The sequence below is a fragment of the Streptomyces sp. NPDC046557 genome (assembly GCF_040645975.1).
Classification (GTDB): domain Bacteria; phylum Actinomycetota; class Actinomycetes; order Streptomycetales; family Streptomycetaceae; genus Streptomyces.
Map to the genome: position 1 here is coordinate 779,054 of NZ_JBEYZH010000001.1, position 385,360 is coordinate 1,164,413.

Sequence of the window (385,360 nt, forward strand, 5' to 3'; positions counted from 1 at the left end):
CCTGCGTCATCGCGTCGAAGGAGTGGTCGTGGTGCTTCTTGACGGTCGCCTCGGTGTCGGCGAGCGCGCCTTCGAGGGTCTCGACGGCGTGGTCCGGCGGCAGGCCGCCGTCCTTCGCGCTGCGGTCCATGGAGCCGCGGGCGAGGGTGAAGCGGACGCCCATCTCGGACGCGGCGCGGATGATCGCGCCGGAAAGGTCGCCGGAGCCCTTGGGGAAGACGTAGTGGTGGTCCATGGCGGTGGTGACGCCGCCCTTGGCCATCATCGCCAGGGAGCCCTGGGCGGCCGTATACACCATCTGCTCGTCGATGCGCGCCCAGGTCGGGTACAGGGCGACGAGCCAGTCGAAGAGGTTGTGGTCGGTGGCCAGACCACGCGTGATCCACTGGTAGAAGTGGTGGTGCGTGTTGACCAGACCGGGGGTCACGAGGTGCCCGGTGCCATCGATGCGGCGGACGACGTTGTCGAGGTTCTCGGGGGCCTTGCCCGCACCGATGGACTCGATCTTGTTTCCGGCGACGACGACGTGTCCCGAGGCGTACTCGGTGTCATGGGCGTCGACGGTCGCGATCGCACAGTTCTCGATGACGATGCGCTCGACGACGCCGTCAGGGGCTGCCGATGCTGCCATGGGACTTCCTCGTGCTTTCAGTGGCGGTACGGGCAGGAACCCAGGTGATTTGAGTGCCGGAGCCGCGGGCCCTGACAGCTGACAGTACTGCCGCCCACGGGGGTACGTCCGGGTGCCGATTCGGGAAGTTGGGGGATGTCGCGCCGTCCCGGGGCCACTGCGGAGCCCCGGGACGCGCGTGCCGCATCAGAGGTTGGTCATGTCCACGGGGATACGGGCGTCAACGCCGTCCCGAAGGACCGTCGCCTCGATCAGACCGTAGGGACGGTCCGCGGCGAAGTAGACCTCGTTGTCGTTCTTGAGGCCGAAGGGCTCCAGGTCGACGAGGAAGTGGTGCTTGTTCGGGAGCGAGAAGCGGACCTCGTCGATCTCCGAACGGTGGTTGATGATGCGCGAACCCATCTGGTACAGGGTCTGCTGGAGCGAGAGGGAGTAGGTCTCCGCGAAGGCGTGCAGCATGTGCTTGCGCGCCTCGGCGTAGGACTTTTCCCAGTTGGGCATCCGCTGCTCGTCGTCCGACCAGCTGTAGCGCCAACGAGCCGACACCTGGGTGGCCAGGATGCGGTCGTAGGCCTCCTTCAGCGTCGTGTACTTGTCCTTCACGTAGCCCCAGAACTCGGAGTTCGTGGAGTTCATGACGACGAGGTCCTTGAGGCCGGAGATGACCTCCCAGTTGCTGCCGTCGTACGTGACCTGGGTGACCCGGGTCTCCTGGCCCTGACGGACGAAGGAGTGCTTCACCTCGTCCGACCCGATGAACTTCGAGTTCGCGTCGGATGTGGGGATGCGCTCCCAGGCGTACTCCTCGATCCGGATGCGCGCGCGCTGGATCGGCTCCTGGCTGTTCACGAACCAACGCGCCAGGTGGATGCCGAACTGCTCGGCCGACTCGATGCCGTGCTCCTTGGCGAACGCGTACACCGTGTTCTTGGTGGTGTCGGTCGGCAGGCAGTTGGCGTTCGAGCCGGAGTAGTGGACGTCGTCCATGTCGCCCGAGAGGGCGACCGAGACGTTCAGGTCCTTGATGTGGTGCGTGTCGCCGTCCCGCGTGATCTTGACGACGCGGTTCTCTGCTTTGCCGTACTGGTTCTGGCCCAGAATCGTGGCCATGCTAGCTCCCTCGGTAAACGGAGTAGCCGAACGGGTTGAGCAGCAGCGGTACGTGATAGTGCTCGCCCGGGTTCACCGCGAAAGTGATGGTGACCTCGGGGAAGAACGCACCGCTGTCCCTTACGCGGGGGGCGTCCTGCTGCGCCTCGGCTTGCTTCTTCGAACTGTGCTTATCAAAGAAGTACGTCTCGGTCTCGAAGTCGAGACGTACGTGGGTGGTGCCTTCCGGCAGGGCCGGGAGGTCCTTGCATCGGCCGTCCGCGTCGGTGGCGGAGCCGCCCAGGGCCGCCCACTGGCCGCCCTGGCCCGTACGGGCCGACAGGGAGATGGCGACGCCCTCGGCGGGGCGGCCGATGCTGGTGTCCAGGATGTGCGTGGACACCGAAGCGGTCGTGTCAGTGCTCATGCGCTCTCTTCCTCCACGAGTCGGGTCAGGCGGATCCGGTTGATCTTCACGAGCTCGCCGCGGGCGATTTCCCGCTCCTGTTCCGGCGAGTTCTCGATCCGGACCCTGACCGCGTCCCGCATGAACTCACCGGTCGCACCGGTGGCGCAGATGAGGAAGACGTGGCCGAACTTCTCCTGGTACGCCAGGTTCAGTTCGAGGAGCTCGTTGCGGAGCTCTTCGGAGGCGCCGGCCATGCCCCGCTGCTCGCGGGCGGAGGTCGGGTCTCCCGGCTTCGGACGGCCGATCGGAGCGTGTCCCGCCATCGCCTCGGCCAGGTCCTCGGCGGTGAGCTCCGCCATGGCGGACTCGTTGGCCGAGAAGAGTGCCTCGACGGTGGTGAAGGGGCGCTGGGCGAGCAGCTTGCCGCCCCATGCCGAACTGGCGCACACCTCGTGCAGTACGGCCGTGGCCGCACTGTCTTCCAAGGCGTTGAACCGGGTGAGACCCGGGGTCGGACTCGAAGTCACGGGTAGACCTCCGTGGCCTGTTGTTGCTTTTTGACGGGCTGCGCATAGCTAACGCCCTCGACAACACCCCGTCAACACTTTGTTGAAACTTCCCGTACACAAAAGCCGCCGCCCGGGTGAATCGGACGGCGGCTCGTCACCGCGGGTCAGCGAACGCTCACGATCGGCTGTTCTTCTCGGTCCCTTTGGGAGGGTTGGAGTCCCTGTTCAGGTAGTTGTAGACGGTGAAGCGGCTGACGCCCAGAGCGCCGGCGACCGTCTCCACGCCGTGCCGCACGGAGAAGGCACCCCGCGCCTCCAGTATCCGCACCACGTCCTGCTTGGACTTCCGGTCGAGCCGGGCCAACGGTACGCCGTGCCGGCGCTCCAGCGCGGCCAGGATGTGGTCCAGCGAGTCCGAGAGCTGGGGCAGGCGGACGGCGAGCAGCTCCTGACCCTCCCAGCTGAGCACGACGTCGTCGGGCTGCGCCTGGGCGGGATCCATCAGCTCGCCGCCCATCGCGTCCACCAGCGGCTTGACGGCGGCGACGAAGGGGTGATCGCGGGGCTCGGTCACGGGGTGCCGCCTTCCGGGATCACATTGACCTGGAGGGACACGCGGGTCGCCCCGGCCTCCAGGGCGTTGCGCAGCAGCGCGGCCACGGCGGTCAGCACCTCGTCGGACTGCCCTTCGGCGGTGTTGCCGAACGGGCCGACGTCCACCGCGTCGAGCCGAGCCCGCTGGATGACCTCTCGGGCGGCCACGGCATGGGCGGGAGCCTCTTCGAGGTCGAAGGGCTCGGTCGTGAACTCCACTCTCAATCGCACGCGGGCCAAGCTACCCCGCGGCCGGGACTTTTCGGGAGCTCGCACTTGACAGCCACGCGAACCTCAATGCAGTCTTCCATCAAGCAGAAACTAACTTCCGCAATACGGAAGGAGCGCATACCCCTCATGGGATACACGGACCAGCGCTTCGATGTAAACCTTTCGATCCTCTTCACGGAACTCCCGCTCCTGGAGCGTCCCGCGGCCGCCGCCGCGGCCGGCTTCACGGCGGTCGAGCTGTGGTGGCCCTGGATCGAGACCCCCACTCCCGCCCAGGCGGAGCTCGACGCCCTCAAGAAGGCTCTTGAGGACGCGGGCACCCAACTGGTGGGCCTGAACTTCTACGCCGGACAGCTTCCGGGCCCGGACCGCGGCGCGGTCTCGGTGCCCGGTGAGGAGTCCGACCGCTTCAACGCCAACATCAACGTGGCCGCCGACTTCGCGGCCTCGGTCGGCTGCAAGGCACTCAACGCCCTCTACGGCAACCGCGTCGACGGCGTGGACCCCGCGGTCCAGGACGAGCTCGCCCTGAAGAACCTGGTCACGGCCGCCAAGGCCGCGGACCGGGTGGGCGCGATCCTCCTGATCGAGACCCTCAACAAGCCGGAGTCGCCGCTCTACCCGCTGGTGAGCGCCCCGGCCGGCATCGAGATCGTGGACAAGGTCAACGAGGCCACCGGTCTCGGCAACGCCAAGTTCCTGCTCGACCTGTACCACCTGGCGATGAACGATGAGGACCTCTCCGAGGTCATCGAAAAGTACGCCGCCAAGACCGGGCACGTCCAGATCGCCGACAAGCCGGGTCGCGGTGCCCCCGGCACCGGCGAGCTGCCCCTCGAAGAGCTCCTCGACCAGCTGAAGAAGGCCGGATACGAGGGCTACGTCGGCCTGGAGTACAAGGCCGCCGACGCGGCCGCGTCCTTCGCGTGGCTGCCGGCCGAGGCCCGCGCCGCCAAGTAGGCGGACCAAGTCCGGGCGATCAGCCAGGCACCCCCCGCACTTTTCGTACAAAGCATTAAGAGAAGGACCCTCATCATGAGCACCTCCACTGCGCTTCCCTCGATCGCCTGGATCGGCCTCGGCATCATGGGCTCCCCCATGTCCGAAAACCTGATCAAGGCCGGCTACTCGGTGACCGGCTACACGCTGGAGCAGGACAAGCTGGAGCGCTTGGCCGCCGCCGGCGGCACCGCGGCCGGCTCGATCGCCGAGGCCGTCAAGGACGCCGACGTGATCATCACGATGGTGCCCGCCTCCCCGCACGTCGAGGCCATCAACTACGGCCCCGAGGGCATCCTCGCGAACGCCAAGTCCGGCGCGCTGATCATCGACATGTCGTCGATCACCCCGCAGACCTCGGTCGACCTCGCGAAGAACGCCGCGGAAAAGGGCATCCGCGTCATCGACGCCCCGGTGTCCGGCGGCGAGGCCGGTGCCATCGAGGCCGTCCTGTCGATCATGGTGGGTGGCGAGCAGACCGACTTCGACGCGGCCCTCCCGATCCTGGAGACGCTCGGCAAGACCATCGTCCTCTGCGGCCCGCACGGCTCCGGCCAGACGGTGAAGGCCGCCAACCAGCTCATCGTCGCGGTGAACATCCAGGCATGCGCCGAGGCCGTCGTCTTCCTCGAGAAGTCCGGCGTAAACCTCCAGGCCGCCCTGGACGTCCTCAACGGCGGTCTGGCCGGCTCCACGGTCCTGACCCGCAAGAAGGACAACTTCCTGAACCGCGACTTCAAGCCGGGCTTCCGGATCGACCTGCACCACAAGGACATGGGCATCGTCACCGACGCCGCCCGCAACGTCGGTGCGGCCCTCCCGGTCGGCGCGGTCGTCGCCCAGCTGGTCGCCTCGCTGCGCGCCCAGGGTGACGGCGGCCTGGACCACTCGGCGCTGCTCCGCGCGGTCGAGCGCCTCTCCGGCACCCAGGTCTGATCCCGGGGGCCCACCCTCGGGCCTTCGTCAGGCCCCCTTCCCGGGTCCGCCACGCGGACCCGGACGCTCCCCCCAGGGGGACCCCGAGTTTCCGGATGGTGCCGGTGCTGACACCTGTCCTGTCGCGCCCAAGCGCCGGCACCGTCCGGATTACCTCCACACTCTTTCTTTCAACAAACTGTTGACGTCGTGTTCACGCCGAAATTAGGCTGTTCCGCATGACGGAAGACGCCTTCCGTCTCAGCAGTTACCCGTACGGAAGGTCACCATGTCGAAGCGCACGCTGACGACCGAGTCCGGCGCCCCGGTCGCCGACAACCAGAACTCCGCCACCGCCGGCGTCGGTGGCCCGCTCCTGATCCAGGACCAGCAGCTCCTTGAGAAGCTCGCCCGCTTCAACCGTGAGCGCATCCCGGAGCGCGTGGTGCACGCCCGCGGCTCGGCCGCGTACGGCTACTTCGAGGTGACCGACGACGTCACCCCGTACACCAGCGCCGCCTTCCTGAACACGGTCGGCAAGAAGACCGAGACCTTCCTGCGGTTCTCCACCGTCGCGGACTCCCTCGGTGGCGCGGACGCCGTCCGCGACCCTCGTGGCTTCGCGCTGAAGTTCTACACCGAAGAGGGCAACTACGACCTCGTCGGCAACAACACCCCGGTGTTCTTCATCAAGGACCCGATCAAGTTCCCCGACTTCATCCACTCCCAGAAGCGCGACCCCTTCACGGGCAAGCAGGAGCCGGACAACGTCTGGGACTTCTGGGCGCACGCCCCCGAGGCGACGCACCAGATCACCTGGCTGATGGGTGACCGCGGCATCCCGGCGTCGTACCGTCACATGAACGGCTACGGCTCCCACACCTACCAGTGGACGAACGAGAGCGGCGAGGCGTTCTTCGTCAAGTACCACTTCAAGACGAACCAGGGCATCCGCTGCCTGTCGTCCGAGCAGGCCGCCGAACTGGTCGGCAAGGACGCCAACTCGCACCAGACGGACCTGCTCCAGGCCATCGAGCGCGGCGTGAACCCGAGCTGGACCCTCTACGTCCAGATCATGCCCGCCGCCGAGGCCGCGGACTACCGCTTCAACCCGTTCGACCTCACCAAGGTGTGGCCGCACGCGGACTACCCGCTGCAGCGCGTGGGCCGTCTGGTCCTCGACCGCAACCCGGACAACGTCTTCGCCGAGGTCGAGCAGTCCGCCTTCTCCCCGAACAACTTCGTCCCGGGCATCACCGCCTCGCCGGACAAGATGCTCCAGGGCCGCCTGTTCGCGTACGCCGACGCCCAGCGCTACCGCCTCGGTGTGAACCACACCGTGCTGCCGGTCAACGCCCCGAAGGCGACGAAGGCCGACAACTACGGCCGCGACGGCGTCATGGCGCTGCGCAACGGCTCGCGCCACGACAAGAACTACGAGCCCAACTCGTACCAGGGTCCGGCCGAGACCGGTCTCGCCCTCGGCGCCCCGAAGGCCGTCTCCGGCTACACGGGCACCCACGAGGCCCCGGCCCACACGAAGGACGACCACTTCTTCCAGGCCGGTGAGCTCTACCGACTGATGTCGGAGGCCGAGAAGCAGCGTCTGGTGGCGAACATCGCCGGCGGCCTGTCGCAGGTCACCCTCGAGGACGTCATCGAGAAGAACCTGGCTCACTTCCACGCCGCGGACGCCGACTACGGCAAGCGCGTCGAGGAGGCCGTCCGCGCCCTGCGCGACGCCTGAGCCACCCAGCTGTACCGGGGGTCTGACGGGAGGTCAGGCCCCGGGTGCTGAGCCCGAACCGCGGACCCGGATGAGGGGTGGTACGCGGAGCGGGCGGACAGCGCCGGTCCTTGTGGCCGGCGCCGCGTGAGGACCGTGGCGAGCGTGCGAGCCAGTGCGGTGGTAATGGGTTCCGAGGCCCGTCTCTTGACCTGAGGGAGACGAAGCCGGAGTTCTCGTCGCCCGCCCGCCACGGTCCCAGCCACTTGTGTACAGGGGCCACGCACAGAGTCCCCTGTACACAAGTCCCCAGCCCCGCCCGGCGGCGCGAACGTCCTGTCGCGCCAGCCTCGCACCGTCGGGCGGTCATACCCAAAGCGCCGAGTCACGGACGGTCCCGTGACTCGGCGCTTTGTCATGCGCGGACGTACCCGCACGCCCGGGCGCGACGGGGCCAACCGCTGTACGGGATCCAGGACTCCGAAGGCCGAGCCCGCCTCGGCCTCGCTCACCCGGACCGGGATGACGACGATCAGCGGCGGGACCACCAGCCCCGTGCCGAGGCCGGTCATCGGCGTGGCCCGGAGCCGGCCTCCGGCCGTACGCCGCCCCGTCTGCGCGGCCGGCGGGCACCGGCGGCCCGAGGGCGGTCAGGACGATGCCGCCCCGGGTCACCACCCGCCCGTGCCGCAGGGCGAGGGAGCCCGTCGGTCCCGCCGACCGACTCAGTCTCTTGGACCGCGTGTTCAGCCTGCTGCCGGCCTGCGGGCGTGGAGCGCCAAAGCCGCCCGAGGCTGCGACCCGATCGCCCTGCACATCGGCGCGGGTCACCTACGAGGTTCCGTCGCCGCTCCCGGCGGGCGGCGGCCCCAGGCCCTCCGGGACGCGATGGAGCGCCGGCACGCCCATGTCCCCTCGACGAGCGACCGGCCGGACTGGGCGCGGCCCGTTGCCCCCACCTGGCTTCCGGCGACCGCGGGTTGGGCGCCGGGCCGGCTGCCGGCTGCCGCCCGGCTCGCGCTCGGCGTCGAGGTGCTGAGCGCCGGTCCGGTCTCGCCCCGGGCTGAGCCGGAACGGCAACGGCCCCCGGAAACCAGGCGGTTTCCGGGGGCCGTTCGCTGAAGCGGTGAAACGGTGAAGCGGTGAAACGGGTGGATCAGGCGGTGATCGGGCGGATCGCGGTCGGGGCGTGACCCGGCTCGGTCGCCAGCTCCTCGAACTCGGTGACGTCGCTCATGTCGACCGTCTTGCTCATCGAGATGTTGGTGACGCGCTCCAGGATCGCCTCGACGACGACCGGGACGCTGTACTCGGCGGCCAGCTTCTTGGCCTCCTCGAAGGCGGCGCCCAGCTCGTTCGGGTCGGTGACGCGGATCGCCTTGCAGCCGAGACCCTCGACGACCTTGACGTGGTCGACGCCGTAGACGCCCAGCTCGGGCGCGTTGATGTTCTCGAACTCCAGGTTGACCTCGAAGTTGATGCCGAGACCACCCTGAGCCTGGCGGATCAGGCCCAGGTAGGCGTTGTTCACCAGGACGTGGACGTACGGGATCTTGTGCTGCGCGCCGACGGCCAGCTCTTCCAGCATGAACTGGAAGTCGTAGTCACCGGAGAGCGCGACGACCGGGTTCTCCGGGTCGGCGGAGGCGACACCCAGCGCGGCCGGGATGGTCCAGCCGAGCGGGCCGGCCTGGCCGCAGTTGATCCAGTGGCGCGGCTTGAAGACGTGCAGCATCTGCGCACCGGCGATCTGGGACAGACCGATGGTGGTGACGTAGCGGGTCTCCGGGCCGAACGCCTTGTTCATCTCCTCGTAGACGCGCTGCGGCTTCATGGGGATGTTGTCGAAGTGCGTACGGCGCTGCAGCGAGCCCTTGCGCTCCAGGTGCGAGGCGACCCAGGCGCTGTAGTCCGGGAGCTTGCCCTCGGCCTTGAGCTCCTTGGCGATCTCGATGAAGAGCTCCAGCGCGGCCTTGGCGTCGGAGGCGATGCCGAAGTCCGGGGCGAAGATCTTGCCGATCTGGGTGGGCTCGATGTCGACGTGGACGAACTTGCGGTCGCCGATGTAGGCGTCCAGGTTGTAGCCGGTGTGACGGTTGGCCCAGCGGTTGCCGATGCCGAGGACGAAGTCCGACTCCAGGAACGTCGCGTTACCGTAGCGGTGCGAGGTCTGGACGCCGACCATACCCGCGCTCAGCTCGTGGTCGTCGGGGATGACGCCCCAGCCCATCAGGGTGGAGATGACCGGGACGTTGGTCAGCTCGGCGAACTCGACCAGGAGGTCGGCGGCGTCGGCGTTGATGATGCCGCCACCGGCGACGATCAGCGGGCGCTCTGAGTCCAGCAGGAAGCGGACGGCCTTCTCTGCCTGGGCGCGGGTGGCGCGCGGCTTGTAGACCGGCAGCGGCTCGTAGGTCTCGGGGTCGAACTCGATCTCGGTCAGCTGGACGTCGATCGGCAGGTCGATGAGGACCGGGCCGGGACGGCCGGAGCGCATCAGGTGGAAGGCTTCCTGGAACACGCCCGGGACCTGCGCGGCCTCCAGGACGGTCGTGGCCTTCTTGGTGACCGGCTTGGCGATCGATGCGATGTCGACGGCCTGGAAGTCTTCCTTGTGCAGCTTGGAGACCGGGGCCTGGCCGGTGATGCACAGGATCGGGATGGAGTCCGCGATCGCCGAGTACAGGCCGGTGATCATGTCGGTGCCGGCCGGGCCGGAGGTGCCGATGCAGACGCCGATGTTGCCGGGCGCGGTGCGGGTGTAGCCCTCCGCCATGTGCGAGGCGCCCTCGACGTGGCGGGCGAGGGTGTGCTTGATGCCACCGACGTTCTTGAGCTCGCGGTAGAACGGGTTGATCGCAGCGCCGGGAACGCCGAACGCGTGCGCGACACCCTCGCGCTTGAGGATCTCCACTGCAGCGGCGGCGGCTGTCATACGAGGCATCGAGGTCTCCTGCGGTGTGGCGGTCAGGCAGTTTCCGTCATACGGAAGTTTTGTTCTGCTATACGGAACAAGCTAAGCGGCGAGCTCCGCGCACGTCAAGGCGCTTCGACACCCCGGAAACCACCAAAAGCCGCTTCTCGGTCGGTCGGTCGCACAAAACACGGCCCCCTTGGCTGGAAAAGGCGGTGACGCGACCCCGGCCGGTCGCGCGTGGTGGAGCATGGACGTACGCACAGCGACGGAGGGGGTCCAGGTCTCATGGCGGAAGCGGTACCGGTGCGCTGTCCGGCGTGCCAGCGCGAGAACGGCTACACGGCGCCGGTCTACCCGTGCGCGTGCGGAAGCCCGATCACCCCGCCGCTGGACCTCGCCGCGCCACCGATGCCGCTGACGCACCGGACGTGGACGGACAGCTGGGTGACCGTACGGTGCGCGGCGTGCGGGCGCGAGAGCGAGTGGCCGCACCCGGAGGTGGGGTGCGGCTCGTGCGGGACGGTGGTGCTGGTTCCGGTCCACCCGCCCGAGCCGTCGCGGGAGAGGCTCGGTCCGTGGGACGGCGTGGCGGGAGCGGGGGACGGCGTACGGGCGGAGGGGAACGGGACCGGCGGGCGCCCCGGCACGGGCCCGACGGCGGCGGGGCGGCCGGGTGCCGGGGAGGGGCCGCGTGACGGCTCGGGCCCGGGGCGGGTTCCGGTCCAAGGGCAGGGTCAGGGTCAGGGTCACGAGTCGGGTCGGGGGGCCGGTCGGGGGACGGGGCAGGGGCCGGACGGGGCTGCGGTGGCGGTCCCGCCGGTGTCACGGCCTCCGTTTCGGCCCGTGACCATCCGTACGGCCCGGGACGCGGTGGCGACGGCCGCGCTGTACCTGCGCTGGCTCGGCTTCCGCGACGTACGGCAGCCCGACGGGCCGCCGATCCCCTCCGCGGCGGTGGACCTCCGGGCCCCGGGAGTCGTGGCCCAGGTGGACCCGAGTACGGCGCCGGCCGGACTACGGGCGGTGGAGTGCGTCTGGCTGAACGGGCTGACGGCCTCCGCGACGAGCGTCTACTTCTCCCTCGCCGGGTACACCTCGGACGCCCGGGCGCGCGCGGACGACCTGGGGATACCGCTGTTCGTCATGGATCTCACGGGGATGCCGCAGCCGGTCAACGACCCGGCGGACGCACTCGTCGGTATGGGGCCCTAATCTCGGGGGTATTCCTTAACCGCGTCTGCCGAGGAGACCCGATGGGCCTGTACGACATCCCGCTGACCACCCTGTCCGACGAGCCCACCAGCCTGGCCGCCCACAAGGGCAAGGCGATCCTGCTGGTGAACACCGCCTCGCAGTGTGGCCTCACCCCGCAGTACTCCGGACTGGCCCGGCTCCAGTTCAAGTACGAGGAGAAGGGCTTCACGGTCATCGGCGTGCCGTGCAACCAGTTCGGCGGCCAGGAGCCGGGGTCGGCGGACGACATCCAGACGTTCTGCGCGGCGGGCTTCGGCGTGACGTTCCCGATGCTGGAGAAGTCGGAGGTCAACGGCGAGAACCGGCACCCGCTGTACCAGGAGCTGGTGAAGACCCCGGACGCGGACGGGGAGGCGGGGGACATCCAGTGGAACTTCGAGAAGTTCCTGATCTCCCCCGCCGGTGAGGTCGTGGCGCGCTTCCGCCCGCGCACCGAGCCGGAGGCACCCGAGGTGATCGCGGCGATCGAGGCGCAGCTGCCGGCCTGATCCCGCGCGCCCCATCCGGATTCCGGCTTCCGCTTCCGCTTCCGCTTCCGGCTCAGCCGAGGTCGGCTTCGTCGTACTCCGTCGTGGAACCGGCTTCGGTGAGCTCCCGCAGCTCCACCCGGCGGATCTTGCCGGACACGGTCTTCGGGAGTTCGCCGAACTCGATGCGGCGGATCCTCTTGTACGGGGACAGCACGGCCCGGGAGTGCTCGAACAGCACCCGAGCCGTCTCCTCCCCCGGCTCCCAGCCGGCGGCGAGCGTGACGTACGCCTTGGGGACGGCGAGCCGCAGCGGATCCGGGGCCGGGACGACGGCCGCCTCGGCGACCGCCTCGTGCTCCAGCAAGGCGCTCTCCAGCTCGAACGGGCTGATCTTGTAGTCGGACGCCTTGAAGACGTCGTCGGACCGGCCCACGTAGGTGAGGTAGCCCTCGGCGTCGCGCGAGGCGATGTCCCCGGTGCGGTAGAGGCCGTCCGCCATCGCCTCGGCCGTCCGCTCGGGGTCGTCGCGGTAGCCCGTCATCACCCCGGCGGGACGGGTCCGCAGGTCGACGCAGAGCTCGCCCTCGTCGGGGGACTCCTTGCCGGTGACGGGGTCCAGCAGCACGATCTCGTAGCCGGGCGCCGGACGGCCCATCGAGCCGGGCTTGACCGGGACGCCCGGGAAGTTGCCGATCTGCAGGGTCGTCTCGGTCTGGCCGAATCCGTCGCGGATGGTGATTCCCCACGCTTCGCGGACCTTCTCGATGACCTCCGGGTTGAGCGGCTCGCCCGCGGCGACGGCCTCGCGCGGCGGGTTGCGGAGCAGGCCCAGGTCGGACTGGATCAGCATCCGCCAGACGGTCGGCGGGGCGCAGAACGTGGTGACGCCGCCCCGGTCCATCTCCGCCATCAGCCGCTCGGCGTCGAAGCGGGTGTAGTTGTGCACGAACACGGTCGCGCCCGCGTTCCAGGGCGCGAAGAGGTTGGACCAGGCGTGCTTGGCCCAGCCGGGCGACGCGATGTTGAGGTGGACGTCGTCGGGACGCAGCCCGACCCAGTACATGGTGGACAGGTGCCCGATCGGGTAGGACGCGTGCGTGTGCTCGACCAGCTTCGGGCGGGCGGTGGTGCCGGAGGTGAAGTAGAGCATCAGGGGGTCGTCGGCGCGGGTCTCACCGTCGGGCGTGAAGCCGCCGGCCGCCTGGTACATGTCCTCCAGGCGGCGCCATCCGGTGGGCACCCGCGGCCCCGCGGCGATGCGGGTGTAGGCGCCGGGCACCTCGTCGAACTTGCCGGTGTCCTCGTCGCGCACGATGACGTGGCGCACCTGCCCGCGCTCGACCCGGTCGCGCAGGTCGGCCGCGCCGAGCAGCGGGGTGGCGGGGATGACGACCGCGCGCAGCTTCATCGCGGCGAGCATCACTTCCCACAGCTCTCGCTGGTTGCCGAGCATGACCAGGATGCGGTCGCCCGCGGCGACGCCCTGGGCGCGCAGCCAGTTCGCGGCCGAGCCGGAGCGCACGGACAACTCCCCGAAGGAGACCCCCCGGCTAGTGCCGTCCTCCTCGACGATCCGCAGGGCGTCGGCCCCGTTCCCGGCGGCGATGTGGTCGAACCAGTCCAGGGCCCAGTTGAAGCGCTCGGGGCGGGGCCAGGTGAAGCCGGCCCGGGCGGCTTCGTAGTCCCCTCGGCGTTCGAGCAGGAAGTCGCGGGCGGCCAGGAACTGTGCGGTGGCGCTGTTCTCCGTCATGTGAGGCATCGTGCCGCGTGGCGCTGTGGATCACTAGACGGCGTCAGCGGTGGATTGACCCGAAGCGGACGCGGCCCCGGCCGGCCGGGGCCCCTCGCATCCCCGGGCTCGTCTCCGTCCCCGGGCTCGTCTCCGTCCCCGGGCCCGTCTCCGTACCCGGGCCCGTCTCCATCTCCGCGAGGAGCCGTTCCCCCTCGGCGACGATCTCCTCTTCGACCCCCTTCGTCACCGTGGTGAACAGCTCTGCGGTGAGCACCCCCGCCTCCGCCGTCCAGAGCCCGGCGAGGAACCCGTCGACGAGCAGGGTGCGGTGGGCCTGGTTGCCCGTCCAGCTACGCCCCTTGAGCCGCGCGGGGACGACGCGGCTGCGGTCGGCGTGCGAGAGCAGGAGGTTGTCGAACTCCGGGAGGAAGCGGGGCGGGGCCGGGGTGTCCGGATCGGGTCGGGGCGCGTCGGGAAGGTCGAACAGCTCGACGCCGTTCTCGTCCCGGAAGACGAGCAGACGCGGCCTCAGCCGCTCGAAGGCGTCCCGGAGCCGGGTCAGGCCCGCCCAGGTCTGCATGTCCTTCACGGAGGCGGGCCCGAAGGCGCCGAGGTAGCGCAGCACCACGTCGTCCAGGCGCTGCGGCTCCCCGGCCGGGCGCCCGAGCCAGTGCTCGGCGGTGGTGAGCCGGACCTGCCCGCTGCGGCCCCACACGCCGCGGGGCGTGACCTGGACGAGCGGGAGCCGGCAGCGGGCGGCGACGGACAGGGCCTGCGGGTCGGCGTCCGGCCAGTGGGTGAGGAGTTCCTCCCGGATCTCCGCCATGGTGCGCGGCTCGGCCTCCACGAAGGCCCGCGCGGTCCGCGCCAGCCGGTCGAGGTCCACTCCGGTGAGGCCGGCGCGGAAGTGCCCGACCTCCCGGTCGCGGGCGTCTTGAACGAGCGGCCTGAGGGTGAGGGCGTCGTGCGCGGTGTGGGTGTGGAGGGTGGAGCGCATCGTGACCATGCGGACCACCTCCCGGGACTCCATCAAGCCGGCCAGCTCGCCGGGGCGGAAGCCGGCGAGGCGGGCGTGCAGCTGGAAGTAGGGCGGCCGGACGTTCTGCGCCTGGAGCCCGACGAGGTGCGCGACGGCGTCGACCGCCGGCATCCGGGCGCGATCGAGCAGTAGCTGGCGGGCGAGCGTGGCACGGTTGAGGGCACGGGCGCCGAGTAACGGATGGGTGGTGGTGGAGGCCATGCCCGCACGCTAACGCGGCTTGCGGACACCTTCGGTCCGCGAGGTCGACGGCCGGCACCCTCTCCGTTCCCTTTCGCCCATATATCCTGCCCTTGCCCGTAAAAGTACGTTCACCAAGCCACGGGAGCTGACTGCGATGCCGGAGCGCCCAGACCGCCGCCCTCCGTCGCGCACGGGCCGACCGCGGCCCTCCGCGCCGACACCGTCGGACCACCGCAGCGTGGTCGACTCCGCCGTCTACCGCGACGGCCGCCGCGTAGCCTCCCCCGCCACCCTCGCCGACACCTTCCGACAGTTGCGCGAACAGAGCGACGGCATGGCATGGATCGGCCTACACCGCCCGACGGAGTCCGAACTCCACTCGCTGGCCGCCGAGTTCAATTTGCACCCGCTGTCCGTCGAAGACGCCCTGGAGGCCCACCAGCGCCCCAAGCTGGAGCGCTACGGCGACACCCTCTTCGTCGTCCTGCGCGCCGCGCGCTACCTGGACGCGCCGGAGGAGGTGGACTTCGGCGAACTCCACATCTTCGTCGGCCCGGACTTCCTCATCACGGTCCGCCACGGCGCCGCCCCCGACCTCTCGGCGGTCCGCCGCCGCATGGAGGCCGCCCCGGAACTCCTGTCCCTCGGCCCGGAGGCCGCCCTGTACGCCATCCTCGACGCGGTGGTCGACGGCTACGCCCCGGTTGTGGAGGGCGTCCAGAACGACATTGACGAGATCGAGACCGAGGTCTTCCGCGGCGACCCGGAGGTCTCGCGCCGCATCTACGAACTCTCCCGCGAAATGGTCGAGTTCCAGCGCGCCACCAGGCCCCTGGTCGGCATGCTCCACGGCCTGATGGCCGGCTTCGCGAAGTACGGCACGGACGAGGAACTCCAGCGTTACCTCCGCGATGTCGCCGACCACGTCACCCACACCAGCGAACGCGTGGACGGCTTCCGCCAGGCCCTGACCGAGATCCTGACGGTCAACGCCACCCTGGTCTCCCAACAACAGAACGCGGAAATGCGCGCTTTGGCGGAAGCCGGCTTCGAACAGAATGAGGAGATCAAGAAGATCTCCTCATGGGCCGCCATCCTCTTCGCCCCCACCCTGGTCGGCACGATCTACGGCATGAACTTCGAGAACATGCCGGAACTCCACTGGGCAGCGGGCTACCCTTTCGCGATCCTGCTGATGGCGGTGGTATGCGTCAGCCTCTACGTCATCTTCAAGCGGCGCGACTGGCTCTGAGAGACGGGGCGCGGAGGCGGCTCGGCGCGCTTCGGGCGAATGCGCCGTTCGGATGTGACGAATCGGTCTCAGCTCAGGGAAAACCTACGCGCGGGCCCGGCAGAAAGACTTGTCTGTGCCGGCGGCCGAAATGCGCCGCTCCCTGCGCTCGACGTGGGCCGTGCCCGCACAGCGCGCGGGTCTGGGTCTCCCTCAGGAAGGTGCCACATGACCGCGCCCACCACAGTGAACCTGACGAAAGCGTCGCCCACGGTCTCACTGGACAAGCACGGCGTGACCTCTGGTCTGATCAAGGTCAATCTGAACTGGACGTCCCCGCGGGCCGCGGCCTCGACGGCAGCCGGCGAGGCCCGTGGTCTGTTCGGCCGGATACGGGCGTCGATGCGATCAGCCGCGGCCAGGGATGTGGACCTCGACCTGGGCTGCATGATCCGGTGCACCGACGGGACCAAGACCGTGGTCCAGGCACTGGGGAACGCGTTCGGTGCGGTGGACCGGTTCCCCTACGTCGCCCTGGACGCGGACGACCGGACCGGGGCTCTCGCGACCGGCGAGAATCTGGTCGTCAACCTGGACCACCAGAGCGAGTTCCAGAAGCTGTTGCTTTTCGTCTACATCTACGACGGTTCCGGTGACTTCCGCGGGCTCGACGCGGTGGTGACCCTCACCTCCGACCGGGGTGACCGCTTCCGGGTCCTTCTCGACGAGTGCCCGCCACAGGCACACGCCTGCGCCATCGCCCTGATCAAACGGCAGAAGGGCGAGCTCGTGATCGAACGCGAGGTGCGGTGGTTCACGCCGCAAGACGGCTCCGGCGTACAGGACGTGATCTCCCGTGCGTATCGACTCGGCATGAAATGGACCCCCGGCTCGAAGTAGACACGTCATGTCACCCGCGTCCGCGGGTTCCCCGGAGGCCGGCGGAGTGGCCGCGCTCAGCGGTAGGCGGCGGGGCCCACGTCCGCCATGACGAGGGACGGTAGGACGGAGAGCGCCACGTCACGTGGGGCGATGTGGGGGTTCGGGGAGCGTTCGGCGATGTCGGGGTGCCAGGGTGTCGGCAGCCGCGGCCCCCTGCGGGCCTAGGGGCGCTTCGAGGTGGAGGAGCTGCAGGTGCCAGGAACCTCGGGCGCGGAGGACGTCACGCTCGTGAGTGCGCGGCCGGCCGGGATCGCCGGGCCGTTGCCGCTGCTGTACTACATGCGCGGCGGTGGAATGATCACGGGCAACGCGTCGTCGGTCCTTCCGCGACTGCTCCGCGAATGGGCCCTGCCGCTGGGGTTGGCCGTCGTCTCCGTCGCGTACCGCCTGGCGCCGCAGACGCGGTATCCCGGGCAACTGGATGACTGTTACGCCGGTTTGCTCCGGGTGTCCGAACACGCGGCGGCGCTGGGTGTGGACGCGGACCGCGTCGTCATCGGGGGCAAGAGCGCAGGCGGTGGGCTCGCCGCGGCGCTCGCCCTGCTCTCCCGCGACCGGGGCGGCCCCGAGGCGGTCGGGCAACTGCTCCTGTGCCCGATGCTCGACGACCGCAACGACAGTTTCTCCGCTCACCAGATGGCCGGTGGCGACCTGTGGGACCGGGCCTCCAACGCTACGGCGTGGCAAGCCGTGTTGGGCGACCGGTACGGCGCGCCGGACGTGCCGCCGTACGCGGCTCCCGCGCGCGCCACGGATCTGTCCGGACTGCCCCCGGCCTACATCGACGTCGGGTCGACGGAGACGTTCAGGGACGAGGAGGTGGCCTACGCCCAGGCGATCTGGCGGGCCGGAGGTCAGTCCGAACTGCACGTGTGGGCGGGGGCCTTCCACGGCTTCGACACTTTCGCGCCGGAGGCGGCCCTCAGCCGGGACGCCCGTGAGGCCCGTACGCGCCGGCTCCGCCGCGTCCTGTCGGCCTAACCCGCGTGGGGTTGGCGTAAGCCGCGCGGGGTTGGCCTGAGCCATGTGCGTGTCCGGGCCGGCGCCCGCCCGTTACGGGCTCGTCGGCGTCGGCAGGCCGCCGAGGACGAGGCGGATGCCGAGGGTGAAGCCGCGGGTGTCCAGGGCGGGGAGGCCGCCGGGGTGGGTGGCCGAGGACCGGAGGGAGGCGGCCAGGGCGGGGTAACGGGCCTCGTACTCCGCCGCGGGGAGGTTGAAGCCGGCGGTGAAGGTCTCCAGCGCGGAGCCGAGCACGAGGTTGTCGATGGCGGCGGCGGCCTCGGCGGCCTCGGCCGGAGTGCACCCGGCGCGGGTCAGGGCGTCGAGCAGGGTGTCGTAGCCGCGCAGAGCCTTGTCGGAGGCGACCCGGCGGCGCGCGACCAGCGGGATCATGTGCGGGTAGCGGAGGTAGACGCGCCGGTAGCCGTGGGCGTACGCCGCGATGCCCTCCACGCCGCCCGGGTCCGTCAACGGGCCGAGGTCGATCTCGTCGTTGATCAGCTCCGCCACCGCGTCGAGCAGGTCTTCCTTGGACGCGACGTGGTGGTACAGGGAGGCACCGCGCACCCCGAGCCGGTCGGCGATCGTCCGCATCTTCAGGGCTTCCACGCCCTGTTCGTCCAACAGGTCCAGAGCCGCGCGGGCGATGAGCGCGCGGCTGAGGAGGTTCTGGCTCGGCCGTGCCATCGGGGCTCCCTCGTCTCGGCCTGCAGATTACCTGCCGGGAACGCTTCACAAGGCGTCGGGAGCACCGCTACATTCACGCCACCTCGTTTTCCTAACGCGGTTAGATTTAGCGCGCCGGCGCCGCTCGCGGCTGCCCGCGCCCGGTGAGGTGATCATGAACGACACGTCGAACCCCGATTCGGATGCCGCACGGCTGCAGGCGCTCGGCTACCACCAGGAGCTGCGGCGCAGCCTCGGCATCCTCGGGAACATCTCGATGGGGTTCGCGGTGGTGTCCCCCGTCGTGGCCCTGTACGCCGTCTCCATGGTGGGGACGACGGTGGCGGGGCCCATGTGGGTGTGGGCGCTTCCGCTGGTGCTCGTCGGCCAGTGCCTGGTCGTCAACGTCTATGCGGAGCTGACCTCGCAGTGGCCGCTGGCCGGCGGACCGTACCAGTGGGGCAGGCGCCTGCTGGGTCCTGCCTTCGGCTGGCTGGGCGGCTGGGTCTGGCAGTTCGCCGTCATGTTCGGCAACACGACGGTGGCGTACCTCGCCGCGCCCTGGGTGTACGCGCTCTTCGGCGCCGTGCCGACACCCGGCGGGCTGGTCGCGGTGGCCGTCGCCATCCTGCTCGTATGCATGCTGGTCAACGCGTACGGGATCACCATCCTGCGCTGGTTCGTCTCGCTCGGGATCGCCGCCGAGGCGGTGGCCTCCGTGCTGGTGGGTCTGATCCTGCTGCTGTTCTTCCGCGAGCACGGCTTCCCCCTCTTCACGAAGACGCTCGGCGCGGAGGCGCTGTCCGGCGGCTCGACCGTCGCCGGCTTCCTCGCGGCCGTCGCCGTCGCCGGCTGGGCGTTCATCGGCTTCGACGCGTGCGTGTCGACGGCGGAGGAGACCAAGGACGCCGGCCGTCAGGTTCCGCGGGCCATGTGGTGGGCGCTGCTGAGCGTCGGCGCCGTCGTCATCCTGAACGCGATGGCCGTCGCTCTGGCGCACCCGCATCCGGAGGCGGTGGTGGCCGGCCAGGACGTCGATCCCGTCACGACGGCCGTCGTGCACGCCTTCGGCGGTTGGTCGGACAAGCCGTTCGTTGTGGTGGTTCTCGTCGGGTTCCTGGCCTGCGCGGTGGCGTCGCAGGGCGGGGCGGCCCGCGGCCTGTTCTCGCTCGCCCGCGACGGCGTCTTCCCCTTCTCCCGGCACGTGCGCAAGGTCAACCGGCGCAAGGCGCCCATCGGCGGCCTTGTCGCCTCCACCCTCATCAGCGGGAGCGCCCTCGCCCTCGGGCTCAACGCCACCGCCATCGGCAGCCTCATCTCCTTCGGCACCGCGGCCACGTACCTGCCGTTCTTCCTCGTCTCGCTTGCCGCGCTCATCGCCCGCCTGCGCGGGAGTTGGGTGCCGTCAGGTCACATCCGGCTGGGCGCCAAGGGCACGTTCCTCAACGTGCTCGCCGTGGCCTGGACCGCCTTCGAGGTGGTGAACGTCTGCTGGCCGCGCACGATCCTCGCGCCGCCGGACGCCCCCTGGTACCAGGTGTGGGCCGCGCTGCTCGGCACCGGCGTGGTGCTGGGCACCGGCCTGGTCTACCTGGCCGTGCGCCGCCCGCACCACCGGTTGCGCGACGGGGCCGAACCGGTCGCGCAGCCGCGCGCCGAGGGGCTGGAAGTCGCCGCCGAGCGCCCCTGACCGGGGCCGCCGCCCCGCTCACCCCGCACCCTGCTCACCCCGAACCCCGCGCAACCCCGCGCCGCCCGCCCGCCGCCCCGCGCGCCCGCCGCCCCGCAGGACCGCAGGACCGCAGGACCGCAGGACCGCAAACCGCACGACCCCAGACCGCAGGGTCCCCCGAATCGGCCACCCCCCGCGAACCGCCCGCCCGCACTCCCCGGAAGGACACACCCCATGGACCAGCCCCGCCCCTCCCGCCGCTCGTTCTGTACCGGCGCGCTGACCGCCGCCGCGACCGTCTTCCTCACCTCCGGTGGCGCCGGGCCGGCCGCGGCACAGCCGGCCGGCGGCACGCTCACCGTCCCCGCCGAATGGGAGGGCCACTCCGGCTGTGTCATGTCATGGCCCTGGGACCGCACCGACGGGTGGGGCGGGCTGCTCCCCCAGGTGCAGGCCGAGGTGGCCGCCGTCGCCAAGAGCATCGCCCGTTTCGAGACCGTCCTGATGTTCGCCGAGCCCGGCACGGTCGCCGACGCCCGTCGCCAGTGCGGGGCCTCCGTCACCGTCGTGGAGTACCCCGTCAACGACTGCTGGGCCCGGGACACCGGACCGATCTTCGCGTTGAACGCGGGCCGCACCCAACGCACGGGGCTCGACTTCCGCTTCAACGGCTGGGGCAACAAGTACCCGTACGACAAGGACGACCTGCTGCCCGTCGGCGTCTGCTCCTACCTCTCCGTACCGCGACAGCCGGTGGACCTCGTCCTGGAGGGCGGCTCCGTCATCACCGACGGCCAGGGCACCCTCATCACCACCGAGGAGTGCCTGCTCAACCCGAACCGCAACCCCGGGATGACCCGCGCCGAGATCGAGGCCGCGCTGCTCGCCGCGTACGGGGCGAGCAAGGTGATCTGGCTGCCGTACGGCCTGGACAACGACCTCATCACCAACGGGCACGTGGACCTCGTCGCCTCGTACCTCGGCCCCGCGCGGGTCCTGCTGCACACCCAGCCCGACACCACCAGCCCCAACCACGCGCGCATGGAGGCCAACCGGGCCGTGCTCGTGGCCGCCACCGACGCCTGCGGACGGCACTTCCGGATCGAGGAGCTCCACCAGCAACCCCACTTCCAGGTGAACGGCGCGCTCGTGGACACGTTCAGCTACACGAACTACTACCTGACCGGTGGCAGCGTCGTCGTCCCGACGGCGCAGGAGCCGGACGACGCCGCCGCGCTGGCCCGGTACGCCGGGCTCTTCCCGGGCCGGGAGATCGTCGGCATCCCGGCCCGCACCCTGGCCTGGGGCGGCGGCGGGGTCCACTGCATCACCCAGCACATCCCCGCGGTGTCGTAGGTGTCATAGGTGTCGTGGGTGCCATAGGGACCAGTGGACCACCCCCGCAGCCCGCGGGGGTGGTTCTTGAATGGTCACTCATGTATGTTGGACGCATGCCCCGACCCCGCGAGTTCGAACCGGAAGACGTCCTGAACCAGGCCATGCTGCGGTTCTGGGAGCGCGGGTACCGGGCGACCTCCATCGAGGACCTGGTGAAGGCGACCGGAGTCAAGCCCGGCAGTCTGTACGGCGCCTTCCCCGGCGGCAAGCACACCCTCTTCGTGAAGTCGCTGGAGCGCTACTCCAAGCTGGTCGTGCCCCAGAAGCTCGGCGAACTGGAGGCGCCGGACGCCTCGGTGACCGAGGTCCGGGGCTACTTCGACGGGCTCGTGCGAGACCTGCTCAGCCCCGAGGGCCGTCAGGGATGCCTGCTCGTCAACACCGCCATCGAGCGCGCCGCCGAGGACGACGAGGCGGCGGCCGTGGTACGGGGCCACCTGGCCCGGCTCGAACGGTGCATGACCCACGCCCTGGGCAACGCCGTGCGACGGGGTCAGGTACGCGCCTCACTGGATCCCGGCGGCAGCGCCAAGCTGCTCGTCGCGACCTGCCAGGGACTGATGGTCGTCGGCAAGGCGAACCCCGACGAAACCCTCCTGCGGGCGATCGTCGACAACGCCTTCGCCGCTCTCGCCTGACGCCGGGAACCCCTCCGGCCATCCTCGGGCCACCCACGCGGTGGCCCTTTTTCGGCACCCATACTTGAATGACTACTCAAGAACGGATTCGTGCATGAAGGCCATCGTCATCTCCGCCCACGGCGGCCCCGAGGTCCTCGCCTTCACCGAGCTCCCCGACCCGGTGCCCGCCGCCGGCGACGTCCTGATCCGGGTCAAGGCCTTCGGCCTCAACCACGCCGAGGCGTACATGCGCGCCGGGGCATGGGGAGAGGTGGCGGCCGTCCCCGGGATCGAGTGCGCCGGGGTGGTCGAGCACGACCCCTCCGGCCTACTCGCCCCCGGCACCCGGGTGGTGGCGATCCTCGGCGGCATGGGCCGTACCCGCGACGGCAGCTACGCGGAGCTGGCCAGCGTGCCCGCGACCAACGTGGTGGCGGTGCGGTCCTCCCTCGGCTGGGCCGACCTGGCCGCGGTCCCCGAGGTGTACGCGACCGCGTGGAGCGGCCTGTTCGGCAATCTGGACCTGCGGCCGGGCGAGACGGTCCTGGTGCGGGGGGCGACCTCCTCGCTCGGCCAGGCCGCCGTCAACCTCGCCGTCGACCACGGCGCGACGGTGGTGGCCACGACCCGGAACCCGGCGCACATCGCGCTGTTGAAGGAACTCGGCGCCCACGAGGTGCTCGTCGACGACGGTGCGCTCGCCGCGCCGATCCGTGAGCGGGGACTCGACGTCGACGCCGTGTTCGACGTCGTCGGCAACAGCGTCCTGCGCGACTCCCTCGCCCTGGTCGGGCCCCGCGGCCGGGTGTGCCAGCTCGGCTTCCTCGGCGGGTTCGCGCCGGTACGGGACTTCGACCCGATCGCCGACCTGCCGAGCGGGGTGCGGCTGAGCTTCTTCGGCAGCGCATTCGTCCTGGGGACTTCCGCGTTCCCGCTCTCCGACGTGCCGCTGGAGGCGATCTACGCCAAGGTCGAAGCCGGAACGCTGCGGGGCCGCCCGACGCGGGTCTTCGCCTTCGAGGAGATCGTCGAGGCCCACCGTGTCATGGAGGCCGGGCGGGCCCTCGGCAAGATGGTCGTCACCGTGGGCTGAACGCGGCAGCGCGTCGCGCCCGGCTCCGAGAGCCGGGCGCGACGCGGGACGGTGCGCGCCCCTGAGCGGTCCTATTCGACCGTCGTCCAGTCGAGGGTGCGTTCCACCGCCTTCTTCCAACCCGCGTACCCCTCCTGACGCTGCTCCTCGGACCATTGGGGTTCCCAGCGCTTGGACTCCTGCCAGTGGGTGCGCAGTTCGTCGGTGTCGCGCCAGAAGCCGGTGGCCAGGCCGGCCGCGTAGGCGGCGCCGAGGGCGGTCGTCTCCGCGACGACCGGTCGGCTGACGGGAACGCCGAGCACGTCGGCCTGGATCTGCATGCACAGGTCGTTGGCCGTGACGCCGCCGTCGACCTTGAGCACGTCGAGGTGGACGCCGGAGTCCTGCTCCATCGCCTCGACCACGTCGCGGCTCTGGTAGCAGATGGCTTCGAGGGTGGCCCGGGCCAGGTGGCCGCTGTCGTTGTACCGGGCCAGGCCGACGATCGCGCCGCGGGCGTCGGAGCGCCAGTACGGGGCGAACAGGCCCGAGAAGGCGGGGACGAAGTACATGCCGCCGTTGTCCTCGACGGTGCGGGCCAGCCGTTCGCTCTCGGCCGCGTCTGTGATGATCTTCATCTGGTCGCGCAGCCACTGCACGGCGGAGCCGGTCACCGCGATCGAGCCTTCGAGGGCGTAGATCACGGGGCTGTCGCCGAACTGGTAGGCCACCGTGGTCAGCAGGCCGTGCTGCGAACGGACCAGTTCGGTACCGGTGTTCAGCACCAGGAAGTTGCCGGTGCCATAGGTGTTCTTCGCCTCGCCGGGCGCGTAGCAGACCTGCCCGACGGTCGCCGCCTGCTGGTCGCCGAGGACCCCGGTGATGGGGATGGCGGCGCGCAGGGGGCGGGAGGTGCGGGTCTCCCCGTACGCCTCGCGGTGGGAGGACGGGTTGATCTTGGGCAGCATGGCCCGGGGGACGCCGAAGAAACCGAGCAGTTCCTCGTCCCAGTCGAGGGTTTCCAGGTTCATCAGCATCGTGCGGCTGGCGTTGGTGACGTCGGTCGCGTGGATGCCGCCGTCGGGGCCACCGGTGAGGTTCCACAGGACCCAGCAGTCCGTGTTGCCGAAGAGCGCGTTGCCCGCTTCCGCCGCCTCGCGCACGCCGTCGACGTTCTCCAGGATCCACTGGATCTTGCCGCCGGAGAAGTACGTGGCCGGCGGCAGCCCCGCCTTGCGGCGGATGATGTCGCCCTGACCGGAGCGGTCGAGGGCCGCGGCGATGGAGTCGGTGCGGGTGTCCTGCCAGACGATCGCGTTGTAGTACGGGCGGCCGCTGCGGGGGTCCCACACCACGGTGGTCTCGCGCTGGTTGGTGATGCCGATCGCCGCGAGGTCGGCGGGGGTCAGATTGCCGTGCCGCAGGGCGTTCTGGATAACCGAGTTGGTGCGTTCCCAGATCTCCACGGGGTCGTGTTCGACCCACCCCGAACGCGGGAGGATCTGGGCGTGTTCCAGTTGGTGCTTCGCCACTTCGTTACCGGCGTGGTCGAAGATCATGAAACGGGTGCTGGTGGTTCCCTGGTCCACCGCGCCGACGAAGTCCGCCATGGGGTGCCGCCTCTCCTGTGGGATGGCCTGCTCGCTGCCTCAGGCAGCCGTCGTCACGCCTCCGGTCCTTCGGGGGTAGGCACGCGGCCGGGAGGCTCCGGCTCGGCGGTCGGCAGGAACCTGCCGATGAAGAACTTGTACAGGGCCCCTCCGACCAGTCCGCCGATGAGCGGACCGATGATCGGGACCCAGAAGTAGAAGTTTCCGTACTGATCTCGCCACGCATGGCCGTAGCCCGTGATGAAGCTGGCCAGACGGGGGCCGAAGTCGCGGGCTGGGTTGATCGCGTACCCCGCGTCGGTGCCCCAGGCCATGCCGATCGCGACGACGACCAGGCCGATGATGAACGGGGCCAGGTTGGCGCCGGGAGGCGTGCCCAGCAGGTCCGTGATGGCCAGGATCAGGAACAGCAGGATCGCGGTGCCGATGATCTGGTCCCGCAACGCTCCCCATTCGGTCACCGGCAGGTTGGGGTTGCCGTTGGCCGGGAGGGTGGAGAAGACGCCCTGCGTCTTGGTGTGCGTGGGGTCGATCGTCGACAGCGCCTCGCTGTAGTTCCAGCGCACCAGCAGGGCTGCCACGAAGGCGCCCGCCGTCTGCGCGAGGGCGTACGGCGCGACCCTGCTCCAAGGGAACCCCTTGAACGCGGCGAGCGCCACGGTCACGGCGGGGTTGAGGTGTGCGCCGCTGAGCCGTGCCGCGACGTACACACCGAGAGTGACGCCCAGGCCCCATGCCCAGGCGATGCTGTCGTGGTTGCCGAGGCCGCCGGGGGGATCCGTGAGACCTCCACCGGCCACCACTTGGGCCACCACGCCGCACCCGAAGAGGATGAGGATCATGGTGCCCGCGAATTCGGCCGACAGTTCGCCGACCAAGCCTGGCATTTTCATCCGCTCAGCCATCGAAGCCCGCTTCCCGCCGGCCCAAGACCGGCCGTGGACTGTCCCGGTCCTCCCCGCTTCTCACGATAGGACGATCACCGGAGAACCGCACGACGGTGCTGTGGGACCGGTCCCCGCGGGCGTCGAATGGGCCTCTCGACGGTCAGCCCACGCCCCAGGACCAGGTGTGGTCCGCGCCGACCAGGCAGGCGAGGACGACGAGGTCGGCGATTCCGAGCGCGAACCCGAGGCGGGCTCGGCCGGGGCGGCTCGTACCGCGACGCAGGGCGAGCGTGGCCAGGACCATGGAGGCCGGGCCGAGGAGCAGGTTCATCGCGAGGAGGCCGACCAAGCCCAGCAGGAAGGAGGCGACGGCCATGCCGTCGGCCTCGCGGGAGCGGTCGCGGGCGGGTCGGGTGTCAGCGGGTCGGGTCCCGGCGGCAAGGATCCCGGCGGGTCGCTCGACGTGCTCCGCGCGGCCGGTGCGGTCGGTGTGGTTGGTGCGGTCGATGCGGTCGGTGTCGAGGATGCGGTCGAGGGTGCTTCGGACGCTCATGACGAACCTTCCTGTCGGTGGGTCCGGCGGTGGTGGCGGCCGGACCGTTCGCGGATCGCGAAGATCAGCAGCCAGCAGGCGATCGCGGCGGTGACGGCGAGGGAGACGGGGGCCGACACGTGCGCCACGGTCCCCAGGAGGACCCCCATCAGCATCAGTGCCGCTACGAGGAAGAGCATCGTGCTCCCTCCTGAAATAGGTGACAGTTGTTCACTGACTACCCAGTCTAATAGAACTCATGCGGTCCTGTGTGGCGCGGGGGTTAACTTTTCGTCATGAGCCAGACCGCCGGAGCCCGTCAGCTCCAACGCCTCAAGACCCGCCGTGCCCTGCTCGACGCCGCCCTGGCCCTCCTGGAGGAGCAGAGCCTGGGCAGCCTGGGTCTGCGCGAGGTGACCCGCGCGGCGGGCGTCGCGCCGACCGCCTTCTACCGGCACTTCCGCGACATCGAGGACCTCGGCATCGCGCTGGTGGACGAGGCGCTGGAGAACCTGCACGCCACGGTCCGCTCCATGCTCGCCACCACGGGCGACGCCGACCAACGCACGGCCGCGGCCGTGGAGTTGATGGCCGCCTTGGTGCGCACCTACCCCGCGCACATCCGCTTCATCGTCCGGGAGCGGCACGGCGGCGTACGCCGGGTCCGGGAGGCGGTGAGCGGTCAGCTCGACGCGTTCGCGGGCGAAGTGGCCGAAAGCCTCGGGTCCGACCCGCTCGGCGCCGGCTGGAGCCGGGACGACCTGCTGATGCTGGCCCGGTTGTACGTCGATCACATGGTGATGACGGCCTCCGCGTTCTTGGCGGCGGCCCTCGACGAGGACGGCGAATGGGACGCCGTCACCCACACCGCCCTGCGCCAGTTGCGGCTCATCCACGCGGGCCGGGTGCACTGGGCACCGGCGAGGGAGGGGGCGGGGGCGGGGGCGGGAGCGGGAGCGGGAGCGGGGTGAAGGGCACGTACGCGGCGCGTGACGAACGCGGCGGGGGCGGGGCGGACACCTCGGCCGCGCTGGTCACCTCGTGGGGCGGTGGTCCGGGCTGGTCCGGCAGGGCGTGCGAGGAGGCGCCGAGCGGGCGCGCGCCGTGGCGTTCGGGTCGGTGCGGTAGTGCTGGACGTCGTGGTCGGTGCTCCATTCGTCCAGCACCCGCCGCAGGCGAACGCCACGCGTTCGACGGCCAGTGATCATCACGGCCACCTCCTTTCGACGTTCCGGCGGCGGGACCTCGAACCGGGACCGGCCCGGGGCCCGGTTCGGCCCGGGGCCCGGTTCGGCCCGGGGCCCGGTTCGGCCCGGGGCCCGGTTCAGCCCAGGGTCGCGATGTCGATCACGAAGCGGTAGCGGACATCGGAACCGAGAACCCGCTCGTACGCCTCGTTGATCTTCTCGGCGGGGATCGGCTCGACTTCCGCGCCGACGCCGTGTCCGGCGCAGAAGTTGAGCATCTCCTGCGTCTCGGCGATGCCGCCGATCATCGAGCCGGCGAACGAACGGCGCCGCGACATCACGGAGAAAGCGTTGAGGGACAGCGGTTCCGGCGGGGCGCCGACATTGACCATGGCGCCGTCGAGGGCGAGGAGCGAGAGGTAGGCGTCGATGTCGAGCTTGGCGCTCACCGTGTTCAGGATGATGTCGTAGGTGCCCGCGAGTCGCTCGAAGGTTCCGGGGTCGCTGGTGGCGTAGTAGTCGTCGGCGCCCAGGCGCAGGCCGTCGGCCTGCTTCTTGAGGGACTGGGACAGGACGGTGACGTCGGCGCCCATGGCGTGTGCGAGCTTGACTCCCATGTGTCCGAGCCCGCCGAGGCCGACGACGGCCACCTTCTTGCCGTGGCCGGCGCCCCAGCGCTTGAGCGGCGAGTAGGTCGTGATGCCGGCGCACAGGAGCGGGGCGGCCTCGTCAAGCGCGAGTCCCTCCGGGATGCCGAGGACGAAGTCCTCGTCGACGACGATGTGGGTGGTGTAGCCGCCGTTGGTGTGGGTGCCGTCCCGGTCGATCGAGCCGTAGGTGAAGATCGTCCCGTTCAGGCAGTACTGCTCCTCCCCCGAGCGGCACGGAGGGCACTCGCGGCAGGAGTTGACCATGCAGCCGACGCCGACCCGGTCCCCGACGGCGTGCCGCGTGACCTGCGGGCCGACCTCGGCCACCACCCCGGCGATCTCGTGGCCGGGGGCGACGGGATAGGTCACCGGGCCCCACTCGCCGCGCACGTGGTGGATGTCGGAGTGGCAGATGCCGCAGAACTTGATCTCGATCAGGACGTCCTGCGGGCCGACCTCGCGCCGTTCGACGGTGGCCGGGACGAGCGGTGCGTTCGCGGAGGTGGCGGCGTACGCGTTGACGGTGCTCATGTCGTGCCTCCATGTATTCCATGGATAGGGGGCGGCCGGTCGCGGCCGAAGAGCGCGGCCGGGGGGCGGCACCGGACCGGTCCGCCACGGGGCCCGTCCGGGCCGAGGCTCGGTTTTCACCGTACGTCCATGCTGCCGCGCACGCTGGCCCGCCCGCGGCCCCCGCAGGTCAGGCCGTCGGGGCGCGGCATCCGGGCCGGGAGCCGGAGGCCACGGGTGTCACCCGGCTGGGTGACCCCGTTGGCAGCCGGGCCGGGGGCCCGGCTTGCTGGACGGATGAGAGAGCGTTCACCGGGCGCGGCCCGGACCCAGAACCTGGAGACCCCGAGGGCGGCGGGAGTGGCCGGGATCGTCTTCGCAATCCTGCTGGCCGCGGCGATCGTGCTCGCCCGGCTCGGCCTCCCGGAAGGAGCCGGCGGCTCCTCCTTGGAGCTCGACTCGGGGCAGCGCGCCTCGGTGAACACGGCCGTGGAGCTGGTCCCCTTCGCCGGTATCGCCTTCCTGTGGTTCATGGGCGCCGTGCGCGCGCACACCGGGGAGGCCGAGGACCGGTTCGTCGCCACCGTCTTCCTGGGCAGCGGCCTGGTCTTCGTCGCCTCCCTCTTCGCCGCCGCCGCGGCTGCCGGGACCGTGCTCTCCGCCCACCAGCCGCAGGACTTCGGCCGGCACTTCGCGTACGAGCTGCTCACCACGTACGGCATGCGGATGGCCGCCGTCTTCGTCCTCGCGACGTCCACCATCGGGCGCAAGCTGGGCTCGTTCCCGCGCGCCCTGAGCCTGGCCGGGGTGGCGGCCGGCCTGGTCCTCCTGGTGGCGGGGTCCTCCCTGCCGTGGTCGGAGCTGGTGTTCCCCGCCTGGGCCCTGCTGATCAGCGTCTACATCCTGCGGGCCGCCGGCCGGACCCCGTGAGATACCCCGAACGCTCGACGGCCGTCACCCCGATGGTCCGCGTGGACGGGCCGGGACGGCGCCCGCCCGGCACGCTGGTCCGGGGAGCCGAGGGGGTCACCGAAAGGACCGCACGTTGCTGAGGCTTGTCGTCGATCTCAACCGGTGTCAGGGATACGCGCAGTGCGCGTTCCTCGCACCCGACGTCTTCGCGATGCACGGGGACGAGGGCCTCCTCTACGATCCGCAGGCCGAGGACGCCCAGCGCGAGCGGCTGGCGCAGGCCGCGGCAGCCTGCCCCGTCCAGGCCATCCTGGTGGACGACCTCGACCGGGCCGGTGACCGCGGCCCCGCGGCCGCCGCGGAGGCCCCCGATGCATGAAGTGACCCTGGACCACCTCAAGCGCGAGGGCCGGATCGTCGTCGTGGGAGCCTCGCTCGCCGGCCTGCGCGCCGCCGAGACCATCCGCGACAAGGGCTTCACCGGCGTACTGACCATGATCGGCGACGAGCCGTACGAGCCCTACGACCGGCCGCCCCTCTCCAAGGGCGTCCTGCTCGGCAAGTCGACCGCCGAACGCACCGCGCTCCCCCGCCGCCGCGCCATCGACGCCGAGTGGCGGCTCGGCGTACCGGCCACCGGCCTCGACATGGCGGCCCGGCGGGTCAAGCTGGCCGACGGGGACGAGGTCCCGTACGACCGGCTCCTGATCGCCACCGGCGTACGGGCGAGGCCATGGCCGAACGCCGCCGAGGGCGAACTCGACGGGGTGTTCGTGCTGCGCACCCGCGACGACGGCGCGGCGCTGGCGCGGCGGCTGGACGCGGGCCCCCGCCGGGTCCTGGTGATCGGGGCCGGGTTCACCGGCTCGGAGATCGCCTCCGCGTGCCGGGAGCGCGGGCTGGCGGTCACCGTCGCCGAACGCGGCGACGCGCCCCTCGTCGGGGCACTGGGCGGGGTGATCGGGGCCGTGGCCGCCGAACTCCAGCGCGAGAACGGCGTCGACCTGCGCACCGGCGTGATGGTGACCGGCCTGGAGGGCGACTCCACCGGGCGGGTACGCGCCGCGCACCTCTCCGACGGCACCACGCTGGACTGCGACGTGGTGATCGTCTCGCTGGGCGCCCAGCGCAACACCGAGTGGCTGGCCGGCTCCGGGCTCGGCGCGGGCCCGCGCGGCATCGCCTGCGATGCGGGCTGCCGGGCCTTCGACATCCGGGGCATCGTCACCGACGACATCTACGTGGCGGGCGACGTGGCGCGCTCCCCGCACCCCTTGTTCGGGTACCAGTTCCTGTCGCTGGAGCACTGGGGCAACGCCGTCTCCCAGGCGGAGACCGCGGCGCACAACATGCTCAGTGTGAGCACCGATCGGCGCCCGCACATCTGGGTCCCGGCCTTCTGGTCCTCGCAGTTCGGGGTCAACATCAAGTCCGTCGGCGTACCGCCGATGGGCACCGAGATCATGATCCCCCAGGGCTCCCTCGCGGAACGCCGCTTCACCGGCGTCTACGGGTACCAGGGCCGCGTCATCGGGGCCGTCACCTTCGACAACTCCCGGTGGTTGCAGTTCTACCAGCAGCAGATCGAGACGACCGCGCCGTTCCCGGTGCCGTTCGCGACGGTCGACCGGCGCCCCGACGGCCACCGGCCCGTTCCCGCCGACTTCCCCGACCCGTCCGTGCCCACGCACGGTCCGACCATCACCCTCAGCGGATATTCGCCGGCCGACCGGCGGATGACGTTCACCCCCGCCGGGCACTGACCCGCAGGCCCCCGGAGGACCCGCAATGACCCACGGCATCCTGAGCGACATCCTGGACTACGCCAACCGCGCCAACCCGTACCCGCTGTACGAGGAACTGCGCAAGACTCCCGTCTTCCACGACGGGAGCGGGCCGTACGTCATCAGCACCTACTACGAGATCCAGAGCCTGCTGCACGACCCGCGGCTGAGCTCCGACGCCCGCAACCTGGCCGCGACGGCCGGGGACCCGCTGGCGGGCGAGGGCGAGGAAGAGGCCACGGCCCTGCCGCCCGGCTTCCTCAAGCTGGACCCGCCCGAACACGACCGGCTCCGGCGGATGACGAACCGGCCCTTCGGACCGCCGCACTCCCCGCGCCGCGTCGACGGGATGCGCGACGACCTGCGCTCCATCGTCACCGGACTGATCGACGATCTCGGTGACCCCGAAGAGATCGACCTGGTCGACCAGTTCGCGTACCCGTTCCCCGTCACCATGATCTGCCGGCTGCTGGGGGTACCGCGCGAGGACGAGCCCCGCTTCCACGTCTGGGCGGACACCCTCGCGGCGAGCCTGGACCCCGATCCGGACGCGGACCCGGCCGAACGGCAGCGCAAGACCCACGACTCCCGGATGGAGCTGGGCATGTACCTGGCCGGGCTGATCGAGGAGCGGCGCAAGCAGCCCGGCGACGACATGCTGTCCCAACTGGCCACGGGATACGGGCCGGACGAGTCCATGTCCACCATGGAGCTGCTCAGCACCGCCGCCCTTCTGCTGATCGCCGGCCACGAGACGACGGTCAACCTGATCACGAACGGGATGCTCACGCTGCTGCGCAACCCCGACGTACTGGAACGGCTGCGCCGGGACCCGGCGCTCGCGGCGCCGCTGGTGGAGGAGCTGCTGCGGTTCGAGCCGCCGGTGCAACTGCTGCCGCAGCGCACTCCGCTCGTCGACATCGAGGTGCGCGGGGTCACCATCCCCAAGGGTTCCTCCATGTGGCTGATCCTCGCGTCGGGCAACCGGGACCCGCAGCGCTTCGAGAACCCCGACCGCTTCGACCCGGACCGCCCGGACATCCAGCACCTGGGCCTGGGCAGCGGCATCCACAGCTGCTTCGGCGCCCCCCTGGCCCGCCTGGAGGCCCAGCTCGCCCTCACCGAACTGGCCCGCCGCCTGCGCAACCCCCGCCTCCTGGAGGACCCGCCGCCCTACCGCCAGAACGCCGTCCTCCGCGGCCCCCGCCACCTTCGCATCGCCTGCGACGGGGTCCGGGCGTAGGTTTCCGCCCCTTCCCGGGCGGTCAGGAGGCGGTCAGCAAGCGGTCCCGGAGGCGGGAGACCGTGGCCGGGGGTCGGCGGCCCGGTCCGCGAGGTAGCGCCAGGGGTCGGTGTCGGGGTCGATCTCGGCCTGGTCGTAAGGTCGGTGCTCGATGCTGAGGTTGGCGTACACGAACCGGTGCGGCTCGGGCACCCGCCCCTTCGCGTCTGCCTCCCACGGGTAGCGCAGGTCGATGACGGTGCGTATGCCGAGGTCCAGGAACCGTTCCCAGTCCGCTCCTTGGAGCTTGCCGAGCGAGTCGGCACGGTGGAGCACGCCCCAGGCGACCCGGCGGCCGTCGATGCCGTGGTAGCCGCCCAGGTCACGGAAGTTGTGCAGACGGTCGAAGGCCATGTGGCGGCTCGGCACGGTCGGGCTCCTGTCCGGTGCGGTGATCTTCCGTTCCTGATGATGCCGTAGCCGTCATGCCCGGGTTCAGCGTTTGCGCGCCACCGTGAGGCCGTCCGCGATGGGCAGCGTCACCGACTCCACCCGCTCGTCGGCCCGCACGTGCGCGTTGAACTCCCGGATGGCCAGGGCGTTTCCCGTGGCACCGGGGTGTACCACCTCGCCGCCGTACAGGACGTTGTCCGCGAGCAGCAGACCACCCGGGCGTACGCGGGGAACGAGTTCGTCCCAGTAGGCGCGGTAGCCGGTCTTGTCGGCGTCCAGGAACACCAGGTCGATCACCGGCTCGGGTGGCAGCTCGCGCAGGGTCTCCAGGGCGGGGGCGATCCTCAGCTCGATGCGGTCGGCGACTCCGGCCGCCTTCCACGCCTCGCGGGCGATCCGGGTCCACTCCTCGGAGACGTCGCAGGTGAGGACCTTCCCGCCGGGCAGCAGGCCTTGGGCGAGGGCGAGCGTCGAGTAGCCGGTGAAGGTGCCGACTTCGACGATCCGCAAGGCGCCGGCGAGCTTGGCCAGCAGGGTGAGGAATACGCCCTGCTCGTGCGGGATGCGCATCTCGGAAGGACCGCCGAGCGCCTGCGTGCGCTCGATCAGCTCCCGTTGGACGGGCGTGACGGGCTCAGCCTGGTCTACGAGGTAGGCGTACACCTCGGGGGTGAGGGGCACGGTTTTCACTTCATCGGGGGTTCGGGTCATGGAGTGGCGTGGTCCTTCGGTAGGCGATGCGCGGTCGGGTGATCGGCGCGGTGGTCATCTTGGGCGGTCGCACCGCGCCCGCGCATCCGGATATCCCGGCAGGGCAACGAGGGCGGGACCCCTTCGGAAACGGCGTGGTCCCCCATCTACCGATGCCCTGTCACATGTGAAATATTACCTGCGCTCCTCGTCAACTCCCCTGGAAGGAAGCCAGCGTTGCGCAGACTTGCCGTGGCAGGAGCGGCGATATCACTCGCCCTCCTCGCCACCACCCCCGCCCTCGCCGCCTCGCCACAGCCCGCACCGCCACCCCCGGCGGCCGGACAACAGGTCCGACAACAGGCCCAGCAGGCTCCCGCCCCACCTCCCGCCCCGCTCGAACTGGAACGCCAGGCCCTGCGCCGCCAGGCCCTCGAAGGGATCGCGGCCGGCGCCAACAGCCGCCCCGGCGCCCTGCGCGCGGAACCCGACGGCACGCTCCCCCGCCAAGCCAAGGTGGGCGACCGGTACGTCGAACTCGCCCAGGAACGCAAGGACAAGGTGTTCGTGATCCTCGCCGAGTTCGGCGACCAGGTCGACACGACGACCGAGTTCGAGGGCAAGCCGCGCTTCGGCGGCACGCCCGGTCCCCGCCACAACAGCATCGGCAAACCGGCGGCCGCCGACAACCACACGCTGTGGCGCAAGGACTTCGACCGCGCCTCCTACCAGCGTCAGTTCTTCTCGGACGCGCCCGAGTCGGCGAGCATGCGGGCCTACTACCGGCTCCAGTCCTCGGGCCGCTACGACATGGACGGCACCGTCACCGACTGGGTCAAGCTCCCTTGGAACGAGGCGCGTTACGGCACGGACAACTGCTCCGAGCCCGGTCAGTGCCGCACCAACTGGGACCTGGTCCGCGACGCCACGACCGCCTGGTACGACTCCGAGCGCGCGAAGGGCCGTACGGCGGCCGACATCAAGGCGCAGTTGGCCGAGTACGACCAGTGGGACCGCTACGACGCCGACCACGACGGCAACTTCAACGAGCCCGACGGCTACCTCGACCACCTCGTGGTCGTCCACGCGGGCAAGGATCAGACCTGGGGCGGAGGAGCTCAGGGCAAGGACGCCGTCTGGGCGCACCGCTGGTTCGCGTACTGGGACCAGGCCGGCAGCGCGGGCCCGGCGGGCAACAAGGCGGGTGGCACCCCGGTCGGTGACACCGGCATCTGGGCGGGCGATTACCTCACCGGCGGCGAGAACAGCGGAGCCGGCCTGTTCTCCCACGAGTTCGGCCACGATCTGGGGCTGCCGGACCTCTACAGCTCCGACGGGGAAAACAGCGTCAACTTCTGGTCACTGATGTCGTCCGCCTCCTACCTCGGCAAACGCCCGGGAACCACCGGGGAGTTCCCGGGCGACCTCGATCCATGGAGCAAACTCCAACTGGGCTGGCTGGAGTACACCGAGGCCGACGCGGGCCGCCGGACCCGGGCGACCCTCGGCGTGTCCGGCTACAACACCGAAGACCCCCAAGCACTGTTGGTCCACCTGCCGCCCGCGCGGACCACGACCGAGCTGACCGACCCCTACGAGGGCGCGAGCCAATGGTGGAGCGGCACCGGCGACTTCATGGACAACACGCTCGGCCGGACCGTCGACCTCACCGGCACCACCGGGCCCGCCCGGCTGGACGCCCGCGTCTGGTACGACATCGAGAAGGACTTCGACTTCCTGACGGTGGAAGCCTCCACGGACGGCGGCGCCGTCTGGACCCCGCTCCCGGGCACCGTGGACGGGGCGCCGATCCCGGCCAAGGGCGTCTCCGGCACCTCCGCCGGCTGGACGCGGCTGTCGGTCCCCCTCGATGCCTTCGCGGGCCGCGAGATCCGGCTACGGCTGCGCGTCACCTCGGACGGCAACACCCACGGCAAGGGCGTCACCTTCGACGACATCAGCATCACCGCGGACGGAGGCCGTGAACTGCTGCGCGACGGCGCGGAGCAGGGTGCGAACGGCTGGACGGCGCTCAAGTGGTCCCGCACGGAGGGCCGCGACGGCACCGAGGAGCACCCGCGCGCCTACTTCGTCGAGAACCGGCGCTACACGGGCTACGGCAGCCTGCTCAAGACGGGACCGTACAACTTCGGCTTCACGGGCGACCGGGTGGAGTTCTTCCCGTACCAGCAGGGCGTGCTCGTCTGGCTCTGGGACACCGCGTTCAGCGACAACACCACCAAGGCGCACCCGGGCGGCGGGTTGCTGCTTCCGGTGGACGCCCGGCCGGAGGCGTTGAAGTTCGCCGACGGCAGCCTCCTCAACGCCCGCGCGCAGACCTTCGACGCCCCCTTCTCGCTGCGCGCGAGCGACCGGATCGTGCTGCACAAGGCGGGCACCCCGCTGGTGATCCCGTCGCGGCCGGGGGTCCCGGTCTTCGACGACCGTCACGGCACCTACTGGAACGCGGAGTTGCCGCAGCTCGGGGTGAAGGTCCCGGACACCGGCACGAAGATCGCGGTGGTGAAGGAGGCTTCGGGCGGTGCGCTGACGACGGTCCAGGTGAGCCCTTCGTCCTGAGTCGGACGACGGGCCGCCGCTCGGACGGCGGCCCTGGGGGTCAGACGGCGGCGCGGGGGTCGGCGGCGCGGAAAACGGCGGCCCCCGGGTTCAGCGCGGCATACTCCAGCGGCGCGGACGGATCGACGGTGAGGGCGTACGGGGCCGGTTCCACGCCCGCCCGCACCAGCAGGTCGCCCACGGCGGCGATCATCGCGCCGTTGTCGGTGCACAGCGTCATCGGCGGGATCCGCAGGGCGATCCCCGCGGAGGCACAGCGCCGCTCGGCGAGGGCGCGTACGCGGGAGTTGGCGGCCACTCCGCCGACCAGCACCAGTGTGCCGACCCCGTACGCCGTACAGGCCGCGACGGCCTCGCGGGTCAGGACGTCGGCCACCGCCTCCTGGAGCGGGGCGGCGCCGTCGGCGACGGGGGGTTCCTGCCCGCGCAGCCGGTGGCCCTCGGCCCAGCGGGCGGCGGCCGTCTTGAGGCCCGGGAGGTGTGCCCGCCGGAGACGATCAGCACCACGCAGGGGTCGGGCAGCGGGCCGTGCTCCAGGGTGTCGGCGGCGACGTGCCCGGCCAGGTGGTGGACGCCGTACAGCGGCAGCCCGAGCGCGTAGGCGAGGGTCTTCGCCCCGGCAAGGCCGACCTGGAGCGCGCCGGAGAGCCCGGGTCCGGTGGTGACGGCGACCGCGTCGAGCTGCGTGGGCCGCAGGCCGGCCTGGTCGAGGGCCCGGCGGACCACCGGGTTGAAGGCGTGCAGGTGGGCGCGGGCCGCGATCTCGGGGACGACCCCGCCGAAGCGGGCGTGCTCTCCCCCAGCTACCGCTGGGAGGTGCCCCCAATGCTCGACGGACGACGTGCGTCAGGGGTTTCCCGTCGCGCACGATGCCCGCGCCCGTCTCGTCGCAGGACGACTCGATGCCCAGCACCACCGCAGACCCCACCGGACACACCCTCAGCCCTGATTGCAACCCTTATTGCGAAATATTCGCAATAAGGGTGCAAGGGCGACGGACCTGCTCACCCCTGCCCGCGCGGCACGACCGTGGCCAGGACCCCGGGCAGCGGATACCAGTCCGCGGAGGCGATCGAGGCGTGGCGCCCCGCCATCAGCGCGAGCCGGTCCAGCGCCTGGGCCTCGGTGGGGTGGACGCCGTCGATGGCGGGGGCCACGCTCTGGGCGTCGGTGGCGATCAACAGGTAGTGGTTGCGGTCGTACCAGCCGGTGTCGATGGAGCCGCCCGCGTACGCGCTCGCGTCCCCGTCGAACACCACGAACCACGGGCGCAGCGAGGCGTCGGCATAACGGGCCCGCGGGTCACCCGCCTCGGCGCGGTGCACGGCCGGGAAGGCCGCCGCGCTGCCCAGCCTGCCCGAGGCGGCGAGGGTGCGCAGGTGGGTGGCGTACTCCCGGTCGGTCCAGAGGGTGTCCGCGCCGTTGCCCTCCTCCACCGTGCCGGGGATCAGCTCGACGAGGAACTTCCCGGCCATGGCGGAGCGGCTCGGCCATGCCCCGGCGCGGGCCGCGGTGTCGAGGTCGGGGTAACCGGCCGCCAGTTGCCCCGGCCGGTAGACGGCGTCGCCGAGCTTGGAGGTGAGCAGCGCGTCGAGGTCGACCGGACCGCGCCCGAGGTTGGCGGCGAAGCCGTCCTTCAGCTCCAGCTTGAGCACGATCGGGCGGTGGCCGGGGTGCGCGTCGTGCCAACTGCGGATGTCGGACAGGCAGCCCGCGAGGTTCTGGTCGCGGGACTTGGTGCGCAGTTGGGCGGGGCCGCCGGCGTTCTCGCAGTTGCTGTTGTTGCCGAAGGGGTTGTCGTGCGAGACCCGCCAGGAGCTGCCGAAGAAGTTGGTCCACACGTCGAGTTCGAGCATCGCGGCGCCGGAGTCCAGCGCGTCCGCGAAGTACGGGTACTTGGCCTTCTCGTAGGCGTTGTGGACCCCGACGCCCGTGGTCGCGGCGTAGGAGGAGCCACCGCCCTCGGCCCCGGCCGGAGCCGCCGCCCCCAGGGCCAGGCCCAAGCCGAGTGCCGTCGCGACCAGCCCGGCCAAGGCCCTTCCCCTCCACCTGTCGCGCAGTCTCATCTTCTCGACTCCCCTCGGTCCACGGTCTCAAGTCGCCCGCAGGTTAGGGGAGTTCGGTGACGTAGGGAAGGACGCCGGATGTCGGGAGGGGCGCGGGGGCCCAGCGCCGGGGGGCCGGCCGCGCGTCCGGCTGTGAGGACCGACACACCGGATTGCGGAACCTCCGCCGGCCCCCGGCCGTCGGACGGGACGTCGGAGGATCGTCAGCGGCGGGAGCGCCACATGGTGGGCAAGGTGAGGGACGGCGTGGTACGGGTCTCCGTGCTGCTCGGAATCTGCCTCGCCCTGGTCGGCGGCGGCGCCCTGGCGTGGGGGCAACTGCGCGCGGTCGCCTCCCACCGCGCGGACGGCGATCCCGCGCGGGGCAGCTACCTCCAGGACCCGGAGCGCGCCGACCGTACGGCCGCGGACGTCCTCGACGGCATCGTGTCCGAGGGCGAGGACCGGCCGACCGACGCCCAGGCCTTCGCGGGGACGGAGTCGGGCTCCGACCCGTCCGGGTCACCGGAGCCGGAGCCGGTGCGGTGGGCGGACGGCGGCTGGCAGCCCTCCTCGCCGCTGCGCGCCCGGACGGCCGCCCCCGAGCCCACGATCGGGGCGCTGTTCTCGCCCGGCAACGACTGGGACTCCGACCACCACTGCTCCGCGAGCGTGGTGCACTCACCCGACGGCGACCTCATCGCCACCGCCGCGCACTGCGTGTACCAGGACGGCTTCCGCACCAATCTTGCCTTCGTCCCCGGCTACCGCGACGGCAAGGCACCGTACGGCGTGTGGGTGCCCAGCAGCATCGACGTGGACCCCCGCTGGACGCGGAGCACGGACCCGGACCACGACGTGGCCTTCCTGCGGCTGCGCCGCCCCGGGCATCCGGGCGAGCGGCTGGAGGACGTCACCGGCGCGCTGGCGATCCGTTTCCGACCCCGGCTGCCGCTGCCCGCCCGGTTGGTCGGCTACCCGAACGACACCGAGCAGCCTCTGGACTGCTACAACACCGCGCGCGCCGAGGGGCCCACCCAGCTGCGGCTGGACTGCGCGGACGTACCCAACGGCACCAGCGGCGGTCCGGTGCTGACCGACGGCCACACCCTGATCGGGGTCATCGGCGGCCGGGACGGCGGCGGGGACGAGACCACCTCGTACAGCAGTTGGTTCGACGACTCCGTCGAAGCCCTCTACACCCGGGCGACGGGCGGTCACTGACCCGCGCCGTCGGTCGCGACCGGCCGGGCGGAGCGGTGCGGCGGCGGCAGGCGGCTGGGTGGTTGTCCGTAGCGTCGTCGTCCATGCCGCAGAGTCTGCGTCGGGGCCCGGCGCCGCAGCAGGGCCCAACCGGGGCGCCCGGAGGCGTGCGGGGGCGGACGGATTCACGCGAGGGGCGCCCGGCGCGGCACCCGGTGCCACCCTGCTCCCGGGCCGGGACACACCGACCAGTAGGCTGCGGGTCCACCCGCTTCCCGTCCCCGTCCCCGTCCCCGTCCCCGAGGTTCCGCGCAGTGAGCTCCGCAGCACCCCCCACACCCGTGACGGTCGTCGGCCTCGGCGCCGACGGCTGGGCCGGGCTCACCGCCGCCGCGCGCTCCGCGCTGGCCACCGCCGAGGTACTGATCGGCGGGCCCCGCCAGTTGGACCTGCTGCCGGCCGGCGACTGCCCGGGCGAACGCGTCGCCTGGCCGAGCCCGCTGCGGCCGGCCGTGCCGAAGCTGATGGCCGAGCACTCCGGCCGCCGCGTCGCCGTGCTGGCCAGCGGTGACCCCATGTTCTACGGCATCGGCCGCGCCCTCGCGCAGGAGGTCGGCCCGCACGCCCTGCTGGTCCACCCGCACCCCTCGTCCGTGTCCTACGCGTGCGCCCGCCTGGGCTGGCCGGTGGAGGACACCGAGGTGATCACCGTCGTCGGCCGTCCGGTGGCCCGGGTCGCGGCCGCGCTGTACGAGGGGCGGCGGGTGCTGGTGTTGAGCGCCGGGGCGGCGTCCCCGGGCGAGATCGCCGCTCTGTTGCGGGAGCGGGGCTTCGGCCCCAGCCGGATGCGGGTGCTGGAACAGCTCGGGTCCGAGGACGAGAACGCGTACGAGGGCCACGCCGACGGCTGGGACCACGCGCCCGGCGACCCCCTGAACGTGGTCGCCGTGGACTGCCGGCGCGACCCGGGCGCCCCCGCGCCGCGACTCGGCGCCACCCCCGGCCTGCCCGACGGGGCGTACGAGCACGACGGCCAGCTCACCAAACGGCACGTCCGCGCCGCGACCCTGTGCGCGCTCGCCCCGGCCCCCGGCGAACTGCTGTGGGACATCGGCGGCGGCTCGGGTTCGATCGGCATCGAGTGGATGCGTACGCACCCCTCCTGCCGCGCCGTGACCGTGGAACGCGTCCCGGAGCGGGCCGAGCGGATCGCCCGGAACGCGGCGGCGCTCGGCGTGCCCGGCCTGCGCGTGGTCACCGGCGCCGCCCCGGCCGCGCTGATCGACCTGCCCGCGCCCGACGCGGTGTTCATCGGCGGCGGCCTGACCGCGCCCGGCCTGCTGGACGCGGCTTGGGCGGCGCTGGCGCCCGGCGGCCGGCTGGTGGTCAACACGGTCACCCTGGAGTCGGAGGCCGTACTCACCGACCGCTACCGCCGGCACGGCGGTGAACTGGTGAAGCTGGCCGTCGCGCACGCCGTGCCGGTCGGCGGCTTCACGGGCTGGCGGCAGGCGATGCCCGTCACCCAGTGGACCGTGACCAAGCCGTGGCCGGAGCCCGAACCGTCGGCGTCCGGATCAGCGACGCCCGCACCACCGGCGCCCGTACCACCGGTGACAGAGACGAAGGACCAGACATGACCGTGTACTTCATCGGAGCCGGCCCCGGCGCCGCCGACCTGATCACCGTGCGCGGTGCCCGGACCTTGGCGGCGGCCCCCGTCTGCCTGTACGCGGGCAGCCTGGTCCCGCGGGAGCTGTTGGCCGAATGCCCGCCGGACGCCCGGCTGGTGGACACCTCGCAGCTCAACCTGGACCAGATCGTGGCCGAGTTCGTCCGGGCGCACGCCGCCGGCCAGGACGTGGCGCGGCTGCACTCCGGCGACCCCTCCGTCTTCTCCGCCGTCGCCGAGCAGATGCGGCGTCTGGACGCGGCCGGCATCGCCTACGAAGTCGTCCCGGGCGTACCGGCGTTCGCGGCGGCCGCGGCCGCGCTCAAGCGGGAACTCACCGTCCCGACAGTCGGCCAGACCGTCATCCTCACCCGGATCGCGCAGCAGGCCACGCCGATGCCGCCCGGCGAGGACCTGGCCACGCTGGGCCGCAGTGGCGCGCTGCTGGTGCTGCACCTGGCCACCCGGTACGCCGAGCGGGTCGTCGCCGAACTGCTGCCGCACTACGGGGCCGACTGCCCGGCGGCGGTCGTCGCGATGGCCAGCCGCCCCGACGAGCTGATCCTGCGTGGCACCCTGGCCGACATCGCGGACCAGGTGAAGGCGGCGGGCCTGGTGCGTACGGCGGTGATCCTGGTCGGGCGCACCCTGGGCGCCGAGCAGTTCCGCGACAGCCACCTGTACTCCGCCGAGCGCGACCGGCATGCCTGCTGAGCCCTCCCCCGTGCGGCACGTCCTGATCCTGGGCGGCACGACGGAGGCCCGCCGGCTCGCGGAGGCCCTGGAGCCGGCCCCGTACCGGGTGACGACCTCACTGGCCGGCCGGGTCGGCGCGCCGGTGCTGCCGCCGGGCGAGACCCGGATCGGCGGCTTCGGCGGCGCCGCGGGACTGGCTTCCTGGATCACCGCCCACGGGGTCACCCACCTGGTTGACGCCACGCACCCCTTCGCGGAACGCATGAGCTTCAACGCGGCCGGGGCGGCGGCCCTTTCGGGGGTGCCGCTGCTGGCGCTGCGGCGCCCCGGCTGGGCGGCCGGCCCCGGTGACGACTGGCACTTCACGGAGTCCCTCGCCGGGGCGGCGGCGCTGGCGCCGGACCTCGGCTCGCGGATCTTCCTCAGCACCGGCCGGATGGGCCTGCACCACTTCGCGCACCTCACCGACCCGTGGTTCCTGGTGCGTTCGGTGGACACACCGGCCCCGCCGGCTCCCCCGCGCCTCGAAGTGCTGTTGGCCCGGGGCCCGTTCACGCTGCACGACGAGCGTGAGCTACTGGCCCGGCACCGGATCGAGGTCCTGGTGACCAAGGACAGCGGCGGCGGCGCCACCGCCCCGAAGCTCAGCGCGGCCCGGGAGGCCGGTATCCCCGTGGTGGTGGTCCGCAGGCCCCCGGTACCGACGGGCGTGGCGGAGACCGGTTCGACCGCGGCGGTGCTGCGCTGGCTGTCCGGCGAGCGGCCCCACCGGCCGACCGGTGAGGCTCCTCCCGCGACGGCGTGAGGGCCGGGACACCCGTCCCGGCCCTCAGCACCTCACCCGATCACGACCACCACGCGGTCACGGTCACCATGGCCGCCAGGGGTCACGGTCACGGGTAGCGGCGCGGGGTCCACGTCACGCGGCTGCCGTCGGCCCGCTCCGCGACCTGGGTCTGCGACGACCCGATCAGCAGGATGGTCCGCATGTCCACTTCCTCCGGTACCAGTTCACCCAGGGTGACGATCCGGACGGACTGCTCGGGGCCGCCCACGTCGCGCGCGACGACCACCGGGGTCTGCGGCGAGCGCAGTTCGAGCAGCAGCTCGCGGGCCTGCGCCACCTGCCAGGTCCGGCTGCGCGACCCAGGGTTGTACAGGGCGAGTACGAGATCGGCCTGCGCGGCGGACCGCAGCCGCTCCGCGATGACCTCCCAGGGCTTGAGCCGGTCGGAGAGGGAGATCGTGGCGTAGTCGTGGCCCAGCGGGGCGCCCGCCGCCGCGGCGGCCGCGTTGGCCGCGGTCACCCCCGGCAGGACCCGTACGGGCACGTCCTTGTACTCCGCCTGTCCCGCGACCTCCAGGACCGCCGTGGCCATGGCGAAGACACCGGGGTCACCGCCGGAGACCACGGCCACCCGCTTCCCGCGTCGGGCGAGGTCGAGGGCGAACTCGGCGCGCTCGGACTCCACCTTGTTGTCGGAGCCGTGCCGGATCTGGCCCGGCTTCACCGGAACCCGGTCCAGGTACGTCGTGTACCCGACGAGCACCTCGGCGTCCGCGAGCGCCCGCCGGGTCTGCGGGGTCAGCCACAGCGGCCCGGCCGGTCCGGTCCCGACGACCACGACCTCGCCCGGCCCCGAGGGCACGCTGCCCGGGTTGCCGACGCGGCTGGGCACGACGGCGACGGCGAAGTACGGCACGCTGTCGGGGTCGGTGTCGGCGAGGACACCGGTCCGCTCCCCCGCCATCGTCGCGCGCTCGACGTAGCGCGCCTCGGCGAGCCGGCCGCTGTTCTCCATGGCCCGCCGCACGGCGGGGAAGGTACGCCCGAGCTTCATGACGACGGCCGAGTCGGTGGCGGCGAGCCGGGCGGTCAGCTCCTCCTCCGGCAGGGTGCCGGGCAGGATGGTCAGCACCTCCTCGCCCTCCACCAGCGGGGTGCCGAGCCGCGCGGCGGCGGCGCTCACCGAGGTCACCCCGGGGACGACCTCGGCCTCGTAGCGGTCGGCGAGCCGCTTGTGCATGTGCATGTAGGAGCCGTAGAAGAGCGGGTCGCCCTCCGCGAGGACGGCGACGGTCCGGCCGGCGTCCAGGTGCGCCGCGAGGCGGGCCGCGGAGAGCTCGTAGAACTCCTCCATGGCGCCCTGGTAGCCGCCGGGGTGGTCGGTGGTCTCGGTGGTGACCGGGTAGACCAGCGGCTCCTCGATGTGGTCGGCGCGCAGGTGCTTCGCGGCGATCGAGCGGGCGATGGACCTGCCGTGCCGGGCGGAGTGGTACGCGACGACGTCGGCCTCCCCGATCACCTCGACGGCCCGTAGCGTCATCAGGGAGGGGTCGCCGGGGCCGAGCCCCACGCCGTAGAGCCGGCCCTTGGCCGTGGTGTCGCCGCTCGCCTCGATGGTGCTCATTCTTCCTCGCTCGCGATCGCGTTGACGGCGGCGGCCGCGATCGCGCTGCCGCCGCGCCGGCCGCGCACGATCAAGTGGTCCAGCCCGGACGGGTGTTCGGCGAGCGCGTCCTTCGACTCGGCGGCGCCGATGAAGCCGACCGGGACGCCGATGACGGCGGCGGGGCGCGGCGCGCCCTCCTCGATCATCTCCAGCAGCCGGAACAACGCGGTGGGCGCGTTGCCGACGGCGATTACCGATCCCTCCAACAGGCCCCGGTCACGCCAGACTTCGAGTGCGGCGGCGCTGCGGGTGGTGCCCATTTTCGCGGCGAGTGCCGGCACGGCCGGGTCGGAGAGGGTGCAGACGACCTCGTTGCCGGCGGGCAGCCGCTTGCGGGTGACGCCGCTGGCCACCATCTGTACGTCGCACAGGATCGGCGCGCCGGCGTTCAGGGCCGCCCGCGCCCGCAGCACGACGTCGGGCGTGTATCCCAGGTCCTGGGGCAGGTCGGTCATCCCGCAGGCGTGGATCATGCGCACCGCGACCTGGGCGACGGAGGCGGGCAGCCCGGAGAGGTCCGCCTCGGCGCGGATCGTGGCAAAGGACTGGCGGTAGATCGCCGCGCCGTCCTTCTCGTACTCGAACACTGTGTACTCGCTCATTTCTTCGCTGCGTCGTGGGAGGTGGTGCGGCGTGCGTCCCTGAGGGCCGCGGCAAGGTCGGAGGGGTGTACGCCGGGGCGCGGGGCGCGGCCGGGGGCGCGGAGGTCGTAGCCGCCGGGGGTGGCGAGGACGTCCACCCAGGCGGTCCCGCGCGGGTGTCCGCAGCGCCGTTCGCATCCCGACCAGTGGACGGGCAGCGGCCCGGCCGCCAGGGCGGTGACGGTGCGCGCGTCGGCCCGCACATCGCGGTGGGAGCGGGCGCATCCGGGTTGTCCGGTACAGGCGGTGACGGACCGCCGGGGGTCGGCGGGGGTGGTGATAAGCCCGGCGTCGGCGAGGGCGGCGAGGGCGTCCGGCGCGGCGGTGGCGATGAGTCCGGGGACGACGACGCCGCGCCACGGGGTCAGGCGCAGCCGCCCGGTCAGACCGGCCAGGAGGTTCCATTGGGCGGTGGTGAGGCGACCCAGGGGCGCGAGCACGGAGAGCGCGACGGGCTGCCCGGGCCCTTCGACGAGGCCGGGTTCGGGCGCGGGGCCGGAGGGCGCGGCGGTGTCGGGCACCACGGTCGAACGGATGGCGGCATCGGCCAACCGGCTCGCCAACTCCCGCGGATCGAGCCGGTGTTCGGCGGGCAACTCGGCAACGCGCCAGGCCCGCGTACCGGCTCGCCGGGCGGTGTCGAGAAAGTACCGGGCGGCGACGAGGGCGGCGAGGGGCGCGTCGGTGGCGGCCACGAGGAGCCCCTCGCCCGCGCCGGCCGTCGTGAGCAGGGCATGCTCGGGGCCCCGCGCGAGCAGATTGACGTCGGCGTCGAGGGAACTCACGTCGCCGCGTCCGTCGTCGAGGGCGAACAGGAAGCGCCCGGACAGGGCGGCCGTCTCCTCGCTCGCGCAGAGCAGCCGGTCCAGTTCCGCGACCCAGGGCGCCACGTCGGGCAGCCCGCTGCGGTCGAGGCCGGTCAGCGGCGAGGCGACGATGTTGCGGACCCGCTCGTGGGAGGGGGCGGGCAGCAGCCCGGCGTCGGCCAGGACGCGGGCGAGCTCACCGCCGCAGGCCGCCCCGAGTCCGCGCAGTTGTGCGTTGCCGCGCGAGGTGAGGTCGATGTGCCCGTCGCCGAGCCGGTCCGCCGCGTCGGCGAGCATCCCGGCCGCGCGCGCCCCGAGCATCCCGCCGGGTATCCGGACCCGGGCGAGGTACCCGTCGTCCGCCTGGTGCAACCGCAGCGCGCCGGGGCAGGCGTCACCTCGGTCCCGTATGACGGGTTCGTCCCGCGATGCGGCGGAAGGTGGCTGGGGCATGGCCGCGAGCATACCCACGTTTCCCCACCCCCGACCTGTGTCCACCGCCACCCCGACCTTCTCCGTCCGCACCCCGGAACCCCGCCGCCCAATCCAGCCCCGCCGCACACACAAGCCCCGTCGGCGATCGAGGCGCGGGGCCCGGGGGCGGAGCCCCGAATCCAGCCCCGCCGGCGATCGAGGCGCGGGGGCCCGGGGGCGGAGCCCCCGCAACGGACCCGCACCCGACCAACGCGCCGCAGGCACCCCGCACCCGCCACCCGCGCCGCCGGCCCCCCGCACCCACCACCGCCCCCGGCCACCTAAGATGACCCCGGCGGACCACACGGCCCGTCATCGCCGAGGACGGCGACATGGGAGGAAGCCCGGTGCGATTCCGGCGCGGTCCCGCCACTGTGAACCCCGCGGAGCGATCGGCCGGGTGAGTCAGGAACTCCCGCCGTCCTCACTGCCCGGGGCGCGGAAACCCCGAGGAAGGCCTGCCGCCGCATGATCCTGCTGCTGTCGACGTCCGACACCGATCTGCTCAGCGCTCGCGCCGCCGCCAACGGCCCCGTCCCGTACCGGTTCGCGAACCCCTCCCGCCTTCCCCTGGACGATCTGCCCGCCCTCCTCGACGGGGTCGAGCTGGTCGTCGTACGCCTCCTCGGCGGTCTGCGCGCCTGGCAGGACGGCCTCGACCTGCTCCTGGCTCCCGGCCAGCACCGCCCGGTCGTGGTCCTGACCGGTGAACAGGCCCCCGACGCGCAGTTGATGGAGGCCTCGACCGTCCCCATCGGCATCGCCGCCGAGGCGCACGGCTACCTCGCCCACGGCGGTCCCGCCAACCTGGACCAGTTGGCCCGCTTCCTCTCCGACACCGTGCTGCTGACCGGCCACGGTTTCGAACCCCCGGCCGCCTCCCCCACGTGGGGCGCGCTGGAGCGCACCCCGGCCCGTACCACCGGCCCGCGTATCGCCGTGCTGTACTACCGCGCGCACCAGATGAGCGGCAACACCGCCTTCGTGCACGCCCTGTGCGAGGCCATCGAGGACCAGGGCGCACAGGCCGTCCCGCTGTACGTGTCCTCCCTGCGCACGCCCGAGGCGGAGCTGCTCTCCGCGCTGGAGTCGGCGGACGCGATCGTGACGACCGTCCTCGCGGCGGGCGGCACCCGCCCCGCGACCGCCTCGGCGGGCGGTGACGACGAGTCCTGGGACGCCGGCGCGCTGGCCGCGCTCGGCGTGCCGATCCTCCAGGCACTGTGCCTTACCGGCTCCCGCAGCGCCTGGGAGGAGAACGACGAGGGCCTGTCCCCGCTGGACGCCGCCACCCAGGTCGCCGTCCCGGAGTTCGACGGCCGTCTGATCACCGTCCCGTTCTCCTTCAAGGAGCTGGACGAGGACGGCCTGCCCGCCTACGTCGCCGACCCCGAACGGGCCTCCCGTGTCGCCGGCATCGCCGTCCGCCACGCCCGCCTGCGCCACATCGAGCGCCGCGACAAGAGGGTGGCGCTGGTCCTCTCCGCGTACCCGACCAAGCACTCGCGCATCGGCAACGCGGTCGGCCTGGACACCCCGGCCAGCGCCGTGGAGTTGCTGCGCACCCTCATCGCAGGCGGCTACGACTTCGGTCCCGCCGACGAGATCCCCGGGCTGATCTCCGGCGACGGCGACGAGCTGATCCGCGCCCTGATCGAGGCCGGCGGCCACGACCAGGACTGGCTCACCGAGGAGCAACTGGCCCGCAACCCCGTCCGCATCCCCGCCGCCGACTACAAGCGCTGGTTCGCCGAGCTCCCGGCCGAGCTGCGCGAGAGCGTCGAGGAACACTGGGGCGAGGCGCCCGGAAACATGTTCGTGGACCGCTCCGCGAACCCCGAGGGTGACATCGTCCTGGCTGCCCTGCGCCGCGGGAACCTCCTCATCCTGATCCAGCCGCCGCGCGGCTTCGGCGAGAACCCGATCGCGATCTACCACGACCCGGACCTGCCGCCCTCGCACCACTACCTGGCCGCGTACCGCTGGATCCAGGCCCACGCGGAGGACGGCGGTTTCGGCGCGGACGCGATGATCCACCTGGGCAAGCACGGCAACCTGGAGTGGCTGCCGGGCAAGAACGCCGGCCTGTCGGCGGCCTGCGCACCGGACGCCGCCCTCGGCGACCTCCCTCTGATCTACCCCTTCCTCGTCAACGACCCGGGCGAGGGCACGCAGGCCAAGCGCCGCGTGCACGCCACCTTGGTCGACCACCTGGTGCCCCCGATGGCGCGCGCGGAGTCGTACGGCGACATCGCCCGCCTCGAACAGCACCTGGACGAGTACGCGCAGATCAGCGCCATGGACCCGGCGAAGCTCCCCGCCATCCGCGCGCAGATCTGGACCTTGATCCAGGCGGCGAAGCTCGATCACGACCTGGGCCTCGAAGAGCGTCCCGACGACGAGGGCTTCGACGACTTCCTGCTCCATGTCGACGGCTGGCTGTGCGAGGTCAAGGACGCCCAGATCCGCGACGGCCTGCACGTCCTCGGCGGCGCCCCGTCCGGTGCGGCCCGCGTCAACCTGGTGCTTGCGATCCTGCGCGCCCGCCAGATCTGGGGCGGTACGACGGCCTTGCCGGGCCTGCGCGAGGCCCTCGGCCTGGACGAGTCCGCGCCGACCCGCACCTCGGCGGACGCGGTGGAGGAGACGGCCCGCGCTCTGGTGCAGGCGATGGAGGACGCGGAGTGGGACCCGTCGGCGGTGGCTTCGGTCGCCGCGCCGTACTCCGCGGAGGTCGCGGCGGTCCTCGACTTCGCGGCGCGCGAGGTGGTCCCCCGCCTCGCCGGCACGACGGACGAGATCGCCCACGTCGTCGCGGCCCTGGACGGCCGCTTCATCCCGGCCGGCCCCTCCGGCTCCCCGCTCCGCGGCCTGGTCAACGTCCTCCCCACGGGCCGTAACTTCTACTCGGTCGACCCGAAGGCCGTCCCGTCCCGCCTCGCCTGGGAGACGGGCCAGGCGCTGGCGGACTCGCTCCTGACCCGCTACCGCACGGACAACGGCGAGTGGCCCGCGTCGGTGGGCCTGTCCCTGTGGGGTACGAGCGCGATGCGCACCTCGGGCGACGACGTGGCGGAAGCCCTCTCCCTCCTCGGTATCCGCCCGGTCTGGGACGAGGCTTCGCGCCGCGTCACGGGCATCGAGCCCATCCCGCTCGCGGAGCTGGGCCGTCCCCGCATCGACGTGACGCTCCGCATCTCGGGCTTCTTCCGCGACGCGTTCCCGCACGTCATCGCCCTCCTGGACGACGCGGTCCGGCTGGCCGCCTCCCTGGACGAGCCCGCGTCGCAGAACTACATCCGCGCGCACGCCCAGGCGGACCTGGCCGACCACGGTGACGAGCGCCGCGCGACGACCCGCATCTTCGGCTCGCGCCCGGGCACGTACGGCGCCGGCATCCTCCAGCTGATCGACTCCCGCGACTGGCGCACGGACGCCGACCTCGCGGAGGTCTACACGGTCTGGGGCGGCTACGCGTACGGCCGCGGCCTGGAGGGCCGCCCGGCCCGCGCCGAGATGGAAACGGCCTACAAGCGGATCACCGTCGCCGCGAAGAACACGGACACGCGCGAGCACGACATCGCCGACTCGGACGACTACTTCCAGTACCACGGCGGCATGGTCGCCACGGTCCGCGCCCTGCGCGGCACGGCCCCCGAGGCGTACATCGGCGACTCCACCCGCCCGGAGACGGTCAAGACCCGCACCCTGGTCGAGGAAACCTCGCGCGTCTTCCGCGCCCGCGTCGTCAACCCCAAGTGGATCGAGGCGATGCGCCGCCACGGCTACAAGGGCGCGTTCGAACTCGCGGCGACGGTGGACTATCTCTTCGGTTACGACGCCACCACCGGCGTGATCGCCGACTGGATGTACGACAAGCTGACGGAAACCTACGTCCTGGACCCGGAGAACCGCGCCTTCCTCGAACAGGCCAACCCCTGGGCCCTCCACGGCATCGCGGAGCGCCTCCTCGAAGCCGAATCCCGCGGCATGTGGGAAAAGCCGGACCCCCAGATCCTCGAATCCCTCCGCGAGGTCTACCTCACCACGGAGGGCAACCTCGAGGCAGACTCCGAATAACCCCCGCTCACAGGATCCCCAGGACGCCGGATCACCTGGTTGACGTAGTCAGCACGCGCAAAGCTCATGCAGGCGCTCGGCCGGCCTTTCCAGCCGAGCGTTTTGCGTGGGCTCCGTTGCATTCTGCCAAGGCGGCGTCGAAGTGGTTACGCATGCGAATTGGGAGGTCGGCCCGACCGAGCAGGCCCTTAACGTCTCAATAAAACCTGCGCTGCAAGTGTCGGTTTGGATCCCAGTAGCAGATCACAATCGCTCCTGGCGACAGTGGGAGCGATGTCAGGCCGCCTCAGCACCCTGAGGTGATTCCCTGCGCCGGGATGGTCTTTCACAGCGCAAGGCCCCACCGGAGTACACTCCAATGGGGCCTTGACCATTCACGAACGGCAATTTGGATCTCACAGCGTGCAAGACAACGCTACATTACACGGAATCCCTGCATTCAACTGTGCGCAACCCGAAGCGCTCCAGAAACGGCACTAGACGCTCCACGTACCAACCGATGTCACAGAATCTGGATGACTCCGAAAGGCTCTTTCGGTTGATGCTCGCGACGAACGACACCACCGTTCGACCGGGATGGAAGAGGAGATCGCCACCCCGGTGTGAGTCGCAAAGGGTCATCGAGATACCAACGGTAGCACCACTCCACCGGGAAGCATCCATATCCGAAGCCAGTCCGGCAGTAGTGGGCGTAGAGATTTCCCGCCAGTCGAACATGCCATCCTCATCGAAGAGAACGGAAGTGACGCCATTCTTTACGAACGAGGAACCACTTTCCTCGATTGCCCGCAAGACGTCTGAAACGCTGACCGGACAATCGAAGGTGAAGTCAATATCCGTGAACGCCCCCACTTAAATCCGACTCCAATTCACCCCATTGACCTTGGGATTATTTCCCACGGAATACCCTTCTTGTCGAGCCAGTTAGTAAATTCGCTCGGAATCGGATTTTCGGAGATTACCCGGTAGTCGATTCCCTTTTTTTGCGCGATGCCGAGCTTCTGCCCCTCCGTAGAGAAGAATTTACTTAGGCGTGTGGGATTTTTTAGCGTGCTCTCCCAGAACTGGCCGGACTTCGCCTCGTACCATGTCCCGCGACCAGTCGCCGAATCCACGAATGCTCCGTCGAACTCACGGCCCATTTCGGTGAAGCTTCCACCACCGCCAAGGGTGTTTACAAGATGCTCCTCGTAAGAACGGCCGATCTTCTCTGCAATTCTGCCGCCGCTCTCGCCACTTACAGGACAGTTGTGAACCAGGACCGGAGTAGCGCCCGCCAGCACATAGTACGTGTGGAGGTCGGCGACCGTGAGGTTGTGCGTGGTGACCGCGTATGGGTAGCTGCGGACCGCAGCGATGTTGAGGACGGCGCCGTCGGGCTGGCGGAGCTTTTCGCCCGGCTTGAGTTCGCCCGCGTCCACCCACTGGTGGCGGGATTCGCTCCAGTAGGGGTGGTGGTAGGTGGAGGTAATCTTCGCCGGCGGGCCGCGGGGAGCAGCGTCGTCGGTCAGGGTGAGATCGGTGAAGTCCTTGTCGTCGGGCGTGGTGATGGTCGTGACGACGGTCTTGGCAGCGGTTTCACCCGTCTGCGGGTCGGTCGCCATGACACGGTCGCCGTCATGGACGTCGCCGATCGACTTGGTGGAGCCATCCGCCATCAGTACCTGGACGTCGGCGGGGAAGCTGTTGCACGTGACTCCGGCCTCGGATTCGGCAGAGCCGCTGCTCCTGTTGGCGGATTCCGCCTCACTCGCCGCGGCGTCGGCCTCGCCCCTTGAGGCTTTCGCCTCGGTGCCGGCGGCATCGCTGGCCGATTCCTTGGCTGCCGCCCCTTCACCCGATTTGGCCGCCTTCGCTGCTGCGGCAGCCGCCTCCTCCTCCGCCTTTTTGGCCTTGGAGAACGCTTGCATCGCCTTGGCTGCTCTGCCCTCGGCAACGTGGATGGCCTCGTATGCCTTGTTCATCTCCTTGTAGATCTTGTAGGCCTTGATGCCTATCTTGACCGCTTTGAAGATCTTGCCCCACGGGACCGAGTTGAGGGCCGTATTGATGCAGGCCATCACGTCGCCCTTGGTGAAGCAGTCCCGAGCGTCGTTGAAACCGATCAGGTCTAGCACCACGTCGATGATTGCGTGCTGCAGCTCATCGCGGTGCTTCTTGGCCCTGACCACCTCACCGTTGGCGTTGTCGAGGTCAGTTGAGCTGCCGGCCTTTCCACCATCATCACCATCATCACCACCACCGCTACCCGTGTCATCGGGGCCCGGTGAGGTCATGTAAGCGACCTGGTCCTCATGCGTTCGCATGCGACCACTGGGATCCGCCGAGTTGATCGGGTCGTTATTCGAGTAGCCGTACGCGTTCCACTGCTGTGGATCGCCCGCGTCGATGAGCGGGTCCGGGCTGATGAAGCGGGCCGTCGTCGGGTCGTATTCGCGGGCTCCCAGGAGGGTGAGGCCGGTGGCCTTCTCCTTCGTGCCGCCGACGAAGCCCTTGTCGCCCGCCCAGGCGCCGGCGGCCGGCTGGGTGCCGCGGTCGTTGCCGAACGGGTCCGTCGGGCGGCGGACCTGGGACAGGTCCGAGGCGTTGAACTGCACGCCGTTGGTGCCGTGGTGGTCCGACGCCTGGTAGGCGAGGGTGGACGTGCCGCCCGTCGTGGTGCGGGTGACCGCCATGCCGCCCGGCGCGCCGTAGGTACGGACGTCGGAGACCTTGCCCGTCGCCGTGTCCACGGTGATCTGGTCGGCGCCAAGGTTCAGCGTGGTGCTGGTCGGGTCGCGGCGGATGAGCTGGTTGCCGCCGGTGTCGTACACGTAGCTGGTGCCGGCGCTCTGACCGGTACCGGTGATCTTGTCGAGCTTGCCCTGATCGTTCCACGTCAGGGTCTTGGTCCCCGGAGTGCTGGTGATCGAGGCGGTGTTGCCGGAGGCGTCGTAGGTGTACGAGGTCACCTTCGTGCCGGCCGTGCTGGTCTCCGTGGAGGTCATCAGCGCGTGCGGGCCACCCGTGCCGCCGCCCGTCTTCGGGTCGGTGGAGGGGGTGTTCGGGCCGGTGCCGAAGGTCTGGGTGACCGTCGTGTCCTTGGCCGCGCTGCCGGTGACGTCCTTCTTGACCAGCTTCGTGCGGTTGCCGAGCTTGTCGTACTCGTACTGCTGCCAGTACGGGGCCGGGCCGCCCACGCTCGGCTTGCCCGCGCCGTCCACCGCCGGCCCGCCGCTGTTGGCGCAGCCACCGATGCCACGAACGCTCGGCTGGGGAGCCGTGCTGGTCGTGCCGGTGTCGGTCCAGGCCTGCGTCATCCGGCCCAGGTAGTCGTACGTGAAGCACTGCAGGTCGCGGGTCGCCCCGTCCTGCGTGTTTCCGACCGACGTGAGCTTGCCCGCCTGGTTGTAGGTGTAGTCGATGACGTCGACGCTCGCTGTGGCCGCCGTCTGCTTGTCCAGCGTCGAGCGCACCGGACGCCCGGTGGCTAGGTCGTAGTCGAGCGTCGAGACGATCTGCTTGCCGGTCTTGCCGACCGTCCCGCGGATGGGCCGGCCGAAGGCGTCGTAGCGCACGTCGACGACGTACGGCGTCAGGGTGGTCCCGATCATGCCGTCCAAGGCGAGCAGGTTGCCCGCGTTGTCGACGTTGAAGGTGAGCGTCTCCGCCTTCAGACCGGCTTCGGGAACGGCCGGCAGGGTGGTCGTCTCCAGCTGACCGTAGGGGCTGTAGGTGTTGGTGGTTTCGTAGACGCCCTGAAGCTTGTTCTCGCCCGCCGGGATCGTGATGCGGCTGCCGAGCGGACGGTAGCCGCCGTCGTAGCCGGTGACCTCCGAACGGTAGGCGCTGCCCGCCGCTCCGCCGACGTACCGCGTGGTGCTGTCGGGCTTGCCGAGCACCTTGGTGTCGTAGGCGAAGGCGCCGACCTGCTTGGCGGGATCGACGGCCGTGCCCTCGTACGTGGCGGTCGTGCGGCCGAGGAGGTCACTGACGGTCGTGGCGCTCTTGCCGCGGGCGTCGGTGGCCGTGACGAGGTTCTTGGCGTCGTCGTAGCTGGTCGTGCTCGTGCCCGCGTCCGGGTCGGTGGTCTTCACCGTGCGGCCGAGCAGGTCGTACGTGAACGTCCACTGGTTGCCCGCGGCGTCCTTGCGCGACAGCTCCTGCCCCTGGGTGTTGCTCACGTACGTGGTTTCGTCGTACGCGCCCGTCGGGGTGTTGCTCTTGTACTGGCGCAGGACCGAGGTCAGGCCATTGGTGATGGTCGCCGTGGCGAAGCCGCCGGCCGGCGGGATCGAGCGGACCTCGTCGGCGCCCGGGTACTCCGTCTTCGAGCGCCACTGCTCGACGCCGAAGGACTGGAACACCGAGGCGGTCTGGCGGCCGAGGCCGTCCAGGATCGAGACCGTCTGTGCCGGGATCTTGCTGTCCGGGTTGACACCACCGTTGGGCAGGAAGAGGGCGCCCGACGGGTCCTTCTCGTCGTTGTAGTAGGGCGCGCTGGTCTTGACCTGGTGGCCCTGGGAGTCGAAGAGCGCGTCCGTGACGAGGCGGCCCGTGACGCCGGAGCCCGGGGTGGCCTGCGTCTGGCGGACCCGGCCCAGGCCGTCGTAGATGGTGTAGCTGGAGGTGTAGGTCTGGCCGTCCTTCATGAGCGCCTGGCTCAGGACGGTGGACGGCGCGTTGGTGCCGTTCATCGCGTACGAGAACTTGCGGACCGGGAGGAAGGAGTTCGCCCGCTCCTGGCCCGGCTGCCAGATGGCGAGGACGCGACCGAAGGCGTCGTAGTCGCGCTCGGCGACGTGCCCGTTCTCGTCCTTCGTGATCAACGGCAGCGAGCGGCCGATGTCCAGGGTGTTCGAGGCCTTCCAACCCAGCGGGTTGGTGTGGACGACCTCGGAGGGCAGCACGCCGGTGGCCGGCTTGTACTCGGTCGAGGTGACCGCGCCGTTGGGATGCGCGGCGTCCTTGCGGACCTTGTTGGTGTTGCTGGTGACACGGCCGTACGCGTCGTACGTGGAGGTGGAGTTGAGGCGGTACACCGGCTTCCCGGCGCCGTCGTACGTCTCCAGGACCTCGGTGCCGGTCTGGTCGGCGGTCGCGGCGGACTGGCCCAGGGGCAGGCCGTCGAAGTAGGCGCGCGTGTCGCCGACCGTGTTCGCGGCCGTCGGCGTCTGGCCGCAGGCGGCCGAGAGGACGAGCGTCCGCGAGGCGATCTGGGTCAGCGCGCCGCCCGGACCCGTCGCGTACTCGAAGGTGGTGCAGAGGCGCTCGGTCGGACGGGAGATGTCGCTCACGTCATCGACCTGGAGCGGACGCGAGAACAGGGTGGTGTCGTAGGTGGAGGTGCGCTGGCTGGTGCGCCAGGTGCCGTTCGCCAGCTTGGCCCGCGAGGTGACCTTGGCCGTGTTCATCGCCCGGGCCGTGATGGCCGGCATGCCGCCGGACTGCGCGCGCGTCGCGGTGACGGCGCCGATCCACGGGTCGGAGACCTCGTCGCCGACGACGGTTCCGCCGTCGCCTTCGTAGGTCTCGGTCTGGCGGACGAAGCCCGACAGGACGTCCTCGTCCTTGATCGTGCCGCCCTGCGCGTCCCCGATCGTGACGCTGCGCTTGGTGCCGTTGGCGAGGACGTCGCCGTCCATGCCCCGCAGGTACGTCGTCACGCTCTTGCTGCGCGGGGCCTCGAAGCTGTTCCCGTTGCCCGTCCGGGTGGTGACCGTCGCGAAGCCGCGGAACTGGTCCCACGTACGGGTCTTCGGGTCGGCGGACTCGGAGTCGTTTCGGTGCCAGGCGATGCCACCGCCGTACTCGTAGTCGGTCACCGAGGTGACCTGGCCGGCGACCATGTCCTGCTGGGTGACCGACTGGATCACGATCTTGTTGAACCAGTCGTTGACGGGGTCCGGGTAGGACTGGCCCGGCAGGTACCACTTGACCGGCATGCAGGCCATGGTGTTGCCGTCCTCGGAGGACGGCATGGTGCCCTTGAGCCGCGAGCACTCGGGGGCCTTGTAGACCACGTTGATGCGGCCACCGGTCTCGGTGGTGATGGTCTGGATGCGCGGGCGGTTGTACGGCGGCGCCGAAGCGTCCGTACCGTCCGGCCGCTTGACGACGCCGTCGACGCGGTTGGCTATCTGGAGCGGCTGGAAGGACACCGCGGGCAGCGTGATGGCCGTCTTGCCGTTGGATCCGGTGCGCTGGATCGAGTCGAGCCACAGGGTCGGCGCGGTGCCGTCACCCGGGTCCTGGAACGACTGGTTGAAGGCGAAGGAGTCGACCTTGCGCCAGGCAGTGCCGGTCCACACCTCGGTGTAGATCTGGGTGAACTTCTTCGTCGTGAAGTACGTCGGAGAGAGGTTTACGCACTGCCCGGTGGCGGGGCATTCCTGGTCGACGGGGGTGTCGGGCCAGGACTTGGCGTTCGCCTTGGTGCGCTGGGCGGGATCGGTGCAGGTGACCGTCCCGATGACGACGCAGCGCTCGGCGTTCTTTATGACGATCTGCGCGGCCGGCTTGGCCGCGCCCTTCGCCGCGATCTGGTCGGGCAGGCGCTGGCCGTAGCCGATCCAGGTCGGGTAGGAGGCGCGCTGGTAGAGGGTGGAGGTGCCGGTGCCGTTGTTCTGGCCGCCGCCACGTCCGTAGTAGTTGTTCTCCTGCTCGTAGCGGTAGGAGATCAGGTTCTGGTGCGGGTCCACGACGTAGTCGAGGTTCCACTGCCAGCCCATCTGCACGAACGAGCCGTTGGCGGGGGTCTGGGCGCCCAGGCACTTGTCCTGACCGCTGTTGAAGTACACCGGGACGGTGGAGACGGACTTCGCCTCCGGGTCGGTGCCGTCACCGCCGGGCAGCCGGTTGGAGCCGAAGTAGTACTGGGTGCCGTCGGTGGTGGTGACCTTGAAGCCCTCACCCTTCCAGGCGGTGTTGCGCTGGCCCGTCAGGCGCTCGATCTTCGTGCCGTCCTCGCCCTGGAGGCGGTAGACGCAGGTGGTGTCGTCACGGACGATCTGGCCCGCGTGGCCCGCCAGGGACAGGGACAGGATGTCGCCGGCCCAGCACTCGTCGCCCGAGTCCTTGATCCCGGCGTCCTTGCAGCCCTTGTAGGAGCGGGAGATGGAACCGGGGTTCCACTCCCAGCCCTCGCCGAAGCCGCTCGCCTGCGCGTTGGTCGACGCGGTGCGGCCGTCGATCGAGGAGGAGTCGTATCCCAGCGACACGTCGGGCGCCGCGCCCGCGATCGAGGACGGCACCTCGACGGTGTAGCCGTAGGTGAAGTTCGCGGCGTTGGATCCGGCCTGCCAGGAGGCCGACGGCAGCAGCGGGGTCGCGGAGAAATCACCGCTCGCGCCGGCCGGGCCCGGTTCCACGGCCAGGGCCACGCCCTGGGCGGCCAGCATCTGCGGCGCGGCGGCCGGGGCGGAGTTCGGCTCGGACTGCGTCTTCAGCAGGGCCGAGCTCCCGGTGGCGGGCGTGGTCGCGGCGCTCTTGGGCGCCTCGACCTCCGCGACGAGTCGTCCGGAAGCGTCCCGGTGGGAGGCGACGGGTGTACGGGACGTACAGCCGGCGGCGCCCGGGGTGATCAGGGCGCAGGCGGGCAGTTGCACCAACCGGGCCCGGTCGGCCCAGTTGGCACCCGCCGTCTTGGCCCAGGCCTGCACATCGAAGCCGACCTGGACCTTGCCGGAGGTGGCGGCGCCGGACGGCTCGGTGAGGGCGACGAGGGCGCCGTTCACGCCGGCGGCCCGCGCCTTGGCCTCGTCCTTCACCTCGACCTTGAGCGTTCCGCTCGCACCGCCGGAAGCGTCGGGCGCGCCCTGCGAGGTACTCGCGGAGGGCTTCGCCGCCGCCTTGCCCGGCGCCAGCCAGACGGGCAGGGCGCCCGCCTGAACTGAGGGAACGCCGGGTGTACCGGCGACAGTTCCTCGTCCAGCCAGACCAACCACGGCTGCGCCGGCGGGTGTTTTGGCCTTGGCGTCCGGAACCCATTTACGGCCGTTGTCGGTCCGCTTGGCCGGTGGCTTCGCGTCCGCGCCCTTGACCGGTTTGGCATTGGGCAAGGGAGTTTTTGGTGGCACCCACACCTTTGGCGGCTTGTCAGCCGCCTCGGCCAGGGGCAGCCCCAGGCCGGATACGAGCACCGCGAGCACCGAGACGACCGCGACACGCGACCGTCCCGCGCGCGAGCGCTCAAAGAAAGCACGCCGACGAGACAAGCGATTCCCCCCACAGGACCATAAAAGAGATGTTTCCCCCGGGCCTGGACAGCCCAGATCGAACGCACCCTATGGAATGCGCGTTCGACACGCACAGGGATTCCTTAAAAGATGCCTACATGATCCATATCACCCGCGGGACAAGCCGGCGTTTCCCGTCGCCAAGCGGACAACAAGGCCGGATTCCGCTTTGACAAAATTGCAGACGTGAAGACAGGGTGCGGCTGACTTCTGTCCGTCTCACAGCTCAGGGGGGCCGTCTCACGTGAGGCAGTCATACTTTCGTTCAGGAACGCCGAGACCGGGGGGCCTCAGACGACGCGTTCCCGGCGGCTCGGCGCTTCCGATTGCCGGGGCCGCGTTGCTGTCTCTCGGCGCGGGTCTGCTCATAGGGCCGCCCGCCCAAGCCGCCATGCCCGGTGACACCACCCGTGCTCACGGTCCCGCCGACACCAACTGGCCCGCGCCCAAGGGCAAGCCCGCTACGAATGCCGAGGCGCAGGCCGTAGAGGGCGCGCGGGCCCAGGCGAAGCAGACCGGCAAGGCGGTGTCCATCGGGCACCTCACCACCGGCAACTCCCAGACCTTCGCCAATCCCAACGGCACGCTCACCACCGACTCCACTCCGGTACCGGAGCGGGTCAAGCGGTCGGACGGTACCTGGCAGGCGCTCGACGCCACCTTGCGGGCGAACCCGGACGGAACCGTCTCTCCCGCTGCCGCGGCGTCGCGGTTGGCCTTCTCCGGCGGCGGCAACGGCCCCATGGCGACGATGACCGCCACCGACGGCAAGAAGCTGTCCCTCAAGGCGCCCTTCGCGCTCCCCAAGCCCATCCTCAACGGGCCTGACGCGCTCTACCCGGGCGTGCTCCCCGACGTCGACCTCGAACTGACCGCCACCCCGGTCGGCGGCTGGCGTCAGGTGCTGATCGTCCGCACCCCCGAGGCCGCGGCCGACCCCGCGGTGAAGAGGATCCAGCTCGCCGTCGAAGCCGACGGCCTCACGGTGAGCGCGGACGGCGCCGGCAACCTCAAGGCCACGGACGAGCAGGGCAAGACCCGCTTCTCCGCCCCCACCCCGCTCCTGTGGGACTCCGCCGCCACCGCGGCGAGCAGCCCCGCCGCGGCTCAGGCGCCGATCGCCAAGTCCGGTGCCCGCAGCCTTCAGGCAGCCCCGACCGCGGACCAGCCGACCACCGGGCAGCCCGGCGCCGGACAGTCCGGCGCCGAACGGCCGGCCGTCTCCAGCGCGGACGGCCCCGGCCAGGGCGCGGCTGTCGCTCCGATCGCCACGTCGACCGACTCCAAGACCATCCAACTCGTCCCGGACGCCACCGTCCTGGGCAGGGGAACCGGCCCCTGGTACATCGATCCGGGCTGGAACCCGGACGTCGACAACGGAACCCAGGCGTGGTCTCAGGTTCAGGAGGCCTACCCCGACACCAACGAGTACAACGCCACCGCCGACGGCAAGGACACACCCGCCACCGGCTACTGCGGTTACTCGACCTGCACGCGCAAGGGCCGCGAGCGCGCCTACTTCCAAGTCGGGGTCAACCCGGTCCTGCAAGGCGCCGTCGTTCTCGACGCCCGCCTGTACGCGACCGTAGTCTCCTCCTCCAGCCCCAGTACCCCCACCCCCATGGGGCTGTACCTGACCGGGTACATCTCCAACCCCACCATGTGGACCCGGCAGCCCTGCGGCACCGGTTCGACCATGCAGGGCTGCGCCAAGATCGGCTCCGTCACCATGTCGGGGTCCGGTGAGATCTCCTTCGACGTCAAGTCGCAGATGCAGACCGCAGCGCGGGACAAGTGGCCCACCTTCTCGTTCGGCCTGGCGCCCGACGACGAGAACAACATGTACTACCGGCAGCGCTTCGCCAACACCCCGCACGTCAAGGTCACGTACGACATCCAGCCCACCGTCTGGTGGCCCCGCAGCCGCCCCACTCCCGGCTTCGCCGACACCGCCTCCTACGCGGACTGCCGCACGGCCGGCACGGCCAACCCCTGGGACAACCCGGGCTGGATCGGTGCGAACAACAACATCACCCTGACCACCTCCACCTACTCGGCCACCGGCCGCCAGCTCCAGACCACGTTCCAGTTCTGGGACGACGACAACGCCGGCAAGACCGTGTACGCGACCACCGGGTGGAACGGCAGCTACGGAGAGGCCACCGTCGACATCGGTCGGCTGACCGAGGGCCACCAGTACGGTTGGACGGCACGCACGACCGACGAAACGCTCACCAGTGCCGAGACCGAGTGGTGCTACTTCCGCGTCGACCGCACCGCGCCGACCGCCTCGGTCAGCTCCACCGACTTCCCCGAGTCCGGCACCATCGGCGCCCACCCCAAGCTCGCCGGCCAGGAGGGCACCTTCACCCTCACCGGCGCCGACCCGGTCCCGGCCGCCGGCGGCCGTACCTCCGGCCTCGCCTGCGCGCGCTGGACCACCGACCCGATCAAGGCCGCGGCCACCAACTGGAAGTGCACCGACACCGACCCGGGCGTCACCAAGCTGACCGGCGGCAAGGCCGCTATCAAGATCACCCCGTCCCGCTGGGGCACCAACTTCGTGTACCTGCAGACGCAGGACGTCGCGGGCAACCTGTCCCAACCCGTCGCGTACAGCTATTACGCGCCGTCCGACCCCAGCAGCGCGGCGCCCCTCTTCGGCGACGTCGACGGGGACAAGAAGGCCGATGTCCTGCTGCCCGACACGGCGGGCAACCTCCGCCAGATCGGCGGCGGCACCGACCCGGCAGCGGCTCCCAACGCCCGGATCCGTCCGGCCCCCGGCGGCAACGGCTGGAACGGCATCCAGATCGCCCACCGCGGCAGCCTGGGCTTCAAGGACATCGACGACCTGATCGCCCATCAGCCGGGCAACACCAGCCTGCACCTCTACACGAACAACGGCATCGGGGGTCAGTTCGACACCCAGGCCCCGACCACCGTCGTCAAGCCCGCCGGCTGCGCCAACCCGGCCGGTACGGTCATCGACTGCGCGGCGAACGGGTACGGCGCCAACTGGGCCAACGTCACACAGATCGCGGCCTTCGGGTCCCCTGCCGGCGATACCCTGGACGGCGACGGAGCGCTGCCCCGCACCTCCCTGCTGTTCATCGAGAACGGGCGCCTGTGGCTGGCTACCGCCGGCTCCACCAACCAACTGGCGGCGAAGGCCGTCCTGCTCTCCGCCAACGACCAGCGCTGGGACGGCTACGAGCTGATCGCCCCGGGCCGGGCGCAGGGCACCGCTTTCCCGACCCTGTGGGCGCGCGCCAAGTCCGACGGCAGTCTGCACGCCTTCTCGGTCAAGGGCACGGCGGACAACCCGGACCTGACCGGCTTCACCGACCCGGCAGCGGGTGTGCTGACCGGCAACGTCGACCCGACTGCCTACCCCCGAGTCGGCTCGAACGGTGACCTGAACGGCGACGGACTGCCCGACCTGTGGGCCGTCGACGCCAAGCAGCAACTCGTCGCCTTCAACGGCGTGGGCACGACCGGTACGAACCCGACCGTCACGGGCCTCGACACGGCGACCATCACCCTGGGCAACCTCAACATGCCCAAGGCCCAGTGGAAGCTGACCGGCCAGACCGGCACGACCACCCCCAGCTCGGTCGGCACCTACCCCGCGACCACGTCCGGGGTCACCTTCCCCTCGGAGAAGATCGGCGACCGCACCTCCGCGTACGCCGCGTTCGGCGGCGCCGGCTCGGCCATCACGACGACCGGGCCGGTGGTCGACACCCGCAAGAGCTTCACCATCAGCACCTGGGCCAAGCCGGGCGCGCAGGGCGGGCTCATCGCCGGCCAGGACGGTACGAAGAACAGCGCCTTCGTCCTCTACGCGGATCCGGCCGACGGCAACTGGCGCTTCGGCCTCGCCACAGCCGATGACGGAAGCTGGCCGTACGACAGGTCCGACGCCCTCAACACGACGGCCCGGTACACCCCGGGTACCTGGCAGCGTCTGACCGCCGTCTACAACGCCGAGACGGGCTCGATGAGCCTCTACGTCAACGGCACCCTCGCGGCCTCCGGCAACCACCTGGCTTCGACCAGCCCGGCGGCAGCCGGCCCGCTGGTGATGGGTCGGTATCAGGTCGCCGGCAAGCCGGACTTCTTCGGTGGTTTCACCGGCGGAGTCAGCAACCTGGCCGTCTATCCGTACGCGGCGCCTCCCGCCGCCCCGGGCAGCACCACCAAGATCTCGTACACCCTGACCGGCACCAGTTGCGCAGACCTGGCCTCGGACGGCGCGAAGATCCAGATCTGGGACTGCAACGAGATCAGCGGCGGCCTTGCCCAGAAGTTCGACGTCCGGACCGACGGAACCATCCGCATCCAGGGCAAGTGCCTCGACGCCAAGGACGCCGGAACCGCATCGGGGACGCTGGTCCAGGCCGTGACCTGCCACGACCACCCGGCGCAGCAGTTCCTGCCGCGAGCCGACGGCAGCATCTACAACCCCGTGTCAGGCCGTTGCGTCGACCTGAACCAGGGTGCCACCGCCAACGGGGGCCAGCTCCAGCTCTGGGACTGCAACCAGAGCAACGCCCAGCGCTGGACCCTCCCCGCCCTGGGCACCGCCCCGCTGCCGGTGCCCAGCACCGCGTAGCGCACGAGCGCGTCCCGCGCACACCGAGGAGGCCGTCTCCCCTGCCCGGGGAGGCGGTCTCCCGCGTTTCCCGCCCTTCCATCCCACGCCGGGCGCCGCCGCGCCGGGGAACGGCGACTTCGTCACCTGATGCGGTGAACTGCCCTTTGGGGGACCGGCAACCGGGGTAGGGCAGTGCTGATCTCGTGCGGGGGGCCGGATCCTCGGGGTCCCCGCACCCTCGGACGGAAAGGCCCTACCCGCCGTGACACAGCCGTTTCAACTGCCGGATTTCTACGTGCCCTATCCGGCGCGACTGAACCCGCATCTGGAGGCCGCGAGAGCCCACACCAAGCGGTGGGCCCGCGGCTTCGGGATGTTGGAGGGGTCCGGCGTCTGGGAGGAGAAGGACCTCGACTCGCACGACTACGCGTTGCTGTGCTCCTACACGCACCCCGACTGCGACAGCGACGCGCTGAGTCTGATCACCGACTGGTACGTGTGGGTGTTCTTCTTCGACGACCACTTCCTGGAGCAGTACAAGCGTTCCCAGGACCGCGCGGGCGCCAAGGCGTACCTCGACGGCCTGGCCGCCTTCATGCCCATGGACTTGGCCGACGGATTCCCGCAACCGACGAACCCGGTCGAGGCGGGGCTGCGGGACCTGTGGCTGCGCACGGTGCCCGCGATGTCGATGGACTGGCGGGAACGATTCTCCGAGTCGACGAGAAACCTGCTCAACGAGTCCATGTGGGAACTGGCCAACATCAACATCGGCCGGGTGGCGAACCCGCTCGAATACATCGAGATGCGGCGCAAGGTCGGCGGCGCGCCCTGGTCGGCGGGGCTCGTGGAGTACGTGTCCGCGGAAGTTCCCGCGAGGGTCGCGCGCTCGCGGGCACTCGGCGTGCTGCGGGACGCCTTCTCCGACGCCGTGCACATCAGGAACGACATCTTCTCCTACGAGCGCGAGGTCGGCGACGAGGGCGAACTCTCCAACGCTATCCTGGTGTTGGAGACCTTCCTCGGGTGCACCACCCAGCAGGCCGCCGAATCCGCCAACGACCTGCTCACCTCCCGCCTCCAGCAGTTCGAGCAGACCGCCCTCGCCGAACTCCCTCAGCTCTTCGCCGACCACGCCATGGACCCGGCCGAGATCGCGGCCGTCCTCGCCTACGCCAAGGGCCTCCAGGACTGGCAGTCCGGCGGCCACGAATGGCACATGGTCTCCAGCCGCTACATGAACAAGGAGGCCCGGGCCACCGCCCCGGTCACCCTGCCGTTCCTGCCGAGCGGCCTCGGCACCACCGCCCTCGACCTCCGCTCGATCCTGGAACCCCGGGCGATGGAACTGCGCCGGCGCAGCTTCACCCACGTCCCGTTCGAGCCCACCGGCCCTTCCGTGATCCCCGACATCTACATGCCGCACCGGCTCACCCTCAGTCCACACCTCGCGCACGCCCGGGAGGAATCGGTGGCCTGGGCGCGGCGCATGGGCATGCTGGACCCCCAGCCCGGCGATCCCGGATCGGCCATCTGGACCGAGGAGAAGCTGCGCGGCTACGACTTCGCCGTCTGCTCGGCCGGCATCGACCCCGACGCCACCGCCGAGTCGCTCGCGCTGAACGCCTCGTGGCTGACCTGGGGCACGTACGGCGACGACTACTACCCGGTGGTGTTCGCGCAGGGCAAGAACCTGGCCGCCGCCAAGGTCACCACCGCCCGTCTCATCTCCATGATCCCCGTCGACCACGCCGAGCAGCCCGAGCCGGCCACCGCCATGGAGCGCGGTCTCGCCGAACTGTGGGTGCGTACCAGCGCCGGCATGTCCCCCGAGCAGCGCACCGAGTTCCGGGCCACGCTCGTGGACATGTTGGAGAGCTGGCTGTGGGAGGTGGACAACCAGATCCAGCACCGTATCCCGGACCCGGTGGACTACGCCGAGATGCGCCGCCGCACTTTCGGCTCGTACCTGACCATGTACCTGTGCCGGCTCGGACACCAGGGCCGGGGCATCCCGGAGCAGATCTACTCCTCGGGCACCATCCGGTCGTTGGAGAACGCCGTCGCGGACGCCGCGTGCCTGAGTAACGACATCTTCTCGTACCAGAAGGAAGTGGAGTTCGAGGGCGAGGTCCACAACTACATCCTGGTCACCAGGAACTTCTTCGACATCGGTTATCCGGAGGCCCTGCACATCTGCCACGACCTGATGACCCAACGCACGGAGGAGTTCGAGCACATCGTCGCCGACCAACTGCCGCTGCTCTACGACGACTGGAAGCTGAGCGCGGAGGCCAGGGCCGCCCTCGACGGCTACGTCGACGAACTGAAGGACTGGCACGCGGGCATCCTGAACTGGCACCGGACGATCCGCCGTTACCGGCCGGAGGACCTGCACCGGCTGCCGGACGGGCTGTCCACCAAGGTCTGGGACTCCGCGTTCGGGATGTCCGCGGCCCGGATCTCCCTGCCCGCCTGACCCCCACGGCGCGGGGGCGGTCCGCTCGCCCGCCCCCGCCCCCGGGCCCTCGGCCCCTCAGAACTCGTCGGCCGTGTGCGGCAGCAGGTCCACCCGCAGTGCCGCGTCGAGCGCCGCCGCCGCGCCCCGCGCGCGCTCCTGCACCAGCCCGGCGGCCACCAGCTCCGTGACCCGGGTCCCGCCCAGGTAGACCGCGGCCAGTTCCCTGACGTCCAAGGCTAGATCGGGGTCGGCCCCGGCACGCTCGAACGTGGCCCCCTGCGGCCCCGCCTTGAGTCGGAACCGGCCGGCGTTGGCGGGCAGGTGTACATCGGCCAGTTCCAGCACCACTTCCACCGGCGCCGCCCACGCCCGGGCGGTCAGCGCGGCCCGTACGTCGACCAGGCGCAGCCAGAGCGCCGGGAACAGGGCGGTCACCCGCACTTGGTCCCGGTCGGCGGCGAAGGACAGCAGCGGGTCGTCCAGCGGCCGGCACCACGCTTGCACCGTGCCGGTCAGGTCGAGGGAGGCGACGCACTGCCAGAGGGCGGCAGCGACCTGCGGGGTGTCGGCCTCCAACTCGTCCACCCGGACCACGCCCGGGGTACGGAGCGGGCCGTCGTCGCCCTCCGGCTTCGTGCGGTAGAGAACGTAGCCCGCGACGGGTCGGCCGGGCTCGCCCGACGCGATGATCCTCGGCGGGCTGAACTCCTCGTCCTCCTCGTCCTCTTCGCACAGCCACCCGTCCGTCCAGCGATGCCGGTCGCGGCTGGGGCGGCCGGCCCGGGTCGCGCGGGCGGCCTCGTGGTACGGCCCGATCACGGCGGGCGCGTCGGCCGGGTCGATCAGCCGCAGCGGGCGCCGGTCCGGCTGGACGCGCAGGCCGAGCGGTCGCGTCGAGTCGATCTCGACGGTGGCGCCCTGCGTGGCGCCGCCGAAGCCGAACCGGCCGTAGATGGCGGCCTCCGAGGCCCACAGCGCGGCGATCGGGGCGCCCTCGGCGGCGGTGCGGCGCAGTTGCTCGTGCATGAGCGCGCTGAGCACGCCCCGGCGGCGGTGGGTGGGGGCGACCGCGACGAAGGTGAGGCCGGGGCAGGGCAGGTCCGCCCCCGGCACCGAGAGTCGGAAGTCGTGGGCGGCCATGAAGCCGACGAGGGCGTCGCCGTCGTAGGCGCCGATGCGCCCGCACCGGGTCAACAGCGTGTGGTGCCGCTCGCGCACCTCCTTCCCCGGCCGGTCGTGGAAGGCCAGGTACGCGAGTTCCAGCGCGCGGTCGATGTCGGCTTCGGGTACCGCGTGGATGTCCACCATGATTCGGAGACTAATCGGTCATCGGGGACCGCTCATCTCATAATGGCCGGATTCGCCAACCTGGCCGGTTCCAGCGCCTGCTCCGGGAACCAGGTCCCGGCCGGGGGTCCGCGACGCCGCGCTCGGGGTCGCGGGGACCGGCCGCCCCGCGCAGGCAGGCTCTGTCGGACTCCCCCGGGACTTGATCCAAAGCTTGGCGTCGTGCAGCCGGTCGCCGATGCCGCGGGCGACGGCGTCGATCCGGGCGCGGTACGCGGAGCCGCCCTCGGCCCCGCCGGCGGAGTACCGCGAGCAGTCGCGGCCCGGCACGTTGTGGAGCGCGAAGACGGGCAGTGTGCCCCGTCGGGCGGCGGTCCGGGCGGTCTCCCGCGCCCGGGCCTCGGCCCGGACCGGGGTCTGGTCCCCGAGCCAGACGGCGTGCGGGGTCGCGGCCATCGCGGTGAGCGCCTCGGCCTCCGCACCGCGTCCGGCCGCGGCCGGCTCGCGGGCCTGTGCGGCGGCGGCCGGCTTGGCGGCGCACGAACAGCGCCCGTTCGGCGGCGGGAGCCCCGGGGGCGGCCGGGGCGGCGGGCGGATCGGGCTCGGCGATCGCGGCGGTCGCGGCGGTCGCGGGAGCGGCGAGGGTGGCGCACACCGCGGCGAACAGGGCCGTACGGGCGAGCAGTCGGCGGTACACGCCCCGGACGCCGACGCAGCGCACCGGCCCGGGTCAAGCACCGTTACCCGCCCGGCCGAAGACCGCAACCCGCCCGGGTGCGGCCCCGGCGTGGCGTCCGGGCGTACGGCGGTAGTGGCACGCGCCGTGCGAGCGCCCCGGCGTACGGGCGCGCTGCGGTACGGGTCAGCGCGCCGCCGGGCCGCTCCAGCCTGCCGGGACGTGGCCGAGCCGGACGCGCTGCGGGTGGTCGCCGACGGGCACGGAGACCCGCTTGGCGCCGGTGGCGAAGTCGATGGCGGTGACCCGGTCGGCCCCGCTCTCGGAGATCACGCAGCCGCGTCCGTCGCCGTCGACCGTGGCCCAGTAGGGCTTAACGGCGGCCACCGGCGGCGCTTCGGTGAGGGTGGCCCGGTCCACGATCGTCGCGTAGTCGTCCATGGTTCCCGCGACGCAGAGCTTGTTGCCATCGGGGCTCATCGACAGCCCGTGGTGGCGCGAGTCGTTGACCCAGGTGGTGCGGTCGGTGCTGGTGGCGGGATTGCCGGGCAGTTCCTTGATCCGGGTGATGCGGTCGGCGGCCACGTCGTACTCGACCACGCCGTTGAAGAAGGAGACCTGGAAGTACAGCTTCGACTCGTCGGGACTGAACGACATGGGCCGCACGGCGTCCGAGAGGTCGGGGCGGCCGAAGGCGTCGAGGCGCTGGCGCATGTCGATCACCCGGACCGTGCGGAAGGTGCGGGCGTCGACGACCGTGATCTTCCGGTCGCCCTTCGTCCAGTCGAGCCAGGGCGCGTCGAGGGCGGAGGTAACGTCGCCGATGGAGCTGTTCCACAGGTAACGGCCGCCCTGCGTGAAGGTGTTCTCGTGCGGCTTGTCCCCGGTGGTGAAGGAGCCGACCTGTCGGCCCGTGGCGATGTCCAGGACGTGCACGGTGTTGGCGGTCGAGGCGGAGACGGCGACCCGGGTGCCGTCCGGTGACAGCGCCATGTGGTCGGCGCGGTACCCGGCCACGGGGAACCGCCAGTTGATCCGGCCGGTACGGACGTCGATGGAGACGACGTCGGCGAAGCTGGGCCGGGAGGCGACGACGGCGGAGCCGTCGGGCGTGGTGTACATGTCGTCGACGTACTGGTCGTGGCCCTCGCCCGCCGTGGCGCGGATGCCGAGGAAGAAGCCGAGCTTCACCGGGTCGAGGTAGATCTCCCGCAGCCGCTCGTCCTTGTCTGGGATGACGTTGATCCGGCCGACCTTGGCGAGATCGCCGGTGGAGGCGAGCACATCGGCGGTGCCTTCCCAGTTGTTCCCGACGAACAACACCTCCCGTGGCGCGGCGCCGGCCGCCGGGGCGGACCCGGGCACGGAGGCGGAGGCGGATGCCAAAGCGGGAGCGAAAACGGGAGCGGCACCGAGCGTGGCCGCGGCCAGCACGCAGGCGGCGAGCAGGGTACGTGCGGGGAACCGGGACATTCGCTCAACTCCGTTACGGAAAGGCGCTGTTACCGGCCGGTAAAATAGGCGGAACGACGAAAGGGCGCAACCCTCGGGGTCACGCCACTTGGTGGAAACGGATTCGGCTCAGGCAAGCGGGTCAGCTCTTCAAGCGACGGAACCGATCCGGCCCACCACGGTGTTGGCGCCCTCGCGGTGGATCGGTATCCGGGCGCCGGTCAGGGAAGCGCCGGTGCCGCCGCGGCGGTTGGCGACGATCTCGGCGGCGATGGACAGCGCGGTCTCCTCCGGGGAGCGGGCGCCGAGGTCCAGGCCGATCGGGGAGTGCAGCCGGGCGAGTTCCAGTTCGCTCACGCCGACCTCGCGCAGGCGCTTGTTGCGGTCCTCGTGGGTGCGGCGGGAGCCCATGGCGCCGACATAGGCGACCGGCAGTTTGAGGGCCGCCTCCAGCAGCGGGACGTCGAACTTCGCGTCGTGCGTCAGCACGCACAGGACGGTCCGGGAGTCCACTTCCGTGGACTCCAGGTAGCGGTGCGGCCAGTCGACCACGATCTCGTCCGCCTCGGGGAAACGGTTCTTCGTGGCGAACACCGGCCGGGCGTCACACAGGGTGACGTGGTAGCCGAGGAACTTGCCGATCCGCACCAGCGCGGCGGCGAAGTCGACGGCGCCGAAGACGATCATCCGTGGGGGCGGGACGCTGGACTCGACGAGCACCTTGAGCGGCTCTCCGCAGAGCCGGCCGTCGGCGCCGAGCTCCAGCACCCCGGTCTTCCCCGCGTCCAGCATGGCGCGGGTTTCCTCGACGATGGTGCGGTCCAACTCGGGATGGGCGCCGAAGCCGCCCTCGTACGAGCCGTCACCGCGGACGAGCGCCGCGCGGCCCATCAGCTCCGCCGGGCCCTCCGTGATCCGGGCGACCGCCGCCGCCTCCCCACGGGCGGCGGCGGCCAGCGCGGCCGTGAGCACCTCCCGTACCGGAGAGCCCACGGGAACCGGGGTGACGAGGATGTCGATGACCCCGCCGCAGGTCAGACCCACGGCGAAGGCGTCGTCGTCGCTGTAGCCGAAGCGCTCGGTGACGCTCTGGCCGTCCTGAAGGGACTGCCGGCACAGCTCGTACACAGCGCCCTCCACGCATCCGCCGGACACCGAGCCGATCACCGTTCCCTCGCCGTCGACGGCGAGGGTGGCCCCGGGCTGCCGTGGGGCGCTGCCGCCGACCGCCACGACCGTGGCGACGGCGAAGTCACGACCCTGCTCGACCCACCGGTTGAGTTCTTCGGCGATGTCCAGCATGTTCGGCCTCCTCGGAGAGGTTCGGCTTCCAGTATCGGATGCGTGGAGGGTCAGGGGGCGGTCACCGCCCGCCCTACTTGACGCCCAGCCATCCCTCGATGGGGTGGAGCGAGAAGAACACCACGAAGATGACGGTCAGCGCCCACATGAAGGCGCCGATCTCGCGGGCCTTGCCCTGCGCGACCTTGATGGCCACGTAGGAGATCACACCGGCGGCGACGCCGGCCGTGATCGAGTAGGTGAACGGCATGAGCACGACTGTCAGGAACACCGGGATGGCGGTCGCGCTGTCGGCCCAGTCCACGTGGCGGGCGTTCTGCATCATCATCGCGCCGATGACGACCAGGGCCGCGGAGGCGACCTCACCCGGGACGATCTGCGTGATCGGGGTGAAGAAGAGGCAGGCGGCGAAGAAGAGGCCGGTGACCACGGAGGCGAGACCTGTGCGGGCTCCCTCGCCGACGCCGGTCGCGGACTCGACGAACACGGTCTGGCCGGAGCCACCCGCGAGGCCACCGATGGCGCCACCGGCACCGTCGATGAACAGGGCCTTGGACAGGCCCGGCATGCGGCCCTGCTCGTCGGCCAGCTTGGCCTCGGTGCCGACGCCGATGATGGTGGCCATGGCGTCGAAGAAGCCGGCGAGCACCAGGGTGAAGACGATCATGCCGATCGTCATCACGCCGACGTCGCCCCAGCCGCCGAACTCGACCTTGCCGAACAGCGAGAAGTCGGGCATCGAGATGGCGGAGCCGGAGAGCTCGGGCGCGCCGTTCTTCCATGCCTTCGGGTCGACGTTCGCGACTGCGTTGATGATCGCCGCGACGACGGTTCCGCCGACGATGCCGATCAGGATCGCGCCGCGGACCTTGCGGGCCTGCAGCATGAAGATGGCGATCAGGGTCAGGCAGAAGACGAAGACGGGCCACCCGGAGAGCTGACCTGTCGCACCGAGGCTGACCGGAGGAGCGAACTCCGGACCGTTGCCCACGAAGCCGGCCTTGTAGAGCCCGATCAGGGCCACGAAGAGGCCGATGCCCATGGTGATCGCGTGCTTGAGCGCGAGCGGGATCGCGTTCATGATCATCTCGCGGAGGCCGGTGACGACCAGGAGACAGATCACGACGCCGTACATCACGCACATGCCCATGGCCTGCGGCCAGGTCATCTGGGGCGCGACCTGCGAGGACAGCACGCCCGAGACCGACAGGCCGGCCGCGAGGGCGAGCGGCACCTTGCCGACGAAGCCCATGAGGAGCGTGGTCAGGGCCGCGGCGAAGGCCGTGGCCGTGATCAGAGCCTTCTGGCTCATGGTGTCTCCGGCGACGTCCTTGCCGGAGAGGATCAGCGGGTTGAGCAGGAGGATGTACGCCATGGCCATGAAGGTCGTGACGCCGCCGCGAATTTCGTTGCCGAGGTTCGATCCTCTGTGCGTTATGTGAAAGTACCGGTCGAGCCAAGAACGTCCGGCGGGGGTACGAGTGCCGTCGCCGGCCTCTTCCGCGGTGGTCTTGGGCTCCACAGACGACTGGGTCATGGTGCCTAACTCCCAAGGTTCAAAGGGGCACCCGCATGGGGATTGGAGATCGCGGGATTTGGGATGCTGCGTTTGGCTGCACGACCCGGGGTGACGGCCCGAGGCGACGCGATGGTTACTGCGGGTACTGCGGTGGCGCGGGTACTGCGGTACTACGGGTCCTGCGTGGGGGGACTACCGCCGGTGGGACGGGCCGCGAGCGGTGCGGTCCGACGTGTTCCGACTTGGTACTCCGGGCGGTGCGACTGGAAGTGTGACGTTCCCGATGTCACACCGCCCGGAGAGTCTGTGGGGGTCCGGAGGCCTGACGGCCCGGACGACGCCGTCCTAGAGGGTGCCGGTGAGGGCTTCCGGACGGATCGGCGTCTTGTTGAGCTCCAGACCGGTCGCCTGCCGGATCGCCGCGAGGACGGCCGGGGTGGACGAGAGAGTCGAGGCCTCGCCCATACCGCGAAGGCCGTACGGCGCGTTCGGGTCGGCGAGTTCCAGGACGTCGACCGGGATGGTCGGGGTGTCGAGGATGGTCGGGATCAGGTAGTCCGTGAAGGAGGGGTTGCGCACCTTCGCGGTCTTCGGGTCCACGATGATCTCCTCCATGATCGCGACGCCCAGGCCCTGGGTGGTGCCACCCTGGATCTGGCCGACCACGGAGAGCATGTTCAGGGCCTTGCCGACGTCCTGGGCGGTCGCGAGCTCGACGACCTTGACGAGGCCGAGCTCGGTGTCCACCTCCACCACCGCGCGGTGCGCGGCGAAGGTGTACTGGACGTGGCCGTTGCCCTGGCCGGTCTTCAGGTCGAACGGGACGGTCGGCCGGTGCCGGAACTCCAGCTCCAGGTCGATCGCGTCCTCGCCCTCCAGGATGTCGGCGATGTCCGCGAGGACCTCGCCGCCGTCGGTGACGACCTTGCCGCCCTCCAGGAGCAACTCGGCGGTCGCCCAGGCGGGGTGGTAGGAGCCGTTCTTGCGGCGGCCGATCTCCAGGACGGCCTCGCGGACGGCCTCGCAGGTGTTCTTCACCGCGCCACCGGTCATGTACGTCTGCCGCGAGGCGGACGTCGAACCGGCGGAGCCGACCCGGGTGTCGGCCGGGTGGATGGTCACCTGGGTGACGCCCAGCTCCGTACGGGCGATCTGGGTGTGGACGGTGACCCCGCCCTGGCCGACCTCCGCCATGGCCGTGTGGACCATCGCGACGGGTTCGCCGTTGATGACCTCCAGGCGCACGCGGGCGGTGGAGTAGTCGTCGAAGCCTTCGGAGAAGCCGACGTTCTTGATGCCGACCGCGTAGCCGACGCCGCGGACGACGCCCTCGCCGTGGGTCGTGTTGGAGAGGCCGCCCGGAAGCGCGCGGATGTCCGCGCACTCGCCGGCGGTCTCCCACTGGCGCTCCGGCGGCAGCGGGCGGGCCTTGACCCGGCGCAGCAACTCGGCGACGGGCGCCGGGGAGTCCACGACCTGTCCGGTGGGCATGATCGTGCCCATCTCCATGGCGTTCAGCTGCCGGAACTCGACCGGGTCCATGCCCAGCTTCGCGGCGAGCTTGTCCATCTGGGCCTCGTACGCGAAGCACGCCTGGACGGCGCCGAAGCCGCGCATCGCGCCGCAGGGCGGGTTGTTCGTGTAGAGCGCGATCGCCTCGATGTCCACGTCGTCGACGACGTACGGGCCCACCGAGAGCGAGGACGCGTTGCCCACGACCGCCGGGGAGGCCGACGCGTAGGCGCCGCCGTCCAGGACGATGCGGCACTTCATGTGCGTGAGCTTGCCGTCCTTGGTGGCGCCGTGCTCGTAGCGGAGCTTCGCCGGATGGCGGTGCACATGGCCGAAGAATGATTCGAACCGGTTGTAGACGATCTTGACCGGCTTGTTCGTGGCCAGGGCCAGCAGGCAGGCGTGGATCTGCATCGAGATGTCCTCGCGACCGCCGAAGGCACCGCCGACACCGGAGAGCGTCATGCGCACCTTCTCCTCGGGGAGACCGAGGACGGGGGCGATCTGCTTGAGATCCGAGTGCAGCCACTGGGTGGCGACGTACAGGTCGACACCGCCGTCCTCGGCGGGTACGGCCAGGCCGGACTCGGGGCCGAGGAACGCCTGGTCCTGCATGCCGAAGGTGTACTCGCCCTCGACGATGACGTCCGCGCGCTTGCGGGCCTCCGCCACGTCGCCGCGGACGATCGGCTGGCGGTGCAGGATGTTCGGGTGCGGGACGTGACCGATGTGGTGGTCGTCGCGGCCCTCGTGGATCAGCGGCGCGTCGGGGGCCAGGGCGGACGCCTCGTCCGTGACGAGCGGCAGCTCACGGTAGTCGATCTTGATCTTGGCGGCTGCCCGGCGGGCGGTCTCCGGGTGATCGGCGGCCACGAGGGCGACCGGCTCCCCGTGGTGACGTACCCGACCGTGGGCGAGGACCGGCGTGTCCTGGATCTCCAGGCCGTAGTTCTTCGTCTCGGCCGGCAGGTCGTCGTAGGTCAGCACCGAGTAGACGCCGGGCATCGCGAGCGCCTCGGAGACGTCGATGGAGACGATCTCGGCGTGGGCGACGGTGCTGCGCAGGGTCTGGCCCCACAGCATGTCCTCGTGCCACATGTCCGAGGAGTACGCGAACTCGCCGGTGACCTTCAGGGTGCCGTCCGGGCGGAGCACGGACTCTCCGATGCCGCCCCGGTGGTGCTTCTGGCTGACGTTGGTCGGTGCTCCGGCCGGGACCGAGCGGGCGTTCTGCGCCATGGTCAGACCACCTCTCCCTGACGGGCGGCCGCGAGGCGGACCGCATCGAGGATCTTCTCGTAGCCGGTACACCGGCAGAGGTTGCCGGACAGGGCCTCGCGGATGTCCTGGTCGGACGGGGAGGGGTTCGTCTCCAGCAGCGCGTCGGCCTGGACCAGGAGGCCCGGGGTGCAGAACCCGCACTGGACGGCGCCGGCGTCGATGAACGCCTGCTGGACGGTGGAGAGCGGGGCGCCCTCGCCGGTCCGGGAATCGGCACCCCTGGCGGACCACTGCTTGGCCTCGTCCAGGGCGACGCCCTTGGTGCCGCAGCCGCCGCAGGCACCGCCGTGGCCGTGCTCCTCGCGCTGCTTGGCGAAGTCCGCCAGGCCCTCGACGGTCACGACGTCGCGACCCTCGACCTGGCCGGCGGCGACGAGACAGGAACAGACCGGCACGCCGTCGAGGCGGACGGTACAGGAACCGCACTCGCCCTGCTCACAGGCGTTCTTCGAACCGGGCAGACCCAGCCGCTCGCGCAGGACGTACAGGAGGGACTCGCCCTCCCAGACGTCGTCCGCTTCCTGCTGTCGGCCGTTGACCGTGAAATTGACGCGCATGATTACGCAGCCCCTTCGAGCGAGCGGCCGTTGCCGGTGCCGCGGTACTGCTCCCAGGTCCAGACGAGCTGGCGGCGAGCCATGATGCCGACCGCGTGACGGCGGTACTTCGCCGTGCCGCGGACGTCGTCGATCGGGTTGGCCGCGCCGGAGGCGAGGTCACCGAACTGCTTGGCGATCGACGGGGTGATGACCTTGCCGGACTCCCAGAAGCCGCCCTCTTCGAGCGCGGCGTTCAGGAACTCCTCGGCGACCTTCGCCCGGATGGGGGTCGGCGCGGCCGACCCGATGCCGGTGCGGACCGTACGGGTCCGCGGGTGCAGGGCCAGGCCGAAGGCACACACGGCGATGACCATCGCGTTGCGGGAGCCGACCTTGGAGTACTGCTGGGGGCCGTCCGCCTTTGTGATGTGGACGGTCTTGATGAGCTCGTCCGGGGCCAGCGCGTTGCGCTTGACACCCGTGTAGAACGCGTCGATGGGGAGCAGGCGGGAGCCGCGTACGGATTCCACCTCGACCTCGGCGCCGGCCGCGAGCAGCGCGGGGTGGGCGTCACCGGCCGGCGAGGCGGTACCGAGGTTGCCGCCCACACCTCCGCGGTTACGGATCTGCGGGGACGCGACCGTGTGCGAGGCGAGCGCGAGTCCGGGCAGCTCCGTACGGAGGTTCTCCATGATCTGCGTGTACGGCACGGAAGCGCCCAGGCGCACCACGTCCTCACCGACCTCCCACTCACGCAGCAGCGCGACGCGGTTCAGGTCGAGGAGGTACTCCGGCCGACGGTGGTCGAAGTTGATCTCGACCATGACGTCAGTGCCACCCGCGATGGGCACAGCGGTGGGGAACTCGGCCTTGGCGGCGAGCGCTTCCTCCCAGCTTGCGGGGCGAAGGAAGTCCATGAGCGGCCCTCTTCTTCATCGTGTCGTTCACTTCAAGCCAGGCGTCCAGAGGCACTCGACCGGTCGTTCACGTGGTGTTAACGCGGTGTGTAGCCAGTACACAAGCCGCTCCTCGTTCGGGTGCAGTCACCGAAACCATGAAGGAGTTGGCTGACGACCTCCCTCGTCTTGTAGATTCGTATGAAAGGCAGGATGCGACGACCTGCCCGATTTCCAACGGCAACATCGAGACAGATCGGCGGCGACATCATGCGGCTGCGCGCACTGCTGGAAACCGAGGCGCTTGGGCTGCGGCTGCTGGGCGGCGAGGAAGAACTCGACCGGACGGTCCGCGGGGTCATGACGACCGACCTGAGGGATCCCAGCCGATACCTCTCCGGAGGCGAACTTGTCCTGACCGGCCTGGCGTGGCGAAGAAATTCAGCCGACTCCGAGCCTTTCGTACGAATCCTTGCGAGTGCGGGGGTCGCCGGACTCGCGGCCGGCGAGGCGGAGCTGGGGGACATCCCCGACGACCTGGTATCGGCCTGTCTGCGCAACCGGCTGCCCCTGTTCGCCGTGAACGAGGACGTCGCGTTCGCCACCATCACGGAGTACGTGGTGCGGCAGGTCTCCGGGGAACGCGCGGGGGACCTGGCGGCGGTCGTGGACCGGCACCGCCGCCTGATGACATCGGGTCCGGCCGGTGGCGGCCCCGACGTGGTGCTCGATCTGCTCACCACGGACCTCGATCTCCGAGCCTGGGTGCTCTCCCCGACCGGCCGGCAGATCGCCGGAGCGGGCGAGCCGCTGGCTGCGGGCATCTGCGCGACACTGGCCGGCGAGCACCTCGCGGCGGTCCGGACGGGCCGCAGGGGACCCCACCGGATCTCGATCCAGGGTATTACCTACTCGCTGTTTCCGATCAGGGGACACGGGCGCGCCCCGGGCGCCGTCACCCGCGACGTTCGCGAAAGCGTGCTGTCCGACTGGCTGCTCGCCGTCGAGGCCGACGCGGGCGACTGGCCGGCCGAGCGGCTCGACCTGCTCCAGGGCGTCACCCAGCTGATCGCCGTCGAGCGGGACCGGCGGGACGCGGCCCGTACGGTGCGCCGCCGCCTGGCGCAGGAGGTGCTGGAGCTGGTCCAGACGGGTGCCCCGCCGGCCGAGATCGCCGCCCGCCTGCGGGTGGCCGCGCCGGTGCTGCTGCCCGGGCTGGGCGCCGCCCCGCACTGGCAGGTGGTCGTGGCCCGGGTCGACTGGGACAACGGGGACATCCCCGGCGGCCCGGTGGCCCAGTCGCTGCTGGAGGAGATCCTGGTCGACCCGTCGCTGTCGGGGCCGGAGCCGTCCGACCGGATCGCGGTGGCCCATGCGGGTGACGAGGCCATCGCGCTCGTGCCGCTGCCCGCGCTGCCCGCGGAGCCGGGGGAGGAGAAGGGCCCCGACTCCGCGCTGCACGCCGACGAGCTGCTGACGACGGTACGGGAACCGTTGGCGGCCGGTCTGGCCGAGGACGGGCGGCTCACGCTGGGCGTCAGCGCGGCCGTGCACTCCGCCGAGGGGCTGCGCGGGGCGCTGGAGGAGGCCCGGCACGCGCGCCGGGTGGCCGCCGCCCGCCCGGGGCGGGTGTGCGCCGCGGGCCACCACGAGCTCGCCTCGCACGTCCTGCTGCTGCCCTTCGTCCCGGACGACGTCCGGCGCGCCTTCACGGCGCGGCTGTTGGACCCGCTGCGGGACTACGACCGCCGGCACCGGGCCGAGCTGATCCCGACGCTGGAAGCCTTCCTGGACTGCGACGGCTCCTGGACCCGGTGCGCGACGCGGCTGCACCTGCACGTCAACACCCTGCGCTACCGGGTCGGGCGAATCGAGCAGTTGACGGCGCGCGACCTCTCCCGGCTGGAGGACAAGCTGGACTTCTTCCTGGCCCTGCGCATGAGCTGATCGGGCGCGCGGGAAATCGCTCCGGCGGCGGGGGAACGGCTGACGAGCCGTCCGGACTTTGTGAAAGAGTTCACCCGACCCCTTGGCCGGAGCCGTTGATCCGTGCTCTCATTTCGCCCCAGGGCTCAACGACGTGCTGCTCGATTGCTTTGGGGAGGGCAATGTGGCGGATACCGCCATGTCCGGTGCGGGATCCACGGGGGGAGACGACCCCCTCCAGCGGGCGATATGGCGGCTGCGCTCGCGCGGCTGTTGGACCGACGCGGCGGCCCTGCTGACGCCGCACGCGGGCAGCGCGCGGGCCGCCGTGCAGCGGACCGCGCTGCTGGTCGAACGGTGCCTGTTCACGGGCCAGGGCTGGGCAGAAGCGGAGGACGCCCTACGGATCGCGGAGGCGGTGGCCCAGGACGACGAGGAGCGGGGCGCGGCGGCGTGCGAGCGGGGCCAACTGGCCTACGCCGCGACGGTGCTCGGGGTGCGGGACCGGGCGGACGAAGCGCGCTCGGCGCTGGGCCGGGCGGCGGCGCTGCTGTCCCTCGGATCCCGGAGCCGGCCGCTGCTGGACTTCCGCCGGGGCCTGGTCGCCGAGCACTTGGCGGACGCCCCGGACGCGGCCCGACCGGCCTACCACCGGGCGCACGCGGGGGCGACGGCGCACGGGGACACGCTGCTGCTGTCCTTCACGTGGCGCCACCTGGCGGCGTTGGCCCTGCGGGACGGCGAGGTCGCGGAGGCCCGGGACGGCTTCGCTGAATCCCTGCGCATACGGGAGGAGTTGGGCTTCCTGGTGGGCACGGCCCCGGCGCTGGCGGCCCTGGCCGAAGTCGAACCGGAGCCGGAGGCGGCCCGCCTGCGGGCGGAGGCCCGCCGCCTCTTCCACCTCCTGGGCGGCATACCCACCTGGCTGGCGGACCAACTCCACCCCAGCCCGGCCTGACCCCTGCCGGGGACCCCACCGAGCCGCCCCGGCCCCGCGGCCCGCGCCTCAAACGCCGGCGGGGCTGGTTTCGCCGACTGGGCCTTGCCCCGCGGCCTCCGACTCCGCCGGAGCAGGCGCGGGGCCCCGGCGGGCCGTGCGGCGCTCCGCTCGACACCCCGCGCCTCAAACGCCGGCGGGGCTGAGATGGCCCGGCCACGCGGCGGCGCTCAGGGCCGTACCTGCCTGGGGCCGGAACGTGCGGCGCCGCTGCCGGCACTTGGGCCGGGGCCCTGCCCCTGCCGTACCGCCGGTCGCGCGAGACACACTCCGGCCCCGCCGGCGTTGGGGCGCGGACCAATGCAGCCCCCCACCCCAGCCTCGCCGGCGATTGAGGCGCGGGGTCCGGGGCGAAGCCGGGGCCGCACAGCCGAGCCGCACCGGCCGGGCAAACCCAGCCCCGACCGGAGATTGAGGCGCGCGGTCCCCCAGGGAGAATCAGCCGGGCGCGCCCGCGAAGTGGTCCCGTACCAGGGACTCGACCACCCCGACCTCGCCCGCGATCAACGCCTCCAGCAGCGCCGCGTGCTCCGCCGCGTCCGCCACCAGTTCCGCCCGCCGGACCCGTGGCGCGCCCGGCATTGGAAGCATCGCCCGCCGGTGCAGCTCCTCCGTCAACCGCACCAGCTGGTCGTTCCCCGCCAGCGACAGCACCGCCCGGTGGAACGCCCGGTCCGCCTCCCCGTAGGCCGCCAGGTCACCGGCCCGCGCCGCCTCCCCCGTCGCCGCCGCCGCCGGCCGCAGCCCGGCCCAGGCCGACGCCGGTACGTCCCGCGCCAGCCTCAGCATCACCGGTACCTCCAGCAGCGCCCGTACCTCCGCCAGCTCCGCCAGCGCCCGCGGGCTGCGGCTCAGCACCCGGAACCCCCGGTTCGGGAGGCATTCCACCGCCCCCTCCAGCGCCAGTTGCTGCATCGCCTCGCGCACGGGAGTCGCGGACACCCCGAACCGCTCGCCCAGCGCCGGGCCCGAGTAGATCTCGCCGGGTACCAGCCCGCCGTCGACCAGCGCGGCGCGCAACGCGTCCAGTACCTGACCGCGCACCGAATGGCGGCGCACCTTCCGGGCGGGAACCGTCTCCCGGTCCGTCTCCTCGACCGTGTCGGCCGACACCCGGTCGTGGGCCGTTTCGTGCACTCGGTCCTCCTCCGGGTCTCGACCTGCTCCGAGAATAGGCGACACGGGCCGCCCTCCCTCCGACGTGTCGCCGCTACCGATCTAGTAAGGTAAGGCTAACCTCAAACGATCAGCGATCGGTGTACCGCCATGACCCTTCCGACCTCGGCCGTCACAGCCGCCTACCGACGCCTGGCCGAGGTCTACCCCTCCCTGGAGATCGACGAGCTCGGCCCCGACGAGCCCCTCCCCCGCGAGGCGGGGTGGTCCGGCGCCGACGAGCTCGCCGCCGGCGGCCCGGTGCTCGACGCCCACCTCGCCTGGGACGCCGCCCAGGTGCTCCGGGACTACGGACGCCCCGGCCGCCCCGACGTCGTGGCCGGCTTCGGCTTCCACCGGTACGCCTGGCCCGCCTGCCTGCTGATCACCGTCCCCTGGTTCCTCCAGCGCCGCGTACCGCGCCCGGCGCGGGTGGCGTTCCATCGCGGCCTCGGCCGCCTCCGCGTCGAGGTCGACGGTTTCGCCTGCCTCCCCGACGATCCGGCGGCCGCCCTCCCCGGAGCCCGGGTCGTGCCCGACGAGGACGTCCTGCGCCGGGAGGTGCGCGACGCCGTGGCCGCGCACCTCGGCCCGGTGCTGGAAGGTTTCGGCCCCCGCATGCGGCGCGGCCGGCGCGCCCTGTGGGGGATGGTGACCGACGAGGTCGTCGAAGGACTGTGGTACGCCGGGCAGTTGCTCGGCGAGGAGGAGCGGGCCCGGGCCGAACTGGAGGCGCTGCTGCCGGGCTCGACCGCTCCGTACCCGGCGGGCGCGGGCTTCCGTACGCTCGCGGGCCACGACGGCGCGCCCCTGCCCACCCGCGACCGGGCCGGCTGCTGCCTCTTCTACACCATCCGGCCCGAGGACACCTGCCTGACCTGTCCCCGCACCTGCGACGCGACCCGCGTCACCCGCCTCACGGCGACGGCCTGACCCGCCGGCCCGCGCCTCGACGCCGGCGGGGCCGAACGCAACCCACCCTTACGGGTGACCTTGGTTCGAACACAACTCGCACTGCCCGCAGCGCTGTTCGAGTGACAACACCCTATCCGGCGTGCCCCACCCCCCGAAGGCGTCCACTTGACCCGAAACCCGCGTGCGCGGCCGACCGGCTGCGCCACTATGGCGCCCGGAAAGCCGCATACGCGAGGCAAGGACATCCGCATGAGACTGACCGACATATCGCTGGACTGGCTGCTGCCCGGCGGCCTGTTGATCCTGGGCGTACTTGCGGCAGTGGCGGTACTGGCCAGGGGCAAGCGCGAGAGCGAGAAGGCCGCGGCCGAGGACACCTGGGAGCGCAGCGAGGAGCGGCGCCGGCGCAAGGAGGCCGTCTACGGAACGGCCTCGTACGTCCTGCTGTTCTGCTGTGCGGCCGTCGCCGCCGCGCTCTCCTTCCACGGGCTGGTCGGCTTCGGCCGGCAGAACCTGAACCTGTCCGGGGGCTGGGAGTACCTCGTCCCCTTCGGCCTCGACGGCGCCGCCATGTTCTGCTCGGTACTCGCGGTCCGCGAGGCGAGCCACGGCGACGCGGCGCTCGGCTCGCGCATGCTGGTCTGGCTGTTCGCGGGCGCGGCGGCCTGGTTCAACTGGGTGCACGCGCCCCGTGGCAGCGGCCACGACGGCGCCCCGCAGTTCTTCGCCGGGATGTCGCTCTCCGCGGCCGTCCTCTTCGACCGGGCCCTCAAGCAGACCCGCCGGGCGGCGCTGCGCGAACAGGGTCTGATCCCGCGGCCGTTGCCGCAGATCCGGATGGTCCGCTGGATGCGGGCGCCCCGGGAGACCTTCGGCGCGTGGTCGCTCATGCTGCTGGAAGGAGTCCGCACCCTCGACGAGGCCGTGGACGAAGTGCGTGAGGACAAGCGGGAGAAGGAGCAGGACCGGCACCGCAGGCGCGATCAGAACCGGCTCGACCGGGCGCGCATCAAGGCGCTGGGCCGACAGAACAGGGCGTTCGGGCGTTCGCGCGGTCGCCAGGTCGAACTGCCGGGGTTGGTCCCCGGGTCGGGCTCCGCGCCGGTCGGCGCGGAGCCGGCCATATCGGATGCGGAGCAGTTGCCCCTGCGACGCCGGCCCTCCCTGCAAGCCGTGAGCGCAACCGAGTCGGGTGATCCGACCGGTCCCCGCACGGTCGACCTCACTGCCGAGGACGACACCCAGACGATTCCCCGGCTCGACTCGTTGGAGCGCAAACTCAAGGATCTGGAACAACAGTTCGGCTGATCGTCCACACCGGGGCCGGGGCCGGGTCCGGACGCGCGGTCGCGCGCGCCCGGACCGGTCCTCAGCCGTCGAGTTCGAACCAGACCACCTTGCCCGCCCCCGGTACCAGCGCGTCCACGCCCCAGTCGTCGGCCAGCGCCTGCACCAGAACCAGTCCCCTGCCGTGCGTACCGTCGTCGGCGGACGGTACGTGCGGGCGGGGCCGGCGGGCGGCGTAGTCGCGGACCTCGACCCGGAGCCGGGATTCGGCGATGGACGCGGACACCTCCGCGCCCTGTTCGGTGTGGACCAAGGCGTTGGTGACGAGTTCGGTGATCAGCAGCTCCGCCACCTCGGTGGCGTCCGCCCGGCACCGGTGGCGCATCAACTCCCGCAGGGACCGTCGCACGTCCCCCACGGCCTTCAGGTCCGCCCGGCGGACGCTGTGGACGATCTCCGGTGCGTCCACCGCCCCGCCGCCCTCGACGGACGGTTCGCGCGGCACCGGCCGCCCTCTCCTCCAGTGCTTCCCGGTCTTCGCCCCCACCCGCACGGCGATGTACCTCCCCCGTAGTTCGCCTCTCCGAATCGACCCGCACTCTCGAACAGGTCTACGGGATGCATGCCCGCCGGGGCAATCCGCACTCCTGCGGGCTCAGGGGCGCGGCACGTTGCGCAGGTTGGATCGCGCCATCTGAACCATCCGGCCGACTCCCCCGTCCAGCACGATCTTGCTGGCGGAAAGGGCGAAACCGGTGACCATTTCGGCGCTGATCCTCGGAGGAATCGACAGGGCGTTGGGGTCGGTCACGATGTCCACCAGAGCGGGCCCCTTGTGCCGGAAGGCGTCCTTCAAAGCCCCTGTGAGCTGCTTGGGCTTCTCCACGCGGACCCCGTAGGCGCCCGCCGCGCGGGCGATGGCGGAGAAATCCGGGTTCCGGTTCGTGGTTCCGTACGAAGGCAGGCCGGAAACCATCATTTCCAGCTCGACCATTCCGAGGGACGAGTTGTTGAAGAGGACCACTTTGACGGGCAGGTCGTACTGCACGAGGGTGAGGAAATCTCCCATCAGCATCGAGAATCCGCCGTCACCCGACATCGAGACCACTTGACGCCGGCGGTCGATGAACTGTGCCCCGATGGCCTGGGGAAGGGCGTTGGCCATGGAACCGTGGCTGAAGGAACCGATGATGCGCCGTTTGCCGTTCGGCGAAAGATAGCGCGCCGCCCACACGTTGCACATGCCCGTGTCCACGGTGAAGACGGCATCCTCGTCGGCGAGTTCGTCGAGGACGGCGGCGACGTACTCGGGGTGGATGGGAGTGTGCTTCTCCACCTTGCGCGTGTACGCCTTGACCACTCCCTCCAGCGCGTCCGCGTGCTTCTTGAGCATCCGGTCCAGGAAGCGGCGGTCCGTCTTGGCGCGCACGCGGGTGTTCAGCACCCGCAGGGTCTCCCGTACGTCGCCCCAGACGGCCAGGTCCAGCTGCGAGCGGCGGCCCAGGTGTTCGGGGCGGATGTCGACCTGGACGATCTTCACGTCGTCGGGGAGGAAGGCGTTGTACGGGAAGTCGGTGCCGAGCAGGATCAGCAGGTCGCACTCGTGGGTGGCCTCGTAGGCCGCGCCGTAGCCGAGCAGCCCGCTCATCCCTACATCGAACTTGTTGTCGTACTGGATCCACTCCTTGCCGCGCAGGGCATGCCCCACCGGGGCCTTGACCCGCTCGGCGAACTCCATGACCTCGGCGTGCGCCCCGGCGGTGCCGCTGCCACAGAAGAGGGTGACCCGGTCCGCCTCGTCGATCAGCCGGACCAGCTTCTCGATCTCGCCGTCCCCGGGCCGTACGGTCGGCCGGGCGGTCACCAGGGCGTGCTCGACCGATTTCGTCGGGGCGGGGAGGGAGGCGATGTCGCCGGGCAGGGAGACGACTCCCACGCCGCTGCGGCCGATGGCGTGCTGGATTGCGCTCTGCAGCACCCGGGGCATCTGTCGGGGGTTGGAGATCAGCTCGCTGTAGTGGCTGCACTCGGTGAACAAGCGGTCGGGGTGGGTCTCCTGGAAGTACCCGAGTCCGATCTCGCCGGACGGGATGTGCGAGGCCAGCGCCAACACCGGGGCCATCGAGCGGTGGGCGTCGTACAGGCCGTTGATCAGGTGCAGGTTCCCGGGACCGCAGGAGCCGGCGCAGGCGGCGAGCCGTCCGGTGATCTGGGCCTCGGCGCCGGCGGCGAAGGCGGCCGTCTCCTCGTGGCGGACCTGGATCCACTCGATTCCGTCGGTCCGGCGGATCGCGTCCACGATCGGGTTCAGGCTGTCGCCCACCACCCCGTACATCCGGCGCACGCCCGCGCGCACCAGGATGTCGACGAACTGCTCCGCCACGTTCTGCTTGGCCATGGAAGGGGCGCCCTCTCCGGTTCGGCTCTGCCGGCTGCGCCTCCCATCCACGCACGAACCGCCCTCTTACGCCTCCCAGACCGCGGCGGCCGTCCGGTCGTCGGCGTAGCCCTTGAGGCGGAGCTGGGCGTCCGCGAGGAACGCCGCGAGGCCGGGCGGCTCGCCCTGCGACCAGCGGGCGGCGAGTTCGGCGGGAAGCAGTCCCTCCTCGCGCATCGGAGCCGCGAGACCACCCGAGCAGAGCAGCAGGGTGTCACCGGGGCGGGCCACGGACGCACGGAAGCGGAAGCCCCCGGCCGCGTCCACCGGAGGGTGCGCGGTGTCCTCCGGTTCCAGGTCCTGCCATTGGCCGGCCCGCAGCCGGAAGAACCCGCCCGCGCCCGCGCCGAAGCAGACCCGGGTGCGGCACCGCGGGTCCACCGGGAGCAGCAGCCCCCGCAGCCCGGCGGTGTAGCCCTCCTCCGCGAGTCCCAGCTCCGCCGCGCGCGCCCGCAGCCGTCCGTAACCCCGGTCCGTGAGCCGCTGGAGCCCGGAGCGCAGGGCTTCGCGGCTACCGGTCCGGATGTCCTCGGCCAGCCGCTGCCGGCTGCGCCCGACGGCCGCCGCGACGGTGTGGCACAGCTCGGCGGCGGCCTCCCGGGCCCCGGGCGCCGCCCGGTCGCCGCCCGCCACGGCCACCAGGACCAGGGCGTCGTCCCCGCTGCCGAAGCGGGCGGTGAGCAGGAAGTCGCGGCGGGCCTCGCCGCGGAACCGGGCGGAGTCCCCGCGCAGTGAGGTGGCGCGGAGGGTGTAGGTGCCGTAGCGGGCCCCCTCCAGGACGGTGTCGGGGGTGAGGTCGCCCAGCCCGGCCGGGTCGGCCTCGGGCAGCGCGCCCGGCTCGGCCGCGTAGGTCGGGGCGCGGTCGCCGAGGTGGCGTACGTCGGGGCGGCCGGCGGGGTCGTGCTCCGGCGGTTCGGAGGCGGGGGCGGGGGGTGCCTGCGGTGCGCCGGCCTGGGCGTCCTCGGCCGGCGCGGGCCCCGCCGCCCCGGCCGCCCCGGGCTCCCCACCGGGCGCGCCGCGCCGCCGCAGCGGAAGCCCGGGCGCGGCAGGCGGTACGGGTGCCGGGGGAGGTACGGGTACCGGGTCAGGTACGGGTGCCGCCGGGGATACGTGTGGCCCGGGGGGCTGCTGTGGCGGGAGAGTCCGGAGCGGCGCGGGGGCTTCGGCTGCGGTCGGCGGCTCGGGTACGGCCGGGGGCTCCGGTACGGCCGGGGGCTCGGGCGGCGCGGGGGGCACCGTGACCTCGCCCAGGGCGTAGCCGGTCGGACCGGGCCGGCGCGGGTCCGGCGGTGGCTCTTCGGCCGGGGGCGCGGGCTCCGCCTCCCGACGCTGCCCGGGCAGCAGGGGACCGGGCGGGTGCGCCGGCGCGGCGGGGGCGTCCCCGTCCTTCACCAGCACCACCGCCGAGTGGAAGCGGTGGTCCAGCGTGTCCTCCGGATCGGGCTCGGGTGCCGCGCCCTGGTCCTCGTAGAGCTTCTGCCACCAGTCGTCCGCGCGCCGCTGACTCATGCCGCTATTCTCCGCCGCCGGCGGGGGCGGAAAACGCCGAACGCACGAAAGAGGCCCACCGGGCCGCCGCCCGGTGGACCCCTCGCGTTCCCGTCGTACGGGCCGGCGAATTCCGCCGTTCCGTTCGACCGTCCGGGGGTTGCGGGCGCCGCCGCGACCGTAGGTCCGCCTCAGTGACGACGGCGGGCTCCCGCTCGGCGTGGGCTCGTGGCCTGCGAATGTTCTCTTGCGGTGCCCTCACCTTGGCAGAGGGCCGGGTGGTGCGGCGATGATGTCGGCGGCGGGTTCGCGCCGTGGCCGCTTCCCGCCAGGAACGGTACGAAGGGGTGGGTGGACGGGTTGCTGGGTGCGATAGGTCTCGACGAGGGGCAGGAGTCGGCGTACCGCGCGCTGGTGGCGCTGGGCGCGGCGGAGGTGCCCGATCTCGCGCACCGGCTGTCACTTCCCGTGCGGCAGACCGAGGGGGCGCTGCGGCACCTGGAACGCCACGGCCTCGCGGCGCAGTCCTCGGCCCGTCCCGGACGTTGGGTGGCGGCCCCGCCCGGCGTGGCCTTGGGGGCCCTGCTGACCCAGCAGCGGCACGAATTGGAGCGGGCCGAGCTGGCGGCGACGCTGCTGGCGCAGGAGTACCGGGTGGAGGCCGCCGAGCCGGCGGTGCACGACCTGGTGGAGGTGGTGACGGGCGCGAGCGCGATCGCCCACCGCTTCGTGCAGCTCCAGCTGGGGGCGGTGCAAGAGGTGTGCGCGCTGGTCGACAGTCGCCCGGAGGTGGTGACGGGCGCGGAGAACGAGGCGGAGGAGCGGGCCGTCGTACGGGGCGTCGCCTACCGGGTCGTCATCGAACGGGAGGTGCTGACCCAGCCGACGGGCATCCGCGAGGCGACGACCGCGCTGGCGCGCGGCGAGCACGTCCGGGTCACGCCGCGGGTCCCGACGAAGCTGATCATCGCGGACCGGAGTCTGGCGATGGTGCCGCTGACGGCACCGGGCGCGGAGCCGACGGCCCTGGTGGTGCACGCCTCGGGGCTGCTGCACTCCCTGTCGGGCCTGTTCGAGGCGGTGTGGCGGGAGGCGCTCCCGCTGCGGCTGGGCGCCACGGGCTCGGCGGAGCAGTCCGCGGACACCCCCGACGCCACCGACCTGGAGATCCTGAGCCTGCTGCTGGCCGGGATGACGGACGCGAGCGTGGCCAAGCACCTGGAGCTGGGCCTGCGCACGGTGCAGCGGCGGGTCAAGGGGCTGATGGAGCTGGCCGGGGTGACGACACGGCTGCAACTCGGGTGGTACGCGTACGAGCGGGGCTGGGTGGCCCGATAGGTCGGGGTCGGTCACGCTGGGCAGATGGATCTGCCTCAGCTACTCCTGGTGGGGCTGGTGTTACTGCTCGGGCTGCTGGGGGTGATGGTGCCTGGCGTCCCGGGGACCTGGCTGGTGTGGGCCGGGCTGCTGTGGTGGGCCCTGCACCAGCGCTCGTCGACCGCGTGGGTCCTGCTCGTGGCATCGACGGGGTTGCTGCTGGTGGTGCAGGTGGTGATCTGGCTCCTGCCGCCGCGCCGGCTGCGGGGCGTGGGCATCCACCGCCGGATGGTGGTCTACGCGGGCGCCGGCGCACTGCTGGGCTTCGTCCTGATCCCGGTCGTGGGAGCCGTCCCGGGCTTCTTGGGCGGCGCCTACCTGAGCGAGCGCCTGCGCCTGGGTTCCCACGGCGAGGCCCGCGCCTCGGTCCGCGCGGTGATGCGCGCGGTGGGGACGAGCGTGTTGGTGGAACTGCTGGCCTGTCTGATCGTGACGGCGGCCTGGCTGGGCGCGGTCCTCGGGGCGTAGCGGCGTGCCTCGGCTCCGGGCCTGCCGGAGGAGCGAGACCTGCCGGCGAAGGCTGTCTTGAGCAGCCGCCCGCAAGCGGGGTCGCACGGCCGGTACGTCGGGGCGCCGGCCCCGGGGCGCGGGCGGAGCCCTGATGCCCGTACGTGTCCGGCCCTCCTCGCCCGGCAGTGGGCCGCGGCCGGCTCCACCACACCTCCGCACGGCCGAGTCGGCTCGGGGCCCCGGCCGTTCCCGCTGGTGGGCCACGCCCGTTGGAGCTTCCGCTGACGGCGGGTGGCGTCGGTGGTGCGGAAGGCGCATTGCGGGCCGTGGGGGCGGGGGATTGGATGTGGGACAGACAGGTACGGCGGAACCCGCCGGAGACGGAGCCGGTACCGAAGGAAGCGCATGGCATCCCTGCTCGCCGGCTGCACGCCCTGGCCCGAGGAGTTCGTCGACCGCTACTGGGCGGCGGGACACTGGCGCGGGTACACACTGGACAACCTGTTGCGCGATTGGGCCCGGCAGTACGGGACGCGGACCGCGCTCGTGCACGGCGACGCACGCCTCACGTACGCGGCTCTGAACCGGCGCGTGGAGCGGATGGCCGCCGGGTTCCGGCTGCGGGGCCCGCGGCCCGGACAGCGGGTCGTCCTCCAGTTGCCGAACGTCCCCGAATCCGTCGTCTCCTTGTTCGCGCTGATGCGCGCCGGCCTGGTCCCCGTGGTGTGCCCGGTCTCGTACCGCGGGCCCGCGGTGTCCCACCTCGTACGGGTCACGCAGGCCGTCGGTTACGTCGGCCCCTCGACGTACCAGGGCTTCGACCACACGGCGATGGTCTCGGAGATCGCGCGTCGCGACGCCCCTGCTCGTTCCGCGCACCCACGACGACTACGCCTACCAGGTGCGGGCCGCCGCCGAGTCGGTGTCGCTCACCGAGGACGACGTGTACCTCGCCGTGCCGTCCGTCGAGTCCACCTTCGCCCTCGGCGGCCCGGGGATCGTCGGCACCCTCTCCGTCGGCGGCACCGTCGTGCTGGTCGAGGACGCGGGGCCGGTCGCGTGTCTGCCGGTCATCGGGCGGGAGCGGGTCACCGTCACGTCGGTCACGCCGGCCGTCGCCCGGCACTGGCTCGACCTCCTCCCCACGATGGAGGCCGACGTGAGCAGTCTGCGTCTGGTGCAGATCGGCGGCGCGCCCGTGGACCGGGCGACCGCCGAACGGATGGAGGCCACGTGGGGCTGTCGCCCGCAGCAGGTCTTCGGCCGGCCCGAGGGGCCGCTCACGCTCACCCGGCGCGCCGATCCGGACGAGACCGTATTCACCACACACGGCCGCCCACTCTCGCCCGACGACGAGATCCGCCTGGTCGACGCCCACGGCAGGGACGTGCCCGACGGGGAACCGGGGGAGCTCCTGGTCCGCGGTCCTTACACCCCGCGCGGCTACTACCGGGCGCCCGAGCACAACGCGCGCGCCTTCACCGCCGACGGCTACCTCCGCACCGGCGACCTCGCGCGGCGAACCCCGGACGGCAACCTGGTGGTCACCGGCCGCCTCGCGGACGGCGTGTGAGGAGCGGGTTCCCGGGGGCGGGGTGCGAGGCTGCCGGTATGACGACGGCATTCGAGGGTTTCAGCGAGGTGGAACTGTCATACCTCCGGTCGCAGCGGCTGGGCCGGCTGGCGACGGTGGACCCGGCCGGGCAGCCGCAGGCGAACCCGGTGGGGTTCTTCCCGCAGCAGGACGGCACGATCCTGGTCGGCGGGGCGTCGATGGGCACGACGAAGAAGTGGCGCAACCTCAAGGCCAACCCGAAGCTGTCGCTGGTCGTCGACGACCTGGTGAGCACCCGCCCGTGGCGCGTCCGCGGCATCGAGATCCGCGGCCACGCCATGCTAGAGGTCGGCACCCACGCGCTGGGCCCCCACTTCAGCCCGGAGGTCATCCGCATCCACCCGACCCGCGTCTTCACCTGGGGCCTGGACGAGACGGAGGGCACCTCCAGCCTCGCCGGCGCTTGAGGCGCGGGGCCGGGGCGGAGCCCCGGACCGCCCGGCGCAGCCGGGGCCCCGCAGCGCGACGGCGCCGCGGACGAACCGCCCCGCCCCCGCTTCGGCCCCGGCCGCCCGGGCCGTCAGACCCGACCGCCCCGCTTCGCGGAAAAGTTGGCCCGGCCCTCGGCCGACTTCAGCCGCCAGTCCCGCCGGATCTCCGACCGCAGCCTCGCGTCCGTCTTCGCCACGATCCGCTGGTTCTCCCGCAGCAGCTTCCGGTAGCTCTGCAGCCGCCGCTCGGCCAGCGCCCCCGACTCCACCGCCGCCAGCACCGCGCACCCCGGCTCCGCGACGTGCGCGCAGTCGTGGAAACGGCAGTCGGCGGCGTAGTCCTCGATCTCCGAGAACACCTGCCCGACGCCCGCCGCCGCGTCCCAGAGCCCGACACCCCGCAGCCCCGGGGTGTCGATCAGCACGCCCCCGCCCGGCAGCGCCAGCAGGTTGCGCGTCGTCGTGGTGTGCCGGCCCTTGCCGTCGACCTCGCGGGCCTCCTGCACCTCCATGACGTCCGCCCCGAGCAGCGCGTTGGCCAGGGTCGACTTCCCGGCGCCGGAGACGCCCAGCAGGACGCTCGTGCCGCCCGACGCCACCGCCGCCAGCACGTCCGTGCCCTCCCCGGTCAGGGAGGACACCGTCAGTACGGGCACGCCCGGGGCGGCGGTCTCCACGTCCCGGACGAGGTGGGCGAGCACCGTCGGGTCCGGTACGAGGTCCGCCTTGGTCAGGACGACCAGCGGCTGCGCGCCCGACTCCCAGGCGAGCGCCAGGAAGCGCTCGATCCGGCCCAGGTCGAGTTCCACGGCCAGGGATACCGCGATGACGGCGTGGTCGACGTTCGCGGCGAGGATCTGCCCCTCGGAGCGCTGCGAGGAGGTGGACCGTACGAAGGCGGTCCGGCGCGGCAGGTACGCCTTGACGTAGCGGGGGTTTCCGGCCGGTTCGACGGCGGCCCAGTCACCCGTGCAGATGACCCGCAGCGGGTCTTGGGGGGTGACGAAGGCGCTGTCGGCGCGGACGACGCCGTCCGCGGTCATGACATCGCACTGGCCCCGGTCGACCCGCACGACCCGGCCGGGCAGCAGGCCCTGCGCCTCGTACGGGGCGAACGCGGCCGCCCACGCGTCGTCCCAGCCGAATGCGGCGAGGGGGTGCGGCGCGGCGGAAGCGTGCGTGGAAGAAGAACCAGAAGAGGAGAAAGACAAGGGGAACCCTTCACAGGGTGGCCCCGGCAGCGCGCGCTCGACGGCGCGCGGAGAGGTGTGTGGTCAGCCGGAGGCCACGGGGGTGGCATTGACGGTCTTCCGAGTGCGGGCAGCGCCCTGCGTCACGACAGTCATCAATGGACTCACCTCCGGGTCATGCACGAACTGGCCGTTCCCCGACGGTGCTGCGGGAACGGGCTCACCGTAACAACGCCGCTTCCGCCAATGCCAACTGTTTTTCGGCCCGTTCCCACCGGACCGCCGTCAGTGCTTGCGCAGGCGCGCCGAATAGTCGTCGGGCGGCAGGAAGTTCGACCAGCGTTCGGGGAACTCCGAGGGCATTCCGGCGTCCTCGTCGTCCTCGGACTCCCCCTCGGCCAGCGCCCGCCAGGCCGCCGCCCGCGCCACCAACCGCGCCGCCTCCGCCTCCCGCACCCGCTCGTTCGCCTCGCGGGCCGCCGCCGTGGCCAGCGAGGGCCAGACGCGGTCGATGGCGGCGTTGACGGCCGCGCCGACGAGTACGGCGAAGGCCGAGACGCCGATCCACAGCAGCACCGCCACGGGCGCGGCCAGGGAGCCGTAGATCGTCGGCCCCTCGACGGTGTTGGTCAGGTAGATCCGCAGCAGGAACGAGCCGAGCACCCACATGGCGAGGGCGACGAGCGCGCCGGGCACGTCCTCGATCCACGGGGAGCGCACGGGAACGGAGACGTGGTAGAGCGTCGTCAGGAAGGCGATCGAGAGCAGGGTGACGATCGGCCAGTACAGCACCGCGATCACTTCCGTGCTCCAGGGCACCCACCGCACCACGGCGTCGGGGCCCGCCACCATCAGCGGCAGCACGATCGCGCCGATCACGAGGGCGACCACGTACAGCAGGAAGGCCAGCAGCCGGGTCTTGACGATGCCGCGCTGTCCGTCGAGGCCGTACATCACGGTGATGGTGTCGATGAAGACGTTGACGGCGCGCGATCCCGACCACAGGGCGAAGGCGAAGCCGATGGAGATGAGGTCGGGCCGGCCGCCGCGGGTCACGTCGTCCAGCATCGGTCGCGCGATCTCGTTGACGCCCCGGTCGGACAGGACGGTGCCGACCGCCCGCAGGATGTTCTCCTCGATGCTGGCGACGAAGGTTCCGCCCGTCCAGCCGTCCACGTACCCGAGCAGGCCCAGGAGGCCGACGAAGAGCGGCGGGAGCGAGAGGAGGGTGAAGAAGGCCGCTTCGGCGGCCAGACCGAGGATGCGGTACTCGACGCACGAGTTGACGGTGTCCTTGAGCAGCAGCCAGCCCATCTTGCGCTTGGACACGTTGCGGTAGAGCGCGCGGGCCCGGTGGAGCCGTCCCGGCCGCCCTGGGATCCGCTCGGGTGTTTCTTTTGCTGGCTGCACGTCCTTACGGTATCCGCATGGCAGCCACCACCCACACAGTGACCAATCAGGCCCCGCCCCTTGTGGGCTACGACGCCTACTCCGGCGACCGGGCCCTGACCGAGGGCATCGAGCGCCACCTGGCGGAGGCGCCCCCCGCGCTCCTGGGGGAGGTACGGGAGGAACTCACCTCCCTGGGGCTCGCGACGGGCTCGGAGCAGGCACAGCTCTGGGGGGTGCAGGCGAACGCGAACCCGCCCGGGCTGCGTACGCACGACCGGTACGGGAACCGGATCGACGAAGTCGAGTTCCACCCGGCGTGGCACCGGCTGCTGGGGCACGCGGTGACGTCCGGGTTGACGGACGCGTGGGGGCGTCCGGCCGGGCACCTGCGCCGCGCGGCGGGTTTCTTCCTGTGGTCGCAGGCCGAGGCGGGGCACGGCTGCCCGGTCTCGATGACGCACGCGGCGGTGCCGGCGCTGCGCACGGACCCTGAGCTGGCCGCCGAGTGGGAGCCCCGGCTGACCTCGCACGTGTACGAGGAGGGGTTGCGGCCGCCCGGGCGGAAGGCCGGCGTGCTGTTCGGGATGGGCATGACGGAGAAGCAGGGCGGCAGCGACGTCCGGGCGAACACGACGGTGGCGAAGCCGCTGGACGCGTCCGGCGAGTACCTGCTGACCGGGCACAAGTGGTTCTGCTCGGCTCCGATGTCGGACGGCTTCCTGGTGCTGGCGCAGGCTCCCGGGGGGTTGACCTGCTTCCTGGTGCCGCGGGTGCTGCCGGACGGGACCCGCAACGCCTTCGCGATCCAGCGGCTCAAGGACAAGCTGGGGAACAAGTCGAACGCGTCGGGCGAGGTGGAGTTCGACGGGACGTGGGGGCGCCGGGTCGGTGAGGAGGGGCGGGGGGTGCGGACCATCATCGAGATGGTCGCGGCGACCCGGCTGGATTGCGTGATCGGTTCGGCGTCGCTGATGCGCCAGGCGTTGACGCAGGCCGTCCACCACGCGGAGCACCGCTCCGTTTTCGGAGCACGGCTCATCGAGCAGCCGCTGATGCGCAACGTCCTGGCCGACCTCGCGCTGGAGTCGGAGGCCGCGACCGTACTGACCCTGCGCCTGGCGGCCGCCTATGACGCCGGCACGGAGCAGGAGCGGGCCTTCCTGCGCCTCGCGGTGCCCGCGGCCAAGTACTGGGTGACCAAGCGGTGTACGCCTATGGTGGCGGAGGCCTTGGAGTGTCTGGGCGGCAACGGCTACGTCGAGGAGTCGGGTCTGCCGCGCCTGCTGCGCGAGTCCCCGCTCAACTCGATCTGGGAGGGGTCGGGCAACGTCCAGGCGCTGGACGTGCTGCGCGCCCTGCAAAGGGAGCCGCAGGCACTGAACGCGTTCCTCCAGGAGGTCGGACTGGCCCGGGGCGCCGATCACCGGCTGGATTCGGCCATCAAGGACCTGCTGACGGACCTCGCGGATTTGGAGGGCATCGAGGCCCGGGCCCGGCGGGTCGTGGAGCGGATGGCCCTGGTGCTCCAGGGTTCGCTGCTGGTGCGGTGGGCTCCGGCGCAGGTCGCGGACGCGTTCTGCGCATCGCGTCTCGGCGGCGACTGGGGGTCGGCCTTCGGGACGCTGCCGTACGGCTTGGACCTGCGAGCGGTGGTGGAACGGGCCCGGATCGCCGGCTAGGAACGGTCCCCAAACCGCTCCCCGCCTGGATCCGTGCCCGCTGACCCGAGACCGGGGGCGGCGCCGCGCCGACTCGGCGCCGCCCCTGGTCCGAGAAGCCCCGAGGAAGGAGCTGTCACGCCGCTCGGCGGCGTGCCGATAGTTTCGGTCGGGCGACCGGAGGTTGGCGAGGGTTGCAGACCGTTGCAACCCTTCACCCGTCGAACCGGTCGAACCAGTCACGCGGTCAGCGCCGCCACACGGCCGGCGCCTCGACTGTTCACGGGGAGGTTCCGGTGTCCGACACCGCAGGCAGCACGGTCGATGTGGCGCGCATCTCCGCCATGGACGCGCGGGCGGCGGCGCGTCTGCTCAAGGGAGTACGGGCGGCGGCGCTGGCCGGTGACCGCCTGCCGGCCGCCCCGCGCCCGGAGATCGCGGAGTCCTGGCGGCGGATGCTGGCCGGCGGTGTGCACCCGGACCGGGACGCGCGCTCGCGGCTGCTGTCGGCCGCCGAGACGGAGGAGCGGCGGCAGGTGTCGCCGCTGCGGGAGGTCCTCCCGGTGCTGCGCGAGGGCCTGCTGCCCGCGTTGGACGAAGCCCTGCACATCATGGTCGTCGCGGACGCGGACGGGCGGCTGCTGTGGCGGGAGGGGCACTCCTCGATCCTGCGCCGGGCCGACCGGCTGGGGTTCGCGGTGGGCGCCGACTGGGCGGAGGCGGTGGTCGGCACCAACGGGGTCGGCACCTCCCTGGTGACCCGCAGGCCGGTCCAGGTGTTCTCGGCGGAGCACTTCGTCTCCAGCCACCACGACTGGACCTGCGCCGGGGCCCCCGTACGCGACCCCCGGGACGGTCGGCTGCTGGGGGTGGTCGACGTCAGCGGCCCGCTGGCCACCATGCACCCGGCGACGCTCGCCTGGGTGACCTCGGTGGCCCGGCTCGCCGAGCGGGAGCTGCGGATCCGGCACCTGGAGTCCCTGGAGCGGCTGCGGACGGTCGCGGCCCCGCTGCTGGCGCGGCTGCCGGGCCGCGCGCTGGCCGTGGACCCGCAGGGTTGGACGGCCGCCGTGACCGGGCTGGCCCCTGCGGACCGGATCCCGCTGCCGAAGGGGTTCGGGCCGGGGCGGGTGTGGGTGCCGCAGCTCGGCCACTGCGCGGTGGAGCCGCTGCCGGGCGGTTGGCTGCTCCGGGTCGAGGAGTCGCGCACCGGTTCCGGCGCCGCGAGCCGGGTGGTGCTGGACCTGAGCCGGGCCGGCTCGTGGTCGGCGACCGTGTACGGGGCGGCGGGCAGCTGGTCCCTGGAGCTGAGTCCGCGCCACGCCGAGCTGCTGTTCCTGCTGGCGGAGAGCCCGCGCGGACGCTCGGCGGCGGAACTCGCCGCCGAGTTGTTCGGGGACCCGAGCCGGACGGTGACGGTCCGCGCGGAGATGTCCCGGGTGCGCCGGAACCTCGCCGGGGTGTTGACGCACCGGCCGTACCGCTTCGCGCAGGACGTGGAGGTGGAGCTGATCCGTCCGGCGGTCGCCGCGCAGTTGCTGCCGCATTCCACGGCGCCGGCGGTGGTCAGGGCCCGCGTGGGCGGGTCGGGCGCCCGGGGGGTCGTGGACGGCATGTGATTCCCTGGCCCGCATGAGCACGTTCACGCTGACCACCTGGTCCCTGGAAATGACCTCGCCCGACGACCTCGCGCCGGCGGCCGTACCCGGCCCGGAGATCACGATCGCCCGGGCGGAAGTGCCCTCGCCCGAGTTCAGCCGGTTCCTTTACACCTCGGTGGGCGGGGACATCCACTGGACGGACCGGCTGTCGTTGACCCGCGCCGAGTGGGTGGAGCGGTTGGAGCGGCCCGGGGTGGAGACGTGGGTGGCGTACGACCGCGGGACGCCGGCGGGGTACGTCGAACTCGACCCGCAGCCCGACGGGGTGGTGGAGATCATGTACTTCGGCCTCCTGCCGGACTTCCGCGGCCGCCGGATCGGGGGGCACCTGCTGGCGGTCGGGACGGCCCGCGCGTGGGACCTCGCGGAGCGGTGGCGGGATCTGGCGCCCACCCGCCGGGTCTGGGTGCACACGTGTAGCCAGGACGGCCCGACAGCGATGGACACCTACCTGCGGCGCGGCTTCAAGGTCTTCAAGACGGAGACGGAAGAGAAGCGGTCCACCCCCACCCCGGGCCCCTGGCCGGGCGCGTAGCTCCCGGGCCGGGTGACCCCGCAGGGGTCGGCGTGGCGCCGGGGCGACGGGGGCCGTGCGGGTGCGCCGCCGCCGCGCCCGAGCCGCCCGCGCGGGCGGCTCGCCCGCTTGTCCGGCCGGCAGGGCCCGCCGCGTACGGTGTTCATCGTCGCGAGCGGCATCGTCGTGGAGCTCCCGACGTCTTCGCGCAGAGGCGTGGGCGACGCGGTGACCGCAAAGCCGCACTGGGCGCGTTTCGGGACCGGTCCGGCGTGACTCCTGTCACGTCGTACCAGGATGCGAGACGACTTCGTCCGCATCGTGGACAGTAGTGGACTCCTCCAATCGCGCCATGCCACGCTTCCGCCATGAATGGAGCTGGAATTGCCTTGGTGAGTCGGCGGCACGTCGACCTCGGCCGCATGTCCAGCGCCATCTGTCCGGCGCGCTGACGGAACCAGCACCCGCCGCACATCGCCGCCGTCCCCGCTGCCGCGGACGCGTCGACCCCGAGGCCGCACGGCCTCCGCAAGCCCCCTGACGGCTGAAATCCGCCCTGCCCACCGGCACAACCGGACCCGGCGCGGCCATCAGCCACACCTGCTCAGCGTGCAGGGGTCACGCCGCCGCTCCCCCTGCCCTTGCCTTGAGCCGCCGAAGAAGGACGTACCGCCATGGCCGCCACCCCCGAAACGCCCGCAGCCGCCGCGCCCGCAGCCGCCGCCGCGCGCCGCAAGACCGGCCGTCACCGCGGTGAGGGTCAGTGGGCCGTCGGACACCACACTCCCCTCAACGGCAACGAGCAGTTCAAAAAGGACGACGACGGTCTCAACGTGCGGACACGCATCGAGACGATCTACGCCAAGACCGGCTTCGACTCGATCGACCCCAACGACCTGCGCGGCCGTATGCGCTGGTGGGGCCTCTACACCCAGCGCAAGCCCGGGATCGACGGCGGCAAGACCGCGATCCTGGAGCCGGAGGAGCTGGACGACAAGTACTTCATGCTGCGCGTGCGCATCGACGGCGGCCGGCTGACCACCGAGCAGCTGCGCGTCATCGGCGAGATCTCCGAGGAGTTCGCCCGCGGCACCGCCGACCTCACGGACCGGCAGAACGTGCAGTACCACTGGATCCGGATCGAGGACGTCCCGGAGATCTGGCGCCGGCTGGAGGCCGTCGGCCTCTCGACCACCGAAGCCTGCGGTGACACGCCCCGTGTCATCCTCGGCTCGCCCGTCGCCGGCATCGCCCTGGACGAGATCATCGACGGCACCCCCGCCATCGAGGAGATCCAGCGCCGGATCGTGGGCAATCCGGCCTTCTCCAACCTGCCCCGCAAGTTCAAGTCCGCGATCTCCGGCTCGCCGCTGCTCGACGTGGCGCACGAGATCAACGACATCGCCTTCGTCGGCGTGAACCACCCCGAGCACGGCCCCGGCTTCGACGTGTGGGTCGGCGGCGGCCTGTCCACCAACCCCAAGCTGGGCGTGCGCCTGGGCGCCTGGGTCTCGCTCGACGAGGTCCCGGACGTCTACGAGGGCGTCATCTCGATCTTCCGCGACTACGGCTACCGCCGGCTGCGCACCCGCGCCCGCCTGAAGTTCCTCGTCGCCGACTGGGGCGCGACCAAGTTCCGCCAGGTCCTGGAGGACGAGTACCTCAAGCGCGAGCTGACCGACGGCCCCGCGCCCGAGCAGCCCAGCGGCCAGTGGCGCGACCACGTCGGCGTGCACCGGCAGCAGGACGGCAAGTTCTACGTCGGCTTCGCCCCCCGGGTCGGTCGCGTGGACGGCGCCACCCTCACCAAGATCGCGGACGTGGCCGAGCAGCACGGCTCGGGCCGGCTGCGCACCACCGCCGAGCAGAAGATGATCGTGCTGGACATCGACGCGGACCGGGTCGACTCCGTGGTCGAGGCCCTGGAGGCGCTGGACCTGCGGGTCAAGCCGTCCTCGTTCCGCCGCGGCACGATGGCCTGCACCGGCATCGAGTTCTGCAAGCTGGCCATCGTCGAGACGAAGGCGCGCGGCGCCTCGCTGATCGACGAGCTGGAGCGCCGTCTGCCGGACTTCGCCGAGCCGATCACCATCAACATCAACGGCTGCCCGAACGCGTGCGCCCGTATCCAGGTGGCGGACATCGGTCTCAAGGGGCAGCTGGTCCTCGACGAGAACGGCGACCAGGTCGAGGGCTACCAGGTGCACCTCGGCGGCGCGCTCGGCCTGGAGGCCGGCTTCGGCCGCAAGGTCCGCGGCCTCAAGGTCACCGCCGTCGGGCTGCCGGACTACGTGGAGCGGGTCGTCACGCGCTTCCAGGAGCAGCGCGAGGACGGCGAGCGCTTCGCCGCCTGGGTCGGCCGCGCGAGCGACGAGAGCCTGTCGTGAGCGAGCGCGCCGCACCGTTCTACTGCCCCTACTGCGGCGACGAGGACCTGTTTCCCCACGAGGCGGGTCACGGCGCCTGGGAATGCAGGGCCTGCAACCGGGCCTTCCAGCTGAAGTACCTCGGGCTGCTGGCCCGCGGTGTTCAGTCCGATCGGTCCGGTCAGTCGGATCAGCCTGGAGGGGAAGAGATATGACGATGACTCAGGGGACCAGGGACTTCAAGGCGCTGGCCGAGCAGGCGGGCCGCGACCTGGAGGACGCCTCCGCGCTGGAGATCCTCACCTGGGCCGCCGAGACCTTCGGCAAGAAGTTCGCCGTCACCTCCTCGATGGAGGACGCGGTCGTCGCCCACCTGGCGTCCCGCGCCTTCCCGGGCGTGGACGTGGTCTTCCTCGACACCGGCTACCACTTCGAGGAGACCATCGGCACCCGTGACGCGGTCGAGGCCGTGATGGACGTCAACGTCATCACCCTCACCCCGCGCCAGAGCGTCGCCGAGCAGGACGCCGAGTACGGCCCCAAGCTGCACGACCGGGACCCGGACCTGTGCTGCGCGCTGCGCAAGGTCAAGCCGCTGGAGAAGGGCCTGACCGCGTACGAGGCATGGGCGACGGGCCTGCGCCGCGACGAGTCCCCGACCCGGGCGAACACCCCCGTGGTCGGCTGGGACGAGAAGCGGCGGAAGGTCAAGATCTCGCCGATCGCCCGCTGGACGCAGGACGACGTGGACGCGTACGTCGCCGAGCACGGCGTGCTCACCAACCCGCTGTTGACGGACGGCTACGCCTCCGTCGGCTGCGCCCCCTGCACCCGCCGCGTGGCGGAGGGCGAGGACGCGCGGGCCGGCCGCTGGGCCGGGCGGGCCAAGACCGAGTGCGGACTGCACGGCTGATGACGGATCTCGAAGCAGTGAACGAACCGACGGAGACGAGAACGATGAGCGTGAGCGACCAGGGCGCCACCGTGTGGCTGACCGGGCTGCCGAGCGCGGGCAAGACCACCATCGCGTACGCGCTGGCCGAGCGGCTGCGGGCCGAGGGCCACCGCGTGGAGGTGCTCGACGGCGACGAGATCCGCGAGTTCCTCTCCGCCGGGCTGGGCTTCAGCCGGGAGGACCGGCACACCAACGTGCAGCGGATCGGCTTCGTCGCCGAACTGCTCGCGAGCAACGGCGTCAAGGCGCTGGTGCCGGTGATCGCGCCGTTCGCCGACAGCCGGGAGGCCGTCGCCAAGCGGCACGCGGCCGAGGGCACCGCCTACCTGGAGGTCCACGTGGCCACCCCGGTCGAGGTCTGCTCCGAGCGCGATGTGAAGGGCCTGTACGCCAAGCAGGCGGCGGGCGAGATCTCCGGTCTGACCGGGGTCGACGACCCGTACGAGGCTCCGGACGCCCCGGACCTGCGGATCGAGTCGCACACGCAGTCCGTGCAGGAGTCGGCTTCGGCCCTGTACGCGCTGCTCACCGAGAGGGGTCTGGCATGACGACCGTCGCCCACCTGCACGACGGGACCGACGCTCCCTACGCGCTGTCCCACCTCGACGCCCTCGAATCGGAGGCCGTGCACATCTTCCGCGAGGTGGCGGGCGAGTTCGAGAAGCCGGTGATCCTGTTCTCCGGCGGCAAGGACTCCATCGTCATGCTGCACCTGGCGCTCAAGGCGTTCGCGCCCGCGCCGGTGCCCTTCGCGCTGCTGCACGTCGACACCGGTCACAACTTCCCCGAGGTGCTGGAGTACCGCGACCGCACGGTCGCGGAGCACGGCCTGCGCCTGCACGTGGCCTCCGTCCAGGAGTACATCGACGCCGGCAAGCTGCGCGAGCGCCCGGACGGCACCCGCAACCCGCTGCAGACCGTCCCGCTGACCGAGGCGATCCAGCGGCTCAAGTTCGACGCCGTCTTCGGCGGCGGCCGCCGCGACGAGGAGAAGGCCCGCGCCAAGGAGCGCGTGTTCTCCCTGCGCGACGAGTTCTCCCAGTGGGACCCGCGCCGTCAGCGCCCCGAGCTGTGGCAGCTCTACAACGGCCGCCACGCCCCGGGCGAGCACGTGCGCGTGTTCCCGCTGTCGAACTGGACCGAGCTGGACGTGTGGCAGTACATCGCCCGTGAGGGCATCGAGCTGCCTCAGATCTACTTCGCCCACGAGCGCGAGGTGTTCAAGCGGGGCGGCATGTGGCTGACGGCCGGCGAGTGGGGCGGCCCGAAGGAGGACGAGACGCCCGAGAAGCGTCTCGTCCGCTACCGCACCGTCGGTGACATGTCCTGCACGGGCGCCGTCGACTCCGACGCGACCACGCTGGACGCCGTGATCACCGAGATCGCCGCCTCCCGCCTCACCGAGCGGGGCGCGACCCGCGCCGACGACAAGATGTCCGAGGCCGCGATGGAAGACCGCAAGCGCGAAGGGTACTTCTAGACATGACCTCCACCACCGAGCAGTTCGCCGATGTATCGGCGACCACGCTGCTGCGCTTCGCGACCGCCGGTTCCGTCGACGACGGCAAGTCCACGCTGGTCGGACGGCTCCTGCACGACTCCAAGTCGGTCCTGACGGACCAGTTGGAGGCCGTCGAGGCCGTCTCCGCCCGGCGCGGGCAGGACGCTCCCGACCTCGCGCTGCTCACCGACGGCCTGCGCGCCGAGCGGGAGCAGGGCATCACCATCGACGTGGCGTACCGCTACTTCGCCACCGCCCGGCGCCGGTTCATCCTGGCCGACACCCCCGGGCACGTGCAGTACACCCGCAACATGGTCACCGGCGCGTCCACCGCCGACCTGGCCGTGGTCCTCGTCGACGCCCGCAACGGCGTCATCGAGCAGACCCGCCGGCACGCGGCCGTCGCGGCGCTGCTGCGCGTCCCGCACGTGGTTCTCGCCGTCAACAAGATGGACCTCGTCGGCTACGAGGAGGCGGTCTTCGCGAAGATCGCCGAGGAGTTCACCGCGTACGCATCGGACCTGGGCGTGCCGGAGATCACCGCGATCCCGATCTCGGCCCTGGCCGGGGACAACGTCGTGGAGCCCTCGTCGCACATGGACTGGTACGGCGGCCCGACGGTGCTTGAGCACCTGGAGACCGTGCCGGTCAGCCACGACCTGACCGCCTGCCCGGCGCGCTTCCCGGTCCAGTACGTGATCCGGCCGCAGACCGCCGAGCACCCCGACTACCGCGGCTACGCGGGCCAGATCGCCTCCGGCGTGCTGCGCGTCGGCGAGGCCGTCACCGTCCTGCCGTCGGGCCGGACCTCGGTCATCGAGGGCATCGACGCGCTCGGCGAGAGCGTCGACATCGCGTGGGCGCCGCAGTCGGTGACGCTGCGGCTGCGGGACGACATCGACATCTCGCGCGGTGACCTGATCGCCCCGTCCGCGAGCGCCCCGGCCACCACGCAGGACGTCGAGGCGACGGTGTGCCACGTCGCGGACCAGCCCCTCTCGGTGGGCGCCCGGGTGCTGCTGAAGCACACCACGCGCACCGTCAAGGCGATCGTCAAGGAGATCCCCTCGCGGTTGACCCTGGACGACCTGTCCCAGCACCCGGAGCCCGGGCAGTTGGTCGCCAACGACATCGGCCGTGTCGTCGTCCGTACCGCGGAGCCGCTGGCGCTCGACGCGTACGCCGACTCGCGCCGCACCGGTTCCTTCCTGCTGATCGACCCGGCGGACGGGACCACCCTGGCGGCCGGCATGGCGGGCCAGGCGTTCGCCGCCCACGCCGACGAGGCCGAGCCCGTCCGGACCGATGACGAAGGGTGGGACTTCTAACCCATGCTCGCCGACATCTACTCCACCTTCGCCAAGGAGGGCGGCCGCGTAGGCAGCGGCCACCTCGGCAGCGGCCAGGGAGGGGTGGCGCGATGTGCGCGATGACCGAATTGCCGTCGGCATCCCGCCCACGAGCCCACACCCCCCACCAGCCGTACCCGCCCTCGTTCCACAGACGAAGACCCGCGCCGTGACCCCACGGCGCTCCGAGAGGAAGCCCTCCCGTGCCTGCCACCGGTACCACCACCCGTAAGACCCTTCGCCGCGGCGTCGTCGCCGCCGCCGCCCTTCCGCTCCTGATCGGTGGGCTCGCCTCCTGCGGCTACGGCTCCGAGGCCAAGAAGGACGACGCGAAGACGGCCGCCGTCCCCGCCGCCGACTCCAAGAAGCTCTCCGCCTCCGAGGTCCGCATCGGGTACTTCCCGAACCTGACGCACGCCACCGCCCTGGTCGGCCTCCAGGAGGGCCTGATCGCCAAGGAGCTCGGCGGCACCGCGATCAAGCCGCAGACCTTCAACGCCGGTCCGTCCGAGATCGAGGCCCTGGGCGGCGGCTCCCTCGACATCGGCTTCATCGGCCCGTCGCCCTCGATCAACGGCTACGTGAAGTCCAAGGGCTCCAACCTGCGGATCATCTCCGGCTCCGCCTCGGGCGGCGTCAAGCTGGTCGTGAACCCGGACAAGATCAAGACCCTGGACGACCTCAAGGGCAAGAAGATCGCCACCCCGCAGAAGGGGAACACGCAGGACGTCGCGTTCCTCAACTGGATCGCCCAGAAGGGCTGGTCGGTCGACCCCGAGTCCGGCAAGGGTGACGTCTCCGTCGTCCGTACGGACAACAAGGTGACCCCGGACGCTTTCAAGCAGGGTTCGATCGACGGTGCCTGGGTGCCGGAGCCCACGGCCTCCAAGCTGGTCTCCGACGGCGGCTCCGTCCTCCTCGACGAGACCTCCTTGTGGCCCGACAAGAAGTTCGTGATCACGAACGTCATCGTGTCGCAGAAGTTCCTCAAGGAGCACGCGGACGTGGTCGAGGCCGTGCTCAAGGGCACGGTGAAGACCAACGAGTGGATCAACGCCAACCCGGAGAAGGCGAAGGCGTCCGCCAACGCGAAGCTGGCGGCGGACGGCGGCAAGCCGCTCGACGCGAAGGTCATCGACCCGGCGTGGCCGAGCATCCTCGTCACCGACGACCCGCTGGCGAGCACCCTCAAGACGGAGTCCGACTGGGCGGTCAAGGCCAAGCTCATCGAGCAGCCCGACCTGACCGGCATCTACGACCTGACGCTCCTGAACAAGGTGCTCAAGGCCGCCGGCAAGCCCGAGGTCTCCGACGCCGGCCTCGGCGTCAAGTAAGTCCGTAACCCGAATCCCCCAGGAGGTGACGACCATGGCCACCACGCTCGCCAAGGCTGCCGAGGGCGCGGTAGCGGAGCGGACGCACGCCGCGCGCATCGAGCACGTCTCGAAGTCCTTCCCCGGCCCGGCCGGATCGCAGCTCGTCCTGGACGACATCAGCCTCGATGTCGCTCCCGGCGAGTTCGTCACCCTCCTGGGGGCCTCGGGGTGTGGCAAGTCCACCCTGCTCAACCTGGTCGCCGGTCTCGACAAGCCCAGCGCGGGCAGCATCGAGACCGCCGGCCGACCCGCCCTGATGTTCCAGGAGCACGCGCTGTTCCCCTGGCTGACGGCGGGCAAGAACATCGAACTTGCCCTGCGGCTGCGCGGGGTGGCCAAGGCCGACCGCAAGCCGGAGGCGGAGCGACTGCTGGAGCTGGTCCGCCTCGGCGGGGCGTACGGCAAGCGCGTCCACGAACTGTCGGGCGGCATGCGCCAGCGCGTGGCCCTGGCCCGCGCCCTGGCCCAGGACAGCCGACTGCTGCTGATGGACGAGCCGTTCGCGGCGCTGGACGCCATCACCCGCGACGTGCTGCACGGCGAACTGACCCGGATCTGGGAAGAGACCGGCCTCTCCGTCCTGTTCGTCACGCACAACGTCCGCGAGGCCGTGCGGCTCGCCCAGCGCGTGGTCCTGTTGTCCTCGCGGCCCGGCCGGGTCGCCAAGGAATGGACCGTGGACATCCCGCAGCCGCGCCGCATCGAGGACGCGGACGTCGCGGAACTGTCCCTGGAGATCACTGAACACCTGCGTGGGGAGATCCGCCGCCATGGCCAGCACTGACACCGCCCCCAAGGCCAAGAGCGACGACCTGGCGGGCCTGGAGGCCGGCCTGGACGCGCTCGACGCGGTCCAGACCCACCGCACCCCGGTCCGTGAGGTCCTCGTCAAGAAGGTCCTGCCGCCGGTCGTGGCCGTCGGCCTGGTCCTCGTGGTCTGGCAGGTCCTCGTCTCGGCACAGGTCGCCGACCAGACCAAGCTGCCCTCGCCGTCCGCGGTGTGGGACGGCGTGACCGCCATGTGGCTCAAGGGCACCCTGCTGGACGTCATCTGGACCAGCGTCTCGCGCGGTCTGCTCGGCTTCCTGTTGGCCCTGGCGATCGGCACCCCACTCGGTCTCCTGGTCTCGCGGGTGAAGTTCGTCCGCGCCGCCATCGGCCCGATCCTGTCCGGTCTGCAGTCGCTGCCCTCGGTTGCCTGGGTGCCGCCGGCGGTGATCTGGCTCGGCCTGAACGACTCGATGATGTACGCCGTCATCCTGCTCGGAGCGGTGCCGTCCATCGCCAACGGACTGGTGTCGGGCGTGGACCAGGTACCGCCGCTGTTCCTGCGGGCCGGCCGCACGATGGGCGCCACCGGGCTCAGGGGCACCTGGCACGTGGTCCTGCCCGCGGCGCTGCCGGGCTACCTCGCCGGTCTCAAGCAGGGCTGGGCCTTCTCCTGGCGTTCGCTGATGGCCGCCGAGATCATCGCTTCTTCCCCCGATCTGGGGCTGGGTCTCGGACAGCTCCTTGAGAACGGCCGGAACAACATCGACATGCCGGGCGTGTTCCTCGCCATCTTCCTGATCCTCATCGTCGGCATCGCCATCGACCTGCTCATCTTCAGCCCGGTCGAGCGGTGGGTGCTGCGCAGCCGCGGCCTGCTGGTCAAGAGCTGAGTCCCGTGTTCCGCGCCCCCGTCCTCCTCGTCATAGCCCACGGCAGCCGTGATCCGCGGCACGCCGCGACCGTGCACGCCCTCACCCGGCGCGCCCGGGCGCAGCGGCCGGGGCTGCGCGTGGAGACGGCGTTCCTGGACTTCGACGCCCCTTCGGTGCCGCAGGTCCTCGCCCGACTCCACCGGTCGGGGGTACGGGAGGTCGTGGCGCTGCCACTGCTGCTCACCCGGGCGTTCCACGCGAAGACGGACATCCCCGCGGCGTTGGCGGAGGCCGTGACCGGTCTCCCGGGCCTCGCGGTCCGGGTCGCGGACGTCCTCGGCCCGTCGCCGCTGCTGACGGCGGCCCTCGAACGCCGGCTCCGCGAAGCCGGCCTCTCCCCGGCGGACCGCGCCGGCACCGGTGTGGTGCTCGCGGCCGCCGGTTCATCGGACCCGGAGGCGATCGCAGTGATCGCTGAAATCGCGCGGGAGTGGCGGCACACCGGTTGGTGCGCCGTGCGGCCTGCGTTCGCCTCCGCCTCACTGCCCCGTACGGAGGACGCCGTACGGGCGCTGCGCGCCGAGGGCGTACGACGCGTGGCCGTGGCCCCGTACGTCATCGCCCCCGGCCGCCTCCCGGACCGCATCGCGGTGGGCGCGCACGCGGCGGGCGCGGACCTCGTGGCCCCCGTCCTCGGCCCGGCCCCGGAACTGGCCCGCCTCCTCCTCCACCGCTACGACGCGGCCACCGCCCCCCTGGCTTCCCTCCCCTTGTCGGCCTGACCGGGCCTGGGCCGAAACGCCCGTACGCGCCCGGCGCAGCCGAAGCGTGCCGCCCGAGATCGCAGCACCCGTACGGGGCAGGGCGAACTCCCGCCCCCGGCCCGGCGATCGCGGGCACGGCGCGGAGCGCACGTAGGGGCTGCCCCGGGGCGGAGCCCCAGGCCCGGGCGGCCCGGGACCAATCCAGCCCGCCCGGCGCTCGGGGGCACGCGCGCGGAGCGGGGTCCGGGGCGCAGCCCCAGGTCCGGGCCGCCCGGCGCTCGGGGGCACGCGCGCCCAGCGCACGCACAGAGGGTCCGGGGCGCAGCCCCAACCCCAACTCACCCGGCCGCCCAGCACCAACCCAGCCCGCCCGGCGCTTGAGGGCAGGCGCACGGAGCGGGGTCCGGGGCGGAGCCCCAGGTCCGGGCCGCCCGGCGCTCGGGGGCACGCGCGCCCAGCGCACGCACAGGGGGTTCGGGGCGCAAGCCCCGACCCGAACTCACCCGGCCGCCCGGCGCCAACCCACGGGGCGGGGCCCGGGTCGAGCCCGCCCGGCGCTTGAGGCGTCGGGACCGGCGCCGGCCTACGCGCGGGCCGCCGCCTCGTCGGCCAGGGCCGTCAGGTCCTCGATCGACATCGCCCCCGGCGGCAACCCCTCCCGCGCGAAGATGTTCGCGGCCTGCCGCAGCGTGTCGTTCACCGGCGTCGCCACCCCGTGCAACCGCCCCAACAGGCTGATCTCCCCGTTGAGGTAGTCCGCCTCCACCGACCCCGTCCCCCGGGCCAGGCTCTGCCACGACGACCCGCCGCGCGCTCCCGCCGGCTGGTCGACCTTGCCGTCACGGGCCGCCGCCTGCTCGGCCTCGGTGGGGTAGTCGATCCCGGCGGCCCCGTACGCGGCCTTCGCCTCGCGGATCGCCCTGAGCAGCAGCGCCCCCTTCGCCGGAGCCGGTTCGAGACCCGTCGTCGCCTGGATAGCGTTGCCGAGGTTGCCCAGCAGCTTGGCGTACTTCCACCGCATGACGTCCTCGACGACCGGCGCGCCGAACCCCACCTTCTCCAGGTCGGCGGCGATCGCCCGGACCCGAGTGTCGGTTCCGCCCGTCGCGCGGCCCAGGTGCAGGATGCCCGTCAGCGGCGCGCACAGCGCCGAGACCACGCCCGGTTCCAGGAAGGTGGCGGGCAGCCAGACGCACACCCCGTACACCCGCGCGAAGCGCCGCAGGGCGAGCCGTTCGCTCTCCACGCCGTTCTGCAGGCACAGCACCGGCAGGCGCTGCGCCGCCGTGCCGCCGCCCGCGACCTCCGCGTCGCCCCAGGCGTCGAGTGCCGCGATCGCGTCCTGGGTCTTCACGGTGAGCAGGAGCACGTCGTCGGGTCGCAGTTCGCCGAGCTCCGTCGGGCCGGTGACCACGGGCAGCCGGTGCACCCGCTCGCCCGCGGCCGTCGTGAGCCGCAGTCCGTCCGCCGCGAGCGCCTGGGCGTGCGCGCCCCGGGCGACCAGGACGACGTCCTGGCCCGCTTCGGAGAGCCGTCCGCCGATGGTCGCGCCGATCGCCCCGGCGCCGATGATGATGTACCGCATGCCCCGAGCCTGGCACATTCCCGGCCCGCCGCCGCGGCCGGGGCGCCGGTGGGCCGCGGGTCTCAGTCCCGGGTCAACTCGACGAGCTTGACGACGGTGTTCCAGTTGCGGGTCGTCGCGTCGAGGCCCTTGAGCAGGGCCGGTCTGTGGAGCACCTCGCCGAGCTTGGAGGTGCCGAGGCCGCCCGGTGCGTAGAGGTAGACCACGCGGTCGCCGAGGCGGAACTCCTCGGGGAGGAACGCCTGGGCGTCGATGGCCGTGTAGCGCTCCGGGGAGGGCTGCGCCGACAGGAACATGACGTGGAGCTGCTTGCCCTCGAGTTCGGCGGCGGGGAACGGACAGGCTTCGGCCACGGCGCGCAGGTGCGGGCCGTCCACGACGAGGCAGGGCACGCGGAAGCCGAAGTGTGCCTCGATGGCCGCCTCCAGCTGCCGGGCGAGCGTGTCGGGGCTGCGCTCCGTGCTGAGGAACACGGCGTTGCCGCTCTGCAGGTACGTCCGGACGTCGCCGTGGCCGAGTCGCTCCATGACGGCGCGCAGCTCGGCCATCGGGACCTTCTTGTTGCCGCCGACGTTGATCCCGCGCAGGAGCGCGGCGTAGGTCGTGCGTGTGGTGGGCTGAGGGCTCATGTCCCGACGATAGGACGCCCCGCCGACAGTGCCTGCCCCACCGGCGGTGCCCGCCGTGCCGACGGTCGGGGCGCCGCCGAAGATCAGGGCAGTTCCGCAGATCATGGCAGTTCGGCCTCGATGAGGTCGGCGGCCTGTCGCGCGCCGCCCTCGGCGGCCATCCCGGCGCGGACCGCCTCGGCCCGGGCGGCCACTTCCGGGTCGGCGACCAGGGCGAGCACGGCGTCCCGCAGGGTGCGGGCGTCGGCCTCCGCCATGGGGACGTGCCGGGCGATGCCCAGTTCCCGGAGCATGTCGGCGTTGGCGAACTGGTCGGCGGCCTGCGGGACGGCGACCATCGGGGTGGCCGTCGCCATGCCTTCCCGGCTGCCGCCGGCGCCCGCGTGGGTGATGAACGCGTCGGCTTGGCGCAGGATGTCCCGCTGCGGAACCCAGCGGTGGACCTCGACATTGGCCGGGATCCGACCGAGTTCGGCCTCGTCGGTGAATCTGCCGATCTGCAGGACCACGTGCCAGTCGGGCAGGTCCGCGAAGGCGTCCATGCAGGCGCGGTAGAAGGCGGGCAGTTTGGTGAAGGTGGAACCCATCGAGACCAGGACCACCTTCTTGCCCTCCGCGGTGGCCGGGCGCCGCCAGGCCCCCGGGCCGGCGCCGTCGTCGGCCTCGCAGGCGCCGACGAAGGTGTGGACGGACCCGTCGACGCGGTCGGCGTACGGCTGGAGGGCCCTGGGGATCAGCACGATGCTGCGGCGGGGCCGGCCAACCACCCGGTCGGGGTCGTCGACCATGCCGTTCTCGTCGAGCCAGGACCTGAAGCGCGCGTCGTAGGCACGGCCGCGCTCGGTGGCCCGCAATTGCGCCTTCATGGGCACGGCCACCTCCTCGTCGTAGCCGTCCCAGGCGACGAGGTTCGGGGACAGGGAGATGTCGGGGACGCCCCAGCGGTGGGCGAGGACGACCGCCGGGTAGGCGGTGATGTCGTGGATGACGAGGTCCGGCTCGTCGCCTTCGAAGGCGGCTGCCAACTGGGGCAGTGCGTGGATGGCGTCGTCGAGGAAGGTTTCGAGGTGGTCGATGAGCTCGGTGCCCCATGCCTCGGGTTCGTCGTCGGTGGGGAGGGTGGAGTGCCAGACGACCGGGGTGGCCCCGGTTTCGGCGATCTTGTCCGCGAAGGAGGCGGGGACGGCGTAGCTGACGCGGTGACCGCGGGCGACGAGTTCCCTGATCACTTCGATGCTCGGGTTCACGTGGCCGTGGGCCGCGATGGAGAACATGGCGATGTGCGAGGACTTGGCTGTGGTCATGCACACCAGCCTAACGAGACGATACGTCTCGTGCAATCGACTTCGCTTCAGCCCGTGACAGGGGTCGACCTGAGCAGGGGGGACGGATGGCAGACTGGCCGCGAAGTGGTGGCGGGGACGACACGGACAGGGACGGGCGACGGCAGCATGGACGAGGCGCGGGCCAGGGACGTACTGACGACGGCCGGTGTCACCGGCCCGGCCGAGCTGCTGGCCTTCGGCGAGAACGCCGTGTTCGCGGTCGGTGACCTGGTGGCGAAGGTGGGCCGCGAGGCGACGCTGCTGGAGCGCGCCGAACGGGAGGTGGCGGTCGCGGACTGGCTCGCCGCCCAGGAGGTTCCCGCGGTGCGGGCGGCCGAGCCGCGCGCCCGACTGGTGGACGGGCACCCCGTCACGGTGTGGCACCGCCTCCCGGACGCCGTCCGCCCGGCGGACCCGCGCGACCTGGCCCTCCTCCTGCGGCGGATCCACGCCCTGCCCGCCCCGCCGTTCGCGATGCCGGCACGGGACCTGCTGGGCGGGGTCGAACGCTGGCTCCGGCTCGCCGGTGACGCCATCGACCCGGCGGACGCGGCGTACCTACGGGCCCGGCGCGACGCCTACGCCGGCCAGGTGGCCGGGCTGACCCCCCACCTGCCGCCCGGGCCGATCCACGGCGACGCCTTGCCCCGCAACGTGCACGTCGGGCCGCGGGGACCGGTCCTGGTGGACCTGGAGACCGTATCGGCCGACCTGCGCGAGCACGACCTGGTGGTGATGGCCCTCTCGCGCGACCGGTACGGGCTGCCCGCCGAGGCGTACGAGGAGTTCGTGACGGCGTACGGATGGGACGTGCGCGAGTGGCCCGGCTGCGCCGTGCTGCGCGGCGCGCGCGAGACGGCGAGCTGCGCGTGGGTCGCGCAGCACACCCCTGTGAACCCGGCCGCCCTCGCGGAGTTCGGTCGCCGCGTGGCCTCCCTGCGCGACGGCGACACCGAGGTCCGCTGGCACCCCTTCTGAGCGTCGCGGGCACATCCGGACGTAACCCGTACCCATCCGGTACGTGTCCCGCACCCGTCCCGGCCCCCGTCGGCACCACGGGCGGCGCGCCGGCCCACCGGCGCCACCCCCCGGCCCGGCAGCGGCCGTCAGGCCCCGGCCGGGGCCGGTATGTGCGACCGCAGGGGCCACGCCGTGTCGATGACGGCGTCCGGGCTGCCCTGACCCCGCAGGTACGCCTGGAAGTCGCGGGCCCACCGCGCGTGCCAGGCGCCCTGACGGTCATGCAGGTCCGCCGGACTGAGCGCGGCCACCTCCGGATGCCGGGTCGCTATCGCCCGGGCGACCTGAACCGCCGCCAGCGCGTCCGCCCCCGCGTCGTGCGCGGCGTCGAGGACGACCCCGTACACCCCGCACACCGCCTCCAGGGTCCGCTTCCCGCGCCGGTAGCGGTCCACGGCCCGGTCGATGGTCAGCGGGTCCACCACCGGCCCCGTCCGCGCCCCGCCCAACCGGTCCGCGAGCGACGGCAGCCCGTGCCGGGCCAACTCCGCGGTCAGCAGCGTCAGATCGAAGGCGGCGTTGTAGGCGACGACCACCGCGCCGCGCAGCCAATGGCCGGTCAGGACGGCCGCCACCTCGTCGGCGACCTGCCGCACCGGCCGGCCCTCCGCCACGGCCCGCGCCGTGCTGATCCCGTGGATCGCCGCGGCCTGCGCCGGGATCGGTATCCCCGGGTCCGCGAGCCAGGCGCGCCGCTCGCGCACCTCACCGCCCTGCACCTCGACCACCGCGGCCGTCACGATCCGGGACTCGCCCGGCTCCGTGCCGGTCGTCTCCAGATCGAACCCGACCAGTGCTCCCCCGTGCCACGCCACCACGGCGTCCCTCCCCCGTACCCACATCCGGTCAACGGCTTTCAGCCTGCCACGGGGCACTGACAGTCAGGACACCGGCCGGGAATCCTCCCACACCGACTCGAATTCCTCCCGGTACGTGGTGAAAAGTCCGTGGTCGGCGTCCTTGGGTACCCCCCGGCCGCCCCCGCGCAGCACCAACACCGGGGCCTCCATGCCGCGCGCCCGCCGCAGGTACGACTGGACCACCGCTATGCCCGAGGACTCGCCTTCCACCAGGTACGCCGTGAAGCGGGGCGTCTCGTCGAAGACGTGGATCTCGAACCGTGAGGCGTCCCGCAGGCCGGCCCGGACCCGCCGCACGTGCAGGATGTTCATCTCCACGGACCGGCTCAGCTCGCCCTTGCGCAGCCCCAGCTCCCGCTCGCGCCGCTTGACGGCGCTGCTCGCCGGGTTCAGGAACAGCAGCCGCACCCGGCAGCCCGCCTCCGTGAGCCGGACGAGTCTTCGGCCGGAGAAGTTCTGCACCAGCAGGTTGAGTCCTATCCCGATGGCGTCCAGCCGCCGCGCGCCCCCGAACAGGTCCTCCGCCGGGAGCTGCCGCTGGAGCCGCACCCGGTCGGGATGGACGGAGATGACATCGGCGTACCGGTCCCCGACCAGGTCCTCGACGGCGTCGATCGGCAGCCGGTCCGCCGCCGGGCTGCCCGCGCCGCCGCCCAGCACCTCCAGCAGCCGCGCCGAGGCACGCTCGGCCTGTTCAAGGACCGGCCGCGAGAGCGCCCGGTTCCGGGAGACCACGTTGCGGGTGACCTCCAGCTCGTCGAGGGCCAGCTCGATCTCCCGGCGGTCGTCGAAGTACGGCTCGAAGCAGGGCCAGTGTTGGACCATCAGCTCGCGCAGTTGGGGGAGCGTGAGGAAGCTGAGCACGTTGTCGTCGGCCGGGTCCAGCAGGTAGCCCTTGCGCCGGCTGACCTCGCGTACGGCCACCGCCCGCTGGACCCATTCCTGTCCGGCGGGGCCGGCCGCCGCCACGACCCAGTCGTCCTGCCCGTGCACGGGCTCGTAGATGGGCCGCAGCACGGCGCCGACGACGGCCCGCAGCCGCTGCTCGATGAGGTTCAGCCAGATGTACGCGCGCCCCGCCCGCTGCGCGCGGGTGCGGACCTCGCTCCACGCGTCCGCGCCCCAGTCCAGCTCGGCCCCGGCCCGGGCGCTGCCCGGCTCCGGCGGGGCCAGTGACACCGCCCCGGCCGCCACCCCGGCCTGCGCGGTTCCAGGGGCGTCCGCCGGGCCACCCTCGTGCCCGCTGTCACCAGGGGGCAGCTCCAGACCTCCCGAGCTCACCTGCACCGCCTTCTGCGTCTGGACGCCCGTCTCCAGTGATCACGGAAGGGTACTCCGCGCGCGCGGCCCGACGCAGCCCGATGGCCCGTACACCGACCGCCCGTTGACCCATTATCCGATGCCCGGACAGTCCGCTGACCCGGATATCAGCTCTCCGGGTCACCCGGTAGAACCATCCCAAGTCCACGCGTGGGGACCTCCTTTCGGGGAAGATCTGGCAGAGACGTTGTCCATGCCCGGTCAGCCGGGACGTCAGTAGACATCGAGGGAAGAGTCGTTATCTATGCAGGTCTGGCCGGGACAGGCGTATCCGCTGGGTGCCACGTACGACGGCGCCGGAACCAACTTCGCTGTCTACTCCGAGGCCGCTCGGCGGATCGAGCTGTGCCTGCTGCACGACGACGGCTCGGAGACCGCCGTCGAACTCCGCGAGACGGACGCCTTCGTCCGGCACGCCTACCTGCCCGGCGTCATGCCCGGCCAGCGCTACGGCTTCCGGGTCCACGGCCCGTACGAGCCCGAGCACGGCATGCGCTGCAACGCGGCGAAGCTGCTGCTGGACCCGTACGCGCGGGCCATCAGCGGCAGCGTGGCGTGGGGCGAGGAGGTGTACGGCTACCACTTCGGCCGCCCGGACTCGCGCAACGACCTGGACTCGGCCCCGCACACCATGACCTCGGTGGTGGTGAACCCGTACTTCGACTGGGCCAACGACCGTCCCCCGCGCCACGAGTACCACCACACCGTGCTGTACGAGGCACACGTGAAGGGCCTGACCATGCGGCACCCGGAGCTACCCGAGGAGCTGCGGGGCACGTACGGCGCGCTCGCGCACCCGGCGGTCATCGGGCACCTCACCAAGCTCGGGGTGACGGCGCTGGAGCTGATGCCGGTGCACCAGTACGTCAACGACCACCGCCTCGTCGATGACGGCCTGAGCAACTACTGGGGCTACAACACCATCGGTTTCTTCGCCCCGCACAACGGTTACGCGTCGGGCGACCGGGGCGAGCAGGTGCTGGAGTTCAAGTCGGCGGTCCGCGCCCTGCACGAGGCCGGGATCGAGGTGATCCTGGACGTGGTCTACAACCACACGGCCGAGGGCAACCACCTGGGGCCGACGCTGTCGTTCCGTGGGCTGGACAACGCCTCGTACTACCGGCTCGCCGACGATCCGCGCCACTACATGGACACCACGGGCACCGGCAACTCGTTGCTGATGCGGTCCCCGCACGTCCTGCAACTGATCATGGACTCGCTGCGGTACTGGGTCACCGAGATGCACGTGGACGGCTTCCGCTTCGACCTCGCGGCCACACTGGCCCGGCAGTTCCACGAGGTGGACCGGTTGTCGTCGTTCTTCGACCTGGTGCAGCAGGACCCGGTGGTGAGCCAGGTGAAGCTGATCGCGGAGCCGTGGGACCTGGGCGAGGGCGGCTACCAGGTGGGCAACTTCCCGCCCCTGTGGACGGAGTGGAACGGCAAGTACCGCGACACCGTCCGGGACTTGTGGCGCGGGCAGCCACGCACGCTCGCGGAGTTCGCGGGGCGGCTGACCGGCTCCTCGGACCTCTACCAGGACGACGGGCGGCGACCGCTCGCCTCGATCAACTTCACCACCTGCCACGACGGTTTCACCCTGCACGACCTGGTCTCCTACAACGAGAAGCACAACGAGGCCAACCGGGAGGGCAACCGGGACGGCGAGACCCACAACCGCTCCTGGAACTGCGGCGTCGAGGGGACGACCGAGGATCCGGAGGTGCTGGAGCTGCGCGAGCGCCAGATGCGCAACTTCATGGCGACCCTCATGCTCTCCCAGGGCGTCCCGATGCTCAGCCACGGGGACGAGTTCGCGCGCACCCAGGGCGGCAACAACAACGCCTACTGCCAGGACAACGAGCTGTCATGGGTGACCTGGCCCGAGCCGGGCAAACCGGCGCCCGCGCTGTTGGAGTTCACCCGTCAGATGGTGTGGCTGCGCCGTGACCACCCGGTGTTCCGCCGGCGCCGGTTCTTCCACGGCCGGCCGGTGGAGGGAACGCACGACGAGCTCTCGGACATCGCCTGGTTCACCCCGCACGGCGAGGAGATGCGGGCCCGCGACTGGCAGGCACAGCACGCCCGTTCCTTGACGGTGTTCCTCAACGGCGAGGCGATCTCGGAGCCGGGATCGCGCGGGGAGCGGATCACCGACGACTCGTTCCTGCTGATGTTCAACGCGGGCTCGGAGCCGCAGGAGTTCACCGTCCCGGCCGGTCACGGGGCCCGTTGGCTGTTGGTGGTCGACACGGCGAAGGCGGAGGTGCTGCCCCCCGGTACCGGCCCGCAGTACGCGGCCGGGGACCGGGTGCCGCTGACGGGCCGCTCCCTGGTGGTCCTCCAGCGCCCGGAGAGTTCTTAGGCAGGCGCGCGGGAGGGCGCGGGAGGGCGCCGGGTGGGGGAAGACCCGGGGTGGCCCGACGGTCACCCGGATGCGCGGCCGAGGGCAAGGAATCGTGCTGGGCGGGTACGTAGGTTCTCATGAGCCAGTCATACGAACGCGCCCGACCGACACCTGACGTCACGGCAGTCGTCACGCCGGCCTCCACCTACCGCCTCCAGCTCCGTCCCGAGTTCCCGTTCGCGGCGGCCGAGGCGGCCGTGCCCTACCTCGCCTCCCTCGGCGTGTCCCACCTGCACCTCTCCCCCTCCTTGGAAGCGGTGCCCGGCTCGACGCACGGCTACGACGTCACCGACCACTCCCGGGTGCGGGAGGAGCTCGGCGGTGAGGCCGGACTGCGGGCGCTCGCACGCACCGCCCGCGACCACGGGCTGGGCCTCGTACTCGACATCGTGCCGAACCACATGGCGGTCCCCTCCCCGCTGCGGCTGAACCGACCCCTGTGGGAGGTCCTGCGGGAGGGCCCCCGCTCCCCGTACGCTCGCTGGTTCGACATCGACTGGGAGGCCGGCGGCGGGCAGGTCCTGCTGCCGGTGCTGACGGGGCCGCTGGAGGTGGACTCGCTCACCGTCGACGGGGAGGTGCTGCGCTACGGGGACCACGAGTTCCCGCTGCGGAAGGGCACCGCCGGGCTGCCGCTGCCCGAGCTGGCGGCGGCGCAGTGGTACCGCCCGGCGTTCTGGCGCGAGGCCCGCACCTCCCTGAACTACCGCCGGTTCTTCACGATCTCGGACCTCATCGGGGTCCGGGTGGAGGACCCGGAGGTCTTCGCCGCGACCCACGCCAAGATCCTGGAGCTGGTCCGGGACGGGGTGCTCCAAGGGCTGCGGATCGACCATGTGGACGGGCTGGCGGACCCCGAGGGGTACCTGCGGCGGTTGCGGGCCGAGGCGGGCGAGGACTGCTGGGTGGTGGTGGAGAAGATCCTGGCCCGCTCCGAGCGGCTGCCCGCCTCGTGGCCGGTGGCCGGCACCACCGGGTACGACGCGCTGCACCGGGTGGACGGGGTGTTCACCGACCCCGCCGGGGCCGCCGAACTGGAGCGGGACTACCGCAAGTCGACGGGCGCGGGCTCCTGGGCGGAGACGGCCGAGGCGTGCGCGCGGGAGGTCCTGACCGGCGATCTGGCGGCCGAGCTGGCCACGCTGGAACGCCGGTCCGGTCCCGAATTGCGGGACGCCCTGGTGGAGTTGCTGGTCGCCAACCCGGTCTACCGGCAGTACCCGGGCGGCCCCGGCCTGCCGCCCGAGGCCCTGGAGCGGGCGGCAGCGCTGGTCGGCGCCGGCGCGGTGGAGGCCGTACGCGACCTCCTGCGCCGGGATCCCGCGTTCGAGGCGCGCTTCGCCCAGACCTCGGCGGCGCTGCGTGCCAAGTCGCTGGAGGACCGGGCCTTCTACCGTTGGGCCCCGCTGCTGTCGGCGACGGAGGTGGGCGGGGAGCCCGGGGACCCGGCGGTGTCGGTCACGGAGTTCCACGCGTACTGCGCGGACCTGGAGCGGGACTGGCCCGCCTCCGGGACGGTGCTGTCCACGCACGACACGAAGCGCAGCGCCGACGTACGGGCCCGGATCGCCGTGCTCTCCCAGGCGCCGGAGCTGATGGCGGGGGCCGGCGCCGTCCCGGACGCCCGGCTGGCGTGGGTGGCCCGGCAGAGCGCGCTGGGCCTCGGGCAGATTCCCGAGCGGGAGTCCCGGCTGGCGGCGGCGCTGCTCAAGGGGGCGCGTGAGGCGGCGCTGTACACGTCCTGGACCGACCCGGACGAGCAGTACGAGGGCGGCATCGTCGCCCCGCCCGAGGTGGACCTGCCGCCGGACCTGGCGGAGGCGGCCCGCGCCAACGTGCTGGGCATGACCCTGCTGCACCTGGCCATGCCGGGGGTGCCGGAGGTGTACCAGGGGGCGGAGAGCGAATACCGGGCCCTGGTCGACCCGGACAACCGCCGGCCGGTCGTCTTCCCCCGCGAGGAGCCGGCCCGGCTGGACGCGGGCGGGGTCCCGCACGGCCCGGCGGGCGAGAAGCTGGCCCTGTCGACGGCCCTGCTGCGGCTGCGGCGCGCCCGGCCGGAGCTGTTCACCGGCTACCGGCCGCTGACGGCCCGGGGTCCGGCGGCCGGACATTGCGTGTCATTCGGCCGGTCGCCGGGGCTGATCGCGGTCGCCACCCGGCTCTCGCACCGCCTCGCCGGTGAGGGCGGCTGGCGCGACACGACCCTCCCCCTTCCGCCGGGCCGCTGGAGGCAGCTGCTGGGCGAGGGCTCGTACGAGGGCGAGGCGCTGCTGTCCCACCTGCTGGCCGACAGCCCGGCGGTGGCCCTGGTCCGGGCGGAGTAGGCGCCCCGGAGCATGGGCGTCCGGTCGCGGTCGCCCGTCGACGACCGCGACCGGCCACCCGTGTGGCCGCCGCCGGCGTTACCCTCCGAGGATGGAACGCGCAGAGGTTCTGAAGCGAGTCATCGGCATCCTCACCGAGGCCCAGGAGATCCGCAGGGCGGCCGAAGCCGGGGAGGACGACGAGGTCCCCGCGTCGGAAGCGGGGGTCGTCACCCAGTTGCTGAACGAGATGCTGCCCTCGATCAGCGTTCCGGCCGAGTCCTCCCCGCAGCAGGTCGCCCGCCTGGTCGCCGAGGCGCTCGGTCCGGCCCTGCACACGATGGTCGCCGGTTTCAGCCTGGCCTTCACCAGTCTGGCGATGGCGCACGACAGCGGTCGGACGGACCTCTCCTCGATCCAGGTCCTCCAGCAACTCGCCCTGGAGGTGGAGTCGGGGGCTTTCGACGAGGACTCCTGAGTCCGGCCGCGGCCGGACCGCCCGCATCACCCCCGGCAAGGCGTTGGCCAGGGCTTTTTCCCGAATTTCCGGGGAAACTGAGGGGCGCGCGGAGCAGTACGGGGCGTGCGCTGCGGGCATGGGATGAGGTGTGACCCTCCTTCGAGACATGCGCTACCCCACCCCGCACCAACTCGAGCTGGCGGCGCGCTCCCTGGCGGACGAGCACCCCGCCCGGGCCCGGGTGCGCCGGGTCGGTCTCTCCCGGGCCGGGGAACCGCTCTGGGTGCTGTCCGTCGACGCCGCGCGGTCGGCCGAGAACGTACTCGTCGTCGCCGGGGCGCACGCCAACGAGCCCGTCGGCGGGGCGACCGCGCTCGCCCTGGCCCGCCGCGTCATCGCCGAGCCGGCCACCGCCAACGGCTGCGGCTGGCATTTCCTGCTCTGCGCCGACCCGGACGGCGCGGCGCTGCACCGCACGCCCCGCCCGTACTCGCTCCTGGACTACCACCGGGCCTTCTACCGGCCTCCCGGGCCCGAACAGCCCGAGTGGGCGCCGTCCTTACTGCCGCCGGACCGGCTGCCGCCGGAGACGGTGGCGCTGACCTCGCTGATCGACGACCTGCGGCCCGTCCTCCAGGTCTCGCTGCACGGCACCGACCTCGGCGGCTCTTGGGTGCAGCTCACCCGGGACATACCCGGTCTCGCGGAGCCGTTCGCCAAGTCGGCCGCCGAGCTGCGCATCCCGGTCGAGACGGGCGCCTCGGACGCCACCGGCTGGCCCTCGCCCGGGCCGGGGATCTTCGTCATGCCGGAGCCGGGGGCCGCGCCCGACGGGGCCTTCCACCCCGAGGACACCCGGCTCAGCACCTGGTACCACGCCCACCGCTACGCGGGCACCACCGCGATCGTCGAAGTCCCGATGTGGGCCTCCGACACGGTGGACGACCCGGCGCCGCACCCCGATCCCCGGCGCGCCCTGCGGATGCTCGCCGCCCGGCTCACCGCCGACGCCGCCCGGGTGACGGCCGTACGGGACCAGGTGGGGGGCGATGCGCCGCCGGGCGGGGTCGCGCCGCTGCTGCGCGCGGTGGACTGGACGCTGGCGCTGATCCCGCGGATCGCCGCCGAGTGGACCGGCCCGGGGGCCCCAGCCGAGGCCACTGCGGCCCACATCGGCAGCATCGACGCCTTCGGGCGGCGGCTGTCGCTGCGCGCCGCCGCGATGCTGCTGCGGGTGTTGCGGGCGCAGGGGCACCCGGCCGCCGACGGGCTGGACCGGCTCGTCACCGGCTGGTGCGAGGAGTTCGCGGCGCGGTTCCGGGCCCGCTGGGTGCCCGTGGCCACCCAGGTCGAGCACCAGTCCCGGACCGTACTCGCGGCGTGCGAGCGGCTGACGGCGGTCATCCGGTAGGCGGCTGCCCCACCGGCAGGGAGTAGCGTCGTTTGGGGCGGCCGGTGGCGCCGAGCCGGTCGTAGAAGCGGATGGCGCCCTCGTTCCAGTCGGGGGTCTGCCATTCGACGTGGTCGAGGTCCCGCTCGCGCGCGAGGCCGGTCACGCCGTCCATCAGCGCGGCGCCGAGACCGTGGCCGCGCGCCTCCTCGGCAAGGTAGAGACAGTCCATGTGCAGGTAGGGGCGGCCGTCCCAGAACGAGAACTCCTCGGAGCAGGCGGCGTAACCGGCCACCTCGCCCCGCGGGGTCTCGGCGAGCAGCACCCACACCCGCGCACCGGCCCCGAACAGGGCGGGGCCGAGGCGGTCTCCCAACCCCGGCGGGCGCGGCCCCGACTTCTCGTACGCGACGTGTTCGTGGATCAGTTCGACGATGCGCGGCAGGTCCTCGGGGCGCGCCGGGCGCACCACGGCCTCGTGTTCGGTCATGCACCCATCCTGCGCCCCGAACGACCTACCCCCTCGGCAAGGGTTATCCCGTCGACAGTCGGAAGGTCATCCGTCCGAAGCCGACCTGGTCGCCGTCGCGGACCAACGCGGAGCCGGTCACCCGCCGGCCGTTGACGGTGGTGCCGTTCGTCGAACCGAGGTCGGTGAGCACCCACACGCCGTCACGCAGCGCGAGTTCGGCGTGCGCCCGCGAGACGGTCTCGTGGCTGAGCCGCAGTCCGTTGCCCGGGTCGCGGCCGATCCGCAGGGGCGCCGCGCTCGGGTGCGGCAGCAACAGCGTGGGCAGTTTCTCCGCGCGCCAGGCGCGGCGGACGCCGACACTGACGGCCGAGACGCGTCCCACCCAGCCGAACAGCCGGTGCACCCAGGGGCTTTCGGCCTCCTCCCGCGCCTGGAGGTCGGCGGTCAGGGCGGCGAGTTCCTCGGAACGCCGGGCGACCAGCGCGAGTTCCATCCGCCGCAGGAAGGTGTCGTGGGAGAGCCTGCCCAGGGCGGCCCCCTCGCGCAGCTCTCCCAGCACGCGGTCGCGCTGCGCATCGGAGACCCGTGGCGCGGGATAGACGGGAAACTCGAAACTGGACGTCACAGGGTGATTGTCGGCCCGTCGTGGGCAGAGTGTCCAGAACTCCCCCGCCCCGGCCGGGATGATGGCCCCGAGTCAGGGCGACAGGGCCAGGTACCGCCGGAGACGAGGGGACCGTCCGTGCAGTTCGAGGTGTGGGCACCGCAGACAGGTCGGGTCGCGATGCGACTGAACGACACCGCCTACGAGATGACCCGCGATCCGGCGCCCGACCGCGCCGGCTGGTGGGTCGCGGAGGCCCCGGCCGCCGACGGGGACCGGTACGGGTTCCTGCTGGACGACGATCCGCGGCCGCTTCCCGACCCGCGCGGCCGCCGTCTGCCGGACGGCCCTGACGGCCTGTCGGCCGTGGTCGACTTCACACCGCTCCACCCCGACACCCCGTCACCGCGCGTCCCGCTCCAGGACGCGGTCCTCTACGAGCTGCACGTGGGCACCTTCACCCCCGAGGGCACCTTCGACGCGGCCGCTGCCCGCCTCGCCCACCTGACCTCGCTCGGCGTCACACACGTCGAGCTGATGCCGGTCTGTCCCTTCCCCGGCCGACACGGCTGGGGGTACGACGGGGTCGCGCCGTGGGCGGTGCACGAGCCGTACGGGGGCCCGGCGGGGCTCGCGCGGTTCGTGGACGCGGCGCACGCGGCGGGACTGGGCGTGGTGCTGGACGTGGTGCACAACCACCTGGGCCCGTCCGGGAACCACCTCCCCGCCTTTGGGCCGTACTTCACCGACACCCACCACACGCCCTGGGGCGCGGCCGTCAACCTGGACGCGCCCGGCTCCGACGAGGTCCGCGCGTACTTCATCGACAGCGCCCTGGCCTGGCTGCGGGACTACCGGATCGACGGCCTGCGGCTGGACGCCGTCCACGCGCTGGCCGACGGGCGGGCGCTGACCTTCCTGGAGGAACTGGCGGCGGCCGTGGACGGGCTGGCGGCGGAGACCGCCCGGCCGCTGTTCCTGATCGGCGAGTCCGACCGGTGCGACCCGCGCACCACCACCCCGCGCGGGGCCGGCGGCCTCGGCCTGCACGCCCAGTGGAACGACGACTTCCACCACGCCCTGCACTGCGCGCTGACCGGCGAGTCGCAGGGGTACTACGCAGACTTCGCGGTGGCCCCGGTCGCGGCCCTCGCCAAGACCCTGACGCGCGCCTTCTTCCACGACGGCACCTGGTCCTCCTTCCGGGGCCGCACCCACGGCCGCCCCGTCGACCGCCGCCGCACGCCCGCGCACCGCTTCGTCGGCTACACACAGACCCACGACCAGATCGGCAACCGGGCGCAGGGCGACCGGCTCTCCGCGACGCTGTCCCCGGGGCTGCTGGCGTGCGCGGCGACGCTGGCGCTGACCGGGCCGTTCGTGCCGATGCTGTTCATGGGCGAGGAGTGGGGCGCCGACACGCCGTGGCAGTACTTCACCGACCACCCCGATCCGGAGCTCGCGGAGGCCGTACGGACCGGCCGGCGGCGGGAGTTCGCGGCGCACGGCTGGAAGGAGGAAGAGATCCCCGACCCCCAGGACCCGGCCACCCGGGACCGGTCCTGCCTGGACTGGAACGAGCCGGAGCGGGCCGGGCACGCCCGGCTGCTGGAGTGGTACCGCACCCTGGTGGCGCTGCGGCGCGGCCACCCGGACCTGCGCGACCCGGACCTGGGGGCCGTCCGGGTCGCCTACGACGAGGAGCGGCGCTGGCTGACCTTCCGGCGGGGCGACGTCCGCGTGGCGGTGAACCTCTCCGCCGAGCCGGTGACGATCGCGCTGGGCCGCAACGGGGTGCGGGTGCTGGCCGCCTGGGAACCCGTCGAACAGCCCGGCGGCGACGGGCGGATCCACGTACCGGGCGAGTCTGCGGTGGTCCTGGGCCCGTGATCCGCTACGCCGCTCCTTCCGTGAGCCGCGCGGCGACGGCGAGGGCCGCTCCGGTGGGGGCGCCCGGCGCGAGGAGTTCCGTACGGTGCACCAGGCGCGGCGCCTCCAGCGGTACGGCGACCCCCGCGCCGGCGGCCCGCGCCACCCGCAGCGGGAGCAGGGCCAGGCCGTGGCCGGCGGCGGCGAGGGCGCACAGGGTGTGCAGGTCGGTGCCGTCGTAGCGCAGGCCCGGGACGGCACGGACGGCGGCGGGGGCGGGCCCCACCCCGGGGGCGTCCAGCCAGCGCGCGTCGGCCAGGTCGTCCAGCCGGACGGCGCTCCGCCCGGCGAACGGATGCCCGGACGGGAACAGGACGGCGAGTCCCTCCTCCCCGACGCCGGTGACCCGCAGCGGGGCCACGTCGGGCAGCCGGAGCGGATCGCTGGGCGCGGCCAGGCCGTCGACCAGCCCGAGGTCGCAGCCCCCGGCGGCGACGACGGCCGGCACCTCCCCCGGCGGCAGCACCTGCAGGGTGACCCCGGTGGCGGGGAGGGCGGAGAGCAGCCGGGGGGCGACGGCGAGCGGGGAGACGGCGAGGGTGACCTGCCCGGGCGGCGCGGCGGCCAACCGCAGCACATCGGCCCGGGCCGCGTCCAGGCGCAGCAGCAGCGGCCCGGCGTGTTCGAGCAGCCGCTCCCCGGCGGGCGTCGGCGCCACGGGCCGTCGGGTCAGCAGCTCGGTCCGCAGGTCCGACTCCAGGGCGGCGACGTGCTGGGAGACGGCGGACTGGGTGTAGCCCAGCTCCCGGGCGGCGCCGGAGAAGGATGCGAGCCGGGCGACGGTGGTGAAGGTGCGGAGCAGGTGCGGATCCATGGGCCCCAGCCTGCCACCGGCTCCGCGGCTCGTCCTCGGAGCCGGCCCCGGGTCGCCTCCGAGAGACCACCCTCCGTCACCGCGCTCGGCGCGCCCGGGCGGTACCCGGTCCCCACATCCCTATCGTGGGGCGGGTGACCGTCCCCAGTGGCCCCGCGGGCCGCAGCAGGCCACCGCGCGCGCCCCGGACCGACTCCGCCGGCGCCGTGTACGGCTCCCTCCTCGCCACCTCTGTGGTGGCCACCGCCGGTGCCACCGGCAGCTTTCCGAGGTTGCAGCTCGTACTCCTCCTGATCGTCTCGGGCCTGGTGTTCTGGGCCACCCACGTGTACGCCCAGCTGGCGGGGGAACGGCTGGTCGGCGAGCCCTGGAGCCGGCACGAGATCCGCCGGGTCGCCCGGCACGAGTGGCCCATCGTCGAGGCCGCGGCCCTGCCGGCGGCCGCCGTCGCCCTCAGCGGCCTCCTCGGGCTGGACTACGCGGGAACGGCGTGGCTGGCCATGGGCGTGGCGGTGGCGCAGCAGGTCATCTGGGCCTGCGTCGGCGCCGCCCGCGCGGGCGCCACCCGTCCCCAGTTGGCGACCGAGGGGGTCGTCAATCTCGTCCTCGGTCTGATGATCGTGGCCACCAAGGCCGCACTGAAGCACTGAGCCCCCGAAGCCCGGAAGCCGAGCCCGGGTGACAGGGTGATCAGTTCTGCTTATCGATCATGCAGGAACAATCGTTGGCGCTGAACAGGGTGCCGACTCCAGCATGGGACGCATGATCACCACCACCGCACGGATCGCCCTCGTCGGCGACCGCTCCCCGCACGTGAAGTCCCATACCCGCGTCCCGACCCTCCTCGACGCCCTCGCCTCCCGCGACGGCCTGGTCCTGGACGCCTACTGGATCCCCACCGCCGACGCCGAGGCCGACGCCGCCTCCGGCGCGCTCGGCCGGTTCGACGCGGTGTGGGTGCTGCCGGGCAGCCCGTACGCCAGCGAGGCCGGGGCCCTGGCCGCGATCCGGGTGGCCCGCGAGGAGCGGATCCCCTTCCTCGGCACCTGCGGCGGCTTCCAGCACGCCCTGCTGGAGTACGCCCGGAACACGTGCGGGCTCAGCGCCGCCGCGCACGCCGAGAACGACCCGGGCGCCGAGGACCCGGTGATCGCTCCGCTCGCCTGCTCGCTGGTCGGCCACGAGGGTCTCGTACGGGCCGAGCCGGGCTCGCTGGCCGAGTCCGTGCTCGGCGCCGAGCGAAGCCTGGAGCGCTACCACTGCAACTACGCTCCGGCGCCCCGCCACCTGCCGGCGCTGGAGGCCGGGGGGCTGCGGCTGTCGGGGCACGACGAGGACGGGCAGGTCCGCATCGCCGAGCTGCCCGGTCACCCCTTCTTCCTGGCCACCCTGTTCCAGCCGGAGCTAGCCGGTGACGGCACGAAGCCGCACCCGATCGTCAAGGCCCTCGCGGCGGCGGCCGTGGCGCACGCCGCCGAGCGGGAGGCCGCCCGATAAGCCGTCGCGGGACCACCCGTCTGATCAGCTATGCTGTGCATGCACATCGAACGGGCGGTCCGCCGCCCTTCGTGGTGGGTGTAGCTCAGTTGGTAGAGCACCTGGTTGTGGTCCAGGTGGCCGCGGGTTCAAGTCCCGTCACTCACCCTGTCGACCCTGTGGGGGTACGAGGTCTCCTCGTACCCCCACAGGCGTTTTCCGTCCCTCACCACCCGGGACGCCGTCAGCTCCGCAGGAACGCCTCCACCTCGGTGACGAAGGCCACCGGGGTCTCCTGCGGCGGGTAGTGGCCGGCGCCCGGGATGGTACGGACGCGGCAGTCCGGGTACCACGTCTGCCAGGTGGCCCGCATCACGTCGGCGGTCAGGGCCAGGTCGTACTCGCCGACCAGGACCAGCACCGGGACGGTGTTGCCCTTGACGGCCGAGGACAGGTCGAGGGGCTGCCAGCTCACGAGGTAGGCGGCGAACGCCTCGGGCCGCGCGACCGCGCGGGAATGGGCGACCATGCGGTTCACCCAATGGCGGCTCGCGCGGTTGCCGGTCACCAGGTCGAGGATGACGCGCCGGTTCTCGGGGTTCTCGGCCGCGCCGTAGAAGAGTTCGTGGGTGGCGTCGTCCATCTCGTACGGGCCGGCCGGCACCGGGGCGAGCCCGACCAGTTTCTCGATCCGCTCGGGCGCCCGGACCAGGACCTGTTGGGCGGCCTTCGCGCCCATGGAGTGGCCCAGCAGCGAGAAGGTGTCCCAGCCGAGCTGGTCGGCGAGCGCGAGGACGTCGTCGGCGATCTCCGGGAGGCTGTACCGGCCGGTGACGTCCCGGCGCTCGCCGTAGCCTCGGTAGTCGAGGAAGGCGTACGAGAACGCCTCGGGGTCCAGGTAGTCGAGCACGGAACCCCAGTTGGCGGACGTACCGAACCAGTCGTGCAACACGATGACGCGGGTGGGGCCGGTGCCGATCCTGCGGTGGGCGATGGCCATGGCGTTCTCCCTCGGTGACGGGGGTGGGTGGTAACCGACGCCGTACGTTCTGCCCACCCCGTCCACCGTCACACCGTGAGGCCGACACCCGCCCAGGGCACGGCCGTTGGGGCGAGGTCAGCCGCCGGCCGCAGGACGCCCCGGTCCCGGGACGGCGGCTGCCGCGTGGTGCGGACGGGCGCGTCAGACGGTGTCGATCGCCGGGTCCGAGACGCCGGGCGCGCCCGTTTCCACGTGCCCGGCGAACCGGCGCAGGAAGGTCGCGTCGGCGTCCGAGACGACCTTGACGTCGTACCAGCGGCCCGTCGCGGCCAGATCCGCCGTGTACGAGGCCGTGCCGCCGGCGGCGATCCGCAGGGTCTGGGAGGCGCCGTTGTAGGCATTGGTCACCGTCAGGTCGACCGCGGTCGTGCCGGAGTTGGTCAGGGTCAGCTTGAGGTTGCCGGTGGCCGCGACGTGGCGGGCCGTGACCTCCGGGCCTGCCTTCTTCGCGGGGCCCTTCCAGGTGCGCAGGAAGCCGTTCGGTCCCCAGACGCTGAGGTTGATCTGGTACCCGGTGGAACTGCTGGTGCTCCAGGTGTCCGACAGGGTCTTGCCCGCCTCGACCGTGTAGGGCCACGGGCCGTCGGTGCGGTTGCCGGAGGTGCTGTGGAAGTGCGCGCCCAGGGTGGCGCCGGAGGAGAACGTCAGCGTGAACTTACCGGTGGACACGGTGGCCTTGCCGTCCACGTACGGGGCGTAGCCGAGCGCGCGCGTCGGCTTGGCGCCGCCCTCCTGCTTGGGCAGCGTGCCGGTCGCCGGGGGCACCGGGTGGTAGGAGGGGTGCGCGTTGTGGTCCGCCGGGAGGTATCCGGCGGTGGAGGGCAGCGGCGCCGGGGAGGCGTCGGCCTTGGTGAAGTCGAACGCGGACGTCAGGTCGCCGCAGACCGCGCGGCGCCACGGCGAGATGTTGGGCTCCCGCACGCCGAAGCGCTTCTCCATGAAGCGGATCACCGAGGTGTGGTCGAAGGTCTCCGAGCAGACGTAGCCGCCCTTGCTCCAGGGGGAGACGACGATCATCGGGACGCGCGGGCCGAGGCCGTACGGGCCGGCCGCGTAGCCGCCGCCCCCGGCGTACAGGTCCTTCGAGACGTCCGCCGTGGACAGGCCCCAGGCCGAGGACGCGGGCGGGTACGGCGGGACGACGTGGTCGAAGAACCCGTCGTTCTCGTCGTAGGTGATGAAGAACGCCGTCTTCGCCCACACCTCCGGGTTGGCGGTCAGCGCGTCCAGGACCTGGGAGATGTACCAGGCACCGAAGTTGACGGGCCAGTTCGGGTGCTCGCTGAACGCCTCCGGGGCGGCGATCCAGGAGACCTGGGGCAAGGTGCCCGCCACGACGTCCGCGCGGAGCTTGTCGAAGTAGCCGTCGCCGGCCTTGGCGTCGGTACCCGTACGCGCCTTCTCGTAGAGGGCGCTGCCCGGCTGGGCGCCCCGGTAGCTGTTGAAGTACAGCAGCGAGTTGTCGCCGTAGTTGCCGCGGAACGCGTCGCTGATCCAGCCCCAGGAACCGGCCGCGTTCAGGCCGTCGCCGATGTCCTGGTAGATCTTCCAGGAGACCCCGGCCGCCTCCAGTCGTTCCGGGTAGGTCTTCCAGCCGTAGCCGGCTTCCTGGTTGCCGAGGACCGGGCCGCCGCCGACGCCGTCGTTGCCGGTGTGGCCCGACCACATGTAGTAGCGGTTGGGGTCGGTGGCGCCGATGAAGGAGCAGTGGTACGCGTCGCAGACGGTGAAGGCGTCGGCGAGCGCATAGTGAAACGGGATGTCGTTCCGCGTCATGTACGCCATCGTCGTCGCGGTCTTGGCCGGGACCCATTTGTCGTACTTACCGTTGTTGTACGCCTGATGGCCGCCCGCCCAGTCGTGGTTGAGGCCCTCGACGAACTGCATGCCCAGATCGGCGACCTGCGGGTTGAAGGGGAGGACGTCCTTCGTCCCGTTGGACTGGTAGAAGACCGACTTGCCGTTGTCCTGGAGCACGGGCCTCGGGTCACCGAAACCGCGCACGCCCTTCATCGTGCCGAAGTACTGGTCAAAGGAACGATTTTCCTGCATCAGGACGACGATGTGCTCGATGTCCCGGATGGTCCCGGTGCTGCCCTGTGCCGGAATGGCGGCGGCCCGAGCGATGCTCTCGTTCAACATGGCGGCGGCGGCCGTGCCGCCCGCGATCTGCAGGAACCTGCGACGGTTGAGTTCAGCCACGGTGAAGACCTCTGGGTGTGGAGGGGGTCGAGGGGCGCCCCAAGGACAGCGGTCCAGGGGGACCGGACGGAGATCCTTGTCCGACCTTGTGCCGTACAAAGGAAGAACGAAAGGGCCGGACGGAGAACGGCAGGGCACGGGAAGGACGCGGGAAACCTTCCCCGCGCCCCGCCGGTGGAACGGTACGACGCCCCGCTCTCGTACAACAGACGTCGTACGCGACGGCGTTGTGCCGGGGCCGACTACTCGGGCACCTCGCACAGCCGATCTGAGCATCCGTACTCAGGTTCGCCCGGAGGGCCCTTGCGATCGTGTGGACATGTTCACCCAGTCAGGGCGCAGCCCCTCCCACCGGCAGCCGCGACCGCGGCCGCGCGCCGCCGGGATCACCGCCGTCGGCAGCCTGCTGCCCGAGGACGTGCTCTCCTCCGACGACCTCCAGCGTGAGGTGGCCCGCCACAGCGGACTCGCGCTGCCGCCGAGGCTGCTGGCCCAGGCCACCGGAATCGTCTCCCGCCGGGTCGCGGCCGAAGGCGTGTACGCCTCCACGCTCGCCGTGGGCGCCGCCCGCAGGGCCCTGGCCGCCGCCGACCTCGGCCCGCTCGACATCGACCTGCTGGTCTTCGCCTCGGCCTCCCGCGACGTGGTCGAGCCCGCGACCGCTCACATCGTGCAGGCCGAGCTGGGGTCCAGGGCGCACGCCCTGGACGTCACCAACGCCTGCAACAGCTTCGTCAACGGCATCGACCTGGCCCGTTCCATGATCCTCTCGGGTCGGGCGCACCGGGCCCTGGTGGTCACCGGCGAGACCCCGAGCCGAGCGGTCCGCACGGCGCCGGCCGACGCCACCGAGTTCCGCGCGGGCTTCGCCGGCTACACCTTCGGCGACGCGGGCGCGGCGGTGGTCGTGGAGGCGGTGGAGCGCGGCGGCATCCTGGACGTGGACACCGAGACCCACTCGGAGCACTGGGAGGTCGGCGGGATCCCAGGCGGCGGTTCCCGCCACCCGCGCGGGGACGAGCACACCTACTTCCAGGGCGACGGGCACGAGCTGCGCGGAGTGTTCGAGAAGGTCGGCACGGCGGTCATCGACCGGACCCTGCACCGGACCGGGACGGACTGGGACGACTTCGCGAGGGTGCTGGTGCACCAGGTGACCCTGCCCTACCTGGAGCGGTTCGCGGAGCTGACCGGCGTACCGGCCGGGAAGCTCGTGGTGACCGTGCCGGAGCTGGGGAACGTGGCGAGCGCGAGCATCGGGGTCCAGTTGGACCGGGTCTTCGACGGCCTGGCCACCGGCGAGCGGGTGCTGTTCGTCGGGCTCGGCGGCGGCATCAGCATCATGACGATGGTCTGGGAAAAGTCGTGAACCTGTGGGTGGTGGTGCCCGCGCACCAGGAGGAGGCGCGGCTCGGGGAGACCCTGCGGGCCCTCGCGGCGCAGCGGGACCGGGACTTCACCCTGCTCGTCGTCGACAACGCGTCGACCGACGGCACGGCGGCCGTCGCCCGGGAGTTCGCGAAGCGGGCGCCGTTCACGGTGGAGGTGATCGACGAGCCGGAGAAGGGCGTCGGTTCTGCCGTGGACACCGGTTTCCGGTACGCGATCACGCAGGGCGCCACCCTGCTCGCCCGGACCGACGGCGACTGTCTGCCCCGGCCCGGCTGGACGGGCGCGGCGCGGGACGCGCTCCTTCGGCGGCCGGGCCTGGTGTGCGGGCGGATCACCGCCCGGCGCGACGAGCACGGGCCGCTCGGCCGGGTGGCGTTCATGGCGCTGGTGGCACTCGCCGCGCTGTTCGGCCGGCTGCGGCCCCGGCACGCGCGCAGGCACGGCTACCGCGCCCCGTACCGGATGCACGCGGGGAACAACATGGCCGTCACCGCCGAGCTGTACCTGGCCGTGGGCGGGATGCCCCGACGGCCCTCGCCGACCGACCGGCTGTTCCTGAACGCCGTACGCCGGCACACCGACCGGATCACGCGCTGCCGCGCGATGGTCGTGGAGAACTCGACGCGGCGGCTGCGGGCCTACGGGCTCCGCGGCACCGCCCGCTGGTACCTGGACCAGGGCAGCGGCACTCACGGAACGGACGACCCGCGCTGATGCTGGACCGACTCGAACACGCGCTGCGCGCCCGCCCCGAGCTGCCCGCGGTACTCACCACCGGCCGGGGCGGCGCCCCCCGGGTGCGGGCCACCCGCGGCGAACTCGCAGAGCAGGCCGACGCGTACGCCGCCGCGCTGCACGCGCGCGGCCTGCGGGCCGGGGACACCGTCGGGGTGGCGGTGCGGCCCGGTCCGCGGGCCCTGGCGGTACTGCTCGCGTTGTGGCGGCTCGGGCTGCGCGGGGCGGTGCTCGACCCGTGCGTGGGACCGGAGGTGCTGCGGGCCAGGTTGGCGCGGGCCCGGCCCGCGCTGGTGCTCGCCGACGCCGCCGCGCAGGCGGTGGCGGGCTGGGCGGCGGCGCCGGCCCGGCGGGCCCGCCTGGAACTTCCGGACCTGGCGGCCCTGGGCGGACCGGTGGCGACCGTCGGGCGGCGGCTGCCGTGGTGCGCGCCCGCCCTGGAGCGGGACGCCCCGCGCACCGGGGTCCCGGCGCGCTTCGACGGGGACGGCGACGCGGTGATCGTGTTCACCTCAGGTACGACGTCACGGCCGCGGGCGGTGGTGCACACCAGGGCGAGCCTGGCCGCGGGGATGGAGTCGGTGTCGGCGTTGTTCACGGGCGCCCGGCCGGGCGAGCCGGTGCTCGGCGGCACCTTCTTCGTCCTGGTGCCCTCGCTCACGCGCGGCGCGCCGGTGGCCCTGCCGGCCCGCTCCGCGCGCGTGCTGGCCCGACAACTGGATCGGCTGCGCCCGCGGGACACCTACCTCACGCCGCCGCAGTTGCGGGACGCGCTGGCCGCGGGGGCGAGGTTGGGGGGCCGGGTGTGGACGGGTTCCGCGCCGGCCGGGGCCGGGCTGCTGAACCGCGTCCGGGACGCCGGCGCCGACGAGGCGTGGGGGGTGTACGCGCTGACGGAACTGTTCCCCGCCGCGGCGGTGGAGTCCCGCGAGAAGGCCGCCTTCACCGGCTCGGGGGACCTGGTGGGGACGCCGCTGCCGGGGGTGCGGGCCGAGCGGGACGCGGCCGGGCAACTCCTGCTGGCCGGGCCGGCCGCCCGGGACCGCTACCTGGGTGAGGAACGCGACGCGTGGGTGCGTACGGGGGACAGGGCGCGGCTCGACGGCGCCGGGCGGATCGTCCTGGAGGGCCGGTGCAAGGACATGGTGCTGCGGCGGGCGCAGAACATCTACCCGGGCCTGTACGAACCGTCCCTGCACGTGCCGGGCGTGGAACTGGGCGTGCTGGTCGGGGTCCCGGCCGGCGACGGGGACGAGCGGCTGGTGGCCGTCGTGCAGCCGCAGCGCGGCGTGCCCGAACCGGCGCTGCGGGCGGCCCTGTCGGGACCGCTGCGGCGCATGGGGACGGCGCGGCCCGACGCGCTGGTGTTCGCGGATGTCCCGCTGGCGGGGCGGTCGCGCAAGCCTGACCGGGCGGCGGCATCGAAGCTGGCGGCGGCCGCCCTGTACCAGGGGAAGGGCGGTACCCGGTGAACCCGACGCTTCGGGCCCGGCGGCGTGACCGCCGGGTCTACCTGGGCGGCCACCCGCTGCTGTTCGGGCTGCTCGCCGCCACCCGGGGCCGGCCCGTACGCCGCGTCGGCGGCTCCGTGCTCGTCCACGACGCGCATGCCTACCGGGAGGCGCTGACCCGGCTGCCGCTCGACCGGACGGCTCCGGGCACCACGGGCGGCGCCGCCCGGGCCGCGCTGGAGGGCGAGGGAGGCGTGCTGTTCGACCAGGAGGGCGGCGGGCACCGCGCCGACCGGCGGGCGCTGGCCGAGCGGCTCGGCGGGGCGGGGGTCCGGGAACTCCGCGCGCACTGGCAGCCGTTGATGGTACGTCGGCTCCTGCCGTTGGCGCGGGGCGGCGAGGTCGACGCGGTGGAGCTGGCGCGGGAACTGGCCGGGGTCGTGGTCTGCGCCCTGCTGGACTGCCCGGCCGAGCCGCGGGCCGTCGCCCGGGCGGCGGCCGAGGCGGCGGCGGCTTCCGTGCGCGGGCACCTGCCCGGACCGCCCCGGCCGGGGGCGCGGGCCGCCGCGGCCCGTACGGCGGCGCGACTGCGGGATCTCCTCGGCGGCGCGCCGGACGACGCCCTTGCGGCGATGGTCGCGGTGGCCGCCGTCAACACCACCGTGGCGGCGCTGCCCCGGGCCGTGGCCTGGTGCGCGGACGCCGGTCTGTGGGACCAGGCGGGCGATCCGCGGCTGCGGCCACGGCTGGTGGACGAGCTGCTGCGGGTCACGGCGGCCTCGCCGCTGCTGCCCCGGGTGGCCGCCGGGGACGGGTCGGTCGGCGGCTGCCCGGTTCGCGCCGGGGACCGGCTGCTGCTGGTCGCGCGGCATGCCGCCGGAGCACACCGCCGTGACCCCGACGCACGCCTGCCGGCCCCCTCGGGCGTGGCCTCCCTGGTCTTCGGCGCGGGGTCGCACGCCTGCCCCGGGGCGGCGCTCGCACGGGCCCAACTGGCCGATGTGCTGGAAGCGTTGGCCCCGCATCGGCCGGTGGTGAGCCGGGCCCGGGTGGACCGGCGGGCCGCCCTGCCGGGGTGGCGCTCGTTGACCGTGAGGGCGGGCGCGTGAGGCTCCGTATCTCCATGGCCGGCGTCCGTGTCGCCGTGACCGGCGCGAGCGGCTTCTGTGGTGGGCAGGTGGCCCGGGCGGCCGCCGCGAGGGGGGCGGAGGTCGTGTGCGTGGGCCGCCGCCCCGGCCCGGTCGGCACGCACCGGTTCTGGGACGCGGCCCGCGCCGAGCCGGACCTGTCGGGCACCGACCTGGTGGTGCACTGCGCGGCGGCGGTGGGCGACCCCTCCCCCGGTCCGGCCGCCGAGGCGGCGATGCGGGCGGTCAACGTCGACGGCACCGCCCGGCTGCTGCGGGCGGCGGGCGGGCGCCCGGTGGTCTGGGTCGGCAGTGCCAGCGTCTACGACCCGCGCCGGGACCGCTCCCTGGTCCGCGAGGACCACCCGCGGACCGGGCAACTGGGCGCCTACGGCCGTACGAAGGCGGCCGGCGAGGCCCTGGCGCTGGCCGCCGGCGCGGTGGTGCTGCGCCCGAGGGCCGTCTACGGCCCGGGGGACACCCAGTTGCTGCCCCGGCTGCTCTCCCGCGTCCGGGCCGGGACCCTGCTGCTGCCGGGTCCCGACGTACCGCTCAGCCTGACGGCGGTGGAGAACCTCGCCGACGCCTGCCTGGTGGCGTCCGACTGGGCCCCGGGCGCGTACAACATCGCGGACGCGCGCCCGTACTCCCGCGACGCCGCCGTCTGCGCGGTCCTGCGCGCGCACGGGGTGCGGGCCCGGATCCGACACATCCCACCGGCCCTGGCCCTCGCCGCGGCCCGGATCGCGGAGGCGGTCTCCCGCGGCGAACCGCCCTTGAGCCGCTACGCGGTCGACCAACTCGCCCACCCGGTGGTGCTGGACATCACCCGTGCCCGCTCGCGGGGCTGGACCCCGATCCGCACCCTGGCGGACTACGTCACCTCTGTGCGGCCGGGGTCCGCAGCCGCTCGCTGACGGGGGGACGCACGCGGGTCGCTTCAGGCCGTGACCGCGGTCTCCGCCTTGGCGATGAGCCTGTCCAGCAGCGAGAGGAGAGCCCCGCGGACGTCGTCGCGGGATCGGGCGTCGAGCATGAGGATGGGCGTGTCGGGGTCGCGCAGATGCAGCGCGGCCCCGATCTCCTGGGCGGTGTAAGGCTTTTCACCGTGGAAACAGTTCGCGCCGACGATGAACGGGAGCCCTCGGTTCTCGAAGAAGTCGACGGCGGGAAAACTCCGGTCGAGGCGTCGGGTGTCGACCAGCACGATCGCGCCGAGGGCCCCGTTCAGCAGGTCGTCCCACATGAACCAGAAGCGTTCCTGGCCCGGTGTGCCGAACAGGTAGAGGACGACCTGCGCGTCGGTGAGGGTGATCCGGCCGAAGTCCATCGCGACGGTGGTCAGCGTCTTGGACTCGATCCCGTCGAGGTCGTCGACTCCGATGCCCGCGCTCGTCAGCCGCTCCTCCGTACGCAACGGCTCGATCTCGGAGACCGTCTCGACCAGGGTCGTCTTGCCGACGCCGAATCCCCCCGCGATGAGGATCTTGACGGGGGCCGCTCCCTGGGCAGGGGTGTCATATCCGGGCAAGGTTGTCCCTGATTCTCATGAGCAGGTGGACATTGGTGGTCTCGGCCTCGCCCAGGGGCGGCCGGTGGTGGATCAGCCCGCGGTCGGCGAGTTCGCCGAGGAGTAGCGTCATCGGAGTGAGGCGGATGTGCGTTCGCGCCGCGATCTCGGCGACCGCCATGCCGCCCGGAGGCGGGCACATGGCGAGGACGGCCTGCCATTCGGTGGGCAGGCCGTCGTGCCCGTTGGCGGCGACGGCCGTGATCGTGGTATCCATCGTGAGGACGGTGTGCGGAGCGGCTGTACGGCCGTCGGTGAGGGCGTACAGCCGCGTCCGGCGGCGGCCTGCGGGTCTGGGCTGTGGCTCGTCCGGCATTACGGCGTCGGCGCCTGGGTCCGCTCGGGCGTACCCAGCCACTCACCGAGCGCCTGGGCGGTGCGCACCACCTCGCCGCCTAGCTCGCCGAGCCGCGCCTTGCGGGAGGTGACCACGATGAGCGTGCTGCCCTCCCCGCACCCCACGATGCAGAGATAGCTGTCGTCCATCTCGACCAGCTGCCGGATCACCCGGCCGCCGCCGACCTCTCTGGATATCGCCTTCATCGTGGCGGCGATCCCGGAGGACGCAGCGGCTATCCGCTCCGCCTGGGGCTGTTCCAGCTGGTAGGAGCTAAGCCTGATCCCGTCGTTGGACAGGAGCACGGCTCCCTGGATACCGGCGATCCTGCTCAGGTTGTTGTCCAGGACGCTGTAGATCACGTCGTTGCTTGCCGTCGTCATGGCTGATCCTGTCGGAGCTCTTGTTCCACTGTCTGGGTCCCGTGTTCGTAGTCCGCCCAGGCGTCGGCCACCTCTTCGGGTGTCTCCGCGTCCTGGCCGGCTGCTGCTTCCGGTGCGCGCGGCGCGCGGAGCTGCTCGGCGATGTGGGTTTGCGGGACCCTCTCGGGCAGGGCCGGTCGCGCACCGTCGTCGGGTGCCTCGGTCCGAACCGGCCGCGTGCGGCCCGCCGGCCGCTCGGGCGGCCTGCGGCTGGGCAGCCCAGACCCCGTGTGCAGGACCAGCTCGGGCTTGCGGTCGTCGAGGGGACCCGGCGGCGGGGTGGCCGGTGCCGGCGCGCGCGCCGGTTCCCGTCCGGTCCGGCCCGGTTCGGTCCGCACCAGCAGTTCCTGAGGGAGGACCACCACGGCCGAGGTCCCTCCGTACACCGAGCGGCGCAGCGTGACCGTGGCGTTCAGCTGTTCGGCGAGGTGGCCGACCACGAACAGCCCGAGCCGGTGCGCGTTCTGCGCGAGGACGGAATACGGCGGCGCCGCGTGCAGGCGGCTGTTCATCTCCTCGTAGCTCTCGGCGCTCACGCGCGGCCCACGGTCCTCGATCTCGACCGACAGGCCGTCCGTCACCAGTTCGGCGCGGATGACCACCTTCGATCTCGTCGGGGAGAAGCGGGTGGCGTTGTCGAGCAGCTCCGCCAGGAGGTGGCTGATCTGGCTGATCACCTGCGGTTCCACGCTGATCTCGTCCATGGCCTGCCGCTCGATCCGCCGGAAGTCCTCGACCTCCGCGGCGGCTTCGCGCAGCAGGTCGGCGAGCCGCATGGGGTCGGTGTGCGGATCGGGGACCTCGCCGCCCGACAGGATCAGCAGGTTTTCGATCTGGCGCCGCATTCCCACCGTCAACTGGTCGGATCGCATCAACTGGGCAAGGAGCTTCTCGTCGTGGCCGAAGGTGTCCTGGAGCTCCTCGGTGAGGCTCAACTGGCGGCTCACCAGGTTCCCGGTGCGGGAGGCGATGCCCGAGGCGAACAACCCGAAGCCGTGGCGCTCGGCCGCGAGCTGCCTGTGCCCGTCGATGGACACGGCGACGACCCGGGCGAACGCGTCGCTGATACGCCCGACCTCGTCCTGGTCTCCGCGCGCCCTCGGCAGCGAGTCGGCGTCCACGGGCTGCCCCCGCTGGAGCCGGGCCACGACATCGGGCAGGGTGTCCTCCGCGATGGTCACCGTGCGCTCGTGCAGACCGTGCAGGCGGCGGAGTACGGAACGGGTGGTGAGTACGACGGTGGCCGCGACGATCAGCAGGGCGCCGGCGCTGCCCCCGACCAGCCAGGCGACCTCGGTCTCCAGCTCTGCGGCCTTGGCGTCGCCCCGCGCGAGCGCGCCCTGCGCCCCGTCGGTGTTGAGCTTGCCCAGCTGGGGAGCGAACGTCTCGTGCGCGGCCCGCCAGCCGTCTGTCTCGCGGGGCAGTTTGACGCCGGAATCGGTGTCCTTGTGGTCGGAGACGACCGCGTTCTCGATGCCGGTCTTCGTCCGCCAGGCGTCGGAGCCGGCGATCTGCTCGTAGAGCTTCTTCTCCTCGGCAGACAGATTCGGCACGACCGACGTGGCGTACAGGTACCGGTGGGCTCCGAGGGAGTTGACGAACTCGGCGAACCCGGAGGGGCTCAGTTCCTTGGACGGCCCGGCCAGCGCCAGGAGCGTGTCCTCGCGCGCCACCATCTCGGATGCCGAGAACATGGCGACGACCGGCCGGGTCTGCTGGATGAGCTCGGCGTCCTCCGCGTGGTTGAACTCTTCCTCGTACAGATGGATCATCTGGTCGATCAGGCCGGTGTAGTAGCCGATCGTCTTCTCGGCGGCGCCGCCGCGGGCGTCCGCGCGCTCGCGGTTCGCGGCCAGGTCCGCCAGGCCGCTCTCGAGGTCTTGGAGCTGACGTGCCTCCTGCCCGGTCGCCGGCGGACCGGCGTCCGAGGACCGGCGGAACTCGGCCACGGCCCGGTCCGTGGCCGCGCGCCGGTTGCGCAGGTCGTCCTCGGACACGGTCCCCGCCCACCGCGCGGCGGCCGTCGTCCGCTCGGCCTGCACCTCGGCCATGAGCGTGTACAGGGGTTTGCCGATCCGCTGACCGTCCGCCAGGTCGGCACGCAGGTGCTCCGACTGCGCCAGCAACCGCTGTGCGGTCACGGCCACCAGGGCGGTCATCGCCAGGGTGGGGACGACTGCCAGCCAAATAAGCAGCGTACGCAGGCGCACGGTACGCGACCGAGGGGCCGACGACTGCCCTCGTGGGCCTTCTGGTTGTATGGGAGACATCGGTCCTCGGGAGCGGGGTAGAGCGCGGAAGGGCCCGGGACGGGGCGCCAGGCTGCAGATCATAACCAGCCACGACGGAGAAACGGATAGCTGGATTCCGATTCCACCGTGTGGTATTGGCGCCAAAGACACGCGAACCGGCGTACGAGCCGGCCGGACGGGGAAGCCGCTCCCGGCCGCTCCCCCGGCCCCGTACCCCGTCAGCCCTGCGAGGCCCCGTCGGCCGGGGCCAGGCGCAGCGAGATCGAGTTGATGCAGTAGCGCTGGTCGGTGGGGGTCGGGTAGCCCTCGCCCTCGAAGACGTGGCCCAGGTGGGAGCCGCACTTCGCGCAGCGGACCTCGGTGCGGACCATGCCGTGCGTGGTGTCCGCGATCAGCTCGACCGCGTCGCTGTCCTTCGGGTCGTAGAAGGACGGCCAGCCGCAGTGCGACTCGAACTTCGTGTCGGAGCGGAACAGCTCGGCACCGCACGCCCGGCAGGAGTAGACGCCTTCCGTCTTGGTGTCGGTGTACTCACCCCGGAAGGCCGGTTCGGTGCCCGCGAGGCGGAGCACCTGGTACTCGGACGGGGTCAGCTCCGCCTGCCACTGCTCGTCCGTCTTCTCGACCTCGTACGCCATGACGTTCCCGCTCCCTCTGGCTTTCAGCTCGACAGGCGGGCGAGGATCTGCGGTCCCAGATCGGTGACGTCGCCCGCGCCCATGGTGAGAACGAGATCACCGGGCTTCGCCATTCCCGCGATGACGTCGGCGACGGCGTCCTTGTCGTGCTCGGCGGCGACGTCGGCGCCCGCCGTGCGGGCCGCCTCGATGATGATCTCGCTGGTGACGCCCGGGAGGGGGTCCTCGCGGGCCGGGTAGATGTCCAGGACCACGGAGGCGTCGGCGAGGGCCAGGGCCAGGCCCATCTCCTTGCCGAGTTCCTGCGTGCGGGAGAAGAGGTGGGGCTGGAAGACGACGAGGATGCGCGCATCGGCCGCGGCGCCGCGGATGGCCTCCAGGTCGGCGGTCATCTCCGTGGGGTGGTGCGCGTAGGAGTCGATGACCTGGACGCCCGCGGCCTCGCCCTTGAGCTGGAGCCGGCGCTTGACGCCGGTGTACTTGCCGAGGGCGGAGGCGAGGTTGTGCGCGGGGATGCCGAGCGCGACACCGGCGGCCAGCGCGGCGACGGCGTTGTGCGCGTAGTGCCGGCCGGGGACGGAGACGGTGAAGGTGAGCATCCGGGAGTCCAGGACCACGGTGACCTCGCTGGTCAGGCCGCGCGGGGTGATCTTCGTGATCCGGACGTCGGCGTCGGCCTCCTCGCCGTACGTGACGACCCGCAGCCCGTCCCGGCCGGCGACGCGGGCGGCGATCTCGGCCGCACCGGCCTGGCCGTGGGCGACGACCAGGGTGCCGCCGGGGACGACCTTCGAGACGAAGGTCTCGAAGGATTCGTAGATCTCCTCCATCGACGCGTAGTTCGCGTGGTGGTCGAGTTCGGCGTTGAGGATGATCGCGACCTGCGGGGCGTACTTGTGGAAGCTGCGGTCGCTCTCGTCCGCCTCGGCCACGAAGATGTCGCCCTCGCCGTGGTGGGCGTTGGAGCCGGGGGCGTCGAGGTCGCCGCCGATGGCGTAGGAGGGATCCAGACCCAGGGCCGAGAGTGAGACCGCCAGCATCGAGGTGGTGGTGGTCTTGCCGTGGGTGCCCGCGACCGCGATCGGCCGCAGGCCGTCCATCAGGCCGGCGAGGGCGTCGGAGCGGTGCACGACCGGGATGCCGAGTTCGGCGGCGCGGGCCAGCTCCGGGTTGTCGGCGCGGATGGCGCTGGAGACCACCACGCAGGTGGAGTCGTCCGCGAGGTGACCGACGGCGTGCCCGATGTGCACCGTGACGCCGTGGGCGCGCAGCGCCCGGGCGGTCTCGGAGTCACGGGCGTCGCTGCCGGCCACCCGCCCGCCGCGCTGGGCGAGGATCTTCGCGATGCCGGACATGCCGGCTCCGCCGATGCCGATGAAGTGGGGCCGTTCCATGGCGGTCGGCAGGCCGGGCTTCATTCAGGTCGCTCCAGGAATCGATTGCAAGGGGTGGGCCGGGGCCAGCCTATTCGTTGTGGGCGAAGAGCTTCAGCACCGGAACGCCGACCTTGTGCCGCGCGCGGGAGGCCCAATCGCGGTGGAAGAACTCCTCGACGAAGTGCGGGGCGGTCAGGACGATCACCTCGTCGGCCCCGGTCTCGTCCACGACGGCCTTGAGCCGGTCGAGCGGGTGGTCCTCGACGAGCTGCCCCACGGCCTTGGCGCCCTTTCTGCGCAGGGCTTCCAGCGAGTGTTCGAGGGCCTGTGCGGCGGGGCGGCGGGCGGCGGCGCCCTCCGGTTCGTCGCCCTCGTGGAGGGCCTCGGGGAGCTCGCCGAGCGCCACGTCGTCGATGGCGCGGAGCAGCCTGTCCTGGTCACCCCTCGGTTGCATGAGGACGATGAACGAGACCTCGTCGTCTCCGTGCAGGGTGGTGACGAAGTCCACGTCCACCGGGGTCAGCGGCTGCTCGATCATCAATACGCTCGTGAACACGGACGCCCTCTCCTTCATGGGCCGAGGCCGGTGGGCCGGCCTCTGCGGAAACCATCCTGCCCCGCTCTCGCGCGGGCTTGCGCGGATATCTCTGCCCAGGTATGTGCCCAGCGGAAGCTAAGCGGAACGGCGAATTCCGCCCCTAGTTCAGATTCGACGGTAACTGGTGAAGAGGAACCCGGCCTCCTCCAGCACCCCGGCCGCCGCGAGCCGGTGCGGAACCGTGACGGAGGGGCCTCCGGCGATCCGCTGGGCGTCGCCCGCCGTGAGCATCGGGGAGATCGTCAGGCACAGCTCGTCCAGCACGTCGGCGGCCACGAACTGCCCCAGCAGGCGGGGGCCGCCCTCGGTGAGCTGACGGCGCAGCCCGCGCGCGGCCAGCTCCCGTACCGCCCGTACGGGGTCCACGGCCGCCCCGTCGCCCGCGAGCACCACCTCGGCCCCGGCCTTCGCCGCCTCCGCCACGCGTTCGGCGGGCGCGGCGGCGCCGGTGAGGACCAGCGTCGGCACGAGGGGGGACGTGAACAGGGGCAGGGAGAAGTCCAGCTCCATACTGGCGGTGATCACCGCGATGGCGGCCGCGGGACCCTGGCCCGAGGCCCTGCGGCGCTCCGCGAAGGCGTCCCGGGCCCGCGCCGGGCGGTAACCCTCCTGACGAACCGTTTCCGCCCCCACGACGATCACGTCCGCCAGGGCGCGCAGGGTGCCGAAGATCTGCATGTCGGTCTCGCCGGAGATGGGCTGGGAGCGGCCGTCGTGCTGGGCGGCTCCGTCCAGGGTCGAGACCATGTTGGCCCGCAGCCAGTGGCCGTCGGGGCCGAGTTCGGGATACGCGTACGCCTCCGCGAGCTCGTCCAGCGACCACGGGCGGTCGCTCCGGTCTGCTGATGTCTGATCGGTCACAGGGAACAGGCGTCGCATCGATGCAGTGTGCCACGGCCCGTAGAGTTAAGGGCTGTGTCAACCTCCCTCACGACCTCTGGTCCGGCCTCCGGGCGGCAGCCGATAGCCGACGCGGGTCCCCAGGCCCTGTGTGCCCGGTCCCCCCGCGTGCCCGCCGAACGGCTGGTCGCCGAGATGGTGCCGCCGCCGCGTTTCGACGCGGTGCGCTTCGACACCTACGAGCCCGACCCCACCCAGCCCAGCCAGCGCGAGGCCGTCACCGTGCTGAGCGCCTTCGCCGCGGGGCTGGGCGGGGCGCACGCCACCGGCTCGGGCAAGCGGCGCTGGTTCTCGAAGAAACCGGCGACCGCGGCCGGCGCCCCGGGCGGGGTCTATCTCGACGGCGGCTACGGCGTCGGCAAGACGCACCTGCTGGCCTCCCTGTGGCACGCGACCCCCGCCGAGCCCGCGCTGAAGGCGTTCGGCACCTTCGTGGAGCTGACGAACCTGGTCGGCGCGCTCGGCTTCCAGCAGACCGTGCAGACGCTCGGCGGGCACCGGCTGCTGTGCATCGACGAATTCGAGCTGGACGACCCGGGCGACACCGTGCTGGTGTCCTCGCTGCTGAGCCGGCTCGTCGAGCAGGGCGTGGCGCTGGCCGCGACCTCCAACACCCTGCCCGGCAAGCTCGGCGAGGGCCGGTTCGCCGCGGCCGACTTCCTGCGGGAGATCCAGGGCCTGTCCGCGCACTTCCGGCCGCTGCGGATCGACGGCCAGGACTACCGGCACCGGGGGCTGCCGGCGGCGCCGGCGCCGTTCTCGGACGAGCAGGTGGCCAAGGCCGCGTACGCGACGCCGGGCGCGAGCCTCGACGACTTCCCGGGGCTGCTGGACCACCTGGCACAGGTGCACCCGAGCCGCTACGGAGCGCTGACGGACGGGATATCGGCGGTGTGCCTGACCGATGTCGGCCCCGTCCCGGACCAGTCGACGGCACTGCGGCTGGTGGTCCTCGCCGACCGGCTGTACGACCGCGAGATACCGGTGCTCGCCTCCGGCGTGCCGTTCGATCGTCTGTTCAGTGACGACATGCTCGACGGGGGTTATCGGAAAAAGTACTTCCGCGCCATATCCCGGCTCACCGCCCTGGCACGCGACGCGAAGGGGCTGGTGGCCCAGTAGGTTGGGTCGCGCCGGGCCGTCGCGCGTACGGATCGCCATACGGATCGACACGTGTGCGTCCGGTCCGGTCGTTTCCACTTCTGCGAAGGGATCCACCATGGCCACCACGCGTACCGCGCACACCGACTGGCAGGGCAACCTCCTCAAGGGCTCGGGTGTCGTCACCCTCGACTCCTCGGGCCGGGGCTCGTTCGACGTCTCCTGGCCCTCGCGCGCCGAGGCCGCGAACGGCAAGACCAGCCCGGAAGAGCTGATCGCCGCCGCGCACTCCAGCTGCTACTCGATGGCGCTCTCCCACGGCCTCGACGGCGCCGGCACCCCGCCCACCCGGGTGGAGACCAAGGCCGACGTGACGTTCCAGCCGGGTGAGGGCATCACCGGCATCCACCTGACGGTGCGCGCCGAGGTTCCGGGTCTGGACGCCGACGCCTTCGCCGCCGCCGCCGAGGACGCCAAGAAGAACTGCCCGGTCAGCCAGGCCCTGACGGGTACGACGATCACCCTGAGCGCCGAGCTGATCTAGCGCCGACCCCGCCCCGGGCGCGGCCGGTCGGTGCGATGGCGGACCCCGCCCCGCCGACCGGTCGCCGGGCGGATCGCGCGCCCCCGACGGAACCCGGTGGGGTGACCGGTCGGCGCGGGGCGCCGCCGGGGCGTGGGGGGCGTGGTACCACGGCTCGGTCACATGGTCCGCGTCGCCGCTGGGAGTTGCCGATGTCCGTCAGCCGACGCAGCCTGCTGGCCGCGGCCGGCGTCACCTTCGGCGGGTCGCTCGGCGCGCTGTTCGGCACGGCGGCGTTCGGCACGGCGGCGGGCGCCGTCCCGGTCCGCCGGGGGTACGGGCCGCTCGTGCCCGACCCGGACCGCCTGCTGGACCTGCCCGCCGGGTTCTCGTACCGCGTGCTCTCCCGCGCCGGCACCCCGCTGCGCTCCGGCGGGGGCACGGTCCCGGGCAACTGTGACGGCATGGCCGCCTTCGGCGCGGACGCGCGGGGCGGCGTACGACTGGTGCGCAACCACGAGAACCGCGCCACCGCCGCCCTGCGCGTCCCCGCTGTCGACGGCCTGACCTACGACCCCGGGGCCCTCGGTGGCTGTACGGTCCTCACCCTGGACCCGGCCGGGGACCTCACCGCCGAGCGGGTCGCCCTCGCCGGGACCGCCGTCAACTGCGCCGGCGGGCGGACCCCGTGGCACACCTGGCTGAGCTGCGAGGAGACCGAGGACCGGGCCGGGACGGACGGGTACACCGAGGACCACGGCTACGTGTTCGAGGTCGACCCGGCCGATCCGCGCCGCTCGGGCGCCGTCCCGCTCAGGGCGATGGGCCGCTTCGCGCACGAGGCCGTCGCCGTGGACCCGTACACCGGGGTCGTCTACGAGACCGAGGACGCGTTCATCGAGCCGTTCGGGCTGTTCTACCGCTTCCTGCCCGCCCGGCCCCTCGGGGGCCTCGGCTCCCTGCGGGCCGGCGGCGCCCTCCAGGCCCTGCGGGTGCCCGGCGTGCCCGACCTGTCCGTCGTGGACCAGCCCGGCGCCGAGTTCCCGGTGGAGTGGATTCCCGTACCGGACCCGTCGGCGGCCGGGACGGCCCTCCGTTTCCAGGACTTCGGTCGGGGCGGCATCACCCACGCCCAGAAGCTGGAGGGCTGCTACCGGGGCGGGACCGGAGTCCACTTCGTCTCCAGCTATGCCCGGGGCGTCGAGGGTGCCGCCGCCGACCACCACGGGCAGGTCTGGTTCTACGACCCGCGCCGCGCCCGGCTGCGGTTGAGCGTGGTGTTCGGCCCGTCCACCGACGTCACGCTCCCCGGGGACAGCCCGGACAACATCTGCCTCGCCCCGGACGGCGGCCTGATGGTGTGCGAGGACGGTGGCGGCGACCAGTACGTCTTCGGCGTGACCTTGGACGGCGAGGTGTACCCGGTGGCCCGCAACGCGCAGGACATCGGCAAGCCCGGCGCCCCGGAGTGGGGCGAGTTCGCCGGGGTCACCTTCTCCCCCGACGCCCGGACGATGTACGTCAACGCCTACACCCCGGGAACCACCTTCGCGGTGACCGGTCCCTGGAACCACTGATCCGCCCCACCGTGCGCCGCCGCCCCCGATGTCGGATGATCGGACGAAGTCGACTGATCGGGGTGGACGACGATGGCGAGGAAAGACAGGGCGGAGAAGGACCGGGCGAAGAAGGACGAGGCGAAGCCCGGCACGGAGATGGGCGAGCGGGAGAAGACCGGGAAGGCTTCGCGGCCCTCCCTGCGCGCGTTGCTGCGCGTGCCGCCCGGCCGGGCCGACCTCGGCGCCGTCGACCCGTCCTCGACCCCGGGCGGCCCGTCCCGCAAGGCGGACGGCGCGGCCGCCATGGCGAGGATGGCCGACCCGCTCGCCTCGCTCCAGGAACGGCTGTACGCCGCGAGCACCGCGGGTGACCGGCGTCGGCTCCTGCTCGTCCTCCAGGGCATGGACACCAGTGGCAAGGGCGGCACGGTCAAGCACGTGATCGGTTTCCTCAACCCCTCGGGCTGCCGCGTGCAGTCCTTCAAGGCGCCCACCCCGGAGGAGCTGAAGCATCACTTCCTGTGGCGCGTCACCAAAGCCCTCCCCCGGCCCGGCGAGATCGGCATCTTCGACCGCTCGCACTACGAGGACGTCCTGATCGCCCGCGTCCGGGAACTGGTGCCCCGGTCCGCGTTGAACCGGCGCTACGACGAGATCAACCGGTTCGAGGAGTCGCTCGCCGAAGACGGCGTCACCGTGGTGAAGGCATTCCTCCACATCTCGTTCGAGGAGCAGCGCGAGCGGCTGCTGGCCCGGCTCGACAACCCGTCCAAGCACTGGAAGTTCAACCCCGGCGACATCGACGAGCGGGCGCTGTGGCCGGCGTACCAGCGCGCCTACGAGCTGGCGCTGGAGCGCTGCTCCACGGACGCCGCGCCGTGGTACGTGGTGCCCGCCGACCGCAAGTGGTACCGCAACTGGGCCATCGGCACGCTGTTGTCGGAGCATCTGGGGGACATGGATCCGTGCTATCCGGGTGCTGATTTCGACGTAGACGAGTGCCGCGCACGTCTACTTGCCACATAGTCGGATATTTTGCCTGGCGTGACCCTCTCCGTAGCAGTGCGCAAAGCAGCGGCCGTGGCCGCCCTCGGTGCCGCCCTCGCCGGTTGCGGGGGCGGCACCGGCTCGCCGAAGCCCGCCAACGAAGCCCGGATGGGCACCCCCGCGGCCCCCGCGGCCCCCGCCCCCGCCTCCCCGTCCGCCGTGCCCTCGGGCTCGGGCTCGCCGAAGGCCGGCGCGCCGGCCGCGGTCCCGGTCCTGCCGCCCGGTCCGAGCGGCCTGACGCCCGTCTTCGAACGGGCGAAGCAGCGGACCGACAAGACCGTGGCGCTGACCTTCGACGCGGACATGACCTCCGACCAGGGGCCGCGCGCCGCTTCGGGGGAACGTTTCGACAATCCGCAGCTGATCTCGTCGCTGCGGTCCCTGAAGGTGCCGGCGACCATCTTCATGACCGGCCGCTGGGCGGAGGAGTACCCGGACCAGGCGAAGGCCATCGGCGCCGATCCCAACTTCGAGATCGCCAACCACTCGTACAGCCACCACGCCTTCAAGTCCCCCTGCTACGGGCTCCCCGCGCTCGATGCCGCCGCCGCCAAGGCCGACGTGGACCGGGCCTTCGCCGCTTTCCGGAAGGCGGGCGCGGTCAACACGGTCCCCTACTTCCGCTTCCCCGGCGGGTGCTACGACGACCAGGCACTGCGGGCGCTGTCCCCGGCCAAGGTGACGGCCGTGCAGTGGGACGTGGTCAGCGGCGACGCCTTCGCCAAGGACCCGGACGCGGTGGCCGAGCAGGTGCTGGCCGGGGTGAAGCCGGGCTCGGTGGTGGTCATGCACTGCACGCGCAGCGCGGCCCCGGTCACCGAGGAAGCCGTCCGCAAGGTCGTCCCGGAGCTGCGCAAGCGCGGCTACCGCTTCGTGAAGGTCTCGGACCTGATCGGGAAGTAGGGCGGGAACGCGCCGCCCGGGGAACGGGTCGCCGGCGGAAGCGGTCGTCCGGGCTATCCGGAGCAGGCGGAACGCTGGGCGTCCTGCCACTCGCACACCGGGCACAGCACCACGCCCGGGGTGGCGACCCCGTACTCGGTGGGCTTGCCGCACTCCAGGCAGTCCGCGTACGGCGGGCCGTCCACCCGCCCGGCGGGCGGGGCCGGCGCCGGGCAGTAGGGGGCGTCCGGCTCGTCGTCCCGCTCTCGGTTCCGCTCTTCGTCGCGCTCGTCGTGCTCGTCCCGGTCCATGCGGACGAGGGTACTCACCCTCGGGGCGCCGGCCCTCGGGGTGCTCGCCCTCGTCCGGAAGGGGCCGTTCAGTGTGCCGCGGGCGCCTCGGTGACCTCGCTGGGGCGGACGATGACGAAGCCCTCGCCGCTGAGCTTGAGCTGTACGGCCTCCCCGGAGCCGCCGCGGATCATCGAGCCGATCGACTGGGAGCGGTGCAGCCCGGTCTCCAGGGAGGCGCTCCATCCCACCACCGCGTCCGTGTCCACGTAGACCGGCGCCCGGGCGGTGACCGGGATGATGATCGGATTGCCCTCGCAGATCACCGCGAGCTTGCCGGTGCCGGTGAAGAGGCTGTTGAACAGCCCCCCGCCGGTCATGCCCGCGCCCTTGACCATCCTGATCTCGTAGGACAACGACGGGTCGAAGCACAGGACGTTGCGCCCGTTGATGGTCAGCGCGTCGCCGGACTCCAATTCGACGATGAAGCAGTTCGCGGCCTGGTGGGCGAACCATGCCTCGCCCTGGCCGCGCACCGACATCAGGGGCAGCCCCTCGCCGGTCACGGCGCGCTTGAGCATGCCGCCTATGCCTTGCCCCTTGCGCTCGAACTGGAGGTTGCCGCGGAAGGCGACCATCGAGCCCTGGCGGGCCAGCATTTCCCCGTTGACGGTGTACTTGACGGACTTGGCGTTCTGGAGGGTCATGCCGGGTGCGGCGGAAGGCTGGACCAGGTTCTCGGACGCGAAAAGATCACTCTTCATGCGCTCGATCCTCGCCCGGACGCCACCCCTGCGGCATCCTCCTGAAGTCGGAGGCCGGCAGACTGGGCCGGATGAGCACCGAGGACATCCAGGCCCGCCAGGACACCGCCCCCGCACCGGCCGTGGGGGCCGACAGCCCGTTCCGCAGGGAGCACGCGGCCCGTGACGAGGCCCCCCAGTTCGTGCTGCCGCTGGTCGTGCGGATCGAGAAGCCCTCGCCGCCGGCCCGGACCGACGCGCTGGAGACGGCGGCCCGCGCGGTGCTGGTGCTGCTGACGGACGAGCGCTCGCACGGCGACGGCGAGTGGGCCGAGGCGGTCCGCGACTGGCAGGACGCCCGGATCCGAAAGGTGGTCCGGCGGGCTCGCGGGGCGGAGTGGCGCAAGGCCGGGACGCTGCCCGGGGTCACCGTCCACGGAGACGGCCCCTCGGGGGCGACGACCGAGGTACGGGTGTTCCCGCCGGTGCCGCTCGACGGCTGGCCCAAGGAGCTGGCCAAGCTCCAGGTGTCGGGTACCGACCTCGACGACCCGGAGCCGGCCGCCCCGGCGGCGCCCGGGGTACCGGTGCTGTGGCTCAACCCCGACCTGGACATGTCGGCCGGCAAGGCGATGGCCCAGGCCGGGCACGCGGCTCAACTGGCCTGGTGGGAGCTGACACCGGCGGAGCGCGACGCGTGGCGGGACTCCGGTTTCCGGCTGGCCGTACGGACGGCCCCGCGCGAGCGGTGGGCGCAGCTGAGCGGGAGCGGGCTGCCGGTGGTCCGGGACGCGGGGTTCACGGAGATCGCGCCGGGTTCCTGCACGGTCGTCTCCGACCACCCGGCGCTCCGGGCCCGGCTGTAGGTCCGCCGGTGGGGGGCCGGGTCGCGGCGGAACCTCAAATGTTGCTCTGAACGTCCCCTCCGGCGGGTTGGCGGAACCCCGCCGGGGCCATCACATCGGCGTACGGACCGATGGAAGGGGGGGCGGGGGACATGAAGCCCGTGGCACACCTGGGGGTGGGCATCGGCTGGCGGCCGGAGATCGCGGAAGCGGTGGAACGGCTGCCCGGCCTGGACTGGGTCGAGGTGGTGGCGGAGAACATCTGCCCGGGCCACCTGCCGGACTCGCTGACGCGGCTGTTGGAGCGCGGCGTCCGCGTCGTCCCGCACGGGGTCTCCCTGGGCCTCGGCGGCGCCGACCGGCCGGACGCCGGGAAGCTGGCGGCGCTCGGGGAGCGGGCGGTGGCGTTGGGGGCGCCGCTGGTCACCGAGCACATCGCGTACGTACGCACCTCCTCGCCGGCGCTGGAGGCCGGGCACCTGCTGCCGGTGCCCCGCACCCGGGAGGCGCTGGACGTGCTCTGCGAGAACGTCCGCATCGCGCAGGACGCGCTGCCGGTGCCGCTGGCGCTGGAGAACATCGCCGCGCTCTTCGCGTGGCCCGGGGACGAGTTGACGGAGGCCCGGTTCCTGACCGAGTTGGTGGAGCGGACCGGGGTGCGGCTGCTCATCGACGTGGCGAACCTCCACACCAACCGGGTGAACCGCGGCGAGGACCCGACGGCCGTGCTGGACGCGATCCCGCCGGAGGCACTGGCGTACGTGCACGTCGCCGGGGGCGTGGAGCGGGACGGGGTGTGGCACGACACGCACGCGCACCCGGTGCCGGGGGCGGTGCTGGACGTACTGGCGCGGTTGCGGGAGCGGGTCGAGCCGGCCGGGGTCCTGCTGGAGCGGGACGACGACTTCCCGCCGGAGGCGGAGCTGGAGGGGGAACTGCGGGCCATCCGCACGGTGCTGGCGGCCGGGACCGCCCCGGGCCACCGCGCTCCGAGGTCCGCGGTCGCTGTCCCGGACCCGGACCCGGCCCCGGCCCCGGAATCCGTGACGGGAGCCGGCACGGACGCTGCCCGGACCCGGCTCGGGCTGCGGCAGGCCGCGCTGCTCTCGGCGCTCGTCGCGGGTACGCCCGTACCGGAGGGCTTCGACCGGCAGCGCATCCGGGTCCAGAGCCGGGCGCTGGCCGCCAAGCGGGGGTCGGTGGTGGCGAAGCTGGCGCCGGAGCTGCCCGCGATCCTGGGCGGCGCGGACGCGTACCGCACCGCGTTCCTCGGGTACGCACGCGGCCGCCCGATGGCGGCGGGATACCGCCGTGACGCCCTGGACTTCGCCGAGCACCTGCTGATCCGCGGGCTCCCGGCCGACCCGGCCGCCCGCCGCCGGCTCACCGCGTGGTGGCGGGAGCGGGCCGGGGCGCGGCCGTCCGGCCGGATCGCGCGCTGGGCGCGGACGCTCATGGGGAGGGCGGCGTGAACGCACTGGCCTTGGCGGTCTGGCTCGCCGTGGCCGCCTCCACCGTGCTGCTCTTCCGCGGCCCGCTCGGGCGGCGGTCCGCGTCGTCCGGTTCGGCGCCGTACCTGCACGACCTCTCCGAGGCGGCGTTCCTGGTGGGTGGGCCGGGGGCGGTCGTGGACAGCGCGCTCGTCTCCCTGCTCTGCGACGGGCGGCTGGTGGTCGGCGGCCCCGGCATCGTGCACGCCCGGCCAGGGGTGCGGGGCGCCGACGTCGCGGAGCGCGCCGTGCTCCAGGCCCTGCGGGAGGCACCCTCGGGGTGGCTCTACCAGGTGCGGTACGCGGCGATGGTCGACCCGGCCGTGCAGGAGACCGGGGACGCCCTGGCCGACCGGGGGCTGATCGCCGTGCCCGGGGCGGGGCGCGGGCGGCGCCGTTGGGGGCTGGTCCAGGCGGTGGTGTGTGCGCTGCTGGTGCCGCCGTCGATGGTGCTCACCTTCGTGACGTGGGATCCGGAGTCCGGGTTCCAAGTTCCCTTCATCTTCGAGGTGTTGCCCGTTCTGATCGCCGGGGTCACGTTCGGCGTCAGCGGCGCCCGCCGCGCCCGGCAGCGGATCACCCCGACGGGGTGGGAGGCGCTGGGCGCGATACGGGCCCGGTACGCGCTCGACCGGACCCCGCGGGTCCGGACGGCCCTGTTCGGGCTGCGCGGGCTGCGGGACCCGTACCTGCGGCAGCAACTGGTACCGGCCGCCCGCGGTACCCGCCTGGCCGCGGCGCAGTCGGGCGCGCGGCGGAGCGCGGGCGCGGGCGCTGGTTCCGGCTCGTCCGTGTCGGCCGCCGACGTCGCGCCGCTCGTGTGGTGTGCGGCGACCGACGGCGGAAGCTCCGGCTCCTCCTGCGGGGGCGCCGGTTCGAGTTGCGGCTCCTCGGGGTCCGCCTGTTCCTCGGGGTCCGGCTGCTCGTCAGGTTCGAGCTGCTCGTCGGGTTCGAGCTGCTCGTCGGGTTCGAGCTGTTCGTCGAGTTCCGGTTGCTCCAGCGGCTCCTGACCGGCCATCATGCGGTGCGCGTGCTACGGCAAAGGGGGGAGCGGGGGCGACACCCGGGGCGCGGTGCTGTACAGGCGTGACCGGACGGCATCTGATCGGACCAGCCGATGAGATGAGGGGTCCGCCATGCGGAGGAAACTCACACGCCGCACGGTCACCGCGGCGGTGCTGTGCCTCGTCCTGGCCGGTCCCGTCCCCGCCCGGGCGGCCCACGGGGGCCCCGACCGGGAGGTCGAGGCGGCCGAGGCGGCCGGCGCCGAGCGCGTCGCCCGCACGCCCCCGCCGCTCCTCTTCGGGCCCTGCCCCGACATCGAGGCGCTGCCCGATCCCGTCAGGTGCGCGACGTTGCGCGTCCCGCTCGACTACGCCCGGCCCGACGGCCCCCGGATCTCCCTCACCGTCAGTCGAGTCCCGGCCACCGGGCGCGGCGGGGCGGTCCGCCAAGGCGCGCTCGTCTACAACCCGGGCGGACCCGGTGCCTCCGGGATGACCTTCCCGCTCTTCGGCACCCTGCCCGCCTGGGAGCGCGTCGCCGCCGCCTACGACCTGGTGGGCTACGCCCCGCGCGGGGTGGGCCACTCCGCGCCGCTGTCCTGCCAGGATCCCGCCGTCCGCGCCGAGGCGCCCACCCCCCAGGTCCCGGCCGAGCCCTCGGCCGCGTACAAGAGGCAACGCCTCGCCGCCGCCCGGGCGTACGGCCTCGGCTGTGCGCTGCGGGCCGGCGCCGCGCTGCCGTACTACACGACCCTGAACAACGTCCGGGACCTGTACGTGCTCCGCGCCGCGCTCGGCGAGCCGAAGCTGAGCTTCATGGGAGCCTCGTACGGCACGTACCTGGGAGCCGTCTACGCCACCCGCTACCCGGACCGGGTGCGCCGGATGGTCTTCGATTCGGCGGTCGACCCGGACCCGCGCCGCATCTGGTACCGGAACAACCTCGACCAGGGCCCCGGCTTCGAGCGGCGCTGGTACGACTTCCGCGCCTGGGTCGCCCGCCACCACGCCGCGTACGGCCTCGGCGCCACCCCGGAAGCCGTGCTGGCCGCCTACGCACGCGTCCGGGACGCGGTGGCCCGGGCCCCCGCCGGCGGGGTGGTGGGGACGGGGGAACTCCACGCCGCCTTCCTGCAGACCGCGTACTACGACGACGTGTGGCCGGACCGGGCGCGGGCGCTGGCGGCGTTCCTGCGCGGCGACCCGGGCCCGCTGACGGAGCAGGCCGCGCCGGACCCGGCGCGCGCCGTCGCGGCGGAGAACGCGACGGCCGTCTACACGGCGGTGCTGTGCAATGACGCCCCCTGGCCCGCCGATTGGGAGACCTGGGACCGGGACAACACCGAGGTGGCGCGCCGGGCGCCCTTCGAGACCTGGACGAACGCGTTCCTCAACCTGCCCTGCGCGTCCTGGCCGGTGCTCCGGCGACAGCGCCCGGTGGACGTCGGGGCCGGGCGGCCGGCGCTCCCCCGGACCCTGATCGTGGCGGCGGACCGGGACGGCGCGACCCCCTACCGGGGCGCGCTGGAGCTGCGGCAGCGACTCGGCGCGTCGGCCGCGCTGGTCACGGAGGAGGGGGCGGGAACCCACGGCGTGGCCGGCGGTCGCAACGACTGCGTCGACGCGCACGTGGAGCGGTACTTGCTGACGGGTGACACCCCGGGGCGCAGTGTCACGTGTGCGCCGCATCCGGAGCCCGCACCGGTGTCGCTGGACGAGCGGGCGGCGGACGCCCCGGGGAATGCTCCCAGGGCACTGCCGCCGGTCGTCTGAACTTCCGGGCGGGATCTCCGGCTGCGTCGATTCGGGGGCGGGGCCTCCCGATCACCGGCGGCCACCCCCCAGTCACGGGGGCACTGCGCCGGTCCTTCCCCCCAGGGGAGGTATCAGGCGAGCCCGGCGACCAGATCGGCGACGGACTTGCGGCGCCCGGTGTAGAAGGGCACCTCCTCACGGACGTGCATACGCGCCTCGGAGGCACGCAGGTGACGCATGAGGTCGACGATGCGCCACAGTTCGTCGGCTTCGAAGGCCAGCAGCCACTCGTAGTCGCCGAGCGAGAACGAGGCGACGGTGTTGGCGCGCACGTCGGGGTAGCCGCGGGCCATCTTGCCGTGGTCGGCGAGCATGCGGCGGCGGTCCTCGTCGGGCAGCAGGTACCAGTCGTAGGAGCGCACGAAGGGGTACACGCTGACGTAGTCGCGCGGGTTCTCGTCGGCCAGGAAGGCCGGGATGTGGGACTTGTTGAACTCGGCCGGGCGGTGCAGGGCCATGTTCGACCAGACCGGCTCCAAGGCGCGGCCGAGCCTGGTGCGGCGGAACAGGTTGTAGGCGGTCTGGAGCTCGTCCGCCGTCTCCGCGTGCCACCAGATCATGATGTCCGCGTCGGCTCGCAGGCCGGAGACGTCATAGGTGCCGCGGACGGTGATGTCCTTGGCGGCCAGCTGATCGAAGAGTTCCTGGACCTCGTCGGCGAAGCCGGTGCGGTCCTCCGGGAGAACGTCCTTCAGCTTGAAGACGGACCACAGGGTGTAGCGAATGACCTCGTTCAGGTCCTTCGCCTTCTTCCCCGCGTTGGGAATCTTCTCTGGTGCAGTCATGTGTCCATTGTCCCGTGTGCTGATCAGTGGTCCGTGCCAGGGGTGCCGAACGCGCCCCCGAGCGCGCCGAGCACCGTGTCGGCGGCCTTGCCGGCGCTCGCGACGCACGCCGGGATGCCCACCCCGTCGTAGAGCGCGCCGCACACCGCGAGGCCGGGCAGGGCGGCGACGGCGGCCCGGATCCGGGCGACCCGGGCGAGGTGGCCGACGGGGTACTGGGGCAGGCCGCCGTCCCACCGGCTGACGGTGGAGGCGACCGGGCGGGACGCGAGGCCCACGGCCTCGCCGAGGTCGCGCAGGGAGACCTTGACCAGCTCGGTGTCCTCGCGCTCCAGCAAGGCCTCGTCGCCGAAGCGACCGACGGACGTGCGCAGCGGGAAGAGGTCGGGATCGGCGCCCGACCAGGCCCACTTGTTGCCGGAGAAGGTGGACGCCTTGATGGCGCGGCCGTCGACGGGCGGTACGAGGAACCCGCTGGCGCCGCCGTCGGTGATAGCGGGCGGCAGGTCGGCGCGCCGGAAGGCCAGCGTCACCAGGGCCATCGAGGCGTACTCGACGGTGCGCAGCTCCGCGGCGGCGGTGGGCGCGAGCGTGTCGAGCAGCCGGGCGGTGGCCCCGGCCGGGGTGGCCAGGACCACGCCGTCGGCCTCGATGACCTCGGACCCGGCGACCACGCGCCAGCCATCGGGCGTACGCAGGACCTCGCGCACGGGGCGGCAGGTGTGCAGGCGCGCTCCGGCGGCCCGGCACGCCTCGGCCACGGCGAGCGGGAGCCTTCCGATGCCGCCCTCGATGCCGGCGAAGACGGGGCCGGCCGCCCGGGGCAGTGCCGCCGCCCGGCGCTGCAGTTCCCGTACGCCGTCGCCGAGCAGCGCGTGGGTGCGGGCGGCCTCGTAGAGCTGTGGCACGGCGGCCCGCATGGAGATCCGGTAGGCGTCGCCCGCGTAGACGCCGCCGAGCAGGGGTTCCACCAGCCGGTCGACGACCTCGCGGCCGAGCCGGGCCGCGACGTACTCGCCGACGGCGACGTCCTCGCCGATCTCGGCGGGCGCCAGCGTCGGCTCGGCCGCGATCCGGGCCATGCCTTCGGCTGACAGCACCCCGGAGGCGGCGAGGGGCGCCAAGTCGCCCGGGACGCCCATGACATGGCCGCGCGGCATGGGGCGCAGCGCGCCACGCGTCCACAGGTGGGCGGTGGCCGTCGCCGGCGCCTGGAGCGCGTCGCCGAGCCCCACGGCCCGGGCCAGGTCCACGGCTTCGGGGCGGCGGGCGAGCATGGATTCGGCGCCGAGGTCGACGGGGGCCCCGGCCAGCTCTCCGGCGTGCAGCTTGCCGCCGAGGCGCGGGCCGGCCTCCAGGAGCGTGACGCGTACGCCGTCGCCGAGCAGCCGGTGGGCGGCCGCGAGGCCGGCGATGCCGCCGCCGATGACGACGACGTGACCGCGGGGTCCCGGTCGGTCCGTACGCATGTCCGCTTCGTGCATGAACACATCGTCTCAGACCGGGTCTCGGACCGATCAACGCGCCGGACCCCACTGCTCGTGGCCGGAGGCGGTCGGGAACGGAACACCCATTCGGCCGTTCGCCCGTAGCGTGTCCCCCACGTAACGGTGGTGCGGGCGGAGGACGGTGCGGACGATGGCAGCGGAACGACTGGTGGTGGTCGGCGGCGACGCGGCGGGGATGGCCGCCGCCTCACAGGCCCGGCGGTTGAAGGGCCCGGCGGAGCTGGCGATCACCGCCTTCGAGCGCGGGCACTTCACGTCCTACTCGGCGTGCGGCATCCCCTACTGGGTCGGCGGGCGGGTCGCGGAGCGGGACGCGTTGATCGCCCGGACCCCCGAGGAGCACCGGGCCCGCGACATCGACCTGCGCACCCGCACCGAGGTCGTCGAACTCGACCTCGCGGGGCAGCGGGTGCGCGCCCGGGACCTCGAATCGGGCGCGGAGAGCTGGACGGGCTACGACAAGCTCGTGCTGGCGACGGGCGCCCGGCCGATCCGTCCGCGTCTTCCCGGCATCGGGGCGCACGGGGTGCACGGCGTGCAGACCCTGGACGACGGGCAGCGCCTGATGGACACCCTGGAGCGGACCTCGGGCCGCAGGGCGGTCGTGGTCGGCGCCGGCTACATCGGCGTGGAGATGGCGGAGGCCCTGGTCGGGCGGGGCTTCGAGGTGACCGTGCTGCACCGCGGTGAGCAGCCGATGGCCACCCTGGACCCGGACATGGGCGCCCTGGTGCACGGCGCGATGAACCGCATGGGCATCCGTACGGTGGCCGGCGCCGAGGTGACGAAGATCCTCACGGACGAAGAGGGCCGCGCGGTGGCGGTGGCCACGGCGTCGGGTGCGGAGTTCCAGGCGGACGTGGTGGTGCTGGGCATCGGCGTCGAGCCGCGTACCGCCCTGGCCCGGTTGGCGGGTCTGCCGCTCGGCGAGTCGGGCGGGCTGCTGACGGACCTGTCGATGCGGGTCCGGGGGTACGAGAACATCTGGTCGGGCGGCGACTGCGTGGAGGTCCTGGACCTGGTGGCGGGCCGCAACCGGCACATCCCGCTGGGCACGCACGCCAACAAACACGGGCAGGTGATCGGCTCGGGCGTGGGCGGGGGTTACGCGACCTTCCCGGGGGTGGTGGGGACGGCGGTGAGCAAGGTGTGCGAGTTGGAGATCGCGCGCACGGGCCTGCGCGAGAAGGACGCGCTCGCGGCGGGGCTGCGTTTCGTGACGGCGACGATCGAGTCGACCACGACGGCGGGCTACTACCCGGGCGCGGCGAAGATGACGGTCAAGATGCTGGCGGAGCGGCGTACGGGCCGGCTGCTCGGTGTCCAGATCGTCGGCGGCGCGGGCTCCGCGAAGCGGGTGGACATCGCGGCTGTGGCGCTGACGGCGGGGATGACGGTGGACCAGGTGGTGTCCCTGGACCTCGGCTACGCGCCGCCGTTCTCCCCGGTCTGGGACCCGATCCTGGTGGCGGCCCGCAAGGCGGTGTCCGGGGTGCGGGCGGCGGAGGCATAGGCGGCCCTGCGGGGCCGTCCCCTCCCCGCCCTTCCTCCGTTCACCGGGCTCCGCCCGGACCCGGTCCTCAAACGCCGGACGGGCTGGAAAGACCAGCCCCGCAGGCGTTTGAGGCGCGGGGTCTGGGGCGGAGCCCCAGGGAACGCAGGAAGGGCGGGGAGGGGCTGGCTCCGCGCAGCGGCCCCTCCGCCCCGCCCGGACAGGACTAGCGCTGCGTGCGGGTGTGGACGTAGTCCACGAGGCGGGTCAGGGCGTCCGGGTCCGTGGTCGGCAGGACGCCGTGCCCGAGGTTGAAGACGTGGCCCTCCAGGCCGGCGGCGGCCGCGAGGACCTCGTCCGCCTTGGCCTCGACGGCCTCGGGGGTCGAGAACAGCACGGCCGGGTCCAGGTTGCCCTGGAGCGCCTTGCCGGGGCCGACCCGCTTGACGGCTTCGTCCAGCGAGACCCGGTAGTCGACGCCCATGACGTCCGCGCCGGCCTCGCCCATCAGGCCGAGCAGCTCACCGGTACCGACGCCGAAGTGGATGCGCGGGACGCCGTACGACTCGACGGCGGAGAAGACCTTCGCGGACGCGGGCATGACCGAGCGCCGGTAGTCCGCCGGGGCCAGCGCGCCGACCCAGGAGTCGAACAGCTGGACCGCGGAGACGCCGGCCTCGATCTGGACCTTGAGGAACGCGGCGGTGATCTCCGCCAGCCGGTCCAGCAGGTCCGCCCAGAGCTGCGGGTCCCCGTACATCAGGGCCTTGGTGTGCTCGTGGTTCTTGGAGGGGCCGCCCTCGACGAGGTAGCTCGCGAGGGTGAAAGGCGCGCCGGCGAAGCCGATCAACGGCGTGGAGCCCAGTTCACCCGTGAGCATGCCGATCGCCTCGGTGACGTACGAGACGTCCTCGGGGGTGAGGTCGCGCAGCTGTGCGAGGTCCTCGCGGCGGCGGATCGGCTGGGCGACGACCGGGCCGATGCCCGGCTTGATGTCCAGGTCGACGCCGATCGCCTTGAGCGGCACCACGATGTCGGAGAAGAAGATCGCCGCGTCCACCTTGTGGCGCCGTACCGGCTGGAGCGTGATCTCCGTGACCAGGTCGGGCCGCATGCAGGACTCCAGCATGGCCGTGCCCTCGCGCACCTTGCGGTACTCGGGAAGGGAGCGCCCGGCCTGCCGCATGAACCACACGGGGGTGTGCGGCACCGGCTCTCGCCGGCACGCCTTCAGGAAGGCGGAATCGTACGTCTGACTCGGCTGGCCCTTCGGGCGGTCAATGGCGCTCACGCCGCAAATCTTCGCACGTATGAAGAAGTGCGCGGCCCGGTGCGGGTGTCCCTGCGCCGTACGGGCGCTCGTTCCGCCTAGTCTTCCCCGCATGGCTGCGGCTCAGGGACGATTTTCAGATGGCGCTGACGGTATGGACAGCGCGAAGGAGAGCTCCGTCCCGCTCCCGTTCCGGCGGGCGGTCGACGGCTTGAAGAAGGCACGGCTGCGCACGGGCATCGAGATGGAGCCGACGAAGCCGCCCCAGAGACTGGCGCCGCACGCCTACGCGCTGGAGGCGGCGGTCGTCGACGGCGAGGACGACCTGGCCGACGGCCGGCTGATCCTGCTCCACGACCCGGCCGGGCACGACGCCTGGCAGGGCACCTTCCGGCTGGTGACGCTCGTACGGGCGGAGCTGGAGCCGGAGATGGCCGGGGACCCGCTGCTGCCGGAGGTCTCCTGGTCCTGGCTGACGGGGGCGCTGGACGCGCGAGGGCTGACGTACGGGGAGGCGAGCGGGACCGTGACCATGGCGAGCTCGCACTACTTCGGCGGTCTCTCGGAGCGGCGCCCGGCCACCCAGATCGAGATCAGGGCCTCCTGGACGCCCCGCGAGGGGGTGGGCGGGGTGCCGGACACCGCGGCGCACCTGTCGGCCTGGTGCGAGCTGCTGTGTCAGATCGCCGGGCTGCCGCCGGTGGGTCCGACGGACTCCGGCACGGGTGTGGTCTCCCTGCCACAGCGACGCGGCCCGCACCACCCGTAGCGGAGGGGCCGTACGGCCCACGGGACGGGCGGAGGCCCGTCAGACGGACCCGGTCCGGAGTACCGGACGGTCAGAAGAGGGCGCCCGTTGCGGCCTTCTGATCATCGCTTGATCGATCAAGCGTCCGAATTGCCCGAATTGTTACTCACCAAATCGTGATCATTCCCTAAAGCCGGGCGGGTGACGTGCCGAAGGAGTCAGTGACCATCAGCACGGTGCGCACCGGCTTCCTTCCCCGAGCCGGACGCCCCGCCACTCCCCCAGGAGGCCTAGGTGTCCGTTCTTCTCGAGCAGCCCGCAAGCCTGGTCGCCTACCGCCCGAACAAGCCGACGGCCATGGTCGTCGTGGCCGACCCGCGCGTCCGCTCCACCGTGACCCGCCATCTGTGGGCCCTCGGAGTACGTGATGTGATCGAGGCGTCGTCCATCGCGGAGGCCCGCCCCCGCGTCGGCAGCCCACGCGACATCTGCGTGGCCGACGTACACCTGCCCGACGGTTCCGGTCTCACCCTGCTCTCCGAGACCCGCGCCGCCGGCTGGCCGAACGGCCTGGCCCTGTCGGCCGCCGACGACATCGGCGCCGTACGCAACGCCCTCGCGGGCGGAGTCAAGGGCTATGTCGTCACCGGCACCCGCACGAACATCGGGCTCCCCACCCGTCCCGGCGCCGCCCCCATCGGCGCCGCGGCCGCCCGCATGCACCGCCGCCCCCCGGGTGCCCCGAGCCACCCGGGCGGCTACCGCGAGCTCTCCGGCCGCGAGGTCGAGGTCCTGCGCCTCGTCGCCGAGGGCCAGTCCAACAAGGCCATCGGCGTCTCGATGGGCCTGTCCGCCCTGACCGTCAAGTCCCACCTCGCCCGGATCGCCCGCAAGCTGGGCACCGGCGACCGGGCCGGGATGGTCGCCGTCGCACTGCGGACCGGGATCATCCACTGACCCCGCCCGGAGGCTCCTGGGCGACGTCCCGGGGAACCCCCGGGAAACGTCCGCCCCGCACCCCCGCTCCACCCCGGCTCCACTCCCGCGCCCGTCGACGGAACGTTCCGGCGACGGGCGCGTCACATCCACGGATACCCTTGAGCGGTGACCGACGCCCAAGAGACCGCAGCAGACCTGCGCACCACCACCGGGGGCGGCCCCCCGGACGACGTCGACAAGGCGCCGATTCCCTTGCTCGAACCCCGCGAGGGCATCCCTCCGGTGGTCGCCGACGACCAGGCCCTGGCCCGGGTGGTCGCGGCCTTCGCCGCGGGCACCGGACCCGTCGCCGTCGACGCCGAACGCGCCTCCGGATACCGCTACGGCCAGCGCGCGTACCTCGTGCAGCTACGCCGCGAAGGTGCCGGATCGGCGCTGGTCGACCCGGTCGGGTGCCCCGACCTGTCCACGCTGGGCGACGCCCTGACCGGTACGGAGTGGATCCTCCACGCCGCGACCCAGGACCTGCCGTGCCTGCGGGAAATAGGCATGACCCCCACCTCCCTCTTCGACACCGAGCTGGCGGGCCGACTGGCCGGCTTCCCGCGGGTCGGACTGGGCGCGATGGTGGAGGGCGTGCTGGGCTACGTGCTGGAGAAGGGCCACTCCGCCGTCGACTGGTCCACCCGCCCGCTTCCCGAGCCGTGGCTGCGTTACGCCGCTCTCGACGTGGAGCTGCTGGTGGACCTGCGGGACGCGCTGGAGAAGGAACTCGACCGGCAGGGCAAGCTGGAATGGGCCCACCAGGAGTTCGAGGCCATCGCCTCCGCGCCGCCGGCCCCGCCGCGCAAGGACCCGTGGCGCCGTACGTCCGGCATGCACAAGGTGCGCCGGCGCCGGCAGATGGCCGTCGTACGGGAACTGTGGGAGGCGCGCGACCGGATCGCCCAGCGCCGCGACGTCTCGCCGGGCAAGGTGCTCGGGGACGCCGCGATCGTCGAGGCGGCCCTGGCGCTCCCGGCGAACGCCACCGCGCTGTCCGCGCTGCCCGGTTTCGGGCAACGGATGGGGCGCCGGCAGTTGGAGCAGTGGATGGCCGCCGTGGACCGGGCGCGGACGCTGCCGGAGAGCGAGCTGCCGCAGCCGGGGGCGACCCCGGCCGGCCCGCCGCCGCCGCGCGCCTGGGCCGACAAGGACCCGGCCGCCGCGGCGCGGCTGTCGGCGGCCCGGGCCGCCGTCTCCGCGCTGGCGGAGGGGCTGAACCTGCCGCAGGAGAACCTGATCGCCCCCGACACGGTCCGCCGGCTGTGCTGGGAGCCGCCGCAGCGGCTGGAGCCGGAGGCGGTCTCCGAGGCCCTCGCCGGCTACGGCGCCCGCCCCTGGCAGGTCGAGCAGGTCACCCCGGCCCTGGTCGAGGCCCTCACCGCGACCGCCTGATCCGGCCGGCCGACCGCAGGCGTGCGCGGGGTCCTCACACCATGGGCGTGAGGACCCCGTCCTCGTCCCGGTCGTAGGCACCCGAGGTCGCGCCCTCGACCTTGCCCTGCTTGAGCCGGTGCTCGGACATGGTGTGCACCAGGTTCGCCTGGCGCTCCCAGGGCACCTGGTGGCTCGCGGGTCGAAGCCGGCCAGGGCCGGGACGCTGCGGCCGTGCAGCATGAGGACGGGTCTGCGCGTCCCGCCGGTGGGGTGCCCTTGCGTTGACGGACGAAGAGGTTGACCATCTGGCTCGCGTTCGCGGGGATGGTCGAGTTGTGGGACACGTAGTGGTCGGTGTCGACAGGTGCGGGCATCGCGGGGCTCCCTGGTGTCGGCGGGTCCGGGGGGCGGCCCGGGCCCGGTCAGGGTCCGCGCCCGCGGCCTGCGGTTCCCGTGGACCTGACCGGGCCGACCTGCCGCGCAACCCGTTCGGGGCCTCGCGGGCGCTCCGATCGGCCGGGCGCGCGGCCGGGGCGCGCGGGCTTGGCGGGCCGGGCGGGAGTGTGACCTTCGCCGCTGTTCCGGGCGGGGGTGTGCACATTGGTTACCCGCAAGTAGCATGGGCCGGGTGAGCGCCCGCTCAGTGAGCCCGGCTCAATGGGCGTCGCCACGCGCAGCAGTGCCATCCCGCACCTGGAGGAGAGCCAACGTGCCTCGTACCGTCAGGGACGTCGTCTTCGTCGACGGCGTCCGCACCCCGTTCGGCAAGGCGGGCCCGAAGGGCATCTACCACGAGACCCGCGCCGACGACCTCGTCGTGAAGGCGATCCGGGAGCTGCTGCGCCGCAACCCGGACCTGGACCCCGCGAAGATCGACGAGGTCGCCATCGCCGCGACCACGCAGATCGGCGACCAGGGCCTGACGTTGGGCCGTACGGCCGGCATCCTCGCGGGCCTCCCGCAGTCGGTCCCGGGCTACTCGATCGACCGCATGTGCGCCGGTGCGCTGACCGCCGTGACCGCCGTCGCGGGCGGTGTGGCCTTCGGTGCCTACGACGTCGCCCTCGCCGGCGGTGTCGAACACATGGGCCGCCACCCGATGGGTGAGGGCGTCGACCCGAACCCGCGCTTCGTCTCCGAGAAGCTGGTCGACGAGTCCGCGCTGTTCATGGGCATGACCGCCGAGAACCTGCACGACCGGTACCCGACGATCACCAAGCTCCGCGCCGACGAGTACGCCGTGCGCTCGCAGGAGAAGGCCGCGAAGGCGTACGCCGACGGCAAGATCCAGCAGGACCTGGTCCCGATCTCGGTGCGCAACACCAACGAGGCCGCAGGCGAGACGGGCTGGGGCCTGGTCACCTCCGACGAGCCGATGCGCCCGGGCACCACGCTGGAGAACCTGGCCGGCCTCAAGACCCCGTTCCGTACGCACGGCCGGGTCACCGCGGGCAACGCCGCCGGTCTCAACGACGGCGCCACCGCCGCGATCATCGCGTCCGAGGACTTCGCCCGGGAGAACAACCTCCCGGTCAAGATGCGCCTGGTCGCGTACTCCTTCGCGGGCGTCGAGCCGGAGGTCATGGGCTACGGCCCGATCCCGGCCACCGAGAAGGCCCTCGCGCAGGCCGGTCTGACGATCGACGACATCGGTCTCTTCGAGATCAACGAGGCGTTCGCGGTCCAGGTCCTCGCCTTCCTGGAGCACTACGGCATCGCCGACGACGACGCCCGCGTGAACCAGTACGGTGGCGCGATCGCGTTCGGCCACCCGCTCGCCTCCTCCGGCGTCCGCCTGATGACGCAGCTGGCCCGCCAGTTCGAGGAGCAGCCGCACGTCCGTTACGGCCTGACGACCATGTGCGTCGGCTTCGGCATGGGCGCCACGGTCATCTGGGAGAACCCGAACTTCAACGCCGAGGGAGACTCCAAGTGAGCACCACCACTGAGCTCCTCAAGGGCGCGGCCGAGCTGTTCTCGGACGAGGTCGTGACCCAGGCGCACGTGCGCCACCTGGACCTGCCGTTCGGCGCCGGGCGCTTCGCGCTCATCACGCTGGACAACGGCTTCGACCACACCAAGCCGACCACCTTCGGCCCGCAGTCGCTCGCCAACCTGAACGCGGCGATCGACCAGGTCGAGCAGGAGGCAACCGCCGGTTCCATCGTCGGCGCGGGCATCACCGGCAAGCCGTTCATCTTCGCGGTCGGCGCCGACCTCAAGGGTGTCGAGCTCCTCAAGAACCACGACGAGGCGCTCGCCATCGGCAAGGGCGGCCACGACGTCTTCAAGCGGCTGTCGGCCCTGGCCGTCCCCACCTTCGCCTATTACAACGGGGCCGCGATGGGCGGCGGTGTCGAGGTCGGTCTGCACTGCACCTACCGCACCGTCTCCAAGGCCATCCCGGCGTTCTCCCTCCCCGAGGTCTTCCTCGGCCTGGTTCCCGGCTGGGGCGGCTGCGCCCTGCTGCCGAACCTGATCGGCCCGGAGCGCGCGGTCTCGGTGATCATCGAGAACTCGCTGAACCAGAACCGGCAGCTGCGGGGCAAGCAGGTCTTCGAACTCGGCATCGCGGACGCCCTGTTCGAGGGTGCGGACTTCCTGGAGCAGTCGCTGCTGTGGACCGCCCGCGTCCTGAACGGCGAGACCGAGGTCGTCCGCGCGGACATCGACCGCGGTGACGCCTGGGACGCGGCCGTCGCCAAGGGCCGTTTCATCGCGGACTCCAAGGTGCACGGCGCGGCCCCGGCCGCCTACCGCGCGCTGGAGATCATCGCGGCCGCCAAGGACGGCGACCTCCAGGCCGGTTTCGACGCCGAGGACAAGGCGCTCGCCGACCTCATCATGGGCGGCGAACTGCGGTCCGGCATCTACGCGTTCAACCTGGTCCAGAAGCGCGCCAAGCGCCCGGCCGGCGCCCCGGACAAGTCCCTGGCCCGTCCGGTCACCAAGGTCGGCGTGGTCGGCGCGGGTCTGATGGCCTCGCAGCTCGCGCTGCTGTTCCTGCGCCGCCTTGAGGTGCCGGTGGTCCTCACCGACATCGACCAGGAGCGCGTGGACAAGGGTGTGGGCTATGTCCACGCCGAGATCCGGAAACTGCTCGACAAGGGCCGCATCAACCGGGACAAGGCCAACCGCCTGACCGCCCTGGTGAGCGGTGTCCTGGACAAGGCCGAGGGCTTCGCGGACGCGGACTTCATCATCGAGGCCGTGTTCGAGGAGATGTCCGTCAAGCAGAAGGTGTTCGCGGAGGTCGAGGCGGTCGCCCCGGCGCACGCGATCCTCGCCACCAACACCTCCTCGCTGTCGGTGTCGGAGATGGCCTCCAAGCTCCGGCACCCGGAGCGCGTGGTCGGCTTCCACTTCTTCAACCCGGTCGCGATCCTGCCGCTGCTGGAGATCGTCCGCGGCGAGCAGACCGACGACGCCTCCCTGGCCACCGCCTTCGGCGTCGCCAAGAAGCTGAAGAAGACCGCGGTCCTCACCAAGGACGCCCCGGCGTTCGTGGTGAACCGCATCCTGACCCGCTTCATGGGCGAGATCCAGAACGTCATCGACGAGGGCACCCCGGTGGAGACCGCGGAGAAGGCCATCGAGCCGCTCGGTCTGCCGATGTCGCCGCTGGTGCTGCTGGAGCTCGTCGGCCCGGCGATCGGTCTGCACGTCTCCGAGACCCTGAACCGCGCCTTCCCGGAGCGCTTCACCGTCTCCCCGAACCTCGCCGCCGTCGTCAAGGCCGGCAAGCGCGGCTTCTACGTCTACGATTCCGGCAAGCCGGAGCTGGACCCCGAGGTCGCCGCCCTCCTGGTGCAGGGCGACTCGGTCCTGACCGAGGAGCAGGTGCGCGACCGCGTCCTGGACGCGGTGGCGCAGGAGATCGGTCTGATGCTGGAGGAGGGTGTCGTGGCCGAGGCCCAGGACATCGACCTCTGCCTCATCACGGGCGCCGGCTGGCCCTTCCACCTGGGCGGCATCACGCCGTACCTGGACCGCGAGGGCGTCTCTGAGCGGGTGAACGGCAAGAAGTTCCTGGCTCCGGGTGTGGCGAGCGTGCCCGCGTAGCACCCCCGGCACCAGCCCGCACGATCCGGCTGCCCGCCCGCGGAAACCTCCGCGGGCGGGCAGCCGTACGTTCTGACCAGGTCGTCCGACGATCCGATCACTGGCCTATGATGCGGAGATGCCCTGGGAGACCCGTCTGTTCCGTAAGCGCCGGGCACTCGTCCCGGCCGTGGCGGGTGCGCTGGTGTGCGTCCTGGGCGCGGTCTACGGCGTTCACGCGAGCGGGCAGCGGCAGGACCGGTCCGCGGACCTCCCGTCCGAGCTGCCGTCGGCCGCCGCGCACGACGCCCGGTTCGTCACGTGGAACATGTGCGGCGTCCCGCAGTGGGACTGCAAGGACATGGCCGGCACCGCCAGGACCGAGGAGCTCTGGAAGCTGGCGTCGGCCGCCAACACGCGGGCGGTCCTCCTCCAGGAGGTCTGCTCCGGTGATCTCTCCCAGGTGGCAGGCAGGCTCGGCGCGACCTGGCACACCTCCTTCCGGCCCTACGTCACCGTCGCCAAGACCGGGGACCGCAGCCCGGTGCTCTGCGAGAACCCGGACCGGGGCAGCGCGGGGTTCGCGATCCTGGCCCACTCCGAGTTGACGAAGGTCTTCCTCCTGCCCACCCCGCAGCCGAAGGAAGGAGTCCAGCGGGGGGTCCTATGCGCCTCGCTGGCGGCGGAGGACATCCGCGTCTGCTCCGCACACCTCACCCCGAAGGGCGACGACCGGGAACTGCGGGGCGACCAGCTGCGGGAGATGGTCCGCGTGTCCGTGGGGAAGCGGGCCGTGGTCGGCGGGGACTTCAACGCGGTACCGCCGGGGCAGGACAACCCCAACACGTGGATGTGGCCGTCCGAGTTGTACTCCAAGCTGCGCGAGTGCGACCAGCGGGGGTCCTCACGGGCGGGGCGGCCCACCCACGAGGACGGCGACAAGATCGACTACCTCTTCACCTCGCTGACCCGGTCGGGCTGCGAACTCGCCCCCTGGGGCGTGTCGGACCACCGCGCGCTGGTGCTGCGCGTGCCCCTCGGGGACGCTCCGTCGTCCTAGAACCTCGGGGCGGCGTACATGCCCTGTACGGTGAACGAGGCCACGGCGGGAGCGGATTCGACGCCGTTCACGTCCAGGGCGACCAACTCGACCGCGTGCGGGCCCTCGGGCCAGGCCCAGCCCGCGTCCCAGAACCAGGCGCCGTCCTGGGCCACCGGGCACACACCGAGGACGGCGCCCCGCTCCCGGAAACCGACCTGCACCGCGCCCGGCGCGAAGCCCGTGAACTGCACCGCGGGACCCTGCTGCCCGTGGAACTCCGGTGAGACCACCACGGGGGGGTTCGGCTGGCTCGGCAGCGCGGCGGGGGCCATGGTCCGGTCCACGACGGTGAAGGCGACCTCGACGCGGTCCGAGTGGAGGTTGCTCGGGTCCACGCCGAACAGGCGGACCGCGTGCCGGCCCTTGCGCATCGGGGTGGTCGGTTCCCAGCTCCAACTGCCGTCGGCGGCCACCGGGGCCGAGTCGAGGTACTTGCCGTTCTCCCAGAGGCTGACCCGTACGGCGCCCACGGCGGTTCCCGCCAGCAGGACCTGGTTCTCGGGCAGCAGCCCCTCGTGCGCCGGGGCCAGGACCGCGGGCCGGGGGAACACCGAGTCGTCTCGTATCTGCGAGGTGGCCGAGAGGTAGCTGTCGATGGCGGAGGTGTCGCGGCCGGGCTGCTCCCCGCCGATCTTCACCATGCCGATGCGCGGGGCGATGCCGCTGACCAGCATGCCGATCAGCCCCATGATGGTGGGGATGCTCCAGTAGGTCACCTTCGCGTGGTTCTCGATGAGGACCGAGTCGTTGAAGATGAGGTTGAAGTTCTCGTACCCCTGGAAGAGTGCGAGGAAGGGCTCGACCTGTACCGGGAACTGCTCGTCCTGGGGCGAGGACAGCACGTAGATGTTGGCCCGCCGGTTCGGGCTGCGCTGGACCAGGTCAGGCAGGACGGCGTCGAGGTACCGGACGTTCTCGTCGGTGACTGCGCCCATCATGTGCTGGGCCACCGCCGGGAGTTCCGCGCCCACATAGCTGCCGACGAGGAACTGCGGAATGACGGACACGATGTTGCCGAAGCCGTACTTGAGGCCGAAGTACAGCGCCGCCGAACCGCCCTTGGAACCGCCGAACATGGTGCAGGCGTCGGGGCTCAGTCCCAGGGCGTTCATCACGCGCGTGATGACGGCGGCCACGGACCGCTCCACCGCGAAGTCCAGGGCGCGGCACAGGTAGTAGGTGTTGCGGCCGTCGAGCACGTCCCGGATCCAGAGGATGTTGGACTGCGTCTTGTCCAGAATGCCGTTGCACCAGCCGTAGTCGTCCGTCGCCGCGAAGTTGGCGAACACGACGAGGAGGTGGCGGTTGCCGTTCTTCGCGTGGGAGAAGCGGTACTCGACCGGGACCTCGCCGGAATCGTCGACTCCCGTGACGATCTGACGACTGTTCGCTGCCTGGGACATGTGGGGGAATTCTCTCCTGTCGAAGGTCTGGCAAGACCTAGCGGCCGGGCCAGGCCGACACGTCGGCGCTCGTCATGTGTGCTTCCCGCTGCATGGGCACCCCGGCGAGGGCCCGGTGTCCGGCGGCGGGCGCCAGGCCCGCGCCGGGGGCGGGCGCCTGGGCCTGGCTCTCGTCGAGGTCTCCCCCGGCGACGAGCAGCCGGTCGGCCAGTCGCGCGGAGGCGAATCCGTCGTCGAGGTCGCAGAAGTCCTGCTGGAACCGCCGGTAGTGCCCGTCGTAGTTGGCCCGTACCTGGTCGGCGTGCCTGATCGCGGAGATCAGCTGCTCGGAGTCGAAGAGCAGCGGCCCCGGGGCGTTCTGCTCGAAGTCGAAGTAGAAGCCGCGCAGCGTGTCGCGGTAGTGCTCCAGGTCGTAGGTGAAGAAGAGGATCGGACGCCCGGTGTTGGCGAAGTCGAACATCAGGGACGAGTAGTCGGTGATCATCACATCGGTGATGAGCGACAGCTCCGCCATGTCGGGGTAGTCGGACACGTCGAAGACGAACCCGTCGCCCGCGCCGGGGACCGGGTCCACGACGTTCGGGTGCCGGCGGACCATGAGGACGTGGTCGGCGCCCAGGCGTGCGCGGGCGTCGTCCAGGTCGATCCTGAAGTCGAACTTGTACTTGCCGGGTGCGTAGAACTGGTCGTCGCGCCAGGTGGGGGCGTACATGACGACCTTCTTGCCGGGCGGCAGGCCGATGCTGCGGCGGATGGCCTCCGCCCGGCCCTGCACGCCGGGGCGGCGCAGGATGTCGTTGCGGGGGTAGCCGCAGGCGAGCATCTCGCCGGGGAAGCCGAAGGCCCGCTGGAGGATCGGGGTCGAGAAGCTGTTCGGGGACACCAGGATGTCCCAGTTCTGCACCTCCTTCTCGACGCGCTCCAGGTAGCGCTGGTCGGCGAAGTGCACGGCTTCGATGTCGTGCCCGATCTTCTTCAGCGGCGTGCCGTGCCAGGTCTGGACGACGATCTGGTCGTCACGCTTCAGGAACCAGTCGGGGAGGTGGTTGTTGGCGACGACGTACTTCGACCGGGCCAGGGCCTCGTACCACTCCTGCGACCACATGCGGACGGCCCGGGCGGTGGGGGGCACGTCGACCTGGTCGTCCTTGACGACCCACAGGTGGTCCAGCGGGGTCCCGCGCCGGACGAGTTCCTCGTGCAGCGCGCGCGGGCTGTCGGAGTACTGCGTGCCCTTGAAGGCGTCGAAGAGCACCGCGGGAAGGACCGGCTTGCGCCGGGCGGCGGGGTACGTCTCGGTGCGCAGCAGCTTCTGCCGGTAGGGGCCGCGGGCGGTGTCGGGCATCGCGGAGTGCACGAGGAGGGAGAGCCGGTCGTATGCCTCGGCCTGGACCTCGTAGCGGCGTCCGGCGGGGTCCTCCAGCTCGCCGGGGAGCGCCCGGATCAGGTCCTGCTCCAGCTTGATCATCCGGTCTTCGCGGCGGTCCTCGCGGGCGACCGAGGACGGGTCCTGGGTGCGCAGGAAGAAGTCCCAGCGGCCGGAGGCGAGCGGAACGGTGCCGGCGAGGGTGCGGACCTCGGCGGGACGCACGACCGCGCTGAAGGACCCGCCCGACCAGGTGATGGGGAAGGCGCGTTCGGCTCCCTGGGCGCGCGAGCGGACGACCAGGTGGGAGGCCGTGTAGTCGTGGTGGGAGAGGCGGTCGACGGCCGCGTAGTAGCCGTCGATCTCCAGCGCGCCGTCCTCCTCCCGCCAGTGCACGCGGGTCGCCATCGGGAGGGTCGCGCGCTCGAAGAGCACGAGGTACCCCGAGCCGTTGCGGTGGACGACGATCTCGCGGTCGCCGTCCGCGTCCTGGAGGTCGCGGGGCATGCGGTAGTGGCCGTCGGCGGTGTCCTCGGCCATCACGGGATACAGGGGGGTCTTGCGGCCCTCCACGTGCATCGTGGTCTTCCACCCGTTGCTGCCCATGTCCCAGGAGGCGGGGGCGCCACCGTCCGCGTCGGAACGCGAGCCGGGCACGAGGTTGGCCAGCGGGACGCGGGTGACGAAGGTGCACCACCCCTCCCCGCCCGCGGCGAACTGGACCCAGGAGTCGTGCTGGGCGGCGCCCGCGAGGCTGCGCACCCGGAACTTCCCCCACTCCGGCACCTTCGGGCCCAGGTACACGCCGCCGAGTTCGATCTGGTTGCCGACGATCCGGTGGCGGGTGATCCGGCACCGGACGACCTCCACGCGCAGCTTGAGGCTGCCCTGGAGGAAGAGCGGCAGGACGCGGATGTTCTTGTCGACGTAGATGTATGGCGGGGAGGCGGCGCTTCCCGCACTACCGCGGGCCAGCCCCTTGTACCGGAAGAGGCCGCGGCTGAGCACGCCGGCGGCGACGTCCCAGGTGCCCTCGACCCACTTGCCCTTCTGCTTGAGGCGCGTGACGTCGAAACTGGTCTCGAAGCCGGACCAGTCGTAGCAGTAGCGGCTCTGGCCCGACTGCTCGGTGGCCTGCGGGTAGTAGGTGGTCTTCGCGACGTTGACCAGGGTCCGGCCCTGCTTCTTGTTGCGCAGCGCGATGGCCTTCACAGACATCCGGCGCTTGTGCACGTTGATGAAGCGGATGTACGCCGCGCCCTTGATGTGCAGTTCCTCGTCGACCCACGCCATGTCGGCGACCTGGCCGTGGGGGGACAGCTCCTTGTCGAGGCGGTACGCCTTCTTGTCCAGGCCGACGTTGCGGTCGCCGAGGTGGGGGTAGTTGAGGTAGCGGTGGAAGCGGCGGCGCACGGGCATCGGGCCGCCCTTGCGCTCGAACTCGATGACTTCGATGAGTTCTTCGAACTTGCCGCAGCGCACCAGGTGCCACTTCACGCGGGCGTCGGCGGGCAGCTCGTCGATGATGTCCTCGTCGGCCTCGTCGAGGAACTGGTTGGCCCACTCCATGAAGGCGTTGTGGTACTCCTCGTCCGCGTCGGGCAGCACCTTCAGGTGGAGCATGAGGTCCGACTTGAGGCAGGCGAGGTCGTACTTGCGCTTGTGCTCGGTGAAGGCGCGCGAGCGGTGGGAGCCGAGGAACCGGCTGACGGACTGCACGGCGGCGACGCGGTCGCGGAGGTTGGTCAGCTCGGTGTGGCGCTGCGTGATGGAGGGGGCCGAGGAGCCGTCGCGGCGCCGCCAGAAGTAGACGAAGTCGGTGATGACGTCGACCTTGGCGGCGCGGAAGTGGGCGACCATGTTGACCCAGGAGTCCTCGTACAGGACGCCCTCGGGGAACTCCAGGAAGTGGTAGTCCCAGAAAGACCGCCGGAAGAGCTTGTTCCACACGGTGCGGTCGTAAATGAGCGCCTCGAACCGCGTGATGTGCGTGTGGCGACGTTCCTTCGCCATCGGCGTCTTGTGCAGGGGTGACTGCCACTTTTTGGTGGAGTTCATCATCTGGACATTGCCCGAGACGAAGTCGGACTCCGAGCCTTCGAGCCGGCGCACGAGGAGTTCGTAGGCGTACTCGGGTATGACGTCGTCGCCGTCGACGAATGCCAGGAACTCGGCCTCCGGGTGCGCCGCGCGTATGCCCGTGTTGCGCGCGTGTCCGGGGCCCTGGGAGTGCTGGCGGATGAGGCGGAAGCGGGGGTCGCGGGCGCAGAAACCGGCGGCGATGCGTGTCGAGTCGTCGGTCGAGCCGTCGTCGACGAGGATGACCTCAAGGTCGGTGAAGGTCTGCCGCGCGATCGATTCCAGACACTCGTCGAGGTATTCCTCGACGTCCATGAACGGGACGACGACACTCAACCGAGGCCTTGGCGACAACACGTGCTCCTCCGATGACGCGCCCCTCAGCGGCGTATCCACCCCGTGAACGCAGTCTGACGCCAACGAGAACAGATGTGATCACTTATCTGTCCTTCACGGGTTAGGCACATACTAGATCACGTTCAACAGTGACAAAATCCCCGACTGCATCACACCCGAGCGGGGTGAATCGGTTAAAGATGCGGTATAGCGCGGGTCTGGGAATGATCAAGTGCAAACAGCGAATCCCTCCCCGTATCAAGGGGAGGGATGCCGCGGGGCGCGTGACCGCCTGTCAGTCCGCGTGCGCCGGGCGGGTGTACCTGGTCAGGGTGTCAGACCAGATCCAGCCAGGGTTCGAAGGCGAGGGCCTGCTCGTCCGGAGCCTGGCGCGCCACCGCGAGACGGGCTCCCGGTCCGAGTGTGGCGATCATCACCCGCTCCTCCCGGTCCCGGACGACGGCCGGGGGTATCAGGGTCCGCTGCCCGGTCGGGGACCACCAGACCCCGGAGTCCGGCCGGCCGTCCACGTGGGTCCCGATGACGCAGTGGCCCTGCTCGTCCTCGGCGGCCAGCACGGTGCAGCTCCAGCCGCCGACGGCGACCCCCGGCGCTGCGCTCACCCGGCCGCGGACCGCCGGGCCGTTCAGGCCCACCGGACCGTACGCACCCCACCCCCACTGGCACAGTTCGCCGGTCTCGGCGTACCGGTAGCGCAGCGCTCCGCTTTCGGGCGCCGCTGCGAGACTGCCCGGCAGGGCGTGGACGTTGGGACCGCGGTCCGCCTCCCACGCCCCCTTCGGCCCGGCGCGGTACCAGCGGACCACGCCCGGCTCGTCGCGCATCCGCGCGATGAGGTCGATCCTCCCGCGCGGCGTCCGCATCGCCACGATCTCGTCCGCGGCCTTGTGGCCCCCGAGGTGGAACCAGGGCGCCCAACTGCCGTCCGCCCGCTGGTGGCGGGCGTTGAGCGTGTCGTAGCCGTTGCGCAGGAACACGTACAGCGTGCCGCCGTCGTCGTAGGCCGCGACGGGGGCGCCGACGTAGCGTCCCAGCAGCGGCTCGCCGCGGTGCGGGTTGGCCAGCACGCGCCAGGGGCCGAGCGGCCGGCCCGTCTGGTACTGGAGCGCGACGACGACCTCGACGTTCCAGTCCTCCTCCCCGCGCCGGACGCGGCGCAGGCCGACGAGGGCGGGGTAGCCGTCGGGGCCCTGCGCGACCGACAGCGCGGGCAGCAGACCGGGGGCGTCCAGCAGCGCCGGGCCCGTCCACCGCCCGTCCGCGCCTTCGGTCCACCGTGCCACGGCGCCGGGCACCGGCAGATAGGCGGAGACCCGCCCGTCGGTCCCGCGGACCGCCCACGCGGTCGGCGCGGGATAACGCGGGCGGGACACCGGTGCGGGCCAGGCACGGCGGTCCAGGACACGGCAGTCGGTGAAGACCGGGTACGCGGTCTCGCGCTGGTACTCCTCCACCGCGTCGAGCACGGCCAGCGCCAGGGCGCCCTCCCGTTCGCCGGCGTCGTCCGCCTCGGCCGCGTCCCGGCCGGCGAGCGGGTCGCACGTCAGGACCCGGTCGGGCGCCACGTCGTACAGGTGCCGGAGCAGGGCCCGGACGAGGTTCTCGGCGGGCAGGCCGCGCGGGGCGCCGTCGACGGGGCAGCCGCGGCTGCCGGCCTCCGCCGCGGCCCGGCTGAAGTCGGCGCGCTCCGACTCCGTACCGGCCTCCAGGCAGAGCACGGTGACGTGTCCGGGGCCGGTCTCCTCGCGCAGGAGTACGGCCGCGGTCCCCGGCCCGGGCGTGACGAGGAGGATCCGGCTGCCCCGGGCGCCTGCCCCGGAGTCCCTTGTGACCTGCGGTTGCGCGCCGTGGCGGTCACCGCCTCGACGTTTGGCCGAGTGCCCCATGCTTCTCCCTGCTTCCTCTCCGTGCCCGCTGCATGTCTCACACAGCATGCGCAAGCACGATAAGGGCACTCCCGTTCGACGCGCACGTTTGCCTATAGTGACCCGGGAACCGCACCACCCTGGCACCCCCGAGGCCCCGGTCCGGCTGCCGCGCGCGTCCGACCGCCCCTGGCCCCCGCAAGATGGCGGTCACTATCTCACGACGACCGACCCATCGGGATCAGAGGACACCTACGGCATGACCCAGGCAACCGAAGCACCCTCGCTCTCCCCTCAGGCTCCGCGCAAGACCCGTGGAAAGAAGCGAATATTCGGCATCATCTCGCTCGTCCTGCTCGTCCTGCTCCTCGGTGCCGGCGGCGTGGGCTGGTGGATGTACAGCAGCCTGGACAACAACATCTCCAGCGTCGACCTGGACCAGGCGATCGGCGACAACCGCCCGCCCAAGGTGGTCGAGAACGCCCAGAACGTCCTGATCCTGGGTTCCGATTCACGGGCCGGCGCCAACGGTGAACTCGACCACGGCGACGTCAGCGGAGCCCGCTCCGACACCGCGATGCTGGTCCACATACCCGAGGGCCGGTCCAGGGCCACCGCGGTCAGCATCCCCCGCGACACCCTGATCAGCCGGCCCGAGTGCAAGGACAAGGACGGCGCGACCGTGCCGGCCGCGAACCGGGTCATGTTCAACTCCGTCTACTCGGTGGCCGGTCCGGCCTGCGTGGTCAAGACCGTCGAGCAGCTCTCCGGCATCCGAGTGGACCACTTCGTCGAGGTGGACTTCGCGGGCTTCAAAGACCTGGTCGACGCCCTCGGCGGTGTCACCGTCACCCTCGACAAGCCGATGAGCGGAGCCAAGGGCGGCCTCAAGCTGGACGCGGGCACGCACCGGCTGAACGGCACGGAGTCGCTCAAGTTCGTCCGTACCCGTTATGGCTACGGCGACGGCAGCGACCTCGGACGCATAGGTCTGCAGCAGAAGTTCATGCTGGCCATGCTGGCCGAGATCAAGAAGCAGGACGCCCTGGGCAACCCGGCGCGGCTCTACAAGCTCGCCGACTCCGGGACCAAGTCGCTCACCACCGACTCCCAGCTCGCCTCGTTGACCGCGCTGGCCGACTTCGCGCAGAGCATGAAGGGCGTCGACCCGGCCACGATGGAGACCATCATGTTGCCGGTGGCCTACGACAAGGTCGACCACAACCGGGTGATCGTCGCCCAGCCGCAGGCCGGCCAACTGTGGGACGCCCTGCGCGCGGACCAGAAGATCCCCGCCTCGGCGAAGGACTCGCCCGCCAAGGGCTGATGCGCGTCGCACACGGAGCGGCCGTCCCACCGGGCGGCCGCTCCGTGTGCGTGTACGTACGTCAGAACTCGGCGTCGGTCCCCCTCTTGCCCAGCCGACTGTTGCGCCGCCCGTAGAGGAAGTAGACGAAGAAGCCGATCACCATCCAGATGGCGAACCGCAGCCAGGTCTCGGCCGGCAGGTTGAGCATCAGCCAGAACGACGCGGCGATCGACAGGATGGGCACCACCGGCACCCACGGAGTGCGGAAGGCCCGGTGCAGGTCCGGACGGGTGCGGCGCAGGATGATCACGCCGAGGGCCACGACCACGAAGGCGAACAGCGTGCCGATGTTGACCAGTTCCGCGAGCTTCTCCAGGCTCGTGAAGCCCGCGACGACGGCGATGATCACGCCCAGCGTGATGGTCGCCCGGTAGGGCGTGCGGTACTTCGGGTGGGTGACGGAGAAGAAGCGGGGCAGCAGTCCGTCACGGCTCATCGCGAAGAACACCCGGGTCTGGCCGAGCAGCAGGATCATGCACACGGTGATCAGGCCCACGGACGCACCGAGGCTGATGGCGCCGGAGAAGAAGGGCTGGTTCACGGACTTGAAGGCCTCGGCGAGCGGGGCGGTGGCCGACATCTGCGTGTACTTCTCCATGCCGGTGACCACCAGCGTCACGGCGACGTAGAGCACCGTGCAGATGATCAGCGAGCCGATGATGCCGCGCGGCATGTCCCGCTGGGGATTCTTGGTCTCCTCCGCCGCGGTGGCCACGACGTCGAAGCCGATGAAGGCGAAGAAGACGAGGGAGGCCGCGGTGAAGATGCCCATGACGCCGAAGTTGGTCGGAGCGTAGCCGAAGAGCAGCTGGACCAGGGGCGCCTTCCAGCCGCTCCCCGCGGGCTGTGCTTCGGCCGGGGGGATGAACGGCTTGTAGTTGTCGGCCTTGATGAAGAACAGGCCCCCGATGATGACCAGCAGCACCACCGTGACCTTGATGGCGACGACGATCGCGGTGATCCGGGCCGACAGCTTCGTCCCCACGACGAGGATCGCGGTCAGCACCAGGACCAGCAGGAAGGCCAGCAGGTCGAAGGTCCCTCCCCCATCGGGCCCCGACAGCGCGGCCGGCATGTCCCAGCCGAGGTTGGTGCTCATGAGCTGGCGCAGGTACCCGGACCAGCCGACCGCCACGACGGCGGTGCCGAGCGCGAACTCCAGCACGAGGTCCCAGCCGATGACCCAGGCGGGCAACTCGCCGATCGAGGCGTACGAAAAGGTGTACGCCGAACCGGCCACGGGCACGGTGGACGCGAACTCCGCGTAGCAGAGCGCCGCGAGGGCGCAGACGATGCCCGCCGCGACGAAGGCCAGGGCGGTGGCGGGTCCGGCGTTGTTCCGCGCCGCGATGCCCGTGAGGACGAAGATGCCGGTGCCGATGATGACGCCCACCCCGAAGACCGTCAGGTCCAAGGCGGAGAGCGACTTCCGGAGCGCGTGTTCCGGCTCTTCCGTGTCACGGATGGACTGCTCCACCGTCTTGGTCCGGAAGGGGCTTTTCAGATCCTTGCTCACCGACGCACCTCCGGCTGGTGACGAGGCACACGAACGGGCCGGGAGGCCCACCCCCTCAAGGGTGATCTCCCGGCCCGTTACGTGCAACCGCGCGCGGGCCCGCCCGTCAGTCGACGGTCGCGGCCGGTTCGCTGTCGTAGCGTCCGTCCAGCTTGGCGACCAGGCCCGTGACCTGCCGGGCGATGTCGGGCGCGGTGAGCCCGATCTCGGCCAGGATCTCCCTGCGCTGCGCGTGGTCCAGGAAGCGCTGCGGGATGCCGAAGTCGCGCAGCGGTACGTCGACACCCGCATCGCGCAGGGCCTGCGAGACGGCGGCGCCCACACCGCCGGTACGGCCGTTGTCCTCGACGGTCACGACCACGCGGTGCCGCTCCGCGAGCGGGGCCAGCGCCTCGTCGACGGGCTTGACCCAACGCGGGTCGACGACAGTGGTGGAGATGCCCTGCTTGTCGAGCAGGTCGGCGACCTCCAGGCACATCGGGGCGAGCGCGCCCACCGAGACGAGCAGCACGTCCGGCCGGGTGACTTCCGGGGCCGGGGTGCGCAGCACGTCCATGCCGCCGATCCGGCCGACGGCCGGGACGGCCGGGCCGACGACGCCCTTGGAGAAGCGCACGACGGTCGGCGCGTCCCTGACCTCGACCGCCTCGCGGAGTTGGGCGCGCAGCTGCTCGGCGTCGCGCGGCGCGGCCAGCCGCAGGCCCGGGACGACCTGGAGGATGGACATGTCCCACATGCCGTTGTGGGAGGCACCGTCCGTTCCGGTGACACCGGCCCGGTCCAGCACGAAGGTGACCCCGCACTTGTGCAGGGCGACGTCCATCAGGACCTGGTCGAAGGCCCGGTTGAGGAAGGTGGCGTACACCGCGAAGACGGGGTGGACGCCGCCGGTGGCCAGGCCGGCGGCCGAAGTGGCGCCGTGCTGCTCGGCGATGCCGACGTCGAAGATGCGTCCGGGGAACGCGTCCGCGAACTTCTTCAGGCCGACCGGCTGGAGCATGGCCGCGGTGATGGCGACGATGTCCTCGCGCTCGTGGCCGAGCTTGACCATCTCGTCGGCGAAGACGGAGGTCCAACTGGCGGCGTCGGTGGAGACCGGCAGACCGGTGTCCGGGTGGATGACCCCGACCGCGTGGAAGCGGTCCGCCTCGTGCTCCAGGGCCGGCGTGTAGCCCCGGCCCTTCTGGGTGAGGCAGTGCACGATGACCGGGCCACTGAAGCGCTTGGCGCGCTGCAGCGCCGACTCCAGGGCCTCGATGTCGTGGCCGTCGATGGGGCCGATGTACTTCAGGCCCAGGTCCTCGAACATGCCCTGCGGGGCGATGAAGTCCTTCAGGCCCTTCTTGGCGCCGTGCAGGGTCCCGAAGAGCGGCTTGCCCACGACCGGCGTGCGCTCCAGGAGTTCCTTGCCGCGGGCCAGGAAGCGCTCGTAGCCGTCCGTGGTGCGCAGAGTGGCCAGGTGGTTGGCCAGGCCGCCGATGGTGGGGCCGTAGGAGCGTTCGTTGTCGTTGACGACGATGACGAGCGGGCGGTCCTTGGCGGCGGCGATGTTGTTCAGCGCCTCCCAGGCCATGCCGCCGGTCAGCGCGCCGTCGCCGATGACCGCGGCGACGTGGTGGTCCGCGCGGTGGAGCACCTCGTTGGCCTTGGCCAGGCCGTCGGCCCAGCCCAGCACCGTCGAGGCGTGGGAGTTCTCGATCACGTCGTGCTCGGACTCGGCGCGCGAGGGGTAACCGGACAGGCCGCCCTTGGAGCGCAGGTTGCCGAAGTCCTGGCGGCCCGTGAGCAGCTTGTGGACGTAGGCCTGGTGGCCGGTGTCGAAGAGGACCTTGTCCTTGGGCGAGTCGAAGACCCGGTGCAGGGCGATCGTCAGCTCGACCACGCCGAGGTTGGGGCCGAGGTGCCCGCCGGTCTTGGAGACGGCGTCGACGAGGAAGGACCTGATCTCTGCGGCGAGCTGAGTGAGCTCCTCCTGGCTGAGCCGGTCCAGATCGCGCGGTCCCTTGATGCGGGTCAGCAGCACCCGTGCCTCCTTGCAGTTGCTTGCTGGTCTGTCGAGTCTAATGTTCCGCTCGCGACGAGCATCATCGGGCGGCACCGGGACGGCCACGCCTTTGACATACCTGTACACGCGCTCGTGAAATCACACATCCCAAACGGGCGCATACCCGCACAGTCGTACGCACAGATGTACGCACAGGTGCCCGGTGCCACACGAGGTGGCACCGGGCACTGTGACGGTTCTTACCGCCGGGTCACCCCGGCGAGCGCGCCGTCAGGCGCGTCCGGCCGTCTTCTGGGTCTTGCGGGTGACCGAGTCGATGACCACGGTCGCCAGCAGGACCGCGCCGGTGATCATGTACTGGATCGGCGTCGCGATGCCTTCCAGGGCCAGACCGTACTGGATCGAGGTGATGACCATGACGCCGAGGAGGGCGTTCCAGGTCCGGCCCCGACCGCCGAAGAGGCTGGTGCCGCCGATGACGGCCGCCGCGATCACGTTCATCAGCAGGTCGCCTGCGCCGGCGCTCTGGTTGGCCGCCGCGATCTTCGAGGCCCAGAAGAGCCCGCCGATGGCGGCGAAGGTGCCCGCGATGGCGAAGACCGCGATGCGGATGCCGGTGACGTTGATGCCCGCTCGCCGGGAGGCCTCGACGCTGCCGCCGAGCGCGAAGATGTTGCGGCCGAAGGAGGTACGGCGCAGGACGAAGTCCGTGCCGACCAGCACGACCAGGAAGAGCACCACCGCGAGCGGGAGGCCCTTGTACTGGTTGAACACCACGGCCGGGCCGAAGGTGAACACCGCGAGCAGGGCCGTGCGCAGCACGATCTCGCCGAGCGGCCGGGAGGGGACGCCCGCGGCCTGCCGGCGGCGGTTGTCGAAGAAGGAGGCCAGGAAGTAGGCCGCCACCGCGATCGCCGCGAGGCCGTAGGCAGCCGCCACGTCCGTGAAGTAGTACGTGGTGAGCTTGCCGACCACGCCGTCGGGGTCGAGGTTGATCGTGCCGTTGCTGCCGAGGATCTGCAGCATCGCGCCGGACCAGAACAGCAGGCCCGACAGGGTGACGGCGAAGGCCGGGGCGCCGATCCGGGCGAAGAAGAAGCCGTGGAGGGCGCCGATCAGCGCGCCGCCCACGACGGCGGCGAGGATCGCGAGCCACTCGTTCACGCCGTGGGTGACGGCGAGGACGGCGACGATCGCGCCCGAGACACCGCTGACCGAGCCGACCGAGAGGTCGATCTCGCCGAGCAGCAGCACGAAGATGATGCCGACGGCCATCATGCCGGTGGCGACCATCGTGATGGCGATGTTGGTGAGGTTCTCCGGGGAGAGGAAGTTCGCGTTCAACCCCTGGAAGATGCCCCAGATGATGATCAGGCCGAGGACGACCGGGATGGAGCCCAGGTCACCGGCCTTCATCTTGCGGCCGAACTCGCTGAGGTAACCGGACAGGCCCTGCTCGCGGACGAGCAGGCGCGGGTCCACGGCCGGGATGGCGTCCGTCGCCGCGGCCGGGTTGACCGGATCGACGTGCTGCGCCTGGCCGGCGGGACCCTTGTCCAGCGGGCCGGCGGGAGGATTCTGGGTGCTCACTTGCGGGCCTCCCCGGTGCGGGCCGCCCGGCGGGTCACGGCGTTGTCCGTGGCCCCGGTGATGGCGGAGATGATCTCTTCCTGCGAGGTGTCGGCGACGCTGAAGACGCCGTTGTTGCGGCCCAGCCGCAGGACCGCCACCTTGTCGGCGACGGCCTTCACATCGGCCATGTTGTGGCTGATGAGGATGACGGCATGGCCGCGCTCGCGCAGCCGCTCCACCAGGTCGAGGACCTGGGCGGTCTGCTCGACGCCGAGGGCCGCCGTGGGCTCGTCGAGGATGACGAGCTTGGGCTCGCCGAGCATCGAACGGGCGATCGCCACGGTCTGGCGCTGACCGCCGGACAACGAGGCGATGGGGATCCGGACGCTGGGTATCCGGATGGACAGGGTGGTCAGGAGCTCGCGGGCGCGGCGCTCCATCTCCACCTCGTCGAGGATGCCGCGGCGCTTGAGCTCGCGGCCGAGGAAGAGGTTGCCGACGACGTCGATGTTGTCGCACAGCGCGAGGTCCTGGTAGACCGTCGCGATGCCCAGGTTCTGGGCGTCGTGGGGCTTGCTGATGGAGACCGGGCGGCCCTCCCACTCGATGACTCCGTCATCGATCGGGTGCACGCCGGCGATCGTCTTGACCAGCGTGGACTTGCCGGCGCCGTTGTCACCGACGAGGGCGACCACCTCACCGGAGTGGATCTCGAGTTCTACGTCGGTCAAGGCCTGAACGGCGCCGAACCGCTTCGAGACCCCTCGCAACGCCAGCACGGGCGCAGCGGACACATGAACCATCTCCTTCGCCGCCTGACCGGCGGGGATGTCGTGCAAAAGAGCAGGAACGCGAATGGGGCTATGGGGGGAAAGCAGAGGAAACGTTTCTGTACCGGCGCCCCGCGGATGGCGGGGAAAGGGGGCGGGGCGCCGGACAGGCGTGGGGTCGTCCCGTTCGGGGCGACGGGGCCTTCGCTTCGGGCCGGGGCCTCCAGGCCTAGGCCTTGGGACCGGGGGCCTTCGGTCGGGGCCGCGGGGCCTTACTTCAGGCCGATGGCGGCGCAGGCGGCCGCGTACTTGTCGGTGCAGATCTCGTCGACCGTGTAGACGCCGTCCTTGACGACGGTGTCCTTGATGTTGCTCTTGGTGAGCGAGACGACCGGGATCAGCACGGACGGGACGCCCTTGGTGGTGGGGCTGTCGACGTTCTGGTTGACGATGTCGCTGATCTTCTCGTGCTTCGCGAGGGCCACGGCCATCTCGGCGGCGGCCGAGGCCTCCGGCGCGTACGGCTTGTAGACGCTCATGAACTGCTCACCCGCGACGATGCGCTGCACACCGGCGAGCTCCGCGTCCTGGCCGGTCACGGGAGGCAGTGGGGACAGACCGGCCGCCTTCAGGGCGGTGATGATGCCGCCGGCCATGCCGTCGTTGGCGGAGTAGACGCCGATCACCTTGTCCTTGCCGAGCGCCGAGAGCGCGCCCGCCATGTTGGTGTTGGCGTTCTCCGGCTTCCACTCCTTGGTGTCGTACTCCTTGCCGATGGTCACCTTGCCCTCGAGGACGGAGTGCGCGCCCTTCTTGAACAGGGCGGCGTTCGGGTCGGTGACGGAGCCGTTCATCATGACGATCTGGCCGTCCTTGGCCTTGTCGCCCAGCGCGTCGAGCAGCGCCTTGCCCTGGACCTTGCCGACCTCTTCGTTGTCGAAGGAGGTGTAGGCGTCGATCGGGCCCTCGGCGAGGCGGTCGTAGGCGACGACCGGGATGCCGGCGTCCTTGGCCTTCTTGACCGAGCCGGCAACGGCCTTGGCGTCGACCGCGTCGACGATCAGGACGTCCACCTTGTTGGTGATCATCGTGTCGACCTGCGAGTTCTGCGTGGTCGCGTCCTGCTTGGCGTTGGCGTAGACGACCTTGGCCTTGCCGCCGGTGAGGTCGGCGACCTTCTTCTCGATGAGCGGCTTGTCGAACTTCTCGTACCGGGCCGTCTGGTTCTCCGGAAGGAGCAGGCCGACGGTGATCGCGTCACCCTTCGCGGCGCCGGATTCCTTCGTCTTGTCGCCGGACTCCTTGGCGCTCCCACATGCGGCGAGGGAAACGGCCATGGCACCGGCCGCGACGGCGACAACGGATCTGCGCATACGAGCGTTCATTGGTTGAACCTCCCTGACGAGGCCGCGACAGTGCGGCCGAGGTGGATGCGAGTCAACCCCGGCCGCAGTTTGCCGTCAAGGAGTGAATCCTTAACGAGATGACAACGGTGCCATCCGTTATCTAACTGAAGACATCAGGGCGGGAGCCCGTACTCCGATTCCATTTTCCGCCAAAAGCGTCGAATCGCCCATCTCGCTCAATACGAGGGCCAGCGCTCCGAGAACCTCCGCGCGCCCGCCCAGGGAGCCCGTGAGCACCGAGAGTTGCCGGGCCGCGCTGGGGATCGCGTACCTCCCCACCGATTCACGGATGGGGGCCAGGACGAGTTCACCGGCCTCGGCGAGCGAGCCGCCGAGCACCACCCGGCTGGGGTTCAGCAGGTTGCACAGGCTGGCCACGCCGCTGCCGATGTGCCGGCCGACGTCGGTGATGACCCGACGGCAGCCGGGGTCGCCCTCGCGGGCCAGTTCGACCACGCGCTCCATCGTCAACTCGGGTCCGTGGGTGCCCTGGAGGAGGGGCAGGACGTAGCGCGCGGCGGCGAAGGTCTCCAGGCAGCCGCGGTTTCCGCAGCGGCAGACGGGGCCCGATTCGTCGAGGGTGATGTGCCCGATCTCGCCCGCCGTTCCGCCGGGCCCGCGGTAGATCTGACCGTTGATCACCAGGCCCGATCCGACACCGCTCGCGACCTTGATGTAGGCGAGGTCCTTCACCCCCCGACCACTCCCCCAGACCAGCTCGCCGAGCGCACCGAGGTTGGCGTCGTTGTCCACGTAGACGGGTACGCCCAAACGGCTGGACAACTCCTGGCGCGGGTTGATCCCGGCCCAGCCCGGCAGGATCGCGGTCGAGCCGAGGGTGCCGGATTCCACGTCGATGGGGCCGGGGACGCCGAGGCCGACGCCGATGACCTTGTCGCGACCCACCCCCACGCCTTCGATCAGCCGTCCGACCAGCGCTTCCGCCCGGTCGAAGCCCTCGGTCCAGGAGGCGTCGACGTCCAGCGGCTCGGAGTCCTCGGCGAGCACCTGGTGGGCGAGGTTGCCCACGGCCACCCGCAGGTGGGTGTGGCCGAAGTCCACGCCGATCACGATGCCCGCGTCCCCGCTGAGCGAGACGCTGCGGGCCCGCCGGCCGCCCGCCGAGGTGTCGGTGACCTCGACGGTCCCGGCTTCCTTGAGTTCGCGGACGATGTTGGAGACCGTGGCCGCCGACAGTCCGGTGGCACGGGCGATCTCCGCCTGCGTCAGGGAGCCCGCGAGCCGGACGGCCCGCACGACGCGTTCGAGGTTCGCGCGATGCAGCGACGACTGCGATCCGGGAGTCTGCACGACTCATCCACTCCTAGCCCATAAGCGACGGCCGGCCGTCGCCCCCCGGCCGGCGACCAGGGCTGAGTGCTCCGAGACACCGGCGTCTCTCCAACTTGTGAACCTTAAGTCGAGCCTGTGGCCCCTCAGACGTCAAGAGGCTGACACAGCACGAATAGGACACTATTGGCAATATGGGGACGATATAGGGGCGAAAGAAGCGGTTCTATTTGAGAGTGGCGGAGGTCAGCCCGGCCTGGATCTGGCGCTGGAAGGAGAGGTAGACCACCAGCATCGGGATCATCGCGATGGTCACACCGGCGAACAGCACCGGCAGGTCCGTCTCGTAGCCCATCTGGTACTGGAGTTGGATCAGGCCCTGGGTGAGCATGTAGCGCTCGGGGTCGGAGCCGCTTTGGGGCTGCATCAGCACGGACGGCAGGATGTACTGGTTCCACTGGCCCAGGACATTGAATATCCCCACGCTGATCAGGCCGGGCTTGGCCATCGGCAGCATCACCTGGAAGAAGATCCGGGTGTCGGACGCCCCGTCGATCACCGCCGCCTCGTGGACGGCGGTGGGCAGCGTGCGGAAGAACGAATGCATGAAGAAGACGGTGAACGGCAGCGAGTACGCCACGTACACGAGGATCAGGCCCTGGTACGTATTGAGCATGTCGAGGCGCTTGACCATGAAGAACAGCGGCACGAGCGCCAGGAAGACGGGGAACATCGCCCCGCTGACGAAGAAGTAGTAGACGACCCGGTTGCCCGGGAAGGGGTAGCGGGCCAGTACGTACGCCGCCATCGACCCGAGCAACATGGTCAGCGGCACCGAGAACACCAGCACGATCAGCGTGTGGGCGAAGTAGTCCCCGATGCCCTTGTCCCAGGCGCGGGAGAAGGCGTCGAAGTGCCAGTGCGAGGGCCAACTGAGGGCCGAGCCGCCGATCTGCGAGTCGGTCTTGAAGGAACCGAGCGCGAGCCAGATCAGGGGCAGGACGATCAGTATCGCCCAGACGGCCAGGAACCCGTGCGAGAAGACGTTGAGCACCGTGCCGTCGGAGCGGCCGCCGCCGCCCTCCTTGGCGCGGCCGGCGCCGCCGGGCCGCTCGGCGGCGGCCTCTCCGGGGGCCTTGATCACTGTGGTCATCGGTGTCTCCCGCTCAGAACTCGATGCGCTCGCGGCGGGTGGCGCGCAGCGTGACGATGGAAAGGATCATGGTCAGGACGAGCATGACCACGCCCATGGCACAGGCGTATCCGCTCTTGCCGAAGTAGAGGAAGTTGCGCATCAGCACGGTGGCCATGACCTCGCTGTGGTGGTCCGGGCCACCGCCGAACTGGCCCGAGGTCATGGTGGACACCAAGACGAACATGTCCATCGCGGCGATGCCCAGGTACACGGCAGAGGTCTGTACCGAGTCCCACAGCAGGGGCAGGGTGACCTTGAAGAAGGTCTGGGCCCGGCCGGCGCCGTCCAGCAGGGCGGCCTCGTAGATGTCCTTCGGGATGGACTGCATGGCGGCGGAGAAGAGCACCAGGTAGAAGCCGACTCCGTGCCAGACGACCACCATGAGCAGGCACCACAGCACGAGGTTCGGCTCGTTGAGCCATTCGACGGGGTGGCTCGGGTCGACCAGCCCCAGTTTGGTGAGGAAGCCGTTGAGCAGGCCGCCCGCGTCGCTGCGGTACACGGCGCCGAAGAGCACGGCGAGGATGGCGAGGGAGAGGACCTGCGGGAAGAAGTAGACGATCTTGTAGAGGCCCGATCCGCGCACGCCCCGCACCCCGCCGGCGCCGCTGCGGCCGCCCGCGTTCACCATGAAGGCGAAGAAGAGGGCGAGCAGGATCGTGATCACCGGGACGAACACCAGGAGCAGCAGGTTGTGCCACAGGGCGCCGCGGAAGACCTCGTCCTTCATCAGCTCCGCGTAGTTGTCCAGGCCGATGAACTGGAACGTCGGCGACTGGCCCGACCAGTTGGTGAAGGAGTACCCGAACGTCTGGATGTAGGGCCAGATGACGAAGGTCAGGTACAGGGCGAGCGGCAGGATCAGGAAGCCGGTGATGAAACCGCCCCGTCCTCTGCCGCGGGCAACGTGGCTCATGGTGTCCGTCCCGTCCGTGACGTCAGCTGCGGCGGTTGTTCTTCGCGTTCGGGTCCTTGGCAGCCTTGTCTACCGCAGCCTGGGCCCGCTTGATCCATTCCTTGGGCTGGATCCGCTGGGCCATCAGCTCATTGGACGCGTTCTGGATCTCGGTGTCCATTTCGCTGTACCAGTCGGGGTACAGGTAGTTGAAGGTGTTGCTCCCGGCCGCCTTGACCGCCGCCACCGCCGACTGGGTGCCCGGACGCAGCTTGACGTCGGGGTTGACACCGTCCTTGACGACGGTGAGGGAGTTGGCCTGCTGGGCGAAGGTGGTCGACCATTCGCGTGACAGCATGGAGCGCAGGAACTCCAGTCCGCCGGCCTTGTTGGCGGCCTTCTCCGGGACGATGAAGGGTTCGCCCGCTCCCGCCCGGATTGCCTCGAAGGGCAGCTTGCTGTCGGCGAGCAACGGGACCGGCAGGAACTTCATGTCGAAGTCCTCCGGGGTCTGCTTGAGCTGCTCGTTCTCCAGCCAGGAGCCGGAGGGGATGAAGGCGGCCCTGTACTGGTTCCAGGCGGTCTGGGACTCCGTGTGGGTGAGGCCGTTGGTGCCCGGCATCAGCAGGCCCTTCTCGACGACCTCGTACACCGCCTCGACCGCCGCGAGGGCGGCGGGGTTGCCCTCGAAGGCGTTCGGTTCGAGGTTGTCGATCGCCTTCATCGCCTCCAGACCGCCCTTCTTGGCGATCAGGTCCATGATGACGACGTTGATGTAGTACGGGTACTTGCCCTGGTGGGCGAGGCCGCCGATGCCGGCGTCCTTGGCCTTCGTACAGACGGCGAGGAACTCGTCCCAGGTCTTGGGCTCGGTCCAGCCCTTCTCCTTGAAGAGCTTGCCGGAGTACCAGAAGCCGAACACGGTGTAGACGTAGTAGAGGGCGACGAACTTGCCTCCCTGGGTGCCCTGTTCGACGGTGCCGGGGATCAGCATGTCCCGGACCTTCTTGGACGGGTCGTCCAGGGAGGGCGCGTCGAGGACCTGGCTCAGGTCGGCGAGCTGACCGCCCTTGGCCAGGACGTCGACCTTGATCTGCTGGGCACCGGAGTCGTCGACCACGTCCGGCGGGTTGCCGCCGTTGAAGCGCGGCTGGAGCTTGCCGGCGATCTCCTGGGTGCCCAGGTGGGAGCTGGTGGTGCCCCACTTCTTGTCGAAGGCGGCTTCCCACGCCTTGGCGTAGTCGTCGCCGAACCCGCCCTTGAAGACGACGACGTCCATCTTGCCGCCCTTGGCGACGCCGAAGGGGTTCTCCTTGGAGACGGCACCCTTCGCGGGGCCCTTGGTCGTCGTGTCGCCGCCGGAGGCGCAGGCGGAAAGGAAGCTCATCGTCGGGACGGCGATCAGGCCGAGTGCCGCGGAGCGCTTGATCAGGTCCCGGCGGCCGAGGCCCTCACCGGTGCTGTTCTCGCCGTGGGCGGAGGTGGATCCCATGCTCAAGTCCTCGCCTTCGTCAGGAGTGTGAAGGAGGAAGGAACACCACGGCGGCTGCCGTGCGCGCGGCATCGCCGCAGGTCCCCACCGTCCCCCCGTCCGGGGCCGCTCGTCTCGCGGTGGCCCGGACGGCCACAGGTATAGTCCACTTCCGCTCGGGTGAGCAAGATCGTGCACAAGTATCTGCCCCGGCTTTTCCGAGTTGAGACCTCACCGTCACCTGGCCGGCCGATACACGACGGTCCGACAAAAGCGGAAGGGCCGTACCCCCTTTCGGGGATACGGCCCTTCGGATGCCGCTCGGCGTCCGCGTGACTAGCCGCGGATCAGGTTGCGGAGCACGTACTGCATGATGCCGCCGTTGCGGTAGTAGTCCGCCTCACCGGGGGTGTCGATGCGGACGACCGCGTCGAACTCACGGCGGACATTATCGGCTTCGCCGGGGGCCGTGTCGGTGGTGACCTTGACGGTGCGCGGGGTGGTGCCGTTGTTCAGCTCCTCCACACCGGTGAAGGAGAAGGTCTCCTCGCCGGTGAGGCCCAGCGCGGCGGCCGAGGCGCCCTCCGGGAACTGGAGGGGGAGCACACCCATGCCGATCAGGTTCGAGCGGTGGATGCGCTCGTAGGACTCGGCGATGACGGCCTTGACGCCGAGCAGCGCGGTGCCCTTGGCCGCCCAGTCGCGGGACGAGCCCGAGCCGTACTCCTTGCCCGCCAGGATGACCAGCGGGACGCCGGCGGCCTGGTAGTTCTGCGAGGCGTCGTAGATGAAGGAGACCGGCGCGTCGGCCTGCGTGAAGTCGCGCGTGAAGCCGCCCTCGGTGCCCGGCGCGATCTGGTTGCGCAGGCGGATGTTGGCGAACGTACCGCGGATCATCACCTCGTGGTTGCCGCGGCGGGAACCGTAGGAGTTGAAGTCGCGGCGCTCGACGCCGTGCTCCGTGAGGTACTTGCCGGCCGGGGTGTCGGCCTTGATCGCACCGGCCGGGGAGATGTGGTCGGTGGTGACCGAGTCGCCCAGCTTCGCCAGCACGCGGGCGCCGGTGATGTCGGAGACCGGGGTGGTCTCCATCGTCATGCCCTCGAAGTAGGGGGGCTTGCGGACGTAGGTGGACTGCGGGTCCCACTCGAACGTGTTACCGGTCGGGATGGACAGCGCCTGCCACTGGGCGTCGCCCGCGAAGACGTCCCGGTAGGAGTTGTTGAACATGTCCTCGCCGATGGCGTTCGCCACGACGTCGTTGACCTCGGCCTCGGAGGGCCAGATGTCCTGGAGGTAGACCGGCTTGCCCTCGGTGTCGATGCCGATGGCGTCCTTGGTGATGTCCACCTTCATGGAGCCCGCGATGGCGTACGCGACGACCAGCGGCGGGGAGGCCAGGTAGTTCATCTTGACGTCGGGGTTGATGCGACCCTCGAAGTTGCGGTTGCCCGAGAGCACCGAGGTGACCGCGAGGTCGGCCTCGTTGATCGCCTTCGAGATCTCCTCGTCCAGCGGACCGGAGTTGCCGATGCAGGTGGTGCAGCCGTAGCCGACCAGGTTGAAGCCCAGCTTGTCCAGGTACGGGGTCAGGCCGGCCTTGTCGAAGTAGTCGGTGACGACCTTCGAACCCGGGGCCAGGGTGGTCTTGACCCACGGCTTGCGGGTCAGGCCCTTCTCGGCCGCCTTCTTCGCCACGAGCGCCGCGGCGACCATGACGTAGGGGTTCGAGGTGTTGGTGCAGGAGGTGATCGCGGCGACGGTGACGGCGCCGTGGTCGATCTCGAACGACGTGCCGTCCGCCAGCGTGACCAGGGTCGGCTTGGTCGGGATGCCGTCGGCGGAGGCCGGGGCGTCGGACGCCGGGAAGGACTCCTTGCCGGCCTCCTCGTCATCGCTGACGTAGTTGCGCACGTCGACGGCGAACTGCTCGGCGGCGTTCGCGAGGACGATGCGGTCCTGCGGGCGCTTGGGGCCGGCGATGGAGGGGACGACCGTGGAGAGGTCGAGCTCCAGCTTCTCGGAGAAGTCCGGCTCGGCGGCCGGGTCCAGCCACAGACCCTGCTCCTTGGCGTACGCCTCGACGAGCGCGACCTGCTGGGCGTCGCGGCCGGTCAGGCGCAGGTACTTCAGCGTCTCGTCGTCGATCGGGAAGATCGCGGCGGTCGAACCGAACTCCGGCGACATGTTGCCGATGGTGGCGCGGTTCGCGAGGGAGGTGGCGGCGACGCCCTCACCGTAGAACTCGACGAACTTGCCGACGACGCCGTGCTTGCGGAGCATCTCGGTGATGGTCAGCACGAGGTCGGTGGCGGTGGTGCCGGTCGGCAGCTCGCCGGTCAGCTTGAAGCCCACGACGCGCGGGATCAGCATGGAGACCGGCTGGCCGAGCATCGCGGCCTCTGCCTCGATGCCGCCGACGCCCCAGCCCAGCACGCCCAGGCCGTTGACCATGGTGGTGTGCGAGTCGGTGCCGACGAGGGTGTCGGGGTAGGCCTGGCCACCGCGGACCATGACCGTGCGGGCCAGGTGCTCGATGTTGACCTGGTGCACGATGCCGGTGCCCGGGGGGACGACCTTGAACTCGTCGAAGGCGGTCTGGCCCCAGCGCAGGAACTGGTAGCGCTCCTTGTTGCGGCCGTACTCCAGCTCCACGTTCTGGGCGAACGCGTCGTTGGTGCCGAACTTGTCGGCGATGACCGAGTGGTCGATGACCAGCTCGGCCGGGGCCAGCGGGTTGATCTTTGACGGGTCGCCGCCGAGGGCCTTCACGGCCTCGCGCATCGTGGCGAGGTCGACGACGCAGGGGACGCCGGTGAAGTCCTGCATGATCACGCGGGCCGGCGTGAACTGGATCTCCTCGCTGGGCTGCGCCTGCGAGTCCCAGTTGCCCAGGGACCGGATGTGGTCGGCGGTGATGTTCGCGCCGTCCTCGGTACGGAGCAGGTTCTCCAGCAGCACCTTCAGGCTGTAGGGAAGGCGGGCCGCGCCCTCGACCTTGTCCAGCCGGAAGATCTCGTACGACTCGTCGCCCACCTGCAGCGTGCTGCGGGCGTCGAAGCTGTTCGCCGACACGACAGTCTCCTTCATGCATGATTTCGCGCGTATAACCGCATCCTGCCGCCACGCCCCATGGCCAATCCGCTAAGGTAGGGCTAAGTTAGGTAACCCTTACCAGCGGGGGCGGCTGCGGTACGCCTTCGGCAGATATCTCGATGTCGAGATAACTCTAGTACATGTCCGGGGGAAGGGACGAGGCGCGCACTCGCAGTCCTGCCGCCACGGTCAGTTGACCGGGCGATTCCGCTTCCCCCGATTCGATCAGCGCCACCAGCGCGGACACCGCGCGGACGGCGATCCGCTCCGGATCCAGGGTGACGGTGGTCACGGGCGGTTCGTTCTCGGCGTACGCCGGATCCTCGCTGGCGCAGACCAGCAGCAGGTCGTGGGGCGTACGGATGCCGTGGCGCGCGGCTGCCGCCAGCGCCTGACGTCCGCCCGGGTCGTACACGCAGTAGAGGGCCTCGGGCCGGGCGGGGCCGCGGAAGGCGGCGTCGAAGGCGTGACCTGCGCGGTCATCCGGATCGAAGGGGATCACGAGCGGGTCCGCCCCGCGCTCGGCGCACCACTGTTCGTAGGCGTCGGTGACGGCCCCGGTGTAGAACTCCCGGCCGTAGCCGGAGTGCAGCGCGATGCGCCGGGCTCCGGAGCTCGCGAGGTGGTCGAGCACCTCTCGCGTGGTGCTCGCGTGGTCGTTGTCCACCCATATGTCCCTCGGCCACGGGTCCGGCGGCCGTCCGTCGAAGACCAGCGGCAGGCCGCGGGCGCGCAGGGCGCGCAGCACCGGGTCCCCGGCGGGGCTGTCCAGCAGCAGCATCCCGTCGACGGCGAGGGCGTGCCAGAGCGGCTCGCCACCGCGGTCGGCGGGCAGGGCGGTCAGGGCGTAGCCGCGGGCGTGCGCGGCGGAGGTCGCGGCGGTCAGCAGCCGGGAGAAGTAGGCGACGCCCACGAAGTCCCAGGCGGAGCCTGCGTACGTGGTCACCGCCAGCCCGAGGGTGCGGGTACGGGGGCCGCGCCGGGAGCCGTAGCCGAGGCCGGCCGCCACCTCGCGGACCCGGCGGCGGGTGCCGTCGGCGAGGCGGCCGGTGCCGTTGAGGGCGTGCGAGACGGTCGCGGTGGAGACCTCCGCGGCGCGCGCGATGTCGGCGATGGTCGGTCCGGGGTCGGGCACGGGGTCATGGTACGGGCGGGGCCGGGCGGCCCCTTGGCGACGGGGTGCGCTCCGATCGGGGAGGCGGGGGTGGCGGTGGTACGGAATCCGTCGCGCGGGGCGGGTTCCGGTTAAGGGGTTAATCACCCAATGTCCACGCCACGTACCGACACCGCCGTACCGATGTCTGGAGTGGCCATGACCCCTTCCCCCTTGTCCCGGCGAGGGCTCCTCGCGTCCGCCGGGGCCGCCTCGGCGGCGACGCTGCTCGGCGCGGGCGCGGCCTCGGCCGCCTCGGGTTCTTCCGGTTCTTCCGGTTCTTCCGGTTCTTCCGGGGGTCGGGGTTCCGCCGCCCTGGTGTTCCACAACGCCCGGGTCTACACGGGCCGACCGGGCGGCGCGCCGGTGGAGGCCGTCGCGGTGGGCCGGGACGGCACGATCCTGGCCGCCGGTTCGAGTGCCTCCGTACGCCGGCACGCGGGCCGGGACACCGAGGTGGTCGACGCCCGCGGCAACACGGTGATGAGCGGTATCCACGACGGGCACGTACACCCTCTGGGCGCCGGTGAGCGGTCGCTGCGTCCCTCGCTGGTGAGCGCGGAGACCACCGTGGCGGAACTCACCGCCCTGCTGACCGGGTTCCTCGCCGACACCGGCGGCGCGGGCGCCGAGCCCGACGGTTGGCTGGTGGTGGAGGACTGGAACCCGGTCGGGCTGCTGCCGGCGGGAACCGCCCCGCACCACGCGATGCTGGACGCGCTGCCCACGCGGCGCCCCGTCGTCCTGGTCGGCGGCGACGGACACAACCTGTGGGCGAACCAGCGGGCCCTGGACATCGCCGGGATCACGGCGGCCACCCCCGACCCGGTAGGCGGCAAGGTGGTCAAGGGCGCCGACGGGGCGCCGACGGGGGTGCTCAAGGACGACGCGCAGGACCTGGTGAAGCGGCACGTCCCCGAACCGTCCACCGCCGAACTGGTGGCGGCCTGCGCCAAGGTGCTGGAGCTGGCCGCCGCCTCCGGGGTCACGACCATGATGGACGCCCTGGTCGGCCGGCACGAGCTGGAGCTCTACCGGGCGCTGTCGGCGGCGGGGAAGCTGCCCCAGCGGATCGTGGCCGCCCTCCGGCTGGACGCCGGGCAGGCCAAGGACCCGGCCGCTTCGCTGGCGTACGCGCGCGGGCTGCGGCGGGAGTTCGAGGGGGTGCGGGGGCTACGGTTCGGGATGATCAAGGTGTTCCTGGACGGGGTCATCGAGTACCCGGCGCAGACGGCGGCGCTGTTGGAGCCGTACCTGGACGGAGCGGGCAAACCGACCACCAACCGAGGGGAGCTGTACACGTCGGCGGCCGACTACGGCCGACTGTCCGCGGTCTTCAACGCGGCCGGCTGGCAGATGCACGCCCACGGCTTGGGCGACCGGGCGGTCCGTACCGCTTTGGACGGGTACGAGTACGCCAGGCGGGTGACGGGCCATCGGGACGCGCGCAACGCGATCGCCCACCTCCAGGTCGTCGATCCGGCCGATCTGCCCCGTTTCGCCCGGCTCGGCGTGGCCGTCTGCATGCAGCTCCAGTGGGCTTCGCGCGATACCTGGACGATGGAGGCGTTGCTGCCCTACATCGGGCCGCGCCGCCACCGTTGGATGTATCCGGCACGGAGCATCGAGAAGGCCGGGGCGCGACTGACGGGCGGCTCGGACTGGCCGGTGGACGTCCTCCAGGTGTGGAACCAGCTGCGGACGGCGGTCGACCGGCGGGGCGCGTTCGGCGAGGGGGAGCTGTACCGGGAGCTGGAGGGGCTGAGCCGGGACTCCGCCTTGCGGATGCACACCTCGGGCACGGCCTGGCAGTTGCGCCAGGAGGGGTTGACCGGCACGGTGGAGACGGGCAAGGCGGCCGACCTCGTGCTGCTGGACCGGGACGTGACCCGCTGCCCGGTGGCCGACATCAGCGACACCGGCGTACGGATGACGCTGGTCGGCGGGCGCGTGGTGCACGACGCGGAGTCCGCGTCGGGCCGGGCGGCCTCGGCCCGCGCGCAGCGCGCGCGCTCGGCCCCGCGACCGGTTTCGTACGCGGCCGTCCACGGCGGCCGACACCACGCCTGCGGGCACTGAACGGGCGCCGGTTCGGAACCCGTCGGCTGACTCGGGGTCAGCCGGCGGGTCTTCCCGCCACTGTGGGTAACACCCGTCTGCCACACCCCGTTCGGCCCCCATCTCATATCTGAGATACGGTGCACCCATGGCAGACGACTACCTCGTACGTATCGGCAAGCTCATCCGTGACGCCCGTCAGCACCGGGGCTGGACACAGAGTCAGCTCGCCGACGCGCTCGGCACCAGCCAGAGCGCCGTCAACCGGATCGAACGTGGCAACCAGAACATCAGCCTTGAGATGATCGCCCGAATCGGTGAAGCTCTCGACAGCGAGATCGTCTCTCTGGGCTACGCCGGACCCATGCACCTGCGGGTCGTCGGCGGCCGCCGCCTCTCCGGTGCCATCGACGTCAAGACGAGCAAGAACGCCTGCGTGGCGCTGCTCTGCGCCTCGCTGCTCAACAAGGGCCGTACGGTGCTCAGGCGTGTCGCCCGCATCGAAGAGGTGTACCGCCTCCTCGAAGTCCTGAACTCCATCGGTGTCCGTACCCGCTGGATCAACGACGGCGTGGACCTGGAGATCGTCCCGCCGGCCCGCCTCGACATGGACGCCATGGACGCGGACGCGGCCCGCCGGACGCGCAGCATCATCATGTTCCTGGGCCCGCTGCTGCACCGCATGGACCAGTTCCGGCTGCCGTACGCCGGCGGTTGCGACCTCGGCACCCGCACCATCGAGCCGCACATGATCGCCCTGCGCCGCTTCGGCCTGGAGATCACCGCGACCGAGGGCATCTACCACGCCCGGGTCGCCGCCGGGGTCTCCCCCGACCGCCCGATCGTCCTGACCGAGCGCGGGGACACGGTGACGGAGAACGCGCTGCTGGCCGCGGCCCGGCACGACGGCGTGTCCGTCATCCGCAACGCCTCCTCCAACTACATGGTCCAGGACCTCTGCTTCTTCCTGGAGACCCTGGGCGTCAAGGTCGAGGGCATCGGCACCACCACCCTCACCGTCCACGGCGTCCCGAACATCGACGTCGACGTCGACTACTCCCCCTCCGAGGACCCGGTCGAGGCGATGAGCCTGCTGGCCGCGGCCGTGGTCACCGAGTCCGAACTGACCATCCGCCGGGTGCCGATCGAGTTCATGGAGATCGAGCTCGCGGTGCTGGAGGAGATGGGCCTGGACCACGACCGCTCCGCGGAGTACACCGCCGACAACGGCCGTACCCGCCTGGTCGACCTGACGGTCCGCCCGTCGAAGCTCGAAGCCCCGATCGACAAGATCCACCCGATGCCGTTCCCCGGGCTGAACATCGACAACGTCCCGTTCTTCGCGGCCATCGCCGCCGTCGCCCAGGGCCAGACCCTGATCCACGACTGGGTGTACGACAACCGGGCGATCTACCTGACCGACCTCAACCGCCTCGGTGGCCGCCTCCAACTCCTGGACCCCCACCGCGTACTGGTCGAGGGCCCGACCCGCTGGCGCGCGGCGGAAATGATGTGCCCGCCCGCCCTCCGCCCGGCGGTGGTCGTCCTCCTGGCGATGATGGCGGCCGAGGGCACCTCGGTCCTGCGCAACGTCTACGTCATCAACCGCGGCTACGAGGAACTGGCGGAACGCCTCAACTCGGTCGGCGCCCAGATCGAGATCTTCCGCGACATCTAGAACCAGGGCCGTCTGACGGATCATGGCCGGGCCGCGCGCGGAGCCCGTGGACGACGCCCCCCGCCCATCGAGTGGGCGGGGGGCTTTCGTGTCACACGCCCCGGCCCGCGCGTGGGGCGGGGCGGCGGGATTCGGCCATATGGGCGAGGGGGGTGGGCGGGCGGAGCGGCAGAATCGGGGGTTCGGACGGCGTCGAGGGGGCGGCCATGGGAGTGGACAGTACGACGGGAACACACGCGGGTACGGAGGTCCCGGTGTTGGCCGGGGCGCCGTTGCTGGGGTCGCTGTTCGACCTGACCTCGGATTCGCTCGGTACCTACCTGCGCGCACAGCAGCGCCACGGTGACGTGGTGCGCGTCAGCGCCGGGCCGCCCGGGCTGCGTACGGAGTTGTACTGCGTGTTCTCCGCGGAGGGCGCACAGCAGGTCCTGGCATCGGAATCGGCCAACTTCCGCAAGGACAACCCCTTCTACCAGGAGATCCGCGAGTCCCTCGGCAACGGGCTGCTGACCAGCCAGGACGAGGAGTACCTGCGCCAGCGCCGGCTGGTCCAGCCGCTGTTCACCCGCCGCCGGGTGGACGGCTACGCGAGCGCCGTCGTAGCCGAGACCCGGGCGACGCTCGACACCTGGGTGGGGGCCACAGACGGGATCGTCGACGTCTCGGACGAGATGACGCGGCTCGCGCTGCGCGCGGTGGCCAGGATCCTGTTCGGCACCGATGTGGACGCCACCGTCGACGTCATCGACCGGTCCTTCCCCGTCATCACGGAGTACGTGCTGCGGCGCGGCTACTCCCCCGCGAACATCCCGCGGAGCTGGCCCACCCCGGGCAATCGGCGGGCCGCCGCCGCGATGGACGAGTTGTACGCGGTCTGCGACCGGATCATCGCCGAGCGGCGGGGCGGCGCCGGCGGCAAGGACGGGGCGGAAGGCACGGAGGGGGACGACCTGCTGACGCTGCTCGCCGCCGCGCAGAGCGCCGACGACGCCGCCTTCGACGCCGACGAGCTGCGCGACCAGGTGCTGATCTTCCTGCTCGCCGGTCACGAGACGACCGCCACCTCGCTGGCCTTCGCGCTCCACCTGCTGGCCCGCCACCCCGAGCACCAGGAGCGGGCGTACGAGGAGATCTCCCGGGTGCTGGGCGACCGTGAGCCCGAGGCCGCCGACCTCGACCGGCTGCCGTACCTCACGCAGGTGCTCAAGGAGGCGATGCGGCTCTACCCCGCGGCCCCCGTGATGGGCCGCAAGGCCGTGGCCGCGAGCCGGATCGGCGGGCTCACCGTCCCGGCCGGCGCCAACGTGATCCTCGCTCCGTGGGTCACGCACCGCCACCCCGACCACTGGCCCGACCCCGAGCGCTTCGACCCGGAGCGGTTCACCCCCGCGGCGGAGGCCGGCCGCCCCCGCTACGCGTGGTTCCCCTTCGGGGGCGGCCCGCGCGCCTGCATCGGTCAGCACTTCTCCATGCTGGAGTCGGTGATCGCGCTCGCGGTGATGCTCCGGGAGTACGAGTTCGAGGCCGTGGACCGGGAGGTCCCGGTCGGCGTCGGCATCACCCTGCGCGCGGACGGACCGGCCCGCTGCCGGCTGCGCCGGCGGACGCGGGAGCGCGGGGACACCCCCTAAACGGCCGCCGTCGGGGTGTGGTTGCCCTGGAGGCGGGCCAGGTCCGAGGGCCGGACCTGGATGACCACCAGGGCGATCACCGCCGCCGTCAGGGCGAACGCGGCGGCCACGATGAACGCCGTGCTGACGCCGGAGGCGAGCACCTGATCGCCCCAGGGGTCGGGGAGTTGGCCGGTGCGCAGGAACATCGCCCGCTGTCCGGGGTCGGCGGTGGCGAGGAAAGCCGGGACCTGGGTGTGGGCCTCGTTGCGGCTGGCGGTGCCGAAGACGGTGACGAGGATGGACAGGCCGAGCGAGCCGCCCACCTGCTGCGTGGTGTTGAGCAGCCCGGAGGCCGCTCCCGATTCCCGGTCGGGCACGTTGGACAGGGCCATCAGCGTCAGCGAGACGAACTGCATGCCCATGCCGATGCCGAAGATGAGCATCGGCCCCAGGATGCTGCCGAGGTAGGTGGAGTGCACGTCGGTCTGCGTCAGCCAGGCCAGGCCGGCCGCCGTACAGAGCGCGCCGCCCACCATGAAGGGTTTGGGTCCGAACTTCGGCAGGAGCCGGGATGCGAGGCCCGCACCCATGGCGATGACGACGCTGACCGGCAGGAACGCGAGGCCTGCGCTGAGGGGGCTGAATCCCAGCACGTTCTGGACGAAGAGGGTCAGGAAGAAGAACATGCCGAACATCGCGCAGGCGAGGAAGAGCATGATGCCGTAGGTACCGGCCCGGTTGCGGTCGGCGAACATGTGCAGGGGCGTGATCGGCTGTGGCGAGCGCCGCTCGTTCACTGTGAAGAGGGTCAGCAGGACCACGGCGGCGCCGAACGAGCCGAGGGTCAGGCCGTCGCGCCAGCCCTCCTGGGACGCGCGGATGAATCCGTAGACGAGGGCGACCATGCCGGTGGTGCACAGCAGCGCGCCCGCGAAGTCGAAGTGCCCCGGATGGCGTTCGGACTCCTTGATGACCCTGGCGGCCGTGAAGGCGATGGCCAGTGCGATCGGGACGTTGACGAAGAAGACCCAGCGCCAGTCGAGCCATTCGACGAGGACGCCGCCGGCCAGGAGTCCGATCGCGCCGCCGCCCGCCGAGACCGCGGCGAACACCCCGAAGGCCCGGTTGCGGGCCGGTCCCTCGCGGAAGGTGGTGGTGATCAGCGCGAGGGCGGTCGGTGAGGCGATGGCGCCGCCCATTCCCTGGAGCGCCCGGGCGCCCATCAGTTGGCCCTCGTTCTGGGCGAGTCCACCGAGCAGGGAGGCGAGGCCGAAGAGCAGCACGCCGAAGATGAAGACGCGTTTGCGGCCGAGGATGTCGCCCGTGCGACCGCCGAGGAGCAACAGGCCGCCGAAGGTGAGGGTGTAGGCGTTGACGACCCACGAAAGGCTTTCGGTGGAGAACCCGAGGGCGGTCTGGATGTGCGGCAGCGCGATGTTCACGATGGTGATGTCCAGAACCACCATGAGCTGGCAAGAGGCGATGACGAACAGGGCGAGGCCGTTCCCGCGCCCTTCTCGAACCTTGCCGGCGGCCCCCGTGTTGGTCGGCGATGTTTTCCCGTCCACCCCTACGACGCTAAACCTGCCTCCGGAGCCTCACCACTCGAATGGCCTAACGCCGGCCCGACAGTCCGACGTCTATACGGTGTGATATTTCACATGGCAGACTGCGATCATGGATGACTTCCTCAGGCTCTCCGCGGCCACCGGCCGGTTCACCCACGGAGCCCCCCGCGCCTTCGCCTTCGGTGACGACGGGCGGCTGCTCTGGTTCCTGCGCTCGACGGGCCCCACCGACCGGGTCGACGCCCTGTGGGTCCTCGACACCTCGACCGGCACCGAAACCCTCCTCGCCGACCCCCGCCGGCTCGCGGCCGGCGCCCTGACCACCGCCGAGCGCCGGCTGCGCGAACGCGTGCGGCTCGTCGCGGGCGGTATCGGCTCGTACGCCCTCTCCGGCGACGGCCGCCACGCCGCGTTCGCGCTCGGCGGGCGGCTGTACGGGGTCACTTGCGACGGCGTCGCACCACCCGGGGAGATCCCCGCCGCAGGCCCCGCGATGGACCCGCGCCCGAACGCGGACGGCACACGCGTCGCGTACGTCACGGGCGACGCCCTCCACACCGTGCCCGGCGGTCGGGTCAGCCCCGACGACGGAGCCCGCTGGGGCCTCGCGGAGTTCGCGGCGGCCGAGGAGCTCGGCCGCGACCGCGGCCACTGGTGGTCCCCCGACGGGCAGACCCTGCTGGCTGCCCGGGTCGACGAGTCCGCCCTCCAGCGGCGTTGGATCGGCGACCCGGCACACCCGGAGCTCCCGGTGGAGGACTTCGCGTATCCCGAGGCGGGCGGCCCCAACGCGGACGTGCAGCTGTGGGTGGTCGGTCCGGGTGGCAACAGGGTGCGGCTCGACTGGGACGCCGAGACCTACCCGTACGTCTCGGACGCCGGGTGGGAATCGGCCGGGGAGATCCTGCTGACGGTCCAGGACCGGCTCCAGCGCACGGTGCTGCTGCTCGGCGCCGACCCGGTGACCGGCGCGACCCGTGAGCTGTCCCGTACCACCCACCCCCAGTGGGTGGACCCGCTGCCCGGGACCCCGGCCCGGCTTCCCGACGGACGGATGCTGACGGCAGCCGACACCGCGGGCGGGGCCGCGCGCACCCTCGCCGTCGCCGGCAGGCTCCTGACCGGTGAGGGCGTCCAGGTCCGCCGCGTGGCCGGGTGGCACGAGGGCCGGTTGGCGGTCGAGGTCGGGCTGCGCGATCCGGCCGAGCAGCAGGTGTTCCTCCTGGACCCCGACACCGGTGGGTTGACGGCCCTCGCCGAGTCGCCCGGGGTGCACACCGTGCTCGCCTCGTCCGGGGCGCTGCTGCTGACGGCCGCGGACGCGGAGGGGATACGACGGACCGTACGCACCGCGGACGGGAGGGAGTTCAGTCCCCTCGACCTGTCCGAACCGCTCCCCCACCGCGTGGCGCCGGTGCTGGAGCGGGTCACCGAACACCGCGTCCCCACCGCCCTGGTGCTCCCGCGCGGGCACGTACCCGGGACCAGGCTGCCGGTGCTGGTGGACGGCTACGGCGGCCCCGGGTTCCAGGACGTCTCGGTGGAGCCGCGGCGCTGGCAGCACCGCCAGTGGTGGGCCGACCAGGGCTTCGCCGTGGTCACCATCGACAACCGGGGTACCCCGTACGTCTCACCCGCCTACACCCACGCCATGTACCGCGGCTTCTCGGACGTCACCCTGGAGGACCAGGCAGCCGCCCTCCAGGCGCTCGGCGCCCGCCACCGGGACCTCGACCTCACCCGGGTCGGGGTGCGCGGCTGGTCGTACGGCGGCTACCTCGCGGCCCTCGCCGTATTGCGCCGCCCCGACCTCTTCCACGCGGCGGCCGCCGGAGCCGCGCCGACCGACTTCCGGCACTACGACACCGCGTACACCGACCGCTACCTGGGTCTCCCCCAGGAGCATCCCCAGGTGTACGAGCGGGACTCGCTGATCCCGGACGCGCCCCGGCTGACCCGGCCCCTGCTGCTCATCACGGGTCTGGCCGACGACAACGTCCACCCGTCCCACACCATGCGCCTGTCGCGGGCCCTGACGGACGCGGGGCGCCCGCACCGGCTGCTGGCGCTGCCGGGCGTCACTCACATGACGCCCGGCGGCACCCGGGAAAAGGTCATGCTCCAGGAACTGGATTTCTTCCGCCGTGAGTTGGGGTGAGTCGGGGCTCTGACCGGTGAGGGGCCCCGGAGCCGATCGTGTCGGCTCCGGGGCCCCTCTTCTTCCCCGGGTCCCCGTCAGTCCCCCGGGAAGTGGCAGGCCACCTCGCGCGAGGCGGCGATCCGCAGCACCGGGCGTTCGGTGCGACAGATGTCCTGGGCCTTGGGGCAGCGCGGGTGGAAGGTGCACCCGGGCGGTGGGGCGGCCGGACTCGGCGGGTCGCCGAGCAGCACGATCCGCTCGCGCCGCCGCTCCGCCGCCGGGTCGGGCAGCGGGACGGCCGACAGCAAGGCGCGGGTGTAGGGGTGTTGTGGGTCGTCGTACAGGAGGTGCTTCTCGCCGATCTCCACGACGCGTCCCAGGTACATGACGGCGACCCGGTCGCTGACCCGTTTGACGACCGACAGGTCGTGGGCGATGAACACGTAGGCCAGGCCCAGTTCGCGGCGCAGCCGCTCCATCAGGTTGACGATCTGGGCCTGAACGGAGACGTCGAGGGCGGAGACCGGTTCGTCGGCGATGATCAGCCGGGGGCTGGTGGCGAGCGAGCGGGCGATCCCGATGCGCTGGGCCTGACCGCCGGAGAACTCGTGCGGGTAGCGGTCGATGTGCTCGGGGATCAGCCCGACGAGTTCCATCAGGTCGGCGGCCCGGCGGCGGGCGTCCGACGCGCTCCACCCCTGGACCAGCAGCGGGTCGGAGATGATCCGGGCCACCGTCTGGCGCGGGTTGAGGGAGGAGTGCGGGTCCTGGAACACCATCTGGAGGTGCCCCCGCAGCGGTCGCAGGGCTCCCTGGGACAGCCGGCTGATGTCCCGGCCCTCGAACTCGACGCTGCCCGCGGTCGGTTCCAGCAGCCGCACCAGCATCCGGCCCGTCGTGGACTTGCCGCAGCCCGACTCTCCCACCAGGCCCAGGGTCTCCCCCTCGCCCAGGTCGAAGGAGACCCCGTCGACGGCGCGCACGGGCGCCCCCCGGCGCCCGGTCACCGACCGCCGGCCGGGGAAGGTCATGGTCAGGTCGCGTACGGAGAGCAGCGCCCGCGGTGTGGGGGTCATCGGGTCACCTCGGCGGGGGCGCCGGCTCCGGCGAAGTGGCAGGCGACGGTGCGCTCGGGCCCTTCCCCGTAGGGTTCGAGCTCCGGGCGTTCACGGGTGCAGCGCGCCGCCGCCTTGGGGCAGCGCGGGGCGAAGGCACACCCCGGGGCGGGGGTCAGGAGGGACGGCGGGGAGCCGGGGATGGCCCGCAGGGGCGCCTCGTCGGCGTCGTCGAGCCGGGGCAGGGAGTCCAACAGCCCCCGCGTGTAGGGGTGGGCGGGCTCGGCGAACAGCTGGTCGACGGGCGCCTGTTCCGCGGCCCGGCCCCCGTACATGACCAGCACCTCGTGGGCGACGCGGGCCACCACGCCCAGGTCGTGGGTGATCATCACGACGCCGAGTCCGCGGTCCTGTTGGAGGCGGGCGATCAGTTCGAGGATCTGGGCCTGCACGGTGACGTCGAGGGCGGTGGTCGGCTCGTCGGCGATCAGCAGGTCCGGTTCGCAGGCCAGGGCCATCGCGATCATCGCGCGCTGCCGCATGCCTCCGGAGAACTGGTGGGGGTACTCCCGGGCGCGCCGGGCGGGTTCGGGGATGCCGACCTCGCCGAGCATGTCGACGGCGCGTTTGCGGGCGGCGGCGCGGCCTGCCTTGAAGTGCACCCGGAAGTGCTCGGCGATCTGTTCGCCGACCGTGTAGTAGGGGTGCAGGCTGGACAGTGGATCCTGGAAGATCATGGCCATCTTGCGGCCGCGCAGCCGGGACAGTTCCCGCTCGGACAGGCCGGTGAGCTCGCGCCCGTCCAGGGCGACGGAACCGCCGATCTCGGCTCCCCGGTGCAGGCCCATGACGGCGAGCGAGGTGACGGACTTGCCCGATCCGGATTCCCCGACGATGCCGAGGGTACGGCCGGCCTCGACGGTGAAGCCGAGCGAGTCGACGGCCCGCACGGAGCCGCGCGGGGTGGTGAACGTGACGCGCAGATCGCGTACTTCAAGGAGAGCGGCCATCAGTACCTCACCCTCGGGTCGATGACGGCGTACAGGAGGTCGACGGCGAGATTGGCGACGACGATGAAGAACGCGGCGAGCAGTGTGACGCCGAGCACCACCGGCTGGTCGGAGCTGACGAGCGCCCCGTAGAAGAGGCGTCCGATGCCAGGGAGGCCGAAGATGGACTCGGTGATGACGGCGCCGGCGAGGAGCCCGCCCAGGTCCATCCCGAAGATGGTGAGGATCGGGGTCATCCCGGAGCGCAGTCCGTGCTTGACCACGACGGTGCGTTCGGGCATGCCCTTGGCGCGGGCGGTACGGATGTACGGCTCGGCCATCGCCTCGATCATGGAACCGCGGCTCTGGCGGGCGTACATGGCGGCGTACAGCAGGGCGAGCGCGGTCCAGGGCAGGAGCAGGTTCGACGCCCAGCCGAGCGGGTCGTCGCCGAAGGAGTGGTAGGAGGGGTAGGGCAGCAGCCCGGCGACGCGGATGACTCCGTAGATCAGCATCACGGAGGTGAAGTAGACGGGCAGCGAGGCGGCGGCGACGGCGCCGACCATCAGGACCTTGTCGGTGGCGGTGTCCTTGCGAAGGGCGGCGGTGACCCCGGCGCCGAGGCCGAGCAGCAGCCAGAGCACCGAGGCGCCGAGGGCGAGGGACGCGGAGACCGGCAGCCGGTCCATGAGCAGGTCCCAGACGGGGAGGGAGTTCTCGTACGAGTACCCGAGGCAGGGGAAGTCGCACTGCACCGCGTACTGGCCGCTGCCGAGGGTGCGGCCGGTGAAGATGCCGCTCAGGAAGTCGAGGAACTGTCGCCACAGGGGCAGGTCGAGGCCGAGGTAGTTCCGTACGTCGGCGAGCCGTTCGGGGCTGCAGGTCTTGCCGCAGGCGGCCGCGGCGGGGTCGGACGGCAGGACGTAGAAGATGAGGAAGGTGACGGCGGCAATGGCGAGCAGGACGCCGGCGAGGGCGAGCAGCCGGCGGACCAGGTAGAGGATCACGTCCGGCCGCCCCTCGGGTCGAGGATGTCGCGCAGGGCGTCGCCGAGGAGGGTGAAGGCGAGGACGGCCAGGAAGAGGAAGACGCTCGGGATGACGAAGTACATGGGGTCGGTCTCGTAGTAGGCCACGGACTCGGCGATCAGCTGGCCCCACGACGGGGTGGGCGGCCGGACTCCGACGCCGAGGTAGCTGAGGGCGGCCTCGGTGCTGATCATGCCGGGGATCAGCAGGGTGGTGTAGGCGATGACCGGGCCCGAGACGCCGGGGAGGATGTCGCGGGTCAGGATGCGCCAGGCGCCGGAGCCGCCGACGCGGGCGGCGTCGACGTATTCGCGGTGTTTGAGGGAGAGGGTCTGGCCGCGGACGACGCGGGCGACGCCGGGCCAGCCGAAGAGGCCGATGACGGCCGTCATGAGCACGATGCGGTTGACGTCCTTGGCCACCGACAGGACCGCGATCATGAAGATGAGCGAGGGGAAGGACATGGTCAGGTCCATCAGGCGGGAGAGCACCACGTCGGTGCGCCCGCCGAAGTAGCCGGCGGCGATGCCGGCGGCCGTGCCGGTGACCACCACGATCGCGGTGGCGGCGAAGGCGATCAGGAGGGAGACCTGGGCGCCGTTCACGACGCGGGAGAAGAGGTCGCGGCCGGTGACGGGCTCGACGCCGAGCCAGTGGGCGGGGCTGATCCCGCCGAGGGAGCCGAGCGGTTGCCCACCGAGGTAGGGGTCGATGGCGGTCTTGTCGAACTCGTCCGGGGCCCAGCCGCCGAGGGTCCCCAACCAGGGGGCGGTGACGGCCGTCAGGACGAGGAGGAGGACGACGCAGAGGCTGACGCGGACGGCGGGGCGGCGGCGGAGTTCCCGCCGGGCGAGCTGCCAGGGGCTGCTGCCCGGGGGGACCTCCTTGACCGGCGCGCCCTGTGCCGGTGCGGTGGTGGTGGTCATGGGTTCAGCGCCTCGCGGTCTCATCCCTGGCTCTTCGCCGGGTCCTTGAGGCCGACGCGGGCGTAGTCGATGGTGCCGGTCCAGGCGGGGTGGCCGTAGGCGCCCGCGATGTTGGGGCCGACGAGCAGGGGCTTGCGCTCCAGCAGGACCGGCACCGCCGGCGACTTCTTCATGATCTCCGCGTCGAGGTCGATCCACGCCTGGGCGGCCTGCTTGGGGTCGGCCATGGCGTTGATCTCGTCGATCCGCTTCATGGTGGCCTCGTCGCGGAACTGGCTGTAGTTGCCCTGGTTGCCCTTGTCCTTGATGGTGCGTCCGTCGAAGACGAACGGGATCCACGTGGAGCCGGAGGGGTAGTCGGGGCACCAGCCGCTGTAGGTCATGTCGGGCGTGGTGGACAGGTCGCCGATGACGTCGTAGTAGGCGCCCGGGTCGACGGTGTCGATGACCACCTCGACGCCGGCGCGGGCCAGGCCCTGCTGGATGGCCTCGGCGCGGCCCTTGTCGCCGGTGGACACGGCGAGGGAGACCTTCAACTTCTCCTTGCCCGCGGCCTTGAGGAGTTCCTTGGCCTTGGCCGGGTCGCCGGACGGGGCGATCTTCAGGTTGTCGGGCTGCTTGCCGCCGGACAGGGCCGGGGGCAGGTAGGCGGTGGCGACCTCGTTGAGGGCCGGTCCGCCGCCCGCGGTGATCACCGATTCCTTGTCGACGGCGTACTGCATGGCCTCGCGGACCCTGGGGTCGTTGAAGGGCGGCCGGGAGGTGTTGAGCTGGAGCATGACCGTACAGCCCTGGGACTCGGAGAGCAGGCGGGCCTTGACGTCGGGCTTGGGCAGCACCTTGGGGGCGCTCTCGGGCCGCATGGTGGAGTACTGGACGGCGGAGGCGTCGGCGCCCTCACCGGCGATGATCCGGTCGTCGATCTGGCCGCCCTTGAGGCCCATGACGACGACGAACTTGTCCGGGTACGCCTTGCGGACGGTGTCGGTCTTGGCGTCCCAGTGTTCGTTGCGGACCAGGACGAGCTTCTTGTCGCGGTCGTACGACTCGATCTTGTACGGGCCGGAGGAGAACGGGCGGGCGTCGTACTGCGTGCCCTTCTCCTGCGACTGCGGCACGGGCGCGAAGGTGGGCAGGGTGGCGGTGGCGGAGAACTCGGCCACGGGGCGCCCCAGTTCGAAGACGATCGTACGGTCGTCGGGGGTCTTCACAGAGTCCAGGTGCTGCCCTTGCAGCGGGCCCTTGTAGCCCTCGCCGCCCGCCAGGTACTGGGCGGCGTAGTCGGCGCCGCCGGTCAGGTCGGGGGCGAAGGAGCGCTCGACGTTGTACTTGACGTCCTGGGCCTTGATGGGCGTTCCGTCCTCGTACTTGACGCCCTCCTTGAGGGTGAACGTCCAGGTCTTGCCGCCGTTGGAGGGGGTGCCGAGGTCGGTGGCGAGGTCGGGGACGAGTTCGCTGCCGGCTTTGCCGGGCTCGGCCTTGAAGGTGACCAGCGTGCGGTAGAGGAGGCGGGTGCCGAAGTCCATCGCCGGCATTGTCCAGTTGCGTGCGGGGTCGAGGTGGGAGAAGTCCTGGTTGGACAGGACGGTGAGCGTCCCTCCCTTGACCGGGGTTCCGCCCACGGTCTTGCCGTCGTTGCCGGCCGCGGGGTTGGAGGCACCCGAGCCGCCGGCCGAGCCCTTCTTGGGGTCGGAGCAGCCCGAGGCACCGAGTGCGAGAGCTGCCACCAGGGCTGTGGCGAGGGCGATGTGGGTGCGCTTGGTCATGGTCACTCCAGTGAAGGACGCGCTCTATGATGTGACCGGTAACATAGTAATGTGAAATTGTACTGACAAGGGGTTGGCGCCGCCGTTATCCAGCCGTGTCCAAAAAGGTTGTCCTACACCGGAGTTGGGGCCGTCAGACGCCTGAACCCAGGCCGCCCGAGGGACGGCCGACCGGCTCGTCGCGGCCCTGGGCCCACAGGGAACGCACGTGACCCAGGTGACGGACCATGCACGCCTCGGCCGCCGCCGCGTCGCCGCTGATCATCAGGTCGAGCAGCTCGATGTGCTCCTCGGCCGAGGAGACCAGCTTGCCGGCCTCGTCCAGGCCGGTCAGGCCGTAGAGGCGGGAGCGCTTGCGCAGGTCGCCGACCGTCTCGACGAGACGGTCGTTGCCGGAGAGCGCCAACAGGCTGAGGTGGAAGCGGCGGTCCGCCTCCAGGTAGCCGATCAGGTTGTGCTCGCGGGCGCTGCTGACGATCTCTTCCGCGATGGGGCGCAGGGCCTCCAACTGCTCCGCTGTCGCCAGTGCGGTGATCCGGCCGATGGTCGGCACCTCGATCATCGTGCGCAGCTCGGTGTACTGGTCCAGGTCCCGCTCGCTGACCTCGGTGATCCGGAAGCCCTTGTTGCGCACGGGCTCGACCAGCCCCTCGCGGGCGAGGTCGAGCATGGCCTCGCGGACCGGGGTGGCCGACACGCCGAGTTCGGCCGCGAGACCCGGGGCCGAGTAGACGCTTCCCGGGCGCAACTCACCCGCGATCAGGGCGGCTCGGAGGGCGTGACCGACCTGGTCGCGCAGTCGTTCCTGGGCCTTGATGAGGCTGTGCTGCTTCAGGTCACCCATTGCTGTTCCTCCGAGCATCGCAGAGGGACAGCGTACAATGTCACGTTGCTTCGGCGGTCCCCACCGTCCGGAACAGGGCGACCGCCACGGCCAGATCCTCCCAGGCCATCCCCACGCTCTTGAAGAGCCGCGGAGCGATTTCCCGCCCCGGCGCCGGATGGCGGCCGGCGACGAGGTCGGCGAGGGTGCCGGCGATGTGACCGGGTCCGATCGCGCCCTCCGCCTCCGGAATCAGCAGATCGCCCGCCTCGCGCAGCGCCGCCGCGCGCGACTCCACATATACGGCCGACCGGCGCACCAGCGCGGTGTCGGTCTCCCGGGCGTCCGGTTCGTGCGAGCCGACCGCGACGACCGTCGCACCGGGACGCACCAGCCGCCCGTCGAACAGCGGGGTACGGGCGGTGGTGCAGCAGAGCACCACGTCCGCGCCCGACACGTCCTCGGGCGTACCGGTCCGGGCGGCGAGCCCCAGGGCCCGGGCGTGCGCGGCGAGCCGCTCGGCCCGGTCCGGCGCGCGGGCGACAACGAGGACGTTCGCCAACTCCCGCTCCGCGCTGAGGGCTTCGAGGTGCCCGTACGCCTGCGGCCCCGCCCCGAACAGGACCAGGGTGAGCGGCCGGTCCCGCGGCGTAAGGTACCGCAGGGCCAGCGCCGACACCGCCGGGGTGCGCAGGGCGGTCAGTGCCGCGCCGTCCAGCAGGGCCAGGGGGCGCAGGGTGGGGCCGTCCAGGAGGAGGTACGAGCCGGTGATCCGGGGCAGCCCGAGGGCGGCGTTGCCCGGCGCGACCCCCGCGATCTTCACCCCGGCGTACGCGCCCGCCGCGGCCGGCATCAGCAGTAGTTCCCCGGCGGCCACGGGTACGGCGCAGCGCTGCGGGCAGCCCTCCGGGTCCAGCCCGGCGCGCAGCACCCCGGCCAGGGCGTCGGCGGCCTCGGCCGGGGTGAGCCGGCCGGCCAGGTCCGCGGCGGAGAGCTGGGCGATCACAGCAGGAACCCGGCGCCGAGCGCGTCGTGCGGGTCGAGGGTGAAGGCGTGCTCGCCGGTGCGGTAGGCCGTGCCGGTGACCTCCGTGAGCACGCCGTCCGCGCCGCCGGCGGGCACCACCCGGCCGGTGAACACCGTACCGATGACCGACTCGTGCAACAGGTCCTCCCCCTCCCCCAACCGTCCGTCCTCGGCGAGCAGGGCGAGCCGCGCGGAGGTTCCGGAACCACAGGGCGAGCGGTCGATCTGCCCGTCGGCGAAGACCGTCACATTGCGCTGGTGCGGCCCGAAGGGAGTGTCGGGGAGTTCCTCGTACAGGATCACCCCGTACACCCCGGAGAGCAGCGGGCCGCCCGGGTGCCAGGTGCCCGGGTGCGTGGCCAGCGCCGCCCGGAGCTCCTGCCCTACGCGCACCAGCGAGGGCAGGGCGGCGGTCGAGACGTCGAGCCCGAAGTCGCGGGCCGCGACCGAGGCGTAACACGCCCCGGCGTGCGCGATGTCGACTTCGGCCAGGCCGAGAGTGGTGGCCACCGGCACCTTGCGGGAGCTCACCCGGGCCGGGACGTTGCGGAAGGTGACCCCGGTGGTGCGGCCGCCGGAGCGGTGCACGGTGGCGGTCACCCGCCCGGACGGCACGTCGACCCGGACCCGCACGCCGCCGTCGTCGGGGGCCGGCACCCGGCCGGAGTCGACGGCCCAGGCGCCGAGGGCCATCGTGCCGTGGCCGCAGGCGGTGGAGTAGCCGTCCTTGTGCCAGAACAGCACCCCGAAGTGGGCCCCGTCGTCGTCCGGCGGCACGACGAACCCGCCGTACATGCCGGCGTGCCCGCGCGGTTCGCGCACGAGGAGCCGCCGTACGTCGTCCAGCGCGCCCCGGCGCGGTGCGGTGCCCGAGCCGGCGGGGCCGATGGCGGTGGCGCAGCGTTCGGCGACGGTGTCCCCGGGCGCGGTGGGCAGGACCGTGCCGGGGGCCGTGAGGTCGACGATCCTGAAGGGCTCGCCCGCCGTGTGGTAGTCGGTGGTGCGGACGGTACTCACAGCAGGAACCCTCCGGGGAACGGGTCGGCGGGGTCGAGGAAGAACTGGGCGGTGCCGGTGATCCAGGCCCGTCCCGTGACGGTGGGGATCACCGCGGGGAGGCCGCCCACCGTGGTCTCCTCGATGAGCCGGCCGGTGAACTCGGTCCCGATGAAGGACTCGTTGACGAAGTCGGTGCCGAGGGGGAGCAGCCCCCGCGCGTGCAGTTGGGCCATCCGTGCGCTGGTTCCCGTACCGCAGGGCGAGCGGTCGAACCAGCCCGGGTGGATGGCCATGGCGTGTCGGGAGCGACGGGCGTCGGAGCCGGGGGCGGCGAGGTAGACGTGTTTGACCCCGGCGATGGAGGGGTTCTCGGGGTGGACGGGCCGGTCGCCGGAGGCGTTGACGGCGTCCATGACGGCGAGTCCCGCGGCGAGGAGGTCGCCCTTGCGGGCCCGCTCGAAGGGGAGTCCGAGGGCGTCGAGTTCGACGAAGGCGTAGAAGTTGCCGCCGTAGGCGAGGTCGTAGGTCACCGTGCCGTAGCCGGGGACGTCGGCCTTCAGGTCGAGGCCGGCGCAGTACGAGGCGACGTTGGTGAGCGTGACGGCGGTGGCCGCCCCGTCCTCCACGCGGACGTCCACGCTCACCAGCCCGGCCGGGGTGTCGAGCCGGACCGTGGTGACCGGCTCGACGACCGGGACCATGCCGGTCTCGACCAGGACGGTGGCCACCCCGATGGTGCCGTGCCCGCACATGGGCAGCAGGCCCGACACCTCGATGTAGAGGACGCCGAAGTCGGCGTCGGGGCGGGTGGGGGGCTGGAGGACGGCGCCGCTCATCGCGGCGTGGCCGCGCGGTTCGTACATGAGCAGGGTGCGGACGTGGTCCAGGTGCTCCGTGAAGTGCAGGCGCTTGTCGGCCATCGTGGCGCCGGGGACGACCCCGACTCCGCCGGTGATGACCCGGGTCGGCATGCCCTCGGTGTGCGAATCCACCGCGTGGTAGATGTGGCGCGTACGCATGGGTCCCCCCAGGTGTGCTAGTTGAGGCCCTCGGCGAGGGCCTTTTCGGTGGCGGCGCGGACGGCCGCCTCGGTCTCGCCCGTGAGCGGGAAGCGCGGCGGTCGGGTGGCGCCGCCGGGGCGGCCGGCCAGGTCCATGGACAACTTGATGGCCTGCACGAACTCCGTCTTGGAGTCCCAGCGCAGCAGCGAGTGCAGGGACTTGTAGAGCGGCAGCGCGGTGGCGAGGTCGCCCGCGACGGCGGCCCGGTAGAGGGTGGCGCAGGACCGCGGGAGGGCGTTGGGGTAGCCGGCGATCCAGCCGACGGCGCCCGCCAGGGCCAGTTCGAGGAGCACGTCGTCGGCGCCGATCAACAGGTCGAGGCCGGGGGCGAGTTCGGCGATCTCGTAGGCGCGTCGGACGTCTCCGCTGAACTCCTTGACGGCGACGATGCTGCCGTCCCCGTGCAATCGGGCCAGCAGCGCGGGTGTCAGGTCCACCTTGGTGTCGATGGGGTTGTTGTACGCGACGACGGGCAGGCCCGCGCCGGCCACCTCGGCGTAGTGGGCGCGGACGGTGTGCTCGTCGGCGCGGAACGCGTTGGGCGGCAGCAGCAGGACGGAGCCGGCGCCGGCGTCGGCGGCCTGCTCGGCCCAACGGCGGGCCTCGGCGCTGCCGTAGGCGGCGACCCCGGGCATGACCCGGTCGCCGTCGCCCGCCGCCTCGACGGCGGTACGGACGACCCGCGCGCGTTCCTCGTCGGTGAGGGTCTGGTACTCGCCGAGGGAGCCGTTGGGGACGACGCCGTCGCAGCCGTTGTCGATGAGCCAGGAAACGTGCTCGGCGTAGGCGTCGTAGTCGACGCCGAGGTCTTCGCGCAGGGGCAGCGCGGTGGCGACCATGATGCCGTGCCAGGGGCGGGTGCGGGGCGGGACGGGCGCGGGGGTGTGCGCGTGTGTCATGAAGGACTCCCTATGGTGATGTGTGACATTTTACTAGTGGGCGCAAGCCGGCCACAAGGGTCCGGACCGGCCCGATCCGGATCGGATCAGTGGGTGTTCCGCGGAAGTTCGGCCAGGTGGCGTAGCGGGACGGGGCAGGAGAGGGGGCGCCGGTCGGGGGCGGCTCCGGCCGCGGTGGAGGTCTCGCCCGCCAGTGCGGCCACGGCCGGGCCGCACATCCGGCCCTGGCACCAACCCATTCCGGCCCGGGTGAGCAGTTTGACCGTACGGGCGTCCCGGGCGCCGAGGTCGCGGGTGGCCTCGTGGATCCGGCCCGCCGGGACCTCCTCGCAGCGGCACACGTCGGTGTCCTCGCGCAGCCAGTCGGTCCAGCCGGCGCCCGGCCGGTGTGCGGCGGCCATCGCCCCGGCGAAGGCGCGCAGCCGCGAGCGGCGGCGCACCAGGGCCGCGGGTGCCGGGCGACCGGCGACCGCGAAGGTCGCCAGTTCGCCCTCGATCAGCGCCAGTTGGGCACCGCCGACGCCGCCGGTCTCACCGGCGGACCAGATGCCGGGGACGGAGGTGCGCTGCCGCGTGTCCAGTTCCAGGGCGACGGTCCCGTCCGCGCCGGGCCGGGTGGCACAGCCGAGGGCGGTCGCCAACTCCAGTTGGGGAACGAGGCCGTGGCCGACGGCCAGGGCGTCGCACGGGATCCGCCGCTCCGTGCCGGGCAGCGGCCGCCAGTCGCCGTCGACACGGGCCACGGTGACGGCCTCGACCCTGCCCCGGCCGTGGGCTTCGATGACGGCGTGCCGGGTCAGCAGGCGGACGCCGTGACGCAACAGCGCCCCGCCGTACGTGGCGGCCTCGGTGAGCTTGCCCGGGTTGCGCAACAGGGTGGGCAGCCGCCCCGCGTACGCGGTGTAGGAGGCGGCTTCCACGACGGCCGGGACGGTGGCTCCGGCGGCCGCGAGGGAGCCGGCCACGGCGAGCAGCAGCGGCCCGCTCCCGGCGACGACCACCCGCTTGCCCGGCAGCACGAGGCCGCCCTTGAGCATGGCCTGGGCGCCGCCCGCACCGATCACCCCGGGCAGGGTCCAGCCGGGGAAGGGGAGTTGCCGTTCGTACGCCCCGGTGGCCAACAGGACGGCGCGGGCCCGGACGGTGGCGGACCGCTCCTCGGGGCCGGCGACGGCGTGCAGGGTCCAGAGGTCGCCGTCCGGGACCACGCTCCAGACGTGGTGGGCCGGAAGGCAGGTGATCCGGCCCGCCGACTCGTGGGCGCGCAGGGCGGTTTCGCGGGAGGCGAAGGCGGCCCACCCGTGGTGCAGGGCCTCGGGGCGCTCGGCGCCGAGCCCGGGGGCGGGCCGGCGGTAGAACTGGCCGCCGGGGCGCTCCCCCGCGTCGATCAAGGCCACCCGCAGTCCCAGGCGGGCGGCGGTGACGGCGCCGGCCAGCCCGGCGGGCCCGGCGCCGACGACGGCCACGTCGACGGGGACGCCGGGCGCACCGGGCGCACCGGGGTCAGACGGCGAGCTCGGCACGGCCGGTCCCTTCCTGGGTGGTGACGGTGTCCCCGGCCCGCGCCGGGACCAGACAGGCCCGTTGGTTGGGCCGGCCGTTGACGGTGACGAGGCAGTCGAAGCAACTGCCGATCCCGCAGAACGCCCCGCGCGGGGCGCCCCCTTCGCGGGTGGTGCGCCAGGCGAGTATCCCCGCGCTCCACAGCACCGCGGCGATGCTCTGGCCGGACTCGGCGGGCAGTTCGCGGCCGTCGAAGCGCAGGGCGTAGGTCTCCCGGGCGGCTCCGCCCACCAGGTCGCGGGGCGAGCGGTCACCGGTGCGCCGGCTCATCGGCGGTCTCCTTCTCCGGGCGGGACTACGGGCGGGACTGCAGGCGGCGCTGCGGCGGGTGCCGGGGGCGGCGCTGCGGGCGGGGCCGCGCGGGCGACGTCGTACGGGCGGCTCACCGCTCCCCCTCCGCGCCGGGTTCCCGCTCGAAGGGCCGGTCCGGCCGGAAGGGGCCCGGGTCCAGCGGCGGTTCGACCCCGGTCAGGGCGGCCGCGATCAGCACGCCGGTGGCCGGGGCCAGCCCGATGCCCGCGCCCTCGTGCCCGCAGGCGTGCAGCAGGCCGGGCACCCGGGGGTCGGGCCCGATGGCGGGCAGGTGGTCGGGGAGGTAGGGGCGGAAGCCGTGGTAGGTGCGCAGGACCCGTACGTCGGCCAGTACGGGGAACAGCGCGGCCGCCTGGAACGCGAGCCGGCGCAGGGCCTCCACGGACAGGGAACGGTCGAAGCCGACCCGTTCCCGGGTGGCCCCGATGAGCACCGGGCCGGACGGGGTGCCCTCGACCACCGCCGAGGACTGCAGGGCCGCCGAGCCGCTGGCCACGTCGGCGATGTAGTCGGCCGCGTAGACCTTGTGCCGTACGACCCTCGGCAGCGGCTCGGTCACCAGCACGAAACCGCGGCGTGGGAGTACCGGCAGTGTTGTTCCGGCGAGTTCGGCGATCCGGCCGCCCCAGGTGCCGGTGGCGTTGACGACGGCCGGGGCGAGGATTTCCCGGGCGCCGGTGCGCACCCCCCGGACGGCGCCGCGCTCCATCACGAGGGCCGTGACCTCCTCACCCAGGTGGACGAGGGCTCCCGCGCCGGCCGCGGCGGCCAGCAGCCGGGCCGCCGCCTGGGCGGGCTGGACCTGGGAGTCCTGCGGGTAGTGGAAGCCGCCCGCGAGTCCCGGTGCCAGGTGGGGCTCCAGTTCGCGCAGGTCGTCCGCAGCCACCTCGACGGCGGTGACACCCGCGGCGCGCTGGCCTTCCGCGAAGCCGCGCAGCGCCTTGAGCGAAGCCTCGTCCGGGGCGACGACCAGGCCGCCCTTGTCCTCGTACTCCGTCTCCCGCGGTAGGAGGGCGGCGAGTTCGCGCCAGAGGGTCGCCGACAGCAGGGCCAGGTCGAGCTCGGGTCCGGCTTCCTTGTCGGAGACGAGCAGATTACCCTCGCCCGCACCGGTCGTACCGCCGGCGACGGAGCCCCGGTCGACGACGGCCACGCGCAGTCCCGCGCGGGTGGCGTAGTACGCGCAGGCGGCTCCCACGACGCCGGCGCCGATGATGACGGCGTCCAGGCTGCTGCTTTTCTTGGGCACGGCAGTAATATGTCACATTCTTTATCGAGTGCCTAGGCTCCGCCCGGGGCGGGAGGCCCGAGTCGGCCGGGTCCGCCCGGGCCGGTCCCTCCCCCGTTCTCGCGAGGGACCGGCCCGAGGCCGCGATCAGCTGCGCAGCGGGCCCTCGCAACTGTAACTCGACGTCCCGGCCACGTGGTTGGTCCAGATCTCCACGGGGCCGAAGGAACAGTTCATGTCGGCCAGGTTGTTCGAGGCGGGTGCCGAGCGGTCCAGGATGAAGTAGTCCACCGTCTCGGACATGTCCTTGAAGTTCTGATCGTCGCTGCGCCAGTTCTTCAGGTTCGCGGTGATCCGGCCGGTACAGGTGAACCGGCGCTTGCCGGGGTCGCCGTTCTCGACGCAGTCGGGGGTGTTGTACGTGGCCGTCGCGAACGAGGACTTCACGTTCGCGAGCGCGGAGTCGCGCAGTTGGTCATTGGCCGTGAAGGTGGTGTTCGGCACGTAGAGCTGGTCGACCTTGGCGATCTGGGCGTCCAGGAACTTGTCGTAGTCGCGCTGGAGGTAGGTGTCCGCACCCGTCCGGTGGCGCCAGGAGTCGTATCCGGCCACGTCGTTCTCGCGCAGGTGGGTGTACATCTCGCGCAGCAGGGTCGGCTTCTCGGTCCACAGGAACTCGAAGAACGTGCCGGCGTAGTTGTAAAAGCGGAACCCGTCGCCGTCGTAGGTGGCGTTCAGCAGTTGCTCGACCGACATCCGGGGGCCGCCGCCGGCGGTGTCGGCGATGACGCCCTTGACCAGGGACTTGCGGACGGCGATGCCGTTGTCGCGGGTGGCGCCGTCGAAGAACTCGGCGGTGCCCTCGTCCATGGCGGTCGTGCGGTCGCCCTCGTACCAGGGACCCTCGCCGAAGAGGCCGGGGACGGCGAACCGGCCGTTGAGGTAGTGCGTGTACTCGTGGCGGAAGAGCTCTTCCAGGGTGAGGCTGGAGTCCTGGGGGACGCGGCGCTGGTAGGTGTAGAAGGTGGCGCCGTTCTCGATGTACATGCCGCCGTTGTTGGTGCCGTAGCCGTTGAGCATCGTCTGGTAGGTGACGTAGTCGGCGCGGGAGGCGTAGAGCACGATGTTCAGCGTGGTGTTGGGGTCGCCCGCGAGCGGCTGGTCGGTGCCGAGCACCCGGTGGAACTGCGTCTTGACCTGCTTGCTCGCGTAGTAGAGCTGGTCGACGGTGGCCCGGTCGAGGGCCGTGCGGACCTTGATGCCGCCGTTGTCGTAGGTGTAGGTGTTGGGGAAGAGCATCTTCTCGATGTCCTCCTTGCACACCCCGTACGGCTTGCAGGCGTCGTAGGTGTTCAGCCAGGAGACCACCTTCGCCCACTGCTCGCTGCCGGCGCCCCACCCGGTCTTGACCGGCCCGAGGAGCGCGCCGAGGTCGGTGACGGTCTGGTCCTTGAGCCCGGCGATCTGGCCGAACCGGCCGTACTCGCCGAGCGCGTCGCGGGCCGCCCAGTCGTTGGCGGTGCCCTTGAGGTGGGTGTAGCCGGCGAACGCCTTGAAGGCCGCCCGGTAGGAGGGGTCTGCGGATGCGGCGGCGTGGAAGGCGCTGTCCTCGTTGCCCGGGTACACACCGAGGTAGTTGACGGTGAGGGCGGCGAGGACGGCGCCGCCCCAGGAGGCGTCCTTGTCGGTCGCGGGGTGCGACGCGTCCATGGTTGCCAGGACCTTGGCGATGAGGCCGAGCTGGTATTGGCGCAGGCCCGGGCCGGTCGCGTAGAGGGCCTCGCGCAGGGTCCGGGCGTTGGAGGCGGTGGCGTCGAAGGTGTGGGCGGCGTTGCCGAAGTCCGCGATCGCCTTGCGCATCGCGTCGACCGTCGCGGCGTCGGTGAGGTCGATCTCGTCGCGCGAGAAGTCGTGGTACACGGCGGCGTGCAGGTAGGTGAACATCTCCTCCAGGTGGGAGGAGTTACGGCCGTCGTGGGCGGCGGCCAGGGTGGATATCCGGCGGGAGACGGCCTGGACGTGCGCGTCGTCCATGACGGGTGCCAGGCGGGCGTCCCAGGTCCAGATGAGCCCGCGCAGGCAGCCGTCCGCGAGGACGGCCGGATCGGCGAGGAAGTCGGCGAACTGCTCGGGGGAGAGTCCCTTGATCCCGTCGAGGGTGCAGGGCACGTTGACGGCCGGGCCCCGCGTGGTGGGGGCGCTCCGGGCGGTCGCGGGCTTCCCGCTCTTGTCCGTTCGCTGTGCGGCGGCGCCCGCGGCCGGCGCGGCGCCCGGGACCTTGCCGTCGGATATCGCCTGGCCGCCGGGGGCGGGCGCCGGTGCGGCGGTGGTCGTGGGCGACAGGGCGTCGGCGCGGTGCTCGACCTCGTCGAAGGGGTTCGGCGCGATGGCGCCGGGCGCTCCGCCGGCCGCCGGGCCGGAGGTGAAGGTCGCGGGTACCGGGGCGCCCGTCTCGGCCGCCTGGGTCACGGCCTGGCCGGCGGAGGCCAGGAGCGTGACGGCGACGGCGGCGGAGAGGAGGGACGAACGCACAGCTCTGTGCTGGGACACCAAGGACTCCTGTGGGGAAGGGAGAGTGAGGACGTGCGCGGCGCACGAGGTGGTGCGAGGTGCGTGACGTGCGAAGTGCGTGACGTGCCAGGTACGGGACGTGCGAGGTGCTGCAACTGCCCTGCTTCACGCGGCGTTTGACGGGGATTAACGCGGCGCGGTGTGAGCTGTAACATAGTAATGTGAAATTGCACTGACAAGCCCTGTGCGCCCACCAGTTCGCTTCTCTTTCAGGGAGCCCCCGTGACCGACGCCTCCGCCCGCCTGCACATCGGCAGCCACGACCTGCCCGTCTCCCCGGAACTGTCCCGCTTCATGGCGGCCGGCTGGAGCCCGTCACCCCTGGCCGGCTCAAGCAGGACCCAGGCGTACGACGTCACGCCCGGCCGCCGGGCCCGGCTCTCGGCGCTCTTCCCGGGCGAGCGGCTGATCGTCCCCGCCGGCGAACTGAAGGTCCGCTCCAACGACTGTGACCACCGCTTCCGTCCGCACAGCGCGTACGCCTGGCTGACGGGCCTGACCGGCGAGGACCAGGTGGGTCACGTCCTGGTGCTGGAGCCCTCGGGCCCGCACGGGCACGAGGCGGTGCTCTACCTACGCCCCCGCTCGCCACGCGCCGACGGCAACGAGGAGTTCTACCGCGACCGCCGGTACGGGGAGTTCTGGGTGGGCCGCCGTGCCGACCTGGCGGAGGCGGAACGCCTCACGGGCATCCGCTGCGCCCACCTGGACTCGCTCGGTTCCCCGACCGGTCGCGACGCCTCCTCGGACACCGAACTCGCCGCCTCACTCTCGGAGTTGCGCCTGATCAAGGACGCCTGGGAGGTCGACCAACTCCAACTGGCCGTGGACCACACGGCCGCGGGGTTCGCGGACGTGGTACGGGCCCTGCCACGCGCGCTGGAACACCCGCGCGGCGAGCGCTGGATCGAGGGCGTTTTCGGCCTGCGCGCCCGGGCGGAGGGCAACGGGACCGGGTACGACACCATCGCCGCGTCGGGCGCGCACGCGTGCGTCCTGCACTGGATCCGCAACGACGGCCGCCTGGACCGGGGCGATCTGCTGTTGCTGGACGCGGGCGTGGAGACGGACACCCTCTACACGGCGGACATCACCCGCACGCTCCCGCTGTCGGGCCGGTTCTCCCCCGTCCAGCGGCAGGTGTACGAACTGGTCCTGGCCGCCCAGGAGGCGGGCATCGCGGCACTGCGGCCGGGCGCGAGCTTCCGGGACTTCCACCGCGCGGGGATGCGGGTGATCGCGGACGGGCTCGCGCAGTGGGGGGTGCTCAAGGACGCGGAAGGCGATCTGCACCGCCGGTACACCCTGTGCAGCAGCGGCCACATGTTGGGGCTGGACGTCCACGACTGCGCGAAGGCGCGGGCCGAGACGTATCTGGACGGGGTGTTGGAGGAGGGCCAGGTCCTCACGGTGGAACCGGGCCTCTACCTCCAGCCCGATGACGAGACGCTGCCCGCCGAGCTGCGGGGCATCGGGGTCCGCATCGAGGACGACCTGGTCATCACGGCGACGGGCGCCCGACTGATGTCAGGCGCCCTGCCGCGCACGGTCGGCGGCATCGAGGAGTGGATGGGAACCCTGCTGGAGGGCTGACCCCCTTGGCCGCGCGGACACCCGCGCAGACGCCCGGCCACCGCACTAGAGCCGGCCGGGGGCGGCACCACATTCGGCGCAAGGGGTGGCGCCGGCCGTCTGCACGACGGCCGGCGCTCCTTCCGCGGGGGGTTTCAGTGCCGGTTCCCTGCTGGACAGGACGTGCTTGAAGCGTTGTTGGCGCCGTAGTTCGCGGACGTCCATCGCGTGCATACGGCCCACCCCGGATGACGTCCAGGCGGCGCATCCCGTGCCCAACACGGCACAGATCAGCGCGATTCTCAGGAGGATGTCTGGCACAACAGCGGGTCCTCTCCGGTGACTGATGACAAGGGCGTGCGTCATGGGCCCTCTCGTACCTCGACATAACGCAGCGGCATATGCAGAGTTGCGCGACGTCAGCCGATTGCGCCGGCGGGGGGAGGCGAATGACGGCGGCGGGCGGAGCTGTACCAGGGCGCGTGAGCGGGCGTGAGCGCCCCGGCGCGGGGCAGTGTGCGCCGTCGTCCGTCGCGTCCGGCGTGGTCGGCGCCGCCACACGCCGGTTCGCACCGTTCCGCGCGGGCGAGAAATGATTAAAGACAATGGTCAAATGACGTTTACCGGGCCCGTCATCACCTGGATGGACCACACCTTCCCCGCCGCCTGGAGCGTTTATGGACTATGACAAATGCAAAGCACTCGGCAATGTTTCCGCAGAACGCGGAAGGAGGCGGCGACGGCGAGGGCGACACTCGGGCCACGAGGGCAGGCGGGTGGACGTACACGGCCTGGACCCCTGAAAAGGGCGCGACCCTGCACCAGGAGGGGCAGAAGGTGGATCTCCATTATTCGTCCTCGATCTTCGAGGACTTCTTGGAGACGATGAACCGGCTCCAGGCCGAATTCGGCCGGCGGTCATCGGACGCGGGACCGTCCGGGGCAACCACCGAAGAGCACGCCGAGAAGGCCACCCGTGTTTGAGCAGTACGACGGGAACGGCTCCCACCACCCGCAGCCGGACGTCTCGGCCTTCTGGCCGGGTCCGGACCCGGAACAACCCGTCACTCACCAACAGCCGTTCAGCGGGCCGGGCGAAATGAACGTTCCGTGGGATCCGGCGGAGGAACTGGCCCAGCTCCTCCAGGAGGCCGTCCGGCCGAGACCGACGAAGACGTTCGACCCGTTCGGCTTCGACGAAGCCGGCGATACGGCCGGCACCGCCGGGGTGCTCGCCGATCCGCCACCGGTAACCGGCGAAGGGCCGCATCCGCCGAGCCGCCACGGGCACCGGAGGGCCCCGTCCAAGACGTCGGTGGTGACCCTGCTCCGAACGGGGAGCCTCTTCACCGCCGTGCTGGTCGCCGTCATCGCCGCCGTGGTGAGCATCTTCAGCGGTCTGGCCATCTGCGAGGCCCTGCGTCTCAGCGCCGGCCCGCGCACGGCGGACGATGTCGTCAGCTGGTGGCCACTGCTGATCTACGGGCCCTGGGTGGTCGCCTCGCTGTCCATCCTCCGGGCGGCCCTACATCAGCGCCGCGCCGTCCACTCCTGGTCCATGGTCCTGTTGTTCTCCACGCTCGCCACGCTCCTGTGCGTGGCCCAGGCCCCCACCACGTTCGCGGCGCAGGCGGCAGCGACGCTCCCTCCCATCGCGGCGTTGGCCTGCTTCCAGCAACTCGTCCGCCAGATCACCCTCACCCGGCCGCCCCGCCAAGCCGTCCCGCGGCACCGCCACCGCACGCTCTCCCTGCTGCGCCAACCGCCCGTCGCCCCCGACCCCGCACTGCCGACCTATGCGGTGCGGCGCGGTCGGGCGTGGCCGGCCTCGTGAACACGTGGGTCCTTCCAGGACTCAAGGAATGTGATCTTGCAACACAGGAACGAAGATCCAAACCCATAAGTCACGGGCTTCACCGAGTCTCAGCCCTACGGGTCCGTCCCGTACCCCCGCATGTCTCCCGAAGGTTTCCCGAGGTCTCCCGCGAGAGGACACGATCATGCCCTACGAACCCACCCACGCCGAGCGGCTCCGGTACAAGCGGAGCCAGGACGCCGCGTACGAACTGGGCGAGGAAGCCGTCACGAACCTCCAGGCCGCACTCGCGCTCGCCGGCCTGACCCTGCCCTCGCTCTGCAACGACGGGCCCGTGGGCTGCCGCGGCTTCGTGCGGCTCGGAGGATGCAACGCGGCCGTCGCCAACCGACTCGCCGAGGTCATCGCCGCGGGCGCGCACGCGCTCCAAGACCGGTGAGCGTGCCGCCCGACGGGCTCGACCCCTACCGGTTCCCGGGCATGCGCGGCTTGCCGGAAGAGGAGGCGGGCGAACCTCCGTGGCTCCGACTCCCGTATCCCCGGCCCGCCCCCGCGGTCCGGCCCGCGCCGGAATTACCCAGCCCCTCGCGCCGCCTTGACCTACAGGCTTGCCTGACCATCGCGGGCATCACCCTCGTCCCGGAGGACTTGCACGCGATCGAAGTCCTCTCGGGGCTCGACGAGGCCACGTTCGCGGCCGTTCGCCGCTGGATCGACAGCACCTACTGACCCCGCCTCCCACGGCCGTTCGGGCTGCGTTAGTCCGAACTGATGACGCCGGCCCTGCGGATGCCCCGCCTGTCGGATCGACTATGCACAATGCGTTTTGCCGATGTCGGCCGTGGGGTGAGGTGACCTCTGCGTGATGTTCTTGAGCTGGAGGTACACCGCCCATGGCGGCCAACGGAAATCCCACGGTCAGAAGGCGCCGTCTGGGCGCGGAGCTTCGCCAACTGCGCAAGGCCACGGGCATGACGTCCCTCCAGGCGGCGAAACACCTGATGGTGTCCCAGCCCAAGATCAGCCTCATCGAGACCGGCCGCCGCCCGATCAACCCGCGTGACGTACGCGACCTGTGTCGGATCTACGGCATCACGGACCAGCCGTTCGTCGACTCGTTGATGCGCATGGCGCGGGAGTCGGGCCGCCAGGGTTGGTGGGTTTCCTGCGGCGACGTTCCGTACGGGGTCTACATCGGCCTGGAGACGGAGGCGTCTTCCATCCACTCCTACGAACCACTGGTGGTCCCCGGCCTGTTGCAGACGCCCTCCTACGCGGCCGCCGTCATCGCTGAGACGGTCCCGTGCCCCACGGCAGAACAGGCCGCCATCAGCCTCGACGTGCGGCTGCGGCGCCAACACCGCGTGCACCACCCCGCCAGGTCCTTCCGTTTATGGACCATCCTCGACGAATCCGTACTGCACCGGACCGTCGGCGACGCCGGCATCATGCGCGCACAACTGGAACATCTGAACTCCCTCGGAGCCGAGCCGCACATCACGGTGCAGGTGCTGCCCCACAGCGCCGGGGCCCACCCCGGGGTGTTAGGCCAGTTCTCCATCCTCACGTACCCCGAATCGGACACGGGAGTCGTCTATCTGGAGCGCTTCACAAGCGACCTGTACCTGGAGAAACATGTCGACCGGCACCCTTACCAGGTGATGTACGACCACCTCCAGGCGCAGGCCCTCGATCCCGACGCCACGCGGCAGTTCATCAACGACATGATCGGGGCGTACGGCGAGGCCCGTTGACGCGGTCGACGGGCCTCGCGCTCACCCGGCCTTCACCTAGTAGCCACCGTGGTGGTTACCGGATCCGCCGTCGTCCCAGCCGTTGTTGTTGCCATAGCCCTGGGAGTCGTGGTTCCAGTTGCCGTTGTCGTTCCAGTGGGCGTTGTTCCGGTGATCGCTGTCGTGACCGTTCCCGCGGGAGGAGTCACGGTCGCGCGAGTTGTTCCCCCGCCAGTGGTCGGAGCTCTGTTGGTGGTGTTGCGGGAGGGTCGCGGCGAACGCGCCGCTCACCGGCATCACGCCGAGCGTGACGCCGGCGGCCCCTGCCACGAGTGCCGCAATGATCCCACGGCGCATAACGATGCACCTCCGAGAATTGAGGATGTTCTTCGCAAATGGGTCATTTACACCCTCTCTCCTCTTCCCACCCGCTGTCAAAGCCGCGCCGCGCGACACGGTGTCGCGCGCGGTGCGGACCGTCAGTCCAGGACGGCGATGCCGTCCAGTTCGACCAGCGCCTGTTCGTCCCACAGCCTGACCGCGCCGATCACCGCCATCGCCGGGTAGTCGCGCCCGGCCAGATCCCGCCAGATACGGCCGAGTTCCGGCGCATGCCGCCGGTACGCGGCCACGTCCGCCGGATACACCGTCACCCGGGCGAGCTGCGAAGGGGCCCCGCCGGCCGCCGCGAGCGCCGCGAGCAGGTTGGACAGGGCGCGCTCGAACTGTTCCGGCAGGGTGTCCCCCACCACCTTGCCGGAGCCGTCCAGCGCGGTCTGACCGGCCAGGAACACCAGGCGGGAGCCGGTCGCCACGACGGCGTGCGAGAAGCCCGTCGGCGGGGCGAGTTCCGCCGGGTTGACGCGTTCCAGGCTCATCGGGCCGCCACCTCCCGGTAGAGCTCCTTGGCGATGATCGTGCGCTGGACCTCGCTGGCTCCCTCGTAGATGCGGGGTGCACGGACCTCCCGGTACAGGTGTTCCAGCAGGTGGCCGCGTTGCAGGGCGATCGCTCCGTGCAACTGGACCGCGTGGTCCACCACGTACTGGGCCGTCTCCGTCGCCAGGAGCTTCGCCATGGCCGCCCGCCTGGGCACCTCCGGCGAACCGCTGTCGTAGGCCCCGGCGGCGGCGTAGACCAGCAGCCGGGCGGCTTCTGTCCGTGTGGCCATGTCCGCGACCCGGTGCGCCACGGCCTGGAGGTCCGCGAGGACCCCGCCGAAGGCGCCACGACCCGCCGTGTGCGCGAGCGTCGCGTCGAGTGCCGCCCGGGCCATGCCCACGGCGAAGGCTCCGACGCTGGGCCGGAACAGGTTGAGGGTGTCCATCGCGACGCGGAACCCGCGCCCCGGCTCGCCCAGCACGTCGTCAGGGCCGACCGGCACCCCGTCGAAGCACAGCGAGCCGATGGGGTGCGGGGAGAGCATGTCCAGCGCCTCGCCCGTCAGGCCCGGTCGATCGGCCGGGACGAGGAAGGCGGTGATGCCCTTGGCCCCCGGCCCCTCACCCGTACGGGCGAAGACGGTGTAGAAATCCGCCTCCGGGGCGTTGGAGATCCACCGCTTCTCCCCTGTGAGCCGCCAGGCGTCTCCGTCGCGCTCGGCCGCCAGCGCCAGCGCCGCCGCGTCCGAACCGGCGCCCGGCTCGCTGAGGGCGAAGGCGGCCACCAGCCTGCCCTCCCGCACCCCGGGCAGCCACCGCTCCCGCTGCGCCGGGCTCCCGGCCCGCAGTATCGGGTACGCCCCCAGCCCCTGGAGGGCCAACGCCGTCTCGGCCTCGGTGCAGCCGTATGCCAGCGACTCCCGCAACAGGCACAGCTCCAGCGCGCCCGAGACGAACACCCGCTCCAGCAGGCCCTCTTCCCCGAGCGCGGCCAGCAGCGGCCGGTTGACCCGGCCCGGCTCGCCCTTCTCGGCCAGCGGCCGCAGCCGCCGCGCCGACAGGGTGCGCAGTCGCCCGCACCATTCTTCTTCGTCCACCCCGAGCGCGAATCCGGTCATGCAAACAACCCCGCATCTATCGCGTCCTGTTGACTGCCGTCACCATCACGATACGCTCGTCACGCGATCCGCGACCGTCCCGAGGGGGCGAACCAGCCTTGGAGCTCAAGCCTTCCGCGCACGTCGACACGTTTACCCGCGACAGACTCCCGCCCGCCGGAGCCTGGCCGCGACTGCTGTTCGACCTGCCCGAGCTGGCCTATCCGGACCGGCTGAACTGCGGGGCCGAGTTGCTGGACGCCACCATCGACCGGTTCGGGCCGCACCGTCCCGCCTTCCGAGGCGGCGGCGGGCAGGTGTGGTCGTACGGGGAGCTGCGCGAGCGCGTCGACCGGCTGGCCCACGTCCTCACCACCGACCTGGGCGTCGTTCCCGGCAACCGGGTGCTGCTGCGCGGTCCGACCGGCCCGTGGCTGGCCGCGTGCTGGCTGGCGGTGATGAAGGCGGGAGCCGTGGCGGTCACCGTACTGGCCCGCCAGCGCGCCCAGGAGCTGGCCACGGTGTGTGCGATGGCCGAGGTGCGGCACGCCCTGTGCCACGTCGACGCGCTGGACGACCTGGTCAAGGCGGAGGTACCGGGGCTGCGGATCACCCCCTACGGCGGGGCGACCGCCGACGACCTGCTCCGTCTCGTCGAAGGGCACGCGCGACCGTTCGCCGCCGCCGCGACCTCCGCCGACGACGTCGCCCTGATCGCCTTCACCTCCGGCACCACCGGCCGCCCCAAGGGGTGCATGCACTTCCACCGCGATCTGCTGGCCGTGGCCGACACCTTCTCCCGGCACGTGCTGCGCCCCCGGCCCGACGACGTGTTCGCCGGCAGTCCGCCGCTCGGCTTCACCTTCGGCCTCGGCGGTCTGGTGGTCTTCCCGCTGCGGGCCGGCGCTTCCACGCTGCTGCTGGAGCAGGCGGCGCCCCGGCAACTACTGCCGGCGCTCGTCGAGCACCGGGTGACCGTCCTGTTCACCGCGCCCACCGCCTACCGGGCGATGCTGGACACCCTGGGCCCGTACGACGCGGGCGCCTACGACCTCTGCGCGCTGCGCCGCTGCGTCTCGGCGGGCGAGAACCTGCCCGCCGCGACGTGGCAGGCGTGGTACGAGCGCACGGGGCTGCGCATCATCAACGGCATCGGGGCGACCGAGCTGCTGCACATCTTCATCTCGGCGGCCGACGAGGACATCCGGCCGGGCACCACCGGCCGGGCCGTGCCGGGCTGGGAGGCCCGCGTCGTGGACGCGGCGGGGCGGTCCGTGGCGGACGGGGAGCCGGGGCTGCTCGCCGTCCGGGGCCCGGTGGGTTGCCGGTACCTGGCCGATCCGCGGCAGGGGGATTACGTACGGGACGGCTGGAACCTGACCGGGGACACCTACGTGCGCGACGCGGACGGCTACTTCCGTTACGTCGCCCGCGCCGACGACATGATCATCTCCTCGGGTTACAACATTTCCGGGCCGGAGGTGGAGGAGACCCTGCTGCGCCACCCGGACGTGGCGGAGGCCGCGGTGATCGGCCGCCCCGACGAACGCCGCGGTCAGGTCGTCGTGGCGTACACCGTGCCGAGGGACGGGGCCACCCTGACGGAGGAGACGCTGCGGGCCTTCATGCGGGCCGAACTGGCCCCGCACAAGTGCCCGCGCTCCTTCGTCTTCGTCCCCGCGCTCCCCCGGACGCCCACGGGCAAACTGCAACGCTTCCGGCTGCGCGATCTAGAGTGAACCCGTGGCCGAGCAGCACACTCCGCGATCCCTGATCGTCACGTTCTACGGTGCCTACGGGCGGGCCTTCGACGGGCCGGTCCCGGTGTCCGCGCTGATCCGCCTGCTGGGGGCGGCCGGCGTGGACGCGCCGTCGGTCCGCTCGTCGGTGTCCCGACTGAAGCGGCGCGGCTTCCTGCTGCCCGCTCGGGCGGCCGACGGGTCGGCGGCGTACGAGCTGTCCGAGGAGGCCCGACAACTGCTGGAGGACGGCGACCGGCGGATCTACGGGACCCCCCGGCTGTCGCAGAAGTGGCTGGTCGCCGTCTTCTCCGTCCCCGAGCAGGAGCGGCACAAGCGCCACCTGCTGCGGTCCCGGCTGGCCCGGCTCGGCTTCGGCGCGGTGGCCCCGGGCGTCTGGATCGCCCCGGCGCACCTGTACGAGGAGACCGCCCGCACCATGGAGCGGCTGCACCTGACGCCGTACGTGGAGCTGTTCCGCGGCGCGCACCTCGGTTTCGCGCCGACGGCCGAGGCGGTGGCCCGCTGGTGGGACCTGACGGCGCTGGCCAAGCAGCACGAGGAGTTCCTCGACCAGCACGAGCCGGACCTGCGGGCTCTCCAGTCGGGCTCGGACCCGACCCCGGAGCGGGCGTATCGGCTGTACCTGCCCGCCCTGGACAGCTGGCGCCGGCTGCCCTACGCCGATCCGGGGTTGCCGCGCGAGCTGCTGCCCGCCGACTGGCCGGGCGACCGCGCGGCGGCCGTCTTCGCCGAACTGCACGGGCGCCTGCGGGACCTCGGCGCCGGGTTCGTGCAGGCGTAGCGCCCGTAGCACCCGTAGCACCCGAAAAGGGGGTGCGGGCGTGCCGGGCGGTGGACACTATGGGGCGGCATGACCTGGACCTTCAGCTCCGATTTCGCCGCCTTCGTGGTCGCCGCGGGCCCGGCCGTCGCCGCGCGGCCCGTGGAGAACACCTCCCTGCTGACCGTCATGGACGCGCTGGAGCGGCGTGGGCCGACGGCCTACGGGCCCCGCACCCCGTTCTTCGGCTGGTGGACCGGCGCCGGCGGAAGGGTGTCCGGGGCCCTGCTGTGCACTCCGCCGCACCCGATGCTGCTGGGCGTGGTGCCGGCCGCCGCGGTGGAGGCACTGGGCGCCGCGCTGACCGTCCGATCCCTGCCGGGCACGGTCGACGAGGTCAACGTCCGCCGCCCCGACGCGGCGCTGCTGGCAGGGACGTGGGAAACGCCGTCCCGGCTCGCGATGGAGAGCCGGCTGTACCGGCTGGCCGGCCTGCGTACCCCGAACCCCGTGCCCGAGGGGCGGCCCAGGGTCGCCACCGAGGCCGACCTGCCGCTGCTGAAGGACTGGATCGACACGTTCAAGCGCGCGGCCGGAGAGCCCGGAACCGCCTCCGAGGCGGCCTTGCGCCACCGGATCTCGTACGGCGGGATGCTGCTCTGGGAGCACGCGGGGGCGCCCGTGTCCATGGCGGGCTTCTTCCGCCCCATCGCCTCGGTCTCCCGCGTCGGCCCCGTCTACACCACGCCGGAGCGGCGCGGCCGGGGGTACGCCGCCGGGGTCACGCACGCCGTGAGCGAGGCGGCGTACGCGGCCGGCGCCACCGAGGTGCTCCTCTTCACGGACCTGTCCAACCCCACCAGCAACGGCGTCTACCGGCGCCTCGGCTACACCCCGGTCGAGGACCGCGTCGTGCTGGGGGCCACCGCCTGACGCGGTCCCCGGCCGTAGGGGTGGCCTACCCCCGTCCGGCCGGCGGTTTGCGGCTGCCCGCCCGGTAGGGGGCCGGCCAGGGCGCGGCCGGGCCGGTGTAGGACTGGTCGGCGGCGGCGTGCAGGGTCCAGTGGGGGTCGTAGAGGTGGGGGCGACCCACCGCGCAGAGGTCGGCGCGGCCGGCCAACAGCAGGGAGTTCACGTCGTCCCAGGAGGAGATCGCGCCGACGGCGATCACCGGGACGCCCAGGGCGTTGCGGATCCGGTCGGCGTACGGCGTCTGGTAGGACCGCCCGTATTCCGGGACCTCCTCGGCCACCACCTGACCCGTGGACACGTCGATGGCGTCCGCGCCGTGGGCTGCGAAGGAGGCGGCGATGCGTTCGGCGTCCTCGGGGGTGGTGCCGCCGGGGGCCCAGTCGGTGGCCGAGAGCCGGACGGTCATGGGACGGTCCTGGGGCCAGACCTCGCGGACCGCGTCGAAGACCTCCAGCGGGAAGCGGAGCCGGTTCTCCAAGGGGCCGCCGTACGCGTCGGTGCGGTGGTTGGTGAGTGGGGACAGGAAGCCGGACAGCAGGTAGCCGTGCGCGCAGTGCAGTTCGAGCAGGTCGAAGCCGCTCTCGGCGGCCCGGCCGGCGGCCCGGGCGAAATCCGCGCGGATCGCGGCCAGCTCGGTGGCGTCGAGGGCGCGCGGGACGGCGGAGACACCGGGCCGGTACGGCAGCGCGGACGCGGCCACCACCGGCCAGTTCCCCTCGGGGAGGGGCTCGTCCATGCCCTCCCACATCACCTTGGTCGAGCCCTTGCGGCCCGAGTGGCCGAGCTGCACGCCGATCGCGGCTCCGGGCGCGGAGGTGTGGACGAAGTCCGTGATCCGCTTCCAGGCGGCCGCCTGCTCCGCCGTGTAGAGGCCCGCGCAGCCCGGGGTGATCCGGCCTTCGGCGCTGACGCAGACCATCTCGGTCATGACGAGGCCGGCGCCGCCGAGGGCCCGGGAGCCGAGGTGTACCAGGTGGAAGTCGCCCGGCACGCCGGCCCGCGCCGAGTACATGTCCATCGGCGAGACCACGACCCGGTTGCGCAGGGTCAGTCCGCGCAGGGTGAACGGGGTGAACATCGGTGGTGTGTTCGCCTGCGACGGGTCCTCGTCGGGGCAGCCGAAGTCCCGTTCCACGGCCCGCGTGAACCGTTCGTCGCGCAGTCGCAGGTTGTCGTGGGTCACCCGGCGGCTGCGGGTGAGGAGGTTGAACGCGAACTGCCGCTCGGGCTGGTCGACGTAGCCCGCGATCTCCTCGAACCAGCGCATGCTGGCGGCCGCCGCGCGCTGGGTACTGGCGACGGCCGGCCGCCGCGCCGCCTCGTACGCGGCCAGCGCGGCCGGTACGCCCGGCTCGGTGCGCACGGCCTCGGCGAGCGCGAGGGCGTCCTCCACGGCCAGTTTGGTGCCGGACCCGATGGAGAAGTGCGCGGTGTGGGCCGCGTCGCCGAGCAGGGCCACGTTGCCGTGGGACCAGCGCTCGTTGACGACCGTACGGAAGCGGGTCCAGGTCGACTTGTTGCCGCGCAAGGGGCGTCCCCGCAAGGCTTCGCCGAAGATCTTGGCGCAGCGGGCCGCCGATTCGTCCTCGTCGCACAGGTCGAGGCCGGCCGCCCGCCAGACCTCCTCCCGCATCTCGATGATCACCGTGGAGGAGTCGGCGGCGTACGGGTATCCGTGTAGCTGCATCACCCCGTGCTCGGTCTCGGCGATCTCGAAGCGGAACGAGTCGAAGGCGAAGTCGGCGGCGAGCCAGATGTAGCGGCAGCGGCCGGTCGTCACGGTCGGCAGGAAGTGCGCGGCCCCGCTCTCCCGGGTCGCGCTGTGCACCCCGTCCGCCGCGACCACCAGGTCGTACGAGGCGGCGAGCGCGAGCGCGTCCGGGGCCTCGGTGCGGAATCGGAGCGTCACCCCGAGGTCGGCGCAGCGCTCGTGCAGGATCTCCAGCAGCCGGCGCCGTCCGAGCGCGGCGAAGCCGTGGCCGCCGGAGGTCAGCATCCGGCCCCGGTGCACCACGGTGACATCGTCCCAGCGGGTGAACTCCGCGCTCAGCGCGGCGTGGACGACGGTGTCGGCGCGCTCGATCCCGCCCAGCGTCTCGTCGGAGAGGACCACGCCGAAGCCGAAGGTGTCGTCGGGGGCGTTGCGTTCGCGGACCTCGACGGCGTGGCCCTGCCGGGCCAGCAGCGCGGCGCAGTACAGCCCGCCGGGCCCCCCGCCCACCACGGCCACCCGCAGCTTCCTTTCGAGGGGCACGGCGCTACCTGCCCTTCCACTGCGGCGGCCGTTTCCCGGTGAAGGCGGCGTGGAACTCGGCGTAGTCCGTGCCGTGCATCAGCAGCGCCTGCGTATTGGCGTCGAGCTCGACCGATGCGGCCAGCGGCATGTCCAGCTCTGCGGTGAGCAGCGCCTTGGTCTGGGCGTAGGCGAGGGCGGGCCCGGCGGCCAGGTGCGCGGCCAGCTCGGCGGCCCGGGTGTGGGCCTTGCCCTCCTCGGTGACCTCGCTGAGCAGGCCGATCCGCTCGGCCTCGGGGGCGCCTACGGGCTCTCCGAGCATCAGCAGCCGGGTGGCGTGCCCGAGGCCGACGACCCGGGGCAGCAGGTAGGCGGCGCCCATGTCGCCGCCGGAGAGGCCGACGCGGGTGAAGAGGAAGGCGAAGCGGGCGGTGGGGTCGGCGATGCGGAAGTCGGCGGCGAGCGCGAGGACCGCGCCGGCGCCGGCGGCCACGCCGTGGACGGCGGCGATGACGGGGAAGGGGCATTCCCGTACGGCGCGGACCACCTGGCCGGTCATCCGGTTGAAGTCGAGGAGCTGGGCGGTGTCCATGGCCAAGGTGGCGCCGATGATCTCGTCCACGTCTCCGCCGGAGCAGAAGCCGCGTCCCTCGCCGCCCAGCACGAGGGCGCGCACGGAACGTTCGCGGGAGAGTTCGGCGAGCAGATCGCGCAGGTCGGCGTAGGCGCCGAAGGTGAGGGCGTTCAGCTTCTCGGGTCGGTCGAGGGTGACGGTGGCCACGCCGTCCTGCCGGGTCACCCGCAGGTGGCGCCACCGTTCGGTCGCTGGGGTGGAACCGATGAAGGGGCTCACGGATCCGACGGTATCACCGGCTCGTGACTCCCGTCACAGAAACGCGATGGCTCGACGGGCTGAGCTCCTCGTCGGCCACCCGCCCCGCCGGGGACACCGCCCGGCAGCGGCCGCCGGGGTGACACGAAGGGGGCCGGCCCTGACGGACCGACCCCCGGGGGCGTTTCGCGTATGACTATGCGGGCAGTTCGGCGCCCGGCGCGGCGAGGGTCGCCACGAGGACGGCCTTGATGGTGTGCAGCCGGTTCTCGGCCTCGTCGAAGACGACCGAGTGCGCCGACTCGAACACCTCGTCCGTCACCTCCAGGGACTCCAGGCCGTGCCGGGCGTGGATGTCCCGGGCCACCTGTGTGCCGAGGTCGTGGAAGGCCGGCAGGCAGTGCATGAACCTCACGTCCGGGTTGCCGGTCGCGCGCAGCACGTCCATGGTCACGGCGTACGGGGACAGCAGCCGGATCCGCTCGTCCCAGACTTCCTTGGGCTCGCCCATGGAGACCCAGATGTCGGTGATGACGAAGTCGGCCCGGGCGACGCCCTCGTCGATGTCCTCGGTCAGGGTGATCCGGGCGCCGCTCCGCTCGGCCAGGGCGCGCGCCGCCGTCACCACCGGCTCGGCCGGCCAGTACGCCTCAGGCGCGACGATCCGTACGTCCATGCCCAGCAGGGCGCCGGTCACCAGGTAGGAGTTGCCCATGTTGAAGCGGGCGTCGCCGAGGTAGGCGAAGGCGATCCGCTCCAGCGGGCGGGCGCAGTGCTCGGTCATGGTGAGCAGGTCGGCCAGCATCTGGGTGGGGTGCCAGTCGTCGGTGAGGCCGTTGAAGACGGGCACGCCGGCGTACGCGGCCAAGTCCTCGACGGCGGCCTGGCTGTCGCCGCGGTACTCGATGCCGTCGAACATCCGGCCGAGGACGCGGGCGGTGTCGCGGACCGACTCCTTGTGGCCCATCTGGGAGCCGGAGGGGTCGAGGTAGGTGGTGTGGGCGCCCTGGTCGGCGGCGGCGACCTCGAAGGCGCAGCGGGTGCGCGTGGAGGTCTTCTCGAAGATCAGCGCGATGTTGCGACCACGGAGGTACTGCTGCTCGGTGCCGTTCTTCTTGGCGGCCTTGAGGGCGGCGGCGAGCTCGATCAGACCGCGGAACTCGGCGGCGGTGAAGTCGAGCTCCTTGAGGAAACTGCGGCCGACGAGGTCGGTGGCCATGGGGACGCTCCAGGATGACGCTGACAAGGGATGTTGGAAGTCTATACGACTGCCCGTATTGATATACAGACCCCCGTAGTCCTCCGCCTCGGGTCAGACGGCGTCCCGCTCCACCGGGCAGCTCATGCAGCGCGGGCCGCCCCGGCCCCGGCCCAGTTCGCTGCCGGGGATCTCGATCACCTCGATGCCCTCCTTGCGCAGGTGGGTGTTGGTGGTGACGTTCCGCTCGTACGCGACGACCACCCCCGGTTCGACCGCCAACACGTTGCAGCCGTCGTCCCACTGCTCGCGCTCCGCCGAGTGCACGTCCTGGGTGGCGGTGAGCACCCTGATGGCGCCGAGCCCGAGGGCCGCAGCGATGGCCCGGTGCATGTGCTCCGGCGGGTGGTCGGTCACCTTCAGCTCGCTCGCGCCGGCGCCGGGCTCGATCGTGTAGGAGCGGAGCATGCCCAGGCCCGCGTACTGAGTGAACGTATCTCCGTCCACCATCGTCATCACCGTGTCCAGGTGCATGAAGGCCCGGCGCTTGGGCATGTCCAGCGCCACGATGCTCGTCGCGGACCCGGCGGCGAACAGGCCGCGCGCCAGCATCTCCACCGCCTGCGGCGTCGTCCGCTCGCTCATCCCGATCAGCACGGCGCCGTTGCCGATGACCAGCAGGTCACCGCCCTCGATGGTGGACGGGTAGTCGGCCAGACCCTGTGACCAGTAGTGGAAGGCCCCGGAGGACGTGAACACCGGGTGGTGCTTGTAGATCGCCTCGAAGTGCACGGTCTCGCGCTGCCGGGCCGGCCAGCGCATGGCGTTGATGGAGACGCCATCGTAGATCCAGGCGGAGGTGTCCCGGGTGAACAGGTGGTTGGGCAGCGGCTGGAGCAGGAAGTCGTCCAGCTCCAGGGCGTGGAAGCGGACGGAGACCGGCTCGGCGTGCCGCTCCAGGAACTCGCGCTTGGTCATGCCGCCGACCAGCGCCTCCGCCAGTCGGTCCGAGGTCAGGCCGTCGAAGATCTGACGCAGGTGGTCGGTGGCGAGCGGACCGTACTCCTTCTCGTGGAACACCCGGTCCAGGACGAGGTGTCTCGCCTCCGGGATCTCCAGGGCCTCGCGAAGCAGGTCACCGAAGAGGTGCACCTCGACGCCCCGGTCGCGCAGCACGTCCGCGAACCCGTCGTGCTCCTGGCGGGCGCGGCGCACCCACAGCACGTCGTCGAAGAGGAGGGCATCCTTATTGCTTGGAGTGAGCCGCTTCAGCTCCAGATCCGGCCGGTGGAGGATGACGCGGCGCAGCCGCCCGGTCTCGGAGTCGACATGGAATCCCATGCCGTACACGTTCCCAGACCGGACGGCCTTGACCCGGGGTCGGCCGGGCCTTGTCCGCGGAGTGCTCAGCGCAGGCCGAGAAGCGCCGTCGGAGTGCCGATGAGTTCCGGGGCGCTCAGCCCCAGCTTCGGGGTGACCACGTTCGGGATACCGAAGTTACTGCCGTCCGGCATGGACAGCGGGGCGCCGACGATCGCACCGGGGGTACGGGCAAGGAGCCGCGCCTCCGGGGCGTCCAACGAACCCTCGCCGTCCGTGGCGGGGCTGCCCGCCAGGTTGGGCACCGGAGAGGAGAGGAGGGTGTGCCCGAGGTCCGTGCCGATCGGGAGCACCGGCAGAAGTGGGGTCGGGAGCAGGTCTCCGGTGTGGAAGCGCGGCGCTTCGGGTGCGCCGACGATCGGCACCGGCACCCCGGTGGCCACGCGCGGGGTGTCCACGCCCAGCGTGGTCTTCACGGCGTCCAGCGGGACACCCACCGGAACCGAGTCGGCCACGGCCGGGGTGGCCGCGCCGGCCGCGGCCATACAGGTCATGAGCGCCGCAATGCTTCCGCGCGCGGTCATCTTCATAGGTGACGTTCCGTCCTTCCAGGGTCGCGGACATTCCGCTGCCCTGGATGAACGATCCCGCCGGCCGGTTTCCCGGAGTTCTCGGCGAAAGTTCCCCCATACGACCTAATTACCGGTCGTACGGGGGCGACACCTTTACGCGGGCCGGGCGGCGACCCCGGACCCCGCGCCCGTTGCCCGGACACGGACACGGACACGGACACGGACCAGGCTCACTCCTCGACGCGGGACGGGCAGTCACCCGAACCCGGGGCACCTCAGGACAGCCGGGCGCCGAGGGCGGTGACGGCGGCGGGGTCGATGCGGCAGCAACCGCCGAGGAGGCGGGCGCCGGTGGCGCGCCAGGCGGGGACGTCCCAGGGGGGCGGGGTGGGCGGGGGGCGCCACCGGCCGGTGGCCGCGTCCCAGGCCGAGCCGTCGTTCGGGTAGGCCAGGAGCGGCTTACGGGTGACGGAGGCGGCCGCTTCGAGGGCGGGCCCCACGTCCTCGGGGTCGCAGCAGTTGACGCCGACCGCGATGACCTCGGGGGCTTGCGCCGCCAGGGCGAACGCCTCCGCGAGCGGCTGGCCGGCCCGGGTGCGGCCGTCGGCCACGGTGTAGCTGAGCCAGGTGGGCACGCCCGACCCGGAGAGCACGCCGAGCAGGGCCTCGGCCTCGGTGGTGTCCGGGATGGTCTCCAGGGCCAGGACGTCGGGCCCCGCCTCCACCAGCGTCTCGATCCGGGGCCGGTGGAAGTCGGCCAGCTCCGCGACGGCGAGCCCGTACCGGCCGCGGTACTCGGAGCCGTCCGCGAGCACCGCCCCGTACGGGCCGACCGAGGCGGCCACCCAGACCTCGTGGTCCGCCGCCCGGGCGGCGCGGTCGGCCAGGGCGACGCTGCGGCGCAGCAGTACCCTGGCTTCCGGCGCCCGGTACCCGATCTGGTAGCTCGCGGTGATGAGCACCTCCGCGCCGGCCCGCGCGTAGGCGGTGTGGGCCGCCTCCACCTGGTCGGGCCGCTCGGCGAGCACCCGGCCCGTCCAGAGGCCGCCGGACAGGTCGCAGCCCTGGGCGGCGAGCTGGTTGCTCAGGCCGCCGTCCAGGAGCACGGTCCTGCGGGCGAGTGCGGCGGCGAGCGGGCCGGGCGCGCGGGTCACGGCGGTGGGCCTCCCTCAGCCGATCTGGGACAGCACCTGGGAGGAGATCAGCTCCAGGTGGTCGAGGTCGTGGAGGTCGAGCAGTTGGAGGTAGACGCGGGAGGAGCCGATGGCGCCGTAGGCGCCGATCCTCTCCACGACCTCGGCGGGGGAACCCGCCAGGCCGTTGGCCTTGAGTTCGTCCACGTCGCGGCCGATGGCGGCGGCCCGGCGGGCCACCTCGGCGTCGTCCTTGCCGACGCACACCACGAGGGCGTTGGAGTAGACGAGGTCCTCGGGCTTGCGGCCGGCTTCCCGGGCGGCCTCGCGGACCCGGCCGAACTGGCGCTCGCTGTCCGCGATGGACGCGAACGGCATGTTGAACTCGTCCGCGTACCGGGCGGCCAGGCGCGGGGTGCGCTTCGCTCCGTGCCCGCCGATGAGCACGGGTACCTTGGACTGGGCGGGCTTGGGCAGCGCCGGGGAGTTCTCCACCTGGTAGTGGACGCCCCGGTAGTCGAAGGTGTCGCCGGGCCGGGTGGCCCACAGGCCGGTGACGATGGCGAGCTGCTCCTCCAACCGGGCCATCCGGTCCGCCGGGAACGGGATGCCGTACGCCTTGTGCTCCTCCTCGAACCAGCCCGCGCCGAGGCCGAGTTCGACGCGGCCGCCGGACATCTGGTCGACCTGCGCCACCTGGATGGCGAGCACGCCCGGCAGCCGGAACGTACCGGCCGTCATCAGCGTGCCCAGGCGGATCCGCTTGGTCTCGCGGGCCAGACCGGCGAGGGTGATCCAGGCGTCGGTGGGGCCGGGCAGCCCGTCGCCGGAGCCCATCCGGACGTAGTGGTCGGAGCGGAAGAACGCGTCGAAGCCGAGTTCCTCGGTGGCCCGGGCGACCTGCAGGAGGGTCTCGTAGCTCGCACCCTGCTGCGGCTCGGTGAAAATGCGAAGATCCATGCTCCCTATCCTGCCCCGCCGGCCCCTGCCGGGTGAATCTGCGTCAACCGGAACGCTCCCGGCGCGCCGCGCCAGTGACCGGCGTGGAGGGTGATCGTTGGCTCGGACGGAGCCGGACCGCCCGGCCCGCGCGCCGGCGGCCCCCGTCCGGCGCGTCCACCGCCCCTTCCCCCCTGGAAGGGCCAGGGCCGAGGAGGCCGCCATGTCCCACGAGGCCGTGCCGGAGACCCGCCGACAGAACACGCACACCGGCCGGGCCGGGCAGGCAGCGGACGACCAGGCACCGGCCCGGGACCCTCGGGAGTCCGCCGCTCCCGCCCCGGCGGACGGCGCGCCCAAGGGGCTGCTCCAGCAGATGGAGGAGCTGATGGCGGTGTTGAACGCCGACCTGTCCCAGCTCGACGCCGACCTCCAGTCCGCCACGGACCGCAACCCGACGGGCAGCCCGCCGGCCCCGGTCGGCCCGGCACGGAGCGGCACGTCGCCTGCGGGGGGCGCGACTCCGAGCAGCACGGTTCCGGGCGGAACGGTTCCGGGCGGAACGGTTCCGGGCGGAACGGTTCCGGGCGACGGCGCCGCGCACCGGTCGGCCTGAATGGCACCGTCGGCCTGGGGGTCCCCCCAGCGGCAGCCGGCGGAGCGGTGCCGGCGGCCCGCACGCTACCCGTGGTGCGGACCGTACGGCCCGACCCGACGGGTCAGGGCACGCCCGAGGCGGAGCCGCGTTCGCGCACGGTGATACGGCGCAGGAGGGCCCGTACCCGGTCGCTCGACTCGTCAGCGGCGTCGATCGACTCTATGCACTGCCAGTACAGCGTCTCGTCATCGGTGCCACACGCCACCCCGACCAGCGCTATGCCGACCTCGCCGAGCAACGCCTGGAGTCCGAGCAACGCCTGCCGGACATCCCCGACGCCGGTCAGCTGCGAGGCTCGCGGCGGATAGTCGGGCACGCTGCCCTCGCCACGCACGGCCGCCGTGTCGAGCAGCCCGCAACCTCTGCCTCCCGCTTCGCCCAGCCCTCGTGACTCCGCTCTCAACTCCGGCGGCCCCGCGACCGCCAGCCAGCTCCCTATCCCCTGCGTCAACGCCTGGGCCTGCCAGGCTTCGCTCACGATGTCCCACGCAGCCCCGCTCTGTGCCAGCGCGTGCCGGCCGGCCGCGATGAGCCGTACCGCATCCATATGCCGTCCCCCGTCCGCACGACATGCCGCCGTTCCCTCACTACCCAGAGTGAAGGCAACGAGCCAGTAAAGCCAGGGGTATTCGGAAATCTGTGGACACAATCATGGTTGTGGATGACGCCATCACTCCGAAGAGTGACGATTCGGGCCGGAACCACCCGTCGGGTGGAACCTGAGCTCGTTCCTCTCGATCTTCGCGGCCAGCGCGTCCAGCACATCCACCCCCAGGACCTCACAGAACTGCAGCAGGTACGCCAGGACATCGGCGACCTCATCGGCCACCCGGTCCGCGCTTTCGGGCCGTTCCATGACCTTCGCCGACTGTTCCGGAGTCAGCCACTGGAAGATCTCGACCAGTTCGGACGCCTCCACGCTCAGGGCCACGGCCAGGTTCTTCGGGGTGTGGTACTCGGCCCAGTCGCGGGCGGCCGCGAAGTCGGCCAGCCGCCGCTGGAGCCGGTAGAGCCGTTCGTCCGGCTTCCCACCACCGGTGTCGTGCACGTCTCGGGGATCGTGCGGGTCTCGGGAGTCGTGCGGGTCTCGGGAGTCGTCGGAACCGTGCGGGTCGTGCGTGTCGCTCATGTACCCAGGTCTACCACCGAGACGCCCGGGAGGGCGCGGGCGGTTCCCGCCGTCTCCTCCCCGATCGCCGCGACCAACCGGATGTGGCCGCGCGCGCACGACAGCAGCGTCAGGCGCAGCAGTTCGGCGCGCTGCCGCCCGTCGAGGCCCTGGTCGAACCCGTCCGCGAGCACGGTGAGGGCCTGCTGTGCGGAGAGCAGTTCGGCGGCCGGGTCGACGGCCAGCACGCCCGGGCCGGTCAACAGCACCAGCGCCAGCGCGAGGAAGCGCAGTTCGCCCGCCCCGAGGCGGCCCAGCTCCGTGGCCGGCGCGGCGGGTCCCCGGTCCAGCAGCGCAGTGATCAAGCCGTCCGGGCCCGACCGTACGTCCAGCCCGGCCACCGGTCCCGCGCAGCCGGTACGGGCGGCTCCGGTCAGCAGCGCATGGCGGGTGCCGCACTCCTGGCGGGTGCGGCGCAGTACGTCGGTCAGGTTGGCGCAGTCGCCGCGCAGCCGCCCGGGCCCCGGCCGGACGGCGCCCCGCATCCGCTCCGGGCGGGGGTCGCAGGGGAACACCGAGCGCAACGCGACCACCACTTGCTCGGCGGCGGCGAGGACGCGTCGCTGCCCGGCCGTGGCCCCGGCGACGCGCAGCGGCAGCAGGGCGGTGCCGAGTCGGTCGTCCGGCAGCGGGGCGCGGGTCACGCCGGCGGCCCCGCCGGTCAGCCAGGCGGCCTGGACGGTACGCCGACCCGGGTCGCGCAGTGCGGTGGTGAGCAGGATCTGCCCGTCCTGGGTGAGCCGTTCTCCGACGAGGCGCAGCGTGGGCTCGGCCTGGACGGCGAGGTCGAGCCGGACCGGCCCGACGGGCCCGTCGACGGTGCAGCCGAGCCGGAAGCCGCGCCGGCGTTCCGCGTCGGGCACGGCCCGCTCGGGCACCCGGGCGCGGGGGTCGGGGAACGCCTCGGCCAGGGTGGCGCCGGACGCGAGCCGGGACAGGGCCTCGTAGGCGTCCAGGACCTGGGACTTGCCGCTGCCGCTGGGGCCGGCGAACAGGGTGATCGGCCCCAGCGGGAACGCGGCCGAGCGGTGCGCGCCGAAGGCGGCGAGGCGTAACTCGGTGACGGCGGGCCGCTGGTGGACCGGTCGCCCCGCGCCGGACCCGGCGTCGGGAGCGGTGCCCCCGCCCTGGCCGGGGCCGGGACCCGGCCCGAGATCGGGACCCACCTCCGGCCCTACATCCGGCCCTACATCCGGTCCGGCACCAAGTCCTGTGCCCGGTCCTGCGCCCAGTCCGGCATCACGTCCCGCGTACAGCCCGCCGGCGAGCCCGGCGTCCAAGGTGGCGTCCATGCGCCGGACAGTACGGGCCGCCGCGACCGGGGCGGTCCCGGCGAACCGTTCCGCCGCCGGTACCTTCCTACGATCGGGGGACGGCCGCGGCCGCGATGCCCTCGACCTCGGTGCCGACCGGCGCCAGCAGGAACACGTTGCGGTCGACCCGGTGCATCCCGCTGCCCAGCCCGAACACCACACCACTGCTGAAGTCCAGGATGCGCTTCGCCACCTCGGTGTCCGCCCCCGTCAGGTCCAGCAGCACCGGGATCTGCGCGATCAGGTACTCCGCCACCTCACGGGCGTCGGCGAAGATCTGGACCCGAATGACCACGAAGCGCCGCTGCTGCTCGGCCGCCGAAGTCCCGGGCCTCGCGGGGATCGTGCGGTGGTCCACCCGGGAGGGCCACTCGTTGCGACTGCGCAGGGGGACCACCTGCGCGAGTCCCTCCCACTGTTCGTCCGTGACGTCGTACCTGCTCACCGGACCGCCTCGGCCGCGCGCTTCATGTGCATCCCGCCATCCTCTCTCGTTTCACCCGTTCAGCCCAACACCGACACGAGGCGCGCGGGGCCGGCCGGCCCGCGACCGCTCACGGCCCCCGAACGTCACACCGGAACAGAGAGATCCAGCCGAAAACAGACCAGAAACAGGCCGATGTGCGATCGGCGGATACAGGGGGCGCCCGATTCCGTTGGAACGTCCATGAAGGCAATCACATACAACGCGTACGGAAGTCCCGCGGAACTGTCGCTGGTTGACGTACCGCACCCCCGCGTCGGCCCCGGCGAGGTCCTCGTCCGCGTCAAGGCAGCGGGCGTCAATCCGGTGGACTGGAAGCTCGCCGCCGGTTTCCTCGACTCGACGCTCGAAGTGCGCTTTCCCGTCGTACCCGGCTGGGACGTGGCGGGTGTGGTCGAGGCGGTCGGCGACGACACCTTCGACTACTCCGTCGGCGACGAGGTCTACGGGTACGTCCGCAAGGAGTGGGTGGAGCTGGGTACTTACGCCGAGCTGGTCTCCGCGCCGGTCCGGACGATCGCGCACAAGCCCCGCAACCTGAGCTTCGAAGAGGCCGCGGGCATCCCGCTGGCCGGTCTGAGCGCCTACCAGTCGCTGACCAGGGTCGGCGCGAGCGCGGGCGAGACCGTCGTCATCCACTCCGCGGCGGGCGGCACCGGGTCCTTCGGCGTGCAGATAGCGGTGGCACTGGGCCTGCGCGTCATCGGCACGGCCGGCGCGCACAACCACGACTACCTGCGCTCGCTCGGCGCCGAGCCCGTGCTCTACGGCGAGGGGGTCGCGGACCGGATCCGCGAACTGGCGCCCGAGGGCATCGACGCGGGCCTCGACTTCTACGGGGACGGCATCGAGCTCCTCCAGCCGCTGGTCAAGAAGCGCGACCGGGTGGCGTCCCTGGTCGACCCGGACGGTGCGGCAAAGGGGGCACACCGCCCATGGGCCCGGCCCGACAGCGCCGATCTGACCTTCCTGGCGGACTTGGCCGATGCCGGGAAGCTGACGGTGAACGTGGCGCACGCCCTGCCGCTCGACGAGGCGGCCAGGGCGTGGGAGCTGAGTGCCACCGGCCGGATCCGGGGCAAGATCGTCCTCACCGTCTGAGGGCGGGTCGCGCCGACGCGCGGGCGGACGGGCGGGCAGACAAACGAACAGGCGAAGGGGCAAACGGACAAACGGACAAACGGCCGCAGGCCGCCCGGAGCGGAAGGCTCCGGGCGGCCTGCGGGCTGCGGGCTGCGGGCTGCGGGCTGCGGGCTGCGGTCCCACTCAGGCGGGTTCGCTCACGTAACGGTTCGCCGGACGGGCCAGGCCGTAGTTCTCGCGCAGGGTGCGACCCGTGTACTCGGTTCGGAACAGGCCGCGGCGCTGGAGGATCGGCACGACGTGGTCGACGAAGTCGGTCAGGCCGGTGGGCAGCACGGGCGCCATGATGTTGAAGCCGTCGGCGGCGCCCCGCGTGAACCACTCCTCCAACTGGTCGGCGATCTGCTCCGGGGTCCCGGCGAAAACCCGGTGGCCGCGGCCGGCGCCGAGGCGGGCGATCAGCTCGCGCAGGGTAAGGCCGTCGCGCCGGGCGAGTTCGGCGACAAGCGTGAAACGGCTCTTGTTGCCGTTGATGTCGCGCTCCTCGGGGAGTTCGGGCAGCGGACCGTCGAGGGGGAGGCCGGTGAGGTCCGTGCCGAGCATGCCGGAGAGCTGCGCCAGTCCGTACTCGGGCACTTGGAGGTCGGTGAGCTGCTGCTCCAGGGCCTTGGCCTCGGCCTCCGTGGACCCGATGACGGGCGCGATGCCGGGCAGCACCAGCAGGTCGCTGTCGGCGCGACCGTACTTGGCGAGGCGGGACTTGAGGTCCTTGTAGAAGGTCTGGCCGTCGGCGAGGGTCTGCTGCGCGGTGAAGACCGCCTCGGCGTACCGGGCGGCGAACTCCTTGCCGTCCTCGGAGGAGCCGGCCTGCACCAGGAGCGGGTGGCCCTGCGGGGAACGCGGCACGTTGAGCGGCCCGGCCACGCCGAAGTGCTCGCCGCGGTGGGCGGCCGGGTGCAGCTTGTCGGTGTCGGCGTAGATGCCGCGCTCCTTGTCGAGGACGATCGCGTCGTCCTCCCAGCTGTCCCAGAGCTTGGTGGCGACGTCGAGGAACTCGCGGGCGCGCTCGTAGCGCAGGCGGTGCTCCAGGTGCTCGTCCCGGTTGAAGTTGCGGGCTTCGTCGACGGTGCCGGAGGTGACGATGTTCCAGCCCGCGCGACCGTTGCTGATGTGGTCGAGGGAGGCGAACTTGCGGGCGGTGTGGAAGGGCTCGTTGAAGGTCGTCGAGACGGTGGCGATCAACCCGATGTGTTCGGTGACTGCGGCGATGGCGGAGAGCAGGGTGAGCGGCTCGAAACCGCCGAGGGCGTTGTAGCGGGCCTTGCCCCAGAGGGCGAGGCCGTCGGCGAAGAAGATCGAGTCGAGCCGGCCGCGTTCGGCGGTACGGGCCAGTTCCTGGAAGTACCGCAGGTCGGTGACGCGCTCGGGGCTGCTGTCGGGATGGCGCCAGGCGGCGTCGTGGTGCCCCGCGTTCATCAGGAAGGCGTTGAGGTGGAGGGTCCGCGGTGCGGTCATGATCTGTTTCCTCGGGGTGGGTACGGGTGGTGCGCGGGTCGGGCCGGACGCCGCGGGTCGGCGGGGACTCCGCGGGTCGGGACTCCGGAGGTCAGGCGGGGACGCGCCAGAGGCTGAGGCGGCGTTCGACGGTGACGAGGAGCTGGTTGAAGGCCACTCCGATCGCGGAGATGGTCACGATGCCCGCGTACATCTGGGGAATGGCGAAGTTGAACTGCGAGGCGTTGATCAGATAGCCCAGCCCCGCCTTGGCGCCGATCATCTCGGCGGCGACGAGGACCAGGATCGACACCGCACCCGCCAGCCGGATGCCGGTGAAGATGGCGGGCACCGAGGCGGGCAGGATCACCTTCTGGAAGAGCCGCGGCGTGGACAGGTCCATCGAGCGGGCCAGTTTCACCAGCGTCGGGTCCGCGTTGCCCACCGCGCTGATGGTGTTCAGCAGGATCGGCCAGACGCAGGCGTAGACGACGATCGAGACCTTGGACGTCTCGCCGATGCCCAGCAGCAGGACGAAGACCGGCAGCAGCGCGAGGGCCGCCGTGTTGCGGAAGACCTCCAACAGCGGCCCGAGCAGGACGGCGACCGGCCGGTACCAACCGATCAGCAGGCCCAGCGGGACCGCGAGGGCGACGGCGATGGCGAAACCGCCGAACGAACGGACGAGGCTGGCCTGGGTATGTTCGGCGAGTTGTCCGTCGCCGAGCAGCTCCCACCAGGCGCGGGCCACTTCGCTGACCGGGGGCAGGAACGTCGCGTCGACCAGACCCAGCCGCGGCGCCGCCTCCCAGACCGCGAGCAGGGCGATGATCGCCGCCGAGCGCAGCAGCGCCGAGCCCAGCCGGCGCAGCGTCGAGGCGCCGACGGCTGCCGCGCGGCCCGCCGGGCGGTCCGGGGCCGGCTGGGCCGGCGGCGTCGGGCGCGCGGGGCTCCGTACCGCCGCGGTGGGTGCGGTGGCCGGGGCGACGGGCGGTACGACGAGGGGCGTGGTGTCGGTTCCGGTGCTCATACGGTGGCCTCCTCCTTCTCCAGTTCCTGGGCGCGGGCCACTTCGTCGTGCAGCAGCGTCCAGATCTCGTGCCGGTAGCGGGCGAACTCGGGGCTGGAGCGCAGGTCCTCTCCCGTCGCCCCGGCGCCGCGGGCGCCGAACGACACGGGGACGACCGCTTTGACGCGCCCGGGGCGGGAGGTGATGACGGCGACCCGCTGACCGAGGTACACGGCCTCTTCGATGCCGTGGGTGATGAACACGACCGTCTTTCCGGTGCGCTGCCAGATGCGCCGCAGCTCGTCCTGGAGCGCTTCGCGGGTCTGGGCGTCAAGGGCGGCGAACGGCTCGTCCATCAGCAGCACGTCCGGGTCGTAGGCGAGCGAGCGGGCGATCGCGACGCGTTGGCGCATACCGCCGGACAGCTCGTGCGGGTGCCGGTCCTCGAAGCCGGTCAGGCCGACGAGGTCCAGGAACTCCCGGGCCCGTTCCTTTCGTTCACCGCGTGGGACGCCCCGCGCCTCCAGGCCGAACTCGATGTTGCCGAGGGCGGTCCGCCAGGGCAGCAGCGCGTACTGCTGGAAGACGATGCCCCGATCGAGGCCGGGACCGGTGACGGGCTCGCCGTCGAGCACGATCCGTCCGGAGGTGGGCCGGGTGAGACCGCCGAGGAGGTCCAGGAGGGTGGATTTGCCGCAGCCGCTGGGGCCGACGACCACGAGGAACTCGCCCGCCTCGATCTCCAGGTCGATGCCGTCGAGGGCGGTGAACTCCCCCCTGTTCCCGCCGTCCTTCTTGTGCTTGGTCGGGAAGGTCTTCGTCACGGAGTCGAACACGATCTTCGCCATGGCGGTCGTCAGCCCTTCCCCAGCGCGTTGAACTCGTTGGTGTAGAGATCGCCCGGCTTCAATTCGCCCTTCTTGATCTCGCCGCGCCCGCCGAGCCAGTCCAGCCAGAGCTGGAACTCCTTGTCGGCGATGCGGCCGCCGGTCTCGGCGACCCCGTACGAGCGCCAGTACTGGAGGGTCGAGGTGTCCTCGTTCCGGCCGCGCTTCTTGATGATCTCCGTCATCCGGGCGATGACCTCCTCGCGCGGGGTGGTGCGGGACCACTCGATGGCCTTGGCGACCCCGGTGGTGAAGGTCCGTACGGTGTCGGGGTTCTCCCTGATGAAGCGGCGCGTCATCACGTACGAGCCGGCGCTGAACGCGCCCAGCAGCTCGAAGTCCTTGAACAGCGGGCGTATCCCGCCGGTCGCCAGGGCCTTGTCGCGCAGGACGCCGCTGAGCACGCCGACCTCGATCTGCTTCTGCCTGAGGGCCTGTTCCGTGTTGACGGGCGGGACGACGAGGGATTCGACCTTGTCTCCGTCCGCCTTGGAGAGGCCGTTGCGCTCCAGGTAGATGTCGAGGAGGGCCTGGGCGTGGGCGCCCAGGGTGTTCATGCCGACCTTCTTGCCGATCAGGTCGCGGGCGGAGCGGATCGGGCTGTCCTCCAGGACGTAGTAGCCGAGGTACGTGTCCTTGTCGGAGCCGTAGTAGGAGATGACGGCCTGGATCTGGGCCTTGCCGGCGGCCAGCTTGACGATCGCGCCGTTGAAGGCTCCGCCGAAGTGGGTCTGGCCGGTGGCGGCGGACTGGATGTCCTGGGGGCCGCTGATGGTGTTGCCGACCCATTCGAGGCTGAGTCCGCCGAGGTAGCCGAGGTCGGCGGCCAGCTCGGGGAGGGTGACCGCGCCGACGGCGCCCTGGTACTTGAGGGTGGTGACCTGCTTGCCCTGGCCGCCGGAGCCGCCGGTGGCGGTGGCCGTGCCGCAGCTCACCGCGGCCGCCGAGATGCCGAGCAGGGTGAGGAACTGGCGCCGGGAGGTGGGGGTCGGGGTGAAGGCTGCGGGCATGGCTGGTCCTTGTCGCGGGCTGTGAAGGGTCGCGGGATCTGTGGAGGGTTGCGGAATCCGTGGAGGGTTGCGGAATCCGTGGAGGGTTATGGGGCGGGGGTCAGGGCGGCGGGGTCCGCGGCGCGCAGGGCGTCGGCGAACTCGTCGACCGCCTGGAAGAGGTCCAGCTCCGCCTCCGGCCGCAGTCGGTCGGGACCGGCGCCGCGCTCGACCGCGGAGTCCAGGACGAACCGGCCGGCGGTGACGTGGCGGGCGCCGAGCGCGGCGAGGACCGGGCGCAGGGCGTAGTCGATGGTGAGGACGTGGGCGAGACTGCCGCCGGTGGCGAGCGGCAGCACGGTCTTGCCCGCGAGGCCGTCCTGCGGGAGCAGATCGAGGAACGCCTTGAGCAGGCCGGTGTACGAGGCTTTGTAGACCGGCGTCGCGATGACGAGGCCGTCGGCTGCGGCCACGGCTTCGAGGGCGCGGCGGATCTCCGGCTCGCCGCGGCGGGCGGAGAGGAGGTCTGCGGCGGGCAGCTCGCGCAGGGCGAGGTGCCCGGTCTCGAAGCCGGCATGGGTGAGGCGGCGTCGGACGTGGTCGGCGACGACGGCGGTACGGGAGTGGACGGACGGGCTGCCGGTGAGGGCGAGCAGTCTGGGCACGGGGAGCTCCTGGTGCGACGGGGCGGGGAAGGGGCGGTCGGCGGAGACCGGGGCGGCGATCGGTCAGGCCGTGGCCGGTCAGGCCGTGACCGTGGAGGCGCCCGAGGCGATTCCGAAGGCGGGGTCGGGCACGTTCTCCGGGCTGATCAGGCGGGACGGGACCCCGTCCGGGCCGACCGGGATGTCGCCGTCGACGGTGACGCGGCGCAGGGTGCGCTCGTGGTTGTCGGAGTCGTCGACGCCGTAGTGCTGGGTGGCGCGGTTGTCCCAGATCGCCACGTCACCGGTCTGCCACCGGTGGCGGACGGTGTTCTCGGGGCTCTCGACGTGCGCCTGGAAGAGGTCGAGGAGAAGGCGGGAGTCGCGGCCGGTGAGGCCGCTGATCCGCTGGACGAAGTTGCCGAGGAGCAGGGTGCGTTCGCCGGTCTCGGGGTGGACGCGGACGACCGGGTGCTCAGTGAGGAACTTCGTGGAGGTGAACACCTCGCGGTACTGGGCCAGTGCCTCGGGGAGGGCGTCGGGGCGCAGGGCCGCGTAGTCGTACTCGTTGGAGTGGACGGCGCGCAGGCCGTCGGCGAGGGCGCGGAGCGGCTCGGGGAGGTGGGCGTAGGCGGTGGCGGTGTTGGCCCAGAGGGTGTCGCCACCGTACGGGGGGATGGTGACGGCGCGCAGGATGGAGAAGGCCGGGTACGCGGGCACGAAGGTGACGTCGGTGTGCCACTGGTTGGCGCGGGCGCCGTGGTGGGAGTCGATGCCGAGGGCGTAACGGCCGTCCGCGGAGGGGACGGTGGGGTGCGCGACGGGGGTGCCGAGCAGTTGGGCGAAGGCTTCGTGGCCGGCCTCGTCGAGGTGGTCCTGGCCGTGGAAGAAGACGACCTTGTGGGCGAGTAGCGCGGCGCGGATCTCGGCGACGGTGGTGGCGTCGAGGTCGCCGCCGAGGCGGACGCCGTCGATGTGGGCGCCGATCCGGCCGCCGATCTTGGTGACGGTGACGGCGGCGGTGGCGATGCCGGTGGCGGTGGTCATGAGAGCTCCCTGGAGGTGCGTACGGGTTCGTTTTCCGCAGCGGAAGGGACACCGGGCACGGGAAAGGTGCCGGTGCGGGGCAGGGGTGTGGCGAAGGGGCGCGCGGCGGCATGGCGGGGCGCGGCGGGGGGCGCGGCGCTCAGGCGCGGCGGGGGTGCGACGGGGTCGCGGCGGGGGCGCGGCGCTCAGGCGCGGCGGGGGGCCGGACAGCGGCCCTGACACTCGCCCGGCGCGGTACAGGAGCCGGGGGTGTGGAGCCGCGGGGCGAGGTACTCGTTCGCGGACATGTCCCGGAGCGTGTCAGCGGGCCGGCCGGTGGTCAACCCCCGTGTGGAGTCCTCTGATCGGGCCGCACCGAGGGCGTCCACAGGGGGCTGACCTGGGCCTTCGCCCGTTCCCAGGGGCGCGGCGGGGCATCCGGAACGGCCGAAAAGGGTGGCCGGATTTCACGCCTCTGCAACGCCCCCGCCACGGTGGCCCCCGCACCCCCTCCCCCGGCCGGCCCGCACGCCCCCGGCCGGCCCGCACGCCCGTCCCCGCGGGCGCGGGGTGGGCGGCTCGGCGGGCGCCCTTCCCGACGCCCGTGCCCCCGGGCAGCGATCTGGCCGCCACCCGGGTCCCGCCCGTGGCCCTGGGGCGGCCGCAGATCCGGAGCCGGGCCCCGCCTCCGGGCCGGCGCGCGGGGACCGGACGGCCGTCACGACCGGTCCCCGGCCGGGACGGCCCTCGGGGCCGGGGGCCGCGCGGGCCCGCGCGGCGGAACTCCCGACCGCCCGTGGCCGGGCGGCGCGCCGGGCCGAGGGGCAGCGGGGCCGTCGGCTCGGGTGGCCGCCGGGCTCACCGGACACGGCCGGCGGGGCCGAGACCGCGCCGGCGGGTGAGGTCTGACCTGCGAGTGCGAGATCACATCCGGCGGTTATGGTCTCGATTGAGCGGCCCCCCTAGCATTCGAGCCATGACGGTCCTGCCTGACGACGGGCTCTCCCTGGCCGCCGAGTTTCCTGACGCGACACATGAGCAGTGGCAGCGCCTGGTTGAGGGCGTACTGCGCAAGTCGGGCAAGGAAGTCACCGGCGAGGCAGCTGAAGACGCGCTGTCCACGACACTCGAGGACGGGCTCCGCACCCGCCCGCTCTACACCGCACGCCCCGGCGAGGACGCGACCGGTTTCCCCGGGTTCGCCCCCTTCGTACGCGGCGGCCGGCCCGAAGGCACCTCCGCCTCCGGCTGGGACGTGCGCCAGCGGCTCGCCGGGACCGATCCGGCGCGGGTGAACGAGGCCGCGCTGGCCGACCTGGAGAACGGCACCACCTCCCTGTGGCTCACCGTCGGCGAGGGCGGCCTCCCCGTCGCCGGCCTCGGCCGCGCCCTGGAGGGCGTCTACCTCGACCTCGCCCCCGTCACCCTCGACGCCGGCGCCCGGTACGCCGACGCGGCCCGCGCGTTGCTGGCCCTGTACGCCGAGCGCGGGGTGGCTCCCGAGTCCGCCCGCGCCTCCCTCGGCGCCGACCCGCTGGGCCATGAAGCCCGTACGGGTGAACGGCTGGACCTCGCCGAAGCCGCCGCCCTCGCCGCCGAGACGGCCGCCGCCTGGCCCCACGTACGGGCCCTGACCGTGGACGCCCTCCCCTACCACGAGGCCGGCGGCAGCGCCGCCGAGGAGCTGGGCCTGTCGCTGGCCACCGGCGTGGCGTACCTGCGGGCCCTCACGGAGGCCGGTCTGGGTCTCGACGCGGCCCTCGGGCAGCTGGAGTTCCGTTACGCCGCGACCGCCGACCAGTTCCTGACCATCGCCAAGCTGCGCGCCGCGCGCCGCCTGTGGGCCCGGGTCGCCGACGCCTGCGGCGCCCCGGACGCGGGTACGCAGCGCCAGCACGCGGTGACCTCGCCGGTGATGATGACCCGGCGCGACCCGTGGGTGAACATGCTGCGCACCACCGTCGCCTGCATGGCGGCGGGCGTGGGCGGCGCGGACGCCGTCACCGTGCTGCCCTTCGACCACGAGCTGGGCCTGCCGGACGCGTTCGCGCGCCGGATCGCCCGCAACACCTCCACCATCCTGCTGGAGGAGTCGTACCTGGCCCGGGTGATCGACCCCGCCGGCGGCTCGTACTACGTCGAGCAACTCACCGACGAACTCGCCGAAGCCGCTTGGGAGTTCTTCCGGACCGTCGAGAAAGCGGGCGGCCAGGCGAGCGCCCTGCGTTCCGGTCTGGTCGCCGAACGGCTCGCCGCCACCTGGGCCGTGCGCTCCGCGAAGCTGGCGAAGCGCCGCGAACCCATCACCGGCGTCAGCGAGTTCCCGCACCTGTCGGAGAAGCCGGTCGCCCGCGAGCCCGCCCCCGCGGGCCCGACGGGCGGTCTGCCGCGCGTCCGGCGCGACGAGGCGTACGAGGCGCTGCGCGCCCGCAGCGACGCACACCTGGCGGCCACCGGCGCCCGGCCGAGAATCTTCCTCGCCGCGCTCGGCCCTGCGGCCGCGCACACCGCCCGTGCCACCTTCGCCGCGAACCTGTTCCAGGCGGGCGGCGTCGAGCCGGTCCACGACCCGGTGTCCGTGGACCCGGACACGGCCGCCGCGGCGTACGCGGCGAGCGGCGCGGACGGCATGGCGGTGCTGTGCTCCAGCGACGCGCTGTACGAGGAGCAGGCCGAGGCGGTGGCCGCCGCGTTGCGCTCGGCGGGCGCGACGACCGTGTTCCTGGCCGGGAAGCCCGGCACCGCGCAAGCCGCAGTGGACGAGTACGTCTTCGCCGGCTGCGACGCCGTCGCCGTACTGTCCTCCGTACTCGACCGGATGAAGGTGGCGTCTTGAGCACCGCGATCCCCGATTTCTCCGAGCTCCCGCTGAACTCCGGGGCGGCCCCGGCCGGTTCCGAGGAGCAGTGGCGGGCCGCCGTCAAGGAGTCCACCGGCACGGCCGCCGCGGACCTGCTGTGGGAGACCCCGGAGGGCATCGGCGTGAAGCCGCTGTACACCGGGGCCGACCTGGAGGGGCTCGACTTCCTGCGGACGTACCCGGGCGTGGCCCCGTACCTGCGCGGCCCGTACCCGACGATGTACGTCAACCAGCCCTGGACCATCCGCCAGTACGCGGGTTTCTCCACGGCGGAGGAGTCCAACGCCTTCTACCGGCGCAACCTCGCGGCCGGCCAGAAGGGTCTGTCGATCGCGTTCGACCTGCCCACGCACCGCGGTTACGACAGCGACCACCCGCGGGTGACGGGCGACGTCGGCATGGCGGGCGTGGCGATCGACTCGATCTACGACATGCGGCAGTTGTTCGACGGGATCCCGCTGGACAAGATGACGGTGTCGATGACGATGAACGGCGCGGTGCTGCCGGTCCTCGCGCTGTACATCGTGGCGGCGGAGGAGCAGGGCGTCTCCCCCGACAAGCTCGCCGGGACCATCCAGAACGACATCCTCAAGGAGTTCATGGTCCGCAACACCTACATCTATCCGCCGAAGCCCTCGATGCGGATCATCTCGGACATCTTCTCCTTCACCTCGCGGAACATGCCGAGGTACAACTCCATCTCGATCTCCGGGTACCACATCCAGGAGGCGGGGGCCACGGCCGACCTGGAGTTGGCGTACACCCTGGCGGACGGGGTGGAGTACCTGCGCGCCGGACAGGCGGTGGGGTTGGACGTGGACGCGTTCGCACCGCGCCTGTCGTTCTTCTGGGCGATCGGCATGAACTTCTTCATGGAGGTCGCGAAGCTGCGCGCCGCGCGTCTGCTGTGGGCGCGGCTGGTCAAGCAGTTCGACCCGAAGAACGCCAAGTCGCTTTCGCTGCGCACCCATTCGCAGACCTCCGGCTGGTCGCTGACCGCGCAGGACGTCTTCAACAACGTGACGCGCACCTGCGTGGAGGCGATGGCCGCGACCCAGGGCCACACCCAGTCGCTGCACACGAACGCGCTGGACGAGGCGCTCGCCCTGCCGACGGACTTCTCGGCGCGCATCGCCCGCAACACGCAGTTGCTGCTCCAGCAGGAGTCGGGGACCTGCCGGACGATCGACCCGTGGGGCGGCAGCGCGTACGTGGAGAAGCTCACGTACGACCTGGCGCGTCGGGCGTGGCAGCACATCCAGGAGGTCGAGGCGGCGGGCGGCATGGCGCAGGCCATCGACGCCGGCATCCCGAAGCTGCGCGTGGAGGAGGCCGCCGCGCGCACGCAGGCGCGGATCGACTCTGGGCGGCAGCCGGTGATCGGCGTGAACAAGTACCGGGTGGAGAACGACGAGGCGATCGAGGTCCTCAAGGTCGACAACTCCTCGGTGCGCAGCCGGCAGATCGAGAAGCTGCGGCGGCTGCGCGAGGAGCGGGACGAGGCGCGTACGCAGGACACGCTGCGGGCGCTGACGAACGCGGCCGGCCGCGGGGACGGCAACCTCCTCGCGCTGGCGGTGGACGCGGCGCGCGCCAAGGCGACGGTCGGTGAGATCTCGGACGCACTGGAGAAGGTGTACGGGCGGCACGCGAGCCAGATCCGTACGCTCTCCGGTGTGTACCGCACCGAAGCAGGCGAATCCCCGTCCGTGGAGCGCACGCGCGCCCTGATCGACCGGTTCGAGGAGTCGGAGGGCCGTCGTCCGCGCATCCTGGTGGCGAAGATGGGCCAGGACGGGCACGACCGCGGCCAGAAGGTGATCGCGACGGCCTTCGCCGACCTGGGCTTCGACGTGGACGTCGGCCCGCTGTTCCAGACCCCGGAGGAGGTGGCCCGCCAGGCCGTCGAGGCGGACGTCCACGTGGTGGGCGTGTCGTCACTGGCGGCCGGTCACCTGACCCTCGTCCCGGCGCTGCGCGAGCAGTTGGCGGAGGAGGGCCGCGAGGACATCATGATCGTGGTGGGTGGGGTGATCCCGCCGGCGGACGTCCCGACGCTGCTGGAGATGGGCGCGACGTCGGTCTTCCTGCCGGGCACGGTGATCCCGGACGCGGCGCACGACCTGGTGACGCGGCTGGCCGCGGATCTCGGTCACGAGCTGTAGGGGCGGGCGCGACACGATGGCTCCGAAGATCGACGTCGAGGCGTACGCCAAGGGGGTGCTCGACGGGAAGCGCGCGTTCATCGCGCGCGCCATCACTCTCGTCGAGTCCACCCTGGCCGCCCACCGGGCGCCGGCGCAGGCGCTGTTGACGGAGCTGTTGCCGCACTCGGGGCGGGCCCGGCGGATCGGTATCAGCGGGGTGCCGGGGGTCGGCAAGTCGACGTTCATCGACGCGTTCGGCACGATGCTGACGGGTCTGGGCCACCGGGTGGCCGTCCTGGCCGTGGACCCCTCGTCCACGCGGACGGGCGGTTCGATCCTGGGCGACAAGACCCGGATGGAGCGGCTCGCCGTCGACCCGGCGGCGTTCGTGCGGCCTTCGCCGTCGGCGGGGACGCTGGGCGGGGTCGCCAAGGCGACGCGTGAGTCGATGATCGTGATGGAGGCGGCGGGTTACGACGTGGTCCTCGTCGAGACCGTCGGCGTGGGCCAGTCGGAGACGACGGTGGCGGGGATGGTCGACTCCTTCCTGCTGCTGTCGCTGGCCCGTACGGGCGACCAGTTGCAGGGCATCAAGAAGGGCGTCCTGGAACTGGCGGACGTCTTGGCGGTCAACAAGGCGGACGGTCCGCACGAGCGGGACGCGAAGGCGGCGGCGCGCGAACTGTCGGGCGCGCTGCGGTTGATGCACCCGGCGGACGCGGCGTGGACCCCACCGGTCCTGACCTGCAGCGCGCGCGAGTCGGCGGGTCTGGACGAGGTCTGGAACCGGCTGGAGCAGCACCGGCGGCTGCTCGACGCCGGCGGGCGCCTCGCCGCCAAGCGGGCGGCGCAGCAGGTGGAGTGGACGTGGTCGATGGTCCGCGAGGAGCTGCTGGAGCGGCTCCGGGGGAACGCGGCGGTACGGGCCCTCGCGCCCGACCTCGAAGCGGCGGTCCGGGACGGGTCCTTGACCCCCACGCTGGCGGCGGACCGGATCCTGGGCGCCTTCGGCGGGAGCTGACCGGGCGCGTCCGCCCGGCCCCTCGACCCCCTCGGCCCCGCCGGTGTTCGAGGCGCCGGGCCGGCGAGCCGGGCGCGGGCGGCGCCGCCGCGCCCGATCGGCTTCGGTCAGGCCCCGACCAGCACCGGGTCGCCCGAGGACAAGGCCGCGCGGAGCACCCGGGACCGCTCGGCGGGGTCATCGGTGGCGAGCAGCGCGGACAGGACCGCGATACGGGCCTGGCCGGCCCGCAGGGTGCCGGTCGGCACGGCTCCGGCGGCGACCAGGTCGACCGCGCCGCCGTGCGTGTAGATCTCGGTGACCGGACCGGCGGCCACGCGCGTGGTGAGGGCGACGAGGACCCCGCGGGCGACGGCGGCGGCGACCGCTTCCACGATCTCCGGCGTCGCGTTGCCGGCGCCCGTCCCGATCAGGACGATCCCGCGCGCCCCCGCCTCCACTGCGGCGTTCAGCAGCGTGGCGTCGCCGTCGGCGTGGTGCATGACCATGTCCACGCGCGGCGGGAGTTCCGGCATCGGCGGCAGCGCGAGCGGGGCCGGACGCTGCGGGGTGCGCAGCACGGTGACCTTGCCGAAGCCGATCTTGCCGAGCAGTTCCTTCGAGGGGTCCGCGAACGCGTCCAGGGCCACGGCCTGGGTCTTGACGGTGCCGCGCGCTGCGTGCACCCGGCCGGCGAAGGCGATCAGCACGCCGAGGCCGCGTGTGGCGGCGGCGGTCAGCAGCGCGTCGTAGAGGTTGCCTGGCCCGTCCCCGTCGGCGGAGCCCATGGGCAGCTGGGAGCCGGTGAAGACCACGGTGCGCGGGTCGTGGTGGTGCAGGTCGAGCAGGAAGGCCGACTCCTCCAGGGTGTCGGTGCCGTGCGTGACGACGATGCCGTCCACGTCCGGGTCGGCCAGCACCTCGTGGACCGTGCGCAGCAGGGTGAGCTGATGGGCGGTGGTCAGCCGGGGGCTGTTCACGCTGAAGAGGTCGACCACCTCGACGGTGACCCCCTCGGGCAGGGGCGCGGTGGCGATGACCTCGCTGCCGTCGGCCTCGGCGGCGAACCCGGAACCCTGCCAGCGGCTGGCTATCGTTCCGCCGGTGCTGATGACGACGACGCGTCCCATCCCGGTCCCACCCTTCTCTCGTACGACATCCGCACAGATTTGCTACAACCGGCAATGATAGAGAGATCTACGCGCAATGCGATTGCCTATTGCGGCTCCACCGCAACATTGAGTGGGCGATAATTGCGTGATGGACGCCATCGATCGAGAAATCTTGCGCGAGCTCCAGCGAGACGGCCGGCTCAGCAACCAGGAGCTGGCCCAGCGCGTGGGGCTGACCCCCTCGCCCTGTATGCGCCGGGTGCGGCAACTGGAACAGGACGGCGTGATCCAGGGCTACCACGCCGTCATCGACCCGGACGCGGTGGGCCGGGGCTTCGAGGTGCTGGTCTCGGTCGAGGTGCGCCGCGACCGCGCCGCCGTGGAGGCTTTCGAGGCGGCGCTCCAGGACATCCCCGACGTCATCGAGGCGTACCGCCTCTTCGGCAGTCCCGGCTGCCTGCTGCGCATCGCCGTGGCCGACCTGCGGGCCTACGAGCGCCTGTGGATCGAGCAGCTCACGGCCCTGTCGGGGGTGACCGAGGTCAACTCGCAGATCATCATGAAGCGGATCAAGGAGCCGACCGGGCTGCCGGTGTAGCGGACGCGGCGCGGCGGGCCGCCCCGAGCCCGTGGTCCGGGGCCCTTGCCACCCGCTCAGCCCACTCAGCCCGCCGCGGCCCGCCCCCGGGGCGGCGCATACACGTCCACCGCGTCCACCGCGTCCACCGGCAGCCCCGGATCGGTCCTCACTTGCCGCAACACCCGGGCGAAGGAGGCGGCGAGCGCCTCCGCCTCGCTCCGCTCGTGGCAGTCGTGGCGGAACTCCAGGGTGAACCGTGGGCCGGCCCCGGCGACGTGGAGCGTCAGCGGGTACGGCGAACCGGTCGAGGGGCGGACGCCCGTGAGGGTGACTCCCGCCGACGTGGTGGTCCCCCGCGGGCCCTCCGGGGTGTCCGGGTCCGGTTCGTGGACGACCAGCGAGTCGAGCGGCGTCGTCCGCCCGGTGTGCCGGCCGAGTTCCCCCGGGCCGTGGTCGGCGTGTCCGTCCAGCGCCGCCAGGAGCTGCGCCACCGTGTCGCCCGGGGCGTAGGAGACCCGCACCGGAACCGTACGGGCGAACAGACCGACCATCTCGTGGACGCCCGGCAGTCCGGCCGGGCGTCCGTGGACGCGTACCCCGAACCGCACGTCACGGCTTCCGCCGAGGCGGGCGAGCAGGATCGCCCACGCCCCTTCGACCAGCGTCTCCGGCGTGAGCCCCAGGTCGGCGGCCCGCCGGGACAGGCCCCGGACGTCGCCCGCCGCCACCTCGACCTCGACCCGGCCGGTCCCGGTCCCGGCCCCGCTCCCGGCGCGGGGAAGGGCGGGCCGGGGCACGACCATCGTCGGGACCACGGCGTCCTCCGGGCCGAGCGAGGCCAGGTAGTCGTCGTAGCGGGGCGCGGGCGGGAGCAGCGACGCGTCGCCGCCCACCCGGTAGAGCCGGACCAGGTCGCTCATCAGCACCGCCGCCGACCGGTCGTCGAACAGCACCGGGTGCGCGGTGACCACCAGCCGCGCGCGCTCCCCGAGGCCGATCAGGGCGAGCCGGACCAGCGGCGGGGCGAGCGGGTCGAACCGGGCCGCGCGTTCCTCGGCGAGGAGCCGCCCGGTCTCCGCGTCCCGGACGGCCTCGTCGGCTGCCACCAGGTCGAGGTACCGCCAGGGCAGCCGTACGTGCTCGGGGACGATCTGGACCGGCACGCCGCCGACCGTCGTGCCGAAGCCCGCGCCCAGGTGGGGGTGGCGCACCGGCAGGGCCCGTCCGGCGGCCCTCATCCGTACGGGATCCACCCGGCCCTCCACCGGGATGACGAACTGCGCCGGCGTCGGCTCGGACCTGGACCGTGCAGGACCGGCCGGGCGCAGGAGCGCAGACTGGACCGGGGACACCGGCCACACCTCGGCCAGCCGTCCGTGGCGCGCCTCCCACTCCTCGATCTCCGCCTGGGTCACCGTCACCAGCGCCGCGTCCGAAGGCGTCAGGCCACCGGCACCCGGCTGCCTCGCGTGCCGGACGAGACCGGTGAGCGCGGTGACCCACAGGCCGGCGAGCTCCGCCACCTCCGCCTCGGACAGCACGCCCGTCGGGAAGTCGAAGGAGGCGGTGAGTTCGGGGCCCGTCGCGCCCTCCGTCGTGCGGACGGCGATCTCCAGGGCCGACGGCGCGGGCGCCCGCCCGTCCGGGCTCGGGGCCGGCTCGCCCCCGTCGATCGCCGGTACCCAGCCCAGGCCCCGCACGGAGACGGGCATGTCGTCGGCGCCGAAGCCGCGCAGGTACCGGAACCCGATCTGTGGCTCGGGGTAGCCGGCCAGCTCGGCGGCCGTCTCCGGGTTGAGGTGGCGCAGCAGCCCGTAACCGATGCCCTCGTCCGGCAGGGCGCGCAGCCGCTCCTTGACGGTCTTCAGGGCGCGTCCGGCGGCGGGTCCACCGGCGAGCGCCTCGTCCGGGTCGATCCCGCCGATGTCGAGGCGGACGGGGAACGCCATGGCGAACCGGCCGACGATCCCGGTCGGGTCGGCGCCCGGTACCAGGTCCTTCGGACGACCGTGACCTTCCACGCGGATCAGGGGGGCGTTCGGCGCGTCACCCCGGCCGCGGCTCCGCTGTGCCAGCGCCACGGCCAGGGCGGTGAGCAGTACGTCCTCCACTCCGCAACGGAAGACGGCGGGGACCGCGGTCAGCACGTCTTCGCCCACGTCGGCCGGGACCCGGACCCGTACCGTCTCCACGGTGGCGGCCACGTCCACGGCCGGGTCGGGTCGGCGGTTGCCGAGGAGGGTGTCCGGGGCGGCCAGGATTTCGCGCCAACCGGCCAGTTCGGCGACCCGGTCCGGGCGGCGCGCCTCCCCTTCCAACGCGTGCGCCCACTGGCGTACGGAGGTTCCCGCGCGGGGCGGCGAGGGGACCCCGCAGCGGGCCCGGGCCCATGCCTCGGCCAGGCCGGGCAGCAGGACGTGCCAGGACGCCGCGTCGGCGACGAGGGGGTGCGCAACGATCAGCAACCGACCGGTGCCGCCCTTGCCGACGGCACTGCGGTCGAACCACACGAACTGGACCATCACCCCGGCGGCCGGGTCCAACCGGTCGGCGGCGGCGTCCAGTTCGGCGGCGATCAGCGCGTCGTCCCAGGGGCCGCCGCACGGGATCCGGCGCACCAGCGAGGCCGGACCGACCAGTCCGGCGGGCTCGATCCGCAGCCCGGTTTCCGGGTCCCGCACCAGTCGGGAGCGCAGCACGTCGTGGCGGTCCAGGATCGCCCCGAGGCTCGCCATCAGGGTGGTCAGGTCGGTTTCGAGCGGGAGTTCGAGCAGTCGCGCCGGTGCGAGCCGGTTCCCGCCTCCGCGGCCCCGGAGTTCCAGGGCTCCCGGGAGCAGCGGCATCCAGTCGTCGCCGTCGCCCTCGGGTTCGGCCGGTCCCGGGATTTCGCGGGCCCGCTCGGCGGCGACCCGTGCCAGGTCGGCCACGGTGCGGTGCTCGAAGATCTCCTTCGGGGTCACCTCGGCTCCCCGGGCGCGGGCCCGGGCGGCGGCCTGGACGGAGCGGACGCTGTCGCCGCCGACCAGGAAGAAGTCGTCGTCGACACCGACCCGTTCCAGCCCGAGCACCTCCCCGACCGCGTCCGCGAGCACCTCCTCCGTGGCGGTGCGCGGGGCGCGGTACGTGTCGCCGGCGAGGTCGGGCGCCGGCAAGGCCGCCCGGTCGAGCGTGCCGTACGGCGTCAGCGGCATCCGGTCCAGGACCGTGAAGGCGGCGGGCACCAGGTGGTCGGGGAGGCGCGCGGAGACGAACCGCCGCAGCTCGGCCCGGTATCCGCCGCCGTGGACGTCCTCGCCACTGTCACCGCCACCGCCGTGGCCGCCGTCAGGGCCGTGGCCGGCGTCGCCGCCGGGTACGACGTAGGCCACAAGGCACGGGCTGCCGCAGCGGCCCTCGCGGGCGACCACCACGGCCTGGGAGACGCCCGGGTGGGCCGTCAGCGCGGCCTCCACCGCACCCGTTTCGACGCGCACCCCCCGCACCGTCACCTGGGCGGCGACGGGACCGAGGTGCTCCAGCCGTCCGTCGACGGTCAGGCGCGCGAGTTCGCCCGTCCCGTACATCCGCCCGCCGGCCGGACCGAAGGGGTCCGCGAGGAACCGCCGCGCCGTGGCTCCGGGCCGCTCGTGGTAGCCCCGGCCCACGGCGCCGCCGATGTGGAGTTCGCCGACCGTGCCCGGCGGTACGGGCGCCAGGCCGGGCCCGAGGACGTACGTCCGTACGCCGCCGTCGATGCCTGAATCGGGGACGCAGAAGGCGTCGGCCCGGCCGTGGGCGTGGATCACCCGCACGCCGGGCGCGTACGCCCGCGCCCGTTCCACCAGGGACGCGGGCAGCGGCTCTCCGCTGAGGACCACCGCTTGTACGCCGGTCAACGCCGGTGCCCGCTCGGCCCGTGCGGCGAACGCGGTCGGGGTCGTACCGATCACCTGGGCGGGCCGACCGCGCCCATCCACCGCCGCCTCGGGGCCGCCGACCCCCGCGACCACTTCGACGCTGCCGCCGGCGCAGAGCGGGGTGAGGATCTCGTAAGCCGACGCGTCGGAGCCGGACGGCGAGGTGCTGAGCATCCGCCGGCCGGCCAGGACGCCGAGGCGCCGGGTCAACCGGCGCACGCCGCCGGCCAGGTTCCGGTGGGTGACGACGACGCCCCCGGGCTCGCCGGGGCCGTACAGCACGCAGGCGAGGTGGTCCGGTCGGGGGGCCGTGGCGCGGACCGGGGCTCCCGGCGCGTCGGCGGGAACGTCCCGCACGCACAGGCGCGGAACATCGTCGGGCCGGCCCGCGGTCGGGGAATCGAAGTCGGAGCCGAAGCCGGAGTCGGAGCCGGAGCCGGAGCCGGAGCCGGAGCCGGAGTCGGAGCCGGAGTCGGAGTCGGTGAGGATCAACCGCGGGCGCGCGTCGGCGAGGACGGCGTCGAAGGGCATCGACCCCGGCCGGTCCGGATCGAGCGGCAGGTAGCCCGCGCCCGCCTTGAGGACGGCGAGCAGGCCGACGACGAGCGCGGAGGTCCGGGGCAGGGCGAGCCCGACGAGGCTCTCGGGGCCGACCCCGCGCCGCACGAGCTCCCGCGCCAACCCGTCGGACCGGGCGTCGAGTTGCCCGTAGGTGAGGAGGGAGCCGTCCGCGTCGAGAACGGCGGTGGCGTCCGGTGTAGCCCGTGCCTGCCGCTCGAAGAGCGCGACGACCGTCTCCTCGGCCGCCGTGGCGGCCGGTTCACCGACCGGGCCCAGTAGCCGTTCGCGCTCCTCGGCGTCGAGGACGTCCACGGCCCCGACCCGGACCTCCGGCTCGGCGACGATCCGGCGCAGCACGCGCAGGTACCGGGCCGCGAGCCGCTCCACCGCGTCGCGGTCGAACAGATCGGTCGCGTAGGTGAGTCGGACCCGCGCGCCCCCGGCCGGGTCGGGGACGACGAGGAAGGACAGGTCGCAGGTGGCGGTCCCGGTGCAGGCGGGTTCGAAGGCGACCCGGAGTCCGGGAACCTCGATCGGGGGCGGTGACGGCTGCCACGCGCACCGCACTTGGAACAGCGGGTGGTAGGCGGTGGAACGCTCGGGGGCGATCAGCTCCACCAGCCGCTCGAACGGCACGTCGTGCAGGTCGTACGCGTTCAGCGCCTTGGTCGCGGCCGTTCCGAGCAGTTCGGAGAAGGAGGGGTTGCGGGTCAGGTCCAGCCGCAGCACCCACGTGTTGACGAAGAATCCGACGAGGTCGGCGAAGGCCTCCTCGGTGCGGTCGGTGGCGGGGCAGCCGATCGTGAGGTCGTCGCCGGCGCCCAGTCGGTGGAGCAGGACGGCCAGGGCGGACTGCATCGCCACGGGCACCGTCGTACGGTGGTCGGCGGCCAGCTTCTCGATGTCGGCCAGCAGCCGCGGATCGACCGTGAACTCGTACAGGTCGCCTCGGTAGCTCGCCGCCGGTGGACGGGGACGGTCGGTGGGCAGCGCCGACGGCTGCGGTACGCCCGCCAACTCCTCGCGCCAGTAGGACACCTGCGCCGCTGCGAGGCTGGCGGGGTCGTTCTCGTCGCCGAGCAGGTCGCGCTGCCACACCGTGTAGTCCTGGTATTGCACGGGCGGTTCGCCGTGCCCCGGGGAGTGCCCCGCGCGCCGCGCCTCGTAGGCGGCGAACAGGTCGCGGGTCAGGGGCCTGCCCGACTCCTCGTCGCAGGCGATGTGGTGGGCCACCAGCACGAGCAGGTGCTCCTCGGGCGAACACCTGAGTACGGTGGCCCTCAGGGGTATCTCCGCCGTGAGGTCGAAGGGGTGGGACACGGCACGCGCCACGGCGGTCGGCACCTCTTCGGGGGCCACGTCGGTGACCGGCACGGTCAGCGGCAAGCCGGCCGGGGGCACGATGCGCTGGAACGCGTCGCCGTGCTCGTCCTCGACGATCAGCGTGCGCAGGCTCTCGTGCCGGGCCACCAGGTCGCGGACGGCCGCTTCGAGCGCGTCGGTGTCGAGTCGGCCCTTCAGGCGCAGGACGAAGGGCACGTTGTAGGTGGCCGAAGGGCCTTGCAGCCGGTGGTGGAACCACAGGCGGCGCTGGGCGAACGACAGCGGGATCATCTGTGGTCCCGGCGGCGGGGTCCGGTGTCCGCTGGTCGGGGGTGCGGATCGCCCGTGGTGCCGATGTCAGTCATCTCGCCCCGTCCCCACGGTCGACCGACCGTGTCCACGTCTCGTCGCGGTGCCTCGCCGGACGCGCCGGGAGGTGCTCGGAAGAACCTTGTGACGGGCAGGTTAGGCAAGGCCGCCGTATCGACCGGCCGAGCGGCGCTCGAACCTCGGACGAGGGCCGCCGGAGAGTGCCTGCAGGGGATACGGGTCCTTCCGCCGGGCGGTCCACGCGAGCAGGGCGTGGCCGACCGCGAGCCAGGTCAGGGGCGTAGAGCCAGCCCCCGAGGACGTCGCTGGGCCAGTACACCCCCAGGTAGATCCGGCTCAGTCCGACGGCTGCCGCCCAGCAGACGGGCAGTACGGCGCCGGTCCGGGCGACGGCGGGACGGGCGACGCGGTACAGGACCCGGCGAGCAGGCCGGCGACGAGGGCGGAGGTGGTGGCGTGGCGACCGCGGCCCCTCGCCGTTCCCGCGCGTCGCGTCCCGCGATCAGTCCGGCCGCCACCGCGCACAGGTAGGGCAGGGGGCCGGTGTCGGTCGCGGTGACGAGGCGGGCGGCGTCGGCGGCCCAGGCCGACCGGTGGCGTACGCACCACACGTGCGGGCTCCGGTCGACGGGGAACGGAGCGCCGTTCCGGGCGGCGACGGCCACCGCGAGGAGGGCGAAGAGCGCGGCGCACACGACGGCCACCCCCGCTCCCACGCCCACCCGGGCCGTCGCCGCCGGTCCGCGCGTCCGCGGTGGGCCGGGGCTTACCTCGGCGCCACCAACGGCCGCAGCCGGGAGGTCCGGGCCCGCTGCACGAGCGGGGCGGCGCGTCGGGCCGCCCGCGTGCTCCAGGGTGACGGTGTGTGCAGGGTGGACAGGGTCAGTGGGAGTGTCCACCCTGCTCGGCCGCGGTGGGGCCGGGCTCGGTCGGGGCGGTCGGGGCGGTCGGGGCGGGAGTCTGCGGAACCGCCTGGCCGCCGGCCGCCGGAGCGCCGCCGGCCGCCGGAGCGCCGCCGCCCGCCGGAGCGCCGCCGGCCTGGACCGTGAACGCGGCGGTGCGGACCGTGCCCTGGTGCCGGAAGTCCAGGAAGAGCCGGTAGGTGCCCGCGCTGGGGGCCGTCGCCGTGAAGGAGACGTCCGGCCCGGGGCCACCGGCGTTGGGGTGGACGTGGAGGTAGGCGAGGTCCCCGTCGCGCAGGGCGACCAAGTGGCCGTAGGCGCCGAGGTAGGGCTCCAGGTCGGTGACCGGCTTGCCGTCCTTGCTGACGGTGAGCCGCAACTCGCCCGCCTTGCCCGGGTCGAGGGCGCCGGCCAGTGCCACCTGGTAGCCGTCCACCTCGGTGGTGGGTGCGACCGGCGGCAGCGGGTCGGGGGTGTACGGGCCCGGGACGGACAGGTCGGCGCCCAGGGTGACGCCCTTCGCGCCGGCGGTGTCCGGGGTGAAGTCGGCGAAGACCTTGTAGGCGCCGGGGGCAGGCAGGTCCACCGGGGTGGACCAGGTGCCGTCCTGCGCGCGGACCGGGTGCAGGTGCCGGTAGACCGTCAGGTCCCGCGAGGCGACGATGAAGTGCAGTTCCTTGCCGTGCTCGGTCTTGAACGCGGTGACCTTGCGGCCCCCGCGGTCCTTGAGGGAGAACGTGACCTCCCCCGGTCCCGGCGCGATACGCGGGGTGTCGAGGGCGAGGGTGTAGCCGCCCTCCGAGATCTGCAGACCCCCGGCGGCCGGCCCCCGGGCCGCCTCCTCGTGGCCCGCGTGCCCGCCCCCCGCGGCGGGCGCCTCGGCCTGCGTCACGTGCGCCGCGTGCTCCGATGACGCCGGGGCACCGACGGGACCCACGCCCTTCCCCACCCCGTACGCGGCTCCGAACGTCGCCGCGAGCACGGCGGCATACGCGGTGATCCTCACTCCGGTGTTCATGACTGCTCTCCCGTACGACGTGGTGCCGCGATCGGCGGTTCGATGCATCTCACCATACCCCTGGGGGGTATCAAGTCAAGCCGGGCAAACGCTTGCGCACGATACGGAGGGGGGGTATACCTGGAACCCCACACAGGGATACCCCCTCAGGGTATACCGACGGACGAAGGAGAGATCCATGTCTTCCTGCTGCACCCCCGACGGCAGCTGCGGCACCGGCGCCGGGGACACGGCCGTCGCCGTCGCCGACAGCACCGCCACCACCTACCGCGTCTCCGGCATGAGCTGCGGCCACTGCCGGACCGCCGTCACCACCTCGGTGAGCGCGCTCGACGGCGTCCTCTCCGTCGACGTCGATGTGGACGGCGGTCTGGTCACCGTGACCACGGCCGGCGCCCCCGATGACGCGGCCGTCGCCGCGGCGATCGACGACGCCGGCTACGAGCTCACCGGCCGGGCCGTCTGACACCCGCCCGACCCGGCCGCCGGGTCCGTCCCTCCGCCCCGAATCATCCGCCCGGGCCGCCGGGCCCCGGCCCCCACCCCGCTCGAACGAGGAGCAGTTCTCATGACCACCACCACACCCGGCGCCGCCCAGGTCGAGCTCGCCATCGGCGGCATGACCTGCGCCTCGTGCGCGGCCCGCATCGAGAAGAAGCTCAACCGCATGGACGGGGTCGAGGCCACCGTCAACTACGCCACCGAGAAGGCGAAGGTCACCTTCGACGCCGACGCCGACATCTCCGTGGCGGACCTGATCGCCACCGTCGAGGCCACCGGCTACACCGCGCGCGAGCCCGTACGGCAACCCGCGAACGGCGGCTCGGAGTCGCCGGCGGAGGAGCTTGACGAACTGCGCCCGCTGCGCCAACGGCTCGTCGCCGCCGTCTCCCTCGCCCTGCCGGTCATCGCGCTGGCCATGGTCCCGGCCTTCCAGTTCGAGTACTGGCAGTGGCTTTCGCTGACCCTGGCCGCGCCCGTGGTCACCTACGCCGCCTGGCCCTTCCACCGCGCCGCGTGGACCAACGCCCGGCACGGCGCCGCCACGATGGACACCCTGATCTCGGTGGGTACGACGGCCGCGTTCCTCTGGTCGCTGTGGGCGCTGTTCTTCGGGACCGCCGGCACGCCCGGAATGACGCACGCCTTCGAGCTCACCATCGCCCGCACCGACGGCGCCGGGAACATCTACCTGGAGGCGGCGGCCGGGGTCACCGCGTTCATCCTGGCCGGCCGGTACTTCGAGGCCCGCTCCAAGCGCAAGGCCGGCGCCGCGCTCAAGGCGCTGCTGGAACTGGGCGCCAAGGAGGTGACGGTGCTGCGCGGGGGCCGCGAGGTCACCGTCCCCACCGCCGAACTCCAGGCGGGAGACCGCTTCCTGGTCCGTCCCGGCGAGAAGATCGCCACCGACGGCACCGTAGTGGAGGGCTCCTCCGCCGTGGACGCCTCCATGCTCACCGGCGAGTCCGTCCCCGTCGAGGTCAGCGTGGGGGACTCCGTCACGGGCGCCACCCTCAACGCGGGCGGACGGCTGGTCGTCGAGGCCACCCGGGTCGGCGCCGACACCCAGCTGGCCCGGATGGCCAAGCTGGTCGAGGACGCCCAGAACGGCAAGGCCGCCGCCCAGCGCCTCGCGGACAAGATCTCCGCCGTGTTCGTCCCGGTCGTCATCGGCCTGGCGCTGGCCACCCTCGGCTTCTGGCTCGGCTCCGGCTCCGGCCTCACCGCCGCGTTCACCGCCGCCGTCGCCGTACTGATCATCGCCTGCCCGTGCGCCCTCGGCCTGGCCACCCCGACCGCGCTGATGGTCGGCACCGGCCGCGGCGCGCAGCTCGGCATCCTGATCAAGGGCCCCGAGGTCCTGGAGACCACGCGCAAGGTCGACACGATCGTCCTGGACAAGACCGGCACCGTCACCACCGGCAAGATGACCCTGCTCGCGGTGCACACCACCGACGGCACCGCCGAGGACGACGTACTGCGACTGGCGGGGGCGCTGGAGCACGCCTCCGAGCACCCGATCGCGCAGGCCGTCGCCTCCGGCGCGGCCGCCCGGGTCGGCGTCCTGCCCACCCCCGAGGACTTCGCCAACATCCCCGGTCTCGGCGTCCAGGGCGTCGTGGACGGGCACGCCGTTCTCGTCGGCCGCGAGAAGCTCCTGACCGAGTGGGCCATGACCCTGCCGGCTCCGCTGGAGCGGGCCAAGGCCGCGGCCGAGGCCGCGGGCCGCACCGCGATCGCCGTCGCCTGGGACGGCGAGGCCCGCGCGGTCCTGGAGGTCGCCGACGCGGTCAAGGACACCAGCGCCGAGGCCATCCGGCGGCTGCGCGCCCTCGGCCTCACCCCGATCCTGCTCACCGGCGACAACAAGGCGGTGGCCGAAGCCGTCGCCGCGGAGGTCGGCATCGACGAGGTCATCGCGGAGGTCATGCCGCAGGACAAGGTCGACGTGGTCAAGCGGCTCCAGTCCGAAGGGCGCAGCGTCGCCATGGTCGGCGACGGAGTCAACGACGCGGCGGCCCTGGCCCAGGCCGATCTGGGCCTGGCCATGGGCACCGGCACGGACGCCGCGATCGAGGCGGGCGACCTGACCCTGGTCCGCGGGGACCTGCGGGCCGCCGCCGACGCCATCCGGCTCGCCCGCAAGACGCTCGGCACCATCCGCTCGAACCTGTTCTGGGCCTTCGCCTACAACGTGGCCGCCCTGCCGCTCGCCGCGGCCGGACTGCTCAACCCGATGATCGCCGGAGCGGCCATGGCCTTCTCCTCCGTCTTCGTCGTCGGCAACAGCCTGCGTCTGCGCGGCTTCCGGGCCGCCGCCAACTGAGGAGTCCCCGTGGCCGGTTACTCAGCACACAAGGAAGACGTCATCAGACGCCTGCGGCGGATCGAGGGCCAGGTCCGCGGTGTGCGGCGGATGGTGGGCGAGGACGTCTACTGCATCGAGGTCCTGACGCAGGTGTCCGCGATCAACGCCGCGCTCCAGTCCTGCGCCGTGGCGCTGCTCGACGAACACCTCGCCTGCTGCGTCACCGACGCCATCGCACGGGGCGGCGACCAGGCGAAGGACAAGGTCGGCGAGGCCACCAAGGCGATCGCCCGACTGATCCGCACCTGATCCGTCCGTCACCGCAACTGCCCTCCCGTGGAGTCCACTTCACCGGAGGGCAGTTCCCGGTTCCCGCTCCGCCCGGCCGCGCCCCTACCCGGCCGGAGTATGCCCCCCCGGGGGAAGGACAGCCCGTACGATGAGCCGCTCGCGAGGGGTGAGGGGCCGAAAGGAATGCGCGTGCGGCGACTGGGAGATCTGGAGGCCGAGATCATGGACCGGCTCTGGCTGTGGCAGCGGCCCGCCTCCGTCCGCGAGGTCGTCGACGACATCAACGGCGGCAGCACGTGTGATCCGCCGCCGACGTAATACGACCTCCCCCGGGACGGCCGGTGCCCGGCTCACAGGCCGTGCTCGTCGAGGAGCCGCATCAGGTTCCGCTTGCGCTTGTGGGCGGCGCGCAGGGCGGTGACGTATGCCGTGAACTCATCTTGGGTGCGCAGGTGCTGATGGCAGGCGCGCATGCCGAGGAGCAGGCTCGTCACCTGCTCGTAGACGGCGTTGCCCGTCTCCTTCAACAGTGGTTCGATCAGGCGCAGGTAGACGCGCAGCGCGTCCGCTGGACGGCCGGCGCGCGTCCGGTCGGCGAGGGTGAGCCACTGCCGGTCGTGGGCACCCGTCTCGGTGGCGGCCTGCCAGGCGGCGTCGACGTCCCCGTCGTCGAGCAGGGCGTCGATCAGCACCGGGCCGTCGTACCGGTACGGCGTGCGCTGTCCGGCGTCGGCGCGCAGCAGGGCGAGGGCGGTGTCGCGCTCCGCGTTCCAGCAGTCGGCGGCCTGCGCCACCGTGCGCAGTTGCTGGTACGTGGTCAGGGTGCGGCGGGCGGCGAAGTGGTCGCGGCGCACGGCGACGGCTTGCGGCAGCCGGCCGGCGCGCGAGTGGCGTTCGCAGAGGTAGTCGATCAAGCCGGTGGCGACGAAGGCAGGGTCCTCGGCCTCCTCGACGCCGCGTTCCGCCCAGCGCAGGGCCTCGTCGGGGCGGCCCGCGGTGTCCAGTTCGCGGGCGATGAGCAGGTGGGTGCTGCCGTCCGGAACGAGGTCGGCCGCGTGGACGGCGACCACCGCGTCCACATCGCCGCCCGCCTTGGCCAAACGCTCCATGAGGTACTTCTCCGCCCAGCCCGTGCGGTTGGCGCGCCATGCCTCGGCCGCGAGCCGCCGTACGGTGGCCATCCCCCGTGCCCCGAGGACGTCCTCGTAGTCGAGCGGGTCGATGCCGGTGAGATCGTCCACGTCACCGAGTACGTGCTCGACCAGCCAGGACGCGAGCTCCTCCGGGTCGGGGCGCGTCGCACGGCACGCGTCCAGATGCGCTTGGGCAAGGTCGGCTCCGACCTCGCCGAGGCACCCGTCGGAGTCATCGACGCTCTCCTGTACGGCGTGCAGGAGACGCATCGCCTCCCGTGAGAGGGCGAGCGCGTCGGCGGGCCGACCGGCGGAGGTCAGGGCGGAGATCGCGGACACGGCCTGCGCGGCCTGGTCGCCGTAGGCGCGGGCATCGGCGTACTCGACGTATCCGTACTGGGCGAACGGGCCGATGTCGAGGAGCTCGCGGACCCGGGCGCGGACCTCGTCGAGATCCCCTCGGGCACTGGCGGCGCGCAACTCCAGGCGGCGGCGCAACTGCGGGTCCTCGTGGAGCTGTTCCCGTACGAGCGCGAGCAAGTCCTCTCTGGACAGCGCGGCCAGCCACGCATCCAGGCCCCGGGCGCGGGTCCGGGCCCGGGTGCGCTGTTTCGGAAGGCTCTCCGCGCGGGAGAGCGCGGTCAGGCCGACCGCGACCAGGTGCTTGCAGAAGTTGCCCTCCAGGCCGTACGGGCAGTCGCACTCCCCCGAGGGCGCGTCGCCCCCGTCGAGCGACAGCTCCACCGCGTAGGGGTGCGTCCCGTGCACGGTGGCGGTGATCCAGCCGTCACCGACCTCGGTGACGGTGACGGCGTCCAGATAGTCCTGGGCCCTGGCGAAGGAGCGCGGGCCGGCGATCGCGCGCAGGCCCCTCTCGGTGAAACCGGTCATCTTCCCATCATTCCTGTTCTCTTCGGCCTCCCTCGACTGCTCGCGATTCCCGATCCGTTCGGAGCGACCCACCCTGTCCGCCGACGGGCTGACGCCGCCGAGCCTTCGCCCCGACACCGGGTCGTCGTCACGCGAGGTCGGCCAGCAGCGCGTCGAGGACCGTCTCCTCCTCGACGCGGACCCCCAGTTCCAAGAGAGCCTGCGCCAAGGCCGGGTCCCAGGGTGCCTCGGCCTGCCGGCCGGCGAGTGGCAGCCCCTCGGGGCCCGCGAGCGCGGCCGCGGCGCGGTAGTCGGCCGCCATGTAGCGCCACGGCCGCCAGGGGACACGGCGCAGCAGTGCGGAGGCGATGCGGAGGCCGCCCCAGTCGAAGTCCCCGTGGTACAGGAGGGCCGCTCCGCCCTCGTGCAGGTGACGCAGGAGGCTGAGCGCCGCGGCGGACGGCTGGCCCTGAAGGCAGACCAGCGGCGCGGCGTGCGGGCCGTGCACATCGGCTGCCGCCGCGAGCACCGCCGGATTCTCGCAGATCCGGACGGCAGGGGCGGACGGGACGGGAGGCAGCCGGATGAGCTGCCGCAGGGTCAGGACGGATGGCTCGCCGGCGTCAGCCATCCAGTCCAGTGCACGGGTACCCCGCAGGTTCAAGGTGAGGACGGTCGAGGACAGTTCGTCGCGCAGCAGGCCGGCCGATGCCCACCCTTCCCGACGCCATTCGGCGCCCGTGCCCTCGGGGAAGCCGGTCAGCGCGCGGATCCCGCCGAGTACGACGGTGGCCAACGGGGCGCCGTCGTCCAGGGCGTGGGCGCCGCCGAGGGTCCGGGCGGCGAAAGCGGGAAGCGAGACGGGAGGGTCCGCGGGGAGGGCGCGGAGGGCGGTGGCGGCTTGGCCGAGCAGGGCCCGAGCCGCGGCAGGATTGCCGGCGAGGCGTCGTACCAGGCCGTCGTCGCGGATTCGGGCGGCCCATGCTGCGAGGGCGGGGATCTCCTGCGCGAGGGCGTCGAGCGGGGCGTACGCGGCCTGCCACGCCCGGTCCTCGGCCTGACGGGTGGGGCCGAGCGGGACGACCGGACCGGTGAGCACGGCCACGGCGGCGGCGAACCCGTCGGGGCTGATGCCCGAGCGGCGCAGGATCGCGTCCACCTCGTCGAGCCGGACGGTCAGGGAGCGCCCACCGCCGGGAGAGCGGCCCAGCAGCCGCTCGGCCGCCACCCGTTGGGCCGCCGTCGGCGCACTGAGGGCGACCGGGCCGGTGAGGGGCTGCTCGCGCTCCAGACGTCGGCGTGCCCGGTCTACCAGCCAGTGGAGTTCGGGGCCGCCCAGCAGGCGGCGCAGCCGGTCGGCATCGACCGGGGCCGCATCAACGCGACCCGCATCAACGCGGACGGCATCGTCCAGCTCCGCCCCGAGCGGGCCGGCGTCGGATGTCAGGTCCACAAAGGCTCCGCTCCCACCGCTTCATCCCGCGGGGCCGACTCCGGGGTCTGCGACCGCACCGGGTCCTCTCGGCGCAGCCGCCGCGCGCCGTCCCATTCCCAGCGGGTGACGAGTACCGCCGCCACCTCGTCGATCCGCGAAAGCTGGGCGATCGCGATCCCGGGCACCTGCGGATAGCAGGCCCACTCCCGTTCGCTCGTCATCACCACGTCCAGGTCGAACGCGTGCAGCAGGCCGAGGCACTTGGCACGCGAGTCGTCGTCCACGCCCGCGAACGCCTCGTCGAGGGTGACCAGACGGGGCGCGTACGGGCTGCCCGCGCTCGCGTAGTGCGAGGAGGCGGCGGCGAACAACGGCACGGACACGGCGAGGACCCGCTCGCCGCCGGAGGCCGGCCCGGTGGCGGGGACCCAGCGGCCGTGCTGGTGCCGCTCGACCCCGAATTCGTGCCAGGAGCGGTAGTCGAGCGCGGCAGTGAGGTGTTCGAGCCAGCTGCCGGACGTGTCGTCCACCTGTTGCCGCGAGATCTGCGCCTGGAGGAACTCGCCCACCGCCGCCCGGTCCTCCGGGGTCCAGGCGTCGGCGGACTGGCGCAGCCGCTCACGGGCCGCAGCCAGGCCGGAGGGTGCCTTGCGGGAGGCCCGCCAGACCAGCCGCAGCTTCATACCGGTGGAAGTGGGGCGGTCCTCCAGCTCGGCGTTCATGCCGCGCACCTGTCGTTCGGCGGCCCCGATGAGTTCCTGGAGGGTGCCCGCGACCTCGGTGATCAGGTGGGTTTCGAGGATCTCCCGTTCATGGGCCGACAGGATGCGGGTGAGTTCGCCGACCTCCGCCGTGAGTGCCTCGGCGAGTTCGGGTACGGCACGTTCCCGGCCCTGGTAGACGATGTCCACCACCACGCCGTCCTCCACCATCCGGGCGGAGGCGGTGTGTCCGTGCCGGGACAGGGTGTCCTGCAGGGTCTTGAGTTCCTCGCTCAGCCGACGCTGTACGCGTTCCCAGGCGCCGTCCGAGTCATCGGTCGACCCCAGCCCCGACTCGATGGCACGGGCGAGCGCGATGGCGGGCGTAGCCGCCCAGGGACCGTCGCCCGGGGCCGGAATCTGGAGATCCGGCAGGGCGACGGTGATCAGACCGGTGGCGGTGAACCGCTGGAGTCCCGCGATGGCCTCCTCACGCGCCTCGGCCGCTTTCGCGAGGCCCTTCTCCAACTGCTCGATGCGGCCCTCGGCCTTGCTCGCCTCCCGGTCGGCCTCGCCATGGCGCTGCCGGGTGGTCCTCTGGTCCGTCTCGCAGACGCGCAGGGCTTCGGCGGTCTCGCTGAGCCGTCGTTCGAGTTCGGCGACGGCCGCGCCGACAGTGGAGCGCAGTGTGGTGTGGCGCTCGTCCGCTGCCGCCGCCTCGCGCCCGGCCTCATCGGCGCGCAGTGCGAGTTCGGCGGTCCGCTCCCCCGCCTGCGCGGCCTCGGCGCGTTCCTCCTCCGCCCGGCGGACCGCCTCGCCGCGTTCGCGCAGGGTCGGCCACAGGGCGGCCAAGGCCACGGCGAGCCGGCCGTGGGCCTGCCGTACCTCGGCAAGGCCGGCCCGGTCGGCGGGCAGGCCCAGTTCACCGGCGGTCTCGGCGAGTTCGGTGGCGGCTCGTTCGGCCCGCTCGGCCGCCTCCACGAGCTCGGCGGCGCGCTCCTCGCGCCGCCGGCGAGTCCGGCGCACCGACTCGACGGCAGCGGTCACCTGGGCGTGCGCTCGGGTGAGGGGGCTTTCGTCGGGTACGCCGGCCAGCTCGGCGTCGAGGGTGCGGCGGCGCTCGGCCACCTCCTCGGACTGCGCCGCGACCGCCTCCGACTCCTGCCGGAGCAGGTCGAGTTCGGCACGCAGAGTGGCGAGACGGGATCGCCGCGCCGCTTCTCGCGCCCCTTCGCCGATGTACTCGGCGGCGGGCTTGGCCCAGCGGCCGGTGAGGGCGCCGACGCGGAAGCGCCCGTCCGACCCCACCCAGGTGCCCGCTCCGCCGTCCCCTCCCGCGCCGATGGCGGCGAGCAGCCGCGCCACCGTGGCCTCGCCCACCGCCGCGGCCCGCGCATCGCCGCCGTCCACGGCCGGGCGCAGCAGCCCCCTGAGCGAGGGCCCTGCCACCGGCCCGGTCGTCGGGGCGAGGAGTACGTCGTACCCGTCCGCGGCGAGGGCGGAGCCGTCGGGAAGCACCCATGCGTCGAGCAGCCCGGAGGCTTCCAACGCCGCCTCCAGTCCGGCGCGTTCCTGTTCCGGGAGGCCGTCGTGGAAGTCCACCAGCCGCCACAGCGGTGCGCCGGAAAACCTCTCGCGCAGGCCGGGCGTGCGGGTAGCCGGTGGCTGGGGGCCACGTCGGCCGCCCGCCTCCAGCGCGGTGATCTCCGCGCGGACCCGGCCGATGCGTTCTGCCAGCTCCGTGGTCCGGCGTGCCGCATCGGCCGCCTCGTCGGCCAGCTGCGCCGAGGCCGCGCTGTGGGCTCGTGCCGCGTGCACGCGGGCCGGGTAGGGCCCGTCGAGGTGACGCGTCCACTCCTGGAGTTCATCGAGCAGGCCGGCCGGGTCGGGGCAGGTCAGCTGGGTCCAGGCGCGCGCGTGTTCTCGTACGTCGTCCAGCAGGACCTGCCCTGCCCGTTCGGCGACTTCCTCGGCCTGCCCCTGCGCCGCGGCGGTCTGGTCGAGGTCGGCATCCGCCTCGTCGAGGCGGATGGATGCCTGCCGCTGCTCCTGGGCCGCCCGCTCAGCCGTCTCCGCGAGGTCCTCCGCGTGAGCGAGCGCACGATGCCCACGGTCCGTCGATTGCTCCGCCGCGCGCCGCAGTTCGGGCTCCGGCAGCCTGTCATCCTCCGGCAGGTCGATCCGTGCGGCAGCGGCTGCCTCCCGTGCTGTGCGGAAGGTGTCCTCGGCCAGCCGGTCGGCGGCGTGCAGCCGGTTGTCGGCTGCGCCGAGCCGCCCGAGTGCCCGGGTGTGCAGTCCTGCGGCCTGATCCCTGTCGTTGCAGGCCCTCTCCAGGGCGCGGCCGGTCCGCTCCGCCTCCTTCGCTGCCTGCTCCAGCTCCCGGGCGCTGCGCATTTCGGGGCCTTCGCGCAGGGCCGCGTCCTGGGCCCGCAGCCGCGCCTGGGTTTCTTCCAGGGCGGCGATCCGTTCCTCTGCCGCCGCCCGTTCCTCCTGGGCACGGGTCTGCTGGGCCTGCGCCTCGGCGAGGTCCCGTTGAAGGTGCTCGTAGCGGGAGTGCTCGCCGCGCGGGAGGCGGGCGCGCCGGCGGGTGGCGATCCGGGCGTAGCGCCGGTAGTGGTCCAGGAAGGTGGTGGCGGCCCGCTCGGCGGCGGAGGCGGCCGCCAGTTCCTCCTTCTCCTCGTCCAAGGAGCGGAATGCCTCCGCCACGTCCGCGATGACCGCCTGGTCCATGGGCGGCAGGGCCTCGGTGAGGGCCCGCGACAGCGCTGCCTCATTGGGGCGCTTGGACAGCTGGGGCTGGCGCAGCTGGATGAGCAGGTCGACCAGGGCGCCGTACCGCTGCTCACCGAGTCCGAAGAGCGCCTCGTCAACGGCCCTGCGGTAGGTCTTGGCCTGGTCGTAGACCATGCCGTGCCCGGCGACGGCCTCGGCGAGCCGGTCCCTGGACAGGGCCGTGCCGGTGGCGTCGAGCAGGCTGAGGGACGTCTGGGCGGCGGCTGCGGGTCCGTGGTCGACGCGCTGGCTGGTGAGCGCGTACCAGTGGCGGGCGATGCCCCGCCCGCTGACCGCCTTGAGTCCGCAGAGCAGGGTACGGAAATGCCGCTCGCCGCTGGTCTCGTCGAGCCTGCCGAACTCGATCCAGGTGTAACCGAGCCGCTCGGAGTGCGGATGCTCGCCACCGAGGAGCAGGTTCCACTCCATCCTCTTGCCCGGGTCGCCGTCGGGTTCGACGCGGCGTGAGCTGAGGTCCCCGTCGAGCAGGAAGGGCAGGGTCAGCGCGAGCACTTTGGACTTGCCGGTGCCGTTGTTCCCTCGCAGGAGCAGCCGCCCGTCCCTGAATCGGAATTCCTCCACGTCGTAGTGGAAGAGGTCGACGAGTCCGATACGAAGGGGCTGCCAACGGGAGCGCAGGGGATCGGGGAGGCGGGTCACGGCTTGCCGGCCTTTCGCTGCGAGGGCATACGTGGGGGACTACCGGGTTCGCGGACGACGGCCTCGCCGACCGCGTACCGGGCCAGGGCCGGGCGCGGCGCCACGCCGTCGGCCGTACGAAAGACCAGCCCGAGGGCGGCGAGCCGGGTGACGGCCTGTTCCACGAGCTCGGCTTCCATGCCCGGCTCCCGTGCGGACTTGGCCCAGAATCCGCCGTGCTCGGCGGCGAGCTCCCGGACTCGGAGCGCCAGCCGGTCGGTGGTGACAGGGCCTCCCACGGCGGCCAGATACTCGGCGAGCAGCAGTGTGACGTGACCGTGGGTTCCCTGCTCCGGCATCCGGACGTCGGTGAGGTCGTCGTCCGGGTCGACCATCGCGATGCCTTCCGCGCGCACCTCGGGAACCAGTCCGGTCAGCTCGGAGATGCGGGCGGTGAGGAAGCCCCGCTGTCGGGTGAGGTAGCCGAGCTCGGCGTCGGTCAGCTCGTCGTAGTACAGGACCGGGTCGTCCAGGAGCCTGCGGGTCAGCGAGCGCCGGATCGCGCGGAAGCGCAGTTCGTCGCTGTCCAGGGCCGTCTCGGCGACGAGTTCGGCGAGGCGGTCCGGATGAGTCTCGGCGTGCACGGTGGAGGGGCCGCGGCGCGCGGCGAGCAGCCCGGCCAGCACTCGCCGTTCGACGTCGTACAGAACATCGCCCGCTCCGCTGACGTACGCCTCTTCGTCGCCGGCCACCCGCCGGAGCACACCCAGGTTGAGCAGGAGCCGTACCACGGCCGCGAGGTCGAGACGCTCTTCGCGGCGGTCCAGGGTGAACCGGATGCCCGCCCGGACGAGGTGCGGGTCGGCGGCGTCGAGGACGACCTGGGCGGCGAGCCGGCCGAGGGCGATCTGGGCCTCGCCACGTTCGAGGGCGGCGAGGGCCAGGCACAACAGCACGTAGCGGCGCCGCGTGAAGGGTGCGGCCGCGCGGGTCGCCTCACGCGCGGGGTGCGTGGGATCGCTGAGAACGCCGGGTATCTTCCGCAGGCGAGCGGCTTCGGCGTCCGTCTGGAGGGACCAGCCGGTGTTTCGGTCGAACCATTCGCGCAGTTCGGATGCGTGTCGGCGGACGAGGCGAAACTCGTCGGCGTACCGGCCGCGGGCGAGCAGGAGAGGCTGTTTGAGCAGGGCGCGAGCCGCCTTGCGGAGATCGGCCGCATGCTGGCCGTCGAGTACCTCGGCAAGCGGAGTGCTGGTCACCGCGCCTCGCCTCCATCCGTCAGATCGATGATCTCGATGAGGTGGTCGGGACCGCGGAAGACCCCTCCCGACGTTCTGATCTCTGCCGTGCCGCCGGCGGCGAGCGCGCTGAGCCGGATCTCCATGGAGCCGTCGTTGCTGGTGGCCAAGGTGTGGCGCATACCGGGCCGCCAAGTGGCCAGCGCGTCGCCGAGCAGTTGGAGGAAGAGCCCGAAGGACGCGGGGTCGAGCTCGCCGAGTCCGGAGAGCCGGGTGACTCCGTCGGTGACGAGCCGGGCGCGTGCCGCCGCGATCTCCGCGGCCTGCTTGGCGGCCACCTCCCCGAGTCTGCGGCGCGCCCCCTCCCGGTCCTCGACCTTGCGCGGCTTGCCGCGCCGCTCATAGCTGCCGGTGCGGCGCAGTTGGGGACTGATCCGCAGCGGCTCCGCCGCCGCCCACGACGTGGCAGCGGGGACGGGCCGGGCCGCGCGGGCGGCCAAGGTCTCGGCGTCAACGGTGAGGTGCCGCGCGGGGTAAAGCCCGAAGGCGGTGCGCCACAGCCGGTGCCGGGCGTCGTCGTCGGGGGTCTCGGCGAACCAGCGGGCCAGGGTGCGGAAGTCGGCCGACCGGTCGGAGCGCCCGGCCCTGCGCTCGCTCAGCGACCGGACGACAGCGAGGAGCTGGGGGATCGCGCCGAGGGCCCGCCCGCGCAGGAGTCGGGCCTGCGACTCGCGTCCCTCGCGGCTGATGAACCAGGCGGCGAGTCCGGTCCAGCGCCCCGACCAGCGCTGGTACGCCTCCCGCTCGGCGTGCTCGGCCTCGTCCGGCGAGGCGTCGGCCGCCTCACGTGCTGCGGCGGCCCTCAGCAACGGCTCGATGCCGCCGGCGTCTTCCAGCTCCAGGATCAGCCGGGCGATGCGGCCACCGAGGGTGATCAGGTCCTGGATGAACCGCTCCAGGTACTGGATGAGCCGGTCCTTGTAGGCGAGGAAGACTTCCTCTTCGACATCATGGAGGTCGATGGTCCGCTGCAGGGACCCCATGAAGGCGCCGGCGTTGTCGGCGAGGGCGGCGAACCGGCTGGCCAGCGTGTCAAGAGCCAGGTGGACTTTGGCCTGATCCGGCTGTTCCTCGGCTGCCAGCACGAGGAGGGCCCGCAACTGGGTGACGATGTCGTGCAGGGCGACGGCCTGGAGGGCGCCCCGCCGCCCGAGCGCCTCGTCGTAGACGCCCAATGCTTCCTCGGCCGCTTCTCCGGCCCGGGTGAGCTGGTAGATGAACCGCTTCCGGTAGAAGTCCTCGACGGCGGTGACGCGGGCGGTGTCCGGGTCGGCGCGAAGGTTGCCCCAGCCGACGAGGCTGTCCAGCGCCTTGACCACGACCTCCAGCTCAGCGGGTCGCCCGTCGGCCGGCAGGGCGGCGTGTACGTCCTCGGGGCGCAGATGTACGGCGAACCGCTCCTTGGCGATCACGAACGCGCGCATCACCTGACGGTAGAGACCTGTGTTCTGCACGCCGAGGTGGGCGAAGGGGCTGTACCCGTCCGGTCGAGGCTCCGGGGCGGTGGTGATGGTCATCGCCGCCCATTGTTTCGCAGCGGACAGCCTTGCGGACAGTGGTGCAAGCAGTTGGCTGCTTCACACCGCCGTCTGACCGTGTGTGCCCACTCGTGCACGGGCCTGCGGCCGCCTCGTTCCCCCTGAGTCATCTTACGAGCGGGCCAACACGTCGCGAGGGATCTCCTTCAGGTGCCCCGGTTCCCTCTCTCCTGCATATACGAAGTGCAGATCATGACGCGCCCGAGTGGACATCACGTAGTAGGCCATACGCAGTTCCGCGGAGGTGGGATCCGTTCCTGCGTCGGTCTCCGTGTCAGGCACCACGACCGTGTCGAACTGGAGCCCCTTGGCACTTGCGCGGTGGACGATGACGATGCCGGGGCGCGACAGGTCGAGTGTCCGGTACCGGCCCGCCGTAGCTTGCGCCGTGTACATCTGTGGCCTGAGCCGCGGGGCTTTGTGTTCCAGCCGAGTGAGGAGTTCGAACTGGGCTTGAGTGGAGTGCACCACCACGCCGATGCTACGAGCGGGCCGGCTCTCGGCGAGACCGATCAGCAAGTCCGCGACCGCTCCCTGGTGCGAGAGCGAGTGCAGTTGGGGCACGGGGCCGTCCCGCTCTGGTAGCGCGGGTGCGCGGGGACCCGTGTGGAACCAAGCCCCCAGCTCGGCGGTCTGCCGGGTGGTGCGGTAGTTGGCGTCGAGCTCGTGGAGGGAGCACTTGCCCAGGCCCTGCGCGATCTCCATCAGTGTGGAGTTCGTCTCGGTCAGCCTCTGGCATTCGTCGGCGAAGACTGTAGTGCGGGATCCGAGTATCCGGCTCAGACGGTAAAAGGCGGGGGGCATATCCTGCCCTTCATCGACCACCAGCGTCAGCGGATCGCCGGGCTCCGCGAGCGCGGCCCGCTCATAGAAGGCCGACCAGTCGTACCAGCCGTCATCGGAGCGTGGGGTGTCCGGGCCGTACCACCGGGCGAGCCAGGAGTGGGCGGTCTCCACCGTGACGGCCGCACTGCCGGAGCACAGTGCGGACACCATCGGCGCCAAGGACTGCCGCAGAAGGTTGGAGCGGGTCAGCAGGACCGCCGGCGTACCGGTGAGGGCAAGCATGACGGCCCGCTGCGCGGCCAGCACGCTCTTTCCGCTCCCCGGAGGCCCGTTGATCACGTGGTTCCCGTCGAAGGGCAGTCCGTCGAGCAGCGCCCGCTGGGCGGGTGTGAGGTCCAGGTAGGTGAGAGTCACGGCTGCGCTCATTCCTGGGTGGCCGCGGCCCGGGCGGCCGCCACGATCGGCTCGAAGAAGCCGGGAGCGCCGCCCCCGCCCACGACGAGTGCTCTGTCCAGCAAGGTGTTTCCGGTCTCGCAGCTGGTCTCCGGAAGCAGTGCGCAGGCGTGGCAGGCGGCACGGTTGAGGTTGCCGAAGCCCTGACCGGTGTGCTCCGAGCACAGCGGGTCCGCGGAACACCAGGCGGCGGTCTCTGCCATCCGCAGCAGTGTCTCGGCGAGCCGGGGCTGCTCTCCCTGCTGTACGAGGCCCCCGAGCGTGCCCTCAGCATCGCCGGCCGCGGTATATACGAGGACCCCGTACTGGTCGTGTTCTGTCCTGGCATACACACGCTCGCGCAAGCTGGCCGTGGTGTAGCCCGACTCGAAGGACAGCTGGCGCACCAACAGGTGCCCGAGAGTGTGCAGGAGTACGAAGCGGGGGGAGAGCTCCGAGCCCGTCAATGCCTGGAGCCGGTCCTTCTGGAACGAGCGGTCCAAGTCGGCCCGGAGCCCCGCCACCCGGGCCCGTACAGCGTCCTGCTGTTCCCAAGCGGTCAGGGCAGCCGGGTCCAGGGTGAGCAGAACGCCTTCGCCGAAGACCTCTACTGCGGGCAGCCAGCGCAACCGGCGGGAGGTGTCGGCGGGGACGATCGCGGCATCCGGGGAGACCCGGCTGAAGCCGGACAGGGCGCGTACCTCCCGCAGTCGGTCGGCGAGGATGATACGCCCGACGCGTTGGTGCAGTGCTGCCCAGGGCTCCACGGTCTCGCCGTCCAGCCCGAGCCCGGAAGAGCGCACCAGGAAGTCACGCGTCACCGGCGGTTCGCTGGCCGTCAGGGCCGACCATTCCTCACGGCGCAGATCGGATCCCGCTGCGGACGCGGTGGCGGTGGTGGTACCACCGGCGTGGGCAGGCGTGCCCGTCCCCGTCTCCTCGGCGATGAGCGCGTCCAACAAGTCGTCCCCCACCCCCGTGTCCTCCTTGACCATGTCCCGGAGGATCTCGCCGCGGGGTGTCCCGGCGGCCTTGCACAGCGGTACCCAATAGTCGCTCTCGCGGACCCGATCGGCGAGAGCCGCTCCGTCCGGAACCGGCACTTCGGCTTCGGGAAGGGAGAGGGCCGAGTGGACCACCGGGTAGTAGAGGTTGCCCGCCGTGCGCTGCACGACCTGGACGGGCTTTGCGCAGTCGGCGGCTTCACGCACCCTCTGCCAGGGGTTCCGTCCGGAGCACCGCATGCCGTGAGTGCCCAGGACGTCCAGCAAGTCCCGGGACGCGCCGCACCCGGGGGCCACACAGGAGACGGAGAGCGCCTCCAGACCGGTTGCCCGGTCCGAGACGCGGAAGCGCAGCTGCTCGCGTGAGCCGCACGACTGCCGCTGCGCGGCGTCGAGCCGGGCATGCGCCCAGAACCACCAGTCCACGTCACCGAGGTGACCCCCGGCGCAGATCTGGACGAACCGCATCGGGACGAGTCGGCGCACCGGCATGCAGGACGGGCAGCTCGGTGGTGTCCCGGGCTTCTCGTCGGTGATCCGCCAGCGCACCATGCGGCGACATGATCCGCAGAACAACCAGGCCGGGAAGCGGATATACGGTGCACCGGGCGCGTCGGGGCGGTCGAAACGGTCGTTGAGGGTTGCGGGCGCGGCAAAGAAGCCGGTCACGCCGAGCCGGGAAGCCAATCGCGGGGATTCCACCGGCTGGCGCAGTCGGGGCCAGTCCCCGATTCCGGCCGCGACAAAGGACTCGCCCTGGATGTCGAAGACCGCGCCGACGCCGAACGGGAGCACCGTCTGGGCCTGACGGACTCGAAGCTTGCGGTTCACTGGTCGGCTCCCTTCACCGTCACCTGGCATTCGCGATCCACGCTGCGCATGGAGTGGAGGGTCTCCCACAGTCCCCCGTGCTGTTCGAAGTTCTTCAGCAGGTTGTGCTGTCCCTTGCCCTGATTGCGGTAATAGAGGTCCTTGCCTTCCTGCCTGGCGTTGCGGGCCGCCTCCTCCCAAGCGGCGAGCAACTCGGCGAGTTCGGTGCGAACCGCGTGCGCCGCGCGCCGGTCGCCGGCCCCTGCCCTCCGCGCGAGGAGTTCCGCCAGCGCCCGGGCCTCACCGATGCGGTCCTGCAGTTCCCCCGCCTGGTTCTCGGCGCTCAGGCCCAGCCGGTGGCGTACGAGGATGACGAGCGCTGCGTGCAGGGCGCGCCGGCGCGCCGGTACCGACCACGGTGTCACGCTGGTCGGTTCCACATTCCGGTAGAGGGCCCGGTGATAAGGGTCGAAGGTCTCGTAGTGTGAACGGTCCCTGGGACGTGTGGCATTGAAAAAGGCGACGACCAGTCCTGGCACTGTGTGCCGGCCTACCCGGCTGGTGGCCTGGATGTACTCGGCCGTGGTCTTGGGCTGCCCCTGCATCAGCATCAACGCGAGCCGTTTGACGTCCACACCGACCGACAGCATGTTGGTGCAGGGCAGGAAGGACACGGCTTCGGCATGCGTCCAGGGCCTTTCCAGCCGGTCGAGCAGCACGGGTTGTTCGGCCCGTGCCAGGTTGCTGGTCAGCTCCTGTACCTGGTGGTCGGCAAGGTTCCGGGCACCGGATCCGGCGTCCAGACCGGCGAGCTGGGCAGGGATGTCATCGGCCGCTGCGGTGACGGTACGGCCGAGTTCGCGAAGGCTGTGATGGTAGGCGACGAGGGTCCAGTAGGAGTCCCGGTGCTCCTCCGGCAGCTCCCATGCTCCCTGCAGCATGGCTGCGGCGGTGGCCACCGCCGCACGGCCGGCTGTGTGCCCTTGGGCCATGACGCCCAGGTAGCGCCGTCCGGGGCGTGAGGTGTCCGGCTCGGCGAAGTAGGAGTGGCGGGCGTCGAGCCCGGCGGGCGGGAAGAGCTGTACATCGGTGCCGTAAAGGGCGCGAACCTGTTCGCCGGAGCGGCGGATCGTCGCGGTGGAGGCGACCACCTTGGGACCCGTCCCGTCGGCCGTCGTGCACAGGCCGAGAATCGCCGCCTCGTACAGTCCGACGGTCGTGCCGAGCGGACCGGTCAGCAGGTGCAGCTCGTCCTGGATGACCAGGGAAGGAGGCAGGCTTCCTCCCCCTGACCCGAACAGGTTTCCCGCTCGCGGCTCCCAGGCGAGCCGGGCGAATTTGTCGACGGTACCGAGGACGAAGGTAGGCGGCCTGTCATACAGCTGCTGGTCTACTACGGCGACCGGCAGCTCGTCATGGAAGGCACACGCGTCGCGCGGGCAGAAGAACGCGAAGGAGTCGGCGCCGGCCCGGATGCCGTAGTCGGCGTGATCGGCCGAGCGGTGGGCGGGCAAAATGCGGGTGCCGCACCAGGGGCAGCGGTCGAGGATGAAGACATCCTCGGGGCGGGCGGCGGACCGCACCTCTTGAGCTGCCGTCGATGCGGCCTCATACGTGTTGGGCGAGGTCGCCTCACCGACCCACAGCCCGATCGAGAACGGCTCTTCGCCGTAGCGTTCGGGATCACCGCGGCGCATCGTCTCCAGGGCGCAGACGGTGGTCGCGGCCCGCTGAAACTGCTGGGTGGTCAGCAGGCTGAGGGTGTACCGGCTGAGGACCGCGGTGCCGCCGCCCTTCGGGTCGCGTCGGCGCAGCACCATCACGAAGGCAGCGAGCAGCAGGTATGCCTCTGTCTTGCCACCGCCGGTGGGGAACCAGATCAGGTCGGTCATGCCCCGATCGGGGTGGCGAGGGTCGGCGACGCCGTCCAGGGCCAGCAGGAAGAACGCCAGCTGGAACGGGCGCCAGGTGGACTCGGGGTCGGGTGCCGGGTCGGCGGCCACAGGGTCACGCCGGGACCGCCGCTCGCCCGCTTGGTCCCGTGCGGAGTGACGCATCTGCAGGGCCATCGCGAGGTTGGCGGCGCGGAACGCCTGCAGGAGTTCGGGGCAGCCGGGATCGCACAGGGTGCGTACGCCGGACTCCATCCGGGCAACGGCCGCACCGATGCGCTCCAGGATCCGGTCGGCGGCGTCCCGGCCCCAGGCGGGCACCGTGGTGTGCCGCTGTTCCTCGTACCAGCGGCGGTAGTCGGAGGTGAACTCCGTCAGTTCCTGCCGCAGCTGCGCCACGGGGAGGCCCGGGTCTGCGAGGTGCAGCACGTTGAGTACGGCTGCGCCGGTGAGGCCGGCCGCACGGGTCGCGGGCACTTCAGCCTCCGGCAGGACCACTGCGCGCAGTGCGGTCACGGCTTCGCCGTCGCGGCATTCCTCGACGGCGCAGCCGTGGCCCACGGCATGGGTTTGTACATGCCGGTACTGGAGCCGCAGCTCCTGCTCTTCCGGGTCCCGGCTGGCCAGCCGGACGCTGGGGTACTGCAGTACCCGGCCGTTGCAGGGACGCACGCCGAGCGCGACCTGGAACAGCATCCGATCCCACTGGGCCGGCCGGCCCAGCGCCGGTTCGGTGCGGGCCGTGTTCACCAGCGCCACGGTAACCAGGAGACCTTCGCCGAGGGGGCGGCGACGGATCCTGAGCTCAGCCCGCCCGTCAAGGACGCTGACGGCTTCCTGGTCCGGCCCCACTCTGTGGGTCTCCTCCGGCAGCGCGATCCGCTGCCAGCGGCGCCCCTGGTCTCCCTGGGCACGCACAGTGCGGTAGTGCGCTCCGCCGCAGCCGATCTCGATGGTCTCACTGTCCGTGTAGAAGCTGAGGCCGAGGGAGGAAGGCAGCCAGGCGTTGGATTCCGGAACAGGGTCGTCTGCCGGGTTGGTGTCGAGGGCGGTTCCTTCGGTTCCGATGCCGTCCGCGTCTTCGGCTGCCAGCGTCAGCTGCCTCTGGAGATCGGCATCCTGGGGGTAGAGCGTGCCCATGAGGTACTGGCGGTCGGGCGGCGCGTCAAGGACTTCGTCCTCGCCATGGGCCGGTCCGACCAGCTGGCGGCTCAGATAGTCGACGAGTTCTTGTCGGGGGTCCATGGTGTCCTCGGGAGGAGTACGGGTATGTGCGGGCTGGGCAGACGGGTGTTCAGCCGCGGCGCCACCGGTCGCGCAGCGGCCTGCGTTCGGGGGTGGTCATGGCTGCGAGCTGTTCCTGGAGTTGGGCGATGCGCACCCACGCGTCGTGCTCGGCCTGAGCCGCCCGGCCGTTCGCCGCGGCCTCCGCTTCGGCAACACGCTGAGCGGCCCACCGTTCGACGGCCTCCACCCGCGCAGCCGCGTGGGTATCGGCGTCCTCCAGGGCCCGCTCCCGCTGTGCGAGTGCGGACTCGGCCGACCGCAGGCGCTCGGCGAGCGCGGAAATGCGGGCTTCGTGCTCCTGGGCCGAACGCCGCAGCAGAGCCTCGGCTTCGGCTGCCCTCCGCTGGGCTTCCGCGAGGTCGCGCTGAGCGCCGGCTGCCTGCTCGGCGGCCTGCCGCTCTGCCCGAAGGGCCGTCTCGGCCTGCATCCGGAGCTTAGCCACGCGTTCATCGGCCGCGCGGCGCAGCGAAGCCGCTTGGCGCTGCAGGGCCAGGTCGACGCGCTTGAGCAGTACTGACTCCAGCTCGTCGAGCTGTCGTTCCGTATCGGCGGCAGCGCCGAGGGCACGCTGCCGCTCCTTGTCGAGCGCATCCGCGTGCTCCTCCCTGAGTCGGCGCTCGGACGCCGCCGCCTCCGCCCGCAGACTCGCGATGCGCTGCTCGTAGCCCTCGCGCAGGGCTTCCAGGCGCTGCCGCTCGGCCGTGCCGTCCTGCTCGGCACGGAACCCGATCGGCGTGAACGCCCGGACGGGGTCGACCGGCTCCGCAGCAGCCACCTCCTCGACGGCGGGCACCCCATCCGGCGTCGGGGCCCCGGCGTCAGCCCGCGCAATCGGCACCGAGACGACCGGCTCGGGAGTCTCTGCCGACTCAGCTGCCTCGACGGGCTCGGTCTCCATAGCAGGCTCCAGAGCGACAGTCCCCTCCTCCGCGGACCGCGACGGGGCCGGGTGCTCCTCGACGACGGCCGACCCTGCATGCTCGATCGGCCTAGTCACCGCAGTGACCTCGCCCCGCGCAGTCGGCTGGGACATGAACTCCCGCAGGGCGTCACGAACCGCGAGCCGCGACTCGCTGCGCACCAGGGGGCGCTCGGCGAGGTAGATCCGCGGGGACGCCCCGTTGAGCGCCTCGAAGGATCGGTCGAAGAAGTCCGCGGGACGCCGCCCCGCGTCCTTGAGAGCGTCGAAAACCTTTTGCAGCACCTGCAGAGCCGTGACAGCCGCGCGGTCCAGCGTTCCGCGGCTCTTCACCGCCGCCACGACGTCATCGGCGGCGGACTGCCCCAACACAACGGCTAGTTCGGCGTCACCGAGAGCCACCAGCGCATACTCGGCGAGCCACACGACGGTCCCTGAGAACACGACGGGGATGGCCAGCGCCTGCTCCCAGTCCGGCGGGTGCGTTCCGGCCGAGCGCGCCTCCGGCTCGGGCTCAGGGTCCCGCTGCGGGGCCGACTGCGGGCCGGGACCGGGTGCCTGCTGAGGCTGCGGCTCGGGTGCCTGCTCCGGGGTCGGCCCGGCGGCGGCCGATGGCGGCTCCGGCTGGGTGGTCTGCTCCGGGCCTACCTCCGCAGGCTTGAATACGGCGGCCTCGGACAAAGGCGGCTGCGCAGGCACGTCCGCCGCCTCCGGAGCGTCGCCCTCGGCACCGGCACGTACATCAGGCTCCCGCAGCGGCTGCGGGCTGAGGGGTGCACGCTGAGCTGGCAGGGCCGCAGGTGTCCGCAGTCGGCGAGCCCGCTTAGGCGGCGCCTTGCGCTTACGGGGCCTCGGGTCCGGCGGCTCAGCATGCCCCGGGCCGATCCCGTCGGCCAACAGCATCTCGCGGAAGGCCGCGAACGCCTTCACCTCCACCTGGCGGATGCGCTCGCGGGTGACGCCGAACTCCTTCCCCAGGTCGTCCAGGGTCGAGCGCTCGCCGCCGTCCAGGCCGGTACGGCGCAACAGGATCCGCGCACCCCTGGCGTCGAACCGGTTGAGAAGGGAGAGCAGATACTCGTGACCGACGGCCTCCAATGCCAATTGCTCCGCCGACGGCAGCGGGCGTTCCAAGGCGACCAAGTCCCCCAGGTGCACACCGTCTCCAATGACCCGGTCCAGCGAATCCGTACGCCTGCTGACCTTCCGGATCTCCTCGACCCGCTGCACACTCAGATCGCAGGCCACTGCGACGTGGGCGGCGCTCGACGGGTGACCTTCCGACTGGAGCCTGCGCTCCGCCACGGCGACCTTGCGGATCTGCTCATGGAAGTGGACCGGAATGCGGATGACCGCGCCCTCGTCGGCGATGGCCCGGCTGATCGACTGCCGGACCCACCATGTCGCGTACGTGGAGAACTTGTAGCCCGTGGTGGGATCGAACTTGACCGCTGCCTTGAGCAGCCCGATCACCCCGTGCTGGAACAGGTCGTCGTAGTCGAGACCCTGTCCCGCGCTGTGGCGGGCAATACGATGCGCGAGACCCTGATTGTGCACGACAAGGCAGTTGCGCGCCCTGACCCGAAGATCGGCGGCCGGGAGTTGGGCCATCTCGGCCTCGGTCGGTCGGCTGTCGATCCGATCGGCGCCGCCGCGCACCAGTACGCCGAGCCCCACTTCCTCCTCGGCTGTGAGCAAGCGCTTCTCGGGTCGCCGCGTGAACCGGTCCTCGTTCAGCACCGCCTGCGCGGCCCGGACCGCGCGATCGACGTCCCCCAGAGGCCGCGCGGTCGAGGCATGGTCGGGGTCGCGCTCCTGGTCTGGGTCCTGGACGAAGTCCTCCCATTCGGCGGCTTCGGCCTCCGTCGCCGGAGGCATGACATACGGCCGCGCCGCTTCCCGAAGCGCATGCGACTCTGCCGGCGTCAGCCCGGCAAGCCGGGCCACCCCCTCCACGACGGTGGCGCTCACCTGGCCTTGTGTATCCGTGTACCGACTGAGCAACCCCTGCGCCGCCGCCACCCGGCCCGTCAAGGCCGGGGGTACAACCTTTCCCGCGGCACGCTCGTCCTGATCCTTATGCTCCGCTTTCTGTCGGACCTGCAGCCCGAGGTGGGCCAGCTCGCTGCGCAGGCGGTCCTGCTCGGCCGGCGCCAGCCCGAGACGCGCAACGCGGTAGCGGAAGTCCTCCTCGCAGACCACCCCTGCCACCGCCGCCTTGCCGAGTTCGGCGTACAGCTCGCGGAGCGCGTTCCGAAGTCCGGCCGCATCCCGCTCACTCCGAGCCTCTTCACTCACGGCCACCCCTCCCTCACCCGTTCAAGAGATGACGCTAGGTCAGCTCGTTGACAATGTCAACAGACTGGACACTGGCAATGATCGGCACCCCTGTGTACATTTCATTACTGGAGAACTGGCCCGAAGGACGATGGTGCCTCTGCGACCATGAACAGGGCACCCGTCGCCAATCGGTATAGGCGCGGGCGGGGTGGGCCAGCAGGGCTGTCGGCGACGTGACGGAGAGAGGGGCGGCAGTGACCGAACGGCTGATCGGGGGCCGGTTCCGGGTGACGGGAGTCATCGGAGCCGGGAACATGGGCGAGGTCCACCGGGCCGAGGACTTGCATCGCGCGGAGGGCGACCCGAGTCGTACCGTCGCCGTGAAGACCGTGCTTCGCCGCCGCTCCGGAGCCATGCTCGACACCGGTGCGAATGCCAAGGCCCTCCAGCGGTTCGCCCGCGAGGTCCGCATCATGCGCCGCCTGCAACACCCGAACCTCACCCGACTCATCGACGGCGGTGTCGACGACGCCGACGGCGGGCGCCCGTACCTCGTCATGGAGTACCTGGACGGCGAGACGCTGCGTGACCTGATCGAGGAGGAGCGCCAGCTCCCCGTGTCCTGGGCCGTCGCGATCGGCGCTCAGATCGCCGCAGGTCTGGCCGCGGCGCACACGGCGGGCATCGTCCACCGCGATCTCAAGCCGGCCAACACCATGCTGATCACCGGCGGCACCGTGAAGGTGCTGGACTTCGGCATGGGCCGGATCGCCGATGATCCGGAGGAAACCCGGCTCACCAGCACCGGCGTCAGCGTCGGCACGGCGCGCTACATGGCGCCCGAGCAGTTCGAAGCCAAGCCGGTCACACAAGCGGCCGATCTCTACGCCCTCGGCTGCGTCCTGTACGAGATGCTGGCCGGGGTACCGCCGTTCACCAGCGGGTCGGCCTACGAGCTGGGCCGCAAGCACGTCGAGGAAGAGCCGCCCCCGCTGCGGTACGTCCGGCCTGCCGTACCTGCCGGACTGGTCCGCCTGGTGGACCGGCTGCTGGCCAAGGACCCCGCCGAGCGGCCTGCCGATGCCGTCGCCGTCCGCGACGCCCTGCTGCCCCTGCTCCCCGAGGCCTTCGCGGCGGATGGAACCGACCCTGCGGACGAGGGCTCCGCGCTTCCCCACTGGAGCGCCCTCGACCCGGTGCGCGTCCTGCGGCACAGCAATCCCACGGCGGCGACGAAACCCGCACCCGTTGCCGAGACGCGGCCCTCCGCACGTCCCGGCGGGGCCGGGATGGACGTCTTCGGCGTGCACAGCGCCCTGATCGAGGACTACCGCTCCTTCACCGAGGGCGGCACCGTCATCCGGGACGACCGTATCGCCGCGTTCGTCGAGGAGGACCTGAACCTCAAGTCGCAATGGCCGGACCCGTGGCTGTCTCTCAATCCGTTCTTCGCGAGCGGCGGCACGGTCGTCGAGCTGGCCGGTCAGGGCGTCCTGCACCGCGAGTGCGCCCAGATCTTCCAGGCGGGCAAGACGGAGCGCGGCACGGTATGTGACGGCCGCCCGCTCACCCTCCACCAGCACCAGCGCGAGGCGATCGACGCCGCCGCATCCGGGGACTCGTACGTGCTGACCACCGGTACCGGCTCCGGCAAGTCGCTGTCGTACATCGTCCCGATCGTCGACCGGGTGCTGCGCGAGCGGGAAGCGGAGGGACCGCGCTCTGCCGTGGGGGTCCCCCCGGCCGGAGGCCGGGGGAGGGTGCGGGCCATCGTCGTGTACCCGATGAATGCCCTCGCCAACAGCCAGCTGAAGGAGCTGGAGAAGTACCTGCGGGACGGATACGGCGAGGGCCGCGAGCCGGTCACTTTCGCCCGCTACACCGGCCAGGAGGACGACCAGCGCCGCAAGGAGATCCGCGACAACCCTCCGGACATTCTCCTCACCAACTACGTGATGCTGGAGCTGATGCTGACCCGGCCCGCCGACCGCGCCAGCCTCATCAGCATGGCGCGTGGTCTGGAGTTCCTCGTCTTCGACGAGCTCCACACCTACCGCGGCCGGCAGGGCGCCGACGTCGCCCTGCTCATCCGCCGGGTACGGGAGGCATGCCAGGCCCAGCGGCTCCAGTGCGTCGGCACGTCCGCCACCATGTCCACCGAAGGCACGGTGGACGACCAGCGCAAGGTGGTCGCCGACACCGCAAGCACCCTTTTCGGTACCGCCGTCCACCCCCGTAACGTCATCGTCGAGACCCTGATCCGCGCGACCGACGAGGCACCCGAGACCGTCCCCGCCGATCGGCTCCGCGCGCCTGCCGCCCCTCGCGCCTATGCTGACCTGGTACGCGACCCGCTGGCCCGCTGGATCGAGACCCGGTTCGGCCTGGCGGTGGACGCCGGCCGCCTGGTGCGCCGACAGCCGGCGAAGATCGAGGTCGCGGCCCAGGAGCTCGCCGACGCCTCGGGCGTGGACGCCAAGCAGTGCCGGGACGCGATCCGCGCCACCCTGGAGTCCGGCTCCGAGGCACGCCACCCGGTGACCGAGCGGCCCCTGTTCGCGTTCCGGCTGCACCAGTTCCTCTCCAAGGGCGACACGGTCTACGTCACCCTGGAGAACAAGCTCACCCGCCACCACACCCGCTCCTACCAGCTCGAACAGCCGGGCAGCGGCGGCAAGCTGCTGATGCCGCTGGCGTTCTGCCGGGAGTGCGGCCAGGAGTACCTGACGGTGTGGCGCACGGAGAGGGACGGCGAGGTCCGCTACGAGGCCCGCCGGGACACCATGGCGACCGGCGGACGGCAGGGCGACGGCTACCTCTACGTCGACCACGACCGGCCCTGGCCGTCGACCACGCAGTACGCGGTCGACGACCGCCGACTGCCCGAATCCTGGCTGGAGCTGGACGACAAGGGACAGGAGGTCGTCAAGAAGTCCTACCGCGACCGGGTGCCGCGCGCGATCACCGTGGACCCGCGCGGTGTCGAGGGCCAGGGCGAACTCCAGGCTGCCTTCATCCCCTCGCCCTTCCTGTTCTGCCTCCACTGCGGTGTGGCGTACGAGCAGACCCGCGGCAAGGACTTCGCGAAACTGGCCACCCTCGACCAGGAGGGGCGCTCGTCGGCGACCTCCCTGATCTCGGCCTCGGTGGTGAAGTCGCTGAAGGTCGTGCCGGAGGAGGCCCTGGGCAAGGAGGCGCGCAAGCTCCTCACCTTCGTCGACAACCGCCAGGATGCCTCGCTCCAGGCCGGCCACTTCAACGACTTCGTCCAGATCACCCAGCTGCGCGGGGCGCTCTACCGGGCCGCCCTCGAAGCGGGCGAGGACGGCATCCCGCACGAGGAGCTGGCCACCCGCGTCGGGGAAGCCCTCGCCCTCGCCCTCGTCGACTACACCGGCGAGAGCGAGCTCGCGCCGTCGATCGCACGCGCCGCTGCCAAGACCCTCCGCGATGTGATCGCGTTCCGGCTCTACCTGGACCTGGAGCGCGGCTGGCGCATCACCATGCCCAACCTGGAGCAGACCGGCCTCCTGGAAATTGGCTACGAGGACCTGGACTGGGTCGCGGCACAGCAGGACCGGTGGGCCGGCACCCACGAGAAGCTGCGTACCGCCGACTCCGCCCTGCGCGCCGAGATCATGAAGGCGCTGCTCAACGAGATGCGCCGGTCCCTCGCCATCGACGTGTCCTACTTCCGGGACGACTTCGACGCCCTCCAGCGGGCGAGCGAGGAACGGCTCGTGGACCCGTGGGTCCTCTCCGCCTCCGACCGCCCCAAGGTCGCCGCCGCCTACCCTCATCCCTCGGGCAAGGGCATGGACCGCTCGGCGCTCTTCCTCTCCGCCCGCGGCAAGTTCGGCAAGTACCTGTGCCGCGCCGACCGGTCGTTCAAGGAGCTGTCCACCGACGACCTCCAGCTGGTCATCGAGCAGCTGCTGCAGGTCCTTGCGAAGGCCGGGCTGGTGAAGGAGGTCTCCGAGGCCCCGCAGCGCGCCGGCCGCTTCCGCCGGCCGACGGGCCCCGCCACGATCGGCTACCGGGTCGCCGCGCAGTCTCTGGTCTGGCGGGCCGGGAAGGGCGAGACCGGTACGCACGACCCGCTGACCCGCACCTACCAGAGCGGCGACGGCCCTCGGGTGAACACCTTCTTCCGCGAGCTGTACAAGGATGCGGCGGGCGCCCTGGCCGGCCTGTTCGCCCGCGAGCACACTGCCCAGGTCTCCCCAGAGGAGCGGGAGCAGCGGGAGGAGGCTTTCCGCAAGGCCGAGCTGAAGCTGCTGTACTGCTCGCCGACGATGGAGCTGGGCGTCGACATCTCCTCGCTCAACGCGGTGATGATGCGCAACGTCCCCCCGACGCCTGCCAACTACGCCCAGCGCTCGGGCCGGGCAGGCCGCAGCGGCCAGCCTGCGCTGGTCACCACGTACTGCGCCACCGGCAACAGCCACGACCAGTACTACTTCCGCCGCTCCGAGCGGATGGTGGCGGGCGCGGTAGCCCCGCCCCGCCTGGATCTCGCCAACGAGGATCTGGTCCGCTCCCACCTCCAGGGGATTTGGATCGCGGAGGCCGGCCTGAAGCTGGGTCGCGCCATCCCGGACGTGCTCGACGTGTCCTACCCGGACACCGGAGAGCGGCCCGCCCCGGACCTGAACCTGCACCCGGAAATCCTTGCCGCGTCCCTCGACAAGGACGCCCAGCGCCGCACGGTCGACGCGTCCCTGCGCGTCCTCGGACCGCTGCTGCCCGACTTCGCGGACACCACGTGGTGGTACGACGAATGGATCCAGGACCAGGTCCGTACGGTCCCCGAGCGGTTCAACCGTGCTTTCGACCGCTGGCGCAAGCTGTTCACGTCCGCGCTCGACGACCAGTTCATCCAGAACCGGCGCCGCCTCGACTACAGCCTGACGGAGGGCGACCGGATCCGGGCGAACTCCCGCCGCCGTGAGGCCGAGACGCAGCTGAACCTGCTGATGAACGAGAGCGTCGACAACAAGTCGGTCCTCTCGGACTTCAACCCGTACCGCTATCTCGCCTCTGAGGGCTTCCTGCCCGGCTACAGCTTCCCGCGCCTGCCGCTCGCCGCGTACATCCCGACTGTCGGTCACCGCCGCGGCAACGGCGACTTCCTCCAGCGGCCCCGCTTCCTCGCCATCCGCGAGTTCGGGCCCGGCGCGCTGATCTACCACGAGGGCGCCCGCTACCAGGTCACCCGGATCCAGCTCCCGCCAGACTCCTCCGGCGACCTCGCCACCAGCGAGGCCTGCCGTTGCGCGCAGTGCGGCTACCACCACGACCCTAAGGAACGCAACGACCGCTGCCTGATGTGCCACGAGCCGCTCGGCTCAGCCACCTACGGGCTGCTCCATCTCCACACCGTGTACACCACGCGCCGTGAGCGGATCTCCTCCGACGAGGAAGAGCGTCGCCGGGCCGGCTTCAGGCTGGAGACCTCCTACCGCTTCCACGACCACGGCACCCGCAGCGGCCGGCTGAACGCGTCCGTCGCCGACGCGGCGGGTGCTCCGGTCGCCGAGTTGGCGTACGGGGACTCGGCGACGGTCCGCATCACCAACACCGGCCGGGTGCGCGCCAAGAGCGACGAGCCGAACGGCTACTGGCTGGACCTGACCGACGGCCGCTGGATGAACGACCGCGACGCGGCCCAGGCGTCCGGTGACTCCGGCGAGCTGCCGATGGTCGACGAGGACGGCAACGAGCGGCGCCGCAAGAAGCGTGTCATCCCGTTCGTGGAGGACCGCCGCAACATCCTCGTCCTTACACTCGACGAGGCCCTGCCCGAGCCGATCGCGCTGTCCCTCATGTACGCGCTGGAGCGGGGCATCGAGGCCGCCTTCGAGCTGGAGGACGCCGAGCTCACCAGTGAACTGCTCCCTCCGGACGACGGCCCGCGCCGCCGCATCCTCTTCACCGAGGCAGCCGAGGGCGGGGCCGGCGTCCTGCGCCGCCTCCAGGCGGAGAGGGGCGCGCTGGCGAAGGCGGCCCGCCAGGCCCTCGCCATCTGCCACTTCGACGAGGACGGCACGGACCAGGGCGGCCCGCACCCGGACCGGCCCTGTGCCCTGGGCTGCTACGAGTGCCTGCTGACGTACGGCAACCAGCTCAACCACGCCCTCATCAACCGGCACTCGGCGCGGGAGCTGCTCGTCCGCTTCGCCTCCGCTTCGGCCACGCGTGAGGGGCGTGGCGAGTCCCGCTCGGAGCAGTTCCGCCGACTTCTCGACCAGACACCCGACGCCCCCGCCACCACCCGGGTGGAGGCCGCGGTCGAGGAGGCCGTCGCCGTCGCCCAGGACAACCTCCTCACCTGGTTGAAGGCGCGTGGCCTGCGCCTGCCCGACGAGAGTGAAACTCTGATCACCGAGGCGAACGCCCTCGCGGACTACGTGTACCGGCTGCCCGGCGTGAATTTGGCTGTTTTCGTGGACCTGCCGGATACCGAGCCGACGGCACTGCGCGACGAGGACGCCGAGGAGCGGCTCCTGGATGCCCGCTGGGACGTCCTCCGCTTCCCGCACGACGCCGACTGGGACAAGCTCGTCGCCCCGCACGCCCGCTACTTCGGCGCCCCCTCCGCCCACTGAATCCGCCACTGACAACGAGGACGAGACGACTCATATGGCACTGACGTACACCGCGGGTTCCCTCGTGACGGCCCGCGGCCGCGAGTGGGTGGTGCTGCCCGAGAGCGAGCCCGACCTGCTCGTCCTGCGCCCCCTCGGCGGTTCGGACGACGACATCGCCGCCGTCTTCCCGGCGTTCGAGGAGGTGAAGGGCGCCGAGTTCGCGGCGCCCGAGCCCTCCGACCTCGGCGACCAGCGGGCGGCCGGCCTGCTGCGCACCGCCCTGCGCATCGGCTTCCGCTCCGGCGCGGGCCCGTTCCGCTCCCTGGCCGGAATCGCGGTGGAGCCGCGCGCCTACCAGCTCGTCCCGCTCCTCATGGCCCTGCGCCAGCAGACCGTCCGCATGCTGATCTCCGACGACGTCGGCATCGGCAAGACCGTCGAGGCGGGCCTGATCGCGAGCGAGCTCCTCGCCCAGGGCGAAGCGACGGGCCTGGCCGTACTCTGCTCCCCCGCGCTCGCCGAACAGTGGCAGCAGGAGCTGCGGACCAAGTTCGGCATCGACGCGGAACTGGTCCTCTCCTCGACCGTCTCCCGCCTCGAACGCGGCTTGGACCTCGGTCAGTCCCTCTTCGACCGCTACCCCCACGTCATCGTCTCCACCGACTTCATCAAGTCTCCGCGCCACCGCGACGACTTCATCCGCCACTGCCCCGACCTGGTGATCGTGGACGAGGCCCACACCTGCGTCGCCGCCGAGGACACCGCCTCCGGTGCCCAGAACCAGCTCCGCTACGAGCTGCTGCGCCGCGTCGCCGAGGACACCGAGCGCCACCTGGTCCTGGTGACGGCGACCCCGCACAGCGGCAAGGAGTCGGCGTTCCGCAACCTGCTGGGGCTGGTCAAGCCGGAGCTGGCGGAGGTGAACCTGGAGTCGGATGCGGGCCGCAAGCTTCTCGCCCAGCACTTCGTGGCGCGCAAGCGGGCTGACGTACGCCAGTACTTGACCAAGGAGGACGGGCTCACCGACGACAGCCTCGCCGAACGCACCGCGTTCCCGTCCGACCGGTACTTCAAGGACGAGACGTACAAGCTGTCCCCGGCCTACCGGGCTCTACTGGACGACGCCATCGCGTACGCGAGTGAGCGCGTCGAGGCGGCCGGCAACCAGGGCAAGCGGGAGGCCCGCATCGCGTGGTGGTCGGCCATCGCCCTGCTGCGCTCCCTGGTGTCCTCCCCGCGTGCCGCGGCCCAGACCTTGCGCACCCGCTCCGCGGCGGCCATTGCTGCCTCCGCCGAGGAGGCCGACCGGCTCGGCGCCCCGCTCAACAGCGACGCTGCCGACAGCGACACCCTCGAAGGCATGGATGTGGCCCCCGGCGCGGAGACGGACGGTGCGGGCGACCGCCTGTCCGAACTCGCGGAACGAGCGGCCGCACTTGAGGGCGTCGGCGACGACCTCAAGCTGAAAGCCCTGATCAAGCACCTCAAGGCCCTGCTCGCGGACGGCTACCACCCGATCGTGTTCTGCCGCTACATCCCGACGGCCGAGTACCTGGAGGCCGAACTGGGCGCGGGCGAGACCGAGGACGGCAAGAAGAAGCGCTCTCCGCTCGGCGCCAACACGGTCGTCAAGGCCGTCACCGGCACGCTCTCCCCGCAGCAGCGGGTACAGCGCATCGAGGAGCTGGCCGCGGAGGCCGGTACGGACAAGGCGGCCCGCCGCGTCCTCATCGCCACCGACTGCCTGTCCGAGGGCGTCAACCTCCAGCACTACTTCGACGCCGTCCTCCACTACGACCTGGCCTGGAACCCCACCCGCCACGACCAGCGCGAGGGCCGCGTCGACCGGTACGGGCAGAAGCGCGACGAGGTCCGCGTCATCACCCTGTACGGCGATGATAACGGCATCGACGGCAAGGTCCTCGAAGTCCTGATCAAGAAGCACCGGCAGATCAAGAAGGACCTGGGCATCTCGGTCTCCGTTCCCGACGAGCTGTCCACGGGCGTGACGGACGCCATCGTCGAATGGCTCCTGATGCGCGGCCGTGAGCAGGAGGACGCCCTGTTCAGCGCGGACGCCTTCAAGGTCAGCACGGCGAAGCTGGACAGCGACTGGAACTCGGCCGCCGAGCGGGAGAAGGCATCCCGGTCCCGGTTCGCGCAGCGCTCGATCCATCCGCAGGAGGTGGCCCGGGAGGTTGCGGCGGTCCGCGAGGCCCTGGGCGGCACGGGTGAGGTCGACACCTTCGTCCGCGAGTCGCTGCACGCGCTGGGCGCAGTGATCCGGGGTGCCGGCGAGGACTTCACCGCCCAGGTCGGCGGCACTCCGGCCGGCCTGCGCGACGCGCTCGCCCCGGTCGTCGGCGCCGAGGTGATCGAGAAGGACCGGCCGATCCCCTTCCGCACCGACCCGGCGGTGAGCCGCGGCGAGGCGGCCCTGGTCCGCACGGACCCGGTGGTCGGCGCCCTCGCGGCTCACGTCCTGAACGCCGCCCTCGACACCCGGGCCGACGGCGCCCGTCCGGCCCGCCGCTGCGGCGTCGTCACGACGGACGCGGTCACCACCCGCACCACGCTCCTCCTGGTCCGCTACCGCTTCCACCTCACGCTCCCCTCCCGCACGGGCGAGAAGCAGCTGGTCGCCGAGGACGCCCGCCTGCTGGCCTTCCGGGGCTCCCCGAAAAACGCGGTGTGGCTGACGCAGGAACAGGCCATCGCCCTCCTCGACGCCACGGCCACGCAGAACACCGACGCGTACTTCGGCGAGCGCACGATGACCCGCATCCTCGGGCAGCTCCCGGACGCCTCGGACCACCTCGCCGCGTACGGCGACGAGCTGGCCGCCGACCTCGACGCCTCACACCGCCGGGTGCGCGCCGCGTCCGGCGAGATCGTTCGCGGCCTGACGGTCACCGCCCAGAAGCCCGCCGACATCCTCGGCGCCTACGTCTACCTGCCCGCGGGAGTGTCCGCCTGATGTCTGCCACCACCCGCAACCAGGTCTTCACCGCCGTCCAGACGGTCGGCGCGCTGCTGCCGGCCGACATGCTGCTCCGGATCTCGGAAGGCAAGGACGTCCCCGGCTCCAAGCCCGCCGACTACGGCCTGCCGACGTCCCGCTCGGTACGGGACGAGGCCGAGCGCAGCTGGGAGTACCTCAAGCCCCTCTGGCGCGACCTGCGCAAGCGCCTCCCGGAGCACCCGGAGACGGGCCAGCCCGCCACCGACCCGACGGGCCTGGCCGGCAGCGACTGGCTGACCCCGCTCTGGCGCGAACTGGGCTTCGGCCCCCTGACACCGGTGGGCCCAGCCGGCATCACGGCCGACTCCGACGCCGAGAAGTCCTTCCCCGTCTCCCACCGCTGGCGCCACGCCCTCATCCACCAGGCCGCCTGGAACGCCAACCTGGACAAGCGCCCCGGCGGCGCGGGCACGGTCCCGCCGCAGTCGATGCTCCAGGAGTGCCTGAACCGCGTCGACGCCCACCTCTGGGGCGTCCTCACCAACGGCCGCCAGCTCCGCCTGCTGCGCGACTCCAGCGCGCTGGCCACGGCTTCGTACGTCGAGTTCGACCTCGAAGCCATCTTCGACGGCGAGCTGTTCAGCGAGTTCGTCCTGTTGTACCGCACGCTGCATGTCTCCCGCTTCGCGGTCGCGGAGGACGCGGCCCCGTCGGCATGCTGGCTGGAGAAGTGGCGCACGGAAGCCATCGCCTCGGGCACCCGCGCGCTGGACCAGCTCCGCAAGGGCGTCCAGGAGGCAATCACCGCTCTGGGTACGGGGTTCCTCCGCCACCCGGCGAACACGGCCCTGCGGGAGGACGTCCGCCCGAAGGCCCTCCAGGCGGCACTCCTTCGACTGGTCTATCGGCTGCTGTTCATTTTCGTCGCCGAGGACCGCGAAGCGCTGCTGTCCCCGAAGGCCGACCAGCAGGCCCGCGACCGCTACGCGTCCTACTTTTCCTCGGCCCGCCTGCGCGCGCACGCCCGTAAGCGGCGCGGCACGGCCCACGGTGACCTCTACGAGGCCCTGAGCATCGTCCTCGCAGCCCTGGGAGACGAGAACGGCTGCCCGGAACTGGCCCTGCCGGGCCTCGGCGGCCTGTTCAACGACACTGACGCGGACGCCCCGCTGCGCGGCCTCAAGCTGTCCAACGAGGCACTGCTGACCGCCGTACGCCACCTGTCCCAGGTCCGCGACGGCAGCCGCTGGCGCGCCGTGGACTACCGACACCTGGACGCGGAGGAACTGGGCTCCGTCTACGAGTCCCTGCTGGAGCTGGAACCGAAGCACAGCGCCAGCGATCGCACGTTCACGCTGGTCGAAGTCGCGGGCCATACCCGCAAGACGACGGGCAGCTACTACACCCCGTCGTCGCTCATCGAGTGCCTCCTGGACTCGACGCTGGACCCGGTGATCGCGGATGCGGTGAAGCGCGGCGAGGAGGCGGCCACGGCCGCCGGCGCCGCCGACCCGGCGGACTCCATCGTCAACGAGCTGCTGTCCCTCACGGTCTGCGACCCGGCCTGTGGCTCCGGCCACTTCCTGGTGGCGGCGGCCCGCCGCATCGCCAAGCAGGTGGCGGCGGTGCGGGAACGCAACCCGGAGCCGACCCTGGACGCGGTCCGCCACGCCCTCCACGAGGTCGTCGCCCGCTGCATCTACGGGGTGGACCTCAACCCATTGGCCGTCGAGCTGGCCAAGGTCTCGCTGTGGCTTGAGGCCCTGGAGCCGGGAAAGCCGCTGGGCTTCCTGGACGCGCACGTCAAGCACGGCAACGGGCTGATCGGGGCGACCCCGAAGTTGCTGCGGGACGGCATCCCCGACGAGGCTTTCATCCCCACCGAGGGCGACGACAAGAAACACGCCAAAGCCCTGGAAAAAATCAACCAGCAGGAGCGCGTCGGCCAGGGCAGCCTGTTCGACTTCGACGATGAGTCAGTCAAGGTCGCCAACACTGTGTTCGCAAGCGGCTTGCGGTCCATCACACAGGCCCGGTCGGAGGAACTGACGGACGTACGCCGCCAGGAGGAAGCCTACGAAAAGTGGGCCAGGACTTCTGAGTATCGGCGTGCCATGCGCGTGGCCGATGCCTGGTGCGCCGCGTTCGTCTGGCTCAAGACGCCAGATGCACCGCGCGCGGTGACGCACTCGGTGTTCAAGGCATTGGAAGACCCCAGCGGCACGGGTGCCACGCCGGAGACCGCGGCCGAGATCAAGCGTTTGCGCACTCAGTACACCTTCTTCCACTGGCACCTTGAGTTTCCCGAGGTCTTCTCCGTCCCGGAGAACGGACAGGGGGTGTCACCGGCGACTGGCTGGGCGGGCGGCTTCGACTGTGTGGTGGGCAACCCTCCATGGGACAGCGTGGACTTTCGCGAGCAGGAGTTCTTCGCCCAGCGCGCTCCTGAAATCGCCGAGGCATCGCGCACGTCCGTACGAAAGAAGATGATCGACGCTCTTAAGGACTCCCCTGACACCCTCCCCTTGTTCGAGGAGTTCGAGGCGGGGAAGCGGAAGGTATACGTCGAGAGTCACTTCCTGCGCCGCTCGGGCCGAGTTCCCTTGACCGGCCAGGGGAACCTCAACACGTATTCCGTCTTCACGGAAACGGATCGCATTCTGCTGAGTCCGACAGGGCGCGCAGGGGTCATCGTGCCGACGGGGATCGCCACTGATGCACGGACCCAGTACTTCTTTAAGGATCTTGTACAGAGCGGGTCGATCGCCCTGCTGTACGACTTCGAGAACGCAGCACCCCTCTTCCCAGGGGTTCACCGCTCGTTCAAGTTCAGCATCCTGTCACTCACCGGCAGGTCCATGCGTGAACCGGTGGCACAGTTCGCCTTCTTCCTGCATGACCCGGCCGAGTTGGACAGCGCTGACAAGGTGTTCGCGCTGGCTCCGGAGGAGATCGAACTACTGAACCCGAACACGGGGACTCTTCCAATTTTCAGATCCCGTCGGGATGCCGAGATCACACTGGGCATATACCGCCGCCTCCCCGTCCTCTGGAAGGAAGGTGCACCCAATGGAAACCCTTGGGGCATGTCTTTCTTGCGGATGTACGACATGGGTCACGATTCGGCGCTCATGCACCCCCGCGAGGATCTCGAAGCCTCCGGCTGGACACTTGAGGGCACAATCTTCACTAAAGACGGGAAGCGAATGCTCCCCCTGTACGAGGCGAAGATGCTCCACCACTATGACCACCGGTGGGCCACGTACGACACCGAGGGAGACACACGATCGCTCTCGCCGGAAGAGAGAGAAGATGGCGACGCGCTAGCTCTTCCCCGGTACTGGGTGGCCGAAGAGGACACGCCATCAGGCAAATTCGACAGGAACGGTGAGGACATCCCGATCCCGGGCGTCCTCAAGCGCCTCGCCGAGAAGGAGTGGCAGCAAGGCTTCCTACTCGGTTGGCGAGACATCTGTCGCTCCACTGATGAGAGGAGCATGATCACCGCTCTGCTTCCTGCGGTTGGTGTGGGACACCTTCTCCTCCTCGCCCTACCCCGGCTCCCAGAGCTTCTCGCATCCGCATGGTCGTCCTTCGCATTCGACTACGCGGCGCGACAGAATATCGGGGGCACGCACTTGAGTTTCTTCACAGTCAAACAGCTCCCAGTCCCGACACCCGAACAGCTCACCGTGCATGCGCCGTTCATCGTCGCCCGCGTCCTCGAATTGTCCTATACCACCAAGGACATGAAGGGACTTGCCACCCACCTAGGCGACACTGGCGCAGCCTTTGGCTGGAACGATGAACGCCGCAGGCGTATCCGAGCCGAACTGGATTCCCTCTTCTTCCACCTCTACGGGATCTCCAGGGAAGACGCCGGCTACATCCTCGACACCTTCCCTATCGTCCGGCACAAAGACGAGGCGAAATACGGCTCCTACCGCACCAAGGAGCTCATCCTCGCCGAGTACGACCGGATGGCCGCCTCCGGCGTCAGCATGGAGAACCCGCTGATCGACGGGGAGAACTACACCTCGACCCTCACGCCGCCCCCGGGCCACGGCCCCCGGCATGAGGCGCGGCCCGAGGTCGGTTGAGTTCCCCTACGGCGCGGCTGGGCCCCAATAGGGCTCAGCCGCGTGCGGCGTAGGTGACGAAGCTCGACCAGCCGTCGCGGCCGACGGCCAAGTGCGGCCGGGTCACGTCCTTGGAGTCACGTACGTGGATGGCGTGTTCTGCGATGGCGACCTCCACGCAATCGTCTCCTTGCGTGCCGCTGTAGCTGGACTTGAACCAGGCGAGTTCCGTCGTCCTCATAGCTCTCCTCGCAGTCTCTCCAGCAGGCCGCGCGATTCCTTGGGGTTGAGGGCCTGCGAGCGCAGTGTGTCATAGCGCTGACAGAGCAGGCTCACCTCTTGGATGCCGGCGATCAGTCGGCCGTTCTGCTGACCTTCGGAGTAGCCAAGCCTCCGCCCCTCAGGGGTTTCCAGCAGGCGAACGGGCCCGTCCAGGCACGCGTGGAGCTCTGATCCCAGCGGCATCACTTGCAGCGTCACATTACGCGGCGCGCTCAGCTCCAACACCAGGTCCAGCATGCCTCGCTGTACCTCCACCCCTCCCAACCGACGCCGGAACACCGCCTCCTCCACGATGAAGCTGAACGGCACCGTCGGGCGCTCCCGAAGCATCTTCTGCCGGTCCAGCCGGGCGGTCAGCTGGGCCTCCACCTGTTCGTCCGTCAGCAGCGGGATGCTGTTGTCGAACACCGCCCGCGCGTACCCCTCCGACTGCAACAGCCCCGGCACCAGCCGGCACTCGTACGTACACAGGCTCACCGCCACCCGCTCCAGCCGTGCCCACCGGCGGAACCACGCCGCCAGCCCCGGCTCACCCCGCGTCAGGTGACGAGCGGCCTTCTTCAGCGCGCCCGTGTTGCCCAGCGCCTCCTCCGCCCGCTCCACGAAGTCCTCGTCCGGCATCCTGCGGCCCAACTCCACCGACTCCACCGTGTGCTTGGAGAACCGCACCCGCGTCCCGAACTCCACACGGCTCAGCCCCGCATGCTCCCGCAGGGCCTGGACGACGGCCCCGAACGTCCTCAGACTGTCCGACGGGTCGGGTTCGCGCTCCCAGTCGCCCGCCACCCCATCGACATCGCCACCCACGATCGTCATACGCGGCCACCTCCAAGTACGTACATGGGTCCTCCCCGCGACTGACTGACCCAGCGTGACGGCAATCAGCCCGTACCGTCCACTCCCTGTGCCCGTACGCTGACTCCGCGTACGGGGTGGATGCCTCGCGGACCCCGCCCCAACACCGCCACCGTGGCCCCTATGAACCCCACCTCCCCACAGCTCAACGCCCGCCCAGGTTCCTTCACCCAGCTGCTGTCCTCCACCCGGCGCGGGGCCCGCCTCGCCCGGCTGCTGGCCGTCACCGAACTCCGTAGCTGGGACGTACCGCCAAGCCTCACGGAGCGTGCCGAGCAGATCGTCGCGGAGCTCGCCGCGAACGCCGTGTTCCACGGCCGGGTGCAGGGCCGGGACTTCCGGCTCGGACTCGCCCTCGCCCCGACACCCCGCGCCCTCCGCATCGAGGTCACCGACGCGCGCGGCGACCGGATGCCTGTACTCCCCCAGCCCGCCGACGGCGAGACCGGCCGCGGCCTGCTTCTAGTCTCCGCGCTCGCCGACCGCTGGGGAGTTGCGCCGTACCCGCCGAGCGGTAAGACCCTGTGGGCGGAGACGGATCTTCCGCCCCTGAACTCAAGGCACGAATCCGGCCAAGCGGCCGGGCAACGCCTTTGATCAAGGAAAGCCGGTCGCTCTACGCTTCCCCCGGCGGGCGGCATCGCCCGCCGCACCCGGCTCGACCGTCGAGGAGCGTGCTCCGTGCCCTTTCCGCCCAGCGACATGCTTGCCGCGCAGAGCAAGTGGCTCTACTTCCAGGGCCTGGAGCACAAACTCCGCGAACGCCATCCCGAGCTGGCCCACCGGGTCTTCTTCAACTCGGGCGGCACCCTCCTCTACCTGAAGGTCATGCTGGCGGGCGAGAGCGGTGTCGCCTTGGCCATGACACGACTGGGCCACACCACCGCCTGGACGATCCTCGACCCGAAGGTGGACAGCGAGCCCTCCGTGTGGGCTCCGGGCACCCCCGGCGAGGTGCTGGTCGACGCTCTCGCCGCCCATGCGTCCGCGCGCCTCGCCGGCGTACCCGTCGCCTCCCCCTGGCGCTGGCACCAGAGCGAGCGATCAGAGGTGACCGACGTGGCCGACCTCCTGACGGACAAAGGAGTCAAGGTCCGGCGCGTCGTGGCGGGTAACAGGTGGTTCGCGTACGGTCCGCGGTTCGAGCCGAAGCTCGGCATCGTGGAGAGCGCCAAGGGTGACCATGTCGAAGCCGCGCTTCCCGGAAGCAGCATCGTCCGCGTCTCGGTCACGCCGAATCTCGGCTGGCTGGTCGACCTCCACACTCCGGAGTGGGGCGCATGGGGGAGGGTCGATCTCAGCCGCGCGGTATCAGGGCGGGTGCGGGCCACTCCCGGGGTTCCGCTTGCCCAGGCATCCGTGGACAGGGTCGCCGAGGTGATCACCGAGGGGCCGGGCAGGTGGGCCTACGCTGTCGCGCGGGAGCCGTTCAGCCATGACGCGCCGCCCACACCGTTCGGCTTCGACATCGCGGAGGCCGTCCTCGCCCAGCTCCCTCCGCTCGGCTTCGGCGATCTCAAGGAAAGCGATGGTGACACCCTCATCTGCTCCAACTCGTACCACGTCGAGTGGTACGACCGAGAGTCCAAGAACCTGTCGAAGCCCGAGCTCCAGCGTATGAACGGCCTGGCCGCCGCAGCCGGGGACGACACCCCCAAACGCCTCATCCTGATCACCAGCTCCTGGCTGACCCGCCCCGCGGCCGACTTCGCTGACCAGGCCAAGGCGTTCGTCTTCCACTTCGACCGCGGCACCGGTCGGCTAGAAGCCCTGAACCCGCGTGCCCGAGAGGCGATGCCACCGTACGACGACCCCCGCAAGCACGATCTCGAACCCTGGTGACACCGCCCCTCCGTTGTCAGTGGCAAGACTTAGCCTGCTCGTAAGCGATCTGACCATCTGGAGAGTGTGAGGGCCCTGTGGCGGCGGACCAGTACCCGGAGTTCCTCTTGCAATTGCCGAATGGCGGCCCCATTGCCCGAGGGCAGTTGCTGGCAGACCCAGGCGCGCGGGGCAGCCAAAGGTTTGTGGTGGCCGCAGGGTCGGCGGCCAGGGCAGAGGAAGTGCCCTCGTACGCGCGGCGTAAACCACACTCGTATCGGGTACGACGAAAGCTGATCGAAGAGGGTGCTCTCCGGGAGTCCAGCAGATGGTCGGGGTGGCTGGAGTGTTCCCGGGACATCGAGTGCTCTTCGCCTTCGGCCGCCGCTGAAATCCTGATGGGTTGCAGCACCAATGGCGGGGGGATGTGGAGAACCGCCGAAGGGCAAGCACTTTCCGCATACCTCGGCCCGCAGTCGGCCAGCCCCCGCCGGGCTTGGCTCGTGCGCGGCTCCAACGTCACCGGGCTCGACCTCGTCCAGCGCATGTGGCTGCCCCAGGGGCAGGTGACGCTGGCCGCCTCCCGGCTCCGGCAGGGGTTGGAGACGGGCATCAGCAAGGAGCAGCTCCGCACCCTCGTCCAAGAGGACTACGAGGCCACGGCGACCTACAGCCAGAAGCAGGACCTGGTGGAGGAGCTGCACGCCTTCCTGTCCCGGATGAAGCCGGGTGACACCGTGTGCACCATCTCCGGCGGTCGCCTGTACGTCGGGGAGATCTCCGGCGAGGTGGAGCAGGTGGAATCCGAGGACCACCGGGCCAACCTGCGTCGCCCCGTAACCTGGCAGGACGAGGGGTACGCGTACGACGGGCTGCCGGAGGAGCTTCAGCAGAAGCTGTCCATCCAGCACGATGTAGTGGAGCTGACCACCGTCCAGGCCGTCATCGACGGTCTCGGTCTCACGAACGAGGAACTGGCGGACGAGGCAGAGGCGATAGAGCGCGACCCGAGCGTGGAGATCCCTGCCATCGCCGCCCGACGGGAGCTGGAGCTGCCCGAGCCGACGGACGAGCTGGCCGCCGAGCTGCTGGTCCACGACACGGACTGGCTGCGCGAGGTCAGGGACCTGCTGTGGGACGACCGTCAGCTGGTCCTGTACGGACCGCCGGGCACCGGAAAGACCTACCTGGCACTGAAGCTGGCCGAGTTCCTCGGCGGCGGCCCGGAGCAGGTGAAGCTGGTCCAGTTCCACCCCTCCTACGCGTATGAGGACTTCTTCGAGGGGTTCCGGCCGCAGGAGGACCCGGAGACCCGGGAGGTGGCCTTCCGCCTGACCGCCGGCCCGCTGCGCGAGCTGGCCGATCTCGCCTCCCGCGAGGGCAACCGGCACCTCCCGCACTTCTTGATCATCGACGAGATCAACCGAGCGAATCTGGCCAAGGTCTTCGGTGAGCTGTACTTCCTCCTGGAGTACCGGAACAAATCCGTCCGGCTGACCTACTCCGGTGACGACTTCGCCCTGCCCCCGAACCTGTTCGTCATCGGGACCATGAACACCGCGGACCGCTCGATCGCGCTCGTGGACGCGGCCATGCGGCGCCGGTTCGCGTTCGTCGAGCTGTCCCCGCGTACCGAGCCCACCAGCGGGCTCCTGCGGCGCTGGCTGGAGTCCCAGAAGAAGAGCTCCGAGCCGGCCGAGCTGCTGGACGCACTCAACGCCCGGATCGACGATCCCGACTTCCGGATCGGCCCCTCGTACCTGATGAAGAAGGGCGTGTACCGGGACGGCGGTCTGGACCGCACCTGGCGGACGAAGATCCTTCCGTTGCTCGAAGAGCACCATTACGGCGAGGGCATCGACATCGAGAAGCGGTACGGGCTCGCCGCGCTGCGGCGGTCGATCCCTCAGCCGCCGGAAACCGAGCAGGTGTAGCTCGCGTGACCCAGGTCATCGAGCTCGTCGAATACGCTCCGGCCACCGGCCACGCCCTGCCGGACGCCGTCGGCCGGGCGCTCGCCGCCGCCCGGATCGTGGAGGCGTCCCCCGACCCGTACACGCCGGGCCGTTGGCTGCTGCGGGCCGGCAGCAAGGTCGGCGCGGTGTCCGTCGACGTACCGGGTGGCGGGAGCGGACCGGTCACCGTCCGCATCACGCCCAAGGTGCCCATCGCGCGGCTGTTCTTCCTGCTCGGCTACAGCCTCGACCCGAAGGGCGGCTGGCGGGACGGGCAGGTCGACGTAGGTGAGCATCGCGAGGTGCTGCCCGCGCTGGCGCATGCGGTGGAGCGGCAGATAGACCGGGCCCTCCGGCAGGGGCTGCTCCAGGGGTACCGGGCGACCGAGGAGAGCGCGCTCGTGGTGCGCGGGCGGATTCGCGAGGCGGACCAGATTCGGCGCCGCTTCGGGGCCACACTGCCAGTGGAGGTGGCGTACGACGAGTTCACCACCGACATCGCCGAGAACCGCATCCTGCGGGCTGCCGTCGACCGGCTCCTGCGCCTGCCCGGTGTGCCCCGCGAGGTGCGCCGCCGCCTGCTGCACCAGCGGGCGCGGCTCGCCAACACCACCCCGCTGGTTCCCGGACAGCCGCTCCCGGCCTGGCGACCGTCACGGCTGAACACCCGCTACCAGCCTGCCCTGCACCTCGCCCGGGCGGTACTCGAAGGGGCATCACCCGAGCATGCCCCCGGCGGCCTGCGCATCGACGGCTTCCTGTTCAACATGAACAAGCTCTTCGAGGACTTCGTGACGGTCGCCCTGCGCGAGGCGCTGTGCGGCTCGGACCTGACGGGCGCCCTCCAGGATTCGCACCACCTCGACGAGGCCGACGCGATCCGCATGAAGCCCGACTTCGTGCTGTACGGGCCGGACAGCGCCCCGATCGCCGTCGCCGACGCCAAGTACAAGGCGGAGAAACGGGACGGCTACCCCGATGCCGACCTGTACCAGATGCTCGCCTACTGCACCGCCCTGGGACTGCCCGAGGGTCATCTCGTCTACGCGAAGGGCAACGCACCGCACGCCGCCCACCGGGTCCGGCACGCGGGCATCGTCCTCCACCAGCACGCCCTGGACCTGCACCAGGCTCCGGCCAGTCTGCTGGCCGACATTGCCGCCCTTTCCCAGCAGATGGGCGCTTACCTGCCCGTATGATCAGCGGCGGAGTGTCCGTCCAGGATGGGGAGTTCACGTCGTGCCGCAGCTCGCGTTCGCCAACAGCTTCTGGGAGAGCTACGACGTCCTGGAGAAGCCGATCAAAGCCGGCGTACGCAAGGCGATGGAAAAGTTCCAGCGGCTGACGGTCGCCGAGCTCTACGCCGACAAGGGGCTCCACCTGGAGTCCGTGGACAAGGCGCGCGACCCCCGGATGCGGACGATCCGCGTCAACGACTTCTGGCGGGGTGTGGTCCTCTCCCCCGACGACGGTAGCGACGTCTTCCTGCTGGTCAATGTGGTGCCGCACGACGACGCATACACCTGGGCGGCCAAGCGGCTGTACACGACGAACAAGGCCACGCGGGGCCTGGAGGTCCGTAATGTCGTCGCGATCGAGCAGCTGACGCCGACCTTGGAGAAGGCGGCCGCGAAGGCCCCGACGCTGCTGTTCGGGCAGTATTCCGACACTGTGCTCCGCGATCTCGGCATCGACGAGCAGGTGCTGCGGGCGGTGCGCACGGTCATCAACAAGCCCCAGTTGGAAGCCTTCGGGACCCTCCTGCCCGAGGACCAGTTCGAGGTCTTGCAGTACCTCGCGGAGGGATTCACTCCCGAAGAGGTCTACCGGGACGTCGTCGCGGTGCGCCGCCCGGCCGACGCCGGCCCGGATCCGGACCAGAGCCTGGCCGTGGCCATCGCCAACACCACGAGCCGCATCACGCTCGTGACGAGCGCGGACGAGCTGACGGAGATCCTCAACAAGCCTTTCGCCGCATGGCGGGTGTTCCTGCACCCCTCGCAGCGTCGGGTGGCCTACCGGGTGTCGTACGGCGGACCGGTCCAGGTGACCGGCGGGCCGGGGACCGGCAAGACCGTCGTGGCCCTGCACCGGGTCAAGCACCTGCTGTCCCGCTCGCCCGACACCCGGGTCCTGCTCACCACGTACACAAATGCCCTGGCCCAGGTCCTGCGCGAGAACCTCGCTCTGCTGCTCGACGGGGACGAGGTGCAGCTGGCCCGTGTCGATGTCACCACGGTGAACGCCTTCGCCCACCGGACCGTTACCAACGCAGGGACGCGGGTGCCGTCTCCCGTCAACGACCAGGAGGAGCGACAGATCTGGCAGCGCGTACTGAAGAAGCTTCAGCTGCCCTGGTCCGAACAGTTCTTGGCACAGGAGTACCGTCACGTCATCCTGGCGCAGGACATCCGCGATCTGGACACCTACCGCACGGCTCTGCGGCGGGGCCGGGGCAACGCCTTGTCCACTTCCCGGCGGGAGCAGTTGTGGCCGGCTGTGGAACTGTTCGAGGCGATGCTGAGCAGCCAGGGGTCGACCACCCACCTCCAGGTGTGCGCGCGAGCAGCCCGGCTGCTCGCGGAGGCCGCACCCGCCTACGACCATGTAGTGGTCGACGAGGCGCAGGATCTCCATCCGGCCCAGTGGCGGGTGTTGCGCGGCGCGGTCGCGCCCGGCAGCGATGACCTGTTCATCACCGGGGATCCACACCAGAGGATCTACGACTCGAAGGTGTCGCTCAGCTCGCTGGGGATCTCGGTGACCGGCCGTACCACTCGGCTGCGCATCAACTACCGCAGTACGGAGGAGATCCTGGCCTGGTCGACTGGCATCCTGGCCCCGGTGTCGGTCGAGGATCTGGGCGGCGCGGGCTCGGACAGCCTGGCCGGCTACCGCTCTGTCCTGCACGGGCGCCGGCCTAGCTTGGCAGGGCACGGCTCTGAGCCGGCGGAGGTCGCGGCGCTGGTGGACCGCGTGCGGGAGTGGATCGCGCAGGGCGTGCGGCCGTCCGAGATCGGCATTTGCGCCCGCTTCAACCTGCTCCTCGACAAGGTGTACGAGCGGCTGGCGGCGGACGGGATTCCCGTGGCCCGGGTCCGGGACAACCCAGGCCCTCAGGTGGAAGGCGTGCGCCTGGCCACCATGCACGCGATGAAGGGACTGGAGTTCCGCTGCGTGGCGGTGATCGGCGTCACGGCGGGGGCCCTGCCGTTCGGCCGGGAGGTCACTCCGGCCTCCATCGACGCCCTTCAGCACGAATCGGACCTGCTGCGGGAGCGCTGCCTGCTGTTCGTCGCATGCACCCGGGCCAGGGAGGCACTGTACGTCTCCTGGTCCGGGCCGGCGAGTGAGTTCGTTCCGCAGGCGGCCGAGCGCTGAGCCCGGCTGCGGCAACGGGGCGAGTTCTCCCGGCTAGGAGTTGTCGTCAAAGTGTCACGCCCACATCAGCAGCGATGCGAGGGTGACGGCTGCTTGGTAGGACTGGGCGGTCTTGTCGTACCTGGTTGCGATGCCGCGCATTGCTTGAGGCGGTTGAAGCACCGTTCCGCGACGTTGCGGCGCTTGTAGACCTGTTTGTCGAAGGCCGGCGGGCGGCCGCCTTGGCTGCCGCGCCGGGCACGGTTGCGGACCTGGTCGGACCGCTCCGGGATGGTGTGGGCGATGCCGCGGCCCCGTAGCCAGGTTGGTGTTCCCGCCCGTCAGGACGAAGGCGAGTGGTCGGCCCGAGCCGTCGCAGGCCAGGTGCATCTTGCTGGTCAGCCCACCACGGGACCGGCCGAGGGCGGGGCTCGTGCGCCCGGCCCCGGCCGCGTGCTGGTGGGCACGGACGACGGTCGAGTCCACCGACACCAGCCACTCGATTTCGCCCGCCGCATCGGTGTTCGCCTGCGCGGCCTGGAGCATCCGCTCGAAGGTTCCGTCCGCCGCCCAGCGGCGGAAACGGGTGTGGAGGCTGGCCCACGGGCCGTAACGCTCGGGCATATCCCGCCATGCCCACCCCGGTGCGGAACTTCCACACGATCCCGTTGAGGACCGTCCGGTCGTCCAGCCGCGGCCGCCCCAACACAGGCCGAGGCAGCAACGGCTGCACGAGTTCCCACTCGGCATCGGACAGTTCATGGCGACGTATCACCACACCATGATCCACAACCCAAGATCACTTTGACGACAGACCCTAGCCTAGAAGACTGATGAAGATGTTGGGTTTCTGGCCCCGCCGCGTCAGCGGTGGGGCCAGACTCGTTGTTGTGGTTCAAGGGGAGTGGGCCGGGGAGACGGTCGGGCCGGATGTGTGGGCGAGGTGCCGGGAGTTGATTGCGGCTGGGAGTGTGTTCGCGTTCCTGGCCGAGCACCGTGGCCGGTTGTTTCCCGCGGAGATGTTCGCGGACATGTATCCGTCGGCGAACGGGCGGCCGTCGATGCCGCCGCAGATCCTGGCCGCGGCGATCACGGTGCAGGCCCTGCACGGCCTGTCGGACTTCGAGACGGTCCAGGAATTACGCTGTGACCTGCGGTGGAAAGCCGCCTGCGGGCTCGGTCTGCACGACATGGCGTTCGACCCGTCACTGCTGGCGTACTTCCGCCGACGGCTGGCCCGCTCCACGCGCCCGAACCGGGTCTTCGAAGCGTTCGCGAGGTCGTCAGGGCCACCGGGGTCCTGAAGGGCAAGCACCGGCGGGCACTGGACTCCACCGTTTTGGACGACGCGGTCGCCACCCAGGACACCGTCACCCAGATCATCGCCGCCATCCGCGCCGTGATCCGCGAGGTCCCCGGCGGCGCCGAAGTGGCCGGGGTGCGGTGCTCCGCCCACGGCTACACCGACCCGGGCAAACCCCGCATCGCCTGGAACGACGCCCAGGCCCGCGCCGCGCTGGTGGACGCCCTGGTCACGGACGCACTCAGGTTGCTGGGGCATCTACCCGAACAGGAACTCGGCGAGAAGGCCGCCAACGCGGTGGGCATCCTGGCCCTGGTCGCGGGCCAGGACGTCGAACCGGCCGAGGACTCCGACGGCCGCGACGGACGCTGGCGCATCACCCAAGGAACGGCCCCGGGCCGCATGGTCTCCACCGTCGACCCCGAATCCCGCCACGTCCACAAAACCCGCTCACACCAGCAGGACGGCTTCAAAGCCCACCTCGCCATCGAGCCCGAGACCGGCCTGTTCACCGCCGTGGCCCTGCGGCCCGGCGCCGGGCCCGAGCACCACGAAGCCGCCGTCGGCCTCGAACTGCTCGCCGAGGAGGACGAACCGGTCGACGCCTTCGGCGACACCGCCTACTCCACCGGCGATGCCCGCCAGGCCCTGGAACAGGCAGGACACCGGCTGTTCCTCAAACCTGCACCCCTGCGGCCGGCCGTCCCCGGCGGCTTCACCCTCGACGACTTCACCATCGACACCACCACCGGCACCGTGACCTGCCCCCAAGGAGACACCGTCGACCTGTCCGGGCCCGGCGGCCGGCACCAACAGCGCAGGGCCGTCTTCGCAGACCTGTGCACCAGCTGCCCACTACGTGAGCGGTGCACCACAGCCAAGGCCGGACGCGTCCTGACCATCCGCCCGCACCACGACCTGCAGGCCGCCGCCCGCCGCCAAGCCGCAACCGACCCCGACTGGCAGGCCGACCACCGCCGCCGGCGGCCACCCGTCGAACGCGCCGTCGCCTGACTCGTCCACCACGGCAACCGCCGACTCCGCTACCTGGGCACCATCAAGAACGACACCTGGCTCCACACCCGAGCCGCCGCCCTCAACCTCCGCCGGCTGATCAACCTCGGGCTCACCCACACCAACGGCACTTGGCACCTCGCCCCAGCCGGCACATGACCACGAGGGGCTGCCCGGGCTGCGGCCGGACAGCCCCTCAACAAGATCTTCATCAGCCTTCTAGGCGTCCTTGTCGGGGGACGGGATGAGTGCCCCGTTGCCCAGTCCGTCGCGGGCCAGCTCTACGGCCTGACGGCCGAGGTCCGCGGCCTCCCGGACACGTTCCTCGAATTCCTGGATCGCGTTGAATGCCCGCCCGTAACGGCGCTGCGCCTCGATCTCCATCTTCGGGACCCGACCGCTTCGCACGTCGAAGCGATAGGTGCCGCTGGCGCTGGTCGAGCGCCGGGTGTTCGCCGTGCTGTGCAGGAAGCCCCGAAGGTAGGCGGTGTCCAGCTGGTCGCTGACCGACGTCGGCTCGGCATCTCCGTACTCTACGAGGCCGGCCCGGGCGAGTTCGGCGACACTCACCGTCGAGGCATCCAGGGTTCCAGGCCCGGTCCCGTCGGCGAGAGTCGGCAGGAGTGCGGCAAGTTCGGCGAGCTGGTGCTCCAGCCGGGCCCGCAGTGATTCGTACTCGGCACGGTAGTCGCGGTGCGAGGCCAGGATGTGTCGGCCGGGGGTGAGGTCGACGGTGTCGTCCAGCAGGTCGACCAGGGGCGCGTCCACCACTTGGTGCGGGGCCGGATCCAGTGGTCCGTCCGGCTGGTTGGCGGTCAGATCGACAAGCCGCACAGACGTCGCTGCCTCACCGGCGTTCAGCGGGCGGGTGAGCTGCCAGACATGGACGGGGAGTGCGTGCGAGGCCGCGACTCCGCCAGGCAGGGCGACGACCTGCGTCAGTACCCCGCGCCGCACGAGCTCGGCCCGGATCCGGCGGCCTGCCTTGCGGTACGCGACCGATGCGGGCATGACCATGAGGACTCGGCCGCCCGGAGCGGTATGGGCGTATGCGTGTTGCAGCCAAGCCAGCTCACTCTCGGCCTTGGGCGGTGTGCCGAACTCCCATCGCGAGTCGAGCAGCAGGGACTCCCGGCCCCAGTCGGTGATGCCGACGGGCGGATCACACACCACCAGATCGGCACGCACCTGAGGCCACCGATCGCCGCAGAGCGAATCGCCTTCGGTGACGGAGACATCCGCCTGCCCACCCAGGTCGGCCCGGAGCTGGGCCAGGCGCGCGCTGCTCGGTTCCCGCTCCTGCCCGAAACGTTTCAGCCCGCGCCTGGGTCCGACGGTGAGCAGCAGCGTGCCGATGCCACAGGCCGGGTCCAGCACGGTGGCGTCCGCGGGCAGGGTCCCGGCGAGATGACGCAGTGCACGGAGGATCCGCTCCGAGGTGACATGGTCTGAGCCGGAACGGCCGACGGAGTCGGTGATCCGAGTGGCCAGCCCCTCGACGACCGCGGCGGCGGAACCAGAACGGACAAGCCGTTCGGACAGCCGTACGGCGTCAGCGGGAAGATCCGAAGTCGGTTCCGCCTGCGCCAGCCGCCGAGCGACGTCTGCGACGCCCGCGACCGTCTCCTCCCCGTATGCAGCCCGCACCGCCTGCCAGAGCCTGACCTCGTCCGAGACGTCCTGCCCCTTGTGCTGTCTGTCCAGCCAAGCCTGCACCTCGGTGAAAGCGAACAGCGGACTGTTCACACCACCGCCTCTGGGCGCGGGGAAGTCTTCATAGCGACGGCGCCAATTGGACACAGCCGCCCGCGTCACACCTGCGAGGCGGGCGATCTCAGACCCGGACACCAGCTGTTCCGGCGAAGCAGCCTCCATATCAGCCATAGCCCCAGCGTACACGACCACCCTGCCGAGTGACCTTCACAACACGTTGACAACGTACACACCGCGTCACCTGAAACCTGCCGATGACGCAGCCGCTACTCCTCGTCTGATTCGTCCAGGGCGAAGTCGAAGGACAGCTGCTCGACGGACCTCTGGCTGTCAGCAGCCTGCTCCTCCTTGACATCGGTGTCGACCGTGTCGTCCTCGTCGTGCGGGAGGGCGTACTCGTCGGCGAGCCGGGCGAGGTGCAGGACCAGTGGCAGCCCGAGCACGTCGCGGTAGTCGTCGCCACAGATGCGCTGCTGGTGGACGAACGCCGCCCATGCCTCCGGGTCGTCCCCCGGCTGAAGGCAGGCGACGGTCAATTCCAGGAGCTCCGGATTCCACGCGTTGGCCTTCGGCCGGAAGGCGTTCTTGCCCGACGCGTTGGTGTGGGCGGTGAGCTTCGCGTCCTCGTTGGTGAGTTTGGTCTGTGTACTGGCCTTGCCGGCCGTGCTGTAGAAGACACGGCCGGAGTCCCCGGCCGCGCGGGACACCCACAGGCCGCCGGCGAAGCCGGCCCGCTGCATGCCCTTGTGCTTCGCATCGAGCTCTTCCGCCTCCGCCCACCACTGAGGGGTCTCGTCGCGCCCGCTGTCGGCCACGCGCACGACCCGGAGCTGCTTGCCGTAGAGGCCGATCCGCTGGACGGGCCCGCCGTCCAGACCGAGCCGGTCCTGATGCACTCCGTCGTTGCGCAGCCACGGCCAGCGCTTGCGCACGTCCTGCGCGTGTACGAACACCAGCGTCGGGGCGCTGCGCAGGCCGGCCACGGTCTTCTTGATGAAGGCGGCCACGTGCGCGGACTGCTGCGGCGCCGAACTGAGATCAGTGTCCCTGACCCGTCCGGTGAGGGACTTCAGCAGCTCCGGGTACGGCACCCACTCGTGCATGTCGGCGGTCTTGCCCAGCACACACTTCGTTCCGGGCCGGATGAGGACGGCGATGGGAGTGAACTGCGGCCTTCCGGTGGGACCGGTGCGGCGCTGCTCGACCAGGTGGAAAGCGAGCTGGTTGAGTCCGGGCGGAATCAGCTCGTCACCGAGGGTGTGCTGCGGGATGAAGCGCGTACCGGTCTGCCGGATGCCGTCCGCCCAGGCCGCCTCGGCACGGATCACGGCCTCGTCGGCCGCCTTCTGCGGCTCCAGGTCCTGGTCCAAGGGTCGGAGGAACTGGGTGACCAGACCGGCCTCAGCGCAGCCGAGACGGATGGCGTACTTGGGGTCGGCCCGCCGCTTGGCGTTGCGGAAACTCTCCTCCCCTTCCAGTTCCACGAAGGCGACCTGCGCACCGGGCACCGGCAGGCGGCCCGGCGTTACTGCCGCCGCAACCTTGCGGCGGCGCTCGTCGATCGCCTGCTCGTGTTCCTTTCCACGGCGGGGCACCCGCTCCCCGCCGAGCGGTGCGCCCAGGTCACCAAGCGGCAGTGCGCACAGCTTGACCGAGAGCTCCGGTGTGTCCCACCGCCAGATCTCGCCCGTCCCCTCCCGTCGATGGCCGGCCAGGCCGAGGCCCGCTTCCGCAGCCGCGAGCACCCGATCCCGCTGGTCGTCGGTCTGGTAGAGGACCAGACCGACGAGCGCGGCGCCGTCGAGGGCTTCGGCGAGGCGGGCCCTGCGCTTGACCGCGTTGTCGGCGAGACTCTGTTGCCGCTTACCGAGGGCGGCGGCCAGGTACCCGGGCTCCTTCTCCTTCTTGGGGATGGACGGCAGAGGCTGGAGCTGCCGCTTCGGCGGGCCGGCATACCGGCTGCGTCCGAGCAGCGGCACCGGTACGAGCTCCGGGGCCAGCGCCTGCTCGGCCCACTCCGTGAGCCGCCGCCGCTCGCTCGGCATCAGACCGGTACCGACGGGGTGAGCCCCCATCGCCGCCTGATGGCCGACAGCCAAGGTCAGCCCGTCCCGCCCACCGAGCCAGTGGTCGGCCTCCTTGACCAGCCGGTCCACGGAGGGCAGGGCGTCGAGCGCGGTCACGTAGCCGAGCATGCCCTGCACTCCGCCCTGGCTCCAGTCCGTGATGCCGTTGCGCCAGCGGATGGTCGCCACGGAGAACGCCGGCGAGGACAGCCCATCCGGGACGAGCGAGGTGTCGGGCAGCAGGTAGACAGAGACGCCCTTCTGGTACGGCATCCACACCTTTCCGGTGACGAAGCGGCGGATGCCCGTGGCCAGGTGCACTCGGGGGACGGACGAGAAGGGTGAGGTGCGGACCGTGATCCTGATGCTGGCCGAATAGTAGGAGGGCGCCTTGCCCGACTCGATCTTCCGCGGCGGCCAGGACATCAGCTCCGCACCGCCGCTGCCGAGGCCCCGGGCGCCCGGGAGCTGGGCCACCCGTCGGAACATCAGGCGCTCGCCGTTGTGCTCGTAGGGCTCCTGCCGCTCGATCCGGCCGGCCAGGACCTCCGGCAGCAGCCGGTAGACGTGGTTCGCGGGCAGGGCGGTCCCCCCGGGAGACAACTCCTGTTCGAGCAGGTCCACCATGCCGAGCTGCCAGTGCGAGATCGCCGGTCCCAGTTCCCGGAAGGTCTCCATCAGCTGAGCGCCGGTGGCAGGATCGTCCGGGTTCTTCCCGAGGTTCCTGAGCCACGCGGCGATGTACGTGTTCATCACCGACATGGGGTATTCCTGCTCGCAGTACAGCCAAGGGCTCCGCGCGCCGAAAGTGGCCGTCCCGTCGACGGTGACGATGTCCGGAGCGGTAGCTCGCATCAGCTGGTTGACCGCCTGCGTGGGCACGGTGCGGCGCCAGGCTGCCTCGCGCTCGGTCAGGCCCGCACGGCGCAGCTCCAGAAGCGGCTGCTCCCATTCGGCGGGCAGCGCGAGCGTGTACATCGGGACCGCGAAGGAGCCGCGCGACGGGTCGGCCGTGTAGGCCGCAGCCCGGATGTGCTGGTATTCCACGGAGTGGTTCTCCCTGTACGAGGGCGGGTGGGGCACAGAGGTCGGTTCGGCGTTGGTCAGCCCATGTCGGCGAGCGCCTGGTAGAAGGGCTCGTACAACTCCTGCACGAGCGACTTGTCGATGGGGGCGAGATCGGCGTCGGGGTCGTCGAGGAAGTAGGGGGCGAGCACCTCGCGCATGCTCGCCAGCAGACTGGTTTCGGGGGTGTCGGTCGCCTGGAAGCCGGCTTCACGCGGGGAGAACGCGGCGTCGACGAAGACCACACGGGCCGGCACACCTCCGCGGACCAGACGGCCGATGACCTGCCAGATGACCACCAGTTGGTCCCAGGTGAACGCGGTCCTCTCGTCCTCGCGCAGACTGGACCAAGCGAGGCGCCGGGTCAGCAGACGGTTCCACTGACGGCGCGCGCGGCTGCGGAAGGCGACCGCTGCCCGGTCAGGGGTGACCGCGGCCAGCGCGGCCTGTTTGAAAGTCCCGTCGGTGTCCCTGAGCTGGCGCACCGCCCAGTCGTTGATCGCCTGAATGGCGAGAGAGATGTCGTCGGGCCTGGGGTGCGGCCGGGCCAGGAAGTACACGCTTCCGATGGCGGCCTTCCCCCCGTTGAGCACAATGTTGTGCCCGCGCTCCACGGCGAGCAGCGGGGCCACCAACAGGTCACCACCGACCGCGGGGAAGGACCGGACGTCTCCGCGGGGCAAGGTGCGCACCCCGCTGTCCTCGGGCATCCGGGTCCAGGCCGTGTCGGAGTCGGCGTCATCGGAGACGAGTTGGGTCACCCGCCCGTTCCACTCGGGGATCTGGTTGAGGTACTCAGCGGCCCGCCGGGCCTCGTCGTAGCTGCCGACGAGCAGCAGGATCCGGCGCCGCTCCGGGTCTTCGATCTCGGCGAGCTCGGTGTCGAGCATGCTGGCGGCGTCAGGCAGGCTGCGGTCGGGCACGGCGAGCTGGTGCAGCATGTGGATCAGCGCCTGCGGACGCTCTTCCGGGTCACAGCCGGACAGACGGAGGGGTTTGGGGTGGGGGCTGTCGGGCCAGTAGAGGAAGTCCTTGCGGAACTCGGTGTCGAGCACTGCGCGGATCTCGGAGTCGAGCGGGCGCAGGATCGCGCCGACCGGGGCATGGAGGTGGTATCGGCTCGACGTCCCGGCCCAACTGGTGGCGGACATCAGCAGGACGTGCGGGCCGGGGCGTCCGTCGACGGCACACAGGTCGCCCAGCCGCATGAGCAGCTCCCTGCCCACCCCGTTGCAGCGGAAGAAGCGCAGCTCCCCACTTCGGTCGCCGTCTCGCTCGCGCTCGTCGTGCCGGAACTGGAAGCCGAGCACATTGCCCATGGGTGATTCGGGAATCACGGCCTCGTAGTCCTTGGGCGGGCGGCGGGAGAGCACATTGGAGGTGACGTCCAGGTTCAGGGCTGCCTCGACCCGGGGCCACAGCGTGGTCATGAAGTCCAGCCGGCTGTGCAACGCGGCCAGCAGCAAGGTGAACTCGAACCGCCTGACCTGGAGGTCCGGCTGGTCCAGGACGCCAGAGTCCCGGTCGACGACGGCTGCGAGGGTCTCCCGCAGGCGCTCCCGGGTCCGGGCACCCTGTGGAGCATGCAGGAGTTCCAGGGCCAGGTGGACGAAGGTGTTGACCACGGATGTGATCTCGTCCTGCTCGCCGTCGGACTGGTGCTCGTGCAACGGGCCGTCTCGGAACCGGAGCAGGGCCGTGTCCAGGACACGGGCGGCAGCCGGGAGCTCCTCGCCCTTGCGCCGCGCGGGGAACCAGCTGTCGAGCAGCAGGTTGTGCAGGGTGAAGGCGCTGAAGTAGTCGACGCTGATCCACTTCCTGATTTCGGCATGCTGGACGAGCAGGGCGAAGATCCGGTCCGTCGCCGCGCTGACCGTGTTGACGGCGTTGGTCCAGTCGTCCACGTCCCGAGCGGACAGCTGAAGCCGCCCGTCGCGTGCCATCTGCTGGAACTTGTGCACGGCGACCTCGTCGAACCACGAGTTCGGCGACCGTCCCACGAGTGTGCTGGCCGGCGCGAAGGCCGTGTCGAGCTGCATCTGGACCCTGTCCGCCTCGTCGACGATGACCAGGTCGCTCAATCGGCAGGCGAGTTCGAGATAGCGCAGCTGCTCCTGGTGCTGGTGCCGGGGCACCGCGCTGTGTACGAGTCCCGCAGGGGTGGCGACCCAGACCTGGGCGTCGACCAGGTCGCGTGCGGCCCGGTGGCGTGGGCAGCGGTCCCACAGTGGGCATAGACGCCGCTGCGGAGTCGGCCGGCTCCGGCGCGGGCCAGGATCCCCGTCGAGGGACGGGTCGCCCTCGTCCTCGGCTTGCTCGGGAACCGTGTAGAGGCCGAGGCAGGGCGCCTCTCGGATGCCGAGCGGCCGCCGCGCCTCCAGTCCGCGCAGCACATCCACCGGGCAGGCGCTGCTGAGGTGGGCGAACCCGGGGTGGTCGTGTCCGAGCATGGTGGCGGCCCCCGCGGTGGCCGTCCGGCGGTGGAGGCGGCTGATGTTCCGCTCCCGGGTCGAGTGGCCGAGTACGGGTGCGGCTCTGATGCCCAGGCGGTCGAACTGCTCGACCACGGCCAGGGTCTCGGCGACGTCCCCCACGACGATAGTGACCCGGAGGCCGGGCGGCTGGCTCACTACATGGAAGGTGAGGATGTCGCGGATGGTCGACTTGCCGGCGCCGACCATACCGACCATGTGCAGCAGCCGGTCGATCCGCAGCCGGCCCTGTTCAACGAACCGCCCGAGCTCGTCGTCGCGTAGGAGCAGCCTGACGCGGCGCAGTCGCCGCGCCCAGCCGCTGCGTGGACCGTCCGGTGCGAGGGCTTCGATGGCGTCCATGGCCATGGCGGCCTTCTCCAGGACCTCCCACGTCACCTCGACGGGGGCGCCCCTTCCCGCCGTGGGAGCGTCGAGTGCGTGGGATCTGGGCAAGGTGTCCGTCAGCAGGGCCTCGGTGAACTCGACGGCGTGGATGCGGTCCTGGACACGGAAGGTGTACTCCCCGGCCGCGGCGGACGCAACCTCCTGGGTCGCGAACTCGGGTGCGCTGGTGAGCAGTTCCTCGAAGACCTGGAAGCGCTGGGCGGCTCGGGCCGGAGTGCGGCGGCGTGGCCGGCTCTCCAGGCTGTCCAGGTCGTATCCGCGAAGCTGCTGGGGCACCGACATGTATGCGGTGACCTGCTCTCTCCAGGCCCGCCCCCGCCTCAGATCCCAGAGGTAGTGCCGGGCCCGGAGGATCCGCAGGCGCTGCTCCTCGGTGTGGACATCGCCGAAGGCCTCGCTGTACGGGTAGCCGCCGAGCAGCGGCCAAGTGTCCGCGGCCGTGCGGCTGGGCATGGCGCTCTCCAGCAGGTAGAGGCCCAGCTCGACGTCGAGCAGATCTCCGGGCCGGAAGGCCCCGAGGGTCTGGGGCCAGGCCTCAGCGAGCTGCCGAGGTGAGCAGCGCCGGTGCCATCCGCTGCGGTCACGCATGCAGGCCTCCGTCGCGTGTGTGTTTCGTTCCGGACAGTTCGTCGGCGACCAGCCGCAGAAAGGTGCGGTCGTCCAGCAGGGTCACGCGTTCGGCCAGTTCCTCGGGCAGGTTGCGGCGGAACTGACGCCCGTACGCCTCGTTCTCCTGGAAGCGGTAGCGCGGTACGACGAGAAAGGCCCGCTCATAGGGTGGTTCGGTGCGGAACGGGGTGAGCGTGCGGGCGAGCAGGACGGGGTTGACCCAATCCTTGACGTCCACGGCCCAGTGGCGGCCGCCGGGCAAGGCCACCCGGAGGTCGTAGGCGTCGTAGTTGGGCCACATCTCGGCCCGGATTCCGAACTTCGCGAGCAGCGCGGACTCCAGTTCGGTCTCGGCGAGCCCCGGGCTGGTGATGAACATCCGCAAGGGGCGGCTGAGCTGGAAGACGCCTCCCCGCTCCGCCCTGAGCACCCTGCCGGGGTCACTGGCCCGCCCATCCCGGCGGCACCGGTCGAGCTCGCACCGATGTCCGCCGCGCAGCAGTGGCACCTTAAGGCAGCCGCACCGCTCGCACTGGTTGTAGACACCGTCGCGCAGGTAGGAGGCGGGGGCAGGCTCGTAGCAGCGCTTGATGACCTGCTGAAGCAGCATCCCGCATGCGGGATCGCCGCCGACGAGAGCAAGCTCGACGCCCGTCAGGACGGGCTGGGTGGTGAGCAGCTTGCGGAACGCGGTGTATGCGTGAGGCGCGTTCGCCGCGCGGCAGACCGCCAGTGCCTCCAGGATCCGGTCGTTCTCGAACAGTTCCGCTGCGGGGTCGGCCGCGCTGACCTCCCATTCCAGACAGAGCTGGTGGGGCAGCCGGGTCTCGGGGTCGACCAGCCGGGTGTCGCCGGTGCGCAGTTCCTCGGGTAGGGCAAGAGGCCACCGCCCCAGCGGGCGTTCGGCAGCCCACCGAGCCATGTCCGGCACACTCCCCGGTGGTTCCACGCCTACCCGAAGGCAGTGGAGGACCAGGCGGTTGTAGGCGTTCTGTACGTTGGCCGGATAGACCGGGTTCGGGACCGTGCGCTGCCGCGAGAGCATGAGCAGCGCGCCGGCGACCATGCGCAGCAGGTTTTCGTCCGGCGCGGCGGAAGTACGACCGGACCGTTCGGGCAGGCTCACGGTTGTCACTCGCCCCCCATCTCAGGCTCGCGTGCCAGGGTGTTGCTGGGACACCACCGGGATACCGGACACCACTGACAGTGGCGCCCAGGGCGGGCTTCGTAGGTCTCGTCCTCGCGCCACGGACCGGCGTACTTGCGCAGTACTGCCATGGCCTTCGCGAGCCGATCGGGGTCAGTGGGGTCGATGACGTATGGGTGAGAGCCGGTCGGGCGCAGGACCTCGACCTCCACACGGGAGCCTGCGGGGTCACCGCCGAGGGCGCCGCGGGCAAGCAGCACGACGGCGAGCGCGAGTTGGGGAAACTCGTCGAGAGGGTCGTCGTGGTACCAGCGCGCCTTCCGGGTGGTCTTCAGTTCGTGCCACACCCAGGAGCCGTCTTCCCGGTACAGCAGGTCGGGCTTGGCGATGACGACCGCCTGCGCGGCGGTGTCGTGTACGACCCGCAGCGGTTCCGTCTCGACCTGGTCGATGAGGGCGGTGTCGTGGAACGGGCAGGCGCTCACGTGGTGGAGCAGCATCTGCCGGCCGGTCTCGGCCTCCTCTTCGGACACCTGCCACCGGCCATGCGTCCAGTTCTCAGCCTCGGCGGGCATGTCGGCGACCGTACAGGCCGGCCACCCGCCCCGCTGGTGCAGATGCTCGATCCAGGCGTGCACTGCCTGGCCGAGCTTGGCCGCGCTGCTGTACTCGCCGTCCTTGGGCAGATGCAGCCCGCGCAGCAGCTCCTGCGCCGGGCATTCCCGGTGGTAACGCAGGTCACTGACGGACACCTTGCGCTGCGGGCGTACCTGCGAGGGCAGACCGAGCACGCCGGGGGTCCGGGGCACCGCGGCGCACCCCGTGAACTGCTTGCAGTCGATGCACGAGGAGCCAGGCACCGGGTCTCCGCCCATCACGACACGGGTGACGTGCGGGTGGCCGTGTTCGGCGTAGTAGGCCTCTGCTTCCTGGACCGTGCCGTCGAACTCCACGGTGCGCCGCCCGTCGCCCAGCCCTACTTCGACGACTCGGACACGCTCCGGTCCGCTTCCCGATCCGTACGGCTCGAATTTGTTTCTCCATTTGCGCGGCCAGGGGGCGGTGCGTCCGCGAGCCGCCACATATGCCGCGATGGCGATCTCACCGGGTGTGGAGCCTTTCGGGGTGCTGTGACGCAGCCGCCGGAACTCCCGGGTGAGCCCGTCGGCGGACTCGTATCGGCGCCACCAGGCATACATCTCCCAGGACTTGCCGTTCTCACGCTGCACCACCCAATAGGGCCGTACCGGCCGCAACTGGGCCGACATGGCAGAGCCTCCCGCGTCGGCGCCATGGCCGAGGTACGTGCGCACCGCGTGCTCGGCGTAACTACGGTGCCCGGGGTGCAGCCCGGGCGTCCGCGAGGCGAGTGCCGCGAGCGCCGCCTCGGGAGGATCACCTCCGAACTCGACCCGGTCGATGGCGTCCATGACCGGTCCGAGGGCGAAGGTCTCCAGAGCGGGCTTGGGAAGCTGCGACCGCTGGGCGGGGAAGAGGGCCGGGCGCGCCTTCGCCGCCGCGTGGGACGGGCAGGTGCGCTCTTCGTCCCCACCCGTTCCCGGTCCGATTCGCAGCAGCCCCTCATCCCCGGTCAGCCAGGCCGGCTTCTGCCACACGCCCATGAGCCCTCCCCTGCGCATCCGCCATACGTCCGTGCACATAAACCAGGAAAGCAAGGCATGTGGATATAGTCAACCAGATTCGTTGTTCACAGTCACAGGTCTCCGTGTACTTGGCTGTTCACCACCTGCCACGTAGAGTCGGGCTGAGGTGCACGCAATACGTACAGTCCCCCGCGTACGGGCAGGTCGCACCCCTCACAGGGCGGACGGCCAAGAACTTCGAGGAGGGGAGGCACCATGTCCAGCAACCACGTCGAGGTCACTTCGGCGGACATCGCCCGGATCACAGGTGTTCGCCCCACCGCCGTCAGCAACTGGCGCCGCCGCCACGAGGACTTCCCCCAACCCGTCGGCGGCACGGAACGCAGCCCACGCTTCGACCTCGGGGAGGTCGAAGCGTGGCTGCGACGGGAAGGCAAGACGCCGGAGATCCCGCCCGGCCAGCGGCTGTGGCAGGCCCTGGGCTCGGTAAGAGACGTCATGCCCCTGGACGACGCCTTGGGCATGGCAGGAACGCTCCTTCTCCATCTCCATGAACATCCGGGCACCACGGTCCCCCCGACCGCCTCCGGCTGTAGCCGACTCATGCAGGCGGCCGACCAGACACTCACCCTCTCCCGCGGCGCCCGCGCCGGTGTCACCGCCCTCCTTGCCCACTCTCCCGGGCACGAATTTGGTCCGGGCCAGATCCAGTTGCTCCGTGCCGCCGCCGACGCCGCCGACGCGGACGGTCCGGCCGCCGCGTTCGAAGAACTCTGCACCCGGTACCTATCAGGCGGCCCCAGGGCCGGTTTCAACCCGACCCCTCCGGCCCTGGCCTCCCTCATGGTCGCCCTTGCCGGCCCTACCCAAGGCACATTGCTCGATCCCGCCTGCGGCAGCGGCACGATCATGCTCGCCGCGGCCGATGCCGGTTTCACCCGCCTCCACGGCCAAGAGCAGAACCCCTCACTCGCCAGGCTCGCCGCCCTACGCCTGGCCTTCCGTGCGGCGGTGTCCGGCGGCCCGACGGTCGTGTACGACGTTCACGCCGAGGACTTCCTACGGCATCCGGCCTACCCGCGCCGCGCCTCCGCCGTCGTCGGCAATCCACCCTTCGCCGACCGCACGTGGGGCCACGAGGACCTGGCCGACTCTCCCGTGTGGGGGTACGGCGTGCCACCCCGCGGTGAATCCGAACTGGCCTGGGCCCAGCAGGCCCTGGCCCATGCGCTTCCCGGCGCCCCGGTCGTCCTGCTGATGCCTCCGGCCGCCGCGGTACGGCCCTCCGGACGCCGCATTCGCGCCGCGCTGCTACGACGAGGCGCCCTGCGCGCCGTCATCTCACTGCCGCCGGGCTTCGCCGCCCACTACAACCTGCCGCTGCAGATTTGGGTAATGCGCCGCCCAGAGGTCTCCGCCCACGACCTCGGGGAACGGGACGGCACCGGCCACCTGCTGGTGGTGGATGCCAGCGAGGTCGCCGAGCCCCTCCCCGTGGTGACGGAGATCTGGTCCGACTACCACGCAGCTCCGGAGTCCTTCGCCCCCCGCCCCGGCATGGCCCGCATGGTCCCATTGATCGAGTTGCTCCACGACGCCGATGTCACTCCCCGCCGCCATCTTCCGCAGGCCGAGCCTGGCAGGATGCCCCAGGAGGCGCTGGTCGCAGCCCGTTCGGTGTTCGAGGCCGCCGCATCTGCTCTGACGACACGCGTGCCCCCGCTGCCGCTGAGCCCGGAGCTGTCCACGGACGACCTGCCGACGGCGCGAACGGTCGCCCTCGGAGACCTGATCAAGAGCGGCGCGATCGTCCACCACCGCCCAGGGCCGCCGAGCGGCCCCGACGAGGCACCCTCCGAGCCGGGCGAAGCCCGTTACCTCCTGGTCCGGGACATCACCTCGGGCCGCCCGGCCTCCGGCATCGGACCAGCCCCGGAGGAGCCGTTGCTGTACCCGCTCATCCGGGCGGGCGACATCCTCCTCCCCATGTTGGCGCGCGAGGTCGTGGCACGGGTCGCCACCGGGGGGGACGTCGGGACGTACGCGGGCTCCGGTATTCACCATCTGCGGGTCACCGACCCCGAGCTGGTGGACCCGTGGTATCTCGCCGGGTTCTTGTCCAGCGCCGAGGGCGGCCGGCAGGCAGCCTCCGTGACAAGCACCCTCAGCACCCGCACCCGGGTTGATCCGCGCCGGGTACGGATTCCGCTGCCGCCGATCGGCCGGCAACGCGCGTACGGTCACGCCTTCCGCTCCATCGCGGAATTCACCACAGCCGTACGCGCCGTCCACGATCTTGGAATTGGTCTGGCACGTGACCTGACAGAAACCATCGCGGCAGACCTGCGCGCGTCCTTGGCCGACAACCAGCCCGCTGCGCATCGTTAGGAACCCGCGCCCGCGGACACTGTCCGCCCAACCGGGGCCCCGGTCTCGCCAAGCAATCGCTGCCGCTGGTCCGTGTCCGCCCGTGATACCTGAGTGCCTGCTGTGGGAGGGGTGTTGCCCTCCTGGCCACCATGCGCCCTGCGTCAGGCCGAGCCGGGCCGGGATGAGTAGCCCGGCCCATGCGGCACTGTGGATTGACCACGTCTCAGCGGACAATCAAGGCTGCTGAATCGTCAGAACGAGCGTCAAGAGACATGAGATGGAGTCAGCACGTTCGTTGCGGCCTCACAAAACCGCAGTCAGTGGCGTTTTCGCGAGGACCGAACAGCCATCACATGATGGACCGACAGAAACAGGTGGAAACTCCCGACGCTCCGCGACACTGCAGGTCAGGAGCCCTTTGCGGCCGGTTCAAGGATCGCCACGCACTCCACGTGGTGGGTCATCGGGAAGAGGTCGAAGACGCGGAGCGTGCGGACCTTGTAGCCGTTGTCCGCGAAGTACGCCAGGTCACGGGCCAGGGCCGCCGGGTCGCAGGCGACGTAGGCGATGCGGCGGGCCGACAGGGACGCGATGTGGCGGACCGTCTGCTTGCCGGCGCCGGCGCGCGGGGGGTCGAGGACCACGAGGTCGCACTCGGTGATGCCGGTCTTCGGGAGGGCCTGGTCCACCTTGCCCTGCTCGATCCGGACGCGGGGGAAGTCCGCCAGGTTGTGCCGGGCGTCCTCCACCGCGCGCTTGCCGGACTCGATGCCCAGCACCGCGCCCGTCTCGCCGAGCCGCTCCGCCAGCGCGCCCGCGAAGATGCCGACGCCGCAGTAGAGGTCGAGCGCCATCTCGCCCTTGCGCGGCATCAGCCCCTGCATCACGGCCTTGATCAGCGTGTCGGCGGCCTGCGGGTGGACCTGCCAGAAGCCGCCCATGCCGACGCGGTACGTACGGCCGTCCGCACGCTCGCGCACGAAGGGGCGGCCGTGGACGCGGTGCACACCGCCGTCCTTCTCCTCCACCCGCAGGACCGAGACCGGCTTGTCCAGCTCGACGAGCGGCAGCCGGCCGCCCGGACGCGGCGTCAGGACGACCTGGCGGTCGCCCGAGCCGGAGGCGGCGATCGCCTCGACCGTCTCCATCTGGGGCCAGTCCTGCTTCTCGATGCCGAGTTCCTCGACACCGACGGCCGCGATCATGCAGTGGTCGATCGGCTCGATGTCGTGCGAGCGGTGCTTGCGCAGGCCGGCGTTGCCGTCCTCGTCGATCGCGAACTGGACCCGGGTGCGCCACTGCGGGACCTGTCCGGCCGGCAGCTTGTCGCCCTCGGCCGGCATGACCGTGCCGTCCCAGCCGGCCTCCTCCGGGGTGAGCCCGGCGAGCCGCTTGAGCTGCTCGGCCACGACCTCGCCCTTGAGCCGGCGCTGCGCGCCCGGCTTGGCGTGCTGCCAGTCGCAGCCGCCGCACTTGCCGGGGCCGGCGTACGGGCACGGCGCCTCGACGCGGTCCTTGGAGGCGTCGAGGACGGTGATCGCGTCGGCACGCAGGAAGCGGGAGTCGACGTCGCCCTCCGTGACCCGGGCGACGACCTTCTCACCGGGCAGGGTGTGGCGGACGAACAGGACGCGGCCCTCGGCGGTGCGTGCGATGCAGTGGCCGCCGTGCGCGACGGGGCCGACCTCGACCTCGTACTCCTCCCCGACCAGTGACTGCTTCTCGATCTGCTCGGTCATGGTGGGGAGACTCCAAAACATAAAATGGGAACGGCCGGACGACCGACCCACCAGTTTACGTGGATCTCGTCCGGCCGTTCGCCACACCGACCGTCCCGCGGCTACTTCCCCGCCCGGTCCTTCGGCCGCGGGGTGTTCACCGGTCCGCGGCGCACGGCGCCGGGAGCGTTCCACTCCTGCCGCTTCTTCGCCCGCTTCTTCGCGAGCTCGGAGGACTCCAGCTGGTAGGGCACCGAGGTGACCATCACGCCGGGCGTGAACAGCAGCCGGCCCTTGAGGCGCAGTGCGCTCTGGTTGTGCAGCAGATGCTCGTACCAGCGGCCGACGACGTACTCCGGGATGTAGACGCTGACCGCGTCGCGCGGGTTCTCGCTGCGCAGGCCCTTGACGTACTCCACCACCGGCCGCGTGATCTCGCGGTACGGGGAGTCGAGGATCTTGAGCGGTACGTTGATGCCTCGCCGCTCCCACTCCTCCTTGAGCGCCTTGGTCTCCGCCGGGTCCACGCTGATGCTGAGCGCCTCCAGGGTGTCCGAGCGTGTCAGCTTGGCGAAGGCCAGGGCACGCAGCGTCGGCTTGTGCACCTTGGAGACCAGGACGATCGAGTGGACCCGCGAGGGCCGGACGCTGTCGTCGCTCGGCCCCTCGGCCGCCGCGATCTCGTCGGCGACCCGGTCGTAGTGCTTGCGGATGGCGGTCATCGTGCCGTAGAAGATCAGCATTCCGAGCAGGGCGACCCAGGCACCGTGGGTGAACTTGGTGGCGAGGACCACGACCAGCACGAGGCCCGTGAAGAAGGCGCCGAAGGCGTTGATCGCGCGCGAGCGGAACATCCGGCGGCGCACAGCCGGGTCCTTCTCCGCCTTCAGGTGCCGGTTCCAGTGCCGGACCATGCCGGTCTGGCTGAGGGTGAAGGAGACGAAGACACCGACGATGTAGAGCTGGATCAGCTTCGTCGAGTCCGCGCCGTAGATCCAGACCAGCAGGACGGCGGCACCCGCGAGCAGCACGATGCCGTTGGAGAAGGCGAGCCGGTCGCCGCGGGTGTGCAGCTGACGGGGCAGATAGCGGTCCTGGGCGAGGATCGAGCCCAGCAGCGGGAAGCCGTTGTAGGCCGTGTTGGCGGCCAGGAACAGGACGAGGGCGGTGGCGGCGGCGAGCACGATGAACAGGAAGCTGCCGTTGCCGAAGACGGCTTCGGCGACCTGGGAGATCACCGGGTTCTGCACGTAACCCGTACCGACTTCCGCACCGTTGTGGAGCAGGTCCGTCGCGGGCTTCTCGGCCATCCTGACGTTGGTCGCCATGGCCAGGGCGATGATGCCGCAGAACATCGTCACGGCCAGCGCGCCCATCAGCGCGAGGGTGGTCGCGGCGTTCTTGCTCTTGGGCTTGCGGAACGCGGGCACGCCGTTGCTGATCGCCTCGACGCCGGTCAGGGCGGCACAGCCGGACGAGAACGCCCGCAGCAGCAGGAAGACGAGCGCGAAGCCGGCCAGGCCCTGGTGTTCCGCCTTGATCTCGAAATCCGCGGTGGGTGCCTTCATGGTCTCGCCGAGGACGATGCCCCGCCAGGCACCCCACGCGATCATGACGAATACGCCCGCCACGAAGACATAGGTGGGAATCGCGAAGAGCCGCCCCGATTCCTTCATGCCGCGCAGATTCATCAGAGTGAGGAGCAAGATCATCCCGATCGCGCAGAGCACTTTGTGCTCGACGACGAAGGGGATGGCGGAGCCGAGGTTCTCCACTCCGGAGGCGATCGACACGGCGACGGTCAGGACGTAGTCGACCAGCAGCGCGCTCGCCACGGTGAGACCGGCCTTGGGACCGAGGTTGGTGTTCGCGACCTCGTAGTCACCGCCGCCGCTCGGGTAGGCGTGCACGTTCTGCCGGTAGGACGCGACCACCGTGAACATCAGCACCACGACCGCGAGCGCGATCCAGGGGCTGAAGTGGTACGCCGACACGCCCGCGATCGACAGGACCAGCAGGACCTCGCCGGGCGCGTACGCCACGGAGGACAGCGGGTCTGAGGCGAAGACGGGTAGGGCGATCCGCTTGGGGAGGAGCGTTTCTCCGAGGCGGTCGCTGCGGAGCGCCCGGCCGATCAGGATCCGTTTGGGCACGTCGGTCAGTTTGGACACGCCAAGGATCGTAAGCGTTCGAAAACCGGCTGACGAACCCCCCGCCCCTATTAGCGGGCAATGAAGCTCCAATGAGCCCCCGCCCGCACCCCAAATGGTCACACTGGTGACCGCCCGTGTGTAGCTTGGGCCATGGTCTGAGACCCTGTTTAGCCAGAGCATGCAATGAGGCTGGGAACCAGCGAGCCGCTGTCAGCCGGAAGGACGGCCGTGCACATCGTCATCATGGGCTGCGGAAGGGTGGGCTCCGCCCTCGCGCAGACCCTGGAACAGCAGGGTCATACGGTCGCGGTAGTCGACCAGGACCCCACCGCATTCCGTCGACTGGGGGCATCGTTCGGCGGCCGCCGCGTGACCGGGGTCGGCTTCGATCAGGACACCCTGCGGGAGGCGGGCATCGAGGAGGCGGGCGCCTTCGCCGCCGTCAGCAGCGGTGACAATTCCAACATCATCGCCGCCCGCGTGGCGCGCGAGATGTTCGGCGTCGAGAACGTCGCCGCCCGCATCTACGACCCCAAGCGCGCCGAGGTCTACCAGCGCCTGGGCATCCCCACCGTGGCGACCGTGCGGTGGACCGCCGACCAGATGCTGCGCCGGCTGCTGCCCTCGGGCGCGGAGCCGCTGTGGCGCGACCCGAGCGGTGGTGTGCAGCTCGCCGAGGTGCACACCTCGGCGAGCTGGATCGGGCACAAGGTCAGCACCCTCCAGGAGGAGACGGGCGTCCGCGTGGCGTTCCTCACCCGCCTGGGCGAGGCCATGCTGCCGACGTCGCAGACGGTCCTGCAGGAGGGCGACCTCGTCCACGTGATGATGCGCACGGACGAGATCGAGAAGGTCGAGGCGGTCTTCGCCCAGGGGCCCGAGGAGGCACACGCATGAGGGTCGCGATCGCCGGAGCCGGCGCCGTCGGCCGCTCCATCGCGGGCGAGCTGCTGGAGAACGGCCACGAGGTGCTGCTCGTCGACAAGGCGCCGACCGCCATCTCGGTCGAGCGGGTGCCGCAGGCCGAGTGGCTGCTGGCCGACGCCTGCGAGATCACCTCGCTGGACGAGGCCGCGCTCCAGCGCTGCAACGTGGTCATCGCCGCCACGGGTGACGACAAGGTCAACCTGGTCGTGTCCTTGCTCGCCAAGACCGAGTACGGGGTGCCCCGGGTCGTGGCGCGGGTCAACAACCCGAAGAACGAGTGGCTCTTCAACGAGTCCTGGGGCGTCGACGTCGCCGTCTCCACGCCGCGTCTGATGTCGGCCCTCGTCGAGGAGGCCGTCAGCGTCGGCGACCTGGTGCGGCTGCTCCGCTTCAGCCACGGCGACGCCAACCTCGTCGAGCTGACCCTGCCCGCCGACTCCTCGGTCGCCGGCACGCAGATCAGCGAGATCAGCTGGCCCGAGGACACCTCGTTGGTCACGATCATCCGGGGCAACCGGGTGCTCACCCCGCACGGCGAGGAAACCCTGGAACCGGGCGACGAGCTCCTCTTCGTGGCCGCCCAGGCCCGCGAGGAGCAGTTGGAGGAACTCCTCCGCGCCCGCCACTGAGGCCGTAGTCATGCGAAGGGGCCGCCGACCACGATGTGGTCGGCGGCCCCTTCGCCGTACGGCCGTGCCCGGGCCGCCGCGTTCGCCGTGCCCAGGCTGCGACGTTCGCCGTGCCCGGACCGCCGCGTTCACCGTGCCCAGGCTGCGACGTTCGCCGTGCTCGGCGCCGCGTTCGCCGTCGTCAGGCCCCTCGTTCCCGCGCCGCGGCCTTCGCCGCCTTCTCGGCGGCCTCCTCGGCCTCGTACTCGGCGATGACGTCGATCGGCGGCGGCGCCTTCGCCAGGAACACCCAGGTGAAGTACACCGCGAGCACCATCGGCGGCAGCTTGAGCGTGATCAGTACCCAGCCGAGCTGGGTCGCGTCCCCCCACCAGTACAGCGGGAAGAGGATCGCGTACTTGGCGAGGAAGATGATCCCCCACGCCAGGCTGGCCTTGGTGTACGCCTTCTTGCGCCCGGGGTTGCGCGTGCGCCAGGACAGGTTCTCCTTGAACACCGGCCCCAGGATCACCCCGAGCAGCGGGAAGCCGATCAGCGCCGAGAGCGTGAAGGCCACCCCCAGCCCCGCCCCGTAGATCATTCCGGGCAGGTAGAACCCCTTGGCGGTGCCCGTGAAGAGGGCGAAGGCCACGCCGACGCCGACGCCGAACACGCCGCTGAACGCGTGCTTGACGGTGTCCTTGCGCAGCAGCCGCACGATCACCAGGGCGACCGCGACGACGGCCGCCGCGATGGCGGACATCATCACGTTCTTGTTGATCGTGTAGATCATCACGAAGAGCAGGCCCGGGAGCATCGTCTCCACGGTGCCCCGGATGCCTCCGAACGCGTCGAAGAGCGCGGCCTGTGTCGCGGCCTTCCGGTCGTCGGCAGGGTCCGGGGCGGGGATGTTCGGTTTGTCGAGTGACGTCACCGGTTACTGCTCCTGTCCGAGCGGTCGGAGTTCGTACTTCGGGTTGAAGAGGACCCGGCGCCCATGACTCATCGCGATCCGCCCGGAGGCGATCATGCGCCGCCCGGGCTCGATTCCCACGATCGAGCGACGCCCGAGCCACACCACGTCCAGCGCGGCGGAGCCGTCGAACAGCTCCGCCTCCAGGGCGGGGACTCCGGCCCGCGGACGCAGGGTGACGGTCCGTAGCGTACCGGTCACCTTGACTATCTCGCGGTCGTAGGAGTCGCAGATCCGCGTGCACCCCGCGGCTTCTGCGTCCTCCTGCAGCTCCGCCGAATGCAGATCCTCCTGGGAGGTGGAAAGACGCTCTATCATCCGGCGGAACCGGCCCGCCGGCCTGGCCGGTTTCGCGGGCTTCTCGGGACGCGGTTCAGCACTCATACAGGAAGCGTACCGGCGTGCCCGCTACCTCTCGAAGCGGTATCCCATGCCCGGTTCGGTGATGAAGTGCCGCGGGTGCGAGGGGTCGGCCTCCAGCTTGCGGCGCAGCTGCGCCATGTAGACCCGCAGGTAGTTGGTCTCCGTCCCGTACGAGGGGCCCCAGACCTCCCGGAGGAGCTGCTTCTGGCTGACCAGCTTGCCGCCGTTGCGGACCAGGACCTCCAGCAGGTGCCACTCGGTGGGGGTCAGGCGTACGTCGCGTCCCTCGCGCACGGCCTTCTTGGCGGCCAGGTCGACGCTGAAGCCCTCGGTCTCCACGACCACCTCGTCCTCGCCGGCGCCGACGGGCGGTTCGGCCCGGCGGACGGCGGCGCGCAGCCGGGCCAGCAGCTCGTCCATGCCGAACGGTTTGGTGACGTAGTCGTCGGCGCCCGCGTCCAGTGCCTCGACCTTCTCGTCGGAGCTGTGGCGGGCGGAGAGCACCAGGATCGGGACCCGGGTCCAGCCACGCAGTCCCTTGATCACCTCAACGCCGTCCATGTCGGGCAGGCCCAGGTCGAGGACGATCACGTCGGGGTGGCGGGCGGCGGCGAGCTCCAGGGCCCCCGCGCCGTCGGCCGCGGCGTCGACCTCGTACTTGCGTGCCTTCAGGTTGATCACGAGGGCTCGGACGATCTGCGGCTCGTCGTCCACCACGAGCACTCGGGTCATCGAGGGCCTGCCTTCTGTCGTACGGAGGGAACGTCGAACGGATCAACAGGTCGATCCGCGTCATGGATCCGGTCCACGCGGTCGATGTGACCGGGCGCCGGTGCGGTTGCGCGAGCCGCCCCTAGCGTCAGCACCATCGTGAGCCCGCCTCCCGGCGTGTCCTCGGCGGTCAGGGTCCCCGCCATCGCCTCGGCGAAGCCGCGGGCCACCGCGAGCCCGAGCCCGACCCCGGCGCCGCGCGGCGCGTCGCCGTGCCGCTGGAACGGGGCGAAGATCCGGTCCTTGGCCTCGTCCGGCACCCCCGGCCCGCGGTCCACGACCCGTACCTCGACCCGGTCGCCGAGGAAACTCGCCGCGACCAGCACCGGCTGCCCCGGCGGGCTGTACTTGACGGCGTTCTCCACCACGTTCGCCACGGACCGCTCCAACAGCCCCGGGTCCACCGCCACCATCGGCAGCGTCTCGGGGACGTCCAGCACCACGCTGTCCTCGGGTACGCCGCCCAGCGCCATCGGGACCACCTCGTCGAGGTCGATCTCCCGGATCAGCGGGGTGACGGTGCCGGTCTGGAGCCGGGACATGTCCAGCAGGTTCCCCACGAGGTGGTCGAGCCGGTCGGCGCCGTGCTCGATCCCTTCGAGCAGCTCGGCCCGGTCCTGCGGCGACCACTCCACGTCCTCGGAGCGCAGCGAGGACACGGACGCCTTGATGGAGGCCAGAGGGGTGCGCAGGTCGTGGCTGACGGCGGCGAGCAGCGCGGTCCTGATCCGGTTGCCCTCCGCCATCCGACGGGCCTCCTCGGCCTCCCCGACCAGCCGCTGCCGGTCCAGCACGACGGCGGCCTGCGCGGCGAAGGCGCCCAGCACCCGGCGGTCCTCGGCGGGCAGCACCCGCCCGGACAGGGCCAGCGCCATGTGGTCGCCGATCGGCATGTCCACGTCGGCGTCCTCGGGCCGTGCGGCGGGGCTCGGGCCGACGCTGCCGGCCGGCTTCCAGGGCTCCACCTCGCCCGCGCGCTCCAACAGGGCCACCGACTCCATGGCGAAGGTCTCCCGCACCCGCTCCAGCAGCGCGTCCAGGGTGGTCTCCCCGCGCAGCACGCTGCCCGCGAGGAAGGACAGGATCTCGGATTCGGCGCGCAGCCGGGCGGCCTGCTGGGTGCGCCGGGCGGCCGAGTCCACGACGGAGGCGACGGCCACCGCCACCCCGAAGAAGACCGAGATGGCGACGATGTTCTTGGGGTCGGAGATCGTGAAGCGGTGCAGCGGCGGCGCGAAGTAGTAGTTCAACAGCAGCGAGCCGAAGGCCGCCGAGGCGAGGGCGGGCACGAGGCCGCCCAGCAGGGCCGCGGCCACGGTCAGGGCGAGGAACAGCAGCATGTCGTTGGCCAGGCCCGGATCGCCGTTCACGTGCGTGAGCAGCACCGCGAGCAGGGCGGGGAACACCACGCCGACCACCCAGCCGGCGACGATACGGGTCCTGCCGAGCCGGGCGGCGGAGCGGACCACGGGCAGCCCGCGCCCCTTGGCCACCTCCTCGTGGGTGACGATGTGCACGTCCAGGTCGGGTCCTGAGTCGCGGGCCACACTGGCGCCCACGCCCGGCCCGAACACGTACTGCCACGCCTTGCGGCGGCTGGAGCCGAGCACGATCTGGGTGGCGTTGACCCCCCGGGCGAACTCCAGCAGGGCCTCGGGGATGTTGTCACCGATGACATGGTGAAACGTTCCGCCGAGGTCTTCCGCCAGCGTCCGCTGGACGGCGAGCTCCTTGGGCGAGGCCGAGGTCAGCCCGTCGCTGCGCGCGATGTAGACGGCCAGTACCTCGCCGCCCGCGCCCTTCTCGGCGAGGCGAGCGGCGCGCCGGATCAGGGTGCGCCCCTCGGGGCCGCCGGTGAGGCCGACGACGATCCGCTCGCGGGCCTGCCAGGTGGAGCGGATGTCGTGTTCGCCCCGGTACTGCCGCAGGTACTCGTCGGCCCGGTCGGCGACCCAGAGCAGGGCCAGCTCCCGCAGCGCGGTGAGGTTGCCGGGTCGGAAGTAGTTGGACAGGGCCGCGTCGACCTTGTCGGGCTTGTATATGTTCCCGTGGGCCATCCGGCGGCGCAGCGCCTGGGGCGACATGTCGACCAGCTCGATCTGCTCGGCCCGCCGCACCACCTCGTCCGGTACCGTCTCGCGCTGCCGGACCCCCGTGATGGCTTCGACGACGTCGCCGAGGGACTCCAGGTGCTGGATGTTCACGGTCGATACGACGTCGATGCCGGCCCGGAGCAGTTCCTCGACGTCCTGCCAGCGCTTGGCGTTGCGCGAGCCGGGGACGTTCGTGTGTGCCAGCTCGTCCACCAGGGCCACCGCGGGCCGCCGGGCCAGGAGCGCGTCCACGTCCATCTCGGTGAAGGCGGCGTCCCGGTAGGAGAGCTCCCGCCGCGGCACCTGTTCCAGCCCGTGGAGCATCACCTCGGTCCGCGGCCGGCCGTGGTGCTCGACGAAGCCGACGACGCAGTCGCCGCCGCGTTCGACCCGGCGGTGCCCTTCCGAGAGCATGGCGTACGTCTTGCCCACACCGGGTGCCGCGCCGAGGTATATCCGTAGCTTGCCGCGTCCCATGCGCCCATTCTCGGGGACGTTCCCACCGGCGACCGCCCGATGGACGGCCGGGCGCCGATCCCTGACGCATCCCTGACGCGCCGGCCGCACCCGGCCTCGGGTTCCGGAAAAGGCCGGTGGGCCGTACCCGCGAGGGGGTACGGCCCACCGGCCCGAAACGGGAGAGGAGCGGAGGAGCGGAGGTCAGCGGACCTCGGTGATCTCCGGCCCGCGCTCCAACTGGCCCATGTCGCCGCCGAAGCGGGAGCCCTCGGCCTCACCGGACGCCGGCTGCTGCACGCCGTCCGGCACCATCTGGGCGTCGTTCGGGAGCTTCAGCACGATCGGGTCGCGGGGCGCCATCGGGCCCTCGCCACGAACGACGACCGTGTCCCGGAAGATCTGCTCCAGCACACCGCCCGACTCGGGGCGCACCGCCGCCTGGCCGGAGATGACACCGCGCAGGAACCAGCGCGGGCCGTCGACGCCGACGAACCGAACCAGTTGGGCGCCGGTCTGCCCGTCGGGCAGCGGTACGGGCACCTGCGCGCGCAGCTCCCAGCCGAGGGGGCCTTCGACCTCGTCGATGATGCCGCCCTGCTGGGTGATGCCCGTGGCGATCTCGTCGCGGACCTCGCCCCAGATGCCTTCCTTCTTGGGCGCCGCGAAAGCCTGCAGCTGTACGGCGCTGTCGCCGAGGACGACGGTCGCGGCAACGATCGCGTCACCGGCGACCTCGACCCGCAGCTCCATGCCCTCGACCCCGGGTACGAGGATGCCGCCCAGGTCGACCCGGCCGTCTTCCGGCTTGCCGGGCACCTCGGAGACGTCCCACGGGCCGTCGGGCCGCGGCGCCGGCGGCAGGTTCACTCGGCGGGGCGTGGGGTCGTCGAGCCGGTCGGCGTCGTTCTGCTCCTCGCCGCTCTCGTTCCCGACGACCTGCTCGGCCGCGCCGCCGTCCTTGACGGAGTCGTTCTTCTTGCGACGTCCGAACACGTCACTGTCCTTCCCGGTCGGTTACGACCGAAGCGTAGCCATTCCCACCCTGCTGACCAGCTCCGGATCCGGCCACGGCCGCATGACCGCCGGTGGAGCCGAAACCCCCCTCGGCCCTGGCCGAGCCGGGAAGTTCCGCCACCTCGTGGAAGCGCACCTTCTCGACCCGCTGGACAACCAGCTGGGCAATGCGGTCGAAACGCTCGAACCTGACGCTCTCGCGCGGGTCGAGATTGACCACGATCACCTTGATTTCCCCACGGTACCCGGCATCCACCGTCCCCGGGGCATTCACGAGCGCGAGCCCGCAGCGCGCGGCCAGGCCCGAGCGGGGGTGCACGAAGGCGGCGTACCCGTCGGGCAGGGCGATGGAGACGCCGGTGGGCAGTACGGTCCGCTCACCGGGGGCCAGCTCGGCGGCCTCGGTGGTCACGAGGTCGCAGCCCGCGTCGCCGGGGTGTCCGTAGGAGGGCAGCGGCACCTCGGGGTCGACGCGGCGGATCAGCACGTCGACGGGGGCGTGGTCGTTGTGAGACATCAGGGGTTCACCTCGAAGGCGCGCGAGCGCCTGACCTGGTCCGGGTCGGCCATCGCCGCCCGGATCTCCTCGGGCCGTCCGTTGTCGATGAAGTGGTCGACCTTCACCTCGATGAAGAGGGCGTCGGCGCGCACGGCGACGGGCCCCTCCGGGCCTCCTATTCGGCCGACCGCCGTGGAGTAGATCTTCCGCCCGGCGACGGCGGTGACCTCGGCCTCCAGGTACAGCACGGTCCCCAGGGGGACCGGTCGTACGAAGTCGGTCTCCAGCCGCCCGGTCACCGCGATGACGCGCAGCAGCCAGTTCAGGGAACCGAGCGTCTCGTCGAGGGCGGTGGCCAGTACGCCGCCGTGCGCGAGACCGGGCGCGCCCTGGTGGGCGGGCTTGACGGTGAACTCGGCGGTGACCCGCACGCCCTCGCCGGCCCGGGCCTCCAGGTGGAGCCCGTGCGACTGTCCCCCGCCGCAGCCGAAGCAGTGCTCGTAGTGCGCGCCGAGTAGTTCGCCCGGGGCGGGCGCCTCGGGGTGCCGGACCGGCGCCGTGGCGTCGGCCGGGGGCGTCAACGCTGTGTTTCGTCCACTCACAGCCGCTGACCTTACCCGCGCGGCTACCCGCCGGTCGCCTCGTGGCAGGCTTGTGGGCATGCAGCTCTCCCCCGCGCACCACGACGAACGCCTGACCGCCCCCCGCTCCTGGTGGGCGATCGCCGCACTGACCGGCCTGGCGTGCGCCCTGGTGATGCTTCCGCTGGGCACGCTGCCGCTGCTGGCCGGGCTGGTCGGGGGCACGGCCCTGACGGGGATGCTGGTGAGTTCGTACGGTTCCGCGCGCGTGCGCGTCGTGAACGGCGCGCTGGCGGCGGGCGAGGCCCGGATCCCGGTGACGGCCCTGGGTGAACCGGTGGTCCTGGACGCCGAGGAGGCGCGGGCCTGGCGTACGTACAAGGCCGACACCCGTGCGTTCATGCTACTGCGCAGCTATGTCCCGACGGCCGTCCGCGTCGAGGTCACCGACCCGGCGGACCCGACCCCCTACGTGTACGTCTCCACCCGCGAGCCGGAGGCCCTGGCGGCGGCGATCCGCTCGGCGCGTACCGAGGCGGAGTAGCCCGCGCCGGGACCGGACCGGACCGGGCCGGGCCGGGCCGGGCCGGGCCGGGCCGGGCCGGGCCGGGCCGGGCCGGCGCGGCTAGCGCTGGTCGGGCTTCCGGTGTCCGCGGCCTTCGAGGGCGGCCCTGGTGGCCTCGGGAAGGGGCTGGGAGGCCCGCTCAAGGGGCGGCAGCTCGGGAAGGGCGTCCCAGGGCACGGCCCGTGTGCGCAGGTCGCCCCGTACCTTCTGGGCGACTTTCCGGGTGTCGCGGCGGTTCATCACGGCGCCCACGGCCGCGCCGACCATGAAGGGCATCAGGTTCGGCAGGTTGCGGACCATCCGCTTCGTGATCTGCTGGCGCAGTTCGCGCTTCATCTGGCCGCCCAGCGCCGCGTTCAGCGTGGTCGGCTTGGTCAGGTCGACGCCGCGCTCCTCCGTCCAGGACGTGAGGTAGGCGTGGCTGCGTTCCTTGAGGTTGCCGGGGGGCCGCAGTCCGTAGACCTCGTGGAGTTCGGCGATCAGTTTCAGCTCGATCGCGGCGACCCCGGTGATCTCCGCGGCCAGCTCGGCCGGCATCGCGGGCGGCACGGGCAGCATCGCCGCCGCGCCGACACCGGCTCCCACGACGGACGTGGCGTGGGCGGCGCCGGCGATCAGCTTGTCGGCGAGCTGCTCGGGGTCGAGGCCCGGGAACTGCGCGCGCAGGGTCGCGAGGTCCCGAACCGGAACGCGCGGTGCGTTCTCGATGATGCGGTCGGCGATGTACAGGGCGACGGCCTTCACGCCTTCGCCGCCCTTGCGCACGCCGTTCCTGACGGCTCGCATCCGACGGGTCCCGGACGTACGGGGCCCGTCGCCGGCCGCTGGGGCCCACGGCACCGCTGGGGCGGTGTCGGAGGACAGGGCGGGTTCGCCGGAGGTTTCGGGGCCCGTTGCCGGGCCCGTCTCCACCTGCTTCTCCGCCGGATCACCAGACTTCCGGAAGCGGCGCTTCCGGAAGGGCGACGACCCTGTCACGGTCGAGCCTCTCAGTCGCAGTCGCGACAGATCGGCTGGCCGTTCTTCTCCCGGGCCAGCTGGCTGCGGTGGTGCACCAGGAAGCAGCTCATGCAGGTGAACTCGTCGGCCTGCTTGGGCAGGACCCGGACGGCCAGCTCCTCGTTGGAGAGGTCCGCACCGGGAAGCTCCATGCCTTCCGCCGCGTCGAAGTCGTCCACGTCCACATTCGAGTGGGACTTCTCGTTGCGCCGAGCCTTCAGCTCTTCAATGCTGTCGTTGTCTACGTCGTCGTCGGTCTTGCGCGGAGTGTCGTAGTCCGTTGCCATGGTTCGCTCTCCCCCTCTGGGATTTAGCGGTGTCTCAGCGCACGTAACGCGCGAGAGGCCGGACTTGTGCCCGACCTGAGGCGGAGATTTTGCCTCACATCAAGGTCTGTTACTCAATCGACACCCAGCCGGGCCCCCGAAGGGGCTTGCGCCTGGGATGACGACCGGGACCGTACACGGTCCGGAGGTCGCCTTGCACGAACGCCACCCCGTGTATTTCCCGCCATTCGGGGGGCCGGAAACCCGGACTTCCCGGGCGTTCCGGCCTTCCTGGGGTCACCGAACGCGCACAGCCGGACACTCGCTCATGTGATCGATCACACAGCGGTTTCCCGGGTGCTGCCTCGTGGATTCAGCCAAAAGCGAACACGGGCGGGTCCTGCTCAGACGGGCAAAGTGACACGCATCACGAGGCCACCGCCCTCCCGGGGGGTCGCCTGCATGCGGCCGCCGTGTGCGCGCGCCACGGAGCGCGCGATGGACAGGCCGAGCCCCACGCCCTTGTCGCTGCCCGTTCGCTCCGTACGCAGCCGCCTGAACGGCTCGAAGAGGTTGTCCACCTCGTACGCGGGAACCACGGGACCCGTGTTCGATACCAGGAGGACCGCCTGGCCGTGCCCCACCTCGGTCGCGACTTCCACCCAGCCTCCCTCCGGCACGTTGTAGCGGACGGCGTTCTGCACCAGGTTCAGGGCGATCCGCTCCAGCAGCACGCCGTTGCCCTGGACGACGGCGGGCAACCGCTCGCCGCGGATCTCCACGCCCTTCGCCGCGGCCTCCGTCCGGGCCTGGTCGATGGCGCGCGAGGCGACCTCGGCCAGGTCCACGGGCTTGCGCTCGACGATCTGGTTCTCGCTGCGGGCCAGCAGCAGCAGCCCCTCGACCAGTTGCTCGCTGCGCTCGTTGGTGGCCAGGAGCGTCTTCCCGAGCTGCTGGAGCTCCACCGGGGCCCCCGGATCGGAGAGGTGCACCTCCAGCAGCGTCCGGTTGATCGCGAGCGGTGTGCGCAGCTCGTGCGAGGCGTTCGCGACGAACCTCTGCTGGGCGGTGAAGGCCCGTTCCAGCCGGTCGAGCATCTCGTCGAAAGTGTCGGCGAGCTCCTTGAGCTCGTCGTCCGGCCCGTCCAGCTCGATCCGCCGGGTGAGGTCGGTACCGACGACCCGGCGGGCGGTACGGGTGATCTTGCCCAGCGGCGAGAGCACCCGGCCGGCCATCGCGTAGCCGAAGGCGAAGGCGATGATGCTCAAGCCCAGCAGAGCCATCAGCGACCGGCTCAGCAGGTCGTCGAGGGCGTGCCGGCGCTGGTCGAAGATGCACTGGCTGATCGCCGAATAGAACTGGTCGAACGACATGTCGGCGCCCACGCCGGAGCAGGTCGTGCTGGTGACCTCGATCTTCGTACCGCCGACGATCTTGAAGGGCAGGGCGTTGCCCTCCCGCAGCGCCTGCGCCGCCAGGAGGTAGATGATCGACAGCAGCAAGATGCCCGCGATGAGGAACATCCCGCCGTACAGCAGGGTGAGGCGTATGCGGATGGTGGGCCGCAGCCACGGGAAGGGACCCTCGGGCTGGCCGGGGTCCCAGGTCGGTTTCGGAGGTGCCGCTGGTGGCGCCGGAGTCGCTGCCATGGCCTCAGATCCGGTATCCGGAGCCCGGCACGGTCACGATGACGGGCGGCTCACCGAGCTTGCGGCGCAAGGTCATGACCGTCACGCGCACCACGTTCGTGAACGGGTCGGTGTTCTCGTCCCACGCCTTCTCCAGCAGTTGCTCGGCGGAGACGACGGTCCCCTCGCTGCGCATGAGGACCTCCAGCACCGCGAACTCCTTCGGCGCCAGCTGCACCTCCCTGCCCTCACGGAACACCTCGCGCCGGTTCGGGTCCAGCTTGATCCCGGCGCGCTCCAGTACGGGCGGCAGCGCGACCGTCGTACGCCGGCCCAGGGCGCGCACGCGGGCGGTCAGCTCGGTGAAGGCGAAGGGCTTGGGCAGGTAGTCGTCCGCACCGAGCTCCAGCCCCTCGACCCGGTCGCTGACGTCCCCGGAGGCGGTCAGCATCAGTACGCGGGTCGGCATGCCGAGCTCCACGATCTTCCGGCAGACGTCGTCCCCGTGGACGAGCGGGAGGTCCCGGTCGAGAACGACCACGTCGTAGTCGTTCACTCCGACGCGCTCCAGGGCCGCGGCGCCGTCGTACACGACGTCCACGGCCATGGCCTCCCGCCGCAGGCCGGTGGCCACCGCATCGGCGAGCAGTTGCTCGTCCTCGACGACGAGTACGCGCACGTCGTTTCCTTCCTTCGAGCCCAGAAGGGCACACGTGTATTGCGTCGCCCATCCTGCCCGTTTCGGCGGTAAACCGGCTGTAAGGCGCCCTGAGGGGCCCGCTGCGGGGGCGCCGGCGGAAGAGAACCGAGGATTCGATGGGCGTGCGAGGTTTCTGCGCCCAGGGTGCCGGGGAGGACGATGGAACACCCCATCCACTCCTGACGGCGGACTGCCACGGGCCGAACCGCCGCGACCCACGAAGAGGGGGCGCACCCACCATGGACGCATTCACCGCGGGTCTCCTGCAGCGCATCAGGGCCACACAGTCGGACCTCAGCAAGGCCCGTGAGACGGGCGACGACTACCTCGCGGATGTGGAACAGGCGGAGCTGGAGGACCTCCAGCGCCTCGCGGCCGAACACGGCGTGCCCGTCACCGCTGCCTGACCGAAGGCTGCCGGAACGAACGCCGCCGGAACGAACGCCGCCTGACCGCACGCAGTCCGACCGCACGCAGTCCGACCGCACGCAGTCCGACCGACACCTCTCGACCGCCGTGCTTCTCGGACCCCGGTCGCCCGCAGGGCGGCCGGGGTCCACTCACGTGCGGCGGTGGTCACCGGTGTACGGGGGCGCCGGGGTCAGTCGTGCCAGGCCCCGGCTTCCTCCAGCAGCGGCTGGAGGGAGGCGAACACGGCCGGGGTGGCGGCCAGCGCCAGCTCCCCCGAGGCCGGTTCGCCCGGCCGGCCGCCCGTCATCGCGCCGGCCTCCCGGGCGATGAGCGCGCCCGCGGCGAGGTCCCAGGGGTTCAGCCCCCGCTCGTAGTAGCCGTCCAACCGTCCGGCGGCGACGTCGGAGAGGTCCAGGGCCGCCGATCCGGCGCGGCGGATGTCGCGCACCCTGGGCAGGATCCGCCGTACCACTTCCGCCTGCTGCTCCTTGCGTCCCTGGAGGTAGGCGAACCCGGTCGCCACCAGCGCCTGGTCCAGCGGCGCGGCGGCGCGGCACCGCAGCCGGAGGTCCCCCAGCCAGGCCCCCTCGCCGAGCACCGCGTGGTACGTCTCCCCGCGCATCGGCGCCGCCACCACGCCGACCACCGTCTCGCCGCGGTACTCGGCGGCGATGGAGACGCTCCAGCTGGGCAGCCCGTACAGGTAGTTCACGGTGCCGTCCAGCGGGTCCACGACCCAGCGCACGCCGCTCGTCCCGGGGCTGTCGGCGCCCTCCTCGCCCAGCAGCCCGTCCGTCGGCCGGCGCTCGGCGAGGATGTCCGTGATCAGCTTCTCCGCCGCGATGTCCATCTCGGTCACCACGTCGATCGGGCTGGATTTGGTGGCCGCCACCGCGAGGTCCGCCGGTCGCCCGTCCCGCAGCAGCCCGCCCGCCTTGGCGGCGGCGTCCAGCCCCACCGCCAGCAGCTCCGCCTTCAGTTCGGCGGACGCCCGTTCGTCGATGCTCATGCTCGTCCCACTCCCTACGCGTACGGACTGTCGACGCCCGCGGCCGCCGGCCGGGGTGCCCGCGCGGGGCAGCAGCCCACCGCGCAGAGGTCGTGGCTGGGGCCGAGCGCCCCGAGCGCGCACCGCTCCACCGCTTCGCCGCGCTCGGCGGCGGCGCGCTCCAGCACGAGGTCCCGTACCGCCGCCGCGAACCGCGGATCGGCGCCGACCGTCGCCGACCGGGCGACGGGCAGGCCCAGTTCGGCGGCCTTGGCGGTCGCCTCGGTGTCGAGGTCGTACAGGACTTCCATGTGGTCCGAGACGAAGCCGATCGGCACCATGACCACCGCCGGGGCGCCCGCCGCGTGCAGGGCCTCCAGGTGGTCGCAGATGTCGGGTTCCAACCAGGGGATGTGCGGGGCGCCGCTGCGCGACTGGTAGACCAGCTCCCAGGGAAGTTCGGTGCCCGTCTCGGCGCGCACCGCGTCCGCGATCAGCGCGGCGACGTCCAGGTGCTGGCGGACGTACGCGCCGCCGTCGCCGTGCTCCTCGACGGGGCCGGAGGTGTCGGCGGCCGCGGTCGGGATGGAGTGGGTGGTGAAGGCCAGGTGGGCGCCGGCGCGCACGTCCTGCGGCAGCGCGGCCAGCGAGGCGAGCACTCCGTCGACCATCGGCCGGACGAATCCCGGGTGGTTGAAGTAGTGGCGCAGCTTGTCGACCTCCGGCAGCTCGGCCACGCCCTCCTCGGCGAGCGTGGCGAGCGCGTCGGCGAGGTTCTCCCGGTACTGCCGGCAGCCCGAGTAGGAGGCGTACGCGCTGGTGGCGAGCACGGCGATACGGCGGCGCCCGTCGGCCGCCATCTCCCGCAGCACGTCGGTGAGGTACGGCGCCCAGTTCCGGTTGCCCCAGTACACCGGCAGGTCCAACCCGTGCTCGGCGAAGTCCTTGCGCAGGGCGTCCAGCAGCTCGCGGTTCTGGGCGTTGATGGGGCTGACCCCGCCGAAACCGAAGTAGTGCTGCCCGACTTCCTTCAGCCGTTCGCGCGGGATGCCGCGCCCGCGCGTGACGTTCTCCAGGAACGGCACGACGTCGTCGGGGCCCTCGGGACCGCCGAAGGAGAGCAGCAGCAGGGCGTCGTAGGGGCCGGCATCGGGTGCGCGGAGCTGGTCGGACATGCTCGAATCCTGCCACCAGGCGGCTCGCGGCGGGAAACGGACCCGTCGGCCGATCCCACGTTTCGGACGGGTAAGGTCACCCTTACTTCAGACCGTTATCTCGCCGTGCGGGTGCCTCGTCGGCGGCCGTAACCTGTAGAGGCCATCGACGTCCCTTACGGAGGGCCCGTGCCCAGTCCCTACCGCGCGATCTTCGCCGCCCCTGGCACCAAGGGGTTCAGCGCCGCCGGGCTCATCGGCCGCATGCCGCTCTCCATGGTGGGCGTCGGCATCCTGACCATGATCTCGGAGATCACCGGCCGCTACGGGCTGGCGAGCGCCCTCACCGGAACGCTCGCCCTCTCCGCCGCGGCCGTCGGTCCCCAGATCTCCAAACTGGTCGACCGCTACGGACAACGGCGCGTACTGCGCCCCGCCACCCTCTTCGCGGTCGCGGCGGTGGCCGGCCTGCTGGTCGCCGCGGCGAACGGCTGGCCGGACTGGACGCTCTTCGGCTTCTCCGTCCTCGCGGGATGCGTACCGAGCGTGGGCTCGATGGTCCGCGCCCGATGGACCGCGATCTACCGGGACACCCCGAGCCTGCACACCGCGTACTCCTTCGAATCCGTGGTCGACGAGATCTGCTTCATCTTCGGACCGATCGTCGCCATCTCCCTGTCCACGACCTGGTTCCCGGAGGCGGGGCCGCTGATCGCCGCCGTGTGCCTGCTCGTGGGCGTCTGGTGGCTGACGGCCCAGCGCGCCACGGAACCGCGGCCCCATCCGCACGAGGAGCACGGGGACCGGACCTCCGCCCTGCGCTCCCCCGGACTCCAGGTGCTCATGGGCACGTTCGTGGCGACGGGCGCGATCTTCGGCTCGATCGACGTCGCCACGCTGGCCTTCGCCGACGAGCGCGGTCACAAACCACTCGCGAGTGTGATCCTCGCCGTGTGGGCGCTCGGCTCCTGCTTCGCCGGCATCGTCTTCGGCCTGCTGCACCTCAAGGGAACGGCCGAACGTCGATGGGTGCTGGGCATCTGTGCGATGGCCGTGAGTATGATCCCCCTCCTACTGGCCGGGAACTTGCCGTTTCTGGCCGTGGCGCTCTTCGTCTCGGGCCTCGCCATCGCTCCCACGATGATCACCACGATGGCCCTGATCGAGGCGCACGTACCCCGCGCGAAGCTGACCGAGGGCATGACCTGGATCAGCACCGGCCTCGCGGTCGGTGTCGCGGTCGGCTCCTCCGTGGCCGGCCTGGTCATCGACGCGGCCGGCGCCAAGAGCGGGTACGTCGTCTCCATCTCGGCGGGGGCGGCCGCGGCGGCGGTGGCGTTCGCGGGATACCGCCGGCTGACGAGGCCGGCGCAAGGGGAGGAGCCGGCTACCGATGGGGACCGCGACAGCAGGACAGAACGGGCGGGGCGGGGCGGCGAGGACGCCGACCGCATGGCGTAACTGGGCGGGCAACGTCAGCGCGACGCCCGCCCGCGTGGTGGCCCCGACCTCGGTCGGGGACCTGCGGGAGGCGGTCCGCCGGGCCGCGGAGGAAGGCTTGCGGGTGAAGGCCGTCGGCACCGGCCACTCCTTCACCGCGGCCGCCGCCACCGACGGGGTGCTCATCCGCCCCCAGGCGCTGCGCGGCATCACGTCGATCGACCGGACCGCCGGCACCGTCACGGTGGCGGCGGGCACCGTGCTCAAGGACCTGAACGTGGCCTTGGCCCGGGAAGGCCTGTCGCTCACCAACATGGGCGACATCATGGAGCAGACGGTCGCGGGCGCCACCAGCACCGGCACCCACGGCACGGGCCGCGACTCGGCCTCCATCGCCGCGCAGATCCGCGCCCTGGAGCTGGTCACCGCGGACGGCAGACTGCTGACATGCTCGGAGAAGGAGAACCCGGAGGTCTTCGCGGCCGCCCGGCTCGGCATCGGGGCGCTCGGCATCGTCACCTCGGTGACCTTCGCCGTCGAACCTCTCTTCCTCCTGACCGCCCGTGAGGAGCCGATGGGCTTCGACCGGGTGACGGCCGAGTTCGACGAGCACGTCGCGGAGAACGAGCACTTCGAGTTCTACTGGTTCCCGCACACCGGCAACTGCAACACCAAGCGGAACAACCGCAGCCAGGGCCCGGCCGCCCCGCCCGGAGCGGTCAGCGCGTGGATCGAGGACGAGCTGCTGTCCAACGGCCTCTTCCAGGTGGTCAACTCGCTGGGCCGGGCCGTCCCGGCGACCGTTCCGGGCATCGCCCGCATCGCCAGCCGGGCGCTGTCCGCGCGGACCTACACCGACATCCCGTACAAGGTGTTCACCAGTCCGCGCCGGGTGCGTTTCGTGGAGATGGAGTACGCACTCCCGCGCGAGCACGTCGTCGAGGCCCTGCGGGAACTGAAGGCGATGGTCGACCGGTCGCCGCTGCGCGTCAGCTTCCCCGTGGAGGTGCGGACGGCGCCGGCGGATGACATCACCCTGTCGACGGCCTCCGGGCGCGAGACGGCGTACATCGCCGTGCACATGTACAAGGGCACCCCGTACCAGGCGTACTTCACGGCGGCCGAGCGGATCTTCACCGCGCACGAGGGCCGGCCGCATTGGGGCAAGGTGCACACCCGGGACGCCGAGTACCTCGACCGGGTCTACCCGCGCTTCGGCGAGTTCACCGCCCTACGGGACCGGCTGGACCCGGACCGACTGTTCGGCAACGACTACCTGCGGCGGGTGCTGGGCGCCTGACGGCGGCTCAGGAGGGGCTCGGCGTCGACGGGCCCGGGGTCGGGGGCGTCGGCGTGGGTGTCGGCGTCTCGGTCGGGGTGGGTTTCGGGGTCGGCGTCACGGGGCCGGGGGCCGGCGTCGGCGTCCGGTCCGGTGACCGCGAGGGGGTCGGGTCGGGCGTCGGGCTCCCGGCCCCCGCGGACCGCCCCGGGCCGGGAGTGGCCGCGCCGCCCTTGCCGCCCTCGCCCTTGCCGCCCTCACCGTTGCGCTCCTCACCCCTCGGCGGGTCCGGTCGGCGGTGGTCGGCGGCCTTCCGCGTACCGCCGGAGAGGAGGGTGCCGCCGCCGTCGCTGATCGAGGTGCCGGCCGCGGCCTCGTAGACGCCGAGGCCGCCGATGGCTATGGCGAAGGCGGCCGCCGATGCCACCGCCGTGCGCTTCCAGCCCCGTACGCGGGTGCCGTGGACGGTGGCCTCGCCGTACTCGCCCTCCACCGGCGGGCCCGGCAGGCCCGGTGCGCCCGAGGGGCCGGACCCGGCGCGGACGCCGACGCGGGGCAGGTCTCCGGTGCGCAGCCGGTCTCCGGTGCGACGGAACACGTGCTGGATGACGGGGCCGCCGGCGGTGGCCACCACGCTGACGACACCGGCGCCCAGGATGGTCCCGTACACCCCCAGCTTCGAGGCGAGCAGTGCCGCCGCGACGGTGGCGAGGGAGGAGCCGGCGATCTGAGCGACGCTTAGGTCGAGCTTCTTCTTCTCCGGTGCGGTGTCGTCCTGTGCCATTCCGTGCGCGCCCTGCCTCTCGCGTTCCTCCTCTTACGGGAGTTACAGACACCAGGACGAAACGGATAGTTCCACTTCTGGGGAATCTGTGAAGCAAGACACCAGAAAACGGACCGCTTCGCAGGTCGGCCCCGCCGGGACCCCGTTTCAGGGCAGGCCAACTCCCGCCGCCCGGGACAACTTCGGCGGCGCGGCGGTCCACCCGGGTGGCCCGAATGGAGTACTGTGGCGAGCCCTGGGGCCGTCCTTCCTTTCGGATGTCCGGACCCGGGAGAGGGGGCCGACGATGGAGATACGGCACTCAAGACCGGCGATGCCGCGGTGTTGCACGGGTTTCTGATGCGCACAGTAATCGTTCGGTCACTGTGCGTGCCCAACAGGTAACCGTGCCATAACGGCGATCAAGGGCGCATGCCCGACACGCCGGTTTAACTCGGCAAGGTTGTGGCAGGCTGCACCCGGGCAGGCCACACTCGACTAGCGGAAGCAGCGACGCACGTGACGTCGGCAGGCACCACCCGGGAGGTCCCCATGCCCGAACTGCGTGTCGTGGCCGTCTCCAATGACGGAACACGACTGGTGCTCAAAGCTGCCGACAGCACGGAGTACACGCTTCCGATCGACGAGCGTCTACGGGCTGCCGTGCGCAACGACCGCGCGCGCCTGAACCAGATCGAGATCGAGGTGGAGAGCCACCTCCGCCCCCGTGACATCCAGGCCCGCATACGAGCCGGTGCCTCCGCGGAGGAGGTCGCCCAACTCGCCGGCATCCCCGTCGACCGGGTACGCCGCTTCGAGGGACCCGTGCTCGCCGAGCGCGCGTTCATGGCCGAGCGGGCCCGCAAGACGCCGGTGCGCCGTCCCGGCGAGAACACCGGGCCGCAGCTCGGCGAGGCGGTGCAGGAGCGGCTGACGCTGCGCGGGGCCGACAAGGAGTCCGTGCAGTGGGACTCGTGGCGCCGGGACGACGGGACGTGGGAAGTCCTGTTGGTCTACCGGGTCGCGGGCGAACCGCACTCCGCCAGCTGGACGTACGACCCGCCGCGCCGGCTGGTCGTCGCCGTGGACGACGAGGCCCGTTCGCTGATCGGCGAGTCCGACGACCTGCCGGCGACGCCGGAGCCGAGCTTCCCCTTCGTACCCCGGATCGCGCGGCTGCCGCGTGACCGGCCGCTGGACCGTGCGCTCGACCGCCAGACGGAGCGGACCGCCGCGCCGGCGCCTGAGCCCGAGGAGGAACGGGACACGCTGACCAGCCTGCTGGAGGCCGTGCCGAGCTTCCGGGGCGACATGGTCGTACCGGAACGCCCCGACGCTCCGGCGGAGGAGGCGGAAGCGGAAGAACCACCGGCCGCTTCGGCCGGTGCCGGCACGGCGTACGCCGACGTCCTGATGCCGCGCACGGTGGCCGGCCACCGCGACCGCCTCACCGGCACCACCGACCGCCAGGCGGAAGCCGACGGCGTCCGCCCGGGCCGCCGCGCGGCGGTCCCGAGCTGGGACGAGATCGTCTTCGGCACCCGCCGCAAAAAGCAGGAGTGACCGGGGCCCCACGCCCAACCCCGCCGGCACTTGAGGCGCGCCTTTTCAGCCTCGCCGGCGTTTGAGGCGCGGGGCCTGGGCGGAGCGCCAGATCATCCGGCGCACCGGGGCCGCCCCGCGCGGCGGCGCCGCACGGCCCCCGTCAACCGGCGGAGCCCCCGGTCGCGACCTCCCGCCCCGGGTCCGAGGACCAATCCGACCAACTCCCCGCGTACAGCGCCGCCGGAATCCCCGCCACCGCCAATGCCAGGATCTCGTGCGCCCCGGACACCCCGGACCCGCAGTACACCCCCACCGCCGCCCCGCCCCCGGCGCCGTCGCCGTCGCCGACCCCCAACGCCGCGAACCGCGACCGCAGCATCGGCGGCGTGAGGAAACGCCCGTCCGGCCCCACGTTCTCCGTGGTCGGCGCCGACACCGCACCGGGCACGTGCCCACCGACCCGGTCGATCGGCTCGACCTCGCCCCGGTACCGCTCCCCCGCCCGCGCGTCCAGCAGGATCCCGGTCCGGGCCAGCGCGGCCGCCCCGTCCGCGTCCAGCACCTCCATCGCGCCCGGGTTTGGCTTGAAATCGCCCTCGCCGGGAGCGGGTTCCTCGGTCGTCAGTTCCCCACCGGCCGCCGTCCACGCGGGCAACCCCCCGTCCAGGACCCGTACCCGACCGTGCCCCGTCCACCGCAACAGCCACCACGCCCGGGCGGCGGCCCATCCCTGACCCCCGTCGTACACGACCACCGGCGCGTCCTGCGAGACCCCGGCCCGCCGCATCACCGCGCCGAACTCCTCGGGATCCGGCAGCGGATGGCGGCCGCCCAGCCCCGTCTCGCTGACCGGACCAGCCAGTTCGCGGTCGAGGTCGACGTACACCGCCCCCGGCAGGTGCCCCGCCTCGTACGCGGGCCGCTGGTCGGGGCCACCGAGCTGCCAGCGGATGTCCAGGAGCACCGGCGGCGTGGTTCCGGCCAGCTCGCTCATCAGTTCGGAAGTCGAGAGAATCGCAGTCATGGCCCCATCTTCCTCCCCGCGGCCCCGCCCGGGGTAGCGAGCCGGACACCAACGCGCCGTGACGGGCCGCTCCGATTCGGTCATCTCTCTCCCGCGCGTGCCCCGTCCGGCCCGGTCGAGCCGCGCCGGACCGTGCGGAGTGGAAGCATCAGAGCGCCACACCGGGACAGGGTTACGACGGAGGAGACGGCTGACATGAGCGAGGCAGCGGAAACAACCAGGCGCCCGCCCGGCGCGCCCTGCTGGGTGAGCCTGATGGTCCACGGTCTCGGCACCACCGAGGACTTCTACGCCGACCTCTTCGGCTGGGAGTACGCTCCGGGCCCCGTTCCCTTCGGCCCGTACGTCCGCGCCTTCCTCGACGGCCAAGAGGTGGCCGGCATCGGGGAGATGCCGCCGGACCGGCACCTGCCGGTCGCCTGGACGACGTACTTCGCGACGGACGACGCCGACTGCACCGCCGAATCGATCCGCGCGTGCGGCGGCACGGTCGCGGTCGGCCCGCTGGACGCGGGCAACGCCGGCCGGTTGGCCATCTGTTCCGACCCGCTGGGTGCGATCTTCGGGATCTGGCAGGCCGGCGCCCACCTCGGGGACAGACTGCACGGGCACCCGGGGACCCCGGTGTGGAACGAGCTGCTGACCCAGGACACCTCGACCGTCGGCAAGTTCTACGAGCACGTCTTCGGCCACGAGTCCCACGAACACCCCGACGCCTCGGCCGACTTCGACTACCTCGTCCTGCGCCTCCAGGGCCGCCCGGTCGCCGCCGTCCACGGCGTGGGCCGCGCCCTGCCGCACGACCGGGGCTCGCACTGGATGACGTACTTCGAGGTGGCCGACCCCGACGCGGCCGCCGCCCGGGTGGCCGAACTCGGCGGCCGGGTCATCCAGCCCCCGCGCGACCGGCTCAGCGGCCGGGTGGCGACGGTCGCGGACCCGGAGGGAGCGGTGTTCACCCTCGTACGGTCCTGGCCGCAGAGCGACTAGCGGCCGAGCGCGAGGCGCAGGGTGATCCCGTAGCGTGCCCGCAATCGGCGCAGCTCCCAGACCGATAGTGCCGTCACCGACACGGGTGGCCCGATCAGGAAGAGGAGCCGTACGGGCAACGGGGCGAGCACCGGCACGTCGTCGAACAACTGCAGCACGAACATCGCCCACACCAGCACCGGCGTGATCAACGGCGGCAGCACCTCGTGGACATCACCGGTCCGGAAGGCGTGGTGGACGCAGAGCACCGCCGAGGCCATGCCGAACGGCAGCAGGAACAGCGCGAGCAGCCCGGTTCCGAAGCCCAGCAGGCTCATCGAGCCGGCCGTCCCCTGTGTCACCGCGAACCACAGCAGCAGCGCCGTGCCGAACAGCGTGCCCAGCGCGGTCAACGGTCCGCGCAGCCGCTGCCGGTAGAACGCGGGTCCCGGCGGCCTGGCGCTCATCACGAAGACGGCGAGGGCGATGGGCCCGAGGACCAGCAACAGGCCGGCACTGATGACGACTTCGCCGACCTTGTCGCTGACGATCGAACCGGCCGACTCGCGCAGTGGATAGGCGAAGAGCAACCAGCACGTCGCCACGATCCCGATGGCGGTGCGGGCGATCTGGGCCCGCTCGATCGACTCGTCGACGATCCGGTCCGGCCGCCCGGGCCGGTAGATCCGCCCCGCCAGCACGAACGGCAGCAGCAGGAAGGTGACGCACCCGTGCCTGTCACTGTCGCGCTGGCCCGCCCCCGGCCTGCCCGTGTAGGTACTCAACCGCTCCGCCCCCAAGACGATGATGATCACCGCATGATAGGACCAGGTCGTTCAAGAGGCCGCGTTCGGCCGGGGTGAACTGGGGGCGCTCGAGCTGGGGTCGCCGCGGGCCGAGGAGAGCGGTCAGCAGCACACCGGGTCGGACGAGGGAGGCCGGCGAGGCTTGCAGAGCCAGCACGTCGGTCAGGGCCGTGGCGGCGTGGAAGGAGCCCGTCGCGGTACGGGACAGGCGGCTGACATAGCGCTGGAGGAGTCGATCGGTGAGGTTCGGCTTCTTCCCCTCGGTGCCGGCGAAGTGGATGTCCTGACCGGCGGCAAGGGTCCAGGCGACGTCGATGGGGCGGGCGATGGCCTGCTGCGCGCGGCGGGCCAGGCCGGGCATCGGGCGGGACGAGAACCGGTCGCGCAGGGCGAGGGCTCCCAGTGCGGCCACCGACATGCCCTGCGCGTACAGGGGGTTGAAGGTTGCCACGGAGTCCCCCACCGCCACCAGGCCGTCGGGCCACGACCGGAGCCGTTCGTAGTAGCGGCGCCGGTTCGCCGTACTGTGCGTGACGCTGACGTCGGAGAGTGGCTCCGCGTGCTGTAGCAGATCGGCCATGACGGGGTGACGCAGCGTACGGGCAAAAGGTTCGAAGTCCTCCGCCGCGCGGGTGGGGTGTCCGCCCGGGGCGCCCATCAGGCTGACGTGCCAGCGGTCGCCCTCGATCGGCAGGATGCCTCCCGCGTTGGCGGCTCGCGGGAGCCGCGGGTCGGCCTGCACGCCCACCACCGGCCAGCCTCGGGTGGGTACCGGGGCACGGTAGAGGCGGCTGGCGTAGACCAGGCCGGAGTGGATGTGGTCCTGAGCGGGCTCGGTGATTCCGAGCTGTCCCAGCCACTGGGGCAGGCGGGAGGCGCGGCCGGAGGCGTCGATGACCAGGTCTGCCCGCAGCTCCGCTTCCGCGCCGTCGGCCCCCCGGAGCCGCACGCCCGTGACGACCCGGCCGTCGCCGAGAAGACCGACGACGCTGGTCCGCGTCCGCACACGCACCCGAGGTTCCTCGAGGACCTGTTCCCGGACGACGAAGTCGGTGAGATCCCGGCTCGCGGTGATCACGTAGTGGGTGGCCCGCTGCCAGCGGCGGTACCAACCCTCGGGAGAGTAGATGACCATGTCGGTGGTCACGGGGATGCGGTGGGCGCCCATGGCGACCAGTCGGTCGATGCTTCCCGGCAGCAGGGAGTTGATCGCCTCCGCTCCGCCGGTCTGCAGCCAGTGGATGTGGGCGGCCTGGGGAACACCGGTACGCGGTTCGGGCCCTGCGGGCAGCTCGTGGGCCTCGATGATCTCGACGGAGTCGACGTGGTCCTTGACGGCGGCCGCCGCGAGCATGCCGGCGATGCTGCCCCCGACGATGACGACACGCCGACGTCCCCGGCTGGGGGTATTGCTCATGACGGGCTACTTCCTAGGGGCGCGCCGTAGCGCTCACGGACATGTTGGACCACCGGCGAGGCGAGCGCCGGCGACAATCGCCGTCGTCGGCCCGGCAGACGAGCTCCGCCAATGCGGGCACGAGAGCCGGCGTGTGGCTCTCTCCGGCACGGGAGGCCGCATGGCCGTGGTCGAGGCTGCGCCGGCAGTGGCCTTGGAACATGTGCCATGCCTCATGGCCGATGATCACAAGCTGGTGTTCGAGGTCGGTGTTCTCCTCATAGACGATCAGGTCGTGACCGGTGCGGTCGACCCACAGCCCACTGGCGGTCACGGGCGGGAACGCCGCCTCGCGCAGCCGGACCGGCCGACCTCGGATCTGGCCGAGGACCCGACCGATCGAGGGAATGACGGGATCGCCGTCGGCGGGCGACGACAGCTTCTCGACGATCTGGGCACTGAGTCGCCGCATCGCCCGTGGTCTCGTCCTCACTCGTCTCCTTGGTGCCCGTCGAGCTCCACTAAGGCGTTCAAGGCCGCGCCGGCAGATCGCAGCCCTTCCCGCTCCGACCGAGGGGTGCTCCGAGGCGCACTGGAACCAGAGCTGGTGTGCTCATGGCAGCTTAGCCGGCGCCCACCCCACCTCAACGATCGTTTACGGCCAACCAGGGCACAGAAAAGCCTATTTGACGATAAATCAGGCGCGCTGGGCCATCGGGGAGAGGTGGGCTGGTCGTCCCGGGTGAAGACGACACCCACGAGCCCGCGCGCCCGTTCATACCTCTGAGTGAGGTCGGTGGGGTTCGAGGGCGGCGGAAGCGGAGATCGGCCTAGGGTGGCTCCTGGAGCGGCGGGCAGCCGCTCTGATCGGCGCCTCGACTCATGTACGGGAGCTTGTGTGTCGCAGCAGCACACGACGTCACTCCGGCTCCGTCTCCGGTACCGCTTCGACCATCTGGTCTCGGGCGGAACGACCGCGCTCATCGGTTGGCTCGCCCTGGCCTGCCTCGCGGTCGTCGTTCCGGCGAGCATGGTCCTCGTCTGGTCCGACCGGGCCGCTCCGGCCACGCTCTCCGGCCGGCTCACCGCCGTGTGGGTCAGCGTCGGTCAGACGCTGAAGTTGGGGGGTGCGGTCGGCTCCCCGGTCTACGTACTGGCCTCCGTATCACTCGCGCTCGTGGCGCTGCTCTTCGTGTCGACCCTGGTCAGTCTGATCACCACCGGTATCAACCGACGCATCATGTCGCTGCGCCGCGGCCACTCCACCGTGCTGGAGACGCGGCACACCGTCGTTCTGGGATGGTCGGACCAGGTCTTTCCCGTGATCGGGGAGCTGGTGGCCGCCAACGCGAACCAGCGCCGCTCCGCCATCGCCGTGCTCGCCCCGCAGGACAAGGTGTGGATGGAGGACGAGATCTCCGCCCGGGTCAGCGACAGCGGCAGAACGCGGATCATCTGCCGCAACGGGAGCACCACCGACCCCACCGAGCTGTGCCGGGTGAATCCGCGCACCGCGAAGGCGGTCCTGGTGCTGCCTCCCACCGGGGACACCGGCGACGCCCACGTGGTGAAGACGCTGCTCGCCCTCGACGCGGCCGTCCCCGGGTCCGGAGAAGGGGAAGCGGTGGTGGTGGTCGCCGCCGTCCGTGACTCCCGCAACCACCTGACCGCCAGGCTGGCCGCCGGGCCCGCGGGGCACGTCCTGTGCGTCGACGACATCGTCGCCCGGCTCCTCGTCCAGACGGCCCGGCAGCCCGGCCTCTCGCTCGTCTACTCGGAGTTGCTGGACTTCGCGGGCGACGAGTTCTACCCGGCCGCCGCCGAGGGCCTCGTGGGGCGGACGTTCGGCGAGGCGCTGCTGTCGTTCGCCACGTCCTGCGCGGTGGGCCTGCTGCACTCCGACGGGAGCGTCACCCTCAATCCGGATCCGGAGGCGGCGATCGGTCCGGCCGACCGGATCATCGTCATCTCCGAGGATGACCACACGGTCGTGCGGGAGGATGTGGCCTCCCTTGTCGAGGAGGACGGGATCGTCGCGGCCCGCCCCCGGATCGCCCGGGCCGAACGTCTCCTCCTGCTCGGTTGGAACCGGCGCGCCCCGCTCGTCATCGAGCAGCTCGACCAGTACGTGGGCCCGGGAACCACCCTGGACGTCGTGGCACTCGGCGAGTACGCGGCCGCGCGCGACGCCCGCGCCGTCACGGCGGCGCGGTCCCGCCTCGAAGTGTCCTTCCGCGACGGGGACATCACCGACCCGCTCACCCTGGCCAAGCTGGACGTGCCGTCGTACGACAGCGTGATCGTGATCGGTGAGACGGAGCCCGGGGCCTCGGACGGGCCGGGTGTCGCCCTTGCCCCGGTGACGGATCCGCAGGCGCGGGCGGACGACAGGACGCTGGTCACCCTGTTGCATCTGCGGGCCATCGGGGACACCGCGCGGCGGGAACTCGCACTCACCACCGAGATGTCCGACGACGGCAACCGGCTCCTGGCGCCGGCCCGGGGCGGCGCCGACTTCATCGTGAGCGGCAGGCTGATCAGCCTTCTGATGACCCAGATCTCGGAGAGCCCGTATCTCGCCCAGGTCTTCGAGGAGTTGTTCAAGGCGGAGGGCCACGAGTTCCACCTCAAGCCGGCCGCGGACTACGTCCGGGCCGGTCGTGAGGTCTCGTTCGCCACCGCCGTCGAGTCGGCGCGGCGGCGCCGGGAATGCGCGGTCGGCTACCGGCTGCGCGCGCGGAGCGCCACCGGCCCCGACTACGGGGTTCGGATCAACCCCGACAAGCGGCAGCGGGTCCGGTTCTCCGAGGAGGACTGGCTGATCGTGCTCGCCGAGAGCTGACCGCGCCGCCGGGGCGTCCGCTACGCCGTGTGCACTTCCAGGGCGGTCCGTACCGCGGATTCCAGGGCTCCCTCGATCCACGCGGGCTTGATGGAGGTGTGGCACCCGGCGAAGTGCAGGTTGCCCTCGGCCTTGCGGACGTGGGCGAAGAGCTCGGTGTGCTGGCCGGGCAGCAGTACGGACGCCTCACCGTACGCGTACGGGTCGCGCATCCAGGACTGGGTGCGGCCGACGCCGGTGTAGAACACCTCGACACGCTGCCCGAACACCTCCTGGACCCCGGCCAGGGCGCGCGGGTAGCGCTCCTCGTCGTCCAGGGAGTCCCACTTCAGGGCGTCGTCCGACCAGCTGTAGGAGGCGAGGATGACGCCGCCGGCGCTGCCTTCGACGGGGTAGGAGGGCTGGAACATGAAGCGGTTGGGATTGTCGGTGGCCGAGCCGCCGCCGATGACGCCGGCCGCCTCGGGCTGGTCGCGGGTGACCACGCGGCTGGCGGCGTAGTGGGCGCGCTGGGCCGCGGAGATGTGGCCCTCGGGTACGGAGGGGTGGGCGCCCAGCAGGGTTCCGGTCGACGGGGTCTGCCCGGTCTGGTACTTCCGGTACAGGCCGGGCTGCACGGCCTCCAGCTCGCGCTTCCAGTCGGCCTCGTCGAACTCCCACCAGCGGCGGCTGAATTCGAGCAGCACCTTGGTGGCCGCGTCGTAGTGCAGCTCGGTGACCGCGCGCCGCTTGCCGTACGAGAGCGCCGGGGTGACGGGGATGTGGCGCAGCCCGGAGAAGGGGACGGTGATGATGGCGGTGTCGGCGGTGAAGGTCTCGCGCCGCACGGGGCCGTCGCCGCGGCCCTCGGAGACGGTTTCGACGGAGACCTTGCCCTCGCCGTGGGTGATACGGGTCGCGCGGCGGTCGAGCCGTACGAGGTCCTTGACGCGCGCGTACAGCGCGTCGGCCAGGGTGGCGGTGCCGCCGGGCAGTTCGTAGAAGGCGGTGTCGGGGCTGATCAGCGAGGCGCCGATGAAGCTGTGCACGAAGGCGAGGTGCAGGCGGGACGTGAGGTTCTCGACGGTTCCGATCAGGTCGATGGTCCGCTCGTCGAGCTTGGCCTCCTCCGTCAGGAACCGATACATCGACATGTGGCCGTAGCGCTGGATGACGCGCGCCCAGCCCTCGACGAGTTCCTTGTCCTTCTTGCCCTCGATCTCCTTGCGTACGGGGGCGAAGGCGTCGCGGACGATCTGCGAGGCGGGGACGGACTCGTACGCCCGAGGCACTCCGAAGGAACGATTGAGCGTCTGCGGGGAGCGGGCGTAGTCCGCGCGGCGGACGCGGATGCCGTTGACGTAGATCCACGTCCGGTAGGCGGGGCGGCCGGCCCCGTCCACGTCGACCAGGTGGAAGCGCCGTCGCTTGAGGCCGAGGCTGTCCATCAGTCCGGTGACCAGCGGGTGGCTGTCGGGGATGCGCATCGCGCCGGCCTCGGCGTACTGCTTCGGGTCGGCGAAGGGCGGGGCGGCGTTCTCGTGGCCGCCGGTGCGGAAGGTCTTGATCCGGCCGCCCACCCGGTTGGCGTTGGCCTCGATGACGGTGACCTGGTGGCCGGCCTCGCGCAGGAGGTGGGCAGCGGTGAGGCCGGCCGGCCCGGCCCCGACGATCAGTACCTTCTTGCCGGGGCGGCGCGAGCGGGGCAGGCCGTTCTTCAGGAGGATGTCGGCGTAGCGCGGTACGAGCGGCTGGTCCTCGTCGTCCCGTACGAGGACGGCCCGGGCGATCGTCAGGCAGGCGTCCCAGTCGGCGACGGCGGCGCCGGGGACGGCCTGCGAGGTCTCGGCGGAGCTGACGGCGATCGTCAGTCCGGCGGCTCCGGCGACGGCGGCCGCTCCGGCCATGACGGTACGGCGGGAGGGCCGGCGGGAGGGCGCCGGTGCGGGCTCGCCGGGGGTTCCGGGAGCGTCGGGGGTTCCGGAATCGGCATCGGGGTCCATGATCATGGCCCAACTCTTGCCGCCCGCCCGGCCCAGAACGGCCAGATGACGCCCGCACGGCGAAGTACCACCCGGACGTGCGTCGCCCGCCGCCCCGTGCTGACGAACAGGGTTTCGCACGGGCGCCTTCGGTGTCCCGTGGTGTCGCCGTCGGGTGTCGCTACGACCGTCAGGCGTGGTTGACGGGGAGGACGTCCGGGGAGAGGGCGCCGGCGTGGGCCGCGGCCGAGGTCATGCGGCGGCGGTGGTGGCGACGGCAGAGCACCTCGTAGCCGATCTCCTCCGCCGGGCGGTTCACGTCGCCGACCACCACCTGGGCACCTTCGACGACCATTTCGCCGGCCACCGTACGGGCGTTGTGCGTGGCGCGGGCACCGCACCAGCACAGCGCCTCCACCTGGAGCTGCTCTATCCGGTCCGCCAGCTCGATCAGGCGCTGTGAGCCGGGGAACAGCTTGGTGCGGAAGTCGGTCGTGATGCCGAAGGCGAAGACGTCCATGTCGAGGTCGTCGACGATCCGGGCCAGCTGGTCGATCTGGTCGGGCGCGAGGAACTGCGCCTCGTCCACGATCACGTAGTCCGCCTTGCCACCCTTGGACAGCTGGGCCACGAGGTACGCGTACAGGTCCATGCCCTCGGTCGCCTCGACCGCCTCCGTCACCAGACCGAGGCGCGAGGACAGCTTGCCCTCGCCCGCGCGGTCGTCCCGCGTGAAGATGACGCCCACGAGCCCGCGCGCCGAGCGGTTGTGGGTGATTTGCAGAGCCAGCGTGCTCTTTCCGCAGTCCATCGTTCCGGAGAAGAACACCAGCTCGGGCATGGAAGTACGGGACCTTTCAGGTCGTGGTCCGGAGAAGGGACGGGGGGACTGGGCGGGGGCTGCGCGGGGGCTCGGCGGGCGGTCAGGTGCGGACTTCGAGGAGGGGGACCAGCTGCTCCGCCGCCGTCATCGAGCCGTGCATGCCGGCGAGCGCGGACTCGTTCGGCTCGTTGCGGCCGGCGGTGATCGCGACATCGGCCTGGGCGGCGGCGATCACGTCACCGATCCGGCCGAGGACCCGCTCGTCGCACTCCCCCGGCGGGCCGAACCAGCCCAGTTCCAGCGCCTCTTCGCGGCCGGCGACCCAGAAACGGTCACCGAGCACCTCGCGCCACACCGTCAGCACGTCGGCTTCCGCGCCCGGCACCGCGTACACGTGCCGCGCCCGTCCCTCGCCGCCGAGCAGGGCCACGCCGGCGCCCAGCTCCCAGTCGTCGTCGAAGTCGATCCGGGAGTCCTCGTCGAAGGGGATGTCGACCATGCCGTGGTCGGAGGTCACGTACAGCGCGGTGCGCGGCGGCAGTTGCTCGGCGAGCCGCTGCACCAGCCGGTCGACGTACATCAGTTGGCCGCGCCAGGCGTCGGAGTCCACACCGTGCCGATGTCCGGCGCCGTCGAGTTCGCTGTAGTACGTGTAGACGAGCGAGCGCTCACCGGCCGCGAGCTGGATCGCCGCGAGGTCCATCCGCTCCTCGCCGGTCATCCGTCCGTGGAAGGTGCCTCCGCTGAGGGCGATCTTCGTCAGGGGGGTGGACTGGAACGCGGGCGCGGACACCTGCGCGGTGTGTACCCCGGCCTCGTCGGCGAGCTGGAAGACGGTCGGGTACGGCTGCCAGGTCTTGGGCTTGGTCCACGGCTGCCAGCGGAGCTGGTTCATCAGCTCGCCGGACGCGGGGTTCCGCACGGCGTAGCCCGGCAGGCCGTGCCGGGAGGGCGGCAGACCGGTGCCGACGGAGGCCAGCGAGGTGGCGGTGGTCGCCGGGAACCCGGCGGTGATCGGGAGGCCCGTGCCGCCGCGCGAACCGGCGAGGAGGGAGGCCAGGTACGGGGCCTCCCGCGGATGGGCCTTGATCTGCTCCCAGCCCATGCCGTCGACCAGGAACACGCAGTTCCGGTCGGCCGGGGTCAGCTCGGCGATCCCGGCGGTGAGACCGGGGACGCCCTGGCCGGCCGCGAGGGTGGGCAGCAGGTCCGCGAGGGAGCCGGTCCCGTACTGCGGTACCGGGGCGCCGGCCACGTCCAGCAGCTCCGGCTCGTCCCAGTTCGGCGGTGCGGAGGAGGACATCAGCGGGCGGCGGCGGCGGTGGCCGCGGTCGCCTCGGACAGCGCCTGGGCGAAGACCAGGGTCTGGCGGACGGTCTCCGGGCCGTCGCCCGCCTCGCTGACGCGCAGGCTGAGGTCGTCGGCGGTGGAGTTGCCGGTGTAGCCGTGGTCGGAATCGCAGTTCGGGTCGCCGCAGGCGGCGGGCTCCAGGTCGATGCGCGAGACGGCTCCCCAGCCGATGGTCAACACGACCTCACGGGGCAGGGTGCCCGGGGTGTAGGACTCCGGGTTCGCGACGACGCGGCTGAGCACCACCGAGGAGATGCTGCTGAGCTTGACCGATTCGGTGGAGGTGGTCGCGTACGGGGACGGGGACCCGGCGTCGGCGGCCTGCTCGTCGGTGTGGCTCACGATGAAGCGGTTGTGGGTGAGCACGAGGACGGTGACGTGCCGGCGCACCTCGTTGGAGTCGAAGGTCGTCTCCTGGTGCACCAGGTACGACGAGATCGGCTCGCCGCCCACCGCGGCCTCCACGGCCTCGGCCACGAGGGCCGGGTAGTAGCCGCTGCGCTCGATCGCCGCGCGCAGCCCCTGGGTCGTCGTACCGGATTTCGCCATGAGGTCCATCCTAAGGCCCGTCCGAGGGACCTGGACCGCGCCGGCGGTCGCCAGTGGCCGCTAGTAGCTGGGCAGCGTGCGCGGTCCGAGGTCGGTGCGGGCGGGGGGACGGGCCACGCGGATGGTGGCGCTCAGCACCGAGAGCCCCTCGGTGGCGACCACGACGGGCTCCAGGGACACACCGATCACCTCCGGGTGGTCGTCGACCAGTCGGGAGACGCGCAGCAGCAGCTCTTCGAGGGCCGGGGTGTCGACGGGGTCGCTGCCGCGCCAGCCGAAGAGGAGGGGCGCGGCGCGGATGGAGCGGATCAGGCCCGCGACGTCACGGTCGGTGGCGGGGACGAGACGGTGGGCGGTGTCGCCGAGCAGTTCGGAGGGGACTCCGGCGAGCCCGAAGGAGAGGACGGCCCCGGCGGCGGGGTCGATCACGGAGCGCACGACGGTGTCGACGCCGCGGGGCACCATCGCCTGGACGACCGGGAGCAGTTCCTGGGGCTTGCCGAGCAGTTCCGTGAGTTCCTGGTAGACGCGTCGCAGTTCGGCCTCGGTGGTGAGGTCGAGGCGTACGCCGCCGAGGTCCGCGCGGTGGCGCAGGTGCGGGGCGGTGGTCTTCAGGGCGACGGGGTAGCCGAGGATGCCGGCCGCCCGGGCGGCGGCGTCGGCGCTGGGCGCGGGCAGGGTGGTGGGGACGCGGACGCCGTAGCGGGCGAGGAGGGCGCGGGCGTCGGCTTCGGTGAGGGTGAGGACCGTGTCGTGAGCGGCGCCCGCGAGGAGCTCGGCGAGCTGGGCCGCGGCTCCGGCCTCGTCGATGTCCTCGAACTCCGGGACCTGGCCGGAGACCGCGTTGGCCTGGCGCCACTGGGCGTAGCGCACCGCCTCCGCGATGGCCTTGACGGCCCGCTCGGCGGCGGGGTAGGCGGGGATCCGTCCGTGGCCCGCGGCGGCTCCGCGGGCCGGGGCTTCCTCCCCCACCTCACCCTTCGCCGCGACCGGGGCCTGCGGCGCCTGTGCCGCAGGGGCCGGTGCCGCAGGGGCCGGTGCCGCCGGGGCCTGCGGCGAAGCGCCCGGTCCTTGGGGCGACGGGGCCGGTGCATCGGGTCGGGGGGCCGCCGAGAGGGCGTCGGCCAGCGCGCCCAGTTCCACGTGGACCACCGCCACCGGCTTGCCGGGCCGCTCGGCCACCGCCTCGCGCAGCGCACCCGCCAGGTCGTCGGCCAGTTCCCGCTCCCGCACCCACGGGATCGCCGTCACCACCACCGCGTCGTTGTCCGGCGAGGCCAACGCTTCGGCCAGGGCCACCCGGAAGTCCTCCGGGGAGGCGGCCGTCGTCAGGTCCAGCGGCGCCAGCGGTCGCAGCCCCTCCGTCAGGCAGGCGTCGTACGTGAGCACCCCCAGCGACTCGGAGTTGCCGAGGATCGCGACCCTCGGCCCGGCCGGCAGCGGTTGCCCGGCCAGCAGCAGGCCGACGTCGACCAGCTCCGTGACGGTGTCGACCCGGATGACGCCCGCCTGTCCGAGCAGTGCCGAGACCGTGGCGTCGGGCAGCCGGGTCCCGGGGACGACGTGCCCGGCCGGCGTGTGCCGCCCGCCGCGCGCCACGACCACCGGCTTGACGGCGGCCGTCCGACGGGCGAGGCGGGTGAACTTGCGCGGGTTGCCCAGGGTTTCGAGGTACATCAGCGCCACGTCGGTGGCTTCGTCCTCGTACCAGTACTGGAGGATGTCGTTGCCCGAGACGTCCGCGCGGTTGCCCGCCGAGACGAACGAGGACAGCCCCGCGCCCCGCCGCAGCAGCCCGGACAGGAGGGCGATGCCGATCGCGCCGGACTGGGTGAACAGGCCGATCGGCCCCCGCTCGGTGGCCGGGGACGGGGCCAGCGAGGCGTTGAGTTCGACGTCGGGGGCGGTGTTGATCACGCCGAAGGCGTTCGGCCCGATCAACCGCATCCCGTAGGACCGCACCTGCCGCAGCAGGTCGCGCTGGCGCTCCTGTCCGACCGGGCCGCTCTCCGCGTATCCGGCGGACAGCACCACCAGCCCCTGCACGCCGTGCTCCCCGCACTCCGCCACCGCGTCCGGCACCCGCCGCGCCGGGACGGCGATCAGCGCGAGGTCGACCGGGGCTCCGACGTCGGCGAGCGAGCGGTAGGCGCGTACGCCGTCCAGCAGGTCGGCGTCGGTCGCCTCGTTGACCGCGTAGAGGTGACCGTGGAAGCCCGTGTCGCGCAGGTTGCGCAGCGCCGCCGCCCCGACGCCCGCGCCGGAGCGGCTGACGCCGATCACCGCCACCGAGCCGGGCGCCAGCAGGCGCTGGACGGAGCGCGCTTCGGCGCGCTGTTCGCGGGCGCGCTGCACGGCGAGCGACTCGGCGGTGGGTTCCAGGTCGAGGGTGAGGTGGACGGAGCCGTCCTCGAAGCTGCGCTTCTGTTGGTAGCCGGCGTCTGTGAAGACCTTGATCATCTTGGTGTTGGCGGGCAGCACTTCGGCGGCGAACCGGCGGATGCCGCGCTCGCGGGCCACCGCGCCGATGTGTTCGAGGAGCGCGGAGGCGACGCCGCGCCCCTGGTGGGCGTCCTGGACCAGGAAGGCCACCTCGGCCTCGTCGGCGGGAGTGGACGCGGGCCGCCCGTCGGGGCCGATCCGGTCGTAGCGGACGGTGGCGATGAACTCTCCGCCGATGGTCGCGGCGAGGCCGACCCGGTCCACGTAGTCGTGGTGCGTGAAGCGGCGTACGTCGCGGTCGGAGAGTCGGGGGTACGGAGCGAAGAAGCGGTAGTACTTCGACTCGTCGGAGACCTGTTCGTAGAAGCTGACCAGCCGGCCGGCGTCATCGGTGGTGATGGGCCGGATCCGGGCGGTGCCGCCGTCGCGCAGGACGACGTCCGCCTCCCAGTGGGCCGGGTACGAGAGGTCCGACTCGATGGTCATGGGCACACCCTAAGGGGCACATCACCCGGGTGGCGCGTGCGCGGCGCATCAGGCACATCAGGGCCGATGAGTGCAAGCTGGGGAAGGCCGAACGGCCGTGGGCCGAGGTCGAAGGTCGGTCCTGGCATTCCGGGCGTCGTGAGAGACTGGTCTAGACAACCCGCAAGAACCTGAAGGGCATCACCATGGCAGAGCGCCGCGTCAACGTCGGCTGGGCCGAGGGCCTGCACGCTCGTCCCGCCTCGATCTTCGTCCGGGCGACGACCGCTTCCGGAGTCCCGGTGACCATCGCGAAGGCCGGCGGCGACCCCGTCAACGCCGCTTCCATGCTGGCGGTCCTGGGCCTGGGTGCCCAGGGCGGCGAGGAGATCGTCCTCGCCTCCGAGGCCGAGGGCGCCGAGGCCGCGCTGGACCGCCTCGCGAAGCTCGTCGCCGAGGGCCTCGACGAGCTCCCGGAGACGGTCTGACCCCTGCGACCCTTCGGTCGTCCGTACGCGGCGAAGCCGCGGCCCCCGTGAACCGGGCGCCGCGGCTTCGTCGCATTTCCACCCCGTATTCAGCCCACTCTCAGCCCGCATTCAGCCCGCATTCAGCCCGCGAGAAATGGTCCATCCCCCGCGAATCGGCCACCGCCGCATTCACGCCGTGCGCGCGGCGCGATAGGCCGGAATTCCCGCCCCGCGCGAGGGGCGACCTGGGAGGCCGAATATCGCTCCCCTTTGTATACGGCTCGTGTTAATGCCGGCCGCCCGCCGTGTTTACGGCAGGTTGCGAAGTCCTCACCCTCGGCCGGTGCGATCCGGCCGCCCGGTCCGCGTGCAGTCCGGTCAGCGCCCGGGCGCGCTCCGCGTCGCCGCGCGCGACCGCGTCCACGATCGCACCGTGCTCGGCCCAGGAGTCGACCGGCCGGACCGGGGCCGTCACCACGTACATCCAGGCGATCTTGTGCCGGGTCTGGGTCAGCACCGAGATCAGCCCGGGGCTGGCGGACGCCTGGGCGAGCGTCTCGTGGAACCAACCGCCCAGGGCGCGCAGATCCTCGCCCCGGCCGCTCCTGGCCCGCTCCTGGCCCAGCCTGACCAGGCCGCGCAGCACTTTGAGGTGGCCCTCGGTGCGCCGGCGGGCGGCCCTGGCGGCGGCGAGTGGCTCCAGGACCGCCCGCAGCTCCAGCAGGTCCGCCGCCTCCTGTTCGGTGGGCTCGACGACGCAGGCCCCCGCGTGCCGACGGGTGGTGACGAACCCCTCCGCCTCCAGGGTGCGCAGCGCCTCGCGGACGGGGACGCGCGAGACTCCGTACCGGCGGGCGAGGACCTCTTCGGTCAGTCTGCCGCCCGGTTCGAAGACCCCGGAGACGATGTCGTCACGAATCGCTGTGCATACCGCGTGCGCAGGAATACGCAAGACCGGACTCCGCTCTCATTCCGACTGCCGTTATCGGCGCTGCCGCCACGACCGTACTGCGACTCTATTGCAACACGCGACGATTTCCGAGGGCGGCCGGAAATACGGAACATTCGCCGGTACGAAGAGGCGCGGCGACACACGTCGAAGGCCCCGGCTCGGTGAGCCGGGGCCTTCGACTGGAGTGATGCGGTCGTGCGCCGGGCCGGTGGTGCGTCGGGCCGGTCGTACGGTCAGACGGCGACGCCGTGCGAGCGCAGGTACGCCACCGGGTCGATGTCCGTGCCGTACGTGGCGCCGGTGCGGGCCTCGAAGTGCAGGTGCGGGCCGCTGGAGTTGCCCGTGGAGCCCGAGACGCCGATCTGCTGGCCGGCGGTGACCTGCTGGCCGACGGAGACGCTCAGCGAGTTCATGTGTCCGTACTGCGTGTAGGTGCCGTCGTTGTGCCGGATGACGACGTTGTTGCCGTACGCGCCGCCCCAACCCGCCTCGACGACGGTGCCCGCGCCCACGGCGTGGACGGTGGTGCCCTCGGCGGCGTGGAAGTCGATGCCCGTGTGGCTGCCGGACGACCACATGCCGCCGCCCGCCTTGTACTGCGTGCTGACGTACGAGCCGTCGATGGGGGCGACGAAGGTGTTGAGGCGCTTGCGCTCCTCCTCGCGGGCCGCGCGCTCGGCGGCGTCGCGCTCGGCCTTCGCCTTGGCCTCCGCGAGGCGCTTGGCCTCGGCGGCGTGCGTCTTCGCATCGGCCTCGGCCTGCGCCTTGGCGGCGGCGACCTCGGCGGCCCGCTGCTGGGACTCGGCCTGGTTCTGGATCTCGCTGTGGAGCTCGTCGGCGACGACGACGGCGCTGAGGCCGGTGTCCTCCATCGAGGGGGCCGCGGCCTTGTCCGCGGCGAACGCGGGACCGGCCAGGGTGCCGACGACGCCCGTGGTGGCGAGGGCGGCTATGCCGGCGTAGCCGGCGGTCTTGCGGCTCAGACGGCTGGAACCACGGTGCTTACCGGCGGCACGACTGCCAAACGCCATGAAGGGTTTGATCCTTTCCTTCCCTCTCGCCTACCGGGTTAGCTGACGGGTTCGGAGCAGGAAGGTCTCCTACGGGCCCCTCTTGCGAGGTGGTCCGATTCACCCCAGGGACGCATGTGGGTCCCCGGCTCCCCAGGCTCGCGCCTGACGGGGACTCGGCGATCGCTGCCCGGTGCCGCGGGTGCGGCGGGCACAACTGACGGACAGCACGGCCGACGCTAGGCGGATCTTCAGTCAATCTCCAAACAGACGCACGTTTTTGTTACCTACGCCACACCACATACGAACAACCAGGCCACCAAACAGGTAAAAAGGGACTCCGGCAGACAAGCCGCCGGAGTCCCTCGCGCCACGAGGCAAGTAGGCCGCGTCAGTTGGTGACGACGGTGACCTCACCGATCCCGAGGGCCCGTACGGGCTCCGCGATCTGGGCCGCGTCACCCACCAGGACCGTGACCAGCCGGTCCACCGGGAACGCGGCGACGACCGCCGAGGTCGCCTCCACCGTGCCGGTCGCGGCGAGCTGCGCGTACAGCCGCGCCTGGTAGTCGTCCGGGAGTTCCTGCTCCACCTGGTCGGCGAGCGTGCCCGCGACCGAGGCCGCCGTCTCGAACTTCAGCGGAGCCACGCCCACCAAGTTCTGTACCGCGACGTCCCGTTCGGTGTCGGTCAGGCCGCCCTCCGCGAGGGTGCGCAGCACCGTCCAGAGGTCGTCCAGCGCCGGACCGGTGTTGGGTGTGTCCACCGAGCCGCTGATGGCGAGCATCGAGGCGCCCTTGCCGTCGGCGGTGGAGCGCAGCACCTGGCCGAACGCGCGCACTCCGTAGGTGTAGCCCTTCTCCTCGCGCAGCACCTTGTCCAGCCGCGAGGTGAGGGTGCCACCCAGGCAGTACGTGCCGAGTACCTGGGCCGCCCAGACCCGGTCGTGCCGGTCCGGGCCGATGCGGCCGATCAACAGCTGCGTCTGGACCGCGCCCGGCCGGTCCACGATGATCACGCGACCGGTGTCGTCGGCGGTCACCGGGGGGACGGGCAGCGGCTCGGCGTTGCCGCCGGTCCAACCGCCCAGGGTGTCCGCGAGGACCGCGTCGAGGTCGATGCCGGTCAGGTCGCCGACGACCACCGCGGTGGCGGTGGAGGGGCGCACGTGGGCCTCGTAGAAGGCCCGTACCGCGGCGGAGTCGATCCGCGCCACCGTCTCCTCGGTGCCCTGGCGGGGCCGGGACATCCGCAGTCCGGACGGGAAGAGCTCCTTGGAGAGCTCCTTCGCGGCGCGGCGCTGGGGGTTGGCCAGCTCGTGCGGGATCTCGTCGAGCCGGTTGCGCACCAGCCGGTCGACCTCGCCGTCCGCGAAGGCGGGGGCGCGCAGCGCCTCGGCGACCAGGCCGAGGGCCTTCGCCAGGCGGGAGGCCGGGACCTCCAGGGAGACCCGGATGCCCGGGTGGTCGGCGTGCGCGTCGAGCGTGGCGCCACAGCGCTCCAGTTCGGCGGCGAACTCCTCGGCGGAGTGCTTGTCGGTGCCCTCCGACAGGGCGCGGGCCATGATGGTGGCCACGCCGTCCAGGCCCTCGGGCTCCGCGTCCAGCGGTGCGGCGAGGTTGATCTCGACGGCGATCACCTGCTGCCCCGGGCGGTGGCAGCGCAGCACGGTCAGGCCGTTGGGCAGCGCACCGCGCTCGGGGGCCGGGAAGGCCCAGGGCTTGGCCTCGCCGGCCTGCGGCTGCGGGTGGAGGGTCATCGTGACGGCTGCGGTGTCGCTCACTGCTCCGCCCCTTCGTTCTGGGTCTCGTCGATCTCGTCGATCTCGTCGGACGCGTCGGACTCTCCGGTGAGCGGCTCGTACACGAGCACCGCGCGGTTGTCGGGGCGCAGCCGGGCCGCGGCGACGGCCTGCACTTCCTCGGCGGTGACGTCGAGGACGCGCCCGACCGCGGTCAGGGCGAGCTGCGGGTCGCCGAACAGGACCGCGAAGCGGCACAGTTCGTCGGCACGGCCGGCCACCGTGCTCAGCCGGTCCAACCACTCTCGCTCCAGCTGCGCCTGGGCGCGCTCCATCTCCTCGGCCGTCGGGCCCTCGGCGGCGAACCGCGCGAGCTCCTCGTCCACGGCCGCCTCGATGGCGGGCACCTCGACGCCGCTGGAGGTCTTCACGTCCAGCCAGCCCAGCGAGGGCGCGCCCGCGAGGCGCAGCAGGCCGAAGCCCGCCGCGACGGCGCTCTGGTCGCGCCGGACCAGGCGGTTGTGGAGGCGGGAGGACTCGCCGCCGCCGAGAATGGTCAACGCCACGTCGGCGGCGTCGCACTCGCGGGTGCCGTCGTGCGGAAGCCGGTAGGCGGCCATCAGCGCGCGGGCCGGGACCTCCTCGACGATCTCCTCGCGGAGCTGGCCGCCCATGACCTCGGGCAGCGAACCGTCACGCGGCGGCTGCTTGCCGTCGTGGGCGGGGATGGTGCCGAAGTACTTCTCCACCCAGGCGAGCGTCTGCTCGGGGTCGATGTCGCCGACGACCGACAGGACGGCGTTGTTCGGCGCGTAGTACGTACGGAAGAACGCGCGGGCGTCCTCCAGGGACGCGGCATCCAGGTCGGCCATCGAACCGATGGGCGTGTGGTGGTACGGGTGGCCCTCAGGGTAGGCGAGGGCGGTCAGCTTCTCGAACGCCGTGCCGTACGGGACGTTGTCGTACCGCTGGCGGCGCTCGTTCTTGACGACGTCGCGCTGGTTCTGCATGGACTCCTCGTCCAAGGCGGCCAGCAGCGAGCCCATGCGGTCCGCCTCCAGCCACAGCGCGAGCTCCAGCTGGTGGGCGGGCATCGTCTCGAAGTAGTTGGTGCGCTCGAAGCTGGTGGTGCCGTTGAGCGAACCGCCGGCGCCCTGGACGAGCTCGAAGTGCCCGTTGCCCGGTACGCTCGCCGAGCCCTGGAACATCAGGTGCTCGAAGAGGTGAGCCAGACCGGTCCGCCCCTTGACTTCATGGCGGGAGCCGACGTCGTACCAGAGGCAGACGGCGGCGACCGGAGTCAGGTGATCCTCGGAAAGCACCACGCGCAGGCCGTTGGCCAGCCGGTGCTCGGTCGCTGTCAGGCCGCCGGAGCCGGCCTGAGCTGTGGCCGTGTGACCCATGGGCATGTGGTCCCTTCGATCGCGATGCAGAGATTTCTGTCAGACCTGCCACTGTATGCAAGCGCGTCGGCGGCCGGAGAAGTTCCCGGGTTCCCCACGCCTCCGTCCGGGGGCACCCCAGGGTCGGAGTCGGCGTTGTCGGTGCCACGGGCCACAATGGTCCGCGTCGGCACCGGCCGAAACCGGTCGGCCGCCCGGCCGACCCTCGGCCGGACCGACAGACCCGGTACGTACCCGCCGGACCGATCACCGCCCGACCGCCCGACCGTCAGCCGACACACCGACCGACCCTCGCACAGACCGACCGCCACACCGTCAGACCCCGAGTACACCTTTCTTGGTTAAGGAGCCGCGCAGCGATGGCCCGCCGCAGCACGAAGACCCCGCCGCCGGAGGATTTCGAGGAGAAGATCCTCGACATCGACGTCGTCGACGAAATGCAGGGCTCCTTCCTCGAGTACGCGTACTCGGTGATCTACTCCCGTGCCCTGCCGGACGCCCGTGACGGCATGAAGCCGGTGCACCGCCGCATCGTCTACCAGATGAACGAGATGGGCCTGCGCCCCGACCGGGGGTACGTGAAGTGCGCCCGTGTCGTGGGCGAGGTCATGGGCAAGCTGCACCCGCACGGTGACGCGTCGATCTACGACGCCCTCGTGCGCATGGCGCAGCCCTTCTCGATGCGGCTGCCGCTGGTCGACGGCCACGGCAACTTCGGTTCGCTCGGCAACGACGACCCGCCGGCCGCCATGCGTTACACCGAGTGCAAGATGGCCGACGCCACGTCACTGATGACGGAGTCGATCGACGAGGACACCGTCGACTTCACCGCCAACTACGACGGCCAGGAGCGGGAACCGGTGGCGCTGCCCGCCGCCTACCCGAACCTGCTGGTCAACGGCGCCTCCGGGATCGCGGTCGGCATGGCCACCAATATGCCGCCGCACAACCTGGGCGAGGTCATCGCCGCCGCCCGGCACCTGATCCGCTACCCGCAGGCGGACCTGGAGGCGCTGATGCGTTTCGTGCCGGGCCCCGACCTGCCGACCGGCGGACGGATCGTGGGCCTGTCCGGCATCAAGGACGCCTACGAGAACGGCCGCGGGACGTTCAAGATCCGCGCGACGGTGGCCGTGGAGAACGTGACCGCCCGCCGCAAGGGCCTGGTCGTCACCGAACTGCCCTTCACGGTCGGCCCCGAGAAGGTCATCGCGAAGATCAAGGACCTGGTCGGTTCGAAGAAGCTCCAGGGCATCGCCGACGTCAAGGACCTCACCGACCGCTCCCACGGCCTGCGCCTGGTCATCGAGATCAAGAACGGTTTCCACCCCGAGGCCGTACTGGAACAGCTCTACAAGCTGACGCCGATGGAGGAGTCCTTCGGCATCAACAACGTCGCGCTGGTCGACGGGCAGCCGCTGACGCTCGGCCTCAAGGAACTCCTGGAGGTCTACCTCGACCACCGCTTCGAGGTCGTCCGGCGGCGCAGCGAGTTCCGCCGGGGCAAGCGGCGCGACCGCCTGCACCTGGTCGAGGGCCTGCTGGTGGCCCTCATCGACATCGACGAGGTCATCCGGATCATCCGGGACAGCGACAACTCCGCGCAGGCCAAGGAGCGGCTGATCGAGCGCTTCTCGCTGAGCGAGGTCCAGACCCAGTACATCTTGGACACCCCGCTGCGCCGGCTCACCCGCTTCGACCGGATCGAGCTGGAGTCCGAGCGCGACCGGCTGACCGGCGAGATCGACGAGCTGACCGGGATCCTGGAGTCCGACAGCGAGCTGCGCAAGCTCGTCTCCTCGGAACTGGCCGCGGTGGCGAAGAAGTTCTCGACCGAACGGCGTACGGTCCTACTGGAGTCCGGTGCCACGGCCGTCGGGGCTGTTCCGCTGGAAGTCGCGGACGACCCCTGCCGGGTGCTGCTGTCCTCGACAGGCCTGCTGGCCCGGACGGTGACCGCCGAACCGCTGCCCCTGGGGGAGGGCGGCCCCCGCGCCAAGCACGACCTGATCGTCTCGCAGGTCACCGCGACGGCCCGGGCCGAAGTCGGCGTGGTCACGTCCTACGGGCGGCTGCTACGGCTGTCGGTGATCGACCTGCCGCAACTGCCGGACACCCACACCGCGCCGAACCTGGCCGGAGGCGCCCCGGTCACCGAGTTCCTGTCGGGCCTGGAGGCGGACGAGCAGGTGGTCTGCCTGCTGTCGCTGGACGAGTCCTCCCAGGGACTGGCGCTGGGCACCGAGCAGGGCGTGGTCAAGCGGGTGGTGCCGGACTACCCGGCGAACAAGGACGAGCTGGAGGTCATCACCCTCAAGGAGGGTGACCGGATCGTCGGCGCGGTCGAGCTGTGCACGGGCGAGGAGGACCTCGTCTTCATCACCGACGACGCCCAGCTGCTGCGCTACCCGGCGGCCCAGGTGCGTCCGCAGGGCCGCCCGGCGGGCGGTATGGCGGGCATCAAGCTCTCCGAAGGCGCCAAGGTGATCCACTTCTCGGCGGTGGACCCGGGGCGCGTAGCCATGGTGTTCACCGTGGCCGGCTCCCAGGGCACGCTCGACGACTCGGTCGTGTCCGGGAAGCTGACCCCGTTCGACCAGTACCCGAGGAAGGGGAGGGCCACCGGCGGGGTGCGCTGCCAGCGGTTCCTCAAGGGCGAGGACGTGCTGACGCTGGCCTGGGCGGGCAACGCCCCGGTCCGCGCGGCGACGGCCGGCGGCGCGCCGGCCGAGCTGCCGGCCGTCGACCCGCGCCGGGACGGCTCCGGCGCGGCGCTGCCCGCCGCGGTCGTGGCGTTGGCGGGGGCCGCGCTGTAGCGGAAGCAGTCGGTTCGGGTGGTGCGGAGGGGGGACGTACCACCCGAATGCCGACTAGTGTTTTCCCGTTGATGCTTGTGTGGTGGGGGCGGGGGAATGCTGATGAGCCGTCAGTCGGGTGGGATGATCGGCGACTGGGCCGAGGCTCAGCGCAGGCAGCAGCGAACGCAGTTGATCCAGCAGCGCGAGGCGGAGCGCCGTCGACGGGCATGGGACCGGGACGTAAGCCGGGGCGAGCGCGAGCAGCAGGCCGCCTACCGGCAGCATCGCGAAGTCGAGGCGCGGCGCCGGACGGAGACCATCGAGGCCGAGGTCGCGGCGCTGCAGAACCTGTTGGCGGCGGGCTGCCGAGCGACGGCGTTCCGGATGGCCACGCTGGTGCGAAGCGAGGAGCTCGAACCGTTCCGTCCCGGTCCCCTCGCGCACCCGGTCGCGATACCCCGCATCGAGCAGTTCCAGCAGCAGAGCAGTGGCATGGCGCTGGGTTCCTACCGGCGGGTGCAGGCGGAACGCGAGGAGCAGGCCCAGTACGCGCGGGCCCGGCGGAAGGCTCAGGCGGCGGAAACACGGCGCCGACAGCAGCTCGCTGAGAACCGGCAGCAGTACGACGCCTGGGCGGCCGCGCAGCTCGCCGGGATCCGCGCGCACAACAGCGGTCTCCGCGAACTGGCCGCCGCCCTGGGGGCGGGCGACGCCGAGGCCGCGGTCGAGTACTTCTCGGCGGCGCTGTACGCCTCCGCGGCCTGGCCCGAGAACCTGCCCCGGCAAGTCTCCGCCGCGTACGACCGGGCTGCCCGCCAGCTGGTGCTGGACTGGGAGTTGCCGCGTTACGAGGTGGTTCCGGAGATCAAGACTGTCCGGTACGTGCCGAGTACGGACCAGGACAAGGAGACGGCCCGCCCCGTCACCCAGCGGCGGGCGCTGTACCGGGACCTGCTGGCCCAGTGCGTGCTGCTGGTGGTGCGCGAGCTGTACGCGGCGGACGAGTTCGGCGCGTTGGACTCGGTGGTGGTCAACGGGTTCGTGGACGACCACGATCCGGTGACGGGGCGGGAGGCCCAAATCGTCCTGGCCACCGTGCGGGCCGAGCGCGAGGCCTTCGCCGGGCTGCGCCTGGAGCAGGTGAGCGCGGTGGACTGCCTGATCGACGGGCTGGGCGGGCAGTTGTCGGCCCGGCCGGACCAACCCGCGGGGATACGGCCGAGGCGCAGGCCCGGCGAGGTCGGCGGTGTGGTCAGCCACGGCGGGCCCGCGGGTGACGGCGAGGAGGAGCCCGATCTGTTCACAATGGACCCGATCGCCTTCGAGAACCTGGTCGCCGAACTGTTCCGGGCGATGGGCATGGAAGCGGTGACCACGCAGCGGTCCGGTGACGGCGGTGTGGACGTGGAGGCGCTGGACCCGGCGCCGATCCGGGGCGGGCGGATCGTCGTCCAGGTCAAGCGCTACCGCAACACGGTCCCGCCGACGGCGGTGCGGGACCTGTACGGCACGGTGCAGGACAGGGGGGCGAACAAGGGGGTGCTGGTCACCACCGCGTCCTTCGGACCGGGGTCGTACACCTTTGCCAACGGCAAGCCGCTGGAGTTGGTTCCCGGGGCCGAACTGGTGGCGTTGCTGCACCAGCACGGCCTACGGGGCCGCCTGGGTGACGGCGGCGGGGCCACGGCGCGGGTGGCGGCCGAGCCCGCGGCGGCCTCCTCCCCCGCGTCCCCGCGCCCGTCAGCGCCGACGGGCGATCCGGCCGCGTACAACGTCCTCGGCATGTCCTGGTCGGGCGCCGTCGCACTCGATGTCTGCGCGCTGGTCTGCGAGGGCGGCCGGGTGCTGACCGAGGACCACTTCGTCTTCTTCAACAACCATCGGACCCCGGACGGCTCCGTCCGGACGGGGGCGCACACCCCGCCCGACAAGGCCGCGGTGGAGGTCGACTTCGACGCCCTGCCGGAGCGCGCCGACCGACTGGTGCTCGTCGCCGCGATCGACCCGGAGGTCGATCCGCACGCCGATCTCGCCGGCTTCACCGATGCCCGCATCCGGCTCCTCGACGCCGCCGGGCAGGAACTCGACCAGCTGGAGGTCTCCGACGGCCGGGCGGGCGAGACCGCTCTGGTGCTCGGCTCCTTCCGCCGCCGTCCGGGCGGCGACTGGAAGTTCGTGATCGGCGGCAAGGGCTACCGGGGTGGTCTGGAAGCCCTCCTGGTCGAGTTCGGCATCGAGGTCGCCTAGCCCTCGTCCGCGTCCGCCTCCACGTCCGGGTCCGGGTCCGGGTCCGGGTCCGGGTCCGGGTCCGGGTCCGGGTCCGGGTCCGGGTCCGGGTCCGGGTCCGGGTCCGGGTCCGGGTCGGGGTGGTCTTCGACGTCGTCTTGCCGCACGGGCCGGGCGACGTACCGCAGGACGCCCCACATGCTCTCGGGGCTCACCCGCCGCGGCTCCGGCTCGCGGCACGCCTCCAGTTCGCGGAGGAGCGCGGCGGCGTCCATCTCCGATCCGATCAGGACGAGCCGGGTCAGCCGCGGCTCGCCCCGTCCCCAGGGAGCGGTGGCGAAGCGGAGGAAGCGGCCCACCGCTTGGATCTCGTAGCGTTCCTCGTGTCCGGGGACACCGAAGTAGACGAAGCCCTTGATCCGGTAGAGACCGGCCGGCCGGCTGTCGAGGAAGTCGATGAACCGGCGGGGGTTCACAGCCTGTTCGGAGACGAACTCCACGCTCTCGTAGGAGGCGTGCACGTGCCTGGCGTGGGCGTCCCCCTCGTGGCCGTCCGCGTCCGCCGCTTCCCCCGCCAGCAGGTCCTCGAAGGAGAGCTGCCCCCGCGTCTCGCTCCAGGGCCGGCGGTCGAAGAGCAGTTCGGGGTCGATGCGGCCGTGGTCGACGGCCACCACCGGGGTGCCGGGCGCGCAGAGCGTGCCCAGCCCGATTTCGACGCGGGAGCGCTCGGCGGCGTCGATCCGGTCGGTCTTGTTGAGGACCACCAGGTCCGCGACCCCTAGATGGCGGTCGATCTCGGGGTGCTTCGCCCGTGTCGCCCAGAACTCCGCCGCGTCCACGACCTCCACCGTCCCGCCGTACCGGATCGCCGGGTTCTCGCAGGCCAACAGCATCCGGATCATTTCCTGCGGCTCGGCCAGCCCGCTCGCTTCGATGACGATGACGTCGATCCGGTGGGCGGGCGCGGAGAGCTTCTCCAAGTACGCGTCCAGCTCGCTTCCGTCGACCGCGCAGCACAGGCAGCCGCCCCCGAGGGAAACCATCGAGTCGCCGAGTTGTCCGGCCACCGCCATCGCGTCGATCTCGATCGCGCCGAAGTCGTTGACGACGACTCCGACGCGGGTGCCGCCGCGATGGGCGAGGAGATGGTTGAGCAGGGTGGTCTTGCCGGATCCGAGGAATCCGGCGAGGACCACCACGGGGATCGTGGGAACGCTCCGGTCGGGCTGCCCGCCGGTCGGTGATGTCGGGTGCACCCGACCGATCGTAGTCAGCCGAACGCGGGAACCGGCTCGGGTGGGGTGGGTCCGCTGTAGCGGGCGGCCGGGCGGATGATCTTCGAGTCGGCGGCCTGTTCGAGGATGTTCGCGCTCCAGCCGACCACACGGGCCGCGCAGAACGTCGGTGTGAACATCTCGCGCGGCAGCCCGCACAGATCCATGACCACGCCCGCGTAGAACTCCACGTTCGTGTGCAGCTCACGGCCCGGCTTGAGTTCGGCGAGGATCTGCTCGACGTGCCGTTCGACCTCGATGGCGAAGTCCACCAGCGGGCCGCCGAACTGCCGGGCGATGTCACGCAGCATCCGGGAGCGGGGGTCCTCGGTGCGGTACACGGGGTGGCCGAAGCCCATGATCCGGTCCCCGGCGAGCACGCGTTCGCGGATCCACGGATCGATGCGGTCCGCCGTGCCGATCGCGTCCAGGGTGTCCAGGGCCCGGCTCGGGGCGCCGCCGTGCAGCGGCCCGGACAGCGCCCCGATCGCCCCGGTCAGACAGGCCGCGACGTCCGCGCCGGTGGAGGCGATGACGCGGGCGGTGAAGGTGGAGGCGTTGAAGCCGTGGTCGATGGTGGAGATCAGGTACTGCTCGACCGCGCGGGCCTTGGCCGGCTCGGGCTCCCGGCCGGTCAGCATGTACAAGTAGTTGGCGGCGTACGGGAGGTCGTCGCGCGGGTCCACCGGCTCCAGGCCCTGTCCGAGCCGGTGCAGCGCGGTGAGCAGGGTCGGCACGGCGGCGCAGGCGGCGAGCGCGTCGGCCGCCCGACGGTCGGGGCTCAGGTCGTAGACGGGCCGGAAGCCGGCGGAGGCGCCGAGCAGGGAGAGCGCGGTGCGCAGCCCGGCGAGCGGGCCGGAGAGAGCGGTCGCGCGGGCGAGGGCCGGCAAGGCGTCGCGCACCTCGGCCGGCAGGTGGCGCAGCGGGGCGATCTCGGCGGCGAAGGCGGCGCGCTCGGTGGCGTCCTCGGGCAGGGCGCCTCGGAACATCAGCTGCCACACGTCCTCGAAGCTGCGGCTCGCGGCGAGTTCGACGGCGGAGTACTGCCGGTAGTGGTAGAAGCCTTCGCGGCCTCGGACGTCCCCGAGCTGCGTCTCGGTGACCACGACTCCCGCGAGTCCGCGGGGTACTTCGACGGTGGAGTTCATGGACCGACCATCCATCATGGATTCAATGCTTGTCAATATTGATTGAATCAAGTTATGTAGGGTGGCCATCATGAACGAGAAGGTGGAAGGCGAGCGGCGGCTCACCACCCGGCAGGCGGCGGAAGCACTCGGCGTGAAGCCCGCGACGGTATACGCGTACGTGAGCCGGGGACAGCTGACCAGCCGCCGCGATCCGGTCGGACGCGGGAGCAGTTTCGACGCGCGCGAGGTCGAGGCCCTGGCCCGGCGCAACCGGCGCGAGGCGGCCGGTCCGGCGCCCGCCACCGGGGAACTCTCCGTCCGGACCTCCCTCACCCTGATCGAGGACGACCGGTACTACTTCCGCGGCGTGGACGCGGTGGAGCTGGCTTCCCGGCACCCCTACGAGGAGGTCGCCGAGTGGCTCTGGACGGGAACCCCGACCCCGGGGGCCCGCTTCACCGCCCCGCCCGAGACCTTGGCCGCCGCCCGCCGCTCGGTCGCCGCGCTGCCCGAGCACAGCGGTCCCGTCGACCGCCTCCGGGTGGCGGTCGCAGCGGCGGCAGTGGTCGATCCGCTGCGCTTCGACCTGTCCGAGACCGCCGTACTGAGCTCCGCGCGCTGCCTGATCCCGACGCTGGTCGGCGCGCTCCCAGAGGTGGGCCCCGCACAGTGGGGCGGTGACGTCCGACTGGCCCGGCGCCTGTGGTCCCGTCTCACCGCGCGGGAACCCGACCCGGACGCCTTGGCCGTGCTGGACCTGGCGCTGGCCCTGCTGGCCGACCACGACTTGGCCGCCTCGACCCTGGCCGTCCGGGTGGCGGCCTCGGCGCGGGCCCACCCGTACGCGGCGGTCTCGGCCGGACTCGGCGCACTCGAAGGGCCCCTGCACGGGGCGGCGGGACGGCTCGCGCACCGGATGCTGGTGGAGGTCCTGGAGCGGGGTGGCGCCGCGCCGGTGGTGGCGGAGTACCTGCGGTCGGGGCGGCGGGTGCCGGGGCTCGGCCACCGGCTGTACCGGGGCGAGGACCCGCGCGCGGGGGCGCTCTTCGCCCGGCTGGAGCGGCTGCCGGAGGCGTCCCGTGCGCTGGAGGCGGCCCGGGACGTGGCCGAGGTGATGGCCCGCCACGGCGGCGGGCTGTATCCCAATGTCGATTTGGCGGTGGCGGTGCTGACGGTGTCGTACGGCATGCCCGCCGAAGCCGGCGAGACGGTGTTCGCGGTGTCCCGGACGGCGGGCTGGATCGCGCACGCGCTGGAGGAGTACCAGGAGCGGCCCCTGCGCATGCGTCCGAGCGGCCATTACAACGGCCCCCGCCCGCCCCGGCCCCTGCCCTGACGGAAGGCCACGGCAGGCTCGGTCCGACCCCGCGCGCCGGTCCGACCGATGCCCCCGGCGGCGACTCCAGCGCTCCGCGACGGCGTGGGCCCGACGCCACCCGAGGATTCCGCTTGGCCGAAAGCCGACCTACGGTGCTACCCATGCGGTTCCCCCTCACCTGCGCTGGACGCCTCGGGCTGCCCAGACGGGCCGTCTCCCAGATCCTGCTGACGCAGCTCGCCCTCGCAGCCGGGGTCGCGGTCCTGGCCACCGGGCTGTTCCTGGCGCCGCTCGGCGCGCAGCTCGACGACCAGGCCATGCGCCGGGCCCTCGCGATCGCCCAGAGCGCGGCGGCCGATCCCGCCCTGGCCGCGGGCCTGCTGGATTCCGCCCCGACCCCGGACGGCCCGGTGCAGGCGTCGGCCGAGCGGATCCGCCGGGCCACGGGCGCCGAGTACGTGGTCGTCGTGGACCTGAACGGGATCCGCCACTCCCACCCCAGCGCCGACCGCATCGGGCAACCGGTCTCCACCGACCCGGGTGAGGCCCTCGCGGGCCGCGAGGTCATGGAGATCGACGAGGGCACCCTGGGCCGCTCGGCCCGCGGCAAGGTCCCGCTGGTGGCCGCCGACGGGGAGATCGTCGGCGCTGTGTCGGTGGGCATCGCCTACGACAGCGTCCGGGACCGGTTGATCGGGGCCATCCCGGGTCTGCTCGCCTACGCGGGCGGCGCCCTGGCGGCCGGGGCGCTCGCCGCCTACCTGCTGTCCCGCAGGATCCAGCGCCAGACCCGTGACCTGGCCTTCTCCGACATCTCCGGCCTGCTCGCCGAGCGTGAGGCGATGCTGCACTCCATCCGCGAAGGCGTGATCGCCCTCGACCAGAACGGCCGTGTCCGCCTGGTCAACGACGAAGCCGCCCGACTGCTCGGTCTCTCGCCGCACTCCGCCGACGCCCTGGCGGGGCGCGCGCTGGACGACGTACTCGGCGCGGGCCGCACCACCGACGTCCTCGCCGGCCGGGTCACCGGCCGCGACCTGCTCACTGTCCGGGGCTCCCGGGTGCTGGTCGCCAACCGGATGCCCACCGAGGACGGCGGCGCCGTCGCCACCCTGCGCGACCGCACCGAGCTGGAGCACCTGGCCCGGGAGCTCGACTCCACCCGGGGCCTGATCGAGGCCCTGCGCGCGCAGGACCACGAGCACGCCAACCGGCTCCATACCCTGCTCGGCCTGCTGGAGCTCGGCCTCCACGACGAGGCGGCGGCGTTCGTGACCGAGGTCGCCGGTGTGCACCGCAGCACCGCCGAGGAGGTCACGGAGAGGGTCCGCGATCCGCTGTTGGCGGCCCTCCTCGTGGGCAAGGGGGCGGTCGCCGCCGAGCGGGGCGTCTCCCTGCGCCTCGCGGACCGCACCTCGCTCCCGGACCGCCTCGTCGATCCGGGCGGCCTCGTCACCATCACCGGCAACCTGGTGGACAACGCCCTGGACGCGGCCGTCGGCTCGGCAGCGCCATGGGTCGAGGTCGAGCTGCGCGCCGAAGGCCGCACGGCGGTGCTCCACGTCCGGGACAGCGGTCCCGGCATCCCCGCCGGCCGTCGCGAGGAGATCTTCACCGAGGGCTGGTCGACCAAGCAGCCCTCCGCCCACCGCGAGCGCGGACTGGGGCTCGCACTGGTGCGCCGCCTGGCGGAGCGGCAGGGCGGCGCGGTCCGGGCCGGCGGGGCAGCGGACGGAGGGGCGGAATTCTCCGTCGTACTCCCGGAGGCCCTGCGATGAACGAGTCCCCGATGCACGTATTGGTCGTCGACGACGACGTGCGTGTTGCCCTGATCAACGCGGCGTACGTGGCGAAGGTTCCCGGATTCCGGGTGGCCGCCCACGTCCATTCGGCGGCCGAGGCAATGGAGTTCCTGAACTCCCATCCGGTGGACCTGATCCTCCTCGACCACTACCTCCCCGACGAGAACGGCCTGGATCTCGTTCGTCGCCTGCGCCAGCACGGCCACCGCACCGACGTCATCATGGTCACCGCCGCCCGCGACCTCGCCACCGTCCAGGCGGCGATGCGCCTCGGCGCCCTCCAATACCTCGTCAAGCCCTTCACCTTCGCCGGGCTGCGCGCCCGGCTGGAGGCGTACGGAGCACTGCGGCACGCCTTGGAGGCCGGTGGTGAGGCCGAACAGGCGGAGGTGGACCGCCTCTTCGGTGCGCTCGCGGCGGCCGAGAGCCCCAACGACCTCCCCAAGGGCCACTCGCCCACCACCGCCGAACTGGTCCGTCAGGTCCTGCGCACCGCCGCCGGGCAGCCCCTGTCCACCCAGCAGATAGCCGACCGCGCGGGCATCAGCCGCCAAACCGCCCAGCGCTACCTCAAGCTGCTGGACCGCTCCGGCCGGGTCACGCTCGCCCTGCGCTACGGCGAGACCGGGCGCCCCGAACACCGCTACGCCTGGCGCCCTCAGGACCCCGGCCCGGCGTAACCGGGTCACACGGCGCCGGCACCGGTCAGCGACCGGACCTCCGTCTCCGCGTGCTTCGCCGCGTCCGGCGCCTCCGACGAGGTGAGCGTGCCGAGCCAGCCCGCGAGGAACCCGAGCGGGATCGAGACGATCCCGGGGTTCTGGAGCGGGAAGTACTGGAAGTCCACTGCGGGGAACAGGGACTGCTCACTGCCGGACACCACCGGCGACAGCACGACCAACAGCACCGCCGGCACCAACCCCCCGTACACGGACCAGACCGCTCCCCGCGTGGTGAACTCGCGCCAGAACAGGGAGTACAGCAACACGGGCAGGTTCGCGGACGCGGCCACCGCGAAGGCCAGCCCGACCAGGAACGCCACGTTCAGGTCCTGGGCCAGCAGCCCCAGCCCGATCGCCACCGCCCCGATCCCGACGGCCGCGACCTTGGCCACCGCCACCTCACCGCGCTGCCGGCCGCGGCGGCGGCGGCGCTTGAGCGAGGCGTACAGGTCGTGCGCCACGGAGGCCGAGGAAGCGAGGGTGATCCCGGCGACCACCGCGAGGATGGTCGCGAAGGCGATCGCGGCGACGAAGGCGAACAGCACCGCGCCCCCGGTGGAATCGGTCCCCCCGCCCAGGAACCCCGCGAGCAGCGGAACCGCCGTGTTCCCCGAGGCGTTGGACGTACGGACCTGGTCGGGCCCCAACAGCGCGGCCGCCCCGAACCCGAGCACGATGGTCATCAGGTAGAAGGCGCCGATCAGGGCGATGGCCCAGACGACGGACCGGCGTGCCGCCCGCGCCGTCGGCACGGTGTAGAAGCGGGACAGGATGTGCGGGAGACCGGCCGTTCCCAGCACGAGAGCCAGACCCAGGCTCATGAAGTCCAAGCGGGCGGTCCAGTCCGCCCCGTACTTGAGGCCCGGGCTCAGGAACCGGGCGCCGTGTCCGCTGCGTTCGGCGGCGCTGGTCAGCAGTTGGTTGACGTCGCCGTGGAAGCGCAGCAGCACCAGCACGGTCAGGGTGATCGCGCCGCCCATCAGCAGCACGGCCTTGACGATCTGGATCCACGTGGTGGCCCGCATGCCGCCGAACGACACGTACACCACCATGAGCGCGCCTACGCCGACGACGGTCAGGGTCCTGGCGGCAGTGCCCGAGCCCCCGATCAGCAGCCCCACCAGACTGCCCGCGCCGACCATCTGCGCGACGAGGTACAGCACGGAGACCACGACCGAGGAGGCGCCGGCGGCGATCCGGACCGGGCGCTGGCTCATCCGGGCCGCCACCACGTCGGCGAGGGTGAAACGCCCGCAGTTGCGCACCAGTTCGGCAACGAGGAAGAGGACCACGAGCCACGCGACGAGGAACCCCACCGAATACAGCATGCCGTCGTAGCCGAACAGGGCGATGAGGCCGGAGATGCCGAGGAAGGAGGCGGCCGACATGTAGTCACCGGCGATGGCGAACCCGTTCTCCAACGGGGAGAAGAGCCGCCCCCCGGCGTAGAACTCCTCGGCGGAGCCGTGCCGGTTGCGGCTGACCCAGGTGGTGATGCCCAGGGTGATCGCGATGAAGACGCTGAACAGGATCAGCGCGAGGGTCTGGTGTTCGGTGCTCAACTGCCCTCCCCCAGCGCCCGGTTCCGCTCCTGGCCCCGCTCCTGCTCGAAGACCGTCCAGCGCAGGTCGAGTGCGGCCCGGTCCCGACGCAGCCGCGCGTGCCGGGCGTAGGCCCAGGTCAGGAGGAAGGTGCTGAGGAACTGGGCGAGGCCGGCGAGCAGGGCCACGTTGACCGCGCCGACGACGGGCCGGGCCATCAGATCGGGCGCCGCGGTGGCGGCGACCACGTACGCGACGTACCAGAGGAAGAAGCCGGCGGTCGCGGGCACGACGAACTTCCGGTAGCGGCTTCGCACTTCCTGGAAGGCCGCGCTGCGCTGCACCTCGAGGTAGATGTCGGACGGTCCCGGCGCGGGCCGGTCACCGGCCGGCGGGCGCGCGGGATCCGTCGTGGCGCCCTCACCCCAGCCGACCGCCGACGCGTCGTACCAGGGGTCGTCCAGCCGGATCGTTCCGGCATCACGACCTTCGTGCTTGTCCACCGAACTCTCCTTGTCCGCGACCGCATTGGCCGCGCGCCACAAGGATGTGGGCAATGGGGGCTTTCCGGACTGCCCTACCGGCGCTCTTCACTCGTTCAGGTGACGCCGAACGAGTGAAGGGCGCCGGTGTGCCGCGATCGGTCGCCCGCCGCGGCCGACTCAGGCGTCGATGCGCGAGCGGTCCAGGGTCGCGGCGGAGCCGGTGATGAACTCCTTGCGCGGAGCCACCTCGTTGCCCATGAGGAGGTCGAAGACCGACTCGGCGGAGTCCAGGTCGCCGATGTTGATCCGGCGCAGCGTCCGGTGCCGGGGGTCCATGGTGGTCTCCGCCAGCTGGTCGGCGTCCATCTCGCCCAGGCCCTTGTAGCGCTGGATGGCGTCCTTGTACCGGATGTTCTTGCGTTGGTACTCCAGCAGGGTCTGGCGCAGCTCGTTGTCCGAGTAGGTGTAGACGTACTTGTCCTGGCCCTTCTTCGGCTGGACGAGCTCGATCCGGTGCAGCGGCGGCACGGCGGCGAAGACCCGGCCCGCCTCGACCATCGGCCGCATGTACCGCTGGAAGAGCGTGAGCAGCAGGCACCTGATGTGCGCGCCGTCGACGTCCGCGTCGACGAGCAGGACGATCTTGCCGTAGCGGGCGGCGTCGAGGTCGAAGGTCCGGCCCGAGCCGGCTCCTATGACCTGGATGATCGCGCCGCACTCGGCGTTCTTGAGCATGTCCGAGACCGAGGACTTCTGGACGTTGAGGATCTTGCCGCGGATCGGCAGGAGCGCCTGGAACTCGGAGTTCCGGGCGAGCTTGGCCGTACCGAGGGCCGAGTCGCCCTCGACGATGAAGAGCTCGCTGCGGTCGACGTCGTCGCTGCGGCAGTCGGCCAGCTTGGCGGGCAGCGAGGAGGACTCCAGCGCCGTCTTGCGGCGTTGCGCCTCCTTGTGCTGGCGGGCCGCGATCCGGGTGCGGGCGGCCGCGACGATCTTCTCCATCACGGAGCGGGCCTGCTGCTTGTCGTCGCGCTTGGTGGAGGTCAGGAACGCCTTCAGTTCCTTGGCGACCACGGCGGCGACGATCCGGGTGGCCGCGGAGGTCCCCAGGACCTCCTTGGTCTGCCCCTCGAACTGCGGCTCGGCGAGGCGGACGGTGACGACCGCGGTCATGCCCTCCATCGCGTCGTCCTTGACCACGTCGTCCTCCGCGACGCGCAGCAGCTTCGCCGAGCGCAGCACTTCGTTGACGGTCTTGGTGACCGACCGCTCGAAACCGGAGACGTGGGTGCCGCCCTTGGGCGTGGCGATGATGTTCACGAAGGACTTGACGTTGGTCTCGTACCCCGTGCCCCAGCGCAGCGCGATGTCGACGCCGAGCTCGCGGGTGACCTCGGTGGGGGTCATGTGACCGCGGTCGTCCAGGACGGGGACGGTCTCCTTGAAGGTCCCCGTGCCGGTCAGCCGCAGCACGTCGCAGACGGCCTTGTCCTGGGCGAGGTACTCGCAGAACTCGCTGATGCCCCCGTCGAAGCGGAAGACCTCCTCCGTCTTGCCCGCGCCGTCGACGGCCCGCTCGTCGCGGACGACGAGCGTCAGACCGGGGACGAGGAAGGCCGTCTGGCGCGCGCGCTGGTAGAGCGTCTCCAGGTTGAGCCGGGCGTCCTTGAGGAAGATCTGGCGATCGGCCCAGTAGCGGACCCGGGTGCCGGTCTTGCCCTTGGCGATCCGCTTGATCTTGCGCAGGCCGTTGGCCGGGTCGAAGGGGCTGTCGGGGCCCTGCTCGGTGAACATACCGGGTACGCCGCGGCGGAAGCTGATCGCGTGCGTCGAGCTGCCGCGGTCCACCTCCACGTCGAGTCGGGCGGAGAGGGCGTTGACGACTGACGCGCCGACGCCGTGCAGGCCGCCGGAGGCGGCGTAGGAGCCGCCGCCGAACTTGCCGCCGGCGTGCAGCTTGGTCATGACGACCTCGACGCCGGAGAGGCCGGTCTTGGGTTCGACGTCCACGGGGATGCCGCGGCCGTTGTCCCGGACCTCGACGGAGGAGTCCTCGTGGAGGATCACCTCGATGTGGTCGCAGTAGCCACCCAGGGCCTCGTCGACGGAATTGTCGATGATCTCCCAGAGGCAGTGCATCAAGCCTCGGCTGTCGGTCGAGCCGATATACATGCCGGGGCGCTTGCGGACGGCCTCAAGACCTTCGAGGACGAGCAGGTGCCGCGCGGTGTAGTTGGAGCCGTCCCGGTCTGCTCCGGACAGCAGCGCGCTGGAAGGCACGGACGTGTCGGCGGTCACGCAGTTCGCTCCTCGCTGAATTTCTTTCTGGCCTGGTGGGGCGCGGGGATGGCCCGGTCGCCCGTCAGAGGGTACCGAGAGCCTGGTAGAGCCGATGCAACACCACCCCCGCCACTTCCCCAGCCTAGTGCAGATCCGCACGGATGTTCGATCCCCCGTGGGGGTGACGCAAACATCACGTTCCCTTCCACGCATGAACCATTTAGGGTTCGGGCACGTCCTCATGAACAACCCGGCGCTCATGTCGGGGAGGATGGAACCGCAACAAGCGAACGACTGACAACGCGAAACCGTAAAGCAACGCAATACGGCTCCTTCGCCGCCAACCGGCAACAGCCGGCCAGCTTCGGAAGGAAGTTTCGAAAGAAAGCCGCGAGCGGGAACGTTTTCGGCCTGGTTGGATGTTGACCCTGGTACGACAGCTCGTCGAGCTAGAGAAGAGGCGACGTGACTACTGTTCTGACACCCGCGACCCCGCTGACGGCCGCTGACCGATGCGACCGTTGCGGCGCCCAGGCATATCTGCGCGTCGTCCTGCTGAGCGGCGGTGAACTGCTCTTCTGCGCCCACCACGGGCGTAAGTTCGAGCCGGAACTCAAGAAGATCGCCGCGGAAATACAGGATGAGACCGAGCGGCTTACGTCCGCTCCGGCTGCCAATGCCGCCGACACCGAGGACCGCTGACACCGGCCTACCCTCGCATCCGACGAGCCAGGACCGGCCAGGCCGGTCGACGGGCGGCTCCCCCCGAGACCCGGGGGGAGCCGCCCGTCCTCGTTTTTTCGCGTGGGGGGGAACGGAAGCCCGCGCCCGCTCCTCACAGCTCTTCGAGAGGGCTTGGGCGACGCGCTGAAGCCCTCGGGGACCCCATGGCGGTCCGCTCCTGGGGCGTCGGACGCGCGGCCCTCTGGGGGCTGCTGACGAAGCCGGCCACCGCGGCGATCCGGGTATACACCCCCGGACTGTCGGGCCGCCCGCAGCCCCTCCCCCAGGACACCAGGCCGATGAGCCGCCCCTGGGCGACGAGCGGGCCGCCGCTGTCGCCCTGACACGCGTCCTTGCCGCCCTTGCCCTCCTGCTCCCCCGCACACACCATGGACTCCGGCCGGTACTGCCCGTCCGCGTCCCCCGGGTACGCCTTCGCGCAGACCTCGTCGGACAGCACGGTGACGTGGGCTGCGCGCAGCCCGTAGGCGTAGTCCCCGAACCCGCTCGTGTCGCCCCAGCCGTACACGGCCGCCCGGGTGCCCGGCTCGTAGGCCGGGTGGCCGGCCCCGGCCATGGGCAGCACGTAGTGGGCCGGCACGGCTTCGGCCAGCTCCAGCACCGCGATGTCCCCCGCGTTGCTCTTGGGGTCGTACTCCGGGTTCACCCGGGCCGACCGTACGGCGATCTCGCGTCCGTCCGACGCCCGCAGCTCCGTACGCCCCGTGATCACCCGCAGGTCGGGCACCGCCTCGACGGGCCCGCCCAGCACCTGCCGTCCCAGGCAGTGGGCGGCGGTCACGACCGTGGCGGGGCCGACGAGGACTCCGCCGCAGAACTGACCGCCCCGCGTACCCCCGAACCGGTCACGACTGGCCAGGGCCACGACCCACGGGCTGTCGGCCACCTTTACCGGTTGGCCGCCGATCACCACGCCGTCCGCGGCCGCCCGGGGCAACTGGGCCGGATGCGCCGCGGCCGCTCCCGCCGCCAGCGTCAAAGCCCCCGACAGGACACGGGCAAAGAAACGACGCATGAGGCCTCCTGACTCCGGGTGTGCATGACTCCACCCAGAGTGGGATGCCCCGTGGCCGTGCGCACCCGCGCGACCACCGGCGCCGTCCTGCCGCCGTCCGTGTGCCGGCCGCTCAGTCGAGGTAGTCGCGCAGGACCTGCGAGCGGGAGGGGTGCCGCAGCTTCGACATGGTCTTGGACTCGATCTGGCGGATGCGCTCACGGGTGACCCCGTAGACCTTGCCGATCTCGTCCAGCGTCTTCGGCTGCCCGTCGGTCAGGCCGAAGCGCATCGACACCACACCCGCCTCGCGCTCGCTGAGGGTGTCCAGCACCGAGTGCAGCTGCTCCTGCAGGAGCGTGAAGCTGACGGCATCGGCCGGGACCACGGCCTCGGAGTCCTCGATGAGGTCACCGAACTCGCTGTCCCCGTCCTCGCCGAGCGGAGTGTGCAGGGAGATCGGCTCGCGGCCGTACTTCTGCACCTCGATGACCTTCTCGGGGGTCATGTCGAGTTCCTTCGCCAGCTCCTCCGGGGTGGGCTCGCGGCCCAGGTCCTGGAGCATCTGGCGCTGCACCCGGGCCAGCTTGTTGATCACTTCGACCATGTGCACCGGAATGCGGATGGTGCGGGCCTGGTCGGCCATGGCGCGGGTGATCGCCTGCCGGATCCACCAGGTCGCGTACGTGGAGAACTTGTAGCCCTTGGTGTAGTCGAACTTCTCCACGGCGCGGATCAGGCCCAGGTTCCCCTCCTGGATCAGGTCCAGGAAGAGCATGCCGCGGCCGGTGTAGCGCTTGGCGAGGGAGACCACGAGGCGGAGGTTGGCCTCCAGCAGGTGGTTCTTGGCGCGGCGCCCGTCCTCGGCGATGATCTCCAGCTCGCGCTTGAGCTTGGGCGCCAGCTTGTCCGAGTTCGCCAGCTTGTCCTCGGCGAACAGGCCGGCCTCGATCCGCTTGGCGAGCTCGACCTCCTGCTCGGCGTTGAGGAGGGGGACCTTGCCGATCTGCTTGAGGTAGTCCTTGACGGGGTCGGCGGTCGCGCCGGCCACGGCGACCTGCTGGGCCGGGGCGTCGTCCTCGTCGTCCGAGATGACGAAACCCTTGGCCTCGCCGCCGTCCTCTTCCTCCTCGGACTCGGCCTTGGCGGCGGGACCCTCCTCCGGGGTCTCCTCGTCGGCTTCGTCCGCGTCCTTCTTGGCGGCCGTCTTCTTCGCCGCCGTCTTCTTGGCGGTGGCCTTCTTGGCGGGCGCGGTCTTCTTGGCCGCCGCCTTCTTCGCCGTGGTCTTCTTGGCGACCGTCTCGGTTCCGGGCTCCTCCAGCAGGGCCTCGGCGGTGTCCGACTCAGCCGGCGCGGACTCCGGTGCCGCGGGCGCGACGGCCGGCGCGGCCTCCGCCTTGGCCGCTACGGTCTTGGTCGCCGTCCGCTTGGCGGGGCTCTTCGCTGCGACGCTCTTGCGGGGGGTGCGCTTGGGCGACTCCGCGGCACTGACCATCAGCGTCACACCCTCTTCCTCGAGGATCTGGTTGAGGCTGCGCAGAACATTCTTCCACTGGGTCGCAGGAATCTGGTCAGCCTCGAAGGCCCGACGCACGTCATCGCCGGCGATCTGCCCCTCGGCCTTGCCCCGCTCGATGAGCGCCATCACAGACTCGGAATCGGCGATCTCCGGCGGGAGCGTACGGGATGTGCTGGCCGACACGAACAACCTCTCGGAACGATGGGAACGGCTTCCGACCCCGGCCTGGTGGTGCTGGACCGTGGCCGACGACCACCGACTGGGGATGGGCCGGGGGCGCGGGCAGGGGCCGGGGAGCTGCACAGCACCCGCAAGGGCTGCTGTCTTCCCTCCGTCGGCCATCACCTCTTAAGTCATCGCGTGACGTCGCGGAGCGTTACGCCCAATCTTCGTGGTCCGAGTCACACCACTTTTACGCCAATGCCGGTCATACGGTCATACGCGCACTTCGGGGGCTGTGCCAGGTCCGCCGTGCCGGCGCCAGGACGGTCGTACGGGGGCGGCCGTACGGGCCCCCACACCGGTGTCGCCGGGCCCGCACCGGGCCCGGCGTCCTCCGTCGGGATACGCCATGTGGGCGACATACACCCGACCGTATGAATCTCACACCGGCCCGAACCGGGGGC

288 protein-coding genes, 1 tRNA gene, 5 pseudogenes and 2 riboswitches (1 of these 296 only partly in view) are annotated in these 385,360 nt (G+C 71.7%); of the genes and pseudogenes, 128 read left to right on the top strand and 166 right to left on the bottom strand.

Translation table 11 applies throughout. The features are described 5' to 3' along the window. From ABZ934_RS03785 to ABZ934_RS03810, 6 genes are all read right to left on the bottom strand, one after another. Positions 1-631, bottom strand: partial view of an 8-oxoguanine deaminase gene (locus ABZ934_RS03785; protein WP_361308122.1) — the beginning only. It extends 773 nt beyond the left edge of the window; only the first 631 of its 1,404 coding nucleotides appear in the window; it begins with the start codon at positions 629-631; the stop codon falls past the left edge of the window. A gap of 186 nt (positions 632-817) precedes the next feature. After that, a complete protein-coding gene (gene pucL / locus ABZ934_RS03790) occupies positions 818-1,741 on the bottom strand; it encodes a factor-independent urate hydroxylase (RefSeq protein ID WP_361308124.1) in 924 nt (307 codons plus the stop codon). A 1-nt stretch (position 1,742) separates the two neighbouring features. Further along, positions 1,743-2,147: a hydroxyisourate hydrolase gene (uraH, locus tag ABZ934_RS03795; RefSeq protein WP_361308126.1), complete on the bottom strand. Its 405-nt coding sequence runs from the start codon at positions 2,145-2,147 to the stop codon at positions 1,743-1,745. Continuing rightward, positions 2,144-2,656, bottom strand: a complete 513-nt coding sequence (uraD, locus tag ABZ934_RS03800; protein WP_361308128.1) for a 2-oxo-4-hydroxy-4-carboxy-5-ureidoimidazoline decarboxylase — start codon at positions 2,654-2,656, stop codon at positions 2,144-2,146. Before uraD ends, uraH begins: the two co-directional genes overlap by 4 nt. A gap of 157 nt (positions 2,657-2,813) precedes the next feature. Next, positions 2,814-3,212 carry a helix-turn-helix domain-containing protein gene (locus ABZ934_RS03805; RefSeq protein WP_361308130.1) on the bottom strand — a complete coding sequence of 133 codons (399 nt, stop codon included), beginning with the start codon at positions 3,210-3,212 and terminating at the stop codon, positions 2,814-2,816. Continuing rightward, entirely contained in the window at positions 3,209-3,463 is a 255-nt protein-coding gene (locus tag ABZ934_RS03810) for a thiamine-binding protein (protein ID WP_361308132.1), read from the bottom strand. The genes ABZ934_RS03805 and ABZ934_RS03810 overlap by 4 nt, the downstream gene beginning before the upstream one ends. Positions 3,464-3,589: 126 nt before the next feature. Here ABZ934_RS03810 and ABZ934_RS03815 point away from each other — a divergent pair, with 126 nt between their 5' ends. From ABZ934_RS03815 to ABZ934_RS03825, 3 genes are all read left to right on the top strand, one after another. After that, the gene (locus ABZ934_RS03815; RefSeq protein WP_361308134.1) at positions 3,590-4,423 is read left to right on the top strand and encodes a TIM barrel protein; all 834 of its coding nucleotides are present in this window, start codon (positions 3,590-3,592) and stop codon (positions 4,421-4,423) included. A 75-nt stretch (positions 4,424-4,498) separates the two neighbouring features. Next, the gene (locus ABZ934_RS03820) at positions 4,499-5,398 is read left to right on the top strand and encodes a 2-hydroxy-3-oxopropionate reductase (RefSeq protein WP_361308136.1); all 900 of its coding nucleotides are present in this window, start codon (positions 4,499-4,501) and stop codon (positions 5,396-5,398) included. Positions 5,399-5,666: 268 nt separating this feature from the next. Beyond that, complete coding sequence (locus ABZ934_RS03825; protein ID WP_361308138.1) at positions 5,667-7,124, top strand: catalase; 1,458 nt, start codon at positions 5,667-5,669, stop codon at positions 7,122-7,124. Between the two features lie 1,135 nt (positions 7,125-8,259). On the opposite strand, the gene gcl is transcribed toward ABZ934_RS03825, so the two are convergent. After that, on the bottom strand, positions 8,260-10,047 hold the full coding sequence (gcl, locus tag ABZ934_RS03830) for a glyoxylate carboligase (RefSeq protein WP_361308140.1): 1,788 nt from the start codon (positions 10,045-10,047) through the stop codon (positions 8,260-8,262). A 417-nt stretch (positions 10,048-10,464) separates the two neighbouring features. Here gcl and ABZ934_RS03835 point away from each other — a divergent pair, with 417 nt between their 5' ends. Together ABZ934_RS03835 and ABZ934_RS03840 are read left to right on the top strand one after the other, a co-directional pair. Beyond that, entirely contained in the window at positions 10,465-11,232 is a 768-nt protein-coding gene (locus ABZ934_RS03835) for a hypothetical protein (protein ID WP_361308713.1), read from the top strand. A 41-nt stretch (positions 11,233-11,273) separates the two neighbouring features. After that, complete coding sequence (locus ABZ934_RS03840) at positions 11,274-11,762, top strand: glutathione peroxidase (protein ID WP_361308142.1); 489 nt, start codon at positions 11,274-11,276, stop codon at positions 11,760-11,762. A 52-nt stretch (positions 11,763-11,814) separates the two neighbouring features. Here ABZ934_RS03840 and ABZ934_RS03845 read toward each other — a convergent pair whose 3' ends face one another. Together ABZ934_RS03845 and ABZ934_RS03850 are read right to left on the bottom strand one after the other, a co-directional pair. Then, the gene (locus ABZ934_RS03845) at positions 11,815-13,494 is read right to left on the bottom strand and encodes an AMP-binding protein (RefSeq protein ID WP_361308144.1); all 1,680 of its coding nucleotides are present in this window, start codon (positions 13,492-13,494) and stop codon (positions 11,815-11,817) included. Positions 13,495-13,537: 43 nt separating this feature from the next. Beyond that, positions 13,538-14,716: a winged helix DNA-binding domain-containing protein gene (locus tag ABZ934_RS03850; RefSeq protein WP_361308146.1), complete on the bottom strand. Its 1,179-nt coding sequence runs from the start codon at positions 14,714-14,716 to the stop codon at positions 13,538-13,540. Between the two features lie 136 nt (positions 14,717-14,852). Here ABZ934_RS03850 and ABZ934_RS03855 point away from each other — a divergent pair, with 136 nt between their 5' ends. The 3 genes from ABZ934_RS03855 (at position 14,853) to ABZ934_RS03865 (ending at position 17,852) form a co-directional block, all read left to right on the top strand. Next, on the top strand, positions 14,853-15,950 hold the full coding sequence (locus tag ABZ934_RS03855; RefSeq protein WP_361308148.1) for a magnesium and cobalt transport protein CorA: 1,098 nt from the start codon (positions 14,853-14,855) through the stop codon (positions 15,948-15,950). Positions 15,951-16,157: 207 nt separating this feature from the next. Beyond that, on the top strand, positions 16,158-16,829 hold the full coding sequence (locus ABZ934_RS03860) for a hypothetical protein (protein WP_361308150.1): 672 nt from the start codon (positions 16,158-16,160) through the stop codon (positions 16,827-16,829). Positions 16,830-17,048: 219 nt separating this feature from the next. Continuing rightward, positions 17,049-17,852 (top strand): alpha/beta hydrolase fold domain-containing protein, encoded by an 804-nt coding sequence (locus tag ABZ934_RS03865; protein WP_361308152.1) that lies wholly within the window; start codon positions 17,049-17,051, stop codon positions 17,850-17,852. Between the two features lie 72 nt (positions 17,853-17,924). Here the strand turns inward: ABZ934_RS03865 and ABZ934_RS03870 are convergent, their stop codons facing one another. Further along, positions 17,925-18,557 carry a TetR family transcriptional regulator gene (locus ABZ934_RS03870; protein ID WP_361308154.1) on the bottom strand — a complete coding sequence of 211 codons (633 nt, stop codon included), beginning with the start codon at positions 18,555-18,557 and terminating at the stop codon, positions 17,925-17,927. 154 nt (positions 18,558-18,711) lie between these two features. Here ABZ934_RS03870 and ABZ934_RS03875 point away from each other — a divergent pair, with 154 nt between their 5' ends. From ABZ934_RS03875 to ABZ934_RS03890, 4 genes are all read left to right on the top strand, one after another. Continuing rightward, positions 18,712-20,226, top strand: a complete 1,515-nt coding sequence (locus tag ABZ934_RS03875) for an APC family permease (protein ID WP_361308156.1) — start codon at positions 18,712-18,714, stop codon at positions 20,224-20,226. Between the two features lie 216 nt (positions 20,227-20,442). Continuing rightward, a complete protein-coding gene (locus tag ABZ934_RS03880) occupies positions 20,443-21,564 on the top strand; it encodes an agmatine deiminase family protein (protein WP_361308158.1) in 1,122 nt (373 codons plus the stop codon). A 95-nt stretch (positions 21,565-21,659) separates the two neighbouring features. Continuing rightward, complete coding sequence (locus ABZ934_RS03885) at positions 21,660-22,244, top strand: helix-turn-helix domain-containing protein (protein ID WP_361308160.1); 585 nt, start codon at positions 21,660-21,662, stop codon at positions 22,242-22,244. A 94-nt stretch (positions 22,245-22,338) separates the two neighbouring features. Further along, on the top strand, positions 22,339-23,319 hold the full coding sequence (locus ABZ934_RS03890) for a zinc-binding dehydrogenase (protein WP_361308162.1): 981 nt from the start codon (positions 22,339-22,341) through the stop codon (positions 23,317-23,319). 71 nt (positions 23,320-23,390) lie between these two features. Here the strand turns inward: ABZ934_RS03890 and glpK are convergent, their stop codons facing one another. The 4 genes from glpK to ABZ934_RS03910 form a co-directional block, all read right to left on the bottom strand. Next, positions 23,391-24,908: a glycerol kinase GlpK gene (glpK, locus tag ABZ934_RS03895; protein ID WP_361308164.1), complete on the bottom strand. Its 1,518-nt coding sequence runs from the start codon at positions 24,906-24,908 to the stop codon at positions 23,391-23,393. A 53-nt stretch (positions 24,909-24,961) separates the two neighbouring features. Then, the gene (locus ABZ934_RS03900; protein ID WP_361308166.1) at positions 24,962-25,813 is read right to left on the bottom strand and encodes an MIP/aquaporin family protein; all 852 of its coding nucleotides are present in this window, start codon (positions 25,811-25,813) and stop codon (positions 24,962-24,964) included. Between the two features lie 142 nt (positions 25,814-25,955). Next, positions 25,956-26,348 (bottom strand): hypothetical protein, encoded by a 393-nt coding sequence (locus ABZ934_RS03905; protein ID WP_361308168.1) that lies wholly within the window; start codon positions 26,346-26,348, stop codon positions 25,956-25,958. Further along, positions 26,345-26,527, bottom strand: coding sequence for a hypothetical protein (locus ABZ934_RS03910; RefSeq protein WP_361308170.1), 183 nt, complete (start codon positions 26,525-26,527; stop codon positions 26,345-26,347). The genes ABZ934_RS03905 and ABZ934_RS03910 overlap by 4 nt, the downstream gene beginning before the upstream one ends. A gap of 96 nt (positions 26,528-26,623) precedes the next feature. On the opposite strand from ABZ934_RS03910, the gene ABZ934_RS03915 reads away from it, so the two are divergent. Next, the gene (locus tag ABZ934_RS03915; protein WP_361308172.1) at positions 26,624-27,298 is read left to right on the top strand and encodes a TetR family transcriptional regulator; all 675 of its coding nucleotides are present in this window, start codon (positions 26,624-26,626) and stop codon (positions 27,296-27,298) included. Positions 27,299-27,651: 353 nt separating this feature from the next. On the opposite strand, the gene ABZ934_RS03920 is transcribed toward ABZ934_RS03915, so the two are convergent. Next, the gene (locus tag ABZ934_RS03920) at positions 27,652-28,695 is read right to left on the bottom strand and encodes an NAD(P)-dependent alcohol dehydrogenase (RefSeq protein WP_361308174.1); all 1,044 of its coding nucleotides are present in this window, start codon (positions 28,693-28,695) and stop codon (positions 27,652-27,654) included. Between the two features lie 276 nt (positions 28,696-28,971). On the opposite strand from ABZ934_RS03920, the gene ABZ934_RS03925 reads away from it, so the two are divergent. From ABZ934_RS03925 to ABZ934_RS03940, 4 genes are all read left to right on the top strand, one after another. After that, positions 28,972-29,604, top strand: a complete 633-nt coding sequence (locus ABZ934_RS03925; RefSeq protein WP_361308176.1) for a hypothetical protein — start codon at positions 28,972-28,974, stop codon at positions 29,602-29,604. Between the two features lie 118 nt (positions 29,605-29,722). After that, on the top strand, positions 29,723-29,965 hold the full coding sequence (locus ABZ934_RS03930) for a ferredoxin (protein ID WP_361308715.1): 243 nt from the start codon (positions 29,723-29,725) through the stop codon (positions 29,963-29,965). Continuing rightward, complete coding sequence (locus ABZ934_RS03935; protein ID WP_361308178.1) at positions 29,958-31,349, top strand: FAD-dependent oxidoreductase; 1,392 nt, start codon at positions 29,958-29,960, stop codon at positions 31,347-31,349. Before ABZ934_RS03930 ends, ABZ934_RS03935 begins: the two co-directional genes overlap by 8 nt. 25 nt (positions 31,350-31,374) lie before the next feature. After that, on the top strand, positions 31,375-32,613 hold the full coding sequence (locus ABZ934_RS03940) for a cytochrome P450 (RefSeq protein ID WP_361308180.1): 1,239 nt from the start codon (positions 31,375-31,377) through the stop codon (positions 32,611-32,613). 33 nt (positions 32,614-32,646) lie between these two features. Here the strand turns inward: ABZ934_RS03940 and ABZ934_RS03945 are convergent, their stop codons facing one another. After that, positions 32,647-33,021: a tyrosine-protein phosphatase gene (locus ABZ934_RS03945; protein ID WP_361308182.1), complete on the bottom strand. Its 375-nt coding sequence runs from the start codon at positions 33,019-33,021 to the stop codon at positions 32,647-32,649. 66 nt (positions 33,022-33,087) lie between these two features. Continuing rightward, on the bottom strand, positions 33,088-33,756 hold the full coding sequence (locus ABZ934_RS03950) for an O-methyltransferase (RefSeq protein WP_361308184.1): 669 nt from the start codon (positions 33,754-33,756) through the stop codon (positions 33,088-33,090). A gap of 216 nt (positions 33,757-33,972) precedes the next feature. Between ABZ934_RS03950 and ABZ934_RS03955 the strand changes: the two genes are divergently transcribed. Then, positions 33,973-36,315 carry an immune inhibitor A domain-containing protein gene (locus ABZ934_RS03955; protein ID WP_361308186.1) on the top strand — a complete coding sequence of 781 codons (2,343 nt, stop codon included), beginning with the start codon at positions 33,973-33,975 and terminating at the stop codon, positions 36,313-36,315. Between the two features lie 40 nt (positions 36,316-36,355). On the opposite strand, the pseudogene ABZ934_RS03960 reads toward ABZ934_RS03955, so the two are convergent. After that, a pseudogene (locus tag ABZ934_RS03960) lies at positions 36,356-37,243 on the bottom strand (tRNA (adenosine(37)-N6)-threonylcarbamoyltransferase complex transferase subunit TsaD). A 76-nt stretch (positions 37,244-37,319) separates the two neighbouring features. Continuing rightward, positions 37,320-38,381 (bottom strand): phosphatidylinositol-specific phospholipase C domain-containing protein, encoded by a 1,062-nt coding sequence (locus tag ABZ934_RS03965; RefSeq protein ID WP_361308188.1) that lies wholly within the window; start codon positions 38,379-38,381, stop codon positions 37,320-37,322. A gap of 222 nt (positions 38,382-38,603) precedes the next feature. Between ABZ934_RS03965 and ABZ934_RS03970 the strand changes: the two genes are divergently transcribed. The 4 genes from ABZ934_RS03970 (at position 38,604) to ABZ934_RS03985 (ending at position 42,736) form a co-directional block, all read left to right on the top strand. Then, positions 38,604-39,584, top strand: a complete 981-nt coding sequence (locus ABZ934_RS03970) for a trypsin-like peptidase domain-containing protein (RefSeq protein ID WP_361308190.1) — start codon at positions 38,604-38,606, stop codon at positions 39,582-39,584. Between the two features lie 293 nt (positions 39,585-39,877). Beyond that, on the top strand, positions 39,878-41,203 hold the full coding sequence (cbiE, locus tag ABZ934_RS03975; protein WP_361308192.1) for a precorrin-6y C5,15-methyltransferase (decarboxylating) subunit CbiE: 1,326 nt from the start codon (positions 39,878-39,880) through the stop codon (positions 41,201-41,203). Continuing rightward, entirely contained in the window at positions 41,200-41,949 is a 750-nt protein-coding gene (gene cobM / locus ABZ934_RS03980) for a precorrin-4 C(11)-methyltransferase (RefSeq protein WP_361308194.1), read from the top strand. Before cbiE ends, cobM begins: the two co-directional genes overlap by 4 nt. Then, positions 41,939-42,736, top strand: a complete 798-nt coding sequence (locus tag ABZ934_RS03985) for a cobalt-precorrin-6A reductase (RefSeq protein WP_361308196.1) — start codon at positions 41,939-41,941, stop codon at positions 42,734-42,736. The genes cobM and ABZ934_RS03985 overlap by 11 nt, the downstream gene beginning before the upstream one ends. Positions 42,737-42,824: 88 nt before the next feature. On the opposite strand, the gene ABZ934_RS03990 is transcribed toward ABZ934_RS03985, so the two are convergent. The 3 genes from ABZ934_RS03990 to cobG are packed head-to-tail and all read right to left on the bottom strand — an operon-like array spanning position 42,825 to position 46,284. Further along, complete coding sequence (locus ABZ934_RS03990) at positions 42,825-44,342, bottom strand: precorrin-2 C(20)-methyltransferase (protein ID WP_361308198.1); 1,518 nt, start codon at positions 44,340-44,342, stop codon at positions 42,825-42,827. Next, positions 44,339-44,986, bottom strand: coding sequence for a precorrin-8X methylmutase (locus tag ABZ934_RS03995; protein ID WP_361308200.1), 648 nt, complete (start codon positions 44,984-44,986; stop codon positions 44,339-44,341). Before ABZ934_RS03995 ends, ABZ934_RS03990 begins: the two co-directional genes overlap by 4 nt. Further along, positions 44,983-46,284 carry a precorrin-3B synthase gene (gene cobG, locus ABZ934_RS04000; RefSeq protein ID WP_361308202.1) on the bottom strand — a complete coding sequence of 434 codons (1,302 nt, stop codon included), beginning with the start codon at positions 46,282-46,284 and terminating at the stop codon, positions 44,983-44,985. The genes ABZ934_RS03995 and cobG overlap by 4 nt, the downstream gene beginning before the upstream one ends. A 325-nt stretch (positions 46,285-46,609) precedes the next feature. Continuing rightward, positions 46,610-46,727: riboswitch (cobalamin riboswitch) on the top strand. A 46-nt stretch (positions 46,728-46,773) separates the two neighbouring features. Here cobG and cobN point away from each other — a divergent pair. After that, a complete protein-coding gene (cobN, locus tag ABZ934_RS04005) occupies positions 46,774-50,385 on the top strand; it encodes a cobaltochelatase subunit CobN (RefSeq protein ID WP_361308204.1) in 3,612 nt (1,203 codons plus the stop codon). An 869-nt stretch (positions 50,386-51,254) separates the two neighbouring features. Here the strand turns inward: cobN and ABZ934_RS04010 are convergent. Beyond that, positions 51,255-58,424: a polymorphic toxin-type HINT domain-containing protein gene (locus ABZ934_RS04010; RefSeq protein WP_361308206.1), complete on the bottom strand. Its 7,170-nt coding sequence runs from the start codon at positions 58,422-58,424 to the stop codon at positions 51,255-51,257. 517 nt (positions 58,425-58,941) lie between these two features. Between ABZ934_RS04010 and ABZ934_RS04015 the strand changes: the two genes are divergently transcribed. Both ABZ934_RS04015 and ABZ934_RS04020 read left to right on the top strand, forming a co-directional pair. Next, the gene (locus ABZ934_RS04015; RefSeq protein ID WP_361308208.1) at positions 58,942-63,219 is read left to right on the top strand and encodes a ricin-type beta-trefoil lectin domain protein; all 4,278 of its coding nucleotides are present in this window, start codon (positions 58,942-58,944) and stop codon (positions 63,217-63,219) included. 244 nt (positions 63,220-63,463) lie between these two features. After that, positions 63,464-65,680: a germacradienol/geosmin synthase gene (locus ABZ934_RS04020; RefSeq protein ID WP_361308210.1), complete on the top strand. Its 2,217-nt coding sequence runs from the start codon at positions 63,464-63,466 to the stop codon at positions 65,678-65,680. A gap of 57 nt (positions 65,681-65,737) precedes the next feature. Here the strand turns inward: ABZ934_RS04020 and ABZ934_RS04025 are convergent, their stop codons facing one another. The 8 genes from ABZ934_RS04025 to ABZ934_RS04060 all read right to left on the bottom strand — a co-directional run bounded on the left by ABZ934_RS04025 (position 65,738) and on the right by ABZ934_RS04060 (position 76,147). Further along, complete coding sequence (locus ABZ934_RS04025; RefSeq protein WP_361308212.1) at positions 65,738-66,970, bottom strand: GNAT family N-acetyltransferase; 1,233 nt, start codon at positions 66,968-66,970, stop codon at positions 65,738-65,740. 18 nt (positions 66,971-66,988) lie between these two features. Continuing rightward, positions 66,989-67,687 carry a glycoside hydrolase family 6 protein gene (locus tag ABZ934_RS04030; RefSeq protein ID WP_361308213.1) on the bottom strand — a complete coding sequence of 233 codons (699 nt, stop codon included), beginning with the start codon at positions 67,685-67,687 and terminating at the stop codon, positions 66,989-66,991. 124 nt (positions 67,688-67,811) lie between these two features. After that, positions 67,812-69,098: a YncE family protein gene (locus ABZ934_RS04035; protein WP_361308215.1), complete on the bottom strand. Its 1,287-nt coding sequence runs from the start codon at positions 69,096-69,098 to the stop codon at positions 67,812-67,814. A gap of 129 nt (positions 69,099-69,227) precedes the next feature. Further along, complete coding sequence (locus ABZ934_RS04040) at positions 69,228-70,379, bottom strand: XdhC/CoxI family protein (RefSeq protein ID WP_361308216.1); 1,152 nt, start codon at positions 70,377-70,379, stop codon at positions 69,228-69,230. 73 nt (positions 70,380-70,452) lie between these two features. Beyond that, entirely contained in the window at positions 70,453-71,916 is a 1,464-nt protein-coding gene (locus ABZ934_RS04045) for an NCS2 family permease (protein WP_361308218.1), read from the bottom strand. A 327-nt stretch (positions 71,917-72,243) separates the two neighbouring features. Next, entirely contained in the window at positions 72,244-74,649 is a 2,406-nt protein-coding gene (gene pucD, locus ABZ934_RS04050) for a xanthine dehydrogenase subunit D (protein ID WP_361308220.1), read from the bottom strand. A gap of 2 nt (positions 74,650-74,651) precedes the next feature. Next, positions 74,652-75,248 (bottom strand): (2Fe-2S)-binding protein, encoded by a 597-nt coding sequence (locus ABZ934_RS04055; RefSeq protein ID WP_361308222.1) that lies wholly within the window; start codon positions 75,246-75,248, stop codon positions 74,652-74,654. A gap of 2 nt (positions 75,249-75,250) precedes the next feature. Further along, the gene (locus ABZ934_RS04060; RefSeq protein WP_361308224.1) at positions 75,251-76,147 is read right to left on the bottom strand and encodes an FAD binding domain-containing protein; all 897 of its coding nucleotides are present in this window, start codon (positions 76,145-76,147) and stop codon (positions 75,251-75,253) included. Between the two features lie 249 nt (positions 76,148-76,396). Between ABZ934_RS04060 and ABZ934_RS04065 the strand changes: the two genes are divergently transcribed. Together ABZ934_RS04065 and ABZ934_RS04070 are read left to right on the top strand one after the other, a co-directional pair. Beyond that, complete coding sequence (locus ABZ934_RS04065) at positions 76,397-78,073, top strand: PucR family transcriptional regulator ligand-binding domain-containing protein (protein WP_361308226.1); 1,677 nt, start codon at positions 76,397-76,399, stop codon at positions 78,071-78,073. Between the two features lie 178 nt (positions 78,074-78,251). Continuing rightward, positions 78,252-79,010: a hypothetical protein gene (locus ABZ934_RS04070; protein ID WP_361308228.1), complete on the top strand. Its 759-nt coding sequence runs from the start codon at positions 78,252-78,254 to the stop codon at positions 79,008-79,010. 477 nt (positions 79,011-79,487) lie between these two features. On the opposite strand, the gene ABZ934_RS04075 is transcribed toward ABZ934_RS04070, so the two are convergent. Continuing rightward, the gene (locus ABZ934_RS04075) at positions 79,488-80,162 is read right to left on the bottom strand and encodes a GntR family transcriptional regulator (protein WP_361308717.1); all 675 of its coding nucleotides are present in this window, start codon (positions 80,160-80,162) and stop codon (positions 79,488-79,490) included. A gap of 153 nt (positions 80,163-80,315) precedes the next feature. Here ABZ934_RS04075 and ABZ934_RS04080 point away from each other — a divergent pair, with 153 nt between their 5' ends. Then, entirely contained in the window at positions 80,316-81,137 is an 822-nt protein-coding gene (locus ABZ934_RS04080) for a (2Fe-2S)-binding protein (protein WP_361308230.1), read from the top strand. 231 nt (positions 81,138-81,368) lie between these two features. Continuing rightward, complete coding sequence (locus tag ABZ934_RS04085; protein WP_361308232.1) at positions 81,369-82,427, top strand: DUF2637 domain-containing protein; 1,059 nt, start codon at positions 81,369-81,371, stop codon at positions 82,425-82,427. 61 nt (positions 82,428-82,488) lie between these two features. Here ABZ934_RS04085 and ABZ934_RS04090 read toward each other — a convergent pair whose 3' ends face one another. The 3 genes from ABZ934_RS04090 to ABZ934_RS04100 form a co-directional block, all read right to left on the bottom strand. Further along, on the bottom strand, positions 82,489-82,791 hold the full coding sequence (locus ABZ934_RS04090) for an ATP-binding protein (protein WP_361308719.1): 303 nt from the start codon (positions 82,789-82,791) through the stop codon (positions 82,489-82,491). A gap of 270 nt (positions 82,792-83,061) precedes the next feature. Further along, the gene (locus ABZ934_RS04095; RefSeq protein ID WP_361308234.1) at positions 83,062-84,804 is read right to left on the bottom strand and encodes a pyruvate dehydrogenase; all 1,743 of its coding nucleotides are present in this window, start codon (positions 84,802-84,804) and stop codon (positions 83,062-83,064) included. A gap of 66 nt (positions 84,805-84,870) precedes the next feature. After that, positions 84,871-86,352: a protein phosphatase 2C domain-containing protein gene (locus ABZ934_RS04100; RefSeq protein ID WP_361308236.1), complete on the bottom strand. Its 1,482-nt coding sequence runs from the start codon at positions 86,350-86,352 to the stop codon at positions 84,871-84,873. Between the two features lie 339 nt (positions 86,353-86,691). Here ABZ934_RS04100 and ABZ934_RS04105 point away from each other — a divergent pair, with 339 nt between their 5' ends. The 5 genes and pseudogenes from ABZ934_RS04105 (at position 86,692) to ABZ934_RS04125 (ending at position 90,180) form a co-directional block, all read left to right on the top strand. Next, entirely contained in the window at positions 86,692-87,669 is a 978-nt protein-coding gene (locus tag ABZ934_RS04105) for a helix-turn-helix domain-containing protein (RefSeq protein ID WP_361308721.1), read from the top strand. 24 nt (positions 87,670-87,693) lie between these two features. Further along, positions 87,694-88,176 carry a DUF456 domain-containing protein gene (locus tag ABZ934_RS04110; RefSeq protein ID WP_361308238.1) on the top strand — a complete coding sequence of 161 codons (483 nt, stop codon included), beginning with the start codon at positions 87,694-87,696 and terminating at the stop codon, positions 88,174-88,176. 387 nt (positions 88,177-88,563) lie between these two features. Further along, positions 88,564-88,902 (top strand): annotated as a pseudogene (locus ABZ934_RS04115) (AMP-binding protein); the annotation flags it as partial. 157 nt (positions 88,903-89,059) lie between these two features. Next, positions 89,060-89,731: an AMP-binding protein gene (locus ABZ934_RS04120; RefSeq protein WP_361308240.1), complete on the top strand. Its 672-nt coding sequence runs from the start codon at positions 89,060-89,062 to the stop codon at positions 89,729-89,731. Between the two features lie 38 nt (positions 89,732-89,769). Beyond that, positions 89,770-90,180 carry a PPOX class F420-dependent oxidoreductase gene (locus ABZ934_RS04125; protein ID WP_361308723.1) on the top strand — a complete coding sequence of 137 codons (411 nt, stop codon included), beginning with the start codon at positions 89,770-89,772 and terminating at the stop codon, positions 90,178-90,180. A 113-nt stretch (positions 90,181-90,293) separates the two neighbouring features. Here ABZ934_RS04125 and rsgA read toward each other — a convergent pair whose 3' ends face one another. Further along, entirely contained in the window at positions 90,294-91,415 is a 1,122-nt protein-coding gene (gene rsgA, locus ABZ934_RS04130) for a ribosome small subunit-dependent GTPase A (protein ID WP_361308242.1), read from the bottom strand. Positions 91,416-91,679: 264 nt separating this feature from the next. Then, positions 91,680-92,804, bottom strand: a complete 1,125-nt coding sequence (locus ABZ934_RS04135) for a YihY/virulence factor BrkB family protein (protein WP_361308244.1) — start codon at positions 92,802-92,804, stop codon at positions 91,680-91,682. A 17-nt stretch (positions 92,805-92,821) separates the two neighbouring features. On the opposite strand from ABZ934_RS04135, the gene ABZ934_RS04140 reads away from it, so the two are divergent. The 14 genes from ABZ934_RS04140 (at position 92,822) to ABZ934_RS04205 (ending at position 106,591) form a co-directional block, all read left to right on the top strand. Then, complete coding sequence (locus ABZ934_RS04140; protein ID WP_361308246.1) at positions 92,822-94,465, top strand: acyl-CoA dehydrogenase family protein; 1,644 nt, start codon at positions 92,822-92,824, stop codon at positions 94,463-94,465. A gap of 323 nt (positions 94,466-94,788) precedes the next feature. After that, on the top strand, positions 94,789-96,063 hold the full coding sequence (locus tag ABZ934_RS04145; protein WP_361308725.1) for a GAF domain-containing protein: 1,275 nt from the start codon (positions 94,789-94,791) through the stop codon (positions 96,061-96,063). A gap of 13 nt (positions 96,064-96,076) precedes the next feature. Beyond that, positions 96,077-96,640 carry a GNAT family N-acetyltransferase gene (locus ABZ934_RS04150; RefSeq protein WP_361308248.1) on the top strand — a complete coding sequence of 188 codons (564 nt, stop codon included), beginning with the start codon at positions 96,077-96,079 and terminating at the stop codon, positions 96,638-96,640. Between the two features lie 347 nt (positions 96,641-96,987). Beyond that, positions 96,988-97,071, top strand: coding sequence for a putative leader peptide (locus ABZ934_RS04155; RefSeq protein WP_312847410.1), 84 nt, complete (start codon positions 96,988-96,990; stop codon positions 97,069-97,071). A 222-nt stretch (positions 97,072-97,293) separates the two neighbouring features. Beyond that, on the top strand, positions 97,294-99,006 hold the full coding sequence (locus tag ABZ934_RS04160) for a nitrite/sulfite reductase (RefSeq protein WP_361308250.1): 1,713 nt from the start codon (positions 97,294-97,296) through the stop codon (positions 99,004-99,006). After that, positions 99,003-99,200 carry a hypothetical protein gene (locus ABZ934_RS04165; protein WP_361308252.1) on the top strand — a complete coding sequence of 66 codons (198 nt, stop codon included), beginning with the start codon at positions 99,003-99,005 and terminating at the stop codon, positions 99,198-99,200. The genes ABZ934_RS04160 and ABZ934_RS04165 overlap by 4 nt, the downstream gene beginning before the upstream one ends. Further along, positions 99,197-99,898, top strand: a complete 702-nt coding sequence (locus ABZ934_RS04170; RefSeq protein WP_361308254.1) for a phosphoadenylyl-sulfate reductase — start codon at positions 99,197-99,199, stop codon at positions 99,896-99,898. The genes ABZ934_RS04165 and ABZ934_RS04170 overlap by 4 nt, the downstream gene beginning before the upstream one ends. Positions 99,899-99,942: 44 nt before the next feature. After that, positions 99,943-100,488 carry an adenylyl-sulfate kinase gene (gene cysC, locus ABZ934_RS04175; protein WP_361308256.1) on the top strand — a complete coding sequence of 182 codons (546 nt, stop codon included), beginning with the start codon at positions 99,943-99,945 and terminating at the stop codon, positions 100,486-100,488. After that, the gene (gene cysD / locus ABZ934_RS04180) at positions 100,485-101,420 is read left to right on the top strand and encodes a sulfate adenylyltransferase subunit CysD (RefSeq protein ID WP_361308258.1); all 936 of its coding nucleotides are present in this window, start codon (positions 100,485-100,487) and stop codon (positions 101,418-101,420) included. Before cysC ends, cysD begins: the two co-directional genes overlap by 4 nt. Before the next feature lie 2 nt (positions 101,421-101,422). Next, positions 101,423-102,769, top strand: a complete 1,347-nt coding sequence (locus ABZ934_RS04185; protein WP_361308260.1) for a GTP-binding protein — start codon at positions 101,423-101,425, stop codon at positions 102,767-102,769. A 224-nt stretch (positions 102,770-102,993) separates the two neighbouring features. Continuing rightward, the gene (locus ABZ934_RS04190) at positions 102,994-104,124 is read left to right on the top strand and encodes an aliphatic sulfonate ABC transporter substrate-binding protein (protein WP_361308262.1); all 1,131 of its coding nucleotides are present in this window, start codon (positions 102,994-102,996) and stop codon (positions 104,122-104,124) included. 34 nt (positions 104,125-104,158) lie between these two features. After that, positions 104,159-104,950, top strand: a complete 792-nt coding sequence (locus ABZ934_RS04195; RefSeq protein WP_361308264.1) for an ABC transporter ATP-binding protein — start codon at positions 104,159-104,161, stop codon at positions 104,948-104,950. Further along, positions 104,937-105,827 carry an ABC transporter permease gene (locus ABZ934_RS04200; protein ID WP_361308266.1) on the top strand — a complete coding sequence of 297 codons (891 nt, stop codon included), beginning with the start codon at positions 104,937-104,939 and terminating at the stop codon, positions 105,825-105,827. Before ABZ934_RS04195 ends, ABZ934_RS04200 begins: the two co-directional genes overlap by 14 nt. Before the next feature lie 5 nt (positions 105,828-105,832). Next, a complete protein-coding gene (locus ABZ934_RS04205) occupies positions 105,833-106,591 on the top strand; it encodes a sirohydrochlorin chelatase (RefSeq protein ID WP_361308268.1) in 759 nt (252 codons plus the stop codon). Positions 106,592-107,156: 565 nt separating this feature from the next. Here the strand turns inward: ABZ934_RS04205 and ABZ934_RS04210 are convergent. The 3 genes from ABZ934_RS04210 to mgt form a co-directional block, all read right to left on the bottom strand. Beyond that, positions 107,157-108,158: a 2-dehydropantoate 2-reductase N-terminal domain-containing protein gene (locus ABZ934_RS04210; protein WP_361308270.1), complete on the bottom strand. Its 1,002-nt coding sequence runs from the start codon at positions 108,156-108,158 to the stop codon at positions 107,157-107,159. A 62-nt stretch (positions 108,159-108,220) separates the two neighbouring features. Next, on the bottom strand, positions 108,221-108,787 hold the full coding sequence (locus tag ABZ934_RS04215; RefSeq protein ID WP_361308272.1) for a DUF1697 domain-containing protein: 567 nt from the start codon (positions 108,785-108,787) through the stop codon (positions 108,221-108,223). A 101-nt stretch (positions 108,788-108,888) separates the two neighbouring features. Continuing rightward, the gene (gene mgt, locus ABZ934_RS04220) at positions 108,889-110,142 is read right to left on the bottom strand and encodes a macrolide-inactivating glycosyltransferase (protein ID WP_361308727.1); all 1,254 of its coding nucleotides are present in this window, start codon (positions 110,140-110,142) and stop codon (positions 108,889-108,891) included. Positions 110,143-110,238: 96 nt separating this feature from the next. On the opposite strand from mgt, the gene ABZ934_RS04225 reads away from it, so the two are divergent. Further along, entirely contained in the window at positions 110,239-111,090 is an 852-nt protein-coding gene (locus ABZ934_RS04225) for an aminoglycoside phosphotransferase family protein (protein WP_361308274.1), read from the top strand. A gap of 128 nt (positions 111,091-111,218) precedes the next feature. On the opposite strand, the gene ABZ934_RS04230 is transcribed toward ABZ934_RS04225, so the two are convergent. After that, positions 111,219-111,947, bottom strand: a complete 729-nt coding sequence (locus ABZ934_RS04230; RefSeq protein WP_361308729.1) for an exonuclease domain-containing protein — start codon at positions 111,945-111,947, stop codon at positions 111,219-111,221. Between the two features lie 66 nt (positions 111,948-112,013). Then, a complete protein-coding gene (locus tag ABZ934_RS04235) occupies positions 112,014-113,273 on the bottom strand; it encodes an SAV2148 family HEPN domain-containing protein (protein ID WP_361308276.1) in 1,260 nt (419 codons plus the stop codon). A gap of 283 nt (positions 113,274-113,556) precedes the next feature. Between ABZ934_RS04235 and glgX the strand changes: the two genes are divergently transcribed. From glgX to ABZ934_RS04255, 4 genes are all read left to right on the top strand, one after another. Next, positions 113,557-115,677: a glycogen debranching protein GlgX gene (glgX, locus tag ABZ934_RS04240; protein ID WP_361308278.1), complete on the top strand. Its 2,121-nt coding sequence runs from the start codon at positions 113,557-113,559 to the stop codon at positions 115,675-115,677. Positions 115,678-115,796: 119 nt separating this feature from the next. Further along, entirely contained in the window at positions 115,797-118,046 is a 2,250-nt protein-coding gene (gene treY, locus ABZ934_RS04245; protein WP_361308280.1) for a malto-oligosyltrehalose synthase, read from the top strand. 91 nt (positions 118,047-118,137) lie between these two features. Further along, positions 118,138-118,503, top strand: a complete 366-nt coding sequence (locus ABZ934_RS04250) for a hypothetical protein (RefSeq protein WP_361308282.1) — start codon at positions 118,138-118,140, stop codon at positions 118,501-118,503. Positions 118,504-118,633: 130 nt separating this feature from the next. Then, positions 118,634-119,896 carry a M14 family zinc carboxypeptidase gene (locus ABZ934_RS04255; protein WP_361308284.1) on the top strand — a complete coding sequence of 421 codons (1,263 nt, stop codon included), beginning with the start codon at positions 118,634-118,636 and terminating at the stop codon, positions 119,894-119,896. Here ABZ934_RS04255 and ABZ934_RS04260 read toward each other — a convergent pair. Next, positions 119,886-120,365 carry a GNAT family N-acetyltransferase gene (locus ABZ934_RS04260; RefSeq protein WP_361308286.1) on the bottom strand — a complete coding sequence of 160 codons (480 nt, stop codon included), beginning with the start codon at positions 120,363-120,365 and terminating at the stop codon, positions 119,886-119,888. The two genes, ABZ934_RS04255 and ABZ934_RS04260, sit on opposite strands and share 11 nt — an antisense overlap. A gap of 43 nt (positions 120,366-120,408) precedes the next feature. After that, positions 120,409-120,972 (bottom strand): DUF1707 and FHA domain-containing protein, encoded by a 564-nt coding sequence (locus tag ABZ934_RS04265; protein WP_361308288.1) that lies wholly within the window; start codon positions 120,970-120,972, stop codon positions 120,409-120,411. Positions 120,973-121,131: 159 nt separating this feature from the next. Here ABZ934_RS04265 and treZ point away from each other — a divergent pair, with 159 nt between their 5' ends. After that, positions 121,132-122,841: a malto-oligosyltrehalose trehalohydrolase gene (gene treZ, locus ABZ934_RS04270; protein ID WP_361308731.1), complete on the top strand. Its 1,710-nt coding sequence runs from the start codon at positions 121,132-121,134 to the stop codon at positions 122,839-122,841. 4 nt (positions 122,842-122,845) lie between these two features. Here the strand turns inward: treZ and ABZ934_RS04275 are convergent, their stop codons facing one another. Further along, the gene (locus ABZ934_RS04275; RefSeq protein ID WP_361308290.1) at positions 122,846-123,694 is read right to left on the bottom strand and encodes a LysR family transcriptional regulator; all 849 of its coding nucleotides are present in this window, start codon (positions 123,692-123,694) and stop codon (positions 122,846-122,848) included. A 134-nt stretch (positions 123,695-123,828) separates the two neighbouring features. On the opposite strand from ABZ934_RS04275, the gene ABZ934_RS04280 reads away from it, so the two are divergent. From ABZ934_RS04280 to ABZ934_RS04290, 3 genes are all read left to right on the top strand, one after another. Continuing rightward, positions 123,829-124,344 (top strand): hypothetical protein, encoded by a 516-nt coding sequence (locus ABZ934_RS04280; RefSeq protein ID WP_361308292.1) that lies wholly within the window; start codon positions 123,829-123,831, stop codon positions 124,342-124,344. 112 nt (positions 124,345-124,456) lie between these two features. After that, on the top strand, positions 124,457-125,191 hold the full coding sequence (locus tag ABZ934_RS04285; RefSeq protein WP_361308293.1) for a hypothetical protein: 735 nt from the start codon (positions 124,457-124,459) through the stop codon (positions 125,189-125,191). A gap of 74 nt (positions 125,192-125,265) precedes the next feature. Further along, positions 125,266-125,338 (top strand) — tRNA-His (locus ABZ934_RS04290). Positions 125,339-125,414: 76 nt separating this feature from the next. Here the strand turns inward: ABZ934_RS04290 and ABZ934_RS04295 are convergent. Then, on the bottom strand, positions 125,415-126,170 hold the full coding sequence (locus ABZ934_RS04295) for an alpha/beta hydrolase (RefSeq protein WP_361308295.1): 756 nt from the start codon (positions 126,168-126,170) through the stop codon (positions 125,415-125,417). A gap of 183 nt (positions 126,171-126,353) precedes the next feature. Then, complete coding sequence (locus tag ABZ934_RS04300; protein WP_361308297.1) at positions 126,354-128,414, bottom strand: phosphocholine-specific phospholipase C; 2,061 nt, start codon at positions 128,412-128,414, stop codon at positions 126,354-126,356. Positions 128,415-128,733: 319 nt separating this feature from the next. On the opposite strand from ABZ934_RS04300, the gene ABZ934_RS04305 reads away from it, so the two are divergent. Genes ABZ934_RS04305 through ABZ934_RS04325 form a run of 5 tightly spaced genes read left to right on the top strand, consistent with a single transcriptional unit; the run spans position 128,734 to position 134,036 of the window. Further along, positions 128,734-129,783, top strand: coding sequence for a 3-oxoacyl-[acyl-carrier-protein] synthase III C-terminal domain-containing protein (locus ABZ934_RS04305; protein WP_361308299.1), 1,050 nt, complete (start codon positions 128,734-128,736; stop codon positions 129,781-129,783). After that, on the top strand, positions 129,780-130,520 hold the full coding sequence (locus ABZ934_RS04310; protein WP_361308301.1) for a glycosyltransferase family 2 protein: 741 nt from the start codon (positions 129,780-129,782) through the stop codon (positions 130,518-130,520). The genes ABZ934_RS04305 and ABZ934_RS04310 overlap by 4 nt, the downstream gene beginning before the upstream one ends. Then, positions 130,520-132,013, top strand: a complete 1,494-nt coding sequence (locus tag ABZ934_RS04315; RefSeq protein WP_361308303.1) for a class I adenylate-forming enzyme family protein — start codon at positions 130,520-130,522, stop codon at positions 132,011-132,013. The genes ABZ934_RS04310 and ABZ934_RS04315 overlap by 1 nt, the downstream gene beginning before the upstream one ends. Then, positions 132,010-133,101 (top strand): cytochrome P450, encoded by a 1,092-nt coding sequence (locus tag ABZ934_RS04320; RefSeq protein ID WP_361308305.1) that lies wholly within the window; start codon positions 132,010-132,012, stop codon positions 133,099-133,101. The genes ABZ934_RS04315 and ABZ934_RS04320 overlap by 4 nt, the downstream gene beginning before the upstream one ends. Continuing rightward, entirely contained in the window at positions 133,098-134,036 is a 939-nt protein-coding gene (locus tag ABZ934_RS04325) for an NAD-dependent epimerase/dehydratase family protein (protein WP_361308307.1), read from the top strand. Before ABZ934_RS04320 ends, ABZ934_RS04325 begins: the two co-directional genes overlap by 4 nt. 23 nt (positions 134,037-134,059) lie before the next feature. Here ABZ934_RS04325 and ABZ934_RS04330 read toward each other — a convergent pair whose 3' ends face one another. The 8 genes from ABZ934_RS04330 to ABZ934_RS04365 all read right to left on the bottom strand — a co-directional run bounded on the left by ABZ934_RS04330 (position 134,060) and on the right by ABZ934_RS04365 (position 141,191). Further along, positions 134,060-134,650 carry an ATP/GTP-binding protein gene (locus tag ABZ934_RS04330; protein WP_361308309.1) on the bottom strand — a complete coding sequence of 197 codons (591 nt, stop codon included), beginning with the start codon at positions 134,648-134,650 and terminating at the stop codon, positions 134,060-134,062. Beyond that, on the bottom strand, positions 134,637-135,005 hold the full coding sequence (locus tag ABZ934_RS04335) for a DUF742 domain-containing protein (protein WP_361308311.1): 369 nt from the start codon (positions 135,003-135,005) through the stop codon (positions 134,637-134,639). The genes ABZ934_RS04330 and ABZ934_RS04335 overlap by 14 nt, the downstream gene beginning before the upstream one ends. Beyond that, on the bottom strand, positions 135,005-135,409 hold the full coding sequence (locus ABZ934_RS04340) for a roadblock/LC7 domain-containing protein (RefSeq protein ID WP_361308313.1): 405 nt from the start codon (positions 135,407-135,409) through the stop codon (positions 135,005-135,007). Before ABZ934_RS04340 ends, ABZ934_RS04335 begins: the two co-directional genes overlap by 1 nt. Then, entirely contained in the window at positions 135,406-137,658 is a 2,253-nt protein-coding gene (locus ABZ934_RS04345) for a sensor histidine kinase (protein ID WP_361308315.1), read from the bottom strand. The genes ABZ934_RS04340 and ABZ934_RS04345 overlap by 4 nt, the downstream gene beginning before the upstream one ends. Before the next feature lie 260 nt (positions 137,659-137,918). Beyond that, positions 137,919-138,338: a peptide-methionine (R)-S-oxide reductase MsrB gene (gene msrB, locus ABZ934_RS04350; protein WP_361308317.1), complete on the bottom strand. Its 420-nt coding sequence runs from the start codon at positions 138,336-138,338 to the stop codon at positions 137,919-137,921. A gap of 23 nt (positions 138,339-138,361) precedes the next feature. Then, positions 138,362-139,756: a UDP-N-acetylmuramate--L-alanine ligase gene (gene murC / locus ABZ934_RS04355; protein ID WP_361308319.1), complete on the bottom strand. Its 1,395-nt coding sequence runs from the start codon at positions 139,754-139,756 to the stop codon at positions 138,362-138,364. A gap of 46 nt (positions 139,757-139,802) precedes the next feature. Further along, complete coding sequence (locus ABZ934_RS04360; protein WP_361308321.1) at positions 139,803-140,270, bottom strand: indole-3-glycerol phosphate synthase; 468 nt, start codon at positions 140,268-140,270, stop codon at positions 139,803-139,805. A gap of 147 nt (positions 140,271-140,417) precedes the next feature. After that, on the bottom strand, positions 140,418-141,191 hold the full coding sequence (locus ABZ934_RS04365) for a pyrimidine reductase family protein (protein WP_361308323.1): 774 nt from the start codon (positions 141,189-141,191) through the stop codon (positions 140,418-140,420). 36 nt (positions 141,192-141,227) lie between these two features. On the opposite strand from ABZ934_RS04365, the gene zapE reads away from it, so the two are divergent. The 5 genes from zapE to ABZ934_RS04390 all read left to right on the top strand — a co-directional run bounded on the left by zapE (position 141,228) and on the right by ABZ934_RS04390 (position 146,345). Then, positions 141,228-142,334 (top strand): cell division protein ZapE, encoded by a 1,107-nt coding sequence (gene zapE, locus ABZ934_RS04370; RefSeq protein ID WP_361308325.1) that lies wholly within the window; start codon positions 141,228-141,230, stop codon positions 142,332-142,334. Positions 142,335-142,431: 97 nt separating this feature from the next. Continuing rightward, positions 142,432-142,857, top strand: coding sequence for an OsmC family peroxiredoxin (locus ABZ934_RS04375; protein WP_136212691.1), 426 nt, complete (start codon positions 142,432-142,434; stop codon positions 142,855-142,857). Positions 142,858-143,048: 191 nt separating this feature from the next. Continuing rightward, positions 143,049-144,413 (top strand): alkaline phosphatase PhoX, encoded by a 1,365-nt coding sequence (locus ABZ934_RS04380; protein ID WP_361308327.1) that lies wholly within the window; start codon positions 143,049-143,051, stop codon positions 144,411-144,413. 138 nt (positions 144,414-144,551) lie between these two features. Continuing rightward, positions 144,552-145,421, top strand: a complete 870-nt coding sequence (locus ABZ934_RS04385; protein WP_361308733.1) for a polyphosphate kinase 2 family protein — start codon at positions 144,552-144,554, stop codon at positions 145,419-145,421. Between the two features lie 18 nt (positions 145,422-145,439). Next, positions 145,440-146,345, top strand: coding sequence for a polysaccharide deacetylase family protein (locus tag ABZ934_RS04390; RefSeq protein ID WP_361308329.1), 906 nt, complete (start codon positions 145,440-145,442; stop codon positions 146,343-146,345). A gap of 53 nt (positions 146,346-146,398) precedes the next feature. On the opposite strand, the gene ABZ934_RS04395 is transcribed toward ABZ934_RS04390, so the two are convergent. Both ABZ934_RS04395 and ABZ934_RS04400 read right to left on the bottom strand, forming a co-directional pair. After that, a complete protein-coding gene (locus tag ABZ934_RS04395; protein WP_361308331.1) occupies positions 146,399-146,635 on the bottom strand; it encodes a hypothetical protein in 237 nt (78 codons plus the stop codon). 68 nt (positions 146,636-146,703) lie between these two features. Then, on the bottom strand, positions 146,704-147,378 hold the full coding sequence (locus ABZ934_RS04400) for an AIM24 family protein (protein WP_361308333.1): 675 nt from the start codon (positions 147,376-147,378) through the stop codon (positions 146,704-146,706). Positions 147,379-147,449: 71 nt separating this feature from the next. Here ABZ934_RS04400 and ABZ934_RS04405 point away from each other — a divergent pair, with 71 nt between their 5' ends. The 4 genes from ABZ934_RS04405 to ABZ934_RS04420 all read left to right on the top strand — a co-directional run bounded on the left by ABZ934_RS04405 (position 147,450) and on the right by ABZ934_RS04420 (position 152,469). Continuing rightward, positions 147,450-148,223, top strand: coding sequence for an aminoacyl-tRNA hydrolase (locus ABZ934_RS04405; protein WP_361308335.1), 774 nt, complete (start codon positions 147,450-147,452; stop codon positions 148,221-148,223). Between the two features lie 131 nt (positions 148,224-148,354). Further along, positions 148,355-149,674 (top strand): DUF692 domain-containing protein, encoded by a 1,320-nt coding sequence (locus ABZ934_RS04410; RefSeq protein WP_361308337.1) that lies wholly within the window; start codon positions 148,355-148,357, stop codon positions 149,672-149,674. Further along, the gene (locus tag ABZ934_RS04415) at positions 149,671-150,702 is read left to right on the top strand and encodes a TIGR04222 domain-containing membrane protein (protein WP_361308339.1); all 1,032 of its coding nucleotides are present in this window, start codon (positions 149,671-149,673) and stop codon (positions 150,700-150,702) included. Before ABZ934_RS04410 ends, ABZ934_RS04415 begins: the two co-directional genes overlap by 4 nt. 126 nt (positions 150,703-150,828) lie before the next feature. Continuing rightward, positions 150,829-152,469, top strand: a complete 1,641-nt coding sequence (locus tag ABZ934_RS04420; RefSeq protein WP_361308341.1) for an alpha/beta hydrolase — start codon at positions 150,829-150,831, stop codon at positions 152,467-152,469. Between the two features lie 113 nt (positions 152,470-152,582). Here the strand turns inward: ABZ934_RS04420 and hemQ are convergent, their stop codons facing one another. Both hemQ and hemG read right to left on the bottom strand, forming a co-directional pair. Then, positions 152,583-153,296 (bottom strand): hydrogen peroxide-dependent heme synthase, encoded by a 714-nt coding sequence (hemQ, locus tag ABZ934_RS04425; RefSeq protein WP_361308343.1) that lies wholly within the window; start codon positions 153,294-153,296, stop codon positions 152,583-152,585. 23 nt (positions 153,297-153,319) lie between these two features. Beyond that, the gene (gene hemG, locus ABZ934_RS04430; RefSeq protein ID WP_361308345.1) at positions 153,320-154,780 is read right to left on the bottom strand and encodes a protoporphyrinogen oxidase; all 1,461 of its coding nucleotides are present in this window, start codon (positions 154,778-154,780) and stop codon (positions 153,320-153,322) included. A gap of 154 nt (positions 154,781-154,934) precedes the next feature. Between hemG and ABZ934_RS04435 the strand changes: the two genes are divergently transcribed. Then, the gene (locus ABZ934_RS04435; RefSeq protein ID WP_361308347.1) at positions 154,935-156,317 is read left to right on the top strand and encodes an FAD-dependent oxidoreductase; all 1,383 of its coding nucleotides are present in this window, start codon (positions 154,935-154,937) and stop codon (positions 156,315-156,317) included. Between the two features lie 205 nt (positions 156,318-156,522). Here ABZ934_RS04435 and hemE read toward each other — a convergent pair whose 3' ends face one another. Further along, a complete protein-coding gene (gene hemE / locus ABZ934_RS04440) occupies positions 156,523-157,587 on the bottom strand; it encodes a uroporphyrinogen decarboxylase (RefSeq protein WP_361308349.1) in 1,065 nt (354 codons plus the stop codon). Positions 157,588-157,678: 91 nt separating this feature from the next. Between hemE and ABZ934_RS04445 the strand changes: the two genes are divergently transcribed. The 6 genes from ABZ934_RS04445 to ABZ934_RS04470 all read left to right on the top strand — a co-directional run bounded on the left by ABZ934_RS04445 (position 157,679) and on the right by ABZ934_RS04470 (position 165,773). Then, a complete protein-coding gene (locus ABZ934_RS04445) occupies positions 157,679-158,335 on the top strand; it encodes a DUF3000 domain-containing protein (protein WP_361308351.1) in 657 nt (218 codons plus the stop codon). A 273-nt stretch (positions 158,336-158,608) separates the two neighbouring features. Further along, a complete protein-coding gene (locus tag ABZ934_RS04450; protein ID WP_007267191.1) occupies positions 158,609-159,271 on the top strand; it encodes a response regulator transcription factor in 663 nt (220 codons plus the stop codon). Positions 159,272-159,418: 147 nt separating this feature from the next. Next, positions 159,419-160,690: a ribonuclease D gene (locus ABZ934_RS04455; RefSeq protein ID WP_361308353.1), complete on the top strand. Its 1,272-nt coding sequence runs from the start codon at positions 159,419-159,421 to the stop codon at positions 160,688-160,690. A 691-nt stretch (positions 160,691-161,381) separates the two neighbouring features. Next, a complete protein-coding gene (locus ABZ934_RS04460; RefSeq protein WP_361308355.1) occupies positions 161,382-162,608 on the top strand; it encodes an acetyl-CoA C-acyltransferase in 1,227 nt (408 codons plus the stop codon). Next, positions 162,605-164,734, top strand: coding sequence for a 3-hydroxyacyl-CoA dehydrogenase NAD-binding domain-containing protein (locus ABZ934_RS04465; protein WP_361308357.1), 2,130 nt, complete (start codon positions 162,605-162,607; stop codon positions 164,732-164,734). The genes ABZ934_RS04460 and ABZ934_RS04465 overlap by 4 nt, the downstream gene beginning before the upstream one ends. 118 nt (positions 164,735-164,852) lie before the next feature. Beyond that, positions 164,853-165,773 (top strand): endonuclease/exonuclease/phosphatase family protein, encoded by a 921-nt coding sequence (locus tag ABZ934_RS04470; RefSeq protein ID WP_361308359.1) that lies wholly within the window; start codon positions 164,853-164,855, stop codon positions 165,771-165,773. On the opposite strand, the gene ABZ934_RS04475 is transcribed toward ABZ934_RS04470, so the two are convergent. From ABZ934_RS04475 to ABZ934_RS04485, 3 genes are all read right to left on the bottom strand, one after another. Continuing rightward, a complete protein-coding gene (locus ABZ934_RS04475; RefSeq protein WP_361308361.1) occupies positions 165,770-167,218 on the bottom strand; it encodes a hypothetical protein in 1,449 nt (482 codons plus the stop codon). The genes ABZ934_RS04470 and ABZ934_RS04475 overlap by 4 nt on opposite strands. A gap of 37 nt (positions 167,219-167,255) precedes the next feature. Then, entirely contained in the window at positions 167,256-171,059 is a 3,804-nt protein-coding gene (locus ABZ934_RS04480; protein ID WP_361308363.1) for a bifunctional glycosyltransferase family 2 protein/CDP-glycerol:glycerophosphate glycerophosphotransferase, read from the bottom strand. Positions 171,060-171,334: 275 nt separating this feature from the next. Next, positions 171,335-172,906 (bottom strand): hypothetical protein, encoded by a 1,572-nt coding sequence (locus ABZ934_RS04485; protein ID WP_361308365.1) that lies wholly within the window; start codon positions 172,904-172,906, stop codon positions 171,335-171,337. A gap of 238 nt (positions 172,907-173,144) precedes the next feature. Here ABZ934_RS04485 and ABZ934_RS04490 point away from each other — a divergent pair, with 238 nt between their 5' ends. Continuing rightward, on the top strand, positions 173,145-174,212 hold the full coding sequence (locus ABZ934_RS04490; protein WP_361308367.1) for an LCP family protein: 1,068 nt from the start codon (positions 173,145-173,147) through the stop codon (positions 174,210-174,212). A 61-nt stretch (positions 174,213-174,273) separates the two neighbouring features. On the opposite strand, the gene ABZ934_RS04495 is transcribed toward ABZ934_RS04490, so the two are convergent. The 11 genes from ABZ934_RS04495 to ABZ934_RS04545 form a co-directional block, all read right to left on the bottom strand. Next, the gene (locus ABZ934_RS04495) at positions 174,274-175,770 is read right to left on the bottom strand and encodes an amino acid permease (protein WP_361308369.1); all 1,497 of its coding nucleotides are present in this window, start codon (positions 175,768-175,770) and stop codon (positions 174,274-174,276) included. Positions 175,771-175,876: 106 nt separating this feature from the next. Beyond that, positions 175,877-177,793, bottom strand: coding sequence for a 1-deoxy-D-xylulose-5-phosphate synthase (dxs, locus tag ABZ934_RS04500; protein ID WP_361308371.1), 1,917 nt, complete (start codon positions 177,791-177,793; stop codon positions 175,877-175,879). 252 nt (positions 177,794-178,045) lie between these two features. Beyond that, on the bottom strand, positions 178,046-179,266 hold the full coding sequence (locus ABZ934_RS04505) for a sugar ABC transporter permease (protein ID WP_361308735.1): 1,221 nt from the start codon (positions 179,264-179,266) through the stop codon (positions 178,046-178,048). Positions 179,267-179,361: 95 nt separating this feature from the next. After that, on the bottom strand, positions 179,362-180,150 hold the full coding sequence (locus tag ABZ934_RS04510; RefSeq protein WP_329199216.1) for an ATP-binding cassette domain-containing protein: 789 nt from the start codon (positions 180,148-180,150) through the stop codon (positions 179,362-179,364). A gap of 239 nt (positions 180,151-180,389) precedes the next feature. Continuing rightward, positions 180,390-181,502, bottom strand: a complete 1,113-nt coding sequence (locus ABZ934_RS04515; RefSeq protein WP_361308373.1) for a substrate-binding domain-containing protein — start codon at positions 181,500-181,502, stop codon at positions 180,390-180,392. Positions 181,503-181,619: 117 nt separating this feature from the next. Then, a complete protein-coding gene (locus ABZ934_RS04520) occupies positions 181,620-182,834 on the bottom strand; it encodes an ROK family transcriptional regulator (protein WP_361308375.1) in 1,215 nt (404 codons plus the stop codon). A 205-nt stretch (positions 182,835-183,039) separates the two neighbouring features. Next, positions 183,040-183,966: a carbohydrate ABC transporter permease gene (locus ABZ934_RS04525; RefSeq protein ID WP_361308377.1), complete on the bottom strand. Its 927-nt coding sequence runs from the start codon at positions 183,964-183,966 to the stop codon at positions 183,040-183,042. 13 nt (positions 183,967-183,979) lie between these two features. After that, a complete protein-coding gene (locus tag ABZ934_RS04530) occupies positions 183,980-184,924 on the bottom strand; it encodes a sugar ABC transporter permease (protein WP_361308379.1) in 945 nt (314 codons plus the stop codon). 22 nt (positions 184,925-184,946) lie between these two features. Continuing rightward, entirely contained in the window at positions 184,947-186,395 is a 1,449-nt protein-coding gene (gene ngcE, locus ABZ934_RS04535) for an N-acetylglucosamine/diacetylchitobiose ABC transporter substrate-binding protein (RefSeq protein ID WP_361308381.1), read from the bottom strand. 315 nt (positions 186,396-186,710) lie between these two features. Continuing rightward, the gene (gene acnA / locus ABZ934_RS04540; protein WP_361308383.1) at positions 186,711-189,449 is read right to left on the bottom strand and encodes an aconitate hydratase AcnA; all 2,739 of its coding nucleotides are present in this window, start codon (positions 189,447-189,449) and stop codon (positions 186,711-186,713) included. Positions 189,450-189,603: 154 nt separating this feature from the next. Further along, positions 189,604-190,605, bottom strand: coding sequence for a LacI family DNA-binding transcriptional regulator (locus ABZ934_RS04545; RefSeq protein ID WP_361308385.1), 1,002 nt, complete (start codon positions 190,603-190,605; stop codon positions 189,604-189,606). Positions 190,606-190,782: 177 nt separating this feature from the next. On the opposite strand from ABZ934_RS04545, the gene ABZ934_RS04550 reads away from it, so the two are divergent. From ABZ934_RS04550 to ABZ934_RS04560, 3 genes are all read left to right on the top strand, one after another. Then, positions 190,783-192,702 (top strand): amidohydrolase, encoded by a 1,920-nt coding sequence (locus tag ABZ934_RS04550; RefSeq protein WP_361308387.1) that lies wholly within the window; start codon positions 190,783-190,785, stop codon positions 192,700-192,702. A 127-nt stretch (positions 192,703-192,829) separates the two neighbouring features. Beyond that, entirely contained in the window at positions 192,830-194,359 is a 1,530-nt protein-coding gene (locus tag ABZ934_RS04555) for a UDP-N-acetylglucosamine 1-carboxyvinyltransferase (protein ID WP_361308389.1), read from the top strand. Positions 194,360-194,565: 206 nt separating this feature from the next. Continuing rightward, positions 194,566-195,990 (top strand): cytochrome P450, encoded by a 1,425-nt coding sequence (locus tag ABZ934_RS04560; RefSeq protein WP_361308391.1) that lies wholly within the window; start codon positions 194,566-194,568, stop codon positions 195,988-195,990. Here ABZ934_RS04560 and ABZ934_RS04565 read toward each other — a convergent pair. Then, positions 195,987-197,465: an MFS transporter gene (locus ABZ934_RS04565; protein ID WP_361308737.1), complete on the bottom strand. Its 1,479-nt coding sequence runs from the start codon at positions 197,463-197,465 to the stop codon at positions 195,987-195,989. The two genes, ABZ934_RS04560 and ABZ934_RS04565, sit on opposite strands and share 4 nt — an antisense overlap. A gap of 184 nt (positions 197,466-197,649) precedes the next feature. Here ABZ934_RS04565 and ABZ934_RS04570 point away from each other — a divergent pair, with 184 nt between their 5' ends. Next, complete coding sequence (locus ABZ934_RS04570) at positions 197,650-199,698, top strand: alpha/beta fold hydrolase (protein ID WP_361308393.1); 2,049 nt, start codon at positions 197,650-197,652, stop codon at positions 199,696-199,698. Positions 199,699-199,775: 77 nt separating this feature from the next. Here the strand turns inward: ABZ934_RS04570 and ABZ934_RS04575 are convergent, their stop codons facing one another. The 14 genes from ABZ934_RS04575 to ABZ934_RS04640 form a co-directional block, all read right to left on the bottom strand. Then, positions 199,776-200,756: an oligopeptide/dipeptide ABC transporter ATP-binding protein gene (locus tag ABZ934_RS04575; protein WP_361308395.1), complete on the bottom strand. Its 981-nt coding sequence runs from the start codon at positions 200,754-200,756 to the stop codon at positions 199,776-199,778. After that, a complete protein-coding gene (locus tag ABZ934_RS04580) occupies positions 200,753-201,745 on the bottom strand; it encodes an ABC transporter ATP-binding protein (RefSeq protein WP_361308397.1) in 993 nt (330 codons plus the stop codon). Before ABZ934_RS04580 ends, ABZ934_RS04575 begins: the two co-directional genes overlap by 4 nt. Then, positions 201,745-202,731 (bottom strand): ABC transporter permease, encoded by a 987-nt coding sequence (locus tag ABZ934_RS04585; RefSeq protein ID WP_361308399.1) that lies wholly within the window; start codon positions 202,729-202,731, stop codon positions 201,745-201,747. Before ABZ934_RS04585 ends, ABZ934_RS04580 begins: the two co-directional genes overlap by 1 nt. Next, positions 202,728-203,678 (bottom strand): ABC transporter permease, encoded by a 951-nt coding sequence (locus tag ABZ934_RS04590; RefSeq protein WP_361308401.1) that lies wholly within the window; start codon positions 203,676-203,678, stop codon positions 202,728-202,730. The genes ABZ934_RS04585 and ABZ934_RS04590 overlap by 4 nt, the downstream gene beginning before the upstream one ends. A 20-nt stretch (positions 203,679-203,698) precedes the next feature. Then, positions 203,699-205,444 (bottom strand): ABC transporter substrate-binding protein, encoded by a 1,746-nt coding sequence (locus ABZ934_RS04595; RefSeq protein ID WP_361308403.1) that lies wholly within the window; start codon positions 205,442-205,444, stop codon positions 203,699-203,701. A 133-nt stretch (positions 205,445-205,577) separates the two neighbouring features. After that, the gene (locus tag ABZ934_RS04600; protein ID WP_361308405.1) at positions 205,578-206,288 is read right to left on the bottom strand and encodes a GntR family transcriptional regulator; all 711 of its coding nucleotides are present in this window, start codon (positions 206,286-206,288) and stop codon (positions 205,578-205,580) included. 40 nt (positions 206,289-206,328) lie between these two features. Next, entirely contained in the window at positions 206,329-207,273 is a 945-nt protein-coding gene (locus tag ABZ934_RS04605; protein ID WP_361308407.1) for an ornithine cyclodeaminase family protein, read from the bottom strand. Further along, a complete protein-coding gene (locus ABZ934_RS04610) occupies positions 207,270-208,310 on the bottom strand; it encodes a proline racemase family protein (protein WP_361308409.1) in 1,041 nt (346 codons plus the stop codon). The genes ABZ934_RS04605 and ABZ934_RS04610 overlap by 4 nt, the downstream gene beginning before the upstream one ends. After that, a complete protein-coding gene (locus tag ABZ934_RS04615) occupies positions 208,307-209,311 on the bottom strand; it encodes a proline racemase family protein (RefSeq protein WP_361308411.1) in 1,005 nt (334 codons plus the stop codon). The genes ABZ934_RS04610 and ABZ934_RS04615 overlap by 4 nt, the downstream gene beginning before the upstream one ends. Positions 209,312-209,328: 17 nt before the next feature. Then, complete coding sequence (locus ABZ934_RS04620; RefSeq protein ID WP_361308413.1) at positions 209,329-210,252, bottom strand: dihydrodipicolinate synthase family protein; 924 nt, start codon at positions 210,250-210,252, stop codon at positions 209,329-209,331. An 86-nt stretch (positions 210,253-210,338) separates the two neighbouring features. Beyond that, the gene (locus ABZ934_RS04625; protein WP_361308415.1) at positions 210,339-211,775 is read right to left on the bottom strand and encodes an NAD(P)/FAD-dependent oxidoreductase; all 1,437 of its coding nucleotides are present in this window, start codon (positions 211,773-211,775) and stop codon (positions 210,339-210,341) included. Further along, complete coding sequence (locus ABZ934_RS04630; protein ID WP_361308417.1) at positions 211,756-212,085, bottom strand: (2Fe-2S)-binding protein; 330 nt, start codon at positions 212,083-212,085, stop codon at positions 211,756-211,758. Before ABZ934_RS04630 ends, ABZ934_RS04625 begins: the two co-directional genes overlap by 20 nt. A 112-nt stretch (positions 212,086-212,197) precedes the next feature. Then, positions 212,198-213,376: an FAD-binding oxidoreductase gene (locus ABZ934_RS04635; RefSeq protein WP_361308419.1), complete on the bottom strand. Its 1,179-nt coding sequence runs from the start codon at positions 213,374-213,376 to the stop codon at positions 212,198-212,200. 126 nt (positions 213,377-213,502) lie between these two features. Next, entirely contained in the window at positions 213,503-215,905 is a 2,403-nt protein-coding gene (locus tag ABZ934_RS04640; protein ID WP_361308421.1) for a collagenase, read from the bottom strand. Between the two features lie 243 nt (positions 215,906-216,148). Between ABZ934_RS04640 and ABZ934_RS04645 the strand changes: the two genes are divergently transcribed. The 6 genes from ABZ934_RS04645 (at position 216,149) to ABZ934_RS04670 (ending at position 221,068) form a co-directional block, all read left to right on the top strand. Continuing rightward, positions 216,149-217,519, top strand: coding sequence for an aminopeptidase P family protein (locus ABZ934_RS04645; RefSeq protein WP_361308423.1), 1,371 nt, complete (start codon positions 216,149-216,151; stop codon positions 217,517-217,519). 687 nt (positions 217,520-218,206) lie between these two features. Continuing rightward, complete coding sequence (locus ABZ934_RS04650) at positions 218,207-218,482, top strand: hypothetical protein (RefSeq protein ID WP_361308425.1); 276 nt, start codon at positions 218,207-218,209, stop codon at positions 218,480-218,482. Next, positions 218,475-219,332, top strand: a complete 858-nt coding sequence (locus tag ABZ934_RS04655; protein WP_361308427.1) for a hypothetical protein — start codon at positions 218,475-218,477, stop codon at positions 219,330-219,332. Before ABZ934_RS04650 ends, ABZ934_RS04655 begins: the two co-directional genes overlap by 8 nt. 166 nt (positions 219,333-219,498) lie before the next feature. Further along, positions 219,499-219,753 (top strand): hypothetical protein, encoded by a 255-nt coding sequence (locus tag ABZ934_RS04660; protein WP_361308429.1) that lies wholly within the window; start codon positions 219,499-219,501, stop codon positions 219,751-219,753. Between the two features lie 2 nt (positions 219,754-219,755). After that, positions 219,756-220,043, top strand: a complete 288-nt coding sequence (locus ABZ934_RS04665; RefSeq protein ID WP_361308431.1) for a hypothetical protein — start codon at positions 219,756-219,758, stop codon at positions 220,041-220,043. 164 nt (positions 220,044-220,207) lie between these two features. Beyond that, on the top strand, positions 220,208-221,068 hold the full coding sequence (locus ABZ934_RS04670) for a helix-turn-helix transcriptional regulator (RefSeq protein WP_361308432.1): 861 nt from the start codon (positions 220,208-220,210) through the stop codon (positions 221,066-221,068). Between the two features lie 36 nt (positions 221,069-221,104). On the opposite strand, the gene ABZ934_RS04675 is transcribed toward ABZ934_RS04670, so the two are convergent. From ABZ934_RS04675 to ABZ934_RS04685, 3 genes are all read right to left on the bottom strand, one after another. Further along, positions 221,105-221,404: a hypothetical protein gene (locus ABZ934_RS04675; protein WP_361308434.1), complete on the bottom strand. Its 300-nt coding sequence runs from the start codon at positions 221,402-221,404 to the stop codon at positions 221,105-221,107. A 122-nt stretch (positions 221,405-221,526) separates the two neighbouring features. Beyond that, positions 221,527-221,925, bottom strand: a complete 399-nt coding sequence (locus tag ABZ934_RS04680; RefSeq protein WP_361308436.1) for a Rid family hydrolase — start codon at positions 221,923-221,925, stop codon at positions 221,527-221,529. Beyond that, positions 221,922-223,046, bottom strand: a complete 1,125-nt coding sequence (locus ABZ934_RS04685) for an acyl-CoA dehydrogenase (protein WP_361308438.1) — start codon at positions 223,044-223,046, stop codon at positions 221,922-221,924. Before ABZ934_RS04685 ends, ABZ934_RS04680 begins: the two co-directional genes overlap by 4 nt. 98 nt (positions 223,047-223,144) lie before the next feature. Between ABZ934_RS04685 and ABZ934_RS04690 the strand changes: the two genes are divergently transcribed. The 3 genes from ABZ934_RS04690 (at position 223,145) to ABZ934_RS04700 (ending at position 226,481) form a co-directional block, all read left to right on the top strand. Then, entirely contained in the window at positions 223,145-224,764 is a 1,620-nt protein-coding gene (locus tag ABZ934_RS04690) for an AMP-binding protein (protein ID WP_361308440.1), read from the top strand. A 4-nt stretch (positions 224,765-224,768) separates the two neighbouring features. Next, complete coding sequence (locus ABZ934_RS04695) at positions 224,769-225,569, top strand: PaaX family transcriptional regulator C-terminal domain-containing protein (RefSeq protein WP_361308442.1); 801 nt, start codon at positions 224,769-224,771, stop codon at positions 225,567-225,569. Between the two features lie 69 nt (positions 225,570-225,638). Beyond that, positions 225,639-226,481: a GNAT family N-acetyltransferase gene (locus ABZ934_RS04700; protein WP_361308443.1), complete on the top strand. Its 843-nt coding sequence runs from the start codon at positions 225,639-225,641 to the stop codon at positions 226,479-226,481. Between the two features lie 25 nt (positions 226,482-226,506). Here the strand turns inward: ABZ934_RS04700 and ABZ934_RS04705 are convergent, their stop codons facing one another. From ABZ934_RS04705 to ABZ934_RS04735, 7 genes are all read right to left on the bottom strand, one after another. Continuing rightward, complete coding sequence (locus tag ABZ934_RS04705) at positions 226,507-228,774, bottom strand: bifunctional salicylyl-CoA 5-hydroxylase/oxidoreductase (protein ID WP_361308445.1); 2,268 nt, start codon at positions 228,772-228,774, stop codon at positions 226,507-226,509. Between the two features lie 4 nt (positions 228,775-228,778). Then, the gene (locus tag ABZ934_RS04710) at positions 228,779-229,606 is read right to left on the bottom strand and encodes an enoyl-CoA hydratase family protein (RefSeq protein ID WP_361308447.1); all 828 of its coding nucleotides are present in this window, start codon (positions 229,604-229,606) and stop codon (positions 228,779-228,781) included. A gap of 175 nt (positions 229,607-229,781) precedes the next feature. Continuing rightward, entirely contained in the window at positions 229,782-230,804 is a 1,023-nt protein-coding gene (gene argF, locus ABZ934_RS04715) for an ornithine carbamoyltransferase (RefSeq protein WP_361308449.1), read from the bottom strand. A 93-nt stretch (positions 230,805-230,897) separates the two neighbouring features. Further along, a complete protein-coding gene (locus ABZ934_RS04720) occupies positions 230,898-232,124 on the bottom strand; it encodes an arginine deiminase (protein WP_361308451.1) in 1,227 nt (408 codons plus the stop codon). 65 nt (positions 232,125-232,189) lie between these two features. Then, positions 232,190-232,657 (bottom strand): hypothetical protein, encoded by a 468-nt coding sequence (locus ABZ934_RS04725; protein WP_361308453.1) that lies wholly within the window; start codon positions 232,655-232,657, stop codon positions 232,190-232,192. 293 nt (positions 232,658-232,950) lie between these two features. Then, positions 232,951-233,829: a homocysteine S-methyltransferase gene (gene mmuM / locus ABZ934_RS04730; protein ID WP_361308455.1), complete on the bottom strand. Its 879-nt coding sequence runs from the start codon at positions 233,827-233,829 to the stop codon at positions 232,951-232,953. 15 nt (positions 233,830-233,844) lie between these two features. Then, on the bottom strand, positions 233,845-234,768 hold the full coding sequence (locus tag ABZ934_RS04735) for an LLM class F420-dependent oxidoreductase (RefSeq protein WP_361308457.1): 924 nt from the start codon (positions 234,766-234,768) through the stop codon (positions 233,845-233,847). A gap of 202 nt (positions 234,769-234,970) precedes the next feature. On the opposite strand from ABZ934_RS04735, the gene ABZ934_RS04740 reads away from it, so the two are divergent. After that, complete coding sequence (locus ABZ934_RS04740; protein WP_361308751.1) at positions 234,971-235,363, top strand: hypothetical protein; 393 nt, start codon at positions 234,971-234,973, stop codon at positions 235,361-235,363. Positions 235,364-235,466: 103 nt separating this feature from the next. Here the strand turns inward: ABZ934_RS04740 and ABZ934_RS04745 are convergent, their stop codons facing one another. The 4 genes from ABZ934_RS04745 to ABZ934_RS04760 form a co-directional block, all read right to left on the bottom strand. Further along, on the bottom strand, positions 235,467-235,952 hold the full coding sequence (locus ABZ934_RS04745; protein WP_361308459.1) for a DUF6099 family protein: 486 nt from the start codon (positions 235,950-235,952) through the stop codon (positions 235,467-235,469). A gap of 123 nt (positions 235,953-236,075) precedes the next feature. Further along, positions 236,076-236,453 (bottom strand): nucleotide pyrophosphohydrolase, encoded by a 378-nt coding sequence (locus tag ABZ934_RS04750; protein WP_361308739.1) that lies wholly within the window; start codon positions 236,451-236,453, stop codon positions 236,076-236,078. 77 nt (positions 236,454-236,530) lie between these two features. Then, entirely contained in the window at positions 236,531-237,739 is a 1,209-nt protein-coding gene (locus ABZ934_RS04755) for an ATP-binding protein (RefSeq protein WP_361308461.1), read from the bottom strand. Positions 237,740-237,932: 193 nt separating this feature from the next. Next, a complete protein-coding gene (locus ABZ934_RS04760; protein ID WP_136212627.1) occupies positions 237,933-238,331 on the bottom strand; it encodes a cell division protein SepF in 399 nt (132 codons plus the stop codon). Positions 238,332-238,553: 222 nt separating this feature from the next. Between ABZ934_RS04760 and ABZ934_RS04765 the strand changes: the two genes are divergently transcribed. Next, positions 238,554-239,471: an NADP-dependent oxidoreductase gene (locus tag ABZ934_RS04765; protein WP_361308463.1), complete on the top strand. Its 918-nt coding sequence runs from the start codon at positions 238,554-238,556 to the stop codon at positions 239,469-239,471. Positions 239,472-239,636: 165 nt separating this feature from the next. Here ABZ934_RS04765 and ABZ934_RS04770 read toward each other — a convergent pair whose 3' ends face one another. The 6 genes from ABZ934_RS04770 to ABZ934_RS04795 all read right to left on the bottom strand — a co-directional run bounded on the left by ABZ934_RS04770 (position 239,637) and on the right by ABZ934_RS04795 (position 245,523). After that, positions 239,637-240,968, bottom strand: coding sequence for an LLM class flavin-dependent oxidoreductase (locus tag ABZ934_RS04770; RefSeq protein WP_361308465.1), 1,332 nt, complete (start codon positions 240,966-240,968; stop codon positions 239,637-239,639). Positions 240,969-241,059: 91 nt separating this feature from the next. After that, on the bottom strand, positions 241,060-241,977 hold the full coding sequence (locus ABZ934_RS04775; RefSeq protein ID WP_361308467.1) for an ABC transporter permease: 918 nt from the start codon (positions 241,975-241,977) through the stop codon (positions 241,060-241,062). Next, on the bottom strand, positions 241,974-242,804 hold the full coding sequence (locus ABZ934_RS04780) for an ABC transporter ATP-binding protein (RefSeq protein ID WP_361308469.1): 831 nt from the start codon (positions 242,802-242,804) through the stop codon (positions 241,974-241,976). The genes ABZ934_RS04775 and ABZ934_RS04780 overlap by 4 nt, the downstream gene beginning before the upstream one ends. Positions 242,805-242,812: 8 nt before the next feature. Continuing rightward, positions 242,813-243,853: an ABC transporter substrate-binding protein gene (locus ABZ934_RS04785; RefSeq protein ID WP_361308471.1), complete on the bottom strand. Its 1,041-nt coding sequence runs from the start codon at positions 243,851-243,853 to the stop codon at positions 242,813-242,815. A gap of 86 nt (positions 243,854-243,939) precedes the next feature. Then, positions 243,940-244,497, bottom strand: a complete 558-nt coding sequence (ssuE, locus tag ABZ934_RS04790) for an NADPH-dependent FMN reductase (RefSeq protein WP_361308473.1) — start codon at positions 244,495-244,497, stop codon at positions 243,940-243,942. A 78-nt stretch (positions 244,498-244,575) separates the two neighbouring features. Next, on the bottom strand, positions 244,576-245,523 hold the full coding sequence (locus ABZ934_RS04795) for a TauD/TfdA family dioxygenase (protein ID WP_361308475.1): 948 nt from the start codon (positions 245,521-245,523) through the stop codon (positions 244,576-244,578). Positions 245,524-246,478: 955 nt separating this feature from the next. On the opposite strand from ABZ934_RS04795, the gene ABZ934_RS04800 reads away from it, so the two are divergent. From ABZ934_RS04800 to meaB, 3 genes are read left to right on the top strand one after another with little or no spacing between them, the layout of a single operon-like run. Next, a complete protein-coding gene (locus tag ABZ934_RS04800) occupies positions 246,479-248,338 on the top strand; it encodes a methylmalonyl-CoA mutase family protein (protein ID WP_361308477.1) in 1,860 nt (619 codons plus the stop codon). Next, positions 248,335-250,527 (top strand): methylmalonyl-CoA mutase, encoded by a 2,193-nt coding sequence (gene scpA, locus ABZ934_RS04805; protein ID WP_361308479.1) that lies wholly within the window; start codon positions 248,335-248,337, stop codon positions 250,525-250,527. Before ABZ934_RS04800 ends, scpA begins: the two co-directional genes overlap by 4 nt. 16 nt (positions 250,528-250,543) lie before the next feature. After that, positions 250,544-251,530 (top strand): methylmalonyl Co-A mutase-associated GTPase MeaB, encoded by a 987-nt coding sequence (meaB, locus tag ABZ934_RS04810; RefSeq protein WP_361308481.1) that lies wholly within the window; start codon positions 250,544-250,546, stop codon positions 251,528-251,530. A 107-nt stretch (positions 251,531-251,637) separates the two neighbouring features. Here meaB and ABZ934_RS04815 read toward each other — a convergent pair whose 3' ends face one another. Further along, positions 251,638-252,639, bottom strand: coding sequence for an asparaginase (locus tag ABZ934_RS04815; RefSeq protein WP_361308483.1), 1,002 nt, complete (start codon positions 252,637-252,639; stop codon positions 251,638-251,640). A 130-nt stretch (positions 252,640-252,769) separates the two neighbouring features. On the opposite strand from ABZ934_RS04815, the gene ABZ934_RS04820 reads away from it, so the two are divergent. After that, positions 252,770-253,219: an Lrp/AsnC family transcriptional regulator gene (locus tag ABZ934_RS04820; protein WP_361308485.1), complete on the top strand. Its 450-nt coding sequence runs from the start codon at positions 252,770-252,772 to the stop codon at positions 253,217-253,219. Positions 253,220-253,284: 65 nt separating this feature from the next. Here the strand turns inward: ABZ934_RS04820 and ABZ934_RS04825 are convergent, their stop codons facing one another. The 3 genes from ABZ934_RS04825 to ABZ934_RS04835 all read right to left on the bottom strand — a co-directional run bounded on the left by ABZ934_RS04825 (position 253,285) and on the right by ABZ934_RS04835 (position 261,231). After that, positions 253,285-259,272, bottom strand: a complete 5,988-nt coding sequence (locus ABZ934_RS04825) for a condensation domain-containing protein (protein ID WP_361308487.1) — start codon at positions 259,270-259,272, stop codon at positions 253,285-253,287. A gap of 70 nt (positions 259,273-259,342) precedes the next feature. Continuing rightward, entirely contained in the window at positions 259,343-259,726 is a 384-nt protein-coding gene (locus ABZ934_RS04830; RefSeq protein WP_361308741.1) for a phosphatase PAP2 family protein, read from the bottom strand. 467 nt (positions 259,727-260,193) lie between these two features. Further along, complete coding sequence (locus tag ABZ934_RS04835) at positions 260,194-261,231, bottom strand: hypothetical protein (RefSeq protein WP_361308489.1); 1,038 nt, start codon at positions 261,229-261,231, stop codon at positions 260,194-260,196. A 178-nt stretch (positions 261,232-261,409) separates the two neighbouring features. Here ABZ934_RS04835 and ABZ934_RS04840 point away from each other — a divergent pair, with 178 nt between their 5' ends. The 4 genes and pseudogenes from ABZ934_RS04840 to ABZ934_RS04855 all read left to right on the top strand — a co-directional run. Continuing rightward, positions 261,410-261,697 carry a cation transporter gene (locus tag ABZ934_RS04840; protein WP_361308491.1) on the top strand — a complete coding sequence of 96 codons (288 nt, stop codon included), beginning with the start codon at positions 261,410-261,412 and terminating at the stop codon, positions 261,695-261,697. 102 nt (positions 261,698-261,799) lie between these two features. Next, positions 261,800-264,058: a heavy metal translocating P-type ATPase gene (locus ABZ934_RS04845; protein WP_361308493.1), complete on the top strand. Its 2,259-nt coding sequence runs from the start codon at positions 261,800-261,802 to the stop codon at positions 264,056-264,058. 9 nt (positions 264,059-264,067) lie between these two features. Further along, complete coding sequence (locus ABZ934_RS04850; RefSeq protein WP_361308495.1) at positions 264,068-264,349, top strand: metal-sensitive transcriptional regulator; 282 nt, start codon at positions 264,068-264,070, stop codon at positions 264,347-264,349. Between the two features lie 171 nt (positions 264,350-264,520). Beyond that, positions 264,521-264,616 (top strand): annotated as a pseudogene (locus ABZ934_RS04855) (BlaI/MecI/CopY family transcriptional regulator); the annotation flags it as partial. A gap of 65 nt (positions 264,617-264,681) precedes the next feature. On the opposite strand, the gene ABZ934_RS04860 reads toward ABZ934_RS04855, so the two are convergent. The 9 genes from ABZ934_RS04860 to ABZ934_RS04900 all read right to left on the bottom strand — a co-directional run bounded on the left by ABZ934_RS04860 (position 264,682) and on the right by ABZ934_RS04900 (position 284,145). Beyond that, the gene (locus ABZ934_RS04860) at positions 264,682-266,355 is read right to left on the bottom strand and encodes a hypothetical protein (protein ID WP_361308497.1); all 1,674 of its coding nucleotides are present in this window, start codon (positions 266,353-266,355) and stop codon (positions 264,682-264,684) included. Between the two features lie 127 nt (positions 266,356-266,482). Beyond that, positions 266,483-267,787, bottom strand: coding sequence for a TIGR02679 family protein (locus ABZ934_RS04865; RefSeq protein ID WP_361308499.1), 1,305 nt, complete (start codon positions 267,785-267,787; stop codon positions 266,483-266,485). After that, positions 267,778-271,902 carry a TIGR02680 family protein gene (locus ABZ934_RS04870; RefSeq protein ID WP_361308501.1) on the bottom strand — a complete coding sequence of 1,375 codons (4,125 nt, stop codon included), beginning with the start codon at positions 271,900-271,902 and terminating at the stop codon, positions 267,778-267,780. Before ABZ934_RS04870 ends, ABZ934_RS04865 begins: the two co-directional genes overlap by 10 nt. Next, positions 271,899-273,140, bottom strand: a complete 1,242-nt coding sequence (locus ABZ934_RS04875) for a TIGR02678 family protein (protein WP_361308503.1) — start codon at positions 273,138-273,140, stop codon at positions 271,899-271,901. Before ABZ934_RS04875 ends, ABZ934_RS04870 begins: the two co-directional genes overlap by 4 nt. Further along, positions 273,137-274,696 carry a TIGR02677 family protein gene (locus ABZ934_RS04880; RefSeq protein ID WP_361308505.1) on the bottom strand — a complete coding sequence of 520 codons (1,560 nt, stop codon included), beginning with the start codon at positions 274,694-274,696 and terminating at the stop codon, positions 273,137-273,139. Before ABZ934_RS04880 ends, ABZ934_RS04875 begins: the two co-directional genes overlap by 4 nt. A 132-nt stretch (positions 274,697-274,828) precedes the next feature. After that, the gene (locus tag ABZ934_RS04885; RefSeq protein ID WP_361308507.1) at positions 274,829-275,917 is read right to left on the bottom strand and encodes a DNA helicase; all 1,089 of its coding nucleotides are present in this window, start codon (positions 275,915-275,917) and stop codon (positions 274,829-274,831) included. An 8-nt stretch (positions 275,918-275,925) separates the two neighbouring features. Further along, complete coding sequence (gene drmB, locus ABZ934_RS04890; RefSeq protein ID WP_361308509.1) at positions 275,926-277,770, bottom strand: DrmB family protein; 1,845 nt, start codon at positions 277,768-277,770, stop codon at positions 275,926-275,928. Beyond that, positions 277,767-280,886, bottom strand: a complete 3,120-nt coding sequence (locus tag ABZ934_RS04895) for a helicase-related protein (RefSeq protein ID WP_361308511.1) — start codon at positions 280,884-280,886, stop codon at positions 277,767-277,769. The genes drmB and ABZ934_RS04895 overlap by 4 nt, the downstream gene beginning before the upstream one ends. 49 nt (positions 280,887-280,935) lie before the next feature. After that, positions 280,936-284,145, bottom strand: a complete 3,210-nt coding sequence (locus ABZ934_RS04900) for a sigma-70 family RNA polymerase sigma factor (RefSeq protein ID WP_361308513.1) — start codon at positions 284,143-284,145, stop codon at positions 280,936-280,938. Positions 284,146-284,381: 236 nt separating this feature from the next. On the opposite strand from ABZ934_RS04900, the gene ABZ934_RS04905 reads away from it, so the two are divergent. Genes ABZ934_RS04905 through ABZ934_RS04915 form a run of 3 tightly spaced genes read left to right on the top strand, consistent with a single transcriptional unit; the run spans position 284,382 to position 297,779 of the window. Next, the gene (locus ABZ934_RS04905) at positions 284,382-290,735 is read left to right on the top strand and encodes a protein kinase (protein WP_361308515.1); all 6,354 of its coding nucleotides are present in this window, start codon (positions 284,382-284,384) and stop codon (positions 290,733-290,735) included. 34 nt (positions 290,736-290,769) lie between these two features. Next, positions 290,770-293,694 (top strand): helicase-related protein, encoded by a 2,925-nt coding sequence (locus ABZ934_RS04910; RefSeq protein WP_361308517.1) that lies wholly within the window; start codon positions 290,770-290,772, stop codon positions 293,692-293,694. After that, complete coding sequence (locus ABZ934_RS04915; RefSeq protein ID WP_361308519.1) at positions 293,694-297,779, top strand: DNA methyltransferase; 4,086 nt, start codon at positions 293,694-293,696, stop codon at positions 297,777-297,779. The genes ABZ934_RS04910 and ABZ934_RS04915 overlap by 1 nt, the downstream gene beginning before the upstream one ends. Before the next feature lie 34 nt (positions 297,780-297,813). Here the strand turns inward: ABZ934_RS04915 and ABZ934_RS04920 are convergent, their stop codons facing one another. Further along, positions 297,814-297,999, bottom strand: a complete 186-nt coding sequence (locus ABZ934_RS04920; protein ID WP_361308521.1) for a DUF397 domain-containing protein — start codon at positions 297,997-297,999, stop codon at positions 297,814-297,816. Beyond that, positions 297,996-298,856: a helix-turn-helix transcriptional regulator gene (locus ABZ934_RS04925; protein WP_361308523.1), complete on the bottom strand. Its 861-nt coding sequence runs from the start codon at positions 298,854-298,856 to the stop codon at positions 297,996-297,998. Before ABZ934_RS04925 ends, ABZ934_RS04920 begins: the two co-directional genes overlap by 4 nt. Before the next feature lie 162 nt (positions 298,857-299,018). Here ABZ934_RS04925 and ABZ934_RS04930 point away from each other — a divergent pair, with 162 nt between their 5' ends. The 5 genes from ABZ934_RS04930 to ABZ934_RS04950 all read left to right on the top strand — a co-directional run bounded on the left by ABZ934_RS04930 (position 299,019) and on the right by ABZ934_RS04950 (position 306,052). Further along, positions 299,019-299,492: an ATP-binding protein gene (locus tag ABZ934_RS04930; protein WP_361308525.1), complete on the top strand. Its 474-nt coding sequence runs from the start codon at positions 299,019-299,021 to the stop codon at positions 299,490-299,492. 84 nt (positions 299,493-299,576) lie between these two features. After that, positions 299,577-300,737, top strand: coding sequence for a hypothetical protein (locus tag ABZ934_RS04935; RefSeq protein ID WP_361308527.1), 1,161 nt, complete (start codon positions 299,577-299,579; stop codon positions 300,735-300,737). A 77-nt stretch (positions 300,738-300,814) separates the two neighbouring features. Beyond that, entirely contained in the window at positions 300,815-302,650 is a 1,836-nt protein-coding gene (locus ABZ934_RS04940; protein WP_361308529.1) for a DUF4357 domain-containing protein, read from the top strand. A 5-nt stretch (positions 302,651-302,655) separates the two neighbouring features. After that, the gene (locus ABZ934_RS04945) at positions 302,656-303,870 is read left to right on the top strand and encodes a restriction endonuclease (RefSeq protein WP_361308531.1); all 1,215 of its coding nucleotides are present in this window, start codon (positions 302,656-302,658) and stop codon (positions 303,868-303,870) included. A gap of 40 nt (positions 303,871-303,910) precedes the next feature. Then, entirely contained in the window at positions 303,911-306,052 is a 2,142-nt protein-coding gene (locus tag ABZ934_RS04950) for a UvrD-helicase domain-containing protein (RefSeq protein WP_361308533.1), read from the top strand. Between the two features lie 54 nt (positions 306,053-306,106). On the opposite strand, the pseudogene ABZ934_RS04955 reads toward ABZ934_RS04950, so the two are convergent. Beyond that, positions 306,107-306,803 (bottom strand): annotated as a pseudogene (locus ABZ934_RS04955) (IS5 family transposase). 61 nt (positions 306,804-306,864) lie between these two features. Here ABZ934_RS04955 and ABZ934_RS04960 point away from each other — a divergent pair. Continuing rightward, positions 306,865-308,507 (top strand): annotated as a pseudogene (locus tag ABZ934_RS04960) (IS1182 family transposase). Between the two features lie 60 nt (positions 308,508-308,567). Here the strand turns inward: ABZ934_RS04960 and ABZ934_RS04965 are convergent. From ABZ934_RS04965 to ABZ934_RS04985, 5 genes are all read right to left on the bottom strand, one after another. After that, positions 308,568-310,232 carry an N-6 DNA methylase gene (locus ABZ934_RS04965; RefSeq protein WP_361308535.1) on the bottom strand — a complete coding sequence of 555 codons (1,665 nt, stop codon included), beginning with the start codon at positions 310,230-310,232 and terminating at the stop codon, positions 308,568-308,570. Positions 310,233-310,327: 95 nt separating this feature from the next. Continuing rightward, entirely contained in the window at positions 310,328-313,174 is a 2,847-nt protein-coding gene (locus ABZ934_RS04970) for a DUF3962 domain-containing protein (RefSeq protein ID WP_361308537.1), read from the bottom strand. 56 nt (positions 313,175-313,230) lie between these two features. Then, a complete protein-coding gene (locus ABZ934_RS04975; protein WP_361308538.1) occupies positions 313,231-316,659 on the bottom strand; it encodes a signal recognition particle in 3,429 nt (1,142 codons plus the stop codon). Continuing rightward, positions 316,652-317,815 (bottom strand): hypothetical protein, encoded by a 1,164-nt coding sequence (locus ABZ934_RS04980; RefSeq protein WP_361308540.1) that lies wholly within the window; start codon positions 317,813-317,815, stop codon positions 316,652-316,654. Before ABZ934_RS04980 ends, ABZ934_RS04975 begins: the two co-directional genes overlap by 8 nt. Beyond that, positions 317,812-319,449, bottom strand: a complete 1,638-nt coding sequence (locus ABZ934_RS04985) for a PD-(D/E)XK nuclease family protein (RefSeq protein ID WP_361308542.1) — start codon at positions 319,447-319,449, stop codon at positions 317,812-317,814. The genes ABZ934_RS04980 and ABZ934_RS04985 overlap by 4 nt, the downstream gene beginning before the upstream one ends. A gap of 237 nt (positions 319,450-319,686) precedes the next feature. On the opposite strand from ABZ934_RS04985, the gene ABZ934_RS04990 reads away from it, so the two are divergent. Next, on the top strand, positions 319,687-321,819 hold the full coding sequence (locus tag ABZ934_RS04990) for an N-6 DNA methylase (protein ID WP_361308543.1): 2,133 nt from the start codon (positions 319,687-319,689) through the stop codon (positions 321,817-321,819). A gap of 389 nt (positions 321,820-322,208) precedes the next feature. Here the strand turns inward: ABZ934_RS04990 and ABZ934_RS04995 are convergent, their stop codons facing one another. Beyond that, a complete protein-coding gene (locus tag ABZ934_RS04995) occupies positions 322,209-323,540 on the bottom strand; it encodes a TRAM domain-containing protein (protein WP_361308545.1) in 1,332 nt (443 codons plus the stop codon). Between the two features lie 101 nt (positions 323,541-323,641). After that, positions 323,642-325,690 (bottom strand): APC family permease, encoded by a 2,049-nt coding sequence (locus tag ABZ934_RS05000; RefSeq protein ID WP_361308547.1) that lies wholly within the window; start codon positions 325,688-325,690, stop codon positions 323,642-323,644. A 210-nt stretch (positions 325,691-325,900) separates the two neighbouring features. Here ABZ934_RS05000 and ABZ934_RS05005 point away from each other — a divergent pair, with 210 nt between their 5' ends. Both ABZ934_RS05005 and ABZ934_RS05010 read left to right on the top strand, forming a co-directional pair. Then, a complete protein-coding gene (locus ABZ934_RS05005) occupies positions 325,901-326,569 on the top strand; it encodes a TrkA family potassium uptake protein (RefSeq protein WP_136212609.1) in 669 nt (222 codons plus the stop codon). Then, complete coding sequence (locus ABZ934_RS05010; protein ID WP_361308548.1) at positions 326,566-327,228, top strand: TrkA family potassium uptake protein; 663 nt, start codon at positions 326,566-326,568, stop codon at positions 327,226-327,228. The genes ABZ934_RS05005 and ABZ934_RS05010 overlap by 4 nt, the downstream gene beginning before the upstream one ends. Before the next feature lie 181 nt (positions 327,229-327,409). Here ABZ934_RS05010 and ABZ934_RS05015 read toward each other — a convergent pair whose 3' ends face one another. The 7 genes from ABZ934_RS05015 to ABZ934_RS05045 all read right to left on the bottom strand — a co-directional run bounded on the left by ABZ934_RS05015 (position 327,410) and on the right by ABZ934_RS05045 (position 333,981). After that, positions 327,410-328,141, bottom strand: coding sequence for a DUF3159 domain-containing protein (locus ABZ934_RS05015; protein WP_361308549.1), 732 nt, complete (start codon positions 328,139-328,141; stop codon positions 327,410-327,412). A 3-nt stretch (positions 328,142-328,144) separates the two neighbouring features. After that, positions 328,145-328,564 carry an OB-fold nucleic acid binding domain-containing protein gene (locus ABZ934_RS05020; RefSeq protein WP_136212606.1) on the bottom strand — a complete coding sequence of 140 codons (420 nt, stop codon included), beginning with the start codon at positions 328,562-328,564 and terminating at the stop codon, positions 328,145-328,147. Positions 328,565-328,588: 24 nt separating this feature from the next. Further along, entirely contained in the window at positions 328,589-329,275 is a 687-nt protein-coding gene (locus tag ABZ934_RS05025; protein WP_361308550.1) for a response regulator, read from the bottom strand. Continuing rightward, the gene (locus ABZ934_RS05030) at positions 329,272-331,884 is read right to left on the bottom strand and encodes a sensor histidine kinase KdpD (RefSeq protein ID WP_361308551.1); all 2,613 of its coding nucleotides are present in this window, start codon (positions 331,882-331,884) and stop codon (positions 329,272-329,274) included. The genes ABZ934_RS05025 and ABZ934_RS05030 overlap by 4 nt, the downstream gene beginning before the upstream one ends. Positions 331,885-332,067: 183 nt before the next feature. After that, entirely contained in the window at positions 332,068-332,859 is a 792-nt protein-coding gene (locus ABZ934_RS05035) for a DUF3710 domain-containing protein (protein WP_361308553.1), read from the bottom strand. Between the two features lies 1 nt (position 332,860). Further along, the gene (gene dut / locus ABZ934_RS05040; protein WP_361308555.1) at positions 332,861-333,397 is read right to left on the bottom strand and encodes a dUTP diphosphatase; all 537 of its coding nucleotides are present in this window, start codon (positions 333,395-333,397) and stop codon (positions 332,861-332,863) included. Next, a complete protein-coding gene (locus ABZ934_RS05045) occupies positions 333,397-333,981 on the bottom strand; it encodes a PaaI family thioesterase (protein WP_361308556.1) in 585 nt (194 codons plus the stop codon). Before ABZ934_RS05045 ends, dut begins: the two co-directional genes overlap by 1 nt. 58 nt (positions 333,982-334,039) lie before the next feature. Between ABZ934_RS05045 and ABZ934_RS05050 the strand changes: the two genes are divergently transcribed. Then, positions 334,040-334,504: a DUF3093 domain-containing protein gene (locus ABZ934_RS05050; protein ID WP_361308558.1), complete on the top strand. Its 465-nt coding sequence runs from the start codon at positions 334,040-334,042 to the stop codon at positions 334,502-334,504. A gap of 81 nt (positions 334,505-334,585) precedes the next feature. Here ABZ934_RS05050 and ABZ934_RS05055 read toward each other — a convergent pair whose 3' ends face one another. The 4 genes from ABZ934_RS05055 to ABZ934_RS05070 form a co-directional block, all read right to left on the bottom strand. Further along, complete coding sequence (locus ABZ934_RS05055; protein WP_361308560.1) at positions 334,586-335,503, bottom strand: hypothetical protein; 918 nt, start codon at positions 335,501-335,503, stop codon at positions 334,586-334,588. Between the two features lie 11 nt (positions 335,504-335,514). Continuing rightward, positions 335,515-335,811: a DUF4193 domain-containing protein gene (locus ABZ934_RS05060; protein ID WP_136212598.1), complete on the bottom strand. Its 297-nt coding sequence runs from the start codon at positions 335,809-335,811 to the stop codon at positions 335,515-335,517. 383 nt (positions 335,812-336,194) lie between these two features. Beyond that, complete coding sequence (locus ABZ934_RS05065) at positions 336,195-337,439, bottom strand: HAMP domain-containing sensor histidine kinase (RefSeq protein WP_361308562.1); 1,245 nt, start codon at positions 337,437-337,439, stop codon at positions 336,195-336,197. 4 nt (positions 337,440-337,443) lie between these two features. Beyond that, positions 337,444-338,097, bottom strand: coding sequence for a response regulator transcription factor (locus ABZ934_RS05070; RefSeq protein ID WP_030036265.1), 654 nt, complete (start codon positions 338,095-338,097; stop codon positions 337,444-337,446). Between the two features lie 260 nt (positions 338,098-338,357). Here ABZ934_RS05070 and ABZ934_RS05075 point away from each other — a divergent pair, with 260 nt between their 5' ends. After that, entirely contained in the window at positions 338,358-338,525 is a 168-nt protein-coding gene (locus tag ABZ934_RS05075) for a hypothetical protein (RefSeq protein WP_190186174.1), read from the top strand. 194 nt (positions 338,526-338,719) lie between these two features. Here the strand turns inward: ABZ934_RS05075 and ABZ934_RS05080 are convergent, their stop codons facing one another. Both ABZ934_RS05080 and ABZ934_RS05085 read right to left on the bottom strand, forming a co-directional pair. Continuing rightward, positions 338,720-339,538, bottom strand: a complete 819-nt coding sequence (locus ABZ934_RS05080; protein ID WP_361308563.1) for an inositol monophosphatase family protein — start codon at positions 339,536-339,538, stop codon at positions 338,720-338,722. 14 nt (positions 339,539-339,552) lie between these two features. Beyond that, complete coding sequence (locus ABZ934_RS05085) at positions 339,553-340,692, bottom strand: ferrochelatase (RefSeq protein WP_361308565.1); 1,140 nt, start codon at positions 340,690-340,692, stop codon at positions 339,553-339,555. A 168-nt stretch (positions 340,693-340,860) separates the two neighbouring features. Between ABZ934_RS05085 and ABZ934_RS05090 the strand changes: the two genes are divergently transcribed. Then, the gene (locus tag ABZ934_RS05090; protein WP_361308567.1) at positions 340,861-342,132 is read left to right on the top strand and encodes an MFS transporter; all 1,272 of its coding nucleotides are present in this window, start codon (positions 340,861-340,863) and stop codon (positions 342,130-342,132) included. Continuing rightward, positions 342,065-343,411 carry a D-arabinono-1,4-lactone oxidase gene (locus tag ABZ934_RS05095; RefSeq protein WP_361308568.1) on the top strand — a complete coding sequence of 449 codons (1,347 nt, stop codon included), beginning with the start codon at positions 342,065-342,067 and terminating at the stop codon, positions 343,409-343,411. The genes ABZ934_RS05090 and ABZ934_RS05095 overlap by 68 nt, the downstream gene beginning before the upstream one ends. Positions 343,412-343,418: 7 nt before the next feature. On the opposite strand, the gene ABZ934_RS05100 is transcribed toward ABZ934_RS05095, so the two are convergent. Beyond that, complete coding sequence (locus ABZ934_RS05100) at positions 343,419-344,174, bottom strand: hypothetical protein (protein ID WP_361308570.1); 756 nt, start codon at positions 344,172-344,174, stop codon at positions 343,419-343,421. A 531-nt stretch (positions 344,175-344,705) separates the two neighbouring features. Here ABZ934_RS05100 and sepH point away from each other — a divergent pair. Next, positions 344,706-345,716 (top strand): septation protein SepH, encoded by a 1,011-nt coding sequence (sepH, locus tag ABZ934_RS05105; protein WP_361308571.1) that lies wholly within the window; start codon positions 344,706-344,708, stop codon positions 345,714-345,716. Positions 345,717-345,858: 142 nt separating this feature from the next. On the opposite strand, the gene ABZ934_RS05110 is transcribed toward sepH, so the two are convergent. Next, entirely contained in the window at positions 345,859-346,722 is an 864-nt protein-coding gene (locus ABZ934_RS05110; RefSeq protein WP_361308573.1) for a sulfurtransferase, read from the bottom strand. Positions 346,723-346,917: 195 nt separating this feature from the next. Between ABZ934_RS05110 and ABZ934_RS05115 the strand changes: the two genes are divergently transcribed. Next, complete coding sequence (locus tag ABZ934_RS05115) at positions 346,918-347,712, top strand: VOC family protein (protein WP_361308575.1); 795 nt, start codon at positions 346,918-346,920, stop codon at positions 347,710-347,712. Here ABZ934_RS05115 and ABZ934_RS05120 read toward each other — a convergent pair. From ABZ934_RS05120 to ABZ934_RS05130, 3 genes are read right to left on the bottom strand one after another with little or no spacing between them, the layout of a single operon-like run. Next, positions 347,709-348,476 carry a hypothetical protein gene (locus ABZ934_RS05120; RefSeq protein ID WP_361308577.1) on the bottom strand — a complete coding sequence of 256 codons (768 nt, stop codon included), beginning with the start codon at positions 348,474-348,476 and terminating at the stop codon, positions 347,709-347,711. The genes ABZ934_RS05115 and ABZ934_RS05120 overlap by 4 nt on opposite strands. Continuing rightward, positions 348,430-349,914 carry an FAD-dependent monooxygenase gene (locus ABZ934_RS05125; RefSeq protein ID WP_361308579.1) on the bottom strand — a complete coding sequence of 495 codons (1,485 nt, stop codon included), beginning with the start codon at positions 349,912-349,914 and terminating at the stop codon, positions 348,430-348,432. The genes ABZ934_RS05120 and ABZ934_RS05125 overlap by 47 nt, the downstream gene beginning before the upstream one ends. A gap of 13 nt (positions 349,915-349,927) precedes the next feature. Continuing rightward, positions 349,928-350,365, bottom strand: coding sequence for a hypothetical protein (locus tag ABZ934_RS05130; RefSeq protein WP_361308581.1), 438 nt, complete (start codon positions 350,363-350,365; stop codon positions 349,928-349,930). A gap of 426 nt (positions 350,366-350,791) precedes the next feature. On the opposite strand from ABZ934_RS05130, the gene ABZ934_RS05135 reads away from it, so the two are divergent. Beyond that, complete coding sequence (locus tag ABZ934_RS05135) at positions 350,792-352,735, top strand: NAD-binding lipoprotein (protein ID WP_361308583.1); 1,944 nt, start codon at positions 350,792-350,794, stop codon at positions 352,733-352,735. Between the two features lie 20 nt (positions 352,736-352,755). On the opposite strand, the gene ABZ934_RS05140 is transcribed toward ABZ934_RS05135, so the two are convergent. From ABZ934_RS05140 to ABZ934_RS05160, 5 genes are all read right to left on the bottom strand, one after another. Then, entirely contained in the window at positions 352,756-354,717 is a 1,962-nt protein-coding gene (locus tag ABZ934_RS05140; protein ID WP_361308743.1) for an FAD-dependent oxidoreductase, read from the bottom strand. A gap of 169 nt (positions 354,718-354,886) precedes the next feature. Next, positions 354,887-355,537: a thymidine kinase gene (locus ABZ934_RS05145; RefSeq protein WP_361308585.1), complete on the bottom strand. Its 651-nt coding sequence runs from the start codon at positions 355,535-355,537 to the stop codon at positions 354,887-354,889. Between the two features lie 82 nt (positions 355,538-355,619). Beyond that, positions 355,620-356,822: a nucleotide pyrophosphatase/phosphodiesterase family protein gene (locus ABZ934_RS05150; protein ID WP_361308587.1), complete on the bottom strand. Its 1,203-nt coding sequence runs from the start codon at positions 356,820-356,822 to the stop codon at positions 355,620-355,622. Then, positions 356,822-357,418, bottom strand: coding sequence for a DUF5998 family protein (locus ABZ934_RS05155; RefSeq protein ID WP_361308589.1), 597 nt, complete (start codon positions 357,416-357,418; stop codon positions 356,822-356,824). Before ABZ934_RS05155 ends, ABZ934_RS05150 begins: the two co-directional genes overlap by 1 nt. A gap of 60 nt (positions 357,419-357,478) precedes the next feature. Next, a complete protein-coding gene (locus ABZ934_RS05160; protein WP_361308591.1) occupies positions 357,479-360,346 on the bottom strand; it encodes a GNAT family N-acetyltransferase in 2,868 nt (955 codons plus the stop codon). A gap of 185 nt (positions 360,347-360,531) precedes the next feature. Here ABZ934_RS05160 and ABZ934_RS05165 point away from each other — a divergent pair, with 185 nt between their 5' ends. Beyond that, entirely contained in the window at positions 360,532-360,813 is a 282-nt protein-coding gene (locus tag ABZ934_RS05165) for an HPr family phosphocarrier protein (protein WP_073909810.1), read from the top strand. Between the two features lie 268 nt (positions 360,814-361,081). Here ABZ934_RS05165 and ABZ934_RS05170 read toward each other — a convergent pair whose 3' ends face one another. The 4 genes from ABZ934_RS05170 to ABZ934_RS05185 all read right to left on the bottom strand — a co-directional run bounded on the left by ABZ934_RS05170 (position 361,082) and on the right by ABZ934_RS05185 (position 365,907). Then, on the bottom strand, positions 361,082-361,747 hold the full coding sequence (locus ABZ934_RS05170; RefSeq protein WP_361308594.1) for a GntR family transcriptional regulator: 666 nt from the start codon (positions 361,745-361,747) through the stop codon (positions 361,082-361,084). A gap of 233 nt (positions 361,748-361,980) precedes the next feature. Further along, complete coding sequence (locus ABZ934_RS05175) at positions 361,981-362,778, bottom strand: M23 family metallopeptidase (protein ID WP_361308596.1); 798 nt, start codon at positions 362,776-362,778, stop codon at positions 361,981-361,983. Positions 362,779-362,790: 12 nt separating this feature from the next. Further along, positions 362,791-362,949: riboswitch (cyclic di-AMP (ydaO/yuaA leader) on the bottom strand. Positions 362,950-363,148: 199 nt separating this feature from the next. Continuing rightward, a complete protein-coding gene (locus ABZ934_RS05180) occupies positions 363,149-364,516 on the bottom strand; it encodes a pitrilysin family protein (RefSeq protein WP_361308745.1) in 1,368 nt (455 codons plus the stop codon). A gap of 20 nt (positions 364,517-364,536) precedes the next feature. After that, the gene (locus ABZ934_RS05185) at positions 364,537-365,907 is read right to left on the bottom strand and encodes a pitrilysin family protein (RefSeq protein WP_361308598.1); all 1,371 of its coding nucleotides are present in this window, start codon (positions 365,905-365,907) and stop codon (positions 364,537-364,539) included. 353 nt (positions 365,908-366,260) lie between these two features. Here ABZ934_RS05185 and ABZ934_RS05190 point away from each other — a divergent pair, with 353 nt between their 5' ends. Continuing rightward, complete coding sequence (locus ABZ934_RS05190) at positions 366,261-368,717, top strand: DNA topoisomerase IV subunit A (RefSeq protein ID WP_361308600.1); 2,457 nt, start codon at positions 366,261-366,263, stop codon at positions 368,715-368,717. A 102-nt stretch (positions 368,718-368,819) separates the two neighbouring features. Continuing rightward, positions 368,820-370,946, top strand: a complete 2,127-nt coding sequence (locus ABZ934_RS05195; protein WP_361308602.1) for a restriction endonuclease — start codon at positions 368,820-368,822, stop codon at positions 370,944-370,946. Here the strand turns inward: ABZ934_RS05195 and ABZ934_RS05200 are convergent. Both ABZ934_RS05200 and ABZ934_RS05205 read right to left on the bottom strand, forming a co-directional pair. Next, positions 370,943-372,181 carry a GTP-binding protein gene (locus ABZ934_RS05200; protein WP_361308604.1) on the bottom strand — a complete coding sequence of 413 codons (1,239 nt, stop codon included), beginning with the start codon at positions 372,179-372,181 and terminating at the stop codon, positions 370,943-370,945. The two genes, ABZ934_RS05195 and ABZ934_RS05200, sit on opposite strands and share 4 nt — an antisense overlap. 14 nt (positions 372,182-372,195) lie before the next feature. After that, positions 372,196-373,347, bottom strand: a complete 1,152-nt coding sequence (locus ABZ934_RS05205; RefSeq protein ID WP_361308606.1) for a citrate synthase/methylcitrate synthase — start codon at positions 373,345-373,347, stop codon at positions 372,196-372,198. Positions 373,348-373,417: 70 nt separating this feature from the next. On the opposite strand from ABZ934_RS05205, the gene ABZ934_RS05210 reads away from it, so the two are divergent. From ABZ934_RS05210 to ABZ934_RS05220, 3 genes are all read left to right on the top strand, one after another. Then, positions 373,418-374,665, top strand: coding sequence for a citrate synthase (locus ABZ934_RS05210; protein ID WP_361308608.1), 1,248 nt, complete (start codon positions 373,418-373,420; stop codon positions 374,663-374,665). A 143-nt stretch (positions 374,666-374,808) separates the two neighbouring features. After that, a complete protein-coding gene (locus ABZ934_RS05215) occupies positions 374,809-376,425 on the top strand; it encodes a sensor histidine kinase (RefSeq protein WP_361308610.1) in 1,617 nt (538 codons plus the stop codon). Then, positions 376,422-377,129 (top strand): response regulator, encoded by a 708-nt coding sequence (locus ABZ934_RS05220; protein ID WP_361308612.1) that lies wholly within the window; start codon positions 376,422-376,424, stop codon positions 377,127-377,129. The genes ABZ934_RS05215 and ABZ934_RS05220 overlap by 4 nt, the downstream gene beginning before the upstream one ends. A 5-nt stretch (positions 377,130-377,134) precedes the next feature. Here ABZ934_RS05220 and ABZ934_RS05225 read toward each other — a convergent pair whose 3' ends face one another. The 3 genes from ABZ934_RS05225 to ABZ934_RS05235 form a co-directional block, all read right to left on the bottom strand. Next, complete coding sequence (locus ABZ934_RS05225) at positions 377,135-378,733, bottom strand: cation acetate symporter (RefSeq protein ID WP_361308614.1); 1,599 nt, start codon at positions 378,731-378,733, stop codon at positions 377,135-377,137. Next, a complete protein-coding gene (locus tag ABZ934_RS05230) occupies positions 378,730-379,215 on the bottom strand; it encodes a DUF485 domain-containing protein (protein WP_361308616.1) in 486 nt (161 codons plus the stop codon). Before ABZ934_RS05230 ends, ABZ934_RS05225 begins: the two co-directional genes overlap by 4 nt. Before the next feature lie 159 nt (positions 379,216-379,374). Beyond that, positions 379,375-381,495, bottom strand: coding sequence for a DNA topoisomerase IV subunit B (locus ABZ934_RS05235; RefSeq protein WP_361308618.1), 2,121 nt, complete (start codon positions 381,493-381,495; stop codon positions 379,375-379,377). A 447-nt stretch (positions 381,496-381,942) separates the two neighbouring features. Here ABZ934_RS05235 and ABZ934_RS05240 point away from each other — a divergent pair, with 447 nt between their 5' ends. Continuing rightward, the gene (locus tag ABZ934_RS05240) at positions 381,943-382,179 is read left to right on the top strand and encodes a hypothetical protein (protein WP_030239625.1); all 237 of its coding nucleotides are present in this window, start codon (positions 381,943-381,945) and stop codon (positions 382,177-382,179) included. Positions 382,180-382,312: 133 nt separating this feature from the next. Here ABZ934_RS05240 and ABZ934_RS05245 read toward each other — a convergent pair whose 3' ends face one another. Continuing rightward, a complete protein-coding gene (locus ABZ934_RS05245; RefSeq protein WP_361308620.1) occupies positions 382,313-383,236 on the bottom strand; it encodes a serine protease in 924 nt (307 codons plus the stop codon). Positions 383,237-383,348: 112 nt separating this feature from the next. Beyond that, positions 383,349-384,923 (bottom strand): RNA polymerase sigma factor, encoded by a 1,575-nt coding sequence (locus ABZ934_RS05250; protein WP_361308622.1) that lies wholly within the window; start codon positions 384,921-384,923, stop codon positions 383,349-383,351. Positions 384,924-385,360: the final 437 nt, after the last annotated feature.

Bases quoted from the DNA above. Each gene is read 5' to 3' on its own strand.
- pucL (WP_361308124.1), bottom strand. From the start codon at position 1,741: ATGGCCACGATTCTGGGCCAGAACCAGTACGGCAAAGCAGAGAACCGC.
- uraH (WP_361308126.1), bottom strand. From the start codon at position 2,147: ATGAGCACTGACACGACCGCTTCGGTGTCCACGCACATCCTGGACACC.
- ABZ934_RS03815 (WP_361308134.1), top strand. From the start codon at position 3,590: ATGGGATACACGGACCAGCGCTTCGATGTAAACCTTTCGATCCTCTTC.
- ABZ934_RS03820 (WP_361308136.1), top strand. From the start codon at position 4,499: ATGAGCACCTCCACTGCGCTTCCCTCGATCGCCTGGATCGGCCTCGGC.
- ABZ934_RS03825 (WP_361308138.1), top strand. From the start codon at position 5,667: ATGTCGAAGCGCACGCTGACGACCGAGTCCGGCGCCCCGGTCGCCGAC.
- gcl (WP_361308140.1), bottom strand. From the start codon at position 10,047: ATGCCTCGTATGACAGCCGCCGCCGCTGCAGTGGAGATCCTCAAGCGC.
- ABZ934_RS03840 (WP_361308142.1), top strand. From the start codon at position 11,274: ATGGGCCTGTACGACATCCCGCTGACCACCCTGTCCGACGAGCCCACC.
- ABZ934_RS03845 (WP_361308144.1), bottom strand. From the start codon at position 13,494: ATGACGGAGAACAGCGCCACCGCACAGTTCCTGGCCGCCCGCGACTTC.
- ABZ934_RS03850 (WP_361308146.1), bottom strand. From the start codon at position 14,716: ATGGCCTCCACCACCACCCATCCGTTACTCGGCGCCCGTGCCCTCAAC.
- ABZ934_RS03855 (WP_361308148.1), top strand. From the start codon at position 14,853: ATGCCGGAGCGCCCAGACCGCCGCCCTCCGTCGCGCACGGGCCGACCG.
- ABZ934_RS03860 (WP_361308150.1), top strand. From the start codon at position 16,158: ATGACCGCGCCCACCACAGTGAACCTGACGAAAGCGTCGCCCACGGTC.
- ABZ934_RS03870 (WP_361308154.1), bottom strand. From the start codon at position 18,557: ATGGCACGGCCGAGCCAGAACCTCCTCAGCCGCGCGCTCATCGCCCGC.
- ABZ934_RS03875 (WP_361308156.1), top strand. From the start codon at position 18,712: ATGAACGACACGTCGAACCCCGATTCGGATGCCGCACGGCTGCAGGCG.
- ABZ934_RS03880 (WP_361308158.1), top strand. From the start codon at position 20,443: ATGGACCAGCCCCGCCCCTCCCGCCGCTCGTTCTGTACCGGCGCGCTG.
- ABZ934_RS03885 (WP_361308160.1), top strand. From the start codon at position 21,660: ATGCCCCGACCCCGCGAGTTCGAACCGGAAGACGTCCTGAACCAGGCC.
- ABZ934_RS03890 (WP_361308162.1), top strand. From the start codon at position 22,339: ATGAAGGCCATCGTCATCTCCGCCCACGGCGGCCCCGAGGTCCTCGCC.
- glpK (WP_361308164.1), bottom strand. From the start codon at position 24,908: ATGGCGGACTTCGTCGGCGCGGTGGACCAGGGAACCACCAGCACCCGT.
- ABZ934_RS03900 (WP_361308166.1), bottom strand. From the start codon at position 25,813: ATGGCTGAGCGGATGAAAATGCCAGGCTTGGTCGGCGAACTGTCGGCC.
- ABZ934_RS03905 (WP_361308168.1), bottom strand. From the start codon at position 26,348: ATGAGCGTCCGAAGCACCCTCGACCGCATCCTCGACACCGACCGCATC.
- ABZ934_RS03910 (WP_361308170.1), bottom strand. From the start codon at position 26,527: ATGCTCTTCCTCGTAGCGGCACTGATGCTGATGGGGGTCCTCCTGGGG.
- ABZ934_RS03915 (WP_361308172.1), top strand. From the start codon at position 26,624: ATGAGCCAGACCGCCGGAGCCCGTCAGCTCCAACGCCTCAAGACCCGC.
- ABZ934_RS03920 (WP_361308174.1), bottom strand. From the start codon at position 28,695: ATGAGCACCGTCAACGCGTACGCCGCCACCTCCGCGAACGCACCGCTC.
- ABZ934_RS03925 (WP_361308176.1), top strand. From the start codon at position 28,972: ATGAGAGAGCGTTCACCGGGCGCGGCCCGGACCCAGAACCTGGAGACC.
- ABZ934_RS03935 (WP_361308178.1), top strand. From the start codon at position 29,958: ATGCATGAAGTGACCCTGGACCACCTCAAGCGCGAGGGCCGGATCGTC.
- ABZ934_RS03940 (WP_361308180.1), top strand. From the start codon at position 31,375: ATGACCCACGGCATCCTGAGCGACATCCTGGACTACGCCAACCGCGCC.
- ABZ934_RS03950 (WP_361308184.1), bottom strand. From the start codon at position 33,756: ATGACCCGAACCCCCGATGAAGTGAAAACCGTGCCCCTCACCCCCGAG.
- ABZ934_RS03965 (WP_361308188.1), bottom strand. From the start codon at position 38,381: ATGAGACTGCGCGACAGGTGGAGGGGAAGGGCCTTGGCCGGGCTGGTC.
- ABZ934_RS03970 (WP_361308190.1), top strand. From the start codon at position 38,604: ATGGTGGGCAAGGTGAGGGACGGCGTGGTACGGGTCTCCGTGCTGCTC.
- cobM (WP_361308194.1), top strand. From the start codon at position 41,200: ATGACCGTGTACTTCATCGGAGCCGGCCCCGGCGCCGCCGACCTGATC.
- ABZ934_RS03985 (WP_361308196.1), top strand. From the start codon at position 41,939: ATGCCTGCTGAGCCCTCCCCCGTGCGGCACGTCCTGATCCTGGGCGGC.
- ABZ934_RS03990 (WP_361308198.1), bottom strand. From the start codon at position 44,342: ATGAGCACCATCGAGGCGAGCGGCGACACCACGGCCAAGGGCCGGCTC.
- ABZ934_RS03995 (WP_361308200.1), bottom strand. From the start codon at position 44,986: ATGAGCGAGTACACAGTGTTCGAGTACGAGAAGGACGGCGCGGCGATC.
- cobG (WP_361308202.1), bottom strand. From the start codon at position 46,284: ATGCCCCAGCCACCTTCCGCCGCATCGCGGGACGAACCCGTCATACGG.
- cobN (WP_361308204.1), top strand. From the start codon at position 46,774: ATGATCCTGCTGCTGTCGACGTCCGACACCGATCTGCTCAGCGCTCGC.
- ABZ934_RS04025 (WP_361308212.1), bottom strand. From the start codon at position 66,970: ATGGTGGACATCCACGCGGTACCCGAAGCCGACATCGACCGCGCGCTG.
- ABZ934_RS04035 (WP_361308215.1), bottom strand. From the start codon at position 69,098: ATGTCCCGGTTCCCCGCACGTACCCTGCTCGCCGCCTGCGTGCTGGCC.
- ABZ934_RS04040 (WP_361308216.1), bottom strand. From the start codon at position 70,379: ATGCTGGACATCGCCGAAGAACTCAACCGGTGGGTCGAGCAGGGTCGT.
- ABZ934_RS04045 (WP_361308218.1), bottom strand. From the start codon at position 71,916: ATGACCCAGTCGTCTGTGGAGCCCAAGACCACCGCGGAAGAGGCCGGC.
- pucD (WP_361308220.1), bottom strand. From the start codon at position 74,649: ATGGCGCAGAACGCCCGCTCGGTCCCGGCCGGAGCACCGACCAACGTC.
- ABZ934_RS04055 (WP_361308222.1), bottom strand. From the start codon at position 75,248: ATGCGCGTCAATTTCACGGTCAACGGCCGACAGCAGGAAGCGGACGAC.
- ABZ934_RS04060 (WP_361308224.1), bottom strand. From the start codon at position 76,147: ATGGACTTCCTTCGCCCCGCAAGCTGGGAGGAAGCGCTCGCCGCCAAG.
- ABZ934_RS04065 (WP_361308226.1), top strand. From the start codon at position 76,397: ATGCGGCTGCGCGCACTGCTGGAAACCGAGGCGCTTGGGCTGCGGCTG.
- ABZ934_RS04070 (WP_361308228.1), top strand. From the start codon at position 78,252: ATGTCCGGTGCGGGATCCACGGGGGGAGACGACCCCCTCCAGCGGGCG.
- ABZ934_RS04080 (WP_361308230.1), top strand. From the start codon at position 80,316: ATGACCCTTCCGACCTCGGCCGTCACAGCCGCCTACCGACGCCTGGCC.
- ABZ934_RS04085 (WP_361308232.1), top strand. From the start codon at position 81,369: ATGAGACTGACCGACATATCGCTGGACTGGCTGCTGCCCGGCGGCCTG.
- ABZ934_RS04090 (WP_361308719.1), bottom strand. From the start codon at position 82,791: ATGCGCCACCGGTGCCGGGCGGACGCCACCGAGGTGGCGGAGCTGCTG.
- ABZ934_RS04095 (WP_361308234.1), bottom strand. From the start codon at position 84,804: ATGGCCAAGCAGAACGTGGCGGAGCAGTTCGTCGACATCCTGGTGCGC.
- ABZ934_RS04100 (WP_361308236.1), bottom strand. From the start codon at position 86,352: ATGAGTCAGCGGCGCGCGGACGACTGGTGGCAGAAGCTCTACGAGGAC.
- ABZ934_RS04110 (WP_361308238.1), top strand. From the start codon at position 87,694: ATGGATCTGCCTCAGCTACTCCTGGTGGGGCTGGTGTTACTGCTCGGG.
- ABZ934_RS04125 (WP_361308723.1), top strand. From the start codon at position 89,770: ATGACGACGGCATTCGAGGGTTTCAGCGAGGTGGAACTGTCATACCTC.
- ABZ934_RS04140 (WP_361308246.1), top strand. From the start codon at position 92,822: ATGGCAGCCACCACCCACACAGTGACCAATCAGGCCCCGCCCCTTGTG.
- ABZ934_RS04145 (WP_361308725.1), top strand. From the start codon at position 94,789: ATGGACGCGCGGGCGGCGGCGCGTCTGCTCAAGGGAGTACGGGCGGCG.
- ABZ934_RS04150 (WP_361308248.1), top strand. From the start codon at position 96,077: ATGAGCACGTTCACGCTGACCACCTGGTCCCTGGAAATGACCTCGCCC.
- ABZ934_RS04155 (WP_312847410.1), top strand. From the start codon at position 96,988: ATGAATGGAGCTGGAATTGCCTTGGTGAGTCGGCGGCACGTCGACCTC.
- ABZ934_RS04160 (WP_361308250.1), top strand. From the start codon at position 97,294: ATGGCCGCCACCCCCGAAACGCCCGCAGCCGCCGCGCCCGCAGCCGCC.
- ABZ934_RS04170 (WP_361308254.1), top strand. From the start codon at position 99,197: ATGACGATGACTCAGGGGACCAGGGACTTCAAGGCGCTGGCCGAGCAG.
- cysC (WP_361308256.1), top strand. From the start codon at position 99,943: ATGAGCGTGAGCGACCAGGGCGCCACCGTGTGGCTGACCGGGCTGCCG.
- cysD (WP_361308258.1), top strand. From the start codon at position 100,485: ATGACGACCGTCGCCCACCTGCACGACGGGACCGACGCTCCCTACGCG.
- ABZ934_RS04185 (WP_361308260.1), top strand. From the start codon at position 101,423: ATGACCTCCACCACCGAGCAGTTCGCCGATGTATCGGCGACCACGCTG.
- ABZ934_RS04195 (WP_361308264.1), top strand. From the start codon at position 104,159: ATGGCCACCACGCTCGCCAAGGCTGCCGAGGGCGCGGTAGCGGAGCGG.
- ABZ934_RS04200 (WP_361308266.1), top strand. From the start codon at position 104,937: ATGGCCAGCACTGACACCGCCCCCAAGGCCAAGAGCGACGACCTGGCG.
- ABZ934_RS04210 (WP_361308270.1), bottom strand. From the start codon at position 108,158: ATGCGGTACATCATCATCGGCGCCGGGGCGATCGGCGCGACCATCGGC.
- ABZ934_RS04215 (WP_361308272.1), bottom strand. From the start codon at position 108,787: ATGAGCCCTCAGCCCACCACACGCACGACCTACGCCGCGCTCCTGCGC.
- ABZ934_RS04225 (WP_361308274.1), top strand. From the start codon at position 110,239: ATGGACGAGGCGCGGGCCAGGGACGTACTGACGACGGCCGGTGTCACC.
- glgX (WP_361308278.1), top strand. From the start codon at position 113,557: ATGCAGGTCTGGCCGGGACAGGCGTATCCGCTGGGTGCCACGTACGAC.
- treY (WP_361308280.1), top strand. From the start codon at position 115,797: ATGAGCCAGTCATACGAACGCGCCCGACCGACACCTGACGTCACGGCA.
- ABZ934_RS04250 (WP_361308282.1), top strand. From the start codon at position 118,138: ATGGAACGCGCAGAGGTTCTGAAGCGAGTCATCGGCATCCTCACCGAG.
- ABZ934_RS04260 (WP_361308286.1), bottom strand. From the start codon at position 120,365: ATGACCGAACACGAGGCCGTGGTGCGCCCGGCGCGCCCCGAGGACCTG.
- treZ (WP_361308731.1), top strand. From the start codon at position 121,132: ATGCGACTGAACGACACCGCCTACGAGATGACCCGCGATCCGGCGCCC.
- ABZ934_RS04275 (WP_361308290.1), bottom strand. From the start codon at position 123,694: ATGGATCCGCACCTGCTCCGCACCTTCACCACCGTCGCCCGGCTCGCA.
- ABZ934_RS04285 (WP_361308293.1), top strand. From the start codon at position 124,457: ATGATCACCACCACCGCACGGATCGCCCTCGTCGGCGACCGCTCCCCG.
- ABZ934_RS04295 (WP_361308295.1), bottom strand. From the start codon at position 126,170: ATGGCCATCGCCCACCGCAGGATCGGCACCGGCCCCACCCGCGTCATC.
- ABZ934_RS04305 (WP_361308299.1), top strand. From the start codon at position 128,734: ATGTTCACCCAGTCAGGGCGCAGCCCCTCCCACCGGCAGCCGCGACCG.
- ABZ934_RS04315 (WP_361308303.1), top strand. From the start codon at position 130,520: ATGCTGGACCGACTCGAACACGCGCTGCGCGCCCGCCCCGAGCTGCCC.
- ABZ934_RS04335 (WP_361308311.1), bottom strand. From the start codon at position 135,005: ATGCCGGACGAGCCACAGCCCAGACCCGCAGGCCGCCGCCGGACGCGG.
- ABZ934_RS04340 (WP_361308313.1), bottom strand. From the start codon at position 135,409: ATGACGACGGCAAGCAACGACGTGATCTACAGCGTCCTGGACAACAAC.
- msrB (WP_361308317.1), bottom strand. From the start codon at position 138,338: ATGGCGTACGAGGTCGAGAAGACGGACGAGCAGTGGCAGGCGGAGCTG.
- murC (WP_361308319.1), bottom strand. From the start codon at position 139,756: ATGAAGCCCGGCCTGCCGACCGCCATGGAACGGCCCCACTTCATCGGC.
- ABZ934_RS04365 (WP_361308323.1), bottom strand. From the start codon at position 141,191: ATGCGACGCCTGTTCCCTGTGACCGATCAGACATCAGCAGACCGGAGC.
- ABZ934_RS04375 (WP_136212691.1), top strand. From the start codon at position 142,432: ATGGCCACCACGCGTACCGCGCACACCGACTGGCAGGGCAACCTCCTC.
- ABZ934_RS04380 (WP_361308327.1), top strand. From the start codon at position 143,049: ATGTCCGTCAGCCGACGCAGCCTGCTGGCCGCGGCCGGCGTCACCTTC.
- ABZ934_RS04385 (WP_361308733.1), top strand. From the start codon at position 144,552: ATGGGCGAGCGGGAGAAGACCGGGAAGGCTTCGCGGCCCTCCCTGCGC.
- ABZ934_RS04395 (WP_361308331.1), bottom strand. From the start codon at position 146,635: ATGGACCGGGACGAGCACGACGAGCGCGACGAAGAGCGGAACCGAGAG.
- ABZ934_RS04400 (WP_361308333.1), bottom strand. From the start codon at position 147,378: ATGAAGAGTGATCTTTTCGCGTCCGAGAACCTGGTCCAGCCTTCCGCC.
- ABZ934_RS04405 (WP_361308335.1), top strand. From the start codon at position 147,450: ATGAGCACCGAGGACATCCAGGCCCGCCAGGACACCGCCCCCGCACCG.
- ABZ934_RS04410 (WP_361308337.1), top strand. From the start codon at position 148,355: ATGAAGCCCGTGGCACACCTGGGGGTGGGCATCGGCTGGCGGCCGGAG.
- ABZ934_RS04420 (WP_361308341.1), top strand. From the start codon at position 150,829: ATGCGGAGGAAACTCACACGCCGCACGGTCACCGCGGCGGTGCTGTGC.
- hemQ (WP_361308343.1), bottom strand. From the start codon at position 153,296: ATGACTGCACCAGAGAAGATTCCCAACGCGGGGAAGAAGGCGAAGGAC.
- hemG (WP_361308345.1), bottom strand. From the start codon at position 154,780: ATGCACGAAGCGGACATGCGTACGGACCGACCGGGACCCCGCGGTCAC.
- ABZ934_RS04435 (WP_361308347.1), top strand. From the start codon at position 154,935: ATGGCAGCGGAACGACTGGTGGTGGTCGGCGGCGACGCGGCGGGGATG.
- ABZ934_RS04445 (WP_361308351.1), top strand. From the start codon at position 157,679: ATGGCTGCGGCTCAGGGACGATTTTCAGATGGCGCTGACGGTATGGAC.
- ABZ934_RS04470 (WP_361308359.1), top strand. From the start codon at position 164,853: ATGCCCTGGGAGACCCGTCTGTTCCGTAAGCGCCGGGCACTCGTCCCG.
- ABZ934_RS04475 (WP_361308361.1), bottom strand. From the start codon at position 167,218: ATGTCCCAGGCAGCGAACAGTCGTCAGATCGTCACGGGAGTCGACGAT.
- ABZ934_RS04485 (WP_361308365.1), bottom strand. From the start codon at position 172,906: ATGGGGCACTCGGCCAAACGTCGAGGCGGTGACCGCCACGGCGCGCAA.
- ABZ934_RS04490 (WP_361308367.1), top strand. From the start codon at position 173,145: ATGACCCAGGCAACCGAAGCACCCTCGCTCTCCCCTCAGGCTCCGCGC.
- ABZ934_RS04510 (WP_329199216.1), bottom strand. From the start codon at position 180,150: ATGGTTCATGTGTCCGCTGCGCCCGTGCTGGCGTTGCGAGGGGTCTCG.
- ABZ934_RS04515 (WP_361308373.1), bottom strand. From the start codon at position 181,502: ATGAACGCTCGTATGCGCAGATCCGTTGTCGCCGTCGCGGCCGGTGCC.
- ABZ934_RS04525 (WP_361308377.1), bottom strand. From the start codon at position 183,966: ATGACCACAGTGATCAAGGCCCCCGGAGAGGCCGCCGCCGAGCGGCCC.
- ABZ934_RS04530 (WP_361308379.1), bottom strand. From the start codon at position 184,924: ATGAGCCACGTTGCCCGCGGCAGAGGACGGGGCGGTTTCATCACCGGC.
- ngcE (WP_361308381.1), bottom strand. From the start codon at position 186,395: ATGGGATCCACCTCCGCCCACGGCGAGAACAGCACCGGTGAGGGCCTC.
- ABZ934_RS04550 (WP_361308387.1), top strand. From the start codon at position 190,783: ATGACCCCTTCCCCCTTGTCCCGGCGAGGGCTCCTCGCGTCCGCCGGG.
- ABZ934_RS04555 (WP_361308389.1), top strand. From the start codon at position 192,830: ATGGCAGACGACTACCTCGTACGTATCGGCAAGCTCATCCGTGACGCC.
- ABZ934_RS04560 (WP_361308391.1), top strand. From the start codon at position 194,566: ATGGGAGTGGACAGTACGACGGGAACACACGCGGGTACGGAGGTCCCG.
- ABZ934_RS04570 (WP_361308393.1), top strand. From the start codon at position 197,650: ATGGATGACTTCCTCAGGCTCTCCGCGGCCACCGGCCGGTTCACCCAC.
- ABZ934_RS04575 (WP_361308395.1), bottom strand. From the start codon at position 200,756: ATGACCCCCACACCGCGGGCGCTGCTCTCCGTACGCGACCTGACCATG.
- ABZ934_RS04580 (WP_361308397.1), bottom strand. From the start codon at position 201,745: ATGGCCGCTCTCCTTGAAGTACGCGATCTGCGCGTCACGTTCACCACC.
- ABZ934_RS04590 (WP_361308401.1), bottom strand. From the start codon at position 203,678: ATGACCACCACCACCGCACCGGCACAGGGCGCGCCGGTCAAGGAGGTC.
- ABZ934_RS04595 (WP_361308403.1), bottom strand. From the start codon at position 205,444: ATGACCAAGCGCACCCACATCGCCCTCGCCACAGCCCTGGTGGCAGCT.
- ABZ934_RS04600 (WP_361308405.1), bottom strand. From the start codon at position 206,288: ATGGGTGACCTGAAGCAGCACAGCCTCATCAAGGCCCAGGAACGACTG.
- ABZ934_RS04615 (WP_361308411.1), bottom strand. From the start codon at position 209,311: ATGCGTACGCGCCACATCTACCACGCGGTGGATTCGCACACCGAGGGC.
- ABZ934_RS04620 (WP_361308413.1), bottom strand. From the start codon at position 210,252: ATGACACACGCGCACACCCCCGCGCCCGTCCCGCCCCGCACCCGCCCC.
- ABZ934_RS04630 (WP_361308417.1), bottom strand. From the start codon at position 212,085: ATGAGCCGGCGCACCGGTGACCGCTCGCCCCGCGACCTGGTGGGCGGA.
- ABZ934_RS04650 (WP_361308425.1), top strand. From the start codon at position 218,207: ATGTTTCCGCAGAACGCGGAAGGAGGCGGCGACGGCGAGGGCGACACT.
- ABZ934_RS04660 (WP_361308429.1), top strand. From the start codon at position 219,499: ATGCCCTACGAACCCACCCACGCCGAGCGGCTCCGGTACAAGCGGAGC.
- ABZ934_RS04670 (WP_361308432.1), top strand. From the start codon at position 220,208: ATGGCGGCCAACGGAAATCCCACGGTCAGAAGGCGCCGTCTGGGCGCG.
- ABZ934_RS04675 (WP_361308434.1), bottom strand. From the start codon at position 221,404: ATGCGCCGTGGGATCATTGCGGCACTCGTGGCAGGGGCCGCCGGCGTC.
- ABZ934_RS04680 (WP_361308436.1), bottom strand. From the start codon at position 221,925: ATGAGCCTGGAACGCGTCAACCCGGCGGAACTCGCCCCGCCGACGGGC.
- ABZ934_RS04685 (WP_361308438.1), bottom strand. From the start codon at position 223,046: ATGACCGGATTCGCGCTCGGGGTGGACGAAGAAGAATGGTGCGGGCGA.
- ABZ934_RS04700 (WP_361308443.1), top strand. From the start codon at position 225,639: ATGACCTGGACCTTCAGCTCCGATTTCGCCGCCTTCGTGGTCGCCGCG.
- argF (WP_361308449.1), bottom strand. From the start codon at position 230,804: ATGGCCACCGACCTCGTCGGCCGCAGTTTCCTCAAGGAGCTCGACTTC.
- ABZ934_RS04720 (WP_361308451.1), bottom strand. From the start codon at position 232,124: ATGGGATTCCATGTCGACTCCGAGACCGGGCGGCTGCGCCGCGTCATC.
- ABZ934_RS04725 (WP_361308453.1), bottom strand. From the start codon at position 232,657: ATGACCTGTATGGCCGCGGCCGGCGCGGCCACCCCGGCCGTGGCCGAC.
- ABZ934_RS04735 (WP_361308457.1), bottom strand. From the start codon at position 234,768: ATGGATCTTCGCATTTTCACCGAGCCGCAGCAGGGTGCGAGCTACGAG.
- ABZ934_RS04740 (WP_361308751.1), top strand. From the start codon at position 234,971: ATGTCCCACGAGGCCGTGCCGGAGACCCGCCGACAGAACACGCACACC.
- ABZ934_RS04745 (WP_361308459.1), bottom strand. From the start codon at position 235,952: ATGGATGCGGTACGGCTCATCGCGGCCGGCCGGCACGCGCTGGCACAG.
- ABZ934_RS04765 (WP_361308463.1), top strand. From the start codon at position 238,554: ATGAAGGCAATCACATACAACGCGTACGGAAGTCCCGCGGAACTGTCG.
- ABZ934_RS04770 (WP_361308465.1), bottom strand. From the start codon at position 240,968: ATGACCGCACCGCGGACCCTCCACCTCAACGCCTTCCTGATGAACGCG.
- ABZ934_RS04775 (WP_361308467.1), bottom strand. From the start codon at position 241,977: ATGAGCACCGGAACCGACACCACGCCCCTCGTCGTACCGCCCGTCGCC.
- ABZ934_RS04780 (WP_361308469.1), bottom strand. From the start codon at position 242,804: ATGGCGAAGATCGTGTTCGACTCCGTGACGAAGACCTTCCCGACCAAG.
- ABZ934_RS04785 (WP_361308471.1), bottom strand. From the start codon at position 243,853: ATGCCCGCAGCCTTCACCCCGACCCCCACCTCCCGGCGCCAGTTCCTC.
- ABZ934_RS04795 (WP_361308475.1), bottom strand. From the start codon at position 245,523: ATGACCACCGCCACCGGCATCGCCACCGCCGCCGTCACCGTCACCAAG.
- ABZ934_RS04800 (WP_361308477.1), top strand. From the start codon at position 246,479: ATGACGGTCCTGCCTGACGACGGGCTCTCCCTGGCCGCCGAGTTTCCT.
- meaB (WP_361308481.1), top strand. From the start codon at position 250,544: ATGGCTCCGAAGATCGACGTCGAGGCGTACGCCAAGGGGGTGCTCGAC.
- ABZ934_RS04815 (WP_361308483.1), bottom strand. From the start codon at position 252,639: ATGGGACGCGTCGTCGTCATCAGCACCGGCGGAACGATAGCCAGCCGC.
- ABZ934_RS04820 (WP_361308485.1), top strand. From the start codon at position 252,770: ATGGACGCCATCGATCGAGAAATCTTGCGCGAGCTCCAGCGAGACGGC.
- ABZ934_RS04825 (WP_361308487.1), bottom strand. From the start codon at position 259,272: ATGATCCCGCTGTCGTTCGCCCAGCGCCGCCTGTGGTTCCACCACCGG.
- ABZ934_RS04835 (WP_361308489.1), bottom strand. From the start codon at position 261,231: ATGAACACCGGAGTGAGGATCACCGCGTATGCCGCCGTGCTCGCGGCG.
- ABZ934_RS04840 (WP_361308491.1), top strand. From the start codon at position 261,410: ATGTCTTCCTGCTGCACCCCCGACGGCAGCTGCGGCACCGGCGCCGGG.
- ABZ934_RS04845 (WP_361308493.1), top strand. From the start codon at position 261,800: ATGACCACCACCACACCCGGCGCCGCCCAGGTCGAGCTCGCCATCGGC.
- ABZ934_RS04860 (WP_361308497.1), bottom strand. From the start codon at position 266,355: ATGACCGGTTTCACCGAGAGGGGCCTGCGCGCGATCGCCGGCCCGCGC.
- ABZ934_RS04880 (WP_361308505.1), bottom strand. From the start codon at position 274,696: ATGACCATCACCACCGCCCCGGAGCCTCGACCGGACGGGTACAGCCCC.
- ABZ934_RS04895 (WP_361308511.1), bottom strand. From the start codon at position 280,886: ATGGACCCCCGACAAGAACTCGTCGACTATCTGAGCCGCCAGCTGGTC.
- ABZ934_RS04910 (WP_361308517.1), top strand. From the start codon at position 290,770: ATGGCACTGACGTACACCGCGGGTTCCCTCGTGACGGCCCGCGGCCGC.
- ABZ934_RS04915 (WP_361308519.1), top strand. From the start codon at position 293,694: ATGTCTGCCACCACCCGCAACCAGGTCTTCACCGCCGTCCAGACGGTC.
- ABZ934_RS04920 (WP_361308521.1), bottom strand. From the start codon at position 297,999: ATGAGGACGACGGAACTCGCCTGGTTCAAGTCCAGCTACAGCGGCACG.
- ABZ934_RS04925 (WP_361308523.1), bottom strand. From the start codon at position 298,856: ATGACGATCGTGGGTGGCGATGTCGATGGGGTGGCGGGCGACTGGGAG.
- ABZ934_RS04930 (WP_361308525.1), top strand. From the start codon at position 299,019: ATGAACCCCACCTCCCCACAGCTCAACGCCCGCCCAGGTTCCTTCACC.
- ABZ934_RS04965 (WP_361308535.1), bottom strand. From the start codon at position 310,232: ATGGCTGATATGGAGGCTGCTTCGCCGGAACAGCTGGTGTCCGGGTCT.
- ABZ934_RS04975 (WP_361308538.1), bottom strand. From the start codon at position 316,659: ATGCGTGACCGCAGCGGATGGCACCGGCGCTGCTCACCTCGGCAGCTC.
- ABZ934_RS04985 (WP_361308542.1), bottom strand. From the start codon at position 319,449: ATGGGCGTGTGGCAGAAGCCGGCCTGGCTGACCGGGGATGAGGGGCTG.
- ABZ934_RS04990 (WP_361308543.1), top strand. From the start codon at position 319,687: ATGTCCAGCAACCACGTCGAGGTCACTTCGGCGGACATCGCCCGGATC.
- ABZ934_RS04995 (WP_361308545.1), bottom strand. From the start codon at position 323,540: ATGACCGAGCAGATCGAGAAGCAGTCACTGGTCGGGGAGGAGTACGAG.
- ABZ934_RS05010 (WP_361308548.1), top strand. From the start codon at position 326,566: ATGAGGGTCGCGATCGCCGGAGCCGGCGCCGTCGGCCGCTCCATCGCG.
- ABZ934_RS05020 (WP_136212606.1), bottom strand. From the start codon at position 328,564: ATGAGTGCTGAACCGCGTCCCGAGAAGCCCGCGAAACCGGCCAGGCCG.
- ABZ934_RS05025 (WP_361308550.1), bottom strand. From the start codon at position 329,275: ATGACCCGAGTGCTCGTGGTGGACGACGAGCCGCAGATCGTCCGAGCC.
- ABZ934_RS05030 (WP_361308551.1), bottom strand. From the start codon at position 331,884: ATGGGACGCGGCAAGCTACGGATATACCTCGGCGCGGCACCCGGTGTG.
- dut (WP_361308555.1), bottom strand. From the start codon at position 333,397: ATGTCTCACAACGACCACGCCCCCGTCGACGTGCTGATCCGCCGCGTC.
- ABZ934_RS05050 (WP_361308558.1), top strand. From the start codon at position 334,040: ATGCAGCTCTCCCCCGCGCACCACGACGAACGCCTGACCGCCCCCCGC.
- ABZ934_RS05060 (WP_136212598.1), bottom strand. From the start codon at position 335,811: ATGGCAACGGACTACGACACTCCGCGCAAGACCGACGACGACGTAGAC.
- ABZ934_RS05065 (WP_361308562.1), bottom strand. From the start codon at position 337,439: ATGGCAGCGACTCCGGCGCCACCAGCGGCACCTCCGAAACCGACCTGG.
- ABZ934_RS05075 (WP_190186174.1), top strand. From the start codon at position 338,358: ATGGACGCATTCACCGCGGGTCTCCTGCAGCGCATCAGGGCCACACAG.
- ABZ934_RS05080 (WP_361308563.1), bottom strand. From the start codon at position 339,538: ATGAGCATCGACGAACGGGCGTCCGCCGAACTGAAGGCGGAGCTGCTG.
- ABZ934_RS05085 (WP_361308565.1), bottom strand. From the start codon at position 340,692: ATGTCCGACCAGCTCCGCGCACCCGATGCCGGCCCCTACGACGCCCTG.
- ABZ934_RS05095 (WP_361308568.1), top strand. From the start codon at position 342,065: ATGGGGACCGCGACAGCAGGACAGAACGGGCGGGGCGGGGCGGCGAGG.
- ABZ934_RS05100 (WP_361308570.1), bottom strand. From the start codon at position 344,174: ATGGCACAGGACGACACCGCACCGGAGAAGAAGAAGCTCGACCTAAGC.
- sepH (WP_361308571.1), top strand. From the start codon at position 344,706: ATGCCCGAACTGCGTGTCGTGGCCGTCTCCAATGACGGAACACGACTG.
- ABZ934_RS05110 (WP_361308573.1), bottom strand. From the start codon at position 346,722: ATGACTGCGATTCTCTCGACTTCCGAACTGATGAGCGAGCTGGCCGGA.
- ABZ934_RS05115 (WP_361308575.1), top strand. From the start codon at position 346,918: ATGAGCGAGGCAGCGGAAACAACCAGGCGCCCGCCCGGCGCGCCCTGC.
- ABZ934_RS05125 (WP_361308579.1), bottom strand. From the start codon at position 349,914: ATGAGCAATACCCCCAGCCGGGGACGTCGGCGTGTCGTCATCGTCGGG.
- ABZ934_RS05130 (WP_361308581.1), bottom strand. From the start codon at position 350,365: ATGCGGCGACTCAGTGCCCAGATCGTCGAGAAGCTGTCGTCGCCCGCC.
- ABZ934_RS05140 (WP_361308743.1), bottom strand. From the start codon at position 354,717: ATGGACCCCGATGCCGATTCCGGAACCCCCGACGCTCCCGGAACCCCC.
- ABZ934_RS05145 (WP_361308585.1), bottom strand. From the start codon at position 355,537: ATGCCCGAGCTGGTGTTCTTCTCCGGAACGATGGACTGCGGAAAGAGC.
- ABZ934_RS05150 (WP_361308587.1), bottom strand. From the start codon at position 356,822: ATGTCCTCCTCCGCACCGCCGAACTGGGACGAGCCGGAGCTGCTGGAC.
- ABZ934_RS05155 (WP_361308589.1), bottom strand. From the start codon at position 357,418: ATGGCGAAATCCGGTACGACGACCCAGGGGCTGCGCGCGGCGATCGAG.
- ABZ934_RS05160 (WP_361308591.1), bottom strand. From the start codon at position 360,346: ATGACCATCGAGTCGGACCTCTCGTACCCGGCCCACTGGGAGGCGGAC.
- ABZ934_RS05165 (WP_073909810.1), top strand. From the start codon at position 360,532: ATGGCAGAGCGCCGCGTCAACGTCGGCTGGGCCGAGGGCCTGCACGCT.
- ABZ934_RS05175 (WP_361308596.1), bottom strand. From the start codon at position 362,778: ATGGCGTTTGGCAGTCGTGCCGCCGGTAAGCACCGTGGTTCCAGCCGT.
- ABZ934_RS05180 (WP_361308745.1), bottom strand. From the start codon at position 364,516: ATGACCCTCCACCCGCAGCCGCAGGCCGGCGAGGCCAAGCCCTGGGCC.
- ABZ934_RS05185 (WP_361308598.1), bottom strand. From the start codon at position 365,907: ATGCCCATGGGTCACACGGCCACAGCTCAGGCCGGCTCCGGCGGCCTG.
- ABZ934_RS05190 (WP_361308600.1), top strand. From the start codon at position 366,261: ATGGCCCGCCGCAGCACGAAGACCCCGCCGCCGGAGGATTTCGAGGAG.
- ABZ934_RS05195 (WP_361308602.1), top strand. From the start codon at position 368,820: ATGAGCCGTCAGTCGGGTGGGATGATCGGCGACTGGGCCGAGGCTCAG.
- ABZ934_RS05205 (WP_361308606.1), bottom strand. From the start codon at position 373,347: ATGAACTCCACCGTCGAAGTACCCCGCGGACTCGCGGGAGTCGTGGTC.
- ABZ934_RS05210 (WP_361308608.1), top strand. From the start codon at position 373,418: ATGAACGAGAAGGTGGAAGGCGAGCGGCGGCTCACCACCCGGCAGGCG.
- ABZ934_RS05215 (WP_361308610.1), top strand. From the start codon at position 374,809: ATGCGGTTCCCCCTCACCTGCGCTGGACGCCTCGGGCTGCCCAGACGG.
- ABZ934_RS05220 (WP_361308612.1), top strand. From the start codon at position 376,422: ATGAACGAGTCCCCGATGCACGTATTGGTCGTCGACGACGACGTGCGT.
- ABZ934_RS05245 (WP_361308620.1), bottom strand. From the start codon at position 383,236: ATGCGTCGTTTCTTTGCCCGTGTCCTGTCGGGGGCTTTGACGCTGGCG.